At 66.6% G+C, this 461,373-nt stretch carries 415 protein-coding genes, 1 tRNA gene and 4 pseudogenes (1 of these 420 only partly in view); 197 read left to right on the forward strand and 223 right to left on the reverse strand.

Features of this window, described 5'->3' with window-relative positions; translation table 11 throughout:
* Both C7I55_RS28420 and C7I55_RS00010 read left to right on the forward strand, forming a co-directional pair.
* Positions 1–112: pseudogene (locus C7I55_RS28420) on the forward strand (IS630 family transposase); the annotation flags it as partial.
* A 144-nt stretch (positions 113–256) separates the two neighbouring features.
* The gene (locus C7I55_RS00010; RefSeq protein ID WP_106510863.1) at positions 257–940 is read left to right on the forward strand and encodes a DUF805 domain-containing protein; all 684 of its coding nucleotides are present in this window, start codon (positions 257–259) and stop codon (positions 938–940) included.
* A 114-nt stretch (positions 941–1,054) separates the two neighbouring features.
* Here the strand turns inward: C7I55_RS00010 and C7I55_RS00015 are convergent, their stop codons facing one another.
* The 8 genes from C7I55_RS00015 to C7I55_RS00050 all read right to left on the reverse strand — a co-directional run bounded on the left by C7I55_RS00015 (position 1,055) and on the right by C7I55_RS00050 (position 10,237).
* Positions 1,055–3,064: an acetyl-CoA carboxylase biotin carboxylase subunit gene (locus C7I55_RS00015; protein ID WP_106510864.1), complete on the reverse strand. Its 2,010-nt coding sequence runs from the start codon at positions 3,062–3,064 to the stop codon at positions 1,055–1,057.
* A 68-nt stretch (positions 3,065–3,132) separates the two neighbouring features.
* Entirely contained in the window at positions 3,133–4,137 is a 1,005-nt protein-coding gene (bioB, locus tag C7I55_RS00020; protein WP_106510865.1) for a biotin synthase BioB, read from the reverse strand.
* A 203-nt stretch (positions 4,138–4,340) separates the two neighbouring features.
* Positions 4,341–6,575 (reverse strand): methylmalonyl-CoA mutase, encoded by a 2,235-nt coding sequence (gene scpA, locus C7I55_RS00025; RefSeq protein ID WP_106510866.1) that lies wholly within the window; start codon positions 6,573–6,575, stop codon positions 4,341–4,343.
* Positions 6,576–6,918: 343 nt separating this feature from the next.
* On the reverse strand, positions 6,919–7,155 hold the full coding sequence (locus C7I55_RS00030) for a hypothetical protein (protein WP_106510867.1): 237 nt from the start codon (positions 7,153–7,155) through the stop codon (positions 6,919–6,921).
* Between the two features lie 43 nt (positions 7,156–7,198).
* Entirely contained in the window at positions 7,199–7,618 is a 420-nt protein-coding gene (gene mce / locus C7I55_RS00035; RefSeq protein ID WP_106510868.1) for a methylmalonyl-CoA epimerase, read from the reverse strand.
* On the reverse strand, positions 7,615–7,863 hold the full coding sequence (locus tag C7I55_RS00040) for a hypothetical protein (RefSeq protein WP_106510869.1): 249 nt from the start codon (positions 7,861–7,863) through the stop codon (positions 7,615–7,617). The genes mce and C7I55_RS00040 overlap by 4 nt, the downstream gene beginning before the upstream one ends.
* On the reverse strand, positions 7,844–9,376 hold the full coding sequence (locus C7I55_RS00045) for an acyl-CoA carboxylase subunit beta (protein WP_106510870.1): 1,533 nt from the start codon (positions 9,374–9,376) through the stop codon (positions 7,844–7,846). The genes C7I55_RS00040 and C7I55_RS00045 overlap by 20 nt, the downstream gene beginning before the upstream one ends.
* Before the next feature lie 81 nt (positions 9,377–9,457).
* Positions 9,458–10,237 carry an enoyl-CoA hydratase-related protein gene (locus C7I55_RS00050; protein WP_106510871.1) on the reverse strand — a complete coding sequence of 260 codons (780 nt, stop codon included), beginning with the start codon at positions 10,235–10,237 and terminating at the stop codon, positions 9,458–9,460.
* A gap of 335 nt (positions 10,238–10,572) precedes the next feature.
* On the opposite strand from C7I55_RS00050, the gene C7I55_RS00055 reads away from it, so the two are divergent.
* Positions 10,573–11,061 carry a TlpA family protein disulfide reductase gene (locus C7I55_RS00055; protein ID WP_106510872.1) on the forward strand — a complete coding sequence of 163 codons (489 nt, stop codon included), beginning with the start codon at positions 10,573–10,575 and terminating at the stop codon, positions 11,059–11,061.
* Positions 11,062–11,271: 210 nt separating this feature from the next.
* Here C7I55_RS00055 and C7I55_RS00060 read toward each other — a convergent pair whose 3' ends face one another.
* From C7I55_RS00060 to C7I55_RS00115, 12 genes are all read right to left on the reverse strand, one after another.
* Entirely contained in the window at positions 11,272–12,165 is an 894-nt protein-coding gene (locus C7I55_RS00060) for a hemolysin family protein (RefSeq protein ID WP_106510873.1), read from the reverse strand.
* Positions 12,158–12,685: an rRNA maturation RNase YbeY gene (gene ybeY, locus C7I55_RS00065; RefSeq protein ID WP_106510874.1), complete on the reverse strand. Its 528-nt coding sequence runs from the start codon at positions 12,683–12,685 to the stop codon at positions 12,158–12,160. Before ybeY ends, C7I55_RS00060 begins: the two co-directional genes overlap by 8 nt.
* Positions 12,682–13,677, reverse strand: a complete 996-nt coding sequence (locus C7I55_RS00070) for a PhoH family protein (protein ID WP_106510875.1) — start codon at positions 13,675–13,677, stop codon at positions 12,682–12,684. Before C7I55_RS00070 ends, ybeY begins: the two co-directional genes overlap by 4 nt.
* A complete protein-coding gene (gene miaB / locus C7I55_RS00075; RefSeq protein WP_106510876.1) occupies positions 13,677–15,014 on the reverse strand; it encodes a tRNA (N6-isopentenyl adenosine(37)-C2)-methylthiotransferase MiaB in 1,338 nt (445 codons plus the stop codon). The genes C7I55_RS00070 and miaB overlap by 1 nt, the downstream gene beginning before the upstream one ends.
* Positions 15,015–15,021: 7 nt before the next feature.
* Complete coding sequence (locus C7I55_RS00080; protein ID WP_233221952.1) at positions 15,022–15,762, reverse strand: lysophospholipid acyltransferase family protein; 741 nt, start codon at positions 15,760–15,762, stop codon at positions 15,022–15,024.
* A gap of 18 nt (positions 15,763–15,780) precedes the next feature.
* Entirely contained in the window at positions 15,781–16,203 is a 423-nt protein-coding gene (locus C7I55_RS00085) for a Fur family transcriptional regulator (RefSeq protein ID WP_106510877.1), read from the reverse strand.
* A gap of 172 nt (positions 16,204–16,375) precedes the next feature.
* Positions 16,376–16,831, reverse strand: coding sequence for a MucR family transcriptional regulator (locus tag C7I55_RS00090; protein ID WP_106510878.1), 456 nt, complete (start codon positions 16,829–16,831; stop codon positions 16,376–16,378).
* A 99-nt stretch (positions 16,832–16,930) separates the two neighbouring features.
* The gene (locus tag C7I55_RS00095; RefSeq protein WP_233221953.1) at positions 16,931–17,416 is read right to left on the reverse strand and encodes a GNAT family N-acetyltransferase; all 486 of its coding nucleotides are present in this window, start codon (positions 17,414–17,416) and stop codon (positions 16,931–16,933) included.
* A complete protein-coding gene (gene tsaB / locus C7I55_RS00100; protein WP_106510879.1) occupies positions 17,413–18,012 on the reverse strand; it encodes a tRNA (adenosine(37)-N6)-threonylcarbamoyltransferase complex dimerization subunit type 1 TsaB in 600 nt (199 codons plus the stop codon). Before tsaB ends, C7I55_RS00095 begins: the two co-directional genes overlap by 4 nt.
* Positions 18,012–18,584, reverse strand: coding sequence for a NifU family protein (locus C7I55_RS00105; protein ID WP_106510880.1), 573 nt, complete (start codon positions 18,582–18,584; stop codon positions 18,012–18,014). The genes tsaB and C7I55_RS00105 overlap by 1 nt, the downstream gene beginning before the upstream one ends.
* Before the next feature lie 180 nt (positions 18,585–18,764).
* Positions 18,765–19,772 (reverse strand): amidohydrolase family protein, encoded by a 1,008-nt coding sequence (locus C7I55_RS00110; RefSeq protein ID WP_158266210.1) that lies wholly within the window; start codon positions 19,770–19,772, stop codon positions 18,765–18,767.
* 306 nt (positions 19,773–20,078) lie between these two features.
* The gene (locus tag C7I55_RS00115; RefSeq protein WP_146150883.1) at positions 20,079–21,521 is read right to left on the reverse strand and encodes a serine hydrolase domain-containing protein; all 1,443 of its coding nucleotides are present in this window, start codon (positions 21,519–21,521) and stop codon (positions 20,079–20,081) included.
* 191 nt (positions 21,522–21,712) lie between these two features.
* On the opposite strand from C7I55_RS00115, the gene C7I55_RS00120 reads away from it, so the two are divergent.
* A complete protein-coding gene (locus C7I55_RS00120; RefSeq protein WP_106510883.1) occupies positions 21,713–22,501 on the forward strand; it encodes a helix-turn-helix domain-containing protein in 789 nt (262 codons plus the stop codon).
* Positions 22,502–22,612: 111 nt separating this feature from the next.
* Here C7I55_RS00120 and C7I55_RS00125 read toward each other — a convergent pair whose 3' ends face one another.
* The 4 genes from C7I55_RS00125 to C7I55_RS00140 all read right to left on the reverse strand — a co-directional run bounded on the left by C7I55_RS00125 (position 22,613) and on the right by C7I55_RS00140 (position 27,076).
* Positions 22,613–23,161, reverse strand: coding sequence for a peroxiredoxin (locus tag C7I55_RS00125; RefSeq protein ID WP_106510884.1), 549 nt, complete (start codon positions 23,159–23,161; stop codon positions 22,613–22,615).
* 3 nt (positions 23,162–23,164) lie between these two features.
* Positions 23,165–23,680: a hypothetical protein gene (locus C7I55_RS00130; RefSeq protein WP_106510885.1), complete on the reverse strand. Its 516-nt coding sequence runs from the start codon at positions 23,678–23,680 to the stop codon at positions 23,165–23,167.
* A 115-nt stretch (positions 23,681–23,795) separates the two neighbouring features.
* Entirely contained in the window at positions 23,796–25,646 is a 1,851-nt protein-coding gene (locus C7I55_RS00135; protein ID WP_106510886.1) for an autotransporter domain-containing protein, read from the reverse strand.
* A gap of 116 nt (positions 25,647–25,762) precedes the next feature.
* A complete protein-coding gene (locus tag C7I55_RS00140; RefSeq protein WP_233221954.1) occupies positions 25,763–27,076 on the reverse strand; it encodes a M20/M25/M40 family metallo-hydrolase in 1,314 nt (437 codons plus the stop codon).
* Positions 27,077–27,205: 129 nt separating this feature from the next.
* Here C7I55_RS00140 and C7I55_RS00145 point away from each other — a divergent pair, with 129 nt between their 5' ends.
* The 3 genes from C7I55_RS00145 (at position 27,206) to C7I55_RS27925 (ending at position 30,029) form a co-directional block, all read left to right on the forward strand.
* On the forward strand, positions 27,206–27,592 hold the full coding sequence (locus tag C7I55_RS00145) for a cupredoxin domain-containing protein (protein WP_146150884.1): 387 nt from the start codon (positions 27,206–27,208) through the stop codon (positions 27,590–27,592).
* An 11-nt stretch (positions 27,593–27,603) separates the two neighbouring features.
* Entirely contained in the window at positions 27,604–28,014 is a 411-nt protein-coding gene (locus tag C7I55_RS00150; RefSeq protein WP_146150885.1) for a hypothetical protein, read from the forward strand.
* A gap of 1,517 nt (positions 28,015–29,531) precedes the next feature.
* Complete coding sequence (locus C7I55_RS27925) at positions 29,532–30,029, forward strand: GNAT family N-acetyltransferase (RefSeq protein WP_158266211.1); 498 nt, start codon at positions 29,532–29,534, stop codon at positions 30,027–30,029.
* Positions 30,030–30,097: 68 nt separating this feature from the next.
* On the opposite strand, the gene C7I55_RS00165 is transcribed toward C7I55_RS27925, so the two are convergent.
* A complete protein-coding gene (locus tag C7I55_RS00165) occupies positions 30,098–31,408 on the reverse strand; it encodes a M1 family metallopeptidase (protein WP_106510892.1) in 1,311 nt (436 codons plus the stop codon).
* A gap of 219 nt (positions 31,409–31,627) precedes the next feature.
* Between C7I55_RS00165 and C7I55_RS00170 the strand changes: the two genes are divergently transcribed.
* The 5 genes from C7I55_RS00170 to C7I55_RS00190 are packed head-to-tail and all read left to right on the forward strand — an operon-like array spanning position 31,628 to position 36,794.
* Complete coding sequence (locus tag C7I55_RS00170; protein WP_106510893.1) at positions 31,628–32,560, forward strand: STM4015 family protein; 933 nt, start codon at positions 31,628–31,630, stop codon at positions 32,558–32,560.
* Between the two features lie 37 nt (positions 32,561–32,597).
* Complete coding sequence (locus C7I55_RS00175) at positions 32,598–33,725, forward strand: STM4014 family protein (protein ID WP_106510894.1); 1,128 nt, start codon at positions 32,598–32,600, stop codon at positions 33,723–33,725.
* On the forward strand, positions 33,722–34,558 hold the full coding sequence (locus tag C7I55_RS00180) for an STM4013/SEN3800 family hydrolase (RefSeq protein WP_106510895.1): 837 nt from the start codon (positions 33,722–33,724) through the stop codon (positions 34,556–34,558). Before C7I55_RS00175 ends, C7I55_RS00180 begins: the two co-directional genes overlap by 4 nt.
* Positions 34,555–35,889: an STM4012 family radical SAM protein gene (locus tag C7I55_RS00185; RefSeq protein WP_199192662.1), complete on the forward strand. Its 1,335-nt coding sequence runs from the start codon at positions 34,555–34,557 to the stop codon at positions 35,887–35,889. The genes C7I55_RS00180 and C7I55_RS00185 overlap by 4 nt, the downstream gene beginning before the upstream one ends.
* Entirely contained in the window at positions 35,886–36,794 is a 909-nt protein-coding gene (locus tag C7I55_RS00190) for an STM4011 family radical SAM protein (protein WP_199192663.1), read from the forward strand. Before C7I55_RS00185 ends, C7I55_RS00190 begins: the two co-directional genes overlap by 4 nt.
* Before the next feature lie 129 nt (positions 36,795–36,923).
* On the opposite strand, the gene C7I55_RS00195 is transcribed toward C7I55_RS00190, so the two are convergent.
* Positions 36,924–37,616 carry a murein L,D-transpeptidase catalytic domain family protein gene (locus C7I55_RS00195; protein ID WP_233221955.1) on the reverse strand — a complete coding sequence of 231 codons (693 nt, stop codon included), beginning with the start codon at positions 37,614–37,616 and terminating at the stop codon, positions 36,924–36,926.
* A gap of 269 nt (positions 37,617–37,885) precedes the next feature.
* Complete coding sequence (locus C7I55_RS00200; protein WP_233221956.1) at positions 37,886–38,497, reverse strand: murein L,D-transpeptidase catalytic domain family protein; 612 nt, start codon at positions 38,495–38,497, stop codon at positions 37,886–37,888.
* A gap of 129 nt (positions 38,498–38,626) precedes the next feature.
* Here C7I55_RS00200 and C7I55_RS00205 point away from each other — a divergent pair, with 129 nt between their 5' ends.
* The 4 genes from C7I55_RS00205 (at position 38,627) to C7I55_RS27930 (ending at position 41,454) form a co-directional block, all read left to right on the forward strand.
* Positions 38,627–39,691 carry an ATP-dependent DNA ligase gene (locus C7I55_RS00205; protein WP_233221957.1) on the forward strand — a complete coding sequence of 355 codons (1,065 nt, stop codon included), beginning with the start codon at positions 38,627–38,629 and terminating at the stop codon, positions 39,689–39,691.
* Positions 39,688–40,569, forward strand: a complete 882-nt coding sequence (gene ligD, locus C7I55_RS00210) for a non-homologous end-joining DNA ligase (RefSeq protein ID WP_158266212.1) — start codon at positions 39,688–39,690, stop codon at positions 40,567–40,569. The genes C7I55_RS00205 and ligD overlap by 4 nt, the downstream gene beginning before the upstream one ends.
* A gap of 56 nt (positions 40,570–40,625) precedes the next feature.
* Complete coding sequence (gene msrA, locus C7I55_RS00215) at positions 40,626–41,174, forward strand: peptide-methionine (S)-S-oxide reductase MsrA (protein ID WP_106510899.1); 549 nt, start codon at positions 40,626–40,628, stop codon at positions 41,172–41,174.
* Between the two features lie 121 nt (positions 41,175–41,295).
* A complete protein-coding gene (locus C7I55_RS27930; protein ID WP_158266213.1) occupies positions 41,296–41,454 on the forward strand; it encodes a hypothetical protein in 159 nt (52 codons plus the stop codon).
* An 84-nt stretch (positions 41,455–41,538) separates the two neighbouring features.
* On the opposite strand, the gene C7I55_RS00220 is transcribed toward C7I55_RS27930, so the two are convergent.
* The 3 genes from C7I55_RS00220 to C7I55_RS00230 form a co-directional block, all read right to left on the reverse strand.
* The gene (locus C7I55_RS00220; protein WP_158266214.1) at positions 41,539–43,050 is read right to left on the reverse strand and encodes a sensor histidine kinase; all 1,512 of its coding nucleotides are present in this window, start codon (positions 43,048–43,050) and stop codon (positions 41,539–41,541) included.
* Between the two features lie 194 nt (positions 43,051–43,244).
* Positions 43,245–44,003 carry a ZIP family metal transporter gene (locus tag C7I55_RS00225; RefSeq protein WP_106510901.1) on the reverse strand — a complete coding sequence of 253 codons (759 nt, stop codon included), beginning with the start codon at positions 44,001–44,003 and terminating at the stop codon, positions 43,245–43,247.
* Between the two features lie 16 nt (positions 44,004–44,019).
* On the reverse strand, positions 44,020–44,979 hold the full coding sequence (locus tag C7I55_RS00230; RefSeq protein ID WP_106510902.1) for an L-threonylcarbamoyladenylate synthase: 960 nt from the start codon (positions 44,977–44,979) through the stop codon (positions 44,020–44,022).
* Positions 44,980–45,026: 47 nt separating this feature from the next.
* On the opposite strand from C7I55_RS00230, the gene C7I55_RS00235 reads away from it, so the two are divergent.
* Entirely contained in the window at positions 45,027–46,745 is a 1,719-nt protein-coding gene (locus C7I55_RS00235; protein WP_106510903.1) for an acyl-CoA dehydrogenase, read from the forward strand.
* A gap of 2 nt (positions 46,746–46,747) precedes the next feature.
* Here the strand turns inward: C7I55_RS00235 and C7I55_RS00240 are convergent, their stop codons facing one another.
* From C7I55_RS00240 to C7I55_RS00255, 4 genes are all read right to left on the reverse strand, one after another.
* Positions 46,748–47,968: a hypothetical protein gene (locus C7I55_RS00240; RefSeq protein ID WP_106510904.1), complete on the reverse strand. Its 1,221-nt coding sequence runs from the start codon at positions 47,966–47,968 to the stop codon at positions 46,748–46,750.
* A 126-nt stretch (positions 47,969–48,094) separates the two neighbouring features.
* Positions 48,095–48,922, reverse strand: coding sequence for a metallophosphoesterase (locus C7I55_RS00245; RefSeq protein WP_106510905.1), 828 nt, complete (start codon positions 48,920–48,922; stop codon positions 48,095–48,097).
* A gap of 21 nt (positions 48,923–48,943) precedes the next feature.
* A complete protein-coding gene (locus C7I55_RS00250) occupies positions 48,944–49,300 on the reverse strand; it encodes a GntR family transcriptional regulator (RefSeq protein ID WP_106510906.1) in 357 nt (118 codons plus the stop codon).
* A gap of 77 nt (positions 49,301–49,377) precedes the next feature.
* The gene (locus tag C7I55_RS00255) at positions 49,378–49,959 is read right to left on the reverse strand and encodes a nitroreductase family protein (RefSeq protein ID WP_106510907.1); all 582 of its coding nucleotides are present in this window, start codon (positions 49,957–49,959) and stop codon (positions 49,378–49,380) included.
* Between the two features lie 129 nt (positions 49,960–50,088).
* Between C7I55_RS00255 and C7I55_RS00260 the strand changes: the two genes are divergently transcribed.
* Genes C7I55_RS00260 through C7I55_RS00275 form a run of 4 tightly spaced genes read left to right on the forward strand, consistent with a single transcriptional unit; the run spans position 50,089 to position 55,616 of the window.
* Positions 50,089–52,095, forward strand: a complete 2,007-nt coding sequence (locus C7I55_RS00260) for a peptide MFS transporter (protein ID WP_106510908.1) — start codon at positions 50,089–50,091, stop codon at positions 52,093–52,095.
* A complete protein-coding gene (locus tag C7I55_RS00265; protein ID WP_106510909.1) occupies positions 52,082–53,506 on the forward strand; it encodes an amidohydrolase in 1,425 nt (474 codons plus the stop codon). The genes C7I55_RS00260 and C7I55_RS00265 overlap by 14 nt, the downstream gene beginning before the upstream one ends.
* Complete coding sequence (locus C7I55_RS00270) at positions 53,503–54,915, forward strand: amidohydrolase family protein (protein ID WP_106510910.1); 1,413 nt, start codon at positions 53,503–53,505, stop codon at positions 54,913–54,915. The genes C7I55_RS00265 and C7I55_RS00270 overlap by 4 nt, the downstream gene beginning before the upstream one ends.
* Complete coding sequence (locus tag C7I55_RS00275; RefSeq protein WP_233221958.1) at positions 54,912–55,616, forward strand: NnrU family protein; 705 nt, start codon at positions 54,912–54,914, stop codon at positions 55,614–55,616. Before C7I55_RS00270 ends, C7I55_RS00275 begins: the two co-directional genes overlap by 4 nt.
* A 6-nt stretch (positions 55,617–55,622) precedes the next feature.
* On the opposite strand, the gene C7I55_RS00280 is transcribed toward C7I55_RS00275, so the two are convergent.
* Positions 55,623–56,906: a dicarboxylate/amino acid:cation symporter gene (locus C7I55_RS00280; protein ID WP_106510911.1), complete on the reverse strand. Its 1,284-nt coding sequence runs from the start codon at positions 56,904–56,906 to the stop codon at positions 55,623–55,625.
* Positions 56,907–57,073: 167 nt separating this feature from the next.
* On the opposite strand from C7I55_RS00280, the gene glmM reads away from it, so the two are divergent.
* The gene (gene glmM / locus C7I55_RS00285) at positions 57,074–58,408 is read left to right on the forward strand and encodes a phosphoglucosamine mutase (RefSeq protein WP_106510912.1); all 1,335 of its coding nucleotides are present in this window, start codon (positions 57,074–57,076) and stop codon (positions 58,406–58,408) included.
* Positions 58,409–58,427: 19 nt separating this feature from the next.
* Positions 58,428–59,246: a bifunctional hydroxymethylpyrimidine kinase/phosphomethylpyrimidine kinase gene (thiD, locus tag C7I55_RS00290; RefSeq protein WP_106510913.1), complete on the forward strand. Its 819-nt coding sequence runs from the start codon at positions 58,428–58,430 to the stop codon at positions 59,244–59,246.
* Between the two features lie 8 nt (positions 59,247–59,254).
* Here the strand turns inward: thiD and C7I55_RS00295 are convergent, their stop codons facing one another.
* From C7I55_RS00295 to C7I55_RS00325, 7 genes are all read right to left on the reverse strand, one after another.
* Entirely contained in the window at positions 59,255–59,614 is a 360-nt protein-coding gene (locus C7I55_RS00295; protein WP_146150888.1) for a hypothetical protein, read from the reverse strand.
* A gap of 103 nt (positions 59,615–59,717) precedes the next feature.
* Entirely contained in the window at positions 59,718–60,614 is an 897-nt protein-coding gene (locus C7I55_RS00300) for a LysR family transcriptional regulator (protein WP_106510915.1), read from the reverse strand.
* A 95-nt stretch (positions 60,615–60,709) separates the two neighbouring features.
* Positions 60,710–61,663: a zinc-binding dehydrogenase gene (locus C7I55_RS00305; RefSeq protein WP_106510916.1), complete on the reverse strand. Its 954-nt coding sequence runs from the start codon at positions 61,661–61,663 to the stop codon at positions 60,710–60,712.
* The gene (locus C7I55_RS00310) at positions 61,660–62,112 is read right to left on the reverse strand and encodes an ester cyclase (RefSeq protein WP_106510917.1); all 453 of its coding nucleotides are present in this window, start codon (positions 62,110–62,112) and stop codon (positions 61,660–61,662) included. Before C7I55_RS00310 ends, C7I55_RS00305 begins: the two co-directional genes overlap by 4 nt.
* Positions 62,113–62,182: 70 nt before the next feature.
* A complete protein-coding gene (wrbA, locus tag C7I55_RS00315) occupies positions 62,183–62,782 on the reverse strand; it encodes an NAD(P)H:quinone oxidoreductase (RefSeq protein WP_106510918.1) in 600 nt (199 codons plus the stop codon).
* Between the two features lie 94 nt (positions 62,783–62,876).
* Positions 62,877–63,536: a hydrolase gene (locus tag C7I55_RS00320; protein WP_106510919.1), complete on the reverse strand. Its 660-nt coding sequence runs from the start codon at positions 63,534–63,536 to the stop codon at positions 62,877–62,879.
* 110 nt (positions 63,537–63,646) lie between these two features.
* Positions 63,647–64,084 (reverse strand): ester cyclase, encoded by a 438-nt coding sequence (locus tag C7I55_RS00325; protein ID WP_106510920.1) that lies wholly within the window; start codon positions 64,082–64,084, stop codon positions 63,647–63,649.
* Positions 64,085–64,268: 184 nt separating this feature from the next.
* Here C7I55_RS00325 and C7I55_RS00330 point away from each other — a divergent pair, with 184 nt between their 5' ends.
* Positions 64,269–64,820, forward strand: a complete 552-nt coding sequence (locus C7I55_RS00330) for a flavin reductase family protein (RefSeq protein ID WP_106510921.1) — start codon at positions 64,269–64,271, stop codon at positions 64,818–64,820.
* Here the strand turns inward: C7I55_RS00330 and C7I55_RS00335 are convergent.
* The 4 genes from C7I55_RS00335 to C7I55_RS00350 form a co-directional block, all read right to left on the reverse strand.
* Complete coding sequence (locus C7I55_RS00335; RefSeq protein WP_106510922.1) at positions 64,801–65,796, reverse strand: LysR family transcriptional regulator; 996 nt, start codon at positions 65,794–65,796, stop codon at positions 64,801–64,803. The genes C7I55_RS00330 and C7I55_RS00335 overlap by 20 nt on opposite strands.
* A 201-nt stretch (positions 65,797–65,997) precedes the next feature.
* Positions 65,998–67,044: a FecR family protein gene (locus tag C7I55_RS00340; RefSeq protein WP_106510923.1), complete on the reverse strand. Its 1,047-nt coding sequence runs from the start codon at positions 67,042–67,044 to the stop codon at positions 65,998–66,000.
* Complete coding sequence (locus tag C7I55_RS00345; RefSeq protein WP_158266215.1) at positions 67,041–67,568, reverse strand: RNA polymerase sigma factor; 528 nt, start codon at positions 67,566–67,568, stop codon at positions 67,041–67,043. The genes C7I55_RS00340 and C7I55_RS00345 overlap by 4 nt, the downstream gene beginning before the upstream one ends.
* Positions 67,569–67,660: 92 nt before the next feature.
* Positions 67,661–70,759: a TonB-dependent receptor gene (locus tag C7I55_RS00350; protein ID WP_106510925.1), complete on the reverse strand. Its 3,099-nt coding sequence runs from the start codon at positions 70,757–70,759 to the stop codon at positions 67,661–67,663.
* Positions 70,760–70,999: 240 nt separating this feature from the next.
* Here C7I55_RS00350 and C7I55_RS00355 point away from each other — a divergent pair, with 240 nt between their 5' ends.
* The 6 genes from C7I55_RS00355 (at position 71,000) to C7I55_RS00380 (ending at position 76,534) form a co-directional block, all read left to right on the forward strand.
* Positions 71,000–71,758: an SDR family NAD(P)-dependent oxidoreductase gene (locus tag C7I55_RS00355; protein WP_106510926.1), complete on the forward strand. Its 759-nt coding sequence runs from the start codon at positions 71,000–71,002 to the stop codon at positions 71,756–71,758.
* Positions 71,759–71,768: 10 nt separating this feature from the next.
* Complete coding sequence (locus C7I55_RS00360) at positions 71,769–72,062, forward strand: putative quinol monooxygenase (protein WP_106510927.1); 294 nt, start codon at positions 71,769–71,771, stop codon at positions 72,060–72,062.
* Between the two features lie 40 nt (positions 72,063–72,102).
* A complete protein-coding gene (locus tag C7I55_RS00365; protein WP_106510928.1) occupies positions 72,103–72,954 on the forward strand; it encodes an oxidoreductase in 852 nt (283 codons plus the stop codon).
* 28 nt (positions 72,955–72,982) lie between these two features.
* Entirely contained in the window at positions 72,983–73,753 is a 771-nt protein-coding gene (locus tag C7I55_RS00370; RefSeq protein ID WP_106510929.1) for an SDR family NAD(P)-dependent oxidoreductase, read from the forward strand.
* Between the two features lie 71 nt (positions 73,754–73,824).
* Positions 73,825–74,793: an MBL fold metallo-hydrolase gene (locus tag C7I55_RS00375; RefSeq protein ID WP_106510930.1), complete on the forward strand. Its 969-nt coding sequence runs from the start codon at positions 73,825–73,827 to the stop codon at positions 74,791–74,793.
* Between the two features lie 154 nt (positions 74,794–74,947).
* Positions 74,948–76,534: a hypothetical protein gene (locus C7I55_RS00380; RefSeq protein WP_106510931.1), complete on the forward strand. Its 1,587-nt coding sequence runs from the start codon at positions 74,948–74,950 to the stop codon at positions 76,532–76,534.
* Between the two features lie 52 nt (positions 76,535–76,586).
* On the opposite strand, the gene C7I55_RS00385 is transcribed toward C7I55_RS00380, so the two are convergent.
* From C7I55_RS00385 to C7I55_RS00430, 10 genes are all read right to left on the reverse strand, one after another.
* On the reverse strand, positions 76,587–77,303 hold the full coding sequence (locus C7I55_RS00385) for an ATP-binding cassette domain-containing protein (RefSeq protein ID WP_106510932.1): 717 nt from the start codon (positions 77,301–77,303) through the stop codon (positions 76,587–76,589).
* The gene (locus tag C7I55_RS00390; RefSeq protein ID WP_106510933.1) at positions 77,300–78,304 is read right to left on the reverse strand and encodes a hypothetical protein; all 1,005 of its coding nucleotides are present in this window, start codon (positions 78,302–78,304) and stop codon (positions 77,300–77,302) included. The genes C7I55_RS00385 and C7I55_RS00390 overlap by 4 nt, the downstream gene beginning before the upstream one ends.
* A gap of 96 nt (positions 78,305–78,400) precedes the next feature.
* Positions 78,401–79,345, reverse strand: a complete 945-nt coding sequence (locus C7I55_RS00395; RefSeq protein ID WP_158266216.1) for a DUF3829 domain-containing protein — start codon at positions 79,343–79,345, stop codon at positions 78,401–78,403.
* Between the two features lie 194 nt (positions 79,346–79,539).
* A complete protein-coding gene (locus tag C7I55_RS00400; protein WP_106510935.1) occupies positions 79,540–79,947 on the reverse strand; it encodes a VOC family protein in 408 nt (135 codons plus the stop codon).
* 9 nt (positions 79,948–79,956) lie between these two features.
* Positions 79,957–81,093 carry an N-acetyltransferase gene (locus C7I55_RS00405; protein ID WP_106510936.1) on the reverse strand — a complete coding sequence of 379 codons (1,137 nt, stop codon included), beginning with the start codon at positions 81,091–81,093 and terminating at the stop codon, positions 79,957–79,959.
* 108 nt (positions 81,094–81,201) lie between these two features.
* Complete coding sequence (locus tag C7I55_RS00410; protein ID WP_106511593.1) at positions 81,202–81,921, reverse strand: sterol desaturase family protein; 720 nt, start codon at positions 81,919–81,921, stop codon at positions 81,202–81,204.
* Between the two features lie 201 nt (positions 81,922–82,122).
* Positions 82,123–83,646: a lipopolysaccharide biosynthesis protein gene (locus tag C7I55_RS00415; protein WP_106510937.1), complete on the reverse strand. Its 1,524-nt coding sequence runs from the start codon at positions 83,644–83,646 to the stop codon at positions 82,123–82,125.
* Positions 83,643–84,740, reverse strand: coding sequence for an LPS export ABC transporter permease LptG (gene lptG / locus C7I55_RS00420; protein ID WP_199192665.1), 1,098 nt, complete (start codon positions 84,738–84,740; stop codon positions 83,643–83,645). The genes C7I55_RS00415 and lptG overlap by 4 nt, the downstream gene beginning before the upstream one ends.
* Entirely contained in the window at positions 84,737–85,960 is a 1,224-nt protein-coding gene (gene lptF / locus C7I55_RS00425; protein ID WP_106511595.1) for an LPS export ABC transporter permease LptF, read from the reverse strand. The genes lptG and lptF overlap by 4 nt, the downstream gene beginning before the upstream one ends.
* 216 nt (positions 85,961–86,176) lie before the next feature.
* Entirely contained in the window at positions 86,177–87,475 is a 1,299-nt protein-coding gene (locus C7I55_RS00430) for an MFS transporter (protein WP_106510938.1), read from the reverse strand.
* 112 nt (positions 87,476–87,587) lie between these two features.
* Between C7I55_RS00430 and C7I55_RS00435 the strand changes: the two genes are divergently transcribed.
* The 3 genes from C7I55_RS00435 (at position 87,588) to C7I55_RS29385 (ending at position 89,149) form a co-directional block, all read left to right on the forward strand.
* Complete coding sequence (locus C7I55_RS00435; protein WP_199192666.1) at positions 87,588–88,109, forward strand: hypothetical protein; 522 nt, start codon at positions 87,588–87,590, stop codon at positions 88,107–88,109.
* A gap of 185 nt (positions 88,110–88,294) precedes the next feature.
* Positions 88,295–88,741 carry a PilZ domain-containing protein gene (locus C7I55_RS00440; protein ID WP_106510939.1) on the forward strand — a complete coding sequence of 149 codons (447 nt, stop codon included), beginning with the start codon at positions 88,295–88,297 and terminating at the stop codon, positions 88,739–88,741.
* Between the two features lie 21 nt (positions 88,742–88,762).
* Positions 88,763–89,149, forward strand: coding sequence for a DUF1294 domain-containing protein (locus tag C7I55_RS29385; RefSeq protein ID WP_408640572.1), 387 nt, complete (start codon positions 88,763–88,765; stop codon positions 89,147–89,149).
* Here C7I55_RS29385 and C7I55_RS00450 read toward each other — a convergent pair.
* Both C7I55_RS00450 and C7I55_RS00455 read right to left on the reverse strand, forming a co-directional pair.
* The gene (locus C7I55_RS00450; RefSeq protein WP_106510940.1) at positions 89,121–89,633 is read right to left on the reverse strand and encodes a hypothetical protein; all 513 of its coding nucleotides are present in this window, start codon (positions 89,631–89,633) and stop codon (positions 89,121–89,123) included. The genes C7I55_RS29385 and C7I55_RS00450 overlap by 29 nt on opposite strands.
* A 171-nt stretch (positions 89,634–89,804) precedes the next feature.
* Entirely contained in the window at positions 89,805–91,502 is a 1,698-nt protein-coding gene (locus C7I55_RS00455; RefSeq protein ID WP_106510941.1) for a diguanylate cyclase, read from the reverse strand.
* A 551-nt stretch (positions 91,503–92,053) separates the two neighbouring features.
* Here C7I55_RS00455 and C7I55_RS00460 point away from each other — a divergent pair.
* Entirely contained in the window at positions 92,054–93,364 is a 1,311-nt protein-coding gene (locus C7I55_RS00460) for an HD-GYP domain-containing protein (RefSeq protein WP_269845187.1), read from the forward strand.
* Positions 93,365–93,383: 19 nt separating this feature from the next.
* Here C7I55_RS00460 and C7I55_RS00465 read toward each other — a convergent pair whose 3' ends face one another.
* From C7I55_RS00465 to C7I55_RS00530, 14 genes are all read right to left on the reverse strand, one after another.
* The gene (locus C7I55_RS00465; RefSeq protein ID WP_106510943.1) at positions 93,384–93,569 is read right to left on the reverse strand and encodes a YezD family protein; all 186 of its coding nucleotides are present in this window, start codon (positions 93,567–93,569) and stop codon (positions 93,384–93,386) included.
* Positions 93,570–93,704: 135 nt separating this feature from the next.
* Positions 93,705–94,412, reverse strand: a complete 708-nt coding sequence (locus tag C7I55_RS00470) for a class II aldolase/adducin family protein (protein ID WP_106510944.1) — start codon at positions 94,410–94,412, stop codon at positions 93,705–93,707.
* A gap of 23 nt (positions 94,413–94,435) precedes the next feature.
* Positions 94,436–95,596, reverse strand: a complete 1,161-nt coding sequence (locus C7I55_RS00475; RefSeq protein WP_106510945.1) for an LLM class flavin-dependent oxidoreductase — start codon at positions 95,594–95,596, stop codon at positions 94,436–94,438.
* An 11-nt stretch (positions 95,597–95,607) separates the two neighbouring features.
* On the reverse strand, positions 95,608–96,546 hold the full coding sequence (locus tag C7I55_RS00480) for an LLM class flavin-dependent oxidoreductase (RefSeq protein ID WP_106510946.1): 939 nt from the start codon (positions 96,544–96,546) through the stop codon (positions 95,608–95,610).
* A complete protein-coding gene (locus C7I55_RS00485; protein WP_106510947.1) occupies positions 96,543–97,151 on the reverse strand; it encodes a nitroreductase family protein in 609 nt (202 codons plus the stop codon). Before C7I55_RS00485 ends, C7I55_RS00480 begins: the two co-directional genes overlap by 4 nt.
* A complete protein-coding gene (locus C7I55_RS00490; protein ID WP_106510948.1) occupies positions 97,151–98,005 on the reverse strand; it encodes an ABC transporter ATP-binding protein in 855 nt (284 codons plus the stop codon). Before C7I55_RS00490 ends, C7I55_RS00485 begins: the two co-directional genes overlap by 1 nt.
* A gap of 12 nt (positions 98,006–98,017) precedes the next feature.
* Positions 98,018–98,794: an ABC transporter permease gene (locus tag C7I55_RS00495; protein WP_106510949.1), complete on the reverse strand. Its 777-nt coding sequence runs from the start codon at positions 98,792–98,794 to the stop codon at positions 98,018–98,020.
* A gap of 1 nt (position 98,795) precedes the next feature.
* Positions 98,796–99,554 carry an ABC transporter permease gene (locus C7I55_RS00500; RefSeq protein WP_106510950.1) on the reverse strand — a complete coding sequence of 253 codons (759 nt, stop codon included), beginning with the start codon at positions 99,552–99,554 and terminating at the stop codon, positions 98,796–98,798.
* On the reverse strand, positions 99,555–100,733 hold the full coding sequence (locus C7I55_RS00505) for an MFS transporter (RefSeq protein ID WP_146150889.1): 1,179 nt from the start codon (positions 100,731–100,733) through the stop codon (positions 99,555–99,557).
* Positions 100,730–101,854 (reverse strand): ABC transporter substrate-binding protein, encoded by a 1,125-nt coding sequence (locus C7I55_RS00510; protein ID WP_106510952.1) that lies wholly within the window; start codon positions 101,852–101,854, stop codon positions 100,730–100,732. The genes C7I55_RS00505 and C7I55_RS00510 overlap by 4 nt, the downstream gene beginning before the upstream one ends.
* Complete coding sequence (locus C7I55_RS00515) at positions 101,851–102,930, reverse strand: ABC transporter substrate-binding protein (RefSeq protein ID WP_106510953.1); 1,080 nt, start codon at positions 102,928–102,930, stop codon at positions 101,851–101,853. The genes C7I55_RS00510 and C7I55_RS00515 overlap by 4 nt, the downstream gene beginning before the upstream one ends.
* A 43-nt stretch (positions 102,931–102,973) precedes the next feature.
* Positions 102,974–105,307 carry a TonB-dependent receptor gene (locus C7I55_RS00520; RefSeq protein ID WP_233221959.1) on the reverse strand — a complete coding sequence of 778 codons (2,334 nt, stop codon included), beginning with the start codon at positions 105,305–105,307 and terminating at the stop codon, positions 102,974–102,976.
* 77 nt (positions 105,308–105,384) lie between these two features.
* Complete coding sequence (locus tag C7I55_RS00525; RefSeq protein WP_106510955.1) at positions 105,385–106,455, reverse strand: ABC transporter substrate-binding protein; 1,071 nt, start codon at positions 106,453–106,455, stop codon at positions 105,385–105,387.
* A 557-nt stretch (positions 106,456–107,012) separates the two neighbouring features.
* A complete protein-coding gene (locus tag C7I55_RS00530) occupies positions 107,013–108,518 on the reverse strand; it encodes an alpha/beta hydrolase (protein ID WP_199192668.1) in 1,506 nt (501 codons plus the stop codon).
* Between the two features lie 340 nt (positions 108,519–108,858).
* Here C7I55_RS00530 and C7I55_RS00535 point away from each other — a divergent pair, with 340 nt between their 5' ends.
* The 5 genes from C7I55_RS00535 to ybaL all read left to right on the forward strand — a co-directional run bounded on the left by C7I55_RS00535 (position 108,859) and on the right by ybaL (position 113,190).
* Positions 108,859–109,770, forward strand: a complete 912-nt coding sequence (locus C7I55_RS00535; protein ID WP_106510956.1) for a diiron oxygenase — start codon at positions 108,859–108,861, stop codon at positions 109,768–109,770.
* A 22-nt stretch (positions 109,771–109,792) separates the two neighbouring features.
* A complete protein-coding gene (locus C7I55_RS00540) occupies positions 109,793–110,356 on the forward strand; it encodes an OsmC family protein (RefSeq protein WP_106510957.1) in 564 nt (187 codons plus the stop codon).
* A gap of 325 nt (positions 110,357–110,681) precedes the next feature.
* Positions 110,682–111,032 carry a hypothetical protein gene (locus C7I55_RS00545; protein WP_106510958.1) on the forward strand — a complete coding sequence of 117 codons (351 nt, stop codon included), beginning with the start codon at positions 110,682–110,684 and terminating at the stop codon, positions 111,030–111,032.
* Positions 111,033–111,135: 103 nt separating this feature from the next.
* On the forward strand, positions 111,136–111,450 hold the full coding sequence (locus C7I55_RS00550; protein WP_106510959.1) for a hypothetical protein: 315 nt from the start codon (positions 111,136–111,138) through the stop codon (positions 111,448–111,450).
* A 69-nt stretch (positions 111,451–111,519) separates the two neighbouring features.
* Positions 111,520–113,190 carry a YbaL family putative K(+) efflux transporter gene (ybaL, locus tag C7I55_RS00555; RefSeq protein WP_106510960.1) on the forward strand — a complete coding sequence of 557 codons (1,671 nt, stop codon included), beginning with the start codon at positions 111,520–111,522 and terminating at the stop codon, positions 113,188–113,190.
* Between the two features lie 52 nt (positions 113,191–113,242).
* Here ybaL and C7I55_RS00560 read toward each other — a convergent pair whose 3' ends face one another.
* On the reverse strand, positions 113,243–113,539 hold the full coding sequence (locus C7I55_RS00560) for a hypothetical protein (protein WP_106510961.1): 297 nt from the start codon (positions 113,537–113,539) through the stop codon (positions 113,243–113,245).
* Between the two features lie 195 nt (positions 113,540–113,734).
* Here C7I55_RS00560 and C7I55_RS00565 point away from each other — a divergent pair, with 195 nt between their 5' ends.
* On the forward strand, positions 113,735–114,220 hold the full coding sequence (locus C7I55_RS00565) for an outer membrane protein (protein ID WP_106510962.1): 486 nt from the start codon (positions 113,735–113,737) through the stop codon (positions 114,218–114,220).
* Between the two features lie 215 nt (positions 114,221–114,435).
* Complete coding sequence (locus C7I55_RS00570) at positions 114,436–115,605, forward strand: TolB family protein (RefSeq protein ID WP_106510963.1); 1,170 nt, start codon at positions 114,436–114,438, stop codon at positions 115,603–115,605.
* Here the strand turns inward: C7I55_RS00570 and C7I55_RS00575 are convergent, their stop codons facing one another.
* From C7I55_RS00575 to C7I55_RS00585, 3 genes are read right to left on the reverse strand one after another with little or no spacing between them, the layout of a single operon-like run.
* Entirely contained in the window at positions 115,606–116,646 is a 1,041-nt protein-coding gene (locus tag C7I55_RS00575) for a sensor histidine kinase (RefSeq protein ID WP_106510964.1), read from the reverse strand. It lies immediately after the preceding gene.
* Positions 116,643–117,089 (reverse strand): response regulator, encoded by a 447-nt coding sequence (locus tag C7I55_RS00580; RefSeq protein WP_106510965.1) that lies wholly within the window; start codon positions 117,087–117,089, stop codon positions 116,643–116,645. The genes C7I55_RS00575 and C7I55_RS00580 overlap by 4 nt, the downstream gene beginning before the upstream one ends.
* Positions 117,086–118,579 carry a sensor histidine kinase gene (locus tag C7I55_RS00585; RefSeq protein ID WP_106510966.1) on the reverse strand — a complete coding sequence of 498 codons (1,494 nt, stop codon included), beginning with the start codon at positions 118,577–118,579 and terminating at the stop codon, positions 117,086–117,088. Before C7I55_RS00585 ends, C7I55_RS00580 begins: the two co-directional genes overlap by 4 nt.
* A gap of 118 nt (positions 118,580–118,697) precedes the next feature.
* Between C7I55_RS00585 and C7I55_RS00590 the strand changes: the two genes are divergently transcribed.
* Together C7I55_RS00590 and C7I55_RS00595 are read left to right on the forward strand one after the other, a co-directional pair.
* Positions 118,698–119,456 (forward strand): sulfite exporter TauE/SafE family protein, encoded by a 759-nt coding sequence (locus tag C7I55_RS00590; RefSeq protein ID WP_106510967.1) that lies wholly within the window; start codon positions 118,698–118,700, stop codon positions 119,454–119,456.
* A gap of 295 nt (positions 119,457–119,751) precedes the next feature.
* Positions 119,752–120,270 (forward strand): hypothetical protein, encoded by a 519-nt coding sequence (locus C7I55_RS00595; protein WP_106510968.1) that lies wholly within the window; start codon positions 119,752–119,754, stop codon positions 120,268–120,270.
* Positions 120,271–120,337: 67 nt separating this feature from the next.
* On the opposite strand, the gene C7I55_RS00600 is transcribed toward C7I55_RS00595, so the two are convergent.
* The 3 genes from C7I55_RS00600 to C7I55_RS00610 form a co-directional block, all read right to left on the reverse strand.
* A complete protein-coding gene (locus C7I55_RS00600) occupies positions 120,338–121,150 on the reverse strand; it encodes a MipA/OmpV family protein (RefSeq protein WP_106510969.1) in 813 nt (270 codons plus the stop codon).
* A gap of 249 nt (positions 121,151–121,399) precedes the next feature.
* Complete coding sequence (locus C7I55_RS00605) at positions 121,400–121,873, reverse strand: SRPBCC family protein (protein WP_106510970.1); 474 nt, start codon at positions 121,871–121,873, stop codon at positions 121,400–121,402.
* 41 nt (positions 121,874–121,914) lie between these two features.
* Positions 121,915–122,778, reverse strand: coding sequence for an SDR family oxidoreductase (locus C7I55_RS00610; RefSeq protein WP_106510971.1), 864 nt, complete (start codon positions 122,776–122,778; stop codon positions 121,915–121,917).
* A 105-nt stretch (positions 122,779–122,883) separates the two neighbouring features.
* Here C7I55_RS00610 and C7I55_RS00615 point away from each other — a divergent pair, with 105 nt between their 5' ends.
* The 3 genes from C7I55_RS00615 (at position 122,884) to C7I55_RS00625 (ending at position 126,677) form a co-directional block, all read left to right on the forward strand.
* A complete protein-coding gene (locus tag C7I55_RS00615) occupies positions 122,884–123,774 on the forward strand; it encodes a LysR family transcriptional regulator (RefSeq protein WP_106510972.1) in 891 nt (296 codons plus the stop codon).
* A gap of 214 nt (positions 123,775–123,988) precedes the next feature.
* On the forward strand, positions 123,989–126,049 hold the full coding sequence (locus C7I55_RS00620) for a protein-disulfide reductase DsbD family protein (protein WP_233221960.1): 2,061 nt from the start codon (positions 123,989–123,991) through the stop codon (positions 126,047–126,049).
* Positions 126,050–126,068: 19 nt separating this feature from the next.
* Positions 126,069–126,677 (forward strand): thioredoxin family protein, encoded by a 609-nt coding sequence (locus C7I55_RS00625; RefSeq protein WP_106510973.1) that lies wholly within the window; start codon positions 126,069–126,071, stop codon positions 126,675–126,677.
* 96 nt (positions 126,678–126,773) lie between these two features.
* Here C7I55_RS00625 and C7I55_RS27935 read toward each other — a convergent pair whose 3' ends face one another.
* Positions 126,774–127,019 carry a hypothetical protein gene (locus C7I55_RS27935; protein WP_158266217.1) on the reverse strand — a complete coding sequence of 82 codons (246 nt, stop codon included), beginning with the start codon at positions 127,017–127,019 and terminating at the stop codon, positions 126,774–126,776.
* Here C7I55_RS27935 and C7I55_RS00630 point away from each other — a divergent pair.
* The 4 genes from C7I55_RS00630 (at position 127,009) to C7I55_RS00645 (ending at position 130,971) form a co-directional block, all read left to right on the forward strand.
* Positions 127,009–127,905 carry a sensor histidine kinase gene (locus tag C7I55_RS00630; RefSeq protein WP_158266218.1) on the forward strand — a complete coding sequence of 299 codons (897 nt, stop codon included), beginning with the start codon at positions 127,009–127,011 and terminating at the stop codon, positions 127,903–127,905. The two genes, C7I55_RS27935 and C7I55_RS00630, sit on opposite strands and share 11 nt — an antisense overlap.
* Before the next feature lie 10 nt (positions 127,906–127,915).
* Positions 127,916–128,560: a response regulator gene (locus C7I55_RS00635; RefSeq protein WP_106510975.1), complete on the forward strand. Its 645-nt coding sequence runs from the start codon at positions 127,916–127,918 to the stop codon at positions 128,558–128,560.
* Between the two features lie 122 nt (positions 128,561–128,682).
* Positions 128,683–130,743 carry a beta-N-acetylglucosaminidase domain-containing protein gene (locus C7I55_RS00640; protein WP_106510976.1) on the forward strand — a complete coding sequence of 687 codons (2,061 nt, stop codon included), beginning with the start codon at positions 128,683–128,685 and terminating at the stop codon, positions 130,741–130,743.
* A 45-nt stretch (positions 130,744–130,788) separates the two neighbouring features.
* The gene (locus C7I55_RS00645; protein WP_106510977.1) at positions 130,789–130,971 is read left to right on the forward strand and encodes a hypothetical protein; all 183 of its coding nucleotides are present in this window, start codon (positions 130,789–130,791) and stop codon (positions 130,969–130,971) included.
* A gap of 1 nt (position 130,972) precedes the next feature.
* Here C7I55_RS00645 and C7I55_RS00650 read toward each other — a convergent pair whose 3' ends face one another.
* Positions 130,973–131,437, reverse strand: coding sequence for a DUF1203 domain-containing protein (locus C7I55_RS00650; protein ID WP_106510978.1), 465 nt, complete (start codon positions 131,435–131,437; stop codon positions 130,973–130,975).
* 160 nt (positions 131,438–131,597) lie between these two features.
* Here C7I55_RS00650 and C7I55_RS00655 point away from each other — a divergent pair, with 160 nt between their 5' ends.
* Entirely contained in the window at positions 131,598–132,239 is a 642-nt protein-coding gene (locus C7I55_RS00655; protein WP_199192669.1) for a glutathione S-transferase family protein, read from the forward strand.
* 16 nt (positions 132,240–132,255) lie between these two features.
* Here C7I55_RS00655 and C7I55_RS00660 read toward each other — a convergent pair whose 3' ends face one another.
* Both C7I55_RS00660 and C7I55_RS00665 read right to left on the reverse strand, forming a co-directional pair.
* Entirely contained in the window at positions 132,256–133,380 is a 1,125-nt protein-coding gene (locus C7I55_RS00660; RefSeq protein WP_106510980.1) for an arylamine N-acetyltransferase family protein, read from the reverse strand.
* Positions 133,377–133,925 (reverse strand): NADPH-dependent FMN reductase, encoded by a 549-nt coding sequence (locus tag C7I55_RS00665; protein ID WP_106510981.1) that lies wholly within the window; start codon positions 133,923–133,925, stop codon positions 133,377–133,379. Before C7I55_RS00665 ends, C7I55_RS00660 begins: the two co-directional genes overlap by 4 nt.
* A gap of 68 nt (positions 133,926–133,993) precedes the next feature.
* On the opposite strand from C7I55_RS00665, the gene soxR reads away from it, so the two are divergent.
* Together soxR and C7I55_RS00675 are read left to right on the forward strand one after the other, a co-directional pair.
* A complete protein-coding gene (gene soxR, locus C7I55_RS00670) occupies positions 133,994–134,449 on the forward strand; it encodes a redox-sensitive transcriptional activator SoxR (protein ID WP_106510982.1) in 456 nt (151 codons plus the stop codon).
* 93 nt (positions 134,450–134,542) lie between these two features.
* Entirely contained in the window at positions 134,543–134,851 is a 309-nt protein-coding gene (locus C7I55_RS00675) for a hypothetical protein (protein WP_106510983.1), read from the forward strand.
* 61 nt (positions 134,852–134,912) lie between these two features.
* On the opposite strand, the gene C7I55_RS00680 is transcribed toward C7I55_RS00675, so the two are convergent.
* From C7I55_RS00680 to C7I55_RS00690, 3 genes are all read right to left on the reverse strand, one after another.
* On the reverse strand, positions 134,913–135,719 hold the full coding sequence (locus C7I55_RS00680; RefSeq protein ID WP_233221961.1) for a 2-keto-4-pentenoate hydratase: 807 nt from the start codon (positions 135,717–135,719) through the stop codon (positions 134,913–134,915).
* 141 nt (positions 135,720–135,860) lie between these two features.
* Positions 135,861–136,241, reverse strand: a complete 381-nt coding sequence (locus tag C7I55_RS00685; RefSeq protein ID WP_106510985.1) for a VOC family protein — start codon at positions 136,239–136,241, stop codon at positions 135,861–135,863.
* 14 nt (positions 136,242–136,255) lie between these two features.
* Positions 136,256–136,660, reverse strand: coding sequence for a DoxX family protein (locus C7I55_RS00690; protein WP_106510986.1), 405 nt, complete (start codon positions 136,658–136,660; stop codon positions 136,256–136,258).
* 82 nt (positions 136,661–136,742) lie between these two features.
* Here C7I55_RS00690 and C7I55_RS00695 point away from each other — a divergent pair, with 82 nt between their 5' ends.
* Positions 136,743–137,273 (forward strand): MarR family winged helix-turn-helix transcriptional regulator, encoded by a 531-nt coding sequence (locus C7I55_RS00695; protein ID WP_199192670.1) that lies wholly within the window; start codon positions 136,743–136,745, stop codon positions 137,271–137,273.
* Between the two features lie 31 nt (positions 137,274–137,304).
* On the opposite strand, the gene C7I55_RS00700 is transcribed toward C7I55_RS00695, so the two are convergent.
* The 3 genes from C7I55_RS00700 to C7I55_RS00710 are packed head-to-tail and all read right to left on the reverse strand — an operon-like array spanning position 137,305 to position 140,846.
* Complete coding sequence (locus C7I55_RS00700; RefSeq protein ID WP_106510988.1) at positions 137,305–137,925, reverse strand: bifunctional 4-hydroxy-2-oxoglutarate aldolase/2-dehydro-3-deoxy-phosphogluconate aldolase; 621 nt, start codon at positions 137,923–137,925, stop codon at positions 137,305–137,307.
* Positions 137,926–137,943: 18 nt separating this feature from the next.
* A complete protein-coding gene (locus tag C7I55_RS00705) occupies positions 137,944–139,305 on the reverse strand; it encodes a mannitol dehydrogenase family protein (RefSeq protein WP_106511599.1) in 1,362 nt (453 codons plus the stop codon).
* A 23-nt stretch (positions 139,306–139,328) separates the two neighbouring features.
* Positions 139,329–140,846, reverse strand: a complete 1,518-nt coding sequence (locus C7I55_RS00710; RefSeq protein ID WP_106510989.1) for a UxaA family hydrolase — start codon at positions 140,844–140,846, stop codon at positions 139,329–139,331.
* A 126-nt stretch (positions 140,847–140,972) separates the two neighbouring features.
* Here C7I55_RS00710 and C7I55_RS00715 point away from each other — a divergent pair, with 126 nt between their 5' ends.
* The 9 genes from C7I55_RS00715 to C7I55_RS00755 all read left to right on the forward strand — a co-directional run bounded on the left by C7I55_RS00715 (position 140,973) and on the right by C7I55_RS00755 (position 154,776).
* Positions 140,973–142,040 (forward strand): LacI family DNA-binding transcriptional regulator, encoded by a 1,068-nt coding sequence (locus C7I55_RS00715; RefSeq protein WP_233221962.1) that lies wholly within the window; start codon positions 140,973–140,975, stop codon positions 142,038–142,040.
* Positions 142,041–142,348: 308 nt separating this feature from the next.
* Positions 142,349–143,785 (forward strand): glucuronate isomerase, encoded by a 1,437-nt coding sequence (gene uxaC / locus C7I55_RS00720; protein WP_106510990.1) that lies wholly within the window; start codon positions 142,349–142,351, stop codon positions 143,783–143,785.
* Positions 143,786–143,868: 83 nt separating this feature from the next.
* Complete coding sequence (gene kduI / locus C7I55_RS00725) at positions 143,869–144,708, forward strand: 5-dehydro-4-deoxy-D-glucuronate isomerase (RefSeq protein ID WP_106510991.1); 840 nt, start codon at positions 143,869–143,871, stop codon at positions 144,706–144,708.
* A 125-nt stretch (positions 144,709–144,833) separates the two neighbouring features.
* On the forward strand, positions 144,834–145,589 hold the full coding sequence (kduD, locus tag C7I55_RS00730) for a 2-dehydro-3-deoxy-D-gluconate 5-dehydrogenase KduD (protein WP_106510992.1): 756 nt from the start codon (positions 144,834–144,836) through the stop codon (positions 145,587–145,589).
* Entirely contained in the window at positions 145,586–146,605 is a 1,020-nt protein-coding gene (locus tag C7I55_RS00735; protein ID WP_106510993.1) for a sugar kinase, read from the forward strand. The genes kduD and C7I55_RS00735 overlap by 4 nt, the downstream gene beginning before the upstream one ends.
* An 18-nt stretch (positions 146,606–146,623) precedes the next feature.
* Positions 146,624–148,177, forward strand: coding sequence for a carboxylesterase/lipase family protein (locus C7I55_RS00740; RefSeq protein WP_106510994.1), 1,554 nt, complete (start codon positions 146,624–146,626; stop codon positions 148,175–148,177).
* A gap of 84 nt (positions 148,178–148,261) precedes the next feature.
* A complete protein-coding gene (locus tag C7I55_RS00745) occupies positions 148,262–149,692 on the forward strand; it encodes a glycoside hydrolase family 28 protein (RefSeq protein WP_106510995.1) in 1,431 nt (476 codons plus the stop codon).
* 574 nt (positions 149,693–150,266) lie between these two features.
* The gene (locus C7I55_RS00750) at positions 150,267–153,194 is read left to right on the forward strand and encodes a TonB-dependent receptor (RefSeq protein ID WP_233221963.1); all 2,928 of its coding nucleotides are present in this window, start codon (positions 150,267–150,269) and stop codon (positions 153,192–153,194) included.
* 13 nt (positions 153,195–153,207) lie between these two features.
* The gene (locus tag C7I55_RS00755) at positions 153,208–154,776 is read left to right on the forward strand and encodes a pectate lyase (RefSeq protein WP_199192671.1); all 1,569 of its coding nucleotides are present in this window, start codon (positions 153,208–153,210) and stop codon (positions 154,774–154,776) included.
* 16 nt (positions 154,777–154,792) lie between these two features.
* Here the strand turns inward: C7I55_RS00755 and C7I55_RS00760 are convergent, their stop codons facing one another.
* Positions 154,793–155,206, reverse strand: a complete 414-nt coding sequence (locus C7I55_RS00760) for a cupin domain-containing protein (RefSeq protein WP_106510997.1) — start codon at positions 155,204–155,206, stop codon at positions 154,793–154,795.
* 145 nt (positions 155,207–155,351) lie between these two features.
* Between C7I55_RS00760 and C7I55_RS00765 the strand changes: the two genes are divergently transcribed.
* Complete coding sequence (locus C7I55_RS00765) at positions 155,352–156,356, forward strand: alpha/beta fold hydrolase (protein WP_106511602.1); 1,005 nt, start codon at positions 155,352–155,354, stop codon at positions 156,354–156,356.
* On the opposite strand, the gene C7I55_RS00770 is transcribed toward C7I55_RS00765, so the two are convergent.
* A complete protein-coding gene (locus C7I55_RS00770) occupies positions 156,320–157,324 on the reverse strand; it encodes an alpha/beta hydrolase (protein WP_106510998.1) in 1,005 nt (334 codons plus the stop codon). The genes C7I55_RS00765 and C7I55_RS00770 overlap by 37 nt on opposite strands.
* Positions 157,325–157,432: 108 nt before the next feature.
* On the opposite strand from C7I55_RS00770, the gene C7I55_RS00775 reads away from it, so the two are divergent.
* From C7I55_RS00775 to C7I55_RS00810, 8 genes are all read left to right on the forward strand, one after another.
* On the forward strand, positions 157,433–158,224 hold the full coding sequence (locus C7I55_RS00775; protein ID WP_106510999.1) for a DUF72 domain-containing protein: 792 nt from the start codon (positions 157,433–157,435) through the stop codon (positions 158,222–158,224).
* Between the two features lie 33 nt (positions 158,225–158,257).
* A complete protein-coding gene (locus C7I55_RS00780; RefSeq protein WP_106511000.1) occupies positions 158,258–159,424 on the forward strand; it encodes an aminotransferase in 1,167 nt (388 codons plus the stop codon).
* Positions 159,425–159,547: 123 nt separating this feature from the next.
* Positions 159,548–161,563 (forward strand): multicopper oxidase family protein, encoded by a 2,016-nt coding sequence (locus tag C7I55_RS00785; protein ID WP_106511001.1) that lies wholly within the window; start codon positions 159,548–159,550, stop codon positions 161,561–161,563.
* Entirely contained in the window at positions 161,550–163,583 is a 2,034-nt protein-coding gene (locus C7I55_RS00790) for a tyrosinase family protein (RefSeq protein WP_106511002.1), read from the forward strand. Before C7I55_RS00785 ends, C7I55_RS00790 begins: the two co-directional genes overlap by 14 nt.
* A gap of 30 nt (positions 163,584–163,613) precedes the next feature.
* A complete protein-coding gene (locus C7I55_RS00795; protein WP_106511003.1) occupies positions 163,614–166,274 on the forward strand; it encodes a LodA/GoxA family CTQ-dependent oxidase in 2,661 nt (886 codons plus the stop codon).
* Positions 166,271–166,681, forward strand: coding sequence for a hypothetical protein (locus tag C7I55_RS00800; RefSeq protein WP_106511004.1), 411 nt, complete (start codon positions 166,271–166,273; stop codon positions 166,679–166,681). The genes C7I55_RS00795 and C7I55_RS00800 overlap by 4 nt, the downstream gene beginning before the upstream one ends.
* Positions 166,678–167,784 carry an NAD(P)/FAD-dependent oxidoreductase gene (locus C7I55_RS00805; protein WP_109043762.1) on the forward strand — a complete coding sequence of 369 codons (1,107 nt, stop codon included), beginning with the start codon at positions 166,678–166,680 and terminating at the stop codon, positions 167,782–167,784. The genes C7I55_RS00800 and C7I55_RS00805 overlap by 4 nt, the downstream gene beginning before the upstream one ends.
* Before the next feature lie 75 nt (positions 167,785–167,859).
* Entirely contained in the window at positions 167,860–168,804 is a 945-nt protein-coding gene (locus C7I55_RS00810; RefSeq protein ID WP_199192672.1) for a trypsin-like serine peptidase, read from the forward strand.
* 99 nt (positions 168,805–168,903) lie between these two features.
* Here C7I55_RS00810 and C7I55_RS27940 read toward each other — a convergent pair whose 3' ends face one another.
* The 7 genes from C7I55_RS27940 to C7I55_RS00845 form a co-directional block, all read right to left on the reverse strand.
* Positions 168,904–169,695, reverse strand: a complete 792-nt coding sequence (locus C7I55_RS27940) for a hypothetical protein (RefSeq protein WP_106511005.1) — start codon at positions 169,693–169,695, stop codon at positions 168,904–168,906.
* A 125-nt stretch (positions 169,696–169,820) separates the two neighbouring features.
* The gene (locus C7I55_RS27945; protein WP_158266219.1) at positions 169,821–170,813 is read right to left on the reverse strand and encodes a phospholipase C/P1 nuclease family protein; all 993 of its coding nucleotides are present in this window, start codon (positions 170,811–170,813) and stop codon (positions 169,821–169,823) included.
* Positions 170,814–170,832: 19 nt separating this feature from the next.
* On the reverse strand, positions 170,833–172,029 hold the full coding sequence (locus C7I55_RS00825) for a YdcF family protein (RefSeq protein WP_233221964.1): 1,197 nt from the start codon (positions 172,027–172,029) through the stop codon (positions 170,833–170,835).
* Positions 172,026–174,545 carry a TonB-dependent receptor gene (locus tag C7I55_RS00830; RefSeq protein ID WP_106511006.1) on the reverse strand — a complete coding sequence of 840 codons (2,520 nt, stop codon included), beginning with the start codon at positions 174,543–174,545 and terminating at the stop codon, positions 172,026–172,028. Before C7I55_RS00830 ends, C7I55_RS00825 begins: the two co-directional genes overlap by 4 nt.
* A 394-nt stretch (positions 174,546–174,939) precedes the next feature.
* On the reverse strand, positions 174,940–175,833 hold the full coding sequence (locus tag C7I55_RS00835; protein WP_106511007.1) for an NAD(+)/NADH kinase: 894 nt from the start codon (positions 175,831–175,833) through the stop codon (positions 174,940–174,942).
* 8 nt (positions 175,834–175,841) lie between these two features.
* Complete coding sequence (locus C7I55_RS00840; protein ID WP_106511008.1) at positions 175,842–176,825, reverse strand: SPFH domain-containing protein; 984 nt, start codon at positions 176,823–176,825, stop codon at positions 175,842–175,844.
* Positions 176,825–177,562 carry an NUDIX hydrolase gene (locus tag C7I55_RS00845; RefSeq protein ID WP_106511009.1) on the reverse strand — a complete coding sequence of 246 codons (738 nt, stop codon included), beginning with the start codon at positions 177,560–177,562 and terminating at the stop codon, positions 176,825–176,827. The genes C7I55_RS00840 and C7I55_RS00845 overlap by 1 nt, the downstream gene beginning before the upstream one ends.
* Positions 177,563–177,834: 272 nt before the next feature.
* Here C7I55_RS00845 and C7I55_RS00850 point away from each other — a divergent pair, with 272 nt between their 5' ends.
* The gene (locus tag C7I55_RS00850) at positions 177,835–180,210 is read left to right on the forward strand and encodes a beta strand repeat-containing protein (protein WP_146150891.1); all 2,376 of its coding nucleotides are present in this window, start codon (positions 177,835–177,837) and stop codon (positions 180,208–180,210) included.
* A 280-nt stretch (positions 180,211–180,490) separates the two neighbouring features.
* The gene (locus C7I55_RS00855) at positions 180,491–180,772 is read left to right on the forward strand and encodes a hypothetical protein (RefSeq protein WP_106511011.1); all 282 of its coding nucleotides are present in this window, start codon (positions 180,491–180,493) and stop codon (positions 180,770–180,772) included.
* A 203-nt stretch (positions 180,773–180,975) separates the two neighbouring features.
* On the opposite strand, the gene C7I55_RS00860 is transcribed toward C7I55_RS00855, so the two are convergent.
* Positions 180,976–181,950, reverse strand: a complete 975-nt coding sequence (locus C7I55_RS00860; protein WP_233221965.1) for a fatty acid desaturase — start codon at positions 181,948–181,950, stop codon at positions 180,976–180,978.
* A gap of 454 nt (positions 181,951–182,404) precedes the next feature.
* Between C7I55_RS00860 and C7I55_RS00865 the strand changes: the two genes are divergently transcribed.
* The 4 genes from C7I55_RS00865 to C7I55_RS00880 all read left to right on the forward strand — a co-directional run bounded on the left by C7I55_RS00865 (position 182,405) and on the right by C7I55_RS00880 (position 184,908).
* Positions 182,405–182,611, forward strand: coding sequence for a cold-shock protein (locus C7I55_RS00865; protein WP_106511012.1), 207 nt, complete (start codon positions 182,405–182,407; stop codon positions 182,609–182,611).
* Between the two features lie 79 nt (positions 182,612–182,690).
* On the forward strand, positions 182,691–182,888 hold the full coding sequence (locus tag C7I55_RS00870; protein ID WP_106511013.1) for a hypothetical protein: 198 nt from the start codon (positions 182,691–182,693) through the stop codon (positions 182,886–182,888).
* Between the two features lie 57 nt (positions 182,889–182,945).
* Entirely contained in the window at positions 182,946–183,155 is a 210-nt protein-coding gene (locus C7I55_RS00875) for a hypothetical protein (RefSeq protein WP_106511014.1), read from the forward strand.
* A 145-nt stretch (positions 183,156–183,300) separates the two neighbouring features.
* Positions 183,301–184,908 (forward strand): nitrilase-related carbon-nitrogen hydrolase, encoded by a 1,608-nt coding sequence (locus C7I55_RS00880; RefSeq protein WP_106511015.1) that lies wholly within the window; start codon positions 183,301–183,303, stop codon positions 184,906–184,908.
* A gap of 3 nt (positions 184,909–184,911) precedes the next feature.
* Here the strand turns inward: C7I55_RS00880 and C7I55_RS00885 are convergent, their stop codons facing one another.
* The gene (locus tag C7I55_RS00885) at positions 184,912–185,451 is read right to left on the reverse strand and encodes a LytR/AlgR family response regulator transcription factor (RefSeq protein ID WP_158266220.1); all 540 of its coding nucleotides are present in this window, start codon (positions 185,449–185,451) and stop codon (positions 184,912–184,914) included.
* A gap of 223 nt (positions 185,452–185,674) precedes the next feature.
* Here C7I55_RS00885 and amaB point away from each other — a divergent pair, with 223 nt between their 5' ends.
* The 6 genes from amaB (at position 185,675) to C7I55_RS00915 (ending at position 192,628) form a co-directional block, all read left to right on the forward strand.
* Positions 185,675–187,186: an L-piperidine-6-carboxylate dehydrogenase gene (gene amaB / locus C7I55_RS00890; protein ID WP_106511606.1), complete on the forward strand. Its 1,512-nt coding sequence runs from the start codon at positions 185,675–185,677 to the stop codon at positions 187,184–187,186.
* Between the two features lie 4 nt (positions 187,187–187,190).
* Positions 187,191–188,048, forward strand: a complete 858-nt coding sequence (locus C7I55_RS00895; RefSeq protein WP_106511017.1) for an ATP-grasp domain-containing protein — start codon at positions 187,191–187,193, stop codon at positions 188,046–188,048.
* Between the two features lie 14 nt (positions 188,049–188,062).
* Positions 188,063–188,701, forward strand: a complete 639-nt coding sequence (locus C7I55_RS00900; RefSeq protein WP_106511018.1) for an SGNH/GDSL hydrolase family protein — start codon at positions 188,063–188,065, stop codon at positions 188,699–188,701.
* Positions 188,702–188,766: 65 nt separating this feature from the next.
* Positions 188,767–189,177, forward strand: a complete 411-nt coding sequence (locus C7I55_RS00905; RefSeq protein ID WP_106511019.1) for a DUF4383 domain-containing protein — start codon at positions 188,767–188,769, stop codon at positions 189,175–189,177.
* Between the two features lie 215 nt (positions 189,178–189,392).
* Entirely contained in the window at positions 189,393–190,667 is a 1,275-nt protein-coding gene (locus C7I55_RS00910) for a L,D-transpeptidase family protein (RefSeq protein WP_158266221.1), read from the forward strand.
* 182 nt (positions 190,668–190,849) lie between these two features.
* Positions 190,850–192,628: an SLC13 family permease gene (locus C7I55_RS00915; protein ID WP_106511021.1), complete on the forward strand. Its 1,779-nt coding sequence runs from the start codon at positions 190,850–190,852 to the stop codon at positions 192,626–192,628.
* Between the two features lie 36 nt (positions 192,629–192,664).
* On the opposite strand, the gene C7I55_RS00920 is transcribed toward C7I55_RS00915, so the two are convergent.
* Positions 192,665–193,273: an outer membrane protein gene (locus C7I55_RS00920; protein ID WP_158266222.1), complete on the reverse strand. Its 609-nt coding sequence runs from the start codon at positions 193,271–193,273 to the stop codon at positions 192,665–192,667.
* Positions 193,274–193,487: 214 nt separating this feature from the next.
* Here C7I55_RS00920 and C7I55_RS00925 point away from each other — a divergent pair, with 214 nt between their 5' ends.
* The 4 genes from C7I55_RS00925 (at position 193,488) to C7I55_RS00940 (ending at position 195,844) form a co-directional block, all read left to right on the forward strand.
* On the forward strand, positions 193,488–194,015 hold the full coding sequence (locus C7I55_RS00925) for a bactofilin family protein (protein ID WP_158266223.1): 528 nt from the start codon (positions 193,488–193,490) through the stop codon (positions 194,013–194,015).
* 57 nt (positions 194,016–194,072) lie between these two features.
* Positions 194,073–194,651 (forward strand): hypothetical protein, encoded by a 579-nt coding sequence (locus tag C7I55_RS00930; protein ID WP_106511024.1) that lies wholly within the window; start codon positions 194,073–194,075, stop codon positions 194,649–194,651.
* Positions 194,652–194,787: 136 nt separating this feature from the next.
* On the forward strand, positions 194,788–195,273 hold the full coding sequence (locus C7I55_RS00935) for a CAP domain-containing protein (RefSeq protein WP_233221966.1): 486 nt from the start codon (positions 194,788–194,790) through the stop codon (positions 195,271–195,273).
* 178 nt (positions 195,274–195,451) lie between these two features.
* Complete coding sequence (locus C7I55_RS00940; protein ID WP_106511026.1) at positions 195,452–195,844, forward strand: hypothetical protein; 393 nt, start codon at positions 195,452–195,454, stop codon at positions 195,842–195,844.
* Between the two features lie 73 nt (positions 195,845–195,917).
* On the opposite strand, the gene C7I55_RS00945 is transcribed toward C7I55_RS00940, so the two are convergent.
* Complete coding sequence (locus tag C7I55_RS00945) at positions 195,918–196,571, reverse strand: phytanoyl-CoA dioxygenase family protein (RefSeq protein ID WP_106511027.1); 654 nt, start codon at positions 196,569–196,571, stop codon at positions 195,918–195,920.
* Between the two features lie 152 nt (positions 196,572–196,723).
* Positions 196,724–197,053 carry a hypothetical protein gene (locus tag C7I55_RS00950; RefSeq protein WP_106511028.1) on the reverse strand — a complete coding sequence of 110 codons (330 nt, stop codon included), beginning with the start codon at positions 197,051–197,053 and terminating at the stop codon, positions 196,724–196,726.
* A 495-nt stretch (positions 197,054–197,548) separates the two neighbouring features.
* Between C7I55_RS00950 and C7I55_RS00955 the strand changes: the two genes are divergently transcribed.
* From C7I55_RS00955 to C7I55_RS00965, 3 genes are all read left to right on the forward strand, one after another.
* Positions 197,549–198,664 (forward strand): OmpA family protein, encoded by a 1,116-nt coding sequence (locus tag C7I55_RS00955; RefSeq protein ID WP_106511029.1) that lies wholly within the window; start codon positions 197,549–197,551, stop codon positions 198,662–198,664.
* 233 nt (positions 198,665–198,897) lie between these two features.
* A complete protein-coding gene (locus C7I55_RS00960; protein ID WP_106511030.1) occupies positions 198,898–200,211 on the forward strand; it encodes a UDP-glucose dehydrogenase family protein in 1,314 nt (437 codons plus the stop codon).
* A 168-nt stretch (positions 200,212–200,379) separates the two neighbouring features.
* Complete coding sequence (locus C7I55_RS00965; RefSeq protein WP_106511031.1) at positions 200,380–200,922, forward strand: superoxide dismutase family protein; 543 nt, start codon at positions 200,380–200,382, stop codon at positions 200,920–200,922.
* Positions 200,923–201,104: 182 nt separating this feature from the next.
* Here the strand turns inward: C7I55_RS00965 and C7I55_RS00970 are convergent, their stop codons facing one another.
* From C7I55_RS00970 to C7I55_RS00985, 4 genes are all read right to left on the reverse strand, one after another.
* A complete protein-coding gene (locus C7I55_RS00970; RefSeq protein ID WP_158266224.1) occupies positions 201,105–202,094 on the reverse strand; it encodes a phytanoyl-CoA dioxygenase family protein in 990 nt (329 codons plus the stop codon).
* Between the two features lie 120 nt (positions 202,095–202,214).
* Positions 202,215–203,423: a M20 metallopeptidase family protein gene (locus C7I55_RS00975; protein WP_106511033.1), complete on the reverse strand. Its 1,209-nt coding sequence runs from the start codon at positions 203,421–203,423 to the stop codon at positions 202,215–202,217.
* 73 nt (positions 203,424–203,496) lie between these two features.
* Complete coding sequence (locus tag C7I55_RS00980; protein ID WP_158266225.1) at positions 203,497–204,612, reverse strand: DUF1176 domain-containing protein; 1,116 nt, start codon at positions 204,610–204,612, stop codon at positions 203,497–203,499.
* A gap of 171 nt (positions 204,613–204,783) precedes the next feature.
* Positions 204,784–206,409, reverse strand: coding sequence for a spinster family MFS transporter (locus tag C7I55_RS00985; protein WP_106511035.1), 1,626 nt, complete (start codon positions 206,407–206,409; stop codon positions 204,784–204,786).
* Between the two features lie 74 nt (positions 206,410–206,483).
* Between C7I55_RS00985 and C7I55_RS00990 the strand changes: the two genes are divergently transcribed.
* Complete coding sequence (locus C7I55_RS00990; RefSeq protein WP_106511036.1) at positions 206,484–206,957, forward strand: low molecular weight protein-tyrosine-phosphatase; 474 nt, start codon at positions 206,484–206,486, stop codon at positions 206,955–206,957.
* Entirely contained in the window at positions 206,954–207,763 is an 810-nt protein-coding gene (locus tag C7I55_RS00995) for a fructosamine kinase family protein (protein WP_199192673.1), read from the forward strand. Before C7I55_RS00990 ends, C7I55_RS00995 begins: the two co-directional genes overlap by 4 nt.
* A gap of 10 nt (positions 207,764–207,773) precedes the next feature.
* Here C7I55_RS00995 and thpR read toward each other — a convergent pair whose 3' ends face one another.
* The gene (thpR, locus tag C7I55_RS01000) at positions 207,774–208,391 is read right to left on the reverse strand and encodes an RNA 2',3'-cyclic phosphodiesterase (protein WP_332888395.1); all 618 of its coding nucleotides are present in this window, start codon (positions 208,389–208,391) and stop codon (positions 207,774–207,776) included.
* A 35-nt stretch (positions 208,392–208,426) separates the two neighbouring features.
* On the opposite strand from thpR, the gene C7I55_RS01005 reads away from it, so the two are divergent.
* On the forward strand, positions 208,427–209,164 hold the full coding sequence (locus C7I55_RS01005; protein ID WP_106511037.1) for a Bax inhibitor-1/YccA family protein: 738 nt from the start codon (positions 208,427–208,429) through the stop codon (positions 209,162–209,164).
* A 91-nt stretch (positions 209,165–209,255) separates the two neighbouring features.
* Here the strand turns inward: C7I55_RS01005 and C7I55_RS01010 are convergent, their stop codons facing one another.
* The 14 genes and pseudogenes from C7I55_RS01010 to C7I55_RS28645 all read right to left on the reverse strand — a co-directional run.
* Entirely contained in the window at positions 209,256–210,131 is an 876-nt protein-coding gene (locus C7I55_RS01010; protein WP_106511038.1) for a dienelactone hydrolase family protein, read from the reverse strand.
* A gap of 1 nt (position 210,132) precedes the next feature.
* Positions 210,133–210,780 (reverse strand): glutathione S-transferase family protein, encoded by a 648-nt coding sequence (locus C7I55_RS01015; protein WP_106511039.1) that lies wholly within the window; start codon positions 210,778–210,780, stop codon positions 210,133–210,135.
* A gap of 281 nt (positions 210,781–211,061) precedes the next feature.
* A complete protein-coding gene (locus C7I55_RS01020; RefSeq protein ID WP_106511040.1) occupies positions 211,062–211,361 on the reverse strand; it encodes a hypothetical protein in 300 nt (99 codons plus the stop codon).
* Between the two features lie 276 nt (positions 211,362–211,637).
* Positions 211,638–212,036, reverse strand: a complete 399-nt coding sequence (locus C7I55_RS01025; RefSeq protein ID WP_233221968.1) for an ammonium transporter — start codon at positions 212,034–212,036, stop codon at positions 211,638–211,640.
* Positions 212,033–212,338 carry an autorepressor SdpR family transcription factor gene (locus tag C7I55_RS01030; RefSeq protein ID WP_106511041.1) on the reverse strand — a complete coding sequence of 102 codons (306 nt, stop codon included), beginning with the start codon at positions 212,336–212,338 and terminating at the stop codon, positions 212,033–212,035. Before C7I55_RS01030 ends, C7I55_RS01025 begins: the two co-directional genes overlap by 4 nt.
* Before the next feature lie 183 nt (positions 212,339–212,521).
* A complete protein-coding gene (locus C7I55_RS01035) occupies positions 212,522–214,597 on the reverse strand; it encodes a TonB-dependent siderophore receptor (RefSeq protein WP_233221970.1) in 2,076 nt (691 codons plus the stop codon).
* 49 nt (positions 214,598–214,646) lie between these two features.
* The gene (locus tag C7I55_RS01040) at positions 214,647–215,876 is read right to left on the reverse strand and encodes a DUF1624 domain-containing protein (protein WP_106511042.1); all 1,230 of its coding nucleotides are present in this window, start codon (positions 215,874–215,876) and stop codon (positions 214,647–214,649) included.
* Positions 215,877–216,044: 168 nt separating this feature from the next.
* Complete coding sequence (locus C7I55_RS01045; protein WP_106511043.1) at positions 216,045–216,398, reverse strand: hypothetical protein; 354 nt, start codon at positions 216,396–216,398, stop codon at positions 216,045–216,047.
* 173 nt (positions 216,399–216,571) lie between these two features.
* Positions 216,572–216,841 carry a hypothetical protein gene (locus C7I55_RS01050; protein WP_106511044.1) on the reverse strand — a complete coding sequence of 90 codons (270 nt, stop codon included), beginning with the start codon at positions 216,839–216,841 and terminating at the stop codon, positions 216,572–216,574.
* A gap of 87 nt (positions 216,842–216,928) precedes the next feature.
* Complete coding sequence (locus C7I55_RS01055; protein WP_199192674.1) at positions 216,929–218,218, reverse strand: serine hydrolase domain-containing protein; 1,290 nt, start codon at positions 218,216–218,218, stop codon at positions 216,929–216,931.
* Between the two features lie 66 nt (positions 218,219–218,284).
* On the reverse strand, positions 218,285–218,674 hold the full coding sequence (locus C7I55_RS01060; protein ID WP_106511611.1) for a DUF2809 domain-containing protein: 390 nt from the start codon (positions 218,672–218,674) through the stop codon (positions 218,285–218,287).
* Between the two features lie 103 nt (positions 218,675–218,777).
* The gene (locus tag C7I55_RS01065) at positions 218,778–219,137 is read right to left on the reverse strand and encodes a DUF3060 domain-containing protein (RefSeq protein WP_106511046.1); all 360 of its coding nucleotides are present in this window, start codon (positions 219,135–219,137) and stop codon (positions 218,778–218,780) included.
* A 109-nt stretch (positions 219,138–219,246) separates the two neighbouring features.
* Entirely contained in the window at positions 219,247–219,402 is a 156-nt protein-coding gene (locus C7I55_RS27950) for a hypothetical protein (protein WP_158266226.1), read from the reverse strand.
* A 37-nt stretch (positions 219,403–219,439) separates the two neighbouring features.
* Positions 219,440–219,877, reverse strand: a pseudogene (locus C7I55_RS28645) (DUF885 family protein); the annotation flags it as partial.
* Between the two features lie 497 nt (positions 219,878–220,374).
* Between C7I55_RS28645 and C7I55_RS01075 the strand changes: the two are divergent.
* Entirely contained in the window at positions 220,375–220,866 is a 492-nt protein-coding gene (locus tag C7I55_RS01075; protein ID WP_106511047.1) for a hypothetical protein, read from the forward strand.
* Between the two features lie 12 nt (positions 220,867–220,878).
* Positions 220,879–222,180: a M15 family metallopeptidase domain-containing protein gene (locus tag C7I55_RS01080; protein ID WP_106511048.1), complete on the forward strand. Its 1,302-nt coding sequence runs from the start codon at positions 220,879–220,881 to the stop codon at positions 222,178–222,180.
* Between the two features lie 88 nt (positions 222,181–222,268).
* Here the strand turns inward: C7I55_RS01080 and C7I55_RS01085 are convergent, their stop codons facing one another.
* Positions 222,269–224,083, reverse strand: coding sequence for a DUF885 domain-containing protein (locus tag C7I55_RS01085; RefSeq protein WP_106511049.1), 1,815 nt, complete (start codon positions 224,081–224,083; stop codon positions 222,269–222,271).
* 283 nt (positions 224,084–224,366) lie between these two features.
* On the opposite strand from C7I55_RS01085, the gene C7I55_RS01090 reads away from it, so the two are divergent.
* The 3 genes from C7I55_RS01090 (at position 224,367) to C7I55_RS01100 (ending at position 226,036) form a co-directional block, all read left to right on the forward strand.
* A complete protein-coding gene (locus C7I55_RS01090) occupies positions 224,367–224,978 on the forward strand; it encodes a PAS domain-containing protein (protein WP_233221973.1) in 612 nt (203 codons plus the stop codon).
* An 81-nt stretch (positions 224,979–225,059) separates the two neighbouring features.
* Entirely contained in the window at positions 225,060–225,608 is a 549-nt protein-coding gene (locus tag C7I55_RS01095; protein ID WP_106511050.1) for a fasciclin domain-containing protein, read from the forward strand.
* A gap of 188 nt (positions 225,609–225,796) precedes the next feature.
* The gene (locus C7I55_RS01100; RefSeq protein WP_199192675.1) at positions 225,797–226,036 is read left to right on the forward strand and encodes a hypothetical protein; all 240 of its coding nucleotides are present in this window, start codon (positions 225,797–225,799) and stop codon (positions 226,034–226,036) included.
* Positions 226,037–226,200: 164 nt separating this feature from the next.
* Here the strand turns inward: C7I55_RS01100 and clpA are convergent, their stop codons facing one another.
* Together clpA and C7I55_RS01110 are read right to left on the reverse strand one after the other, a co-directional pair.
* Positions 226,201–228,558 (reverse strand): ATP-dependent Clp protease ATP-binding subunit ClpA, encoded by a 2,358-nt coding sequence (clpA, locus tag C7I55_RS01105; protein ID WP_106511051.1) that lies wholly within the window; start codon positions 228,556–228,558, stop codon positions 226,201–226,203.
* 124 nt (positions 228,559–228,682) lie between these two features.
* The gene (locus C7I55_RS01110) at positions 228,683–228,880 is read right to left on the reverse strand and encodes a DUF1192 domain-containing protein (protein WP_106511052.1); all 198 of its coding nucleotides are present in this window, start codon (positions 228,878–228,880) and stop codon (positions 228,683–228,685) included.
* An 82-nt stretch (positions 228,881–228,962) separates the two neighbouring features.
* Here C7I55_RS01110 and C7I55_RS01115 point away from each other — a divergent pair, with 82 nt between their 5' ends.
* Both C7I55_RS01115 and C7I55_RS01120 read left to right on the forward strand, forming a co-directional pair.
* The gene (locus C7I55_RS01115) at positions 228,963–229,964 is read left to right on the forward strand and encodes an NAD(P)H-quinone oxidoreductase (protein WP_106511614.1); all 1,002 of its coding nucleotides are present in this window, start codon (positions 228,963–228,965) and stop codon (positions 229,962–229,964) included.
* A gap of 169 nt (positions 229,965–230,133) precedes the next feature.
* Complete coding sequence (locus C7I55_RS01120) at positions 230,134–230,754, forward strand: glutathione S-transferase family protein (RefSeq protein WP_106511053.1); 621 nt, start codon at positions 230,134–230,136, stop codon at positions 230,752–230,754.
* Between the two features lie 219 nt (positions 230,755–230,973).
* On the opposite strand, the gene C7I55_RS01125 is transcribed toward C7I55_RS01120, so the two are convergent.
* Entirely contained in the window at positions 230,974–231,387 is a 414-nt protein-coding gene (locus C7I55_RS01125) for a hypothetical protein (RefSeq protein WP_106511054.1), read from the reverse strand.
* A 218-nt stretch (positions 231,388–231,605) separates the two neighbouring features.
* Here C7I55_RS01125 and C7I55_RS01130 point away from each other — a divergent pair, with 218 nt between their 5' ends.
* Both C7I55_RS01130 and C7I55_RS01135 read left to right on the forward strand, forming a co-directional pair.
* The gene (locus C7I55_RS01130; protein WP_106511055.1) at positions 231,606–232,280 is read left to right on the forward strand and encodes a DUF1013 domain-containing protein; all 675 of its coding nucleotides are present in this window, start codon (positions 231,606–231,608) and stop codon (positions 232,278–232,280) included.
* A gap of 19 nt (positions 232,281–232,299) precedes the next feature.
* Complete coding sequence (locus tag C7I55_RS01135; RefSeq protein ID WP_106511056.1) at positions 232,300–233,394, forward strand: MBL fold metallo-hydrolase; 1,095 nt, start codon at positions 232,300–232,302, stop codon at positions 233,392–233,394.
* Positions 233,395–233,409: 15 nt separating this feature from the next.
* Here C7I55_RS01135 and C7I55_RS01140 read toward each other — a convergent pair whose 3' ends face one another.
* Positions 233,410–234,288, reverse strand: a complete 879-nt coding sequence (locus tag C7I55_RS01140; RefSeq protein ID WP_233221974.1) for an alpha/beta hydrolase — start codon at positions 234,286–234,288, stop codon at positions 233,410–233,412.
* Between the two features lie 75 nt (positions 234,289–234,363).
* Between C7I55_RS01140 and C7I55_RS28650 the strand changes: the two are divergent.
* Positions 234,364–234,726, forward strand: a pseudogene (locus tag C7I55_RS28650) (SMP-30/gluconolactonase/LRE family protein); the annotation flags it as partial.
* 57 nt (positions 234,727–234,783) lie between these two features.
* On the opposite strand, the gene C7I55_RS01150 reads toward C7I55_RS28650, so the two are convergent.
* On the reverse strand, positions 234,784–235,044 hold the full coding sequence (locus C7I55_RS01150; protein ID WP_106511059.1) for a helix-turn-helix domain-containing protein: 261 nt from the start codon (positions 235,042–235,044) through the stop codon (positions 234,784–234,786).
* A gap of 406 nt (positions 235,045–235,450) precedes the next feature.
* Between C7I55_RS01150 and C7I55_RS01155 the strand changes: the two genes are divergently transcribed.
* Positions 235,451–236,128, forward strand: a complete 678-nt coding sequence (locus C7I55_RS01155) for a FadR/GntR family transcriptional regulator (protein WP_106511615.1) — start codon at positions 235,451–235,453, stop codon at positions 236,126–236,128.
* Between the two features lie 165 nt (positions 236,129–236,293).
* Complete coding sequence (locus tag C7I55_RS01160; protein ID WP_233222035.1) at positions 236,294–239,302, forward strand: glycosyl hydrolase family 28-related protein; 3,009 nt, start codon at positions 236,294–236,296, stop codon at positions 239,300–239,302.
* 99 nt (positions 239,303–239,401) lie between these two features.
* On the opposite strand, the gene C7I55_RS01165 is transcribed toward C7I55_RS01160, so the two are convergent.
* Positions 239,402–239,824: a hypothetical protein gene (locus tag C7I55_RS01165; protein WP_106511061.1), complete on the reverse strand. Its 423-nt coding sequence runs from the start codon at positions 239,822–239,824 to the stop codon at positions 239,402–239,404.
* A 151-nt stretch (positions 239,825–239,975) separates the two neighbouring features.
* Here C7I55_RS01165 and C7I55_RS01170 point away from each other — a divergent pair, with 151 nt between their 5' ends.
* From C7I55_RS01170 to C7I55_RS29355, 7 genes are all read left to right on the forward strand, one after another.
* Positions 239,976–240,224, forward strand: a complete 249-nt coding sequence (locus C7I55_RS01170; protein ID WP_106511062.1) for an exodeoxyribonuclease VII small subunit — start codon at positions 239,976–239,978, stop codon at positions 240,222–240,224.
* Between the two features lie 11 nt (positions 240,225–240,235).
* On the forward strand, positions 240,236–241,129 hold the full coding sequence (locus C7I55_RS01175) for a polyprenyl synthetase family protein (protein ID WP_106511063.1): 894 nt from the start codon (positions 240,236–240,238) through the stop codon (positions 241,127–241,129).
* Positions 241,130–241,190: 61 nt separating this feature from the next.
* The gene (coaD, locus tag C7I55_RS01180; protein ID WP_106511064.1) at positions 241,191–241,691 is read left to right on the forward strand and encodes a pantetheine-phosphate adenylyltransferase; all 501 of its coding nucleotides are present in this window, start codon (positions 241,191–241,193) and stop codon (positions 241,689–241,691) included.
* Positions 241,692–241,773: 82 nt separating this feature from the next.
* Complete coding sequence (locus tag C7I55_RS01185; protein WP_233222036.1) at positions 241,774–242,532, forward strand: peptidylprolyl isomerase; 759 nt, start codon at positions 241,774–241,776, stop codon at positions 242,530–242,532.
* Position 242,533: 1 nt separating this feature from the next.
* Entirely contained in the window at positions 242,534–243,559 is a 1,026-nt protein-coding gene (gene queA, locus C7I55_RS01190) for a tRNA preQ1(34) S-adenosylmethionine ribosyltransferase-isomerase QueA (RefSeq protein ID WP_106511065.1), read from the forward strand.
* Between the two features lie 97 nt (positions 243,560–243,656).
* Positions 243,657–244,205 (forward strand): type 1 glutamine amidotransferase domain-containing protein, encoded by a 549-nt coding sequence (locus tag C7I55_RS01195; protein ID WP_106511066.1) that lies wholly within the window; start codon positions 243,657–243,659, stop codon positions 244,203–244,205.
* On the forward strand, positions 244,135–244,485 hold the full coding sequence (locus C7I55_RS29355; RefSeq protein ID WP_332888405.1) for a DUF6582 domain-containing protein: 351 nt from the start codon (positions 244,135–244,137) through the stop codon (positions 244,483–244,485). Before C7I55_RS01195 ends, C7I55_RS29355 begins: the two co-directional genes overlap by 71 nt.
* 42 nt (positions 244,486–244,527) lie before the next feature.
* Here the strand turns inward: C7I55_RS29355 and C7I55_RS01205 are convergent, their stop codons facing one another.
* From C7I55_RS01205 to C7I55_RS01220, 4 genes are all read right to left on the reverse strand, one after another.
* Positions 244,528–245,340 carry a SirB1 family protein gene (locus C7I55_RS01205; RefSeq protein WP_106511067.1) on the reverse strand — a complete coding sequence of 271 codons (813 nt, stop codon included), beginning with the start codon at positions 245,338–245,340 and terminating at the stop codon, positions 244,528–244,530.
* Between the two features lie 59 nt (positions 245,341–245,399).
* Positions 245,400–247,013: a GGDEF domain-containing protein gene (locus tag C7I55_RS01210; RefSeq protein ID WP_233221975.1), complete on the reverse strand. Its 1,614-nt coding sequence runs from the start codon at positions 247,011–247,013 to the stop codon at positions 245,400–245,402.
* Between the two features lie 149 nt (positions 247,014–247,162).
* Entirely contained in the window at positions 247,163–249,811 is a 2,649-nt protein-coding gene (locus C7I55_RS01215; protein ID WP_233221976.1) for a glycoside hydrolase family 3 protein, read from the reverse strand.
* A gap of 134 nt (positions 249,812–249,945) precedes the next feature.
* Entirely contained in the window at positions 249,946–253,035 is a 3,090-nt protein-coding gene (locus tag C7I55_RS01220; protein WP_106511070.1) for a TonB-dependent receptor domain-containing protein, read from the reverse strand.
* Positions 253,036–253,409: 374 nt separating this feature from the next.
* Here C7I55_RS01220 and C7I55_RS01225 point away from each other — a divergent pair, with 374 nt between their 5' ends.
* The 5 genes from C7I55_RS01225 to C7I55_RS01245 all read left to right on the forward strand — a co-directional run bounded on the left by C7I55_RS01225 (position 253,410) and on the right by C7I55_RS01245 (position 263,426).
* The gene (locus C7I55_RS01225; protein ID WP_199192676.1) at positions 253,410–254,930 is read left to right on the forward strand and encodes a Gfo/Idh/MocA family protein; all 1,521 of its coding nucleotides are present in this window, start codon (positions 253,410–253,412) and stop codon (positions 254,928–254,930) included.
* A 19-nt stretch (positions 254,931–254,949) separates the two neighbouring features.
* Positions 254,950–257,199 (forward strand): hypothetical protein, encoded by a 2,250-nt coding sequence (locus tag C7I55_RS01230; RefSeq protein ID WP_233221977.1) that lies wholly within the window; start codon positions 254,950–254,952, stop codon positions 257,197–257,199.
* A 17-nt stretch (positions 257,200–257,216) separates the two neighbouring features.
* Positions 257,217–258,830 (forward strand): glycoside hydrolase family 43 protein, encoded by a 1,614-nt coding sequence (locus C7I55_RS01235; RefSeq protein WP_233221978.1) that lies wholly within the window; start codon positions 257,217–257,219, stop codon positions 258,828–258,830.
* Positions 258,831–259,017: 187 nt separating this feature from the next.
* Complete coding sequence (locus tag C7I55_RS01240) at positions 259,018–261,234, forward strand: ATP-binding protein (protein ID WP_158266228.1); 2,217 nt, start codon at positions 259,018–259,020, stop codon at positions 261,232–261,234.
* 2 nt (positions 261,235–261,236) lie between these two features.
* Entirely contained in the window at positions 261,237–263,426 is a 2,190-nt protein-coding gene (locus C7I55_RS01245) for a putative bifunctional diguanylate cyclase/phosphodiesterase (RefSeq protein WP_106511073.1), read from the forward strand.
* Positions 263,427–263,428: 2 nt separating this feature from the next.
* Here C7I55_RS01245 and C7I55_RS01250 read toward each other — a convergent pair whose 3' ends face one another.
* Genes C7I55_RS01250 through dapA form a run of 3 tightly spaced genes read right to left on the reverse strand, consistent with a single transcriptional unit; the run spans position 263,429 to position 265,838 of the window.
* A complete protein-coding gene (locus C7I55_RS01250; RefSeq protein WP_106511074.1) occupies positions 263,429–264,709 on the reverse strand; it encodes an MFS transporter in 1,281 nt (426 codons plus the stop codon).
* Between the two features lie 8 nt (positions 264,710–264,717).
* Positions 264,718–264,945, reverse strand: coding sequence for a hypothetical protein (locus C7I55_RS01255; RefSeq protein ID WP_106511075.1), 228 nt, complete (start codon positions 264,943–264,945; stop codon positions 264,718–264,720).
* A gap of 14 nt (positions 264,946–264,959) precedes the next feature.
* Complete coding sequence (gene dapA / locus C7I55_RS01260) at positions 264,960–265,838, reverse strand: 4-hydroxy-tetrahydrodipicolinate synthase (RefSeq protein WP_106511076.1); 879 nt, start codon at positions 265,836–265,838, stop codon at positions 264,960–264,962.
* A gap of 232 nt (positions 265,839–266,070) precedes the next feature.
* Between dapA and C7I55_RS01265 the strand changes: the two genes are divergently transcribed.
* Both C7I55_RS01265 and C7I55_RS01270 read left to right on the forward strand, forming a co-directional pair.
* Positions 266,071–266,577: a hypothetical protein gene (locus tag C7I55_RS01265; RefSeq protein WP_233221979.1), complete on the forward strand. Its 507-nt coding sequence runs from the start codon at positions 266,071–266,073 to the stop codon at positions 266,575–266,577.
* A 36-nt stretch (positions 266,578–266,613) separates the two neighbouring features.
* A complete protein-coding gene (locus tag C7I55_RS01270; protein WP_106511077.1) occupies positions 266,614–266,949 on the forward strand; it encodes a DMT family protein in 336 nt (111 codons plus the stop codon).
* Between the two features lie 5 nt (positions 266,950–266,954).
* Here the strand turns inward: C7I55_RS01270 and C7I55_RS01275 are convergent, their stop codons facing one another.
* From C7I55_RS01275 to C7I55_RS01285, 3 genes are all read right to left on the reverse strand, one after another.
* Positions 266,955–268,220, reverse strand: a complete 1,266-nt coding sequence (locus C7I55_RS01275; protein ID WP_233221980.1) for an SGNH/GDSL hydrolase family protein — start codon at positions 268,218–268,220, stop codon at positions 266,955–266,957.
* A 29-nt stretch (positions 268,221–268,249) separates the two neighbouring features.
* On the reverse strand, positions 268,250–268,588 hold the full coding sequence (locus C7I55_RS01280; protein WP_158266229.1) for a hypothetical protein: 339 nt from the start codon (positions 268,586–268,588) through the stop codon (positions 268,250–268,252).
* A 77-nt stretch (positions 268,589–268,665) separates the two neighbouring features.
* Positions 268,666–269,613, reverse strand: coding sequence for an acyl-CoA desaturase (locus C7I55_RS01285; RefSeq protein ID WP_106511079.1), 948 nt, complete (start codon positions 269,611–269,613; stop codon positions 268,666–268,668).
* A gap of 86 nt (positions 269,614–269,699) precedes the next feature.
* Here C7I55_RS01285 and C7I55_RS01290 point away from each other — a divergent pair, with 86 nt between their 5' ends.
* From C7I55_RS01290 to C7I55_RS01345, 12 genes are all read left to right on the forward strand, one after another.
* Positions 269,700–270,035 carry a metalloregulator ArsR/SmtB family transcription factor gene (locus C7I55_RS01290; protein ID WP_106511080.1) on the forward strand — a complete coding sequence of 112 codons (336 nt, stop codon included), beginning with the start codon at positions 269,700–269,702 and terminating at the stop codon, positions 270,033–270,035.
* Between the two features lie 143 nt (positions 270,036–270,178).
* The gene (locus C7I55_RS01295; RefSeq protein ID WP_106511081.1) at positions 270,179–272,143 is read left to right on the forward strand and encodes a methyl-accepting chemotaxis protein; all 1,965 of its coding nucleotides are present in this window, start codon (positions 270,179–270,181) and stop codon (positions 272,141–272,143) included.
* Position 272,144: 1 nt separating this feature from the next.
* Positions 272,145–273,554, forward strand: coding sequence for a chemotaxis protein CheW (locus tag C7I55_RS01300; RefSeq protein WP_158266230.1), 1,410 nt, complete (start codon positions 272,145–272,147; stop codon positions 273,552–273,554).
* Entirely contained in the window at positions 273,551–274,651 is a 1,101-nt protein-coding gene (gene cheB, locus C7I55_RS01305) for a chemotaxis-specific protein-glutamate methyltransferase CheB (RefSeq protein ID WP_106511083.1), read from the forward strand. The genes C7I55_RS01300 and cheB overlap by 4 nt, the downstream gene beginning before the upstream one ends.
* A gap of 20 nt (positions 274,652–274,671) precedes the next feature.
* The gene (locus C7I55_RS01310; RefSeq protein WP_233221981.1) at positions 274,672–275,487 is read left to right on the forward strand and encodes a CheR family methyltransferase; all 816 of its coding nucleotides are present in this window, start codon (positions 274,672–274,674) and stop codon (positions 275,485–275,487) included.
* Positions 275,487–277,445: a chemotaxis protein CheA gene (locus C7I55_RS01315; protein ID WP_106511084.1), complete on the forward strand. Its 1,959-nt coding sequence runs from the start codon at positions 275,487–275,489 to the stop codon at positions 277,443–277,445. Before C7I55_RS01310 ends, C7I55_RS01315 begins: the two co-directional genes overlap by 1 nt.
* A complete protein-coding gene (locus tag C7I55_RS01320; RefSeq protein WP_106511085.1) occupies positions 277,442–277,699 on the forward strand; it encodes a hypothetical protein in 258 nt (85 codons plus the stop codon). Before C7I55_RS01315 ends, C7I55_RS01320 begins: the two co-directional genes overlap by 4 nt.
* 103 nt (positions 277,700–277,802) lie before the next feature.
* Positions 277,803–278,186, forward strand: coding sequence for a response regulator transcription factor (locus C7I55_RS01325; RefSeq protein WP_106511622.1), 384 nt, complete (start codon positions 277,803–277,805; stop codon positions 278,184–278,186).
* Between the two features lie 2 nt (positions 278,187–278,188).
* A complete protein-coding gene (locus C7I55_RS01330; protein ID WP_332888396.1) occupies positions 278,189–278,824 on the forward strand; it encodes a chemotaxis protein CheX in 636 nt (211 codons plus the stop codon).
* A gap of 15 nt (positions 278,825–278,839) precedes the next feature.
* Positions 278,840–280,867, forward strand: coding sequence for a hybrid sensor histidine kinase/response regulator (locus C7I55_RS01335; RefSeq protein WP_233221982.1), 2,028 nt, complete (start codon positions 278,840–278,842; stop codon positions 280,865–280,867).
* Between the two features lie 83 nt (positions 280,868–280,950).
* Positions 280,951–282,081 carry a tRNA guanosine(34) transglycosylase Tgt gene (tgt, locus tag C7I55_RS01340; RefSeq protein WP_106511087.1) on the forward strand — a complete coding sequence of 377 codons (1,131 nt, stop codon included), beginning with the start codon at positions 280,951–280,953 and terminating at the stop codon, positions 282,079–282,081.
* 183 nt (positions 282,082–282,264) lie between these two features.
* Complete coding sequence (locus tag C7I55_RS01345) at positions 282,265–283,494, forward strand: cell wall hydrolase (RefSeq protein ID WP_233221983.1); 1,230 nt, start codon at positions 282,265–282,267, stop codon at positions 283,492–283,494.
* Here the strand turns inward: C7I55_RS01345 and C7I55_RS01350 are convergent, their stop codons facing one another.
* The 10 genes from C7I55_RS01350 to C7I55_RS01395 form a co-directional block, all read right to left on the reverse strand.
* Positions 283,495–285,111 (reverse strand): AMP-binding protein, encoded by a 1,617-nt coding sequence (locus tag C7I55_RS01350; RefSeq protein ID WP_106511088.1) that lies wholly within the window; start codon positions 285,109–285,111, stop codon positions 283,495–283,497. It abuts the gene before it with no gap.
* Positions 285,111–285,503 (reverse strand): RidA family protein, encoded by a 393-nt coding sequence (locus C7I55_RS01355; protein WP_106511089.1) that lies wholly within the window; start codon positions 285,501–285,503, stop codon positions 285,111–285,113. The genes C7I55_RS01350 and C7I55_RS01355 overlap by 1 nt, the downstream gene beginning before the upstream one ends.
* Complete coding sequence (locus C7I55_RS01360) at positions 285,500–286,669, reverse strand: acyl-CoA dehydrogenase family protein (protein ID WP_106511090.1); 1,170 nt, start codon at positions 286,667–286,669, stop codon at positions 285,500–285,502. Before C7I55_RS01360 ends, C7I55_RS01355 begins: the two co-directional genes overlap by 4 nt.
* A 114-nt stretch (positions 286,670–286,783) precedes the next feature.
* Positions 286,784–287,599 carry an enoyl-CoA hydratase family protein gene (locus tag C7I55_RS01365; protein ID WP_106511091.1) on the reverse strand — a complete coding sequence of 272 codons (816 nt, stop codon included), beginning with the start codon at positions 287,597–287,599 and terminating at the stop codon, positions 286,784–286,786.
* Complete coding sequence (locus C7I55_RS01370) at positions 287,596–288,369, reverse strand: SDR family NAD(P)-dependent oxidoreductase (protein ID WP_106511092.1); 774 nt, start codon at positions 288,367–288,369, stop codon at positions 287,596–287,598. Before C7I55_RS01370 ends, C7I55_RS01365 begins: the two co-directional genes overlap by 4 nt.
* A 148-nt stretch (positions 288,370–288,517) precedes the next feature.
* Positions 288,518–290,809 carry a bifunctional salicylyl-CoA 5-hydroxylase/oxidoreductase gene (locus tag C7I55_RS01375; protein ID WP_106511093.1) on the reverse strand — a complete coding sequence of 764 codons (2,292 nt, stop codon included), beginning with the start codon at positions 290,807–290,809 and terminating at the stop codon, positions 288,518–288,520.
* Positions 290,810–290,929: 120 nt separating this feature from the next.
* Complete coding sequence (locus C7I55_RS27650) at positions 290,930–293,287, reverse strand: M10 family metallopeptidase (protein WP_109043763.1); 2,358 nt, start codon at positions 293,285–293,287, stop codon at positions 290,930–290,932.
* 31 nt (positions 293,288–293,318) lie between these two features.
* Positions 293,319–293,657: a hypothetical protein gene (locus tag C7I55_RS01385; protein ID WP_158266232.1), complete on the reverse strand. Its 339-nt coding sequence runs from the start codon at positions 293,655–293,657 to the stop codon at positions 293,319–293,321.
* Positions 293,658–294,067: 410 nt separating this feature from the next.
* Complete coding sequence (locus tag C7I55_RS01390) at positions 294,068–296,311, reverse strand: hypothetical protein (RefSeq protein WP_233221984.1); 2,244 nt, start codon at positions 296,309–296,311, stop codon at positions 294,068–294,070.
* An 18-nt stretch (positions 296,312–296,329) separates the two neighbouring features.
* A complete protein-coding gene (locus C7I55_RS01395; protein ID WP_199192677.1) occupies positions 296,330–297,115 on the reverse strand; it encodes an SGNH/GDSL hydrolase family protein in 786 nt (261 codons plus the stop codon).
* A gap of 172 nt (positions 297,116–297,287) precedes the next feature.
* On the opposite strand from C7I55_RS01395, the gene C7I55_RS01400 reads away from it, so the two are divergent.
* Positions 297,288–298,943 (forward strand): DUF5597 domain-containing protein, encoded by a 1,656-nt coding sequence (locus tag C7I55_RS01400; RefSeq protein WP_233221985.1) that lies wholly within the window; start codon positions 297,288–297,290, stop codon positions 298,941–298,943.
* A 13-nt stretch (positions 298,944–298,956) separates the two neighbouring features.
* Entirely contained in the window at positions 298,957–301,848 is a 2,892-nt protein-coding gene (locus C7I55_RS01405; protein WP_106511096.1) for a TIM-barrel domain-containing protein, read from the forward strand.
* 88 nt (positions 301,849–301,936) lie between these two features.
* Here the strand turns inward: C7I55_RS01405 and C7I55_RS01410 are convergent, their stop codons facing one another.
* Positions 301,937–303,550 carry an alpha-L-fucosidase gene (locus C7I55_RS01410; RefSeq protein ID WP_106511097.1) on the reverse strand — a complete coding sequence of 538 codons (1,614 nt, stop codon included), beginning with the start codon at positions 303,548–303,550 and terminating at the stop codon, positions 301,937–301,939.
* 222 nt (positions 303,551–303,772) lie between these two features.
* Between C7I55_RS01410 and C7I55_RS01415 the strand changes: the two genes are divergently transcribed.
* Both C7I55_RS01415 and C7I55_RS01420 read left to right on the forward strand, forming a co-directional pair.
* The gene (locus C7I55_RS01415; RefSeq protein ID WP_332888397.1) at positions 303,773–304,456 is read left to right on the forward strand and encodes a FadR/GntR family transcriptional regulator; all 684 of its coding nucleotides are present in this window, start codon (positions 303,773–303,775) and stop codon (positions 304,454–304,456) included.
* Positions 304,457–304,711: 255 nt separating this feature from the next.
* The gene (locus tag C7I55_RS01420) at positions 304,712–307,744 is read left to right on the forward strand and encodes a TonB-dependent receptor plug domain-containing protein (RefSeq protein WP_106511099.1); all 3,033 of its coding nucleotides are present in this window, start codon (positions 304,712–304,714) and stop codon (positions 307,742–307,744) included.
* A gap of 179 nt (positions 307,745–307,923) precedes the next feature.
* Here the strand turns inward: C7I55_RS01420 and dmeF are convergent, their stop codons facing one another.
* The gene (gene dmeF, locus C7I55_RS01425) at positions 307,924–308,928 is read right to left on the reverse strand and encodes a CDF family Co(II)/Ni(II) efflux transporter DmeF (protein WP_106511100.1); all 1,005 of its coding nucleotides are present in this window, start codon (positions 308,926–308,928) and stop codon (positions 307,924–307,926) included.
* 11 nt (positions 308,929–308,939) lie between these two features.
* Between dmeF and C7I55_RS01430 the strand changes: the two genes are divergently transcribed.
* From C7I55_RS01430 to C7I55_RS01440, 4 genes are all read left to right on the forward strand, one after another.
* Complete coding sequence (locus tag C7I55_RS01430; protein WP_332888398.1) at positions 308,940–309,518, forward strand: DUF805 domain-containing protein; 579 nt, start codon at positions 308,940–308,942, stop codon at positions 309,516–309,518.
* A gap of 115 nt (positions 309,519–309,633) precedes the next feature.
* A complete protein-coding gene (locus C7I55_RS27955) occupies positions 309,634–309,780 on the forward strand; it encodes a hypothetical protein (RefSeq protein ID WP_158266233.1) in 147 nt (48 codons plus the stop codon).
* 178 nt (positions 309,781–309,958) lie between these two features.
* Positions 309,959–312,007: an EAL domain-containing protein gene (locus tag C7I55_RS01435; RefSeq protein WP_106511102.1), complete on the forward strand. Its 2,049-nt coding sequence runs from the start codon at positions 309,959–309,961 to the stop codon at positions 312,005–312,007.
* Between the two features lie 117 nt (positions 312,008–312,124).
* A complete protein-coding gene (locus C7I55_RS01440; protein WP_106511103.1) occupies positions 312,125–312,547 on the forward strand; it encodes a DoxX family protein in 423 nt (140 codons plus the stop codon).
* 72 nt (positions 312,548–312,619) lie between these two features.
* On the opposite strand, the gene C7I55_RS01445 is transcribed toward C7I55_RS01440, so the two are convergent.
* From C7I55_RS01445 to C7I55_RS01460, 4 genes are all read right to left on the reverse strand, one after another.
* Positions 312,620–313,231: an outer membrane protein gene (locus tag C7I55_RS01445; protein ID WP_106511104.1), complete on the reverse strand. Its 612-nt coding sequence runs from the start codon at positions 313,229–313,231 to the stop codon at positions 312,620–312,622.
* Positions 313,232–313,370: 139 nt separating this feature from the next.
* Positions 313,371–314,537 carry a winged helix-turn-helix domain-containing protein gene (locus C7I55_RS01450; RefSeq protein WP_199192678.1) on the reverse strand — a complete coding sequence of 389 codons (1,167 nt, stop codon included), beginning with the start codon at positions 314,535–314,537 and terminating at the stop codon, positions 313,371–313,373.
* Positions 314,538–314,712: 175 nt separating this feature from the next.
* Positions 314,713–314,949 carry a hypothetical protein gene (locus C7I55_RS01455; protein ID WP_106511106.1) on the reverse strand — a complete coding sequence of 79 codons (237 nt, stop codon included), beginning with the start codon at positions 314,947–314,949 and terminating at the stop codon, positions 314,713–314,715.
* Between the two features lie 83 nt (positions 314,950–315,032).
* Entirely contained in the window at positions 315,033–317,855 is a 2,823-nt protein-coding gene (locus tag C7I55_RS01460; protein WP_106511107.1) for a TonB-dependent receptor, read from the reverse strand.
* A 114-nt stretch (positions 317,856–317,969) separates the two neighbouring features.
* Here C7I55_RS01460 and C7I55_RS01465 point away from each other — a divergent pair, with 114 nt between their 5' ends.
* Positions 317,970–319,025 carry a phytase gene (locus C7I55_RS01465; RefSeq protein ID WP_106511628.1) on the forward strand — a complete coding sequence of 352 codons (1,056 nt, stop codon included), beginning with the start codon at positions 317,970–317,972 and terminating at the stop codon, positions 319,023–319,025.
* Between the two features lie 175 nt (positions 319,026–319,200).
* Here the strand turns inward: C7I55_RS01465 and C7I55_RS01470 are convergent, their stop codons facing one another.
* From C7I55_RS01470 to C7I55_RS01480, 3 genes are all read right to left on the reverse strand, one after another.
* Positions 319,201–319,737, reverse strand: a complete 537-nt coding sequence (locus C7I55_RS01470; protein WP_106511108.1) for a hypothetical protein — start codon at positions 319,735–319,737, stop codon at positions 319,201–319,203.
* Between the two features lie 233 nt (positions 319,738–319,970).
* Positions 319,971–320,046, reverse strand: a tRNA-Thr gene (locus C7I55_RS01475).
* A gap of 88 nt (positions 320,047–320,134) precedes the next feature.
* Positions 320,135–320,677, reverse strand: coding sequence for a demethoxyubiquinone hydroxylase family protein (locus C7I55_RS01480; protein ID WP_106511109.1), 543 nt, complete (start codon positions 320,675–320,677; stop codon positions 320,135–320,137).
* A 157-nt stretch (positions 320,678–320,834) separates the two neighbouring features.
* Between C7I55_RS01480 and C7I55_RS01485 the strand changes: the two genes are divergently transcribed.
* The 3 genes from C7I55_RS01485 (at position 320,835) to C7I55_RS28660 (ending at position 321,834) form a co-directional block, all read left to right on the forward strand.
* A complete protein-coding gene (locus tag C7I55_RS01485) occupies positions 320,835–321,254 on the forward strand; it encodes a hypothetical protein (RefSeq protein WP_106511110.1) in 420 nt (139 codons plus the stop codon).
* Between the two features lie 143 nt (positions 321,255–321,397).
* Positions 321,398–321,667 carry a response regulator gene (locus tag C7I55_RS28655; protein ID WP_233222037.1) on the forward strand — a complete coding sequence of 90 codons (270 nt, stop codon included), beginning with the start codon at positions 321,398–321,400 and terminating at the stop codon, positions 321,665–321,667.
* Positions 321,631–321,834, forward strand: a complete 204-nt coding sequence (locus tag C7I55_RS28660; RefSeq protein WP_233221986.1) for a winged helix-turn-helix domain-containing protein — start codon at positions 321,631–321,633, stop codon at positions 321,832–321,834. Before C7I55_RS28655 ends, C7I55_RS28660 begins: the two co-directional genes overlap by 37 nt.
* Positions 321,835–321,927: 93 nt before the next feature.
* Here C7I55_RS28660 and C7I55_RS01495 read toward each other — a convergent pair whose 3' ends face one another.
* From C7I55_RS01495 to C7I55_RS01515, 5 genes are all read right to left on the reverse strand, one after another.
* Positions 321,928–322,788 carry a hypothetical protein gene (locus C7I55_RS01495; RefSeq protein ID WP_106511629.1) on the reverse strand — a complete coding sequence of 287 codons (861 nt, stop codon included), beginning with the start codon at positions 322,786–322,788 and terminating at the stop codon, positions 321,928–321,930.
* Complete coding sequence (locus tag C7I55_RS01500) at positions 322,788–323,144, reverse strand: MmcQ/YjbR family DNA-binding protein (RefSeq protein ID WP_106511111.1); 357 nt, start codon at positions 323,142–323,144, stop codon at positions 322,788–322,790. Before C7I55_RS01500 ends, C7I55_RS01495 begins: the two co-directional genes overlap by 1 nt.
* Complete coding sequence (locus C7I55_RS01505) at positions 323,141–324,526, reverse strand: serine hydrolase domain-containing protein (RefSeq protein ID WP_106511112.1); 1,386 nt, start codon at positions 324,524–324,526, stop codon at positions 323,141–323,143. Before C7I55_RS01505 ends, C7I55_RS01500 begins: the two co-directional genes overlap by 4 nt.
* The gene (locus tag C7I55_RS01510) at positions 324,507–325,826 is read right to left on the reverse strand and encodes a replication-associated recombination protein A (protein WP_106511113.1); all 1,320 of its coding nucleotides are present in this window, start codon (positions 325,824–325,826) and stop codon (positions 324,507–324,509) included. Before C7I55_RS01510 ends, C7I55_RS01505 begins: the two co-directional genes overlap by 20 nt.
* A 173-nt stretch (positions 325,827–325,999) precedes the next feature.
* A complete protein-coding gene (locus C7I55_RS01515; protein ID WP_106511114.1) occupies positions 326,000–326,260 on the reverse strand; it encodes a hypothetical protein in 261 nt (86 codons plus the stop codon).
* Between the two features lie 258 nt (positions 326,261–326,518).
* On the opposite strand from C7I55_RS01515, the gene C7I55_RS01520 reads away from it, so the two are divergent.
* Complete coding sequence (locus C7I55_RS01520; protein WP_106511115.1) at positions 326,519–326,770, forward strand: type II toxin-antitoxin system HicB family antitoxin; 252 nt, start codon at positions 326,519–326,521, stop codon at positions 326,768–326,770.
* Between the two features lies 1 nt (position 326,771).
* On the opposite strand, the gene C7I55_RS01525 is transcribed toward C7I55_RS01520, so the two are convergent.
* Positions 326,772–328,082, reverse strand: a complete 1,311-nt coding sequence (locus C7I55_RS01525; RefSeq protein WP_106511116.1) for an MFS transporter — start codon at positions 328,080–328,082, stop codon at positions 326,772–326,774.
* A gap of 71 nt (positions 328,083–328,153) precedes the next feature.
* Positions 328,154–328,783 carry a TetR/AcrR family transcriptional regulator gene (locus C7I55_RS01530; protein WP_199192679.1) on the reverse strand — a complete coding sequence of 210 codons (630 nt, stop codon included), beginning with the start codon at positions 328,781–328,783 and terminating at the stop codon, positions 328,154–328,156.
* A gap of 83 nt (positions 328,784–328,866) precedes the next feature.
* On the opposite strand from C7I55_RS01530, the gene C7I55_RS01535 reads away from it, so the two are divergent.
* From C7I55_RS01535 to C7I55_RS01545, 3 genes are read left to right on the forward strand one after another with little or no spacing between them, the layout of a single operon-like run.
* A complete protein-coding gene (locus C7I55_RS01535) occupies positions 328,867–330,294 on the forward strand; it encodes an efflux transporter outer membrane subunit (RefSeq protein ID WP_106511117.1) in 1,428 nt (475 codons plus the stop codon).
* A 19-nt stretch (positions 330,295–330,313) separates the two neighbouring features.
* Positions 330,314–331,441 carry an efflux RND transporter periplasmic adaptor subunit gene (locus C7I55_RS01540; protein ID WP_106511631.1) on the forward strand — a complete coding sequence of 376 codons (1,128 nt, stop codon included), beginning with the start codon at positions 330,314–330,316 and terminating at the stop codon, positions 331,439–331,441.
* An 8-nt stretch (positions 331,442–331,449) separates the two neighbouring features.
* A complete protein-coding gene (locus C7I55_RS01545) occupies positions 331,450–332,982 on the forward strand; it encodes a DHA2 family efflux MFS transporter permease subunit (RefSeq protein ID WP_106511118.1) in 1,533 nt (510 codons plus the stop codon).
* A 13-nt stretch (positions 332,983–332,995) separates the two neighbouring features.
* Here C7I55_RS01545 and C7I55_RS01550 read toward each other — a convergent pair whose 3' ends face one another.
* The 5 genes from C7I55_RS01550 to C7I55_RS01570 all read right to left on the reverse strand — a co-directional run bounded on the left by C7I55_RS01550 (position 332,996) and on the right by C7I55_RS01570 (position 336,081).
* Positions 332,996–333,424, reverse strand: a complete 429-nt coding sequence (locus tag C7I55_RS01550; protein WP_106511119.1) for a hypothetical protein — start codon at positions 333,422–333,424, stop codon at positions 332,996–332,998.
* A 99-nt stretch (positions 333,425–333,523) separates the two neighbouring features.
* Positions 333,524–333,847 carry a YnfA family protein gene (locus C7I55_RS01555; RefSeq protein ID WP_106511120.1) on the reverse strand — a complete coding sequence of 108 codons (324 nt, stop codon included), beginning with the start codon at positions 333,845–333,847 and terminating at the stop codon, positions 333,524–333,526.
* A 213-nt stretch (positions 333,848–334,060) separates the two neighbouring features.
* Complete coding sequence (locus C7I55_RS01560) at positions 334,061–334,567, reverse strand: hypothetical protein (RefSeq protein WP_106511121.1); 507 nt, start codon at positions 334,565–334,567, stop codon at positions 334,061–334,063.
* 120 nt (positions 334,568–334,687) lie between these two features.
* Positions 334,688–335,584, reverse strand: a complete 897-nt coding sequence (locus C7I55_RS01565) for an aspartyl protease family protein (RefSeq protein WP_158266234.1) — start codon at positions 335,582–335,584, stop codon at positions 334,688–334,690.
* An 8-nt stretch (positions 335,585–335,592) separates the two neighbouring features.
* Positions 335,593–336,081 (reverse strand): nuclear transport factor 2 family protein, encoded by a 489-nt coding sequence (locus tag C7I55_RS01570; protein WP_106511123.1) that lies wholly within the window; start codon positions 336,079–336,081, stop codon positions 335,593–335,595.
* 177 nt (positions 336,082–336,258) lie between these two features.
* Here C7I55_RS01570 and C7I55_RS01575 point away from each other — a divergent pair, with 177 nt between their 5' ends.
* From C7I55_RS01575 to C7I55_RS01590, 4 genes are all read left to right on the forward strand, one after another.
* Complete coding sequence (locus tag C7I55_RS01575) at positions 336,259–337,380, forward strand: sensor histidine kinase (RefSeq protein WP_106511124.1); 1,122 nt, start codon at positions 336,259–336,261, stop codon at positions 337,378–337,380.
* The gene (locus tag C7I55_RS01580; protein WP_233221987.1) at positions 337,377–338,141 is read left to right on the forward strand and encodes a LytR/AlgR family response regulator transcription factor; all 765 of its coding nucleotides are present in this window, start codon (positions 337,377–337,379) and stop codon (positions 338,139–338,141) included. The genes C7I55_RS01575 and C7I55_RS01580 overlap by 4 nt, the downstream gene beginning before the upstream one ends.
* Before the next feature lie 161 nt (positions 338,142–338,302).
* Positions 338,303–339,091: a hypothetical protein gene (locus tag C7I55_RS01585; RefSeq protein WP_233221988.1), complete on the forward strand. Its 789-nt coding sequence runs from the start codon at positions 338,303–338,305 to the stop codon at positions 339,089–339,091.
* Between the two features lie 65 nt (positions 339,092–339,156).
* Positions 339,157–341,208: a glycoside hydrolase family 43 protein gene (locus C7I55_RS01590; protein ID WP_106511125.1), complete on the forward strand. Its 2,052-nt coding sequence runs from the start codon at positions 339,157–339,159 to the stop codon at positions 341,206–341,208.
* Between the two features lie 5 nt (positions 341,209–341,213).
* Here C7I55_RS01590 and C7I55_RS01595 read toward each other — a convergent pair whose 3' ends face one another.
* Both C7I55_RS01595 and C7I55_RS01600 read right to left on the reverse strand, forming a co-directional pair.
* On the reverse strand, positions 341,214–341,618 hold the full coding sequence (locus C7I55_RS01595; RefSeq protein WP_106511126.1) for a VOC family protein: 405 nt from the start codon (positions 341,616–341,618) through the stop codon (positions 341,214–341,216).
* On the reverse strand, positions 341,615–342,217 hold the full coding sequence (locus C7I55_RS01600) for a pyridoxamine 5'-phosphate oxidase family protein (RefSeq protein ID WP_106511127.1): 603 nt from the start codon (positions 342,215–342,217) through the stop codon (positions 341,615–341,617). The genes C7I55_RS01595 and C7I55_RS01600 overlap by 4 nt, the downstream gene beginning before the upstream one ends.
* Before the next feature lie 75 nt (positions 342,218–342,292).
* Here C7I55_RS01600 and C7I55_RS01605 point away from each other — a divergent pair, with 75 nt between their 5' ends.
* A complete protein-coding gene (locus C7I55_RS01605) occupies positions 342,293–343,186 on the forward strand; it encodes a LysR family transcriptional regulator (RefSeq protein ID WP_106511128.1) in 894 nt (297 codons plus the stop codon).
* 13 nt (positions 343,187–343,199) lie between these two features.
* Here C7I55_RS01605 and C7I55_RS01610 read toward each other — a convergent pair whose 3' ends face one another.
* The gene (locus tag C7I55_RS01610; protein WP_106511129.1) at positions 343,200–343,592 is read right to left on the reverse strand and encodes a nuclear transport factor 2 family protein; all 393 of its coding nucleotides are present in this window, start codon (positions 343,590–343,592) and stop codon (positions 343,200–343,202) included.
* Positions 343,593–343,892: 300 nt separating this feature from the next.
* Between C7I55_RS01610 and C7I55_RS01615 the strand changes: the two genes are divergently transcribed.
* Positions 343,893–344,333, forward strand: coding sequence for a DUF1772 domain-containing protein (locus tag C7I55_RS01615; protein WP_106511130.1), 441 nt, complete (start codon positions 343,893–343,895; stop codon positions 344,331–344,333).
* 39 nt (positions 344,334–344,372) lie between these two features.
* On the opposite strand, the gene C7I55_RS01620 is transcribed toward C7I55_RS01615, so the two are convergent.
* The 4 genes from C7I55_RS01620 to C7I55_RS01635 all read right to left on the reverse strand — a co-directional run bounded on the left by C7I55_RS01620 (position 344,373) and on the right by C7I55_RS01635 (position 347,456).
* Positions 344,373–345,023, reverse strand: coding sequence for an HD domain-containing protein (locus C7I55_RS01620; protein ID WP_106511131.1), 651 nt, complete (start codon positions 345,021–345,023; stop codon positions 344,373–344,375).
* A 56-nt stretch (positions 345,024–345,079) separates the two neighbouring features.
* Positions 345,080–345,625 (reverse strand): helix-turn-helix domain-containing protein, encoded by a 546-nt coding sequence (locus tag C7I55_RS01625; protein ID WP_106511132.1) that lies wholly within the window; start codon positions 345,623–345,625, stop codon positions 345,080–345,082.
* Positions 345,626–345,839: 214 nt separating this feature from the next.
* Positions 345,840–346,352, reverse strand: a complete 513-nt coding sequence (locus C7I55_RS01630) for a hypothetical protein (protein ID WP_106511133.1) — start codon at positions 346,350–346,352, stop codon at positions 345,840–345,842.
* Positions 346,353–346,550: 198 nt separating this feature from the next.
* Positions 346,551–347,456: a LysR substrate-binding domain-containing protein gene (locus tag C7I55_RS01635; RefSeq protein WP_106511134.1), complete on the reverse strand. Its 906-nt coding sequence runs from the start codon at positions 347,454–347,456 to the stop codon at positions 346,551–346,553.
* Between the two features lie 278 nt (positions 347,457–347,734).
* On the opposite strand from C7I55_RS01635, the gene C7I55_RS01640 reads away from it, so the two are divergent.
* Positions 347,735–348,430, forward strand: coding sequence for a type 1 glutamine amidotransferase domain-containing protein (locus C7I55_RS01640; RefSeq protein ID WP_106511135.1), 696 nt, complete (start codon positions 347,735–347,737; stop codon positions 348,428–348,430).
* Between the two features lie 51 nt (positions 348,431–348,481).
* Here the strand turns inward: C7I55_RS01640 and C7I55_RS01645 are convergent, their stop codons facing one another.
* Positions 348,482–349,168, reverse strand: a complete 687-nt coding sequence (locus C7I55_RS01645) for a DUF998 domain-containing protein (protein WP_158266235.1) — start codon at positions 349,166–349,168, stop codon at positions 348,482–348,484.
* Positions 349,169–349,220: 52 nt separating this feature from the next.
* On the opposite strand from C7I55_RS01645, the gene C7I55_RS01650 reads away from it, so the two are divergent.
* Positions 349,221–349,880 carry a TetR/AcrR family transcriptional regulator gene (locus C7I55_RS01650; protein ID WP_106511137.1) on the forward strand — a complete coding sequence of 220 codons (660 nt, stop codon included), beginning with the start codon at positions 349,221–349,223 and terminating at the stop codon, positions 349,878–349,880.
* Positions 349,881–350,121: 241 nt separating this feature from the next.
* Entirely contained in the window at positions 350,122–350,892 is a 771-nt protein-coding gene (locus C7I55_RS01655) for a sensor histidine kinase (protein ID WP_158266236.1), read from the forward strand.
* A gap of 122 nt (positions 350,893–351,014) precedes the next feature.
* Here the strand turns inward: C7I55_RS01655 and C7I55_RS01660 are convergent, their stop codons facing one another.
* The gene (locus C7I55_RS01660; protein WP_106511139.1) at positions 351,015–353,078 is read right to left on the reverse strand and encodes a phosphocholine-specific phospholipase C; all 2,064 of its coding nucleotides are present in this window, start codon (positions 353,076–353,078) and stop codon (positions 351,015–351,017) included.
* Entirely contained in the window at positions 353,075–354,592 is a 1,518-nt protein-coding gene (locus C7I55_RS01665; RefSeq protein WP_158266237.1) for an alkaline phosphatase D family protein, read from the reverse strand. Before C7I55_RS01665 ends, C7I55_RS01660 begins: the two co-directional genes overlap by 4 nt.
* Positions 354,593–354,734: 142 nt before the next feature.
* Here C7I55_RS01665 and C7I55_RS01670 point away from each other — a divergent pair, with 142 nt between their 5' ends.
* Entirely contained in the window at positions 354,735–357,035 is a 2,301-nt protein-coding gene (locus tag C7I55_RS01670; RefSeq protein ID WP_106511141.1) for a TonB-dependent receptor, read from the forward strand.
* A 296-nt stretch (positions 357,036–357,331) separates the two neighbouring features.
* Here C7I55_RS01670 and C7I55_RS01675 read toward each other — a convergent pair whose 3' ends face one another.
* The 3 genes from C7I55_RS01675 to C7I55_RS01685 all read right to left on the reverse strand — a co-directional run bounded on the left by C7I55_RS01675 (position 357,332) and on the right by C7I55_RS01685 (position 360,471).
* The gene (locus C7I55_RS01675; protein WP_106511142.1) at positions 357,332–358,297 is read right to left on the reverse strand and encodes a hypothetical protein; all 966 of its coding nucleotides are present in this window, start codon (positions 358,295–358,297) and stop codon (positions 357,332–357,334) included.
* Complete coding sequence (locus C7I55_RS01680) at positions 358,294–358,902, reverse strand: hypothetical protein (protein WP_106511143.1); 609 nt, start codon at positions 358,900–358,902, stop codon at positions 358,294–358,296. Before C7I55_RS01680 ends, C7I55_RS01675 begins: the two co-directional genes overlap by 4 nt.
* A gap of 420 nt (positions 358,903–359,322) precedes the next feature.
* A complete protein-coding gene (locus C7I55_RS01685) occupies positions 359,323–360,471 on the reverse strand; it encodes a DmpA family aminopeptidase (protein ID WP_106511144.1) in 1,149 nt (382 codons plus the stop codon).
* A 546-nt stretch (positions 360,472–361,017) separates the two neighbouring features.
* Here C7I55_RS01685 and C7I55_RS01690 point away from each other — a divergent pair.
* The 4 genes from C7I55_RS01690 (at position 361,018) to C7I55_RS01710 (ending at position 364,449) form a co-directional block, all read left to right on the forward strand.
* Positions 361,018–361,455 (forward strand): hypothetical protein, encoded by a 438-nt coding sequence (locus C7I55_RS01690; RefSeq protein ID WP_158266238.1) that lies wholly within the window; start codon positions 361,018–361,020, stop codon positions 361,453–361,455.
* Positions 361,452–362,468, forward strand: a complete 1,017-nt coding sequence (locus C7I55_RS01695) for a hypothetical protein (RefSeq protein ID WP_106511146.1) — start codon at positions 361,452–361,454, stop codon at positions 362,466–362,468. The genes C7I55_RS01690 and C7I55_RS01695 overlap by 4 nt, the downstream gene beginning before the upstream one ends.
* Positions 362,469–362,724: 256 nt before the next feature.
* Positions 362,725–363,495: a M23 family metallopeptidase gene (locus C7I55_RS01705; RefSeq protein ID WP_106511147.1), complete on the forward strand. Its 771-nt coding sequence runs from the start codon at positions 362,725–362,727 to the stop codon at positions 363,493–363,495.
* A 327-nt stretch (positions 363,496–363,822) separates the two neighbouring features.
* Positions 363,823–364,449, forward strand: a complete 627-nt coding sequence (locus C7I55_RS01710; RefSeq protein WP_106511148.1) for a cupin domain-containing protein — start codon at positions 363,823–363,825, stop codon at positions 364,447–364,449.
* 308 nt (positions 364,450–364,757) lie between these two features.
* Here C7I55_RS01710 and C7I55_RS01715 read toward each other — a convergent pair whose 3' ends face one another.
* The gene (locus tag C7I55_RS01715; RefSeq protein WP_106511149.1) at positions 364,758–366,398 is read right to left on the reverse strand and encodes a hypothetical protein; all 1,641 of its coding nucleotides are present in this window, start codon (positions 366,396–366,398) and stop codon (positions 364,758–364,760) included.
* Positions 366,399–366,402: 4 nt separating this feature from the next.
* A complete protein-coding gene (locus C7I55_RS01720; protein ID WP_106511150.1) occupies positions 366,403–367,272 on the reverse strand; it encodes an ATP-binding cassette domain-containing protein in 870 nt (289 codons plus the stop codon).
* Between the two features lie 750 nt (positions 367,273–368,022).
* On the opposite strand from C7I55_RS01720, the gene C7I55_RS01725 reads away from it, so the two are divergent.
* Complete coding sequence (locus C7I55_RS01725; protein ID WP_158266239.1) at positions 368,023–369,222, forward strand: LptF/LptG family permease; 1,200 nt, start codon at positions 368,023–368,025, stop codon at positions 369,220–369,222.
* A gap of 293 nt (positions 369,223–369,515) precedes the next feature.
* Here the strand turns inward: C7I55_RS01725 and C7I55_RS01730 are convergent, their stop codons facing one another.
* Genes C7I55_RS01730 through C7I55_RS01765 form a run of 8 tightly spaced genes read right to left on the reverse strand, consistent with a single transcriptional unit; the run spans position 369,516 to position 378,095 of the window.
* Positions 369,516–370,673, reverse strand: coding sequence for a glycosyltransferase (locus C7I55_RS01730; protein ID WP_106511152.1), 1,158 nt, complete (start codon positions 370,671–370,673; stop codon positions 369,516–369,518).
* 3 nt (positions 370,674–370,676) lie between these two features.
* Positions 370,677–371,177 (reverse strand): DUF2141 domain-containing protein, encoded by a 501-nt coding sequence (locus tag C7I55_RS01735; RefSeq protein WP_106511153.1) that lies wholly within the window; start codon positions 371,175–371,177, stop codon positions 370,677–370,679.
* Positions 371,174–372,172, reverse strand: coding sequence for a hypothetical protein (locus C7I55_RS01740; RefSeq protein ID WP_106511154.1), 999 nt, complete (start codon positions 372,170–372,172; stop codon positions 371,174–371,176). Before C7I55_RS01740 ends, C7I55_RS01735 begins: the two co-directional genes overlap by 4 nt.
* On the reverse strand, positions 372,159–373,382 hold the full coding sequence (locus C7I55_RS01745; RefSeq protein ID WP_106511155.1) for a glycosyltransferase: 1,224 nt from the start codon (positions 373,380–373,382) through the stop codon (positions 372,159–372,161). Before C7I55_RS01745 ends, C7I55_RS01740 begins: the two co-directional genes overlap by 14 nt.
* A 45-nt stretch (positions 373,383–373,427) precedes the next feature.
* Entirely contained in the window at positions 373,428–374,183 is a 756-nt protein-coding gene (locus C7I55_RS01750) for a DUF2334 domain-containing protein (RefSeq protein WP_106511156.1), read from the reverse strand.
* The gene (locus tag C7I55_RS01755) at positions 374,170–376,551 is read right to left on the reverse strand and encodes a TonB-dependent receptor domain-containing protein (protein ID WP_158266240.1); all 2,382 of its coding nucleotides are present in this window, start codon (positions 376,549–376,551) and stop codon (positions 374,170–374,172) included. The genes C7I55_RS01750 and C7I55_RS01755 overlap by 14 nt, the downstream gene beginning before the upstream one ends.
* Positions 376,538–377,545, reverse strand: coding sequence for a FecR family protein (locus C7I55_RS01760; protein WP_158266241.1), 1,008 nt, complete (start codon positions 377,543–377,545; stop codon positions 376,538–376,540). Before C7I55_RS01760 ends, C7I55_RS01755 begins: the two co-directional genes overlap by 14 nt.
* A complete protein-coding gene (locus C7I55_RS01765; RefSeq protein WP_233221989.1) occupies positions 377,538–378,095 on the reverse strand; it encodes an RNA polymerase sigma factor in 558 nt (185 codons plus the stop codon). Before C7I55_RS01765 ends, C7I55_RS01760 begins: the two co-directional genes overlap by 8 nt.
* Positions 378,096–378,368: 273 nt before the next feature.
* Between C7I55_RS01765 and C7I55_RS28665 the strand changes: the two are divergent.
* A pseudogene (locus tag C7I55_RS28665) lies at positions 378,369–378,570 on the forward strand (cation:proton antiporter); the annotation flags it as partial.
* A 63-nt stretch (positions 378,571–378,633) separates the two neighbouring features.
* Here the strand turns inward: C7I55_RS28665 and C7I55_RS01775 are convergent.
* Both C7I55_RS01775 and C7I55_RS01780 read right to left on the reverse strand, forming a co-directional pair.
* Entirely contained in the window at positions 378,634–381,015 is a 2,382-nt protein-coding gene (locus C7I55_RS01775) for an FtsX-like permease family protein (RefSeq protein WP_106511160.1), read from the reverse strand.
* Complete coding sequence (locus tag C7I55_RS01780; RefSeq protein WP_106511161.1) at positions 381,012–381,689, reverse strand: ABC transporter ATP-binding protein; 678 nt, start codon at positions 381,687–381,689, stop codon at positions 381,012–381,014. The genes C7I55_RS01775 and C7I55_RS01780 overlap by 4 nt, the downstream gene beginning before the upstream one ends.
* 141 nt (positions 381,690–381,830) lie before the next feature.
* Between C7I55_RS01780 and C7I55_RS01785 the strand changes: the two genes are divergently transcribed.
* Complete coding sequence (locus C7I55_RS01785; protein WP_106511162.1) at positions 381,831–382,370, forward strand: response regulator; 540 nt, start codon at positions 381,831–381,833, stop codon at positions 382,368–382,370.
* Positions 382,371–382,488: 118 nt separating this feature from the next.
* The gene (locus tag C7I55_RS01790; protein ID WP_158266243.1) at positions 382,489–383,586 is read left to right on the forward strand and encodes a sensor histidine kinase; all 1,098 of its coding nucleotides are present in this window, start codon (positions 382,489–382,491) and stop codon (positions 383,584–383,586) included.
* A 298-nt stretch (positions 383,587–383,884) separates the two neighbouring features.
* Here the strand turns inward: C7I55_RS01790 and pip are convergent, their stop codons facing one another.
* The 3 genes from pip to C7I55_RS01805 are packed head-to-tail and all read right to left on the reverse strand — an operon-like array spanning position 383,885 to position 387,007.
* Complete coding sequence (pip, locus tag C7I55_RS01795) at positions 383,885–384,832, reverse strand: prolyl aminopeptidase (protein WP_106511164.1); 948 nt, start codon at positions 384,830–384,832, stop codon at positions 383,885–383,887.
* Positions 384,829–386,202, reverse strand: a complete 1,374-nt coding sequence (locus C7I55_RS01800) for a glutamate--cysteine ligase (RefSeq protein WP_106511165.1) — start codon at positions 386,200–386,202, stop codon at positions 384,829–384,831. The genes pip and C7I55_RS01800 overlap by 4 nt, the downstream gene beginning before the upstream one ends.
* Positions 386,203–386,245: 43 nt before the next feature.
* Positions 386,246–387,007 (reverse strand): 16S rRNA (uracil(1498)-N(3))-methyltransferase, encoded by a 762-nt coding sequence (locus C7I55_RS01805; RefSeq protein WP_106511166.1) that lies wholly within the window; start codon positions 387,005–387,007, stop codon positions 386,246–386,248.
* Between the two features lie 79 nt (positions 387,008–387,086).
* Between C7I55_RS01805 and ubiA the strand changes: the two genes are divergently transcribed.
* From ubiA to C7I55_RS01825, 4 genes are all read left to right on the forward strand, one after another.
* A complete protein-coding gene (gene ubiA / locus C7I55_RS01810) occupies positions 387,087–388,001 on the forward strand; it encodes a 4-hydroxybenzoate octaprenyltransferase (RefSeq protein WP_106511634.1) in 915 nt (304 codons plus the stop codon).
* A gap of 32 nt (positions 388,002–388,033) precedes the next feature.
* A complete protein-coding gene (locus C7I55_RS01815) occupies positions 388,034–389,380 on the forward strand; it encodes a TldD/PmbA family protein (RefSeq protein ID WP_106511167.1) in 1,347 nt (448 codons plus the stop codon).
* Positions 389,380–390,141 carry a 3'(2'),5'-bisphosphate nucleotidase CysQ gene (locus C7I55_RS01820; protein ID WP_106511168.1) on the forward strand — a complete coding sequence of 254 codons (762 nt, stop codon included), beginning with the start codon at positions 389,380–389,382 and terminating at the stop codon, positions 390,139–390,141. The genes C7I55_RS01815 and C7I55_RS01820 overlap by 1 nt, the downstream gene beginning before the upstream one ends.
* Positions 390,142–390,237: 96 nt before the next feature.
* Positions 390,238–391,233 carry a retroviral-like aspartic protease family protein gene (locus C7I55_RS01825; RefSeq protein ID WP_106511169.1) on the forward strand — a complete coding sequence of 332 codons (996 nt, stop codon included), beginning with the start codon at positions 390,238–390,240 and terminating at the stop codon, positions 391,231–391,233.
* Positions 391,234–391,377: 144 nt separating this feature from the next.
* Here the strand turns inward: C7I55_RS01825 and C7I55_RS01830 are convergent, their stop codons facing one another.
* On the reverse strand, positions 391,378–391,815 hold the full coding sequence (locus C7I55_RS01830) for a CoA-binding protein (RefSeq protein WP_106511170.1): 438 nt from the start codon (positions 391,813–391,815) through the stop codon (positions 391,378–391,380).
* A gap of 42 nt (positions 391,816–391,857) precedes the next feature.
* A complete protein-coding gene (locus C7I55_RS01835; RefSeq protein ID WP_106511635.1) occupies positions 391,858–392,823 on the reverse strand; it encodes an Mrp/NBP35 family ATP-binding protein in 966 nt (321 codons plus the stop codon).
* 72 nt (positions 392,824–392,895) lie between these two features.
* Here C7I55_RS01835 and hflK point away from each other — a divergent pair, with 72 nt between their 5' ends.
* From hflK to C7I55_RS01860, 5 genes are all read left to right on the forward strand, one after another.
* Positions 392,896–394,014, forward strand: a complete 1,119-nt coding sequence (hflK, locus tag C7I55_RS01840) for an FtsH protease activity modulator HflK (protein ID WP_106511171.1) — start codon at positions 392,896–392,898, stop codon at positions 394,012–394,014.
* On the forward strand, positions 394,011–394,871 hold the full coding sequence (gene hflC / locus C7I55_RS01845) for a protease modulator HflC (protein ID WP_106511172.1): 861 nt from the start codon (positions 394,011–394,013) through the stop codon (positions 394,869–394,871). Before hflK ends, hflC begins: the two co-directional genes overlap by 4 nt.
* 111 nt (positions 394,872–394,982) lie before the next feature.
* Entirely contained in the window at positions 394,983–396,542 is a 1,560-nt protein-coding gene (locus tag C7I55_RS01850) for a Do family serine endopeptidase (RefSeq protein WP_106511173.1), read from the forward strand.
* A gap of 139 nt (positions 396,543–396,681) precedes the next feature.
* The gene (locus tag C7I55_RS01855; RefSeq protein ID WP_106511174.1) at positions 396,682–398,184 is read left to right on the forward strand and encodes a helicase HerA-like domain-containing protein; all 1,503 of its coding nucleotides are present in this window, start codon (positions 396,682–396,684) and stop codon (positions 398,182–398,184) included.
* A gap of 1 nt (position 398,185) precedes the next feature.
* Entirely contained in the window at positions 398,186–400,147 is a 1,962-nt protein-coding gene (locus C7I55_RS01860; RefSeq protein ID WP_106511175.1) for an OPT family oligopeptide transporter, read from the forward strand.
* A gap of 133 nt (positions 400,148–400,280) precedes the next feature.
* On the opposite strand, the gene C7I55_RS01865 is transcribed toward C7I55_RS01860, so the two are convergent.
* Together C7I55_RS01865 and C7I55_RS01870 are read right to left on the reverse strand one after the other, a co-directional pair.
* Complete coding sequence (locus C7I55_RS01865; protein WP_106511176.1) at positions 400,281–402,971, reverse strand: M1 family metallopeptidase; 2,691 nt, start codon at positions 402,969–402,971, stop codon at positions 400,281–400,283.
* Positions 402,972–403,035: 64 nt separating this feature from the next.
* Positions 403,036–404,070 (reverse strand): 2-dehydropantoate 2-reductase, encoded by a 1,035-nt coding sequence (locus tag C7I55_RS01870; protein ID WP_106511177.1) that lies wholly within the window; start codon positions 404,068–404,070, stop codon positions 403,036–403,038.
* 481 nt (positions 404,071–404,551) lie between these two features.
* Between C7I55_RS01870 and C7I55_RS01875 the strand changes: the two genes are divergently transcribed.
* Positions 404,552–405,409, forward strand: coding sequence for a hypothetical protein (locus C7I55_RS01875; RefSeq protein WP_106511178.1), 858 nt, complete (start codon positions 404,552–404,554; stop codon positions 405,407–405,409).
* A gap of 70 nt (positions 405,410–405,479) precedes the next feature.
* Here C7I55_RS01875 and C7I55_RS01880 read toward each other — a convergent pair whose 3' ends face one another.
* Both C7I55_RS01880 and C7I55_RS01885 read right to left on the reverse strand, forming a co-directional pair.
* Positions 405,480–406,490 carry a cupin-like domain-containing protein gene (locus C7I55_RS01880; protein ID WP_269845188.1) on the reverse strand — a complete coding sequence of 337 codons (1,011 nt, stop codon included), beginning with the start codon at positions 406,488–406,490 and terminating at the stop codon, positions 405,480–405,482.
* On the reverse strand, positions 406,487–407,476 hold the full coding sequence (locus C7I55_RS01885; protein WP_233221992.1) for a SapC family protein: 990 nt from the start codon (positions 407,474–407,476) through the stop codon (positions 406,487–406,489). Before C7I55_RS01885 ends, C7I55_RS01880 begins: the two co-directional genes overlap by 4 nt.
* On the opposite strand from C7I55_RS01885, the gene C7I55_RS01890 reads away from it, so the two are divergent.
* The 5 genes from C7I55_RS01890 to C7I55_RS01910 all read left to right on the forward strand — a co-directional run bounded on the left by C7I55_RS01890 (position 407,425) and on the right by C7I55_RS01910 (position 417,723).
* On the forward strand, positions 407,425–410,442 hold the full coding sequence (locus C7I55_RS01890; RefSeq protein WP_233221993.1) for a TonB-dependent receptor: 3,018 nt from the start codon (positions 407,425–407,427) through the stop codon (positions 410,440–410,442). The genes C7I55_RS01885 and C7I55_RS01890 overlap by 52 nt on opposite strands.
* A 69-nt stretch (positions 410,443–410,511) precedes the next feature.
* Positions 410,512–412,053 carry a tryptophan halogenase family protein gene (locus C7I55_RS01895; protein ID WP_106511181.1) on the forward strand — a complete coding sequence of 514 codons (1,542 nt, stop codon included), beginning with the start codon at positions 410,512–410,514 and terminating at the stop codon, positions 412,051–412,053.
* Positions 412,054–412,136: 83 nt separating this feature from the next.
* The gene (locus C7I55_RS01900; RefSeq protein ID WP_106511182.1) at positions 412,137–414,803 is read left to right on the forward strand and encodes a glycoside hydrolase family 3 C-terminal domain-containing protein; all 2,667 of its coding nucleotides are present in this window, start codon (positions 412,137–412,139) and stop codon (positions 414,801–414,803) included.
* The gene (locus tag C7I55_RS01905) at positions 414,800–416,704 is read left to right on the forward strand and encodes an NPCBM/NEW2 domain-containing protein (protein ID WP_106511183.1); all 1,905 of its coding nucleotides are present in this window, start codon (positions 414,800–414,802) and stop codon (positions 416,702–416,704) included. The genes C7I55_RS01900 and C7I55_RS01905 overlap by 4 nt, the downstream gene beginning before the upstream one ends.
* A 59-nt stretch (positions 416,705–416,763) precedes the next feature.
* On the forward strand, positions 416,764–417,723 hold the full coding sequence (locus C7I55_RS01910; protein ID WP_106511184.1) for an alpha/beta hydrolase: 960 nt from the start codon (positions 416,764–416,766) through the stop codon (positions 417,721–417,723).
* Positions 417,724–417,877: 154 nt separating this feature from the next.
* Here C7I55_RS01910 and C7I55_RS01915 read toward each other — a convergent pair whose 3' ends face one another.
* From C7I55_RS01915 to C7I55_RS01925, 3 genes are read right to left on the reverse strand one after another with little or no spacing between them, the layout of a single operon-like run.
* Entirely contained in the window at positions 417,878–420,052 is a 2,175-nt protein-coding gene (locus C7I55_RS01915) for a xanthine dehydrogenase family protein molybdopterin-binding subunit (RefSeq protein ID WP_106511185.1), read from the reverse strand.
* A complete protein-coding gene (locus C7I55_RS01920; protein WP_106511186.1) occupies positions 420,052–421,053 on the reverse strand; it encodes an FAD binding domain-containing protein in 1,002 nt (333 codons plus the stop codon). The genes C7I55_RS01915 and C7I55_RS01920 overlap by 1 nt, the downstream gene beginning before the upstream one ends.
* A 3-nt stretch (positions 421,054–421,056) precedes the next feature.
* Positions 421,057–421,677 (reverse strand): (2Fe-2S)-binding protein, encoded by a 621-nt coding sequence (locus tag C7I55_RS01925; RefSeq protein WP_106511187.1) that lies wholly within the window; start codon positions 421,675–421,677, stop codon positions 421,057–421,059.
* Between the two features lie 182 nt (positions 421,678–421,859).
* On the opposite strand from C7I55_RS01925, the gene C7I55_RS01930 reads away from it, so the two are divergent.
* Positions 421,860–422,765: a LysR family transcriptional regulator gene (locus tag C7I55_RS01930; protein WP_106511188.1), complete on the forward strand. Its 906-nt coding sequence runs from the start codon at positions 421,860–421,862 to the stop codon at positions 422,763–422,765.
* A gap of 66 nt (positions 422,766–422,831) precedes the next feature.
* On the opposite strand, the gene C7I55_RS01935 is transcribed toward C7I55_RS01930, so the two are convergent.
* A complete protein-coding gene (locus tag C7I55_RS01935) occupies positions 422,832–423,809 on the reverse strand; it encodes a magnesium transporter CorA family protein (protein ID WP_106511189.1) in 978 nt (325 codons plus the stop codon).
* 185 nt (positions 423,810–423,994) lie between these two features.
* On the opposite strand from C7I55_RS01935, the gene C7I55_RS01940 reads away from it, so the two are divergent.
* Positions 423,995–425,731, forward strand: coding sequence for a tetratricopeptide repeat protein (locus C7I55_RS01940; RefSeq protein WP_146150898.1), 1,737 nt, complete (start codon positions 423,995–423,997; stop codon positions 425,729–425,731).
* A 32-nt stretch (positions 425,732–425,763) separates the two neighbouring features.
* Here the strand turns inward: C7I55_RS01940 and C7I55_RS01945 are convergent, their stop codons facing one another.
* Positions 425,764–426,126: a winged helix-turn-helix transcriptional regulator gene (locus C7I55_RS01945; protein ID WP_106511191.1), complete on the reverse strand. Its 363-nt coding sequence runs from the start codon at positions 426,124–426,126 to the stop codon at positions 425,764–425,766.
* A gap of 198 nt (positions 426,127–426,324) precedes the next feature.
* Between C7I55_RS01945 and C7I55_RS01950 the strand changes: the two genes are divergently transcribed.
* From C7I55_RS01950 to C7I55_RS01960, 3 genes are all read left to right on the forward strand, one after another.
* Positions 426,325–426,642, forward strand: coding sequence for a putative quinol monooxygenase (locus tag C7I55_RS01950; RefSeq protein ID WP_158266244.1), 318 nt, complete (start codon positions 426,325–426,327; stop codon positions 426,640–426,642).
* A 360-nt stretch (positions 426,643–427,002) separates the two neighbouring features.
* Entirely contained in the window at positions 427,003–428,034 is a 1,032-nt protein-coding gene (locus C7I55_RS01955; protein ID WP_106511193.1) for a tetratricopeptide repeat protein, read from the forward strand.
* A 28-nt stretch (positions 428,035–428,062) separates the two neighbouring features.
* On the forward strand, positions 428,063–429,676 hold the full coding sequence (locus C7I55_RS01960) for a tetratricopeptide repeat protein (RefSeq protein WP_106511194.1): 1,614 nt from the start codon (positions 428,063–428,065) through the stop codon (positions 429,674–429,676).
* Positions 429,677–430,044: 368 nt separating this feature from the next.
* On the opposite strand, the gene queF is transcribed toward C7I55_RS01960, so the two are convergent.
* Entirely contained in the window at positions 430,045–430,491 is a 447-nt protein-coding gene (gene queF, locus C7I55_RS01965) for a preQ(1) synthase (protein ID WP_106511195.1), read from the reverse strand.
* Between the two features lie 507 nt (positions 430,492–430,998).
* Here queF and C7I55_RS01970 point away from each other — a divergent pair.
* The 7 genes from C7I55_RS01970 to C7I55_RS02000 all read left to right on the forward strand — a co-directional run bounded on the left by C7I55_RS01970 (position 430,999) and on the right by C7I55_RS02000 (position 441,702).
* Positions 430,999–433,062, forward strand: a complete 2,064-nt coding sequence (locus tag C7I55_RS01970; protein ID WP_106511196.1) for an ATP-binding protein — start codon at positions 430,999–431,001, stop codon at positions 433,060–433,062.
* Positions 433,063–433,221: 159 nt separating this feature from the next.
* Positions 433,222–434,727: a S10 family peptidase gene (locus C7I55_RS01975; RefSeq protein ID WP_106511197.1), complete on the forward strand. Its 1,506-nt coding sequence runs from the start codon at positions 433,222–433,224 to the stop codon at positions 434,725–434,727.
* Between the two features lie 62 nt (positions 434,728–434,789).
* The gene (locus tag C7I55_RS01980) at positions 434,790–436,379 is read left to right on the forward strand and encodes a M28 family metallopeptidase (protein WP_106511198.1); all 1,590 of its coding nucleotides are present in this window, start codon (positions 434,790–434,792) and stop codon (positions 436,377–436,379) included.
* On the forward strand, positions 436,380–438,377 hold the full coding sequence (locus C7I55_RS01985; protein ID WP_106511199.1) for a DUF4910 domain-containing protein: 1,998 nt from the start codon (positions 436,380–436,382) through the stop codon (positions 438,375–438,377).
* 12 nt (positions 438,378–438,389) lie between these two features.
* A complete protein-coding gene (gene sseA / locus C7I55_RS01990; protein WP_106511200.1) occupies positions 438,390–439,226 on the forward strand; it encodes a 3-mercaptopyruvate sulfurtransferase in 837 nt (278 codons plus the stop codon).
* Positions 439,223–440,410 carry a cystathionine beta-lyase gene (gene metC / locus C7I55_RS01995; protein ID WP_106511201.1) on the forward strand — a complete coding sequence of 396 codons (1,188 nt, stop codon included), beginning with the start codon at positions 439,223–439,225 and terminating at the stop codon, positions 440,408–440,410. Before sseA ends, metC begins: the two co-directional genes overlap by 4 nt.
* Positions 440,407–441,702, forward strand: a complete 1,296-nt coding sequence (locus C7I55_RS02000; protein WP_233221994.1) for a mechanosensitive ion channel family protein — start codon at positions 440,407–440,409, stop codon at positions 441,700–441,702. The genes metC and C7I55_RS02000 overlap by 4 nt, the downstream gene beginning before the upstream one ends.
* On the opposite strand, the gene C7I55_RS02005 is transcribed toward C7I55_RS02000, so the two are convergent.
* The 8 genes from C7I55_RS02005 to C7I55_RS02040 all read right to left on the reverse strand — a co-directional run bounded on the left by C7I55_RS02005 (position 441,699) and on the right by C7I55_RS02040 (position 449,273).
* Positions 441,699–442,055 carry a hypothetical protein gene (locus tag C7I55_RS02005; RefSeq protein ID WP_106511202.1) on the reverse strand — a complete coding sequence of 119 codons (357 nt, stop codon included), beginning with the start codon at positions 442,053–442,055 and terminating at the stop codon, positions 441,699–441,701. The two genes, C7I55_RS02000 and C7I55_RS02005, sit on opposite strands and share 4 nt — an antisense overlap.
* 111 nt (positions 442,056–442,166) lie before the next feature.
* Entirely contained in the window at positions 442,167–442,583 is a 417-nt protein-coding gene (locus C7I55_RS02010; protein ID WP_106511203.1) for a DUF3035 domain-containing protein, read from the reverse strand.
* Between the two features lie 2 nt (positions 442,584–442,585).
* Positions 442,586–443,116, reverse strand: a complete 531-nt coding sequence (gene lspA / locus C7I55_RS02015) for a signal peptidase II (RefSeq protein WP_106511204.1) — start codon at positions 443,114–443,116, stop codon at positions 442,586–442,588.
* Positions 443,109–446,045, reverse strand: a complete 2,937-nt coding sequence (gene ileS / locus C7I55_RS02020) for an isoleucine--tRNA ligase (RefSeq protein ID WP_106511205.1) — start codon at positions 446,043–446,045, stop codon at positions 443,109–443,111. The genes lspA and ileS overlap by 8 nt, the downstream gene beginning before the upstream one ends.
* Before the next feature lie 36 nt (positions 446,046–446,081).
* Positions 446,082–447,044 carry a glycerophosphodiester phosphodiesterase family protein gene (locus C7I55_RS02025; RefSeq protein ID WP_106511206.1) on the reverse strand — a complete coding sequence of 321 codons (963 nt, stop codon included), beginning with the start codon at positions 447,042–447,044 and terminating at the stop codon, positions 446,082–446,084.
* Positions 447,041–447,964 (reverse strand): bifunctional riboflavin kinase/FAD synthetase, encoded by a 924-nt coding sequence (locus C7I55_RS02030; RefSeq protein ID WP_106511207.1) that lies wholly within the window; start codon positions 447,962–447,964, stop codon positions 447,041–447,043. Before C7I55_RS02030 ends, C7I55_RS02025 begins: the two co-directional genes overlap by 4 nt.
* Positions 447,965–447,996: 32 nt before the next feature.
* Positions 447,997–448,482, reverse strand: a complete 486-nt coding sequence (locus tag C7I55_RS02035; protein WP_106511208.1) for a dihydrofolate reductase — start codon at positions 448,480–448,482, stop codon at positions 447,997–447,999.
* On the reverse strand, positions 448,479–449,273 hold the full coding sequence (locus C7I55_RS02040) for a thymidylate synthase (RefSeq protein WP_106511209.1): 795 nt from the start codon (positions 449,271–449,273) through the stop codon (positions 448,479–448,481). The genes C7I55_RS02035 and C7I55_RS02040 overlap by 4 nt, the downstream gene beginning before the upstream one ends.
* 75 nt (positions 449,274–449,348) lie before the next feature.
* On the opposite strand from C7I55_RS02040, the gene C7I55_RS02045 reads away from it, so the two are divergent.
* Entirely contained in the window at positions 449,349–449,717 is a 369-nt protein-coding gene (locus C7I55_RS02045) for a JAB domain-containing protein (protein WP_158266245.1), read from the forward strand.
* 7 nt (positions 449,718–449,724) lie between these two features.
* On the opposite strand, the gene C7I55_RS02050 is transcribed toward C7I55_RS02045, so the two are convergent.
* The 4 genes from C7I55_RS02050 to C7I55_RS02065 all read right to left on the reverse strand — a co-directional run bounded on the left by C7I55_RS02050 (position 449,725) and on the right by C7I55_RS02065 (position 455,169).
* Complete coding sequence (locus C7I55_RS02050) at positions 449,725–450,477, reverse strand: class I SAM-dependent methyltransferase (RefSeq protein WP_106511211.1); 753 nt, start codon at positions 450,475–450,477, stop codon at positions 449,725–449,727.
* A 43-nt stretch (positions 450,478–450,520) separates the two neighbouring features.
* Positions 450,521–451,648, reverse strand: coding sequence for a peptide chain release factor 2 (gene prfB / locus C7I55_RS02055; RefSeq protein WP_106511212.1), 1,128 nt, complete (start codon positions 451,646–451,648; stop codon positions 450,521–450,523).
* Positions 451,649–451,725: 77 nt separating this feature from the next.
* Complete coding sequence (locus C7I55_RS02060; protein WP_106511213.1) at positions 451,726–454,263, reverse strand: penicillin-binding protein 1A; 2,538 nt, start codon at positions 454,261–454,263, stop codon at positions 451,726–451,728.
* Between the two features lie 45 nt (positions 454,264–454,308).
* Positions 454,309–455,169: an N-acetylmuramoyl-L-alanine amidase family protein gene (locus C7I55_RS02065; protein WP_106511214.1), complete on the reverse strand. Its 861-nt coding sequence runs from the start codon at positions 455,167–455,169 to the stop codon at positions 454,309–454,311.
* A gap of 415 nt (positions 455,170–455,584) precedes the next feature.
* Between C7I55_RS02065 and C7I55_RS02070 the strand changes: the two genes are divergently transcribed.
* From C7I55_RS02070 to C7I55_RS02080, 3 genes are all read left to right on the forward strand, one after another.
* Positions 455,585–458,167 (forward strand): Rne/Rng family ribonuclease, encoded by a 2,583-nt coding sequence (locus tag C7I55_RS02070; RefSeq protein ID WP_233221996.1) that lies wholly within the window; start codon positions 455,585–455,587, stop codon positions 458,165–458,167.
* 75 nt (positions 458,168–458,242) lie between these two features.
* The gene (locus tag C7I55_RS02075; RefSeq protein WP_199192680.1) at positions 458,243–459,643 is read left to right on the forward strand and encodes a M48 family metalloprotease; all 1,401 of its coding nucleotides are present in this window, start codon (positions 458,243–458,245) and stop codon (positions 459,641–459,643) included.
* Complete coding sequence (locus C7I55_RS02080) at positions 459,630–460,376, forward strand: DsbA family protein (RefSeq protein ID WP_233221997.1); 747 nt, start codon at positions 459,630–459,632, stop codon at positions 460,374–460,376. Before C7I55_RS02075 ends, C7I55_RS02080 begins: the two co-directional genes overlap by 14 nt.
* A 31-nt stretch (positions 460,377–460,407) precedes the next feature.
* Here C7I55_RS02080 and C7I55_RS02085 read toward each other — a convergent pair whose 3' ends face one another.
* Positions 460,408–461,373: the 3' portion of an alpha/beta hydrolase gene (locus tag C7I55_RS02085; protein WP_158266246.1), read on the reverse strand. The gene runs 342 nt beyond the window's last position; the window shows 966 of its 1,308 coding nt (coding positions 343–1,308); its start codon lies beyond the right edge, outside the window; its stop codon occupies positions 460,408–460,410.

Consider the following 461,373-nt stretch of genomic DNA (forward strand, 5'->3'; position numbering starts at 1 on the left):
CGAGGAGCGCACCGTCGAAGCCTGCTGGAAGCGCATCGGAACCCTCCTCGACTGCTTCGACCCCGTCGAATGCGCAAACTACCTCGCAAACAGCGGATATGCTTCAGTCTAAGATGATCATGCTCTAAGGACCGACATTGGCGTTCAGTTGACGCCCATCGACAAGAGGGGACGATCCTGCCTGGAATGAATTATGCTGTATGTACAATCAGCTTGCCTGTTCCTGGGCCCATGACTCCTATGGAGTAAGTATCCGATGTGGCTCATTCGCTTCTTCTCCTTCGAAGCGCGTTCCGGTGTCGCACGGTGGCTGGCATGGTTCATCTTGAGTCTCGGGTTTGTAGTATCGGGTGTGGTGACCTTGCGGTACGCAGAGGGGGCCGCATTGGTGTCGGTATATGCGGGACTTGGCCTCGTCGGCGCAAAGCTGGCTACCGAATGCGTACGGCGGATTCACGATTGCGGCCAGTCTGGTCGGCTCGGGTTGCTCGTAGGCGCAAGCGCTCTGGCGCTGGGAATGTTCGGGTGCGTCTACTGGATGGCAAACGGCGCCAATGCTGCGTTCTGGTCCATGCAGGCAGTGGCCGGCGCCGCGCTTGCCTGGCTGTTGCTGCGCCCGGGGATGGGACGCGCAAATCGTTACGGGCCACCGCCCCCAGGTTCGGCCAGCAGCGGCGAACTTGGGAGCAAAAGTGGCTTGTTGGTCGCCTTCGCCTTCCTTGTTGCGGGTACGGCCTTCGGCTTTGCGGTGGTTAGCTGGCAAGCAGGAATGGCCCGCGAGGCGGAGTGGCGGATGAAGAACTCCGGAGAGGGTATGCCGCCGTCTGCGAACGTGGCCGACGAAATGGGCACATCAAGAAGCAAAAGCACGCTTGGTGAGGAGAATGCCACTTCATCGGACCGGCTCGACGTATTGCTCAACGAGGGAAATACAATGTGACCACCGACACGGCCGGCTAAAAGCGGCGCATGATCTGCTCCGCCCTTCATTGAGGTCGGCCGCATGAAGGATGCGACACGTCTTGCCGATGATGTGGACGAGACCGAGCGGTGCTTACTCGAACTCGAGGATGACCGCGTCCACGGCGAGGCTCTCGCCGGGTTTGGCGGAGACCGTTCTCACCCGGCCGGATTTCTCGGCGCGGAGGATGTTCTCCATCTTCATCGCTTCGACGACGGCGAGCGGCTGGCCGGCTTCGACGGCGTCGCCCTCGCCGACGTTCAAGGCTGTGAGCAGGCCGGGCATCGGGCAGATCAGGAATTTGGAGAGATCCGGCGGCACCTTCTCGATCATGTGACGCGACAGGTCGGCGACATGGGCGGGCAGGACGTCGACGATGTGGGCGGCGCCGCGGGTGGTGAGCTTCCACTGGCGTCCGGCTTTCGCCACCTGGACGGTGCGGCTGCGTTCGTCGACCCGAGCCTTGATCAGCGGCTGTCCCGGCTGCCAGCGGGCGATCACTTCCCAGCCGGCATTGCCGTCGACCTGGGCGATGACGCCGCCCTCGAAGCCTTCGAAGCGGATGCGGTGCTCGGCGCCGGCGACCCGGACGATATGTTCGTCGGGAGGGGGGATGGCGCCGCCGAGCTGGCCGCTGATCGAGGCGGCGCGGGCCTCCGTTTCGACGGTGATCAGCGCCGCGATCACGGCGAGATCCTTGACCAGCAGCGGATCGGCGGGTGCGCCGGCGAAGCCTTCGGGATATTCCTCGGCGATGAAGCCGGTGGTGATCGCGCCGCTGCGGAAGCGCGGATGCTGCATCAGCGCGGACAGGAAATCGACATTGTGGCCGATGCCTTCCAGGCGGAAGCTGTCGAGCGCGTCGATCTGGCGGTCGATCGCCGCCTCGCGGCTCGGTGCCCAGGTGACCAGTTTCGCGATCATCGGATCGTAGAACATCGACACTTCGCCGCCCTCGAAGACGCCGTCGTCGACCCGGGTGACGCCGTCGGCGCCGCGTTTCTCGCGCGGCGGCTGATAGCGGACGAGGCGGCCCGTCGAGGGCAGAAAGCCGCGATAGGGATCCTCGGCATAGACTCGGTTCTCCACGGCCCAGCCCTTGAGCTGCACCTGATCCTGGGTCAGCGGCAATTTCTCGCCGGCGGCGACACGGATCATCAGCTCGACGAGATCGAGGCCGGTGATTTCCTCGGTGACCGGATGCTCCACCTGCAGCCGGGTGTTCATCTCCAGAAAGTAGAAGCTCTTGCCGGTCGGATCGGCGCCGGAGACGATCAGCTCGACCGTGCCGGCGGAGAAATAGCCGACCGCCTTGGCGAGCGCGACCGCCTGCTCGCCCATCGCCCGGCGCATCTCCGGCGTGACGAAGGGCGAGGGGGCCTCTTCGACCACCTTCTGGTGGCGGCGCTGGATCGAGCATTCGCGCTCGCCCAGATAGAGGACGTTGCCGTGCTGATCGCCGATCAGCTGGATCTCGATGTGGCGCGGGCTTTCGATGAATTTCTCGATGAACACACGGTCGTCGCCGAAGCTGGCGAGGCCCTCGCGCTTGGTTGCCTCGAAGCCTTCGCGCACGTCCTGTTCGGACCAGGCAAGTCGCATCCCCTTGCCGCCGCCGCCGGCCGAGGCCTTCATCATCACCGGATAGCCGACCTCGCCGGCGATCCGCACCGCATCGTCGGTGCTGGCGATGTCGCCGAGGAAACCGGGGACGACATTGACCCCCGCCGCCTTAGCGAGCTTCTTCGATTCGATCTTGTCACCCATCGCCGCAATGGCTTTTGGGGGAGGTCCGATGAACGCGATGCCTGCGTCGGCAAGGGCGCGCGCGAAGCTCTCGCGCTCCGACAGGAAGCCGTAGCCGGGATGGACCGCCTCGGCGCCGGTCTCCTTGCACGCCATGATGATCAGTTCGGCATTCAAGTAGGATTCGCTCGCCGGCGGCGGGCCGAGGCGGACGGACTGATCGGCCATGCGGACGTGCGGCGCGCGGGCGTCGGCATCCGAGTAAACGGCGACCGTCTCGATGCCCATCTTCTTGGCGGTGCGGATCACCCGGCAGGCGATCTCGCCGCGGTTCGCGATCAGGATCTTTTTGAACATTCAGGCTTCCTCATGAGCGCGTGTGCCCGCGCCTCTTTCATTCTGTGCCTCATCCGCGAGCGGAAGGATCACTCCGCCGCCACCCGGGCCGGCTCCTCAGAGGTCATCGCGCGCAGGCCGAGCTTGGCGAACAATTCGGCGTCGGCACCGGCGCCGGCATTGCCGGTGGTGAGCAATTTGTCGCCGGTGAAGATCGAGTTCGCGCCCGCCAGGAAGCAGAGTGCCTGCGTGCTCTCGCTCATGCTCTCGCGGCCCGCGGACAGCCGGACCATCGAGCGCGGCATCAGGATGCGGGCGACGGCGACGGTGCGGACGAACTCGATGTCGTCGATCTTCGCATGCTGGCCGGCGAGCATCGAATCGCCGCGGACGGTGCCACGGACCGGCACGAGAGCGTTGATCGGCACGCTTTCGGGATGCGCGGGCAGGGTGGCGAGGGCGTGGAGGAAGCCGACCCGGTCCTCGCGGGTCTCGCCCATGCCGACGATGCCGCCGCAGCAGACAGACATGCCCGACGCGCGGACATTTTCGAGCGTGTCCAGCCGCTCCTGATAGGTGCGGGTGGTGATGATCTCGCCATAATGTTCGGGCGAGGTGTCGAGATTGTGGTTGTAATAATCGAGGCCGGCGGCGGCGAGCCGCTCGGATTGCTCGCGGGTCAGCATGCCCAAAGTCATGCAGGTCTCGAGGCCCATCGCCTTGACCCCGGCCACCATCGTGCAGAGCGCGTCCATGTCGCGCTCCTTGGGCTCGCGCCAGGCGGCACCCATGCAGAAGCGGCCTGAGCCCGCCGCCTTGGCCTCGGCGGCGGAGGCCAGCACCGCGTCGACGTTCATCAGTTTCTCGGCCTTGAGGCCGGATTTGGCGAAGGCCGACTGGCTGCAATAGCCGCAATCTTCGGCGCAGCCGCCGGTCTTGATCGACAGCAAGGTGGAGAGCTGGACTTCGTTCGGCGCGTGCCAGCGGCGGTGGACCGCTTGCGCTTCCGAGACGAGGTCGAGGAAGGGGCGGTCGAAGATCCCGGCGATTTCCGCGCGGGTCCAGTCGGTGCGGTCGTGTGAGGAGAGGGTCATTGAAGAATTTCCTGGCAGCAACGTCTCCCCTCCCTGGAAGGGAAGGGGGTAGGGGGTGGGTGCAAGCGCAGCGAGCCCTGCGGCCCAGCGAGCGCCACCGGGGGCATCGAGCCCCCGCTGCACCTGACCCACCCCTAGCCCCTCCCGGATAGGGAGGGGAAGAGGGGGACGGGGAGCATCGGGAAGGATCGGGTGAGCCTCGCTCACGCCGCCGTCTCGTCGAGGGGCGGGAGGTTGTGGCCGAGCAGTTTCAGCACTTCGCCGGCAGCGTCGACCAGGTTGGTGCCGGGGCCGAAGATCGCCTGGACTCCGGCTTCGCGCAGCATGTCGTAGTCGCGTGCCGGGATGACTCCTCCGACGACGACTTTGATGTCCGCGCGGCCGAGCGCGCGGAGCTGGGCGATCAGTTCGGGGACCAGGGTCTTGTGGCCGGCGGCGAGGCTGGAGGCACCGACGACGTCGACGTCCCGGTCGACGGCGAGGCGGGCGCTTTCCTCGGGAGTCTGGAAGAGCGGGCCGGAGACGATGTCGAATCCGAGATCGCCGAATGCGGAGGCGACGAGGTTGGCGCCGCGATCATGACCGTCCTGGCCCATCTTGGCAATCAGGATGCGGGGGCGGCGGCCGAGCCGGCGCTCGACCGCGTCGACGCCTTCTTCGGCACGGCCCCAGCGGGCATCGCCCTTGTAGGCGGCGCCGTAGATGCCGCTCACCGGAGTCGGGATCGTGTCGTAGCGGCCGAACACGTCCTCCATCGCCGACGAGATTTCGCCGAGGGTGGCGCGGGCGCGCGCCGCGTCGACGGCCAAAGCGAGGAGGTTGGCATCGCCGGCGGCGCCGTCGCGGATCGCCTGCAGCGCGGCCTGGACGGCAGCTTCGTCGCGGCCGGCGCGGACTCGATCGAGGCGGGTGATCTGGCCGGCGCGAACCCGGGCGTTGTCGATCTCGAGCGTCTCGATCGGCGCCTCGTTGTCGAGCCGGTAGCGGTTGACGCCGACGATCACCGTCTCGCCTCGATCGACGCTGGCGGCGCGGGCGGCGGAGGCTTCCTCGATGCGGCGCTTGGGCAGCCCTTCGGCGACCGCGGCGGTCATCCCGCCCATCGCCTCGACCTCCTGGATCAGCGCCCAGGCGCGGTCGGCGAGATCCCTGGTCAGGCTCTCGATGAAGTAGGAGCCGCCCAGCGGATCGGCGACGTTGGTGATGCCGCTCTCCTCGGCGAGGATGAGCTGGGTGTTGCGGGCGATGCGGGCCGAAGTGTCGGTCGGCAGGGCGATCGCCTCGTCGAAGCTGTTGGTGTGGAGCGACTGGGTGCCGCCCAACACCGCCGCCATCGCCTCGATCGTGGTGCGCACGACATTGTTGTAGGGATCCTGCTCGGTCAGCGACACGCCCGACGTCTGGCAATGGGTGCGCAGCATCTTCGATTTCTCGGTCTTCGCCCCGAAATCGTCCATGATCCTGTGCCACAAAGTGCGGGCGGCGCGGAGCTTGGCGATCTCCATGAAGAAGTTCATGCCGATGCCGAAGAAGAAGGACAGGCGCGGCGCGAAAGCGTCGACCTCCAGCCCCTTGGCGCGGGCGGCGCGGACATATTCCATGCCGTCGGCGAGGGTGAAGGCGAGCTCCTGCACCGCGGTCGCGCCGGCCTCCAGCATATGGTAGCCGCTGATCGAAATCGAATTGAAGCGCGGCATGTGCTGCGAGGTGTAGGCGATGATGTCGGCGACGATCCGCATCGAGGGCGCCGGCGGGTAGATATAGGTGTTGCGGACGGCGAACTCCTTGAGGATGTCGTTCTGGATCGTGCCCGAAAGCTGGCCCTGGGAGACGCCCTGTTCCTCGGCGGCGACGATGTAGAAAGCGAGCACCGGCAGCACCGCACCGTTCATCGTCATCGACACGCTCATCGTGTCCAATGGGATGGTGTCGAAGAGGATCTTCATGTCTTCGACGCTGTCGATCGCGACCCCGGCCTTGCCGACATCGCCGACGACGCGCGGATGATCGCTGTCATAGCCGCGGTGGGTGGCGAGATCGAAGGCGACCGACAGCCCTTTCTGACCGGCGGCGAGATTGCGGCGATAGAAAGCGTTCGATTCCTCGGCGGTGGAGAAGCCGGCATATTGGCGGATCGTCCAGGGCCGCCCCGTGTACATCGAGGCATAGGGACCACGGGTGAAGGGCGCGAAGCCGGGCAGGCCGGGATCGATATCGGCGCTGTCGGCGGCGGTGTAGAGCGGCTTGACCGCAATGCCCTCGGGCGTGTGCCAGGTGAGGTCCTTGTTCCTGACCTCCTTGGCGGCGGCGGCATCCCAATCTGCGCGGGTGGGAGTCGTGGCGGCCGGTGTCGCAGCGCGCTGGTTCGGCGCGGCGCCTTCCGCGACTGCGCCCGAATCCTCGCCGGTGTTGGTTTCGATGATGGGCTTCTCAGACATGTTTCGATCCGTTCGGGGCCGAGCCGGTCGAAGCCCCTGTTCGACTCCCTAAACAACAAGGAAGGCCCCTCGACAAGCTCGGGGCGAACGGTGCCTCAAAGGCCAGGCGGTTCTTGCTCAGTGGGTGCTTTGCAACGCGTCGCCGCTACCTTGGCCGGTGATCTGGATGACGCGTTTCTCAGACATGTTTCGATCCGTTCCGGCTGATGACGGGGCTCCTCCGCTGTCAGGGTCAGCGGCACCCCGTCATTGTCAAAGCCCGTTCCTTGTTCAACGCCCTAAACAGCAAGGGAGACCCTTCGACAAGCTCGGGGCGAATGGTGTTTCCGAAGCCGTGCCGTTATCAAGCTCGACGTGGGTGTGCGCGCCTGGCTCGCAGCTCTGCCTCGAGCCGGGCGAGATCGTGGAAGGGCGATGCCTCTGCCTTGCGGGTGTCGGCAATCCAGGCTCGTCCGCGCTGAAGATACTCCTGCACCGCTTCCTGGAGCAGTGATTCGAGGTCTCTCTCGCTCGTCTCCGCCCATGCGCGAAGCTCGGCGAGGTCAGCACCACTAAGCGCAATCGTGACGGGCTCGGTCATGACGAAATCCTACGCCTCCGCCCCCGTGCATGCCAGCGCCAAGTCAATGCGCCCCCTTCGGTGTCTCCATCAGCTCGACGAGCACGCCGCCCATATTCTTCGGGTGAACGAAGATCACCGGGGTGCCGTGGGCGCCGATTCGCGGCTCGCCGAGGACCTTCGCGCCCTTGGCTTCCATCTCCGCCTTGGCGGCGTGGATGTCGGGCACTTCGAAGCAGATATGGTGCTGGCCGCCGGCGGGGTTCCTGGCGAGGAAGCCGTGGAGCGGGGAGGCTTCGCCGAGCGGCTCGATCAACTCGATCTGGCTGTTCGGCATGTCGACGAAGCACACACGCACCCCTTGCGCGGGAAGATCGAACGGATCGTGGATCTTGGTCGCGCCGAGCAGGTCCCGGTAAAGCGCGATGCTGGTCTCGATAGACGGCGTGGCGATGCCGACATGGTTGAGGCGGCCGAGGGTCATGAGCGGAATCCGAAGTCGATGTGGAACAGGAGATCGAGCGCGATCGCAGCCATCAGCAGGGCCGCGACGCCGTAGAAGAACAGCAGGGCGTTGAAGGCGCCCGGCCGCTCGGTGCGGACGATGTGGCCGCGGCCGATCGGGAGGCGGCCGGCGCGCAGGCCGCGGCGCACCGTCCAGCCGATCCAAGGCAGCAGGCCAAGCGCGACGATCCCGACGAGGATATCCTCAGAGCGGAATGTTGTCATGCTTCTTCCACGGATTTTCGAGTTGCTTGTTGCGCAGCTTGCGAAGGCCGAGGGCGATGCGCCGGCGGGTGGAATGGGGCATGATCACTTCGTCGATGAACCCCTTGGAGGCGGCTACGAACGGATTGGCGAAGCGGGATTCATAGTCGGCGGTGCGGGCGGCGATCTTGTCGGGATCGCCGATATCCTTGCGGAAGATGATCTCGACCGCGCCGCGCGCGCCCATGACGGCGATCTCGGCGGTCGGCCAGGCATAGTTCAAGTCACCGCGCAGATGCTTGGAGGCCATCACGTCATAGGCGCCGCCATAGGCCTTGCGGGTGATCACGGTGATCTTGGGCACGGTCGCCTCGGCATAAGCGAAGAGCAGCTTCGCGCCGTTCTTGATGATGCCGTTATGCTCCTGGGCAACGCCGGGGAGGAAGCCGGGCACGTCGACGAAGGTAACGATCGGGATGTCGAAGGCGTCGCAGAAGCGCACGAACCGTCCGGCTTTCTTGGACGAGGCGATGTCGAGCACGCCGGCGAGGACCATCGGCTGGTTGGCGACGATGCCGACGGTGCGCCCCTCGATACGGCCGAAGCCGACGATGATGTTGGCGGCATGGGCCGGCTGGATCTCGAAGAAATCACCCTCGTCGACCACCTTCCGGATGAGCTCGTGCATGTCGTAGGGCCTGGAGGCGCTGTCCGGGATCAGTGTGTCGAGGCTGTCCTCGATCCGGTCCCAGGGATCGGTGCAGGTCCGCTCCGGCAGATCGTGGCGGTTGGAGAGCGGCAGGAAATCGAAGAAGTCGCGGGTGGCGCGGAGGGCGTCGATGTCGTTCTCGAAGGCGACATCGGCAACGCCCGACTTGGTGGTGTGGGTGACCGCGCCGCCCAGTTCCTCCTGGGTGACGACCTCGTTGGTCACCGTCTTCACCACGTCCGGGCCGGTGACGAACATGTAGCTCGAATCCTTCACCATGAAGATGAAGTCGGTCATCGCCGGCGAGTAGACCGCGCCGCCGGCGCAGGGGCCCATGATCAGGCTCAGTTGCGGCACCACGCCGGAGGCGAGCACGTTGCGCTGGAAGACTTCGGCATAGCCGCCGAGGCTGGCGACGCCTTCCTGGATGCGGGCGCCGCCGCTGTCGTTCAGGCCGATCACCGGCGCGCCGACCTTCAGCGCCATGTCCATGATCTTGCAGATCTTCTGGGCGTGGCGCTCGGAGAGCGAGCCGCCGAACACGGTGAAATCCTGGGCGAAGACGTAGACCAATCTGCCGTTGATCGTGCCCGATCCGGTGACGACGCCGTCGCCGGGGATCTTCTGCGTGTCCATGCCGAAATCGGCGCAATTGTGCTCGACGAACATGTCATATTCTTCGAAGCTGCCGGGATCGAGCAGCACGCTCAGCCGCTCGCGTGCGGTCAGCCGGCCCTTGGCGTGCTGGGCCTCGATCCGCTTTTCGCCGCCGCCAAGCTGGGCCGCCGCACGGCGTGATTCGAGCTCGTCGATCCTGGTCGCCATGAAGAATGTTCATCCTCTCTTATGCTTGCCGTCCCTTAGGCGCGGCATCGGAGGGAGGCAATCGGGCGGCCGGATCCCGGGTCAGCGGCCTTCGAAGCGGGGCGGCTGCTTCTGCAGGAAGGCGGCGACGGCGGCGGCGAAATCCCGGCTGCGTCCCGCGTCGCGCTGGGCGATGCGTTCGGCGGCGAGGGCGTCGGTGAGCGACAGCTGCTCGGCGTCGCGGGCGAGCCGGCGGATGAGGCCGAGCGCGACGGTCGGCCCCTTGGCGAGATTGGCGGCGAGCGCGGCGGACTCGGCCGCGAGATCGGCATCGTCGACCACCCGCGCGATCATGCCCCAGGCCTGGGCCTGCTCGGCCGACACGCGCTCGCCGAGCAGCATCATCTCGAGCGCGCGGGCCCGCCCGACCAGCCGCGGCAGCAGCCAGGTCGCGCCGGCATCGGGAATGAGGCCGACATTGACGAACGCCTGCAGGAAGTAAGCGGAGCGCGCGGCGATGACGATGTCGGCGGCGAGCGCGATCGAGCAGCCGGCGCCCGCGGCGGGGCCGTTGACCGCTGCGACGACCGGGACCGGGCAGGCGAACAGCGCCTCGATCAGCGGATTGAAATGCGCCTCCAGCGCGGCGCCGGCATCCTCGGGCAGCCCGCCGGCCGCGGTGAGATCGGCCCCGCTCGAAAAGCCGCGTCCCTCGCCGGTGATCAGCAGGCATCGCGCGCCCGATTGCCCGGCTTCGATCACCGCGTCGCGGAGCTCGTCGAGCAATCCGATCGTCAACGCATTCAACCGCTCCGGCCGCGCCAGCGTGATCGCAGCGACCTGGGCTGGGGTCTGTTCGACCCGGATGTTGTCGTAGGCCATGGCTCCTCCTGCCGCCGTTAGAGCAGCGGCTTCGGGTGCTTGCAATGTCGGCGGGTCTGCATGCCTGCCGCCCAGACCAATTCGGTAAGATGAGCGCGAGCCGGCGGACATTTACGGAGGGCTCAGGAACGCGGGACGCAAGGCCGCTTCGCGGCCTCGTGCATCTTCGTGGCTTCGTGAGGGAATGGGCAGATCGGCCCTATCGGCGGGAACGTAGAGGGCGACGGCCGCAAGGCCAAGTTCGCGTCTGAGGCGCTTGTTGTGGTTGGAGCATGTCCGGCGACATTGACACAAGGTCGGGCGCGTCGCAGCTTGGGGGCGGAGGGGGGCTTCTGATGCGTTATGGATTGGTGGCTGCGGCGGTTGCCGTGGCGGCGGTTTCGCCGGTAGGGGCGGCGCCGAAGATCGGGGCTGCGGCGCCGGCTTTCACGATCACGACCTTCGACAAGAAGAAGGTGACCCTGGCCGAAATGCGCGGCAAGGTGGTGGTGATCAACCATTGGGCGACGTGGTGCGGACCGTGCAAGTCCGAGATGCCGATGATGAGCAACTTCCACGCCCGCTACAAGCAGCATGGCTTCGAGATCTTCGGCGTCACCACCGAGGATTCGGTGCAGCCTTATGCACTGAAGAAGGTGGCGGCGGTGCTGTCCTATCCGCTCGCGCGCGGCATCAAGGGCAATTATCCGATCCTGAAGGGCGTTCCGACCACCTACGTGATCGATCGGGCCGGGGTGCTGCGTTTCGCCAAGGCGGGATCGTTCGAGACCGAGGAGTTCATCGACCTGATCATCCCGCTGCTTCGGGAGCCGGCGCCGGAATAAGGCACGGCCGATCGGCCGGTTTTTGGTCCCGTGAATCCGCGAGACATTCAGGTCCTCCGCGGAACGGGGAGAGAGACCGCACGAAGTGCGGTGGAGGGGGGCGAGATCCGCTCGGCTCCTGCAGTTCCAGCGGCAGTGTGGGTCTCGGAACCCCTCCATCAGCTTTCAGCTGGTCCCCCTCCCCGCGAGCGGGGAGGATCTGGGTGCGGCCTATTCGATGAGGGCGGTTTCTTCCGGCGCATGCAACCGGAGGCGGGTAACCCGGCGGGAATCGCTCTCGGTGACTTCGAGGCGCCAGCCCGAGGGATGTTCGACGATCTCGCCTTGCTGGGGCACGTGACCGGCGAGCACGGTCGCGAGGCCGCCCAGAGTGTCGACATCTTCCTCGGTGGCGAGGCGGCCGTCGATGGTGATGGCGACCTCGTCGAGCTCTGCGCGGGCGTCGGCGTCCCAGATGCCGTCCTCGATCGGGATCAGCATCCCGGGCGCCGCCTCGTCATGCTCGTCCTCGATCTCGCCGACGATCTCCTCGACCACGTCCTCGATGGTGACGAGGCCCTCGGTGCCGCCGAACTCGTCGACGACGATGGCGAGGTGGACCCGCTCCGCGCGCATTCGCGCCAGCAGATCGAGCACGCCCATCGATTCCGGCACATAAAGCGGCTTGCGGAGCAGGGTGGCGATGTCGGCCGGCGGCTCGGCGCCGGTCATCTGCACGGTGAACACGTCCTTGACGTGGACCATCCCGATCACCTGGTCGAGGCTCTCCTGGTAGACGGGGAGGCGGCTGTGCTGCGCCTCGACGAAGGCGGCAACCAGCTCCTCGAAGCTGATCTCGCTGTCGACCGCAATGATGTCGCCGCGCGGCACGGCAATGTCGGCGACCGTGCTCTCGCCGAAGTGGAGCAGGTTGCGGAGCATCTGGCGTTCGATCGGTGAGAGATCGCCGACCGCGGGCACTTCGCCCTCGTGGCTTTCGATCGCTTCCTCGATCTCCGCGCGGAGCGTTGCCTCGCTTTCCTCACCGAACAGGAAGGTGCGCAGGCCTCGCCAGAAACTCGGGGCCTCGCTGGTCTCGGGTTGACTATCCTCGTCGTCAGGCATCGGATTGGGATTGAACCTCCGTCGAATAGGGATCGGCGATGCCGAGAGCGGCGAGCGCACGGCGTTCGGTGTCTTCCATCGCTTCGGCTTCCTCCTCGCCCTCCTCATGGTCGTAGCCGAGGAGGTGCAGGGTGCCGTGTACCACGAGATGGGCCGCGTGGTCGTCGATCGAGATGCCCTTGTCGGCCGCTTCGGCGGCGCACACGCCGCGCGCGAGGACGACGTCGCCGAGCAGAACCTCGCCTTTGCCGGCAGCGACGATCCGGTCGAGCAGATCCGCCTCGATCATCGGGAAGGAGAGCACGTTGGTCGGCTTGTCCTTGGCGCGATATTGCGCGTTCAGGGCATGAACCTCGTCATCCTCGGTGAACTTGACCGAGACCTCGACCGCAAGCGGGCTGTCGCCGAGATCGTTCCAGTCGCTGGCGGCGACCGCCGCCCGCACCGCCCGCTCGGCCAAGGCCGGCAGGCCGGTGCTACTGTCCCACTCCCCTGATACGTCGGATTCGACGAGGATCATGCCCTCTTGCCCTCATAGGCCTCGACGATCCTGCCCACGAGCGGGTGGCGGACGACGTCGCCGGCGCCGAAGCGGACCGTGGCGATGCCCTGAACGCCCTCGAGGAGGCCGACCGCGTCGGCGAGGCCCGACTTGCCGGGATCGGGAAGATCGACCTGCAGCGGATCGCCGCAAATCACCATCCGGCTGCGCATGCCGAAGCGGGTGAGGAACATCTTCATCTGCGCCGGCGTGGTGTTCTGCGCTTCGTCGAGAATGATGAAGGCATCGGACAAGGTGCGTCCGCGCATGAAGGCGATCGGCGCGATCTCGATCTCGCCGCTGGCGATGCGGCGCTCGACCTGCTCGGCGGGGAGCATGTCGTAGAGCGCATCGTAAAGCGGGCGCAGGTAGGGATCGACCTTTTCCTTCATGTCACCGGGCAGGAAGCCGAGCCGCTCGCCGGCCTCGACCGCGGGGCGCGACAAGATCAGGCGGTCGACCGAGCCGCCGATCAGCTGCTGCACGGCCTGGGCGACGGCGACATAGGTCTTGCCGGTGCCGGCGGGGCCGAGTGCGAAGATCATGTCGTCGCGCGCCAGCGCCTCCATGTAGACGGCCTGCATCTGCGAGCGCGGCACGATCGTCTTCTTGCGCGTGCGGATCATCACCTTGGGCGGTTCGGCGACGTCGGTCGAAATGATTCCCTCCAAAGTGGGTTGGCCGGACATGGCGATCACCGCCTCGACCATGCCGGTATCGACGTCCTGGCCCTCGTCCAGACGGTTGTAGAGGCCGAGCAGCACGTCGCGGGCGCGGGCCGCCGCTTCCGGCTCGCCCTCGATTTGGACGCGTGCACCGCGCGCGGCGATATAGACTCCGAGCCGATCCTCGATCGAGACCAGGTTGCGATCGAATTCGCCGAACAAGGGCCCGAGCAGATGCGGCTGCTCGAACTCGATCTCCAGGCGCGCGCGCGGCGCGGCGCTTTCGGGGCTGCGTTTCTGAGCCATCAGGCGGCGACCGCCGTCGGAGTCAGGGTCAGCATGCGGCCGGCCAGCGAATTGGGCAGTGCCCCTTCGATCTCAACCTCGATTACCTCGCCGATCTTCGCCTCCGTCTCGACATGCACCGATTGAAGCCAGGGCGACTTGCCGAGCATCTGGCCCGGCCTGCGGCCCTGACGCTCGATCAGCACGCTGGTGCGCTTGCCGATCGTCGCGCGGTTGAATGCGAGCGATCTCTCGCTGAGCAGAGCCTGCAGCCGTTGCAGCCGTTCGTCCATCATTTCAGCGGGAACCTGCTCGTTCATGGCAGCGGCCGGAGTGCCCGGCCGCGGGGAATATTTGAACGAGTAAGCCTGCGCGTAGTTCACCGCCGCAACGATTTTCAGCGTGTCCTCGAAATCGGCCTCGGTCTCGCCGGGGAAGCCGACGATGAAATCGCCCGAAATGGCGATGTCGGGCCGCGCGGCGCGAACCCGCGAGATCACGTCGAGATAGCTTTCGGCGGTGTGGCTGCGGTTCATCGCCTTCAGGATGCGGCTGCTGCCCGACTGCACGGGCAGATGGAGATAGGGCATCAGCTTGGCGACTTCGGCATGGGCGCGGATCAGTCCCTCGCGCATGTCGTTGGGGTGGCTGGTCGTGTAGCGGATACGCTCCAGGCCGGGCAGCGCGTCGAGCGCGCGGATCAGGCCGTCGAGGCCCTGCAGCCGGCCTCGCTCATCCTCGCCTTCCCAGGCGTTGACGTTCTGTCCGAGCAGGGTGATTTCGCGGGCACCGCCATCGACCAAAGCCTTGGCCTCATCGACGATCGCAGCCCAGCCGCGCGAGACTTCGGCGCCCCGCGTATAGGGCACCACGCAATAGGTGCAGAATTTGTCGCAGCCTTCCTGGACGGTGAGGAAGGCGCTGGTGCCCTGGCGCCGGCGCGCCGGCAGGGCACCGAACTTGGACTGCAGCGGCATATCGGTGTCGAGCGCCTTTTCGCCGCCGCGGGCCTTGCGGACCAGCTCGGGCAGGCGATGATAGGCCTGCGGCCCGACGACGATGTCGACTGCGGGCGCGCGGCGCGGGATCTCGGCACCCTCGGCCTGGGCGACGCAGCCGGCAACCGCGATCATCGGCCGGCTGCCGTCGTCGCGGCGCAGGCGGCCAATATCCGAATAGACCTTCTCCGACGCACGTTCCCGGATATGGCAGGTATTGAGCACGACCAGATCTGCATCGCTGCCCTCGGCAGCGGCGGTCATGCCCTCAGCCTGCAACAATTCGCTCATCCGCTCGCCGTCATAGACGTTCATCTGACAGCCGAAGGATTTGACGTGAAAAGTCCGGGGATTGTCCATCGCGCGCCTATAGGCGATCCGCTGCAGCTTCGGAAGGGTGCAGCACCGAGAGGATTTCGCTGCGCGCGGCCTGGGCCAGCGCCTTGCGGTCCGGCGCCGCGGCCGGATCGAGGGGCGGGCGGAAATCGAGGATGACCGGAACGGTCCCGTGCCGCGACAGCACACGGCGGACGTTGGCGCCGGCGCTTTCCTTGCCGACCCACGCGATGTCCGTCGCGGCGGCCCCATAATCAATGGCGACGGGCTGCACGCGGATCCCGGGCAGCGGCGGGAAAAGCGATTCGAACAGGCTGGCGCGGAACGGCAGGATCGACGTGCCGCCGTCGGTGGTTCCTTCCGGGAACAGGGCGACGGGCTGGCCCCGGGCAAGCGCGCCGCGCAGCGTCTGCGCCTGGCCATGGACGGCGCGCCGATCCGAGCGATCGACGAACACCGTGTCGTTGAGCCCGGCGAGCCAGCCGATCACCGGCCAGCGCTCGACATCGTCACGCGAAACGAAGGCGGCGCCGCTCGCACCGGCGATCAGCATGATGTCGAGCCAGCTCAGGTGATTGGCGGCGTAGAGAACGTGGGAGGGCAGGGGCGTGCCGCGGACTTCGACCTTCATGCCGGCGATGCGGCCGACTGCGCCGAGAAAGCGGCGCGGCCAGGGCGACCGGGCGCGTGCCGCTTTCCAGGCATAATGGAGCGGCAGGCAGACGAGCAGGGTAAGAATGATCGCAGCAATGCGCAGGCCGAAGCGGATCACACGCGCTGCCGCTCCGGCTCAGATCTTGCGGTCGACGGCGACGCCGTACAGCTCCATCCGGTGATCGACGAGGCGGAAGCCGAGCTTCTCGGCGATCTTGCGCTGCAGCGCCTCGAGTTCCTCGTCGACGAATTCGATGACGTTGCCGGTCTCGACGTCGATCAGGTGATCGTGATGGGTCGCATCCGCCGCTTCGTAGCGGGCGCGGCCGTCGCCGAAATCATGGCGTTCGAGAATACCCGCTTCCTCGAACAAACGGACGGTACGGTAGACGGTCGCGATCGAAATGCCGGCATCGATCGCGGAGGCGCGGGCATGCAGCGCCTCGACGTCCGGATGGTCTTCGGCTTCGGAGAGGACTCGCGCGATCACCCGCCGCTGCTCGGTGATCCTCAGCCCCTTTTCGGCGCAGAGCGCCTCGATGTCGATCCTGCGTGTCATTCGCCGCCCGGTTTAGCCGAATCCACCGGCCGAACAAGGTGCAGCGCGCGCGTCATGAAGACCGGGGGTGCGCTTCGCGCGGCGAGCGGCTCGCCCGTCGATCGCGGGTGAGGCGGGGAGGGAGGCAAAGGGCGGAAGCGCATCGCACTTCCGCCACATGCCAGTCGAAGCGTCAGCTGCGGCGCGAGCCCTTGGCCGGCGCGGCCTTGGCGGGCGCAGTCTTGCGGCGCTTGGTACCGAGGCCGATCTTCTTGGCAAGCGAGCGGCGCTGCTCGGCATAGTTCGGGGCAACCATCGGATAGTCGGCGTTGAGGCCCCACTTCTGACGATATTCGTCCGGAGTCATCTGATAGTGAGTCATCAGGTGACGCTTGAGCATCTTCAGCTTCTTGCCGTCTTCCAGGCACACGATGAAATCGGGCTTGACCGACGCGCGGATCGAAACCGCAGGGTCCTGCTTCACCGGCGCAGGCTCAGCCTTGGTCCCGAGACCAATCAGCGCGGTGTGTACGTTCTGAATCAGCTGCGGCAGGTCGTTCACTGCGACGCTGTTGTTGCTGACGTGGGCCGACACGATGTCGGCAGTGAGGGTCACCAGAGTTTCAGTCGTGTCGCTATTCTCAGCCATTTTACCTGCCCGCTGTTCCCACGAGGTTACAAGACACCCCTTCCGGATCCGGAATGATCCGTTTTGGATGTTTTTACAAGCCTTATCGCGATCTGGAGATCAGGTACGGCGAATATCTGTGCTTCGCGCGAGGGTGAGCGCATCGAAACGCTCGCCGGAAGACCCGCTATAATAGTTCTTGCGGCGCCCAACTTCACCGAAGCCGTAGCGTTTGTAGAGCGCAATGGCGTGATTGCCGTCGCGGACTTCGAGATGAAGACGTTCGGCATTGCGTACCGAGGAATCGGAGATGAACCGCTCGATCAAGCGTGCACCGACACCGCGGCGCTGGGCGGAGTTGCGCACTGCGAGCAGCAACAATTCGGCTTCTCCGGCGACCACTCGGCTGAGTGCGAAGCCGAGCGGCCGCGAGTTCGCATCGCGGGCGAGGGTCAGCCACACGCCGGGCAGAGGCAGCAATCCAGCGCATTGCGGCGCCGTCCAGGCCTCGCCGAAAGCGGGATCGAAACTGTCGTTCATCACCCGCATCACCGCCTCGAGATCGGCGACGCCGGCTTCCTCGACGAGTATCTCTTCGGTGGTCACGGCAGCGGCTTCGCGTCGGGGGCGCGGCCGTACAGCGGCTTGGCGGGTAGGCTCCTGAGCGCCTGCGGGAGCAAGCGCGCGTCCGCGGCGCGGGGCAGGGCATCGCGCGCCTCGCCTCGGCCGCGGGCTTCGACCAGCGCTTGCGCGCCGGATCCGATCACCAGCGCTTCGGCCACGGACGAAGCGGCGTCTTCGGGAGGAAGGGATCGGAGCGCGTCGACGGGCTCGAGTGGTGCATGGGTGAAACTCTGCACGAAAAGCTGACCATGTCCTCCATGCAGCGCAACCGCAAGCGACTCCTGCACGCAGGTCGCGGCAAGCACCGCCATCGACGAATAGCCGAACAAGGGTATGCCCCAGCCGATCGCCAGGCCGTGCGCCGCGGCCAGGCCGACGCGGACGCCGGTGAAGCTGCCCGGGCCGCAATCGACGAGGATGCCGGCGGGACGGCGGCCGGCGAGCAGTTCTTCGATCATCGGCAGCAGGCGCTCAGCATGGCCGCGCCCGACCAGCTCGAAGCGTTCGTCGAGCAGCGCGTCACCGTCGATCAGCGCCGCCGAGCAGGCGGCCGTCGCGCTGTCGATCGCGAGAAGCATCAGACAGCTTCGACGGTTTCGACCTCGGGAACATAATGTTTGAGGAGACTTTCGATCCCGCTTTTCAAGGTCATCGTCGATGACGGACAGCCGGAGCAGGCGCCGTGCATCGCCAGGAAGACCGTGCCGCCGCGGAAGCCGCGATAGACGATGTCGCCGCCATCCTGGGCAACGGCCGGACGAACGCGAGTCTCGATCAGCTCGCGGATCTGCTCGACGATTTCGGCATCGGCGGGATCGTCGCCGAAATCCTCGGGACTGTCGACGGTGATCCCGGCGGCGGTCGCGGCGCGGAACAGCGGGGCAGCGCTCGAAAAATGATCAAGCAGGATGCCGAGCACCTGCGGCTTCAGATCCCGCCACTCGGCACCGGGGCCGGCGGTGACCGAGATAAAGTCGCGGCCGAAGAACACGCCCTCGACGTCACCGAGCGAAAACAAGGCCTCCGCGAGCGGCGAAACCTCCGCATCCTCGGGCGTGGCGAAATCGCGGGTGCCGGCGTCCATGACCTTCTGGCCGGGCAGGAATTTCAGGGTCGCCGGATTGGGCGTGGTTTCGGTCTGGATCAGCATAGGGCCCATGTGGCGCGGAGAGGAGGTCTGATCAAGTGGCCGCAGGCGACCGGTTCCTGTGTGCGAACCGAATGCCCATGAACCGTTCCTTCGACGCCGTTATGGTTGGTGGTGTCGAAGGCGGCCACGGACTCGCTATCGCCCGGTGCCGCCCGAACTACGGGCTCCCTTTGCGGGACCCTACTTCATCACGCCCGCCGGATCGATCCGCAGGAAGCGAGCGGCGTTCTCGTAAAGGAATTTGCGCTTCACCGCCGCGCTGATGCCAGGGGCTTTCCGGACACGCACGAGGCTCGCGTCGACGAGGTCCGGCCACACCATCTGGTCGGTCCCGTAAAGGATGCGGTCCTCGAAGCCCGCGTCGATGAAGGCACGCAGATAGGGCCAGATATCGCTGTCGCGGTAGCCGGCCGTCAGGAAGCCAAATTCGGCATAGACCTGGGGGTGGGCGGCCATCAGAGCCATCATCTGGTCCTTGAACGGATAGCCGGCGTGCATCACGAACACGCGCAGCTTCGGATGCCTGACCAGCACGGGCTCGAGAAGCAGCGGGTCCGAAAGCGCCGCGCGGTAGCCTGGGGTGGCGAAATAGGTGATGCCCGGCGGACCCGGACCCATGTGGATGCCGACGGGAATGTCGAGCTCTTCGGCAAGCGACCAATAAGGTTCGATCCGCGGATCGTCGGGTCTGATGCCTTGATATTGGAAGCTGAGTTCGGAGAGGACCTTGAGGCGTCCGGCTGCGTGGCGCTTGCGCAACTCGTCGATTGAGGGCAGCCGATCGGGCGCGCCCGCGCCGACTGCGGGGATCAGGCGGTCGGGTTCGTCGGCGAGCCAGCGGTCGACATAGGCAGGCGTCCCGCCGGCCACTGCATAGACGTCGTTCCGGCGCAGCGCCGCGATCGTCCTGGTGCGCAGTTCGTCATCGCTCCCGGCGGAGAAGAAGCGGTTTGGGCAGGCGGGATCGCCGAACATCTCCTTCATGTACGTCGGCAGGCCGGTTCCGCCCTTGCCCGGATCGAGCGGCAGCCATTTCGGAAATGGCACGCAGACATAGGAAGGCGGCCCCTCGCCGCCGGCACCGTAAGCGTGGATGTGCATGTCGATGACCGGGGTCCGGGCCGGGGTCTGCGAAGCCGTGGCGGAGGACACGAACAGGGCGCACAAAGCGATGATCGATGGTCGCATGTCCCGTACTCCGCGGTGGGACATCGTTGCCGCTCCGCCTGGCATCATATCTGGAAACTCACCGATTGCGCCGTCCCCTGAGAGATGGCGTAGCGATAAAGGCCGAGGAGGAGGATCGGGAGGAGGATCACCGCCAGGAGGCATCCCCAGCGGCGGAGGGGTCGCCGCCGAGGCTGAGCTTCACTCTCTTCCCGCGCTGGTTCCTGTTGCACGTCATTGCCTCCGGATGTTCAAATGTGCAGCCCACTCGCATATGGCTCGGCCTCTCGTCTTGCTCGCTGCGCCCTATCCACGCAAGATACCTGCTCAGCGGCCCGACAGCCGCGCGACGGCATCGCGCGACGATGTGAGCGCCGGGTCGAGGGCAAGGGCCTTGCGGTAGCTGGTCAGGGCCTCCTCGCCTTCCCCGGCGGCCTCGAGCGCCTCGCCCAGGCTGTCCCATGCATTCGCGCTGGCGGGATAGGCGTCGGCGATGTGGCGGAAGAGCCGCACGGCGTCGTCTCGCTTGCCGTTCTGCAGCAGATAATAAGCGGTTCGGTTCAGATCGCCTTCCTGGGCGGCGAGATCGTACGTCTCCGCCTCGGCTTGCGGCAGCGTGCGGAGCCAGGCCATACCCGCGTCGAAGCCCTGTTTCGCGATCCGGTCGCGCAATGCGAGGAAGATCGAACGCTTCGGAACGACATAGGGCTTGCCGCCGGCAATATCGAACGCGGCCTGGGCCAGTTCGCCGACCCGGAAATTCTTGTTGTTGGTCAGCACCACCACGGTCGTGCCATCGGCCCAATCGGCTTCCAGCCACGCTTCGAAATTGTAGCTCGAGCCCTGGTGGCGATGGCGCTGGATCGCTCCGTTCGCGAGGCTGATTCGTCCGAGCGCGCCGTCCTTCTTCGGATCGGCGTTGGCGTGGCGCGCGAGGGTCTCGACGGGGAGGAGCCGTCCCGACTTCAGACACTCGCTCCAACGGTAGAGATCGTTCGCCGTTACCCGGATCCAGAAACCGGGCATCGCCTCGCCTGCGGCATCGCCGACGAAATCGTTGTCGAACGCCGCCGCGACGTCGGCGGCACCGGGCGGAGGATCGATGACCGCGTCGCGCATGCCGCACGGGCGCAGCAGCATCCGCTGTGCATAATCGGCGAAACTGGTGCGGGCCGCGGCCTCGAGCACGGAGCGCCGAAGCACGATGTTGTTGTTCGAGTAGAGATAGCCGGTTCCAGGCGCAAATTGCAGTGCCGGCAGCGCGCGCAGATCTGCAAGCAATGAGTCGCCCGCCGCATTCGGCCGCAGCCCGGGAAGGCCGCTGGTGTAATCGAGCAGGTGGCGCACCAGCACCTGATCGCCCCAGGCGGGGAGCCCCGGCACGAACCGCGACACCGGATCGTCCAGCCGAAGCGCGCCCTGGCGTTCGAGCATCATCAGCGCGACCGCGCTGAATTCCTTGCCGATCGAGCCGATGCCGAACCGATCCCGCGTCGTCAGCGCCCGTGTTCGAGCCCCATCGGCGACGCCGGTCGCGCGCTGATAGACGATTCTGCCGTTGCGGGCGACCAGGAGGGTGCCGTTGAACAGGCCCCGCGCGTGAGCTTGCTCTGCCAGCCGGTCGAGCGCTGCAGTGTCGATTGCACCTGCCCTGGAGTGCGCTGCAGCCTGCGCCGGCACCGCGCCGCCGAGGACGAGCACGCCAGCGGCCGCCATGGTGGCGAGACGGGCAAGGGCCCGCGTCGCGGCGATCGAGTTCAAGTTTTTCAATTTGGCCCCCGAAGCATCCCGCGGGATGATTGCATGGACGGCGGCGAAGGAGAAGCAGTTCCACTGCGCGGACCTGTAAAGCGCCTCGCCCGGCTTCGGTCGGACGGAGGCCACGGCCGTCCGAAGGTGGAAAGCCGCCAGCCGATCGCGTAGGGTTTCAGGAACAGCATGGGGAAGTCCGACCAACGCGAATGAACGACGGTTTCCCTGCTCTTGGCGAACGCGAGAAAGAGACCCTGCGTCTGCTCCTTGCCGGCCATGACGCCAAATCCATTGCCGCGTCGCTCGGCCTCTCCGTGCACACCGTCAACGAGCGCCTGCGAGACGCCCGCCGCAAACTGGGCGTTTCGAGCAGCCGCGAAGCGGCGAGACGCCTTGCCGCATTGGAGGGGCAGGACCCCAATCCGCTCGGGGACAAAGAATTTGGGGTGGTTCCCAGCGGTAAGGACATGGAAGGACCCGGCGGGCCGCATCGGCGGCGCGGCGGAGCGATCGGCTTCGTCTGGTTTGGAGGAGGGATGTTCATCATGTCGCTGATCATCGCAGGCGCCGTTCTCACCTTTGCGCTGCAGGGAAATGACGGGGCGAGCCCCGTCCGTGGAACGCAAGCGGCGGCAGCCGCGACTGCCGCTGCCGAGACACAATCGCGAGGCTTGGTCCCTGCGCGCGCCTGGATGGCTCTGATCGACCGCGGAGCATGGGACCAGAGCTGGGAGGCGGCGGGATCGCAGTTCCGGTCGCAGCTGACCAAGGCGCAATGGGCATCGACCGTGGAGGCGGTTCTGCAGCCGCTCGGCCAGATGTCCTCCCGCACGCTGGTGAGCGTCGCCCCGACGACGAGCCTGCCCGGGGCTCCGGCCGGGGTCTATGAAGTGATCCAGTTCCGCACCGCTTATGCGCGCAAGCCCGAGGCGTTCGAGACGGTGATCGTGGTTCGCGAGCCGTCCGGCTGGAAAGTCGTCGGCTATTTCGTCCGATAGCATTGCTTCGCGGCCAGCGCAGACTGCACCATAAGCGCAGTCCGAGCGTGCTGCCGCCGGACAAGTTGAGCTCCGCCGATCCGGTGCATGGCCTGCCGCGATCAACCGCCCTCAACGGGGGCGTTTCGCTTTCCACGCTTTTACAGCCGCGAGCGTGCGCTGGACGTGCTGCTGCGGGTTGGGATCGGTGTAGCTGAGCAGGATCCTGCCGCCCGGTGCGATCACGTAGGAGGTGCGGCTCGACAGTGGCGCGTCGGCACGGCCGTTGGTTGCCAGATAGCGGGCGGCGACCCTGGCGCCCGGATCGGCCGCCACGGCGAACTTGTCGCGGCATCCCGCGGTGGAGAATTCGGCGACTCGTTCGACATTACCGGCGGTCACGCCGACGACGGTCGCGCCCAGCTTGCGGAACGAGTCGGTCGCTTCGGCGAAGAGATGCGCTTCGACCGTGCAGCCGGCAGTGAAGGCGGCCGGGAAGAAATAGAGCACCACCGGTCCCTTGCGCAGCGCCTGCTGGAGCGAGAAGGTGACGGGCTTGCCGGCGAGTGCGCCCGAGAGCGAGAAATCCGGGGCGGGCGCCCCGACCGGGAGCGCAGCCGCCGCGAGTGCGGTGACGGCGAAGGCCGGCGCGGACAGAGCTGCGACGAACGTTCTTCTCATTTCCTACTCCGGTTTCGCTGTGATGCTGTCGGTCGAGCGACTGATGTTCGGGCCACGATGTCCGTCGTCGAGGAATGCCAGCGCTTGATCAAGCTTGCCCACCAGATAAGCAACCGTGCGGCGAGACATACGGTCCGACCAGAAGCGCGCCGGCAGCCACCAAGGCTTGCCCCAGAAGTACAGATGTTGATGAGGGCGCCGCACGAGATTCGCCGCACGAACGAAATCACCCGGTGCCCCGGCATTCCGCTGCTGGATATGGATCTGGAAAGCAGGCCTGCGATATTTGTCAAAGGCGAAGGTGATGGACTGGATGTCGCCTCGCGCCGCGCGCTCCAGATGGATTTCCCTGCCGCTGACGGGATCGGCGGGATCGCGCATGTACACATCAGCGTGTTCGAACCCGACCGCCAGGAGTTCGCGCACGAGCTCCTTTTCCACGTGTGTCGCAAGGGTGATCAGCGGCTGCCCGCCGAGCGCCCGCCACGTGGCATGACGTTTGTGACGTTCCTTGCTCACTCCTGCCCCGATGCGATCCTGGTACTTCTTACGCTCTCAACGACGGCATGGCACGACGAAGCGTCATCGGCGCCCCTCCGCCCGTGCACAGCCTTGTCCGCGATGATCGAGCGCCTCAGAAGCCAACGGTGAGTCCGACGAACCCGGCAATGTCGTCGCTGCCGTCCTGCGAGAAGCTGGTGCTGCCCTCGACGGCGAGCGAGGCCGCTTCGCCGAGCGAGAGGCGCGCGCCCGCGGCGAGGCGGCCGTAGACGTCCCGGGAACGATTGGGCAGCACGAAGCTGTTGACGATCGCCGGCGAGGCGGTGCCGGCGTAGCGGATCGTGCGGCCGTCCCCTTCGAAATCCTTTTCGGCGGTGAGCGCGGCGAAGGGATGGACGGCGAGACCGCCCGCATCGAGCGTTCCGCGAGCTTCGAGGCCGGCGCTGCCGACCAGTGCCTTGACGTTCTGGTCGTCGACATCGAGGGTCAGCACCGCATCGCCGGTTTCGGAATAAGCGTCGATCTTCGCCTTGGCATATTGCAGGCCGACGACCGGGCCGAGGCTGAAGCCGCCGAGATCGAGCAGATAGCCGGCCTTGGCGCCGGCCATGATCGTACGGCCGTCCGCCTCGGCAGTGATTTCGTCGATCACCGCATTTCGGGTGATGTCGTAATCGACCCAGCCGATGCCGCCATGAGCCTGGACGAATGCGCCGTTATCGGCCCAGCCGGCATAGCCGCCGACCTGCCACGCCTTGGCGCGAACCTTGCCGGTGCCCGCGATCATGTCGGCCCGGGGACGGCTGTGGTTGAGTGCGAGGCCGAAGATCAGGCTGCCGAGCTCATATTCGGCACCGGCGGTGACCCCGAACGTGTCGGTATCGTAGGCGAGATTGGTGGCGCTGCGAGCGAATTTGCGGCTTGCCGCGTTGACCATGGCGTAGACGGAGAGCCCGCTGCCATTGTCGCCGGTCCGCGCGGTCGAGAGATCGAGGCGGCCTTGGAGCGTGCTGCCGAAGCTGCTTGCCGCCTGCAGGCCGAGATCGGTCTGCGCCTGGAAGTGCAGCGGTGCCTCGAGCTGGCGGACGGCGTAGCGGCCAACGATCGCGAAGCCGGCCGAGGTCAGGTGGAGCTGATCGACGTAGAAAAGATATTTGTCGAGCAGGCTTGGATCGGTGGTGACGCAGGCGACCGGGCAGGCGCCGGCGCTGATCAGGCCGAAGGCGGCGGGGTTGCGCTCGACGGCCGAACCGACCTGCGACAGATCGAGATAATCGACGATGACCCCGTTCGCGGCCGTCTCTGCGAGACGCGTCTGAATGCCGCTGTTGAAGGCGTTGGCGTAGGCAGTGCCGATCGGGGCGATGGGCGAGCCGGCCACTTCGGGCAGACGGCCGACATCGCCCGCGAGAAAGGTGATGTTGCGCGCGCCGGCATTCACCAGGGCATTGATGCCAGTCATCGTCTCGCCGACGCGCAATTGCGCCTGGGCCGGTGCGCCGGCGATGAGGCCCTGCACCTGCGCGGCGGTTGGGGCCGGGCCGAGGCTGCGCTCATAGGCCCGTGCATCGTTGCCGCCGATCGAGACGACGACGAGATCATTGGCATCGAGGCGCCCGCTCACACGCGGGAAAGCGGCCGGTCCGCCGCCGGCCAGAAAGGACTGATATTCCGTGACGAAACCGGGGAATGCGGCACCGTTGATGTTGCCGTTGTTGGCGAAGGCACCGCCGATGGCGAAATTATCGATCGGCACCGAAAGCAACTGGCCCATCGTGTCGACGAAGTTGGTGCCGTTGGAGAAGCGGCCGTTCGGGTAGATTGCCGGACGCGGAATGTTAGTCAGCTCGAAGAAGTTGCCGTCGTCGGCATAGCTGTCGCCGAATGCGACGATGCGGTCGACCGTCTGCGCTGCGGCCGGCGCGGCGCAGAGGAGCGCCGCTGCGGCGGCGGCGCACGGAAATGCAAAGCGGGAACGCGACATATACCCCTCCTTCTCGGACCGCTCTGGCGGCGGGCCTAGGGTGGCAGGTTGGACCCGATCCGACCTGTCTACAAGGCGGTAGGTTGCATTTCGGGCGGAACTTGCGTCCGTTTTGCTCAGGGTTTCTCGCGCGACAGGCGGGTCATCAGGATCGCTGCGCGCTTCGCCTGCCGCCACAGGCTGGGGATGTCGATCGTCTCGCCTGCCGCGTGCGAGCCGCCGCCGGCCGCGCCGAGCCCGACGAGGCCGTCGACATCCTGCGCGACGAAGCCGATGTCGCCGGCACCGCGCTTCAGCGGATCGATCGGCGCCATCTCCGAAAGAGCGAGGTCGCGGTTGACGAGATTCAATCGGTCGAGCAGCGCCCGGCCGCCCGCGGTCGGCGCCATCGGCGGGTAGGCGCCTTCGTCGAAGCTGATCTCGGCGCCGGTGCCGGGCATGTGGCGGGCGACGATGGTGCGCATCCTGTCGGTCACGCGCTTATACTGGTCGGGCGACAGGGCGCGGATGTCGCCCTTGGCGATCGCGATCTCCGGGATGATGTTGGTCTTGCCGGTCGCGGTGCCGCGGATGCCGGCTTCGTCGAGCGACGCGGTGGCGCCGCCGACGACCAGCCCGACGTTGAAGGTGAGGTTGGGCTCCGGCAATTCGGTGCGGAAGGCGGTGAGAATTCGCGAGAGTTCGTAGATCGCGCCATTGCCCGACGATGCGCTGAACACGCCGCTGGAATGGCCGGTGCGGCCGGTGGCGCGGACCTCCCAATTGCCCGAGCCGCGGCGCGAAATCGAGCCCATGTCCTGCCCGTTCTCGCGCGACAGACCCTCGAAATCGAGCGCGACGTCGGCGCGCTTGCCGGCCTCGATCAGATCGCGGCGGGCGATCGAGACGGGATTGCCGGCATCCTCTTCATCGCCGGTGAGCACGATCTCGATGTCGGCCGCCGCGAGCGTTCCGGCCGCCTGCATCGCCCGCAGCGCCGCGACCATCACCACCATGCCGCCCTTGTCGTCGCCGACGCCAGGCCCTTCCGCGGTATCGGCATCCTTGCGGACGAAGCGCTGGAAAGGGGAATCGGGCTCGAACACCGTGTCGAGGTGGCCGATGAGCAGCATCTTCCGGCCCTTGCCGTTTCCGCGGCGGGAGGCGACGATATGGCCGGCACGGCCGACCTGCGTCATCGGCACCCAGCGCACGGAGAAGCCGAGCGGCTCCAGTTCCGCGCGCATCATCCGGCCAACCGCTTCGACCCCCGGCGCATTCAGCGAGCCGCTATTCTGGTTGACCAGTTTCTCGAGCAGATCGAGCGTACGCGCCTGTTCCCGATCGACGGTGCGGACGATGCGGCTTTCGGCAGCGGAGAGCTTGGCCTCGGCGGGTGCGGCGGAGGCGGCGATCAAGGCGATCGCGGTGAGGACTGGCAGGCGGTTCATGCGCATTCCTTAGGATCGATGCGCGCCGAGGGCCAGCCGGACCGGGACGGGGTTTCGCCGGGAAAGGAGTGCTGCTTCTAGCGTTGAGGAGGACATGCTAAACCCGAATGCGTGCAGGAGAAGAATTCGATGATGCGGCCGTTGCTGATGACCCTGGCTCTTTTGGCTGCTTCGCCCGCGGCCGCGCAGGATTGGCGAATGGCGCCGGAATATGATGTCCTGCTCACCACCTGGGACATTGCGCCCGGCCAATTGCGGCTCAAGAGCGGCGAGCCGGTGCGCCTGCGTTTCGTCAATAACAGCAATCGCGATCTGAAATTCTCGGCCGAGGATTTCTTCAAGAATGCCCGTCTTCGCCAGCGGGATGGCGGCACCGTCGCCAAGGGCGCGATCATGGTGCCGTCGCTGTCGACCCGCACCGTCGTCCTTGTACCCAAGGCCGGGCGATACAAGATGCGTGGGGGCAATGTCGCACAGCGGGTCGCCGGAATGAACGGGACGATCATCGTCGAATGAAGGAGGCCTTGATGGCGAAAGACGGCAAGAAGAAAGACACCAAGAAGAAGACCACCGGCAAGACCGGCGGCAGGGCCAACCCGATTCCGAAGGAATTCGGCGGGATCAAGGTGCCCAAGGAGCTCCGCAAGGCCGGCAAGAAGGCGATCGAGCTCGTCAAGGATCCGGTGGTGAGTGAAGTCGTCGCGGCAGCCTTGCTGTCGGCCGCTGCGGCGCTGCGCGCGCCTGCGGGCGACAGGAACGGGCCGAGCCAAGCAGCCGGCAGGAGCGCTCGGCCGCGGCCGGACGCCAACCCGATCGGCGACACCCTGAAGGGCCTCGCCGTCGATCTTGCGCGGCGCACGATCGAGGGCGTCGGCGATCGCCAGCGGGCACGCGGCCGCAAGCCCGAACCGCGGGCGCCGGAGAGCAGCGAAACCTGATTGCGGTGAGCCGGAGATGAGTCCGGTTCGCGGGTTTGTCGGGTAAGTCTCGGGGCGGGTGAGGCAATCCGTATGGGATCCCAAATAACCCCCGTTATCCCCGTTATCCACAGGCTGAATTCGCTTTGTGCGACTCGGATTTCGTGACAGCATCCATTTCGTAGCCGGAAAGGAGAGGCCTCGGAGACGAGGCGGACCCGGACCGGAGACGCGGGACGCTGCGACGCCGAGCGCACAGAGGCCGCAAGGCTGATGGCCGATGATGTCGAGAGCACCGAGGTGATGCCAAAGCTCCCCGAGCTCGGCATCGCCGAACGCTTCGGAAGGGACGGGGAATCGCCCCCGGAACGGACGCGGCGAGGCGGACGGAACGAAAAGCTCGCTTTTCCAAACGAACGCCGAACGGGATCCCAAAACGCGAGTTTCGGGACCGTGGGACTGGACGGGTTTCGGCCCGGACGGGCTCGAATTCGGAACCCGGGGGCTTCGGCCTTCACGGAACCGGAAGGTGTCGAGAACGCCGTTGGCGAACGAGGCGCCGAATGGGATCGGGACGAGCTTCGGCTCAGACGAAACCGGACGGTCTCGAGAGCCGCGGGTGAACGAGACGCCGGGCGGAACCGGGAGAGCTTCGGCTCGAGCGGCACCGCCGAAAGGTGATCCGAATGCTTCGGCAAACGGACCGCCGTCCAGGATCGAAGGGCGTGCCCGACGACCTTGGGAAGGCACCTGAGCGCTTCGGCGGGCAGGCGCCGGCCGCAGGCCGACGTGCCCCGGCGCGCACGGACGCGGTCAGGCAGACCGAGGGTTCTACCCTGGGAATGCCGACCGGATGCGACCGAGCTTCGGCACGGACGCAATCGGGAGGAGGAAATGAATGCTTCGGCATTCAGGACCGCCCTCGAAAGATGGGTCGACCTCGCGGCTTCGGCAGCGCGGACGAGACATCGAACCGGATCGGAAGGGTTTCGGCCCGACCGCGACGGCAGGGACGACACGGAGCCTGGCTCCGGACACGTCCCGAACGGGACAGCGACGGGGCCTCGGCTCCGACGCGGAACCGGCCCGGCGAGAGGATCGGAGTTTCGGCTTCGATCGCATGCCGGACCTTCGGAACAAGGCTGGCTCCGGCCAGCCGGACATCGGAGACGGGAAGCGGCGCAGGCTTCGGCCTTCAACGCGACCCTGAGGGAACCGCCGGGGCTTCGGCCCCGGCGGGACCCGGAGGGAGGACCTTCGGTCCGAACCTCGAAACCAGGGACGGCCGGGCGCGTGCGCCCGACCCGACCTCCCGCCCAGCGGGCGCCGCGCCGGCAGGCGCTGCATGGATCTGGGACAATGGGGGCCGGCAGCAATGCCGGCCCCCATTACGTGTCACGGTGCCGGCTGCAAATCCGATGGTCCTGTCGGCGAGCGGCTTCGGCCTTTTCGCGGGCACCCTTTGCAGACACGAACCACGGCGATCGGCTAACCGGCAGCAGTCGGACCCAGCCGCAATGCAAACAGATGAGAGCGCGATGACCGACCCTGCGTTTCGCCCGTTGCGCCTGAGCGACGCTCCGGATCTTCTTGCAGTGATGCGGCGCGCCGAAGGCGGCCTCGGCCGGTTGCCAAGCGAAATGGACCTGCCCTGGATGGAAGAGGCGCTCGCCGGCGCGTTGGCAGGGGGCGTTGCGATCGGCGCCTTCACCGGCGCTCGGCTGATCGGCGTGATCAAGGCCAGCCGGATGCCCTCCGTGCAATTCCAGCATGTACTCTGGGACCTGACGATTGCAGTCGCACCGGAGGCGCAAGGCTGCGGTGTCGGATGCAGGTTGTTCGCGGAGCTGATCGCGGCCGCCCGCGCGCTGGCTCCACCCGTCGAGCGAATCGAGCTGGTCGTGAGGGAGGGCCTGACCCATGCAATCCGTCTCTACGAACGAGTCGGCTTCCGCCGGGAGGGACGGTTCGAACGACGCTTTCGGCTTTCCGATGGACGCTATGAAGCCGATTTGCCGATGGCTCTTTTCCTGTAGCTGGGTATCGCAGATATTCGGCTGCTCGGACGTCCTGCGTTGCCGCGTCGGCGGCACTCCGCCACCGCTTACTCGCCGTAGACCCATTCCCTGAACGTCGGTTGGAGATCCCGTCCGCTGGCCCGTTCCATGGCCTGCTGGAAATCGCGGCTGGTCACGGTTCCACCGGCATGCTTGCGCGTGAAGCGGCGTAGGCCGCTCCAGAAGGCTTCGTCTCCGACGAACTCCCGGAGATGCGCGAGGAACAGCGCGCCCTTGCTGTACTGGACCGCACGCCGGGCGCCGAGCGAGGGGTATTTGCCGCCCCATGCCAGCGGCTTGTCGAAGCCTAAAGCGCGGATTCGGGCCACTCTGCCGCGCGCGACGTCGAGTTCCCGCTGATAGGCCGCCGCGCCCAAAGTCCGTTCCTGCCAGGCCGCGACCATGAAGGTTGCGATGCCCTCGTGCAGCCAGAAATCCTGCCAGGTCGCGCAGGTGACGAGATTGCCCCACCACATATGGGCCAGTTCGTGGGTGACGATCCAGGCGGAGGCCGGGTCGTCACGCTCTCGATCGAACTCGGCGCGGCCGATCAGCGAGAAGCCCGCGGCTTCCTGCGCTTCGCCGCCCGGCACCAGCAGCTGCGCGTAGCGCCCATCGGGCAGCTTCATTCCGGCCTTGTTCGCGAGGAAGGCGACGATTGCCGGCGTTTGCGCGAACAAATCGGGGAGTTGGGCCTTGCCGCCGGTTGCATCGAGATAGACGAGTTCGCCTTGCGGGGTGCGCGCGGAATGGCGGAGGAACGCGCCGGCGGCAAAGGCATAAAGATAGGGGGAATAAGGGCGGGTGGACCGCCAGCGATGGAGCGCCAGGCCGCCGGGCAGCCTCTTCGGCGGCCTTGCGCGACCGACGCCCAGCGCATCGATCCCTTGGGGCAGGTACAGATCGAGATCGAAATGCGCCTTGTCGCCGGGTGCGTCCTGAAGGCAGACCATCCAATCGCAGGCGAAATAGCTGGTGTAGAGGCCGCCGGCCAGGGCGGTGATGCCGCGCGCCGGGGTGCCGCGGATCCGAAAGCGTAACGTCGCTCTGTCGCCCTTCCGCAGCGGGCGCGGCAGGCTGACCCGGATCGAGTCCTTGGTCGAGGAGACAGGCGCCGGCACATCATCCACGCGCATATCGCTGATCTGCAAGGCGTTCGCAGTGAACGACAACTGCGCAAGCCGATCGGAGTGGCTCTGCACGACGATCGTCTCCGTGCCCGAGAGAGACCTCGTCGCCAGATCGGGGCGGAGCGCGACCGCGTAGCGATCGACCTGAAAACCCGCACCGGGCGCCTCCGTCGCCGGCTCCGCGGCGGCGAGAACCAGAAGGCTCGTCAGGAGGCTGATACTGCTCATCGGCGAGAGCCTAAGGCTTCACGGGCGTCCAACCAAGCGGGGCGATTGGAAATGTCGGGGATGTCAGTGCTGGCCGGTCCTCAGTCCAGAGGGGTGAGGACCGGTCGGAACGCGGCGAGCGCATGCACCCATGCACGTCCCGGCTGCTGTCATCATTCCGACGTTGACTTCACCTGGGCGATATTGAGAGTCCGCGGCGCAATCATCGGAGCAGATCGAATGACCGTAAGCGCCAATCTGGAGACGTTCGCCGGCAAGCATGTCGTCGACTTCACGGGGGCAGGCGACATCAGCGACTTCGGAGTCGTCGCGCCCCGGTTGCGCTGTGAATATGGCGAGACCCGGACGCTGCGGGACGTTTTGGCGACGATGCTCGAAGCGCCGGGCGTGGGGTCGACACGCGCACTCGTTTTCGGCCTGTGGGCGGAGAATGGCGAAAGCTACGAGGTGAGCCCCGCGCCGGCGGTCGAGCTGCTGGTGTCGCAGAAGGACAAGCTCCCCGCGCTCGCAGCCTTGTTTTTCGGCGACATCATCTCCGAAGAGAATGAGATAAGCTGGATCGAGCAAGGCGATTATTCGACGATCTGGAACGCCTTCCCCCAGCTCGAGCAATTCTGGGTGCGCGGCGGCAACAAGCTCGCTTTGGGCACGATCAGGCATCGGATGCTCGACACTCTGGTGATCCAGGCCGGCGGTTTGCCGGGCAGCGTGGTGCGCGAGGCGCTTGCCGCCGAGGCGCCGATCCGCCATTTCGAGCTGTGGCTCGGCACCGAGGATTATGGTGCCGACACCTCGGTGACGGACTTCGCCGACCTGTTCGCGGGAAAGCTGTTTCCGGGCCTCCAGACGCTGGCACTGCGCAACAGCCAGTATAGCGACGAGCTCGCCACGGCGCTCGCGGCCTCGCCGCTGCTCGATCGGATCCGGATCCTCGATCTGTCGATGGGCACGCTGACCGATGCCGGCGCGCGGGCGCTGGCGCAATCCGGGCGGCTCGGCACGCTCGAGAAGCTCGACATTTCCCACCATTATGTCAGCCCGGCCGCGGTGGAGTTGCTGCGTGCCGCGACCCCGAACCTGATCGCCGACGACCCGCAGCAACCCGACGATTGGGACGGCGAGCCCCATTATTACGTTGCCGTCAGCGAGTAAGCGCGCGCCGCGTGGCGCAACGAACCCGGGGCTGGTCGTGCTCGGCGCGGCATCGGGGCCACGCCATGACGCGTTCGCGCGGGCCTGCATCGACCGGTTCGGCACGGCGCCCGACGTGATCGGCTGGGACAGGTTTCTGGCCGAGCCCGCGCGGCTGGCCGAGATGCTCCCGCGTCGCGGCACTCTGCGGATCGATACGCCCGATCAGGATGTCGGTGCGATCGGCGCCTTGCTCAAGGCGGGCGCCGCCGCGGCGGACGCGGCAGGGATCGAGACGGTGCCGGAGGAGAGCGAGGAGCTGCTCGCGCAGGGCGATATCGGTTCGCCGGGACAGGTCGCGTTCGGACTGATTGCCGGGGTAGAATTGGCCGAGGCCATCGCGCACGCGGCCGAACCAGCGATCTCGACGAGCGCGGCGGATGTCGCCTGCGCATTCGACAAGGCCCAGACGACGAAGCGGTTCGCCGAAGCCGGACTGCCGGTGCCGCGGGTGCTGACGGGGATCGACGGGTTCGATGCGCTTGCCGACGCAATGGCGCGCGCGCGGATGTCGCGGGTGTTCGTCAAATTGCGGCACGGCTCGGCGGCGGCAGGGATGGTCGCGCTCGCCAGAAACGGCGACCAGTGGGCCGCTATGACGACGGCGGTGGCGGTCGGCGGACGAGTGCAGGCGACCCGTGCGGTGCGGCGGCTGACCGACCCACGTGCGATCGGGCAACTGATCGACCGGCTGGCGCCGCTCGGGTTGCATGTCGAAGCGTGGGTGCCGAAGATCGCGATCGCCGGGCGCACCGCCGATGTGCGGATCGTGTGGGTGAGGGGCGCCGGCCCGTTTCCGGTGCTGCGGACGAGCCGCTACCCGATGACCAACCTCCATCTCGGCGGCGCGCGGCACCCGATCGCAAGGCTTGTCGAGCGGATCGGCGAAGAGGCATGGGCGGAGGTGGAAGCCTCGGCGCGGCGCGCGGCGGCGCTGTTTCCGGCGAGCGATGCGATCGGAGTGGACGTGGCAGTGTTGAACGATGGCCGGCAGCACCGCCTGCTGGAAGCGAACGTGTTCGGCGATTTCGTCAAGGATCTGAACGTCGCCGGCAGGACCCCCTACGACGCGCAGCTCGACCTCGTGGCGCGACACTGGGCGGCCGCCGCGAGCGACGCGGCATGATCCGGATCGATGCCGCCGCGTGCCTGGGCACGCACGATCTGATGTTCGTAACCCTCGACACGCTGCGTTACGACGTCGCTTCGGAGGCGCTGGCCTTGGGGGAAACGCCCAATCTGGCGGCGCTCCTGCCGGGCGGTGCCTGGGAGAAAAGGCATTCGCCGGCGAGCTTCACCTTCGCGGCGCACCAAGCTTTCTTCGCCGGCTTCCTGCCGACTCCGGCCGCACCGCGCGATGTGGCGCCGGACGCCCATGACCGGTTGTTCGCGGCACGCTTTCCGGGGAGCGAGACGACCGGGGCCGGGACCCTGGTGTTCGACACGCCCGACATCGTCTCCGGATTTGCAGGGCGCGGCTATCGCACGATCTGCATCGGCGGCACCGGCTTCTTCAACAAGAGATCACCGCTCGGATCGGTGCTTCCGGACCTGTTCGACGAAAGCTGGTGGGACGAGAGCCTGGGCGTTGGCTGCCGCGATTCGGCCGCCAACCAGGTTGCGCTCGCGGTCGCGCGGATCGAGGCGCAGCTGCCGCAGCAACGGCTGTTCGTGTTCGTGAACGTCGCCGCGTGCCACCCGCCGCATCATTTCTACAGCGGCGGCGGCGCCGATACTCCTTCAAGCCAGCGCGCCGCGCTCGCCGAGGTCGACCGGCAGCTGCCGGCCTTGTTCGACGCGATGCAGAGGCGGGCGCCGGTGCTTGCGATCCTGTGTTCGGACCACGGCACCGCATTCGGCGAGGACGGCTATCATGGCCATCGCGTCGGCCATCCGAGCGTGTGGGACGTGCCTTATGCGCAAATGATCCTGCCGCACCGGACGGAGCCGGCCGCGTGAGCGAGGCACGCATAGTCGAACGGGCCGTGCCGGCGGATCTGGGGCCGCTCTACCAGGATTATGCCTACGGCTATCCGCACAAGAATGCCTATCGCCCATTTCCCCAACCGATCCCGCTGCGCGAGATCTGGGCGGAGGAGCGGATGGACCGCATCTTTCTCTATCTCCACATCCCGTTCTGCGAGATGCGATGCGGCTTTTGCAATCTGTTCACCTCCGCCAATCCCGATCAGTCGCGGATCGACCGCTACATGGCCGCGCTCGACCGGCAGATCGAGGCGGTGCGGGACGAACTCGGCCCCGTGCGGCCGATCCAGCTTGCGATCGGCGGCGGCACGCCGACCCTGCTCGGCCCCGCGATGCTCCAGGCCTTGCTCGAGCGGATCGCGGCGCGGCTCGACGCCGATCCGCGCCGGTTTCCCGCGGCGATCGAAACCTCCCCCAAGACGGCGACGCGGGAGACCATCGCTTTGCTGTCGCACTGGGGAGTCGACCGGATCAGCATCGGTGTGCAATCGTTCATCGAGGCGGAAACGCGGGCGATGGGCCGGCCGCAGGAACCTGCGGTGCTGACCAGGGCACTCGACACGATCCGCGACCATGCGTTCGGGCGGCTCAATATCGATCTGATCTACGGCGCCGAGAATCAGACCGCGGAGAGCTGGCGCCATTCGCTGCGCTGCGCGCTCGACTGGGCGCCGGAGGAACTGTTCCTCTACCCGCTCTACGTGCGGCCCCGCACAGGGCTCGACCGGCGCGGCCGGGTCGAGGACGAGCATCGCCGCGTGCTCTACCGGGTCGGGCGCGATCTGTTGCTCGAGGCGGGATATGAGCAGATCTCGATGCGCGCGTTCCGGCTGCCGGGCGGGGCTGCGCCAAGCGACGAGTTCAGCTGCCAGGAAGACGGGGTGCTCGGGCTCGGCACGGGCGCGCGCTCCTACACGGCGAAGGCGCATTATTCGACGCGCTACGCGGTGACGCGGCGCGGCGTGCTCGACATCCTCGACGATTTCGCGGCAAGCGAAAGCGACGCCTTCCGCTTCGCGTATCACGGTATCGCCGTGAATGCGGACGAGGCGATGCGACGCTACGTACTGAAATCGATCCTGCGCCGCGACGGGCTGGACATCGTCCGGTTCACCCAGCTGTTCGGGACGGCACCGACGGCGGCTCTTTCTGCGCTGGATCGGATCGGGGAGATGGGCCTGATCGAGCAACACGGAGATCTGCTTCGCCCCACCGACACGGGGCTCGAGCATTCGGACGCGATCCCGCCCTTATTCTATTCGGACGCGGTGCGCGCGCGGTTGCGGGGGGCCCAGGTGGCGTGAGCGATCCGCGGACGCTTTCGATCCTGTGGCGCGGGCCGCTGTCGGGCTGCAATTATGCCTGCGGCTATTGCCCCTTCGCCAAGCGCCGCGACAGCCGCGCGACCCTCGCCGCGGATCGGGCGGCGCTCGAACGGTTTGAACGCTGGGTGGCCGCCCGGGCGCGCCGTGTCGCGATCCTGTTCACGCCCTGGGGCGAGGCGCTGATCCGGCGCTATTATCGCGAGACGATCACCCGCCTTTCCCATCTGCCCCAAGTCGAGACGGTGGCGATCCAGACCAATTTGTCGGGTGCGACCGGCTGGCTGGCCGATTGCGACACGCGGCGGGTAGCCCTGTGGGCAACCTTCCACCCCGGCGAGACGGATCGGGCGCGGTTCGTCGCCAGGATCCGCGAGCTCGCCGCCCTGGGCGTGCGGCACAGTGTCGGAGTGGTGGCGCTGCGATCCCATTTCGACGCCATCGAGCGGCTGCGGGCTGAGCTTCCAACGCGCACCTATCTGTGGGTCAATGCCGAGGAGAGCCTGCAGGGCTGTTACGCGCCGGCGGAAATCGAGCGGCTGGTTGCCGTCGATCCGCTGTTCGAACTCAACAATCGCGAATATGCCAGCCTTGGACGTGCCTGTGCGGCCGGACACACCGCCATTTCGGTGCGCGGCGACGGGGAGGCGCGGCGCTGCCACTTCATCGACGCGCCGATCGGCAACATCTACGATCCCGATTTCGACTCAAGGCTGAAGCCCGCGCCCTGCACCCGCGCGACCTGCAACTGCCATATCGGCTATCGCCACCTCGTCGACCTCGGAATGGACGGGCTGTTCGGGGCAGGGCGGACCGAGCGGTTCGCGGCTGCGCCAAGACGCGACGCGGCACTGGCGTGCATCGCTGCGTTCGAGGGCGGCGGGTGAGCGATGAACCAAAGACGGGCCACCCCCTGCCCCCTCCACAAAGTCGTGGATGAGGTGGCTTTCGGAACGGGCGGAGATGCCGCAGCTAGCCCGTCCGGGCTCCAAGGGGCGTGAAACCTGAGCCGTGGCTCAGGCGAGCTTGTCGGCGTAGAGGAAGTGGCCTGGGCCGAGGCGCCGCAGCACCTCCTGGAGGCTGGCGTGGGAGAGGGCGAAGCAGCCTTCCGAGCGACCCAGCTTGCCGTGTTCGCGAATCACTTCCGGCTCGGCATACCAGGCGCTGTGCACGACGATCGCGCGGCCTTCGGCATTATTGTTGCGCGGCTCCAGCCCTTTGACCTTCATTGAGCGGCCGTATTTGCCGTTATAATATTCGCCGGTGATGTAGGCGCCGGCCGAACTCGCGTTCGATCCGAACGCATTCGAGAAGCGCTCGAGATAGCCGCTGTGATCGGGGTCGGAGCCGCGGCCGTGCGCGACATAATGGCTCGAGACCTTGCCGGTATTGGTGTCGAGGATGAAGAATCGCTGCTCGCGGGAAGCCCGCGAGAAATCGGTGATCCCGACCAGATTGGTGTGGCGGATGCGGCCGCGATTGGCGTCGAACGCAGCACGGGCGCGGGCGAGCAAACGGGGATCGATCACGGGATCGACGAGCACGCGGGGACGGGCCGCCACAGGCGCAGAGGCTGGCCGCGGCATCGCCGCACGCTTGCCGTCATTCAGGCCGGACACGATCTGGGCCAGGGTCTCACCCTTGGCGGCGGTGGCGATCAGGCCGGCCGCAGCACCGGCACCAAGCAACTGCCTGCGCGAGTAAATCAATGCTTTTCCCTCCGCTTCTGGCAAAGCCATCTAGCGGAAAAGTGGTTACTTTAGAATGAATTGCACCGGGATTGCCGTGCCGCCGAGTTCGGCTCGTCGCGCTTGGCACACGACTCGGCGGAGCGGTGTGCCGGATCGGGAACAATCTCGTGAATGCGCTTCCTGATCGCGTTCCGGCCACGAACCCGGGCGCGTGGCCACCGAATCCATAGATTGCGAGTCGGTTGGAGCAGCGCGATGTCCAGGTCTGCGGACCTGCGCGCGATGCCTCAAACCTTCTCGGCGTAAAGGAGACGGCCCGAGCCCAGGCGGGTCATCGCTTCGGCGTGGCTGATTCCGGGCAGCGCGAAGCAGCCCTCGGAGCGCCCGAGCTTGCCGAACGTCTCCGCTACCTTGGGCTCGGCATACCAGGCACTGTGGATCACGATCGCGCGCGCCTCGGCATTGCTGTTGCTGGGATCGAGCCCGAACAGGCGCATCGACCAGCCATATTTGCCGGTATAGGAATTGCCGGTGAGATAGGCGCCTTCCGAGGTCGCTTCCGATCCGACGTCGTTGGAAAAGCGCTCCAGCCAGCCGAGATGGCTCGGATCCGATCCGCGGCCATGGGCGACGAGATGCTCGGTCGTGAAGTTGGAGCGAAGATCGACGATGTAGAAACGCGGCTGGCGCGAGACCCGGCCGAAATCGGCGATGCCGATCACGTCGGCATTCCTGAGCCGGCTGCGATTGGCTTCCAATGCGGCCATCGCGCGGGCACGCAGAGCGGGGTTGATTGCGGGCTGCGGCGGCGCAACGGTCGCGAAGACTTTCGACGGTAACAGGCCGGCCGCACCCGTGGTGGCGGCAACGTTCAGAAGCGATCTACGCGTAAGCGTCACAAGCACCCTCCCATGAACGTCCATTGTCGCAAAACCGTGCAGCCCGCTCAACGACTTAAACGGCGCGAGGAGGGCCATCCACCGCAGCAGGGAATCCGTTCGCCGCATATCCGTTCGGAACCGGAACGGATGTGCGCGCGTCTTCGCGGCATGGGCGCATTCGAATCCCTGGCCGTCAAACCCGGTTTGCCGCCGATGGAGGCGAAGCTCGTCGACGCTCTGCCCACCGATCCGGGCTGGCGATTCGAGCCCAAATGGGACGGCTTCCGATGCCTCGTCTACCGCGATGGCGGCGAGGTTCATCTCCAGTCCAAATCGGGCAAGCCGCTCGGCCGCTATTTCCCGGAAGTCGTCGAAAGCGTTCGCGCGATGGAGGCGGACCGGATCGTGCTCGACGGCGAATTGATCATCCCGATCGGCGGCATCCTGTCGTTCGACGCCCTCCAGCTGCGCCTCCATCCGGCGGAGAGCCGGGTACGGCGGCTGGCGGAAGAGACGCCGGCGCAGCTGATGCTGTTCGATCTGCTCTTTTCGAAGGAGACCAGCTATCTCGATGCGCCGCTCGACCATCGCCGGCGCGCGCTCGAGATCGTCCACCGCGCCGAGCGGCGTGAGGACCTGTTGCTGTCGCCCTACACGGACGATCGCGAAGTCGCGCAGGGCTGGCTGAATCAGGCCGGCGGCGCGCTCGACGGGGTGGTCGCGAAGCGTGCCGATGCGGCTTACCAGCCGGGGGAGCGCGCGATGTTGAAGATCAAGCAGCTGCGCACTGCGGACTGCGTCGTCGGCGGCTTCCGCTATGCCGCCAACAGCCGCGAAGTCGGCTCGCTGCTGCTCGGCCTGTTCAACGACGCGGGCAAGCTCGATCATGTCGGCTTCACCTCAGCGATCGCCGCCGACGAGCGCGCCGCGCTGACCGCCAGGCTCGAGGCGCTGATCGGCCCGCCCGGCTTCACCGGCGATGCACCGGGAGGACCGAGCCGCTGGTCGACCGAGCGGACCGGCGAATGGCAGCCGCTGCGCCACGAACTCGTCGCCGAGGTGCGCTACGACCACGTTACCGGCAATCGCTTCCGGCACGGCACCAAGTTCCTGCGCTGGCGGCCCGACAAGGCGCCGGAGCAATGCCGGATGGAGCAGTTGCAGCCGGAGGCGCGGCCGGCGGAGCTTGCCGGACTGGAGAGCGGACAATGAGCGAGGAGCGATTCGTCGAAGGCGTTCGGCTGAGCAATCCGGACAAGATCCTCTATCCGGAGCAGGGCATCACCAAGAGCGACCTCGCCGATTATTATGTCGCCGTCGCCGAGCGGATCCTGCCGCAGGTCGCCTACCGCCCGATCACGATGGTGCGGTGCCCGACCGGTCAAGGCAAGAAATGCTTCTACCAGCGTCACGCCGGATCCGGCGTGCCCGAGCAGCTCGGCGAGATCGTCATCCCCGGATTCGACGAGCCCTATCTCTACATCAAGGACGTGCCGGGGCTGATCGCACTGGTCCAGATGGGGGTGCTCGAAATGCACCCCTGGGCGGTGACGGTGGAGCATCCGGACCGCGCCGACCGGATCATCTTCGATCTCGATCCGGACGAGGGGCTCGGCTTCGACAGCGTGATCGCCGCCGCGAAGGAGGTTCGCGAACGGCTGACGGCGATCGGGCTCCAAAGCTTCGTCAAGACCACCGGCGGCAAGGGCCTGCACGTCGTCGTGCCGATCGAGCCGACGGCTGAGTGGCGGGACGTGAAGAGCTTCGCGAAGGGGCTTTCGGCCGAGATGGCCGCGGATTCGCCCGGCAAATATCTGACGAAGATCTCCAAGGCGGAGCGGGCCGGGCGGCTGTTCATCGATTATCTGCGCAACGACCCGACCTCCACAGCGGTGGCGGCCTACTCGACCCGGTCGCGGGAAGGCGCGCCGGTGGCGATGCCGCTGACCTGGGCGCAGGTGAAGAACGGGCTCGATCCGTGCGCCTACACGATCGCCACCGTGCCGGGCCTGATCGCACGCCAGAGTTCCGATCCCTGGGCGGACATGCCGTCCGTGCGCCAGCTTCTGCCGCCCGCGCCGCGCGCTTAAGCCACGCTTGCCGTTGCGCCGGCGCGCCTTATCTGAGGCGAAAAGGAGTTCAGCACATGGCGAGCGAGCAGATCATTTTGGCGGGCGGGTGCTTCTGGTGCACCGAGGCGGTGTTCAAGGACGTGATCGGAGTCACCGAAGTCGAAAGCGGTTATATTGGCGGGCAGGTCCCCAACCCGACCTACAAGCAGGTCTGCGGCGGCGACACCGGCCATGCCGAAGCGATCCGGGTGACCTTCGATCCCGATGCGATCGGCCTGGACGACGTGCTCGACGTCTTCTTCGGCACCCACGATCCGACCCAGCGCAACCGCCAGGGCAACGACATCGGCACCCAATATCGCTCGGCCGTCTTCCCGCGCGACGAGGCGCAGGAGCAGGCGGTACGCCGCGCGATCGAGCGGGCTCAGCCCGATTGGCCGGCGCCGATCGTCACCACGATCGAGCCGATTTCCGACTGGTGGCCGGCCGAGGATTACCACCAGGATTATTGGGACGGCGAGGGCCAGAGCAACTCCTACTGCCTCGCGGTGATCCCGCCCAAGCTCAAGAAGCTCCGCAAGAGCTTCGCCGATCGGGTCAAGGCCGAAGCGGCAGCGGAGTAGGATGGCGAGGTCCGGAGCGGTAGCGCTCCGGACCCGGCCCACGCCGCGCGTTGCACCGCGGCCATGCTGCAAGGCAATGAAGTAACTTGCGTTTTCACCGCATCCGACGCAGCATCTCGGCATGACCATCGCCGAACGACACGACATCGCTTACCTCATTCTTGCACTTGTCGTCGTCGGCGTGATTGCCGTTGTGCTGCGCCTGCGCCGCGTGCGGCGAATGGAACGCCGCAGCAATCGTGCGCCGATCGACATCGGCATCCCGCGCGACGACCGTTGAGCTGCCGCTCGGCGCCGCCTGCCAGAGCGGTGGCGAGCTGCTGGCTGTCGCGGCAAGGGTTGAGACCGCCTTACCTTCGCGCGTTCAGGCCGCCTTCGCGCTGACGTCTTCGGTCTCGGCAGCTTCCGGGATCGTGAACCGAAAGACGGTGCCGCCGCCCGCGCGGGGCTCCGCCCAGATGCGGCCGCCATGCGCTTCGACGATGGTCCGGCAGATCGACAGGCCGATGCCCATCCCGTCCTTCTTGGTGGTCCGGAAGGCGGTGAACAGCATGTCCTGCGCGTCCGAGGGGATGCCGCTGCCGGTATCGCTCACGGCAATCTCGATCATGGGGCCGTCCACCGCTCGGGTTTCGACGACGAGCGATCGCACCGCCGAACCCTGCATGGCCTCGAAGGCGTTGCGGATGAGATTGAGCAGCACCTGCTGAACCTGGATCCGATCGACCAGCACGTGGGCGTCGGGATCGTGGACGATCACCCGGTGGCGGATGCCTTGCAGATCGGCCTCGAGGAAAGCGATGCTGCCGATCTTGTCGATGATCTCGGCCAGCCGCTCGCCCTGCCTGGTGACGCTGCCGCGCACCATCTCGCGGAGCCGGCGGATGATCTCGCCGGCACGCAGCGCCGTCTCCTGGGCAGCGCCGATCGCATCCAGCGCCTGCGCCGCATCGCCTTCGCGCTGACGGATGAGCAGGCGCTTGGCGATCGACATGTAGTTCGACACCGCCGCGAGAGGTTGGTTGAGCTCGTGCGCCAGCGCCGACCCCATTTCGCCCATCGCATTGACGCGGCTGACGTAGATGAGTTGATCCTGAATCGTCTTTTCGCGCTCCGCAGCCTCCTCGCGCGCCGCGATCTCCTCCTTGAGATGGGCGATACGGTAGAACAGAAAGCCGCCGATCAGCACCAGCCAGACGGCGATGATGCCGAGATACCATTGGGCGGCGCCGAGCCGCCGGCCTTCGAGGACGATCTCGCGGATCCGAAAGGCGTGTTCGCCGACGCCCGGGACGGTGCCGGTGTGGATCGACAGCGAGATGACGTTGTCGAATTGCGGCCGGCTGAGCTCAGGGGGCACGTGATGCTGGGTCACCCACCATTCCGCCACACTGAAATTGTCGGGCGCGAGAGTCACCTCTTCCGTGCCGCGGGGATAATCGAATTCGATCTGGTTGTACTTTGCGGTCTCACTGCGCTTGGGAAGGCTGTAGCGCGGGTCGTAATTCTTGAAGAACACGCGAACGGTCCGGCTCGGTCCCTTGTAATCGAACTTCAGCTTCATGCTGGTGACGTTCGACAGATCGATCCCCCGCTGATGATTTTCGGCATCGAACAGCAATTCGTAGCCGCAATAGGGGATTTCGACCGTCCGTCGCAGCGCACAGCGCCATGCCATCGGCTCGCGGGCGTCCGCTGTGACGGACGATGTGCCGCCGATCTGCTCGTCGCTATAGGCGTAACCGACATAATCGGGCTTGATCGCGGGAGAGAAGCGGATCTCCTGGCGGAGAATCGCATCCTCGAAAACCACGGCCAGAAGGGTAAGCACGAGCAGGCACACGATCACGGCCTCGAAGCGAAGGCTTCGCAGCAATCCGGCTTTGCCGGATGTCGATAGTGAACGTCCTGTCGAACTGCTCTGCATGCAGCGATCTCGATTTCGCCTGCCACCGCCGGACCACGCTGCGGGGCCGGAACACGTGGGAACCATTGGCATTTTAGATGCGTGGCTCCGGCTTTCTGACTTCTGAACAGGGTTTATTGCGCGCTGCGCAGCGCGCGTGACATTCAGCCGAGACGAGACAGGGTGAAGGCAGTGAGGAAACCGGCCACCGCGATCATTCCGGCATAATCCTGCGTGCCTTCGAAGGCCTCCGGCACCATCGTGTCGACGATCATCGCCAGAATCGCGCCGGCGGCGATCGCCTGGACGGCGGCGATGCTGCCGCCGCCGGCGCCGGCGAACAGCAGATAGCCCGCGAACGCGGCAAGCCCGGCGCTGAGCGCGATCGCGCCCCACAGCAAGAAGACGAAACGTGCACTCTTGCCCTCGTTCTTCATGCCGGCGGCGCTGGAGAGCCCCTCGGGAAGGTTGGACAGGAACACGGCGGCGACTGCGACCAGGCCAACGCCCTCGCCGCGCAGCAGGCTGACGCCGATGACGATCGATTCCGGAATGCCGTCGAGCAGCGCGCCGAGCGCCAGGGCGCCGCCATTTTCCTGATTTTGCTGTTCGTTCTGATCGCGCAGCCCCTTGTCGGAGCGCTTGCGGTGCCTGGCACCCCACAGGCTGAGCAGCCGGTTGCAGACGGTGTAGACGGCGGCGCCGCCGAGGAAGCCGCCGGCGACCGGCACGAAGCCACCCTGGCGCCAGGCTTCGTCGACCAGCTCGAACGACAATGCCGAGATCAGCACGCCGGATCCGAACGCCATGATCGCAGCGATGAGCCGGCGGGGCAGGGGCAGGAACCAGCCGACCAGCGCGCCGATCAGCAGGGCCGAGCCGCTCAGCAATCCCCAGGCTCCGGCTTGCAGTGCGACGGGCATCAAGCCGCTCCTTGTTTCAGTCCCTCGGGGCCGCGGCGCGGCTCAGCCGATCGTTGATCGCAGCGCCAACGCCCGCACGCGGCACCGGTGCCACGGCGATGCGCGGCTGTTGGGCGGCGTCGGCGCGGTGCAGCGCCCCGAACAAGCGCGCCGCCGCTTCCGCGAGGTCGCCCGAAGCGCTGAGCGTGTCGTCGCCGGACACGGCGCCGAACCCGATCAGCCATTCGTCCGCCTCCGCTGTGACGGCATCGAGGCGCAGCGGCTTGGACGGCGCATAATGGCTGCTGAGCTGGCCGGGTGCCTGAATTGTCTCCCCGGCCTCGCCGACCGGCAGGCCGGCGGCCGCGACCAGATCCTCGAACGGCACCGGCCCGGTGCGGAGCAATGTGATCCGCCCGTCCGCGAAGCCGACGATCGTCGACTCGAGCCCGTGCGCGGTCTCGCCGCCGTCGATGATCAGCTCGATCCGGCCGCCGAGGCTCTTCAGGACATGCTCGCCGCGGGTTGGGCTGATCGCGCCGCTGGCATTGGCGGACGGCGCCGCCAGCGGCCGCCCGCTCGCCTGCAGCAGAGCCCGCATCGCGGGATGGGCAGGGCAGCGCAACGCGACCGTCGTCAGGCCGGCGGTTACCGCCGCGGCGAGCCCGGACCCGCCCCTGACCGGAAGCACGAGGGTGACCGGGCCCGGCCAGAATGCGTCCGCGATGATGCGGGCGGCGCCCGGGAACTCGGCGAGTCCTTCGGCCGCTTCGCGGTCGAGAACATGGACGATCAGCGGATTGAAGGCGGGACGGCCCTTGGCGGCATAGATGCCGGCCACCGCGGCATCGCTGCCGGCGTCGGCGGCGAGACCGTAGACCGTCTCCGTCGGCACCGCGACCGGGCGGCCTTCGCGGATCAGGCGCGCGGCTTCGGCGATCGCGGCCGGACCGTAAGGGAGGATTCGGGTCTCGATCGCTGCGTTTTGCGGGTCCACCCCTGCGCGCTATAGCGCCTCTTCCGCCCGCGCAACCTGAGGACGCCATGAGCTATACCCCGCCCGTCGCCGAACAGAGCTTCCTGCTCCGGCACATCGTCCGCATCGACGAACTGGCGGCGCATGCGCCCTTCGCCGAAGCGACGCCCGATCTGGTCGAGGCGATCGTGGAGGGGGCAGGAGCGTTCGCGTCGGGCGAATTTGCGCCGCTCAACCGCATCGGCGACCAGGTGGGTGCGAAATGGTCACCAGACGGGGTCACTTTGCCGCAGGGCTTCCGCGAAGCCTATCGGGCCTATGTCGAAGGCGGCTGGGGCACGCTGGCCGGGCCCACCGAACATGGCGGGCAAGGGCTGCCGCTGACGCTTGCGACCGTCGTCATGGAGGATCTCGGCTCGGCGAACATGGGCTTCTCGCTGATCATGATGCTGACCCCGGGCGCGGTCGAAGCGCTCAAGCATCACGGCTCGGAGACATTGCAGCAGACCTGGCTCCCGAAGCTGATCAGCGGCGAATGGACGGGCACGATGAACCTGACCGAATCGCAGGCCGGTTCCGACGTCGGCGCGCTCAAGACCCGGGCGGTTCCGAACGGCGACGGCAGCTTCACGATCACCGGCCAGAAGATCTTCATCACCTTCGGCGACCATGATCTTGCCGACAATATCGTCCATCTCGTGCTTGCGCGCACCCCCGGCGGTGCCGCCGGTACGCGCGGCATTTCGCTGTTCCTGGTGCCCAAATTCCTGCTCGACGCAGATGGCAGGCCGGCGCAAGCGAATGACGTCCGCTGCGTTTCGATCGAGCATAAGATGGGCATCCATGCCTCGCCAACCTGCGTGATGTCCTATGGCGACGAGGGGCGCTGCAGGGGCTGGCTGATCGGCGAGGAGCATGGCGGCATGCGGGCGATGTTCACGATGATGAACAATGCCCGGCTCAACGTCGGCCTGCAGGGCGTCTCGATCGCCGAGGCGGCGACCCAGCAGGCGGTCGCCTATGCCCGCCAGCGGGTGCAGGGTGCCCGCGAGGGCGCGCCGGCCGCCATCCTTGGCTATCCGGACGTGCGCCGGATGCTGCTGCGGATGAAGGCGCTGACCCAGGCGGCGCGGGCGCTCGCTTATTATGCCGCGGGCCAGACCGACCGCGCCACGCTCGGCGATGCGGCGGCAAAGGCCAGGGCAGACCTGCTGACGCCGTTGGTCAAGGCCTATGGCACCGACATCGGAGTCGAGGTGGCGAGCCTCGGCGTCCAGGTCCACGGCGGCATGGGCTTCATCGAGGAGACCGGCGCCGCCCAGCATCTTCGCGACATCCGCATCGCGCCGATCTACGAAGGCACCAACGGCATCCAGGCCGCGGATCTGGTCGGACGCAAGCTGTCGATGGACGGCGGCGGCGTGCTTGCCGCCTTGTTGGCCGAGGTCCGCGCCGATGCGGTCGACGAGCCTGCGCTGCTGGCGCTGACCGACAGCGCCGATGCCATCGCGCGCCACCTGCTGTCGGCCTCGGCCGACGATCGTCTCGCCGGCTCCTACCCGTTCCTGACTTTGCTCAGCGCCGTCGTCTGCGGATGGCTGATGAAGCGGCAACTCGTCGCGCTGGACGGCGAGGAGGGGCTCGATCCCGCCTTCGCGACGATGAAGCGGGCGGCGGCGCGCTTCTATCTCGATCAGATGGTGCCCGAAGCAAGCGGCCTCGCCGCCGCAGCAACGGCCGGCGCCGCAGCACTCTACGCGCTAGACGAGGAAGCGTTCGCCGCCTGAGCTCAGGCTACGTTCGCGAGCCGCATCGGCCGCTGGCCGACCGAGCGATAGATGCGCGGTCCGAGATCGAGGCGGAAGGCACCCATCTTGGCGGAGGGCTGTTCCGCCTCGCGGCCGACCAGCCATGACCGGGATGTGCGCCCCTTGCCGCCGTCCGCCCAATCATAAGCGACGTTGATCGCAACGACCGGCACGAACACGCGGCGACCCTGAAGCTCGATCTCGCGAACCTCGCTCTTGGGCAGCGACAGCATGCTGGCGAGCTCGAGCGTGTTGCCGGGCTCGATGGTGACGTGCGGCGATCCGCTATGCTCGTGGATCGCGCCCTTGAGGAAGCCGTCGATCTCGCTCTCGCCGCTGGCGTTGAACATCCGGCTGTCGATGCGGATGTTGCGCGCCTCGATGTCGCCGACGTTGCGCAGCACCATGTCGAAATGGACCCGCGCTTCGGTGTCGGTCGCCGCCGCGCGATCGGCGCGGAATTCGATTTCGAGACGGGCACGCGGCACCGGCGGAGCGGCAGGTGCTGCCGGCTTGGCCCGGGGCGGCACGGAACGCGGCGTCTCCGCCGCGGTCGTGCGGTAATCGATCTCCGTGTCGCGGACGCGCACCTGGCGCCGGCGGCGGCCAAGCGCAAAGAAGGCGATCAGGCCGATTGCGGCCGGTACGGCGAGCCACAGCCAGCCCCAGTCGTTTCCGCCCGAGGAAGGCGCGGCTGCGGCGGGCGCGGCGGGCGATGTCGGATCGGCGGGTACCGGAACGGGCGCCGGTGCCGCCGGTGCCGGACCCGGCTGCGGGAGCGTCGCCGAAGGCGCCGGCTCGGGCACAGCGCCGGCGCTGGGGGCAGCTTGGGATTGCGGGGCGGACGGCGCGGGTCGCTCGGTCGGACGGGTCGGCGTACGCGCAGCCGGCTGACCCTCAGGCGCCGGCGCAACCGAAGGCGGGGTGGCCGCGGTGGGCCGCTGCGGCGCCGGAGCGGTCGTGGTCGGCCGGGGCAGCTGCACGGTCGGGATCGCAGGCGCCGGCGTGATTTCCGGACCGGCGACCGGAGGCCGCTCGCTTTGACCGGGCGTGGTGCGCTCGCCCTGCAGCTGAAAGTCCTTGAGCGCGGGCGGGCCGACCGTCGTCGGCGCCTGGTCCTGCGCGAAGGCCGCATTGCTCCCCGCGGCGGCCAGAATAGACGAGATTGCGGCGGCCCTGAGGCTCCGGCGGAAGTTCAGCATGTCGATTGGGAATTCCCTTTGCCCGCGCGTCCTTTACCCGCTGACGAAGCGGCGAGTCTAGCGGCAGGACGGGCAACCTGAGATGAACGGGGCCTGTCGCGCGAGCAAGCCGCACGAGAATGGGCGTCAGCGCCCCCGAACCTGGATCAACCACATGTCCGGCGGTGCGCCGATGCGCAGCGGCAGCACGCTGGTGCCGACACCTGCGCCGACGACGAGCGTCTTGCCGTGCTCGGCCATCAACCCGCAGGCATAGCGGTTGCCGTAGCGCGACATGGTCGAGAGCGGCCCGATGACCGGGAGGCTGATCTGTCCGCAATGGGTGTGGCCCGCCGCGGTGAGGCGCACCCAGGCCGGGACGTCCGCGAACGGATCCGGGCTGTGGGAGAGGAGGATCGGAATGCCGCCGATCGCGCGCATCCGACGGAGAGTCGCGGGCAGATCGTCATGATCGGTGAAGGCATCGTCCACCCCGCCGACGGCCAATGGTCCTGCGCGCACTGCGCTATTGTCGAGTACGCGAACCCCGGCGCGGACGAGAGCGCTCCGCATCGTTGTCGCGCTGCGCCAGTGATCATGATTGCCGAGCACCGCAAGGACGCCGAGGCGGGCGTTGAGGCCGGCGAGCGGCGCGACGATTTCGTCGGCCGTGTAGGTGTGCGTGCCGACCGGCTTGTCGCCGACGAGATCGCCGGCGATCAGCACCAGATCGGGCTTGAGGCCGTTGATTTGGGCGACGATGCGGGCAAGCCGCTCCGGCGGCATATCGGGCCCGGCGACGTGGATGTCGGAAACGAGGAGAAGCTTGAGCGGCGCTCCGCGGAGGCCGGGCAGCAGGACGTTCGCGCGCCGAACGGTCGGCTTCGATACCGCGCTCCAATAGCCCCAGGACGCGAGCACGACACCAACAAGGAGGGTGGCGGCGGCGACGCGTGCGAGGAATGAATTCCGCATCCGGTTGAGCCTGCCCGACGCTCAGGCGAGGGCGCGGCCGACCAGTTCCTCGACGTCGAGCCCGAGCCGGCGGATCTGTGCGGCAATGCCGGGCCAGCGCTGCTCGAGGAAATCGCGGCGTTCGGTGTCGCGGAGTCGCTCGGCGGCGCCTTCCGACACGAACATGCCGACTCCGCGCCGGACGGTGACGAGGCCCTCGTCCTGAAAAGTTTGGTAGGCCTTGGCGACGGTCAGCGGATTGGCGCCATATTCCGCCGCGAGGCTGCGGACGGAGGGAAGGGCGTCGCCTTCGCGCACCTTTCCTTCAAGGATCATCGCCGCGATCGTGTCGCGCAGGCGAAGGTAGACGGGACGGTCTTCGTTGCTCACATGTGGCATAGTGTACTAACACGGCAAGGGGGTCAAGCTGGCGTTAGTACGGTAAAGCGGCGTTAGTACGACGAAGCGCCGGCCGCTCAGCCGTTCCAGGTGCTGACCACGTCATCGAAATTCGGCCGCGGCCGTTCCTCGAGTTCGGCAGCGGGGGTGCCGATGAAGATGAACCCGGCGATCCTGTCACCGTCCTTGCCGCCGAGCGCCTGCAGCACCTCGGGCGATGCTGCGGCCCAGCCGGTCACCCAGCCGGCGGCGAAGCCGATCGCATGCGCGGCATGGAGCAGGTTCATGCAGGCTGCGCCGCAGGAAAGCTCCTGCTCCCAGCGTGGGATCTTGACGCTCTCCACGGGGGTGAACAGCACGGCGACGAGCTCCGGCGCCTGACGCGCGAAGCGCTCGTTCGCTTCGAGCTCGAGACGGCCGGGTTCGGAACGCTCATGGCGATAGGCGCGGCCGAGCAGCGACGCGAATCGTTCTCGCGCCTGCTGCGGAATGTGAACGAACCGCCAGGGGTGCAGCTTGCCGTGATCGGGGGTGCGCATCGCGACTTCGAGGATCTGGCGGAGCTGGGCGGAATCGGGGCCGGGCGCCACGAGATCGCGCGGCCGTCCGGAGCGGCGGGTGCGCAGCAAAGTGGCGGGCGAAGAGGCATCGTTGAACATCGCGACCCCCGCTAGCAGTCTGGAGATGTTGCAACAATCCGCTTCACAAGGCCAAATTGCCCGCTAGGGTGCGCCGATTGCACTTACCCCCTGGCGCCCTTCGCGGCAGCCTCCTGGAGAGTTCCGTATATGGTGAATGTCGCCGCCGACAACACGACCGAGGGCGAGCGCCCCGGCGTCTCACGAAGCGATAACGACACCTGGTTCGAGCATCCCCGACAGTTGAAGCGCCTGTTCACCACCGAGATGTGGGAACGGTTCGGATTTTACGGCATGCGGGCGCTGCTGACGCTCTATCTCGCGCAGCATTTCCTGTTCAGCGATCAGACCACCACCGGCCTGTACGGTGGGTTCACCGCGCTGGTCTATCTCACCCCGCTGATCGGCGGATTGCTCGCCGACCGATATCTCGGCTCCAAGCGCTCGGTCAAATTCGGCGCGGTGCTGATGGCGCTGGGCTATTTCACCCTCTGCTTCGGCGGCGATGCCGCCAAGCCGTACGCGCTGGTCGACGGGCAACGCTACGAAGTCCAGATCGATCGTGCGGCCGAGGGATCGCCGCAATATCTGGTCGCCGGCGACCAGCGTCTGCAAATTCGCGGAAACGACGACAAATCGGTGTCGCTGCTCGCCACCGACGGAACCGAGACCCGGCGGATCGCCGCAGGCGGCTTCGAATCGCAGGGCGAGCGTTCCAGCTTCTTCACGATGCTTCTGCTCGCCGGCCTTTCGATGGTCACGATCGGCAACGGCTTCTTCAAGCCGAATATTTCGACGATCGTCGGATCGCTGTACGCCGAGGGGGATCGCCGCCGCGACGCCGGCTTCACCATCTTCTACATGGGCATCAATCTCGGATCCCTGATCTCCCAATTTTTCTGCCCGCTTCTCTACGTCTGGGTCGGCCCGTGGGCAGGCTTCGGCCTGGCGGCGCTCGGCATGCTCTTCTCGTGGGTGCTGATCCAGTTCGATGGCGGCCGATTGAACGGCTATGGCGAACGCCCTGCCGGAGTGGGCGGCGAGCGCGACATGATCATCTACATTTCCGCGATCGCAGCGGTGCCGGTGGTCTGGTTCCTGTTCAGCAATCTGATGAACTATGTGGCGCCGGAAGCCGGATCCGGGATCGTCGGATACATCCTCTCGCTGCCGATCATGGGCAAGGTGCTGTTCGGAACGTTCCTGATCGGCGTGCCGGCGATCCTCATTTGGTCGTGGCGCAACGGCTCGCGCGCCGAATTCCAGATGATGGTCGCGGCGATGGTGCTGATCATCTTCAACGTCGTCTTCTGGACTCTGTTCGAGCAGGCCGGATCGTCGCTGACCCTGTTCGCGGACCGCAACACCGATCTCGCCATCCAATGGACCGGCCCGCTGTTCGCGATGTTCCGCGCGGCGCCGATCACCTACTATCTGGTCGCTATTCTGCTCGCCGGCGGCATCAGCGCGCTGGCCTGGTGGTTCTTCGCCTTCGGGGAGCCGCGCGAGACCAAGCGGACGATGGGGTTCGGCTTCCTGGGCCTCGCCGCGGCGATCGTGGTCGGGCTTCATTTCGCCCGCGAGGGTCTGAGCGCGATGCCGGTCTACATCATGCCGGCGGGACAGACGCAGATCTTCAACGCTCTGTTCATCGTGCTGCTGGCGCCGGTGTTCGGCATTCTCTGGAACGTGCTGGCCAAGCGCGGCGTGGAGCCGACCATTCCGGTGAAGTTCGCCATCGCCCTGATGGGCGTCGGCGCGGGCTTCCTGTTCCTGGTGTGGGGTGCGGCCTCGGCCGGTCCCGACTTCAAGGTCGGCCTCGCCTGGCTTGCGGGCCTGTATCTGATCCACTCGATCGCGGAGCTGTGCATTTCGCCGGTCGGCCTGTCGATGATCACCAAGCTGTCGATCGCCAGGATCGTCGGCATGATGATGGGTGTGTGGTTCCTGTCGATCTCGGTCGCGCAATATGTCGCCGGCATCGTCGCCCAGGTTGCCAGCGTCGAGACCGTCGGCGGTCAGGTCACCAATCTCAAGGTCAGCCTCGACACCTACAGCAACGTCTTCTGGACGATCGGCCTCGTTTCGGCGGGCATCGGCCTGCTCCTCCTCCTCCTCTCGCCGTTGCTCAAGAAGTGGATGCATGGTGTCAAATAAGGGTCTTCTTCTTCCCCTCCTGGCGGCCCTCGCCGCCTGCGCCACCACCAGCACCGAAAGCAAAGCCCCGGAGAGCGCGAGCAACGGCCCGGCGCGTTCGAAGCCGGCGACCTATTCGCGCGATCCCTTCCCCTCGACCTACAAGGTCTATCCGGGCGTGGTGACGGCGATCACCGGGGCGACGATCTTCGACGGCGAAGGCGGGCGCATCGAGAACGGCACGATCGTGCTCGCCGACGGCGTGATCCGCGCGGTCGGCGGCGCCGACACGCCGATCCCGGATGGGGCGACCCGCATCGACGGCACCGGCAAATGGGTCACTCCGGGCATCATCGACGTTCACAGCCACCTTGGTGACTATCCCTCGCCCTCGGTCGAGGCGCACCAGGACGGCAACGAGGTGACCGGCCCGGTGCGGCCGGAAGTGTGGGCCGAGCACAGCGTCTGGCCGCAGGATCCAGGCTTCACCCGCGCGCTCACCAATGGCGGGGTGACGTCGCTGCAGATCCTCCCCGGATCGGCCAATCTGTTCGGCGGCCGCTCGGTGACCCTGAAGAACGTGCCGGGCCGGACGATGCAGCAAATGAAGTTCCCGGGTGCACCCTACGGCCTCAAGATGGCGTGCGGCGAGAATCCGAAGCGTGTCTATGGCGGCCGCAACCAGATGCCGGCGAGCCGAATGGCCAATGTCGCCGTGATGCGGCAGACCTGGGCCCGGGCGCAGGAATATAGGCGCCGCTGGGACAAATATGAAAAAGACGGCGGCGAGATGCCGGCCCGCGATCTCGCCATGGACACGCTCCGCGGCGTGCTCGACGGCGACATCCTGGTCCACAACCATTGCTACCGCGCCGACGAGATGGCCAACATCATCGATATGTCGAAGGAGTTCGGCTACAAGGTCTCGACCTTCCACCACGCCGTGGAGGCCTACAAGGTTGCCGATCTGCTCAAGCAGAACGGCATCTGCTCGGCGCTTTGGGCGGACTGGTGGGGATTCAAGATGGAAGCCTATGACGGGATCAACGAGAATATCCCGTTCGTCCACAATGCCGGTGCCTGTACGATCGTCCACTCCGACGATCCCAACGGCATCCAGCGGCTCAACCAGGAAGCGGCCAAGGCGCTCGCCTTCGGACGCAAGGTCGGCATCCAGATCCCGGACGAGGTCGCCTGGACCTGGCTTGCGATCAACCCCGCGCGGGCGATCGGAGTCGCCGACAAGACCGGCAGCCTCAAGCCCGGCAAGATGGCCGACGTTGTGTTGTGGAACGGCCACCCGTTCAGCGTCTACACACGGCCCGCGGAAGTCTGGATCGACGGCGCGCTGATGTACGATTCGGCCGATCCTAGCCGCCGCCCGGTGACCGATTTCGAGCTTGGCCAGCCCGGCGAAGGGGACGTGAAGTGAGCGCCATCGACAGCATCAAGCGCAGCGCCGTCCTGCTCGCCCTCGGCCTCGCCGCCGGCCCAGCCTTTGCCCAGACGATTGCGATCACCGGCGGCAACGTTGCCCTCGGCGACGGCTCCGAGCCGATCCAGGGCGGAACCGTCATCATCCGCGACGGCCGCATCGTCGCGGCCGGCCGCGACCTGGCGGTGCCCGCCGGCGCGCAGCAGGTCGACGCCGCGGGCCGGTGGGTCACGCCCGGGATCGTCGCCGGTTTCTCGCGCGTCGGCCTGGTCGAGGTCGATGCGGTGAATGCCACCAACGACACGTCGGCCGGCAACTCGCCGTTCAGCGCCGCCATCGACGTCGCGCCGGCGATCAATCCCAGGGCGGCCGGCGTTGCGGTCAGCCGTACCGGCGGCGTCACCCGCGCGGTGGTGGCGCCCGAAACGGCGCGCAGCATCTTCGCAGGGCAGGGCGCGATCATCGATCTCGGCGCCGACATGGAGCCGATCACCCGCGCCCGTGCCTTCCAATATGTCGAGCTCGGCGAGGCCGGCGCGGACGAGGCGGGCGGCAGCCGCGCCTCGGCGCATGTGCTGTTCCGCAATGCGCTGCGCGAGGCGCGTGATCTCGGCCGCACTACCGGCATTTCCGGTGGTGGTACGGCGAGCCGCGAACCGCGGGCGAGCGACCAGCGCGACCTGCCGCTCGAGGAAGTGCCGGAGGGCCGCCTGCTCGCCGCCGGCGCGCAGCGCTCCGAGGACGTGCTGCTCACCCGCTTCGACGCGGTGGCGCTGGTGCCGGTGCTGCAGGGGCGGCAGCGGCTGCTCGTCCACGCCGAACGCGCCAGCGACATCCTCCAGGTGCTGGCGCTCAAGCGCGAATTCCCGAACCTCCGCCTCGTCCTCGTCGGCGCGACCGAGGGGTGGACCGTCGCCGAGCGGATCCGCGCTGCCGCCGTGCCGGTGATCGCCAACGCGCTGAACGACCTGCCGTCCTCGTTCGAGCAGCTCGCCGCCACCCAGTCCAATGTCGCGCGGATGCGCTCGGCAGGCGTCGACGTCTCGCTCGGCCTGATCAACAACGAGGAGAGCCGCCAGATCCGCCTCTCCACCCAATATGCCGGCAACCTCGTCGCGCTCCAGAAGGTGCCCGGCGCGGCCGGTGTGGCCTGGGGTGAGGCGCTGCGGATGATCACCTCGGGTCCGGCCGAAGCGCTCGGCCTCGGCGCCGAGCTCGGCTCGCTCAAGGCCGGGCGCCGCGCCGACGTGGTGATCTGGGACGGCGATCCGTTGGAGAACGGATCCGCACCGGTGATGGTGATGATCGACGGCGTGCAGCAGCCGCTGCAGAATCACCAGACCAAGCTCAGGGATCGCTACCGCAATGTGAGCGAGGGCGCGCTTCCCAAGGCCTACGAACGGTGATCGATACCGCCGGCCTTGCGCTGGCGACGACCGGCTTCGTCGGATCCCATCTTGCCTTGTCTCACCCGCTTCGCCTCCGCCTCGTCCAGAATCTGGGCGAGGCGGGGTTCACCGCGCTCTATTCGATCGTCGCCATCCTGACATTGGGCTGGGTGATCCTTGCCTATCGCGCGATCGAGTTTTCGATGCCGTTGTGGATCGCGCCCGGATGGTGGTGGCCGGTCGCCTCGGCGGTGATGCTGTTCGCCTGCGTGCTTTTGGCAGGATCGTTGATCCGCAATCCCGCTTTTCCGGTTCGCGGCGCCGCCAAGCGCGCCGGAGAGCCGCCGCGCGGCGTCTATGCGATCACGCGCCACCCGATGAACTGGAGCTTCGCCCTGTGGGCGCTGGTCCACATCAGCCTGTCCTGGTCTCCCCGCAACCTGATCGTGGCGATCGGCATCCTCGTTCTGGCGATGGCCGGCTCGATCGGCCAGGACCGGAAGAAGAGATCGGTCGTCGGGCAGAATTGGGTGGATTATGAACGGAGGACGAGCTTCGTGCCGTTTGCTGCGGTGGCCACGCGCAAGCTCGCCTGGCGATCCGCCTTCCCCGGCTGGATCGCGCTCGGCGGCGGCCTGACCTTCTGGCTGGTCGCGACGTGGCTGCACGCGCCGGAAGTCTCGCCGATCGCGACCCTTACCGGAGCGGGCCTCGACTGATCGCCTTCAGGCGGGCTCTTCCTGCAGCAGCCGGTCCTGATCGCTGAGCGGGGTGGTCTCGTCGAAGCCCGACCGCTTCGCCACGGTGGCGGTGGTCGCGACATCCATGGCGACGTTGCCGGTGGTGCGGATGATATCCGGCAGGGTTTCCACCGCGACGAGCAGCACCAGCGGCTCGATCGGCACGCCCATGGCGATGCAGATCGGGCCGATCGCGCTGATGAAGCTCACCGAGCCGGGCAGGCTGATCGATCCCAACGTGGTGGTTGCCGCGACGGCGACTCCCGCCGCCATCTGCATCGGCCCGATCGGCACTCCGAACCAGTTGGCGACGTAGATCGCGACCGCCAGGTTCATTGCCGGCCCGGTGGCCCGAAACAAGGCGACGGCAAGCGGGAGAGTGACGCCCGAAGCCGCCACCGGCACACCGACCTTTTCGGCGCCGCCGAGCATTGCCGGCAGCGACGCCAGCGAGGATTGGGTGCTGATCGCGACGGCGTGGCTGGGGCCGATCGCGCGGGTGAAGGCGCGAGGACCGATGCGCGCGCCGAAATAAGCGAGCGGCCAGGCGCCGATCCAGACGATCGTTCCGATCGCTGCGATGATGATCACATAATGGATCAGCGCCCCGAACGCGGCGAGCCCGGCACGGGCGCCGACGACATAAGCGAGGGCGAAGACGCCGAGCGGGGCGAGCCACAGCACCCAGTTGATGATCACCAGCATTGCATCGGCGATCGCGCGGAAGAAGCTGGTCAGCAGCTCGCGCTGCGCCGGAGGGAGGCGAGTGAGGGCGAAGGCGAACACCACGGTGAAGAAGATCAGCGGCAGGATCGCATCGTTCGCGGCCGCGGCGATCGGGTTGGTCGGGATGATCGAGGTGAGGAACTGGCCGAGCGTCGGGATCTCGCCGACCTTGTCGGTCGAACTGGTCAGCGCGGTCTTGAGCCGGTCCGCGGCCTCGGCCGGCATCGGCCACAGACGCAACAGGAAGGGAGTCATGAAGGCCGACATGATCGCGCCGCTCCACAGCACCGCCATGAACAGGATCACGGCGCGGAAAGCAAGGCGGCTGGCGCGCGCCGCTTCCGCGGACGCGGCGATGCCGGTGACGAGCAGCGAGACGATCAGCGGGATGATCGTCATGCGCAGCGCATCCAGCCACATCGTGCCGATCGGCTCGGCGACAGAAATGGCGCTCTCGACCCAACCGCTGCCGTAGCGGGCGCTGAGAATGCCTAGCAGGATGCCGATGGCGAGAGAGCCGAGAATGCGTTTGGCCTGGTTCATGCCCATTCCTTAGCCACGTCCGCCGGAGCGCGGAAGGGAGCCGGGCTCAAATGCGGCGCACGAAAGAAGGTTGCGGGAGGCCGGGTGCTTTCCCCTCGCGCGATCCCGTTCTATGACCGGCGCAATCAGCCGACGACGATGTTCGGCGCAACATCCGGGGTAAGCATATGGGTCGTAAGTTCTTCGGGACGGACGGAATTCGCGGTCGGACCAATCAGCATCCGATGACTGCCGAGATGGCCCAGCGGGTCGGCCAGGCCGCCGGCGCCCATTTCCAGCGCGGAGACCATCGCCACCGCGTGGTGATCGGCAAAGATACGCGGCTTTCCGGATATATGATGGAAACCGCCTTGATCTCCGGCTTCACCAGCGTCGGCATGGACGTGGTGATGGTGGGGCCAGTGCCGACGCCGGCGGTTGCGCTGCTGGCCCGCTCGATGCGTGCCGATCTCGGCGTGATGATCTCGGCCAGCCACAATCCCTATTACGACAACGGCATCAAATTGTTCGGGCCGGACGGCTACAAGCTGTCCGACGACGACGAGCTTGCGATCGAGGCGTTGCTCGAGGAAGCGCCCAAGCTGGTCGATGCCTCGGCGATCGGCCGCTCGCGCAAGATCGAGGATGCGCGGGGCCGCTACATCCACTTCGCCAAATCGACCTTTCCCGAGGAACTGCGGCTGGACGGTCTCAAGATCGTCGTCGATTGCGCCAACGGCGCCGCCTATCAGGTGGCGCCCTCGGCGCTTTGGGAGCTCGGCGCCGACGTGATCGCGATGGGGGTCACGCCCGACGGCACCAACATCAACGACGGCTGCGGATCGACCGCCCCGGCGGCGCTGCAGGCGCGGGTCGTCGCCGAGGGTGCCGACCTCGGCATCGCGCTCGACGGCGACGCCGACCGGGTGATCATCGTCGACGAGAATGGCAAGCTCGTCGACGGCGACCAGCTGATGGCGGTGATCGCATTGTCCTGGGCCAAGCGCGGGCTGCTGGAAGGCAACGGCATCGTCGCCACTATCATGTCCAACCTCGGGCTCGAGCGCTTTCTCCAGGCCAACGGGCTCGATCTGGTGCGCACCGCGGTGGGCGACCGCTACGTGCTGGAGGGAATGCGCGCCGGCGGCTTCAACGTCGGCGGCGAGCAATCCGGGCACATCATCCTTTCCGATTATGCGACCACCGGCGACGGTCTGGTCGCGGCGCTGCAGATCCTCGCCTGCCTTGTCGAGGAAGGACGCCCGGCGAGCGAGGTGCTGCACGCGTTCGATCCGCTGCCCCAGCTGCTGAAGAACGTGCGCTTCGGCGGCGGCGCGCCGCTCGAGACGGAGGCTGTGAAGGCCGCGATCGCAGAGGCGGAAAAGCGCCTGAACAATGTCGGTCGGCTGGTCATCCGCAAATCGGGCACCGAGCCGCTGATCCGGGTGATGGCGGAAGGCGAGGACGAGAAGCTCGTCGAGGATGTGGTCGATTCGATCTGTGAAGCGGTGAAGGCGGCTTGATGCGTCCGCCGACGCCGCGATGAACCCCGCCAGAGTGCTGATCGTCGCCGGATCCGACAGCGGCGGCGGTGCCGGGATCCAGGCCGACATCAAGACGGTGACGATGCTCGGCGGCTTCGCGATGACCGCGATCGCCGCGCTCACCGCGCAGAACACGCTCGGCGTGACCGGGGTGATGCCGGTGCCGGCCGATTTCGTGCTGGCGCAGATCGACGCGGTGATCGGCGATCTCGGCGTCGATGTCGTGAAGCTCGGCATGATCGGCTCGGCCGAGACGGCGAATGCGCTCGCTGGACGGCTGGAGCGACTTGGTGCAATTCCGATCGTCTTCGATCCTGTGATGGTGGCGAGCAGCGGATCGGTGCTCGCCGACCCTGACACGGTGGCCGCGTTCGAGCGGCTGCTGCGGGTGGCGACGGTGGTCACGCCCAACGCGCCCGAACTGGCGGTGCTGGCCGGGTGCAGAGTCGAGAGCGTCGACGACCTTGCCACTGCCGCCGAGACGCTGGCGCAGCGCACGGGCGCCGCGGTGCTCGCCAAGGGCGGGCATTTGCAGGGGGATATGCTCGAGGATCTGCTCGTCCGTGCGGGCACGGAGCCGCGGCGGTGGCAGTCGGCACGGGTCGACACACGCAACACCCACGGCACCGGTTGCACTTTGGCCAGCGCGATCGCCTGCGGGCTCGGTGCCGGCATGGCCCTCGAGGATGCGGTCGACCGCGCACGCGCCTATGTTCAGGCGACGATCGCGGCCGCACCCGGATTCGGCGCCGGCCATGGCCCGATGGGCCATTCGCTCGGCGCCGATCCGTTCGCGCGGATTACCGCGGCAAGCTGAGCGGGGGCTTAGTGGCTGCCGTGAGGTGCTGCGCCGGTCGTCTTGGGCGGCGGGACCGGATCGCCGGCCGCATGCGGCTTGGCGCCTTGCGCCGGAGGCGCGGGCTGCTGGGCGGTCGCGGCCTGGGCATTGCCGGCATCCTGAAGCGCCTGCTGGCCTGCGGACCCCGGCTCTTGGATCGGCTGCGTGCCATTGGAGTCGCGGATCTGGTCCGCCTGGTTTTCCAGAACGGCGGCGGCTTCGGGAGTCGATTGCTCGGCCGCATTTTCCAGCGCGTCGGCGGTGTTCTCGGCCGGCGTCTGCTGCCCTCCGCAAGCGACAAGGCCGAGGCCGGCGGCGAGAGCGAGAGCGGGGGCGGTCAACTTCATCGCGAGATCCTGAAGCAATTGCGGTCGCGCGATGAACGACGCGGGCGCGAAACAGTTGCGGTGGTCTGCACTCTCGGCGCGAAAGGCCTTCCGGGGTGCGCCATCAACGCGCATGTGTGCGCAGGAAGCTCGTAAATGCCTTCAGCGCCGGTGCGCGCTGCTTGAGCGCGGGGAAATAGAGGTAGAAGCCCGGAAAGGGTTTGCTCCACGCCTCCAGCAGGGGCACCAGTTTGCCGGCCTCGATCAGCGCTTCGACTTCGCTTTCGACCCAGAATGCGATGCCAGCCCCGTCGACGGCAGCGTCGATGGTCGCGCGCTGGTCGTTGATCACCAAAATGCTCGGGACCGCGACCGAGAACCAGCTGTCGCCCTCGGCGAACTCCCAGCTGTAGATCGCGTCCTGACCCGGCCAACGGAAGCTGATGCAGCGGTGACCGAGCAGGTCTCGCGGATGGGCGGGGACGCCATGTTCGGCGACATAAGAGGGGGCGGCCACCGCAATCTGGCGCATCTCCGCGCCGAGGCGAACCGCGATCATGTCCTGATCGAGAAGCTCGCCGAGCCGAATGCCTGCGTCGAAGCCTTCGGCGACGATGTCGATCGGGGCGTCGTCGATGGTGATGTCGAGGACGATCGCGGGATATTCGGAACAGAAAAGTCCGATGATCGGCTTGAGGTAGCGATCGTAGCCGAGTTTCTGCGCGTGGATCCGCAAAACGCCCGCAGGCGTGCTTCCGGCGCTACGCGCCTCGTCGAGAGCGCGTTGCAGTTCCTCCATGACAGGCGTGAACCGGTCCAGGAGGCGTTGCCCCGCCTCCGTCGGCGCCACGCTGCGCGTGGTTCGATTCAGCAGCAGGACACCGAGTTGATCCTCCAGCGCCCGGATGAGCTGACTCAGCGCCGATTTCGATATCTGCAACTGGGCAGCGGCGCGCGAGAAGCTCCCGGCCTCGACGATCGCCGCCAGCGCCTGCAGCTGTACGAACTGGCTTCCCCGCACATCGGACCTCCATCAGCCTCGCCGCGCGAGCGCCGCCGCCCCATAACCGATCCCGCTCCAGGAACAACGTCCGGCGCCGCCGCCCTCCGCGCGGATCACGGCAGCAGGATGGCGAATCGGCTGTTGGTGCGATCGGCGATGTCCTGGTGCGCTTTCGGCGCATCGGAGAGCGGATAGATGTGGGGGCGGATCTCGCCGAACGTGCCGCTTCGATAGGCCGCGAAGACGTCGTGCGCGGCATGCTGCAGCATCTCTCCCTTGACGGCTTGCGCAGCGCTTGCGCGCAAGATCTGGATGCGACGCTGGTGAAGAAGATCGGGATCGAAGTCGGAGCCCCCCGAGGCCGCACCGATGTTGAGGATCGTACCGCCGTCCTTGACGCTCTTCATAGTGGCATCCCGCGCAGCCTTGCCGATGAAGTCGAACACCGCATCGACGCCTTGCGGAGCCGCGTGGCGTATCTGCAAGGCGGCATCCGGCAGGCTGGACGGGATGAATGCGTCCACCCGGGCGGCGACGTCGGGAGCCTTCTCCGGTGTCCCGGTCCCGATCACCGTCGCGCCGAGAGACTTCGCCCACAAGGCGACCAGCGAGCCGACACCGCCACTCGCCCCCTGAACCAGAATCGTTTCTCCACCGGTAATGGGAAACAGGGTACGCAACGCGAGCCAGGCCGTGATGCCCTTGGTCAGGATGGCTGCGGCGGTCGTCGAGCCGACGTCAGCAGGGAGCGGGACCAGCGCCTCCGCGGCGACGCGCCTCATTGCGGCGTAGGCGCCCGGGGCGAAGAAATAGGCGACCCGGTCGCCTACGGAATAGCCCCGCGTGTCGGGGTGTATGGCCTCGATCACGCCCGCCCCTTCAATGCCGGTGACGAACGGAAGCGGTACTTCGACGGCTCCGCTGCGGAACATCGTGTCGAGGAAATTCACGCCGATCGCCTCGTGGCGGAGGCGGACCTCGCCGGGGCCGGGGGCGCCCACCGTCTCGTCCTCGGCCGTGAGCACGGAGGAAGGGCCAGGCTGGCGCAGGCGTATCACCACGCTCATGCGGCTTCTCCGGACGACGGCGGAGCCTGCTCGGTGAGGCGGCGGACGAGGCCGTAAAGGTCCGCCACGCCCCAATGCTCGCTGATCCGCCCATCGACGATGCGCATGGCATCCACGGTGTCGAACTGGATCGTTCGTCCGGTCGGGGCGATGCCGAGGAACTCGCCGCGGTGGACACCGTGGTAGGTCTTGAAGGTGGTGACGATGTCGCCATCGGCGGCCTGCCAATGGATGACCGCATGGAAGTCACCAAAGGCAGCGCGCAGCCGCTTGTAGAGGATCCGCACGCCGTCCTTGTCGGGGCTCATGTTGGGCTGAGGGGTGCGATCCCGAAAGTCGTCGGCGAACAATGTTTCGAACAGCGCGAAGTCGCCCTTGCTCTGCACCTCCTCGGTGTTGCGGCGGACGATCGCCTTGGCATCTTCCGGAGACAAGGTGGTTCCGATCATCAGGATCTTCCTTCCATGCACTCAGGCTCGAGCAGATATCGCTGGCGCCCGCGCGCGCATCGGGCGGGTATCACGAGAACAATTTGCCGGCGGTGATCGCGATCAGTTCGCCCTGGTGCATCGCGCCATTGAGATCGATTTCGGTCGGCTGGCGCGATCCGTCCCCGGCGGCGACGGTGGTCGCACCATAAGGCGCGCCGCCGACGATCTCGTCGACGCTCATCTGGCCGGCATGGCTGTAGGGCAGACCGACGATCGTCATTCCGAAGTGCAAGAGATTGGTGATGATCGAGAACAGGGTCGTCTCCTGGCCGCCATGCTGGCTGGCGGTCGAGGTGAAGGCGCCGCCGACCTTGCCGTTGAGCGCGCCGCGCGCCCACAGGCCGCCGGCCTGATCGAGGAAGGCCGCCATCTGCGAGGACATGCGGCCGAAGCGGGTGCCGGTGCCGACGACGATCGCATCATAATGTTCGAGGTCGGCGACCGTCGCGATCGGTGCCGCCTGATCGAGCTTGAAATGGGCGTTGCGCGCAATCTCTTCGGGAACGGTCTCCGGCACGCGCTTGATGTCGACTTCGGCGCCGCCGCGGCGTGCGCCTTCCGCCACCGCTTCCGCCATCTTCTCGATATGACCGTAGGAGGAATAATAAAGAACGAGGATCTTGGCCATTGGGGCGCTCCTGGAATGAGGCGAAAGAGTGCAGGTGCACGGCAAAGTACGACTGTCGGGAGGAGGCTGCGTGGCAGCCGCCCCCCGGAGCGCGTCAGGAGGCTGCCTGATCAAGGCCGAGCAGCTGCCATTCCCAGGCCAGGTTGGTGGCGCTAGCGCCGCCGTGATCGAGCAGGATCTCGGCGAGCGCGGCACCGGTTTCGGTGCGTGCCCAATCGCGCTGAAGCTCGGAAGCGAAGACCGCCCAGGTGATCGGGATCGCTCCGGCCTGGATCATGCGCTGAATGCCCATTTCATGCGCTTCGACGCTCGTCCCGCCGGACGCATCGGTGACGAAATACACCTCATAGCCTTCTCCCAGAGCGTGGATGACGGGGAAAGCGAGGCAGATTTCCGTCCACAGCGCGGCGATGACGATCTTCTTGCGGCCGGTCTCCTCGAACCAGCGGACGCAATTCCGGTCTTCCCAGGTGTTGATCGTGGTCCGATCAATCGGCACCTGCTCCGGGAACACGGCCTGAAGCGGCTTGATCAGGTTGCCGCCGCGATCCTTGAGGACGGTCGTCAGCAAGGTCGGGACCCCGAAGGCCTTAGCCGATTTCGCGAGCGCCACGACATTGTTGATCATCAGTGCGGCATCGATGTTCTTGACGCCGCTGACCTGGAACGGCTGGTGATCGATCAGCATCAGCGCGCAATTGTCCGGGGTCAGCATCGCCCCGAGGCCCTGATAGGCCGTGCTGTTGGTGTTCATCGAATGATCCTTCTGTTGTGTGAGGCCTCTCCGCATCGGTGAGGCGCTGCGACGGGGTGGCCTCGTGACCGCCGGGTGCACGAAGTGGCCGGAATTGCGGGTTGTGCGGTTCAGCTGTCCGCAGGCGCGCCGGGGGCGAGCTGCTTCAGCAGGCCGAAGAAATCGAAGTAGGAATCCGCGCGCACGATTTTGCCGTCCCGCAGCCGGTAGACGTCGCAGAACTGCACCTCCATCGACCGGCCCGAGGGTGGCAACAAACCAGCGGGCGAGTTGAACGGCCCCTGGTGGGTTCCGCGTCCGACACCCTGCGCGATCACCACATCTCCGGCCGTGTCGAGCGAGCGCACCTCGCAGGTCGCATCGGGGAAGATGTCGAACCAGGCCTTCCAGGGATCGATGATCGCATTCTCGCCGGTCGAGGTGAAGGCGAAGGGTACGTCGAGCCAGGCGCTTTCCGGGCAGCCGAAACCGCGTATGGTCTCCAGGTTCTTGGCATTGACAGCCTCGTAGAGCTGCCGAATGCGCTGCGCGTTGTCGGTCGTCGTCATCGCTGTCTCCTCCGATCTCGGGATGGTGCGCCGTGCGCGTCCCGTTCTGGATAGCGATGCGGATCGTGCGGATAATCCCCGCTTATCCGCACAACCCGTTCAGCCCCCCTGAACAATCCGCAAGCGCGCAGGAGCGTTGACTCAGGCACGAATTCACGATGCATGGCCTGAAGGAGATCAACACATGGTGCGGAAGATCGATTATCCGCTCAACAAGATCCGGCGCTTTCTGGAGCCGGGTCCGGTGGTGCTGGTGAGCGCGCGGGACCGGGGATCAGACAATATCATGACGATGGGGTGGCACATGATGCTCGGCTTTTCGCCGGCGCTGTTCGCCTGCTACATCTGGGACGGTGACCACAGTTTCGAAATGCTGCGAAACAGTCGCGAATGCGTGATCAATCTGCCCACTGTCGACATGATCGAGCAGGTTGTGGGTATCGGCAACAGCAGCGGTGCCGACATCGACAAGTTCGAGACGTTCGGCCTCAGCCCCGTGCCTGCAACCCTGGTCGCGGCGCCGATGATCGCCGAATGCTTCGCCAATTTCGAGTGCCGGCTGCACGACGACAGCCTGATCGACCGTTACGGCCTGTTCGTCTGGGAGGTGGTGAAGGCCCACGTCGCGGGCGGAAGTCAGACGCCGGAGACGATGCACTATCTCGGCGAGGGCGCGTTCATGGTGAGTGGTCGAACAATCAGCCGCCGCTCCGCGTTCAAGCCGCAGAATTTGTGATCCCGCCACCGGCACGACCGGCGCCATTCCCATCCACGTCCCGTCGCGAACGTTCGATCAGATGCTTGGCGAAAAGCTGCATGGCCTTGCTGCGGCGGTGGCGTGCCGGAAAGAACAAGGAGAAATCAGCAGCGGGCGTCTGCCAATCCGCCAGCAAGGGGATCAGAGCGCCCGTTTTCAGCCGGTCGGTCAGCGCAGGCTCCACCCAATACGCGATCCCGACGCCCGCGACCGCGCCTTCGGCGGCGGCATGGCAATCGCTGACGACGACGGACTGCGCCAATCTCGGCGCGATCCGCTTGCCGGACCGCTGGTAGCGCCACTCGTAAATACCGTGCCGGCCGGGCAGGCGCGAGACGAGGCAGCGGTGTCGGTGAAGATCCTCGGGCGTCTCCGGAGCGCCGAACTTGGCGAGATAATCGGGAGACGCAACCGTCAGATGATGCATGCTCCGACCCAAGCGGATCGCGATCGCGTCCTGGTCCAGCATGTCGGTGAAGCGAATCCCGGCGTCGAAGCCGCTTGCGACGATGTCCACCGGTGCATCGTCGACGGCGACGTCGAGCTCGACCTCTGGGTAAAGGTCGATGAAGGACGCGAGGTTGGGCTGGACGTGCAGCTCGTAGGCGAGACGCTGCACGTGAAGCCGAATCCGCCCTGCGGGAATGCCGGCGGAGAGCTTGGCAGCCTCCACCGCGGCCTGCATCTGCAGCAGCGCCGGCTCGAATCCGGCGAGCAGGACCTCGCAGGCACTGGTCGCACGCACGCTGCGTGTGGTCCGCTGGAGGAGCGGTAACGCAAGGCGCTCCTCGAGATCGCGGATCATCTGACTGAGATTGGAGCGGGATACGCCGAGTTCCGCCGCGGCCGCGGAGAAGCTGCCGCTCCGGGCGACTTTGGCGAGCGCGCATAATTGGTTGAAATCAGTGGCCCTGATCGCGCGGCGCGTTCCGGCGGAGGGCAGGGTCTGGGTCATGCGAACAGCGCACCGGTCACGAAGCGACAGATCCAGGGGGATGCCTGGGCGCGCGCTCGGGCGAGATGCAACGGTCCGTACACGATAACCTCCTGGCGCAGGACAGCCGATGGCGCCCCTCGACAAGGAAGACGCAGGCGGCCGCGAAAGCCGCACGTCTCTGGCTCGCTTTGTGAAGGCGAGCGTCGATCGCCCCACCGGTCAGCGGGGTAGCGCGACGATCTCGATGTCTCCGTTGGCGCGACGCACGAGCCGCACCGGATAGATCTCCGCGAGAACTCGCCCGAAACGCGCCGGATCGCCGGCGCGGAAGCGGCCGGTGATACGAAGGTCGGCAACCTTTGGATCGCGAACGACCAGGCGATCCTTGCTGTAGCGGTTGACCTCGGCGACCGCGTCGGCGAGCCGATCCTCGTCGAACAACAGGTAGCCGGTTCGCCATGCCTCGATTTGCCCCGGCTTCGCGGGCGAGACGGACTCGCTGCCGCCGCGGCTTCGATATTCCTGTCCAGGACGGAGCGCGAAACGGACTTGGTCGTTATCGCGGGCGCGTATCACGACCTTGCCGTGCACCAGCACGACGCGCACTTCGGACGCATCGCTCCGCACCGAAAAGCGCGTGCCGATCGCGGTCACGATCCTTCCCCGCGCTTCCACCGAAAAGGGGCGGCGCACATCGGGTGCGACATCGAAATAGGCCTGGCCTCTGACCAGGCGCACCCAGCGGCGGCCGTCCTGGAAAGCGACGTCGATCTCGCTGTCGATATCGAGGGCGATCGTGCTTCCGTCGGGCAGATCGACGCTTGCACGCTGACCGATCCTGGTCGCGAAATCGACTTTGCCGATCGTTCGCAGCGGATCGGCCGACGCAACCACGTGCGGTCCGGAAACCGGCGCGCTGGACGAGCCGAACTGCTGCCACCCGAAGATCAGGGCGGCGGCGGCGGCTGCTGCTGCGATCGATCCTGGGGCGGCGCGCCGCCACATCGGTCGATCGGGGCCGGCTTCGAGCGCCGCCTGCCGAAGCGCCTGAAGACTGTCGTCATCTGCGCCGCCGTCGAACATGTCCCAGGCCAGCGTCGCCGCAGCCCAGGCCTTGCGGTGCTCCTCGCGCTCGGCCAGCCATTCCTCGAAGAGTCCAGCCTCGGCCGTTGCGCCGCCTTCCTCCCGGGCGACCAGCCACAAGGAAGCGGCCTCGTCCGCCGTCATCGCCTGGAGACGGGCGCGGGTGATCCGCATCTCGCTCATCGTCCCCCTCCAAGCTCGGCCGCAAGATGCTGCACGGCGCGCAGCATATGCTTTTCGACGGCACTTACCGAGATCCCTAGACGAGAGGCGATGTCGCGGTGCCGCATGCCTTCGAGCCGCTTCAGGATGAAGATCGTCCGGGTGCGCTCCGGCAGCGTCATAAGGGCCGCGGTGGCCGCGCGGAGCTCCGCCTTGTCCTCGAGCCGGCGGCCCGCATCCACGTCTTCGCCGCCGTGCTGCTCCGCGTCGAAGGCGACGTGCGCGTCGACGCGGCGTGCAGCGCGCCGTCGCTGCCGGTCCGCCAACACGCTTCTCGCGGTCTGAAACACGTAGCCGTTGAAGTGCTCGATGCTGTCGGCACCGTCGCGCTGCACGACCCGGAGGAAGACTTCCTGGACGAGATCCTCGACCTCCGTGCGATCGACCACCCTGCGGGCGAAATAGCTGCTCAGCGATCGCCGGAGCGCCTCCGACTGAAGGGCAAGCGCGCGAGCACGTTCCCCATCGGGATCCGTGTTCAGCATGATCCGGCTGCTCGCCATGTTGGTCGGAAGGTCCCGTTCGAAGTGTCGCCCGTCGGAGTAGACGCAGCTGCTTGGAAAAGCCGCATCGGGGATCAGAAACGCTGGACGATGGTGACGTCGAAGCGACGGCGCCGGGCGTCGGCGAGCAGGCTGTAGCCCGTCTGGTTGTACATGAAATATTGGTCGTTCGTCGCGACGATCGGCGGCGACTGGTCGAGCACATTCTGAATGCCGAAACGGAGCTCGCGGGTCCAGCGCCCGGCAGGGAAGCGGTACGCCGCCGCGAGATCGAGATAGAATTGCGGGCGGATGAATCTCGATCCCTGCAGCCGTTCCGTCTCCTCGGCATGAAGTTCGGCGAACCGGCCGTGCGAGATGACGCGGTAGCGGCCGTAATATTGGCCATCGAGCCCGATCTCGAACGGTCCGCGCGACCACTCGACCCCGGCATGTCCGCGCCAGGTCAACGCACCGTCGAAATGGTTGGCGAGGTCGTACCAGGGCCCCGCGGTGTCGTACCGCCGCCGATAGGTCGGCTGCCAGGTGATGGCCCCCGCGAGGCGAACCTGCCCGCCCTTGCCGGCCGGGAACAGATACTCACCCTTGAGGTCCACGGCATCGATGCGGGTGCTGCCGATGTTGAGGGCGGTGGTATCGATCCGCGTGATCAATCCGCCCGTGTAGCCGCGTGCGGCGTCGGCCTCGGTGAGCGGCTGCCGCTTGATCCTGCCCGGGAAGCGATCCTCGTTTGCCAGAAAATATCGGATCTCCCCGAGATCGGTGAGATAGCGCAGGCCGTTCGCCGATGTGAGAGCGATCTCGCCCACCTTCTCGAGGCGAGTATAGTCAATGGAGAAGCGGAGCTTCTCGTCAGGTGTGGTTAGGATGGCTCCTGCCGAGAAGCTCCGCGCACGCTCGGGCTCGAGATCCGGTGAGCCACCAACCACGACCGATACGTGCCGCTCGATCGGACTGCCTCCACGTCGCGGGTCACGCGCGACGTCGTTATAGGGAACAACCCGCGAAGATATCTGGTCGATACCTGGGGGTAGGACGCCAGTGCTGAGGCTTGCCCGGAGCAAGATGGTAGGAGCCGGGCGGAAGCGGATGCCTGCTGTATAGACCGTCGTGCTACGGTCCGATGTGGCCAGGGTCTCGAACAGGGCACCGCCTCGCTCGTTCTCGGACGGTGCCGTATTGCGATAGCGGTCGTTCCGGATCGCGAGCTGGACCTCCAGTGAGCGCAGCCAAGCCCATTGGCTTGCTGAGCTTAGCAAGGGTGCCCGCAACTCGGCATAATAGGACCGGACCTGCTGCCTTACTTCTGGCAATGGCCTTTCGACGATCCGGTCCAGCCGAGTTTCCGTGAGTGAGGATCCCGGAACATGTTCACTTCGATCCTCCGCAAGCATGGACACGGTCAACGGTCCGCCGGCCAAGTCAAAGATGGGGCCGGCGACGCGGGCCGACAGCTGCCGTAACCGGTTCTCCAACGAGAATTCGAAGCGATTTGGCCTTCGATACGCGTCGAGCGCGGACTGGAAGCCGGCATAATTGGAGAATGGGTTAGGGACAGTCTTTGCGCTGGGGAAACCCAACAATCCTTCGAAGGCCTCTTGCGACGGGCTGTCGCCCGTCAGCAAGGCTCGCTCGCGAGCCTTGCCGATCGTGTAGTCGATATTCGCCCGCCAACCTCGGGACAAATCAAGGATCAGCCCTGTCGTCAGCCGAAAAGAGCGTGTCCGATTTTTCAGGACGTTGTCGAAACCCGGCATCGGAAAGGTCACCGTTACCGGCTGCTCGAATGGGTTAAGTGCCGGATCGTAGACCGCAGCGGTCTGAATGTACCAAGGCACGACCGACCTGGCCGTGTTGCGCATCCACAGACCATCGACGAACAGCTCCGCACCATCGGCGATGGCACGACGCACGTTGAGCAGCATGGCGGTGCGACTGATTTCCGGCAGCAGCGTTCGTTTCGCTCCATTCGCATCGGGCGAGAGCGATAGATCGATGGTGCCGGCATTCCTCAGCAGCACGGACGGATCCTGCACCTGTGCGAGGGGAGCATGCGTGATGCTGGAGCCGAGCGGCGTGCCGCCATTCGACGTCAGCGTGAGCGGCACTGGAGAACGGCCCAACAGGGGCGAGCCTCCAAGGACGTTGATCGATGCGCTCGTCGGGTATTGACTGAGAAATTGGCCTAGATCGTTCCGCGCCTTCAGTGCCCGCGCGCGATAGGCAAAAATGCGGTCTCCGAACGCCAGGCCGGCGGACTCCGAATGGCCGATCGTCAGCATGATGTCGGTTCGACCATCGTCTGGCGTAAAGCCGAGGTTAGCATCGATCCTCTGCTCCGGCGCGTCTCCTCGGCTCGTCGCACCGTTGCTGACGGCGATTCGACCTCCACGATAGTCACGCTCCAAAACGAAATTCACGACTCCGGCCGTCGCCCCCGGCCCGTAAATCCCGCCCGCTGTCGACGTGATCGTTTCGATCCTTTCAATTGAAGCGAGCGGAAGCGCGTTGATGTCTGGTTGGTAAAACCCGCTGTCGCTGCTGGGTGCAGATGGCAGACGGCGACCGTCGACAAGGATGAGGGTTTGCCTTGGGCCAAGGCCGCGCAGGTTGATCTGGGACCGCGCGCTGCCCAGATTGTCGAAGGTCAGCTGTGCGGGACCGGACATCTGTGCGTTCACCGGCAATCGGGTGCGCAGAAAGCTCTCCGCGTCGTCGGCATGCGAGCCCGCGACGTCCTCGCGCGTGGCGACTTGATAGGGCTGGATATCGCTCTCGGTGCGGCGAATGTCGGCGTTCTGGGATCGTCGTCCGATCACCAGAATTTCGGGCACCGGCGCCTCGTTTGCCGCCAGCGCTCTGGGGCGCTGCGGGGCAGGGACGATCAGCACCGTTCCGCCTGCGCCATGTCGGTGCGTCAGCCCCGAATCCTGGAGCAGCCTGCCAAGTGCCTCGTCGAGGGACAGGCGCCCGCTGAGCGCAGGCGCGCGGCGGCGGCCGATCAGGGCCGGCGAGAAGAGAAGCTCGACGCCCGCCCGCTCGGCGAGCTGGGACAGCGACCTGGCGAGAGATTGCGGCGGAAGCTGGATCCGGAACGTGGCGGCGCGTCCAGCCGCGGACGCGGGTACCGCGGCGATGAATGCAAGAGGGATCGCCACGAAGGATGTACGCATGTGCTTGCCGGCCGCGCCTGCCGCTAGCCGACCGACCTCGAGAAGGGAAGTCTTGCGGGCGCGCGGGAGAGCAATTCACCGGGCCTGCCCGAAAGGCGCGGCGGCCCGCACGCCTCGAGGCGCATGCTTTGTTCAACTGAGCTGAACGACCCGTACGGATTTCGGCGCATTAACGCTCCTCTGCTTCGGCCTTACCTGCAGCCTCACGAGCGGGCTTTAAGAATCGGTAAGGAGTTTGCCATGACCAGCAGAAGCATTGTCGATGAAGTCGAAGGAAAGGTAGCAATCGTCACCGGCGCTGCGAGCGGTATCGGCCGCGCGACGGCAGAGCTGCTGCACGAGCGCGGGGCGAAAGTCGTCGCGGAGGACATCAGCCCAGAGGTCGAAAAGCTCGCGAGACCCGGGATCGTACCGCTCGTCGCCGACATCTCGCAGGAATCGAGCGCAATTGCTGCGGTTTCGCTCGCGCAGGAGCACTTCGGCAAGCTCGACATCCTCGTCAACAATGCCGCGCGGATCGTCTACAAGCCGGTCGTCGAGATGAGCGTCGACGACTGGAACTGGGTGATGGAGACCAACGTCACCGGATCCTTCCTCCACTCGCGCGAAGCCGTGAAGGCGATGATTCCGAACAAGTCCGGGTCGATCGTCAACATCGCGTCTTACGCGTCCTACTTCGCCTTTCCGACCATTGCGGCCTACACCGCCTCCAAAGGCGCTCTCGCCCAGCTTACCCGAACCTTGGCGCTCGAGGTCGCCGAGCATGGCATTCGCGTCAATGCGATCGGCGCCGGCGATGTCGTCACCAACTTGCTGAACGACATCTTCGACGACGGGCCGGGTTTCCTCGCCGAGCATGGCAAGGGCGCTCCGATCGGACGGGCAGCGCAGCCCCGGGAAATCGCCGAGATCGTCGCCTTCCTGGCGTCCGACCGGGCGAGCTTCATCCTCGGCGCGGTGGTGATGGCCGACGGCGGCTTCAGCGTTCAGATCAAGTGAGGACGGGACGATGGACAGGTTGATCAACGTCGCATTCTTCGTCGCCCGGCCGGGCCGGACCGACGATCTTGGTGCCGGATTGCTTGCGCTGGTGGAGCAGACCCGCGCCGAGGAAGGCTGTCTGCGCTACGAAATCTATCAATCCAGCGCCGATCCGCACGGCTGGATGGTGCACGAAGACTGGCGTTCCCGCGCCGATTTCGACGCGCATATGAGCACCTCCTACGTCGCCGGATTCATGGCCCGTGTCCCGGAGCTATGCGGCGGGGATGTCGAAATCCGCCAATATGCCGCCCGCGCCTAGCGCGGTCGGCTCACCGGCACACCATTCAAGGAAACCGAACATGACCCAGGACAAACGGGTTTGGCTGGTGACCGGCTGCTCGAGCGGCTTCGGCCGCGCAATCAGCGAGCATCTGCTGCGGGAGGGGCACAAGGTGGCGGTCACGGCCCGCAAAATCGACGTGCTTGCCGATCTGGCGGAGCTTGGCGAGGCGCTGCTGCTGCCTCTCGACGTCGTCGATCCCGAGCAATGCAACAAGGCCGTCGCTGATACGATCGGCCATTTCGGCAGGATCGACGTGCTCGTCAACAATGCCGGGATCGGCTATTTCGCAGCCGTCGAAGAAACCGACGAGACGCACGCCCGCCAGTTGATGGACGTGAATTTTTTCGGCGCGGCCAACATGATCCACGCCGTGCTGCCCGGCATGCGCCGCCGGCGCAGCGGGGCGATCGTCAATCTCACCTCGATCGGCGGTCTCGCCGGGTTCACGGCGGTCGGCTATTACACGGCGAGCAAATTCGCACTCGAGGGCCTCTCCGAGACGTTGCGGGCCGAGGTCGAACCGCTCGGCATCAGGGTGATGACGGTGGAGCCAAGCGGCTTTCGAACCGCTTGGGCGGGCTCGTCGAACGAGACGCAGGCGCCGATCGCCGATTACGCGCGGACGGCCGGCGCCGCACGGGAAGCCTATCACCAATCCGTAGGCCGGCAGGCCGGTGACCCGGCCCGCGCTGCGGCCGCGATCCACGACGCGATCCTCTCGGCAAACCCGCCGCACCGGCTGCTGCTCGGCAACGAGGCATTCGACGTGGCGACGGCGAAAATCGCGCAGATGAAGACCGAGTTCGAAGCCTGGGAGCAGGTGGCGCGCGGCGCCGACTTCCCCGCGGCCGAGAGGGACGGCGCGTAAGCGCGCGGCAGCCATCAGGAGAATGAACATGCAACGTTTTCAGGGCAAGGTGGCGATCGTCACCGGCGGCGGTTCCGGGATCGGCGCCGCGATTGCGAAGCGGCTTCTGGAAGAAGGCGCGTCCGTGGTGATTTCCGGCCGCAATCGCGCGCGTCTGGAGAATGCCGCTGCAGAGCTGGGCGGCGGTGACCGGGTGGTGGCGCATCCCGCCGACGTGTCCCTTCGGGCAGACTGCGACTCCCTCGTCGATGTCGCTGCGGCCCGGTTCGGCCGGCTCGACACGCTGGTCAATGCGGCTGGAATGAACCTCGTCGGCACGGTCGACGAGACATCCGACGAGGATTGGCGTGCCTGCTTCGGCGCGGACGTGGACAGCATCTTCTACATGAGCCGCAAGGCACTGCCGCTTCTGCGCGAGAGCAAGGGCTCCATCGTCAATATCGGCTCGGTTTCGTCGCTGGGCGGCGGCTGGAGCCATGCCGGTTACAATGCCGCCAAGGCCGCGGTCGCGAACCTTACCCGCTCGCTCGCTTGCGACAATGGCCGGTACGGAGTCCGCGCCAACCTCGTATGCCCCGGTCTGACCGTGACCGGCATGGTCGACGAGATCATGGCCGATGAGGCCCTGCTGGAGAAAGCGTGGGAGCGGATCCCGCTGCGGCGCGCCGGACAGCCTGCGGAGGTCGCAGCCGCCGTTGCGTTTCTGGCCAGCGACGAGGCGCTGTGGATTACCGGCGCCACCCTTGCGGTGGATGGTGGTCAGACCTGCACGGACGGTGGTCCGGAGTGGGGCAAATAGGTGTGGCGGGCGGGGCGCGCCCCGTCCGCGGCAGATCTCGTTCCTGGGAGCGAAACCGCTTGGAGGTTCGGATGATCAAGATGCTTGTTGCGACGCTTGGCGCGCTCGCGCTCGCCGGCTCGGCGGTCGGCTGGTCCGCGCCGCCGTCCCCGCCTCTTTCCGGCCATGCCGATTTCGCCCGCTTCAAGGTGGGCCGGTTCGACGTCTTCTCGCTTCGCGACGGCACGGTTCCGCTGGATGTCCATCCCCTGCTGAAGGGCATTGCACACACGGTGATCGACGCACGTCTGCGGGCGGCGGGAAAACCCAATCCGGTGCCGGTCTCGATCAACGCCTTTCTCGTCGACACCGGATCTCGGCAGGTGCTGATCGACGCCGGAGCGGGCGCGTTGTTCGGAACGCAGGGAGGGAGGCTGCTGCACAGCCTCGCCGCCGCCGGCTATTCTCCGGCGGATATCGACGATATTCTCCTGACCCATATCCATGCCGACCATTCGGGGGGCATCGCGATCGGCGGCCGGAGACTCTTCCCCAACGCGGTCGTCCATGTCGGCGCCCAGGATATTGCCCTGTTCCTGGATCGGGAAGGCGATCCCGGTCTCGAGAGCTTTCATTTCGAACAGGCGCGGCAGACGATTGGCCTCTACAGGGCGGCCGGCAAGCTCGCGACCTTTCGCGGCGGCACGCCATTGCTTCCGGGCGTCACTGCGCTTCCGACACCAGGCCACACGCCGGGGCACGCCTTCTACCGGGTGGAGAGCGATGGCCAGAGCATCGAATTCTGGGGCGATATCGTGCATATCGGCCCGGTCCAGCTCGCCCACCCGCCGGTGACCATCACCTACGATGTGCGCCAGGATCTTGCCCGCGAGCAGCGGCACCGGCAGTTCGACCGCGCCGTCCGCGAACGACGGCTGCTGGCCGCCCCCCATCTCGATTTCCCCGGCGTCGGCACGTTGCACAGGCGCGGACCGGGATATGACTGGCTTCCGGCCGAAGCCCTTGCGACGAAGGCAGGGGGTCGTCGGGGAGAGCTCTGAACATCGGCTCCGGCGCCTTCCGACCCGGATCGGAGCCGTCGACACTCGTCGTCCACCTTGCACGCTTCATCCAGCGCCTCAACGAATCGTTTAGTGACCCCGCGCCCACAGGCTGGGAGAACGGGCCCAAAGCAGGCGCAGGAAAGGATGTCGCATGTTGGATGTTGGTGGTGGCGGTGGATCGAGCGTCGTCGAGTCGGCACGTGCGCAGCAACTCGCGCCCTGCCCTACCAAGGCGCCCGATCCGAAGGTCGAACAGGCGGTCCAGGAGACCGCACGCTTCGCGCAGGAATATCACGGCGACCCCGCTTATGTGATCCAGGAGACCATGGCCGATCCGGGGCTCTCCCAGGCGCAGAAAGACGAATATGTCGCGCGCGTGGTCGATCTCGCCAGCGGCTCCGACCCGTCGTTCCGGACCGAGGCCGGCGGGCTCGACGATCGCGCCCGCGGCGAGCTGGTGACAGCGCTCGAAGAGATCGGAGTCGCCTATACCGGCGCGGCCACCCCGGAGCTTCGCGACCAGGTTACTGCCGCAATGGGGCGCAACGTGGATTCGGGGCGCCTCGGCGCCGATCAGATCTACGCGCTGGTCGATCCGTCGAAGAACGCAGGCTCCGACGGCGTGCGCCAGTTGCTGAGCAAGGTCACCGACGGCGCCTTGCTCCAGCAGGTCGCCTTCGACCTCCGCAATGCGGCTTCTCGCAACGGCTACGACATCAACACGCAGGAGGGCACGCGCGGCGTGCTCGCGCTGACGGCTGCGGCCGATCTCGCCGGCATGGCCGCCGAGCACGGTTTTTCCGCCGCGGCCAACGGCATCGTGGCGCATGTCGCCGATCAGCCCGATCCGGCGCAGCTGATGCAGCATATGGATCGCCTGCCGATGAACGCCTACGGCACGACGCCGGCTGGCCGCGGCGGGTTCGACGCGATGGCCTCGGCGGTTGCCGGCACCGACAGGAGCCCCGACCAGGCCAAGGTCGACAAGGTGTTCAGCGCGATGGTCGACATGAGCGGCGAATCCGGGTCGCTCGATCGCTCCGCCGGGCTCAACGATCTCGGCGCCTATTTCGACCGCCATATCTCCCGGCTGAACCAGGAGGCGACCTACGCCGGAAGCTGGAACGATCGCGGCGACGCCAGCCCGCCCACGCCGCATCACTCGCTGACCGAGCGCTTCATGCGCAACGTGATGCTGAACAGCGAGTTCGACAACCGCGCCACCACCCAGAGTGCGATCTCGAACGAAATGACGCGGCTCGGCAAGATCGTGGGCGCCGCCCCCGGCGCACTCGCGCCGAACGAGGCGCAGCGGACCGAGGCTGCGATGCAGTTCGGCACCCTGCTCGGCTCGATGCAGGGCGCCGCCGCCGACTACGTCAATTCCAAGACCGACAGCAGCGAACAGAAGATCGAAAACGTCCGGATGATCACCGACCTGCTCACCGATCAGGTTCTCGGCAAGACCGGACCGCTGGGCGAGGCGTTCGGCGGCACGCTGGTCGACAAATTCTGGGAGCATCTCGGCAGCAAGGCGACCGACGCCGCGGAAGGCGACGTCAACGCCGCCTTCGAGCAACTCACCAGCGTCGGCGAGGCGATCGACCAGGCGATGACCCAGTCGCTCCGCACCAGCTATCCGGCGCAGACGGCCGACGAGACCAAGGTCAACGGACCCGGCATCATCGCCGATTACGAAACGTCGGTGACGACCCATCGGGCCAATCCGGTGGAATGAGGGCGCGACGCGGCGCTGATTGCTGCGCAGAGAGCATCGCGGACGGCGTCGTTCAGGATCGCAGGATTTCGATCATCCGCTGCTCGAACGCGTGCGGGTCGGCGCCGGCCGCCCGGAGCATGTCATGGCTCAGCGTCATCGCGATCTTGCCGCCGGCGAGCATCAGGCCGGTATCGCAGGCTGCGGCGAGCGTACCGAGATCGTGCAGCGCCGTGATCAGCGTCAGGCCGTCCTCGACCTGCTGCCGCAGCGCCCGCCGCAGGTCGAAGACCGCCACCGGATCGAGCCAGTTGAACGGCTCGTCGAGGATCACGAGCCTGTGGCCGCCCGCGAATGCCGCCGCGATCGCGACGCGCTGCCGCATTCCGGCCGAGCAGTCGCCGATCCAGCAATCGAGGAGCGCGCCGAGGCCCAAGGCGGCGTACACGGACCCTGTCCGCGCGCGGACCTCCTCCATCGTGCCGCCGACGCATTCGAGAACGTCGCGGACGCGCAAGGCATCGGGCAGCGTGTCGCCGGGAGGCGCGAAGCCGAAGCGCGCCGCCCGGGCCGCACGGTCGGCAGCCAGCTCTTGGTCCTCGATCCGGCACGATCCGCCGGCGAACGGCAGACGTCCGGCAAGGGCCCGAAGGAGGCTGGTCTTGCCGGATCCGTTGGCACCGATGACCCCGAACCACGATCCTTGCGGCACCGAGAGATCGAGGGCCTCGACGACCGGCTGACCGCCTCGCTCGACGGTCACGCCGGAGAGGCGGAGGGCGGCGGTCATCCGAGCAGCCAAGTCTTGGCGGCTGCCCGGCGGTGCAGATGCCAGAGGATGGCGAGGGCCGCGACTGGTAAAGCCGGTGGCAGCATGTACGCGGTCAGGATGAGCATTCCCGCGAAGACTGACACGAGCAGATCGGCAAATCGCCTGCCGTGAAGTCGGTAGGCGAGGATGCGCATCGTCATCAGGAGCAGCATGGCGCCGCACGCCGCGGCGACGATCCCGGCCGCCAGCGGACCGAGGATGAGCCAGGTGATCGGCACCGCCAGAAGGACGAACGGCAACATGCTTCGGCCATGGTGGGCGACGATCCGCCACGACCCTTGTCCGGCGACGGTCATGAACCGGACCGTTGGGTGGTCGACGCTGGTGAGCGCCAGCGTCGCAATAACCGCCTCGATGCCGACGATTGCGATCCGGGCGTTGGAGGAGAGCGTGCCTGTCACGACCAGTGAGAGAAGCACGGCGGCGGCGGCGGTCATCCCGGCGCCGGGGCGGTGGAGCCATATCCTTATCGTCCATCCCAGGCGGACCTTGGCAAAGACCGCTCCGGACGGTGCGAGCATGGCTGTGAGGTGGGCTACGGCCGCACCGGCAAGATAGGCGGGCAGGCTGACGATCAGCAGGGAGGGGCGGGCGATCAGCGTGATCGTCGCCAGGATCGCGACTCCGATTCCGTGCGCGGCGAGCCGATAGTGACGGCCGGTGGAAGGGCGCAAGGCAAGGGCCGCGAGCAGGCCATCGGTGCCGTGGAAATGGAGACGCGCCGCAATCAGGCGTCCTGCGGCCACACCTGCGCAGGCTCCGCCACCAAGCGCCGCCCAGGCCCCGATCTGCCACGATCGACCTGCGAACCAGGCGTGCAAGGCCGCCAAGACGACGACGAGCATGAAGCCGGCATTCAGCCGATCCCGCCGTCCGGCCAGGGCTGCCCGGGTCGCGTTGCGCGCGATCCGGCAGTCCAGGCGAAACAGGTGGCCGCGTCGGCCGTCAGAGGCACCCATCCGTACATCCTAGCCCGTGGCCGATCGTCCGCAATGCGATCGATCGATCGAACTCGATTGCGGGACGCGGACGTTTGGTGCGCTGCCGAGATCCGGTCAGCGGATGTTGTTCAGGCTTTCGATCGCGTCATTATATTCTTCGACCATGTCGTTCAGATTCTCGACGTCGCCGCTCTGCTTGAGGTCGCGGAATTTGCCGACCAGATCGGTAAGGTCGCCGGCGGCGCTCTCGTAGCTGGACGAGGGTGCCTCGAGCGGGGTCTTGGCGGCGGCCTTGGCGGCGGCATAGGCCGCGCGCTGATCGGTCAGCAATTTCTCGATCTCGCCGACCAGGGCGGTGCCGCGCGCGAGGATCTGCGGATTCTTGACGTCCTCGGGCTTGGCGAACAGGTCGATCAGGCTCTCGGACCGTTGCACGGCGAGCTTGGTCGAATAAGCGAGGATGTTGCCGTCCTTCCTGAGTTGCTCGATTTCGACGGCGGCCCGGGCGTCACGCTCGCGCTTGAGGATCGTGTCGAAGCTCTCCGCGGCGGCGAGCGCAGCCTGGAATTCGGCGCGCATCGCCGCATCTTCCTGCTTGCCGCGGGCAAGCTTGTCCTCGCGATACGCCTTGCTGTCATAGTAGACCGAGAGCGCCTTCACGTGCGTGACGACCTTGTCGAGCGCGGCGATCAGGCCATCGCCCGCCTTGTCCAGATCGGCCGGGCCGCCGGGCAGCGCGCGCCCTTCCTTGAGCTTGGTCAGCGCGGCTTCGAGCCAGCCGCTGCTGATCGAGACGTTGTCGGTAGGCGACTGGTTGGGGATGTCCTCCTTCGCATAATTTTCCGCCGTCTCCGGCAGGCCGAAGGTGCCGATCAGCTTGTTATAGCCCTCGGTATAGGCGTCCAGCTTGGCCTGTGCGGGATCCTTGCCCTCGGCCGTCGGCACGCCGGGAATGGCGCTGCTGGTGTTGCCGCCCGTGCCGGCTCCGTCGCAACCGCCGAGCGCGAGCAGAAGAGCGGGCGCCGCAAGAACGAACAGCCGGACCTTGTCTTGAAACACCCCTAATTCTCCCGCTTCTGGTGAAAGATCATCGCTTCGGAATGGTCGTTTATGGACAATCTCCTGCAGTGACAACGGCTTTGAATGGTCGGTCTGCAAGTGTCTGGAGGCAAAGGAAAACTGCGGCTCGGATCAGCTTTGCCTACGCTCGCTCGCCATCGGTTCAGGAGACCTGCGGCAGGCCGGCGGCCCACTCAGAAGATCTGCACACTGCTTCCGGGCCGGGTCCGATAGGATTCGAGCCGCGAGGTGAGGGTGCCGCAGTGGAGCTCGAGCTTGTGGCCGTCCGGATCGAGACAATAGAGGGATTGGCCCTCGCTTCGATTGTCCTTCCAGATCGGTGCATGGGCCCGGACGCGCCGGGCGAGGGCCTCGAAATCGGGTGGTGCGACGTCGAAGGCGAAGTGCGTGTAGGTGGCGTCCGGATTGCCGGTGACGTGATCGTCGCGCGACAGGCAGAGCCAGAGGCTTCCCGCTTCCAGATAGGCGCCGTCATCCCAGCGCGCGCGCAGGGCGAAGCCGAGCAGATCGACGTAGAAAGCGGTCGACGTGTCGAGATCGCGCACCGCGAGAGTGAGGTGATTGAGGCCGCGAACCTGCACGATTGGGCCTCAGAGCGCCTTTTCGTAGATTCGATAGACCTTGTTGATCCTCGCTTCGAGCGCGTCGGACAGGGATCGCATCGGGCCGTTATCCTCCAGCACCCAGCCGAATTCGCCGCGGGTTGCGCCGTAGACCGAGATCGCGTCACGGCGGATATGTTCGACGAGCATGAAGGCGAGCTGGCTGGCGAGGCGCGAGGCCTGCAGGCGCTTCACCACCCCCATCAGCGGAACGCGGGTCGACCGGACCTTCGGATTGCGCAACCGCCACAGCAATTTGGCCCAGCCGAACGGAAACAGGCGCCCATCGAGATCCCGGGTGAATTCGTTGAGATCGGGCAAGGTCATCATGAAGGCGACCGGCTCGCCGTCGACCTCCGCGACCCGGATCAGATCCTCGAAGACGATCGGCTTCAGCTTCTTACCGGCATAAGCGATCTCCGACGGGGTGAGCGGGATGAAGCCCCAATTGTCGGACCATGCATCGTTGAGGATTCCGAGGATCAGCTCCGCTTCCTGATCGAACTTGCTCTTGTCGACCTTGCGGATCCGGATGCGCGGATTCTTCTCGCCCGAGGCGACGATGCGGCCGACGATCGGCGGGAAGCCGTCCGCGATCGGAACCTCGTAGGTGTAGAGATCCTTGACGCCTTCATAGCCGTAGCGTTCCACCCAGGCTTCGTATTCGGGACGGTTGTGGCCCATCATCACCGTCGGCGGATGATCGTGGCCCTTGACGAGGAGACCCGGCTCGTCCCAGATCGAGAGGCTGAACGGCCCCATTGAGCGGGTCATGTCGCGCCCCTTGAGCCAGCTTTCGGCGCGATGGAGCAATGCATGCGCGACCGCTTCGTCGACCGCCTCGAGCATGCCCCACTGGCCGAGCCCGGCACCCATATGTTCGAGCACCAGTTGATCGACCTGCGCGGAGATCCGCCCGACGATCTTGCCGTCGCGCTCCGCCAGGAAGAGCCTGGCCTCCGCATGCTCGAACCAGGGATTGGTGCGCGGATCGAGCAGCCCGTGAACCTCGGTCTTGAGCGGCGGGACCCAGTTGGGGTCGGATCGATTGTGGGAGAAAGCGAAGTCGACGAACGCCTTGCGGTCGCGGGCACCTTCGACCGCGCGGATAGTGATCTCAGCCATGGCGCGCTTGGTAGCCGGTGGATGCGTTCGTGTCACGATCCCTGCCCGGGCGCAGGTGTTACGAAAAAGGGCCCCGATCGGGGCCCTTCGTCATAATTCGTGGAGACCTTATTCGCCGCGCTTGCGCGGGTGGCCTGTCGCCACGCCGCCCGAGAGGCGGGCGACCTGCGGATAGCGCTCGGCGATCTCGGGCGTATAGCCGAGGTTGAAGACGGTCGGGCTCTTCTTCGGCCGCTCGGAGCGATCGTAGAAGGTGCCGAACAGCTTGTCCCAGAAGAAGGTGGTGATCCCGTAATTACCATTCTCGTCATGAAAATGGTGGGCCATGTGCCGCTTCTTCATCTCGACCAGCACCTTGGCGCGGGGCTTGTAGGCGAGGTGCTGGATGCAGTGGACGAACTCGTAGAAGCAGGTGGTCAGCAGGCCGGTGGCGAAGGCCGCCATCGCACCGCCGATCGGAGCATCCCAGAAGCTGCCGATGATCCAGCCGATCGGCAGGGTCGCCGCGCCGATTGCCGGCAGGGTGGTGTGCAGCGCGCCGAACAGCACCTCGAGGTGATTCGGATCCTGGTGGTGATCGTAATGGATCCGCTTCCAGGTCGCGGCGAGCATCGGCACCTTGAACATCCAGCGGCTGTGCAGGACCCAGCGGTGGAGGACGTACCAGACCAGGGGATAGACGAAGGTCGCGACGGCGACGGCGATGACCGTCGGCGCGAGCGGCGCCGGGTTATAGGCAAACACCCCGATGGCCGCAGCGGACAGCGCAAGATAGGCAATGATCGCCGGATATTGGAAATAGGCGACGACCAGTTCCTTGAACGTCATCTTGTCCAGATGATGCTCGCGCCTCCAGAAGCTCGGGCGGGCAGCGTGTGCGAGTTTCACCTTTGTAATTCCTCGGTTTTCTGAGCCGCGGGGCCGTAGTCCCGCATATCCGTCCTATATGGCCCGCATCCCTGAATTCTCAATAAGGCAGTTTTGAGGCGTTGGCGCCGATCCGCACCGGCCGATCGCCGCCAAATCGGATCAGATCAGGCGCAGCTTGCGCGAGAGGCCGCCGAGCGCCTTGCGGTCGGAACGGGTCAGGCCGAGCCGGAGCGCGACCCAGCTCGTTGCCGCCCACAGCACGAAGACGATCGAGAAGCGGACCGGACCGTCGAGCCAATATTCGGCGGCCGCCATCAGCGCGGTGCCGAACAGCGCGATTCCGAGGCCCTGGCCGAGCTTGCGGTCGAACGGCCACAATTTGTCGGAAAGCCGAAGCTCCACGATCGCGGCGTAGGCGGTCGCGACGGTCGCCACGCCATTGGCGATCGCCATGCCATAAGCCTCGTACGTCGGCACGAGGATGATGATCATCACCGCCCAGACGAAAACTCCGATCAGGCTGTTGAGCAACGGCAGCACCCGGTGCCCGATCATCTCGACGATCGGGGTCGCCGGCCCGACGATCGCCTCGATCCCGCGGGCGGCGACGAGGATGTAGAGCAAAGGCAGCGCCTCGCGGGCCTCGTGCCGGTAGAGGCTGAGGATATCGGTGCCGGCGAAGATCAGCAGCCCCGCGAGCGGTACGACCAGGGCGGTCGAGACCCGCGAGGCGAAATGGTAGAGCGGACCGATCGCGGCACGGTCGACTCCGGCCTGCGCCGTCGCGAGCGGCGCCATCACATATTGGAAGGCCTGGCGTACGGCGAGCGGGACTGTGGAGATCTTGCGCGCAATCTCGAACAGGCCGGCGGCAGCGGCGCCGCGCGCCCCGGGGATCATCATGTTGAGCACCACCGTCGGCGCATCGATCAGCAGCCGGCGCGACGCCGTCGCCGGCAGCAGCGCGAGTCCGGTGCCGAGCAGATCGAGGAGCTGCGCCTTGTGCAGCGGTGTCGTCACCAGGCGCTTCAGGGAGAAATAGCGGCCGAGCAGGCGGATGCAGAGCAGGCCGGTGAGGGTCAGCGAGCAGAGATGGGCAATGACGAGCCCCAGACTGTCGAGCCCGAGCAGGAAGAAGCCGCAGGCGAACACGATGCGTGCGATCTGCTCCCAGAAGACTCGGAGGCGGATTTCCGGCCCGAACGCGCGGCGCGCCCGCACCGCCGAGGTCGACACTTCGATGAAGATCCAGATCGGCAGCGCCCATATGAACAGTCCGACCATGCGGGGCAGATGGGCGAGATCTTCGGGCGCGGCCGAGAACAGGCCGGCGACGGCGGTCGCCTGCCACGACACCAAGGCGGCGATCCCGATCGACGGCAGCACCGCCATCAGCAGCGCGCCCTTGAGCGCGCCGTGGATCCGATCCTCGTCGGCTTCCGCAGGCACCAGGCGCTGCAGGGCACTGGTCATCGACAGATCGAGGAGGTTGGACGCCATGTTCACGGCGCCCCACAGGGCGACATAGATGCCGTAGCCGGTGAGCCCGAACAGCCAGGTATACAGCGGCTGCGCGACCGCATCGATCAGCGCGCTCAGCCGGGCGAGACCCGCAAGCCCGGCCCCACGAGCAACGTCGCGCCGGGTGACCGGCGCGGCTTGCGCATCGAGATCCTCGTTCATTCCTCGGTCCGGATGAGGACGGTCTCGCCGATCAGGAGGAAGAGCGCGAACGGCGCCCAGGCTGCGAGCAGCGGCGGGTAGGCGCCGAGATTGCCCATCGCCAGAGCGAAATTGTCGACGACGAAATAGGCGAAGCCGAGCGCCATGCCGATCACCGCGCGGACGAACAACTGCCCCGAGCGTGCCAGGCCGAAGGCCGCGACGGCGGCAAGCAACGGCATCAGCACCGCCGAGAGCGGCCCCGAGAATTTATGCCAGAAGCCGGTCTCGAGCTCGGAGGTGGGGCGGCCCGCGATCCGCAGATCCTGGATCGCCGCCTGCAGGGTGGCGAAGGGCTGCTCGTCGGCCCTGACGTCCGACAGCGTGAACTGCGTCGGATCGAGGCCCTTGCCGTAGAGGAGGCTCGGCTGATTGCTCTTGGTCCCCTTGTCGACGTCGAACGTTTCGACCTGCTCAAGGCGCCACGCGCCGTTTTCGGGGCGCGCCGATTTGGCGTTGACGATGCGCTGCAGGGTTTCCCAGCGACGATCGTAGATGGTGACGTTCGAAAGCCGGGCAACGCCGCCGTCGCTGCGAACCTCGCGCGCGAGGAAGAGATCGTCGCCGAAGCGAACCCACACGTTCGGGGTGATGCCGGTATCCTTGGGCACCGGCCCGTAATCGACCTTGGTCCAGGCGTTGAGCGTCTGGGTCGCGCGGGTCACGATGCGCTCGTTAAACACGAAGCTCAACGCCGCGACGACCAGGCTGGCGAGGATCAGCGGCGCGATGATCTGGTGCGCCGAGATGCCCGCCGCCTTCATGCTCACCACTTCGCTGTTCTGGTTGAGGGTGGCGAGGGCGATTAGGGTCCCGAGGAGCACCGCGAACGGCAGGAAGCGGGCAATCAGCTGGGGCACCCGAAGTGACACGTAGCGCCACAATTCGGCATCGCCGTTGCCCGGCACGCGCAGGATCTTGCCGGATTCACCGAGCAGATCGAGTGTCATCAGGATTACGACAAGGGCCGCCAGCACCGCAAGGCTGCGGAGCAGGAACATCTTCGCCATGTACCAGGCGATGCGACGGGACGGGAAGAAATGGACGTTGATCATTCGGCGGGTGCGAGCTCGCTGCGACGGCGGCGGGCGCCGCCGAAACGGAGGATGCGGCCGATCGCCTTGCCGATCTTGGCGGTGACCCGCTCGAGCGCGCCGATCGGCTGGCCGCCGGGCGTGTAGGCCAGCGTCCAGAACATCCAGAAGATGAGGCCGGCGAAGATCGCGAACGGGGTCCACAACGCAAGGATCGGATCGAGCTTGCCCTGGCCGCCCATCTGCTCCGCATATTGGTTCACCTTGTGGTAGGTGACCACCATCACGATCGACAGGAAGATGCCGAGACCCGAGGTGCTGCGCTTCGGCGGCACCGCCAGCGCGATCGCGAGCACCGGCATCAGCAGCATCATCACCACTTCGACCATGCGATAGTGGAAATTGGCGCGGATCGCCGACTGGGTCTGGGCCGGCAGCGCCTCCGAATGGCCCTGGCGGACGAGCTCCGGAATGGTGAGCTCCTCTTCGTCGCCATGTCCCCGCCCGCGGAACCGCTCGATCGCCGGGAGATCGATCGGAAGATCGTGGGCGGCGAAGCTCAGCACCCGCGGCGCCTGGTAATTGGGCGCATTGTGGACCAGGCGGCCGTTGGCAAGGCGCAGGATGATCGTGTCGGGATCGTCGGTGGCGAGGAACGTGCCGTGATCGGCGGTGACGGCAAGCGTCTTGCCGTCCTTGGTTTCCGCACGGACGAAAACGCCGTGGAGCAGCCGCCCATTATTCTCGCTCTGCTCGACCCGGAGGGTCATGCGCCGTCCGAGATTGGTGAATTCGCCAACCTTGATCGAGGCGCCGAGCGCACCGGAGCGCAATTCGAACCGCAATTCCTCATAGGCGTAGCGCGCCTTGGGCTGGATGAAGCCGACGATGGCAAGGTTGAGCGCCATCAGTGCGATCGCGTAGAGCATCGGCACGCGCAGCAGGCGGCCGTAGCCGAGACCGACGGCGCGCAGGCTGTCGAGCTCCGACGACAAAGCCAGCTTGCGGAAGGCGATCAGCACACCGAGCAGCAGGCCGATCGGAATGCCGAGCGCGAGATATTCCGGGATGAGATTGGCCAGCATCTTCCAGACGACCTGCACCGGCCCGCCTTCGCTGACGACGAAATCGAACAATCTCAGCATTTTTTCAAGGATGAGCAGCATCGCCGCGAGCGTCAGCGTGCCGAGCAGCGGCACGAAGATCTGCTTCGCGACGTAGCGATCGATCTGGGTGAAGATGCTCAATTCCTGGCGCCTCGACTGCGGCTGTGCCTGCCTCCGGCGCTCCGCGTGACGCAGGCAGCCGTTGCGAGGGCTATAGACGGCGCGGTCAGGCGATCAAAGGGATGATTGGCACGGAAGCGCATCCGCGGCGCGCGCGGAGGAAAGGGGCCCAGTCCAACGAAAAGGGGCCCGGCGGCGGCCGAGCCCCTCTGCGGCGCCAGACCGCCCGGCTCAGGCGTCCGCGACGTCGGCGTGGTCGAGGCGCGGCGAGAGCAGGTGGATGATCCCGAGCGCGAGCAGGTAGACCACGCCCGCGACGATGAAGATCAGCTGGTAGCTGCCCACCCGCTCCAGCACCTGTCCGATGTAGAGCGAGAAGATCATGCCGCCGACCGCGCCGGCGGTGCCGCCGATGCCGATCACCGAGCCCACCGCCTTGCGCGGGAACATGTCGGACGGAAGCGTGTAGAGATTGGCCGACCACGCCTGGTGGGCGGCCGTGGCCAGGCTGATGATCGCAACCGCAACCCAAAGATTATCGACATATTGGGCAAAGAAGATCGGCGTGACGCACAAGGCGCAGATCAGCATCGTGGTCTTGCGCGCCGCATTGATCGTCCATCCGCGGTGGATGAGCCGCGAGGAGAACCAGCCGCCGACGATCGAGCCGACATCGGAGACGACGTAGATCACCACCAAGGGCGGGCCGAAGGTCTTGAGGTCGAGGCCGTGGCGCTTGACCAGGAAGTCCGGCAGCCAGAACAGAAACATCCACCAGACCGGATCGGTGAGGAACTTGCCGATCGCGAATGCCCAGGTTTCCTTGCGGCCGATCAGCCGGATCCACGGCACCTTGTGCGCGGGATCGGCAGGATCGCTTTCGATATAGGCAAGCTCGGCGGCGGATAGCCGCTTTGATTCGCGGGGCCGGCGATAGATCGCGATCCAGGCGACGAGCCAGATCAGGCTGACCGCGCCGGTGATCACGAATGCGCCGCGCCAGCCATAAGCGATGGTGAGCGCGGGAACGATCAGCGGGGTGATGATCGCGCCGACATTGGCGCCGGCGTTGAACAGGCCGGTGGCGAAGGCGCGCTCCTTCTTCGGGAACCACTCGGTCACCGCCTTGAGGCCGGCCGGGAAGTTGCCGCTCTCGCCGATGCCGAGCATCGCGCGCACGGCGGCAAAGCCGAACACCGAACTCACCGCGCCATGGAGCATGTGCGCCGCCGTCCAGACGATGAAGGCGACCGAGTAACCGAGGCGTGCGCCGACCCGGTCGACGACGTTGCCGAACACGATGTAGCCGATCGCGTAAGCGAGCTGGAAATAGAAGACGATGTCGGCGTAGGTCGTCTCGGTCCAGCCGAATTCGTCCTGGAGCGTGGGCTTGAGCAGCCCGATCATTTGCCGGTCGACGTAATTGATCGCGGTCGCGGCGAACAGCAGGGCGACGATCACCCAGCGAACGCGTCCGACCCGTGCATTCGGGGCGCCGGTCTCCGCCGCCTCCTCGAAACTCTTGGCCATCAGGACAATCCCTCCACGGACCCCTCTTACGGAGTCTCCGCGAAGGTTGTAAGGGAAACCGGTGTCATGCACAATCCGGCTGAAGCAGGATGTGGCACGCAAGGAGATGATGATGAGGACGATGACGTTGGTCTTCGCGGGTGTCGTGCTCGCGGCCGGGGCAGACCCGGCGGCGGCGCAGGACGGAAAGGTCGCCACCTCCGGCAAGTCGGACGTCGCGCTTGGCGATGTGCCGGCACCCGTGCTCGACGCCGCCAAGGCCGCGCGCCCAGGCTTCACCCCGGTCGAGGCGGAAGCCGAGACTCGCGAGGGACGCCGTTACTTCGACGTCGAAGGCACGCTTCCCGACGGATCCGAGATCGAGTTCGACATCATGGAGGAGGGTGGACGCTGGCGCGTCGTCGAAACCCAGCGGGACATCCCGCTCGCCATCGCGCCCGAACCCGTTCGCCGGGCGGCGGCCGCCCACGATTCGGCGTTCACGCCCAATCGGGTGATCGAAAGCAGCCAGGCCGACGGGCTCGTCATCTACGAATTGTTCGGCACCAAGGGCGGCGACCCCCAGGGCCGCAAGATCGAGATCAAATGGAACGGCAAGCGCGCCGAGGTGCTGAAGCAGGAATGGGCGCACTGATCTGAACGGATGACCCCTCGGGCGTGAGGCCCCTTCGTCACCCGCCTTGCCGCCGCCGGGCGTTGAGGTGGCGGGGCGATCGCGGAGGCTGCGTAGGATCCCTGACGCAATCGCACGGTGGCCAGGGTTAACACGATCTTAGCCATGCGGACGTAGGACCTTCCTATCATAGAAGGACTCGTTGCATGGCCACCAATCCGGCCTTCAAAAGTTTCGGACAATCGCCGATCGGACGCCGCGCCGCCCCGCGCGCGCGGCTGCACGCCAACGCGACCCTGGTCACCACGACCGGCAAGATCCCGGTACTGCTGCGCAACCTTTCCTGCACCGGCGCGATGGCCGAAGGCGCCAACCTGCCTGCGCAGGGCCGCGACATCCTGCTCCAGCGCGGCGATCTCGAAGTGCTCGCCGCCGTCGTGTGGAGCAGCGGCAGCCAGTGCGGGCTCAGCTTCTACGATCCGGTCGCGCACGACCTCGTCGTCAAGGAAGCGCGGACTCCGCCCGAGGACCACGTCCGCCCGGTTTCGCGCTGGGATCCGATCGGGATCGACGACGTCCGAAATGCCGACGACTGGGCCAGGGTCCAGGCCGAGATGCGCGGCGAGCACGGCCGCATCCGCAAGCTTTTCTGAGCGAAGGATGGCAGTCGGGTCGTGAACCCCTGGATCCCGATCGCGGCTGCGACATTGTTGTCGCTCAATGGCTGGACGATGCTCCGCTTCTGGCAGGACAAGTCGCGCGCCCGGGCTGGCGAGCGCCGCATTCCCGAAGCCAATCTGCTTGGCCTCGCGCTGATCGGCGGGACGCCGGGCGCGTTCCTCGCCCGCCACCTGTTTCGCCACAAGACGCGCAAGCAGCCTTTTTCGACCCAACTCTGGATGATCGCCGCCGTGCAGGCAGGCGTAGCGTTGGGTCTTCTCTTCTCTGAGCCTTCATCGATCGGCGCCCCGGAATGGAGATTCGCTCCGAGCGATTCTTCGCAGCCGACAAGCGCCGCGGCAGCCTGGCGCCTCACTCGCGATCGGTCATCAACACGGTGACCCACCGGAGAACGGCGAGGACGAGAGCCGCGACCACGCTCAGCGTGGTGTACAGGATGGGCGCGAGCAAGAGTGCCAGGCTCTCACCGTTGAGGTCGCAGTCGTAGAAATCCATCAGCCGGCTCGTGAACGTCCAGTACACGATCAGACCAGCCGCGAGGGACGCGCAAGCGATCCAAAATCTCCCGGACCCCCTTTTCCTTGGAAACGCCCATGCCACCAGGAACGGCGACAAGGGAAGGAGTCCCAGGGCTGCAACGATGAGGTGCTCCGTCGAAAAGGCCCGGAACGTCGCGGAGACCAGATTGCCAAGCGACATTTCTGCGACCCGTTGAAAAGGGCGCTCGCCGTTGATGGATGCTCCATAGTTCCCGAAGCAAGCATCGAAATCCACACGAACGACCGAAGCGTGTGCCGTCAGGAACAGCGAAACGCCGACCATCAAGATAAGAAGAACGACGCCTTGTCTCGGTCTGTCACGCATTGCTCAACCTCGGAAGCGTCCGCACCGGCGATGGCAGAGGGCAATCCCGCTTGCTTGCAAAGGGAGAAGGCGCGGACAAGGGCAAGGCTACCCACACGCCCGGGCCGCGGCTAGTCATTCATTCGCCAAGCGGCGGAGCTTCGGGATCGGAGCCGGCTTGCGCCGAGCCCCTCAGGCGGCGACCGACAATTCCAGGCTGTTGGGGCGGGCGGCCGCGGCCTGGACGCAATTGCGGCCGCCGCGCTTGGCTTCGTAGAGCGCGGTGTCGGCCTGGAGAATGAGATCCTGGACGGTGTTGCTGTTCTCGGGCGACGAGGCGACACCGAGCGATGCGGTGACCCGCACGCCGTGGACGTTGGACAGGGTCTCGACGCGGGCGCGGATCACCTCCGCCTTGTAGACGGCGTCGGCGAGTGCGCAGTCCGGCAGGATGATGAGCAATTCCTCGCCGCCGTAGCGGCAGGCGATGTCGCTTTCCCGCAAGGTTCCCGAGACCGTGTCGGCAACCGCGCGCAGGATCGTGTCGCCGATCAGATGGCCGTGCTCGTCGTTGAGCTTCTTGAAATGATCGAGATCGATGAGCACGACCGAGGCCGGTGTGCCGCTGCGCTGCGAAAGCGAGACGAAACGCTGCAGGCTGTCTTCCATGTAGCGGCGGTTGTAGAGACCGGTGAGCGGATCCTTGAGCGCCTGCGAGCGAAGCTTGTCGCGCAGGGCGATGTTGGACAGAGCCAGCGAGACGGCATCGGTCAGCGCCGAGATCAGGGTCGCCGCTTCGGCGAGCTCCTGTTCCTGGGCAGGGCCGTTGGCCGAGAAGCGGATCAGGCCGTGGACCTCTCCGCGGGCGACCATCGGCACCTCGATCGCGGCGCCATCGCTCAGATGATGCTCACAGCGCAAGGCGTCGCCGGAGCGCGAGTTCGCCTGCACCTTGCCGCGCTTCACCGCCCAGCATTCGGACGCGAGGATGTTCGGCGGGGCGATGTCGTCGTCATGCTCGTTCCAGGCGGTGCTGAGGACGAGCCGGTCGCGGGCGCTGCTGAACAGATAGAGCGCGCCGGAAAGGTGGGGCAGCAGCCGGCGGGCGGTTGCACCGAGCACGGCATTGGCATCCTCCTGGCCGGATGCGCTCTGCAAGACGTCGGCCATGTGGAACAGGATCTCGGCCTGCCGCATGGCTTGCCGCCGCCGGCGCGCGTCGCGGCTGACGTGACGATAGGAAGCGGCGAGGCCGGCGATCGAAAGACAGCCGCCGACGATCTGAATGCCGATTACCAGATGCCATGCAAAGCCGAGCCGGCGGTCATGCTCGGCGTGCCGTTCGCGTGCTTCGGTTTCGTATCGCCCAAGCTGGCTGCGAATGCGGGCGAGCGCCTCGACAGCCTCTGGACTGTTCAGCAGGGCGTCCGCCTCAACACGCGCACCGCGCCGCGCGAGGCCGATGCTGCGCAACCAGAGGCCATCCAGCTGGCGCGCAATTCTCAACGGATCGGCCTGCGAACGGCCCGGCGATTTGGCAGCGAGGCGGCGCAGGGCCTGCACGTTCTCGGAGACCATGTCGGACGCCCCGAAGAACGTCTTGAGCAACGCGGTGTTTCCGGTCGTTGCGTACCCGCGGGCGGACTCCATCTGGTTGGTCACGCCGTACCGATAGTTCCTGATTTGCTCGAGCTCGGTGACGATCGCGCCGGCATGGCTGCGCTCGCGCTCGATATAGACGAACCCGGCGACCGCGGAGGTGACCATGACGACCAGGATCACGACGATCGCGACGATCGGCCACAGATAGGCTCTGTTCGGCCGCTCGACGTCGTCGCCGGGCCCCCCGGCCGATGCCCCTCGAAACGAATCCGCCTTTTCCCCGGTCAAAGAAACATCCCCATGGTCGGCGCGGTCGCGCGAATTTCCTTGGCCAACAGCGCCTAGGCATCTCCCTCTAAGGGCCTGTTAGCAATCTCACCGGGGAGATTACGTAAACGGGTGGCCGGAGCGGGAAGCGGGGGCGGGGAGTTCGCCGCTCTTGGCCTCGGCGGCCGTCGCCGAGCTACCCGGCTCCTCTTCGTCATACGGCGCATGCCCGGTATGTCGTCGAAGGCTCGCGCCGCGTGTGGCCGGGGCCTGTGCGCTCTGGTCCTGAGATACCGGCCTTCGCTGGTATGACGGTAATAGGCATCGAAGGCGGAGAGAGGGCTGCCGGGCGCTGCGGCTGCGGCCTTCGACCTGGCTGGGGCACAAATTGGATGGCACCGGCGCGCGGGTGGGGTGCGGCTGCGTCTATAATCAGAGAGACGCTGCTTTTCGGAAGGGGCGACTCGGGAGTAGTGGCGGCGCCGGCCGGCGCGCGCGCGATTCCCTGCACAGGATAAAAGGCTCGGGAGGCGCGGGGGCGTCTCATCGGCGCCTGCAATGGAATACGAGACTTGCTGAGGATTACGCCGGAACAGCTTCGATTGGGAATGTTCGTGACCGCGATCGATGGATCGTGGCTCGATCATCCCTTCTGGCGCTCCCGCTTTCTGCTCGAGAGGCACGCCGACCTGGCCTTGCTAAAGGCAAGCGGCGTCACCGGGATCTGGATCGATCCCAAGAAGGGGCTCGGACCGGCGCCCAAGCCGGTTCCGATTGCGATCGCCCGCGACGTTCAGGCCGTGCGCGCCGATGCCGAGGCGATGCTTGCGACGGAGGCCGACGCGCCGGGCGTCGCCAATGCGCCGCGTAGCCCAAGCGCGGAGTTCGTGCAGGCGGAGCGGATTCTCGACGACGCCAAGATCGCGGTCGCCGCGTTCATCGAGGATGCCAAGCTCGGCCGGCTTACCGGGCTGGAGGGGATCGAGCCCGTGGTCGCCGCGATCACCGGATCCGTGCTCCGCAATCGCAGCGCGCTGATGACGCTCGCCCGGCTCAAGGCGGCCGACGAATATGCCTATGTCCACGCGATCGCCGTCTCCGCGATGATGGTCGCCCTGGCGCTGCAGATGGGCATGGACGAACCCGGGGTGCGGGAGGCGGGCCTCGCTGGTCTGCTTCACGACATCGGCGAGGCGGACGCGCCGCCGGGACTGCTCGACAAGCCGGCCTCGCTCTCGGCCGCCGAGACGGAACGGCTGCAACAGCATCCGGAAGCCGGACCGGTGAAGCTCGAGGGCATCGACGCGCTCTCCGCGCGGGTGCTCGACGGGATCCTGCATCATCACGAGAGAATGGACGGATCCGGCTATCCTCAGCAGCTCAAGGGTGAGTCGATCAGCCTGCTAGGCCGGATGGCGGCGGTCTGCGACGTCTATGACGCGATCACCTCCAACCGGCCGCATCGCCGTGCCTGGCCGCCGGCGGAAGCGCTCGCCCGCATGTTCCGCTGGGATGGCCATTTCGACCAGTCCATCCTGCGCGCCTTCATCCGCTGCGTCGGCATCTATCCGGTCGGATCGCTGGTGCGGCTGAGCTCCGACGAGCTCGCCGTGGTGTCCGAAGAAGCGGGAACCGTGCTCGCCCGTCCGGTTGTGCGGCCCTTCTTCTCGGCCGTGACCCGGCGTCCGATCGCGCTTTACGAAATCGATCTCGGCGACATGCCGGAGGATCTCAAGATCGTCTCCCGCGAGGACCCGTCGGCCTGGGGCTTCGCCGATTGGGAAACGCACGCGATGAAGCTGATCAAGCCGCGGGCGGTGCGGATCCTCTCGCGCATCGGCCAGCACACCCCGCCGATCACGCTCAAGTCCGTCGGCAGCTGAGGATCGGCCGGCCTGCGCCTCAGAGCCGGCTCTTCTCGGTAATTTCGAGCTGAACGACCTTGGCGTCGTGGAACTTGATCGAGACCGACCCGAAGCGGAGGTCTCGGATGGCGGCGCGGAGCGCGTCCACCGCCTGATCGACCGATCGATCGTCGGCGGGGCCCCTGGGGATCTGGCGGGGAAGAGGTGTCTTGTCTGCGGTCATCGTCGCTGCCCGAATTGCTGCTTATTGATCGCCGGATCTCCCCGTCCGGCCGGAAAAAGGGGCCGCGCCTACCACCACGGACGGCGCGGCCCAGTCGAGCGGGCCGAGGAGGACGAAACCCGCTGGGGAGGAACGCTATTCGGCCGCGATTGCCTGGATCACCTCGTTCGGCTGGAGCAGACCAGACATCTTCCATTGCTGCTCGAGCACGCCGGGGCCGTAATCCTTGGACCCGCCGAGCGTCTCGGCGATCGCCTGGAAGCGGGCGCCTTCCTCGATCAGGACGATAGTGTTGGCGAGCGCAAGCAGGCCCTTGCGGCCCCAGGCGGTCGAGCCGCCATTGGCCTCGAGGATGGCGGGCACGCCGGGATCGCGCTCCAGCACCTCGAGGATGAAGGCGGCTTCGCCCTGGCGCCGATCGATGTAGATCGGCAGCTCGCGCGAGCGGGTCCAGCGCTGCACCGGGACGTAGAGGATCGGCAACGCCCGGTGACTTTGCGACCAGGCGCCGAGATAGGGCGTATGGACGTGGCTGACGGTGGTGATGTCGTCATGCGCCCGAAACAGGGGCAGATAGCGGCCGCCGCCGAGATTGCCGTTGGGCGGGCCCTGGAGCACTTCGCCGTCGAGCGCGAAGATCGTCGGCTCGAGCGGGGCATCGGGGGCGAACGGGCCCGGATAGCCGATCGAGATCACCGCCTGCTCGCCGGGCACCCGCTCGACGAAACTGACGGTGCCGCTCGGCGCAATGGTGCCGGTCTCGCGCAGCCCGCGAAAGGCGATGGCGGCGTCGCGAATTGCCGACGCGGCGAAGTCGGTAATGGCGGAGTTGATGTCGGTCATGCTTGCTCTCCTGTGAAGGGATGTCATTCGGCGGCCTGGAGGAGCCCTGCCGTGGCGGCGCGGCCGAGGAGGGGGAGGACTTCCTCCCCGACGCGGTAGGCCTCTTCGAGGTGCGGGGTGCCGGCGAGGATGAAGGCGTCGGCTCCGCGGCGGATCAGTTCGTCCAGCTGCTCGGCGCATTGTTCGTAGCTGCCGACGATGCCGAGCGCGGGGCCGCCGCGGAGCAGGTTGAAGCCGCCCCACAAATTCTTGCCGACGACGAGCTCGTCCCAGCGCTTCGCCTCGGTCGGACGCAGCGCCGCCTGACGGGCCGCGCCGACGCTGTCGGTCGGCTGTCCGCGCCAGCGTGCCCTCGTCTCGTCGGTGACGTTCTCGAACCCGATGCGGATGTCGCGCCAGGCTTCCTCTTCAGTGGGCCGGGCGACGAGATCGACCCGGATCGCGCATTTCTGCTCGCCGCCGAGCTGCGCGGTCCGCTCCTTTACGCGGGCGAACTTGTCCTGGAGCTGATCATAGGGCTCGAGCCAGGACAGATAGTAATCGGCGTGCCTGGCCGCGGACTGAAGGGCGGCGTCGGAGGAGCCGGAGAACCAGATTTCCGGGATGTCCTCGGCACCGAGCAGCGGCGCGAGGCCGCCGTTGCGGACGCTGTAGAAGCGGCCGTCATAGGTGAAGCCCGGATCCTTCCACACGCCCTTGAAGACGTCGAGGAATTCCGACGTGCGGCCGTAGCGATCGTCATGCGAGAAGCTGTCACCCCACCACAGTTGCGATGGTCCGCCACCGCCGGTGATGATGTTGAACACCGTTCGCCCGCCGGTTGCCCTTTGCAGGCTCGCCGACAGCCGCGCCGCCTGCACAGGGTTGAGGAATCCGGGCTGGAAGGCGATCATGAAGCGGAAGCTCTTGGTCTCGCGCGCCAGCAAAGGCGAGATCACCCAGGGGTCGTCGGTGGTCGGGAAGGACGGAATGAGTCCGCCGATGAAGCCGGAAATCTCCGCCGCCTTGGCGATCTCGGCGAGATGATCGATGTAGCGATACCCGTCCTCCTCGCCGTCCGCGGTGAGGCCCGGCGTCTGGTTGCCGGGGGCAAGCGGCGACCAGTCACCGCGATCGAGCGAGCCACGGCGGATGGTCGCGTGGTCGCCGTGGGTGGGAAGCCGCCAGTAAAAGTCGATGGCCATGCTCTGTCTCCTCAGGCTGCGGCGCGCAGCGTTGGTTGGTGGGCACGAAGGCGGGGCAGCACGAACTGGCCGACCCGGTAGGTTTCCTCGAGCGAGGGCGAGGCAGAAAGGACAAAGTGCCCGATGCCGGCAGCGGCGAGCTCGGCCAGCTGCGCCGCGACCAAGTCATAGGTGCCGGCAATGTCGGCCGCGGGCGTGTGCTGCAGATCCTCGGCGGTTTCGCGGGCGGCGAGCGTTGCGGAAATGCCGAATTCGACGTTGCGCCCGGCGGCGAGCGCCAGCCGATCGAGATCCTCGATCTTGGCCCGCAGAGCCTCGACGGGCTGCAGGGCGAAGAGGTGGACGTCGGCGTGACGCGCCGACAGAGCGAGCGAATCCTCCTGCTCGCCGCGCAGGAACACGCGCGGGAAGGCCGCACCGGCGAGCGGCTGCTCGAACCCGCCGCCTTTCACTTCGAAGAAGCGACCCTGGAAATCGAACGGCTGGCTGCCGTGGACGCCGCGGGCGACGTGGAGAAATTCCTCGGTCCGCGCACGCAGATCGGCCTCCAGCACCGGATCGGCAATGGCGGCGCGTGCATCGGCATCGCCATCGGGCGCGATCGCCCAACCGAGCCGATCATGCACCGCCCGCTGGAAGGTCACTGCCTGCTTGGCGGCGTAGACGGCCGAACCCACCGATGCCGGGAATTCGGGAACCAGGCCGAGCTTCGGCGCCGAGCGCGCGACCGCCGCCGCGATGATCTGGCTGTCGTCGCCGTCGGAGCGATGCTGGATGAACAGACCGTCGAAGCCGGTGAGCGCGGCCGCGCGGGCGATCTGCGCATAATGATCGAAGCGGTTGATCGAGATCGGGCGCACATTGCGGGCGAGCGTTTCCGCCCATGCGCTCGGCTCGGCGCGGCCGGGCTCGGCCGTCGGGTCGAGCCGCCAATAGGCCTTGATCGTCATGCGGCATTCCTTTCCTTGCTGAAGAGGGGCGTTTCGAAGCGGCCGCCGAACACGAAGTGATCGATCGGATTGCGACCGTTGGGCTGTTCCTGCGGATGGAAATCGGCGTGCAGTGCGTCGAGGCCGGCACGGCGGCCGAGCGCCACCATCGACTCGACGGTGAAATCGTCGGGGATGCCGAGCAGCGAGCGTGCCGTCTCCCGATCGAAGCCGCCGATGCCGTGGGTATGCCAGCCGAGCAGCAGCGCCTGATGGGCAAAATTGGCCCAGGCCGCGCCGGCGTCGAAACTGTGCGTCGCGTTCGGGATGACGGCGCCCCGCCGCTCCGTGCTGTTCGCAGAGACGATGACGATCAGCGCCGACGCCTGCGCCGCCCAGCGTTCGTTGAACGGCGCCAGCAGGCTGACGAAGTCGACCCAGTCCGGCGTGTCGGGCCGCGCCACCAAGAAGCGCCAGGGCTGGGCGTTGAAGGCGGAAGGCGCCCAGCGTGCGGCCTCGAAGGCGCTGGCGAGCACCGCATCGGGCACCGGCTCGCCCGAGAAGCTGCGCGGAGACCAGCGGTCGAGGAAGACGGGTTCGATCGGATGATCGGCAGTGCGGCCCATCACATCGCCTCCCGCACCGGCAGGCGCACCAGGTTCTCGGGCTCGCCCGGCGTCGGAACCGGCTGGATCAGCTCGGCAAGGATTTCGTCGCGGAGGCGATGGAGCTGCGGCAGCGAGCGTTCGCGCGGATGGGGCAGATCGATGTCGACGATCCGGCGGATACGGCCCGGCTTGGCGCCCATGATGATCACCCGATCACTCAGATAGACGGCTTCCTCGACGTCGTGGGTGACCATCAGCATGGTCGAGCGCTGGCGCAGCCAGATGCGCTGGAGCTCGGTCTGGACGTGGATGCGGGTGAGCGCGTCGAGCGCACCGAGCGGCTCGTCGAGCAGCAGCAGCTTGGGCTCGGTGACCAGCGCCCGGGCGATCGCCCCGCGCTGCGCCATGCCGCCCGAGAGCTGGTGCGGATAGGCTTTCTCGAACCCGGCGAGATTGAGCAGGGCGATATGCTCGGCGACAATGCGGGCACGCTGCGCCTTGGGGATGCTGCTGTTGAGCAAAGCGAGGCCGACATTCTCCTCGAGCGTCATCCACGGGAACAGCCGGTGATCCTGGAAGATCAGCCCCCGATCGAGATCGGTGCCGGTGATCCTTTTGCCGTCGAGGCGGATCTCGCCGGCGAAATCGGTGTCGAGGCCGGCGACGAGGCGCAGCAGGGTCGATTTGCCGCAGCCGCTCGGCCCGACGATGCTGACGAACTCACCGGGCCGGACGACGAGATCGATCCCGTCCAGCACCGGCAAAGACCGGCCACCGACGGTGAAGTCCTTGGAGAGGCCGGCGATGGTCAAGGCACCGTCGATCGGCGGGCTGGCCGCGGCGGGCGTGTCGAACAGGGTGGTGACATTCATGCGCCGTCTCCTTCAGGCGATCGCCGGCTGCCAGCGCAGCAGATGGCCGCGCAGCCGTGCGAACAGGGTGTTGAGGGTGAAGCCGATCAGGCCGGTGATCGCGATCGCGACCAGGATCACGTCCATGCGCTGCTGCGCCTGGGCGAGGCTCATCGTCGCCCCGAGACCGGCGCCCGCCCCGAGCAGCAATTCGGTGCCGATGGTCGCGATCCAGGCGAAGGCGATCGCCTGGCTGAGCCCGGTCAGGATCAGCGGCAGCGCGCCGGGGAGCAGCACGTGGCGCAGCAGCTGTGCGCGGCTGAACCCGAACAGCGCGCCGACATCGGTGTTGCGCCGCTCGGCGTGGACGATCCCCTCGTAGGTGTTGAGCACCGTCGGGTAGAATGCGGCAAGGCCGACGATCAGCAGCTTGGCGGCCTCGCCATTGCCGACCCAGAGGCCGATCAGCGGAAGCCAGCCGAGCAGGGGGACCTGGCGGATGGCGTGGTAGAGCGGGCCGATCAGGCGGTCGACGGACCGGAACAGGCCCATCGCGATGCCGAGCAGCACGCCCGCGCTTGCACCGAGCACGAGTCCGGTGAGCGCGCGCGACGTCGTCGTCACCGCATCGGTGAGCAATTGGCCCGACGCGGCGAGCTCTGCGAAGGCGGCGGCGATCGATGCCAGCGGCACGAAGGCGAGTGCACGGGCGCCGCCGACTTCCGCCTGTGCCTGCCATAAGGCGAGCAGCAGGATCGGGATGAGCAAGCCGAGCGCAACGCGGGCGGCGGGATGGCGGTGGGCGCGCATGTCAGGCCGCCTTCCAGCGCAAGGTGCGCCGCTCGATCAGCTTGACCCCGCGATCGAGCAGGAAGCCGATCAGACCGCTGACGAACACGCCGGCCAGCACCACGTCGATGCGGAACAGCTGACGGGCCATTTCCATCATCTGGCCGATGCCGCTGCCGGCGGCGAGCAGCTCGCAGGCGATGAGCACCAGCCAGGCGCGGGTGAGGCCGATGCGAAGCCCGGTCAGCACCGGCGGAGTCGCCGCAGGCAGCAGGATGCGGCCGAGGAACGGCAGCAGAGGGGTGCGGTAGAGCTTCGCCACCTCGAAATGGCTGCGCGGAACACCGCGCACGCCGTCGAACGCGGCGAGTGCGACCGGGAAGAAGGCGGCGATCGCGACGACGACGATCTTGAACCGTTCCTCGATGCCGAGCAGCAGCACCAGCATCGGCAGGAAGGCGAGCACCGGCACCTGCCTCAGCGCCTGGAAGAGCGGACCGAACAGGGCCTCGGCGAGCCTCGAGAGGGCCAAAGCGGTTCCGAAGGCCAGACCGGCCGCGGCGCCCAGGCCGAAGCCGATCAGCAGCCGGGTGAGGCTGATGGAGAGGTGGGCGACAAGCTCGCCGTTCCGCCACATCGCGAGGAGCGCGGCGACGACGTCGGCCGGGGCGACCAGCACCTGCGGCGGGAACAGTCCCGCGGCCGACGCTGCCTGCCAGAGCAGAAGCAGAGCCACCAGGGGTGCGAGGCCGAAGCCGATGCGCGAGAGGTTAGAGGTCATTCACGCCTCCGAAGCGGCGAGGTGGGAGGGATGGCGTCGGCGGATCAGGCCGACCGCCGCGGCGCCGGCGAGAAGGATTGGAAGCCACAGCAGGAACATCGTCTGCAGAGGCAGGATCTTGGTCATCAGCCCACCACCGAGCGCTCCGGCAGACGACCCGGTCATCGAGGCGAGATTGTAGAGGCCGGCGACCTTGCTCTTGCCCCCGGGCAGGCCGGCGAGCACGCGGACGTTGATCAGATGGACGATCGCCGCGCCGGCGCTGAGCAGGACGGCGCCGAGCGCGAGCGCGGCGAAATCGCCACCGAAGCCGAAGGCGAGCAAGGCGAAGCTGCCGAGAACCAGCCCGACCACATAGCCCGCATTGCGGCTGAGGCGGCGCACCAGGGTTCCGGCGACGAACAGCATGATCGTGGCGGTCGCGCCCTGGACGAGCATCAGCCGGATGCCGTCCTGTTCGCTAAGCGGCGGCAGCGCCAGCGCGAGAAGGATGATGAAGGTGCCGAACAGCGCCGACGTCGCGGCATTGAGGAATTCGACGATGCAGGTGTCGGCGATGTTGGGATCGCGCAGCAAGGCCGTCACTTCGGCGAGGAAGCCGGGCTGTGCGTCATCAAGGGGAACAACGTCGCGGCTGGGCAGGAAGGACAGGCTGAACAGCGCCATCAGCCCGAACAGCACGCTGACCAGCAGGAAGCCGATGGTGACGTTGCCACGGGCCGCGAGGAATGCGGCCGCGGCCGGGCCGAGGATCGACAGGCCCGCGGTCAGGGAGCCCCGATACCAGCCGCCCCGAGTCTCCCGCTCGCCGCGGAGGCGCTCGAGGAAGGCAGAGTTCATCGATACCATCCGGAACGGGATGCACAGGCCGATCACCCAGCGGCCGAGCGCCAGCGCCAGCCACGAGGCGGAGAAGGGCATCAGCAGATTGACGAGCAGCGGCCCCATGCTCGCCGCGAAGTAGATGGGCCGGGCGCCGTAGCGGGCGATCAGGAAACCGGCGGGGACGGTGACCAGGATCATGCCGACAGATTCCATCGCCGAGACGATCCCGATCTGGAACGGCGAGGCGCCGAGCTGCAGCGCGTAGAGCGTGGTCACCACCTTGCCGAGCCCGACGGTAAGGCCGCTCACCAGCGAGAGCAGGACGAAGCTGGTCATGAAGCGCCGGTCGTTCACGAGCGATCGCCTCGCGCGGACGATGCGGCGGCCGATTGCTGCGGCTGCGGCCAATGGCCTTCGAGCTTCAGATCGCGCAGCGCTTCGGCGGCAAAGCGGCGATCGAGCAATTTGTCGACGTCGACTTTCGAGCGGACGAGGCCGTTGCGGAACGTATAATCGGCGACTTCGCGATAATGGCCGACCAACGCCTCGTCGTAGAGCGGCGAGAAGCGATCGCGCCAGCCGACCCGCGGCTCGGCATATTCGGCCTCGACGACGCTGCGCGGAGTCTCGGCGCGCGCGGCGATCTCGATCACCTTGTCACGGTTTTCCGGCAAGGACGACCAGTAAGCGGCGCGGACATAGGCTTCGGCGACGATTCGGGCGAGATCGGGGTGGGAGTCGACGAAATTTCCGCGGGCGAACAGCTCCGCCCGCATCTTCCAATCCTCGGGCGCCTGCTTGGTCGACCAGATGATGCGGCCGACGCCTTTCTGCTCGAGCAGATGCGCATCGGAGAGCAGCACGACGGCGTCGACGTCACCCGAGGCAAGGGCGGCGTGGCTCGCCGGCGGGTTGATGTTGACGATCTGAAAGTCGGAGAGCTTGAGGCCCGCCTGCCCGACCAGCTTGGAGAAAGGCAGTTCCCAGGGCCGGCCGCGATGCAGGCCGATCCTCTTGCCCTTGAGATCGGCGACGCTGCGCGCGGGGAGGTCCTTGCGGGCGACCAGATAGACGTTCTGGCCACGGCCGACCGGAACGACCAGCCGAAGGTCGACACCGCCCGACGCCGCGATGATCGCCGGAAAGTCGCCATAGCTGGCAAAGTCGATGCGCTCGGCGGCGAAGCCTTCGTTGATCATCGGACCGCCGACCGCGGTCGGCACCGGGAACCAGGCGAGCTTGACCCCGCGCTTGGCGAGCTCTGCCTCAAGCCAGCCCTGCTGCTGGATGATCGCGGTCTGGCCCTGGTAGCGCTGCTCGCCCTGATGCGGATAGGCGATGCTGGCGATGGTCAGGGTCGTCGGCTTTCCGTCGGGCTTCGTGGCGGATCCCTCGGATCCCCCGAACTGGAACAGCAAGGCGCCGCCGAGAACGAGCAGGACGAGCGCGCCGATCAGGATCGATCGCGGCTTCATGCCGAAACCTCCTCGAGCGATCGAGCGGCAGCGTGCGACGGCTGCGTCAGGGCGTCGAGCGGCCGGCGATCGATCCATGCCGGAACATCGACCGGCACCGGCAGGAAGCCGCGATCGAACAGGAAGCCGGCGAAATCGGCGAGAGCGTCGATGGCGCCCGGATCGAGATCCGTCTTGAGGCGCCGGTGCAGCGTGTCGCCGCCATAAGCGGACCGGACGAATTGCTCCGGCGATCCGGTCTCCCGCGCGATGTAGGCGAGCGTTTCGGCCGGATGGTTCTCCGCCCAATCGCCGGCAGCACGGACGTGGCGGAGCAAGCGGGCGGCAAGATCGGGATAGAGGTCGACGGTGGCGGTATCGACGGTGAGCGGACGCGGCGTGCCGTTGTTGATCCGGATCTTCGGATCCGGGTGGAAGCCGGTGTCGACGACGACGTGCGCGCCGGCAAGGAAGGCATATTCATGGCCGAGCGAGCCTTTGACGTGGATCGCGTCGACCTCGCCGCGGACGAGGGCACCGAATTCGGCCGCGTAGAGCGGGCGTCCGCGCCAGCCGCGGCGGCTGTTCGCACCGACCCGGGCTTCGCCCTCGCCGACCGGCGGATCGCCGGCATCGATGTCGATCCACTCGACGTCCTGCTCGGCGACGCCGCCGAGCGACAGACCGGCGAGAAGCGCACGCAATGCCGTGGCGCGGAAGATGTCGACCTTGTCGGCCGCGCGGCGGGGGAGGGCGATGCGCCGCCCTTTGAGATCTCGGGGCGTGCGGATACCCGAGGCGGGAAGGGTGAGGATCGCCTGGCTCTCGTCGACCCAGTTCAATCCGATCACCCGGGTGTCGGCGCCTGCGGCGCGCGCCCAGATCGCCGGCACGCTGCCCCCTTGGCGGAAGCTGTGCGCGAGGTGGTGATCGTAATGGCTCGCCCGGGTTTCGGGATCCTGGCTGTCCTGGATGGATCGCACGTCGATGCCGAGCGCGCCGAAATCCTGCTCGATCACGCCCTGGTTGATGGCGATGCCGAGCGGCGTCGGGACGGGGCAGCGCGTGTACCAGATCTCGCGTGGATAGGCGGTCATTTCGGCCTCCGTTCGGGCTTGGGTGAGGGTTGGAAGAGGGGCATCAGAAGCGTGCCACCAGTGCGACGCCGTAGGTGCGCGGCTCACCCCATTGGATCGTATCGCCGGTGATGGCGGCGGCGGCATTGGCCTGCGGCAGAGCGTGGTTGCGATAGTCGACGTCGAACAGATTGTTGACGTAGGCGGTCAGGGAGAAACGCTCGCCTGGGGCGGAATAGGTGATCCTGGCATTGGTCAGCGTGTAACCAGGCTGGTTCAGAAGGAACCGGTTCACATTGTCCTGCGGGGTGATGTAATAATATTGGAGCGACTGGTAACGCGCGTCCGCGGCGAGCTGGATCTCGCCGCTGTTGGCGAGCGGGATGGCGTAGAGCGCACCGACGTTCAGCGTGAGGTGCGGCGACCGCACGAATTCCGCGCCGGACAGGTCGGCGCCGCCATTCACCACCTGCAGGGAATCATATTCGGTATCGAGCAGGCCGATCGCGGCATTGAGACTGAGCCCTTCGATCGGGTGGGCCGCGATCTCGAACTCGGCGCCGTCGACATGGGCGCTCTGCGCATTCTGCAGATAGGAGGTGGTGGCGCCGCCGACGGCGCCGGGGTTGGGCCCGACGACGTTGATCTGGACGTCGTCATATTCGTAGTGGAAGGCCGACGCGTTGAAGGTCAGCGCGCCGTCGAACCATTCGGATTTGTAGCCGAGTTCGAAGGCATCGAGCTTTTCCGGAGCGACCACCTGCAGGGCCGCGGGCAGCTGCGCTGCGGTGTTGAAGCCGCCGGATTTCACGCCGTGGGAATATTTGGCGTAAAGCAGATGGTTCGGGGCGACCCGCCAGGAGGGCGTGATGTCGTAGGTGAAGGCATCCCAGGTGCGCTTCAGATCGCCCGAGAAGGTGCCGGCGCCGCCGAAGGTGCCGGTGTAGCTCTCCCACCACCGCGCAGTGTCGCTCCACCGGGCCGCGGCTCCGTTGGGCGAGGCGCTGCGCGCAAAGGCGAGCGTCTTGGTCTCGCGGGTGAAGCGGGCGCCGACATTGAGGTCGAACGCGTCGCTCAGTGCGTAACGCGCATTGGCGAAGACTGCGCCGCTCTCCGCCTTGTGATCGTAGATCGTGCGGCTGTAGGCGTTCGGCGCGGTGTCGCCGGGACGCGACGGCACCGACCCGTCGGGCAGGGTGGCGGAGGCCGCGAAGGAATCGATCTTCTCATTGAAATAATGAAGGCCGAGGATCCAGCTGAAGCGCCCGGTCGGCGCCGAGGCGAGGCGCAGTTCCTGGCTCCATTGCCGGCTGACCGAGTCGACATAGCCGCGGCTGATCTCCAACGGCGTATAATCGCTGTCGTTGGTGCTGGTGGAGGCGTAGCGTTCGAAGCCGGTGAGGGCGGTCAGCGTCAGGCCGCCGAAATCCCAATCGAGGCGGAACAGACCGCCATATTGCTCGGCATCGCTGTTGTCGTCGGCATTGGTGTCGACCACATCGCGGTCGGTGGACGGAACATAGCCGTTGCGCAGTACGCCGTTCGCGGCATAGCTGCCGGTGGCCCAATAGCCGCCGAACGTCTTGTACTTGCGGTAGTGGGCCGAGACGAGCGCGGTGACGTCGCCCGACCGTCCGAGCAATTGCGCTCGGACGACGCTGTCCTCGATCGCATTGTCCTTCTCGCCGGTGAACAGATTTTCGTAGCGGCCATCCTTGTTCTCGATGTGGCCGGAAATGCGGGCGGCCAGGGCACCGGGGACGATCGCGGCGCCGACGCCGCCTTCGATGATCTTGTCGTCGAAGCGGCCATAATCGAGCTTGACGTAATTCTCGCCGTCCACCGGATCGAGCGACGGCCGCTTGCTGATGACGCTGATCGCACCGCCGGTGGTGTTCTTGCCCCACAGGGTGCCCTGCGGCCCGCGCAACACCTCGACGCGTTCCACATCGAAGAGCGGGAGCCCCGTCGCGCTCGCATTGCTGATGTAGATTTCGTCGAGATAGAAGCCGACCGGATTGGCGAGATCCTGCTGCTGCTGACCGGCGCCGACGCCGCGGATCCACCACCGAGGGCGGCCGTGCTGCTGGGCGCCGGCTGAGGCGTTGGGAACGTAGTTCAAAACTTCGTTGGCCGATCGGCCGACGCCGCCCAACGTGAAGGTGTCGGCACCAAGCGCGGTGACCGCGGTCGGCACGTCCTGGATGCTCTGTTCGCGCTTGTTGGCGGTGATGACGATCGCCGCGCCGTAATCGGCCGTGTCGGCGTCGCTTGCCGTCGCGACGCCCTCGGCCGAGGCCAGTTGCGGCGGCGCTGCCGTCCGTTCCTGGGCGAGCGCGCCGCCGGCAGAAAGTGCGGCGAGCGACGCGACACTGGCCAGATGAATCCCCTTATGCACCAAGTTCTTTCCTTCTTCCCCCTTGCCCGCCGACGGCGTCCCGTGCGGGCGCCGACCGGCGGGTGGTCTTCTTCGTGTCAGGCGGCGTCGCGCGTTCGGCGGGCGATGCCTTCGAGCGGGCGTGGATCGATCCAGTCGGCGACATCGAAATCGGCTTCCAGGAAGCCGTGCGCGAACAGGAAGTCCTTGAAATCGGACAGCGCATCGACGGAATCGTCGTCGAGGAAGGTGCCGAGTTTCTGGGCGGCGTCGGCGCCGTAGGCCGCAAGGACCCAATCCGGGGTCGAGCCGGTTTCGCGCGCGATATAGGCGACCGTCTCTTCGGGATGGGCCCGCGCCCAGTCGCCGGCATCGACGACCCGGGCGAGGAAACGTGCAACGAGATCCGGCCGGGCCTCGATCAGGTCAGCATCGACCGTCAGGGTGCGCGGGGTACCATTGTTGACCCGAACCTCCGGATCGGGATGGCTACCGAGATCGGCGATGATCCGGGCGCCGATCAGCCGCGCAGTTTCGAGCCCGAGCGCGCCCTTGACGTAGATCGCGTCGACGTCGCCGCGCAGCAGCGCCAGCGTCTCCGCCTGATAGCCGTGGCGCAGGCGGCGGCGGACGCCGTCCCCGGTCGCGATGCTGCGTGTGCCGCTGTCCGGCGCTTCGCTGCTGCGCGTGTCAATCCAGTCGACATTCTTGAGGCTGAGCCCTTCCAGCCCGAGTGCGGCGTGGAAGCCGCGCAGGGCCGAGGCGCGGTTGAAGTCGATCGAGATCGGATTGACCGGCAGGCCGATCCTGAGGTCGCGAAGGTCGCGGGCGCTGTGGATGCCGCTTTCCGGCAGTGCGAGGATCGCCTGGAATTCGTCGGTCCAGGACAGGCCGATCACCCGCGTGTCGCGGCCGCGGGCACGAGCCCAGATCGCCGGAATGTTGCCACCCTGGCGGAAGGAGCTGGGCAGCGTGTGATCGAAGTGGGATTCCTGCGCGGCGGCGTCATTCGTTTCCTGGATCGACTTCAAGGTGATGCCGTCCGGGGCGAACTCGTCCGCGAACCAGCCGCGTTGAACGGCGATGCCGAGCGCGGTCGGGACGGGGCAGCGCGTGTACCAGAGCGTGTCGGTGATGCTGGCGGAGGCGGTAGCTGTGTCGGTGGACATGGGGGCTCCTTCGCGGAAACGGGTCCGCGGACTGTGACTCGGAGATGTCGATTGCGACGGCCGGCGAGGCGCGCGCACCAGGGTTCCGCCACGCGCTGTGGCGGTGGCCGTGAGGTTATCGCCCGGGCGCCACGCGATTACGCGCAGACGCAGCAATCAGGTCAGGGAAGCGGCAATCTGCCGCCAGGCCTCAACAACAGCGGCGACAGGCCGCGGGAGAAGGAAGGCGCAAGATGGGTGCTTGCAGGCTCATCGGTGTTCCTTTCGATCTGGAAACACGAGGCCGCCCGGCTGTCCGGCAAGGGCTCGTGCGCTTTAGCCATTGATGACGCGGCGCAATCTGCATTCCGTCAAAAACCGCGGGTCGCGCTCGCACCCGGGGGTGCGCGGAGCCTGACCATTGCTCTCGTTCAGCAATCCCAACCTAAAAGGTAGACAAAGAAAGTCAAGCGGGTTGCGGCAGTCCGGTGACCCGCAGAGACGAGGCGGGTGAAGCCGGACGGAAACATCGTCAAATCGCCTTCCAACCATCGCTCCGAGAGGTCCGACTCGGAACGCTACGGGCCGGCAAGGAATTCCTTGATGCATGCGGCCGCGCGTGGCCAGGCAGGCTCGGTCTCGAGCAGCAAATGGTTGCGGCTTTCGAGCAGGACGAATTCCGCGTTCGGAATCCCCGCGGCGAGTCGCCTGCCGGCGGCGAACGGCACGACGGCATCGTCGCGCCCATGGATGACGAGGGTGGGCACGCGCACGTGCGGCAACAGCGATTCGACATCGATGTCGCCGAACGCATGCTGCAGCCGAACCGCATTTTCCGGCGAGGTCGAAACGCGCTGCAACTCGTTGAACCAGTCCGCCTCGGCCGGCGAGGCGTCGGGCAGGAACAGAGTGGTAAACATCTGGCGATAGGCGGGATTGTTCTTGCCCCATCCCTGACGCGTGAGGATCATCATCGCTTCGCGCCGCTCGACCTCCTCGCGCGTGCCGCGACGCTTCCAGCCGACCGCATAGCCGCCGTAGAGAACCATGCGGCGGACGCGCTCGGGATGGCGAACGGCATAAGCGATCGACACGCTGCAGCCCTGCGATACGGCGAAAAGATCGAAGGTTTCGAGTCCGGCGGCGTCGACGACGCTGGCAAGATCGTCGACGAAGGCTTCGAACGAAATCTCGGCAGCGTTCCAGTCGGAGAGGCCGTTGCCCCGCTCATCGTAACGGACGATCTGCCGGTAGGTCGCAAGCTCGCGGATCCAGTGCCGCCAGAGCGGACTTTCCCAGTCCTGCTCGAGATGGTTGAGCCAGTTCGCGGTCTTGACGAGCGGCGGTCCGTCCCCGGCGATCGAGTAAGCGAGGCCGGTCCCGTCGGACGCCGTGCAGAATTTGACGTGCTGGACAGGCAAAGGCGGGGCTGATTCGGAGACCGCTACCGCGCCGCGCAGCGAAGGCGGCACGGGGACGTCGGCCTCGTCGAGCTTGCGGGTGCCGAGCATCCGCTGCTGATCGGCCTCGCTTCGGCGCCCGAGCCGATCGAGAAGATCGATCAACGCCACACGGGCCAACGCGTCATAGGGGTCGAGCGTCGTCCAAAGCCGCGCGAGCGCGAGCGCGCGCTCCGGATCGATCGGGCGCTGGACGAGCTCGCGCAGGAGAGCGACGAAGCGTTTACGGGCATCTTCCCGCATGGCGATCAGCCATGCCTGATAATCGTCGCAGCGGGGTAGCTCCAAACCCTCGAGAAAGTCGCCCCACGCGGCCGTCGCGGCCTCCAGCACCGGCGTATCGACCTTGCGGATGTCGCCGGCAGCCACGTCGCGGAGGGTTCGCCAATCGACCGACAGGGCGCTGCAATCGAGGCCGACTTCCTCGCGGTCGGCAACCAGCCGGCACCCGCCCTCATCGTCGATCAGTCCGCGCAGCTTCGACAGGCTCCACCGCAGGGCGCCGCGGGGATCGTCGGGCACCTCCCAGAACATTTCGCAGAGACGCTCGCGGCGCACCTTGCGGTCGTTCGCGGCGAGGTAGCCGAGCAGGGCGCGAGTCTTCTTGGAGGCGGGGAGGGCCACCGGCTCTCCTTCGCGCTCGAGGGCCATCGTCCCCAGCAAATGTAGGGAGAGCGTCGTCCGCGACCCGCCCGGCATCGTTGGAATTTACCAGAACCGGCCGACCACGACAATTCACACGCCGATTCCAACGATCGCTTCCACGCTTGCGGTGCAGAAGCCTCGATCGAGAGGGAAAGGCAGTGAGCAAGATGATGGGTAACAAAGTGAGCAGCATGATGCCGAGCATCCTCGCCGGTTTTCTGGCCCTGATGTTCAGCGCGGTCGCCGTGACCGGCGCCGCAGGGCCGTTCGCCTGAGCGCGGACGCATTCTTCCGAAACCACCGTCCGCAGGAGCAATGCATGCACCGGACCTTCACCTACGATGCGATTCTCGCCTCCTCCCAACGCGCCGCATGGCGCATCGAGGATGTCATTCCCGATGGCGCGGCGCTTGATTTCAAGCGGCCGTTCCTGCCCGAGCCGCTTGCCCGCACCTCGGCGGCGCCGGGGCTCGCGGAAAATGAGCGGCTGGCGCTCAACCACGTCAGGGCGCACGAATATCTCAGCATGTTCGGTCTGGTCGAGGAGTTCATCCTCCCGTTCATCCTGGATCATGTTCGCGCCGACCTGCGGCTGGACGACGACCGTATTCGTGCGCTCCTTCAGTTCGCCGGCGAAGAAGCGAAGCATATCCAGCTGTTCAGACGCTTTCACCAGGCATTCGCGCGCGATTTCGGCACGGACTGCGCGATGATCGGGCCGAGCGAGGCGATCTCCGCGAAGGTGCTGAGCCATCACCCGCTCGGCGTCGCCCTGTTCATCCTTCAGCTCGAGTGGATGACCCAGGCCCATTATCTTGGCAGCATCCGCGACGATGCGGATCTCGATCCGCTGATGAAGAGCCTGCTGCGCCACCACTGGATGGAGGAGGCCCAGCATGCCCGGCTCGACACGTTGATGGTCGAGGCGATGGCGGAGCGCCTGTCGGCGAACGAGATCGCACAGGCGTTCGGCGACTATGTCTCGATCATCCGCTTCATGGACGACGGCCTCGCCGCACAGGCGGGGCTCAATCTCGGCGCGCTTGAGGACGCGTGCGGCCTCAGGCTCGGCGAAAGCGAGCGAGCTGCCCTCCAGGCGCAGCAGCATCAATCATCCCGGTGGACCTTTCTTGGTTCCGGAATGGCCCACCCGCGCTTTCAGGCCACCCTGGCGCACATCGCGCCCGCGGCACGGGCGCAGCTCGACGAGATTTCTTCGCTCTTTCACTAACCTCTGACCCGGGAGACATGACATGACCGAAACGATTTTCGAAAGCCGCGTCAACGGCCTCGATCTCTCCGCCCTGGAGGACATGGTCGGCGCAGTCCGCCAGGATCCCGCCCGGGCGATCGTCCGGTTCAAGGTCAAGACCCGCTGGACCGGCCAGACTCGCAGCGAGACGATCGTCGAAGGCTACGAGCTCGGCGGGACACAGATCGACCGCCGCTTCAAGGTCGTCGCCGACGAGCCGGCCGAGCTGATGGGGCAGAACAGCGCCCCCAATCCGCAGGAATTGCTGATGACAGCGCTCAACGCCTGCATGATGGTCGGCTACGTCGCCAACGCGGCGCTGCGCGGCATCGAGCTCGACACGCTGGAGATCGACACCGAGGGACAGCTCGATCTGCGCGGCTTCCTCGGCCTCGATGAGGCCATCCCGCCGGGCTATCGCCAGCTCGATTACACGGTGCGGATCGGCGGGCCCGGCACGGCCGAGCAGTTCCAGGACATCCACCACGCCGTGATGAAGACCTCGCCCAATTTCTTCAACCTGAACCAGCCCATCTGCATGAAGGGCCGGCTCGAGATCGTGTAAGGATCATCCGGGCGGCATCAGAGCCGACACCGAACGGCTCTTACGTCACAGCCTGCGCAAGGGAAAGCTGCCCTGTGTGCGACTTGTCAGGGATCGCGCGCGGACGGCACGGATGAAAGCCGTTGCCGGCTGTTCCGGTGCCGGCGGAACTGCTGCCGGTCGTGCTTCGCTGCGTTGCAATGGTCGAGTCTGATCCCGCAACGATGCGATCATCTGCGGCAGCCGGCATGAGCTCGAGGATTTGCGTATCCGGCTTTTGCGCCTACATTGAACGAGGAACGTGGACGCGAAGGGAGCGATTTTGACGGTAGCGGGAGGCAGGTGGATGATGGCGTTCTGGCTGCTGCTGGCGTCGATCCTCGCGCATGCGTTGCTTCCCGTGGGTTCGCCGCTCGCCCGCACCAGCGGCTCTGCGTTCAGTGCGACCACCGCCGAGGTGGCGCTCAGTCCCTCCCGAGAAGATGCTTTGTCGGACGGCGTGGCCGCAGCGCGGCCTTCCACCGACACCGGCGACGGACATCGGGGCCCGCCCGCTCTCCTCCTGCTCGCCGCGAGCCTGTTCTTCGCTGCCATGCTCGGCCGCCGCCCGGCGCCGCATCGGCCGTGCACGACGACCGCACCGATCGCGTCGTCGCCGCGGCAATCGTTCGACGCGCGCGCCCCGCCGCGCCTCTGATCCCGGGCTCGCCCGGCTCCTCACCGACATCGACACAGCACGCGCTGCCGCGTGCGCTCGCGCGCACGGGCAGGCCGGCGCGTGCGCAATCCGGATCAGACATATGGAACAGACTTTGCGCAAGAACAGCATTGCCGCCGATCCCGAGCGGCTGCACCACGTTCAGGGCCTCCTTGCCCGCTACCCCGGGATCGACGCCGACGAACGGCAGGACATCCTTCAGTATCTCCGCAAGGCGCCGGCGCTCGATGCCGGCCTGCTTACCGGCATCGACGCGATCCGCCCGCAGCTCGATCGGTTCCGCATAGACCACCGCCAGCAACTCGGCCTGCAGAAACGGGATTATGTGGTGGTCGCAATCGTGTTGCTGTTCGTTGCGATCCTGTGCGGACTGCTTTGGGACGCCGGAATCGGCTGAGGCGAGACGTGGCGGCGGGCTTCCTTTCGCGGGCGGCCGCCGCCACGGATCCGATACGGAGACACATCTATGCCGCATCATACGCCGCTTATCGGCACCATCGTCGCGGGCCTCGTGGTCGCCTTCCTGATGGGCGCGCTCGCGCACCGGCTGAAGGTTTCGCCAATCGCCGGCTATCTGCTCGCCGGCGTGATCGTCGGCCCGTTCACGCCCGGGTTCGTCGCCGATCTCAACCTCGCTGCCGAGCTCGCGGAGATCGGCGTCATCCTGCTGATGTTCGGGGTCGGCCTGCATTTCTCGTTGCGGGACCTGCTCGCCGTCAAGAACATCGCTCTGCCGGGGGCGATCGTCCAGATCAGTGTCGCCACCCTGATGGGCATGGCGCTCGCCTGGAGCCTCGGCTGGCCGCTGCTCGGCGGGTTCGTGTTCGGCCTCGCTCTTTCGGTCGCCAGTACGGTCGTGCTGCTTCGCGCCTTGCAGGGACGCAATCTCATCGAAACCGAGCGCGGGCGGATCGCCGTCGGCTGGCTCATCGTCGAGGACCTTGCGATGGTCCTCGCTTTGGTGCTGCTGCCGGCGATAGCAGGTGCGGCAGAAGGCACGCAGACCTCCGGCGCGGTCCTGCTCTCGGTGCTCGAAACCCTGCTGAAGGTCGCCGGCTTCGTCGCGCTGATGCTGATCGTCGGCCGGCGGGTGATTCCCTGGGCCTTGCACTGGGTGGTGCACAGCGGATCGCGTGAGCTGTTCCGGCTGGCGGTGCTCGCGATCGCGCTCGGCGTCGCGTTCGGCGCGGCTTTGGTGTTCGGCGTGTCGTTCGCGCTGGGTGCCTTCTTCGCCGGCATGATCCTCGGCGAGACCGAAATGAGCCGCAGGGCGGCCGAGGAGACGCTGCCGCTCCGCGACGCCTTCGCCGTCCTGTTCTTCGTCTCGGTCGGCATGCTGTTCGATCCGAAGGTGCTCGTCGAACAGCCTTTGCCGCTGTTCGCCACGGTGGCGATCATCGTGTTCGGCAAGTCGCTTGCCGCCTTCCTGATCGTCCGTGCCTTCCGCCATCCGACCGAGACCGCGATCGCCGTTTCCGCAAGTCTTGCGCAGATCGGCGAATTCTCGTTCATCCTGGCCGGGCTCGGCGCCGGCCTCGGCATCCTGCCGGAGGAGGGGCGGGATCTCATCCTGGCCGGCGCGATTCTCTCGATCCTGATCAATCCCTTCCTGTTCGGGCTCGTCGGCGCCCGCGGCAAGCGCGTCAGCGGTGCCGCGGCCGAGACCCATGCCGAGCAGGAAAGGGGTCGGCAGGCGCGGCGCGAGGAACATGTCCTCCTGGTCGGCTACGGCCGAGTCGGCAAGCTGATCGCGGCAAACCTGCAGGCCGAGCAGCGTGCCTTCCTGCTGATCGAGGACCAAGCCGATGTCGCGCGCGCCGCGCGTGCGACGGGCATCGAGACGATCCTCGGCAACGCCACCGACCGCGAGATCCTTCGCAAGGCCGGGGTCGAGGAGGCGTCGAAGCTGCTGATCGCGATACCGGAAGGCTTCGAAGGGGGTGCGATCGCGGAAAGCGCGCGGGCGCTCAATCCGGAGCTGCCGATCATTGCCCGGGCACATTCCGACGAGGAGGTCGCCTTCCTCGAGCGTTTCGGCGCGCGTCATGTCGTGATGGGCGAGCGCGAGACGGCGGCACGAATGGTCGCGCTTGCCCGGGAGGTACGTCTCGCGGTGGCGGCGGAGTCGGCGGGCTGAGGCGCCGAGCGAAGGGGCAGCGCGGCAGGATCGCCGCCCGCCGCCGCTCCGGTCAGTGGCTGTTGGCGTCGGCCTTGCCGTCGCCGACCTTGATGTCGACGTCGACGCCGTTGCGGAGTTCGCCGGCCTGGTCGTCGATCGCGTCGCCCGCCTTCTCCAGCTCGTTGCCGACGACGCCTGCCGTCGACTCCAGCGTGTTGCCGGCGTCCTCGGCGATCGACTCGATCGAGTTGCCGAGCGACTCCGCCGAATTCTCTGCTGCGGCTTCGGTCTTGTCGTCGACGTTGACGTTGCATGCGCCCAGAAGGCCGAGGCCGAGGATCGCCGCTGTTGAAACGATGCGCCGCATTGGGTCTGCTCCACTCTGATCTTTGGGATGATCTAGGTAAATCGGGCGGTACGTGGCGGCAAGCGTGGCCGGCACAGACCTGCGGGATGCATTTTTAACACGTGCTACAAACTTAGTTGCATTTGTGCACTGAACTTCGCGCACCATCTCGAACGAGCTTCGTTCGAAGCTTGGACATTTTGAAGGTCACCCAACATGAAGACAATGATCCCGCTCGCGCTTGCGGCCGCCACCCTGTTCGCCGCACCCGCCTACGCCCAGACGTCGGCCGCGAACTTTGCGGGTCCGCGCGTCGGCGCGGTGGTCGGCGTTGCCGACGATGATTTCGCCGGCACCGACACGTTCACCTACGGCGCCAATGTCGGCTACGATTACGATCTCGGCAACGCCATCGTCGGCATCACCGGCGAGTATCAGGACAGCGACGATACGGGCCGCGAGCTCGCCATCGTCGCCCGCGCCGGTGCGCCGGTCGGCAACAACGCGCTCCTGTATGGCCTCGCCGGCTACTCCAACCTTGGCTCGGGAACCGGCTATCACCTCGATGGCGTTCGCGTCGGCGCGGGTGTCGAGGTGGCGGTCAGCCCCAAGGTGTTCGTCAATCTCGAGCAGCGTTATTCGAACTACGAAGCCGGCGTCGACGGCTTCCAGACGGTCGCCGGCCTCGGCTTCCGCTTCTAACCAGGTCGCAACACCGGAACGGCGCGGGAGCCCGGCTCTCGCGCCTTTTCTCGTTCCAGGACGGCCTCCCTTCGTCGCGCCCAGGCGCACGTTCGTCGCGCGCTGCGGATCTGCGTCTCATCCTCTGCGCTTTTCGGCGCAGCGACGCTGATCGGCGCTGACGACATCGCCATCCTCCCGACCGAAGCCGCAATTGGGGTGAAGGCAGGAGACAAATGGCGGAGGCGTGTTCTGCGCTCGGCAGCAGCCGGGCGGCGATCAATGGCGACGGGTCGCTGATCGCCTTTGTTCGGCCCGGTTCGGACACGGCCGAACTGACCCTCGTCGATCGGCGTTCCCGGCGGGAGACGATGCTGAGGCCGGGAGGCACTCCGTGCCCGATCGGCGATGGCCCCGCCTGGATCGGCGACGTCGCCCTGAGCGCAAACGGCGCGATTCTCGCCTTCGTTCACGCGGTGCCGGAGCGGAGCGCCGACGACGGCGGTCTGTCGCTCAAGGCCTATTCCGATCTCTATGTCTACGAGCTTCGAAGGCGCAGGCTGCTCCGCCTTGGCGCCGACGGCGCGCTCGATGCCATTGCCGGGACGCTTCCGCAGATCCTCGAGGTCGCCGTGTCTGGGACGGGAGACCAGATCGGCTTCGCAGCCGTCACCGCGTCCGGCCCCCCCGGGGAGACCAACATCTTTCTGTACGACCGGGCCGGACCGGGCCTCATCCAGGTGAACGGCCCCGCGAACGGCGCAGGGCGGGCGATCGCGATGAGCGCGGACGGCGGCACCTTGTTTTTCTGCAATACCGCCGACGGCGGCCTTTTCGTCCATGAGCGCGCGCTGGGCCGCACGACGGCGCTGCCGATTACGACCTTGCCGCGGAATGTCGGAGCGGGCCGGCCTTATGCGATTACAGGCGACGGTCGGCTGATCGCGTTCGAGACCGACAGCGGTGAGCGGCATGTGCGCCTGTATGACCGCGCGACGGGCTTGATCGAAGAGGTCAGCGAGACTCTGGGCCTGTTCTGCCGCCATGCCGAGCAGCCCACGATCTCGCGCGACGGCCGCTACGTCGCGTTCAGCAGCCGGCTTCCGGGGCTCCGCGCGAGCGCCGATCTGTGGCGGATCTACGTCTTCGATCGCGCGACCCGCCGGGTGCGGCTGATCGACGGCAATGACGATGCTGCCGCGCCACGCCGGGCCAGCATCTCGGCGGACGGATCGACATTGCTGACCGAAATCACCCGGGCGGGCGGCACGCCGGCGATCGCCATCCGAGCCAACCCGCTCCACAGCAGGATGGGGCCGGCGCGGTCAGCATCGACCCGGACTTCGTCGGCCGCGGCGCCGAGCGCGAGCGCGCGGCCGTTCCAGCCCGCGCTGACGGCGGCGTGATCAGACGGGTGCGCGGAGCAGGGCGCGAACGCCGGCATGGTCCGTGTCGTAGGCGAGATCGGCTTGAAGGCTCTTCGCCATGGCCTTGATCAGCTTGGTGCCGAGGCCCGTGCCCTTGATCGATCCGTCGCTGGGAAGGCCCTCCCCATCATCCTCGACGCTGAGCAGGAATTCGTGCTCGCTCTCCCGCGAGAGGCGGATGCGGACCTCTCCGTCGGTTTCGGGCGGGTAGGCATATTTGCAGGCGTTGCTGACCAGTTCGTTGACGATGACGCCCAGCGACACGGCACGATCCGCGGTGAGCCGGACCGGATCGGCACCGAGCGTCAGCCGACGTGGCGATTGCGGTGTCGACCAGGTCTGCTCGAGCTCGGCGACGAGCGCACGCAGATATTCGTCCATCGACACGAACTCGACGTCTCCGGACGAATAAAGGCGGCGGTGAACATGGGCGATCGCCTGGACCCGCTGCTGGGTTTCCTGGAGCGCCGCCTGCGCTGCGCCGTCCTTGAGCAGCGAGGCCTGCATGTGCACGAAGGCGGAGACGAGCTGCAGGCTGTTGGCGACGCGGTGATTGACCTCGCGAAGCAGGGTCTCGAGCCGGGCGTTGCTGGCGCGAAGCTCCTCCTCGACGCGTTCCTTGGCGCTTCGCAGGTGAACCCGCTCGATCGCCTGGGTGAAGGAGCTTGCGAGGAGATCGAAAAAGTCGTCGCCGATCGACTTCACCACATAGTCGGCAGCCCCGGCCTTCAGCGCGGCGACGGCGATCCGGGTCTCGTCGGAGCCGGTGACGTAGACCACCGGTGGACAGTCCGGAACCGACTTGAGCGCGGAGAGGGTGGCAAGACCGTCCTGACCGGGCATATAATGGTCCATCGCGATAAGGTCGTAAGCCCCCGCGCGAGCCTTGGCGACGCCCTCGCCGCCGCTGGCTGCAAGGTCGACGTCGAAACCGCGGCGACGGAGCGCGCGCTGGATCAGCCGACGAAGACCGTCGTCGTCATCGATATAGAGAATGCGTGCCTGCGGCGTCTCGCTCAAGCCTGGTCATCCACGTCGGGCACCTGGATCACCGAAAGGAACAGGCCAAGCTGGCGGATCGCGTCGGCGAAATTCTCGTAATTGACCGGTTTGGTGATGTAGACGTTGCAGCCGAGATCGTAGCAGCGCTGGATCTCGACCTTGTCGTCGGTGGTGGTGAGCACCACGACGGGGGTGCGCCGCAGCGGCCCCTCGCTCTTGATCCGGGCCAGGATATCGGTGCCGCTCATGTCGGGCAGATTGAGATCGAGCAGGATCAGGGCAGGGCCGTTCCGGGCCGGGCCTTCCGGAGCTTCGTAGAGATATTGAAGCGCAGACGTTCCGTCGGTGAAATGGCGAATGTTGTTCGAGATCCCGGCACGGCGGATATTCTTCTCGATCAGACGCGCATGGCCCTCATCGTCCTCGATCATGACGATGTTGACGGGATGATGGTCGGTCATGCTGCGTAATTCCCCGCCTCGAGAGTGAGCGGCACTGAAAGCCGGAAGGTGGCGCCGTGGTCAAGCTGCGATCGCACGTCGATGACGCCGCCGAGCCGATAGGCGAGCGCCCGGACATGGGCGAGGCCGATGCCTTCGCCGGGCTGATCCTGCGCGCCGGAGCGGCGGAACAGATCGAAGATCCGCTCATGATCCTTGGGATCGATGCCGCGGCCATTGTCGCTGACTTCGAACACCGCGCGCGCACCGTCGCGATGGCCGCTGATGCGGATGATCCCGGGCCGCCCGGGCTTTAGATATTTCACGGCATTTTCGACGAGATTGGACAGGATCTGATCGAGCGCGACGCGGTCGCTGACCACGTCGGGCAAGGCGGCGGCGCTGATTTCGGCCCCCGCATCGGCGGCGCGCTGGTGGAGATTGTCGATGATCGACTGCACGAGGGCGTTCATGTCGAGCGGCTCAGGGGTCAAAGCGCGCCGTCCCTCACGCGAGAGGCGGAGAATGGCATTGATCAGGCGGTCCATCTTCTGGGTCGACGTGCGGATGAATCCGATCGCCTCGGGAAGGTCCTCCCGCACCGCCAGCCGCGCTTCCTGGGGAACGCTTTCGGGCGCCTGTTCCTCGATCCTGTCGATCCAGCCGCCGATCGTCTTGCGGGCGGCATCGAGCTCGGCGGTGAAGCCCATCACGTTGACCAGCGGCGAGCGCAGATCGTGCGAGACGATGTAGGCGAAGCGCTGGATTTCCTGATTGGCGCGCTGCAATTCGCTGGTGCGTTCCTGCACCAGCATTTCGAGATCGCCGTTCAGGCGGCGCAGCTCGTTGCGCGAGGCCGACAGCTGGCCGGTATAGCGCCGCATGACGGCGAGGGTGAAGGCGGCGACGAGGACCAGCAGCAATCCGGCAATGGTCAGCACCGTGTAGAAGGTGGCGAGGGTCGCATGCTGACGCTCGTTGCGCAGCCGCAGCAGCGCGCGTTCGTCGTCTCGCATGCTCTGGGCGATTGCCCGGATCTGCCGGGTGAGCGCAACGCCGGGATCCTGGTTGAAATTGGCGAAGTCGGCCGCCCGGCCGCTGGCCACCTGCTCGATCGTCTGTGCCTGCAGGAGCTGCTGGCGCCGCAGCAGGGTGCGAAGGCGAATGGCGCGCGCCTGCTGGCGCGGATTGTCGGCGGTGACCTTCGCGATGTCCTCCGCCAGGGCCGGCAATCCTGCCGCCGCGCTGACGAAAATCGTTCGGAAGGCAGGATCGCGGGACAGCAGATAGCCCCGGCGGCCCGTCTCCGACCGCTCTACCAGGGTCGCGAAGTCGCTGATCTTCGCATCGACCAGCAAGGTGTGCTCCACCGCGGCGGCATTGTCCTGATTGCGGCTCTGCAACCATGCCGCCGCGGCCGCGGCGAGGAGCAAGGCCGCAAAGCCAAGCGCGAGCATCGGGGCGAGCACACGCGCGACGCCGCGCTCCGCATTTTCAGGGACAAGTGGCATGCGCGCTTCCTAGAGTGCGATCGTCCGTGGTGAAAGCGCCAGAGGCTTCCACGGCGCGCAATACGGCTCTACGAGGCTGCCGCGCCATTATGCGCCCGTCAATTTCCCTTGGGAGCCGATGAGCTTCGATCTGCACTTTCTCCTGTTCGCGATACCGGCCGTGATCCTGATCGGTCTCGCCAAGGGTGGCTTTTCCGGGCTGGGCGCGCTTGGGACGCCGTTGATGGCGCTCGGCACCGGCGATCCGGTCAAGGCCGCGGCAATCCTGCTGCCGATCCTGATCGCGCAGGACGTGGTCGGGGTGGCGGCGTTTCGGAAGAGCTGGGATGCCTGGATCCTCAAAGCGATGCTGCCGGGCGCGGTCGCCGGTATCGGTCTCGGCTATGTCCTTGCCGCCGCAGTGTCCTCCGCAGCCGTGATGGCATCCCTCGGCGCGGTGTCGATCCTGTTCGGTGCCTATCGCCTGTGGGCCGAACGGGGCGGACGGATCGCGGCCTCGTCCACTTCGCCGGCCTGGGTAGGGGCACTCTTCGGAGTTGCTACCGGGTTCACCAGCCAGATCGCCCATGCCGGCGGCCCGCCCTTTCAGATGTGGGTGATGCCTCGCAAGCTGCCCCGCGACGTGTTTGTCGGTACCTCGGCGATTTTCTTTGCGGTGGTCAATTGGATCAAGGTGCCCGCCTATCTCGCGCTTGGTCAGTTCACGACCGAAAACGCGGTCACCGCGGCGATGCTGCTGCCGCTTGCCGTCCTGTCGAGCCTTGCGGGCGTCAAGCTGGTCCGGAAGGTTTCGCCGGAGCGTTTCTACGTGATCGTCTACTGGCTGATGATCGTCGCTGGTACCAAGCTCCTGCTCGACGGGCTCGGGCTCGCCTGATCGCCTGAGCGGCAGGATCGTCTCCCCCTCCAGCAACAAAAGTGACATAGCTGCTTACTGCGCCGAAACGACTATGGCGCAGGACGATCCGATGCCTGCATCCATGGCCGGAATGGAACATGTCGTGTCGCCGTGCACTATTGCTTGCGACATGAACAGTCGGCGACTCGTGCCTTTGTCTCTGCGTCGTCTCGAAGACTCTCCCCTGGTCTTCACTCAGGCACGTTTCCCCCCGCAGACATGTTTTCCCGGTGGCTGACAGCCCCACCTTTGTTTGGATACGAGGAGATCCCAGATGAACATCAAGACGATCATGCTCACCGCCTCCTTGCTCGCGTCTAGCGGCATCGCCGCTGCGCAGACCAGCGCGCCGGCCGCCGGCCAGCAGCCCGCACCGCAGACGGCTCCGGAACAGCCGGTCGCTGAGCCCGGCACCGATCAGGCCACCACAGCAGGCACCCCGCAGACCGGCACGCCTTCGGCCACTGGTGCGAACTCGACGACGGGCACGACCGGCACCACGGACACGACCCAGGGATCCGGCAGCGTCACGACCGGAGCGAGCGCAGCGTCCGACCAGGTCAGCCTCGCAACCGCCGCCGATGTGACCGCAGGGGCCAAGGTGTTCGATCAGGCCGGCGGCGCGGTCGGAACCATCGAGTCGGCGAATGCGCAGGGTGCCGTCGTCTCGACCGGAACGGCGCGGGTCCAGATCCCGCTCGGTAGCTTCGGCAAGAACAGCAGCGGCCTGGTGATCGGAACGACCAAGGCCGACCTGGAAGCCGCCGCGGCCAAGGCGACTCCGAAGAAGTAACGAACTGGAATGACGGTGGGCGGGGTGCCGAGGCACCCCGCCCGCTATTCATGTGTGCTCAGGCGCGTCAGCGCGAACCGCCCCACGTGTAGGTGAGGCCCAGGCCGCCGGAGAATTGATCGCGCTTGCCATAGGTCCGAACAAGCGGCGACTTGCCGGCATCCTCGATCAGACGATCATATTTGGCGTAGCTCATGATCCCCCAGTTGCGGCCGAGTTGGAACAGCAGGCCGGCGGTTCCGCCGACCGCCTGCACGCCACCGTCGGGATCGTAAAGGGGAAGCCCTGTTGCGGCGCTCTCGCGCGGGTTCACGCCGAAATAGGCCTGATTGTACTTGGCGTCGGAGAAGGTGACACGCGGTCCGATCGAGAAGAGATAGCGATCGGCGTCGCGCAGGACGAAATCGGCGCCGGCATTGCCGACCCATCCGTCATGCCCGCCAAGGCCCTTCCGCCCTTCGACGCGTAGCCGGAAGTTCGGTGCCACGTACAATTGGGCGAAGGCGCCGGCCTCGACCGTGGTCTTCACCTTGTCGACGGGCGCGCCGACCTTGCTCGGCTTGCGCTTGCCCTCGATGTTCAGCGAGGGTCCGACCTCGAACGTGCCCGTCTTGATCAGACCAAGGCCGATCGCCTCGTCGGGTGCCTCGAACTCGAACTGGTCCTCGCGGGTATAGGAGAAATCGATCATCGGCCGGATGCTGTAATCGTCGGAGCCGGGGAAGCTCGGCACCGCCTGCGCGCCGATGCCGACGCGGTAGCGCCGGGGCGCCTTGGTTTCCTGCGCTCCGCCATCGTCCTGGGCCACGGCCGGCGCCGAGGGCAGGAGGAGCGGAAGGATGAATGCGGCGGCGAGTGCCGTCGTTCGCGTCATGGTCATGCGTCGGAACCCCTGTCTTGCAGCCTTCGTGTCCCTAGCGGGAAGCGGCCTTCGTGGCGATGAAAGTTTCTGCCGTTCCGGTTGCTTTCGGTCGCGGCGTCAGGCGGTGGAACACCCGAAGGGCAATTCGGTTCATATCCGAAATCAATCTACTGACATCCGTGGCAATTGAGTCGCATTCAGGCGTCTCCCCGACACGGAGCAGTCGGCGGCGGCACTGCCCGATGGGCCGTACCACCGCCGCGGAAATCACAGCCTCCCCTCGACGAGCAGTTCGCGAGTGCGCTGGAGCGTCGAAAGCAGGGCGCTCCTGTAGCCGTTATCGCTGTCGAACTGGGCCTGCTCGGCCTGCTCTTCGGGCCCGTTGGGCGCCTTGTCGCGGAGACCGAGATAGCAATAGAAGCGGAGCTGCAGCGCGCCGTTCGCGTCCTCGAACAATTCGTTAACGATCGCGCCTTCGCGCGGGCCGCCGGCCTGGAAGAAGGTGACCTTGCGCTCCGGCTCGAAGGCGATGATCTCGCGCAGGTCTGCGCCCGCAATCGTTGCCTCGCGAACGAGGTGCGTCCCACTCTCCTCGACGACGTCGCAGCGGGTGCAAAGGCCTGGCGGCAGAAACAAGCGGGCGTCGCGGGCCTTCAGAACCAGGCCCTTCCAGACCTGATCGCGGGTGAGTCTGATCTCGCCATCCGGATTTACCGGAACGGTCGCGGTCGAATAGATCATGTCATGTTTCCCTGGATTGTAGGTTGAAGAGGCTGGAGCGCTCAGGCCGCGATCTGCGCGACGAAGTCGCGGTACGAGCGCATTGGGCGGCCGAGCAGGGTGGTCAGGCGCTCGACGTCGCCGGCGTCGGCAACCATGCCGTCGGTCAGGAATCGGTCGGCCATCAGGCGCATGTCGAGAGCCATCCAGTGCGGCATGACCTGGCGGAGATTCTGCTCGAAGCCGGCGGTGTCGTCGCCTGCATAGGTGATCGGGCGACCCAGGATGTCCGTCCAGATCGCCGCGGCATCGGTGCCGGTCAGCGTATCCGGGCCGACCAGGTTGATCCGGGTAAGCGGCAGCGGCGCGTCGGCTCGCTCACGGCGGATCAGCTCGATGGCGGCGATCTCGCCGACGTCACGGGCGTCGATCATCGCCAGGCCCTTCGCGCCGATCGGCATCGGGTAGATGCCGTAACGGGTCACCACGTCCTTGATGGTGATGTCGTTGTTCATGAAATAGGCCGGACGGAGGATGGTGGCGTTAAGACCCATTTGCTCGATCATCCGCTCGACCCCGAACTTTCCGGCGAAGTGCGGCACGTCCACGTACAGGTCGCTGTGGATCACCGAGAGGTAGACGATCCGCTTCACCCCGGCCTCGCGGGCGATCGCCAGGGCGACCAGCGCCTGCGTGAATTCGTCCGCCACCACGCCGTTCAGCAGGAAGAGCGTGGAAATGCCGCCAAAAGCGCTGCGCAACGAGTCGACGTCGAGCAGATCGCCCTTGACGACCTCCACGCCGGCCGGGAAGCCGGCTTTCGAGGGATCACGTACCAGGGCGCGCACGTCGGCGCCGCGCTTCACAAGCTGGTCGACGACATTGCGGCCGACATTTCCGGTCGCACCGGTAACGAGAATGGTCATTGGGGTCACTCCTTGGGTTGAGCCATCTGGCACCCCCGAAATGATCGATCCACATTCCAGCCGGTAGACGCTATATCTGGACACATCGTCTCACTGGTGGAACATATGGATCTGCTTGCGCTTGCCGATTTCACGCTGGTCGCGCGCCATGGCGGGTTCGGCCGGGCCGCCCGTGCGGCGGGACGGCCGAAGGCGACCTTGTCGCGGCGGGTGGCGGAGCTGGAGGCGAGCCTTGGCCTGCGCCTCTTCGAGCGCGGTGCGCGCGCGCTCAAACTGACGGAAGAAGGGCGGGCGCTTGCCGAGCGTGCCGGGATGCTGCTCATCGAACTGGAGGAGACTGCGGCGGCGATCGCCTCGCGCGGCGACAGGCCGCGTGGGCGCCTGCGGATCAGCGCCCCTTTGCTTTTCTCGCAGACTGCGATGGGCAAGCTCGCGGCCGACTTCGCCCTGGCCTATCCTGAGGTCCGGCTGGAAGTGACGGCGGAAGACCGGCCCGTGGACATGATCGAAGAGGCCTACGATCTCGTGATCCGGGTCAATCCGGATCCGGACGAGAGCCTGATCGGCCGCGTGTTCCTGCACGACCGATTGGTCGTGGTGGCGAGTCCCGCCGTCGCGAGACCGGTGGACGGCAGTGCCGTTCCGGCGGTGGTGCGGGCAGGCGGCGACCGCTCGGCCTGGACGGTGAAGACGCCTGCGGGCCGATCGAGCATCGCAATCGACCCGGTCCTCAGCCTGTCGTCGCTGGTCATGGTTCGCGACGCGGTGCGCGCGGGCCTTGGCGCCGCCCGTCTGCCGGTGTCGCTGGTCAGTCATGACCTCGCGGACGGGACATTGATTTCGTGGGGCGACGTGGATGGACCGGATATCGCCTTGTGGGCGCTCTATCCCTCGCGGCGACTGCTGAGCGCCCGGGTGTCGGCATTCCTCGACCATCTCAAGCACGCTTTCCCGAACGGAGTTCCGGAAGAGCTGGCTGCCTTCATCCGCAGGTGAGGTGACCCGGCATGACGTCCGTGAGATCCCACGGAGTGGGCCCTGCCGGAGGTAACACTTGGAAATCGTGACCTTCGGCATATGGTAAGATGCCGCAGGCTGTGACAGCATTGCATCCATGGCAGGCGATCATCGGAATCGGCATCATCGGAGGTCCTCGGTCGTAGCGCCCCTTGCGGGGTGCGCCGCCGGGTGGCCGCGCTATCGGGGATTCATGCCCGAGTTTGCGCGCCTGGGCGGATGGGTGATGGCCCTGCTGGTGCTGATCGGGCTTCAGACGCCGCTGCGGGCGCAGCCGGCGCCGGGCAGCAATGTGGCAGTGTCGCTGCTGCCGGGCGCGAGCGAAGCTCCGGCAGGCGCATCGATCCCGGTGGCGATCGTGATGAAGCCCAAGCCCGGCTGGCACGGCTATTGGAAGAATCCCGGCGATGCCGGTGCGGAAGCGACGATCGCCTGGGATTTGCCGAAGGGTGTGACCGTCGGCGCGCTCCGCTATCCCGTGCCGGAACGGCTGATCGTCGCCGGGATCATGAATTATGTCTACGAGCACGAACATGCGTTGCTCACCGAGCTGACGGTGGCGGCCGACGTGGCGCCGGGAACGCGGCTGCCGCTCGGGGCGAAGCTCGATTTCCTCGCCTGCACGGACAAGATCTGCGTTCCGGAAAGTGCGCAGGTCTCGATGGACATCGTCGCGGGAGCGGCGGGGCGCCCGCCAGTGAAGGACCCGCGCTTCGATGCCTTCGAAGCCGCCATGCCGAAGCCCCTGGGCGTCGACGGCAGATTCGTGGTCGAGAATGGCCGGGCGCGGATCGGCATACCGCTTCCCGCCACTCTGGCGGTCGCCGATCCCTATTTCTTCCCGCTCGACTATGGCAGCCTCGATCACAGCGCCGTGCAGACGGTGAGCCGCGCCGGCGACCTGCTGATCGTCGAGACGAAAGCGGGTCCGAATGCGGCCGGTCTCGCGACGATCGCGGGACTGTTGACGATCGGCAAGGGCCAGGGGCTGCTGCTGACCGCCAGGCCCGGCATGGTTCCGGCCGCAGGCGAGCCGATCGGTGCCACGGGTGGCCAAAAGGCGGGCGGGCCGGGCGTCATCGTCGCGGCGCTCGCCGGCGCGATCCTTGGCGGCCTCCTGCTCAACATCATGCCCTGCGTGTTTCCAATCCTGAGCCTCAAGGCGCTGAGCCTCGCCAAGGCCGGGGCGGATGAGGGCGGGGCGCGACGGGAGGCCTTGGCCTATACGGCGGGTGTCGTGCTGGTCTGCCTCGCGCTCGGCGGCATCCTGCTCGGCCTGCGCGCCGGCGGTGCGGCGGTGGGCTGGGCCTTTCAGCTGCAGGATCCGCGCGTGATCCTGGTCCTGCTGCTGCTCGTCACCGGGATCGGGCTCAACCTGGCGGGCCTGTTCGAGCTTCCGGCAATCGGCGGCGGCAGCCGGTTGGCGGGCAGGAGCGGGGCACAAGGGGCCTTCTGGACCGGTGCGCTGGCGGCTTTCGTGGCGACGCCGTGCACCGGGCCCTTCATGGGGGCAGCCCTCGGAGCGGCCCTGGTGCTGCCGACCGCCGCGGCGCTTGCCATATTTGCGGGACTGGGACTCGGGCTCGCTCTGCCCTTCCTGCTGCTCGGCCTGGTGCCGGCGTTGCGGCGCCGGCTGCCGAAGCCCGGCGCATGGATGAACCGGCTGCGCCGCATCCTCTCGATCCCGATGTTCCTGACCGCCCTGGGGCTTGCCTGGATCCTCGGGCGGCAGGCGGGGGTCGATGCGATGGCATTGGGTCTCGGCGCCGCCTTGCTGCTCGCCCTGGGGCTTTGGTGGGTCGGCGTGCGGCAGGGGCGTCCGCGTGCCTGGCTGCCGCTTGCGCCGGCCCTTGCCGCCGCACTGGCCGCGATGTTGATCGTGCCGCTCGAGGCACCTGCCGGAGCCAAGGCACAGCCAGTTCTCCAGGGCGAGATGTTCAGCGACGAGAAGCTCGCCGCGTTGCGCAGCCAAGGGAGGCCGGTCTTCCTCTATTTCACGGCCGACTGGTGCATCACCTGCAAGGTCAACGAAAAGGGCGTGCTGGCGCGGTCGGAAGTGGCCAAGAGCTTCACGAGCCGCAACGTCGCCGTGCTGGCGGGAGACTGGACGCGGGGCGATGCGGCGATCGGCCGCTTTCTCGCCGAGCACGGCCGGTCCGGGGTGCCGCTCTATCTCTATTACGCGCCGGGGCAGGAGGCGAAGATCCTGCCGCAGATTCTGACGGTCGGGGATCTGACCGGGCTTGGAACGTGACACCACAGAGGAGGCCAAGATGAAGCATCTGTTCCCGATTGCCGCTGCGCTCCTGCTCGGCTGTCAGACGGCGCTCGCCGCACCGCCGATCGGCAGCCAGGCACCCGGCTTCAGCCTTCCCGATGCGAACGGAAAGACGGTCAGCCTCGATCAGTTCAAGGGCAAGGTCGTGGTTCTGGAATGGAATAATCCCGGCTGCCCTTATGTGAAGAAGCATTATGAGAGCGGCAACATGCAGAAGACGCAGGCCGCCGCGCGGAGGGACGGTGTCGTCTGGCTGTCGATCAATTCCGGCGGAGCGGGCCAGCAGGGCCACATGAACGGCGCGCAGGCCAAGGCTTTCGTCGCAGGCCAGAAAGCGCAGCCGAGCGCGTATCTGCTCGATGCACAAGGCGTCGCCGGCAAGCGTTACGGCGCCGTCACCACGCCCCACATGTACGTCATCGATAAAGCCGGCAAGCTGGTCTATGCCGGAGGGATCGACGACAAGGCGACGGCGAACAAGGCCGACATCCCGGGCGCGCGCAATCACGTGCTGGCGGCTCTGGGCGAGCTCAAGGCCGGCAAGGCCGTGTCGGTCGCGACCAGCCGGCCTTATGGCTGCTCGGTCAAATATGCGGGCGGCTGAGGGATATCGCGCCTCGGCACGGCCGGGCCGTGACTTTCGGCCGCTGGCGAGGCGCGCGGCCCTGTGGCAGCCTTCCTTCATCGCCGGCCGGCCCGGCTATCCGCCTCGCTGGATCTTCTGCATTGCGGCGCTGGCCGTGTGGCTGGCCCTAGGGTGGCCGGTTCTCGACAGGATCTTGAGCGGCGGGATGATCCGCAATGCGCCCGTGTCGCCGCTCTGGCTCGTCCCCTTCACGATGTTCGGCGCGTCGATCCTTGCCGCAATGGCCCTGACGCTGCGACCGGTCCTCCACTGGACCTTGCTGTGCGTCCAGCTCGCTCTGGTCATGGCGATGACGATCATCGTTCCGTGGGCAGCGATGTCGACGTTCCTGATCATCATCGCGTGGCAGGCCGCGATGGCGACCGCCCCGGCCAGAGCGCTTGCATGGGTCGCGTTCCAGACGCTGGCGGTCGTCGCCACGCTTGCTCAAACGCTGAATCCGGATCTGTGCTGGGTGATCGGCAAATCCGTTGCGCTGCAGCTGCTGCTCGTATTCACCGCGCAGGCCCTGCGGCGCGAGGGCGAAACGGCTCGAGACCTGGCCGAGGCGAACCGGGAATTGCGGTCCGCGCACGCGATTATCGCCAACGCGGCGCGCGGCGCCGAGCGCCTCCGCATCTCCCGCGAGCTGCACGATGCCTGGGGGCATGAGCTGACCGCGCTCGGCCTGCAGCTCGAGATCGCGAGCCACGTCACCGAGCCGGGCCGCGCGAAGGATCATGTGATGCAGGCGAAGAGCCTGTCCCGAGACCTCCTCGCCAAGGTCCGCGACGTCGTCGCTACGTTGCGCCAAGCGGAGCGCTGCGATTTGCGGGCTGCGCTGGAGGCGCTGGCGCAAAGCGTGCCGGCTCCGGCGATCCATGTCGACATCTCTCCCGACGTGCGGGTCGGCCCCGAACAGGCGCACGCTTTGATCCGGTGCGCTCAGGAAAGCGTGACCAATGCGATCCGGCATGCGGACGCGTCGAACCTATGGCTTCAGGTAACGCCGGACGGCGACGGCGTGCGTCTCGTCGCGCGCGACGATGGACGCCCGGTGCGCACCGAGGCCGCTCCGGGGTCCGGGTTGGTGGGAATGCGGGAGCGGATGGAGTGTCTCGGCGGCAGACTGGCGGTCCGTACCGGTCGCGACGTGGGCTTCACGATCGATGCCTGGTTGCCGTCGAGCCCGCCGAGCGCGGCATGATCCAGGCCCGATGATCCGCGTCGTCCTCGTCGACGATCAGATGCTGGTTCGCCAGGGCATCCGCGGTCTGCTCGAACTGCTGCCCGATATCGCGGTGATCGGAGAGGCGTGCGATGGCGCGGAGGCGCTGGAAACGATCCCGGCGCTCAGGCCCGACGTTCTCCTTCTGGACGTCCGGATGCCGCGCCTCGACGGTATCGCCGTTCTTGAAGCCCTGCGCGACGCGGATGCGCTGCCGCCGACATTGGTGCTGACGACGTTCGACGACGGCGATGCCGCGATCGCGGCGATCAAGGCCGGCGCCAAGGGCCTGATGCTGAAGGACGTGTCGCTGGAAGACCTGGCGCAGGCGATACGGACCCTCGCAGACGACAAGACGGCATATCAGCCGGCCATGACCGAAAGCCTCATGGCCGCGATCCGCCGCAGCCCCTTGGAAACCTCGGGCCCTGCCACCGCCGAGGCCCTCACCGGTCGCGAGAAGGAGGTGCTGCACCTCATCTGCGCTGGCTACAGCAACAAGGAAATCGCCGATCTGCTTGCGCTCGCCGAAGGGACGGTCAAGAACCACGTCTCCAACCTGTTGCTGAAGCTCCATGCCCGCGACCGAACGGGCGCAGCGCTCAAGGCGTTGCAGGGAGGACATCTCGGCTGATCTTCAACGATCGGACATCGCCGCATCGAACGTGCGGCCGCTTGCAGCGTGACGCACGCTTGCAGCGTGACGCATACCTTTCTACGGACCTGAATAGTACCAGTTCAATACCGGAGATCGCGATGACGTCACGCAGCACCAGGTTCGGCGCTCCTTTCCGAGCGGCGGCAGCCCTGGCGATGGGCATTGCAGGCGTGGCGACGGGCGCTGCAGAGGCGGCGCCGACGACCTTGCCCGCGCTGTTTCCCGAGCCCGTCTCGATAACCTTGAAGGCCGGCGAGGTCCGGCTCGGCACATCGGTCGTGCTGGTCGCGGCACCGGGCACGGATGCGGAAACGATCGCTCTGGTGCGCGACGTTCTTGCCGCCGCGGGTGTGGAGCGGATCGCGACCGCGCAGCGATTGCCGGGTGCGATCGATCGCACCCATATCGTCCTCGGCAGCGCAGAGGCGGCGGTGGTTCGCGACGCGCTCAAGCGCAGCAAGGCGCTGCCGGACGGCCACAAGGAAGGCTATACCCTGGCCAGCATCGCCGCGGCGGGCGAGGACGGGCTTATCACGCTCGCCGGCCAGGATCGTGACGGGCTGTTTCATGCCGTCCAGACCTTCCGCCAGCTGACCGAGCGGAGCACCTTCCCGACGCTGGTCATCCAGGATCATCCGGCGATGCCGATCCGCGGCACGATCGAGGGCTTTTACGGCAAGCCCTGGACGATGGCGGACCGCGCCAAGCATCTCGAATTCCTCGGCCGCACCAAGGCCAACACCTATATCTACAGCCCGAAGGATGATCCCTATGCACGGGATCGCTGGCGCGAGGCCTATCCGGCCGAGACGTTGTCCGCGCTTGGGGCGCTGGCGGCGACCGCGCGGCGCAACCATGTCGATTTCGTCTATGCGATCTCACCCGGCCCCTCGATCTGCTTCTCCGACGCGGCCGACCGACAGTCGCTGAATCGAAAGTTCGAGGCGCTGCGTGCGCTCGGCGTGCGCAGCTTCTACGTCGCGCTCGACGATATCGAATATACCAAGTGGAATTGCGCTGGCGATGAATCGGCGTTCGGCCCTTCCGGTGCCCAGGCCGCCGGGATCGCGCAGGCGGATCTTCTGAACGGGGTCCAGGCGGAGCTTGTCCGTCACGATCCCACCGCCGCCTTGATCATGGTCCCGACCGAATATTACGACGCCAAGGAAAGCCCCTACAAGGCCGCGCTGCGGACCAGGCTCGATCCGCGGATCATCGTCCAATGGACCGGAACCGACGTCGTGCCGCCCGCCATCTCCATCCCCGACGCGCGCGCCGCAACCAAGGCATTCGGCCGCAAGACCTTGTTGTGGGACAATTATCCGGTCAACGATTACGGCCAGTCGACGGGCAGGCTGCTGCTCGCGCCCTATGCGAAGCGCGAGGCAGGCCTCTCCGGTGAGCTGGCCGGGATCGTCTCCAACCCGATGAACCAGGAGGTGCCGAGTCGCGTCGCGGTGATGGGCCTGACCGCCTTTGCGTGGAACGACCGCGGCTATGATGCCGAGCGCACCTGGCACGCCGCCGCACGCGAGCTTGCCGCAGGGGATGCGCGGGTGGCCGACGCCTTGTTGACCTTCTTCGACACCCAGCATCTTGCGCCGACCTTCGGCAGCCAGCCCTGGCAGGAGCAGGCGCCGCGGCTCAAGGCGATGCTCGACGGCGTGCGAGAGGCGATCGCCGGCGGCGACGCAGCGGCGCGTGCCGAGGCCATCGCCGCGCTCGCCCGGAGCGCCGATGCCTTTGCCGCGGCGCCCGACATCATCCGCGCCGGGGTTGCCGATCCAGGCTTTGCCGAACAGGCACGGCCGTGGCTGCAGGCGATGCAGGGCTGGGGACGGGCGCTGCAGCTCAGCGCGGCCGGGCTCGACGCCGCCAATGCGGGCAGCGGTGCGGCACCGCGCCTGTTCGCCGAGGCGCAGCGGCTGGCGGCGGAAGCCACGGCGATCCAGTCGATCCCCGGTGCGACTCGCTTCGACGGCCCGGTCAAGATCGCCGACGGCGTGCTCAACCGCTTCGTCGCCGACGCTCCGAGGCTGATCGCAACCGACGCTTCCCGCGCCGACGTCGCTTCGGCGCGGCGAGGGGCAGTCGGAAGCGAAGGGCGGCGAGGCGAGCGCCTGCCGAGCCGATATGCGTTGCAGCGGCTGGAAGGCTGATCGAGGTTAGTGCACATTTGCCGCATTCGCCGGAGACTGAGACTCATGCCGAGGGATGATCGCCCTTATTATCTGGCGCGTGCCGAGTGGGAGTTGGCGCGCGCACGGGCCTCCGCGCATCCGGACGCCGCCCGTGCCCATGCCCTGCTCGCCGGCTATTATTTCGACCGTGTCTATGGCGATCCACCGACGGACGAGGTCGGCGAACAATTGAGAGCGGCGGAATAAATCAGGCGCGCTCCACCCGGCAGGCGAAACAGCCGCGGCGGGCATGGTGGAGATGGAGATAGGCGGTGTCTTCGCGTTCGAGGAAGCCGGCGATCACGCGCTTCAGCATCTCGCCTTCGACGACCTCCGCGGCGATCATCATGTCGGCGCCGTTGTAAGCCCGGACCGAGTAAAGGCGGGCGCGCATGTCGGCGGGGAGCGCGGTATCCGAATAGGGGCTCTGCGCGCCCTCGCGGACGAAGATCGGCCCGGATGCGCGGTAGGGCGTCTCACCCCCGAGATGGTGATGGGTCAGCAGCAGCACTGATTCGCCGGGCTCGGCGTCACGCAACGTGATCCGGCAAGGGAATCCGGGTTTTGAATCCGCAGCGATGCGCATGGCGCCCTGCTGCGCAAGCGCTTCGTCGGACAAGCCGAACAGGTGGCGGAAAGGGGCAGGGTCAAGTCCGATGAAGCGCGCTTGCATTCTGTGTCTCCTGGATGATGTTCGCTGCCGGACTAAAGGTGCGCGGCGGTAGCCGCGTCCCGGCGCTTGCGTTTGAACTCGGTGGTGGCTTGCTGCCGCGCAGGCGGCATGCAAAGCGGGCGCCGTGTGAGATGGCAGGAGCGCGACGAAGGAGATGCGCGTGGCGGATTCGGGTCGATACGTGCTGTTCGGGGTCAAGGGCTGGGGATCGGCGCTGGCCGAAGCGCTGCTCGAGCTTTGCCGTGCGCCGTACGAGCTGGTCGAGGTCGATGGTTTCGACACGCCGAGCGCCGCCCGGGACCGGCTCCTCGCTTACAATCCCCTGGCCCAGGTACCCACGCTGGTGCTGCCCGACGGTGTCGTCATGCGGGAAAGCGCCGCGATCGCGCTGCTACTTTCCGAACTGCATCCGGAGTCGGGCCTGGCGCCGCCGCCGGGCGCTGCCGAGCGGCCCTTCTTCCTGCGCTGGCTCGTCTGGATCGTCGCCAACGTCTATCCGACTTTCACCTTCGCGGATTATCCGGAGCGCTGGGTGCGCTCCGAGCGCGAGGATTTCGCCCAGGCGGTCGGGGGCTATCGCCGCAAGCTGTGGCAGCAGCTCGAGGCGGAGCTCGGTGAGGGGCCATGGGCGCTGGGCGAACGTTTCTCCGCGCTCGACGTCTATCTCGGCGTGATGACCCATTGGCGGCCGCGCCGCGCCTGGTTCGCGCAGAATTGCCCGCGTATCCACGCCATCGCCGAGTCCGCGGATGCGCATTCGGTGCTCGGCCCGGTGCTGACGCGAAATTTCGGCGAGGATTAGACCCGTCGCAATTCCTCTAAGCGGTTACGCTTGCCGCCCGCTCAATGATAGGGCGCCAGGACTGCTCCACGGGAAGCCCGAACGTGCCTTCGAGCACCGCTTCAATGCCCATCGCGTCGAGGTGCGACTGCTCGGCCGGCGCCCCGGGGCGGCGCACGGTGAGTCTGCCTTCGAGCAGGTTGTAGCGCGCCTCGGGCGTCGTCTTGGCGGCAATCAGCTGATGGCGGAAATGCGAGCTCGGATGCCGCGAGGTGAACCAGTTGCCGACTTCATAGTCCGATCGCGCGGCGGGCAGCGGCTGCAGGTCGTACAGCGATTCCCAACGCTCGCCGAGCCGCGCCTGGAGCAAGGTGACGGGTCCGAACGCGACGAGGCGGTAAGGGCCATGCCGCGTCTGCTGCGGCCCCTCGATGTCCAGGCGGATCGGCGTCGGCAACACGTTGCCGCCGAAGCCGACGTCGGTGAGCCAGGGCGTCCCGTCGATCGTCACTCGCATCGCCATGTGGGTCAGAGGGCGTGGCGGCGCCCCGGGCGGCAGCATCCAGCGTACCCGGGCGATCAGCCCTTCGACGGCGAAGCCCATTGCGGCGAGCACGCGTTGGAACAGGCCGTTCTGCTCGAAGCAATAGCCACCGCGGCGTCCCGCGATCAGCTTGGCGTCGACGGACGCGGGTGCGATGTCGATCGGGCGATCGAGCAGTGCGTCGATCGCCTCGAACGGGATTGCTGCGATGTGATGCGCGTGCAGGGCACGCAGCGTCTCCAAGGTGGGGGTCAGCGATCCGGAATAGCCGATCCGCGCGCAATAAGCTTCAAGATCGACGGGAGAGCCGCGCTGCTCCAGTTCGGCCATGATGCGGTGAGTCGCCGTTGGGGCGGTGACGTCGAGCAGGCGTAGATCGGGATTGGCTGCCTTGAGCGCGCTGCGTACCGCGTCGCCGCCCGGTCCTAGCAATCCGCCACCCAGCGCTGCGATGTCGAAAGCCCGGGGATCGAAATGCTCCGACGCGCTTTCCGGATCGGCGGTGCCACTGACGTCCAATCCGGCGTCCCGCAGCTCCTGAAGCACGATGTCGAGGACGTCACGGCTGCGGCCGACGAGGAGGATGCGCGGCGCGGCCGCTGGATCGATGATGGTCATGCCGCCTCCGCATAGGGCATCGTGCTGCGCGCGACGAGGAGGGCTCCGGCCCACCAGCGCAGGCGCGCAAGGACCACTGCCATCGTCCGTCTCGCCCGTTCAGGCTCGATCAGGCGGCCGGCGGCGTCGAATCGCTCCCAGGCATTGGCAAAGCTCAGGCTGTCACGAAGCCCGACCGCATGGAGCTCGGCGAAGACTCCGCGGAGGTGCTCGACCGCGCGGGTCCCCCCCGATCCGCCGCCATAAGAGACGAAGGCGACCGGCTTGGCGTGCCACTCGGAGGACGCGCCGTCGATCAGCGCCTTGAGCGGCGCCGGGTAGGAGTGATTATATTCCGGGGTGACGATCACGAATGCGTCCGACCGGGCGATCGCGGATCGAACCGAGTCCGGATCGGCAAGCGCGGCATCGAGCGGATCGATTGCCTCGACCAGGAAGGCGCCGTCCGCCTCGATTTCCTCGATCACCCAGCGCGCGACGCGGTCGCAAAAGCGTCCCGGCCGGGTGCTGCCGTAGATCACGCCCACAGTCATCATTTTGCGCATCGGCTGGCTCCTTGCGAATCATCGGGGAGCCAGTTCATAGAACCTCAACATAGATTGAGGTCAAGTAGATGGTGCGCATCGCTCCCGAAGACCATGGCAGAAGCCTGAGCGTCGGCGAGGTCGCCGCCCGCAGCGGCGTCGCCGTCTCCACCCTTCACTTCTACGAGGCGAAGGGTCTGATCCGCGGTTGGCGGAGCAGCGGCAACCAGCGCCGCTACGCACGCGACGTCCTCCGCCGCGTCGCGATCATCAAGGTCGCGCAGCGCACCGGCATTCCGCTGGCCGACATCCGCGATGCGCTCGCGAGCCTGCCCGACGGGCGGACGCCCAATGCGGCGGACTGGCGGGGCTTGAGCGAGCGCTGGCGGGAGGATCTCGACCGACGGATCGCGCTCCTCACCGACCTCCGCGACAAGCTCGACGGCTGCATCGGCTGCGGGTGCCTGTCGGTTTCGGCCTGCCCGCTGCGAAACCCGGGGGACGTGCTGTCGGAAAGCGGATCGGGGCCGGTGCTTCTGGGTTGATGCGGCCGGTAGGTGTGTTGCTGCGACATGGCGCGTGGTGCCGAGTCGCCTGCTCGTCTAAGCCACGCGCTCAGGACCCAGTTAAGGCGTAAAATGAATAAGTTTCTGTTCAATCGTCAGACACCCAAGGATCAGCCCCTCCCCGAACGACGGCACAACGGCGTGGCGCCGGCGCCGGACGTCTCCGCAGCCCTGCGTGGGATCATCGAGGTCCAGTCGATCACCACGTCGGCCATTTTCGCCATGCTGGTCAGCAAGGGCGTGCTCTCGCCGGCGGAGGCGGCTGGATACATGTCGGAGATTGCGGCGGTGCTGGATCGGGACGTCGCTTCGTCGGTCGGCACCGATGCAGCGACGATGCTCGACCGTTACGGGCAGGCTCTGGTCGCGGCAGGCGACTGATCCGCGGACGACCCGACAATCCGCGGACGGAAACCGCCGCTCCCCGTCCGCGGCAGATCGTTCAGGCGCCGCGCATCTCGGTGAGCGAGCATTCCACCCGATAGTGGCTGCCGAAGCGCGCCTCGACGCGCTGGCCGGGGCGGGCGTCGTGAACTCCGCTGACGGCGCCCGACGAGATCCACTGGCCCGGCTGCAGTGCGATGCCGCGCTTCGCCATCAGCTCGAACAGGAAGCGGGCGGCGCCGATCGCGCCATTGGGGAAGTTGGCCGCCTTGCCGGTGCCGACCGAGATGCCGTCGATGAAGGTCTCGACTTCCCATCCCTCGAAGCCGCTCGTTCGCCAGTCCGGAATCTCGGCGCCGATAACGAGGCCGTTATTGTTGCCGAAATCCGAGATCACGGCCGGGGGGCCGATGCGGTTGATCGGCTCGAGCGGAGAGCTCGCAATCTCGATGCCGACATGCACCGCTTCGATCAGATCGGCGGCTTCCTCCAGCGTGAACCGGCTGTGCCCCTGCGGCGGAGTGCGGGCGATGCGAAGCAGGAACTCGGCCTCTCCGGCGACGAAGCCGGCGCCGAAGACCGGCATCGCCGGGGCCGCGCCGTCGGTGCCGCCGGGCGCACTGGCGAAGATCGGTCCGGCGAGCCGGTCGGCGCCGTAGCGCGCGTCGAGCGGGGCATTGATGCGGCCGACCTTCCAGCCGATGATCGGCTGGTTCCAGGCGGCAATCGCCTCGTCCTGGACACGGTAGGCGGCGTCGAGCGTCTCGGGAAGCATTCCCGGATAATCGGAAAGGCCGGAGGCAGCGCGGCGTGCTGCGAGAAAACGTCCGGCAATGTCCGCCGGAGCATCGGAAAGAAGGGTCACAGGCTCACTCTCGCTTCTATTTTGCGCAAGCGTATTGGAAACCGGTGTCATACGCAACTGTCGGCGATTGTGAAGCCTCTTCGAAGCTGCGCGATGTCGTCGCGCCTGAAGGAGCGACTGCCTTTTTGCGGGCCGCTGCTTTCAGGAATATGCGACGACCTCATATTCGATACCGTCATAGTCCAGGAAGTAGAATCGACGCCCAGGCTCGTATTCGGCATGTGCGAAGGGCAGGAGGCCCGCGGTAAGCACGCGCTGCTCGACCGCATCGAGATCCTCGACCACGATTCCGATATGGTTGAGCGGACGCCCCTTGGCGAAATCGTCCGGGCCGTAATGGTCCCGATCACCCGTGTACAGTGCGACATAATGATCGGCCGAGCCGACATGGATCGCGCGGCCGCCGTCGCGTGCCGGGCCCTGCCAGCGGATCCGCCATCCGAACAGATCGATCATCAAAGCGGCGACCCGCTCCGGATCGGTGACGGTAACGTTGACATGCTCGATGCGTGGAAACGCCATGATGTCCTCCTCTGTCAACGTGTGCCGGCCGGTGCGGCGCGCCAGGGAAACAGGGCGCGCAAGGCGGGGTCGCGCAGCCACAGACCGCCCCACATGAACGCGGCGAGATACACGCCGAATAATGTGTGGCTGGCAAGCGGGCTGCCGACGCGAAGATGCGAGGCGATCGCGCCGCCGAGCAGGCCCATCATCAGCACCGCACCGAGCAAGGACGTGCGCGGAAACAGGTAGAGCGCCAAGCAGACAAGCTCGATGATCCCGATCAGCAGCAGGTGGCGGCCGTCCCACCCCGCGATTGCGATCGCCTCGCGTGCGACGTCGAGCTGGAGGAGCTTGGGAGTGACGGAGGCGAGCAGCATGAACAGGGCGAACAGCCCGGTCAGCAGCCATCCGATTCGGACCTTGGTCTTTTCGGTCATCGTCGCCCTCCACAATTCTGTTTGCAGGTTGAGAAAACACGCACGGCTGACTATCTCGACATCGAGATATTGGAGAATCATCTTGACGTCAAGACAATTTGCCGACGCCGTGTTTGAAGATCATGTCGGGCTGCGCGGGCGACAATGGGAACAGGAGTTGCCGGACGTCGACACCCGCGGGATGGCGGTGCTCGGCCGCGCGCGCTGGATAACGTTGGCCGCGCGGCCGGCGATCGAGGCGGTGTTCGCCCGGCACGGGCTCGACACCGGAGAATTCGACGTGCTGTCGACCCTGCTGCGCGCCGGCGCGCCCTACCGGCTGCGGCCGACCGAATTGTATCGATCGCTGATGATCTCGTCGGGCGGGCTGACCGACCGGCTGTCGCGCCTGGAGAAAGCCGGCCTGATCGAGCGGGTCGCCGCCGAGAAGGACGGGCGCAGCCTGCCCGTCCAGCTCACCGGCGAGGGCCGAGCGCGAGCCGAGGCGGCGTTCCGCGAGGACATGGCGATCGAGGCGCGCCTGCTGGATGCGCTGACGGAGGAGGAGCAGAGCAGGCTTGCGCAGCTGCTCTCGAAGCTTGCGGGATCGTTAGCGGCCGCCCCTCAGAATTAGAGCCTGGCGCCCGCCTCGATTCCGTCGGAGGTTAGGCGCTCGGCCGCAGTGCTGCGGCCTTGCGCGCGCGTTCCCGGATCGCGTCCGGATCGACGCTTCCGGCCGGCACCATCCAGCTGCCGCCGACGCAGGCGACGGCCTTGAGCGCAAGCCAATCCGGTGCGGTTTCGAGCGTGATGCCGCCGGTCGGGCAGAAGCGCACGCCGCCGAACACGGCCGAGAAGCCCTTCAGCGCCGGAATGCCGCCGGAGCTCATCGCTGGGAAGAACTTGAGGCGGGTGAAGCCGAGGTCGAGCGCACGCATGATGTCGCCGGCGGTTGCCACGCCCGGCAGCAACGGCACCGGCGCATCCTGAACGGCCCGGCCGAGCGTCTCGGTGAGGCCGGGGCTGACGATGAACTCGGATCCGGCCTCCACCGCCTGATCGAATTGCTTGGGGTTGAGCACCGTTCCGGCGCCGACGATCGCGCCTTCGACTTCCTTCATCGCGCGGATGGCGTCGAGCGCGGCGGGCGTACGCATTGTCACTTCGAGCACCGGAAGGCCGCCTTCGACCAGAGCGCGCGCGATCGGCAATGCATCCTCGACGCGGTCGATGACCAGCACCGGGATGACGGGCGCGGCGGCAAGGATGCGGTCGATGTCGGCCAATTCAAAAGCTCCTCAAGATCAGGCGTTAGGCGTCAGGCGGGCTCGCGGACCTTCCTGCCGCATTGCGGAAACCGCGCTTAGCACGGCATCGCGGAAGGTCGAGTCCTCCGCCACCCTTGCCGGGAAGATCTGGCGGAGGGCGAGCAGGTCTTCGGCGGCGTGCTCGCCAGCCCCGATTTCGGTCAGCCGCGCAGCGAGCGGATCGACGATCGCAGCGCTTGCGTGGGCCTGGCGCCGCACGAACAGGATCCATGCCGCGATCGGCACCGCCAGACGATCGACGCTGCGACCCGATTCGAGTGCCTCGCGGATCGTATCGAGCAGGCGGTAGGGGAGCTTCTGCGATCCGTCCCACGCGATCTGCGCGAGCTTGTGGCCGATTGCGGGATTGCGGAAGCGATCGAGGATCTCGCCGGCATAGGCCTGGAGGTCGAGCGGGGAGGGTTCGAGCGACGGAATGATGTCGCTGCGGATCAGCGCTTCGACGAAGGCCGCCAATTCGCTGTCGGCCATCGCGTCCGCGACCGTCTCGTGCCCGATCAGCAGGCCGAGATAGGCGAGGCTGGAATGCGCGCCGTTGAGGATGCGCAGCTTGGCCCGCTCCCAGGCGCCGACATCCTTGGCGAGGACCACGCCGGCCGAGGCGAAATCGGGCGAGCCTTCGGGGAGCACGTCCTCGATCACCCAGGAGGCATAGGCTTCGCGGCTGACCGGAATGATGTCGTCATACCCGGTCTCGGCGGCGACCAGTGCGCGCAGCCGATCGTCCGTTGCCGGCGTGATGGAATCGACCATCGAATCCGGGAAGGCGGCTTCATCGGCGATCCAGCGGGCAAGCTCCGGATCGAGCCGCTCGGAGTAAGCGAGCACCGCGGCGCGCAGCTTCTTGCCGTTCGACACCATGTTGTCGCAGCACAGGCCGGTGAACGCGGGCAGGCCGGCATCGCGGCGATCCTTGAGGCCAAGCGCGAGCCAGCCGACGATGCTGACCGGATCTTCGGGCGTTGCGAGATCGTGGACGATGTCGGCATGGCCGAGATCGAGCGTGCCGTCGCCGGAGAGGCAATAGCCTTTCTCGGTCACCGTGCTCGAGACGATCCGGACGCTGGGGTCGCGCAGCAATGCGCGCACGCCTTCGCTTTCACCGGGGCCGAAGAAGCGATTGTGGGCCTGGAGCGTCCGGAACCGCGTCTCGGCATCGAGGATCGCAAGCGTGTAGCGCCCGTTCTGCGCCTTCAGCGCCTCCACCGTGCCGGGGGAGCGCAGCGACACCGCGGCGATGCCCCAGCGCGGATCGCTCTGGAGAATAGTGTCGATATAGGCGGCCTGGTGCGCGCGGTGGAAGGCGCCGGGGCCGAAATGGACGATTCCAGTCTGCATGGCGACGCCATAAGGCGCCGCCGTCACAGCGTCACGCCCCGTTTCCAGATCGCGATCTCCCGCTCGCAATTGCGCTCGGCCGCGGTTTCTGCCCCGCCGGCGATAGCGACGATCCGATCGAGCAGGGCCTCGGCGGCCTTGTCGACGCCGTCGGTCAGCACCTGGCCGGCATCGAAATCGATCCAGCCGCGCTTGCGCTGCGCGAGATCGGAATTGGAGGCGATCTTCACCGTCGGCACCGGGAAGCCGAGCGGCGTGCCGCGGCCGGTAGTGAACAGGATCGCGGTCGCCCCGGCGGCGGCGAGCGCGGTCGACGACACCGCGTCGTTGCCCGGCGCTTCGAGCAAGGTGAGGCCCTTGCGGCGCACTCGCTCGCCATAGCGGATGACGTCCTCGAGCGCGGAGCGGCCGGCCTTCTGGACGGCGCCGAGCGATTTCTCCTCGAGCGTGGTGATCCCGCCGGCGATGTTGCCCGGTGACGGATTCTCCGAGACCGGCTCGCCATGGGCGAGGAAATAGCGTTTGAAGTCGTTGACGACGCCGACGACGGAATCGAACACATGCTCGTCTTTGGCGCGCGCCATCAGCAGCCGCTCGGCACCGAAGATTTCGGGGATCTCGCTGAGGATCGCCGACCCGCCGGCGCCGATGACGCGATCGGCCATGCGCCCGACCAGGGGATTGGCGGTGAGGCCCGAGAAGCCGTCCGAACCGCCGCATTTGAGCCCGAGCACGAGTTCGGAGAGCGGTACCTCCTGGCGGGTCGACAAAGATGCTGTCGCGACCAGGGCATCGACGAGCGCGACTCCCTCCTCGATCTCGTCCTCGGCGCTCTGGGCGCGCAACGTTCGGATCCGGCCGCGAAGCGCCTCAGGGACCTCCTCGAGCAGGCGGTCGAGCTGGTTCGATTCGCAGCCCAAGCCGACCAGCAGGACTCCGCCGGCATTGGGATGGCAGGCGAGCGCCGCCAGGATCTTGCGGGTGCCGCCGAGGTCATCGCCGAGCTGCGAGCAGCCGAACGGATGGGCGAAGGCGTGGACTCCGTCGATCGTGCCGGAATGGCGGGCATGAGCGATCGCCGCGATCTTCTCGGCGGTGCGCCCGACGCAGCCGACCGTCGGCAGGATCCAGATCTCGTTGCGGGTGCCGACTCGTCCATCGGCGCGGCGGTAACCAAGGAAGGTGCGCGCCGTGCCCGGCGCCACCGGCTGCTCACGGAACGGCGCGTAGCCATAGCCTTCGACGCCCTCGAGCTGGGTCACGACATTGTGGGCATGGACGTGCTCGCCGGCCCGCACCGCGGCGGTCAGCGCGCCGATCGGCCAGCCGAACTTGCGCACCTCGGCGCCGGCGGGAAGATCGCGCAGTGCGACCTTGTGGCCGAACGGAATGGCCTCGCGAACGTCGACGATCTCGCCGTCGACCTCGAGCCGCTCGCCCGGTTCGAGCGGGCGGAGCGCCGTCGCGACGTCGTCGCGCGGATCGAGCCGGAGGAGGGCGCGCGTTTGCGCCGGCGTGGCGAGGAGAATGCTGTGGGTCATCCGATTTGTATCATCTGGAAACCGGTGTCATATACGAACTCCGCGGCCCTGGAACAAGGCTTTGACGCATTTGGCCTTTTTGCGGGCGCCAAAGCTCCGCTAAGGAAGAGCAAAGGGGAGGCATCTGTGAGCAGCAAGTCGGAAGAGGTGCCATTTGGGCGGCGCGGCACGGGCAAGCCGACGATCAACGATGTCGCCCGCCTCTCGGGTGTCTCGAAGAAGACGGTCAGCCGTGTCATCAACCGCTCTCCCTTGCTCAACGACGAAACCCGCAGGCGCGTGCTCGAGGTCATAAGCGATCTCGGCTACGTGCCCAACCCGCAGGCCCGCGCCCTCGCTTTGCGGACCAACTTTCTGATCGGGCTGATCCACGACAATCCCAACGCCCAGATGGTGCTGAATGTCCAGCAGGGCATACTCGAGGCGCTGCAGGGCACCGATTTCGAAATGATCGTCCGTCCCGTCGACCGCGGCTCGGCGGCGATGCTCGACGACGTCCGCCACTTCCTCGAGCGCCAGCGACTCTACGGCGTCATCCTGCTGCCGCCGATCTCGGAGAACGACGCGCTCGCCAGACTCTGCGACGAAGTCGGCTGCCGCTACGTGCGGATGGGCTCGGCCGAACTCGACGATCCCGATCACATGGTCGCGTCGAACGATCGCGAGGCGGTGCGCGGCGCGACTGCCTATCTGATCGAGCAGGGCCACAGGTCGATCGGCCTGATCGCGGGCCCGCACGGCTTCCGCTCGGCGACCGAGCGCCGCCAGGGCTTCGAGGATGCGCTTGCCGAAGCCAAGATCAAGCTGCCGCGCAGCCTGATCGCGGAAGGCAATTACACCTTCGCCTCCGGCCTCGCCGCGGCCGAGAAATTGCTCGATCTCTCGCCGCGTCCGACCGCAATCTTCGCCTCGAACGACGAGATGGGCGCTGCCGTCGTCCATGCCGCCCGCCAGCGGGGGATCGACGTGCCGGAGCAGCTTTCGGTGATCGGCTTCGACGATACGCCGATCTCGGCCCATATCTGGCCGCCGCTGACCACCGTGCGCTGGCCGATCGTCTCGATGGCGCGCTCGGCGGCGCTGAAATTGCTGGTCTCGGTGGGCGGCGCGGAAGCGGAGGCGGACGTGTCAGAGCCGTCGATGTTCCTGTCGACCTTGGTGAAACGCGCGTCGGTGACCCCGCCGAAGACGTGAAGCCGGCCTCCTGGCTAAGCTGAAAGGAAGCGCCACCTGTCTTTCCACGAAGTTGTGGATGGAAGAGGGGCGCCATCCACCACTTGCTGAACGGGGTAAGGGGTGGTCGTTCTTCGAACGCGACGACGAGATCCGTTTCTGATCACGGATCTTCGTGCTGCCGAACCGCTAAGTGACGCCGACGGCTTCGATGGACTCGCATTCGCATTCGCATCGCGTTACCAGCGACGGGCCCTTGCACTGGCTCCTGACACCGGTTACCGGATGGTGAGGTGGCAGCGAGATCACCCCAAGCGTTTAGGAAAGCGATGCCCAGGCCCCTCACGCTCCATTCCGACCGGCTGTTCCCCGCCGATCCCGCGACCCGCGACGTCGCCCGTGCGCTCTATGCCGAGATCGCCGACCTGCCGATCGTCAGCCCGCACGGCCATACGGATCCGTCCTGGTTCGCCAGCAACGCCAACTGGACCAACCCGACCGAGCTGCTGCTGTCACCCGATCATTATCTCTACCGCATGCTCTACAGCCAGGGGCTTTCGCTCGAGAGACTGGGCGTGCCGAGCCGCGCGGGTGCATCGCCAACGGATCCCTGGGAGGCGTGGCGCCTGTTCGCGTCGCATTATTATCTGTTCCGCGGGACTCCGTCGCGAACGTGGCTCGACCATGTCTTCGCTGAAGTGTTCGGCATGGATGTCGCGCTCGAGGCGTCGACCGCAGATCTCTATTATGACCGGCTGAACGAAGCGCTGGCGACGGCCGCGTTCCGCCCCCGTGCCCTGTTCGAGCGCTTCAACATCGAATTGCTCGCCACCACCGAAGGGCCGCACGAGGATCTCGTGTATCACGCCGCGATACGCCAGTCCGGCTGGGCGGGCCGGGTGGTCACCACCTATCGTCCGGACGCGGTGATCGATCCCGAGCATGAGGAGTTCGCCAGTGCGCTGACGCGCTTCGCCGAGCTTTCCGGCGAAGATGTCCACAGCTGGACCGGCTATATGGCCGCGCACCGCAAGCGCCGGGCCGATTTCCGCGCCGCCGGCGCGACCGCGACCGATCACGGCCACCCGACGGCGCGCACCGCCGATCTGCCGCAGGTGGAAAAGGAGGCCTTGTTCGCCCGCATCATCGGCGGCACCTGGTCCCCTGAAGATGCCGAGCTGTTCCGCGCCCAGATGCTGACCGAGATGGCGGCTCTCAGCGTCGAAGACGGGATGGTGATGCAGATCCATCCGGGATCGTGCCGCAACCATAATCGCTGGCTGCACGAGGCCTATGGCCGCGACAAGGGCGCCGACATCCCGACCCGGACCGATTACGTCCATGCGCTGAAGCCGCTGCTCGATCGCTTCGGCAACGAGCCCCGCCTGTCGATCATCCTCTTCACCCTGGACGAAAGCGTCTATGCGCGCGAACTGGCGCCGCTCGCCGGCCATTATCCGTGCCTGAAGCTCGGCCCGTCCTGGTGGTTCCACGACAGCCCGGAAGGGATGCGCCGGTTCCGCGAGATGACGACGGAGACGGCCGGATTCTACAACACGGTCGGTTTCAACGACGACACCCGCGCCTTCCTGTCGATCCCGGCGCGTCACGACGTCGCCCGGCGTGTCGACTGTGCCTTCCTCGCGCGCCTCGTCGCCGAGCATCGCCTGCTCGACTGGGAAGCGGCCGAGCTCGCCCACGAGCTCACCTACGGCCTGGTCCGCCGCGCCTACCGGCTCGACCAGGTTCAGGCCGCGGCGGCGTGATCGCCGAGACCTTTTTCCTTTCGCCCGATCTCCTCCCGCCAGGCGGCGGCGAGGGGCGGGCCTGACCCATGACGGAGACCTCCATGTTCGATCGCACTTATTACGCCACCCACCCCGACATGATGGAATGCGTGTCCAACGACGAGCTGCGTGACCGCTATTTGATCGGCGGCCTGTTCCGCGAAGGCGAGTGCGTGCTCAACTACACCCACGCCGACCGCTTCGTGATCGGCGGCGTCGCCGTCGGTTCCACCGACGTCAGCCTGCCCGCGCAGACCGAGCCGGCTTCCGCGGTCGGCCACCCGTTCCTCGAGCGCCGCGAGCTGGCGATCGTCAATGTCGGCAAGACCGCCGGCACGGTCACCGTCGACGGCGAGGCATTCGAACTCGGCAACAAGGATTGCCTCTACGTAACGATGGGCGCCAAGGACGTCGTCTTCTCGGGCCAGGGCGCGCGCTTCTACCTCGCGTCCTGCCCGGCGCATAAGGCGTTCCAGACCCGCAAGCTCGGCATCGCCGACGCCAATGCGCTGGAGCGCGGCAGCCTCGAGGAATCGAACGAGCGGACGATCTTCCAGCTCGTCATCCCCGGCGTCTGCGACAGCGCCCAGCTGGTCATGGGCCTGACCGTGCTGAAGCCCGGTTCGGTGTGGAACACGATGCCGCCGCACATTCACGAGCGTCGCAGCGAAATCTATTTCTACTTCGAGCTCGACGGCGACAACGACCGCGTCATGCACTTCATGGGCGAAGGCGAGGCAATGCGTCACATCGTGCTGGCCAACGAGGAAGCGGTGATCAGCCCGCCCTGGTCGATCCACATGGGCGCCGGCACCAAGGCCTATGCCTTCATCTGGGCGATGGCCGGCGAGAACCAGGACTATACCGACATGAACGTCCTCGACATCTGCCAGCTGGCCTGAGCATCGCGTCCAGGCACAATTTCCGTTCGGGCTGAGCCTGTCGAAACCCTTTCCTTCCTTGCTCCGCGACGCGCGAAGGAAGGCCTCTCGACAGGCACGGGGCGAACGATGTGGGGAATGAAGCAGTGACCAATCCATTCGATCTTACGGGGCGAGTCGCCGTCGTCACCGGCGCCAATACCGGCATCGGCCAGGGCATCGCCGTCGCGCTGGCGCAGGCCGGTGCCGATGTCGCTCTGGTCGGCCGCTCCAGTGCCGACGAGACCGCGGAGCTGGTGCGCGGCGCCGGCCGGCGCGCGATCCTGGTCAAGGCGGATCTGTCGACGATCGCGCCGGTGCAGGACGTCGTCGATCAGACGCTGGCCGAGCTCGGCGGGCTCGATATCCTGATCAACAATGCCGGCATCATCCGCCGCGCCGATGCGGTCGATTTCACCGAGGGAGACTGGGATGCGGTGATCGACACCAATCTGAAGTCGGTCTTCTTCCTCTGCCAGTCGGCCGGCCGCCACATGATCGGGCAGGGCCGCGGCAAGATCATCAACATCGCATCGATGCTGAGCTTCCAGGGCGGCATCCGCGTGCCGAGCTACACCGCGTCCAAATCGGGCGTCGCCGGGCTCACCAAATTGCTCGCCAATGAATGGGCGCCCAAGGGCATCAACGTCAACGCGATTGCGCCCGGCTATATCGCCACCAACAATACGGCGGCGCTGCAGGCCGACGAGACTCGCAACCGCCAGATCATGGAGCGCATTCCCGCCGCACGCTGGGGCGATCCATCCGACCTCGGCGGCGCCGCAGTGTTCCTCGCCTCGTCCGCGTCGGATTACATCCAGGGCCACGTCCTCGCCGTGGACGGCGGCTGGCTGGCACGATGAGCGGCACGCCGGGCCGGGTCGTCTGCTTCGGCGAAATGATGCTCCGGCTCAGCGCGCCGGGGCGTGAGCTGCTCCTGCAAAGCCCAAAGCTCGATGTCGTCATCGGCGGGGCCGAGGCGAATGTCGCGGTCGGCCTCGCGTCGCTGGGCCATGCCACGGCAATGGTCAGCCGCGTTCCCGACAACACGCTCGGCGACGCGGTGCGCGGCTACCTGCGCCGCTACGGGGTCGATGCCTCGTCGGTCAGCACCGGGCCTGGACGGCTCGGCCTCTATTTCCTGGCGCCGGGCGCGGGCCTGCGCGCGTCGGAGATCGTCTACGATCGGGATGCGAGCAGCTTCGCGCTCTCCACCGCCGCCGATTTCGACTGGGATGCGCTGCTCGACGGCGCCTCGCTGTTCCACATTTCCGGCATCACGCCGGCGCTCGGGCCGCAATCGGCGGAGATGGCGCTGGCCGCTGCCGAAGCCGCGGCCGAACGCGGCGTGCCGATCTCGTTCGACGGCAATTACCGCGCGCAACTGTGGCAGCGCTGGCCGAGCGATCCGCGGACCATCCTGACGCAGCTCGTCGCCAGGGCCGAAATCCTGTTCGGCAATCATCGCGACATCTCGCTTCTGCTCGGATCGGAGTTCAGCGGCGACGGTGCCGACCGCCGGCGAGAGGCGGCCGAAGCCGCCTTCGAAGCCTTCCCGAACTTGCGCCTGATCGCCTCGACCGCGCGCCACGTCGTCGATGCCGATACCCACCGCATCGCCGCCCGGATCGACGGCCGCGAGGGGGCGGCGCAGACCGAGGAAGTGGCGGTGTCGGGCATCGTCGACCGCATCGGTGGCGGCGACGCGTTCGCGGCGGGCATCCTGCACGGCGTGCTGACCAAGCGCGATCTCGACTGGACGGTTCGCTCAGGTCTTGCGGTGACGGCGCTCAAGCACAGCCTTCCCGGCGACGCGAGCCTGTTCACCACCCGCGACATCGAATCATTCCTGGCCGGCGAGCTCGACGTCCGCCGCTGATATTCTGGAGGAAAGAGGATGATCGACCGACGCACATTGGTGGGCGCCGGAGCGCTGCTTGGCGCCGCCGCTCTGGTACCGGGCGCTGCCGGTGCAGCGGCCAGGGCGCCGGTCGTCACCACCAGCCTGGGCCGGGTCCGCGGTCGTCGCGAGAGCGGCGTCTCGGTGTTCCGCGGCATCCGCTACGGCACGGCCGAGCGCTTCAAGGCGCCGGTCGCGCCGGTGTCGAGCCGCGACATCGTCGACGCAGCCGCCTTCGGCCCGTCCGCGCCGCAGCGCGGCGACCGCTATCGCCCGACGAGCGAGGATTGCCTGTTCCTCAACGTGTGGACGCCCGAGGCCAAAGCCGGCGGCAAGCGCCCCGTGCTCGTCTATTTTCACGGCGGAGCCTATTCGACCGGGAGCGTTGCCGACCCGCTTAACGACGGCCGCCATCTCGCCGCACGCGGAGATGCCGTGGTGGTCACCGTCAATCACCGCCTCAACGCGCTCGGCTATCTCTATCTCGCAAGGCTCGACGCGCGGTTCCCAGACAGCGGCAATCTCGGCCAGCTCGATCTCGTGCTCGCCCTGCAGTGGATCCGCGACAATATCGGGGCCTTCGGCGGCGATTCCGGACGGGTGCTCGTGTTCGGCCAATCCGGCGGCGGCGCCAAGATCGCTACCCTGATGGGCATGCCCGCGGCGGAAGGGCTGTTCCACCGCGCGATCACGATGAGCGGGCAGCAGGTCACCGCCTCGGGCCCGCTCAACGCCACCGCCCGCGCCCGGGCCTATCTCGAGGCGCTCAAGATCGGTCCCGCGGATCTGCCGACCATCCCCGTCGAACGGCTGGTGGAGGGCCTCACCGCCACCGATCCGATCATCGGCGGTTCCGTCTATTTCGGCCCGGTGCTCGACATGAAGTGGCTGACGCGCCACCCGTTCTGGCCCGATGCCCATCCGCAGTCGAATGCGATCCCGATGATGCTCGGCAACACGCGCGACGAGACCCGCGCCTTCATCGATCCGAAGGGCCCCAAGCTTGCCGGGCTCGACTGGTCGAACCTCGCCGAGCGGATGGTTCCGGAGCTGCGCATGGACCTCCACCCCGAATGGATCGTCGCCCAGTATCGCACGCGGTTCCCGGACTGGTCTCCGGAGCGGATCTTCTATGCGGCAACCACGGCGGGGCGGAGCTGGCCGGGGCAGGTGATCGAAGCGGACGCCCGCGCCGCCGCGGGCACGCCGACCTGGGTCTACCAGGTCGACTATCAGTCGCCGGTCGAGCCGTGGCGCGGCGCACCGCACACGATGGACATCCCCCTGTCGTTCGGAACGCTCGACGCGGAAGGCTCGATCACCGGGACGGGCGTCGATGCCCGGGCGCTGAGCGGCCGCGTGATGGACGCTTTTCTTGCCTTTGCCCGCTCCGGCGATCCCAACCATCCGGGCATGCCGGCCTGGCCGCACTATCGGATCCCCGGTCGCGCGACGATGCTTTTCGACGTCCAGACACGCGCGATCGACGATCCCCGCAAATGGGAGCGCGAGCTGTTTGCGCGGGTACCCTATATCCAGCCGGGAACCTGACCGGCCGAGGAAGTGCTTGACCTCACACTGGAGCGCGGCGACGCTACCGGTGTCAGAGCCCGCAGAGGTGCCTGGGAGAGGATCATGATCGCAACGCCGTCGCGCCGCGAAGTTCTTCATTATGCCGGCGCCGGGGCCACTGCAGCGATGCTGCCGCACGCCGCCTTCGCAGCCGAGACCGATCCGTGGTGCCGCGCCAGCGAAATCGCTGCGCGCGTGCGTCCGCCGACATTTCCCGCGCGGACCTTCGACGTGGTCGCGCACGGCGCCAAAGGAGACGGGCGAACCCTGTGCACCGCCGCCATCACATCGGCGATCACCGCCTGCAGCCAAGCCGGCGGCGGCCGCGTGCTGGTACCGGCGGGCCGGTTCCTGACCGGCGCCGTGCACCTCAAGTCGAATGTCGAGCTCCATCTCGCCGACGGAGCGACGCTCGCCTTCAGCACCGATCCCGCCGATTACCCGATGGTGTTCACCCGGTGGGAGGGGATCGAGCTGATCAACTACTCGCCCTTCCTCTATGCGCACGGGCAGAAGAACATCGCGCTCACCGGCCGCGGTACGCTCGATGGCCAGGCGAACGCGCAGCATTGGTGGTCGTGGAAGGGTCGCTGGGGCGGCACCATCGATCATGGCTGGCGCGAGGGGATGCCCGACCAGCGCAAGTCGCGGGCGATCCTGTTCCAGATGGCCGAAGATGCGGTGCCGGTCGAGAAGCGCCGCTTCGGCGACGGCCACTATCTGCGGCCGTCCTTCGTCCAGCCTTATGCCTGCGAGAACGTGCTGATCGAGGGCGTGCGTCTGATCAACTCACCCTTCTGGAACATCCATCCCGTCCTCTGCCGAAACGTCACCCTGCGCAACGTTCGCGTCGAAGGCCATGGCCCCAACAATGACGGCTGCGATCCGGAATCGGTCGATCACATGCTGATCGAAGGGTGCATGTTCGACACCGGCGACGATTGCATCGCCGTCAATTCCGGCCGCAACGCGGATGGGCGCCGGCTCGCCGCGCCCTCGCAGAACATCCTGATCCGCAATTGCCACATGAAGGAAGGGCATGGCGGCGTCGTCGTCGGCAGCCAGATCTCGGGCGGGGCGCGATGGGTGTTCGCCGAGAAGTGCCGGATGGACAGCCCCGATCTCTGGTATGCGATCCGCTTCAAGAACAACGCACTGCGCGGCGGGCTGCTCGAGAATTTCCATTATCGCGACATCGATGTGGGCCAGGTCGGACGCGCTGCAATCACCTGCGACTTCAATTACGAGGAAGGGGGCAACGGCCCGTTCAAGCCGCAGCTGCGCAACATCGTCGTTGAGCGGCTGCGGGCCAAGAAAGCGGTTCGGATCATCGACTCCCAAGGCCTCCCAGGTGCGCCGGTTCAGGGCATACTTCTCCGCGACTGTGATTTCGGCGGGGTGACGGAGAAGAGCATCCTTCGCCACACCGAAGGGCTCCGCCTCGACAATGTCCGAGTGAACGGGCGAGTCGTCGAAGCCCTGGAGGCCGCTTAGAGGATGTTCGGGTCGGGCGGATCCAGGCTGACGCGGCTTTCCGGGGGCGAACGCGACTGTTGCGATCGGGCAACGGGAGGGAAAAATCGGGGCGCAAAGCTTGTTGCGGGCGAACCGCATCGCTCCGAATGCCGCTTTCCGGACGTCGACGGTGGCCCTGTCCGCTGGCACCTAAGTCTTCCAACGCACGGAATTTCGCGGACTATCGTTGGTGTCGAGGTCGGCAATCTTTCCTAGGCACGGCGTTTGACGCCGGCGCTGCCCGAGGTCCTGCGGTCCTCCATTGCTCTTGACAGGAACCAGCCCCCGCTTCAGGAAGTGTAGCGATGACACCGGTTACTTAGGCGGGTCACACGGATGGCGACCACGGCAGCATAAGCCGGGCGCCTCGCGGAGAGGATGGTCGACGGGCATTCGCCAAACCCCCTCGCTCGCGCCGTATGGCAGCAGCAGGCGCGCCTTGCGCGACTGCGGCGACACCGGTGTCAGCATCGGATCTACGCGTCGGCCCCGGAGCGGCGCGCATCACGAAGGGAGAGACGACATGCGCACAGATCATCAGGCTGGCTCAATCATGCGTAGGCTGCTCGGCGCCGCCTCGATCCTCGCCATGACCGGCTTCGCGACTCCTGCCTGGGCACAGGACGCGAGCGCCGCGGCTCCCGGCACGGGTGCTCAGACGCTCGACAGCAACGATGTCGGCGAGCAGGCGGCCGATGCGGCGCCGGACGAGGAAGGCATCGTCGTCACCGGGTTTCGCCGCTCCCTTGCCGAAGCGCTGAACGTCAAGCGCGACAGCGTCTCGGCGGTCGACGCGATCGTGGCGGAGGACATCGCCAAATTCCCCGATCAGAATCTCGCGGAATCGCTGCAGCGTATCCCCGGCATCTCGATCCAGCGCGACGGCGGCGAGGGGCGGGCAATCACAGTTCGCGGTCTCAGCGCGCAATTCACCCGCGTCCGCGTCAACGGCCTCGAAACGGTTGCGACCTCCACCGACGGCGCCAGCCCGAACCGCGATCGCCAGTTCGACTTCAACGTGTTCGCGTCGGAGCTGTTCAACTCGATCGTCGTCCACAAGACGGCGGAAGCATCGCTGGACGAAGGCTCGCTGGGGGCGGTCGTCGATCTCAACACCGGCAATCCGCTCGGCGGCAAGGCCGGCTTCACGATCGTCGGATCGGCGCAGGGCAGCTACAACACGCTCAGCAAGGATCTCGGGCCGCGCCTGGCGGGCCTGCTGTCGTGGAAGAACGACGCCGGCACGCTCGGCCTTGCCGTCTCGGCCGCCTATCAGGAGAACCAGACCCTCGAACTCGGCAACAACACCGTCCGCTGGGCCCAGGCGCGGTTCGACTCGGTGAACGGCACGCCTTGCTTCTACAACACCACCGGCACCGGCGCGAACCTCGTCTACACGACCCCGCGTCCGAACGCCGGCGGCACCTATCGATCGAGCGCTGCCTGCGATGCCGCTGCGCTTGCCTTCCATCCGCGCATCCCGCGCTACGGCGAAGTCGAGCATAGCCGCAAGCGCCTCGGCATCACCGGCAGCATCCAGTGGGAGCCGAGCGACGCCACCAAGATCTCGCTCGACGGCCTCTATTCGAACTTCAAGGCCAATCGAGAGGAGAATTGGGCCGAGGTCCTGTTCCGCTCGAACGAGCGCTCGATCGACGTCATCAACGCCGTGATCGATCCTGAAACCAACAACCTGGTCAGCGGCACGTTCAACGACGCCTGGGTGCGCACCGAACATTATTTCCGCAAGTCGCAGACCGAATTTTGGCAGTTCGGCGGTACCTGGGATCAGGACATCTCCGATACTTTCCGCTTCACCTTGCTTGGCGGCATGTCGCAGTCGACGGCCTCGATCCCGGTCGAGACCACGTTCGTGTTCGATGACCGCGACGCGCAGGGCTATTCCTACGATTATACGGATTCGCGCAGCCCGGTGCTTTCGTTCGGCACCAGCGTCACCGATCCTGCCAATTTCCAGCTGGCGGAAATTCGCGATCGTCCGTCCGACACAGTCAACAAGTTTCGAACGCTCAGCCTGCGCACCGAGTGGGACGTGGCCGACGGCTTCACCGTCAAGACCGGTGCGGTCTACCGTCGCTTCACCTTCGATACCGAAGGCTTCCTGCGCGATACGGTGGTGTGCGGTAACGGCGGCGTCGACCGGGTGCTCGGCACGATCAACTGCTCGCCTTCCTCGGCATTCGGGCCGTCCGCGATCTACGGCTTCCCGGCCGCCAATTTGGGCGAACTGTTCGAGCTCGGCAAAGCGGGCCAGCCGGCCGGCACGACCACCCAGTGGCTGGTCCCCAACCTCGATGCTGCTGCGGACTTCACCAAGCTCTATTCGCGCACGCCGACAATCGATGCGGGTAACACTCGCGGCGTCGTCGAGAAGGTCACCGGCGGCTATGTTCAGTTCGATTTCAAGGGCGATATCGCCGGCCTCAGATATGCTGCCAATGCCGGCGTGCGCTATGTGCACACCGATCAGGTGTCGCGCGGGCTTACCAGCGGCACCGAAGTGTCGATCGATCGTAGCTACAATGACTGGCTGCCGGCTGCGAACATCGCGTTCTTCCCGACCGAGAACATCATCGTCCGTGCGGCCGTGTCGAACGTCATTACCCGTCCGACGCTGGGCCAGCTGACCCCGGGCGGCGCAGTCGACGGATTCAACTATCGAATCAACTTCGGCAATCCGTTCCTCGATCCGTTCCGCGCGACGGCGTACGACCTCGCGTTCGAATATTATTTCGCGCCGCAGTCGATCTTCTCGGTGGCGTTGTTCAAGAAGGACATCCAGAGCTTCCCGGTGGCGAGCACCATCACCGGAACCTTCGCCTCCACCGGCCTGCCGACCAGCGTGATCCCCGCGAGCTCGCCGGCGGCGATCAATCCGGAAGGTCAGCAGTGGACGATCAATACGTTCATCAACGGCAGCGGCGCCAAGGTGAAGGGCATGGAGGTTTCGCTGCAGGCACCGTTCAGCTTCCTGCCCGGCGTGCTCAAGAATTTCGGTGGCATCGTCAACGCGACCTTCATCGACTCCAGCGCCACCTACGGCCTGTCCGGGCCGGTCACGGTGGCCAATGTCGGTGCGCCAAGCTTCGCCTTTGGCCCCAACGTTCCGGTGACGGCGTCGAACGCCCTGTCGGGCCTGTCCAAGCGTGCCTATAACGGAACGCTCTACTACGAGGACAGCCGCTTCAGCGCGCGCGTCTCGGCGAGCTATCGTAGTGGCTTCCTCGATCCGAGCACGCCGCTCAGTGCCACCGGCAATTTGTTCGAGGGCTATAATTCGTCGATCAACGTCGATGCCTCGGTTCGCTACAAGATCACCGATCAGATCGAGCTTTCGCTGGAAGCGATCAACCTGACCGACGATTATCGCGACCGCTTCACCGACGAGGATGCGAACCGCAATTACGAGTACAACCATTTCGGCCGCACGATCCAGTTCGGCGCCCGCTTCAAGATGTAAGGCCACGACCCAGATGATGTTCAAGGCGCGCTTTCTCGCTCTCGCTCTTCTCGCCACCGTGTCCACCGTCCCCGCGGCGGCGCAGACGCGGCCGGAAATCGAAAAGGCGATGAAGCGCGCCACCACCTTCATGGTCGAGAAGGCTTCGACCAACGGCGGTTATGTCTGGTCCTATCTGCCGGACATGTCGCGCCGCTGGGGCGAGATCGAAGCGACTCCGAACATGATCTGGGTCCAGCCGCCGGGCACGGCGACGATGGGCCACCTGTTCCTCGATGCATATCACGCCACCGGGGACGACTATTATTATCAGGCCGCGGAGGCAGTCGCGGGGGCGCTGATCCGGGGCCAGCACCGCTCCGGCGGCTGGCATTATTTCATCGATTTCGGCGGACCGGCAGCAACCAGGCACTGGTACGAGACGATCGGCAAGAATGCCTGGCGGATGGAGGAATTTCAGCACTACGCCGACAACAGCACCTTCGACGACATGGGAACGTCGGAAGCCGCGCAATTCCTGCTGCGCATCTATCTGGAAAAGCAGGATCCGAAATATCGGCCGGCCCTCGAGAAAGCGGTCAATTTCGTGCTCGACAGCCAATATCCGGCCGGCGGCTGGCCCCAGCGCTGGCCGTTCGATCCCAATTATCCCGGCTATCAGAGCTATATCACGTTCAACGACGAAGTTGCGGCGGAGAACGTCAAATTCCTGCTGATGGCCTATCAGCATCTCGGCGATACGCGTGTGCTCGACGCGATTACCCGCGGGATGAACGTCTACCTGCTGACTCAACAAGCAGCGCCGCAGGCCGGCTGGGCGCTGCAATATACGCTCGATCTGAAGCCGGCGGCGGCGCGAACCTACGAGCCCAATGCGCTGCACACGGCGTCCACCGCCGACAATGTCGAGCAGTTGATGAATTTCTATCGGATGACTGGCGACGGCCGCTTCCTCGCGCGGATCCCGGAGGCGCTGGACTGGCTCGACAGCGTCCGCCTTGCGGAGGGCCAGGGGCAGGGCAGCCGCCGCTTTCCGACCTTCATCGAGATCGGCACCAACAAGCCGGTCTACGTTCACCGGCGCGGCTCGAACGTGGTCAACGGCACCTATTATTGGGACTACAGCCCGGAGGCGACACTCGGCCATTATTCGGCCTTCCGCTCGATCGACGTCCCGCGGCTGCGGCGGGACTATGAAGCCCTGAAGGCGCTGCCGGTCGCCGAGGCGACCAGGGATTCGCCGCTGCTCGCGGCCAATGCGAAGCCGCTGCCGCGCTTCTTCGTCAGCGGCGGCATGGTCGGCTCCGATCTCAACGCGGGATCGGTGACGGCGACGCCGCGCGATCTTATCCGAAGCCTCAACAGCCAGGGCTGGTGGCCGACGCCGCTCAAGGCGACGAGCAATCCCTACAAGGGCGATGGTTCGCCGACTCCGGCCCCGGGGGACTTCCGATCGACCCATGTCGGCGACGAAACCGACACCTCGCCGTACACGACCGACCATCCGGTGACCGGCATCTCGACCGCCACCTACATGGCGAACATGGTCAAGCTGATGGGTGCGCTCCGACCCGAACGCTGACGGTCCGCGCGCGAGGCTATGGCTTCGGTGCGCCCGTTCGTTGCTCGAGCGGGTAGGAGATGATCAGCGCCAGCGGTTCGTTGCCGAGCTGGCGGATGCCGACATCCGCGCCGTCGTAGAGGTAGGCGGTCATCCCGGAGGTCAGCCGTGCCTTGACCCCGTCCGATTCCACTTCGCCTTCGCCGGAGAGGACGTAATAGACTTCGTCATGGGCGATCGGGTGCAGGCCGATCGCCGCGCCTTTGTGGAGCACGCGCTTCCTGAACTCCATCTTGCGGCCCGGCGCGGCGTCGCTGATCCGGTATGCGGTGCTCATCCCAATCGCGCCGTGCGGCGGCGCTTCCTCGCGCACGACCTTGGTCTCGTCGATGACGACCATCGGCGGCGCTGCCGCCGTTGCCAGCGCTGCTGCGATTGCCTCGCTCAGCATCCGTCCCTCCCTTGCTGCCGATGACAGGGTTATCATGCATGGTAACCGTTGTCATCGATAAGGCACCCGGGGCGGCATCCGTGCGTTTCGCCCGCGGTGAACGATGATCCTGGAGGCCGAAGACCTGATGCGTGCGAGACTCCTGATGCGTGCGAGACTGGCGATGATGGCGGCGGCGACGATTGCGGCCAACGCGGCGAGCATCGCCGCGGCCCAAACGCGACCGCTCGGCGCCGATCTCGAGCGCTTCGACTATCCCTATCCGATACGCTGGTTCGAGACCGAGTCCCAAAGCACGGCGGTGCGAATGGCCTATATGGATGTCGCGCCGACAGCGCCCGCCAACGGCCGGACCATCGTGCTGCTCCACGGCAAGAATTTCTGCGCGGCGACATGGGGCGAGACGGCGCGTCACCTCGCTGCGAGCGGTTTCAGGGTGATCGTTCCGGATCAGATCGGCTTCTGCAAATCGTCCAAGCCGAAAGGCTATCAGTACAGCCTTCACAGCCTGGCGACGCTCACCCGGCATCTGCTCGATCGCGCGGGCGTCGGACCCGTCACGCTGGTTGCGCATTCGACCGGGGGGATGATCGCCGTCCGTTTCGCCTTGCTGCATCCCGCGCGCGTGTCACAGCTCGTCCTCGTCAATCCGCTAGGCCTCAACGACACGCTGGCAGAGGGCGTGCCTTATGCCGATCTCGGGACGCTTCGTGCCGAGGAGGCGAAGACAGACGCCAGTTCGATCAAGGCCTATCAGCTGCGCAATTATTATCATGGCGAATGGCGGCCCGGTTACGATCGCTGGGTGGCCATGCTCGCCGGACAATATGCGAGCCCCGACGGCGACATCGTCCGCGATGCCCAGGCGCGGCTTTCGGACATGATCCAGACCCAGCCGGTCGCGGCGGAGCTGCCGCGGATCGCCGTGCCGACGACCCTTATCATCGGTCAGCGCGACCTCACCGCCTTCAGGGGCGGCACCGCGCCGGTTCCGGCCAAGGTCCGCACTGTGCCCCAGGCTGCGGAAGAGGCGGTCACCCGGATCCCCGGTGCGCGGCTGGTGCGGCTCGACGAACTCGGCCATTCGCCCCAGGTCGAGGCGCCCGCGCGCTTTCAGTCGGTCTTGATCGAGGCGCTCGGCCCAAGATAGCCGCGGCGGCCTGCCCAGTTCAGGAACAGCGTTGGCCAGCTCGCCGCGGGCAAGCCCTTGGTCTGGCGGATGCCGAAGCCGTGGCCGCCTTCCTCGAAATAGTGGGTCTCGACCGGCACTTTCGCCGAACGGAGCGCCTCCGAATAGAGGAAGCTGTTCTCGATCGGAACGGCGCCGTCGTCATAAGCATGGACGAGGAAGGTGGGCGGCGTGTTCGCGCGCACCTGCAGGTTCGGCGAATAAGCCCTGATCTGCTCCGCGGCCGACGCGACGCCGAGCAATTCCTTGCGCGATCCGGCATGGACGAACGGCTCGGACAGCGAAATGACCGGGTAGAGAAGCAGCGCGAAATCGGGGCGTGCCGGCACGGTGTCGAGCCGGTCGACCGGGGCGTAGACGTTGCGATCGGCGCCGGTGGACAGCGACGCTGCGAGGTGGCCGCCGGCCGAGGCGCCGAGCACGCCGACCCGCTTCGGATCGACACCGAATTCCGCGGCGCGGCTGCGGATGATGCGTAGTGCCCGCTGCGCGTCCTGCAGTGGCGCATCGGGGCCGGCCGCCCACCCGTCGGCGGGCAGGCGATAGAGCAGGACGAAGCAGGTGATGCCGGCCTGGCTGAAGGGCAGGGCGATCTCGGTCCCTTCCTTGTCGAGCACCGAATAGCGATATCCGCCGCCCGGGATCAGCAGCATCGCCGCACCATTGGGTTTCGCGGGTCGGTACACCATCATCCTCGGATCACGGGTATGCGCGGCGGAGCGATCGTGGAACTCGGGCGAGGTGCTGCGCTCGGTGACTTTCGCCGTAACACGCACCCGCTCGCCGCCCGGCGCGCCGTTCGGCCACAGGTGGATCGTCTCAGCCGGATCCGCCGGTCGACCGCTGCTGCCCGGCTGTCCCTTCGCTGCCCTCGCCGCCGCCAATCCCGCCATTCCCAGTGCCATCGCGCCCCGCCGGTCGATCTTCATGCCGATCCCTCATCCGTGTCGAGACGCGCTTATCCCGCGCCGCGCGTGCCGATCAAGCGGCGTCGCAAAGCGGTTGAGCCGTACCCGCGGCCGGGCTAGCAAGAGGCGATGAGCGCAGGCACGATCCGGGTGGGCATTGGCGGGTGGGACTATGAGCCCTGGCGCGAGACATTCTATCCGCCCAAGCTCGCCAAGACGAAGCAGCTCGAACATGCCGCGCAGCACGTCACCGCGATCGAGATCAACGCCACCTATTACAAGCTGCAATCGCCGGCTTCGTACGAGAAATGGGCGAAGGCGGTGCCGGACGGCTTCAAGTTCGCGCTCAAGGGATCGCGCTATTGCAGCAACCGCCGCGTGCTCGGGGAGGGCGGCGAGGGGATCGAGCGCTTCTGCAACCAGGGCTTCACCGAACTCGGCGACAAGCTCGGGCCGATCGTCTGGCAGCTGATGGCGACCAAGAAGTTCGATCCCGACGATTTCCGCACCTTTCTGTCGTTGCTCCCACGCGAGGTCGCCGGCGTGAAGCTGCAGCATGCCGTCGAGCCACGCCACGAAAGCTTCCGTGATCCGGCCTTCGTCGAAATGATGCGCGCTGCGGGCGTGGCAATCGTGTTCGGCGATGGTGAGGAATTTCCATGCGTGCCGGATATGAGCGGCGACCTCGTCTATGCCCGGCTGCTCGGCGCGCGCAGCGAGGAGCCTCAGGGATATTCGCCGGCCGAGCTCGATCGCTGGGCGGAGGTGGCGCGGGGCTGGGCCGGCGGTATTTGCCCTCGGGATTATCCGTACAGCGCCGAGCATCAAGCGGCGGGGCCGCGCGATGTCTACGTGTTCATGATCAACGGTGCCAAGGAGCGTGCCCCCGCCGCCGCGATGGGCCTGCTCGAGCGGCTCTGACCGCGTCTCGAGCGCAATGCGATCGGAGACAGGATGAACCCGCTTTTTGCCAACACGCCGACGTCGATCTTCGCGTCGATGTCGACGCTTGCCGTCGAGCATGACGCGGTCAATCTCGGTCAGGGCTTTCCGGATTTCGGCTGGCCCGACGATGTCGTCGCCCGCGCTGCCGACGCCTTGCTCCATGGCTCGAACCAATATGCGCCGATGCTCGGCCTGCCCATGCTGCGCGAGGCGGTGGCGTTGCATTATAGCGCGCATCAGCAGATCGATGTTTCGCCGGCGAACGTGACGGTGACCTCGGGCGCTACAGAGGCGCTCGCCGCGGCGATCCTCGCCCTGGTCGAACCCGGCGACGAAGTGCTTCTGTTCCAGCCGCTCTACGACGCGTATCTGCCTTTGGTGCTGCGCGCCGGCGGCATTCCCCGCTTCATTCGGCTGACCCCGCCGGACTGGCGGATCACGGAAGAAGCGCTGGCGCGCGCATTCGGCCCGCGCACGCGCCTCGTCATCTTCAACAATCCGCACAATCCAAGCGCGCGCCTGTTCGACGCGGGCGAGCTTGCTTTGCTTGCAGACGCGTGCGTTCGCCACGATGCGATCGCGCTCACCGATGAAGTTTGGGAACATGTGGTGTTCGACGGCCGCGTCTTCGTGCCGCTGGCGCGGCTGCCCGGCATGGCGGAGCGGACGGTGAAGGTCGGATCGGCCGGCAAGATCTTCTCGCTCACCGGCTGGAAGGTCGGCTGGATCGTCGCGCCGCCGGAACTCGCTGTGCCGATCTCCAAGGCGCACCAGTTCGTCGCCTATGCGACCCCGCCCAATCTCCAGACCGCGGTCGGCTACGGTCTCGGCAAGGACAGCGCCTATTTTGGCACGATGCGTCGCAGTTTCGCCGCGTCGCGGGACGATCTTACCGCCCGGCTCTCCGACGGCGGCTACCATCTTCTGCCCGCCGAGGGGACCTATTTTCTGTGCGTCGACCTGCCGGCCTCCGGGATCACGCTCGATGACGCCGCCTTTTGCGATCGCATCGTCAGGGAATTCGGCGTCGCTGCGATTCCGCTGTCGCCCTTCTATGCAGAGGATCCGGTAACCAGCATCGTTCGTTTGTGCTTCGCCAAGAAGCCCGAGACGATCGCGGCCGGTGCCGACGCGTTGATTGCCGCACGGGCGGAAATGGCCAGATTCCTCAAGTAAAACAGAGCCGCAGACAAGTCTGATCTGTTTCGGACCAAATCCACTATTCTCGCTCCCGAAACATCCGTTCCTGCCTTACTCTGCTGAGAACGGCGGTCATGTCCGCCGGGGAGCGGGGGGAAGATGGCGAGATTGGGTTTGAAGTCCGATCGTTGGATCGTGAGCGGAATGGCGCTGGCTTCGGCACTGATGTGGGCGCAGCCGGCGGTCGCGCAGGACAATGCGCGTGTCGTCTCCAATCCGCCGGAACTCGGCGCCGCGCCCGACAAGCCGTCCAAGCTGCTGCTGGCCCAGCCTGGCCTTGCCGGCGGCAAGGAGAGATTGCTCAACCTCGACATCGTCTATCGCGACGGGGAGATATTCAATCCGGCGACCGGAGTGTGGGACAAGGTCCATCTTCGCAGCTACGCGGATCCGACCGATCCGCCGCCGCCGCCGCGCGCGCCGTTCGTCTCGCCGATGATCGTCGCGGCGCCGGGCGAGACGGTGCGGATTGCGCTCAACAACCGTCTTCCCCCGGACGCAAGCTGCGCGGCCGGCGATCACCACATCAACATCCCGCATTGCTTCAACGGCACCAACCTCCACAGCCACGGCCTGTGGGTCAATCCGTCGGGCAATGGCGACAACGTCCTGCTGTCGATCAATCCGGGCGTGAAATTCCAGTATGAATACAACATTCCCGGCGATCATCCGGCCGGCACCTTCTGGTACCACACCCACCGCCACGGCTCGACCGCCCTGCAGGTGTCGAGCGGGATGGCGGGCGCGTTGGTCATCCGCGGCGAGCGGCCGCCGACGCCGCAGGCCAATGGCGATCTCGATACCCTGCTCAAGGACATGAAGGAGCAGGTGATGGTGTTCCAGCAGATCCAATATTATTGCCTGAAGGATCCGTCGCAACCCGATACCGGCCCCAACCAGACCTATGATTGCCCCTCGAACCAGGCCGGCAAGATCGAAAGTTATGCGGCGTTCGGCCCTGGCAGCTGGGGCAAATCCGGTCGGTTCACGAGCATCAACGGCGAGGTGCTGCCCAGGATCGCCGCCGCGCAGGGCGAGATCCAGCGCTGGCGCATGATCCATGGCGGCGTCCGCGACACCATCGCGTTGCAATTCCGGCCGCTCAAGGCAGGGATCACGAGGCCGGAAAACCTCACCGCCAAGCAGATGGACAGCTGGGTCAAGCTCTACTGCACCGGCGCCCCGATCCCCTACCAGCTGGTCGCCGCCGACGGGCTGACCATGGCCGCTGCGCTCGACACCAAACTCGCGACGTTCCAGCCGGGTTATCGCTTCGATGCGCTGGTCGCCTTTCCCGAGGCGCGCGATTATTGCGCGATCGATGTCGAGACCCCCGAGGCCGGCAGTGTTGGCGGTGACGACGTGCCGCAGCGGCTGCTCGCCATCGTTACCGCCGGAACCGGCGTTGCGACCGGCCCGGATCTGCGAACCTACGTCCAGAAGGCGCTGGTCGAGCGTGCCCAGCGGCTGATGCCGCCTGACGTGCGGGACGACGTCATCGCCGATCTCAGCAACAATTTCCGCCTCGCCAAATTCGTGCCGCACCCGGATGTCGGCGACAAGGAGGTGACCGGCTATCAGAACCTCACCTTCAACATCGATGTCAGCACCCAGAGCACGATGTTCGAGATCGGCAGCCAGGATTACGAGCCGCGTCCCTACGATCCGAACCGGATCGATCGGCAGCTCAGCCTTGGTGCGGTCGAGCAATGGTCGCTGGAATCCCAGTTCGTCAGCCACCCGTTCCACATTCACGTCAATCCGTTCCAGATCGTCTCGATTCTCGATCCGAGCGGCAAGGATGTGAGCGCACCGGGGGCGATCGACAATGCAGGCGGCAAGCTGGCCGATCCCCAATATCCGGGGCTGAAAGGCGTCTGGAAAGACACGCTGATGGTGAAGAGCCTGCTCCCAGGCACCAATCCAGGCGTTTACACGATCACCGTCCGCACCCGTTACCAGCGCTACATCGGCGAGTTCGTCCTCCACTGCCACATCCTCGACCATGAGGATCAGGGCATGATGCAGAATGTCGCAATCGTCCTTCCCGCGGGGGAGGTCGGCGCGCCCGGAAATCAGCTGCAGGATCAGGGTCCGTCCAATGGCCACCACTGAGGCGGGTGCCGAAAGCGCGTTTCTCTACCCCGATGTCCAGGCGGTGCTTGACAAGGCGGCGGGCGAGAGCAGCTCCGATCATGGCGGCCTCGGCCGTTTCTGGACGCTGCCGCTCGGCGCCTTCCTCGATGCCCGGCTGATGGGCCTGGCGCTGATCGCGCCGGTGGGGAGCTGCTGCGGCAAGTCTGCGCCAGGATCCGGGCGCGGCGCCCGATCGGCCCTCGTCCAGGGGCTGCGCGGGCAGGCGCCGTTCGACGGCAGCCGGTTCGTGCGGCTGCCATGGGGCGGCGATGCCGTCGACCCGGCCGATGTGGATCGGATCGAGGCGTGGATTGACGAAGGCTGCCCAGATGCGCCGTTCGCCGAACTGACCATTGCGGAGAATGTCGAAGTCCCGGCGGACGCGCGGATCAAGGTTACCGGCCTGGCCGGCCCCGAATTCGCGCCGACCTCCGATCCCGGCGCCTACCGTCACCAGAAAGGCGAATTGCGCCAGCGGCTGGACATCGATGCGATGAGCGAGGGCCAGCACGAGCGGCTGCGCGCCGCCTTTCGCGAGATGTACGCGCTCAACAAATGGGTGGGCGACGTCCGCAACTACAACAATCTCGCGCTCATCCACCAGAATCACTGCCAGCATGGCTGGGAACGTTTCCTTCCGTGGCATCGCATCTATCTTTACGAATTCGAGCAGGTGTTGCAGGATTTCTGCCCCGACGTGACGATGCCCTATTGGGACTTTTCGGCGCCTGCCTATAGCGATGATCCGCCCAACGGGCGGATCATACCGGACTCGTTCAAGGCCTATCTCGACGAGGCGTCGCTGGAGATCCTCGCCCGCGCCGATATTCCGACCGATCCACTGAGGCCGATCGTCGGAACCCGGTTCACCCGGCCGCATGATTTCTTCGCCGCGGTCGAGCAGGCGATCGGCCCGGACTACATCCTTGGCGAGAACCGCAACCGCTTCATCGACGCTTTGCTCGCCTCCAACGCGCTGTGGTACCCGCTTCGCTATCCCGCCCAATATTTCATCGACGGCAAGCCGGTGACGATCAACGAGCGGATCCACTACCATTATCCGAGCCCGACCGACATCGAGGAGATATTGTCGCTGCGCACCTTCCGGGATTTCGGAGGCGGCAGCCTGTACGTCGACAGTTTCGGGTTCCTCGATCAAAATCCGCACAATACGATGCACATTTGGACCGGCGGCTTCAATCCGGACGTGCCGAAGACGGCGGGCGCGCTCGACGCCGACACCCGCAACCAGGCGGTGCGGGTCACCGGCCGCAGGTTCCACAAGCGCGCCGATCTCTACAGCCAGCCGCCGGTCGGCGACATGCTCAGCAATCTCACTGCGTCCTTTGATCCGATCTTCTGGCCGATCCACGCCAACATCGACCGCTTGTGGTCGGTGTGGCAGCAAGATCATCCGAACAGCCTCCCCGTCGGCCTCGATGCGGTGCTGACACCGTGGAGCTATGCGGTGCGCGACACGATCGACATACATCGCTTCGGCTATGAATATGTCCGGGGCAGCACGATCGTTCCGGTCGGGCTCGACCGGCCGGTCGGCCGCTTCGTCTCGACTTCGATGCCGGTGCCCGAACCGGTCCGCAAGGGCTTCCGCAGCGCCGAGGTGCGGCTGCACCGGGTGCCGCAACTGCCGCGCTCCTGCTTCATCCGGGTGTTCCTCAACGTGCCCGATGCCGACGGCACCACGCCGCTCACCCACGAAGGCTATGCCGGCTATGCCGCCGTGTTCGGTCATGGCGAATGCTATGGCGGGCCGGGCCATTGCGACCTGCCGGATGCGGAGCCGCGTAAATACGACATGCGGCCACGCAGCATGAACACGCCGCGCAACCACCGGATCGACGTCACCCGCACGGTCCGCCGTCTGCTCGACGCCGGCGCGAGCGCGCTGACGGTCACCCTGGTGGTGATCGGCGGCGCCTACCAGGAAGACAAGGAATTGCTGCGGCTGGACGGCGTGTCGCTCAACTTTCTCGACTGAGCTGGGCAGGCCGCAAGGGGGGAGAGAATCATGGGGTCGACACCGATCTATCGAATCCATCCGGGGATCGGGATCGCCCGTCTCGGCGACAGTCCCGACGAATTCTGCATCTCGCCCGAAGGTCCGGCACAGCTGCCGATCGCCTGCGACGCGCAGGGCAACGGCGATGTCGGGCGCGAACAGCCGATCCAGAGGTTCAAGGATGCCGAGGGGCGGATCAAGCGCAATGCCGCGCGCTTCCAGATCTGGGTCTATGACGAGCAGAGCCCCGACGGGCGGCCGCTCAAGATCGGCGATCCGGTCGCCGGCGGCGGCAATCAGGGTGTTCTCGCCGACATCCAGTGGCGCGTCCATTTGTCGAACAAGAAAGCGAGCTGGTACGAATTCAACGCGCTGCAGGGCGAAGCCGGCTATCCCGCCGATGCGCGGCTTCGCAACGCCGACATCACCGATCCGGCGGCACGTCAGCAATTGATCATCGACGCCGGGCCGCAGACGGTCGATCTCACCAGCCGTCGGCGCGCCAGCTTCAGCCGCGGCGGCAACCCGCTCTACGCCGACACCTTCCCGCCCAAGGGCCTGCGTCCCCACGACATCGACACGCTCGGCGAGATCCTGACCGACGACAGCGGCCGGCTGCTCGTCCTCGGCGGCCATGGCCGCAGCGGTTCCTACAAGAGCGATTTCGGGCAGCCGCGGATCGATCATTACGCCAATACCGACGGCTGGTTCGACGACATTTCAGACGGCCCGGTGATGGCGCGGTTGGTGATCGATGCCACGAATGTCGGCCAGCTTCGCTATGTCGACGTCGAATATCCGGCGTGGGTGCTTGTCGGCTATCCACGCTACGCGCCCGAAGTGCTCGACATGATCACCCTGGACGACGTCGTCGAAGATCTCGCCATCCGCGAATTCGCCGACCGGCCCGACATGTTCGGAGCGCCTGGCAGCTTTTCGGCCCCGCAGCGGATCGATCCGACCGACCGACCGGCCCTGCTCCACTGGAAAGCCGGGCGGCGGGAGTGGAATGAGGACTATCGGCCGTGGTTCTGGCGCGACATCTGGACGATCCTGGTCCGGCCGGACGAGCACACCTATTTCACCAACATCCTCCAGCAGAGCAATTTCCCGCACAACCAGTCGAAGCGTGGCACCTTCGATCCGTACCGGCTCTGTATTCCGCCGCGGGTCGTCCCAAAGGCAAAGGCGAAGCGGCAGCATCAGACGGTGCAGGACCACGCCTCCGGCCTGCTCTTCGAGCGTGCGCTGGAGCCGGCGATGATGGTGCTCGACGCGAGCTCGCGTCCGGGCGCGCTCGCCGCCGGCGAGGACGCCGCGCCGATGCTCGCGGCGGCGGCGCTGGCCTTTGTCGCCGCGGTCTGCCCGCCGCTGACCGACGAAGCCCCGGAGGCCTATGCGCTGCGCTGGCAAAGCGTGTTCCGCGAGAACGAGACCGCACCGAGCGCGGCCTATGCCGATGCCGAGGCCGGCCTCGATCAGGCGGTGCGCAATGCGGTGAAGATGCTCGCGGAGCGGCTGTCGGATCCGCCGCCGGCCTTGCTCAAGACGGCCCGGCTGACCACCCGCGAGGAGCCGCCGGCCCGGGCTGGGGAGGGCGATCCCGACGAGCCGATCGCGGCCGCGATCCGACGGGTTGCGCAGGAACATCGCGCCGGCATCCTTCTGCAGCGCGCGCTCGACCAGGCGGTGATCGACGCGACCGCCGATCCGGCCGGTCCGGCACGACGCTACCTGTTCGATCTGCTGCGCAAGCCCGGCGAGGAGAATGTGTTCGTGCTCGGCGGCAATCCTTCGACGCGGACCTATCACCTGCCGCTGATGCCGCTTCTCGCCGGCGACAATCCGATCAGCAACGAGACGGTCAGCAAGTTCCTGCGGCTCACCGACACCCAGCTCTTTCTGCTGCGGCAATGGGCCGAGGGCAAGTTCATCGACGAGGTCGCCGAGGGCTGGGTGCCGAAGATCGATCCTTGGCGCCCCTATGAAGGCTGGACCGCCAAGACCGGCCGCGATCTCGATCGGGGCGTGCTGTCGAACCTGCTCGGCGGCGCCTTCTGCCCGGGCGGCGAAGTCACCTGGATCATCCGCAACCCCGCGATCTGGCGCGAGCCCTACCGGCTCAAGGCCGATCCCGGCTTCGCTGCATTCCGGCTCGCGCCGGCGCAGGAGAATGCTAATCGCTGGGGCGCAGTGATCGGCGAGGAGGCCTATGTCGCTTATGCCGACCAGGACCTCTCCCAGGGCAGCGACTATGATGTCGGCCTGCAGCCCGGCGATCTCACCAAGACGTCCGGCCTGCCGTGGCAGGCGGACTTCAACGAATGCTCCACCCAGACGATCGACGTCACCTACACCGCCTGGAACGCGATCGATCCGACCCGGCCGAACAACAGCCTGCTTGCCCAGGAACAGAGGCAGTGGGAGACTTTGTGGTGGCCGGTCCACCGCCCGATGCAGGTCTGGGAAGCGGTGATGATCGGCGGCAAGCGCACCTACGAAATGCGCAACTGGTCGCGCGGCGTTTCCCAGACGCTTGCCGGCGACCTCAAGATGGTGACCGAATGGTCGAAGCTCGGCTTCGTCATCCGCAATCCGTACGAGGACGTCGATTCCTCCTCCCCCGACAACAAATATATCAGCGTGGAACGCAGTGGAGACGAGCCGTGACCAGCAATCCCTTTGTCGGCATTTGGGCCTATCGCAGCCTGCTCAACGATCCCGATCTCGCAACCGATTTCGACAAGCTCGAATTCGGTCGTGGCACGCTCACCATTGAGCAGGCGGGGCCGGCGCAGCTTGGCGGCTCCATCGGCGGGCCGGGCTGGTCGCTGACGCTGCGCGGCAGCTTCGGCTTCGGGTCGCCGATGCAGGTCCGTTTCCAGGGCAAGGGCGATGTCGACGGCGTTCCCTGGGTCTACGATTACATCGCCTGGCTGGTGCCCGATTGGCCGGCGAGCGCGAAGGGGCAGCAGGTCGATGCGCTGGTCGGCTCCGTCACCCGCACCATTTTTCATGGAAGCGGTCCCGCCGGGGAGGTCGCCTCCTTCTACGCGGTGCGCCAGGCCGCGGAGTGACGCCGCCGCTCTACGACGTCGCGGTGGTTGGCGGCGGTCCGGCGGGATCGGCGGCCGCGCTCGCGCTTCGCCGCCATTCGCCGGATCTCACGGTGGTGATGCTCGAGGCGGGCGATCATCGCGGGCTCAAGGCGGGAGAAGTGCTTCCCGCACTGGCGGCGCCACTGCTCGACAGTCTCGGCCTCGGCGCGAAGTTCGCGGCGGAAGCGTTCACGCCATCGCTGGCGACCGCGTCGGCGTGGGCCGGTGAGAGCCTCGCCGAACGCCACAGCCTGTTCTCGGCGGCGGGCCACGGATGGCACCTCGATCGCGCCCGCTTCGACCGGTTGCTGGCCGACGGCGCCGCGGCCGCCGGTGTCGATCTGCGCCGCGGGTGGCCGGTCGCCGGTGCCGCCGCAACCCCGTTCGGCTGGCGGCTGCGGTCAGCCGGCGGCGCCGTTCTCGATGCCCGGCTGCTGATCTGGGCGACCGGCCGGAGCTGGCGGCTGGCGCGGTCGCTCGGCGCCGGCGTCACAGCGCACGACCGCCGCGCCGCCTTCCTCCGATTCTTCGCCGATGCGGCCGCCGACGGCCGCACCCTGATCGAGGCGCGCCCGGAGGGATGGTGGTACACCGCGGATCTGCCGGGTCGTCAGCGGGTGATCGCCTGCATAAGCGACGCCGCCAGTGCGCGCGCCGCCCGTCTGCGCTCGGCGTGCGGCTGGTACGGCGCCTTGGCTGCGACCCGGCATGTGCGGGCAGTGCTCGGCGACGGCGCGGTGGAGCTCGGCGCCGCCGCGCGGCCGGCCGGCACGGTGACGCTGGCGCCGGTTTGCGGGCCGGGCTGGTTCGCCGCCGGCGATACCGCCTTCGCGGCCGATCCGCTCTCCTCGCGCGGCCTGGTAGCGGCTTTACGCTCAGGCATCTTCGCCGCTTATGCGGCGGCCGATGCCTGCGAGGGGCGCGGGCGGCAGGCGGAGGCACGCTATGCTTGGCTGCTGGCCCAGGATCTCGCGCAGTATCGCGACGCGCTTCGCCGCCATTATGCCGAAGCGGCGGACCATGCGGATCAACCCTTTTGGCGCGTCGCGGCAGAGGAGATTGGTCCGGTCAGGCATGAATGAGGCAGGCCTCGCCTGGGCGGACATGGTAGATTAGGCAGCAGCGCCACGGGGGCAAAGAGAGGCAGAGGAGGGGACATGGCAAGCGATCCGAACGACCCGCATTTCCCGGTCAGCAATCTGACGTCGCAGAGCCGGCCGTCGGAGGAAGTGGTCGCAGCGCCCGAAACCGGAACCGAAAGCGGGGTACTCGCCGCCGATGGTCCGGTCGAGAAGGACGGCGCGAAGGCTGCGACCGAAAGCGCGCCGGCGATGGACTCGGCGCCGGTCGAAGCGCCGCGCACGGAGCATCTCCAGGATATCGGCGCCGCCTCGTTCAACGACGATGCGATCGCGCTGGAGGCGATCCTTGGCACGGACGAGCGAGTCCGCATCACGGACACGTCGAGCTACCCCTATCGTGCAATCGCGTCGCTCCTCATCACCGCGAACGATGGCGCGCAATTCGTCGGCACCGGCTGGTTCGTCAGTCCGCGGACTTTGATCACCGCGGGGCACTGCGTCTACGTCAAGAATAGCGGCCGCCCGAACCGCGAGGGCTGGGTCAAGAGCATTCAGGTCATGCCCGGCCGGAACGGTGCCGCGCTGCCGTTCGGCTCCGTCACCAGCAGCCGCTTCTGGACGGTCAAGGGTTGGGCCGACACTGGCGACGAGAGCTTCGATTATGCGGCGATCATCGTTCCCAACGAGCTCGGCGGCAAGGTCGGCTGGTTCGGCTACGGCGTCTTTCCCGACGCGGTGTTGAAGGACGCAATCCTCAACGTTGCCGGCTATCCGGTCGACAAGAAGGGCGCGGAGCAGGGGACGTTGTGGCACGACAGTCGCAAGACCGCGGCGCTCGGTTCGACAAAGGTCAATTACGAGATCGACACTGTCGGAGGCCAGAGCGGCGCGCCCGCCTACATGATCCGCGACGGTGCCCGCTACGTCGTCGCCGTCCATGCTTATGGCGGTGTGGTCACCAACAGCGGCACCCGGATTACCGCGGCCGTGATGGAGAATATCAGCGCCTGGCGAAGCTGACGGGGATCGCTGCAGAGCATGGCCGGGACTCGCCGCCCGACGGCTGCGCCTGACTTCCTTTCTCAACCGCATGGCCGCGGGCGCTGGTCTCGCGGCCGGTCAAGGCTCCAGAGTCACGTCGAAAGTCGGTCCGCTGGGGATGATCACGCCCTGATCGGCGCAATTGCTGAACTCGCTATAGGCATCTGCGACGATACTGATCCTGAGTGCCGGTTTGCCAGGAGCGGGGGATGGCCGGAGAAACACCCGCTGCTCGCGCGTCCGCTTCGCGTGGCCGGCAACCCGCTCGAAGCCCTGTGACAGGTAGAAGCGCTCATAGTCATCCATCCTGGCTTGTGTCGCCGCCACCGCGATTGCCGTGTGCCCCATGTAGAAGCGAACATGGTCCTTCCCGCCGGGCCTGTCCTTCGCGGCCTGCACTCTCAGCCGATCATATTCGGCCGAAACCGGGCTGCCGCTCGTGTAGAGAAGGCGCAGCGGCGTGTATCGGCACCGAGCCGGGCGCGCACCCGGCGGCAACGGTATTCCGCCGGTGACCTGCTCGACCAGCGCAAACGGATCCAGGCGCCCGTCGCGTGCGTCGCGTGTCGCTCTCATCCACGTGTCGCGATCGCGGATCGCGCTAACGCTGCGCCATTCGGGGGGAAGCGTGCCGGGCGCGGCGCTCGCTTGCGGCGCCGGCGCCGAACTGTCCGAAGACGCCGGCTTGGGCCCGCTCGGTCGCGCGGCTTTAGGCCGGGGTTGCTGCCGCGTAAGCGCCGCTTCGAAGTCGGTCTCGTCCTCGCGCGCGTTGCTCGGCACGGGGGCGCACCATGCCGGCCCGCCTGCGAGCACTGCCCCGACGGAGCAGGCGACGAGCGCGCCCTGCCAAAAACGTCTTGAGTTTTTCATCGTCGATCCTGAGCGATCCGGAAGATGCGGGCAGATCCGACGAAGGCATTCTCAACAGGCGTGGCTCCGCGTGAAATATACGTGAATTCCTTCTTCCAAGCACCGCAGAGCGAAGCGCCTCGAGGTCAGTCGGGTGCTGAGCCGGTTTCCGGATTGTATCGGGGATTGGCCGGATCCAGCGGTGAAGGGTCAACGGCGGCAGGTACGGCCGCGCTTTCCTCCCATGCCCGGCAGAGCATGTCGCGCAGCATCGATGCCCCGGCGGCGGTGCGCTCGTACACGAGCGCACGGACTTCCTTGTCCGCAGGATCGGCAAAGCCGCTTCGCTTCTCCAGCGTGTAGACGGAGTCCAGCTTGCCCGCGGCCTCGTCCAGGAAGGCGAGAATCGCATCGAACATGTCGCCGCTGCGATGTCCGGGAGCGCCGATCCGGCCGGCTATGTCGCCGGTGCTGAGGGCGATCGCGTCGACAAAACCGCTTTCGAAGCGGCCGTGGATCGAGCGATCGCGGGTATAGTTTTGGGGATTGTCGCCGCGCCAGCCATCGCTGTGAATCGAGTCGTGCAGCGGTTGCGATCCATCGCCGATATAATGGCCGAGCCGGATGACCTGAAAGGCGCAATGCTGCTCCGGAAACGTCGAATCCCGGCCTTCATTTTGCGCGGCCCGCACGGCACGCATGCACACGACCAGCCGGTCATAGGCCTCGATCGCCGCGTAGGGCAGGGTCCCTGTCCAGCGTATGTTGGTCCGCCCGGCGGTTTCCGGATCCGTACCCTTGATCCGGTCATACTGTTTGTGCAGCGCGAGCACGAACTCGTAGCGCGAGCGCGGGATCGGCCGCAGGAACGCGAATTGCTCCTTGAACCAGCCGTGGTTCGGATCCTCTTCGATCTTCGAGAAATTCTCCGAATTCCCGCGCCAGCTATCGGGCAGCGAGGCCGATCCGGCTATGAAATCGATCTGCTTTCGAAGGAAGATCGGCCCGTCGTCGGGGATGGCCTCGATCGCGGCCCGATCGATGACGGCATGCGCGCGCTCGCCCCAAGCCTGGGCGGCGGTGGATTGACCGGCGACGACCGGGAGGGCGGCGAGAGCTGCGAGAAAGAGGTGGCGCATCCGGGTCTCCGTGGCTGTGTCAGGGATCGAGCGGGTCGTGCGGGTCGATCCGCGCGGATCCGGACGATGGGCGATATTCGAGCTCGGTCGGCGAAACTCGCTTGCCGACCCTACCGGGAAGATAGCCAAGCTCGCGCAGGTTCCGCGCCGCAAAGGCGGGGCCCTCGATGGTGGCGCTCTGCACCGGATTGCAGACGATCAGCAGGTCCTTGGCCAGCGGCGCGCCCAGCATCATCAGCAGCCGTGCGGCATTGCGAAGATTGGTGGTCGTGTGCCGCGCATAAGGTTCGATCACGATCGCCTCGGCCGGGACGCCGTAGCGGTGGATGAGTGCGCTGCGCATTTCCTCCGCTTCGGTGAACCTGGTTGCGCGCGGATTGGCACGGCCGCCGGTGACGATAATGTACGGAATGTCCCCGCGCGCGAAGCGGTTCGCAGCGAGCCGCAGATGCAGCTTGCCGAGGGGGCTGAGCGGCATCTCGGGCACTTCGGGCCCCACCCCGGTCACGACCATTGCGCTGTAACGGTAGCGCGCCCATTCTAGCGTCCTGGCGCGTGCAAAGGCAGGTTCGTTGAGGCCGGCTGAGATCGGTTCGAAACCGATCGCGTCGGTGCGATCATTGGTGTCGAGCAATGCCAGGGCGAACTCGATCGACGGATCGAGCGCCTGCAGCGATCCGGCCCGCGGCGTTTGGGCGAGCGCAAGGGCCGCTTTCGTCCGGGTTTGCGCTTCCGGACCATCGGCCGGGATGCCGGAGCCGTCGATCGCCGGGTAGGCGGGAACGCCGCCGAGCGCATACGTCTCGATGATCGTGTCTAGGCCGCGCAGCTCACGGCCGACGCCGTTCGCTACGCCATCCTCGGGCGCCGGAACGCCGGGGAGCGAAGCCAGGGCGGAGGTCATCACTTCGATTTCGGCCGCCTGCCACAGCATTGCCCTGGCCTGGCAAAGGGTCTCGGTGCCGCACGCCTGACGCCGCCCCGCACGATCGGCAAGCACGCGCCGCACTTCTAGCCGCGCCGCCAGGGTTGCGAGGCTGTCCGGACGGGCTGCACCGTTCAACACCGGAAAGAGCCGCCGGGAGAGGTTCTGGGCGAGCCTGTCCGGCACCGTGTCCGTTGGTGCCGCAGGCGGAGTATCCACCCCGGCTACGGCCGGGGTGGCGGCGAGGATGGCGGCGACGACCGTCGCCAGTCCGCACCGCCAGCCGGTCACCACGAGGTGCCGACGACGAGGCGAACATTCCGGCCGAAGATCGGGCGGCCGTAGATCGCTTCGCTGCTTCCCTGTCCGCTCAGCGAGTCGGTGCGGGTATTGCCTTCGGTGAGGCCGTGGGCGTTGAACAGATTGTCGCCGACGACTTGTACCTGCCAGCGGCCGCGGCGCAGCGTCACGCCCGCGCCGACCGTGCCGTAGGACGGCAGCGCCGTGTTGTTGTAGAGATCGACGTAACGCTTGCCCATGTAGGTGTAGCGGCCATAGACCGAGACTTCGGTGCCGGCCGTGGTGAAATCGAAGCTCGGGCGGATGTTGCCGTAGATCTTGGGCTGGCGGACGATCTGATTGCCCTCGGCCTGTTCCGGGTCGGCGCCGGTGGCGCTCTCGAAATTCTTGTACTTGGGATCGCTGATCGTCAGCGCGCCGTTCAGCGAAAACCATGGCGTCACTGCCCATGCGCCGTCGAATTCCACGCCCTTCACCTGCGCTTCGCCGATGAAGGGTACGTTGACGTCGTTGCGCCCGGTGGTCGGGTCGAAGGCGAGGAACGAGGCATTGAGCGGATCGAAATTGGTGTAGAAGCCGGTGACGTAAAGGTAGGAGCGGCCCCAGGCCAGCTTGAGCCCGGCTTCATACTGGTCCGCCACCGTCGTCAGGATCGTCGGGTTGATCGACATCACTGTCTGGATGTTGGGCGGTGTTTCGAGGTGCGAGGCGCGACCGTAGATACCGACATGATTGCTGAAATCGTAATTCGCCCCGATGGTCCAGTTGGTGACGTTCGGTTTGAGTTTCTGGTTGACGATCGCGCCGGTGAACGCCCGCGTAGCGTCGTCGGCAAGGGTCGTCGGGTCGCCGAGATTGACCTGTGTCGTCAGTGCGGCCCAGCCCTTGTAGCTGTAGCGTTCATGACGGATGCCGCCGTCCAGGCGGAGGCCGGGAACGATCTCCCAGGTGTCGTTGGCGAACAGCGCGTACATGGTGGCATCGGAATCACCCTGGTTGAGCGTCGCCGCATAATTGAGCACTCCATTGTCGGTGACCCGTCCGAGCTCGGCGCCGGTGGCGGAATAGGCAACGAGATCGAGGGTGCGCGGCTGGCCCGCCACTTCGATCAGGAAATTCTGATAGGTGGTGCGGCTGTCCTCGCCATAGGCGCTGGCATAAAGCCCCAGCTTGAGATCGTGGCTGCCGAGGCCGGTCTCGAAGCGCTTGGCAACCGACAGCGTGCCTTGCCCGGAATAGAATTTTGAATGAATGTCCCGATACTGTCCCTGCATGACGAGGCCCGAAGCGGCATAGGGATCGTATGCCGTGGTGGTGCCGGCGAGCACGTAGCCGAGCGAGGCGACGTTACCGAACGCGGTGCGCGATCGTGCCAGGTAGGAATTGGCGAAGACGTTCGCATCGGCAGGGTTGGTGGTCGAATAAAAAGCGGTGAAATCGAGCTTACCCCGCGTGAAGCCACCCTTGGCCTGGACCAGCCAGCCGCCGAAATCACCTTCATATTGGGCGCCGACATTGACCATCCGCATGTGACGGCCGTCCGACAGATCGCTGGTGCGGCTCTGGATCTGACCGGCACCGTCGCGCCACAGCAAGTTGACTTTGCGCAGCGCCGGCGAGTTCATCGTTCCGGTGAAGAAATCGATATAGGGATCGAGGGAGACGCTTGGATCACGGGGGTCCGCAATCGGGATCGGCAGGTAGAAGACGTTGTGATCGTTGACGTAGTTGACGTTGAACTTGACGGAGCCATTGGCGAGATCGTGCTTCAGATTGGCGCGGATCTGCCCGCCTTTGTCGTTGGCGAAGCCATTGTCGCGATAACCGTCATGGTGGCGGAGAAAGCCGCCGATTGCATAATAGGTGTCCTTGCCGAGAGGACCCGCCTGATAGGCGTCGAGCCGGTAGAGGCCGGTATCGCCAAGGGTCACCTGCGCCCGCCCTCGCGGCGTCTCGTCGCCCGTTACCGTGATCGCGTTGACGATGGCGCCCGAATAGCTCGCATAGACGGGTGCCGGACCGCCGCGCACGACCTCTACGCGGTCGGTCATCAGATCCGCCTTCAGGATGGCGTCGCCGCGGAAGAAGACACCGTCATTCTCGTGGAACAGCGGCAGCCCGTCCTGCTGGAAGCTGACGAAGCCGCCATCATTGGGCAGGCCGCGGATGCGATAGATGTTCTGGACCTCGCCGCCGGTAATCTCGGTCTGGAAGCCGGGAAGCTGGCCGATCAGATCGGCGAAGTTGACCGGGGCGATCTTTTCGATGTCCTCCCGCGACAGCGTGTTGATCGCGAAAGAGGCATCGAAGCGCCGCTGGGCACGGGTCGAGCCGGTGATGACGATCTCGTCCGAGCCGTTTCCGGCCTCCGCAACGCTGGACGTGTCGGCCGGCGTGACCGCGCCTTCCTGTTGCTGCGCCGGCTCGGCGTCCTGTGCCCGGGCGGGGACGGCGATTGCGGAACAGATGGCGGAAAGCGCCGTACCGGCGAATATCGTCTTGAGCATAAGCCCCCCAGAATTGCATTGCGTGACGCCGCGCGGGCGACAGGGAGGCCGATGGCGGCAGGTTGTGACAGTTTTAATCGTTTTTGTTGAATTTAATCGTTCGTTCTGCGGCGGCATACAGGCGGCGCGTGAGATCGGGCGGGCTTATGTTCGGCGACGGGCTGCTTGAGCCCTCCGACAAGGTGTGTTATACAAATAGTACACCAAGGAGGGTCACGCGATGATCACGTCGAAGCTCACTCGAAAACTGGGTCGCAAGCTCGGGCGCAAGCTGGCGAAGAAGCTGTTCCGCAAAGTCTTCCGCAAGCTCGATCGGCTTTGAGGCGGAGCCGGCGACCAGGCGTCGCCGCGCGGGAGTGCCCGGTGTCGCAAGCGGCGATCCAAAGAATGTTGCTCAGGCGGTGACCAGATGGAGGGCGTGCGAGGCCGGACCGACGCGCAGCCGGCGTCCCCAATCGAAGCCGATGAAATCCTGCTCGATTCCGTCTGCGAAGATGATGCCGCCGTCGTTCATGCGCGAGGTGATCTCGAGCCGGGTATCGGCGAGCTTGCCGCACCGCATCGTGGTGCCGGTGGCGATGCTCGGAAAGGGTTCGCGGACGAAATAGGCGACCGCGCGTTCTTCGACCGCGAGCGACACCTGCTGCCGGGTCGCTTCCATGATCGACCGCGCCCATCCAGTCGCGCCGGTGCCGGAAGCGACGATCAGGCCGCTCGACGATTGATCCTCGTGCGTTCCGGCGGCATCGAGGCTATAGCGTGCCGACTGGTGGCTGCGATGGCCGACGAAGATCTCGTTCAGCGCCAGCAGCCGCTCGCCATTGTCGAGGACCGCCTCGACCATCGTCCGGCGCTCGAGCTGGGCATCGCCGGCCGCGGCTTGTAGCAGCAATCGGCCGAGCCGATCGACCGGCACGCGCGCGAGCACGCCGTCATAGAGATCGGGGGACGGATTGACGCCAAGCACCGGTTGGCCGGACAGGTATTTGGCGACGTTGGCGACGAGGCCGTCCTGGCCCACGGCAACGACGACATCCTCCGGACCGAACAGGAACCGATCGAGATCCGCGCGGCGGACCAGGGTCTGACGCCAGTCGCGCGACACCGCGGCGCGAGCGCTGTGGAGCGCGCGCTCCCGCTCGGCATGCCGCGCCTCGAGCGAGGCGAGGCTCTGGCCGCGACTTTCCAGGAAGAAGCGCGCCTGTTCGCGGGTAGCGTGGCGGGCGAGAAGCAACTCGTAGTCGCTTTCCCGGGTGACGAATACCGCGCGCGGTGGGTTGGTCGCCATCGCCGGCCTTACGGGACCGGCAGGATGGCCGGGGCGCGGCGGAATTCGCCGACCAGGCTGGCAAGGAGATCGGGCGTGACGTTCAGATGCTCGATCGTGTCGAGCTTGCCCGCGGCTTCCCGCGCTGCGAGGCCGAGCAGCACGCCGGGCGGCAGATCGCGGTAGATGGCGATGCGCGCCTGCTCGGCTTCGGCGCGTGCGCTCTCGACCGTGCGGATGCGATCGGCCTCGGCGGCGGCTTCGACCTGCTGCGCTTCGGCGAGACCTGCGGCACGGCTGCGCGCGTTGTCGGCCTCTTCGGTGATCAGCATCTTCTCGCGACGGGCAAGCTCGGTGCGATTGGACAATTCGTTCTCGGCGATCGCCCGTTCCTTGTCGACGGCAAGTGCGCGCCGCTCGAAGGTCGCTTCGTCGGCCTTTTGCTGCAGCGCCTCGAAGGTCGGAGTCTGCAGCGCGCGTTCGAGCTCGCTCGTCGGCGCAAGATTGGTGAGGCGGATCGCGACCAGCTCGATGCCGATGTCCGCAACGGCAGGATCGGCAGTGAGCGCCACCTCGAGCGCGCGGCGCAGCGGCTCCGGCCCGGCGTCGAGCAAGGCGCGGACCGGCGCATGGGCAAGATGCTGGAGCGCAGCCTGGTTGACGAGGCCGGCGAGCCGGGTTTCGATCCGCTGGATCGGCTCGGCCTGGTGGGCGCCGGTGAACAGGCCGATGCTGAAATCGACGCGGCTGGCCAGTAGTTCGGGGTCGGCGACTCGCCAGGTCAGCGTTCCCTGGACGGCGACGCTCTGGAAATCCTGGCTGCGGCCCTTGACGAACAGCGCCATCTCGCGGTCGTCCATCGGCAGTTCGGCGATGCTCGCGGTCTCCGGCCGGAACCAGAAGACGAGTCCGCGCCCGCTCTGCCGAATGCGGCCGTTGCGGTAACGGATGACGTGGCTGCTGGCATCGCTGCGCAGCTGTGCCACCAACCCGAAATTCTTGATGTGTGCCATCACATGTCTCCTTTGTCGGATGGGTTGAAGCGATAAAGTTCAGCGGGACGAAACGAGGCGCCGGTCTCCCGCTCTCCGGTCGGGATCAGCCAACCCCGATCGAGCATGCGCCGGCGGAAGGCGGGCTTGTTGAGCTGCTCGCCGCGGATCGCTTCGTGCACATCCTGGAGCGCACGCAGGGTGAACCGTTCCGGCAGCAGGGCGAAGGCGACGCGAGAATAATCGAGCTTGCCGCGCAGCCGGCGGATCGCGTGGCCGAGGATTTCGGCATGATCGAAGGCAAGGGGGAGGGGCTCGCCCGCAGCCGACCGAATTTCGGCGGGGGCGCCGGTCGCCGCCTTGTCTGGAAGCGTCAGTGCTGCAAGCGCGAGCCCCTCTCGTGCCGCGAGTGCGGCTGCGAAGCGCTCTGCCGGCAGCAAGGCGAAATAGGCCACGCTGATGATCCGCATGCGGGGATCTCGGCCGACCGCTCCGAAGGTGTAGAGCTGCTCGACATACAGGTCGGCCATGTTCGCCTTCTCCCGGAGCAGGCGGTGGGCGGCGTCGTCGAGGCTCTCGTCGATGCGCACGAACCCGCCCGGAAGTGCCCAATGATCGATGAAGGGATGCTCCTGCCGCCGTGTCAGCAGGACCGCCGGTGCGCGACCGACGATGCTCATCAGCACCAGGTCGACCGTGACGGATGGCCGATCGAAGGCGCTCGGGTCATAGCTTTCCAGGAAGTCGTGTTCTGTCACTCTCAAACCCTTACGTGCGCGATGCGCATTAGTTAGACGCAATATGCATCTAAGTCAAGCGTCCGCGAAGCTCCCGCATGGCGCGCGCGCAAAAGGCGCGGCCAAGGTGCGCCCAGCCTCTCGTCCACTCGAACATGCCGGCTCCCGAGCGAAGCTGAGTGATGGCCAAATCACGGAGTTCTAAGCCAAAAGGTATAGGCAATCCTTTGAAGAAGATTCCGTGCTGAAAATGCGGTACTTTGTGGACCTTCCCGCCTCTGCAGGCGGAGAGATTGTTGACACCCACCGAGGGTCAGACGCTGACGCTCAACCTTGCCTCGATCGCCGACCCGGACGGGCTGGGCGCCTTCAGCTACCAGTGGCAATCGTCGGCCGACGGGGTGACCTGGGCGAATATCGCCGGGGGAACCGGCGCGACCTTCACGCCCGACAACAATGCCTTGACCTCGTTCGGCGATCAGGCCGGGCTCCGCTTGCGGGTCCAGGTCCGCTTCACCGACGGCAACGGGACGCTCGAAACGCTGACGTCGGCGGGGACCGGTCCAACCGGCGTCGATTGGGACGGCGTTCCGCTCACCAACAATACGTTCAACGGCACGGCCGGAAATGACATTGCCGACGGGGTGACCCCGTTCTTCATCGGCGGCAACGACACGTTGAACGGCAATGCCGGCGACGACGTGCTGAACGGCAACGGCGGCATGGATCAGCTGAACGGCGGTACCGGCAACGATGCCCTGAACGGTGGCGCCGCCGACGATGTCGCAATCTTCTCCGGTCCGCTGGCGAACTACCGCTTCTCGCTTTCCGGGACGAATTTGGTCGTCACCGATGGTGTCGGTACGGACGGCGCCGACACGTTGAACGGCATCGAACAGCTCCGTTTCGGCGCCCAGTCGCTGGTGCTGCGCCTCGGCACTGCCGGCGGCAACACGCTCAATGGCGCCGCCGCAAACGATCTCCTTCTCGGCTTCGGCGGCAACGACGTGGTGAATGGCGCAGGCGGCGCCGACATCGTGATCCAGGACGCAGCATCCGGCGGAAGAGACAGTATCGACGGTGGTGCCGGCATCGACACCTTTGCAGTCGTCGGGGCAGCTGGCGTGGAGGCGTTCCGAATCTACACCCGTGCGGCGGCGGTCGCGGCCGGGATGACCGGGTTGGCAGCCAGCACGGAAGTCGTGATCACCCGCAACGGCACCAACAATGCCGCGATCATCGCCGAGCTCGACAATATCGAGGAGCTCTACATCAATACGCTGAACGTCACCGCGCCCGGCGGGGGCGGGCCGGTTGCCGGCGACACGATCCAGATCATCGGCAATTTCAACGGGACCAGCCTCAACTTCAACACGATCACCATCAACGGCGACGAGGGCGACAACACGATCGATATCTCGACCCTCGAGTCGGCGCATCGCATCGTATTCCGCTCCGGTGGCGGCAATGATGTGATCGTGGGGACGTTGCGGCCCGTGGACGTCATCGAGCTCCCTGTGGGCGCCGACGTCTCGACCTATCTGTTCAGCACGGTGAACGGCATCACCACCCTGTCGAACGGAACCCACAGCATCACCTTCGCCGGCCAGGGGCTACCGCAAGTGGTCGCCGGGCCCACTCCGCCGGCGCCGGGAGAGACCTCGCTCGGCACGTCGCAGGACGACATCTACCTGGTCGACAATTATTCCGACATCGTCGTCGAGACCATCGACGGCGGCACCGACGAGGTTCGCACCTCGCTCGGCCATCGACCGGACCAGTCCTTCTATCTGATCCCGGAATATGTCGAGAAGCTCACCGGGACAAGTCAGACCGGGCAAGCGATCCGGGACAATGCCGGCGACAATGTCGTCCAGCTCGGTGCCGGTGCGGACATGGTGCTGTTCGACGGCGGCGGGGACGACAGCGTCACCGCAGGCGGCGGCAACGATTATATCTGGTACGGAACCGAGATGACGGCCGCCGATCGGACGGACGGCGGTGCGGGCTCCGACACGGTCGGGCTGATCGGCAATTACAATCTGGTGTTCGCCGCCCACTCGCTGGTCGGGATCGAGCGCCTGAGCGTCGTAACTGGCGGTACCGTCCCCGACACGGCTCCAACGAGCTATGCGCTCACGACCGTGGATGCGAACGTCGCAGCGGGGGCGAGCCTGATGGTCCTCGGTGGAGGCCTGCAGGCGAACGAGACGTTGTCGTTCAACGCGGCCGCGGAGACCAACGGCAACTTCAACATCGTTTCCGGGGCGGGCGCGGACACGATCGTCGGTGGCTCCGGCTTCGACTGGATCATGGCTGGCGGTGGTGGCGACATGATCACCGGGGGCGGCGGCATCGATCGGTTCGTTTATCGTGCGGTGAGCCATTCGAGCGTGAGCGCGTCCGATCGAATCCTCGATCTGACCGCAGCGGACCGGATCGATCTCGCCGGGATCGACGCCAACCCGCTCACCGGCACCGACGATGCGTTCTCATTCGTCGGCGGCTCCGCCTTCTCGGGCCTGGCGGGCGAACTTCGAGCCTTCCAGTCGACGCCCGGCCTTTGGGTCCTTGAAGGCGACACGAGCGGCGACGGAGTTGCCGACTTCCGGCTCGAACTGTCGACGGCGAGCAGCGCCGAGACCATCGCCGCGCAGATCTTCTTCTGAGGCGGACAAGGACCGGCCTCGGGGCCGGTCCTCGGCCGCCTTCGGAAGAGCGGCTGCGACGACCCGATGCACAATGCCGGATGATGATCGCCCGCCGGCGGCCGATCATCATCCGGCATTTTTCTCTGTGGCGCGCGGGGCCGGGGCCCGTGCTAACGGCTTCGACTGCGCGGCAGGAAAGGGGACCGAATTTGTCCGCCATTTCGGACCATTCTGCTTGCAGGCGAATTGCCATCCGTTTCGGGATCGGTGACTATGCCGCCGACCTTGGGAGTACGACATGTACAAGCTTGCGGACTTGGTCGACTATCCGGACGGGCGGCTCGATCACCTGTTCGTACGCCCTCTCGGCCCGCAGCTTTGGGCCGTGTCGAAAATCCGGGACGGTGCATGCACCAGCGAATGGCAGACCGTGGTGTCGCCGGAAGTCCTGCGCGGCATCGGCGTCGATCTCACCCACTTGATCGCCGCACGGGAGGCTTTCCGAAGTCGCGTCGTGCGCCGGCGCACGCCTCTCTCATCAACATCCGGTCGCAATCGGCCCCTCGGCCCACGGGGCTGACCTTCTCGCTTCGCGCCTTTCTATCGAGTCGGGCGCCAGGAAGGCGGACGGCGTGGTAGGGCGGCGGCTTAAGGTCATTCGCGACATCTCCCGCCGCAATTGCGGCAGCTGATGTAAGATCATGCTGTGTCCGGGGGATGGGACCGCCCGGTCAATGACCCGGGAGCTGCCCAATCGCACGCGGCGTCAATGAATAGCTGCAGTCAGCCGGCGCGGGCGTCGGCGAAGGTGACCAGGCGCCGCTTCTGCTCGTCCCAAAGCACCAGACGAACTGCGTGGAAGCTCTCGCGGATCGTCACGCGGCTCATCGCGGCGAGCGCCGGAACCTCGCGCAGGACTTCCGGCAGCCGGTAGAAGGGGATGCGGCCGGCAAGATGGTGGACATGGTGAACGCCGACATTGGCGGTCAGCCAGCGCAGCACCGGCGGCAGATCGTAATGCGAGCTGCCGTGCAACGCGGCGGCGTGGAACGACCAGTCGTCACCCGACTCCCAATGCGTGTGCTCGAACTGATGCTGCACGTAGAAGAACCACACGCCGAGCGAGGCGGCGACCAGGGTGATGGGAAGGTGGACGAGGAGGAACAGCTTGATGCCGATCGCCCAGATCAGCACGCCCGCCACTGCGGCGATGGCCGCGTTCGTTCCCATCGCGCTCAGCCACGGCCGCCATCCCTTGCGCATCATCCCGATCGGCAAGCGGTGGCGAAGCAGGAAAAGATAGGCGGGTCCCACTCCGAACAGGACGATCGGGTGCCGGTACAGGCGGTAGAGAAAGCGACGCGCCGGGCTCAGGGCATGAAATTCAGCCACGGTAAGTGTATCGACGTCGCCGACGCCGCGCGCGTCGAGGTTGCTGGTATTGGCGTGATGGATGGCGTGCGATCGACGCCAATACTCATAGGGGGTCAAGGTCAGCACGCCGAGGGTGCGGCCCACCCAGTCATTGCTCCTCTGCTGTCGGAAGAAGGCACCATGACCGCAATCGTGCTGGATCAGGAAAAGCCGGAGCAGGAAAGCGCCGGCCGGCACCGCCAGCAGGAGCCCGATCATCAGCCCTGCCTCCAGCGCAACCCAGGTCAGCAGCCAGAGAGCCGCGAACGGAGCCGCGGTCACGGCGAGTTCGAAGAGGCTGCGGCCCTGTTGGGGCTGCCGGAACGGGGCGACCTCCTTCAGCAACGCGCGAGGATCTACTTCGGAGGAGCGGGGGAGCGGTGCGTGCAAGGAGGGGCTTTCGAATCGAAGGTGAGAATGGAGAACGCTGCGGGAGAGCAGAGGCTGCATGGGATCGCCGTAGCGGGCGTTGCGGCAAGACACCATGGAAGTTGAACGGGAGCTTGCCATCGCGGGCAGAGTTGCTTCAGAGAGCTTCCGTCGGCCCTCGTCTGACCGACTGCCGGCCCGCAATGGACAGATGAAACGCCTCGCTGCCGAAGTTTCTCCCAAGATTCTGCGGTGTAGACCCAGATTCGAGAATGTTGCCACTGGTAATCTGGCGCCGAGCGGCTATATCGGGGTTGCTACAGTCGCAAATTGACGGTCTTCGGAGCTTTGCGGCTGCCATTTCCTTCTCTCGCTTCTCTTAGCGCCAGAGGGCCGATCGTCGGCCCTTATATTCAAGAAGGAATTGCTTATGCCGATCGGCACCGTGAAATTTTTCGACAGCGCCAAGGGCTATGGCTTCATCACGAATGAAGCCGGCGGCAACGATGCATTCGTGCACATCAGCGCGGTGGAAGCCGCCGGGATGCACACGCTCGAGAAGGAGCAGCGCGTCTCCTACGAGCTGGAGAATGATCGTCGCGGCAAGACCAGCGCGGTCAACCTGCAGTCCGCCTGAACCGCGGTCTCCGCTTCGGCGGAGAACAACATTGGGCGGGTGCCACCGGCATCCGCCTTTTTTTGCGATAGGAGCCAGCATGTCGACACAGCACGAATTCTACCTGGAACGCGCCCGCGAAGCGCGCGCATCGGCCGGTGCGGCAACGCTCGACAATGTTCGCAAGCGCTGGCTCCAGGCCGAAGCGCGTTGGACCGAAATGGCTGCACGCAGTGAGCGTGGCGACAAGATGCGCGCAGAGCTGATCGTCGAAAAGGCGAACGCGCGAGTTGCCTGACGCAGCCCGGCCGCTCTCAGGCAGCCGCCAGCAGCAATATCCAGCCAAGGAATCCCCATGTCCAGAACCCCAATGCGCCCCTATCTGATCGGCAAGGACGAGGACGGCCATGTCCGTCTGACCATCCGCGAGACACGTTACAACTCGCAGAACTACCCGCTTGTGACGTCCACGCTCCAGCCCGAGACGTTCAAGACCGCGACCGCGGCCCGTACCCATGCCAAGGAGCATTTCGGCGCCGAAGCCGGGCAGTTCGCGATCAAGTGACGGCCCGCGGCGTCGGGGCCTGAGTCCCCCGCGGCACGACTGCGGCGGCGCCTTTACGGCGCGGTTTCTGCTTGCCTTGCACGTTTGAGAATGGCCCACGGCCCGGCATGCGGTCCACCGCCGCGGTCGACACAGGAACGCCGAGATGCAGAAAAACAGTCCCGCGACGCTCGAAGTGCGCAACCCCGTGGCCGCGGACGTTCCCGGCATCCTGACGCTGATCGAGCGTGCCTATCCCGGCATGGGCAATTACAATAGCGGCCAGATTCTCGGCCAGATCAACAACTTCCCGGACGGGCAGTTCGTCGCGGTCTTCGAAGGCGCGATCGTCGGCTATTGCGCGTCGTCCCGGATCGACGAGGCGATCGCCCTTGCGCCGCACGATTGGGCGACGATCACCGGAAATGGCTTCGGCAGCCGTCACGATGCGACCGGCGACTGGCTTTACGGCATCGAGATGGCGGTTGACGATCGCAAGCGTGGCCTGCGCATCGGCAAGCGCCTTTACGAAGCCCGTCGCGCGCTTGCCGAACGGCTGGAGCTGCGCGGCATCGTCTTCGGCGGCCGCATGCCCGGCTATGCGCGGGTCAAGTCCAAGGTCGACGGCCCCGACGCCTATCTGGCCGGCGTGCGCGAGGGCAAGTTTCGCGATCAGGTCATCGGCTTCCAGCTTGCCAACGGTTTCACTCCGATCGGTGTGATCCCGAATTACCTCCCGTTCGACAAGGCCTCGGAAGGCTATGCGGCGCAGATGGTCTGGCGCAATCCCTACGTCGATCCGGACGAGCCAGCGGCCTTCAGGGTGCCGCGAGGTGTCGAGAGCGTCCGCCTGGCGACAGTCCAGCTCCAGGCGCGCGCGGTCAAGGATTTCGCGGAGTTCGTCCAGAACGTGGAATATTTCGTCGACGTCGCAGCCGACTACCGCGCCGATTTCGTCGTCTTCCCCGAATTGTTCACGATGTCGCTGCTCTCGTTCGAAACCGAGACGCTGTCGCCGATCCAAGCGATCGATCGCATGACCGCCCATCGCGAGCCGATCGTTTCCGAGCTGTCCCGCATGGCGTTGCGCTACAACATCAACATCGTCGGCGGCTCGCATCCGACCCGCATTGCCGACGGCAGCGTCCAGAACGTCGCCTATGTCTGCCTGCGCGACGGATCGGTCCACGCCCAGGAGAAGATACACCCGACCCCCAACGAGGCCTATTGGTGGAAGATCAAGGGCGGCAGCTCGGTCGACGTGATTCAGACCGACATCGGTCCGGTCGGCGTGCTCATCTGCTACGACAGCGAGTTCCCCGAACTCGCCCGTCGTCTGGTGGACGAGGGAGCCCGGATCATCTTCGTTCCGTTCTGCACGGACAACCGCCAGGGCTATATGCGCGTGCGCTATTGCGCCCAGGCGCGCGCGATCGAAAATCAATGTTTCGTCGTCCTGTCCGGTAACGTCGGAAACCTTCCCGGGGTCGACAATATGGACGTGCAATATGCGCAATCCTGCATCCTCACGCCCTGCGACTTTCCGTTCGCACGGGACGGCATCGCAGCGGAAGCGACCGAAAATATCGAGACGCTGACCATCGCCGACGTCAATCTCGCCGATCTTACCTGGGCGCGCGCAGAAGGGACCGTGCGCAACCTGGCGGATCGCCGGTTCGATCTTTACCGGATCGACTGGAAGCGCGGCCTTCCGGACGACAAGACCGCCTCGCAGACTCCGCCCAATCGGCTCAAGGCACCCGGCGGCGGCTGACGGTCAGTGAAAGCCGTCCGCGCCGTGCAGGTGGGCAGGGCGGCGCAGGCGGTTCATAAGGCGGGCGCGCCAGGAGGCGCGGGGTGGTGCCGTCGCGGTCCAATCCGGAACCGCGCGAGCGACCGGCTTCTGGGTATAGAGCTGGAGCTTGGGAGGCAGGCTTTCGCGCAGGACGAGCTTCTTGCGGCCGCGCACGACATCCTCGGCTTCGGCGAGCGCACGGACGAGATCGTCCTCGCGGAACGGCTTGGCGAGGCAGCCGATGGCGAGATCGGGCAGTGGGAAGCTCGGCACGGTGCCGGTGACGAACAGGCACAGCACGCCCAAATCGTGGAGCTTGGATGCGACGTTGAAGCCGCTGCAGCAATTGGCGAGCTGAAGGTCGACAAGGGCAAGATCCGGACGATGCTGTTCGGCGGCAGCAAGGGCGCTCGGGAGATCGTCCGCCATTGCGGCAACTTGGTAGCGCGGGTTCAGTTCGACCAACTGCTTGAGGGTCAGAGCGAGTTGACGCTCGTCCTCGACGACGATGAGCTTCAGCACCGATATCCTCCCCGGAAAGCAAGCGCTTACGTCTTTGTCGAAGCTTTGCGCCTTTGCTGGCGAGAAGCGACTGCGATGACGGGCTTTTGCGGTGAGAGAGACGAAATGCGGGCCAAGCCGTTGCGGAGGCGTGCCGATCGCGGCGTTGCTGCTCCTCCCGCGGCCGCTCGACAGGTCTGCGCGGCCGCTGATACAGGCGGCGCGATCTTTTTCGGAGCATCTCGTGACCTTTCATTCCGCCGCCGAAGCCGCATCCCTGTTCGCTCGCCTGCGGATCGATGCGCCCGGCGGGGATCTCGACTCCTGCTCGCCGATCGACGGGGCCAGGATCGGTTCGGTGCGCACCGCCTCGGCGGCGGATGTCGATGCAGCGGTCGAGCGGGCGCACGTTGCCTATCTCGCCTGGCGCAGCGTTCCGCCGCCGCGGCGCGGCGAACTCGTCCGTCTGTTCGGAGTCGTGCTGCGCGAGGAGAAGGAGGCGCTCGGACACCTCGTCAGTCTGGAGACGGGGAAGATCCTCCAGGAGGGGCTCGGAGAGGTCCAGGAGATGATCGACATCTGCGATTTCGCCGTCGGCCTGTCGCGCCAGCTTTACGGCCTCACCATCGCCACCGAACGGCCGGGGCACCGGATGATGGAGACCTGGCATCCGCTCGGCGTCGTCGGAGTCATCTCGGCCTTCAATTTCCCGGTGGCGGTCTGGGCGTGGAATGCCTGCCTCGCCTTCGTCTGCGGAGACGCGGTGGTGTGGAAGCCGTCCGAGAAGACGCCGCTCACCGCCGTCGCCGTCCAGGCCCTGTTCGAGCGCGCCGTCGCGCGCTTCGGCGACGCGCCGGCCGATCTCAGCCAGGTGGTGCAGGGGGGGCGCGAGAGTGGCGTTGCTCTGGTAGATCATGCCAAGGTCGCCTTGCTGTCGGCGACCGGCTCGACGCGGATGGGGCGCGAGGTGGCGCCGCGGGTGGCGGAGCGGTTCGGCCGCACCCTGCTCGAGCTCGGCGGCAATAACGGCATGGTGGTCGCTCCTACGGCCGACCTCGCGCTCGCCGAGCGCGCGATCACCTTCGCCGCCGTAGGCACCGCCGGCCAGCGCTGCACGACCTTGCGGCGGCTGTTCGTGCACGGGGACGTCTACGATCGGCTGGTGCCACGGCTGCGACAGATCTGGGCGAGCGTCGCGGTCGGCAATCCGCTCGAGGAGGGCACACTGGTGGGGCCGCTGATCGACCGAGGATCGTTCGAGGCGATGCAGGCGGCGCTCGGCCGCGCGCGCGACGAAGGCGGGACGGTGCAAGGCGGCGAGCGGCTGCACGCCGAACTATCGGATGGCGCCTATTACGTGCGGCCGGCAATCGTCGAGATGCCGGGACAGACGCCGGTGACGCTCACCGAAACCTTCGCGCCGATCCTTTATGTGATGCGCTATGCCGCGCTGGACGAGGCGATCGCCGCGCATAACGACGCGCCCCAGGGCCTTGCTTCGTCGATCTTCACCAACGACATTCGTGAGGCGGAGACCTTCCTCTCGGCGGCGGGCTCGGACTGCGGCATCGTCAACGTCAATATCGGGCCGTCCGGCGCTGAGATCGGCGGTGCGTTCGGCGGCGAGAAGGAAACCGGTGGCGGGCGTGAAAGTGGCTCCGACGCGTGGCGGACCTACATGCGCCGCGCCACCAACACGATCAACTACAGCCGCGACCTGCCGCTTGCGCAGGGCATCAATTTCAACATGCCCTGAGCCGATGCCGCGCCTCGCCATCCTCACGCCCGATCCGGCCGACCTCCACCACGAAGTGCGCTGGGCGAACGTCGTCGAGATCAATGCGGCGCCGCTCCGCGCCGCCGGTTTCGCCGTCGAGCAGCGAGTCTGGACCGATCCTGGTGATCTCACCGGCTTCGATCTGGTCCTGCCGCTGCTCGCCTGGGGATATCCGCGCGCGCACGAACGCTGGGTCGACGCCGTTCGGACCTGGGCGGCCGCCGGAGTTCGGCTGCACAACCCGGCCTCGGTGCTGATCTGGAACTCCGACAAAGCGTATCTCGGACGGCTCGGCGAGCGCGGCGTACCGGTGGTGCCCACCGTCTATGCCGAGCGGATCGATGCCGCGTTGCTGGAGGAGACGGCGCGCATATTCGGCACGGATCGGTTGGTGGCAAAGCCGCGAATCTCGGCAGGCGCGTGGGAAACGATCCGCTGGTCGCCGGGGGATCCGCTGACCGGCGGCCCCAGCGGCCCCGCGATGATCCAGCCCTATCTCGCGCAGATCGAGAGCGAGGGCGAAGTCTCGATCCTCTATTTCGGCGGGCGCTTCAGCCATGCCATTGCCAAGCGGCCGCAGCCGGGGGACTTTCGGGTCCAGCCGGAATATGACGGGATCATCACCGCCCACGTGCCGACACGGGACGAGCGCGCCGTCGCCGAACGGGTGCTCGCGCAGATCGAAGAACCGTTGCTCTACGCGCGTGTCGATCTCGTCCACGGTCCCTCCGGGCCGATGCTGATCGAGATCGAGTTGATCGAGCCGGATCTGTATCTCGGCTACGATCCGGCAAAGGGGGCCGCGTTTGCGGTTGCCGCGACGGAACTGATCGGCGGCTGAGCCCTTGTGGCGCCATGAGCCACGTCATTCTTCTGGGCGATTCGATTTTCGACAACGCGGCCTACGTCCCGGGTGGACCCGACGTCGTGAAGCAGGTTCGGGCGAAGCTTCCTTTCTCCGCGAAGTCGAGCCTGCTCGCGATCGATGGCGCGGTGACGCGCGGGGTGCTGACGCAGCTTTCCCGGCTGCCCGCAGACGCCGGACATCTGGTGGTCAGCGCCGGAGGTAACGATGCTCTGGGCGCGTCGCACATCCTCGGCCAAAGCGTCGCCAGCGTCGGCGAAGCCGTGTCGATGCTGGAGGCGGCACAGAGCCGCTTTGCGGCCGACTATGCGACGATGGTGGACGCCGTGATCGCCCATGGCCTGCCGACCGCCTTCTGCACCATCTACGACACGCCGCCGTCGGCGCCGGACCAGCGGATCATCCGCACCGCCCTCGCAATCTTCAACGACGTCATCACCCGCACCGTCTTCTCGCGCGGGGCGACGCTGATCGACTTGCGCCTGATCTGCGACCGTGACGAGGACTATGCCAACCCGATCGAGCCTTCGGTTGCCGGAGGCGAGAAGATTGCCGCGGCAATCGCCCGCTTTGCCGCCGGAACTTCGCAGCCGAACGGTCGCTCTTGGGTGATCGTCTCCGGCGAATGAGGAGGTCGTGGCGCGGGTAACCGGGTGCGCCGCCCATCTGCGTGGTTTCACAGGGAGATCGTCCGATGAACATCCGGACTTTCGCTCGCGTCTTCGGTGTCATATTCCTGATCGTCGGGGTCGGCGGGTTCATCCCGGGCCTCACCACGGCCGCGAGCCCGGATCGCGATCTCAGCGTCGTGCACGGTTATGGCCACGAACTCGGACTGTTTCCGGTCAACACGCTCCACAACATCGTGCACCTGATCTTCGGCCTGTGGGGCCTTGCCGCCGCGCGGAGCCTCGGCGGCGCACGCACCTATGGCAAGGCGGTGGCGATCATCTACGCCCTGTTCACGGTGATGGGCCTGGTCCCGGGCCTGCACACCACCTTTGGCCTGGTTCCGCTCTATGGAGCGGACGTGGTTCTGCACCTGCTGCTCGCCGCGATCGCGACCTATTTCGGCTTCGTCCGGTGTGACGTCGCTACGGATTGATGCGGGTTGAAAGCCGATCGTGCGGGACCCACCTGACGCTGAGCAAAGTATGAATATCTGCCCGAACTGTCATGATGCGGGCCGATTTATTTTTGTTTTTCAACGCCTGTTCGGTTCTTGATGACGAAGGCCGCTCAGGGTAAAGGACACTGGCCGAGGGGACGCGGTGCCGCCATCAGATGTGCGGCCGTCCATCGCTATTAGGGAAATGGCCCATGTATCGCAGTATCTGCTTGCCGCTTGTCCTGTTGTCGACGGCTGCCGCCGGCATTGCCCAGACCGCCCCTACTCCGGGCACTGCACTGCCCAGGACGGCGACGCCCGCGCGCACCGCCGCCACCCCGGTGGCAACGACCCCCGGGGCAGCCGCCCCGGCTGCGCCGACGGCGGTGCCCTTGCCGGCGCCGGTGCTTGCGGCCGAGTGGAAGCGCAAGCAGGCCGAGGAACTGCTCGCCTTCGTCGACGGCATCGATGCGGAAGGCCTGGATCCCTCCGATTACAATCCCGATCGTCTGCGCCGCGCGATCGACGACAAGAGCGACGATCTCAGCGCAATCGCGACCGACACGTTCCTCAAGGTCGCCGGTGACCTGATGTTCGGCCATGTGCGCGGTGCCGCCCGGATCGACTGGTTCGTGCAGGACGACAGCTGGACGGTTTACGATCAGCAGAATCTGCTTACCCGCGCCACCGCCGGCGAGACGGTGAGCGACACGCTCCGGTCGCTGCTTCCGACGCATCCGCAATATGCCGCGCTCAAGGCCGCGCTCGCCAAGAACGAAGGCTTGGCGCGCGACAAGATCCGCACCAATCTCGATCGCTGGCGCTGGCTGCCGCGGGATCTCGGGCAGAAATATGTGATCGTCAACGTCCCGGCCTATACTGTGGCGCTGGTCGAGGGTGGCCGCACGCTCGATCGCCGCCGCGCCGTCGCCGGTGCGATCAAGACGCCGACCCCGTCGCTCAATGCGACGATCACGGGCGCGATCTTCAATCCCTGGTGGGAGGTGCCGACCAGCATCTCGCGCGAGGTCAGCGGCAAGAAGGGCTATGTCTCGGTGAAGCTTCCGGGCGGGGGCGTGCGCTATCGCCAGCCTCCGGGACCATCGAACGCGCTCGGCCGGGTGAAATTGGTGATGGGCAACCCGCACGCAATCTACCTCCACGACACCAACGCGAAGAACCTCTTCAACAAGCAGGCTCGCGCCTACAGCCATGGTTGCATCCGCACCGAGGACGCGGTCGGCTTTGCCGCGACTCTGCTCGACGGCACCGACTGGAGCCGTGACAAGGTCGCCGCGACCGTAAAGTCCGGCAAGACGGTGCAGGCCAATGTCGCCACGCCGATCCCGGTCTATATCGTTTATTTCTCGGTTGCCGCGACCGACGAGGGCGATCTCGCCCGCTACGACGACATGTACACGCGTGATGCCAAGGTGCTCGCGGCCTTGAACGATCGGCCCACCGCAGCGTCGCTCGCGTCGAACTGACCCGCTCTTCCGAGCGACAACGAAGGGCGTGGCTCGCGTGCGGGCCGCGCCCTTTTTCTTTTGGCACAGGACGTAGGGGGCGGGCTGTCAAGCGCCACTATATACCTGAAAAGCAACCGGAAGTTGGACCCACGGCGACATTGCGGCGTTACCGGATTTCCTCGCATACCTGAAAGCCTTCCATGACCACCCCCCAAATGCTCGCCTTCGCGGTCCTCGCGGGGATGATGCTGCTCTTCGTCTGGGGGCGGATCCGCTTCGATCTGGTCGCCATCCTGGCTTTGCTCACCTGCCTTGCCGTCGGCATCGTCACGCCCAAGGAAGCGTTTACCGGCTTTTCGGACGACATCGTCGTGATCGTCGCCTCCGCGCTCGTCATCTCGGCCGCGGTCGAGCGTTCCGGCGTGATCGAGATGGTGCTGTCGAAGCTGGCCGGCGGCACGACCCGGTTCGGCACCCAGCTCAGCCTGCTTGTCGGATCGGTCACCATCCTGTCGGCGTTGGTCAAGAATATCGGCGCGTTGGCGATGATGATGCCTGCGGCGTTCCAGATGGCGAAAAAGTCGAACAGTTCGCCGTCGTGCATGCTGATGCCGATGGCGTTCGGATCGCTGCTCGGCGGCCTGATCACGCTCGTCGGCACGTCGCCCAACATCATCGTCAGCCGCGTGCGCGAAGAGATGACGGGGCAGCCTTTCGGTATGTTCGACTACACCCCGGTCGGACTCGGTCTCGCCGCCGCGGGTTTCCTCTTCCTGCGCTTCGGCTATCGGTTGTTACCGGCCGGGCGCCGGGCCGCGCCGACGATGGGCGAGGCGCTCGATATCGAGGATTATGCGACCGAGGCCGAGGTCCCTGCGCGCTCACCGGCCGAGGGCCTCACCGTGGCGCAGTTTCGCGACATGGTCGAAGGCGAGATCGCCGTGACCGGGATTCATCGCTATGACGGGCGTAGCGCCATGCCGCTTCCCGATGCGCTGATCGGGGCAGGGGACGTCCTCACCCTGAAAGGCGACCCCGACGCGCTCGAACGCGCGATTTCCGCCGCCGGCCTAGAGCTGGAAGGGCAACATCGCCAGGCCGCCGCAACGGCAGGCACCGCCAATGTCGGAGTGATCGAAGCGGTGGTCGGCGGCGATTCCGTGCTCGCAGGTCAAGCCGCAGGGCGCATGGCCCTGCACGATCGCCACGGGGTCAACCTGATCGCGGTGTCGCGTCGCGGCGAGCGCATCGTCTCCAGGCTGCGTGACATCGTGCTGCGCCCGGGCGACGTCATCGTGCTTCAGGGGCCGCTCGATACCTTGCCGGGGCGGCTGCGCGAGCTCGGCTGCCTGCCGCTTGCGGAACGCCCGCTGCGGCTCGGCGCGGCGCGGCGCGGCCTGATCCCGATCGGGATCCTCACCGTGGCGATGGCGCTGACGGCGTTCGGTGTGTTGCCGGTCGCGATTGCCTTCTTCGGGGCGGCGGCGCTGATCATGCTTGCCGGCGCCTTGCCTGCGCGCGAAGCCTATGAGCGGATCGAATGGCCGATCCTGATCATGATCGGGGCGCTGATCCCGGTGTCCGATTCCCTTCGCACGACCGGCGCCACCGATCTGATCGCCCAGTGGCTGTCCTCGATCGCCGCGACCCTGCCGCCCTGGGGTGCGGTCGGCCTCATCCTGGTGACCGCCATGGCGGTGACGCCGTTCCTCAACAATGCGGCAACGGTGCTGGTGATGGCGCCGATCGCCGCGACCTTCGCCACCGGGCTTGGCTATCGGCCGGAAGCCTTTCTGATGGCGGTTGCAGTCGGCGCGGGCTGCGATTTCCTGACGCCGATCGGCCATCAGTGCAACACGCTCGTGATGGGCCCCGGCGGCTATCGGTTCAGCGACTATGCCCGCCTTGGGGCGCCGCTCAGCCTGATGGTGGTGGTGGTCGGCGTGCCGCTGATCCTCGCCGTCTGGCCACTGCGCTGAACAGGAGGGGCTCCGAGCGCGGAGCCCCTCGCTACATCAGAAGCGGAGGCCGACGCCGAGCTTCAGCTGGTTGCGGGCGACGTCGTGACCGAGATCGCCTTCGTCATATTCGGTGCGGAGATACTCGGCCTTCGCATAGAGACTCGCGAACGCCACTTCGACGCCGCCGCCGAAATGAATTCCGCGCTGGGTGTCGCTGCCCTCGCGATCGGCGCTCGGATCGGTAAGGTCGGTATAGACGCTCTTGAAGCGTCCGCTCGAATAACCGACCTTGCCGTAGGCGAGGATCGGCCCGCCGATCTTGAATCCGGCGCGGGCGCCGAGCGCATAATTGCGCTTCGCCTTGTAGCAGAATTCGTCCGAGCCGAAGACCGCGTCGCAATCATCGACGTTCGGAAAATCGACGCCGACATAGGGTCCGACGACGGCCGATCCGAGATCGAGATCGTAGCCGGCCTCGAGCCCGAAGGAGACGTCGTCCTGCTTGCGGCTGAATGGGTTGGTGCCGTTGTCGAGGTCGGTCTCGACCGCGTCGCTGGCACGGCCGGTCGTGATCTCCGCGCGAAGGCCGGAGAAATCGGCGGCTGCGGCCGGCGCTGCGATCAGCAGGGCGGTCCCGGCGGCGAGTGCGATTTTGAACTTCATGGACATTCCCCTTGAGGCGTCGAACTCTTTCCGACGCCGCCGTCCCCCCGCTTGATGCGATACCCGCCCCCGGGCGATTGCGGATTTAGAGCGGCAAAGCTGTCGCCTACATGTACCGTGTCGCGGGCGCGGTGGGTCGTTGCGGCGGCGGGATCATCCGCCGCTTGATCCGAGATCGAAACATGCCATGATGGATCGTCTCGGGAGGGCCAGCATGTTTGCACGCGGGGCGAAGGCGGAGCGCGATTTCTCGTTCATCGGGCCGGAGGTGATCGTCACCGGCAACATCGTCACCAGCGGACGGCTGCACGTCGACGGGATCGTCAATGGCGACATACGATGTGGTACGCTCACCCAGGGCAGCAGCGGTGCGGTCCACGGCAATCTGCTGGTGGAAGAGGCGCGGCTTGGCGGTCTGGTCGATGGTGCGGTCGAGGCCGGCACCCTGACGCTCGAACCGTCCGCCAGGATCACAGGCGACGTTCTCTACGAAAGCCTCGGAATTGCCGCCGGCGCGCAGGTGGAGGGCCGGTTTAGACGGCGCAAGGGGCCGTCCGATCATGGCGCTGCGGCCGCGCGCGAGGAAGGTTCCAGAATGCTCCCGGAGCCGCCGGATGTCGTCGGCGGCGCAGCCGAGATGCCGCCACGTCCGCACTCCCGGCGTGGGGCACCAAAAAGGCCGGAGGCGGCCGAGCTGTTCGGCCCGGTTCCTGCTGCACACGAGGCCCAAGCGGCCGAGTAGGAACCCGCTCGCGCTCGCTTTCGTTGGCCCTCCCGATGATGTTCGAGGAGAGCGAAAATGGTTTCGGACGAGAATAGAGGCGGCCCGGCCGAGAGCACGGGCGGCGAAGGCGGCCCCCGGCGGGAGGGTAGTCTCGGCGAACTCGCTGGCGAGACACGCGGCGGCAGCTTCGAAGGCGTCGTGGAAACGTCCGGCAACGAGGCCGGCGCCGTTGGTGGCGGCACTGGCGGCGGAACCGGGGGCACCGGGGGCTTCGATGTCGGCGCCGGAACCGGAGTCGGTGCCGGGGTGGCCGGCGTGGCGAGCGGCGGGCAGGACGATACCGGCGGGCTCACCATCGGCGACAATGCCACCAGCGGCGGTGAAGGACAGGGCCAGGAGCTCGCCAACCGGCTGGGCGGCCGGGCCGACGACGGACGGGCAGCCGGGGCCGGCATGACCGGTGCAGGATCGGCCACCGGCGATGCCAGCGCGATGCGCAGCGAAGGCGGCGGCGGAAACGGGCTCGGCGGAGTCGACGCCGGCTCTCCCGGCGGCATGGGCGGTGTTCGAGCCTCGGGTGGCACCGGCACCGGTCGACCCCCCGGTGGAATCAGCCCGGTGCAGATCGAGCAGGAAACTCGCGGCAAGGACTGAGACCGAGTCCCGCCCGATCGTGGTGAAGCCGGCGTAAACCGCCGGCTTCAACCGCCGCATAACCGCTTTCCGCCATGCTCCACCTATGGGCAAGGGGCATGCGAGATTGCGACGGGCAGGTTTGGCGGCAGCGATCATGCTTGTCGCACCGTTGCTCGGCGGTGCGACCGGACGGCTGACCAGCCTCGACGCCAGGCTGCTGGCCGCCCACAATCTCGAGCGCACCGCCGCCGGCTTGCCGCCACTCTTGTGGGATGATGCACTGGTCGCAGTTGCGGGCGAATGGGGCGACGCGCTCGCCGGGATCGACGATATCGAGCATTCCCCGGACGATCCGGACGACGTCGATCCTCAGGGCGAAAATCTGTGGCTTGGCACACGCGGCTATTATTCGCCGGAATCGATGGTCGGGATGTGGATCGAGGAGAAAAAGCATTATCAGCCGGGCATCTTCCCGGCCAATAGCCGAACCGGTAATCTCGACGATGTCGGCCATTATACCCAGGTAATGTGGCGAGACACCGGCCGGGTCGGTTGCGCGCTCACCGAGACTGCGGACAACGAGATCCTCGTCTGCCGCTACCTTACCGCCGGCAATGTCGAAGGCGAGCGGCCGTTCTGACCCAAAGCATCATTCGGGTCAGCTGAACCAGCCTGCCCGTCAATCATGCTCTCGTCCTTGGTTTGAAGCCTGATTCACACCTGAGATCGGAGTGGATCGCTCCAACCCAAGATGATCAGGCTCTAAGGCGTGACGGAGGTCGGTTGAGCCGCGGAGGACTGCGTGGCAGGGCGTTCCGATGCGGCCACGCAGCATTCCGACCTTCGAGCGTCTGTTCCTCTCCAGTCTGGGGCTCGGCCTAGTCCAGGCGTGGCTCGGCTGGGAGGACCTGGTCGGACGTGCGGCGGCGAAGGGTCACGGGCCCGGCGCGATGCTGACGCTTCTCGGGCTCACCTTTGCAACGCTTGCCGGGCTGGCCCTGCTCGTCTCGCGCGGGCGCCAGGCGTCCGCCAAATGGGTGCTCACATTTCTTTGCGTCGCCGGCCTGCCGCTGGTCCTCGTGAGCCTGTGGCAGGGCAGCATCGCGGGTTCACCGCCATTGGCGTTTGCGCAGGCCGGATTGCAGGTCGCCAGCCTTTTTCCGCTGTTCACCCTCGAGGCCCGGACATGGCTCGCCGAGCGCCGCGACTGATCGGAACGGGCGGGCCATCAACGACGAGGCGCGGCGCAGCAGGGCCGTGCTTTCGGCCGCCGTTACGCTGCGATCAGACGCCGAGCCACTCGAGGGGCGGCGGCAGATCGTCGGCGCTGTAGAAGATCTGCAGGACGCGGCGTCGACGATCGGCTCGGCTCCGTTCCGACGCGTGCAGGATCAGCGACGCGTAGACCCATAGGTCTCCCGCATCTGCAAGGCAGGCCGCGATGCCGGCGTCGGTCACCATCCCAGCGACCGCAGTCTCCGGGATGAGGCCGTGGCGATGCGAACCCGGCGCGATCAGCAGCGGGGCAGCGTCGATGCCGACCGGATCGAGGTGGATCCGCATCGTCAGCATGCGTTGCAGCAACGCGACCGGCGGTACGACATGGATGATGCCCTGCTTCACCGTCCACGCGGTGTAACCGGGAACCTCCGCCTGCGCTTGCACGGCGACGGTTCGATCCTGATGCCAGCCGAGCGACCAGTTCCGGGCCGCTGACTTATCGAACAGCATGGCGCGCACCGGCCGCGCCTTTGGCCCAAGCCGCGTCGCTGCGACCGCATCGGGAACCGTCAGCATGTCGCGAAACCCGCCGTTTTCAGTCAGGCGCGCGCCGGGACGTCCGCGGAGGACGCCCTCGACGAACGCAGTCAGCCCGTCCAGGTCATGCGCGTTCAACGCGCCGCCATGTCGCTCCGCGCCATGCAGATCGAGATCCATGACCGCGTTCTATCGTCCCGTCGAGCGGGCCGGAAGGGCAGCCCGCCTGGGGCGGCAATCGGGACGTTACTTGCCCGAACCAACCGCAGTATCGCGTCGCTCGGTAAGGGGTCAGAAGGACGATCGGGGGCTGTTAGTCTGCCGTTCCAGTCTCAATTGGGAGCGACATAGGTAGCATAAGTGTCGCTGGCACCCGCCAGATAGTCCTCCACCTGAAGCTTGGCGCTGTCTTCAGCGTCCACGCGCTTGCTTCCCATGGCGATGTCGTAATCGACGAGGCTCTTCACCAAGGCTGCCTCCTCTGCGGCGCAACCTGTCTTCGCTTCCGCTGCGAACGCATTCGCGTCCAGCTTGGCTTCGGTCTTGGCCTTGATCAGCTTCTGCAGACAGGCGCTGTACGCCTTTCGGGCCTGTACGGAGGCTCCCGGCGTGGGCGGGGCCGCAGCAAGCGCGAGCGCGGTTACAAGTGTAATCGAAATCATCGTCGACTCCAATCACTTAAGGCTCTGATGCCACCGAGAGTGAGCCAGGTTCCGGAAAAAGGAAAGCGTCATTTTGCCCGGGGCAGATCGACGACGGAACGGATGCGGCGCCCGTCCGGATTTCGGAGGAAGCTTGTAAGGCCTTCCCCGGCGAACGAGACCCGCTGCCGGGGGTGGGAGAGAAAGAGCCGGTCGAAGATGAGCGCAAGTAATTCTGAAGAATAGTAAATTCCGCTCTGAACGGGCTGCAAGGGGGGGTGGACTGTGCGACATTTCGGCAACAGTTCGCACAGAGTTTGAGAAATTTGTTCCCGGCGTGAAACCAACCCACGGGCGTCTCGTTTGAGGGCCCGTCTGACGAGAGCCAATCCGGGGCATTTCCGCGGTGCGGCTTTTCGGCAACATGGGTGGGGATAAGCGTGCTTGCACGGAAACTCCGCTTACCGTATTGGTTCAGTGTCGTTCCCGTTGGAACGTAATGGAAAGGGGAAAGTTATGCGGAAGCTCGCCATCGCAGTGGCGCTTTCATCGACCTTGCTCGCAACTCCGGCCTTTGCGCGCGATGGCGCCTGGTACGTTGGTGGCGAGTTCGGTGGGATGATCGTCGAGGATATGGACGTTGACATCGGTGCTACCGAAGACGCCATGACCCTCGATCATGAATACGGCTATGACGGCGGTGTCTTCGTGGGTTACGACCTCGGCGGATTCCGCCTCGAGGGCGAAGTGTCCTACAAGAAGGCCGACATCGAAAGCTTCGACACCCGGATCGCCCTCCCCGGCGAGAACCCGACGGCGTTCCCGGGAAGCCGTGACTCCGCCGGTGGCAGCACCAGCGCGCTCAGCTTCATGCTGAACGGCATGCTGGACTTCGGCGACGACGATGGCCTCAGCGGCTTCGTCGGTGGCGGTGGCGGTATCGCCCGCGTCAAGGTCAGCAACGCTCGCGTGTTCGACAACAGCGCGCCGTTCCTGGACGATTCCGACTCGAAGTTCGCATGGCAGGTCTTCGCCGGCGTTCGTCAGGCGATCAGCGACAACATCGACGTGACCTTGAAGTACAAGTTCTTCAACGTCGACAACGTTCGCATGGTGGCGTTCAACGGTGCGGACACGGAAGCACGCTTCCGTTCGCACAGCCTGCTCGGCGGCATCACCTTCAACTTCGGTGCGCCGCCGCCGCCCCCGCCGCCGCCGCCGCCGCCGCCTCCGCCGCCGCCGCCTCCTCCGCCCCCGCCGCCGCCTCCGCCGCCGCCGCCTCCTCCGCCGGGACCGTTCATGGTCTTCTTCGACTGGGATAAGGCGGACATCACGCCCCAGGCGGCTGCGATCCTGGACAACGCGGCTGCTGCCTACCAGCAGGGCGGTTCGGCTTCGGTCACTCTCGCCGGTCACGCCGATCGTTCGGGTTCCGACCAGTACAACGTCGGTCTGTCGCAGCGCCGTGCTGCGAACGTCCGCTCCTACCTCGCCGGTCGTGGCGTGCCGGAAGGCTCGATCACCAGCGAAGCGTTCGGTGAAAGCCGTCCGCTCGTCGAAACTGCCGACGGTGTGCGCGAACCGCAGAACCGCCGCGTGGAAATCAACTTCGGACCCGGCTCCGGCTGGTAAGAAGGGCTTTCACCTTCGGGTGGAAGACACGAAAATTGGAGCCGGTCCCCAAGGGGCCGGCTCCTTTTTTATTGCGATTGCGGGCCTGCGCCGATGCGCCGCTCCATGACCGGTGATCCCGGAATGACCGTGCGATCGCGCCCGGCGGAACGGTCCGAGCGCCGCGAAAAGCCTTGTGACGAGCAAAGGCGCTGCGTTAAGCGAGCCGCACTTCAACCACTTGGGGGACGTCGATGCGTATCGCCATGATCGGGACCGGCTATGTCGGTCTCGTGTCCGGAGCCTGTTTTTCCGACTTCGGTCACGACGTGGTCTGCGTCGACAAGGATGAATCCAAGATCGATGCGCTGAAGCGCGGCATCATGCCGATCTATGAGCCCGGGCTCGATCGCCTGGTGGCGAGCAACGTGCGCGGCGGCCGCCTGTCGTTCACCACGGATCTCAAGGCTGGAGTCGATGGGGCGGAAGCGATCTTCATCGCCGTCGGCACGCCGTCGCGGCGCGGCGATGGCCACGCCGATCTGAGCTACGTATTCGGCGCTGCCCGCGAGATCGCGGAAGCACTTACCGGGCCCGCCGCGATCGTCACCAAGTCGACCGTGCCGGTCGGCACCGGGGACGAGGTCGAGCGCATCCTCGCCGAAGTGCGACCGGACGCCCGTGCATGGGTCGTCTCCAATCCCGAATTCCTTCGCGAAGGCGCTGCGATCGAGGATTTCAAACGACCCGACCGGATCGTCGTCGGCACCGAGAATGAGGAGGCCGCCGAGATCATGCGCGAGGTCTACCGGCCCCTTTACCTCAACAAGGCCCCTTTGCTTTTCACCAGCCGCCGCACGGCCGAGCTGACCAAATATGCGGCCAATGCCTTCCTGGCGACCAAGATTACCTTCATCAACGAAATTGCCGATCTGTGTGAGGTCGTCGGGGCCGACGTTCAGCAGGTGTCGCGCGGGATCGGACTCGACAACCGTATCGGATCCAAATTCCTGCACGCCGGGCCTGGATATGGCGGTTCCTGCTTCCCGAAGGACACGCTGGCTCTGTTGAAAACCGCAGAGGATGCCGAAACGCCTCTGCGCATCGTCGAATCCGTGGTCGCGGTGAACGACGCCCGCAAGCGTGCGATGGGGCGCAAGGTCATCCAGGCGCTGGGCGGGGATGCGCGCGGTGCTGTCGTCGCCTTGCTGGGCCTCACTTTCAAGCCCAACACCGACGACATGCGCGACGCGCCCTCGCTCAGCATCGTCCAGGCCCTTCAGGATGGCGGCGCCAGGGTGCGCGGCTTCGATCCGGAGGGAATCGAGCAGGCGCGGCCGCTGATGGCCGATGTCGATTTCTTCGACAACCCCTATGCGGCGGCCGAGGGTGCCGATGCAGTGGTGCTGGTCACCGAGTGGGACGTGCTTCGCGCGCTGGATCTCGGTCGGATCGCCCGTACGATGAAGCAACCGATTCTCGTCGATCTGCGCAACATCTATCCTCCTCAGGATCTCGAAGCGGCGGGACTGAAAGGCTATTCGATCGGCCGGCCGCTGCGTGCCTGACCTCCGCAGCAGGGACTGTCCGGCGGCGCTCTCGCCATTGGTTTAGGGCCTGATTGCCACCTCAGGTCGGAGCTGTGAGTTCCACCCAAGCTGATCAGGCTCAAGCGTCCGTCGAAACCGCTTCGCCGGCTGATCGTTCACGCCTCTAACCATCAGGGAGATACGACTATGAAGCAAGGTCTCTGGCTTGCTTTACCTTTGCTGGCGCTGGGCGCCTGTGCGACGAACAACGGAGACGGGCCCGCCCCGGGCGAGTCCGCGGCGGCGCCCGCCGCGAGTGCCGAATTGCGAAATCCGAGCGGGGCAGGCGTGGCGCGCGCGAGCGTCGAAGGTGCGGGCGACTCCCTCCGCGTGCGGGTCGAGGCCGCGGGTTTGTCGCAAGGCGCCTACGGAGTTCATGTCCACACCACCGGCGCATGCGACGCACCGGCCTTCACGACCGCCGGTCCCCACTGGAATCCGACCGGCCGGCAGCACGGCAAGGACAATCCGCAAGGAACCCACAAGGGAGATCTCCCGAACCTGCTTGTCGGCGCGGACGGCAGCGGCAGCATCGAATATGTGATCGCCGGTGCGTCTCTCTCCGGCGGCGCCAATCCCCTGCTCGACGAGGATGGCGCTGCGATCGTGGTTCATCAAAGCGCCGACGATTATCGCACTGATCCCTCCGGCAATTCCGGTAACCGGATCGCCTGCGGCGTACTCGGCTGACGCCTGATGACCCGAGGCATGAAGGACTGACCTCAACACGGGAGCGCGAACTGCGGAACAGGCGGGGCGCGCGACCCAATCGAAGTGCGGCGCCTATCCGGCGAAAGGCGCCGTCCGACGCGCACCACCTGCAGGGGAGGCGAAGCAACCCACCCCCCAAGCGGCTCCAGCAGTGGTGCGGATCAGGCGCTCCGCTTCCTGCCGAGCCAACGCGGCAGGAAGCGTGGCGGCTCCGAAACATCATCGACCACGGGATGGAGAGCGATGCTGGTGCGCCGGATATCGTCGCTCCGTGTGAGAAGGTCCGTCAGCTCGTCGAAGTCGACCTGCCGGTTCCGACCCTCGACTACCCCGAGCATTTCCCAATCTGCGTTGCCGTCGAGCAGATCCTTGATGTCGTTCTCCAGCCAGAAATCGACATCTGCGCGGACGACCTCGAAGCGTCCGCCACCAATATCCCGATAATAAGCGGGGGTGCTTTCGGCCGGCACGCACATCAGCTGAACGGCAAAGCGCGGCGTCTCACCCTGATTGGTGGGCGAGCCGTGTATGAGCCCGTCGTCGAAAATGACCGCCGATCCGGCGGGTACAGAGAAGGTCTCGACCATTCCTGCCGCCCACATCCGCTCCTCCAGGCCCTGGAAATAGGGATCCGTGTTCGGGCCCTGAACGTGCGGCACGATCTTGTGGCTAGCGGGTACGGCGCAGAGCCCGCCATTGTGGCCGGTTGCGTCCACGAGCGGGCACCAGATCGAAACGCTGGTTTCGTCGAGATTTGCGGTGAGGGGCCAATTCTGATGCAGGTTGAACTTCCCCCGGCCGGCCGGCTTTACATAGAAATTGCACTGGATGATGCGGTAATCCTGCAGCACCTGCTCGACGTGGGCGGTGAAGGTCCGGCTGATGAGCTCGAACGCGCGTCGCCGGTAATCCCGATTGGTATCGAGGAACGAGCAATGATAGCTGGCCGCACGCCAGTTCGGCCGGCGCGGATCGAACGCATCGTTCGGACGTAAGGCCGAAGCGGCTGTCGAGAGCGCCGCGACTTCGGCTTCGGACAGCATCGGCATCGCGACGAAGCCGTTGCGCGAGAAATCCTGCTGCGCCTGCGGATCGCGCAGGATCTTCCGCCTCACGATGTCCTGCGGCAGATGCTCTCCCTCACCGGCCATGATTTCTCCTTCTCCCATGCTGCCGTCCCCATCGCATTCAATCATGTCCGCGGATCGGATGCCAGCGGCGACATCGGCGAAGTGGGGCGGCCGCATCACCGGGGAGGCGCACCTGCCCGGTCATGCGAAGCCTGCTGCCAGGAAACGTTCGGCAAAGGCGCAGTGGAGCGCCACACCCTTGGCCATCACGGCTTCGTCGACCTGCATGCGGCTGTTGTGAAGAGGCGGATTGGCGGCGGCATTGCTGCCCGGCGGAGCAACGCCGAGCAGAGCCATCGCACCTGGAATTTCGCGTAGGACATAGGCGAAGTCCTCGGCGCCCATTACCGGTGCTGAAAGCTCCATCCAGCCGCCGCCGAGCGTCTCGGCGCAGTCGCGCACGAGATCGATCGCCCGGACATCGTTCATCGTGACGGGATAGCCTTCCTTTATCCGCGCTTCGCCCGTCATGCCATGCGCGGCCGCGACGTGCTCGACGATCCGCCGGAATGCCTGCTGCTCCGTTAGACGGCGCTCTTGGGAAAGCGTCCGCAAAGTGCCGAGCAGGTGGGCGTTGCCGGCGATGACGTTGTGCGCCGTCCCGGCATTGATCTTGGTGATCGACAGGATCGCGGGATCGGTCGGCGGCACCGTGCGGGCGATGTGGGCCTGGAGCGCCATCACGATCTCGCAGGCGGCCGGAATCGGATCGAGACTGTCGTGCGGCATCGCGGCATGGCCGCCCTTGCCCGTGATCGTCGCCTCGATCATGTCGGCGGAAGCGAGCAGGGGGCCGGTTCGCGTCGCCACGGCGCCGTGCGGCAGGGTCGGCCAGATGTGGATCGCAAAGGCCGCGTCTGGGCGCCGGCCTGCCACCACGTCGTCGAGCAGCCCGTCCTCGATCATGAAGCGAGCGCCGTGATGCCCCTCTTCGCCAGGCTGGAACATGAAAGCCACCGCACCCGGCAATTGTTCGCGCCGGGCGGACAAAGCGCGGGCCGCGCCGACCAGCATCGCTGTGTGAGCATCGTGGCCGCAGGCATGCATCATCCCGGCGTTGCGCGAGGCGAACGGCAGGTCGGTTGCTTCCTCCATCGCCAGCGCGTCCATGTCACCGCGCAGCAGCACGGAGCGGCCATTGTCCCCGCCGCCGCGGAGAATTGCGACCAGCCCGCTGGTCGAGGGCCCTTCGCGGATCTCGAGCGGCAGGCCGGCAAGTGCCGCCTTGATCTTGTCGGCCGTCCGCCGGCAGTCGAGCCCGAGCTCGGGATCCTCGTGGATCGCCCGACGCAAGGCGATCACGGTATCGAGCTCCGCCTCACCGACGGCCAACCAGTCATTCGGCTTCATCATTCACCTCGGTCGCGACGGTACAGAAGCGGCGGGGCAATGGCGAGCCCAAGCGCGCTGCTGACATCGACGCTCAGCGGCGCACGACCCGGGCACGCCAGGTGGTGATGAATTCGGGATTGCCGCGGCATTCCCCCATTTCGGCCTGCTCGATCAACCGGAAGCGGCTGCCGTCCCAGACGAAGCTCTGGGTGATCCCGCAGTCACCGATGCCGCGGCCTTTGGCATAACTGGAGAGGATACCGTCCTCGAAGCCGCCATTGACCACATCGGGAATGCCGCCCTGCTCGTCCACCGGCCCCATCCCGGAGTCGGTGTCCATTCGCGCCGGCTCGATCGTCTTGCCGTCGCTGACGAACAAGGCGGCGATCAAATTGTAGGCACCCGAAGAGCAGGGCAGGACGATCAGCGATTTCCCGCCGCCGAGTGCGGAAATCTCCGGATCCTGCACGAGGCCCATACCCTCGAGGTCGCACTCGGCGCGCTTGCGCAAGGCGGCGAGCTCCGTCTTCGACAGAGTGACGGGCGTGCCGCCGGGCTTGGGCGAGACGATGACGGGCAAGGCAGGCGCCGACGGGACCGATCCAGCTGGTGCCGAGCCGCGCGCTGCGATCGCGGTGGTGCCGCCCGCCCGACCCTGCTTGTCGTCGACATAGCGGAATGCCGCCGCGGCCCCCTTCAACGCGATCGAAGCAATGGCCTTCCCGCTCGCATCGCGGGCGGTGAGGCTGGTGCCGTCCACCATCTCCACGGCGAGCCGCCGCGCATCGGCGCCCCCGACACTTCCCTTCGCCGCCTTGACGGCCTTGCCGTCATCAACGGCGAGTTCAAGGTCTGCGTCATCGCGGTCCTGCACGCTGACGTCGATCGCGATGGCTCCATCGGCTCCCGGTGCGCGGGCAATCGTCACCGTCATGTCCGCGAAGCCTGGGTCCTCGGGGGCGAGCGAGGCCATCGTGCACGACAAGCCATTGTCGCAGCCGACCGCCCAGTCGCCGAACGTGCGCAACTCGCTCGGCTTGGCGGGGGTGTGGCTGTCCGCGATTGCGGCGGGCGGGGACGTCTGCGCCTGGACTGGGTTCGCCTGGGGGGGCGCGGGGCTCGCCGCAGCACTTGCGTTTGCAGTCTCCTCGTCACCACCCGAACAGGCGGCGATCAGGAGGGGGAGGATGAGGGCGGGTCTGAACATCGGGCACATCCTTGTGCGGGTGGACGTCCGAGCGCAAGCACGCCTCGGTCGATTTGGCTTGAAGCGTGCCCGAGCGGAGTCAGGAGGATCCCCCGCGGGGATTGCGCCCGAAAACTCCGAGCCCCTTCGGGGCCGACCCAGGATCCATCCTTCAGAACTCACCGCCTCGCGTCAGATCGGCTCCCCGGCAGCGCGGGCGCGCTCGATCTTGGTCGCCTCGAGATCGGCGATGCGGCGGGAGGCGAGCCACAAACCAAGCAGGGTCAGGGGCGGCATCACGAACAGACAGGCGATGCCGGTGCCGAGGCCGCCGGTCAGCATCGACATCTTGCCCGCGAAATAGGGTCCAAGTGCGAGGCCGACCATCGTCGTTCCGAGGATGTAGGTCGCGCCCGCGGTCGCGCGCATCCGCGGCAGCACGAGATCCTGCAAGGTCGCCACCGCCGCCCCCACCCACGCCGAGGCGAACATGTGGGCGATCGGATTGACGACGTAGAGCGCACCCACGCTGTCGGTATTCAGCATGAACGCGACGAAGGGGATCGGCACGACCACGCTCAGCATGTTGACGTAGAGGCGTCCACGGGGATCGCGTTGCCGCCACACGTCCGAGAGATAGCCTCCGAGGATGACGCCGGCGGCGGCGGCGAAGGCAGCGGACCAGCCGATGATGAAGCCGACTTCTTCCTTTGCTGTCATGCCGCCGATGAAATGCGCACGGGCGAGCGGCCCGGAATAGAAGGTCGCCTCGACATAAGGCGGCAGCCAGAACGACGTCGCGTAGGTGACGAACGAAATGCTTCCGAAGGCAAAGGTCAACACCACCACCATCGGCGTTCCCCAGATCAAGCGGTGGACCGGCCTGTCGCGCGCCTTCAACGACTGTATCCAGGAGAACACCGAATAGACGCCAAGCCCGTAGGCGCTCCACTGCGGCCAATCGCCGGTGAGTCGGATAAGCCCGAATGCAACGGCGACGACTGCCGCAAGAACGAGCAGGTTGATCTTGAGCGCGCCAGGGATCCTCGACACGCTGATCAAGGTGAGCGGCGGCAGGATGGCGGCCAGTTCACGCCCGAAATCGGCCCAGGCATTGGGGCGAACCACAGCCTGCGGCATGCCGTCGGACGCGCCGCGGAGCGGCTCACGGAGGCTCAGCACCCACAGGGCCAGCAGCAGCCCGGGCAAGCCGACGGCAAGGAAGGCGGCCTGCCAGCCGGCCAGACCGAGCGGCGCCGTTGCGGGATCCGGATAAGCGTGCGTCCAGCGGCTGACGATCAGGCCACCGATCGGCAGGCTGAGCGCGCCGCCGATATAAAGGCCGCTCGAATAGATCGACAGGGCGGTGGCGCGGCGCTCCTTGGGAAAGCTGTCGGAGATCATCGAGTAAGCGGCAGGGGAGGCGCTCGCCTCGCCGATTCCGACTCCGATCCGCGCGGTCGCGAGCATCCCGAAGGTCGAGGCGAAGCCGGAAAACGCAGTCATCGACGACCAGAGCGCGAGGCCGATGGCCATCAGCCGGCCGCGATACCAGCTGTCGGCAAGGCGGCCGAGCGGTATCCCGAACAGGGCGTAGAAGACTGCGAAGGCGGTGCCGTAGAGGAAACCGATCTGCGCATCCGAAACTCCGAGATCGCGCTTGATGTCGCCGACCAGGATCGAGAGGATCTGCCGGTCGATGAAGTTGATGATGTAGACGAGCACGAGCACGAACAGGGCGTACCAGGCATAGGCGCCGACTCCCGGCCGGCCCGCTCGCCCGGACATCTCAGGGGTCTCGGCTGCTTCCGACGCCATATCCTCGCCCTCGTTGTTATTGTCTGATCATATGGCTAGCACAGCGCCGCGGATTGGCAACAAGGCTCGGCCGGATGGCGGTTTCGGTTCTCTTCGTCTGTCTCGGCAACATCTGCCGCTCGCCGCTTGCCGAAGCGGCGTTCCGCGCGGAGGCGGAGCGGCTCGGTTTCGACGTCCAGGTGGATTCGGCCGGCACCGGCGACTGGCATGTCGGCAGGCCGCCCGATCGGCGGTCGATCGCAGTCGCGGCGCGCAACGGCGTGGACATCGGCGATCTGCGCGCCCGCCAGGTGTCACCGGCCGATTTCCACCGGTTCGACCATATCGTCGCGCTCGATCGCGAAAACCTCGCCGATTTGCGGCGGATGCAGCCGGGCGGCGCGAAAGCACGCCTTTCGCTGCTGCTCGATCATGTTCCCGGCCGCGAAGGCGATGCGGTGGCCGATCCCTATCATGGCGAAGAGGAGCATTTCGATATCGCCTGGGCCGATGCGCTGGCCGGCGCTCGAGGGCTCGCGCGCACGATCATCGACGCGGAGCAAGCATGAGCTTCTTCGCCCGCCGGGTCGCAGCGGTCACCGGCATGGCGGAGGATCGCTTCGAGCATCTCGCCGGAGGCGATCTGTCGGAGGTGTTGCTGGTGCGGCGCCCCGACGGGCGGATTAGCGTCGCCAAGGGAAGCTCCGCCGTCGGCACCGAAGCGACCATGCTGCGGGCAATCGCCGGGGCCGGCGTCCCGGCGCCGCATGTCGAAGGCGAACTGGGCGGCGTGCTGATGATCGAGCATGTCGCCAACGACCGCGTGTTCAGTCCTTCGGCCTGGCGTTCGATCGGCGCGGCCTTGCGGCTCCTTCACGGCCATTCCAGCGATCTCTACGGCTGGCCGGTCGACTACGCGCTCGGCACGGTGGCGCTCGACAATCGTCAGGGGAGTGACTGGCCCGCTTTCTGGCTGGAGCAGAGGCTGAAGGCAACCGCCGCAGTGCTTGACCGCCCGTGGCGCGACCGCATGGCGGCGCTCGGCCCGCACTTGCGAGCGATCCTGCCCGCTGCGCCGCCGCCGGCGCTCCTTCACGGCGACCTCTGGACCGGGAACATCCTCGTGCGTGAGGGCAGGCTGGCGGCGTTGATCGACCCGGCCTGCTACCATGGCGATGCCGAGGTCGATCTTGCCATGCTGACCCTTTTCGACACGCCCGACGAAGCTTTCTGGCAGGCTTATGGCGCGCCTGCTCCCGGCTGGCCGGAGCGACAGGCGGCCTATCAATTGTTCCCGGCGCTGGTGCATCTGCGCTTGTTCGGTGGAAGCTACGGCAACATGGTGGAACGGCTGTTTGCCCGTCTAGGAGCCTGAACTCGTTCGCTTAACCGAGCGGGTAACGGGCGACCACGTTGTAGACTGCGCCTTCCGGACCGAGGCTGCTCTCGTAGAGCCGGAAGTCCCCGACCTCGAAAGGCGGGCTCGACAGGTTGCCGGCGCTTTCGATCAGCGGTTGCACCGGGCCGCCGCCGCGACTCATCCGGGCCAGGGTGATGTGCGGGCTATAGGCGCGGCGCTCCGGCTCCAGCCCGGCGCGCGCGATCGCCTGATCGACCTTCTTGTGGAGCGCCTTCAGCGGATCGTGGGGCGAGACCCCGGCCCACAGGGCGGTCGGCTGACCGCGCCGATCGAAGGCGCCGACACCGCTCAACGACAGGGCGAAACGCGGATGCCGAACCGACTCCAGTGCGGCGTGGACATCTTCGGCCGTGTGGCGATCGACTTCGCCGATGAAGCGCAGAGTGAGGTGGAGCTGATCGTCCGACTGCCAGCGGGCGCCGCGGACACCGCCCATCAGATCGAGCAACTGGCTGCGGATCGGCGCCGGCGGCCGGATCGCGACGAACAAGCGGATCATCGGTCGGCGATAGCGCGGGATCGGACCGGCGTGAAACCAGTTTTCCTTGAATCGCAGCGCAAAGCACACGATATTGGTGCCCAACGGTGACTGGTTGCCGTCAAAGGAGAGAGTTCCAAATGGCTAACGGATTTGACCCGCGCGGAACCGCAGCGCCTTTCGGGGCAGCGACGGCCGGACGCGACAGCGTCAGTGTCGACGCGGGCCTGCGGTCCTACATGCTGTCCGTCTACAATTACATGGCCTCAGGCGTTCTGCTCACCGGCATCGTCGCTTACGCCGCTGCGATGACCGGCATTGCCCAGCAGATTTTCTACGGAGGCGGCATCCTCAGATATGTGGTCTTGTTTGCGCCGCTGATCATGGTTTTCTTCCTCGCGGCACGCGTTAGCCGCATGTCGCTGGGTGGGCTGCAAGCCTTCTACTGGTCGTTCGCGACCGTAATGGGCTTGTCGATGTCGATCATCCCGCTGCTCTACAGCGGCAGCTCGATCGCCGCGACGTTTTTCGCCACGTCGGCCGCGTTCGTTTCGCTGAGCCTGTGGGGCTATACGACCAAGAAGGATCTGTCCGGCTTCGGCACCTTCCTGATCATGGGCCTCGTCGGTCTGATCGTCGCGTCGGTGGTGAACATCTTCCTGCGCTCGGATACTATGAGCCTGGTGATCAGCGCGGTCGGCGTGCTGCTGTTCGCGGGCCTCACCGCCTACGACACGCAGAAGATCAAGAGCATCTATTTCCAGGTGGAGGGCAGCGACATGCTCGGCAAGACCGCCATCCTCGGCGCGCTCAACCTGTATCTCGACTTCATCAACATGTTCCAGTTCCTGCTCAGCTTTCTCGGCAATCGCGACTAAGCAAAAGAAGAGAATTGAAGACGAGAAAGGGCCCGGCGGCAACGCCGGGCCCTTTTCATATGCTTGCGGAAGCACCGGTTGGAGCCTGAACTCAGCCCCGGTGCGCGCGGAAGAAGGCGAGGGTGCGGTCCCATGCCAGCTTCGCCGCCGCCGAGTCGTAGCGCTCGGCGGAGGTGTCGTTGTGGAAGGCGTGGTTGACGCCCTCGTAGACATGCAGTTCGACGGTCTTCCCTGCCGCCTTCAGCGCTTCGGCCCAGGGCAGGGCGGTGGCATTCACCCGCTGATCGAGGCCCGCAAGGTGCAGCATGACGGCCGCCTGAACCTTGGACGCTTCCGCCGGATCGGGCGCAGGCCCGTAGAAGGATACGGCGGAGCCTAGGCTCTTGCCCGCGGCGACGGACAGCCGATCGACCATCGCGCCGCCCCAGCAGAAACCGGTGACGCCGACCCGACCCGCCGACCGCTTGTGCCGTTGCAGGAAAGCGAGAGTGGCGACGCCGTCCGCGACCGCGGCCGGCATGTCGAGCGCGCCGATCATCTCGCGCGCCTTGTCCTGGTCCGCCGGCGTCCCGCCCGCGGGCGACAGGAAATCGGGCGCGAGCGTCGTGAAGCCGGCGACGGCGAGTCGCCGGGCAACGTCGCGGATATGATCGGTGAGGCCGCGATTTTCGTGGATGACGACGATCGGCTGGTGTTTCGCTTTGTCCTTGGGAAGAGCCAGATAGCCCTTCATCGTGCGCCCGGCGGCGGTGGGCCAGGATGTCTCTGCCGCCTCGATCCGGCGATCGTCGGGCGGAACGAGCGCTGCGGCGGCCGGATCGGCGGCGATCCCGGCAAGCAGCGCCGACGCTGCGGCCGTGCCGCCGGCGAGGCGTGTGAGTTCGTTCATGAAGGCTCGACGATCGAGCGTCTCATGGGTGTAGCGGTCGTAGAGCGCGATCGCGGCGCTGCGCAGGGGATCGTCCATTTCAGGACGCCTGCGGCTGCGGCTGGACCTGCGCCATCAGCGCGTCATCCAGGTCGGCGGCGCGCTTGGCGGCAGGGCGCTCGGCGATGCGGGCATAATAATCCTCGAAGGCGGGCCTCTTCTCGATCGTGCCGAACATCATGCCCCAGCCGATCTGGGCGCCGAGATAGACGTCGGCAGCGGTGAATTGTTCGCCGCACAAATAGGGGCTGGCGCTGCTCGCAGCCGTTTCGAGCGTCTTCAGAACATCGTCGAACGTGCCATATCCTGCATTGGCCGCGCGCTCGGCCGGTGCAAGCAACCCGAGGGACTTGGCGGTGGCGGCGGCCTCGACCGGGCCCGCACCGAAGAACAGCCAGCGATAATAGGGGCCGCGCTTGGCATTGCCCGGCGGCGGCGCCAGGCCGGCATCGGGAAAGGCATCGGCGAGATAGGCGCAGATCGCGGCGGCTTCGGTCACCACCGTGTCGCCATGTTTGATCGCCGGCACCTTGCCCATCGGATTGATCGCGAGATAGTCCGCGCCCTTCATCGTCGTGCCGTAATCGAGCAAGACGGTGTCGTAGCTGCAGCCGACCTCCTCCAGCATCCAGCGGGCAATGCGGCCGCGCGACATCGGGTTCGTGTAGAGCGTAAGAGACTCGGTCATCGTTGCTCCCCTTCTTGCGCCGGCGGATCGTAGCGCCCGGCCGGACTGTCTGCAAAGCGCCCGTCCTGCGCTGTCGGTCCGCAGCGGGCCGATCCCGGCAGGGGGTGCGAGCGCCTATCACGATACCGTGAACATGACGAGAACAGAAGCCGTAATCTTGTGCTTGGCGGCGTCGAGCGAGTCGGCCGATCCGAGCAGATGGCTGGTGCGCGCAGCGGCTACCCGCAGCACGTGAAGGGCGCTCCCGTGGGTGCGGCAAAGGTGGGCGGGACTCGATCGGATCAGGGGCGGGCGCGGCCGAGGATGCGCCCGGTCCTGGCATCGACATCGATCCACAGGACGTGCCCGGCTTTCAGATATTTCAGCCGATAGATGCGTTCCTCCCCGAAATATTCGGCACCGAGATAATCGGCGCCGCGCATCTGCGAATCGACGCGCTGCCGGATCTCGGAAAGGGGAAGAATATGCCCTCGTTCGACCTCCTCGCGAAGCACGTCCTGCTCGCGACCGCGCGGTCCAGCCTCGGCGGGAGCGATGGCCGCCAGGACAGATGCGGACGCAGCGGCAAGCACAAACCTCATTCGCTCTCCCTTGAGGGGCGGACTGGCACAGCCCCGGTCATTTGACGGTGTAACGATGCGCTGTGAACCCTTCCTTGACCAGCAGGTCGCCTGATCCCGGCGCGCTCCCCGGCATCGGCACAGGGGCCTGGTCGACAGCCGACGCACAGCAACGCAGCCCACAGACCGGGGTGTGGATCGGAGGCGAGCACGTGCCGCTTCGATAACGGCCGTCGTTACCGGTGGCGGCACGTGCATCTCGTCCGACGTGTCTGCGCCGCCCCGATAGTGGGCGCATCAACGAGCGCCGGAATTCTCCGCATGTCCGCGCGCCCGCAGCCCCAATCCATAGCTCAGCGTGGCGAGGGCACCGGCCGCGACGGCGATGGTGCCCAGTGTCACCGCCGTCGGAATGGGGGCGAAGGCCCACAGCCCGGCGTAGAAGAGGCCGCTCAGAACCATCGACCAGCCTGCGAAGCGTGCCAGCTGCCTGGCGCAGGCGGTAGGCGCCAACGCCTTGGGGGCGCGATTGCCGTAAAAGGCGATCATCAGTCCGTTGGCGCCGATGACCAGCCGAAGGGTCGTATCGTGGCTGATGATGTCCTGCCGGTGGGCGAGGCTGGCGGCGAGTGCCAGCAGGATCAGACCGCCGGCCCAGGCGAGGCCAACGAACAGTTCGGTGCGCACAGTGTTCATCGCTGGGTCTCCACTATGTCCGATGCGACCGCCGGCGGCTCCACGCCGAGGCCGAACGATTGAGCGAAGCCGAGCAGCGCCTCCTCGAGCACGGACAGCTTCAGATGGTAGAGGATGGACTTGCCGACTTTCTCCGCATGGACGAGGTCGGCCTCCCTCAGCACTGAGAAGTGCGCCGACATGGTCGGCTTCGACACGTCGAAGTGCAGGCACAGGTCGCCCGCGCTCATCGGCCCCGCGCGCAGCAATTGCAGCACGCGTCGGCGGGTTGGATCCGAAAGGGCCCTGAACACGCGACTCATGGTTAGATGATTAGCTAATTATCGAATGAACATCAACTTTGTCGTTAACAAAGGCGGTAGGTCGGGCTTTCAGTGGGAGCGAGAGGCTGCGCACGGCATGCTTTGAGTCAGGCGGCGCCGGGATCCGAACGCCTCCACCGCTCCCGCTACATCAAGACTATCCGGCGCGAAGCGGAGCTCCGGCTAGAAGGAGAGACGTGCCGAGGCGCGAACGGTGCGCGGAGCCCCGGGATAGATCCAGACCGGGCTGTAGGAACTCTGGGCATAACGCTTGTCGAAAAGATTGTCGGCTTCCAGTCTCACGCTGAACTGAGGGGAGAAGGCGTACTCGGCCGCAGCCTTGGCTTTGACGTAGGCCGGAAGCCTCGGAGCGTTGGCGTCGAGCCCGCCCGCGCGATCTCCGACGTAGCTTGCCCCGAAGCTTACGGAGACGCCCCGCTTCTGCGCATCGAGGAAGCGGGCGATTGCGAACAGTGTCGCGGAATGATCCGGAACGTTGAGGACGGCGTCGGTCGCGAAGGCGGCGTCGTCGGCCCGCGCCGGAGTCCAGGCGTAATTCGCGACGACTTGCCATCGCTGCGCCAGCTTGACCGAAGCATCGAACTCGATGCCTCGGCTGGTCAGCTTGCCGACCGGCGCCAGATAGCTGGCGTCGACCGGATCGGTGGTGAGGATGTTCTGCTTCGCGATGTCGAACCAGGTGAGCGCCAGATCGATCCCCGGCCAGGCTGCGGTGAGCCCGAGTTCGTAGCCGTGCCCCTGCTCGGGTGAGAAGCCGTCGCCGAGCCGCCCGGTACCGGAATTGAGCAGATAGCTTTCGCCCCAGTTCGCCTGAATCGCGAAGATCCGGCTGAGTTCGTAACGGACGCCGACGCGAAAATTGACCGGTTCGTCAGTGATCGTTGCCGTACGGTTCGTCAGCAGATTGCGAATCTTCTGCCGGTAGGCATCGATGCGGACCCCGGCCGAAACGGTGAGGCGATCGTTCATGGACCACATGTCCTGCACGTAGAATGTCGCGACTTGGCGCGTTTCGTGATTGTTGATGAACGGGAGCAAGGCGGGCGGAGAGCCGCCATAAACGGGATCGTAGATGTCGATCGGGTAAGGATTTGCTGCGGTCGGGTTGCGGCGCATCCAGCGTTCCTGATAGTCGAGGGTGTAAGCCTTGACGCCGATGCTCGCACGGTGTTCTCCGAGCGCGCCGGTGAGCTCAAGCCGTGCCGAGAGGTCCTCCACCTCGAAATCGCGTTGGCGGCGCTGGCGCCAGAGCGCGCGACCGACCAGCCTCGACTGGTCCGACGAGAAGCCCTTGAGCGAGCCCGTTCGGTAAGCGATGCCTCCGTTCAGGATCAGGCGATCGCCGATGTTCGCGAGAGTCGTGAGCTGGTGGCGCTGATTGCGAAAGCGGGTGACGCCGTCCGCCGGCTCCCCATAGAAATTGTCGCGCGGCAGGGCATTCGCATCGCCGTTCACCGCGGGGATCCCGCGGTCGAACGGGGCATCGAACTCGGTGAACTCACCCACATAGGTGAATCGCACCTTTGGAAGCGGCATCCAGGTGAGAGAAGGCGCGAGGACCCGCCGCTTGAGGGGCACGAAGTCGCGCCAGCCATCGCTATCCTCGGCCGCCACGACGATCCGTGCGGCAAGTGTCCCCGTAATTGGGCCGGTCGCGTCCAGTTCGGCCCGCCTGGTGTCGAACGCGCCGTAGGTGAGGACCAAGTGAGCCGACGGATCGAAGCGCGGAGTCTTGGAGACGATGTTGACCCGCCCTCCCGGATCGATGTCGCCGAACAAGGCGCCGGCGGGGCCTTTCAGCATCTCGATCCGCTCTGCGGTGGCGGGATCGCGCGGCGGGCCCATGCCGCGGTTGGCGAGAAATCCGTCGACATAATATTCGGCGCCGCCATCGGGCGTGCCGAGAAAGCCACGGATCGCGAAATTGTCCAGGAAGCCGCCGCGATTGTTCTGGTTGCTGACGCCGCTGATCAGCTCCAGCGCATCCGAAAGACGATAGGCGCTGGCCGCAGTCAACAAGTCTCGCTCCAGCGAACGGCTCGAGGGGGACATCCGTTCGGTGACCATGTCCGAGGACAAGGTGCGATCGGCCGGTACGGTGCGAGTGCCCAGCACGACGATTTCCTGGGCGTCGGTCTCGACAGGTCGAGCCGCAAGGACGGGATCGCTCGCGACGGGCGCCGACTCTCCGTCGGCTGCAGAGATAAAGGCGAGCGCGGACATGAACGGATCGAACACGAGGATACTCCGAGAATTGCAGGTGAGTGTATGCGGATGCGCATCCGCATCAGAGGTAGCTGAGCAGGGCGTAATTGCTGCGGCGCTTGACGCCCGCGAACCAGCGGCACAGGAACCAGAGTGGGGCCGCGACTGCCCCGGCCAGGAGCCACAGGGCCGCGACGCTGGGCAGGCTGAACAAGCGCCCATGATTGGGACCGAGGCTGCTCAGAGCGAGCAGGTTGAGGAGGTGCAGCAGATAAAGATGCGCAATATAGAAGAAGAGCGGGACCGCCCCGAACACCGCGATCCACCCGAGTGCACGGCCAGGCGCTTGCTCGAGCAGCACCAGCAACAGGGCACCGGTGCCGATGGTGAGCAGGATGAATACGGCCGACGGCGGGTATTTCGTCAGATTGACGAAGCTCATTGCCGTCTCGACCGGTGACGATCCGAGTTCCCAGGGATGAGGATCGCCGTAGACGTTCACGGCGCGCATCGAGAGGAAAAGTACCAAAGCGCCGACGCCGACGGTGAGCAGCCTTCTTCTCCGCGTCGGGGCGGAAATATCGCTTCCGAACCATGTCCCCGCGCTCCAGCCCAGTGCGACGACGCCAATCCAGGGGAGCAGCGGATAGGAGCTACGCGCGCGGACGCTGTCGCTGAGCGCGATGTAGCCCCTGTCGTGGAGAAGCGCCCAAAGAGCGTGCCCATATTCTCCCGGTGCAAAGGCAATGGGATCGAGAAGATTGTGCCCGAAGACGATCGACAGCCCGATGGCGAGCAGGGCTGGACGCGGCAGCCAGAGCAGGCCGGAGAGCGCGATCATCGACAGGCCGATGACCCAGATCACCTGGAGGAAGATGGTCTGCGGCGGCAGGGAGAAGGTCCACGCGAAATTGATCACCGTCAGTTCGAGGACGATCAGGAAGAGGCCTCGTTTGAACAGGAACGCCGCCGCGGCTGGCTTGCCGCCTCGGTGCTGGCCGTACAGCCAGGCCGACAAGCCGGTCAGTGCGACGAAGATCGGTGCGCAGAGGTGGGCGAGGAGGCGGCTTGCGAAGAGGCTCGGGGGCGTAGTGCCGAGATCCATCGGATCCGCGACCTGCGCGTGCAGATAAAAGAATTCCCGAACATGGTCGACGAGCATGGCGAGCATGACCACGCCGCGAAGAGCGTCGATGGGGACATGGCGGCTGGGGGTGCCAGACGAAATCGCGGGCGATTGACTACGGGACTGGCCCGCATCCGGAGCAGCGTGAGCTGCGGCGGCGGGCGCGAGACGTGGCACGCGTGGCATGGAAGAATTCCGTCCGATGCGGCCGTGCACTGACGGCCGTGTGGCGCTTCACCGGCGCCAGCCTCGGGCAAGAGAATGTCGCCCGGCTGTTGATGCTCGATGATCGGCTTCAGGGGGCATGTGCCGCGACACGAGCGAACGCTGATCGCGGCGCATTCCGATGCGCACTCAGCCGAGCGGCGGCTCCAGCAAGGGGCCGATGACTCGGCTGAAGAGCGCCTCCGCCGCGATCATGCGGATGCGCATCGCGCCCCGTGCCGAAATGCCGGAGAGTGCAGGCTCGTCGGGGAGCAGGGCGCCGGCAAGGGCGCTCGCAGCAGCATCCGCCAGAGTTCCCTGCTTTTCCCCGGCCGATTCCGCTGCCTCTTCGCCATGCGCCGCAAGAGAGATGATGAGTTGCTCGCTTGTCCGCGCAGCGGCGTGCGCGGTCACATCCGCGTGCCGGCATAGTGCAAAGGGCGCCGCCAGACCGTTGCCGGCGACGAACACCAGCAGAAGCAGGAGAGGAAGCAATCGGGCCATTTGATATGTGATAACGTCCCTAGACAGGGGAAGGCAAGCTTTGATCACGCAACCCTCAGCGCCGGTTGGAGAAAAGGGCGCGGCTTCGCTCCGCATCGATCAGGGCAGGAGCGATGTGTGCGTTCGACCCTCTGGTCGGATGTGGCGAAGATGAGGACGACCCGGTCAGTGGATCAAAGCGGCGCTCGACCGCATCTCGCCAGAGCCGCCGCGGCGACGGCGTTCGTCAAGGCCGGCGGACCAACGAGGGACACGCCCATATAGGTCTCGCGCTCCACGGTGATGACCTGTTCACCGAGCCGCCACTCGGACGACGACCATTCCTGGCTGCCGGCGATGCTGCCGTGCTTGGAAATTCGTTCTGCGCCGATGCCTTGCAGAACGGCATCGATGGCCGCGATCAGGTCCTCGTCCCACTCGTCACCGAGGTGGATGTCCACCATTGCTGGATTACCAGCGTCCCTCACCAATGTTTGCTTCGGCTGGCCATCGGGCTCTCTCACGATCGCACGGGTTAGCTCGAAGTCGGCTCAATCGCCCTTGGGCCCGAGATAATCGGGACCATAGACCGCCTTGCGGAAGTCGCGGTGGAGACTGCCGTCGAACGGCACCGTCTGAACGAAGAACACGGCGGTGAGCTTGTTGGCGGGATCGACCCAGAACAGGGTGGAGGCCATGCCGTCCCAGAAGAACTCTCCGAGGGTGCCCCGGTTTTCCTGAGCATCCTTGGGCTGGCCGGTTCGGACGAAGAAATCTATGCCGAAGCCACCATTGCCCTTGCCCGGCAGCCACAGACGCTCGGTGACGCGCGGATCGAGCTGGTCGGTCGCCATCAGCTTCACCGTCGACGGCTTGAGGATGCGGACGCCGTCGAGGTTGCCGCCGTTCAGCAGCATCGTGGCGAAGCGCATGTAATCGTCCACAGTCGAGGCGAGGCCGGCGCCGCCCATGGTGAGCGTCTTGGGCGCGAAGTTCAGCCGGCGATTATCCGCATCGGGAACCCGATCGAGCGTTCCGCCCGGCTTTTTCGCGTAGACGGCGGCGAGCCGCCCGAACCGTCCTTCGGGCTGGGTCCAGCCGGTCTCGCGCATGCCGAGTGGTTGCAGGACATGGTCCCGGACGTAATCCTCGAACCGTTGGCCGGAGAGTTTCTCGACCAGCAGGGCCTGAACGTCCACGGCAGCGCTGTAATGCCAGCGTGTGCCCGGTTCGAACAGCAACGGCACCTGCGCCAGCCGCCGCCCGAACTCGGCGAGATCGATGTCGAGCTTCAGCGGTATCGGATCCAGCCGTCCGAATTCCTGCTCTGGGAAACTCTCGCCGGGGCCGTAGCCGAAGCCGGCGGTGTGGCGAAGGATGTCGCGGATCAGAATCGGCCGGTCGGGCGCCTTGAGGATCGGCTTTCCGGCGGCGTCGGTGCCGGCGAACACCTTGGTGACGCCGAATTCCGGAAGATAGCGGGCGAGCGGATCGTCCAGCCCGAACTTGCCCTGCTCCCAGAGCTGCATCAGCGCCACGCCGGTCACTGGCTTGGTCATAGAAAAGATCTGCGCGAGCGTGTCTCGGGCCATCGGCCGCTTGGCCTCGCTGTCAGCGAAGCCCGAAGTGCCGAAATAGACTTCCCGGCCATTCTCGAACACCAGAGCGGAGACGCCTATCGCCCGGCCGCTCGAGACCATCTCGGCGAGCGCGCGATCGATCCGCTGCTTGTCGATGCGCACGGTCGCCGATGCGGACGCGCTCTTGGGGGCGGCAAAGGCGGGCGCCGTCTGGGCACCGAGCAGCGCAATCGCCGCAGCTGCGGCCAACCATTTCGACATCATGCCGTCCACCCTCCGGATTGTCCTGGCAGAGGCTTAGCGGGGCAGGGTTCGGCTGGAAAGACGTCAGCCGGGCGCTCGGCGCCGGATCGCCCTTCTCAGGCTCTCACCCACCAGAATGAGAACGGCACCCAATGCGTAAGCAGCGAGGTCCATCGGATCGAAGCTGGCGCCGAGCACCACGCGCGCGATCGGGTTGCCGCGCAGGCCGATCGTGTCGAGCAGGTCGAGCCACTGGGCGATTTCGACTGCGCAGGCGATCGCGAAGGCAAGAGCCGTCGCGGCAAGGACCTCAATGCGCGACGCGGCCCTGAGAACCAGATAGACGAGCACCACGGCAAGACTGTCGCCGCCGAACGGGCGTATGATGCGGTCCTCGACGGTGAGGGCGATGAACAGCTCCAGGCCGAAAACGGCAACCGCCGCCGCTGCGTATCCTGCTCTCAGGCCGAGCATGTTGAAATGCAAATCCGAAGGATGGGCTGTGTGTCAGGTGTTGGCCCGCAAGCTCGTCGTGATCGACTCAGACCGTAAGAGCAGTGCAAGCGAATTCGACGGGTCAGTCGAGCGCCTTGCCCGCGGGTTCCACCCTGTTGCCGGCTCCCGTAAGATCGCGCCTGACCTCGCCCGACGAGAAATATCGGACCTCGTGATCGGACCCTGCCACGGTGAGCAACCCGCCAGGAGCGAGGTTCGCCGTCACCTTGTTGTCCGCACCCGAGACATCGAGGCTGGCGCAGGTTCCGGTGAGCCGGATCACGTGGCCGCTCCCCGCGATGATCACTGCCCGACCCTTGCACGGCAAGGTCATCTTGTGATCGGCCCCGGCGATGTCGATCGTCGTCGGGGTCACCTCGATCGGCCCGACGCCAGCGCTCTGGGCCGACGCGAGCAAAAGCAGCAAAGACGCAATCGGCATGAGGTCTCCTTCGATCCGCAGCGTGGCCGTCCAGCGTCAATCTGGCACGGCGCGCAGCGTCCGTCGAGCGTTGCGGCGTTGAAGTGCTCGACCGGGGGCGACCACGGACCTAGGCGAAATCGCCGAGCCTTGCGGCCTCCTCCTCCGCTTCCTCGGACAGGTGCGGGAGGGTGGTCGAATGATGTTGCGCCTCGCCGTCACCGTCGAGGGCGCCCGACATGTCCTTCGAATCAGGTTCGTTGCCTGGCTTGGGATCGATCGTCATTGGCTTCTCCTTTGCGGGTGCAACGCACAAGCTCGCCCTAGGAGCCGGGCATTGCGCCGGAACGCGCAGGCCACCCGAGTGCGCAAAGCGCCGAAGAAGCTGCTCCTGACGCCCACCGAGCCCGCGCGATCCGCTCGAGCACGGTCAGCGACATCGCGCCAAGCGTCGGCACGCGGTGAAATTCTTTCGGATCCCAGTTTGCTACGACCTTGGGACGAGTCTCGTCGCGCAGTTGGACCCAGATGATGTGGCGGTCGATCTCGCCCTGGCCGCGGACTTGGGCGATGTGGGTGGTGGTGAGGAAATCGTCGATCGCTTTCTCTCGGCGCCAGCGCCTTGCGTGCATGTCGCTGTCGACCAGCAGCCGGGTCGCGCGGAACAGCAGCGACTGGGGGTAGCCGACCTGGCCGAGCGGATCGCCTTCGCGCGTCCCCATCGCGTCGGCGAGCTGTTCCGAATAGAGCGCCCATCCGTCGGTATAGGCCGATTAGCCGCTACGGCGGTCAGAGGGTTCGAATGCCTTGTCTCCGTGCGGGGGCGAATGAGCACGTAGGAGGCGATGGCAACGACCAGTTCGAGCCGGGAGAAAGCGGGCGCCAATGTTGCGTAACCTGCTCTGAACTCGACCCGTGAAGCGTCGGAAGCGCGGCCGTGGCAGTGACATAGGAGCGCCTGGTTCTTCCTTGCGCGCAGGGGTTTCGTGGCCGCTGAAGATCGTATCTCGCGGCCGCGCGTGCTCCGTCTTCGATGTCGTAACGACCTCATTGGAGTGCCGCCCCAAGACCGGTGATCGCGAGGCAAAATTCGTCGAAGTCGAGCACCGGGCGATTTGCGGAGTCTTGGAACGCCAACAACAAGGCGCAACTTTCCTGCCCACCAAGATGCGAGCACGCGGACAATGTCTTGGTTCCGTCGTTGACACCTGCCCGCGGCCCTGATCTGATCTGTCGCGAGTCACGGAGTCGCGCGTCCATGCTTGTTCACCGTCTGCTCGCGGTCCCGATGCTGTTGGCCGGACTGGTCGCGGCAGCCGCGCCGGAACCGCCGCGCGTGGCCGGCTTTTCCGCGTTCCTGCTCAACAGCCGCACCGGCCAGCTCTCCGCCGACGTGATGGCCAATGCCGATCAGCTCGGCAACGTGCCGGCCGGACCACTCTCCGCCGTCTCCGCCCTCGTCGTCGTGCGCATTGCCTTCGGAGCGGAGGCCGCGGTGCCGGAAGGCGCGCGGGTGCATCTGGTCGCAACGGAGGCGTCCGTCCGCGGCCGCGCTGCGCGGGTCCTGCTCGATCGCAGCGCGCGGCTTGGACCGGTGGCGCAGGACGGTACGACCCATGTCGGCTTCTGGCTCGACGATATCGGATGCGCCACGATTACGCTGCGCGCCCGCTTGGCGTCGGGGACGACCAAGGCGTCCAACGCGGCGGCGAGGGGACAAGCGGAGCTGCCGTTTACCTGCTACGAATAGGAGACGAGGGACATGCAGTTGATCGCGGGTCCGGTCGGGACGGGAGCGGCGAATGCCGTCAGCGACGTCGCCCTGGTGCAGGCCATGCTGGTGAAGATCACGCGCCCCGCAGCGCCGGCCCGGCCGGCGGCCGGTGGCCGGCCGGCGACCCCGGCACGCGCCGCAGGCCCCTATCTGCCGGCCTATTCCGGCACGTTCGCGGCGTCGACTGCGGCGGCGATCACCGCCTTTCAGAACGATCATGGTATCACCGCAGCCGGCGGACGCGCCACGGCCGGAACCGTGGCTCCGAACGATACCACCTGGGCCGCCCTGGTCGCGGCGATGCCGGCAGGTTTCGCCAATCTGCGCATCATGCCCGGACATCGGACGATCTGGATCGAGGCGACGCAGGAGCAGCTGCAGGCCAAATTGAATGCGGCCGCGACCAACACCTTCACTGCCGTGTTTCGCGCCAAAGTGAATGCCACGATCAACCGCATGTTCACCGATCACCGCATCGCGATCGGAGTGGATCCGCAGGGCGACCGGCGCACCTTCCAGCAACAATATGATCTGCGAACGAGCGGGCGCGGCGTGACCAATGCCGGTCCCGGAGAAAGCAATCACAATTTCGGCGGGGCGGTCGATCTCGGCTTCGAAGGTTTGCGCTGGCTGCGCGCCAACGGCGCGGTCGTGGAGAACGAAAATCCCTGGCTGCGGCAGATGGACGCTCTCGGCGCTGCAGAAACGACGCCCTTCTGGGATGCGCTGCGCGCCGCCGGCATTGCCTCGGGTGCGTTCCGAGGTCCGGTCGGCGACCGTCCGCATCTGCAGAACTGGAACGATGCCGGAGTGGTGATGGCGGCGCGGCTGGCCGATCTGCTTACCCGATCGGGCACGATGCGGTGGAGCGGCGCCCGCGGCAGCTACAGCTGCGATCTCGGCTTTGGCGGTGCGCTGATCCCGGTCGGCTCCGCAGTACGGATCTGGAACCGCAGCGCAACGATCACAGCGGCGCAGATCGATCAGTTGCGCGCGGCCGCCCCGGCGCGGCCCGGACAAGGCCAGGGTCGAGGTCCTGGTCAGGCACAGGACCATGGTGAAGCGCAGGCACAGGGGCGTCCGGGGCAGCGGCCCGGCGCGGGGCAGCGGCCCGGCACCCCGGCAGCTGCGGCGCAGCGACCCGGCGCCGATCCAGGGATGGCGCAACGCCCTGGCGGTGCACCGGCACGGCCGCGCGCGACCGCCGCCGACGTGACGGCGATGCAGCAGGAATTGCGGCGGCAGTTTGAGCTTGCCGACGCCAATTGGCAGGCTTGGACCCCGCGCTAAGAAGGCGCCGCCGTGGCGCCCCATGCCCGTCAGCCGCCCGAACGCGCTCGCGTCGGCGTTCACACCGGCATCGCCAGTGCCGAGAACCCTACGCCATCCTCGCCCTTGCGATCCGCTCCAGCACGGTCAGCGGCATTGCGCCCAAAGTCAGCACGCGGTGGAATTGCTTCGGATCCCAGTTCGCGCCCGCCTTGGCACGCGCCTCGTCGCGCAGCCGCGCCCAGACGGTGTGGCCGATCTTGTAGCTGCACGCCTGTCCCGGCCAGACGGTGTAGCGGTCGATCTCGCCCTGGCCGCGGCCGCGGGCGATGCCGGTGGTGGCGAGGAAATAGTCGGTCGCTTTCTCGCGGCTCCACCGCTTGGCGTGCATGCCGCTGTCGACCACCAGCCGGGTGGCGCGGAACAGCAAAGACTGAAGATAGCCGACCTGTCCCAAGGGATCGTCTTCGTACATCCCCATCTCGTCGGCGAGCTGCTCCGAATAGAGCGCCCACCCTTCGGTGTAGCCCGAATAGCCGCCGCGGCGGCGGATCAGCGGGATGTCGTCGCTCTCCAGCGCGGACATCACCTGAAGGTGATGGCCGGGCACGCCTTCGTGGTAGCTCAGGGTCGCAAGGCCAAATTTCGGCCGGTCGAACGTGTCGCGCAGGTTGATGAAATAGATGGCCGGACGCGATCCGTCGAGCGAGGCGGCTTCGTAATAGCCGCCCGGTGCTCCCGCCTGGATCGCCTCCGGCACGCGGCGCACCTCGACGGTCGCCTTGGGGAGAACGGCGAACTGCTCGGGAAGCCGTTTCTCCATCGACTTGATCTGCCCGCGCAACGCCTCGAGCAAGGCCTCGCGGCCGGGATCGGTGTTGGCAAAGAGCTGGTCGGGCCGCTGGTTCAATGCGACCAGCCGCTCGCCGACACTCCCCTGGCTCATACCCTGCGCCTTGAGGATCCCATCGATCCGCGCCTGGATTTCGGCAACCTGTTCGAGCCCGAGACGGTGGATCTCGTCCCCGGTGAGCTCGGTCGTGGTCGCGGCACTTGCGGCGGCGGCGTAGAAGGCCTCACCATCAGGGAGCCGCCACACGCCGGCGTCGTGCACGGCCTTGCTCCGCAGCTCCGTGACGAGCGCGCGCTGGCGATCCAACGCCGGGAAGACGCGTTCGGCCATCAGTTTCTCGACGGCGGCGGTGCGAGCAGGCGGCAGCCCGGCCGCCTTGAGCTTGGCGGCGAGGTCGGTGACCGGACGGGTCTCCGCCGGGGCGACGTCGCGCGCCTGCCCCAGTTGCTTCAACGTGGTGTCGAGGATGTAATCGGGCGCGAACACGCCCTTCGCGGCATCGGCACGCTGGCGCTCGGTTTCCTGGTCGATCGCGGCCGCAAAGGCCTCGACGCGGGAGACATAAGCGTCAGCATCCGCGGCGTTGCGAACCTCGTGCGTGTTGGCAAGGAAATCGGGGACGTCGCGATAGGCGCCGGAAAGCTGCGAGAGGATGTAGGGTGCGAAGCGGCCCATCGTCTCGCCATAGCCGAACCGGGCGCCGCCGATGGCCCGCTCCAGGCTGTATTCGACGATCTCGACGTCGAGCTTCGATGCGTCGTTCAGCGCCTTGCGGTCGATCGTCCGCAATTGGGCGAGATCGGCCCTGGCGCGGGCGCGCTGGCGGGCGGCACCGGCTTGGGAGAGATCGGAGAGCTTGCCCCGCAAGTGGCTGCGGGTGCCGGTGTCGAGCCCTAGCGAGGTCGCGTCCTCCGGCGAGTCTTCGAGCCTTGCATAGAAAAAGCCGTCGAGCATGGCGCGCAGCTTCGCGTCTGCGGTGCTGGGCTTGGCGGCTTGCGCGCGGGCGGCTGCAGGCAGGGACGCGACGACCGCCGTCATTGCTGCGGAGGACAGAAACTGACGGCGGTGCATGTTCGTTCTCCGGGGGCGTTCGACCGTGTTCTAACCCTTTGAACGACCTTTTCAATCCAGCCCGGTCAAGCTGTTGCTGGGGGATCCGGGGGAGTGCCGCCAGCACCGGACCGCAGCGGGAGCCTTATCAGTGTCTGCGTGGGCTTTGGGACTCGACGGCCCCAACATCGGGGGCTCAAGTGCCTGGGCTCTCCTGCACGGTTCTCGTCCGAGGCTCTGAGCCGAAGCTCGACATGAACCGCCGACCCTTCTGTTGATCGAAGCGCGATGCTAGGCTGCGGGCGTGCAGCAATCCGGCGACGACGAAGCTTTTCTGGCGACCATCGGCTACAGTCCGATTGCGAGCGTCATCAGCAATCCGCGCCGACCCGACAATCCGATCGAAGTGGCCAATCCGGCCTTTTGCGCGCTGACCGGCTATGCGGAGGCCGACGTGGTCGGCCGCAATTGCCGGTTCCTGGCGGGCGCGGCCACCGAGCCCTGGCTGACCGAGCGTATCCGCCAGGGGATTGCCAGCCGGCGGCCGGTGCTGGTCGACATCCTGAACTATCGCAAGGACGGGTCGCCGTTTCGCAACGCGGTGCTGGTGACGCCGCTGTTCGACTCCGAAGGCGAGCTGCTTCACTTTCTCGGCTCGCAGGTGGATCTGGGCGAAGAGGGACCAAGCCTCTCGATCAGCCGGCAGAGGAGAGCCGTGGCGCTGGTACAGGATCTGCCGCCGCGCCAGCGCCAGGTGCTCGAGCAGATGGGAAAAGGCTATCGCAACAAGCAGATCGCCCACGCGCTCTCGATCAGCGAGAAAACGGTGAAGATGCACAGGGAATTGCTGCTGCAGCGCCTGGGTGCAACGACCACGGCCGATGCCATCCGGATCGCCGTCGAAGCGGGGCTTTGATACCGTTTTAAGTCCGTATGGATAGCCAGGCTGACGCGGCCTAATTTCTGTTTCGGCGGGGGCTGAAAAAGGAACCGCTTCATGACATTTTCTCGCATCGCCTCCATCGCTCTTCTGGCAGCCACCGTCTCGGCCGTCGCGACACCTGCTCTGGCCGACAATCACAAGCACGCCGCCAAGTCCGGCGGCACGATCGTCGCAGCAGCCGCCGCCTCTCCGCAGCACAAGACGCTGGTTACCGCCGTCAAGGCGGCGGGGCTGGCCGATACGCTTGCCTCCGGCGGACCGTTCACGGTCTTCGCGCCGACCGACGCCGCCTTCGCCAAACTTCCGGCGGGCACGCTCGACACGCTGCTGAAGCCCGAGAACAAGGGCCAGTTGACGTCGATCCTCACCTATCATGTCGTCGCCGGAAAGGTCGATGCGGCGTCCCTGATCGAGAAGATCTCGGCAGGCGGGGGTCAGGCCGTTCTGACCACTGTCCAGGGCGGATCGCTCACCGCGACCTTGTCCAATGGCAAGGTCGTCCTTCGAGACGCATCGGGCGGTTCCTCGACCGTCACGACCGCGGATCTCATGCAGTCGAACGGGATCATCCACGTTACGGATGCGGTCTCGCTGCCAGGCTGAGCCGCGCGGTCGCTGGCCGCCGTTCCCCCCCTGGCGGCGGCCAGCACCCCCGACTGCACCCCGGGTAGGAAACCGGCGCATTCCCACCATTCTTCCTCTCGTGTCGGAAACCATGGTCGCCGCCGCCCCGGGCGTCTAACGGAAGAGCTGCGGAAGCCCGCGAAGCGAGAGCCGAGGGAGAAGCTGGTATGAGCGAAGGCGGCTTGGTCATCATGCCGATACCTGCGCTGGTGGCGGTATTGCTCAACCGGGAACAAGAGAAAGGCTCTCCGCTGACCGAAGCCGAAGTACTTGCTATCCGCGACACCGCTCAATGCACGATGGTTCCCAGCGACGTCGCCGCCAAGATCGTCGAATCGCGCGGCTATCAGGATATCGATCCTGCATGCGCCTGGGAGGAGTGGAGCGCGGTCCGCCTAGGTTTGTGAATGACCTCCAGAGCGGCGGAACGCCTGCTCCAGATCCCTGCAGTCCCGCGATTTTCGAGTCGTCGGACGGTTTCGTCCGACTGGAAATCGCTCTAACCTAGAGAAAAGCCTCCCCCGCGGGCGCGGGAGAGGCTTCCTCATGCGAACGAGTGTCAGGCCAGGTGTCAGGCCTGTTCGGCCTTGCCTTCTTCGGCGCTGCCTTCCTCGGCCGGCTGGTCCTGCTCGCCTTCGACCTTCTTGCCCTTGCGCTTGGAGGGCTTGGGCGGGGCGGGGATGATCTCGAACGACGGGGCGTTGTCCTTGATCGTCACCTTGACCTCGCCGCCATGGACGAGCTTGCCGAACAGCAATTCCTCGGCGAGCGGCTGCTTGATCTTCTCCTGGACGAGGCGGCCCATCGGACGCGCGCCGTAGAGCTTGTCGTAACCGCGGGCGGTGAGCCACTTCCTGGCTTCCTCGTCGAGATCGATGTGGACGTTGCGGTCCGCCAGCTGCAGCTCGAGCTGGAGGATGAACTTGTCCACGACCCTTGCGACCACTTCCGGCGGAAGATAGCCGAACGGCACGATCGCATCGAGGCGATTGCGGAATTCCGGCGTGAACATCCGCTTGATCGCTTCCTCGTCCTCGCCCTCGCGGGTCTGGTTGCCGAAGCCGACACCCTCGCGCGCCATGTCGCTGGCGCCCGCATTGGTGGTCATGATCAGGATTACGTTGCGGAAATCGACCGTCTTGCCGTGGTGATCGGTGAGCTTGCCGTTGTCCATCACCTGCAGCAGGATGTTGAACAGATCCGGATGCGCCTTTTCGATTTCGTCGAGCAGCAGCACGCTGTGCGGATGCTGATCGACCGCGTCGGTCAAGAGGCCGCCCTGATCATAGCCGACATAGCCCGGAGGTGCGCCGATCAGCCGACTGACCGAGTGCCGCTCCATATATTCGGACATGTCGAACCGCTGCAGCGGAATGCCCATGATCGTCGCGAGCTGACGGGCAACCTCGGTCTTGCCGACGCCGGTTGGGCCGGAGAAAAGGTAATTGCCGATCGGCTTGTCCGGATCGCGAAGGCCGGCGCGGCTGAGCTTGATCGCCGACGAGAGCACCTTGATCGCATCGTCCTGGCCGAACACCACCCGCTTCAGATCGCGCTCGAGATGCTCGAGCGTCTTCTTGTCGTCCGACGACACGCTCTTCGCCGGAATGCGGGCCATGGTCGAGATGACGCTCTCGATCTCCTTGGTGGTGATCGTCTTCTTGCGCTTGGACGGCGGCACCAGCATCTGCATCGCGCCGACTTCGTCGATCACATCGATCGCCTTGTCCGGCAGCTTGCGGTCGTTAATGTAGCGCGCCGACAGCTCCACCGCCGCCTTGATCGCGTCCGGCGTGTATTTGACGTTGTGATGTTCCTCGAACGCAGTCCGCAGGCCGGCCAGAATCTTCACCGTATCCTCGATCGTCGGCTCGTTGACGTCGATCTTCTGGAACCGGCGGAGAAGGGCGCGGTCCTTCTCGAAATGGTTGCGGAACTCCTTGTAGGTGGTCGATCCGATGCAGCGGATCGTCCCGCCCGACAGAGCCGGCTTCAAGAGGTTGGACGCGTCCATCGCACCGCCGGAGGTCGCGCCTGCGCCGATTACCGTGTGGATCTCGTCGATGAAGAGCACCGCATGGGGCATCTTTTCGAGCTCGGTAACGACCGCCTTCAGCCGTTCCTCGAAATCGCCGCGATAGCGGGTGCCGGCGAGCAGCGCCCCCATGTCGAGCGAGTAGATCACCGCTTCCTTCAGAACGTCGGGCACTTCGCCCTCGACGATCTTGCGCGCCAGGCCTTCCGCAATCGCGGTCTTGCCGACGCCGGGATCGCCGACATAAAGCGGGTTGTTCTTCGACCGGCGGCAGAGGATCTGCACGGTACGGTCGACCTCCGGCCCGCGGCCGATCAGCGGATCGACGCGGCCGTTCTGGGCCTTTTCATTGAGGTTGACGGTGAACTGCTTGAGCGCGGATTCCGACTTCTTCTTGCCGTCCTCCTGCTTGGTTTCCTCGGCGCCCTTGACCTCGGCCGGCTCGGCCGGGGTGTCGCCCTTGCCGACGCCGTGGCTGATATAGCTGACGGCATCGAGGCGGCTCATGTCCTGCTGCTGCAGGAAATAAACGGCGTAGGATTCGCGCTCGGAGAAGAGCGCGACCAGCACGTTGGCGCCGGTCACCTCGTCCCGGCCCGAAGACTGGACGTGGAGAATGGCGCGCTGGACGACTCGCTGGAAGCCGCTGGTCGGCGAAGGATCGGTGTCGCCTTCGACCTTCAACGCTTCGAGCTCGTTGTCGAGATACATGCGGACGGCTTCGCGAAGCTCGTTCAAGTCGACCCCGCAGGCCTTCATGACCCGGCTTGCATGGGTGTCCTCGATGAGGGCGAGAAGAAGATGCTCGAGCGTCGCATATTCATGCTTGCGGCCGCTCGCTTCGGCGAGCGCCGTGTGCAGGGTTTGCTCGAGTTCGCGGGCAAATGACGGCATTAGCTACTCCTGGGGGCCGGCCCCGAACGGACGGCCCGTTTGCCCTGATGTTGGGTCTCTCCCGGCCCGATCAAGCAGGTGCCTGAAAAAGGTGAGGGAACCCCATTATGTTCCCCCAAAGGTTTCATTTTCTGAAAAGGTCTTCGGCGCTGGCGCGATGATTGACCGCCGCGTCGATCTTGGCCCTTACCCTGGCGATTTCGCCTTCGAGAGCCGCGATGCGGGCGTGAAGTTCGTCCACCGAGAGAGGGTCGAGATCCTGCTTGACGAGCAGGGTCAGCGGGTCGCCCGGTTTGTCCGGGAAGAGCTCTTCGAGATCCATGGCGGCGAGGTTCCGCCTCGCATCGGCGACTGTCAACCGCGCAACGCTTGCATGTCGCTGCTTTCCCCGCGAGCGTGGCGCGATGACCACGCTTCCCCAGACCATGACCGCCATCGATCCCGCCGAAGCCGGCGGGCCCGAGTTCCTTGTCCCCGTCGACCGGCCGCTGCCGCAGCCGGCGCCGGGCGAGGTGCTGATCCGAGTCGCCGCCGCCGGCGTCAACCGGCCCGACATCGTCCAGCGGCAGGGTTTCTATCCGCCGCCGCCCGGCGCGCCGTCCATCCCCGGGCTCGAAGTCGCGGGCGAGGTCGTCGCGGTCGGGGAAGGCGCTGACCCGGCGCTGCTCGGCGCGGAGGTCTGCGCGCTTGTCTCCGGCGGCGGCTATGCCGAATATTGCGCCGCACCGGCCGGGCAGTGCCTGCCGGTGCCCGACGGCTTCTCGCTCGTCGAGGCCGCGGCCCTGCCGGAGACCTTCTTCACGGTGTGGAGCAATCTCTTCCAGCGCGGCGCGGCCAAAGCCGGCGAGACGATCCTCGTTCATGGCGGTACCAGCGGCATCGGCACCACCGCGATCCTGCTCGGCAAGGCGCTCGGCCTCCGGGTGATCGTCACCGCGGGCAGCGCCGATAAATGCCGGCGTGCGCTCGAGATCGGCGCGGCCAACGCGATCGACTATCGCAGCGCCGACTTCGTCGCGGAGGTGAAGGCGATCACCGGCGGCCGCGGCGTCGACGTGGTGCTCGACATGGTCGGCGGCGATTATGTGCCCCGCAACATCGCCTGCATGGCCGAGGACGGCCGCCACGTCTCGATCGCCGCCCAACGCGGCGCCGAGGCGCAGCTGCCGCTGTGGCCGATCATGCGCAAGCGGCTGACGCTCACCGGATCGACGCTGCGCGCCCGCGACATCGTCTTTAAGTCCGCCGTCGCGGCGGCGCTTCGCGACACGGTGTGGCCGCTGCTGAACCGCGGCGAGATTCGGCCGATCATCGACAGCCTGTTTCCGCTCGCCAAGGCCGCCGACGCGCACCGGCGGATGGAAGAGGGGGATCATGTCGGCAAGATCGTGCTGACCGTGGCCTGAGCAGAGCGTGCAACACGGCCTCGGCCTCGCCCATATGGCGGCGGTGGACTTCGCCGAGATGTTGGGCCACACGGGGGCGGGGACCGTGTAACAGACAAGGGCAGGAGCCCGCATGCGCGCTTGTGAGGCGAGCGCCGATGCGTGTTCGTGCCCAAGAAGGATCGACACGATGACCGAGGCCTATGTCCTCCACGAATATTCCCAGTCCGGAAATTGCTACAAGATCAGGCTGACTGCGGCCTTGCTCGGCATCGCGCTCGAGCGGCGCGGATATGACATCCTCAAAGGCGAGACACGTACGCCGGAATTCCTGGCGAACGTGAACGCCAACGGCCGCATCCCGGTGCTGCAGATCGTCGACCGCTCTCTGCCGGAAAGCAATGCCGCCTGCTTCTATCTCGCCGACGGATCGTCCATGGTCCCGGAGGATCGGTTCGACCGGGCGGACATGCTGCGCTGGATGTTCTTCGAACAATATAGTCACGAGCCCAATGTCGCCACCCTGCGCTTCTGGCTGACGTTCGTCGGCGAGGCGGCGCTCAGTGAGGCGCAGCGCGGCCAGATCGAGGCCAAACGCGCCGCCGGGGCGGCGGCGCTGGAACTGATGGACGAGCATCTCGCGGCGAATGCCTTCTTCGTGGGCGACCGGCTCACGCTCGCCGACATCGCGCTCTACGCCTACACCCATGTCGCGGATGGAGGCGGGTTCGACCTCGGCGCCTATCCCGCGGTGCAGGCCTGGCTTACGCGCGTCGCCGCGACTCCGGGATATGTGGCGATGGACGCATAAGGGCGCCTCCTTCCCGCCACCAACGCCCGCGCTGCGGGCGCGGGAGAGAAGAAGGGCCACCCCCTGCCCACTCCAGCAGGGGCTGAAGGGGAATCGTGACGGGCTCAGCCCCTAATAGCGCCTTCGCCTTCCGGGGTACCGAACGGCAGCAATCCGCTTAAGTGCCGCCTTCTTCCTGCCTCTCCACGACTTCGTGGAGGGGCAGGGGGTGGATCTTCTTCAATCGCTGGAGTCGCGCACCGCGTCGAGGAACAGGAGGCCCCCGGCGATGATCGCAACACCGGCGCCGATCGCCACCCAGCCGAGAGTCGAGACGCCCGCCTTGCGCTTGTCGTCCAAGCGCAAGGTTCGCCCGCCGGCGGCGAGCGCGAGTCTGCCGCGGCCGGTGAAGCCGAGCTCGAGGCCGGTGGCGAGTGCCGTCGCGCCGGTTTCACGCGTACGCTCGACCGAGGCAAGCGCCAAGCCCGCGCGGGCGGGTTCGTGTCCGCCGAACGGCACCCGCAGCCGGGCACCGGCAAAGGCTCCGCGCTGCGGCGTGGCCGGTGCGGCATCGATAAGCTCGGCCGCCGCTGCCCGCCCGGTCGCCGCCACCGACAGGCCGGTGAGCAGGAATGCGATGATCGCGGTCTTCATGAACTGTCTCCCCTGATGTCTACTGGCAGCCTCCGCCGGGTTCCGGGCAGATTCGTGCTCCGATTGCGGCAAGTCTGCGGCGGCGGCGTCCCGGGCTCTCGATTTCGGGCGAAAAGGATCCAATCTCCTTGCCCTTGCCACATGGGTGGACTAGATGATCGGGCATGTTCGGCCGCTCCGGGAAGGGGCGGCCCTTATTGTTTGTGGAGAGACGATCCGTGGCCCAGCCGCTCATGCCCCATGCGACCGCGTCCTGGCTGGTCGACAACACCTCTTTGACCTTCGAGCAGATCGCCGATTTCTGCGGGCTGCACATTCTCGAGGTCCAGGCGATCGCCGACGACACCGCCGCCACCAAGCTGACCGGCCGCGATCCGGTGCGTGCCGGCGAGCTCACCCTCGACGAAATCGAGCGCGGCCAGGAAAATTCCGAATATCGCCTGCGCATCCACAAGGAGCCGGATCCGACTCGCCGCACCAAGGGTCCGCGCTACACGCCGGTTTCCAAGCGCCAGGACAAGCCGGACGGGATCGCCTGGATCATCCGCAACCATCCGGAGATTTCGGATGGCGCGATCTCCAAGCTGATCGGCACCACCCGGACGACGATCGCCGCGATCCGCGATCGCAGTCACTGGAACATCGCCAACATCCAGCCCAAGGATCCGGTGACGCTCGGCCTCTGTTCGCAGCGCGAGCTCGACGGGTTCGTCGCCAAGGCCGCCAAGCAGGCCGGCATCGAGCCGCCGCAGCACGATCTGACGCTCGACGGCGACCGCGCCGCGCTGATCTCCGAGCTTCGCCGCGAGCGCGATGCTGCCGCCCGCGACGCCGAGGCGGCGCATGCCGCCGAGGATAACGGGCTCGGCTTCATCGATCCGTTCAAGAGCTGATCCCGGCACGGCCCCGGGCATGGCTGACGCTTCGTCCGAGCCGCCGGCGTCAGACATTTCGCTGGCGGGCCCGGACGAACCCTATACCCACAAGCAGCTCACCTATCCGTTCGGCCGCCGTGCCCCCGAAACCGGCGCGCTGATCGAGGTCGCGCCCGGCATCGGCTGGGCGAGGCTGCCGGTGCCCGGATCGCTCAAGCACATCAACATCTGGGCCCTCGACGATGGCGAGGGGGTCGCGCTCGTCGACACCGGGCTCGACATCCCCGAATGCCGCGCGGCCTGGGAGGCGCTCCTGGCCGGGCCGCTTCACGGGCGCACGGTGACGCGGGTGATCGTCACCCATTTCCACCCTGACCATGTCGGCCTCGCCGGCTGGCTGTGCGAGCATTTCGGCGTGAAGCTTTGGATGACCCGCGGCGAATGGCTTTACGCCCGCATGCTCGCGGTCGACGTGCGCGATGCGCCCCCGCCCGAGGCGATTGCATTCTGGCGGGCGGCCGGCTGGGACGCGGACCGGATCGCGGCGGAAAGCGCCAAAGGCTGGGGTCGGTTCGCGTCGGTGGTGACGCCGGTGCCGGTCGGCTTCGTGCGGGTGACGGACGGCGACACGCTCCGCATCGGCAGCCGGACCTGGCGCGCGGTGATCGGGTCCGGCCATTGCCCCGAGCATCTCTGCCTGGTCGATGAGGAAGGCGGCCTGCTGATCGCCGGCGACCAGGTGCTGCCCAAGATCACCTCCAATGTTTCGCTCGGGCTCAGCGAGCCCGAGGCCGATCCGCTCGGCGAGTGGCTGGACTCGATCGACAGGATGCGGGGACTTCCCGGGGATCTGCTCGTCCTGCCCTCGCATGGCGAGCCGTTCACCGGCCTCCATGCGCGTCTCGATGCGCTCGAATACGGCCATCGTGACCGCCTCGACGCCCTTCACACCCGCATTGGCGAGCCGCGCCGGGCGGTCGATTGTTTCGGAACCCTGTTCGCGCGCCGCATCGAGGACCGGGTCTACGGCATGGCCACCGGCGAAGCGTTGGCGCATCTGCGGCACCTCGAGCGCGAAGGCAAAGCGGTTCGCGACGCGGTAGACGGCGTCTCCTGGTGGCGGGCCGCCTGAGCGGCGGTTTCGAATTCAGGGCTTTGTCGGAGTGCGCGAGCGGAACCAGCCGCCGTCGCTCATCCAGTCGGCCAATCGGTCGGGCCAGTGCAGGATCGAGATCCGCTCGGACTTCGTGCCGAGATTGAAGCCGTGATCGGTGTCGGCGAACAGATGCAGCTCCGCCGAGACGCCGGCATTCCGCAACTGCGTGTAGAGCGTCATCACCGGCGGCGTGCAGCAGGCATCGAGGCTGCCTGCGGCAAGGAAGGCCGGCGGCGCACCCGCGGGAAGCCTGGCCGGGGTGCCGAGCGGGCCGGGATAGATCAGGATCTGGAAATCGGGACGGGCGCTGGCGCGATCGATGGCGTCCATGGCGGGCATGGCGGGAAGGGGATTGTCGGCGACCAGCGACACCAGTTCACCGCCAGCGGAGAAGCCCATCACGCCGATCCTTGCGGGATCGATGCCGTACTCGGCCGCGTGGCTTCTCACCCAGCGCACCGCCCGCGCCAGATCCGCCGTGGCCTCACGCTCGATCGCGTAGGTCGAGCCAGGCTCGCGAGCCAGGCGATATTTGAGCACGAAGGTCGTGACGCCGTAGCGGTTCAAGGCCTTGGCCGGGCCGACGCCCTCGTTGATCCAGACCAGCATATGGTGCCCGCCCCCAGGCACGACGATCACCGCGCTGCCATTGGCGTGGCCGGGGGCCGCCGGATAGACGGTCAGCGACGGCGCATGGACATTGTGGACATAGGTGTTCTCGATCCGCTCAGGCTCGCCGCGATGGGCTTCCGAGCCCGGAGCGCCGGCCGGCCAGAGTGGGACCGAGACCGGCTCGGCGCTTTGCGCCGCCACCGGCGCGTGCACGGACAGCAGCAAGGCTGCGGCAAGGAGGAGCATTCGGTGGGGCAAGAGTTTCTCCTTATCTCAGGGCAGCGCATGCTGTTCGGGCGGGCTGCCATCAATGGCCATTACAACCTTGGTCGAGATCATCAGGGCTGGCGCTGGTCGGATGCGCTCGACAGCCACGGCTTCGTCACTGCCGAGCCGGGCGAACGGGTGTTCATCGCCAACAGCTCGGAGAACAGGACCTATCGCGGACTGATCGGCGAGGGCGGCCGGGTGACCGATCTCACGGTGTTCGCCGAGCGCGATGGCGAAAGCGTTGCGCGGCAAGCTACGGGGAACGTCTATATCGCCTATGGCCAGGTCTTCGTCCACGCGCCCGACGGTACGCTCACCCGGCGGATCGACGTTCCCGAACGCCCGCTGCAATCGCTGTTCGGCGGTGCGGATGGGCGGACCTTGTTCATCCTGACCCATCATTCGCTCTACGCGCTGGTGCCCTGAGGGCAGGCGGGCGCACGCCCGCCGTCCCCCAGGTCAGGGCTTCGCTTGACCCTCGACTTAACGCTGAGCCATCAAGTCGCGGCCGCCGAGCGCATGGGCGGCGATCGCGACCTGGGTCCGATTGCGGACATTGAGCTTGCGCATCAACGCGGTCATGTGCGCCTTCACCGTTGCCTCGGCGATGCCGAGATCGAACGCGATCTGCTTGTTGAGCAGGCCGGAATGAACGCCGTGCAGCACCTTCAACTGAGTGGGGGTGAGCGTCTCGAATGCCGCCGTGTCGGCCACAGTGGCGGCGGGCTCCATGATCCCTTGCATGCCATCCTCCCTCAACCGGCCGAAACCGGAACGCACCGGCGGGTGCATGGGACTCATGCCGCCCGCGGAACTTGATCGGTCCGAACCGCGCCGCTCTGGTCAGAATCAGTTGGACAGATCCACACTATGATCCCACCAAACGGGGGGGATCAAGCCATTTCTGTTGCTGAACGGCATAAACCTGTCCTACAGCTTCGATCCGGCGGGGCGGTAACCGGGGGACATCAAAATGACAGCGTTGGACATCTGATGCGCCGGTTGGATGCCTCCTGTGCGCGGGGCGCCTCTCGAACCGCGGGGCGACGAGCGGCGACCTTCCCCGACGGGCTCGCCTTTGCGGCGGCACCGGGTTACCGTGGCCGACCATGACCGCGCCCGGGACTTTGTCATGCTCGTCAAGCCGCCGATGAACGAGGGACGTCTCGCGGACCGCGCCTATACGGGCATCGTCCAGATCATCAACGACGACAATCTCGTGGCCGGCGATCGGCTGCCCTCGGAAGCGCGGCTCGCCGAGATGTTCGGCATGTCGCGCACCATCGTTCGCGAGGCTTTGGTGCGGCTGGCATCGGACGGCATCACCGAAGCGCGGCGCGGCGCCGGCTCTTACGTCAAGCGCCGCCCGTCGGCGCGGCTTGGCGCTCATATGCCGATGGCAGAGCTCGCCGCGACGCTCGGCACCTATGAAGTGCGCTTCGTGCTGGAGGCGGAAGCGGCGCGGCTCGCGGCGCACCGCCGGTCGAGCGAGCAGATGGCGAATATCGAGGACCATCTCGCGGCGCTGCGCACCGCCTTGCTGTCCAGCGCACCCGCCCATGACGAGGATTGGCTGCTGCACCGCGCGATCGCCGAGGCGACGGCGAACACCGCCTTCGTATCGATCTTCGATCATCTTCACGACGAAGTCGAAAAGATCCTCAAGGCGGGGGTCGAGATCTCGCGGTCCCGCCCTTCCGAGGTGATCGCGGCGATGATGGGTGAGCATGATGCGATCGTCGACGCAATCCGGGCGCAGGACGGGGACGGTGCCGCCCTGGCGATGCGCTGGCATCTGTCCCAGGGCCGCAAGCGGCTGATGCCCTGAAGGCGCTGCTTACGACCAAGGTCGCGGTCGTTGGCCGTCGCCGGACGGATTACTCCACGAAATCAGCGGTCGAGGAGGGTGGCAATGCGCCTCTCGTCGTCGGGCGTGATCAATGAAGAGGGCGAGACTTTCGTGACAACCAGGCTGATCGTTGCATTGCTGTTGATGGGGGGCGCCGCACCGGCGCTCGCGGCGACCCCGTCGAGCTTCACGGCGATTCCCGCTGATCCGCGCGCGGTGACGGTCACGGCCGTCGGCGACGGAGTTGCGGACGACAGCGCAGCGATCCAGGCGGCGATCGATGCCGCCGAGGCCAAGGGCGGCGGCGGCATCGTGTTCCTTCCGGCAGGCCGCTACCGGATCAGCAGGACCCTGTTCGTGTGGCCCGGCGTGCGGGTGTTCGGCGCTGGCAGGACCCGGCCGGTCGTGCTGCTCGGCGCCAACACGCCCGGCTTTCAGCGCGGGGTCGGTTCGATGGTCTTCTTCACCGGCAATCGGCCCGGCGGGGCCGCACCCGGCCCCGGCGGCGTGGTCGCGCCACCCAAGGTGCCGGTGCCGCCGCCGACCAGCGTGCCGTTCAACCCCAATATCGCCGACGCCAATTCCGGCACCTTCTACTCGGCGCTGTCCAACATTGATTTCGAGATCGGCGAGGGCAATCCGGCGGCCACGGCGGTGCGTTTCCACACGGCCCAGCATGCCTTTCTCAGCCACATCGACTTCCGATTGGGCTCGGCGCTCGCCGGCATCTACCAGGTGGGAAATGTCGGCCAGAATCTGCGCTTCTTCGGCGGGCGCTACGGCATCCTGACGGAGAAGCCCTCGGCAGCCTGGCAGTATACGCTTCTCGATTCCGAGTTCGACGGCCAGCGCGATGCTGCGATCCGCGAGCACGAAGCCGGGCTCACCCTCGTCAACACCGTGTTCCGCAACGTCCCCGTCGGGATCGAGATCGACGAAGGCTATGGCGACTGGCTGTGGGGCAAGGACGTCCGGTTCGAGAATGTCGCCCGGGCCGGCGTGATCATCAGCAACGAAGGCAATGCCTATACCCAGATCGGGTTCGACAATGCGGTTGCCAGCGGCACGCCGGTCTTCGCCCGGTTCCGCGACAGCGGCAAGACCGTTTCGGGCCCGTCCGCGCGCTATCGAGTCAAGGAATTCACCTACGGCCTCACCGTCCCTGCGCTCGGCCAGACCGGCCTTTTCGAGACGCGGATGGACGCGGCGCCCATGCGGTCGCTGCCGGCCCGCCGCCGGCCCGCGATCCGCGCATTGCCGGCGATGTCCGCCTGGGCCAATGTGCGCACTCTCGGCATCAAGGGCGACGGCAGCAGCGACGACACTGCCGCGCTCCAGCGCGCGATAGACACCCACCGGGTGCTCTATTTCCCGGCCGGATTCTACCAGGTCAGCGACCGCCTGACCTTGCGGCCCGACAGCGTCCTGATCGGCCTGCATCCGAGCCTCACCCGGATCACGCTCGGCGACGACAGCCCTGCCTATCGCGGCATCGGCAGCCCGCGCGCTTTGCTCGAAAGCGCGCGTGGCGGCAATGCGATCGTCTCGGGGCTCGGCCTCGACACCGGCGGCATCAACCCGCGTGCGACCGCCTTGCTGTGGCGGGCCGGCGAAACGTCGCTGGTCGACGACGTGCGCTTCCTCGGCGGCCACGGCACCAACGCCGCCGACGGCACCCGCATCGATCCCTACAATGCCAACCACACAGCCGACCCCGATCCGCGCAAGCGCTGGGACGGCCAATATACCAGCCTTTGGGTCACCGACGGGGGTGGAGGCACCTTCAACAATCTGTGGACTCCCAGCACTTTCGCACAGTCCGGCATGTTCGTCTCGAACACCAGCACGCCGGGCTTCGTCTACGAAATGTCGGCCGAGCATCATGCCCGTGCCGAGATCGTGCTCGACGGCGTGCGCAACTGGGAGTTCCTGGCGCCGCAGACCGAGGAGGAAGCCGGCGAAAGCCGCAACGCCGTGTCGCTGGAGGTGCGCAATTCGCGCAACATCTTGTTCGCCAATTATCACGGCTACCGGGTCACCCGCTCGCTCCAGCCGGCGCCCGCCGCGGTGCGGCTCTACGGATCGACCGACATTCGCTTCCGCAACGTCCATGTCAACGCGGAGAGCGGGTTTGCCACGTGTGACGCGAACGGTTGCGGCACCTATTTGCGGGCGAGCAAATATCCGTACGAGAATGCCATCCAAGACATGACCAGCGGCCTCGAAGTGCGCGAACGCGAGTTCGCGGTGCTCGACATCACCAACGCGCCGGCACCGCCGGCAACGCCGACGCTCGCCCCGGTCCGCAAACTCGCCGACGGTTTCTACTCGGCCGGCGGCGGCGCGGTCGACGCCGACGGCAAGCTCTACTTCGTCGACCGTTACTTCCAGCGCATCCATGGCTGGTCCGCCGCGGAAGGGCTGTCGATCGCCGCCGACGCACCGCTCGATCCGGTCAACCTCGCCGTCGACAAGAGCGGCAATCTGCTCGTCCTGTCCTCGGACCGACCCGAGGCGACGGTCTATGCCATCGAGCCGGGAAAGCCCGAGAAGGTGGAGACGATCGCGCCGACGCCGGTCTCGGATCGCAGCGGCCGCCGGGTCGCACTGCCTTCGAGCTTCTGGAACAATGGCGAGTTTCGCGATCAATATGATCCGGCGACGGACCGGTTCACCACACTGGCCGAGATGTTCGCGCGCGACATGGCGGTGCCCAAGGCGCGCGAATATGTCTCGCCAGACGGCAGCCTGGTTCTGCCCGCCTACCGCGTCTGGCAGCAGGGCCCGACCAATTTCCTCGGCTGGCGCTTTTCCGACACGCTCGACACCTACGGCTTCGTCACCGGCAGTGTCGGCGACCGGGTATTCGTCAGCAACGGTTCGGAGGACCGTACCTATAGCGGTCTGCTCGGACCGGGCGGCGCGGTGACCGAGCTCAAGCCCTTCGCCAACCGGGGCGGCGAGAGCGTGGTGCGCGGATCGGACGGCCGCGTCTACATCGCCAACGGGCAGATCTTCGTGTTCAACGCCGACGGTAGCGAAGCCGGCCGGATCGACGTGCCCGAGCGTCCACTTCAATTGCTGTTCGGCGGACCCGGCGGGCGCACCCTGTTCATCCTGACCCATCACAGTCTTTACGCTGCGGAGCCCTGATTCAGCCTCGGCGGCAGCAAGTCCTCTCAGCGCCGCCTTTGGACCCGTTCCCGAATGCACGCCATTCCGGAACGGGTCCCTTTTTTCGGTGCCGCGTCGTCAGGCCTGAACGCTGGTCACAGCCCAGCCGTAAGCGCGTATCCGCCAGCAGCCGTCTTCGCGAACCAGCAGGAACGACCATCCGCCATGCTCGATGAACGGCACGCCGTCGCGAATGCCGGTCCACATGGTCGGCAGGGTGAAGAACGCCTGATCGGCGCTGGGGGCATAATCCTGGGCGGCGCCGAAGCGATGCCGGAGCTGGTCGATCTTGCCGACATGCGCGGCCATGAGCCTTCGCCATGCGCCAAGGCCCCCTTGCCCCTGGAAAAGGTGCGGCGCGAAATTCTCCAGGATGGTGACCTCGTGTTCCGAGAACAATCCATCGAGAAGGCTCTCGTCATTGCTCTCGAGGAAGCGCGCGAGCGCCTGGGGAACCGCCAACATGGAGGCGTGTGGACCTGGCGGCTCGCCCTGCGTCATGATGCCCTCCTCGAAATCTCGCCCCGCTCGGCGGTTCCTCATAGCCGCCGGGCCGCCGGCGGCAAACGCACGGGACCGACCGCGCACCACGAATGCGTGCCGCGCCTGCGCCGGGTTGACCGGAGAAGAGGGCGGCGCCAATGCTTCAGTCATGTCCGACCAGAATGACGCCATTTCCGAGCTCTCCTTCGAAGCCGCGCTGAAGCGTCTCGAGGAGATCGTCCGCCGGCTGGAGAGCGGCGACGCGTCGCTCGACGAGTCGATCCAGCTCTATGGCGAAGGCGATCGCCTCCGCCAGCAATGCGAGGCCAGGCTACAGGCCGCGCAGGCCAGGATCGAGAAGATCCAGATCGGCCGCGAGGGTCAGCCTTCGGGCACCGCGCCGTTCGATCCCGCCTGAGTTCGCGCGCCATGGCCGACACAATTCTCGATCCGGCGTTCGAGCGCATCCGTACCGAGATCGACAGCCTGTTCGACGCCTTGCTCGCCGTCCCGCCGGATCCGCGGGCGCGATTGTTCGAGGCGATGCGCTACGCGGCGATCGGTGCCGGCAAGAGGCTGCGGCCGTTGCTGGTTACCGCTTCGGCCGGCCTGTTCCATGTCGATCGTCAGAGGGCGCTGCGGGTCGGCGCCGCCGTCGAGGCGATCCACGTCTACTCGCTGATCCACGACGATCTGCCGTGCATGGACGATGACGACATCCGTCGCGGCAAGCCCACCCTGCACAAGGCCTATGACGAGGCGACCGCAGTGCTGGCCGGTGACAGCCTCCACGCGCTCGCCTTCGAGATCCTCGGCGACGATGCGACCCACGAGGACCCGTTCGTGCGGTCCGAGCTGATCGGCGAGCTTGCCCGCGCGGCCGGTCCGTCGGGCATGGCCGGCGGGCAGATGATGGACATGGTTGCGGCCGAGAGCGCGCTCGATCTCAGCGCGGTGACCCGCCTGCAGCAATTGAAGACCGGTGCGCTGATCGGCTTCTGTCTCGAGGCCGGCGCGATCATGGGCCGGATTCCGCCCGAGGGCCGCACCAAGCTGCGCGGCTATGCGCGCGACGTCGGCCTTGCCTTCCAGATCGCCGACGATCTCCTCGACGAGGAAGGCGAGGAGGAGAAGACCGGCAAGAAGGTCGGCAAGGATCGGGATCAGGGCAAGGAGACGTTCGTCACCCTGCTCGGCCGCGATCGTGCGCGGCAGCAGGCCGAATTGCTGGTCGCCCAGGGCATCGAATATCTGGCGAGCTACGGCGCCGAGGCGGATTTGCTGCGGGCGATCGCGCGCTTTGCGGTCGAGCGCGACCACTGACGCGCACTTCGACAAGCGCCGCGAAGCGCGCTAGATCGGCGCGCGGTTCCGGGGAGGTATCATGAGAATTGGCGTCTATCCGGGTACGTTCGACCCGATCACGCTCGGCCATATCGACATCATCCGCCGCGGCGCCAAGCTCGTCGACCGGCTCGTGATCGGAGTCACCACCAATCCCTCCAAGTCGCCGATGTTCACGGTCGAGGAGCGAATGGAGATGGTGCTCCGCGAACTGGCCGACATGCAGGGCGTGATCTCGGTCGTGTCGTTCGATTCCCTGCTGATGGATTTCGCCGAGCGGCAGGGCGCCTCGATGATCGTCCGCGGCCTTCGCGCCGTTGCCGATTTCGAATATGAATATCAGATGGCGGGCATGAACCAGCAGCTCAATGCCGCGATCGAGACCGTCTTCCTGATGGCCGACGTGTCGCTGCAGCCGATCGCGTCACGGCTGGTTAAGGAGATCGCGCTCTATGGTGGGGACATCGGCAAGTTCGTGACTCCGAGCGTGGCGCTGGACGTCGCTGCGCGGGTCGAGAAGCTCGGCCGCAAAGGCTCTTGATCCTCGCCGCCCCCAGGGGCACAATGCGAGATACCCGGGGAATATGGAATTCATGCGTATCAAGGTACTTGTCGCCCTGTTGATGGGCTTTTTCTTTGCGGGCGCGCTGTCCGCGCAGCAGCCCGCGGCAACGCCGTTTGTGCCGCCGCCGCTCGATCCGGAAAACACTCTGGTGCTCGATCTGTCGACCGGTGGCCGCGTCACGATCCAGCTCCGTCCGGATGTCGCGCCGGGTCATGTCGAGCGCTACAAGACGCTCGTCCGCCGCGGCTTCTATAACGGACTCGCGTTCCACCGCGTGATCGATGGCTTCATGGCGCAGGGCGGCGACCCCAAGGGCGATGGCAGCGGCGGCTCCGATCTTCCTGATCTCAAGGCCGAGTTCAACGCGCTGCCGCATGTGCGCGGGACCGTCTCGGCGGCCCGCACCGATGCGCCCGACACCGCGAACAGCCAGTTCTTCATCATGTTCGCGCCGCGCTTCAGCCTCGACAACAAATACACCGTCTTCGGCCGGGTGGTCTCGGGGATGAACTATGTCGATGCGATCGAGCGCGGCGAGCCGCCGATGAACCCGTCGCGGATCATCAAGGCCTCGATCGGCGCCGACAATGTCCCCCCGGCGACTCCTGCCGAGGTTGCCGCCGTCATGGCCGCCCACCAGGCCGCGCCGCCGGCGGGACCGACCTTGCTGCCGATCCAGGGCGGTCCGAACGGGGCAGCAGCCCCAGCGCCGGCGTCCGCTCCCGAGCCCCAGGCGCCGCAGACCGCAGCGCAGCCGGCGCCTGAACCTGCGCCAGCGCCCACGCCGTCGCCCCAGGGTACGCCCAGGCAGCAATAATGTGCGCGTCGATCTCTTCGATTTCGAGCTTCCGCCCGAGCGGATCGCGCTGAGGCCGGCGGAGCCGCGCGACAGTGCCCGGCTCCTGCGCGTCCGGCCCGACGGCCTTGCCGATCACATCGTTTCCGATCTGCCGCAGCTGCTGCAGCCCGGCGACGTGCTCGTGTTCAACGACACGCGAGTCATTCCCGCCCAACTCGAGGGGCGCCGCGGCGACGCGCGCATCGGTGCGACCCTCCACAAGCGGGAAGGGCCGCGCGACTGGCGCGCCTTCGTCCGCAATGCCAAGCGGGTCCGGGACGGCGACCGGATCGAATTCGGCGCTGGGGTCAGTGCGCTTGCCGGGGCGAAGGCCGATGACGGATCGATCCTGCTCTCCTTCGAGGGCGACGAGCCGGTCGAGATCCTGCTCGAGCGCGCCGGCCGGATGCCGCTGCCGCCCTACATTGCCGCCCGTCGCGAGGCGGACGCGCGCGATGCCGAGGATTACCAGACGATGTTCGCCCGCGAGAAGGGCGCCGTCGCCGCGCCGACCGCAGCGCTGCACTTCACGCCGGGCTTGATCGAGGCGCTGGCCGCGCGCGGCATCGCGCACGAGACGCTGACCCTCCATGTCGGCGCCGGCACCTTCCTGCCGGTCAAGGCCGACGATACCGACGATCACCGCATGCACAGCGAATGGGGCCGGATCGACGCCGCCACCGCCGACCGCCTCAATGCCGCGCGCGCTGGCGGCGGCCGCATCGTCGCCGTCGGCACCACCTCGCTCCGCCTGCTCGAAAGCGCCACCGACGAGGATGGGATCGTCCGTCCGTTTGAAGGCGATACGGCGATCTTCATCACTCCCGGCTACCGCTTTCGCGCCGTGGACGGCCTGCTGACCAACTTCCATTTGCCGCGATCGACACTGTTCATGCTGGTTTCGGCGCTGATGGGCCGTGAGACGATGCAGGCCGCTTACGCGCATGCGATCGCGGAAGAGTACCGCTTCTACAGTTACGGCGACGCCTCGCTGCTGCTGCCCTGAGCAGGGTGGAAGAGGCTGCGGCCGGGATCGACGGGAGCACGGAACGGCGGCGAGCTTCGCCGGTTGAGTCCACAGATCCTGCTGGAGAAGAAAGCGGATGCCGGGCATTTCCGAAGCGAAGATCCTGATCATCGCCACCAACGGCTTCGAGGATTCGGAGCTCATCGATCCCCTGAACACGTTGAAGCAGCGTGGGGCTGCGGTGACGCTTGCCTCACTCTCCCGAGACGAGATCGAGGGCGACAAAGGTGCGCGGATCGCTCCGGACGTGGAGATCGGCGACGTCGATGCCGACGCCTTCGACGCGCTGCTGCTGCCCGGCGGGACCAAGAACCCGGACAAATTGCGCACCGAGGACACGGTTGTCGCGATGGTGCGGACGTTCGTCGAGGCGGGGAAGCCGGTCGCTGCGATTTGCCACGGCCCCTGGCTGCTCGCAGAGGCGGACGTGATCCGCGGCCGCACGCTGACGAGTTGGCCCTCGATCCGCACCGACCTCAGGAATGCGGGGGCGAACGTCGTCGATCAGGAAGTGGTGCGGGACGGCAATCTGGTCACCAGCCGCAAGCCGGACGATATTCCCGCCTTCACCGAGGAATTCATCCGTCTGGTCGAAGCCGCCGACGCGCCGCTGGCGACGACCTGACCGTCGTCCCGTCCAAGACGTCTCGACAGGAGGATCCACGGCGAAGCTCAGCGCGGACGAACGCAACCACCTCGACAAAGGTGCCTTCGCCTTCCCGAAGGAGCGCAAGGAGCCGCTCGAAAATGCGAGCCACGTTCGCAACGCCATCGCCCGCTTCAATCAGGTGAAGGGCGTCAGCGACGAGGAGCGCGACGCCGCCTGGAAGCGGATCAGGGCGGCTGCCGCGAAGTACGGAGTCGAGGTCGGCGAAACGAGCTGGCGCGAGATCGGGCGCGACTAGCGGCGATTGCGCGCTATCGGTTTTGGCGACGTTCGCCGCCCCTTACGCACTCGGCCGCGCCAGCGAGTCCAGCATCGCGCTGATGTGGGCGCGCATGTCCGGATCGCGGGTTATCTCGAGTAGGGCGCTGAGGCTGGCGCGCGCGGCGGCGGGATCGTTGCCGATCAGTTCAAGCCGGGCGCGCTCCCACCAGGCCTGGCTGTTTTCCGGCGCGACCACCGTCATCCGCTCGAAAAGGGTCAGCGCACGGTCCGGATCGCTGGCGGCCTCGGCGCGGGTCGCCTCGTTGATCAGCAGCCGGACCAGCATCGCCCTGTTCGACATCGGCGAGAGATGCTCGGCCGACGGACTGACGTCGGTACCGAGCGCGTGCGAGAGCAAGGTGGCGAGGCGGTCTGCGTTGACGATGGTGCCGCCGTTGAACGGATCGATCAGCAATGGCGCGGTATCCTGGCCGATCCGGACCAGCACATGGCCGGGCGTGTTCAAGGCGTCGGCCGGCCAACCGATCCGCCGGGCGAGGCCGACATAAAGGATCGACAGGCTGATCGGCAGGCCGCGCCGCCTGTCGATGACCCGGATCATGTCGACATTCTGGCGATCGTCATAGGCCTCGCGATCGCCATCGAAATCGTAACTGGCGCCGATCACTTCGGCGAGCGCCAAAGCCTGCTCGGGCGCGGTAACGGCGGCCGCGCCGGTTTCGGCGAGTTCCTCCGCAATCTCGGACAGAATGTCGAAATAGGAATCGAGATCCACGCCGGGATGATCGAGCGCGGCAAGCTCCAGTGCCGCTATTTCCGGAGCGATCAGTTCTTCGTCGACGAGGCCGAGATGGGCGATTTCGAAGTTCATGCGGTTTGGACGTCCGGAGGCCTGGACGGTTCCGCCGGGTCAGATCCGAGACGCGTGGGTTACTCGGCTGCGATCGCGAGCGTGTCCCTGACCCGCGCCGCCGTCGCGACGACGCGGTTACGCCCGGCATGCTTGGCTTCGTAGAGCGCGGCATCGGCCGAGGCGATCAGGTCCCGGACAGAGGAGTCCGTTTCCGGAGACGCGGCGACGCCGAAGGACGCGGTGATTCGCACGCCATGGATATCGGACAGGGCTTCGACCCGTGCCCGCAGCGTTTCAGCTTTCGCTGCCGCATCTTCCAGAGTGCAGTCCGGCAGCAGCACGATCAATTCCTCGCCACCATAGCGGCAGGCGATGTCGGTCTCGCGAAGCCCTTCCTTGATCGTCTGCGCGACCGCGCGCAGCACGGTGTCGCCGAGCAGGTGGCCATGTTCGTCATTGAGGCGCTTGAAGTGATCGAGATCGATCATCACCAGGCCAACCGGCGTCCCGGTGCGGGCAGAAAGGAGTACGAAACGATCGAGCATGTCTTCCATGTAGCGGCGATTGTAGAGCCCGGTAAGCGGATCGCGCAGTGCCTGGTTGCGAAGCTTCTCGCGCAGGGCGATGTTGGAGAGCGCAAGCGACATCGCATCGGCGAGAGCTGAAATGATGCCGCCATTCGCCTTCTGATCCGGCACGGAATTGGTGTTCAGACTGGAGAAGGTGAGCAGGCCGTACAATTCGCCGCGTGCCATCATTGGAACTTCTAGCACCTGCTGGTCACCGCTATGGTGGGCGCAGGTCAGGGAAAATGGTGCATCGGTGTTGACGTGAGGTTTGCCGCGCTTCAGCGCCCAACACGCGCCCGGCGCGATCGACTGCTGGTCCGCACGTTCGCCATTCCACTCGGTGAGGAGGTCGAGGCGGTCGCGGGAATTGTTGAAAACGTACAGGCATCCGTGGAGGTCCGGAAGCAGGCGGCTCGCGGATGAGCGCAACACGGCGTTGGCGTCCTCGTAGCCGGTCGCGCTTTGCAGGATGTCAGCCATCTCGAACAGGATCTTGACCCGGCCATGCGCTTCCAGCGCTTGGGTCATCGCTTCACGCCGGCCATTCGCCTCGCTGCGGCCGAGCCGGAAGGCGACGAATAGGCAGAGCACGGTCAATCCGCCGCTCACGATCTGAAGCGCCAGCACCACCGTCCGCCCAGTGGAGATATTCGCCTCGAGCCGTTCGCCATGGGCGTTGCGAGCGGCAAGGTAATCGTTGATCTCCCCCCGCACCCTCTCGACCATTCCGTGCATGCCGTCGCTGACCAGCAAATTGTGCGCTTCCGCGGCCCGGCCGTCGCGGCTGAGCTCGATGCCCTTGATCCAGGCTGCATCGAGCAACTGCAGGGTTTGCGACGCTGAGGGTGTGTCGCGCCGAACCCGGAATGCGTCCAGGCGGCGCAGCGTATCGGTGTCCTCGGCTTCCAGAACCCGCGAAGCCAAGTGGAATTCCTGAAGGTGGTCGAGATCGTCGGTCAGGAGATAGTCCTCCACCGCGGACTTCTTGTCGACCAGCGCCTGCTGCACGATCCGCATTTCACGAGTCTGATTGCGAAGCTCGATGACCGCCTGCTGCTGCCGCGACGTGTAGACGAAGCCGGCGAGTTGGGTGACCAACATCACCAGCATGAGGGCGATCACGGCCGCCGGCATGTGTCGGCGGGCAAATGAGGCAGGTGCCTCCGCGGCGGCGTTGGGACGAGAGTGAGGCAAAATGGTTCCAGCACGGCTAGGTGTCTGAGATCATTATAGAGGCGTTCCGTCCCGCCGACCCTGCGCTGTCCCGATCCTTATCTCGGCAAGGTCCTCGATCCAGTTACCCGCACCTGCGCCCTGGCCCCGGCGACCTGCGGCAGGCCGGCGCGCGACACCGGCTGGCCGCCGCCTACCCACAGATCGACATTCCCGGGCACGATCCTGCGAATGCCCTGATCGTCGACGATGCTCAGTGCGCGATCGTCGAGGATGAAGCTGATCGTGCGGGTTTCGCCGCGCTTGAGCGGCACCCGCTGGAAGCCCTGCAGCGCCCGGATCGGCGCGCCTGCCTTGCCAGGATGGGACACATAGAGCTGGACGACCTCGTCGCCGTCCACCGGCCCGTCGTTGGTGACGTCCGCCGTCACCGTCAGCGGCGTTCCGGCAGCGACCGTTGCGGCGCTGATCTTGAGATTGGCGTAGCGGAAGCGCGTGTAACTGAGGCCGTGGCCGAACGGGTAGAGCGGCTCGCCGGCAAAATAGCGATAGGTGCGCCCCGCCATCCGATAGTCGGAAAAGGCGGGAAGCTGGTCGACCGACTTGTAGAAGGTCACCGGCAGGCGGCCGGCCGGGCTGAAATCCCCGGCAAGCAATCTGGCGACGGCATGGCCGCCTTCGCCGCCCGGATACCAGGCCTCGACGATCGCGGGCACGTTCTTGTCGGCCCAGTTCACGCCGAGCGCGCTGCCGTTCATCAGCACCAGCATGACCGGCTTGCCGACCGCGTGCACGCGCTCGAGCAATCTCTGCTGCGGTGCGGGGAGGTCGATGCTGGTGCGATCGCCGCCGGCGAACCCGGCGGCCGCCACCTTCATCTCCTCGCCTTCGACCCGGGCGGTAAGACCGCCGGCGAAGACGACCAGATCCGCCTTGCGCGCGGCTTCGACGGCATCGTTGCCGTTCTGACTCGGCGTGCTCCAGAGCAGTCTCTGGCGGCCGCGGACTCCGCGCTGAAAGGCCTCGACCCGGATCGGATAGCTTTTGCCGGCCTCGAGCCGGATCGCGCCGTCGAGAATGGATGGCGCGTCGCCGACGCCCCATTCGTCGACCACCGCCGTGTCGCCGATGAACACGCGGTAGCCGTTGTCGCTGGCGACCCGGAAGCGATGCTCGCCGGTCTCGGTCGGCGTGATCGTGCCGGTCCAGCGGATCGAGCTTTCACGGTCGCCCTGCCAGTCGAACGCCGCATTGGGATTGGTGCGGGTTTCGCTGGGGGCGCCTTCCAGATTGGGGCCGCGGAAAATCTCCGCCTTGAGGCCGCGTGTGCTGCAGGACGCATCCGTGCAGAAGACGGCATCCGGCACCGGCGGCGCGGCCGGCCCGACGAGTCCGGTACCCTCGACGAACTCGATCTGCGCATCTGGAAATCGGGCGCGAAGGCCGGCGAGGACGGTCACCGGCGCCGACGGCGTCCCGTTATAATTGCCGACCAGCGCATCGACATTGTCGGCATTGGGGCCGATCACGGCGATCCGCCTCGGCGCCTGCTTCAGCGGAAGCAGCCCGTCATTCTTGAGCAACACCATCGACGCCTGCGCCATCTTCAGCGCCATCGCGCGATGTTCGGGCGTGTCATTCTGTGCCGGCGTGATGCCGGCGAAGGGCAGGGACGCCGGCGGATCGAACAAGCCGAGCCGGATCCGGGCCTCGAACAGCCGGTGCAGCGCCTGATCGACGACCGCCTCCGGCAACTGCCCGGCGCGCACCGCCGCGACGATATGCTCGGGCTCGGTGCTCATGTTGTTGCGATAGTCGCCGCAGATCAGGTCCATGCCGGCCTTGAACCCGGCGGCGACGCCTTCGGCCGCCGTCTTGGTGTAACGGAGGCTGTCCTCGCGGAAGATGTTGGCGGCGGCGCCGCAATCGGAAACGACGAAGCCCTTGAAGCCCCAGTCCTTGCGCAGCCGGGTGTCCATCAGATCTTCGCTGGCGCAGGCGGGGATCCCGTCCACGGCATTGTAGGCGCACATCACCGAATAGACCTGCCCTTCCGTCACCGTGGCGCGGAATGCCGGAAGGTAGGTGTCCTCGAGATCGTGCGCGGAGGGGTGGACATCCTCCTTGTGGCGGTTCGATTCCGGGCCGCTGTGGACGGCATAATGTTTGGAGGTGGCGATCGTCTTGAAATATTTGGGATTGTCGCCCTGCAGGCCGCGGATGAAGGCGATACCGACCCGCGACGTCAGATAGGGATCCTCGCCATAGGTCTCCTGGCCGCGGCCCCAGCGCGGATCGCGGAAGATGTTGATGTTGGGCGACCACACGGTGAGGCCGCGATACCAGTCGGTGCCGCCGTTCGGATGCACGCGCTCGGCATATTTGGCGCGGAATTCGGTGCTGATCACGTCGGCGACCGATTGCATCAGCGGCGCATCCCACGATGCGGCCATGCCGATCGCCTGCGGGAAGACGGTGGCGATCCCGGCGCGCGCGACGCCGTGCAGCCCTTCGTTCCACCAATTATATTCGGGCACGCCGAGGCGCGGGATGGCGGGCGCGGTATGGCCGAGCTGTCGCGCTTTCTCTTCCAGCGTCATCCGCGAGACGATATCCGCCGCGCGCTGCTCCACGCTGAGCGCAGGATTGCGATACGGTAGGATTGCGGATGAGGATTGCGCAAGCGCCACGCACGGCTGGGCTGCGGACGCGAGCAGGGCACAGGCGATCAGGATCTTCCGACTCACAAACATCCTCCCTCTTCTCGTTTTTTGGGGAGCATAGACCTGCGATGTTAACGCTACCAGAGGCATTCGCAGGTAAAAAAGAAGGCAAGCGGGTCTCGCCGCTCCGCCTCTCAGGTGACGCGGATGGGGTCCGTTCAGAACTTCACGCTGGCGCCGAGGAAGACTTCCGTGCCGAGCGTGTCGTAGGTCGCCGCGAAGGTGTTGTTGCGGACCTGCGAACTGCCCACCACCGGCGGCCTGGCGTTGAAAATGTTGTTGGCGCCGCCGAACAGCTGGAGGTTGTTCAGCAGATCGTAGGTGAAGGACAGATCGAAATAGTGCTTCGCCGGGAGCTTGGGATAGACGAGGTCGGCAAGGGCAGGGGCGGTCGTGCCGGCGCGTGACGGCAGCAGGTACCGGTCGACGGTGACGCTGTCGATGAAGCGGTGGCGGCCGCTCAGTGTCAGCGGCCCGGTGTCCCAGGAAATCCGCGTCACTCCGCGGAATTCCGGCACCGGTTCGCCGCAGGTGCTGCCGAACGCGCCGACGCAGTGATTCTTGATGTCGGGAAAGGCCTGCACCGGGGTCGAGGTGAGTTCGTTGGTCCAGGTCCAGTCGGTGCTGATGTCGATCCGGCTCCCGCCCGCGAACAGGCCAGAGGCGAGATCGATGCGGTAGCGCAGGGCGAAGTCGATGCCGGAGGTCTTGAGCGCGCCGGTGTTGGCGCTGCGGATCTGCGGCACGAACGGATCGTTCATCGCGCCGCTGTTGGGATCGCGGTTGATCGCCTGGCAGAACTCGCTCTCGGGATCCTGCAGGATGTTGTAGCAGAGGTTCAGCGTGTTGTTCAGGCCGCCGCCTAGGGGCGAGATCGCGCCTTCCAGGTTGATGTTGAAATAGTCGACGCTCATCCGAAGGTTCGGAAGGAAGCGCGGGGTCAGCACCGCGCCGACCGTCCAGGTGTCAGACACTTCCTCGCCGACGCTGGGGTTGCCGCCGAAATCGCCGGGGATGATCGAATTGGGCTGGACCCCGTCGGTGAACACAAGAGGCGCAGGAACGCCGGTGGCGATGCACACCTGGCGCACGGCCGCATTCTGCTGGCTCACCGGCTGGCGGCTTGAGCAGGGATCGATTGCACTCCCGACGATGCGCTGGGTGCCCCCGAACAGCTCGTTGACGTTGGGTGCCCGGATGGCGCGCTGATATTGCCCTCGGAAGGCGATATTGTCGTCCACCCGCCAGTCGAGCCCGCCGAGATAGGTCCACACCCCACCGACGCCTGACAGGTCATAGTCGGAGTAGCGGAACGCGGCGTTGGCGGTGAGCGACTGGACGAGCGGCAATTCGTCGAGAAGTGGGATTCGGACCTCGCCATAGATCTCCTTGGCGGTGACGCTGCCGCCCGTCGGAAGGCCCGGGTTGAAGCCGGCGACGTCGCCGGAGCTCAGCACCTGATCGGGCGAGAATTCGGCGCTCGACTTCCGCCACTCGACACCGAGCGAGAAGCCGACCGGGCCGGCGGGCATGTCGAACATCGTGCCGGCGAGCGTCGCCGCCGCGACCTGCAGCTTTGCACTGGTGTTGTTGGTTGCGCGCACGCGCACCGCATCGGCGCACGCGTCCGAGACGTTCTGGCCGAAGATGTTGCAGACCGGCGGGGCGCCGCCGACGGAGAGCAAGGCCGCCTGGATGCCGCTTCGCGACAGCGCGTTTTCAAGCTTCTCGGTCGTGTCTGTCCGCGCGTAGCTGTAATAGACGTCGTACTTCAGGTCGCGCAGGAAGCCCGGGGAAGCATCGCCGATATCGCCGCGGAAGCCGATTGCGGCGCGGTAGGTGTTGCGGATCGTGTCCGCTTGGCGCGGCCCGACCTCCTGATAGCGGCGGCCGGCGGTGATCACGGCAAGGCCGTCGCCGCGGACGGTGGTGCGCCGCGCAGGGCCGCTGGCGACCGTGGTCGTGCCGGTCTCCGCAAGATCGAGCTGGCGCAGCACTTCGCGCAATTGCGGCGTCAGGTAGGGATTGTTGACGTCGAACAGGGTTGGCACACCGAGATTGCTCGGCGCCAGCTGCGCTGCGATCGTGTTGCGGCTGTAGTGCAGCTCCAGATAGCCGGTGATCGCGGGCGCGAAATCGAAATGGCTGAAGCTGTTGATCATCATTCGCTCTTGCGGGACGACCAGATAATTGTCGGGCGCGAGGTTGTAGTCGTCCTGCGGGGTGAGCGCCGGCCGTGCGGCCGCGCCGGCATCATCGAAGGTGAAGCCCCGGGATCCGAGGCCGCTCAGCCCGGCCGCGGCATAGGCCTCGTTCAGCGCCGCATTGGCGCCGCCGAAGGCGGGGATGCCGGAGAAGCGCCCGTTCGGGATGTCGCCGCTGCCGCCCGCGATGAAGCCGGGCTCGCCGCCGGCCTGACTGCAGGTCTGGCCGCCGGGCACCGGGAACGGCGTGCCCGGCGTGCGGGAACTTCCCGTCCCGGGCGCGACGCAGCCGTCCTGCAGCGATAGGAAGGCGAAACCGCCGCGATCCCCACGGGTTATGCCGCGCCGTTTCAGATAATTGGCGGAGACGACGACGTTGCCGCGGCCCTCGGAGAAGTTGCCGCCGACGGTCAGGTCGACACTGTAGTTCGGAGTCCAGGTTGCGCTGTCGCTATTATGCTGACCGCGAAGTTCCACCCCTTCGAAATCGTCGCGCATGAGGAAGTTGACGACGCCGGTGATCGCGTCGGAACCGTAGACGGCCGACGATCCGCCGGTCACGATCTCGATCCGCTCGACCAGCGACGATGGGATGGTGTTGATGTCGGTGACCTGGTCGGGCCCGGAGATCGCGAAGCGGCGGCCGTTAACGAGCACCAGATTGCGAGTCGCGCCGAAGCCGCGGAGATTGATGTCCGCGGTGCCGCCCGGAACGGTATTGCCTGTGGCTCCGCCGTTGGTCGACGGAATGAATTGCGGGGTTTCGCCAAGTATTTCCTCGAGGTTCGTCCGGCCCGAAAGCTGAATGTCGGTCTGGTCGACGAGCGAGACGGGAGTCGAGGCATCGAAGCCCTCACGCGCGATCCGCGAGCCGGTGACCACGATCGGTCCCTCGTCGGAGCGCGCTTCGGGCGTGTCTTCAGACTGGCTCGCCACTGCATCTTGCGTCTGCTGCGTCGCTGCCTGGCCGGCGAGCGCCGGAGATGCGGTGACGATCGCCAGCAGGGCCGTTGTACGCAGCAGGCTTTCGGAAGTCTTGGTCATCATATCCTCCCCTTGGCGTTTCGTGAGCGCGTGCCGCGCCCGGTCTTGTCGCCGGGCTGCCGCGGCAGCGTGGATTGGACGCAATTCTCCTCCCCCGCAGGCGCCTGCTGCGGATGAACCATATCCCATATGTTGAGACGCAATACTACAAAGTGGTAGGCTGAACGTCAAGACTAAGTTGCGCCGTTAGTTTCGATCGCTCGGGATCAACTTGGTTCGACTGCGGCTCGGCAAGTTGATCAGGGAATTATGTCTGAGTTAATTTTACCTATGTCAGATATTTGATTGAGTGTTGCGCATGTTGGGATTGTCGGCCATCTTGTGGAACCGAAGGGCGCTGCGTGGATGGCGTCCTCGATGAGGACGAGGGTGAGATGGACCAGCATTCAGACGATCACGGCGCCGACAACCGCACGCGCGACAATCAGGGGGGCGGCAGTCAGGGCGTCGGCCGCCGGGCCGTTATGGCGGGGCTGGTGGGCGGCGCAGCGGCGGCGGCCGCTTCGTTGCAGCCGGTTCCCGCGCAGGCGGCGGCGGCGCGTCGGCGCACGTTCGTGCAGGTCGGCTGCGGCAGCCGCGCGCGCATGTTCCAGGATGCGATCTGGGGTCCGCACAAGGCGACGAGCCGACTTGCGGCGATCTGCGACACCAATCCCGGCCGCCTCGCTTACGCCGCACGCCGCGCCACCGAAGCGGGAGCCCCCGCTCCGAAGACCTATCTCGCCGCCGATTTCGCGAGGATGCTGAGCGATCATCGGCCCGATGCGGTGATCGTCACCACGCCGGACGCGTTCCACGTCGATTACATCGTCCGCGCGCTCGATGCCGGCATCGATGTGATCACCGAAAAGCCGATGACCACCGACGCCGCCAAGGCGCAGGCGATCCTCGACGCAGTGAAGCGCAGCGGTCGCCACGTCCGGGTGACCTTCAACTATCGTTACGCGCCGTTCCGCACCCAGGTGAAGGAAATGTTGATGGCGGGCGAGATCGGCGATGTCCTCTCGGTCGATTTCACCTGGCTGCTCAACACCGTCCACGGCGCCGACTATTTCCGTCGGTGGCACAGCAACAAGGCGATTTCCGGCGGGCTGATGGTACACAAGGCGACCCACCATTTCGATCTGGTCAATTGGTGGCTGTCGGACGTACCGGCAACGGTCGATGCCAAGGGCAAGCGCCAATTCTACACGCCCGAAACGGCGCGGCGGATGGGGCTTTCCGGTCCCCACCAACGCTGCCGAACCTGCCCCGAAAAGGACAAGTGCAATTTCTACCTCGATATCGCCGCCGATCCGGGGCTGAAGGCGCTGTACGTCGATAATGAGCGCTACGACGGCTATTTCCGCGATCAATGCGTTTGGCGGCCGGAGATCAGCATCGAGGACACGATGAACGTGATCGTCGGCTATGAAGGCGGCGCGACCTTGTCCTACAGCCTCAATGCCTTCAATGCCTGGGAAGGCTATCACGTGGCCTTCAACGGTACCAAGGGGCGGTTGGAACATTCCGTCGTCGAGCAGGCCTATGTCGCCGGCGCGACGATGGCGCAGGGCGCAAGCGACGAGGATGCGGTGACCACCCGCATCGTACCGCTGCGCGGCGCGCCGCGGCCGATCAAGGTCCGCACCGGCGAAGGCGGTCATGGCGGCGGTGATGCGGTGATGCTCGCCGATTTGTTCGATCCCGCGGCGCCCGAGGATCCGTTGCTGCGCGCCGCCGACGAGCGCGCCGGCGCCTGCTCGATCCTGATCGGAATCGCCGCCAACCAATGTTTCAAGACGGGCAAGGAAGTGAAGATCGCCGATCTCGTCACCGGCCTGCGCAGGCCCGATCTGCCGCCGATGCCGAGCCACAGCCAGCCGGTGCCGATGCCGCCCCGGGTGGTGCGCTGAACCGGTGAAGGCGATGCGCGTGGGCAAGGGGTTTGCCGCACTGCTGGGCCTGCTGGGTCTGCTCGGCTTCGCCTCAGTTGCTCTGGCCGCAGAGCCGATCGACCGCCGCGCACTGGTCACGCGCCACAGCCCGAAACTGGACGCGATCGACCCGCACGCGCCGCTGATGGTCGGCAACGGCACACTGGGCTTCACCGCCGATATCACGGGATTGCAGACCTTCCCGGACCGTTATTCCGCGCTCGCCCCCCTCCTGACGATGGCGCAATGGGCGTGGCACAGCTTCCCCAATGCGAACGGCTATTCGGAGACGGACGGACTGGTCGATGTCGCCGTGCCGGAGCGCGGCACGCAGCCTTATGCCTGGATGCACGACTGGTCCGAGGCGGAGCGCCGGCCGGCGCTCACCTGGCTTCGAGAGAATCCGCATCGCTTCTCGCTTGGCCGGATCGCGCTGGCGATGGTCGGGGCCGACGGAAAAGCCGCGACGTTCGAGGACATCTCGGCCACGCGCCAGCATCTCGATCTGTGGACCGGGACGCTCTCCAGCCGCTTCCGCTTCGGCGGCGAGGATGTGGCGGTCGAAACGCGCGTGCACCCGGACCGCGACATGGTCCTGATCTCGATCCGCTCACCGCTCGTGGCGACGGGCCGGATCGGGGTCGACGTCCGCTTCCCCGGCGTCGCGGCGAAGCTCAATCCCGATCCGTCCGACTGGACCCGGGACTCGGCGCACAGGACGAACGTCGCTGCCGAGGCGCCCGGCCGGATGCTGGTCGAGCGGCGGCTGGATGACACGGTCTATTGGTCCGAGATCCTGTCCCCCAGCGCGCGGATCGAGATACGTGGCCCGCACACGGTGCATATCGCCGGCAGAGGTGACCGGCTGCTGGTCTCGGTGAGCTTCGAGCAGCAACGGTCGGCCCCGCAAGCCATCGACATTGCGCGCGCCACCGCCGATGTCGCGGCGCATTGGCAGACCTATTGGACTACGGGCGGCGCGATCGATTTCTCCGGTAGCACCGATCCGCGCGCGGCCGAGCTGGAGCGCCGCGTCATCCTCTCGCGCTACCTCGCGGCGATCAACCAGGCGGGCGAGGTCCCGCCGCAGGAGGAAGGCCTTTTCTCCAACAGCTGGAACGGCAAGTTCCACCTCGAGATGCACGCCTGGCATTCCGGCCATTTCGCCACCTGGGATCAGGCGGATCGGCTCGAACGCAGCCTCGGCTGGTATCTCGAGCATCTGCCCAGCGCGCAGGCGGAAGCCCGGCGGCACAAGGTCGACGGTGCCTGGTGGCCGAAGATGGTGGGGCCGGAAGGGCGCAACAGCCCGAGCACGATCAACCCATTCATCATGTGGCAGCAGCCGCATCCGATCTATCTTGCCGAGCTCGTCTACCGCGCAAGACCGTCGCCAGATGTCCTCGCCCGCTACGCGGCAGTGGTCGAGGAGACGGCCAGGCTGCTCGCTACCTGGCCGCGCTGGGATGCTTCGTCCGGCCGCTATCGGCTCGGGCCGCCGATCATTCCGGTGCAGGAGAATCACGCGCCGCTGACGACGCTCAATCCGACGTTCGAGATCGAATATTTCCGCTGGGGTCTGGAAACGGCGCAAGCGTGGCGGATGCGGCGGGGTCTTGCCCGGGAGGCCCACTGGGACGCTGTGATCGCGAAGCTGTCGCCGCCGCCCGAACGAAACGGCCTTTATCTGCCCGTCGAAAGCGCGCCTGATTTCTGGACGATCTCCGCATTGCCGCAGTGCAGCCGCCATGCAACCGCACCCACCTGCCTCAACCGCGACCATCCGTCCTTCCTGATGGCCTATGGCCTCATCGCCGGCGCGCGAACCGATCCGGCGACGATGCGCCGCACCCTGGCGGCGACCGAGGCGCATTGGGACACGCGGCAGACCTGGGGCTGGGATTTTCCGATGGTCGCGATGGCTGCGGCTCGCCTCGGCGAGCCAGAGAAAGCGGTCGACTGGCTGTTCAAGGATCTGCCCAACAACCGCTGGGGCGCCAGCGGCATGACTCCGCGCGTTCACCTCGAGGAGCATGCCGCCGCCTTCGTGCCGGGTGCGGGTGCCGGGGAAAGCCCCGACGGCCCTGGATTTCGCCGCGCCGCCGAGACCTATTTCCCGTCCAACGGATCGCTGCTGCTCGCGGTCGGGATGATGGCCGCAGGCTGGGACGGCTCGAGCGGCCATGCGCCCGGCTTCCCGAAACAGGGCTGGAGAGTGCAGGTCGAGAATATCCGGCCGCTGCCATGAGAGACAAAGGAGGGAAGATGCGCCATTTTCGGGCGCTTGCGGCTGTACTCGCAGCGTGGACGATCGCGCTCCCGGCACAGCCCGCGTCGGCACCGCGCCCGACTTATTCCAATCCGATCCTCTACGCCGATTATTCCGATCCCGACGTGATCCGCGTCGGCGAGACCTACTACATGGTCGCGTCCAGCTTCCATTTCTCACCCGGAATACCGGTGCTGAGATCGAGGGATCTCGTCCACTGGACGATTGCCGGCCATGTCCTTCCGAAACTTCCGTTCGCGCCGCAATATGACATGCCAGGGCCGCACACGCTCACCGACAAGATTTCGAAGCCGATCGGCGGCACGCGTTATGCGAGCGGCGTCTGGGCGCCATCGATCCGGCACCATGACGGGCGTTTCTACGTCTATTGGGCAACACCGGACGAAGGCGTGTTCATGTCGACGTCTGTCCGCGTCGAAGGCCCCTGGACCGCACCGGTCGCGGTCATCGCCAAAGCCGGGCTGGAGGATCCGTGTCCGTTCTGGGACGAGGACGGTCAGGCCTGGCTGATCCTCGGCAAGGTCGGCGCCGGGCCGCTGATCCTGCACCGGATGAGCGCGGACGGGCGCCGGGTGCTCGACGACGGCATCGTCGTTGCCGAGGACAAGATCGCGCTGCCCGTTCTCGAAGGGCCCAAGCTCTACAAGCGCAATGGCTTCTATTATATCTTCGCGCCAATCGGCGGGGTTGAAAAGGGCCCGCAGGCGGTCGGACGCGCGCGCACCATCACCGGACCCTTTGAATGGCGGGTGGTGCTCGAGCCCGGCGCCACGGCGGTGCAGGGGCCGCACCAGGGCGGCTGGGTCGAGACTCCGTCCGGGCAGGGCTGGTTCGCCCATTTCAACAGCAGCGGCGCATTCGGCCGGATCGTCCACCTCCAGCCCGTCCGCTGGATCGACGACTGGCCGGTGATCGGCGATCGGATCCCGGGCAAGACTGCCGGCCAGCCGGTTCTCACTCATGCGATGCCGGACACGGGGCACCGGCCGACGCGGGATCGACTCCAGGATTCCGACGATTTCTCGGGGCGCAGGCTTGGCCTGCAATGGTCCTGGAACCACAATCCCGACGATAGGAACTGGAGCCTTGCCGCGCGCCGCGGTTTCCTGCGCCTGCATCCTCTTCCGGCGGACCACCTGGTGACTGCGCGCAATACGCTGACCCAGATCCTGCAGGGCCCGCAAAGCCGCATCACCGCGCGTCTGGACGTCTCCCACCTGGCGCAGGGGCAGCGCGCGGGGCTCAGCCTGTTCGGCGTGCGCCCGAGCTGGATCGGCATCGTCGCAACCCGGGGCGGCGAGCGGCGGATCACACTGGCGATCGAAGGCGAGGAGAGCGAAGGTCCCGTCGTGACCGCCGCCACCGTCGATCTACGCGCCGAGGTGCGAAGCGATCAGACGGTTCGCTATTCCTACAGCCTCGATGCGGGCAGAAGTTTCAAGCCTTTCGGCGCACCGATCCCGCTTGCCCGCTTCTCCTGGTGGAAGGGATCCCGGCCTGCGTTGTTCGCCTATTCCAGGGGCGTGGCCCCGGTCGCCAAGCGAGGCTGGGTCGATGTCGACTGGGTTCGGGTCGAACCCGTTTCGTGATGTTTAACGGAGATGAAAGCCGCATTACGGCGAAACCCCTAGGCTGACATAGAGGCGCAATTAAGCCGGGCCGCTTACCCTTTCTCCGTTGGGAAGGGGTGGGATGACGAAGCCGCTATCAGAGCTGCCGGTAAGGGCAGCCGCGCACGACGTGCATGTCCGGCGTTGGCCCGAGCAGCCGCAGCGCGTGGATGGCAGACGAGGGGACGACCCGGTTCGTCTCATCTCCCGGCTGAAGTTCGAGGCTGCGATCCTCGTTCTTCTGCTGGTCACCTTTGCGGCGGTCCAGTTTCAGGGGCTGTTCACCGCCAAGTCCCTGTCGATTACGCCAGGCAATCTGGCATCCTTCGCTCCCTATTCCTACACGGACGCGCCGAGCGGCGGGACATCGACGATCACGCTGGACCCGAAGCGCGTGATGCGGTGGTCCTGCGAGCTTCGTGGAGGCTATGCCTATCCATTCTGCGGCTACGGGATGATCTTCGACAAGAGCGATCGCGGCGAAGGATTGGATTTCTCCAAATTCCAGACGGTGACGCTCAACGTCCGCTACACCGGAGCGGCGTCGAAGATGCGCGTCGCGCTGATCAACCACGATCCGCGGCACAAGGTGGCGGGCGGCAAGCCCAACCAGATCGAATTTCCCGTTCGCCAGGGCCAGCAGACAGTGACGCTAAACCTTGAGAATCTGTTTGTCGCCGAATGGTGGGCGGCGGCGAACAATCTGCCGGCCGAGGTCGCGGCGCCGCGGATCGACAACGTCACCGCGATCGAGGTGCAGCCCGGTTCGGATGCGGCCGTCGGCCATTACGACTTTGAACTTGACAGCATCACGTTCGCCGGCCGCCAGATTTCGCAGGCGCAATATTACCTCCTGCTGCTCGGCATCTGGGTACTGCTGATCGGCGGCTTCCTGATCCACCGCTTCTTTCAGGTCCGGCGCAGCTTCGAGGCACGGCACGAACGGCAGGTGCAGGAAAGCCGTGAACTCGAGGCGGCAAAAGCGATGGCGGAAAGCGCAAGCGCGGCGAAATCGGCCTTCCTTGCGAACATGAGCCATGAGCTGCGAACGCCGCTCAACGCCATCCTCGGCTACGCCCAGTTGCTCGAGCGCGAGACGCTTACCGATCGGCAGGCGGTGGCGGCCCAGACCATCCACCAGAGCGGCGCCCATCTGCTCACCCTGATCACCGACATCCTCGATCTTTCGAAGATCGAGGCCGGGCGGTTGGAGCTGATGCCCGCGAGCTTCGATCTCCATGCCTGTATCGGCACGGTCGCCAACATCATGCGGATCCGTGCCGAAGAGAAGGGTCTCGCCTTCTTGTGCGCGCTCGAGGATCACGTGCCGCAGACGGTGATCGGCGACGAGAAGCGGCTTCGGCAGGTGCTGATCAACCTGCTCGGCAACGCTCTCAAGTTCACTGGTGCCGGGCAGGTTTCGCTCGTCGTGTCCGCTACCACTGCGGAGGCCGGCGGCAATCGCCTGCGGGTCGAGGTTCGCGACACCGGGATCGGCATGAAGACGGAGCATCTTCCGCTGATCTTCGAGGCTTTCGAACAGGTCGGCGACGCGGAGCGCCGCGCCGGCGGAACCGGGCTAGGCCTCAGCATCACCCGGCGGATCGTCGCGTTGATGGGCGGCACGATCGAGGTCGAGAGCCGCGAAGGGGAGGGCAGCCGCTTCTGGTTCGACATTCCGCTCGAGACGGTCTCTGCGTTGTCGGCGCCCAAGCGGACCGAGGCGGAAGCGGTCGGCGGCTATGCCGGGCCGCGGCGCAGATTGCTCGTCGTCGACGATGACGAGTCCAACCGGGCCTTGCTGGTGACGACGCTGGCGGAGTTGGGCTTCGGCACGGATGAAGCGGCCAACGGCGCCGAAGCGCTGGACCGCATCGTTGACGCCCGCCCCGATCTGGTGCTGACCGGGCTCAAGATGCCGGTCATGGACGGATGTGCCTTCGCGGGGCGCGTGCGCTCCGATCCGAACCTTGCCGATCTGCCGGTCATCATCTTCTCGGCCAATCCCGATGCGCAGACGCGTAAGCGGGCGCTCGCGGCCGGTGCCGCGGCGTTCCTGGCGAGTCCGATCCTTGCCGAGGATCTCAAGGCGACGCTCGCCAGCCAACTCGCCCTCGCCTGGACGCACGGCGTCATCGTCGAGGCCAAGGCGATAAAGGACGGCGCCATCGTGCCGCCGCCGAGCGCGCAGCTGGAGACGCTGATGCAGCTGGCGCTGGCCGGCAACATGCGCGCAATCCGCAAGTTCGCCGACGATCTGGCAGTCGCAGATCCGCATTGCGGCGCCTTTGCCGAGCGGTTGAAGACGCTTGCCGCCGGATACCAGTCGCCGGCCATTCTCGACCTCGTTTCTTATCATCTGAACGCACGTCAGGCAGCTTGACCATGCAGCATTCCACCATTTCTGGGGCGAGTGGGCGGACGATCCTGATCGTCGACGACAATCCGGTGAATCTCAGCGTCGTCGTCGATCATCTCGAGGATATCGGATTCGAGGTTGCGGTCGCGCTTGGCGGCGAGGAAGCGCTGAAGCGGGCCGAGTTCCTCCGGCCGGATCTCATCCTGCTCGACGTCATGATGCCCGGGATTGACGGGTTCGAAACCTGTCGCCGCCTCAAGGAAACGCCCGACACCGGCGACATTCCGGTGATCTTCATGACCGCGCTGGCCGATGTCAGCGACAAGGTGAAGGCATTCGCGGCCGGCGGCATCGACTATGTCAGCAAGCCGTTTCAGGTCGAAGAGCTGGTCGCGCGCGTCAACACCCATCTGGCGCTGCGCAGCGCCCGGCAACAGCTGCATGCGCGCAACACGGCGTTGCAGGACGAGATCGACGCACGCCGTGCGGTCGAGCAGGCCCTGGTCGCCTCTGAATCGCGCTACCGGCGCCTGTTCGAGACGTCCACTGACGGCATCCTGCTGGTCGATTGTCGATCGCGCGCGATCACCGACGTCAATCCCGCCATGGGCCGCATGCTCGGCCGCTTGCCGGACGAGCTGATCGGCCGGCGTCTGATCGACGTTCCGGGTTTTGAGAAGGTCAACGCCTCCGGCACGGCGATCGACGAGATCCGCCATGCGCGCTACATGAATTATGGGGATTGGGCGGTGGTCCCGGTGGGCGGCGCCCCCATCGACGTGGAAGTGATCGGCAGCTTCTACCAGGACGTCAACAGCGACATCATCCAGCTCAACTTCCGCGACGTTCGCGAGCGCAAGGAAGCCGAGGCCCGGATCCGCTATCTCGCCCATCATGACGCGCTGACCGGGCTGCCGAACCGCACGTTGCTTGCCGATCGGCTGGGAGTCGCGATCGCCCACGCCCGCAGGGACGGCAGCAAGGTTGGCGTGCTGATGCTCGATCTCGATCACTTCAAGACGATCAACGATTCGCTTGGCCATCATGTCGGAGACGAGTTGCTCGAAGCGGTCGCGACGCGGCTGCGCGGATGCCTGCGCGACAGCGATACCGCCGCCCGGCTCGGCGGCGACGAGTTCGTCATCGCTCTGTCCAACGTCGCCCAGACAATGGACGCCGAGACAGTCGCCGAAAAGGTGCTCGCCGCGATCGCCGAGCCGTTCCTCGTCGAGGGACGCAGCCTGCACGTCGGCACCAGCATCGGCATCAGCTTCTTCCCGGGCGATGGCGAGGATGCCGGGGCGCTGCTCCAGGCTGCGGACACGGCGATGTATTCCGCCAAGGAGAGCGGCCGCGCCGGATACAAGATCTTCTGCAAGGAATTGAGCACCGCCGCCCAGCGTTGGCACACGCTCTCCAACGACGTGCACGGCGCCTCCGCACGCGGCGAGTTCGCGCTTCACTATCAGCCGCAGATCGCGATCGAGAGCGGAGTTCTGACCGGCGTCGAGGCCCTACTGCGCTGGCACCATCCGACCGAAGGCCTCGTCTCCCCGGCTCTGTTCATTCCGCTGCTCGAGGAGCGGGGGCTGATCGTCGATGTCGGCCGCTGGGTACTGGAGACGGCCTGCCGCCAATGCGCGATCTGGCACGCCGAGGGCAAGCCGCCGATCCGCATCGCGGTCAATCTCTCCGCCCAGCAATTCTACAGGGGCGACATTGTCGGCACGGTACGGGAGGCGCTCCGCCTCGCCGGCCTCGATCCGCAATGGCTGGAGCTCGAGCTGACCGAAAGTCTCACCCTTGACGAGACCGAGACGACCCTGCGGATCATGCAGGAACTGAAGGCGCTCGGCGTGACCTTGTCGCTCGACGACTTCGGCACCGGCTGGTCCTCGCTCTCCTATCTGCGGCGCTTCCCGCTCGATCGCATCAAGATCGACCGCTCGTTCGTGCGCGATCTGACGACCCATTCGAGCACCGCCGCGATCGTCCATTCGATCCTGAGCCTTGCCCGCAACCTGGGCCTCGATTGCGTCGCCGAGGGGGTCGAGACCCGCGAGCAGCTCAGCCACCTTCAGCGCGAGCTTTGCTCCGAATTCCAGGGCTTCCTGTACAGCGAAGCGGTGCCCGCCGAGGACCTCTCCAACCTGCTCCGCCTGCTGCGCAGCGGCGGATCACTCGTCGTCCCGGGGCGGGAGCGGCTCCTGGCCTGAGGTCAGGCGGTGTCTTTGCCTGCCGGCCGTACCGCAAGCAACGCAACCAGGCTGATCAACGCCGCGGCACTGATGTAGAGACCGGCGTAGAACAGGCCGCCACGCTCCGCCAGCCACTGCGCTGCAACGGGCGCGAGGCCGCCGCCGAGGATGCCGCCGACGTTGAAGGTGAGCGACGCCCCGGTATAGCGCACCCGCGCCGGGAACAGCTCGGGCAGGAAGGCGCCGAGTGGACCGTAGACGAATCCCATCGCAAGCAGAGCGAGCGAGAGGAACAACCCGACGAGCAAGAGGGTGCCGCCGCCGAAGAGCGGACCCATCAGCAGACCGATGACCACCGAGGCCAGGCAGCCGCCGATCAGCACCGTCCGGGTCGACCAGCGATCCGACGCACTGCCGGCGAGGGCGATGCCGCCGGCCATGAACAGGATCGCGACCAGTTGGACGCCGAGAAAGGCTTCCTTGGAATGGCCGAGCGTCTTGGTGCCGTAGCCGAGCGCGAAGCTGGTGGTGAGATAGAAGATCGCGAAGCAGGCGACGACCGAGAAAGTGCCGGCCAGGGTTGCCCGCAGATGCGACCGGAACAGCTCGGCGATGGGCACGCTCGGCGGCGGCGCTTCGGCCATCGCCGCGGCGAAGGCGGGCGTCTCGGTGAGCTTCAGGCGGATCCACAGACCGAGCCCGACCAGGATCGCGCTCAGCAGGAAAGGAATGCGCCATCCCCAGGCGGAGAATTGGGCGTCGTCGAGCAGGGCACCCAGGATCAGGAACAGACCATTGGCGGCGATGAACCCGACCGGAGCGCCGAGCTGGGGGAACATTCCGAAGCGTCCGCGATAGCCCGTCGGCGCATTCTCGACCGCCAGCAGTGCCGCTCCGCCCCATTCGCCGCCGAGCCCGAGGCCCTGGCCGAAGCGGAGTAGACACAAGAGGAAAGGCGCAACCCAACCGGCCGTCTGGTAGGTCGGCAGGAACGCGATCAGGATCGTCGATCCGCCCATCAGCAACAGCGACGCGACGAGGGTGGACTTGCGGCCGATGCGGTCGCCGAAATGGCCGAACACGCTGGCGCCGATCGGACGGCCGAGGAAGGCGACACCAAGGCTCGCGTAGGAAAAGAGCTGCTGCGTCGATTCAGAGCTCGCGCTGAAGAACAGCGGCCCGAACACGAGCGCTGCGGCGGTCGCGTAGATGTAGAAATCGTAGAATTCAACGGCGGTGCCGACGAGGCTCGCCGTCAGTACGCGCCCATTGCCGCGATATCCGCTCGTCATTGCCGCCATGTCTGCGCCTACCAGTTCTCGAGCCCGACCAACCGGGCCGCCTCCGCACGCCGATCGGGCCGCACCATGAAGCGGAATTCCGAAAGATAGTTTTCGCGCGCCGACGGATCGGAAGGGGAGGGTGGTACGACACAGGCGAGATAGGCGGCGTCGCGCCCGGCGAGCCCGAGTTCCTTCAACTGCGCGATCAGTGCGATCGCGTCGGGGTCGTCTCGGCTCGGAACGAAAACTTCCACCCTTACCCCCTCGTTCAGTCCAGGATTTCGGCCACCCGCATCGCGGTCTCGATTTCCGCGGCGACCGCGTCGGTGACGCCGACGAGCGGCGGCCGGATTTCGGCGTGGATGCGGCCGAGCCGCTGCAGCGCCCATTTGGGTCCGGCAGGGTTCGGATCGAGGAACAGGGCGCGGTGGAGAGGCATGAGCCGGTCCTGCAGCGCCAGCGCGGCGGCGAAGTCTCCCGCCAGGCACGCTTGCTGGAACTCGGCGCAGAGCCGCGGCGCGACATTGGCGGTGACCGAAATGCAGCCGTGGCCGCCATGCGCCATGTAGCCGAGCGTCGTGCCGTCCTCGCCCGAGAGCAGGTTGAACTCCTTGCCGCACGCCAACCGCTCAAGCGAGGGGCGATTGAGGTTCATTGTCGCATCCTTGACTCCGACGACGTTGGTGCAATCCGTATGGATGCGCTTCAACGTCTCGACGGAAATATCGACGATGCTCCTCGGGGGGATGTTGTAGACGATGATCGGGATGCCGACGCGCGCATCGATACAGCGGAAATGCTGGTACAGCCCTTCCTGGTTGGGCTTGTTGTAATAAGGCGCCACGATCAGCAGCCCGTCGGCGCCCGCTTGCTCGGCATGGCGCGACAGTTCGACGGCTTCTTCGGTGCTGTTCGATCCCGCGCCGGCAATCACCGGGACCCGACCAGCCGCCGCCTCGATGACGATCTCGACGACCCGGTGATGTTCCGGATGGGTGAGCGTCGGGGATTCGCCGGTGGTGCCGCAAGGCACCAGCCCGTTCGAGCCCTCGGCGATCTGCCATTCGACGAGGTCCTGCAGCGCTATCTCATCGACCTTCCCGTCCCGGAACGGCGTAACAAGGGCGGTGATCGATCCGGTGAACACGATGAACTCCTATGGGTATTTGCGTATAGTCGGATCGGGAAGGAAATGGGATCCAGTGATCCGTTCTGCGCCAGCCGATATCCGATCGTGCGCCGAAAAGGTAAGGAAAAATCGCCGGATCGGCGCTCCTGATGGATCCCGGCGGCGCAACGCGGATCGCATCCGAAATGACTCGCGTCCGGATGCTGCGGGAGGCATGATCCTGCCAGGCAGACAGCTCAGGGAGAGGGCGATGCACCAGGCAAATCCGCAAGGCATGATCGCGAATGCGCCGCGGGCCATCATGGTGGCGACGCTGGTCGCTGGCACGCTGGACATCCTTTCGGCCTTCGTGTTTGCGGGGATCGCGGGAATGGCGCCCGTCCAGGTGCTGCGGTTCGTCGCGAGCGGGCCGTTTGGCGATGCCCCGACGGCGACCGCCGGGTGGGCCCTGGTCGGGCTCGCCGTCCATTATGCGATCATGGCCTGCATGGTGGCCGCCTACATCCTGATCGCGCCGCGCATTACCATCCTGATGCGGCATCCGATCGCCGCTGGTATCGCCTACGGCGTGCTGCTCTGGATCATCATGTACTGGATCGTCCGGCCGCTCCGCTTCCCGGAAATGCCGCTGCCGAGCACCGCCTACGGCATAGCCAATGCGCTCTTCTCCCACTGTATCCTCGTCGGAATTCCGATTGCGCTGACCGCCAGGCGCTATGCGACCCGGGCCGGTGCACCGGCGAGCGTCACGGCGTAGCTGGCGAGGCGAGCCCCGCCGTGGCATGCGCTGACCATGCCCACGATCCTGCTGCTCATCCTCTCCAACGTCTTCATGACGGCCGCCTGGTACTGGCATCTGCGCGGCGGCATGGACAAGCCGATCCTGCTCGTCATCCTGATCAGCTGGGGGTTGGCGCTGGTCGAATATTGCCTCGCCGTTCCCGCCAACCGGATCGGCTATTCCGGCGGCTGGTCGGCGGCCCAGCTCAAGATCACCCAGGAAGCGATCGCATTGATCATCTTCGGCGGCTTCATGGTGATCTTTCTCGGCGAGCCGCTCCACTGGCGGCACGCCGCCGCCTTCCTGTGCATCATGGCCGCGGTCGGGTTTCTGTTCACCGGCAAATAGCGGCTTCAGTCGCGCGTTGGTCGGCAGCCGGGCTGCGGCCCCCGGCCGCTGAACAGACTGAGGGGAACTGCGTCCGCCATCTTTCGATAGCCGGCCAAAGACGGGTGCAGGTGATCGCCGGAGTCGACGTCCGGGCGGAGCCGCTGCGGGTTTGTGGGATCGCGCATGATCGCGTCGAAATCGACGACCCCGTCGAAGTTGCCCGGTGATCGGATCCACGCGTTGACCGCCTGGCGCGCGGCTTCGCTGGGCTCGGTGAGGCGATAATAGTCCGATCCGCCATAGGGCATGATCGTCGCGCCGATCGCGCGTACACCGCGGGCGCGGGCCGCCCGCACCATCTGCGCGTAGGCGACGATCATCCGGTCCGAGAGGTCGCGATACGCTTCCGCCCCGCCGCCGTCGCGGCCGAGCGTGCCGAGATCGTTCACGCCTTCGAGGATGAGGACGTGGCTGACGCCTGGCTGCGCGATCGCGCGCTCGAACCGCGCCATCGCATTGGGGCCCACCCCGTCGGCGAGCAGCCGGTTGCCGCCGATGCCGTGGTTGAGCACGGAGAAGAGCCTGGTCCTGGCGTTGTCCTGCAGACGCCGGGCGAAATGGTCGGGCCAGCGAAGATCGGTGTCGGGCTGCACGCCATAGCCGTCGGTGATCGAATCGCCGAGGGCGACGATGGCCGACGATCCGGGCGCGGTATCCACTTCGACGGCGGCAAGCTGGTACCAATGGGCGACGGTCTTGGCGCCCGGCATATCGCCTGCGCCGACAGCGTTGCCGTGGAGCAGGTAGGAAGTCGCGCGCGATCCGGGGTGGCTCGTCTGCTGGGAGGGTGCCTCCGGAAGATAAAGCGAGACCGCAAGGTGCGAGAGCGGCGGCACCGCGAGCGCGACCGGATCCGACAGATAGTCCGCACCCGCCGGCACGGTGATCGACGCCCGTCCGCCGAAGGTCAGCGGGTGACCACCGCTGCCGAGCCGCGGCGTCGCCGGATCGGCGCTGAGCGCGACATGCGCCGCGCCGATCCGCAGCGGAGCGGTGCCGAACTGATTGGAGATGCGGAGTCGAACCGCCTTGCCGCCGAGGGTGACCCGAACGATCTGACGCAAGGTCGCATCGGCGAGGTCGGCCGTCGGAAGGGCGTTTCGCTCCTCCGGAATTTGTTGCGCGCTGGCCCAGCTGGGCAGCCAGCAGCGCCCCAACGCCTCCGCCGGCGACGCACTCGCGAGCAGCAGCCCCAGCAGCATCGGCATGCGCCCGGCAAGTTTGTCCACATCTCTCTCCCTCGCGACTCTTGTGACCATCAAGTGCCCGCAGGATCAAGCCACTCCCGCATGAAGGAAAGTGTCCAGATCCAAGCGCCGCCGCTGGCTGCGCCATAGAGCCCGCCGACAGCGAGGAAGGTCGGCTCCGCCGCGCCGCCGAATACCCAAAGTGCGGCTCCGATGACGGCACCGATCGCGCCGTACGCAAGGATGCTCGATCGCGGGTGCCTGAAGATGATCCGCCGGAACGGCCATGTCGCAGGAATTCCGATCACGATCGCCCCGGCAAGGCAGAAGGGTGCCCCGACGATCATCCCGACCGGTGCGCAGAGGATCGCGATCACCATGTCCCATGGCTCGGAAAAGAGTGGAAACACGACCATGCTCCCGAGGAGGCTTCCGAGTGGCGCCGCCAGCAGGGATGCCCCCAGCAATCTGCCGAGCGTACGCAGGCTCATGATGCGGAGACGGGCAGGCATGCGCCGGTGGATGCCGACTGCGGCGCGGGCGAGAGCGCCTTGCGCACCGCGAGGGTGTCCGGCGTGCGGATCGACCAGGCGAGGCCCAGATGCTGGAGCAGCAGGATGAACGCATAGCCCCAGTCGCTCTGGCCCGGATAAAGGCCGATCCGGGCGGAGCCGGGGAAAGCGTGATGATTGTTGTGCCATGCCTCACCCATCGTCGGGATCGCCGCCCAGGGAACGTCGTGCGCCTGGACTCCTGCGCCATCGACGATCCAGCTTTGTGGCCCGGTGCGGTGGGCGAGGTGTCCGACGAACCAGTGGCCGGTCACCGACGCGGTGATCCGCGCGCAGACGCCCCAAATGACCCAGCTCCAGCCGCCTGCGGCGAACAGGAGACAGGCGATCGGCAGTTGCTGCAACATCCAGGTGCGATCGAGGAAGCGGTAGAATCGATCGCGTCCGATCCGGCCGAGATCGAAACGCGGCGGCTGCGCGAGCTCCAGCCGGCAGTGCATCTGCCACCAGGCGTCGATCAGCATCGGCCGGCGGTGGGCCAGATAATCATGGCAGTGCGGCTGACGCTGCGCCCAGTCGCGCAGATCGTGGGTCCGGATCATCCAGAAGGGGCCGCTGATTCCAACCACGGTCCCGACCCACACCAATGTCCGCTCGAGCCAGAGCGGGCATTCGAAGCTGCCGTGGATCAGGCGCCGGTGGAAGCCGACGGAGTGGCCGAGCAGCAGGCCGGCCCCTGTGGTCAGCAGGAACAGCAGGAATGCGCCCCAGGTGAGGAGCGGCAGCGCCAGCGCCAAGGTCGCGAGCAACATGGTGCCGTTCCACAGCGAGTGAAGCGGATCCCAGCGCACCGTCCCGGCCGATGCATCGGCATCCTCGGCGACGAGCGAATTCACGGCATGTGGATCGGCATGATCGTGCATCGACAGCTCCTAAGGAATTAAGTGATAACTTAACTCCTATCCTTCTCAGCCTTGCAAGTGGTTAAGTCAATGCTTAAATGCGGCTTATGCAGCGCGTATTCGAAGCTCTCTCCTCGACCGTCCGGCGAAAGATCCTCGCCTATCTCGCCCATGCCGATCTGACCGCGGGGGAGATTGCGGCGCGGTTCGACATCTCCAAGTCGGCGGTGTCGCAGCACCTCTCCATTCTCGAGAATGCCGGCCTGGTCACCAGCGAGAAGAAGGGTCAGTTCGTACATTATCGACTGGTGCCGGAGAGCGTCGCCAACACGCTCAACTCCTACCTGCAGCAGGTTTGCCCGGTGTCGGGACCGCTCAAGAAGGAAAGTGCCGCGATCGCCGCGACGCGCGCTGACACGCAGGAACCCGGCGGGGCTCCCTGACGCCCCAGGTACCCGTCCGTCGCGATCTTGTTCGCATGGCTCAGCAGGGTGGCTAAACCCCGGCGATCCGTCGTAGACGGAGCGTCCCGCGCGTAGCGGGACAATTCGTACGGGGCCGCGTCTGCGGCTTCAGGGAGAGCGCGGTGGCCTTGGTGAAGACTTCAACGGTGGCCGGACGTGGGCGGCGCAAGCCGGTCGCAGGGGAAGCGCAGACCGCGCCGTCCCCGGCGCAGCAAGCGCCGGTTCCCGCCCCAACGAAGCCGCAGTCGCGCAACCGTGGGACGAGTGCCGGGCCGGGCGACCGCCGCCGGCTCGCGGCCGAGCGCATCGGTGCGGCGAGCGAGGAATTGGCGAGCGGAATCACCGAGGCCACGGCGGCTGCCGAGGAATTGCGGCGCGCCATGGCCCAGATCGCAAGCGGCGCCGAAGAGGCTGCCGGCGCCTCCGCCCAGTCGCTTGCCGCGGTGACTCAGCTCAGCGCCGAATTCGCCGGCGCCCGCAGCGACGCCGAAGAGGCGCAGAGGAATGCCGAGGCGCTGCAGACCGCGGTTGCCGAGAGCTCGGCGGCGATCCTCGATTCGACGGCCGTTCTCCGCGCCAATGCCGCGCGCCAGCTTGCCTCTGTCACGCTCGCGGAGGCGCTCGAGCGTCAGGCCGGCGAGATCGGCGAGATCACCGAAACGGTCAGCGAGGTCGCCGACCAGACCAACCTGCTCGCGCTCAATGCCGCGATCGAAGCGGCACGGGCAGGCGAGGATGGACGCGGCTTTGCCGTGGTTGCCGACGAAGTGCGTGCGCTTGCCGAAAGCTCGGAGCAGAGTGCAATCGAGATCCGCGACGCCTCGGGGGAAATCGCAAGCTCCGTCCGGGCTGTCGCCGAGCGGATCCGGGCCGCCTCCGCCGCCGCCGAAGCTCAGGCCGGGGCGGGCGCCGCCGCGACCGACTCGCTCTCAATCATCCGCACTGACATGGCGGAGCTTGCCGCCGGTGCGCAATCGATCCTGATCTCTGCAGTCGAGGCGGAAGGGGCGGCACGCGAAGCGCAGCGCGCCGCCGAACAGGTGGCGAGCGCCGCCGAGGAGCAGGCCGCCGCAGCCGCCGAGGCGCAGCGTGCGATAGACCAGCAGACCCAGTCGCTCGATCAGAGCCAGACGGCGGCGCACGCGCTTGCCGCCGTGGCGTCCGTGCTTCAGGCGGGCCAGGGGAGCGGGGCCGAGTCCGAGCAGATTGCTTCGTCCGCGGAGGAATTGTCCGCCACGGTGCAGGAGCTTTCCGGGGCCGCCACCCAGATCATGGCTGCGGTGGAGCAGATCAGCCGGGGCGCCGAGATCCAGGCGTCGACGACCCTCGAGGCGAACAGCGCGATGAGCGAGATCGAGCGTTCCGCGGAAGCGAGCCGCGCGCTTGCCGAGGACGCACAGGCGCGCGCGAGTGCAATGCGCTCTCTGCTTTCCGACAGCCGCGAGAAGGTCGGCGACCTGATGTCGGGCGTCGCCGCCGGTCTCCGCGAGACCCAGGCCGTGAGCGGTTTGGTGGTGGACCTCGATCAGGCCTGCCGCAGGGTCGAGAAGATGATCGAGAACGTCACCTTGATCGCGCTCCAGACCAACATGCTGGCCGTGAGTGGATCCGTCGAAGCGGCGCGCGCCGGCGAGGCGGGAGCCGGTTTCGCCATCGTGTCCGGCGACATCCGCGCGCTTGCCCGCGAATCCGCGGCCAATGCCGCGCGCGCACGCGACATGGTCGAGACGATGCGCGATCAGATCGGAATCGTCCGCCGCGATCTCGATCAGACGGGTATGCTCGCCGAGAACGAAGCAGGGCGCAACGTGCAGATTTCGGAACGGTTCGCGGCGATGGCGGAGCGGGTCGATACCCTCCAGACGCGCAATTCCGCCATCGTCGGGCGGGCGGAAGTGATCCTCGGTGCGGTGCAGGAGGTCGTCAAAGGCACGCAGCAGATTGCAGCAGTTGCCGAGCAATCATCCGCGGCGGCGGCGCAGGCGTCGGCCGCGGCACGGCAGCAGGCCCATGGCGCCGAGGATCTCGCGGCCGCGATCGAGGATATTGCCGCGCTCGCCGACGAGCTCAATCGATCGGCAAGCTGAGGTGGAGGATATCGCCGCAACGCAGGCGTTGACCTTCACCGTGGCGGGCGAGCGTCTGGCGCTTCCCGCCGCCGATATTGCCGAGGTGATCCGCGCACCGGCGGTGTCTCGGGTACCGCTGGCGCCGCAGAGTCTCGCCGGCGTCGCCAATCTGCGGGGCGCGGTGATCCCGATCGTCTCGCTTTCCGTCCTGCTGGGACGCGACGCGGCGGCGGAGGGGGAGAAAGTGATCATCCTCGGCGGTTCGGCGCCGGTCGGACTCTTTGTCGACCAGGTATCCGCGCTGGTGCCGCTGGCCGGGATCCGGGCCGGCGAGGAGGGCGCGCGCCTGCTCGATCTCCAGCCGCTGCTCGATCCGATTTTCGGCGGCGTGCGTGAAAGCCGATCCGCAACGGCCGGTGCGGGCGCGCCTGCACGTTCGCAGTCGACCGAACAGGCGCTGGAGCATGCCTATGCCAGCTTCGAGATCGCCGGCCAGGAATTCGCGCTGCCGCTCGACGACGTCCACGAGGTGATGCGTCTTCCGGACGATATCGCCGCCATCCCGCGTACCGACGCGGCGATGGTCGGGGTGATTCCGCTGCGAAACCGCCTGCTGCCCTTGCTGTCCTTGCCGGTCCTGCTTGGGCTCGCCGGCGAAGGCGCTTCGCGCGAGCGGCGAATCGTCGTGACGAGGCTCGGCGGAACGCGCGCCGGCCTGATCGTCGACCGACTGCGCGCGATCGCCCGGCTTCCCGAAGCGGATATCGATCCGGTACCCCCAGTGCTGACCCGCGGCCGGCACGAAGCGCAGGTGCAGGCGATCGGGCGGCTCGACCAGGGTGCGAGGCTGATCTCGATCCTGTCCACCGATCACCTCCTGCAGGAGGGACTGGCGGCACAGCTGCACGCGACCGAGGTCGAAGAGGAACGAAGCGTGGATTTGGAAGAGAGCGGCGGCATCGAACAGTTCGTCGTCTTCACGCTGGCGGACGAGGCCTACGGGCTGCCGATCGAAAGCGTCGTCGAAGTCGTGCGCGTGCCTGAACGGCTGACGAAACTGCCCAAGGCACCCGCCTTTGTCGAAGGGATCATGAACCTGCGCGGCAAGGTGATCCCGATCATCGACCAGCGCCGCCGGTTCGAGACGGCACGCGCGGCGGCCTCTCGCGGGCGGATCGTCATCGTTCGCATCGGCGAGGCCGAAGCCGGCTTCATCGTCGATGCCGTTTCCGAGGTCCTGCGCGTGCCTGCCGAACGGCTCCGCATGGCGCCGGAGATCGGCGCGGCGCAGGGCCGGGTGATCGACCGGATCGCCAATCTCGATGCGGAAGGCCGAATGGTGCTGCTCGTCGATCCGCAGGAGCTGCTCGACAGGGCCGAACGGGATCTGCTCGCCGAGATGCGAAAGGCCGACTTGGCACCGTCATGATCCGGCTCCTGATCGTCGACGATTCGCCGCTGATGCGCCGCCTGCTTGGCGACATCTTCGAGGCAGAAGGAGATTTCGCCGTCGCCTTCGCGCGCGACGGAGCGGAGGCGCTCGACAGGCTGCAGAGCTTCGCGCCAGACGTCGTGACGCTCGACATCAACATGCCCCGGATGGACGGTATCACCTGCCTCGATCGGATCATGGTCGAGCGGCCTTGCCCGGTGGTGATGGTCTCGGCGGTCACCGAAGAAGGTGCCGCGGAGACGATGGAAGCGCTGCAACTCGGCGCCGTCGATTTCATTCCCAAGCCCGAGGGCGCGGTGTCGCTCGAGATCGAAACGCTTGCGCCGCGCCTGGTCGAGAAGGTTCGCGCCGCCGCTGGCGCTCGGCTGAAGTCCAGCCTGCGGCTTCGCGACCGGGTCCGGGCCAAAGCTGGGCTGCCGCGCCGGCCGCTGCCCCGCCGCGTTTCGCCCTCGGACTCGAAAATTCCGGCCGCGGCGAAACGCAAGGGGCCGACGGCCGACGGGATCGTTCTGGTGGGGACGTCGACCGGCGGTCCGCAGGCGCTGGATGCCCTGCTCACCGGACTCCCCGGCGACTTCCCCTGGCCGATCCTCGTTGCCCAGCACATGCCCGCCTCCTTCACCGGCGCGCTGGCGCGGCGGTTGGGCGGGATCTGCGCGCTGGCGGTCTCGGAGGTGTTCACGCCGACGCCGGTGAAAGCCGGCAACGTCTACATCGCCCGGGGCGACGCCGACATGATCCTGAGGCGGCAGGGCAGCATTCTGGTCGCGGCGGCCGCGCCCGCCGACGCCGGCTATCGATGGCATCCGAGCGTTGACCGTCTGGTGAGGAGTGCGCTCGACATCGTTTCCGCCGACCGGCTGGTCGGTGTGCTGATGACCGGGATGGGCAATGACGGTGCCGCGGCGATGACCGAACTTCGCCGGCGGGGCGGCCGCACCCTCGCCGAGGCTGAGGAGAGCGCAATCGTGTGGGGCATGCCCGGCGAACTGGTCAAAGCCGGCGGCGCCGACATCGTCGCACCCCTCGAGCAGCTCGGCCGACAGCTGATTCAGACGGTCGCATCCTTGTGAGCGCGGACGATAGCGCACCCGTGTTGAGCGCCGAGGAACTCACCAGGCTCAGCGACTTCGTCTACCAGCGCACCGGCATGCTCTTTGAAGAAAAGAAGCGTTATTATATCGACCGGCGGGTGGCCGAGCGGATCGGCGCCACCGATAGCCGCGATTTTACCGACTATTTCGCCAAGCTGCGGAGCGATCGGCACGAGGCGCAAGCGCTGATCAACAGCTTCACCGTCAACGAGACCTATTTCTATCGCGAAGAGCATCAATTGCGCTGTCTCAGCCGGTCGATCCTGCCGGAGGTCGTCAGGGATCACCGCCCCGGCGATCGCATCCGGATCTGGTCGCTTCCCTGCTCGACCGGAGAGGAGCCTTATTCGATCGCTTTGTGGCTGCTCGAGAATTGGGCGATGGTCGACGTTTACAATATCGAGATCGTCGGCTCTGACATCGATACCAAGGCGGTCGAGGCGGCGCTCCGCGGCCGCTACGGCGCGCGCGCGCTTTCGAAGCTACCGCCGGATGTGCTCGAAACCTATTTCGAGCCCGAGAAGAAGGGCAAGCGGGAGATCATCCAGGACCTCAAGGAATCGGTGACCTTCACCGCAACCAACCTCGTCGACCGCCCCTCGGTCGTCGCGCAAGGCCGGTTCGACGTTATCTTCTGCCGTAACCTGCTCATCTATTTCGATGAGGAAAGCCGCAAGCTTGCGGCCGCGCACCTCCATGAGGCGCTGAACCCGGGTGGCTATCTGTGCCTCGGCCATACCGAGTCGATGAGCCGCATCTCCAATGCCTTCGAACTCCGGCGCTTCGACGATGCGATCGTCTACAGGCGGAACTGATGGACGAATTGTTCGAGCAATTCCTGATCGAAGGGCGCGAGCTGATCGCGCGCGGGACCGAGGATCTGCTTGCCCTCGAAGCCGGGGCGGATGCTGCCGCCCGCATCGACAGCGCCTTTCGCGCCGTCCATACGTTGAAGGGCTCGGTTGCGATCTTCGATCTCGCGCCGATGGCGGCGATGCTTCACGCAGCCGAGGATCTGCTCGGCGCGGCCCGCGGGCGAGGCGGAGCGCTCGGTTCCGAAGCAATACGGGCGCTGCTCGCCTGTCTCGATCGCTGCGATCAGTGGGTGGATGCGCTCGAAGGCTCCGGTGTGCTGCCGCCGGACGCACCCAGGGAGGCGGTCCGGATCGCTAACCAGCTGGCCGCCTGCGATGGCGCCGACGCCGGTGCGTCGATGGCGGGGGAGAGGGGCGATAGGCCGGCCTGGGTCGACGCGCTTCTCGCCCGCCATGCCGACGCGGTTTCCGCTGCTCCCTCCGAGCTCGTCGTGCTGCGCTACACGCCACGTGAGGACTGCTTCTTCAGCGGCGATGATCCGCTGGCGCTCGCCGCGGCCATTCCCGGGCTCGTGGCCTTGGCGGTGGGGCCGCGCGAGCCTTGGCCGACGCTTGCGGACTTCGATCCCTACCGCTGCAACCTCGAGATAGAGGCGATCAGCAGCGCGCCTGCGACCGAGCTCCGGCAGCTGTTCCGCTTTCTTCCGGATCAGGTGGAGATCGTCGACGTCGCCCGACGTGTAGGCGAAGCAGTGGCCGCCCCCGCGACGGGCGACTCGGTGGACGCCGGGTCGCGCACGATCCGGGTCGACGCCGCGCAGATCGATCGTTTGCTCGATCTGATCGGCGAGCTGGTCGTGGCCAAGAACAAGTTCGCCCATCTCGCCGCCGAAGCGGAGCGCGGCGCCGAGCCCGCGGTGCTGGCCGGAGCGATCCGCGCCGCCGGGGCGACGACCGACCGGCTGGTCGCCGGCATGCACGATGCCGTCATGGAGGTGCGGCTGGTGCCGCTCACCCGCGTGTTCCGGCGGCTGTCCCGAATGGTCCGCGATATCTCCGCGCGGCTCGGCCGGGATCTCGATCTCGTCGTCACCGGCGAGGAGACGAGGATCGACAAGGCCCTCGCCGACTCGCTGTTCGAGCCGCTCCTCCACGTCGTCCGCAACGCAATCGATCATGGCGCGGAGTCCGCGGACGCGCGCCGTGCCGCGGGCAAGCCGGAGCGGGCAAGGCTGACGATCGCCGCGCGCAACACAGCCGACCAGATCATGATCGAAATTGCCGACGACGGGGCGGGCATCGATGCCGATCGGGTACGGCGGGTCGCGGTCGAACGCGGCATCGTGGACCTCGCCGCGGCAGACGCGCTCGACGCGGCTGCCGCCATTCAGCTGATCTTCGCGCCCGGCTTTTCGACCGCGGCGGAAGTCACCGAAATCTCCGGGCGCGGCGTCGGCATGGATGCGGTCAAGGCCGCGGCCGAGCGGTTCGGCGGGCGTGTGTCGGTTGCGAGCAGGCGCGGCGAGGGCACCGCGGTCACCTTGCGCCTTCCGGCGACGGCCGCACTGACCACGATCCTGATCGTCGGCTGCGGCGGAGATCGGTTCGCAATCCCCTTCGACGTGGTCGCCGAGACCATTCGCATCCGCCGAGAGCAGGTGAAGCCGGTCGGCGTCGCGCACGCATTCGTGCTGCGGCACCGCACCATCCCTTTGCTTTCGCTCGCCGACCTGTTGGGACTTCCGGCAGAAGATCAGGCGGTCGATCTCAAGATCCTCGTCGTCGACACCGGCAATGGCCCGATCGGAATCGCCGTGGAGGAATTCGGCGAGCGCATCGATGTCATGCTGCGGCCGATGACCGGCCTGCTCGCGAACATGCCCGGCGTGTCCGGAACCACATTGCTGGGCGACGGCAGCGTGCTGCTGGTTCTCGATTTGGGTGAGGTGATCGGATGAGCATCACGTTGCGTGACAAAACCATCCACCTCGAGGGGCGGTGCGGCGTCGAGGAGGCCGAGATTCTGCTCGGCCACTTGTCGACGGCGGACGTGCGAGTCGATCTTGGCGGCTGCGAGCATCTCCATGCCGCTTTGGCACAGCTGTTGATGGCCGCACCGGTGCCGATCACGGGTGAACCAGGTGGATTCCTGGGCACCTGGTTGCTGCCGTTCCTGTCGGCGCAGCCCAATCCGGATGGGAATACGGGATAAAGTCCATTTTTCCATCGCATTGCCCGAGTTATCTGCTTTAGGAAGCGGATTGGTCGGGCGTCTGCCTGATCGAGTTTTCGTTATTCAGGTGCAGAAAGTCTTCATGCCGGTAAACGTCCTCGTCGTCGATGACAGCAAGCTCGCGCGGATCAACGCAGGCAAGGCGCTGACCCAGCTCCAGCCGGATTGGCGCCGGGTGGAGGCGGCAAGCGCTGCCCAGGCCCTCGATATCGTTGCCGCCGAGCCGATCGACATCGCGCTTATCGACTTCAACATGGAAGAGAAAGACGGGCTGACTCTCGCCGGGGAGTTGCGCGACATGCACCCGACGATGCCGATCGCGATCATCACCGCCAATATCCAGGACGAGATCATCGCCCGGGCGCGCGCGCTCAATGCCTCGTTCGTCGCCAAGCCGCTTACTGCCGAAGGGCTGCAGGGCTTCATTTCCGGAGCCTCTCTTCGTCTCAAATCGGTCGGAAAGTGATCGTGGGCGGCATCGAGCTTACCGAGCTCGAGCAGGATGCGCTCACCGAAGTCGTGAATATCGGCGTCAGCCGCGCCGCCGCAGCACTTCGCAAGATGGTCGGCAAGCAGGTCTTGCTGTCGGTCCCAGCGGTCGAGATCGTCACCCGCGAGCGCGCCGCGACCCTGCTCGGCGAGCGCGAAAGCGATGAACTGGTCGCCGTCCGTCAGAGCTTTGCCGGCGCCTTTTCGGGGCGGGCGATGCTGATCTTCCCCGAGGACAACAGCCTGGACCTGGTGCGCGCCGTCACCGGAGACGAGCTGTCGCCCGAGGAAGTCGTCGAAATGGAGGAGGAAGCACTTTCCGAGACCGGCAACGTCATCCTGAACGGCTGCCTCGCCACCATGGCGAACATGCTGAAGCGGCCGCTGACCATGTCCATTCCGGTCGTCTTTCGCGGGGGCGGATCCGATCTGTTCAATCCCGACCCGGAGGCGGGGGAGGATGGCCTGGTGCTGTTCCTGTACATCAATTTCACGGTGCTCGAGCGCAATCTGCGCGGCTACATCGCCATGATGATGGACATGCCGTCGCTGGCGACCCTCAAGGATCTGTTGGGTCAGTTCATCGCGGAGGTTGTGGGCGAGGCGCCGCAATGACCGGATGTCCTTGCCTTGACTGAGACTCCCCCGGATCTCACCGGCCTGTTCGGCACGACGGCCCTGCGCGAGCCGGGAACGCTCGCCGATCTCGGCGAACGGCTCAACGTTTCGCTGGCCGCGGCGGGTGCCGCCGGCGCCTGGGACTGGGACATCGAGGCCGCCCGCCTTTACTTCGATCCCCGTCTGGCGGCGCTCTATGGCATTGACGCGGAAAAGGCGGCTCAGGGGCTGCCGACGGATACGTTCTTCGCCGCGATCGATCCCTCCGATGCGCCGCGCATTCGCATCGCCGTCGCCGGCATGCTCCATGGCGCCGAGGTTTTCCTGAAGAGCTACCGCCTGCGTGCCGCAGACCGATCGGTACGCTGGGTCGAGGCACACGGCCGTTGTCATTATGATCTGAACGAGCGGCCGGTTCGCTTTTCCGGGATTCTGATCGACGTCACGGCGCGCCAGCGGATCGAGGAGCGTCTTCGCATCGCCCAGAGCGCAGGCGGTGTTGGTACCTTCGAGCATGTGCCGGGCTTCGGGACGGTCGCCGTCTCCGAGCAATTCTGCCGTCTGCTCGGCCTCCACCCCGCTGGGGTCCTGCCGGTGGCCACGGTCAACCGCACCGTCAACGAAGGCCAGCCGCCGCTCTTCGACGGGGTGACCAATCCGGAGCACGGAGTCGATTACGCCGAAATCTGCATCCGCCGCGCCGATGACGGCGTGCAGCGCTGGATCGCCCTCCGGGGTGAAGCGGTTCGCGACATCGAGGGCGGCGGCGTTCGCCATGTCGGCGTGATCTACGATATCACCGAATCCCGTCACACTCAGGAGCAGCTCCGCGAGCTGAACGAGACGCTCGAGGCGCGGGTCGAGGAAGAGATTGCGAGCCGCAAGGAGGCCGAGGACGCACTCCGCCAGGCACAGAAGATGGAAGCGGTCGGCCAGCTGACCGGTGGCATCGCCCATGATTTCAACAATCTGCTGACCGTGATCATCGGCAATATCGACATGGCGACGCGGCGCCTGGCCGAGGACGCCGACGCGCGCGTCGGTCGCGCGCTCGGCAACGCCCTCAAGAGCTCGGAGCGTGCTGCATCGCTGACCCAGCGCCTGCTCGCTTTCTCGCGCCGCCAGCCGCTCGATCCCAAGAAGGTCAATCTTGGGCGTCTGGTCGACGGGATGAACGATCTGCTGACCCGCACCCTCGGCGAGCGGATTTCGTTGAGGACGCGGATCGCGCCGGATCTGTGGCGCGTCGAGGTCGATGCCAACCAGCTCGAGAATGCGATCCTCAACCTGGTCGTCAACGCCCGGGATGCCATGGACGGTACCGGGAGCCTCACCGTCGCCGCGACCAACGAGCGGGTGACCGCGCCTTCCGCCCACTCCTCGATGCAAATCGGGGATTATGTCGCAATCTCGATCTCGGACACCGGCGGCGGCATGGACGAGGCGACGATCGCGCGCGCCTTCGATCCGTTCTTCACCACAAAGGAAGTCGGCAAGGGGACCGGCCTCGGCTTGTCGATGGTCTACGGCTTCGTTCACCAATCGGGCGGCGAAGTGGAGATCCGATCCACCGTCGGGGAAGGCACGACGATCAGGATTCTGCTTCCGCGCCTCCACGGTTCTCATGTCGAGGGTGAGGATCAGGTGGCGCAGGAGGCGAAGCAGGGCCGGCTCAGCGAGACGATCCTGGTCGTCGAGGATGACGAGGATGTCCGCAATTATGCGGTCGAGGGGCTTCGCGAGCTCGGCTACGCGGTGCTGGAGGCGCGCGATCCCGCGCATGCGATGGACGTCCTGCGCCACAGCGGCAAGGCGATCGCTTTGGTTCTCACCGACGTGATCATGCCCGGCATGACTGGTCGCGAGCTTGCGGAAACCGCACGGGTCTTCTCGCCCGGCCTGCGCATCCTCTACATGTCCGGCTATCCGCGCGACGTGATCGTCCGCGACGGGCGGCTCGAGCCCGGCGTCGACCTCCTCCCCAAGCCGTTCACCTATCAGGCGCTTGCCGCCAAGGTGCGGGAAATGCTTGACGATTGATCGTCTCCCTTGAAGCGCGCACGCCGCATCGGCGGCAGCGGCGGGTTGAACCCTCTGCCGGGGCGGCCTAAGGCCCAGCTCCCGTGACCTCCTCCCGTTTTTCCTTCTCGATCGCCGCGACCGACGGCGCCGCCCGCACCGGCACGATCTCGATGCTGCGCGGCGACATCCGCACGCCTGCCTTCATGCCGGTCGGCACCGCCGCGACGGTGAAGGCGATGAAGCCCGCCGACGTCCGCGCGGCCGGCGCCGACATCATCCTCGGCAACACCTACCATCTCATGCTTCGCCCCGGTGCCGAGCGCGTGGCGCGCCTGGGCGGACTGCACAAATTCATGCAATGGGATCGCCCGATCCTTACCGACAGCGGCGGCTATCAGGTGATGAGCCTGTCCGAGCTCACCAAGAAAAGCGAGGATGGGGTTCGCTTCAAGAGCCATATCGACGGCTCCGCGCACATGATCACGCCGGAACGCTCGATGGAGATCCAGCGCCTGCTCGGCAGCGACATCGTCATGGCGTTCGACGAATGCACCTCCTATCCCTCGACCCGCGACTCGGCTGCGGCCTCGATGGAGCGATCGATGCGGTGGGCCAGACGCTCGCGCGACGGCTTCGATTCGGGCGGGGAGCATGCCGCCCGGTCCGCTCTGTTCGGCATCCAGCAGGGCGCGATGGAAGAGGATCTTCGCAAGATTTCTGCCGAGAAGCTGATCGAGATCGGCTTCGACGGCTATGCCGTCGGCGGCCTGGCGGTCGGCGAGGGGCAGGAGATCATGTTCCGCACCCTCGACTTCGCAGCGCCGATGCTTCCGGCGGATCGGCCGCGTTATCTGATGGGCGTCGGCAAGCCCGACGACATCGTCGGCGCGGTCGAGCGTGGCATCGACATGTTCGATTGCGTGCTGCCGACCCGATCCGGGCGCACCGGACAGGCCTTCACCCGCAGCGGCCCGATCAACATCAAGAATGCGAAGTTCGGCGAGGACGAGCGCCCGCTCGATCCGGATTGCGCCTGTCCGGTCTGCGCCATCTGGTCGCGCGCCTATATCCACCACCTCGTTCGCGCCGGAGAGATATTGGGCGCGATGCTGATGACCGAGCACAATATCCAGTTCTATCAGGCACTGATGGCGGACCTCCGCGCGGCCATCGCAGGCGGCCGGCTCACCCCGTTCGCCGACGATTTCCGCGCGCGCTATCTCGGCCGCTGATCGAAGCCTCGCGTCGGTTTGTCCCGATGCGGTTGCAAAAATCGGGTTCTCCGCCCATTTCGTGGGCTTAGCGGGTGCGGCTGTTGGCGAGCCCCTCTCTCGTTGCGCGAAGCTGTTGCACCCTGCTTTGCTTGCCACGCACGGCTACGGGGACTAAAGGGCCCGACCTTTCTGGAGTAGTGGATGCTGTCGTCGACTGCCGCATTGCCCGCCCTGGAGGCAGACGCGTCTCCAAAGCGTCAATGGCCGGCGGCGATTCTGCTCGGGCTGGCGGCTCTTCTTTGGCTGATCGCGGGCTTTAGCCTGACAGGTCTGCAACCGCAGCGCGCACTTCCCCATGCCGCCACTCCCGGTGCCAAGCCGCACATACCCGGCCTCGGCATACCGCCGGAGCCCGAGCCGATGCGCTTCCGCGACGTCGCTCCCTCTGACGCGCTGACGATCAATGCCGCGGTTCCGATCTCCGACCTTCCCAATCCCGCCGCGCGGCCGTTCGGCGTCAGCTTTGCGACGCCGGTCGATCGGCTGCGTGCGCTCGAATGTCTGACCGCGGCCGTCTATTACGAGGCGGCGACCGAACCGGTCGATGGCCAGCGTGCCGTTGCCCAGGTGGTGCTCAATCGCGCCCGCCATCCGGCTTACCCACGCAGCGTCTGCGGCGTCGTCTTCCAGGGCTCGGAGCGGGCGACCGGCTGCCAGTTCACCTTCACCTGCGACGGCGCCATTCGCCGCACGCCGATGGCCGCCTTGTGGGCGCGGGCGCGCGCGATCGCCGAGGAAGCGCTTGCGGGCAAGGTCTACGCGCCGGTCGGCTGGGCGACCCATTACCACACCAATTGGGTCGTGCCCTATTGGAGCTCGAGCCTGACCAAGCTCGCCAATGTCGGAACCCACATTTTCTATCGCTGGGAAGGCGGCTGGGGCCGTCCGCCGGCGTTCCGCTTCCGTCCTGCCGGGCTCGAGCCGCAGATCGCGCTGATGCGTTCGCTGACGTCGGATCCGTCGAGCCTGGCCGGCGCCGTCGAGACGACCACCGACGAAGCCGCCGCGCTGGCTGCAGCCGAGGCTGCGGCCAAGGGCGAATTGCCGCCGGGCGTGGTTCCCGCCACGTCGGCCGCCGGCGCGCTCACCTCCGACATCAGCAAGCGGCCGGTGATCCGCCGCTACGAGCCGATGACCCGCGAGGCGGCGACCGAAGCGGCCCTGGCGCGGGGCGGCGATCCAGCCAGCAAGAGCCTCCATTGGGCGCTCTCCGGCCTGCCGGCGCCTGCCGGCTCGGCCCCGGCCGCCAAGCCTGCGGCCCCGGGTGCCGCGTCCAAGACCGAGGCTGCACCGGCGGCTTCGAAATGTCTCGAGGGCGTGCGCAAGCTGCCAAGCGCGACGCAAGGAACTGCGCAGCCTCAGGCCTGCTGATCAGCCCGCGCCGTTCCGGGATGCGCGGCGAAGCTGATAACGCTGGAGCTTGCCGGTCGCCGTCTTCGGCAGGGCGCTGACGAACTCGATCTCGCGCGGATATTTGTAGGGTGCGATCGTCGCCTTCACATGCGCCTGCAGGATCGCGGCGAGCTCCGCTCCCGCATCGTGGCCCGAGGCCGCGACGATGAACGCTTTCACCTTCTGGCCGCGTTCCTCGCAGGCCACGCCGATCACCGCGCATTCCTCCACCGCGGGGTGCGCATAGAGGGCATTCTCCACCTCGGGCGCGGCGATGTTGTACCCGGACGAGATGATCATGTCGTCGGAGCGGGCGACATACCAGAAATAGCCGTCCTCGTCGGCACGGTAGGTGTCGCCGGTGACGTTCCAGCCCTCCTGGACATAGAGACGCTGGCGCGGATCGTCGAAATAGCGGCAGCCTGTCGGACCCTTTACGGCCAGGCGGCCGGTGCCAGCAACGAGCGGTCTTCCCTCCGGATCGAGGATGCAGGCGCGGTAGCCGGGCACCGCCTTGCCGGTCGCGCCGGGCCGGATGTCGCTGCCGCCCGCGGAGATGAAGACGTGCATCATTTCGGTCGCGCCGATCCCGTCGACGATTTCGATGCCGGTGGCGTCATGCCAGGCGTGCCAGGTGGCGGCGGGGAGATGCTCGCCGGCCGAGACGCAGGTCCGAAGGCCCGGCAACCGGCTGCCACCGAGCGTGCCGAGCATCGCCTTATAGGCCGTGGGCGCGGTGCCGAGGGTGGTGACCGCATGCCGTGCGATCGCGTCCAGCAACGGTGCCGGTCCGGGCTGCTCGATCGTCACTGCGGTGCCGGCGAAGCGCCACGGGAAGATGAGCAGCATGCCGAGCCCGAAGGTGAAGGCGATCGGAGCCGAGCAGGTCCAGCGATCGCCGGCGCGGGGCCGCAGGATGTGGCGCGCGAAGCTGTCGGCGCAGGCGAGGATGTCGCGATGATAGTGGACGCAGCCCTTGGGATTGCCGGTGGTGCCCGAGGTAAAGGCGATGAGGGCGACGTCGTCGCCGGCGGTGTCGACCGGCTGGAAGTCGGCCGTGACGCTGCGCAGTCTCTCCTCGAGCGCGCCGTTGCCGCTGTCGCCGTCATAGACCAGGGTCGAGCGGATCAGCCCGCCTGCCGCCGCGGCGACTGCGAAATCCTCGAGGCAGCGGCGATCGACGATGGCGTGGCTGATCCGGGCGCGGCCGATGATCGTGCCGAGTTCGAGCGGGCGCAGGATCGGCATGGTCGCGACGACGATGCCGCCGGCCTTGAGCACGCCGAGCCATGCCGCGAACAGCATCGCCCCATTGAGACCGCGCAGCAGCACCCGATTGCCGGGCACCAGGCCTTCCTCCTCGGTCAGCAGGCGCGCGATGCGGTTCGAGAGCGCCCGTATCTCGCCGTAGGTCCAGGTGCCCGCGTCGTTCAGAACGGCCAATGCCTCGTCGGCGCCGGTGCCGATCAACTCGGCGGCAGCATTGAAGCGCTCGGGGTAGCGGAGCTCGGGCAGATCGAAGAGAAATTCCGGCTGCTGCTCCGGTGGCGGCAGGCGATCCCGCACGAACGTGTCGAGATGCGCCGTGCGCGGCATCAATCCGGTACCACCGCCGTGGTTTCGATCTCGACGCGGGCATAATCCTCGACCAGGCGCGACACCTGGACCACCGCCATCGCCGGATAATTGTGGCCCATGATCTCGCGCCAGGCCGCGCCGATCGAGGTCAGGCTCTGCCGGTAATCCTCGCAGCTGGTGACGTAGCAGGTCATCCGCACGATATGCTCCGCGCCGGCGCCATCCTCGGCCAGGATCGCCAGCGTGTTGCGCAGCACCTGGGCGAACTGACCGGCGAGATCGTGCGCGACGAAGCGCTCGGTCTCGTCCCAGCCGACTACACCCGCGGTGAAGATCATGCGGCCCTTGGCACTGATCCCGTTCGAATAGCCCTTGGGCCGCGGCCAGCCCGGCGGGAGCAAGGTCCTCATCTCCGGTGCTCCGCCAGATGGGCGCGGGCGATCACGATCTTCTGCACTTCGGAGGCTCCCTCGTAGATGCGCAAGGCCCTGATCTCCCGATAGAGACGTTCGACCGCGGCGCCGCGGGTGACGCCGAGGCCTCCGAAGATCTGCACCGCCTTGTCGATCACGTCTTGCGCGCTGTCTGTGGCGTGGAGTTTGGCGAGCGCCGCCTCGCGGCTGTTGCGCTGACGCTTGACGTCGCGGAGCCAGGCCGCGCGGTAGATCAGCAGCGCGGACGTTTCGACGTCGAGCACCATCTCGGCGAGCTTCGACTGGGTGATCGGATTGTCGGCGAGCATTCCGCCGCCGAGCCGCCGCGTCAGCGCGCGCCCGGTCGCCTCGGCGAGCGCGCGGCGGGCAAAGCCGAGGGCAGCGGCGCCGACGGTGGTACGGAAGATATCGAGCGTTGCCATCGCCTGAGCGAAGCCGCGGCCCGCTTCGCCGAGAATGGCATTGCCCGGGAGCCGCATCGCCGAGAACCGCAGAGTGGCGAGCGGGTGGGGGGCGATCACCTCGATCCGTTCGCCGTCGTCGAGCCCCGGAGTCCCGCGATCGACGAGAAAGGCCGAAAGACCCTTGGCACCAGACGCTTCGCCGGTGCGCGCGAACAGAATGTAGTAATCGGCGATGCCGCCGTTCGAGATATAGGTCTTGACCCCGTCGACGATCCAACCGCCGTCGGTTGCGACGGCAGCCGTCTCGATCGCGGCGACGTCCGATCCCGACTCGGGTTCGGTCAGCGCGAACGCGGCGATCTTCTCGCCGCGGCCGACGGCGGGAAGATAGGTCTGTTTCTGCGCGTCGCTGCCGAACAGGCTGATCGTGCCCGATCCGAGCCCCTGCATGGCGAAGGCGAAATCGGCGAGCCCGGAGTGGCGGGCGAGCGTTTCGCGGATCAGCGCCAGCGATCGAACGTCGAGCGTCTCGTGCATGCCGCCATAAGCGGCGGGCACGCAATAACGAAGCCAACCCGCCGCCCCGAGCCTTGCAACGAGATCGCGGCAGGCGGCGTCGACGTCCGCGGGCTCGTCATCGTCGAGCGCGGCGACGCACCAGGCTTCGAGCTTTTCGGCGAGCACGCGATGGCTGTCGTCGAAGAACGGCCAATCGAGAAAGGAGAGATTGGCTTTCACGTCTGACTCGCCTGCCTGCCACCGAAGGGGGTACTGGTCTCCGATTGCCCCTCTCCCACTTGGGGAGTGGGAGGGGCCCGCCCGGCGCCAGCCGGGTGGGACGGTGAGGGCAGTCTAATCACCCTCGAACTCCGGCGTGCGCTTTGCCGCGAAGGCTTCGAAGGCGCGGCGGAAGTCGTTGGTCGCCATGCAGATCGCCTGGGCCTGGGCTTCCATCTCGATCGCAGTCTCCAGGCTGACGTTCCATTCCATGGCGAGCTGGGTTTTGGTGATGCCGTGGGCGAAGGTCGGCCCGTCGGCGAGGCCGTGGGCGAGTGCCTGAGCTTCGGCGAGCAGCGCCTCGCGGGGAACGAGCCGGTTGTGGAAGCCCCAGCGTTCGCCTTCCTCGGCGGTCATCACCCGGCCGGTGAACAGCAATTCGCTGGCGCGGCCCTGGCCGATGATGCGCGGCAGGATCGCGCAGGCACCCATGTCGCAGCCGGCGAGGCCGACGCGGGTGAACAGGAAGGCGGTCTTCGCCTCGGGGGTGGCGAGGCGGATGTCGGAGGCCATTGCGACGATCGCGCCCGCGCCGACGCAGATGCCGTCGATGGCGGTGACGATCGGCTGCGGGCAGGCGCGCATCGCCTTGACGAGGTCGCCGGTCATCCGGGTGAAATCGAGCAGGCCGGGCATCGCCCGCTCGGTGAGCGGCCCGATGATCTCGTGCACGTCGCCGCCGGAGCTGAAATTTCCGCCGGCTCCGGCGATCACCACCGCCTTGACGGTGCGGGCACCGACGAGGGCCCGGAAGGTGTCGCGCAGCTCGGCATAGCTTTCGAAGGTGAGCGGGTTCTTGCGCTTGGGCCGGTTCAGTGTGATCGTCGCGACGCCGCCGTCGAACGTCCACAGGAAGTGCGCGGGCACGAAGTCTTCCGGATCGAACCTCACATCACCTCTCCGCCGGCAACCGCGATCGCCTGGCCGTTGACCGCGCCGCTCTCCGGCAGGCACAGCCAGAGCACGGTGGCGGCAACCTCGTCGGGAGTGACAAGCCGTCCCTGCGGATTGAATTTGGTGAGCTCGGCACGCGCATCGGCCTCGCTGCGGCCGGTCTTGGCCGCAATGTTCGCCACCGCTTCCTCGACGATGTCGGTCGCGGTGAAGCCGGGGCAGACGGCGTTGGCGGTGGTTCCGGTGCGCGCGAGCTCGATCGCCAGCGCGCGCATCAGGCCGATCGCGCCGTGCTTGGCGGCGACATACGGCGCAGCATAGGCATAGCCCTTGAGCCCGGCGGTCGAGGCGATGGTGACGATGCGGCCATTCTCCGCCGCGGTCACATCGGCGAGGGCCGCCTGGCAGCACAGCATCACGGCGTCGAGATTGACCGCCATGATTCCGCGCCAGATTTGGGCGCTGACCTTCCCGAAGGGCGCGGCCTGCGCCGCACCCGCATTGTTGACGAGGATGGTGATCGGGCCGTGGGCGGCGCGCGCGGCGGCGAACGCGACTTCGACATCGGAATGGACGGTGACATCGGCGGTTGCGGTTGCGACCTTGGTCCCGCCGGCGCGGAGTGCGTCGGCCGTCCGTTCGAGAACATCTTGGCGGCGGCCGAGCAGGGTAAGCTTGGCGCCTTCGGAGGCAAGCGCGTGGGCGATGGCCGCGCCAATGCCGGTACCTCCGCCTGTGATGAGCGCGTGGTGATTGGCGAGCTTCATTGCGACCCCTCACCCTCCCGAGCCTTGCGGCTTGGGCCTTCCCCTCTCCCCAGATGGGAGAGTGGAAGGCAGCGGTCAAAAAGTCCCTCTCCCACGTGGGGAGAGGGAGGGGCCTGCCGCGAAGCGGCGCGAGGGTGAGGGATGTTCGTCACCCGCGCACCTCCGCGTCCCTGGCAAGATTCCGCGCCAGCTGCGCCATCCCCGGCAGATAAGGGGGCGGCACCGCTACGCCGCGATAGCCGTGGCCGGCGGCGGCACGCAGGGTCCACATCGGATCGACAAGATGCGGCCGGGCGAGCGCGACCAGGTCGGCGCGGCCGGCGGCGAGGATCGAGTTGGCGTGATCCGGTTCGTAGATGTTGCCCACCGCCATCGTCGCGACATGGCCTTCGTTGCGGATACGATCGGCGAACGGGGTCTGGAACATGCGTCCGTAGACGGGCTGGCATTCGGCCCAGGTCTGGCCTGCGGAGACGTCGATCAGATCGGCGCCCGCTTCGGCGAAGGCGCGGCCGATCTCGACGGCCTCGGCCGGGGTGACGCCGTCCTCCCCCATCCAGTCGTTGGCGGAGATGCGGACCGACATCGGCTTCTCCGCCGGCCACGCCGCCCGCATCGCGGCGAACACCTCCAGCGGGAAGCGCAGCCGGTTGGCGAGGCTGCCGCCATAGTCGTCGGTGCGACGGTTGGTGAGCGGGGTGATGAAGCTCGACAGCAGATAGCCGTGGGCACAGTGGAGTTCGACCATGTCGAAGCCGGCCTCGTGCCCGCGCAGCGTGGCCGTGACGAACTGATCGCGGACTCGATCCATGTCGCTTCGCGTCATCGGCTGCGGCACCGGGTTGGCGGCGCTCCATGGCACGTCGGATGCGGCCATGACCGGCCAGTTGCCGCCGTCCAGCGGCACGTCATAGCCTTCCCAGCCGACGCGGGTGGAGCCTTTCGGGCCGGAATGGCCCAGCTGCAGGCAGAATTTGGCACGGCTGTTCGCGTGAATGAAGTCGGCGATGCGCCGCCATGCAGCGACATGCTCCGGCGCGTAGAGGCCGGCGCAACCGGGGCTGATCCGAGCTTCGGCCGAGACGCAGGTCATCTCGGTGTAGACGAGCCCGGCGCCGCCCTGCGCCCGGGCGCCGTAGTGGACGAGGTGGAAGTCGTTCGGTGTTCCGTCGGTGGCCGAATAGGTCGCCATCGGGGAGACGACGATCCGGTTTTCCAGCCCCATCTCGCGCAGCCGATAGGGCGCGAACATCGGCGGCGCGGGATCGTTGACCGGCACGCCCAGCGCCCGCGCCTGGAACCAGCGCTCGACGCCTTCGAGCCACTGCCGATCCCGCAGCCTCAGATTCTCGTGGCTGACCCGCTGCGATCGGGTGAGCAGCGAATAAGCGAACTGGATCGGCTCGAACGGGAGGTACCGGTCAATCGTCTCGAACCATTCGGTGGAATTGCGGGCGCTGTTCTGGAGCTTGAGCACCTCGACGCTGCGCTCGGCCTGGTATTCGGCAAGCGCCGCCTCTCGCGACAGGCCGGGGCGGTTGAGCACTTCGGCAAGCTTGATCGCATCCTCGAGGGCAAGCTTGGTTCCGGATCCGATCGAGAAATGGGCGGTGTGCGCCGCATCGCCGAGTAGGATCAGATTGCCGTGCGACCATCGGTCGCAGACGATCCGGCGGAAGTTGAGCCAAGCTTCGGGACCCGGCAAGTGCCGCGCGTTCGAGAGAAGCGCATGACCATCGAGATAGCGGGCGAAGATCGTCTCGCAGAGCGCGATCGCCTGCTCCTGGTCCATCGCATCGAGGCCGAGCCCGGCCCAGGTCTCCGGCGCCATTTCGACGATGAAGGTCGATTGGCCCTCGCCGAAGCGGTAGGCGTGCGCCCAGACCCACCCCGCCTCGGTCTGTTCGAAGGCGAAGGTGAAGGCGTCGAACACTTTGGACGTGCCGAACCAGAAGAATTTGTTGCGGCGGACATCGACATCAACCCCGAAATGCTCGGCGTAACGGCTGCGCACGCGGCTGTTTGCGCCATCGGCGGCTATGACGAGATCGTAACCGCGCCACGCTTCCAGTGCAGGCTCCGCCTCATGCTCGAAGTGGAGCACGACGCCGAGGTCGCAGGCACGGTCCTGCAGGATCCTGAGCAATCGCTTGCGGCCGATACCGATGAAGCCGTGGCCGGAGGAGCGGATCGTCTCGCCGTGCACATGCACGTCGATATCGTCCCAATGGGCGAATTCGCGGCGGATGACGGCACCCGAGGCGGAATCGTTGGCCATCAGGTTTTTGACGGTCTGATCGGAGAAGACGACCCCCCAGCCGAACGTGTCGTCGGCGCGGTTGCGCTCGAACAAATCGATTTCATGCGCGGGATCGCGCAGCTTCATCGATATCGCGAAATAGAGCCCGGCAGGTCCTCCGCCGAGGCACGCGATCCGCATCCAACGCTCCTTTTTGCGAAGGGGTAAAGGGGCGGCAGCGAGGTGGCAAGGCACAGGCGGCAAAAGAAAAGCGCCCCGGCCGGAGCCGGGACGCTTTCCTGGAGGCCCGGGCGCGTTCGTTCAGGCGAAGAGGATGTCGGTCTGCACGATCTGGATGTTGGTCTGGATCACGAAATCGGCGACTCCGTCGCCATTCACGTCGCCGGCGACGAAATAGTCGCGCCCTTCGCGATAGCTCCTGAGTTCGCCGGCTTCGCCGCTGAATGCATTCTTGCCGATCCAGTGGAACGCATCACCGGCGGCCGTCGCGCTGTCCGCATCCAGGCCGCTGAGATCGATCTTGTCCTGGTTCTTGCGGAAGTCGCCGATTTCGTCGCGGCCGCCGAGGTCGGCAAAGGCAAACACGTCCTTGCCCTGGCCGCCGGAGACGAAATCGTTGCCGGCGCCGCCGTCGATTCGGTCGTCGCCGTCGTCGCCGCTGACCAGATCGTTGCCGGCACCGCCGAGGACGAGATCGTTGCCCTCGTTGCCGAACACCAGATCGTCGCCGTCGCCGCCGTCGAGGGAATCGGCGCCGGCATTGCCGCTGAGCCCGTCCCCACCTGCGCCGCCGAGGATCGTATCGTTGCCCGAGAGGCCGACGAGAATGTCGTCGCCGGCAAGGCCGGAGAGCCTGTCAGCGCCGAACCCGCCGGTGAGCGCATCGCCGGAGTTCGAGCCTTCGAGACCCTCGATGGCGACGTAGCGATCGCCCTTGGCATCGCCGGTCAGCCCGAAGCCGAGGAGCAGGGATGCGATTACGCCCGCGCTTGCGCCGGCATAGCTGGCCGTGTCGGCGCCGACGCCACCGTCGATCCGGTTGGCGAGGGCGTTGGCGGTGATGACATTGTCGAGACTGTTGCCGGTGCCGTCGGTCGCTCCGCCGGTGAGGATCAGGTTCTCGAAATTGTCGCCGAGCGTGTAGCTGATCGACGAGGACACGGTGTCCGTGCCTTCGCCGGCAAGCTCGACGACCGTGTCCGCCGCGGTGTCGACGAAGTAGAGATCGTTGCCGGTACCGCCCTTCATCAGATCTTCGCCGACGCCGCCGTTCAGGACATCGTTGCCGCCGCGGCTTTCGATGATGTCGTTGCCCGCATTGCCGTTGAGGCGATTGTCCGCGACGTTGCCGGTAATGGTGTCCTTGCCGGATCCGCCCTCGGCATTCTCGATGACCGCGCCGTAGGCGATGCCGACATTGTCGGTGAGGCGGCCGCGCCAGCTCGGATCGGCTGCGAACGCCGCCATGTTGGCGTCATAGGTCGCCTGGGTGACCGGAGCATAGCCAGCCGCCGCGCGGTTGGCATTGACCTGCGCGAAGGTAAGCTGGGTCTGGGCGTCTTCATAGGTGATGCCGCCGATGCTGCTCAGCGATCCCGGCGTGAGATCGATCACCTGCTCCACCTTGAAGCCGGACGCGTCCAGCGTGTCGTTGCCGCCGGCATCCCAGATCGCCATCGTCGGCCACGGCGTCTTGGCGAAATCGAAGGCATCGCGGCCGGCATTGGAGTTGAAGCCGTAGACCGTGTCACCGGTGCGGGTGGTCATGTCGGCGCCGTACATGATCTGCGCGGCGAGGATGTCGTGGACCATCGGGGTTGCGCCATAGGCGATCGCCATCAGGCTCCAGTCGAAATCGCGGGTGGGCACGCCGCTGGCCGTGGAGCCGAGATCGCGCGGGTTCCAGTAGGACATGATCGAATAATTGCGGGCGTCCTGCGCATATTCGGCGCCGTTCGCGTAGGTCACGGAAAAGCCGGGACCGAAATTATAGGCACCTGGGTGCGAGAGGCCGAGACTGTGGCCGAATTCGTGAACCAGCGTGTTGAGCCCGTAGAGACCTTCGTCGAACTGGAAGTTGCTCGCCTGGCTGACCGAGACCCAGATATCGCCGGCAATGCCCGCGACCTGTCCGCCCAATGTGGTGCCGAGGGCCGCGGTCGGAATGCGCGAATAGGCCTGGGTATTCGGCGAGTTGGTGAGGTTGCCGAAATTGATGTCGCCCGCATAGGCGCTGGTCTCGGCGAACGAGACCGCGATGATGTCGTCCCAATAGCCGATCGCTTCGCGGGTGGCATCGCGCTGGGCGGTGTTGAACGCCGCGAACTGGAAATATTCGGCAAGGCCGTAAGTGGTACCGCCGCTCTCGTAGACGTAGCCATTGTCTTCGAGGCTCTGCTGGTCCTCGTGGAAGCCGAAGGTGATGACGCTCTTGTCGCCGCTCCGGGTCATCAGGTCGTTGGCGCCGTCGCCCCACTGACCGCCGGTGCGGTTGAGATAGGCGGCGATCTGCTCGGGCGTCCAGATCGGCTTGTTGTTGGCGGTGCCGCCCGCCTGCGGATCGAGTGATGCGCCCGAAGGATCGGTCACTCCGGTGCAGACAGCACAGCTGCAGCCGGCCAGTTCGCTATGTGTCGACGCAACGATGGTCTCGCTCATTCGAAATCCTCTTTCTTGGTTATCGGTCTGGTCACTGGAGCGGCCGCGGGCCGTCCAATTTCGGGCGCCACGGCAGCGTCTCCGACAGCGCTTCCGTGAGCGCTTCGTCGAGTGCGGCGGGGTCGGTCATGGCAACTGCGCGCGGCGCGGAGCCGAAGAACGGCCCGCTCTGGTCCGCGGAGACACGGTAGGGTCGAACGGTGAAGGCAAGCAGGCGATCGCCGGTGACCGGCCGGACCGAGGCATGGACGAGAAGGGTCACCGCTTCGGACGCCAGGATTGCGGGATCGCCGATCGGGAGGGTCGCGACCGGCATGGTCGCGCCCTGCGAAGCGATCTTGCGGACGCGTTCGCAAAGGTCGGCCTGCACGCGCATTCGATCGCGGGAGTCGCTCGCCACAATGCAAAGGATCTGCAGACGCGCGGCCTCCTGCCAGACGAGCGGCGGCGTCGCGCTTCGAGCGCTCGTGGGAGCGCAACCCAGAAGGCCGCAGAGGACGGCTGCTACGAGCTGTCGTCGACAAGGCATGTTCATCCCCCACCGCCCGGGCCGAAGCGAATCCTGCTTCGGCGTCCATCCGCTAAGTGGCTCAGCTACTTACGTATTTTTACGGAGTCAATCGCACCCAAGGAATAAATCAGGTGATCGGTCCGAAATCGATAAGACTGGATCGTCCGGGGCAAGACGAGACTTGAGATCAAGTCTGAAGTCGTCAAGTCGAACGCCGCAGGCACCATGCGAGATCATGGCCGGCGCCAGTCGTGCGCTGGTGTCTGCACCTATTTCCGGCGCGCCTCTGCAGGCTCTCCCCAGATGATGCCGCGTCCGTCCGTGGCCACGTAGACCCGCCCGAACACGCGCGGATCCCCGGAGACGGTACGGAAGCGGAGGCCCCATTGGTGGGAGTCATCGTTGACCCGCGTCCACTGCGTTCCTCCGTCGAGCGACCGCCAGATGGCGCGAAGCCCGGCGCGGGTGCCGACGGCGTAGACTGCCGGAACGTCGCTTCCGTCCGCGCCGCGGCCAAGGCCGAATCCCTCGATCGCGATGTCGGCGCCCGACGCGAGACGGAAGTGCCCGGCGTGATCCTCGCTGCGCCACAAGCGGCCACCGAGATTGAACCACAGTGCGCCGGCGCGGCCGGGGACCGCGACCATTGGCCACGGGTCCTCGCGGCCACGGGTCCGCGCCTTGGAGATGTCGGCGGGAAGTCCGTGCGCGGCGGCCGGAGCGAAGCTGCGGCCGCCGTCGCGGCTTACGTAGATGCGGCCTCCGTCAAAATCGATCGCGTAGAAGAGGCGCCGGTCGGCCTTGTCGGCGATCGCGCGGGCGCCGAGCGGCAGGCCTTTTGCCGCAGCCCAGGTCCGTCCGCGATCGTGCGTCACCATTGCGATCGGCGTTCCGACGATGAATGTCGCACCGTCGGCCGAGACATCGATCGGCGCATCGCCGCGCAGGTCGTAGCGGCGCGACGGTTCGTGGCCGACGTCGAGCGCCGGAACGCGCAGCGCGCGCCAGGTGCGTCCGCCATCTTCCGAATAGCCGAGCGAGGCGCCGCCTTGCGGCTGCTCGGCATGGAGCGTGCCGCTACGGACGACCACATCCGGCTTCAGCCCGGCATAGTCGAGATTGTTGGTGTTGGTGAGGCGGGGCACGAGGTGCATCGTCGCAGGTGCGACGTCCAGCCGATCGTGAACGAAGCCGGCAAGATCGCCGAATCCGGAAATGAGCGGCGCGCCGGCCGTCGGGCTGATCAAAGTTATCACGGCGGTCTGCTCGATGCCGTCGATCCACGGCTGCCACGTCATCGTACCGGCCGGCTTAGTGCCCTCGCGAGTCCGGTAGACGGTTGCGCCGGTCGTGTAAGCGAGGGTGCCGCTGTCGAACGGATCGATCGCCAGGCCGGCCGTCCAATGGCCGAACTCGGCCTCCTCATGTCCCCAGGCGAGCCAGGGCGCGTCCGAGATGTCGCGGCGGCTGCGTTCCTGCAGGCTTTGCCAATGCCGGCCGTCATCGTCGCTCACCCAGATCGTGTCGCCGGCCTGCCAGCGATCGACGCTGGACACGGCGACACGGCCGGGCCGCTGCCGATCGGCGCTGAGCCCCATATAGCCGCCCTCCGCCGAAGCGCCGCGATCGGGCGTGATGTCGCGCCAGGTGCCGTGCCTGAGATCGAGCGCGCGGACGGCGCCGCCCGCGATCCCGTTGGGGCCGATCCCGGTCGCATAGGCGACGTACAATGTCCGGTGCGCGAGGTCCGCCTTGACCGGCAGCATCTCCGGTCCCGCGCTGGCTTCGGCCGTCCGCCAGCTTTGGCCGCCGTCGTCCGAACGATAGACGCCGGCCCGCGTCGGGTCTGCAACTCCGGCGAAGATCGTCGACGAGGCCGGATCGAAGACGACGAAGCTGACCCCGGCATGGGTCTGTCGTCGCGCCTCCGGCGCGCCAAGGCCCGGATGCGGGAAGCTCTCCACCTTCGCCCAGGTGCGGCCGCTGTTGGCGCTGCGCCACAAGCCGTCGTGGCGCGAGCCGAAGAACAAGGTCGACCTCTGGTTCGGATCGATTGCAAGCCGTTCACCAAGGCCGCGGCCATCCTCGTTGCCGCCCATCTTGAACGGCACTGGCACGATGTCCCAGCTCTTGCCGCGGTCGGCCGAGCGCCAGATCGCGGCCTCGCCCCAATAGCTCATACCGGCCGCGAGATAGACTTTTTCAGGATTCGTGGGATCGGCGGCGATGCTCTCGACGCCCATGTAACTGCCGACCGCATTGCCGTCCTGCAGCGGGATCCAGTGGCGCGCGGCATCGTCCCAGCGATAGGCACCGCCCATGTCGGTGCGGAGATAAGCGAGTCCTTTTTCCGCGTGGCTGAAGACAAGGTTCGGCGCGAAGCCGCCGGCGCCGACCTTGACGTTGCGCCACCGATAGGGAGTCGACGCCGGCTCGGCGCTTGCTGCGGGCGCAGCCACGACGATCGCCGCGGCGCCGATCAGCCACAGCAGAGACAAAGGTCGCGGACGCACGAGGGTCGGCGGCTCTGATCAGCAGGGATTGGCGGCGCTGGCGCAGCGGACTGCAGTGCCGGGCGAGGGAAGGGCGAGGGCCTGGCGGAGTGCCGCTTCGGCCACCGGCGCCATCGCCGCATAGCCCGCCTCGGTCGGATGGACGCCGTCGTAAGCAAGGCCGTCGCGGAAGCCGAGCCCACTGCGCGTGGCGCTCCAATAATCCGCGTAGACCGCTCCCGCCCGTTTCGCATAGGCTTGGATCCAGCGGTTGAGCCGCTCGATGCGGACGCCGGGGTTGAGCCCTGGCTTCCACGGGAAATCGGCCGCCGGCGGGATCGAGGCGAGGATCACGCGGATGCCGTGCGCCTGAGCAAGCTCGGTCATCGATCGGATATTGTCCTGGATCTGTTCGTCCGTGGTCGCGCCGGTGTTGCCGGCGACGTCGTTGGTGCCGGCCATGATGTGGAGGACGCGCGGCTTCAGCGCGATCACGTCCTGGCGCATCCGCACCAGCATTTGCGGCGTGGTCTGGCCGCTGATGCCGCGGCCGACCCGCCCCGGCGTAAAGAAGCCGGGCATCTTCGACACCCACCCTTCGGTGATCGAATCTCCTAGGAAGACGATGCGCTGCTGCCCGGCGTCCGCGGTCAAAGCGGCGTTGGCATCGAGGTAGCGCGCCAGATAGGCCCAGTCGCTGTGCGTCCTCTCTTCCGCTTCCCTGGCCCAGCGGGCGCGTTGCTCCGCGCTGGGTTCGGTTTGGGCCTGGCCGCAAGCCGCGGACGAAAGCAAAAAGGCTGCCAACAGGATCGCTTTTCGTCGCACGCTTGCTCTCCTCACCCGATCTCGTTGCTTCCGCACACACCTAATCGCCTGGACTCTGCGACGCCAGAATAAATAAGATAAAAAGGTTTGCGCCGTTCGACGACTTTGATACCGCTACCACAGGTGCCGCTGCCGGTGAGGTGCGCAGGCGCAGGTTGCAGGAGGGATCAGAATGCCGACGCGAATGTCTCGATGGGAAGGAGCCGTTGCGGCGTTGGCGATGGCGGCTTTGGCCGTGGCGAGCCCGGCGCCGGCACAGGACAGCACTCCGCCGCGGATCGAGAGCCGCAACGGCAAGCACGCGCTGATCGTCGACGGCGCGCCCTATCTGATGCTCGGCGCCCAGGCGCATAACAGCAGCAATTACCCCGCGATGCTGCCGACCGTCTGGCCGGTGATGCGCCGCATCCATGCCAACACGCTGGAAATTCCCGTCGCCTGGGAGCAGATCGAGCCGAAGGAAGGCCAGTTCGATTTCTCCTGGCTCGATGTCCTGCTGCGCGAGGCACGGCAGAACGACGTCCGGCTGGTCCTGCTGTGGTTTGCAACCTGGAAGAACACCGGCGCGAGCTACACACCGATGTGGGTAAAGACGGACTCTAAGAGGTTTCCGCACATGGTGAAGGCGGACGGCACGCCGCATTATGTGCTGTCGCCGCACTCGCGCACCAACCTGGAGGCGGACAAGAAGGCGTTCGTTCGCCTGATGCAATATCTGAAGGACAACGATCCGCAGAATACCGTGATCATGGTCCAACCCGAGAACGAGCTCGGCAGCTACGGGCTGATGCGCGACCACGCTCCGGAGCCGCGCAAGCTGTTCGAGGGCCAGGTGCCTGCCGACCTCGTCAAGAAGCTCGGCAAGCGCCCGGGAACGTGGCGTCAGGTGTTCGGTGAAGGGCTGGACGAGCAGGCCTTCACCACCTGGCACATGGCGCGCTATGTCGACGAGATCGCGGCGGCCGGCAAGAAGGTGAAGCCGCTGCCGATGTACGTCAATGCGTCGCTCGGCGATCCGTTCGACGCGAAGTCGGCTGCCAATTCCGCCACCGGTGGTCCCCAGTGGAACGTGATCGACATCTGGAAGGCGGCGGCGCCGAGCGTCGACGCGACGGCGCCCGACATCTACAACCGCGATCAGAAAGCCGTCATCGCCTATCTCGATCATTATGCGCGCCCGGACAACGCGCTGCTCGTGCCCGAAATCGGCAACGCCGCCGATTATGCCCGCTTCTTTTGGCCGACGCTCGGCCGCGGCGGCATCGGCTTCGCGCCCTTCGGAATGGATGCGAGCGGCTATTCCAACTACCCGCTGGGCGCGAAGGTGCTCGACGAGGAAACGCTCGAAGCTTTCGCGTCGAAATACCGGCTGTTCGCACCGATTGCGCGGCAATGGGCGCGGATCGCCAGCACCAGCCCGACCTGGGGCGCCGCCAAGGGCGCCGATGCGGCGGATCAATCGGGCGTGCTCGGGCGCTGGCGGGTGACCGCGCAGTTCGAGCTGTGGGAATTCGGCGAGCGCGACGCTCCCTACCTCAAGGCCGATCCCCATCCGACCAAGGGCAAGCCGGTGGGCGGCATGGTCGCGGCGCAGACCGGCCCCAACGAGATCGTCATCGCCGGCTCGGACGTTCGGGTGCGCTTCGGCCTGGACAAGCCCGCGGCCGGCGAGAGCGGATCGGTGCTGCGGGTCGAAGAGGGCAGCTTTGCTCCCGATGGCCGATGGCAGATGCGCCGGGTGTTGAACGGGGATCAGACCGATTACGGCATCAACTTCACCGGCACGCCGATGCTGCTTCGCGTCACGCTCGGCACAAACCGCAATTGATTGGGGCAAATTCATGAAGATCCGATCCACGTTCCGCCCGGGCCGCCTGGTCCTCGTCGCCGCGCTTGCCGCGGCGAGCAGCAGCGCGCTCGCTGCCGGCAGCTATCGCAAGACCGACACCGGCATCGTGGTCACGCCGGATCACGGGCCGGAGAAGTTGGTGCGCCTGCAAGTCTATGGCGACTCGATCGTCCGCGTGACCGCGGTTCCCGACGGCAATCTGGATGTGCCGCCGAGCCTGATGGTGACGGCCGTACCGCAGGCGCGCGGCTTCGCGGTCAGCGAGCAGGACGGCGTCGTCACCCTGACCACCGAGAAGGTGCGGGCAAGCGTGTCGCTCGCCGACGGTAATGTCACCTTCGTCGACGCGGGCGGGCAGTTGGACCTCGCCGAAAGCGCTCCGGGTTCGTTCGATCCGGTGACCGTCGAAGGCAAGAAATACCTCGCCACGCGCCAGCAGTTCAATCGCAACACCAATGAAGGTCTGTTCGGCCTCGGCCAGCACCAGAACGGCCAGATGAATTACAATGGCGAGGACGTCGAACTCGCCCAGCACAATATGGACATCGCCGTCCCGTTCCTCGTCTCGACCCGCAATTACGGAATCCTGTGGGACAACAATTCGATCACGCGCTTCGGCAATCCCAAGCCGTACAGCCTGATCGGCGAAGGCAAAACCGGGCTCAAGGTGACGGATGGGCAGGGCCGTCCGGGCTGGACCGCGCAATATTATCTCGGCGATCGCCTCGCGGTCACCCAGAACGAGCAGGTCATCAACTACCAATATATTAAGGATCAGGCGAAGTGGCCGGCGGCCGCCAAGGCGCAGACCGTTGCCGGCACCAGCGGTCAGAACACCGCCGGGGTCGCGGTTCAGACCCAGCGGGTGATCTGGACCGGGAAGATCATTCCGGACGCCTCCGGCCTGCACCGCTTTCGCCTGTATTCGTCGAGCTATGTGAAGGTGTTCGTCGACGGCAAGGAAGTGCTGCAGCGCTGGCGCCAGAACTGGAATCCCTGGTACCATAATTTCGATGTCGAGCTCGCCGCCGGCCGGCCTGCGGACGTTCGGATCGAATGGGAGCCGAATGCCGGCTACATCGCCTTGCTCCACAATGATCCGCTGCCCGAGGCCGATCGCCGGTCGATCTCCTTCGCCTCCGAAGCCGGCAAGGCGATCGATTATTATTATGTCGGCGGCCAGGATCTCGACGGCGTGATTTCGGGCTATCGCCAGCTCACCGGCAAATCGACGATGATGCCGAAATGGGCCTATGGCTTCTGGCAGAGCCGCCAGCGCTACAACACGCAGGACGAGGTCGTCGACGTCGTCGAGCAATATCGCAAGCGCGGGCTGCCGCTCGACAACATCGTACAGGATTGGTTCTACTGGCGCGAGGACGATTGGGGCAGTCACGAATTCGATCCGAAGCGTTTCCCCAACCCCAAGGGCATGATCGACCGCATCCACGCCCTGAACGCGCGCTTCATGATCTCGGTGTGGCCGAAATTTTATCCGACCACCGACAGTTACAAGGAACTCGCCAAGGCCGGTGCGGTCTACACGCGCAATCTCGAGGCGAAAGAGCGCGACTGGGTCGGGCCGGGTTATCTCAACACGGATTACGACGCCTACAATCCCAAAGGGCGCGACATCTACTGGCGCCAGATGAAGGAGCGGCTGGCCGTGCTCGGCGTCGATGCGTGGTGGATGGACGCGACCGAGCCCGACATCCACTCCAACCTGTCGGTCGAGGAGCGCGCCTACCGCATGGGACCGACGGCGATCGGGCCTGGCGGCGCCCTGTTTAACAGCTACCCGCTGGTCCACGCCGAAGGCGTCTACAAGGGCTGGCTGAGCTACAAGCCGGACGTGCGGCCGTTCATCCTTACCCGCTCCGGCTTCGGTGGCATTCAGCGCACCGGCTCGGCCCTGTGGTCGGGCGACGTTGCCAGCCGCTGGGACGATCTCAAGGATCAGATCTCTGCCGGCGTGAACATCTCCATGTCCGGAGTTCCGAACTGGACGCACGACATCGGCGGCTTCGCGCTCGAGGATCGCTACACGAAGCAGGATCCGAAGCATCTCGACGAATGGCGCGAGCTCAACCTGCGCTGGTTCCAGTTCGGCGCCTTCTCGCCCCTGTTCCGCAGCCATGGCGAGGCACCGAAGCGGGAAATCTACGAAATCGCTCCGGCGGGATCGCCGATGTACCGGTCGATGGAGTGGTACGACAAGCTTCGCTACCGCTTGATGCCTTATGTCTACACGCTCGCCGCCGACACCTTCCACAAGGACGGCACGATGATGCGCGGCCTGGCGATGGACTTTCCGGGCGATCGCGCCGGCTGGAACGTCAACGACCAATATCTGTTCGGGCCTGCTTTCCTGGTCGCGCCGGTGACCCGGTTCAAGGCGCGCGAGCGGCAGGTCTACCTGCCCGCCGGGACCAGCTGGTACGATTTCTACACCGGCAAGTCGGAAACCGGCGGCAAGACGATCCGCGCGGCCGCGCCCTACGAGCGGATGCCGCTGTTCGTCCGCGCCGGATCGATCATCCCGATCGGTCCCGCCGTTCAGAGCACCGCCGAAAAGGCGGATGGCCCGATCCTGCTCAACGTCTATACCGGCGCCGACGGCAGCTTCTCGCTATACGAGGATGACGGCGTCAGCCGCCAATATCTGAACGGCGCCTTCGCGCGCATTCCGATCCGTTACGACGAGCGGGCGGGCACGCTCACCATCGGGGGCCGCGAGGGCAGCTTCCCGAACATGGCGCAGAACCGGGTTTTCAAAATTCGCTGGATCCGCCCGGGCAAGGCACGCGCACTGGACCTGGACGGCGCAGGCGATGCGACGGTGAACTACACCGGCGCGCAGCACGTGGTGAAAGTAAAGCGGTGACCTGAAGATCCTCCCCGTGCCGGGGAGGATCCTTAGATCGGATCAGGCTGAATCCGCCTGATCCGTGAATCATCCTCTCGTCCTGGGTCTAGATCAGGCCGCGCCCATAGATCCGAACGCCGGGGACGAACGCACCTGACACGGCAGGCGGCACGGTCAGCCGCAGCGCGTTCGGCTCTCGGCGGAACGCCACCGGCTGGCCGGCCATCGTCTCGATCCGCTCGATCCCGGCCCCTGGCAAAGCCTGGCCGCCAAGCGATGCGATCGCGCTCTCTCTCTCCGGCCAGTCGAGGAAGAAGGCGTTGAGCACGCCGCGGCCGACGGTGAAGCGGATGTCCTCAGCGGTAAAGGGCTTGGCGTCGCCTTCGTTCTGCATGCCCACCGGCGGCCTAGTCGGACCCTCGCCGAAGCTGCGCCATGGGCGGGTGCCGTAGATCGCGTCGCCGTTCAGCGCGAACCAGCCTGCGAGTTCGCCGAGGATCTTCTCCTCCTCATCGTCGATCGAGCCGTCGCCGCGCTGGGGGATCGACAGCATGAGATTGCCGTTCTTGGAAACGACGTCGCACAGACGCTGGATCACGCTCTTGGCGCTCTTATAGCCCTTACGCTCGTACAGCGGCCGATCATAATGCCAATTGCCGATGCAGGTGTCGGTCTGCCAGGGCAGCGGCTGGATGTCGGCCATGAACCCGCGCTCGACATCCTCGACGATGGCGTGGCGCTGGAAGGGCGACAGGCGCTTGGCAGTGAGCACGACGTCGATCTTGCCGTGCCAGTCGAGGCTTCGATTGTAATAATCGGCCGCAGCGTCGATCCCGGTCTGGCCGAACGGGAGCCGATAATCGTCGAAATAGACCATGTCCGGCCGGTATTTGGCCACGAGATCCTGTTGCCGCAGCAGCCACTTCGCGACGAAGGCGGGATTCTGCGCCGGCGCATGCTCCATCCACTGACCGTCGCGCGAATCGTGCCACGCATTCAGCGCGGCGATGCTGTCGATTCCCTTGGGCGGAACGAAGGCAGGGCCGGTGTAGAGCTCCTGCGGATCGAGCCCCTCCCAGAAGGTCCCGCGACCATCCTCCTTGCGCAGGCGGAATGCGTCGTAGCGAACGCCCCTCAGGGGGCCTTCGGCGTCATAGCCGTAGGCGGTCTGCCACCAATGCCACGCGTGCGCGCTGTGGTTGCTGACCGCGAAGCGCATGCCGGCATCGCGCGCGAGCCGGGCCCAGATGCCGACGATGTCGCGCTTGGGGCCGACCCGTAAGGTGTTCCAGGCGTGGTGGCTGCTGTCGAACGTATCGAGATTGTCGTGATGGTTCGCCATCGACATGAAATAGCGGGCGCCGGCCTTGCGATAGAGCCCCATCAGCGCCTCGGGCTGCCATTTTTCCGCAGTCCATTTGCCGATCAGATCGATGAAGCCGACCTTCGACGGGTGGCCGTAGGTGCGGACGTGATGATCGTAGACGTGATTGCCCTGGATATACATCTGACGACCGTACCAGTCGCCATATTCGGGGACGCATTGGGGCCCCCAATGCGACCAGATGCCGAACTTCGCATCGCGGAACCAATCGGGCGTGCGATAGGCGGCAGCCAGCGACTGCCAGTCGGCCGCGATTGGCGCCTTCGCCCCGGCGATGGCCGGCGTGATGGCAGCGGTTGCGATGCCGGTGCGCAGAAGGTCACGTCTGGAAAGCATCCCCGGCTCCATATCCAAGCTGTTCGCCGCTTTACTGTTGCGAACCCCAGCCTTCGCAATCTATGTTAGCGATAACAAGACAAAAGAGAGGATGTCCGCAATGAAGGCAGGTCCTCAGCGGAGAGGAAGCGTCTGGTCGGCCCGTCGGTGGCCCGAGGCCGTGCGCATATGACCTTGCTTGCGCGTGAAGCGGGACGCGGGCGGAGGCCTGCAAGCCGGAATTTGACTCACGAACTGCGCGAAACGCTCGGCCAGGCGATCGTCGGCGAGCGCTTCGAGGGTCCGTTCCCGACCGAGTTCGAGCTGGCCAAGCAACATGGCCTGAGCCGCTCGGTCACCCGCGAGGCGGTGAAGATGCTGACCGCCAAGGGGCTGCTCAGCGCGCGCCGGCGGGTCGGCACCGTCATCCAGCCGCGCGAGCGCTGGAACCTGCTCGATCCCGACGTGCTGCGCTGGCTCTTGCAGCGGGAATTCTCGCTCGAGCTGCTCAAGCATTTCACCGAATTGCGTCTTGCGATCGAGCCGACCGCAGCGCGCCTGGCGGCGCTGAACGCCACGCGGCAGTCGATCGCCCGGATCGCGGAAGGCTTGACGCGAATGGAGGCGGCGGAAAGCGGAGAGGGCAGCGCGCTGGAAGCGGACATCGATTTTCATGTCGCCATTCTCGCCGCCGCAGCAAACCCCTTTTACCTGCAGTTCGAGGAACTGATCCGCACGGCGCTCAGCCGCTCGATCGCCTTCACCAATCATTTCGGGGGTACGGCCAATCTCAAGGAGCATGGCGACGTCCTGCGCGCCATTGCGGCGCAGGACGCGGACGGCGCCGATCTCGCCATGCGTGTGCTGATCGACAATGTCCTGGCACTGATCCGAAGAGCTTCCGCGGAGGGGTTCGAACCCGCTTGAGGTGACGCGGTGACTGGCCCGCTATCGCAAAACACCGTCTCGACACAGGATCCATGAGATCCGCATAGTGGCGCCCGTTCGCCCGCAATCGGCCAGTCTGTTGCTGAACGGCAACTGAACCGACAATTATCCGATCTTGCTAATTTTTCGTCTTGGTTGGCGGAAGTGAGTGCGCAATCCTGCAGGCGAGGGCGGGGATGTTTCCGGTTACCTCGAATAAGGTCACGTCGCGATAACCGCGACGAAGGGGGATGAATGTCGAAAATTTTACAGCGCACCTTGTTTGCGTCGACGTCGCTTGCCTGTCTTCTTCTGGCGGCTGGGCCCGTCGCTGCACAGGTAGCCGAGCCGGCCGAGGCCTCGCCGGACGTGCCCGCTCCAGAGGAGCAGGCCGCCCAAGGCGGCGAAATCGTCGTCACCGGCTCACGTATCGCGCGACCCGATCTGCAGATCTCGAGCCCCGTCACGGTTGTCGGCCAGGAAGAGATCCAGCTTCGCCAAGCACCCACCGCGGAGGCACTGCTTCGTGACCTGCCGTCGGTGCGTCCGTCGATTGGACCGGCTGTCAACAATGGCGGTGACGGTTCTGCGACGATCAACCTTCGCGGCATCGGCGAGAACAGGTCGCTCGTTCTTCTCGACGGCCGCCGTATCGTTCCGTTCGGCCTCGACAACCTCACCGATCTCAACACCATTCCGGTGGCGCTCGTCGAGCGCGTCGACGTGCCCACGGGTGGCGCATCCTCGGTCTACGGCGCCGACGCCGTCGCCGGCGTCGTCAACTTCATCACGCGTCGCAACTTCAGCGGCGTCGACCTCAGCTCCTCGTACCGGATCTCGGAGCGCGGCGACTCCGCGTTGTTCCGCGCCGATCTCGTGATCGGTTCCGACCTTGCCGACGGGCGCGGCAATGCGGTGCTGGCGCTCGGCTACACCAAGTCGGATCCGCTGCTGACCACCGACCGTAACATCGGCGAGTTCCCGATCCTGTCGGCAAACGGCCAGTTCTCGGGATCTCTGGCAAGTGTGCCGACGATCTTCACGTCGCCCAACGCGGCGGCTCTGGGGGTTGCGAACACCGGATTCGGCGCAGCATTCGATCCTTCGACCGGCCGCCTGCGTGCGGGCCAGCAAGGCGATACGTTCAACAGCAATATCGGTACCTATTTCCAGACACCGCTCGAACGCTACAATGTCTATGCTGCGGCGCATTACGAAGTCACGCCCGGCATCGAAGTCTATTCGAGCGGCATGTTCACTCGCAATGACGTCCGTATCCAGCTCGCATCGAGCGCCACTTTCACCAATACGTACCAGCTTTCGCTCAACAATCCCTACCTTCCGGCCGCGGCGCGCAACCAGCTTTGCGCCGCGTTCGACACAAATCCGGCAGTCACCGGCATTCAGCCGATCTCGGCTGCCAATTGTGCGGCCGCCGGCGCGGCGGTCGGCGGCCCCGGTACACCGGGCTATATCGAAATACCGGTCATCGCCCAGAGACGCTTCACCGAATACGGCCCGCGCGGCAACGCGGTCGAATCGACCATGTTCCAGGTGCAGGCCGGGCTTCGCGGCGACATCACCGAGAACATCCGCTTCGACATATCGGGCCAACATGGCGAGACCACCCAGAACCAGACCCGTGAGAATTGGGGATCGTTCAGCCGCGTGCAGCAAGCGCTGCGGGCGTATCGCAACGGGGCTGGTACTCCGGTTTGCACCGACGCCTCCAACGGCTGCGTGCCGCTGAACCTGTTCGGGCCCGAAGGCAGCATCACGCCCGAGATGATCGCCTTCTTCGATCTTGACGCGCTGATACGCCGCACGACCAAGCTGACGGTGGTGACTGGGTCCGTCTCCGGCGACCTCTTCTCGCTGCAAAGCCCCTTCGCGGAGACGCCGCTCGGCTTCGCGCTCGGTGCCGAATATCGCAAGGTTTCGGCGCGCAGCAATCCGGACGCGCCTTCGCAGATCCAGGGCGAAGTTCTCGGCACCGGTGCCCGCACACCGCCGGATTTCGGCACGATCAGCGTCAAGGAGGTCTTCGGCGAACTGCTGGTGCCATTGGTCGAAAAGAGCTTCATCTACAACGCCAGCATCGAGGCGGGTATCCGCTATTCCGATTACTCGACGACGGGCGGAAGCACGACCTGGAAAGCGGGCGGATCGATCTCCCCGGTTCGCGACATCAAATTCCGTGGCATGTATCAGCGCGCTGTTCGCTCGCCCAACATCCAGGAGCTTTTCCAGTCGCCGGTTCAGGGACTTGGCAACCTTGCCGTCGACCCGTGCGCCGGTGCCAATCCCAGTGCATCCCGGGTTCTTTGCGAAGGCACCGGGGCGCCTCCGGGCACCTACGGCTCGATCTCGACGCCGTCTTCGAGCCAGATCAACGTCACCACGGCCGGCAATCCAAACCTGGATGTCGAGAAGGCACGGACCTACACGCTCGGCGCGGTCTTCATGCCGGGCTTCCTGCCGAACCTCGCCGTCACGCTCGATTACTTCAACATCGTCGTGAAGGACGCGATCACGCAGCCGGCGCAGGGTGACATCCTCAACGGCTGTTACTCGTCGACCCTCAATCCGTCGCAGACGTTGAACGACTTCTGTGCCCTGATCGGGCGCAACCCGCTCAACGGCAGCCTCAACGGAGCGGGTGATACGCCGGGCGTGATCCTTGGCTATTCGAACCTGGGCCAGATCGAGACGGCTGGCGTCGACCTGGGAATTACCTATCGGCTGAAGCTCTCCGAAATGTTCGACGGCGATCCGGGCGAGCTGCGCTTCGGCTTCAACGGCACTTGGCTCGATTATTATCACTTCCAGGCCAACGAGCTGTCGATCAACCGCGATTGCACCGGCTTCTACAGCACCAACTGCACCAATCCGCGGGCGGAGTGGAAATGGAATGGCCGCGTCACCTACTCCACCAAGGCTGTCGACGTCTCGCTGCTCTGGAACCACGTCTCGTCGGTGAAGCTCGAACCATTCACGACCGCAGCCATCCAGCCGCTCGACACGCCGCAGCCGGGTGGACCCAATCCGACCACGGTCTTCGAACCGTTCCGGAAGATCAAAGCTTATGATTATTTCGACCTGACGTTCCGTGCGCGTCCTGCCGAGAATCTCGACATCACCATCACCATCGAGAACCTGCTCGACAAGGCTCCGCCTCTGGTCGGCGCCAATGTCGGCGGCACGTCGTACAACAGCGGCAACACCTTCCCGACGATCTACGATCCGATCGGACGGGCCTTCACCGTCGGAGCGCATCTGACGTTCTGACCTAACGCCCCCGCGTGGTCCCTACGCGGGCAGCGTCGTGCCGCTCCGGTTCATCCCGCCGGAGCGGCACTCTTTTTCTGCGGTGGAGCGGTTCGGCCGGAGCGTGTCTCCGCGCACGCGAGATCAAGGGTCCTCGTGCCGCGATCTATCGCAGGTCGAACCCACGAAGCTGAAGCACGTCACGCGCGGGCGGCGACCTCGCGGACCTGGCAGGGATGAACTTCGACCGTGACATGCGCGAGCGGCTCGATGTCGTTCAGCAAAGCCTTGTAGTGCGATGGCGTGCGGGGATGATGGGTCATCACCGACACGATCAAGGCGAGGTGGCCAGTCCCCACCTGCCACAGATGCAGGTCGATCACGCGGTTGTCGGCATCGGCTTCAAGACGGCCGCGGATCCGGTTGGCGAGGCTTTCGCTCGCTTCCACGTCGAGCAGTACTCGTGACGCGCCGCGTACGAGGCCCCACGACCACCACAGGATCACTCCGGCACCCACGATCCCCATCACGGGATCGAGCCAGAACAGCCCCAGCCAGCTTCCGCCGGCAAGTGCGACGATGGCGAGCAACGAGGTCAGCGCGTCGGCGAGAACGTGAACATAGGCCGCGCGCAGATTGTGATCGTGATGATGGTGCTCATGGTCGTGGCGCCCGTGATCGTGACCCGGATCGTGCCCTTGGTGCCCTGCGCGGTCATGTCCGTCGTCGCCATGGTGGTGGTGGTGATGACCCCCGAGCAGCAGCGCGCTGACGAGGTTCACCGCCAGCCCGACCGCGGCGACGGTCATCGCTTCAGAATATTCGATGCGCAGCGGCGTCAGCAGGCGCTGCCCGGATTCATAAGCCATCGCGAGCGCGATGAGGCCGAGCACGATCGCGCTTGCAAACCCTGCGAGCGGCCCGACCTTGCCGGTGCCGAACGTGTAGCGCCGATCGTGCGCGTGGCGCCGGGCGAAGCGGTATGCGAACGCGGCGAGCCCGAGCGCCGCCGCGTGGCTTCCCATGTGCCAGCCGTCGGCGAGCAGCGCCATCGAGCCGGTGATCGCACCGCCGACGATCTCGGCGAGCATCATCGTTGCGGTCAAACCGACGACAAGCAACGTCCGCCGTTCGCTTCGGCCATCGTCGTCGTGGCTGAAACGATGGCTGTGAGTCAGGTCGTCGGCGGAAGTCTGGCTGTGCACGGGGATTTCCGATGGCTGTCTTCGGCGGTTCAATGTCCGAATGGGTGATCCCGTTCAACCTCGTCGCGGCGGACCCGCCAATGAGCGTGACGCAGCCGTGGGAGCGTTGCCCTAACCTTGCGTTTCAACTGCTTTGCCTTCGTGCCGGGATCAGGGTAAGCTTTGCTCCCGATGAACGCACGACAAGGGGGAATATCATGGAATGGGCTACGCTGCCTTTCAAGAAATATGCCGACTTCACTGGCCGTTCCCGCCGCAAGGAATATTGGAGCTTCGTCCTGCTGAACCTGGTGTGCCTGTTCGCAGCCGTGTTTCTTGAGAACATCTTGGGGCTCTCAGGAATGGTGCTTGGCTTCTATGGGCCGCTTACCGTCCTTCTCTGGCTGGGTTTCCTCGTTCCGGGCCTCGCCGTATCGGTGCGTCGCCTCCATGACACCGATCGGTCCGGCTGGTGGGTGTTGCTTGGCTTCGTCCCGCTCCTCGGGCTCGTCCTGCTGGTCTTCATGGTTCTTGAAGGGACTCGCGGACCCAATGCTTACGGCGAGGATCCCAAGGGCTTCGACGCGGGGAGCGCCGCGGCCGTATTCTGACCGGCCAGGGAGCCGTCCGCTCGCGGCCGGCTCCCATGTCATGCGGGAGGCGATGAGGCTGCGCGATCGTTGCCGCGGCCGCGTCGCATGAACCACGATCGCTCCGGGAGGGCCATTGGAGAAGCTTTTTCGCATGCTCGGCCTCTCGCATCCGGCCCGCCACCGGCTCGTCGGCCGTGCCAGGCACATGGATTGGCTGTTCCTCGCCGCGGCCGTCGCCCTGGTGATCGGGGTTCTTCTCGCCCTGCGCTACCTGCGCTGAGGCAGCCCGCCCCGGTAGTGCCCGATGCACTGCACAGCGCGCCTCGCGCTGGCGGCAGTGTCTCCGAATCCGCTGGGATTAATCCTTTAGGAAGATCGCCGTGCGAAGACGGGGAGGCACGGCATATCGGCCGGTGCTTTGTCTGACGGCCCTCTAACCTCGGTATCGAGCTTACCATATGAGCCTGACGCGGCTGGTGAACGGATTCGGTCTCGGAGGGCGTCCAGCCGAAGCGGCTTCACGGGCGCTCGCCGAGCAACTGGATCCCGATCTTGCGGTGCGGCTGGTCAACAGCTTCGAAGCGCAGGGAAGCGGCTGGTTCTGGGAAAGCGATCGTGCCGGGCGCATCGTCTATCTTTCCGGCAAGGTCGCAAAGCTCCTCGATGAAGTGGAACAGCCGGCGGTCGGGCGATTGCTGACCGAGCTGTTCGAGGTCAACGGCGAGCTGGAGGGCTCCGAGCGCACGCTCAATTTCCACTTGAATGCGCGCACCTCCTTCGCCGGCTTCGAAGTTCGGTCGCGAGGCAATGGTGCCGAGCGGATCTGGACGATCTCGGGGCGGCCGCACATCGACGAAATGGGGCAATTCCGCGGTTTCGTCGGCCACGGCGCCGATCTCACCGCGGAGCGGCGCTCCGATGCCGAGATCAAGCGGCTGGCGCTGTCCGACTCGCTGACCGGTCTTGCCAACCGGGCGAGAATGCGGACGTCGCTCGATCAGATCATCATGCAGCTGGAGCGCAATCACCGGCCCGCGGCCCTGTTCATGCTGGATCTGGATCGATTCAAGGCGGTCAACGACACGCTCGGCCACCAGACCGGCGATGCCTTGCTCAAGGTGGTCGCGCAACGGTTGGAAACTTGTGTCGCCGACAAGGGACTGGTCGGCCGTCTCGGTGGCGACGAATTCCAGGTGATCGTCTCCAATTACGGCAATCGTAGTGACCTCGAAGATCTCGCCCAGCGCATCATCTCGTCGCTGTCGCAGCCTTACTTCATCAGCGGCAGCAACATCTCGATCGGCTGCTCGGTCGGCATCGCCGTCGCGCCAGAGGATGGCAGCGATTCCGAGATACTGATCCGCAACGCCGATCTGTCGCTCTACGATGCCAAGGCCGAGGGCAGGGGACGGCACCGTTTCTTCCGCACCGAGCTGCTGCGGCAGGCACAGACCCGCAAGATCCTGGAAGACGATCTTCGCCAGGCGCTCGACCGCGGCGAATTGTGGATCGCCTACCAACCGGTGGTGAGTACGCTGACCAAGGCGGTGGTCGGCTACGAGGCGCTGCTGCGCTGGAATCACCCGCGGCTCGGCGCCGTCTCACCCGCCGAGTTCATCCCGATCGCCGAGGATTCGAGCCTGATCGATCCGATCGGAGAGTGGGTGCTCCGCACCGCGTGCGCCACCGCGGCGCGCTGGCCGCGGCCGGTGCGGATCGCGATCAACGTTTCGCCGGTGCAGTTCGCCCGGCAGGCGCTTCCCGCGATCGTCGCCAGCGCACTCGCCAATTCCGGCCTTGCCTCCGACCGCCTGGAACTCGAGATCACCGAAAGCATCTTCCTCAACGAAGACGCGTCGACCGAACGCATGCTCGGCTCGCTCAAGCAGATGGGCCTTCGCCTGGTGCTCGACGATTTCGGCACCGGCTATTCCTCGTTGGCCTATTTGAAGAAGGCCCCGTTCGACAAGATCAAGATCGATCAATCCTTCGTCAGGGGCGCTGCCCTCGATCCGCGCAATGCGGCGATCATCCGCGCCGTGGTTGCCATTGCCGACACTCTGAAGCTGGAAACGACGGCCGAGGGCGTTGAAACGCAGGATGAGATCGAACTGATCGCGCGGCTCGGCTGCTCGCACATCCAGGGCTTCGTCTACGGGCGCCCGGTAAGCGGCGATGATGTCGCGGCCTCGCTCGCCAACAGCGCAGAGGCGACTCCGGTCGGACTCAAGACCAGCCGGTTGTCACGGCAGAAACTGCTGCGATCGACCCGGCTCGAAGTTCACGGCCGGTCCCATTCCGCGCGGATCCGCGACATTTCCACAAAGGGGCTGATGATCGACGGCTATGATCTGCCGCTGAGCGCCGGCCAGCAACTGCAGGTCGACATCGCCGACAACAAATTGGTCCCTGCAGTGGTCCGTTGGGCGAAGGACGGCCGAGCCGGGCTTGAGTTCGTCGATCCCGTCGATCTCAGCGCCCCTGCGTCCCGCGCCCGCCGGATGTAATCTTGCGCCGGATCAAGCCGCACATCGGCCGATGCGCGAAGCCGGAATTCAGGCTACGATGGTGATCCGAGAGAAGGCTCGCCGTGCCGAGCTTCGCAACTCCGGGCGGGGGACGTCATGCGCAAGGATCTGCTGTTGCTTACGCCGCTTGCCGGCTTCGGTGATCTCGGGCTGCTGCTCCTGCGGCTGGTGACTGGCGCATTCCTGATCTGGCAAAGCCACGACAACGTCTTCAGCGCGGCGCGGATGCAGGAGTTCGCGGGGTTCCTCTCCCAACATGGCTTTGCCGCACCCGCGCTGCTGGCCCCCTTGTGCGTCTGGGCGCAGTTCGTCTGCGGCATCTTGCTCGTGCTCGGCCTGCTGACCCGCTGGGCGGGGCTCCTCATCACCTTCGTCTTCGTGGTCGCCTGCGTCATGGTCCACTGGACGCAGGATTTCCCGGGCTGGTGGCCCGCCTTGATCCTCGTCTTTCTCGGCCTGCTGTTCGCGACTCTTGGTGCCGGCCGCTACGCGATCGATCATCGGCTGCGGACACAGTGAAGGCCGGGACGTCGCCGCCCCGGCCTTCCGGATTCTTGCCCGGGGTGCTTGCGGCACACCCGCTGCACTGGATTAGAAGTGGAAGACGACGCCGGCCATCGGCCGGATGCTGTCGAAATCATAGGTTTCGGCCTGAAGGCGCAGACGCACGCCGCTGCTGCCGGTGATGCCGCCGAGGCCGATGTCCTTCGGGCCGACTTCGACCCCGAGGCCGTAGACCCAATCCTTGTTGTTGCCGTAGCCCTTTTCCCCTTCGACCCACTGATAGCCGGCCGAGGCGAAGATCATGCCGCTGTCGCCGGCGCGCACGCCGGCGCGGCCGCGGACGCCATATTCCCAATCGATGTCGCCGCTGACGCCCTTGGACGCATTGCCTTCAACGCCGACGAAGACCGGGCCCAGCGGTACGTTGAGGCCCGCGATGCCGCTGACGAGGGCGCCCTGCGGCCCGCTGTCACCGGGGAAGCTGCCGAACTCGCTCGCGCGGTCGAAGTCGTGATACCCGCCAAGGACGCCGACATAAGGCTCGATTCCGAACGCCGGGCTGCCGTCGGGTGCGGCGTCCTGCGGCGCGTCTTGAGCGGAGGTGTCCTGAGCCGACATGTCCTGAGCCGAGCTGTCCTGGGCCGAAGCCGCAGCGGGGAGGCCGGCCACGCACAATGCGGCCAGAAGCAATTTCTTCATGTTCTACTCCAATCAACGCGGGCTCTGGAGGCCCGTGGAGGGCAGCCCGTCGCGCCGTAGAACATACTTCGTCGAGGTTGGTTGCATAACAAAACGCTTCTTTCGGCTGTGCAACGAGCGTGAGGCCCGGCCGGTCGTTTCAACCGGGGGAGACGGTCTCGAGACCGAGCCAGCCGGCCATCAGCCGCAACTCGGTGGCGAGCCGTTCTCCCGTCTCGGCCGGTGCATCGGGCTCGAAACTCGTATTGCGCACGATCAGCTGAGAATTCTGCCGGTCGGCTTTGAGGTCCACCCGCGCCACCAGCCGCTCGTCCATCAGGAATGGCAGGACATAATAACCGTGCACCCGCTTTTCGGCCGGCGTGTAGATCTCGATCCGATAGCGAAAGCCGAACAGCCGCTCGGCGCGCGACCGTTCCCACACCAGGGGATCGAACGGCGCGAGCAGCGCCTGTCCTTCGATCCGGCGGGGATGCCGCGCATCCTTGTGGAGGTAAGCAGGCTGGTGCCAGCCGGCGACCGCGACCGGCACTAATGTGCCCTCCTCGAGGAGGCTGGCGATCGCGGCGCGCCCGGCCTCCGGGCTCAGCCGGAAATAGTCGCGCAGGTCGCCGGCGGTGGCGATGCCCAGCGCGCGGGCCGAGCGTTCGACGAGCTGCCGCTGGGCATCCGCCTCGCTCGGCGCCGGCAGATCCAGGATAGCGGCGGGGATCACGCGTTCGGGAAGATCGTAGACGCGCTCGAAATTGCCGCGCCGGGTGCGTGTGGTGACGTGCCCTGCCCAGAACAGGAATTCGAGCGCGACCTTGCCGTCGCCCCATTCCCACCACCCGCCGCGACCCTTGCCATTGTCGAAATCGGAGGCGGCGAGCGGCCCTTCGCCGCGAATGCGCGCGAGTACGGTTTCGGCTTCGGCGCGTCGTTCGACGGCGAAGCGCCGCATGCTCTTCCAGCCCGATTGCCCGCGATCGGCGGCGGCCATCCGCCAGCGTAGCAGGGGGTGCAGAGTGATCGGCAGCAGGCTTGCTTCGTGAGCCCAATATTCGAAGAGCCTGCGTTCGCGCTTCGGTCCCCAGGCCGCACGATCGAGCAGGGCCTGATCGTACGCGCCCAGCCGGGAAAAGGCCGGCAGATAATGGGCCCGCGCAACCACGTTGACGCTGTCGATCTGGTGGAGCGAGAGCCGGTCGACGGTGCGTGCCAGGTCGCGCGGGCCGCTGATCGCGGGGCGTGGCACGCCGAAGCCCTGCGCTGCGAGCGCGATGCGGCGAGCGGCAGCAAGGGAGATCGTGGCTCTCGGGTTCATTCTGACGACGGTGGCAGAGCCGGCGCCCACCGCGCAAGTCGCCACCGGCAAGGCGGCGCCTGCACGGTTTCTCACCATTCAGGTGCGGGCGCTCGACAGCCGTGCGATGGTCTATTCACGGATGAGCCGGCACGGCATCAGGCCTCGACGTCGGACAAACGGGCCCGCTGTGGTCTCAGCGGGTCCAAACCTGGCGGACGGTGTCCCAGCCGCGATCGGTGAGCTTGTAGCCCTTGGGCGCAACCGCCGGACGAAGGCTTGGCCCTTCGGCGGCGAGACCTTCGTCCATCAGGCGGCGCAGCGTCCGCTCGGGCACCGACAGCGCGACGAACGGCTCATATTGATCGAGTGCGAAAGCCAGTGTTCGGAGGCACCGTTTCTCGACCGGACTGAGCGCGTTCGTCGTGTCCATGGCTCTGCTTTCTGCGACTCGGATGGGCAAACGCTAACCCGGAAGATAAAACCCGGCAATGTGCGCTCGCCCATCCGCCTCGGTTAGAAGTTGAACCGAACGCCGCCGGTGAAGCGGCGCCCGAACCGCTCCCACTCGAGCGAGTAGAGCGACTCCCGAACATAGCGTCGGCCGGCACCGTTGAGCAGGTTGGAAGCATCGACATAGACTTCGAAGTTCGGGGTCACGGCGTAACGAGCCGAAAAATCGAGCTCGTCGTCGCTCGCCCAAAATTGGTTCCCGCCATCGGCATCGGCGCCGAGCGCATCGAGCCACTCCGTCCGCTTCTGGTAATTGAGGCGCATCGAAAGGCCGTATTTCTCGTAATAGCCGCCGACGTTGAAAACCACGTCGGAGGTGCCGGGAAGCTGCACCTTGCTGCCGTCGGGTGTGGTCGCCCGGCTCCAGTTCAACGTCACGTTCGCCGACAGGCCGAATCCGCCGAGCCAACCCGGCAGGCCGAGTTGCTCGGTATAGGGTTCCAGCTGCTGCTGGATCGCGCCCTCGAACCCGTAGATGTGGCCGCTGCCGCCGTTCGTGATCGTCCCGAACGTATATTGCGATCGATCGACCCCGCCGCTGTTGAGGACGTCGAGGCCGAAGGTCCGCGTGTCGTCGAACAGCACGTCCTTCAACTTCTTGTAGAAGGCGCCGACCATCAGATAGCCCTGCGGCTGCATGTACCATTCGAAATAGGCGTCGACGCCATAGGCGCGTTCCGGCTTGGCTTCCGGATTGCCGCCGGAAACCGTCAGGTTGGCATCGTCATAGGTGAAATTCGGCCGCAGCTGATCGTAATCCGGACGCGCAGCGCCGCTGTTGAACGAGAGCCGGAGCTTCTTGTCCGTGGCTACGTCGAAATTGACGTGCAGGCTGGGGAACAGCAACGTGTAATCGTTCTCGACCTCGATCGGGGTCGATGCGCCGCCCAGCGTGACGAACGCCCGGCCACGGTTCTTGACGTGCTCGACACGCGCGCCGCCGAGGATGCTGCCCCAGTCATAGCCAACGCGGCCCATGGCGTAGGCCGCGAACACCTGCTCGCGAACATTGTAGAAGTTGGCCGTCAGCGGGACGTAGTCGGCGATCGTGTCGGCCAGCCGGACATTCTCGCGCATCGCGTCCGTGTCGAAATAGCGGAAGGTGTAGCCGAGCGGGATTTCACCCTTGAACGGGGTGTCGAGCGACACCGGTGCAAAGGTGGTGGGAATACCCAGCGTTGCTGCCTGCGCGCCGGTGATCGACAGCTGCGCCTCGTTGGCTTCCTTGGTGCGCTGATCGAACTGGCCACCGATTGAGATCCGGCCTTCGCCGCCGAACAGCGCAAGCGTGCGGCTGAGATCGAACTTGCCGGTATAAGCCTTGGTGACGTCGACGAAGTCGCTCGAGGTCAGGGAGGTCAGCGTGCGGGTGAAATCGTCGATGTTGGTGACGGGCGCGCCGGCGCTGAATTGGCCGCCGCTGCTGAGCGTCCGGAACAGGCGCACCCGCGCGAGCTGCGGATCGGTGAAATCATAGGCCACGGTGGGGCGGGCCGTTCGCGTCGACGGGCTGTCGTAGCGCGCTTCGCCGACGACCGAGCGATCGTCCTTCGCCCGCGTGTAGTTCAGCCGCCAGCCGAGAGCCCATTCGCCGTCGGCGCCGAACTCGTGATCGCCGCCGAGCGTGTTGGTGAAGATCGATTGCTCGAAGGCGCGCAAGGTCGCGCGTTGATTGATGTCGATCCCGTAGACATTTCCCTGAAGCGGCGTGTTGCCGATGCAGACGTCCGCATAGCCGCTGGTCGGCGAGGTCGTCGACGGCGCGACCGTGCAGGCGGGGCTGGCCGGACGGTTGAGGTCGCTCTGCCGGTCGTCGAGATCGAAGATGTAATTGTCGCGCGCTTCGTCGTCGGTGAAGGTGGTGAAGATCGATTGCAGGAAGATGCGGTGGCCGTCGGCCGGCTTCCAGTCGAGGCGGCCGGAATAGGAATAGTTCTTGCGGGTTAGGCGGTAGAGCTTGTTTTCGGTCTCGCGGCCCCAGATCCGGTCGGCATTGCCGGGCTGGCGATCCTGGCTGACCGTCTCCCAATCGGTCTCGAAATTGTCGGTGACCATGTCGCGCTGGTAATAGCTGCCGGATACCAGCACGCCGATCTCGCCGATGCCGGTGTTGAACCGGTTCGAAAGGACCAACTGGCCCTCATATTCCTGGCGGTCGCCAAGCTCGACATAGCCGCCGCCGAGTTTCCCTGCCACGTGGAAACCGGGATAATCGAACGCCGATCGCGTCTTGACGTCGACGTTGCCGGCAACGGTTTCGCCGGTCATGTCCGGAGTCACGGCCTTGCGGACGATGATCTGCGACGCGATCGCGGACGGGATGCTGTCATAACGCGTGTCGCGGCCTTCGGGGCTGACGATCGAAATTCCGTCGATCGACAGGGTCGTCCAGTTGATCGGCGCGCCGCGCAGACTGATGTACCGGGCTTGGCCCTGATCGCGCTGCACAGCGACGCCGGGCAGACGACCGGCGGCCTGGGCGATGTTCTGATCGGGAAGGCGGCCGACGGAATCGGACGCCGCGACGGTAACCAGCGAATCCGAATTGCGCTGGACGGTGAGCGCCGCGGCTTCGGATTCCGCGATCGGGCGGCGGCCGGTGATGATCAGTTCATCGCCTGCGGACTCTGCTTCGGCGAGCGTGTCCGCAGTTGCGGTCGCGGTCGCGGTCGCGGTCGCGGTCGCGGTCGCGGTCGCGGTCGCCGTGGCCGTCACCTCCGCGGCAACGCTCGCGCTGGGAGCCAAGTCTTCCCCGGTCGCCGCGACTGCGGGAGCGGCCAGCGCGGGCAATGCGCAGCCCGCAAGACAAAAAAGTTTCAGTTTCATGAGGCCCCCAAGGCGATGCGTGTAATGGATCTGACAAGAAGCCGGGGTAACCGGCCTTGGACACGCCTTTAGGAGCCGCCTGTGACCGCCTCTTTTCGATCTTGTTACATCTCGATGACGGCGCTGGGCGCGCTTGTGGTCGGCGGGTGCGCCGCATCGACTGCGGAAATCCCGCTGGAGCAGCGCATCGCCAATGCCGCGCCGGCGGCGACGGTGCAGGCAGCGGGTGAGACCGCGCCCGTCGGAACGGCCGCGGTCGATGCTGCCGACGATCCCGCCATCTGGCGCAATCCCGCCGATCCTACCGCGAGCCTGATCGTCGGCACCGACAAGAAGGCCGGAGTCTATGTTTACGCACTGGACGGCAAGGTCCGCGATTTTCACGATGCTGGGCTGGTCAACAATGTCGACCTTCGCAGCGACGTGGCGATTGCCGGCACCGCCGGTATTCTGGTCGCGGCGAGCGACCGTAACGATCCGGTGCGCGCGCGGATCGCGCTGTTCCGGCTCGATCCGGCGACCGCCAGGCTGGCGTCGCTCGGCAAGGTGGAGGCGGGTGCCGGCGAGGCTTATGGCATCTGCCTGTTCCGCGACAGCACGGGTCTTTATGCCTTCGCGGTGCTGAAGGACGGGACGATCAACCAGGTGCGGATCGATGTCGACGGTACGGCGCCTGTCGGCAGGATCGTCCGGTCGATGAAGCTCGGCACCCAATCGGAAGGATGCGCAGCCGACGAGCGCACCGGACGTCTGTACGTCGCCGAAGAGGATGTCGGCCTCTGGCGGTTCGATGCGGCGGCGAGCGGCTCGCCCGCCCCGGTGCAGATCGCCGCCGCCGACGGCCGGAACATCGTCGCCGATGCGGAAGGGGTTGCGATCGCGCCGGCAGGTGCGCGCGGCGGCTACCTCCTCGTCTCGAGCCAGGGCGACAATGCCTATGCCGCCTACCGGCTCGAGGACGAGGCTTATGTCGGGCGGTTCCGGATCGCACCGGGCAGCGTCGGATCGACCGAGGAGACCGACGGCATCGATCTCGCGCTCGGCGATTTCGGCCCCGCTTATCCGGGTGGGCTGTTCGTTGCCCAGGACGGCGCCAACGCGCCTGCGGCGCAGAATTTCAAGCTCGTCCCCTGGGCCTCCATCGCCAAGGCTTTAGGGGTCCCCGAATAGGGTGCCGAGTCCGCCCGGCTTCCGGGCGGCCGACCGGAGCTCGGCACTCGTCCAGGCAAAAGCCCGCCCCGCCGCGTGACGGCGAAGCGGGCTTTTGGTCGCTGGAGGCGGCTCTCAACCAAGGACGAGAGCATGATTCACGGATCAGGCTGATGCAGCCTGATCCGATCGTGCGCTAGGACTTCCGGCCGCGTTCGTAGCTTTGCAGGCACTTGTCCGTGACGCTCGACGAACAGGCCGGATAGGATTGCTGATCGCTCACCGCCTGGCCGGTCGCCGGATCGAGCAAAGGGCCCCCCGTCGCGGTGCCGCCGGCGGTGCCGTTGAAGCCGGCCGGCACCATCGCCGCTGCGGACACCACCCGAATGCCGCGGGCATCACGCTCCGGATTGGCATTGTGCGGCTCGACCATCTGGCTGGACGAGGCGAGGGTGGCGTTGACGCTCGATCCCGTCCGCGCGCTGATATCGCCGGCTGCGGCCGCGTCGGTCGTTTCTCCACCCTGCCCATCCGAGTCGCTGGTCGTCGCGGTGCCGGTCTGGGCGCCGGTGACGGAACTGAGCGCGCTGCCCGTCTGCGTGCCAGTGTCGGTGCTCATCGTCGCGCTCGTGTCAGCGCCGACGCTCGAGCCGGCGCCGGCGGCGGTGTCGGTGGTCTGGGCGATCGCCGCGCCGCTCAACAGCAGCGCCATCGTGAAAGCAGCAGCCTTCATGTCCATACTCCTTCTGGTGTGTTCGCTTGCGCGGCCGGTGGCAGGCGCTTCGCCTGATCCGCGGCCGTTCGCGTTGACGCGGGCAGGAACCGGCGGCGCGTGATCTTGCTCCCGCGGCATGCCGGTACGTTGCGGGAGATCGGATGAACCGTGGCCCGTGCGAGCCATTCTGCCCATCTGTGCGGCGTCACGATGACGCCCCCGAGAAAGACGCCAGCACGGGTCGGTCGGGATGGTGCCGGGTGTCGGACTCGAACCGACGACCTACCGCTTACAAGGCGGTTGCTCTACCAGCTGAGCTAACCCGGCGTGCGCTCTCCCATGCTCAAATTCGCCGCAAAGGTCCAGACTCTGGCGACGCCGCGTCGCGGGTTTCCGTTCGCCCGCCGATGCGCCGCTACAGGCGCATGCCGAGCCGGATTATCCATTCGGTCGAGACCGCGACGATCGGATCGACGATCCTCGGCCAGATACTCTTTGGGGGCAGCCGCGCGACGGAGCGATCGTGATGGGCCTGCTCGTCGGCGATCACGTTGCGCAGGGCATTCGCCGCCGGTTCGTCCACTCCGGCGAGCGCCGCCAGCTGGGCATGCATGTGGCGGAGCACGACCCGCTCGATCGCGACGGTGGTGGCGGCGATCGCGTTTCGGCCCGCCAGCCCGGTCGCCGCTCTCAGGACGAAGCCGCCAAGCCCGCAAAAGAGGTACGAACGGCAGCGCCGCGCGCCGCGGCGCGCTAGCTCGTCGCCGAAGAACCGCCGATGCCTCCTTTCGTGGGTGAGAAAATCCTCCAGTTCGCTGACCATGTCCGGCGCAGTCCAGCGGGCGAGCAGGCGTTGCGCCCGGTAGATGCAGATCGCGCCATGCTCGCCGGCATGATCAACCTTCATCACTCTGTCGCCGAGCGTCTCTCCAGGTTTCAGGCGGGCGGCCAGCGTCATGGCGCGGAGCCTACAGGATCGCGCGCTCAGGTGAATGAACTTTCGCGCAGACGCGGCGCTCCCGGCAGCGGAGCGACATGTTCTCGCAAGGCCCGATCGCGTAAGCGGATCTTCGGCGGCGCTCATGCGCTTCGCCACCGTCCTGTAAGGTAATCACATGCTCCCATTCTACACGGCCCTGAAGCTCAACGAGGCGGCGCTCGATCTGTTCGCCACCGGCCTTCGCTCGGCGGAGCTGATGCTTGCCTCCGACGCGGTGATCCGCTCTCGCGGGCGGATGATGGGCGCTGCCGCGCGGGCTCCGCTCGATGGCGATTATCGCGAACTCTCGCGGATGGTGCCGGAGAAGGTCGCCGCGTTCGGCAAGGCCGGCGACGTGCTCGCGGCCGAGTGGCAGGTCTGGCAGAAAGAGGTGGCGGTGCTCGCCGCCACCACCGAGCCGACGGTGGACACGTTCATGCGCTGGACGGACGCGATGACTCGGCTCTGGGCGGCGCCCGGAGCGGCAATGCGGCCGATCCACAAGACGGCGACCGCCAATGCCCGGCGCCTCGGCAAGCGCCGCCGGCGCGGCTGACCCGCGCCGGCGCATCGCTCAGATCTCCACCTGGCTGCCGAGCTCGATGACGCGGTTGGTCGGCAGCTTGAAGAATTCCATGGCGGATTCGGAATCGCGACGGGCTCGAGCTGATCCCCTTGATCAAGGCCGCGGGGGCGCGATTGCTGATGGTGACCGCGCGCGACGCGGTCGACGAGACAGTCGCGGCGCTCGATCTCGGCGCCGACGATTATCTCACCAAGCCGTTCGACACCGGGGAGATGCTGGCGCGGACCCGCGCCGCGCTGCGCCATCGCGCCGCCCCCGGAGCGTCCAGCGTAGACGGTTCGCGACGTCGACATCGATCTCGCCGCGCGGCTGGTGCGGCGGCAGGGCGAAGAAGTGCATCTACGCCGTGCTCGCGGCGCTCGCCGCGGCACCGGGCCGGGTGATCACCCACCGCCATCTGCTCGAGACGATCCGGGGCAAGGCGCAGGCGGAGCGCAGCGAATATCTCCGGGTGGTGATGCGGCCGCTTCGCCAGAAGCTGGAGGCGGATTCCGGCAAGTCCGTGCTGCTGATAAACGAGGCGGGGGTGGGCTATCGGCTCAGAGCCTGATCATCGCAGGGTGGAGCTTTTGGCTCCAACCTGAGGTGTGAATCAGGCGCTGAATCAATCACGAGGGGCCTGAGCAGGCGTCGGACGGCCGTCCTACAGCACACCGAACGTCCAGCCCTCGGTGCCGGCCAGTTCCGGCGTCAGTTGGGGCGGGTTCCAGTAGCGGGCATCGCCGGCGATCGCGCGCATTCCCGCCGCCGCAATCAGCACGTCGGTCTCATGATCGCTGGGATCGGCGGCAAGGCGCGTGGCGCGGCTGCCGAGGCCCTTCAGCGCCAGATTGAGATCGGCGCGATTGCGCACCTTGCGACCGCTGAGGCCGGCAAGACGGATGAACGCGCGCGTGTAGATCTCGACCACGAGGCTGCCGGCGGCCGGCACCGCGTCCATCGGCCACACCGGGACTTTGCCGCCGAGCCGGTGCAGCAGCCGCATGCCCGCATAGCTTGCCTTCGCCACCTGCGCAGCACCGACCGCGTCGTAAAGGGTGGAGGCCTTGCCGCCGCCGGTGGCATTGAAGGCATGCTCGCAGACGCGGTGATGGAGGAAGTCCGCTTTTACACCGTCGGCAGCGCCGAAATAGAAGTGGCGGCGGTGATGCTGCTCCATGAAGCTGGCTGCGCCGAGATCCTCGTCGTCGCAGAGCCGGTCGACATAGGCCCAGAGCGCGCGGGCGTTCGCGGGCGGAGCCGTCTCGCCGGGGAAATAAGCACCGCGCTCCATGATCGGCGGCGCGCAGCTGAAATCGAAACCGTAGAGGGTCGGCGCCTCGGCGGCAGTTTCGATGAGCCATTCGAGAACTTCGGTGCGCGACCAGATATGGCCGGGGCGGACCAGTCGCGGTGCCTTGTCGCCCGCCTCGCACGAGGCGACCGCGATGCCCTTGTGCTTGCGGCCCTTGGCGCCGGACCAGTCGATCGCTGCGAAGCGGGCGAGAGGCGGCGGAGCGACGATCAGGGGCGCTCTCCAAAGGAGGCGCGTTGCACCTTGCTCGCCCGGTCCCACCAGGCACGGGTGATCACCGCCTCGATCCGCGCACGATCGGGCCGGTCATAGCGGACCAGCACGGCCGGCCAGCCGCGATAATGGTCGGTTTCCCAGAATGTGTCGGGATCGGTTTCAATCAGAATTTCCTTCTCGGGCAGCGGCGAAGACACCGCGAAGCTGTCCGCCTCCCGCCCCGGATAGACGAAGCCCTTGCCGCGCAGCTTGATCGCCGGCCGGCCATAGGATGTCGACATTTCCGCATCGGGCAGGGCAAGCGCGAAGGCGGCGACATCGTCCCAGCTGCGGAAGGGTGCGGCGCTCATTTCAGCGCGGCGAGAATATCGACGATGAACGCGCTCTGGTCGAAGGCGGTCCCCGGTCCGTCATAGCCGCGCCGGACGATGACGATTTTGCGCGACGGGATCACCGCCAGATACTGGCCGCGATTGCCCTGCGCGATGTAGGCATCGGCGGGTATCCCGAGGTCCTTCGGAAAAGTCCACCAGGACGCGCCATAGCCATAGCCCGAGGCCGGCTGGGCGGGGCCGTGGCGCGAAACATAATCAGCCCAGCCCGTCGGCAGGATGCGCTCGCCGTTCCAAAGGCCGTCATTCTGGTAGAGGAGGCCCAGGCGGGCGAGATCGCGCGCCGTCGTCCACACCTGCGACGACAGGATGAAATTGCCCTGCCAGTCCGTCTCCGGGATGGTCCGCGTCATTCCGATCTTCCAGAACAGGTTCTGGAAAGGGAAAGCCAGCGCGCGGTCTCCGTTGCCGAGCTTGGCGCGCAGCCCGCGGACGGCGAGCAGGATGTCGTTGTTGGCGTAGCGGAAGCGGGTGTTCGCCGCCGCCTCCATCGGCCATGCGGTGACGTCCTCGGTCACCGTCGAGCCGCCGAAATAGACGGCGTCGGTGCGATTGCCGGCGGCGTCGCTGTGCAGGCCGCTGGCCATGCGCAGCAGGCTGTCGGTGGTGATTGCCGCGCGCGGGTCGCCGGGGGCCTGCCATTCCGGGATCGGCGCAGGGGCGTTGACGTCGAACAGGCCTTGCTGGACGGCGGCGCCGATGACGCTGCCCGCGATGCTCTTGGCGACCGACCAGGTCCGCTGCGGCATGTGCATGTCGAAATCGTCGCGGTAGCGCTCGGCGACGATCTTTCCGTCCTGGACGATCAGGATTGCCGTCGTCTCGCTGCCCTGGCCGTAGCTGCCGCGATCGAACGCCGCAGTGACTGCTCTCGTGAGTGCCGCCGTGTCGCCCTTCGGTCTCGCCGCGGCATTGCGATCGCCGTCCGGCCACGCTTTGGCATCGGCGCGTGCGACGGGCGGATCGTCGGCAAGGCGGGGGAGGCGGACCGCTGCTTCGGCGGTCGCGCCGATCGGCAGCTGTGCGCAGCCGAGATTCGGACGCCAGGCCGCGATGCGCGGCGGCAAAGCAGGATCGAAGGTAACGCTGACGGTTTTCGCGGCGCGATCGATCCGGGTCTCGAGCGTCGGAATGATCGGCTCGAGTTCGGGATAGATGCGCTTCAGATCGTCGGCGGCGATCACCGCCTCCGTCTGCCCGGCGTTGAAGATGTCGCTGCACAGGAACGCGGCCTTGTAGCCGGCGGCGAGCGCGCGGGTATATCGCGCCTGGTCCTGCGCCGCCGCAGGCGTAGCGACGATGGCGGCCAGCACCAGGATCCTACTTGCGCATTTCAGCACGACGCTCCTCCCACCAGGCCATTCGCTCCGCGATCCTCTTCTCGAAGCCCCGCTCCACGGGGCGGTAGAAATCCTGCTTCTGCATGTCTTCGGGCCAGTAATCGTCGCCGGAAAAGCCGCCGTCCGCGTCATGATCATATTGATAATCCTTGCCGTAGCCGATGTCCTTCATCAGCCGGGTCGGCGCGTTCAGGATGTTCTTGGGCGGCATCAGCGAGCCGGTTTCCTTGGCGCTCCGCCAGGCGGCCTTCTGCGCGACATAAGCGGCGTTCGATTTGGGCGCGGTCGCGCAATAGAGGCAGGCCTGGACGATCGCCAGCTCACCTTCGGGCGAGCCGAGGAAATCGTACGCATCCTTAGCGGCGAGGCACTGGACGAGCGCCTGCGGGTCGGCGAGGCCGATATCCTCGGAGGCGAAACGGACCAGCCGGCGTAGCACGTAGAGCGGCTCCTCCCCGGCAGTCAGCATACGGGCGAGATAGTAAAGCGCGGCTTGGGGATCCGAGCCGCGCAGCGCCTTGTGGAGCGCGGAGATGAGGTTGTAATGCCCCTCCCGGTCCTTGTCGTAGACTGCGACCCGGCGCTGGAGCAGGGCGGAGAGCGCCGCCGGATCGAGCGGAGCGTCGAACGCGATCGAGAACAAGGTTTCGGCCTGGTTGAGCAGGAAGCGGCCATCGCCGTCGGCGGTCGCCACCAGGGCGTCGCGCGCTTCGGGGGTGAGCGGCAGCGGCCGCCCGATCAACGCCTCGGCGCGATCGAGCAGCAGGCAGAGTGCGTTGGAATCGAGTCGATTGAGGATCAGCACCTGCGCCCGCGACAGCAAGGCGGCGTTGAGTTCGAACGACGGATTTTCGGTGGTGGCGCCGACTAGGACGACGGTGCCGTTCTCGACATAGGGCAGGAAGCCGTCCTGCTGGGCGCGATTGAAGCGGTGGATCTCGTCGACGAACAGCAGGGTCTGCTTGCCCATTCGGGCAAAGTCGCGCGCCTCGGCGAACACCTTCTTGAGATCGGCGACGCCCGAGAACACCGCCGATATCGCGACGAAGCGCATGCCGACGGCATCGGCGAGCAGGCGCGAGATCGTGGTCTTGCCGGTGCCGGGCGGGCCCCAGAATATGATCGAGGCAAGCCGTCCCGCGGCGACCATGCGGCCGATCGCGCCGTCCGGCCCGGTGAGATGCTCCTGGCCGACGACCTCGTCGAGGGTGCGTGGGCGCAGGCGGTCGGCAAGCGGTGCCGTATCCGGCACCGTCGGCGGTGCGGAAGAAGGTTCGTCGTTCGCGAAAAGGTCTGCCACGATGGCGTCCTTAAACCGGCAACGTGGACGACGGAAGCTGGTGCCGTTCCGCCTCTAAGGGCGGGCGTCGGCGGCGGAATGTCCCTTTCCGCGATCGTCTCGCGACACAAAGAAGCGCCCCGGGAAATACGCACCCGGGGCGCATCGATCGCGGAAAGGGAGAAATCGCGATCTTACTGCGTGTTGGCCTTCACGTCGGCGTCGTCGATCGCCTCTTCCTGGGCCTGCCCGTTCTCACGGATCGCTTCGGCATTTTCCTCGAGCGAGTCCGCAGCCGCTTCGTTGGTGGTGTTTTCGGCCACCGCTTCGACGTTGTCGGCAACGGCATCGGCATTGTCTGCGACGTTGTCGCCGAGGCTGTCGTCGCCTTGGCCGCCGCAGGCGGCGAGGGCGAGAAGGCTGGCGCCGACTGCGGCTTTGAGCATGAACTTCATTCAATGTCCCCTTTTCTCTGGGTCTCGTTCCAAAAGGACGCCCCAGCCGGTGCAAGAGCTGGGGCGTCCGCTAGGGAGCCCGCGTGACCGGGTAGGGCTCGTTGCGGTAACGTACTAACCTGCATCAGGTTCCAAGCGGGGTTCAACGGTCGCCCGTCGATCCCGATGTGCCGGAAATAAAAGGGGAACTCTGCTCGCCCTCGTGCGTCGGGAACCGCCAATGGCGTTGGACAAGGCGCAGTAGCGTTGGAGAGGCGCATGCCAACTTACCCGGCACGGATCACGCCCGGCGAAGAGGGTTTGGTGCTCGTCACCTTCCCGGACGTGCCCGAGGCCGTGGTCTGCGCGGAAGGCGAGCAGGCCGCACTCGATCGGGCGCCGGAAGTCCTCGACGTCGTCCTGTCGGGCTACGCGGCCGAAGCCCGGCCGATCCCGGAGCCCTCCGACATCTGCGGCGCGCCGATGGTCAGCACCGACAGGTTCGGACGCAGGGTCGGCCCGCTCTGGTGATTTATTTTATGTGCGCAAGGTCGATGCCTCTCGTCTCCCGCGCCAGCAATGCGCTGACCCCGCTGATCAGGCAGGCGGCGGCGACGTAGAGTGCCACCGGCGTTGCCGATTTCGTTTCCTGGTACAGGGCCAGCGCGATGATCGGCGCCAGCGATCCGGCGACGATCGAGGTCAGCTGGTAGGCGATCGACACGCCCGAATAGCGGATCCGGGTCGGGAACAGCTCGGCGATGAACGCCGCCTGCGGGCCGTACATCGCGCCATGGAGCACCAGCGCGATCGCGATCGCGGCGACGATCGATGCCATATGCCCGCTCGCCAGCATCGGGAAGAACAGGAAGCTGAAAGCGGCAAGCCCAAGCCCGCCGAACGCATAGACCGGGCGCCGGCCGATCCGGTCCGACGCCCAGGCGAACAGGGGGATGGCAACGAAATGGACGACCGCCCCGACCAGGGTGGCGTTCAACGCGGTGCCGCGGTCGAGCCTGGCGACTTCCGTGAGATAGGTCACCGAGAACGCCGTGATGATGTAGTAGGAGATGTTCTCGCCGAGCCGCAGGCCCGCGCCGGTGAGCACGCTGCGCGGGCGCTCCCGAAACACGTCCAGGGCCGGCACCTTTGGGAGGGCGGGGGCCGCGTCCACGGCATCGCGGAACGTCGCGCTTTCGGCCACCGCCGTCCGGATCCACCAGCCGATCACCACCAGCAATGCGGACAGCACGAACGGCAGGCGCCAGCCCCAGGCGACGAAATCGGCATCGCTCTGGAAGGCGGCGAGCAGCGCGAGGACGGCGACGGCGAGGAGATTGCCCGCGGGGACCCCGGCCTGCGGCCAGCTCGCCCAGAAGCCGCGGCGGGCGGCGTCGCCATGCTCGGCTGCGAGCAGCACCGCGCCGCCCCATTCGCCGCCGACCGCGAAGCCCTGGACGAGGCGGAGGACAACGAGGGCGATCGGCGCCCAGATGCCGATGCTCGCATAGGTCGGCAGCAGGCCGATCAAGGTGGTGGCGATGCCCATCAGGATCAGGCTCAGCATCAGCAATTTCTTGCGTCCGATGCGGTCGCCGAAATGGCCGAAGACGATACCGCCCACCGGCCGCGCCACGAAGCCGAGCGCATAGGTGGTGAAGGCGAGGAGGGTGCCGGTCAGCGGCTCGAAGGTCGGGAAGAACAGCCGGTTGAAGATGATCGCGGCGGCATAATTGTAGAGGAAGAAATCATACCATTCGATGGTCGTGCCGATCAGGCTCGCCGCCACCACCCGCTTGAGCGGCGTTGCGTCCGCCTCGCCGCGATCCATCTGCGTCGCCATCCTGCCCCTTCCATTTTCCGGGAGGCTAGCCTCGGGTAGGGCAAAGACTCAAGCCGTGAGCGCGGATCTGCTCATTCCGCATCCGGAGCATAGGCGCGCAGGAAGGTGTCGAGGGCGGCCTCGACCTCGTCGGCGATGCTGCCTTGGGTGCCGGTCTCGACCCCCCACAGACGCCGTGGGTAAAGCTGCGCCTGGAGCAGGGCGACCAATTGCTGCGCGGCGAGCATTGGATCGGTGCTGCGCAACTGGCCGCGCTCCATCGCGTCGCCGAGGTAACCGGCCAGGCGCTTCTGGGTCTGCTTAGGCGCGCGCTCGTAGAAGATGCGGCCGATCTCGGGAAAGCGCTCGACCTCGCCTGCAATGATGCGGTGGAGGCGGATAGAGTGGGGATGGGTGATCTTGCCGAGCAACGCTGTGGAAAACCGCCGAAGCGTGTCCTCGACCTGGCCGGACGGCGCAAGCGTCGCGATCAGCTCGTCGCGGAAACGGCCGATCTCTGCCTCCAGCACGGCAGCGAACAGCGCTTCCTTGGACGGGAAGTAGCTCCACAAGGTCGTTTTGGAACCGCCGAGTTCACTTGCGATCGCGGACATCGAGGTCGCGGCATAGCCCTCTTTCAGGAAGGAATCGCGTGCCACCTCCAGGATCGCTTTCTCGCGTTCCTGCCGGCGGGCTTCGCGGCGAGTCGGTATCGCATTCATTATGATACTATATGGTACGATTTTTTCTTGACAAGGGCGCGCATGATGCCATCTAACAGCCGTACCAGGCAGTACGGTTCCTTATGTCTCACTATGATCGCACGCGCACCGTCACAACGGCGCTTCTCGTTCCACTTCTGCTCGCCGGCTGCGCTTCGGTGCCAAAGCTCGGTGCGGCTCCGGCGCTGCGCCCGGCCGAGACCTTCGAGACGGCGCAGAGCTTGTCAGGGCCCGCAGCATTGTGGCCGGATCGCAGCTGGTGGGCAGCTTATGGCGACGCCCAGCTGACCGGCCTGATGGACGAGGCGCTGGCCGCGTCGCCGAGTCTCGAAGCCGCTGCGGCGCGGGTGCGCGCCGCGCAGGCGCTGGTGCGGCAGACACCCGGCGGCCCCGATCTCTCCGCCAGTCTCGAGGGCAGCGCGGCGCTGACCAAGCAGAGCGAGAACATGGGCATCCCCCCCGAATTCGTGCCGAGCGGCGTGCTGTCCACCGGCCGCGCCGCGCTCAATGTCGGCCTCGATCTCGATCTCTGGGGCCGCAACCGGGCCGCGCTCGCCGCCGCCACCTCCGAGGCCGAAGCCGCTCAGGTCGATGCCGAAGCCTCGCGCCTGATCCTCACCACTGCTCTCGGCCAGGCCTATGTCGATTTTGCCCGGCTGTTCGCCGCCCGCGACGTCGCCGCCGAGGCGCTCCGGGTGCGCCAGGACAGCCTTGCGCTGGTCCGTCAGCGGGTCGGCGCCGGGCTCAATGCCGGCGGCGAGCTCAGCCAGGCCTCCTCGGCCGAGCGTGCGGCGCGGGAATCGCTCCAGGATCTCGACGAGCAGATCGGCCTTGCCCGCAATGCCATCGCCGCTTTGCTCGGCGCTGGCCCGGATCGCGGCATAGCGCTGGTCCGGCCGCAGGTCACCGCGCTCCACCCGGTCGGGATCCCGGCCAATCTCGCGCTCGATCTGGTCGGGCGACGGCCGGACATCGTCTCCGCCCGTCTGCGCGCGGAAGCGGCCGCAAGCCGGATCAAGGTCGCCCGCGCCGATTTCTACCCGAACGTCAATCTGTCGGGGGTGATCGGGTTGCAGGCGCTCGGCCTCGGCAAGCTGATCGACACCGGCTCGACCTTCGGCGACGCCGGCCCGGCGATCAGCCTGCCCTTGTTCAACCAGGGTACGCTCGGCGGCCGCTACGAGGCGGCGCGTGCCCGCTATGACGAGGCGGTCGCCGGCTATAACGACACCCTGACCACCGCCATTCGCGAGGTCGCCGATGCGGTGACCAGCCAGCGTGCGCTCGCCGGCCGGCTGGCCGAGGCACGTGCCGCGCTGGCCGATGCCGAACAGGCCTATGCCGCCGCCCGCAGCCGCTTTCAGGCCGGCCTCATCACCCGCATCGAATTGCTCTCGGCGGAGGACGATCTGTTGCCGCGCCGGCGGACGGTCGCCGAGCTCGAGGCGCGGGCGCTGAGCCTGGACGTGGCGATGGTCCGCGCGCTCGGCGGCGGATTTGGACGAAGCTGATTTTGCAATGGACGAGACGATGACGAACGAAGAGCAGAAGGCGCCGGCGGGCGGCCGCAAGGCCTTGCGCAAGAAGCTGCTGACCGGAATCGGCGGCGCGGTCGCGCTCGCGGCGGTCGCCTACGGCGGCTGGACGATGTTCGGGCCCGAGGAGGTGTCGACCGACAATGCTTATGTCGGCGCCGACGTTGCCCAGGTGACTCCGCTCGTCGGCGGCGCCGTTCAGGCGGTCAATGTCGCAGACACCCAGCAGGTCCGTGCCGGCGATCTGCTGGTCGTGATCGACGATGCCGATGCCCGCAACGCGCTCGCCGAAGCGGAGGCGCAACTCGCCCAGGCGGAGAACCGCTTCGGTCAGACCAGCGCCACCGGCGGCGCCCTCGCGGCGCAGGTGACCGCGCGGGAAGCGGACATCGCCCGCGCCCGTGCCGAACTCGGGTCGGCCGAGGCCGATCTGCGCAAGGCACAGACCGATCTCGCCCGCCGCCGCAGCGTCGGCGGCACCGGCGCCGTGTCCGGCCAGGAAATTACCGACGCCGTGAAGGCGGAGGCCGCCGCCCGCGCCGACGTCGCCGCGGCCCGCGCCACGGTGCAGCAGGCGCTTGCGGCCCGCGCTGCGGCGCAGGGCGAGCTCCGCGCCAACCGCGCCGTCGCCGGCGGCACCAGTGCCGGCGCCAATCCGGAAGTCACAGCCGCCCGCGTCAAGGTCGAGCAGGCGAAGCTCGCGCTGGCCCGCACCCGCATCCGCGCGCCGATCGACGGTGTGGTCGCACGCCGCCAGGTCCAGCTCGGCCAGCAGGTGAGTCCGGGTGCGCAGATCATGACGATCGTGCCGCTGGCCAAGGTCTATGTCGATGCGAACTTCAAGGAAGGCCAGCTGCGCAACGTCCGGGTCGGCCAGCCGGTGCGGCTGACCTCCGATCTCTACGGCGACGATGTCGTCTATCACGGCCGGGTCACCGGCTTCGCCGGCGGCACCGGATCGGCCTTCGCGCTGATCCCCGCCCAGAACGCGACCGGCAACTGGATCAAGGTGGTGCAGCGCGTGCCTGTGCGGATCGCGCTCAATGCCAGCGAATTGAAGGCGCATCCCCTGCGCGTCGGCCTGTCGATGGACGCCGAGATCGACGTCTCGGCGAAGAGCTGAGCCGCGTCATGGCGGGCAAGCCGGATACCTTTCAGCCGCTGACCGGGGCGCGGCTGCTGCTCGCCGGCTTCACGCTGGCGATCGCCAATTTCATGGTGGTGCTCGACACCACCATCGCCAACGTCTCGGTGCCGCACATTGCCGGCGGCCTCGGCATCGCGCCATCGCAGGGCGTGTGGGTGATCACCTCCTATGCCGTCGCCGAAGCCGTTGTCGTGCCGCTGACCGGATGGCTTGCTCAGCGTTTCGGCGCCGTCCGCAGCTTCGCTTTCTCGCTGGCCGGCTTTGCCTTCTTCTCGCTGCTCTGCGGCCTGTCGAGCTCGCTCACCATGCTGGTCGCCTGCCGGATCGGCCAGGGCCTGTGCGGCGGGCCGCTGATGCCTCTGTCGCAGACTCTGCTGCTGCGGATCTTCCCGCCGGAGAAGCGCGCCCAGGCGATGGGCATGTGGGCGATGACGACGGTGGTCGGGCCGATCGCAGGCCCGATCCTCGGCGGCTGGATCAGCGACAATTGGTCATGGCCATGGGTGTTCTTCATCAACCTCCCGGTCGCGGCGCTCGCCGTCTTTGCGGCGCTGCGCCTGCTCGGCCCCGCCGAGACTCGGACCGAGAAACAGCCGATCGACACGGTCGGGCTGTCCCTGCTGGTGCTGTGGGTCGGCGCGCTGCAGCTGATGCTCGATCTCGGCCGCGAGCATGATTGGTTCGCCTCGGGCATGATCGTCACCCTCGCGATCGTCGCGGTGGTGGGATTCCTGGTGTTCATCGCCTGGGAGCTGACCGAGGAGCATCCGGCGGTGGATTTGAAGGTGCTGCGGCACCGCGGCTTCTCGTTCAGCGTGCTTGCGCTCTCCTTCACCTTCGCAACCTTCTTCGCCAGTGTGGTGATCCTGCCGCAATGGCTGCAGACGTCGCTCGGCTACACTGCGACCGAGGCGGGCCATATCACCGCCCTGAACGGCGTGTTCGCGCTGATCCTGTCGCCCGTCGTCGCGCGCCTCTCCAACAAGGTCGATCCACGTGCCCTCGTCTGTTTCGGGATCAGCTGGTTGGCGATGACCTCCCTGCTGCGCACCCAGTGGACGACGGGTGCCGATTTCTGGACCCTGGCGATGCCGCAGCTGCTGCAGGGGATCGGAATGCCCTTCTTCTTCGTGCCGCTGACCACGCTCGCCCTGGGCGCGGTCGAACCGCGGGAGACGGCGTCGGCGGCCGGCCTGATGAGCTTCCTGCGGACCCTGGCGGGCGCGTTCGGCACCTCGGTGGCGGCAACCTATTGGGAGAATCAGGCGCACGGCAACCGTGCCGAGCTGGTCGGCGAACTCCACGATACCGTCGGCACGGTCGATCGGCTGCGCCACGCCGGCCTCAGCGAGAGCCAGGCGTGGGGCATGATCGAGCGCCTGCTCGATCAGGAGAGCCTGATGCTCGCCACCAACCACTTGTTCATGGTTGCCGCCGGCTTCTTCGCAGTGGCTGCAGCGATCATCTGGCTGGTGCCGAAACCCCGCACCGCCGTTCCGATGGGGGCGGCGCATTAGAGGCTGAGGCCGATCAGGTCAGCCAGCGGCGGCTGCGGGCGTGGGTCGCAAGCCATGCGAGCAGCAGCGCGCCGACGCTGACCATGATCGGCACCGCGAGTCCGAAGATCTCGAGTGCGCCGCTGACGAAGACGATCCAGCCTTCCAGGATCAGCAACGCGACCAGCGAGACGATCAGCAGCGGCTGTGCCCAGGCCTTGCGGAGCAACAAGGCGATGCTGCCGGCGAGGCCTGTGAACGTGCCTATCGCGAACGCGCCGGTGATCCAGGGGGGAATGGTCTCGGCCGCAGCCCGCTCGGCCGCGCTCAGCCCGGCCGCCGGATCGCCGAACAGCCCGACCGAGCTCAGATACATGGCAACCCCGAACGCGTTCCAGACGATCGCGAGCAGCGCCGCGAGCCTGAACCAGAGGGGAACCGACGAGGACAGGGCAGTGGCCATGGCTTGCTCTCCTTCCGTTGCGTGGAACGGAGAGTGCGCCTTCGGCGGCGCCAAGGCAAATGGCCGCGCCGCGCGCAGCGCGTGCCTTGGTGCATGCGGTCAGGACGGCCGCGGCCCCCACAGGATGATCGCCGCGCCGGCAAGGCAGATGGCGGTGCCGATCAGGTCCCACCGGTCCGGACGCACCCCCTCGGCAAGCCGGAGCCAGAGCAGCGCCGAGAGGATGTAGACACCGCCATAAGCGGCATAGGCGCGTCCCGCATGCTCCGCCTCAACGCGCGTCAGCAGCGCGGCGAAAAGGCAGAGCGAGGCGATCCCCGGAACCAGCCACAAGGGTGACTTGCCGAGCTTCAGCCAGGCCCAGAACGCGAAGCAGCCGGCGATCTCCGCCAGCGCGGCGCCGATGTACACGAGGACATTCACCCGGATGGTCTTGCAGGTTGGCAGCCCGGCGGCAATCCGCAGGGAGCGGGCGCCTACTCTGCGTCGCCGACGGTCGGATCTCGACCGCTTCCTCGAAGCGAACCGTGCCGACGCTGTTTGGGTCCGCGTCCCGGAGATCGACACGATGGATCGAAACAGGGGGCATGTGCATCGGAAGCTGGAGAGCCCAATGGCGGGAGCGCGCCAAAGCCATCATTGTACCCGAACGAGCCGGAGTTCCGAGGGCGCGCTGACACCCCGTTTGCGATAGCTCTCGCTCCGCAGGAGCAGCGCCGGGTCGGAGAGATCGAACGCCAGCGCCGTCACGTGGGATTCGTTCTCGGGGTCGAGATCGGTGGCGTCACGATATTCGAAGCGGAGCAGGCGGCCTTGGCTGGTCGGGAGCAAAGTCAAACGGGGCTGATTGCCTTGCGGGCAATAATGCGTGGCGATCAATCCTGCGCCGTCGCGATGATAGAGGGTCAGGGAGTGCGGCCGGCCGTTTCGGGTCCACTCCTCGACCAGAACGGTGCCGCCGGCGGTGAGCGAAAAGCGAATGCGCAAAGGGGAGTCGGTCGCATCGGCAGGGCGCCAGATCCCGACCAGCGCCTTCATGCCGTCGAACTGGGCCGCCACCAAATTCTGGGAGGGTCCAGGCGGCGCAGCAACGGCGGGCAGGCATGCGGCCAGAGCGATCGACACGGCATACCTGATGATCATGCGCTCCTCCCCGGACGCCGGGAGCATAGCCGCAGCCCAGGCGGGATCATAGCCGGCGGAAGCGGTGCAGCGACCGCGTAGCGCGGCAGGATATCATCTGCCCCGGTTTCGCGTCGGCGCTCAGGTGGCCGGCGGCGCGGCCTTCGCCTCGGAGACGTGAAGACGCAGTCCCGGATGGTCGATCACGAACCGGCGGTCGGCGAACATGTCGATGCCGAGAATGACCGCCGGTTGGTCCGCCGCGAAGCCGACGACCTTGAACACCGGCAGATCGGCGATCCGCACGTTCGGGCCGGTGATCAGCGACTCCCCGATGGCCAGTTCGGCGAGCCGCGCCTGCATGCTGGGGGTTGCATGCGCGCTTGCGCCCTTCACGTCTGAGGCCTTGGTCAGACCGGCGCTGTCGGGCGAAAGGCCGATTGCCCGCGCCGCCGCCCAGTTGATGATCGTCCCGCGGGCACCCGTGTCGAGAACCGCCGGCACCTCGATACCGTTCAGGCGGATGGTGAGGCGAGGTGCTCGCTGCGCGTCCAGGACGAACGGCACGCCTTGCGAAAGGCCTTCGAGCATTGCCGCATCCGCCGCGGCGGCGAGGCGCCACTGCCGGGCGGGGATATCGATCTCGACCGCGAAGTCGGCGATCAGGTCGGCGCCGAGGATCCCGTCGACGCCGAGCTTGTCCACCGGTCCGGGCGGGAGCAGAAGGAGCTCGACATCCTCGAAGCTGCAGCCGTCGACCTCGATCCGGTCGACCGCCACTGTCTCGATCTCCACCGTTCCGGAGGCTCCGTTCAACGGGGCTCCGCCCGCCTTGCCGACGAGATCGGGCATTTGCGCCCGCAGGGCGGGCAGGATGGTGGTCGTGCTTGCGGCGGTGTCGATGACGAAGCGCCTCGCCGCCGATCCGTCGATGCTGACCCGGGCGACTGGATGTCCGGACGGCAGCACCTCCAGGGTTTCGGCTGCGGTCGACGCGGCGAGAAGGGCGGAGGCGAAGGCGGTAAGGGCGATGCGCATGGAAAACCTCATCGGGAAGGATTTGCGTTGGCGGCGGGCGGGGCGGCGGACGGCTTCGGCGCCCACAGGGCGTTGACGATCAGCCACCGTTGACCGAACCGGCCGAGGTGGAAGAAATCGACGAACCAAGGCGTCTCCACGCGTGCGACAGCGGCGTTGCCGGAGATGTCGAGGACGCGGACCGATCGGTTCCACTCTGCCCTCGGCGTCTTGAGAGCCCCCTGGGCGGTGAGGGTGGTGAGTTCGTCGGCGGACATCCGCCGCAGCGGGAAGATCTCGCGCGATGTCGCGCTCTCGCTTGCAACGGCACGCTTGGCCAGATCGGGATGCAGCGCGCTTGCGACCCGTTTGGCGTCGCCCTCCAGCTGTCCCTCGACATAGTCGCGCGCCACCGCTTCGATCGCCGCGACCGTGCCCGCATCGAGCGCTGGCTGCGCGTGTGCCGCCGAAGCCGGTACAAAGACGGCTGCCGCCACCAATGCTGTGATCCTGTTCATGTCGAGCCCTCCGCCGTGCTTGCCGAGCTGTCTGGTAGGACCCTCCGCTGCGCCCGGCACCGGCGCTGCGACCGGTCCGGCTCCGGCCGCGCCGAGGACGCAGGCGAGCGATGAAGCCGGTCGACGCTGCGACCGGGCTGGACGCGCGCCATCCGGGAATGCTGTATTCCGGGCGGCATGACAGACGAGATCCCCGCTTCTTCCCGCACGGATGTGCGGCAAGCGATCGCCCTCACGATCGCGACCTGGGCGCTGTCGGCCGTCCTGTACCTGATCCCCTTCCACGTGTTCAGCGGCGTGACGCTCTATGTGTTCCTCACGGTTCTGATCATCTGCACGATAGGTGCGATCCTTTCGGCCGGTGTCTACGTGGTGGTTCGGCGCACCCGCAGCCGCCACCCGGCGGTTCGGCTGGCGGCGCTCGGCGGCGCGGTATTCGCCATGTCCGGCATGCTCGCGCTTGTCGATGCGTCTACCAGCGAATGGATTGCGCGCCTCGCCGTCTCGCCGCAGAAGCCGGCTCCGTTCGGCCTTCGCGCCACCAACAATTTCGCCGCGCTCGTCTGGCAATTCGCGCTGCTTGGGGCGGCGTTCACGGTGATCGAAGCCAACAACCTGGCGCGCGACCGCGAACGCGAACTCGCACGCGCCCGCGAAATGGCGAGCAAGGCCGACGCCGCGGCGAGCGCCGCACGACTGGCGGCGTTGCGCTACCAGCTCAACCCGCATTTCCTGTTCAACACGCTCAACGCCATTTCCTCGCTGATCGTCACTCGGGACTATGAACCGGCCGATGCGATGCTCGGCAAATTGTCGGAATTCCTGCGCGCCACTTTGGCAGCGGCGCCCGAGGCGCTGATCGCGCTCGAGGACGAACTCGCCACGTTGCAACATTATCTGGAGATCGAGAGCGCACGCTTCGGCGAGCGGCTCGAAGTCGCGTTCGTCTGTCCCTCCGAACTCAACGACGCACTGGTGCCGAGCTTCGTGCTTCAGCCTTTGGTCGAAAATGCGATCAAATACGGCGTCGCGCCGTCGGCCGAGCCTGTCGCCGTCCGGGTGGAGGCGACCACTGACGGTGATATGCTGGTGATCTTCGTCGAGGACGACGCGGTCCCCGGCGACGCGCCGGCCAAGCCTGGTACCGGCCTCGGTATCGCCAACATCCGTCAGCGGCTGGAGACGCTCTACGGAAGCGGCGGCACGCTCGAAACGGCACGGCGCGATCGCGGCTTCGTGTCCATCCTGCGCATCCCGCTCGCGCGGCGACGCGCATCCCTTCCGGAGGGGGCGGCATGAGCCGGCTGCGGGTGCTGCTCGTCGACGACGAGCCCCTGGCGCTGCGCCGGCTTTCCACGCTGTTCGAGGATATCGACGACACCGAGATCGTCGGAACCGCCGCGACCGGACGGGAGGCGGAGGCGCAGATCGGCAAGCTGCGCCCCGATCTCGTCATGCTCGACATTTCGATGCCGCAGAAAAGCGGCCTCCGGGTTGCCTCCGATCTGCCCGAGGCGGAGCGGCCGGAGATCGTCTTCGTGACCGCGTTCGAGCAATATGCCCCCGACGCCTTCGAGGTGGAGGCCGCCGATTATCTGCTCAAGCCGGTGCGCTTCGATCGCCTGCGTCAAGCCGTCGGGCGAGCCCGGCGGCGGAGGTTGTTACGTGATGCCGAAGACAGGCTCGCCGCCTTGCCTCAGACCGACGTCCCGCGAGGCGCGGACGCGATCTGGGTCCAGGTGGCGGACGGACAGGTTCGTCTGCCGGTCGACCAGATCGAATGGATCGAGGCCGCCAAGGATTATGTGCTGATGCACACCGCCACCCGCAGCTACATCCACCGCATCTCGATGACCGCGCTCGAAGACTATCTCGATCCCGGCGCGCTGATGCGCGTCCACCGCTCGACCTTCATTCGGCCGGCACTGGTTGCGGGGGTCCAGCGGCTCGGGCGCGGACTGATCGCTCTCAAGATGCGGGACGGCGCCGTGGTGCAGGTCGGGCCGAGCTACGTGAAGGCGGTGCTGGCGCGGCTCGGCCTTGCCCGTGAGGCTGAATGAGCCTGCCTTAGGCGCGCCGGACATTCGTCGGCCGGCGCTTCGGGAGACGTCTCACCGTCGGGGAACGACCAGGCCGATCCACAGAATTTCGCTGTCAGCAAGCCGTAGCGGCCCGCAGCCGATTCCTGTACCTTCGAACGTGCAAGTTCATGGGGGGAAACATGGCAACGCTGACGACAGGACTGCCCGGCCTTGGGCGCGACGACCGCTTCTTTCTGATGCTGGCGATTGCGATGGCGCTTACGGTCGTCGCCGGCTTTTCGCTGCAGCTCGCCATGGGCCGCTCGAGCTTCGCCTCGCCCGTGCATGTTCACCTGCATGCCTTGCTGTTCTTCGGCTGGGTCACGCTCTACGTCGCTCAAAATGTCCTCGTCACCCGCGGAACGCTCGCGTTGCACCGGCGGCTCGGCTGGATCGGGGCAGCGTGGGCCGCGGCCATGGTCGGCGTCGGCATCTACACCACCGCGAACATGGTGCGGAACGGCACCGCGCCCTTCTTCTTCGAGCCTGCCTATTTCCTGGTGATGAATTCGCTGAGCGTGCTCTGCTTCGCCGGTCTCACCGCCGCCGCGATAATCCTGCGGCGACGTACCGACTGGCACCGCCGGCTTCATGTCTGCGGCATGGCGATGCTCACCGGCCCCGCCTTCGGCCGGCTGCTGCCGATGCCCTTGCTGATCCCGCATGCCGGCTCGGCGGTATTTGCGGCGCTGATGCTGTGGCCGGCGATCGGCATCGCCGCCGACCTGCGCCGCCGCGGTCGCGTCCACCCCGCCTGGTGGTGGGGCATCGGCGCGATGTTCGCGACGCAGGCCGCGATGACGCTGATCGCCCACAATCCGCTTGGCCTTGCGATCTACGATGCCGTGACCGCGGGCACGCCCGGCGCGCGGGTCGCCCCGCTCGATTTTCCGCCGCCGCCGGCCGGGCCGCTGATCACCGGGCGCTAGGCGCGACACTAGCCGACACGGTTCTCGCCCGCCAAAGTGCGCGCCACGAAATCAGGGAGAGCGGCATGGCGTGGGCGACGTGGCTTCTGGCGGGATTCTTGCTGTGCGTCGCGACCTTGCCCGCGGCGGCGCAGACCTGGACCGCCGACAATGGCGACGGCACGTTCACCAATCCCCTGTTCTACGACGAATTCTCCGATCCCGATCTGATCCGGGTGGGGGACGATTACTATCTCACCGGCACGACGATGCACGTCATGCCGGGGCTGCCGATCCTCCACTCGCGCGATCTCGTGAACTGGAAACTGCTCGGCTACGCGTTTGATCGTATGGATCTCGGCCCCGACATGCGGCTGGAAGGCGGCAAGAGCATGTACGGGCAGGGCATCTGGGCGCCGAGCTTCCGCTATCACGACGGCGTCTTCTATATCTTCTCGAACATCAACGGGCATACCACCCAGGTCTTCCGCGCAACCAATCCCGCGGGCCCGTGGACGCGCACGCCGATGAAGCGCTCGCTCCACGATCTCGGCGTGCTGTTCGACGACGACGGCAAGGTCTATGTGGTCTGGGGCTATCGCGAGGTGCGGATGGCGCAGCTCAATGCCGCGCTCGACGACATCGTGCCGGGCAGCGAGCGGGTCATCATCCACGCGGACCAAGGGATGGGCGAGGGTGCGCATCTCTACAAGATCGACGGCCGCTACTACATCACCAGCGCGTGGTATTCGGGGCGGATGCGCATGCCGATGGCGCGCGCGGACACGCCCTACGGCCCTTACGAGGTCAACCATGCCGTCAGCCTCGACGAGGGCTGGGGGAGCGCCGAGGGATATCGTCACCGCGGGGCGCCGAAGCCCCCGTTCGACATCGTGCCGCCGACGACCACCCCGGGGCGCAACGTTCTCCACCAGGGCGGCTTCGTGCAGACGCCGAAGGGCGAATGGTGGGGCTTCTCGATGACCGACTTCAACTCGCTGGGACGGCTGACCGGGCTGTCGCCGGTGACGTGGAAAGACGGCTGGCCCTTTTTCGGACTGCCCGGGAATCTCGGGCGAACGCCGCGGACGTGGATCAAGCCGGCGGGCGGCGCAACCGCCAAGCCGTTCGCGCCTTATGCGCGCGACGATGCCTTCACCGGTCCGGATCTGGGGCGGGTTTGGCAATGGAACCATCTTCCCGACGACAAACGCTGGTCGCTGCGGGAACGGCCCGGTTTCCTGCGGCTGCACACGCTTCCCGCCACCGATCTGCTGACGGCCCGCAATTCGCTGACCCAGCGCGCGATCGGACCGCGCTCGTCACCGACCACTGTGCTCGAGACGAACGGTCTTCGCGACGGCGACATCGCCGGGCTGGCGCTCCTGGGCCTCCCATGGCGCACGCTCGGGGTCCGGCGTGAGGGCGGAGCACTGGCGATCGAGTTCCGCGACCAGAAGGACGACACGCGCGTGCGGGTGCCATTTGCGGGCAAGCGGATCTGGCTGCGCGCGGATTGCGATTACCTCACCGAGCAAGCACGCTTTTCCTACAGCCTCGACGGCCGGCGCTTCACGCCGATCGGCGATCCGTTCGTGATGGCCTTCCAGCTCCGCACCTTTCAGGGCATCCGTTACGCGCTGTTCGCCCTCAACGATCGTGGGCGGGCAGGCGGTTATGCCGATTTCGACAGCTTCGCAGTCGCGGAGCCAAAGTCCAAGGGGCTGATGCAGCCGGTGCCGCTCGGCAGGGTTGTGACGCTCACGCCGCAGGGATCGGCAATGGCCCTGAGCGCGCATGAAGGTTCGATCCTCGTCCGGAGCGGCGGCGAGGCGGCCCGCTTCCGGGTCCGGGACATGGGCGCGGGCCGGGTCGCGCTCGCGCTTGCGGATTCCCATCTGTCGATCAACGCGACCGGCGACGCCTGGCTCAAACCCGGCGCCCCGGGCGCAGGCGAGACCTTCCAGTGGATGGAGACGGTCTATGGCGAGCCGATGCTGATGTCGCTGGCCACGAACCGCTATCTGTCCGTCGACCCGCTGAGCGGCCAGGTTTCGGCCACGAGCCCCGGTGCGCGCTCCGACCGCGCCGATCATGCGCGATTCCTCGTAACCGAGGTCGCCGGCAAAGAGCGGTGAAGGGATCAGGCGAACGGCGTGGCGAATTCGAGGCGGATGCCGCCCGGAATGAAGACCAGGAAGTGCCGCGTCGCCGAGCCGGGCCGCATCGGCTCCGGCGCAACATCGACGGTCACCTGCGGGTGAGCGTGCACCGTCTCCCAGACTGCATCGAGCGCTGCATCGTCGGCCACTGCGAGCGACAGGTGGTGAAGTCCGATATTGGCACGCCGATCGAACGCACGCGCCGTGATCGGATCGGCGGCCCGCCAGAGCGTCAGCAGGATCGCGCCGTCCGAGACGAAGACGGAAGGGTAATCGGGCACGCCGCCCACCTGATCGAAGCCGAGCGTGTCGCAGAAGAAGGTCTTTGCCGCGTCGAGATCGGGCACGGTGAGGCCGATATGGTGGACTCCGCGCGTCAGCTTCATGATCCTTGTCCTTCCAGTTCGGCGACGCGCGCCCGCAGGCTCTCGAGTTCGGCGAGCAGCGGCCGCGTGGCCCCCGCGATCTCGGCTTCGGTAAATCGCCGGGTGATGTGCTGCGGGCAGTTCCAGTCGAAACCGATCACGTCGATCAGGAAGGCGCGCTCCGCCTCGGGGCCTTCGGTCGTCACCGACGCCAGGTCGGCGGGATCGATGCTGACGCGCGCCCGGCCGATCAGCTTCAGCCGGCGCCGGTTCGGATAATCCATCAGGAACAGGGCGACGCGAGGTTCCGCGTTCAGGTTTGCGGCCGAAAGATATTGGCGGTTGCCGTCATAGTCGGCGAAGCCGATCCGGTTGCCGGCGATCCGGCGGAGAAAGCCCGTCGGTCCGCCGCGATGCTGGACGTAGGGCCAGCCGTCCTCGGTGACGGAGGCCATGTAGAAGCTGTCCCGGGCGGCGAGAAAGTCCGCTTCCCGATCGGTGAGAAGGTCGGCCGCGCCGGCTTTCGCCTCCATGCGCGCATAGGAGTCGCGGGAGCCCGCCGCCTGCTGGAGCGCACGAGCGCCCGGGCCGAACATCTTGTGGAGATAGGTCGCTGCCATGCCCCGAAGGTAGAACGTTGCCGAAATGGTGATAATGGCCGAGAAACGAGGTTCACCATTGCACGAGGAGGAACGATGGACCGCTTCGAGAGGCTGACGGTCTTCGTGGCGGTTGCCGAGCAGCGTGGCTTCGCCGCCGCGGCGCGCGGCCTCGGCCTGTCACCGGCGGCGGTGACTCGCGCCGTGGCCGGGCTCGAGCGCCGGCTCGGGGTGACCCTGCTCCACCGCTCGACTCGCGCGGTGTCGCTCACCGACGAAGGTGCGGGCTTTCTCGATCGGGCGCGGCGGATCCTCGCCGATCTGCGCGAGGCCGAGCAGATCGTGGGCGGGGGCCGATCGGTTCCGCGCGGTCAGCTCTACGTCACCGCGCCGGTCCTGTTCGGGCGGCTGCACGTGCTGCCGGAGATCGAGGATCTGCTGGCGGCGCATGACGGACTCAGCGCGCGGCTGATGCTGGTCGATCGCAACGTCCGCATCGTCGAGGAAGGAATCAACGTTGCGGTTCGGATCGGTGTGCTTGCAGACAGCGCCTTGCGGGCTGTCGCGATCGGCGCGGTACGGCAGACGATCGTCGCCAGCCCCGCCTATCTGGCGAAACATGGAGCCCCTTTCGATCCGGCGGATCTGCGCCGGCATCGATGCATCCTCGGCAACGGCGCCCGCGTCGCCAGCGCCTGGAGCTTCGGAGCCGACGGGCGCACGATCGTCGAAGTGGCGCCGCGGCTCACCGTCAACAGCATCGATGCGGAGATCAGGGCCGCCGAAGCGGGCCTGGGGCTGGCGAACCTGCTGAGCTATCAGGTCGCCGACGCGATCGCCGCCGGACGGCTCGTGCCCGTGCTCGCGGATCGCGCGCCGCCTGCGCTGCCGGTCAGCCTGCTCTACGAGGCCGCACGCGCCTCCATGCCGTCGATCCGCTTGTTCATCGACGCCATGCGCGCGCGGGCACGCCGTGGCGCCTGGACCTGAAGTTGACGCCGCTCTAGAGGTCGAGCAGCACCCACAGCCGCGCGATCCTGCCGTCGACGATCTCGGCGGTGTCGATTCCGGCGACGGTCGGCTCTGCGCCGGCATCACCGGCACGCCAGGGCAAGGATGCCATGCCGTGATGGCCAAGGGCGCGGCCCTGTGGAACGAATCGGAAGTCCGCCCCGAAGCGGGCAAGCAGGGCGCCGGCAACGTCGGAAATGGCGTCGCGGCCGCGGATCACGGCATCGGGTTCGTACATCACGGGGTCGGCAGCATAGAGCTCGGCGATCGCCTCCGCCCGCCGCGCGGCATCCCGCTCGTTGAACACGCGCTCCAGATTGGAGCGCAGCAGGTGATCATGGTCCGGCTCCGCGACGCCTGCGGAGTTCGGTTCGGCATCTGACATCGGTGCACCTCGCGTGAAGACCTCGATTTGGAGCCAGGAGGGAATGATGAGTCAAGCCCGGGCTCTGCATTGAGGCGCGTGGTAGGATACCGCGGCTTGCCTGGCTGGCGGGTCGACGAACCTCAGTGCTTGTCATCACGAAGGCCGGCTGCGATAAAGAACAGGCCGAAAATAGAGTTGCAGGTCGGTAGCTCCTGCGCCCGGATCCCGGGTTCTTCTCAGCCGCGGCGTTGACCCAATGGCTTGGGAAGACGCTGGCGATTCGTTTGGCGTTTTCCCGGCTGATGCCGAGGACATCCGATGGTACCGATCTCGATTGCAGCCCTTGTCTGTGCAGCCCTGTTCACCGGGGCGGCAGGCTATATCAGCCTTGTCGAACACCCGGCACGTCTTGGCCTCGACGACGCACCTCTGCTCGCGCAGTGGCAGCCGAGCTACAGCCGGGCCTTGCCGCTTCAATCCGGATTGGCCGTCGCCGGCGGGCTGGCCGGCCTTGCCGCCTGGTATCTGTCGGGCGCGGGGTTGTGGGTTGCGGGGAGCGTGGCCCTGCTCGCCAACTGGCCGTTCACATTACTGGCGATCATGCCGACCAACCGCCGGCTCAAGGCCATCTCTCCCGGTGAGGCGGGGCCGGCGAGCCGCAAGCTGCTGGTGACGTGGGGCAAAATCCATCATGTGCGAAGCGGCCTTGGCCTTGCTGCCGTGATCCTGTTTGCGATGGCATTGGCGGACATGCGCTGAAAGAACGTGCCGGGCGCGAACGACGCTTCAATGCGGGCTTCAATTGCCGCCCTCCATCCGCCGAACCTCCTCCGCAACGCCGCCCTTCGGGCGCTCGGCACTGATCCGATCCTGCATCTTCGTATCGAGGCTGGACCGCATCTGCCGCAGGACGGGGTGGCAATCGGTGATCCGACGGCCGTAGGTCAGATTGAACCGGTAGTCGAAGCCGGGCGGGTTGGCGCCGATCAGATGCTGCAGCATCGTCTCGATTTTGTCCAAGCCCTTGGCCATCAGGCTCTCCGCCGAGCAGCCGCTATCATAGTCCGCGCACAAGGATCCGATGCGCTGCCGGAGGTCTTCGGGAAGGGGCGTGCACAGTTCGCGAAGCGCCTCCCGCTCCCGTTCCTTTCTGCCGTCGTCGGCAGCCTGGAGCGGCGCGGGCACGTCGCCGGTAATGGCCTCGGCGAGATCATGGACCACGCACAGCTGCAGCAGCCGGAGAAGATCGACCTGCTTGAGGTCGTCACCGAGCAGCATGGCCAGCAGGCACAGGCGCCAGCTGTGATCGGCCGTACTCTCCTGACGGCCGCTGGCGGTCCGGCCCGTCCGCAACGTGTCCTTCAGCGCCGATGCCGACTGCAGGAAGTCGAGGATGCCCTCCAGCCGGGTTGGGTCGACAGGGGGATTGAGGGGGTGATCGCTTCTCATCCCGTCACCCTATCGCTGCCGGGCCGTGGAGGAGAGGAATAGATTATGCGTGTGCGTCAGCCGATCGTCGTCGTCAGACGGCCGACCCGGCCATCGGCGAGCGGGAGCGTTTCCCAGAGCATATGGCTCCGCGGCACCGGAACGTCCGATCGGCCGTTGCCCTCGGTGCGCACCTCGAGTGTCTGATAAGGGCGCTCGAACCAGCCGCGCTCGAACAGTCCCGCCTCCGCGGCCTCGATCTCCGGACTGGCAAAGCGCCATAGCGACCTGCCAATGAGGTCGGAGATGTCGGTCCGCCAGCTTGCCGCTCGGCTGCGGGATGCGGCGAGGAGGGTGTGCGTTGCGTCGCAGATGAGATGGACCGGGCGCTGCGAGGATTCGACCAGTCGCTTCAGCCCGGCATCATGATCGTTGCCGACCGAGGCGGAGATCAGCGCGACGATCCGCGCCCGCTGCGCCGCATCCGGCCGGTGGCTTCCGCTCTCCCAGCGCGACACACATCCCTGGGAAACGCCGAGCGCCTCCGCCACCGCGCTTTGCTTGACCATGTTCAGCCGCCGGAATCGTCTGAGCGCGGGGCCGATCGGAAGCTCGGAGATCATGGGGGCTCCGGTGGTTGTCGGGTGGGCCCGGTTCAAAGCGGTCGGGTTCGCGGAACCATCTGTGCACGCCGTGTCGGCGGGAGCAAGCGCAAACGAACAGGAGGAAGAATATGAAGGACGCGAGGGGTGGTAAGGCCCACGTCGTGGCATCGAAACCGCGGCGGATATTCGGGCCAGGCTGATCCGAGCCCGACCCGAAATTCCGTTGACGCGCTTATTCCGGATCGCTGCCTTCGAGGCCCGCCAGCCGCGGACCGACGGTCTTGGCGACGTCGACGCGAACCGAATCGTTGTGCGCTTTCACCGTCTTCATGACCTTGCCCTCTCGGTCGAGCAGAACCGCGCCTTCGTCGGATCCTTCCGGAGCCAGGCGAACGATCAGCGGCGCGGGATGAAGCCGGTTGCTCGCTCCGTTAGCGCCGTCGACGACTGCTCCGACGCCGCCGCCGAGCAGAATGTTGCCGAAGGTCGATCCGCCGAGCTTCGACTGGATCAGCACATAGGTCGGCTTGTGGCCGGCAAGCGTGATGTCCGCCCGCAGATCGTCCTTGCGCCGAAGCTCGATCTCGCACGGGGTCGTGCACGTCTTGCCGTTGCTGAACCGAACGCTTGCCCCTTCCGGACGCGTCTGGGTCTTGTAGTCCGTCTTGGTGCCATTGACGACCGTCGCGCAGCCGCCGAGGTTCACAGCCGCCGCGGCTGCGAGCATGATCATGATCTTTTTCAACGAAAGTCCCCGTTTCCCGCCAGCCGACGTGGCTGACCCCGGGACGGGTATCGCGAGCAACATACGGGCGGACAAGGCTGATCGGAGTGTCACCGCTCCCAAAACGACACAGCGATTGCCCTGGCTAGTCCGTTCGGCGCACTTGATCTGATCTCGACCTTTCCGACTGAGACTTCCGCTGGCTCCCTCGATACTCCCTCAGCCGCCGCCGGTTTCCGCTGCGCGCGCGGCGACGAGGCGGTCGATGTTGCGCAGGAACACGGCGAGCACCGGCGACGGATTGTCGGCGCGGTAGCCGGCCGCGATCTCGATCACCGGGCCGTTGCCGGCGAGCGGGCGGCTGACGAGGGAAGCGGGCAGTAGCGCCTTCACATAGGCCGGCAGCAGGGTGACGTTCTTGGTCGAGGCGACGAGGGAGATGCCGGTGGCATAGCTGTCGAGAAAATGGGTCGGCGCCATGCTAAGGCCGCGCTCGGCGAAATAGCGCTCGACGATCCCGCGCAGCACGTGCGGCGTATCCGAATAGCCGATGAACCCCTGCGGATCGATGTCGCGGGGATCGATTTCGCGCCGCGCCGCGAGCGGGTGCTCGCGCGGCAGGATGACGACGATCGGCTCGTGCGCGATGATCTTGTAGGTGACGTTGGGCTGCGGCTCGATCCGCGAGAAGCCGAGGTCGATCTCGCCGCTTTGCACCGCAGCGCCGATCGCCGGGGAAAAGTCGCTGGTCACCCGGAAATCGATCGACTGCAGCTCGTCGCGCAAGAGATGGGTGACGTGTCGCAGCCACTCGACCTCCTGGCCGGTCAGGAAGCCGACTGCGAAACTGGCCTTGACCGGCCGCGCTGCCCGGCGTGCGGCGGCGACGGCCTCGCCGGCCTGAAGCAGGGTCAGCCGCGCATGGTCGAGGAACACGCGCCCGGCCGGGGTCAGCGTCACGCCGCGCGGGCCGCGCACCAGCAATTGCGCGCCGATCTCGAGCTCGAGATCCCTGAGCTGCCGGCTGAGCGACGGTTGCGACGTGTGGAGCCGGTCCTGCGCGGCCTCGGTGAGGCTCCCCGTCTCGGCGATGGCAACGAAGTAGCGAAGGTGGCGAAGCTCCATTCGCCATGCCTTACAGGCATGGCAGCTGGACATGCAAAGTCTTTGTCGCCGCTGCGGTCTTCTTCTATTTCGGAGGCGTCGAGAGAGATCGACCTGCCTCATGGCTATGGCAGGCGTCCACCAGATGAGCGGCAATCCAGCATGGAGACGGTGTCTCCGTGCATGCGAGCCCGTGCGTCCGGCGGACCGCCTCAGCCCAAGGGAGGTGCGATGTCCTCGGCACCCACGCGCCGCCACGAGCCCAATGCTCTGCGGCGCCCGTCAGAAGGAGATGCACAATGACCAGGATCCTCATCGTCCTGTCCGCCGCCGACACCTGGACCCGTGCCGACGGCTCGAAATATCAGAGCGGCGTCTGGGCCGAGGAATTCGTCGTCATGGACGAGAAGTTCGTCGCCGAACGCTGCACGGTCGACATCGCCACGCCCGGCGGCGTCGCGCCGAAGATCGATCCGCACAGCATGAACCCGGATGTCGTCGGCCAGGCCAATGTCGATCACTTCCGCCACTATCTCGAGTCGATCGCCGATCGCCTTGCTCACCCGCTGGTGCTCGCCGACATCGACGGTCGCCGCTACGACGCGATCGTCATTCCCGGCGGCCACGGTCCGGTCGAGGACCTCTACAAGGATGCCGACATGGGCCGCATCCTCGCCGAAGCCGATCGCGCCGGCATCCTGATCGCCCCGGTCTGCCACGGCCAGGCCGCTTTGCTCGCGGCGCGCGGTCCGAACGGCGAGTGGCTGTTCGCCGGCCGGGCGATGACCTCGTTCAGCGACGAGGAGGAGGTCGAGCTCGGCACCGCCGACAACGCTCCCTGGCTGCTCGCAGACACCTTGCGCAAGTCGGGCGCACGCTACGAAAAGGGGCCCAACTGGGGCGCCCACGTGGTGCGCGACGGCAACCTGCTCACCGGCCAGAACCCGGCCTCCAGCGCGCCGCTGGCCGACGCGGTGCTGGCGGCGCTGCGCTGACGCCCAGCGCCAAGCGGAGGCGGCGTGCCCCCCCGGCACGCCGCCGCCCGCTCAGCCCTGGCCCACCCTGGCGGCGTGAAGCACCCGCAGCGAGGCCAGGATCACCCAGAGATAGCTGGCGGCGAACAGCAGCCGGTTGGCCCAGCCGACATAGCCGCTGACCCCGGCGGGCAAGGCGGTGAGCGGCGCCGCGTCGCGCGACATCTCGACGCCCGCGGCCTTGAGCGCGCCGAAGAACAGCATGAGCGCCACGATCATGGTCATGAAGGCGATCCAGGGCAGATGCGCGCTCCACAGCGGCGGCGCGGCGATGTCGGTCCGGCGCGCCATGGCCAAGGTGACGAGCACGCACGCCGCGCAGAGCGCAGGGATGCCGATCATCGCCGCCGGCCCGTGCAGCTTGTGGTTGATGTCGAACAGTCCGCCCATCGTCTGTCCGACGCCGCCGACAAGCAGGAGGGCGAGTGCCCATTTGCCGAGGAGAGTCTCGTGGAGCGGCCACAAAGCCGCAATCAGCGCGAAAGAGGCCGATGCCCAGGCGAGAAAGGTGAGGGTCAGCAGCGCCGGATATCGGCCATTGGCATATTCGCTCACCATCCGCCACGACGGCGCCAATTCGGGGCTGACGACATGGAGCCCGAGCAGCGCGGCGGCGGACACCAGGGTGGCGAGGATCGCCGTCCAGGCGGCGGGCGCGGCCCAGCCTGTGGCTTGAACTTGCTCGACGAATGTGTCCACGCTGATCCCTCTGTGTTGGCCCCATCTGGCTAATTGGATGTAGCTTGCTGCAATGAATGAGTCAAAAACCAAAAGGACCTATTCTTCGGCGGCCCGGGCGGAGGCGGCGGAGGAGACGCGCGCGCGCATCCTCACCCGCGCACGCGCCTTGTTCGGTACGCACGGGATCGAGGCGGTGACCATTGCCGAGATCGCCCGGCAATCCGGGGTCTCGGCGTCGACGGTCTATGCCGTGTTCAAGTCCAAGGAAGGCATCCTGCGCAGCCTGATGGAGCAGGCGCTGTTCGGCCCGAGCACCCAGGCGGCCCAGCAGATTCTGGCGAACGTCGGCGACCCGGTCGAGGCGATCGCGCTGACCGCACGGGTCTCCCGTTCGATCTACGAAAGCGAGAGCCGCGAGCTCGGCCCGCTACGGAACGTCTCGGGCTATGCGCCGGCCCTGCGGACGATCGAGGAGGAGTTCGAACAGGCCCGCTACGCCATGCAGGAGGAGCGGCTCGATCGGCTGTTCGCCGCCGGGCTCGCCAAGCCCGGCATCAGCCTCGCCGAAGCGCGGCGGATCCTGTGGATGTACACCAGCCGCGACGTCTATCGCATGCTCGTGGTCGGCGGCGGGTGGACGCACGACCGCTACGAGGAATGGCTGTCGCAAACGCTCGTGGAAGCGCTGGTGAATGCGCTCGAAATGGGCGGTCGGGCGCAGCGCGGATGAGGGCGGAAGGGCGATGCGACAGGCGGGGCCATGCCTGTTCGCATGCCTAGCGAAACAATAGCGGGAAGAAGCGGTCTGGTGACCTTCGGCCTGTCCGGCGAAAAGTCCCAATGGCGCTTGAAAGAAATCGATGCGGATTGAAGCACATACGTGCTATATTCAACGAATCACGGGAGCCCTATTTAGCAATCCTGTGGCTGAGAGAAGTTGATTCCTCCCGCTTAACGCAATGGAGGAACCGATGTATTTGCATGCCAACACGAGCGCCGAACGCGAAATCTCTTTCGATCTGTTCGCCGAGTGCGAGGCCGAGGTGCAGAAGTTGCGCCAGACCATCGTTCATCTCGGCAGGGTCAGCGCGATGGGAACGACCGCGGCGATGGTGGTTCACGAACTCGCGCAACCGCTGACGGCAGCCTACAATTATCTCGCCGTCGCACGGCGATCGTTGCCGGACGAAAGATGCGCGGAGATCGAACAGCTCGCCAAGGCCGTCGAACTGGCCGAGCTGTGCCTCGTCCAGGTGTCGGACGTCATTCGAAGCGTCAGGGGTGCCGCGTCGACGCATGCGGTCGCGCACCATGCGGTCGACCTGCGAACCATCGTCGATGATGTCTTGCGCCTTTATGGCGCGGCCTGGGACTTCACTCTGGGGATCGAGATCATGCCATGGGCGGCTCTCGTGGTCGGAGACCCGATCCAGCTGGGGCAGGTCCTCCAGAATCTGATCAGGAACGCCGCCGATGCCACCGCCGGCCAGGCCGATCGATCGCTCACCATGAATGCGGATATCGTGCGCGGGATGGTCGAGGTTCGGATCGAGGACAATGGCCCCGGCATTCCGGACTCGCACAAGGCCGATCTCTTCTCGCCGTTCAACAGTACGAAAGCCGACGGCCTCGGTGTCGGCCTCTCGATATGCCGGACGATCGTCGAGAACCACAAGGGGCGGATCTGGATGGAGCGTCTGCCGGCCGGCACGGCCTTTTGCTTCACGCTCCTCCCGGCATAGGTCCCCTCGGGGCTCGGCTGACGGCCATGCCCGTTGCTGCGGAGATCATGCGCGCTGCACCCGGGCTCGTTCGCACGTGAGACCCGGAAACACGCGTCCCGAGGCTCGGAGGGGCCGTGGCCTCAGGATCGTGTACCGGCTTCCAGTCTGCCCGCGATCCGGCGGAGGAAGCGTGGCGCTCCCGGGGAGGTAAGGGTGAGATCGTACCAGCCGTCGGTCTCGCGCACGGACCAGATCGGGGCGCGCCGCGAATCGGCCGCGGGCCAGGCGGCATGCCGGTCGCTCCGGGCACCCGGCGTGACGACCAATCCGGCCGGGTCGGGCGACGTAAGGCGGATCTCCTTCGCCGGCGCGTCCAGCCGCCAGGAAAGGCGCCCGGTCAGTGCCGCGTCGCGGGCGTCGCCGGCGAAATGGCGGTGGAACCCGTTGGGCCCCAAAACCCAGAGATCGTAGGCGCCATCCGGTCCGTGCGCGTCCCAGGCGCCCGCCAGTTGCTTGTCCGCCTCCACCGTGTAGCGGCGGGGAAGGCGGTCCAGAACGAGGCGGTCGTAGACGTGGAAGACCGCGCCGGCAGTTCCGCGGGCGTCGAAGGTCAGACGGAGGGTGCGGCCGTGGCGCGCTTCCGCCACGTCGAGATCGTAGGGCAGGGGACGTGCGGGGCGGGTGCCCGGCTCCTGCCGGAGCGGCTGCGGCCTCGCCGGTGCGGCCGGGGTGACCTGGCCCTTGATCGCCGCGGCGCGGGCGGCGGCGGGCCGCGGGTCGGGCAGGGGCCCGGCCCGTGTCTCGTTCGGTCGGGCGAAGTCGAAGGCGGAGGTGAGATCACCGCAGATCGCACGGCGCCAGGGGGAGATGTTGGGCTCGGCAATGCCGAAGCGGCGTTCCAGGAACTGAAGCACCGATGTATGATCGAACACTTGCGAGTTCACCCAGCCGCCCTTGCTCCACGGCGAGACGACATAGCAGGGCACCCTCGGACCGAGGCCATAGGGGCGGCCACGCAGCGCCTCCAGGTCGTCCTTGGCGTCGGCCGCGCTCGGCACGTCGTGATATTCGCCCGCAATGCTGACGGTCGACGCGCCGGCGAGGCCGGCCGGGGCGGCGGGGTCGCGCGACGGCGGGGCCGGCGGCGGAACGTGGTCGAAGAAGCCATCATTCTCGTCGAACATGATCAGCAGGGCGGTGCGGCTCCACACCTTGGGATCGGCGGTCAGCGCGTCGAGCAATTCGGCAGTGTAGGCGGCGCCCTGCGCCGGGCTCGACGGGCCCGGATGCTCGGAGCCGGCGGCGGTGGCGATGATCCACGACACCTGCGGAAGCCGTCCCGCGAGCACGTCGGAGCGGAGGGTATCAAGGCCGCGCGTGGTCAGCGCCCGCGCGCGCAGTTGCGGATCGGCGCCGGGCGCCCCCGCATGCGCCGCGCGGAAGCTGGCGAAGCCGACCAGGGGATTGTCGGTGAAGTTGTCGGCCATGTCCTGGTAGATGCGCCAGTCGATTCCCGCCGCCTGCAGCCGCTCGGGATAGGTCGTCCAGGAATAAGGTTCGGCGGCGCCGCCGTCGGCGGGGAAGCTGTCGTGCGAATTGGCAATGGCCGGGCCGCCGTTCCGGCCGGAGGGATCGTTGGTGCCGGTCCACAGGAACAGGCGGTTGGTGTTGGTGCCGGTCTGCGCCGAGCAATGATAAGCGTCGCAGAGCGTGAAGGCATCGGCGAGCGCGAACTGGAAGGGCAGGTCCTCGCGGCCATAATGGCCCATCGCACGCTCGGTCTTGTGCGCGGCCCAGTGGGCCATGCGGCCCTGGTCCCAGGCCCGCTGCGCATCCGGCCAGCCGTGCGGAGTCCCCTCCATCCGCATCAGCGCCCAGTCGCGCTGCGTGGCGAGGTGAAAGGGCGAGACCGCGCGCGCGCCTCCATCGGTGCCGGTGGCCTGCTGCCAGACATCTCTAGCCGGTCCGGGCACCGGGATCGGGAACGGATCGGCGAAGCCGCGGACTCCGCGCAAGGTGCCGAAATAATGATCGAAGCTGCGATTCTCCTGCATCAGGATGACGATATGCTCGACGTCGCGGATGGTGCCGGTGCGCACGTCCGCGGGAATCGCGAGCGCCCGCGCGATCGACGGCGGGAATGCGGCGAGCGCGGCGGCGCCGAGGCCGCCTTTCAGCAAATGACGGCGCGGAATACGGGTCACACGGCCTCCAGCCTCTTCGATCCTTGTGCCATGCCGAAGCGCGCGATGCTGCGCACCCGGCTGTCGGCGCGGCGCCGGTCCTCGACGATGCGCAGGTCGGCGGTCAAGGCACGCCGGCCGATATCGAGCAGCGCATAGCCGGCCTGCTCGACGTCGCTGAAGCGGATGTGCGGATTGTTGGCGCGGGCGTCGCCGAAGCGCCCGGCGGGCGGCGAGGCGGCCGCGAGCGCCGAGGTGACGATCTCGCTCGCCACCGGCCGGCCGGCGCGATCCCTGACATCGCTGACCCAGAAGGAATGAACGTCGCCGCTCAGCACGACCGGGCTCTGCACGTTCGGGCCGGCGAGGTCGGCGAGCAGCCGGTCGCGGCTGGCGGCATAACCGTCCCATTGATCGCTGAACGTGGCCCGCCGCTCGCCGTCGAGAAACAAAGGTGCGAAGAAGACCTGCTGGCCGATCAGGGTCCACGGCCGCCGCTCGCCGGCGAGGCGGCGGGAGAGCCAGCCTTCCTGGTCGCGCCCGAGGATCGTGGCAGCGGGCGCCCTCGCCGCGGCGCAGCCCTCGAGGCGCACGTTACGGGCGACATTCGGCTCCGCGCAGGGCGGCACGCTGCGATATTGACGCGTGTCGAGCACCGACAAAGAGGCGAGATCCGCCCAGTCGACCGCGCGGAACAGGCGCGGCGACGGCCGGCGTCGCCACAGGCTCGGGCGGATCGGCATATGTTCGAAATAGGCCTGGTAGGCGGCCGCCCGCCGCTTGGCGAACAGCACCGGCGGCACCCCGTCACGGTTGGCGAGCCCGGCATAATCGTTGAGCAACTCGTGATCGTCCCAGGTCACCAGCCAGGGGCAGGCGCGATGCGCGGCCTGCAGGTCCGGATCAGTCTTGTAGAGGGCGTGGCGCCGGCGATAGCCGGCGAGATCGATCGGATCGGGCGCGCCGAACGCGCGCACCACTGGCTGGCCCGGATAGGATTGCTCGTAGATGTAATCGCCGAGCTGCAGGATGAGATCCGGCGCCTGCGCGACGATGTCGCGATAGGCGCCGAAACGGGCCTGCTCCCAATGCTGGCACGACGTCACCGCCAGCCGCAGCCGATCGGCGGTTCGCGGCACCGTTGCCGTCCGCCCGACGGCACTGGTCGCCCCGAGCGCGTGGAAGCGATACCAGTAAGGCCGCCCCGGCGTGAGGCCCGCCAGTTCGACATGCACGCTGTGGGCATGCTCGGGATGGGCCGTGATGCTGCCTTTGCGGACGATCGTCCGGAAGGCCGGGTCGGCGGCGATTTCGAAGCGGACCGGAACGGGCGCCGCAGCCAGCGCGGTCGCGCCGGGCCCGACCAGCCGGGTCCACAGCACGAAGCCGTCGTCGCTGGGGTCGCCGCTGGCGACGCCGAGGCCGAACGGATCCGTGTCGCTGCGCGCGCCGAAATCGATCGCGCATGCGGGGGCGGCGGCGAGCCCCGCCATCGCGGCGAGGATCGCCCGCCGATGCCATTCCGTCGAAGTCACGCGCCCTCGGTAGGCGGGGCCGATGACGGGAATGTGACCAAGTAGCGTCATGAAACTGAAATCCCCACGTCACCAACCTGTCGCGGCCGCGGCCTAGGGCGCCGGCAGACGCCCCAGATGGCGCCCTGATTGAGGAAAAAACGTGCTCTCGAAGACGATGCTCCTGGCTTCGGCCGGGTCCCTGGCCCTGCTCGCCGCGCCCGCCGTTCACGCCCAGGCCGCGGCCGACGCGTCCTCGCCCGCCGATCCCGCCGCCTCTGCGGAGCAGGGCGAGGAGATCGTGATCTACGGCACCGGCAAGGTCCGCCAGGAACAGACGATCAACGAGGCCGCACTCGACATCCTGCCGCCGGGAAGCTCGCCGCTCAAGGCGGTCGCCCGCCTGCCCGGTGTCGCGCTGCAGAGCTCGGATCCGTTCGGCAGCTACGAGCTCGGCACCCGCCTCTCGGTGCGCGGCTTCAACCAGAGCCAGATGGGCTACACGCTGGACGGCGTGCCCCTGGGCGACATGTTCTACAACAACCATAATGGCCTGCACATCAGCCGCGCGATCGCGGCCGAGAACATCGCGCGGGTCGACGTGTCGCAGGGCGCCGGTTCGCTCGCCATCGCCTCCACCAGCAATCTCGGCGGCAATCTCGAATTCATATCGCGCGCACCGTCGCAGGAACTGGGCGGCGAGATCGCGGCCACCTACGGGATGTACGACACCGTCCATCTCTACGGCCGCATCGACAGCGGCGAGCTCTCCACCGGCACCCGCATCTCCCTCTCGGGCGTCTACCACGATGCCGACAAGTGGAAGGGCTACGGCCAGCAGACCGATCGCAAGATCAACGGCAAGATCGTCCAGCGGATCGGTGCCGCGACCCTGACCGGCTGGCTGAATTATTCGCTCCACAAGGAGCGCAATTACGCCGATCTGTCGCCCGCGACCCTGGATCGGATCGGCTACGATCTCGATTTCCTGCGCCCCGATTTCGACACCGCCGTCCGGCTCTCGCAGATCAGCGCCAACCAGACCGCGTCGGCGGCAAAGCGGCCGCTGCCCTTCCCGACCGCCGGCCTGGTCTTCCCGACCCCCTACACCAACGTCAACGACACTTATTATGACAGTGGCGGGGTGCGCAGCGATTATCTCGGCGCGCTGACCCTCGCCGTGCCGGTGACCGACTGGCTCGCCGTCTCGGCGACCTATTACCACCATGACGACAAGGGCTCGGGCGGCATCTACACGCCGGCGGTGTTCTCGCCCGACGGTTTCCCGCTGTCGGTGCGCACCACCGAATATGGCATCAACCGCGACGGCGGCATCGTCAACGCCACGGCGACCCTCGGCGATCACACGCTCCAGGCCGGCTATTGGCACGAGGACAATGACGCGATCACCGATCGCAATTATTATGCCGTCAGTCAGAGCAACCGGCCCGACGTGACCGACTTCCTCGCCAATCCGTTCCGCTCCGATTTCCTCACCGATCTCACCACCGTCACCAATCAATTCTATGTCAGCGACAGCTGGCGGCTGAGCGATGCGCTGACCATCGCCGGCGGCTTCAAGGGCGCGCGGGTGGAAAACGGCATCACCACCAATGCCGGCACGCCGTTCATCAACGGCAAGATCGCCGCCAGGGACTGGTTCCAGCCGCAGATCGGCGCCACCTACCGCACCGGCGGCCAGGAATTCTTCGCCAATTATGCCGAGAATATGCGCGCCTACATCAGCTCGTTCCGCGGGCCGTTCGGCACCACCCAGGTCGGCTTCGAGGCGATCCGCGACGTGCTGAAGCCGGAGACGTCGCGGACGATCGAGGCCGGCTGGCGCTTCGAGACGGGGCCGGTGCGCGGCGTCCTCGCGCTCTACGACGTCAAGTTCGAGAACCGGCTGCTCGCCGCGTTCAGCGGCGCCAACATCCTCGGCAATCCCAGCATCCTGCAGAATGTCGGCAGCGTCACCAGCCGCGGCGTCGAGATCGCAGCCACCTACCGGGCGAGCCGGGCGGTGTCGCTGATCGGCTCCTATTCGTACAATGACAGCACCTACGACGACGACACCGTCAACGGCGCCGCGCTCGTCGCTACCAAAGGCGTGCGGACCGTCGACACGCCCGCGCACCTCGCCAAGGGCGAGCTCAATTACGACGACGGGCGGTTCTTCGGCAATTTCGCGGGATCGTACACGTCGAAGCGCAACGTCACCTATACGGGCGACGTCACCGTCGGCGGCTACGTCCTGTTCGACGCCGCGCTCGGCTACCGCTTTCCCGAAGGCGGGCCGCTCGCCGGCTTCGAGCTGCAGATCAACGCGGCCAATTTGTTCGACAAGAAATATATCGCAGCGCTGGGATCGGGCCAGTTTTTCAACACCGCGGCCTCGCTCAACAACACCCTGCAGGCCGGATCGCCCCGCCAGGTGTTCGGCACGATCCGCAAGCGTTTCTGAGGATGGCGCGGGTCAGGCCGGCGGCCTGGCCCGTGTTCAGGCGCCGGTGAACGGGTCGGTGGCGCGCACCGGACGGTGGAGGATGTTGGGATTAGCTGTGACCGGCGGCGGTGTGAATCGATGCTTCGTCCTTCACGCTCCAGGACGCGCGGGGCGCGTCTTGTGGGCGTGGCCCTACTTCCCCATGATCGTGTCGATCAGCGCCGTCTGGACAGACAGCGCCTCGGCAGGCTCCTGCTTGGCCGCGTCGTTGGGGCGTGCTGGTTCCGATACTTGTGCTTGGGTGATCGCCGGCATCAGCGGAAACGCGCAAAGGCAAAGGCGCCGTACAGGCGTCCGTGCAGGTGCCCCAGCTTGGGCGTGTGCAGCGCGCTGTTTTCATTACCCCAACTCACCAAATACAGGCTGGTTCGCCAATTCTGCATGTCGGCAACGCCAGGGCGGGAGGCCGACTTGAGCGCGTCTTCCAGCGGGACGACTTTGCCGCCTTCGCCTGCCTGGATCAGGGGGCGGCGATGGGGGTTCACAACGACCCAGTGCCGCTTCCGGAACGTGTTAGTGCCGCCGCCGCTGAGCAGGCTCGAGTCAATCTGGAGGACGATCCAGCTGTTCACCCAGTGCTTGAGCAGGCCTAGGTTGGCCGACACTGGGCTCTTCATGATGCCCTGGCCCATTGTGTCGCCGCGCAGGCTGCCGCCGACAGCGGCAAACCAGGCTTTGACGACATCGGGGTAGGTGACCGATCCGAGTTGATCATCGGGCTTGGGATGTCCGAACACCCAGCCGACCGGGCGCGTGGAAGCGCTGAGCGACGCCATCGTCATCCAGTCGAGATCGGAGATCAGCGCGCGGCCGGGTTGGGCCTTTCGTGCCTCGGTGAGTGCGGTGCGCGTGCCGATGCTGCTGTCGACCTCCACGATGCCGGCCTTGCCGCGAAAATCATACTCGCCCTTCAGCCAGAGACTGATAGCGTAGCTGACATATAGGTCCGGGCGATCCTCCAGCAGGCAGTAGAGGAAGGCGGCCGGGCCGCAATAAGAGGTGCCGACCTGACGGGGCAGATCCTTACCCTGCAACCGTCGGTTAAGCTGCGTGACCAGGTCGTTGCGGGAGATGGGCCAGCCGGCGGGACTCTTCTGAAGGCCGGCCGCCGCGGTTTGCGTCGCGGCGGCGCTCTTGCCCGGCTTGGGATTACCGTTTGCGGAGAACTGGCTCACGATGTTTTGCGCAGCCTTGAGGCGTGGTCCTTGAGCGATCGTCATTGCGCATGCTCCTTGGCGTAGATCGCCTCCAGATTATCGACGCCACTGTCTTCCGGGGCGTGAAGCTCGCGCTGTTCGGCAACGGCCTGATCCTGTGCCCGTTGTTGCGCGGCGCCCTCGGTCCACCGATAGCCTGCATAAGCGAGGGAGGCGCCGAGCGCCGTCAGCAAAATAGCGACAATCGGCCCCGCTCGGCCGCCTTGGGACGATGCCTGCTGGCTGGCCAGATCAACTTTGGGAGTGCCCAACAACAGGAACGCGGCCACCCCGAAGAACAACAGCAAGGCGACGTAGGAGAGCAAGCGCGGTCCCGCTGCTATGCCGTAAAATGCGAGGGCGAACGCCGCGACGGCTGCCAGTGCCAACAGGACGAGTGCCGGGGCGGCGCGCTTTCCCATGTCCTGCCGACGACGGGCGGCTTCGATCACCAGCTTTGCCGTGGTGAGGCCGAGAAGGGCGCCGGCGAGGGTGACCACCAGGACGGTCCCGTCGCGCATGAGCAGGATGGCGATCCAAGCTGGCAGCAGCGCTGCCGCGAGGAATGCCAGCAGGCGCAGGCGCGAGGTGCTGCCCCGGGCGGAGAAAAAGCCCTTCAGAACGTCCATCGTGCGGGCTCTCCCCGGTTTGCCGCTCGGCTGTCGGGAGAGACAACGCGATTGGGGAGTGGATTGCAATGGGGTTGTGTTCCCCCCTGACGGAAATGCGACGCGGAGCTTCGTCATCAGCTTGGTCGCTTGTGGGTGTGCCCGCTCTTCCGCCTTGGCCAACCCTTTCTTGCTTTCAGTGGGGGCTACCTGCGGATCCGCGAGAGGAATTCCGGGGACACTTTCCTTAACTCCGAAGAGCCGCGCCCCCCCTCGCCGAAGTAGGCATGGTGCGTGCATCGGCGACGTGCCTGGAAGCGCGGAAGCAAAGACGCGGGCCACGCCGCAGCTTCCTGCGCGAGTGATGCGAGCGTCTGATCGAGCGGTACCACTTCCCGGTCTTGCCGCGGCAGGTGGCCTGCACCCGGAAGCTCGTCCGGATCAGCGTGTGCGGCGTGCTTCCGAATGTAGCTTAAGGACTTCCTCCAGCGGCAAGGCCTGGATGCGCGCTCCGTTGCCTTCGGCCGAAACCGCACGGAACATCGAATTCAGCACGGCCTCCTCCGTTGCCTCCACGGTCGCCTGGAAGAGCGGCGAGATGCGATCGTTGGGAAGTTCGGCGATCGCGGCGACATCGCTCCGCCGCTCGGGCGTGCGCCGCACGCTCTGGGCGGTGGAAAATGCGACGGCATAGTCGCCGGAGCCGTTGGTGATCGGTGAACCCGTGCGTGCGATGCCGAGGAAGGCGCGGCGCGCGAGCCGCTCGAGATTGCGATCCGACAAGGGCGCGTCGGTAGCGATCACGATCACCACCGAACCGTCCCCCGCTGCCGAATGGAGTTCGTCCTTGAGATAATAGTTGTCGAGCAGGGTGCCGATCGGCACGCCGTCGACGCTGAGCACGCCTCCGTAATTGCTCTGGACGAGTACCCCGACCGTATATCCGCCAAGCTTCGGCGGAAGCCGCCGCGAACTCGTTCCGATCCCGCCCTTCCAGCCGAACGCGACGGTGCCGGTTCCCGCGCCGACCGAACCTTCCGCAACGGGCCCGCCTCGGGCGGCGTCGATTGCGGCGCGCGCATCCGCCTTCGTCACCCTGCGGCGGCGGATGTCGTTCAGGGCGCCGTCATTGGTCTCGCCGACGATCGCGTTGACCGAGCGGACCTGCTCGTTTCCGGTCTGCTCCAACGTCCACTCGATGGCAGAAGCGGCCGCCTCGGGCACCGACAGGGTGTTGGTCAGCAGGATCGGAGTCTCGATCTCGCCAAGTTCTGCGACCTGGGTCGAGCCCATGAACTTGCCGAAACCGTTCGCCACCGCGAAACCCGCCGGCACCTTGTCCTGGAAGAGGTTGCCCGCGTGCGGCCGTATCGCAGTGACGCCGGTCCTCACGGCGGTGCCTTCGATCAAGGTTGTGTGACCGACCTGCACCCCCGCCACGTCGGTGATCCCATTGAGAGGCCCCGGCTCCAGCACGCCGATGCGGATGCCCGCCTCCCGGACTCGCGGACGCTCGGCCGCCGAGGCGGACGCCGCAGCAACGAGCGCGGAGGCGGCGACGGCGGAACGCACGAACGGCTTCAGGACCATGATATCTCCTCGCGGCAGGGCATGCCCGAGCCTACAGGCTTTCGCCGCCGCGTCGAGCAGTCCGGCGCGCTCGCCCGTCAAGAGCCGTGGTGGCTGAGAGCGGCATGATCCGTCTCCGGCCATCGGATTGTTCGATCCGTGACAGGCAAGCCGTGACGGAGCGCCCAGGGAATACCGTCAAATTCCGAAGCCACTTTACTTAACTCCGACGATCGACCGTGTACGCGGCTTCGGACTGGTTTGGCGGGCCGGAGCGTGTGGAACCGCGCATTGACGTTATCCGAGGTACCGCGCATGTATCGGTAACGAGATGTTCTCGGTCGGGCGGACCTGACTTGTACGATTGGCAGTGCTCAAATTTGTGTTGGGGGTTGTGATTGCATGACGGCTCCGGCTGAAGGTCGATCCTACGTGGGCGCAAATGGTGCGCTGGTCACTTTCTTCTCCTCAGAAGGACGCAGCTCGATATCCCGAATGCTGGTCGTCGGGCTGGCGACGTTGCTCGTGCTTTGGACATGCACCCTTAGTCGTTGGGAACATGGCATCTTGGTCAACGTGCTGGTGGGCGCGATCGCCGGCGCGGCAATTGGCAAATTTGGCGTAGAAGCACGTCGTCGGGTGCGCGACGCAGGTTTTAACATGCAGCTCGTCGGCTGGGTGTGGCTCGTGCTGGGGCTTCTTGAGCTGGTGTCCTGGCTCGCGTTTCTCGAGTCGGACCCAGATTGGTCTCAATGGCTGTTTCTGGGCCTCAACTTTGTCGTGCCGCTGGTCGCCGCGGTGTTCTTGCTCGCGCCGAGCCGGCGAGGTGATGTCGGCAGGGTCCCAGACAAGCCCCGCTTTTGGCGCGGTCCGGCTTTCGGCGCCGCCTGTATCCTGTCTGGGATGGCGGTGGCGGCCGCTCTTACCGCCTATGCAAATGGCGTGCGCGACGCGATCGAGCGCCGCGCGCAATTCGAGGCCAGCCGCCCGGAGTCGGCGCGGTGAACCGGATCACCTCGCGCTATTTGCCCCGCGCCAAAGCGCTGGTTGCGGCATTCGAAAACGAGGGGCGGCCGACGGGCCGGGCGATGTCGCCTGCGCAAGAGGTGCGGCGCCAGCAGAGCCCGGCCGGCTGGTCTGTCACACGGGCGCAACTTGCGCGTCAGCTCAACGAACGGCTGAACGGGGCATCGCTTCCGCACCAGCGCACCACATCCTATTGCGGTTGTGCCGCCTTTCTCTACTGCTTGCTCGAAGATCGCCCAGACTGGTACGTCGCTTATGCAACTGCCGTTTGGCGCGGGGAGCCGTTCAACTTCGCATCGCCGCATGAGCGAGTGAGCATCGTCGTAAATGCAACAACTCGCGACTCGTTACGCGATATTCAAGCAAGGAGCGGCCGGGCATCGCGGATCTCCGACCTCGACTGGATGATGATGGCGAGCCTGAGCGCAGCGACGCGGCGCAACCGAGCCGCGCCGTCCACTGGTGCAACGCCATCCGACCTGTTCTCTGCCATTACTTGGCCCTGGATGATCCGCCGCTGGTTCGCTTCGGTGGGGGCGTCTGCGCGGCTCGACTCTGTCGGCCAAGGACTAATGAACGGCTCGATGGAAGACCTTCTGGAGTTACTGGACCTGTGGGGCAGCCACTGGCTAGTGATGCAGATCGACGCCAGTTTGCTGAGCGGCGGGGGCCAGTCTATCACTCAGCGGCATTGGGTGGTGATCGATCCCGAGATGCGGCCGCTTATCCAGGCGAAGGGCCGTAGCGCGATGACGCCCGGCGAATTCGCCCGGCTGCGACGTGCCCGGCCGTTCGGAGCAGGTACGATTCCGCAGGATGCATATGGTGCAGCGGCGGCGGCTAACCGGCAGAGCGCCGAGTATCGCGCTGCGCCGACCAACCTGCGTGTGGTAAGTTGGGGAAACGAGCATACGCCCATTTGGGGATCGACGATCGGCAACGTCGCGGATCGCTTCTACGGCGGTTACGCGTTCCCGCGCTTCAACCGCTGAGCGCTACGGGGTTGGAAGAACGCGCGCGGGAGGTTCTACTCTGGGATCGGGTATAAGACGGCCATGGAACTCCGGTGGGCCCCGCGGACACTTTAAAATCCCGGGATCCCGACCCCGGGGACACTTAAATCCCGAGGACACTTCACTTAACTCCAATCGCCGGCCTGGACGAATATTGAGAAGCGTGCTGCCTATGCAGCCCGGGGGGAGGTTCGGCCCGCTTATGCCCGGGCTTTCGCAGCGCAACGTCTGATAAATGCGCGACTTGCCGGCCGAAAAGTTTGAGTTTGAGCGCGACGCCAGAACAAAGGGGCGTTTTGACGACCGCAAGGCTGCGATGCCGTACGCCCTGGTGGACGCCGTTGGCCGAGGATCGGGAGTGACACGAATCTTGTACAAATATGTGGCGGTCCTAGCCACCGTGACGATCGGCATTTCGCCGGCCTTCTCGCAGCCCCCCGAGGGGAGAGTCTCACGGCAGTCGGAGGGATCGTACCGGCTCCCTTATGCCGATGGCACGACTCTTTCCGTGTTCGATGACGCGGATACACATCGGCCGGGCGGGGCACTCGATTTGATCGGCGAGCCCCGCACGGGCGGGCCGCATCGGATCGTGGCGGCAGCCGACGGAACCATCATGGCGTTGGTCGATCGATACAAAGAGAAACAGAGCGGCCGAGCCGCCGAACTCTGCCGGAACAACTATCTCTGGCTATCACACGTCAACGGCGAGTGGACGCTCCACTCGCACATGCGCAGCGGTAGCAGCAGCGCGAAGGCGGGACTGAAGGTAGGAGACAAGGTTAGAGCGGGTCAGTATCTCGGCGACGAGGGCGATGTCGGCTGCGCGATGCTCTCGCACCTGCACTTCGAGGTGGCCGTTCCAACCGCCGAAGGTCCGATCGATGCTCGAGGGTTCCTGACCGACAACGTTCGTCGGGAACGGATGCGCTTGCCGCGGTTCTGCAGCGTGGCGGGCGAGTACGTCCGGAAAGACACTCGCTACACTGCGCGCGCTTGTAAGTAGAAAACCGGGCGGACAGCTGATTTCAGCGTCTGAGCTGCTGCCGGGCTGAGCGGCACGCGGGCCCGATCCCTGCCTGCAGCTTGCGGCACGCCGTCCCGATCCCCTTGAGCTACGAAGTGGCACCGTGGCTCATGAGGCAAGCGGTCAAAAGCCGTCGGCCAGCCTCCTGATGCGACCCTGCGATCGACGACATGATCGGTGAACGGCGGGTTCCAGCGAACGCTGCCGTCCGCCGACCCACGCGGGGGCGACCGGACTTGGTCGTGAGGAGACATTGCAGGTCTCCAGCACAGATGAGATGCTGCTCTCACCTGAGGTGGAGAGACGATGATGCTGGCTGTAGGTTTGGCGAGCTTCGCGATTTTCGCGAAGGAGGTGCCCGCCGTTCCGGGGGCTTGTACTGGGCCCGCGAAGGAGAATGTCGGCAAACCCGGCTGCTTCTTGTCGACGCAAGTGGAAATCGGCTCGCCACCCGCGACGCTCTACTGGCATATCGTCCCCGCAGAAACCGAGGAGGTTGCGAGAGCCGGTGCGAAGGGACGGGCGTGGAGTGAAGCTGTTCAGGCCCACGGTCGCTGGTGGCTTTATGTTCTTTCGTCCGAGAAGATCGAGCCAGTCCTGCCTCCGCACCACGTTGCCGGGCCCTTCCGACTCGAACCTGGAAGGTCGATCGTCGCTCGCTTCATGGAGTCTTGGTTCCCCCCTGGAATGCGGACGCGAGCTCACGCTTATTCAGGACCCAAGGCTTTCTACGTGATCGATGGCGAGCAATGCACGGAAACGCCAACGGAGCGACACACGATCCGGGCCGGCGAGAGCTACATCGTTCCCGGTGGCGCGCACCTGCAGGCGGCGCCCAAAGGAAGGAAGAGCGTGGTCTTGATTCTCGCACCCGAGCGGGAGCCGTGGATGCGGCTGACCAGCGCCTGGGCCGGTACGGATTACTGCCGCTAGGCTTCCGCTTCATCGGCCTTCTCCCCTGCTTGAACGTGCTTATGACAGCGGGTCCAGGTCGGCAGGAGCGCACGCTTCGAACAGCTCACATCCGGGGGAGCATTTGGTTTTGTCGCAATCGGAGGTTCGCGTCTGGGCGGCTCACGGCCGATATTGGTCGCAAGCTTCCGGCGCGCTTTCGGCTCCGAGAGAATCCACTGCCAGGCAGCAGGTGCCGGCAACAAGCCTGCTTGAACCCGCCGCGTCACGGATGATGCGTCTCCTCTCACGGCATCGCCGGGCTTCAGCGCCTTAGTGAGCGCACATGGTCAGGATCGGCGCTGGCGACCGAGTCCCGGGCGTGCGCGAGCGAGCCGCATCGGCTGGTATGCCGGCCCTGTCGGCCTCGCAACCGCGACGGCAAGTGTCAGCAGCAAGGCGCCGACGGCAGCCCACCAGCATTGATAGATCCAGGCGGGCAGCGCTGCACCATTCCCTGGCGCAAGCGGCCAGCCTGGATAACGGCCGTAGCGATAGAGCGGATCGACGTAGCCGAGCCGGTCCAGCGTCAACGTCGCGACCAGGAACAGCACGGTGAAGCCCCAGCCGGCAAGCTTGTCCGGTGCGATCGCCTGGAGGAACATCGCCACGATCGCGAACATCAGCGCGTTGTAACAGGCCGCGCCGAACCAGGCTGGAAGCAAAGACGAGGCCGCGATGCCGCCGCCGATGGCAAGGAGCACCAGGGCGGTGATCGCGGCAGCCGAGATCATCGCGACCAGCACGATCGCAATCGCGAGGAACTTGGGAAGCAGGAAGGCCGCGGACCTTAGCGGTGTGGCGGCCAACAGCGCAGCAAGTCCGCGCTCGCGCTCCGACCAGCGCAGCTCGCCGGTGAAAAACAATGCCACGACGATCGGTGCCGGCTGGAAGGCCTTCGACAGGGTGACAACGACGAGACGCGGATCGGCACTGGTCCGCACCGGCCACATCGCCGCCGCCGCATTAGCGATCCCGAGCAGCAGCAAAGCCGCGAACACCGGCGTACGCACGATCTGACCGACCTCCAGCACCAGCCGCGCCCGGAACTGACGCCGGAAAGAGGGCACCAGCGGCGCGGTCGAGACCTCGCATCCGCCAGCAGGTACCCGATCGACCGCTTGCATCCGCCGGTCGGCGGAAGACGGCCGCGAGACGGCGCTGTGCGGGCGCATCGCGGCAGCGCCGAGCAGGGCGGCCGACATTGCGAGCACGAACAGGCGGTTCGCGATAAGGCCGGGCGCGTCCCATGGCACGGCGGCATCGAGCAGGGCCCCGCCCCAGCCGGCGGTCGCTTCGTCATAAGCGGCAAAACCGAAGGGCTCGAACAGTGGCAACAGCACCGCCCCGGCCCTGGCGCCGAGGCCGTAAAGGATCAGCAGGACAATTGCGCCGACCAGCGCGGCGCCCAGCGAACGCGCCAGCGTCGCCAGGACGAAGCCGACGCTGGCGCTGAGCAGCAGGTTGGGGATCGCCATCACGCAAAAGGCGAAGGCGAACGACTCCGGATCGGCCGGGCCGACCGAACCGGCGGCCACCCACGGCATCGCCGATCCCGCGACGATGCCGATTGGCACGCTTGTGAAGCACAGGAGGATCGCGGCGAACGCGCCGACGAAGCGCCCGAGGACCAGATCGCGCCACCGCACCGGCGCTGCCCGCAGGATTGGCGCGAAGCCGACCAATTCGTCGCGCAGCACCGCATCGGCGACGAGGGCTGCGGTGGTGAACATGAAGAACAATGTCCAGAGGAGGTGCGTCTGCACGATCGCTTCGGCGCCGTTGCGCAAGCCGCCTGGATCGACACCGACCCTGAGCGCGTCGATGCCGACCGAGCCGAGCACCATCGCCATCGAGATCGCGAACACGACGCGGAATACGTGTCCGCTCAGTTGCTGGCGCAGCTCGAACATGGCGATAGAGATCAGCAAGGCCTCATCCCCCTCTGCGCGCGAGGGCGGCGAAATAACCGTCTTCCAGCGTTGCCTCGACGGGTTCGAACCCGGCGCCCGGACTGTGCTCCGAGAGGACGTGGGCAACGATACGGCCTGTGACCAGCCGGGATGACAGCAGCCGGTCGCCCAACCCGGCGAGCTCGCTCCTCTCGACCTGCTTGCGCCACACGCGCCCTGCCAAGGCCTCGACGAGCGCTGTTGGCGAGCCTGTCATCAGCAGGCGTCCGCCTGCCAGAATTGCCATGCGCTCGCACAGGGACGCGACATCGGCGACGATGTGGGTGGACAGGATCACGATCGCGTTCTGCGCCGCAGCGGCGAGCAGATCGAGTGCCCGAAACCTTTCTTCAGGGTCGAGGCCGGCAGTGGGTTCGTCCACGATGATCAGCCGCGGCGCCCCGATCAGCGCCTGGGCCAGTCCGAAGCGCTGGCGCATCCCGCCCGACAAGCTTGCCAACGCCTTGTGCCGGACTTCGTGAAGGTGGACCTCGCGCAGGAGATGATCGACGAGATCCCGTCGCTCAGCCCGCCCGGCCACCCCCTTGAGCAGGGCGAGGTGGTCCAACATCGCGAACACGCTGACATGCGGGTAAACCCCGAATTCCTGCGGAAGGTAGCCAAGCGATCGACGCAGACGAAGCGGGTCCGCGAGCATGTCGATCTCGTCGAGGCGGATCTGTCCAGCGTCGCTCGGCGACTGGACGGTCGCAAGAATCCGCATCAACGTGGATTTGCCGGCGCCGTTCGGCCCGAGGAGCCCGAACAAACCCGGCTCGATGGGGAGGGTGATTGCATCGAGGGCGCGGGTACCATCTGCATAGACGTGGCTGAGGCGATCGACGACGAGCATGGCTCGATATACCGGGGTTGCCGGTGCCGTGCGACTGGTCGTTCCCCTGTCGTTCGACAAGTTCGACCTTGGGTCTGCTCGGCAGTGGGCCTCCTGGCGGCGGCGGGCAGCGGATCCACAGCATCAGTAACCGCTGACTTCGAACGAGATCCTATCGGCGTGCAGGACGACTGCGCCCGGTTGGCCGATCAGATCGACCGCCGTGAGAACCTTGAAGCCTGGTAAATCCCGGGGACATTTTACTTAACTCCGACTATCGTTACTTAACTCCGACCATCGGCCGCATGGACCCCCGGGAGTACTTTACCCTGCTGAGTGGATGTCGGGACGCTTGACGTAACTCCGACCGTCAGCCGACTCGCCGAGGTGCATGTCTAGCGCCACGAGCCGCTCGCCTCGGCACGCCGGCGCGCAGCGTGCAAAGTGTGGATCGGGCGGCCCCGCTCCGTCTTGAGGTGTGACAGAAGAGTCTCTTCCCTTACCCGACACACCCGGGTGCGTCCCGGCGCACTCGGCCGCGGAGCCGATCGTCGGCGGGGCCGCGCGTCAGCCCTGTCTCCGTCGCGTCGCCAGTGTCGATCGGGGCTGCTGGGCGCTGTTCGTCCGGCTGCTGCTGTGGGCGACGCGGAACGCACGGGATGAGGCGTACGGCCGAACAGAGGCGGCAATTTTGCCCGGAGCATCGCGCCGATGAGTGATGCCCGGCTTTCGGCGTTAGCGATGCGACAACGAAAGCTTCGAGCCGTGGGCGTGATCCCTGGAGCTCGCGCGCTGCCCAGGGTCCTGCTCATCGATCGCTATATCCTTCGCCAGGTGATCGGCTGGCAGGCGATCGTCGTCGGCGTGGTCATGTTCCTCCTGTGCGTCGAAACCACGCCGCGGCTGCTCGTCCAGATTGCCGGCATTCGCGAGGCCCCAAGCGTGCTGGCACGCTCGCTCGCCAGCCTGATGCCGGAATATATCGCGATCGCGCTTCCGATCGGCCTCTTTCTCGGGACGGCCCTGACCTTTCGGCGCCTCGCCAGGGCCGGCGAGCTCGACGTCTTTGCCGCCAGCGGTATCGGCAATGGCCGGCTGCTCATGGGGCCGGCGGCGCTCGGACTCCTCACCTGTGCGCTGCTGGTCGGGCTCAGGGGCTATGTCCAGCCGGCCGGCGAGCGCGAACTCGACTCGATCGGCATGGCGGTGCGGACGGGACAGTTCGGCTATTCGATCCAGCCGGGCGTGTCGCATCGGCTCGGCCGCGACAGTCAGCTCTATTTCGCCCGGATCGACGGCGCGTCCGGCAGGGTCGAAGATGTCGTGCTCCATCATCGCCACATGGTCGCCATGGCCAATCGGGCGACGCTCGATCTGTCCGCCGACGACCATGTCGTCGTGGCCCTCAACGACGTCACCGCAATTTGGGGCAGCCAGTCCGGCGAACCCCGGGTTCTGCGCTTCCGCGCTCTTCGCCTGGCGATCCCGGTGTCCGAGCGGCAACGCCCGCCCAGGCAGCCGCCCCGCGAGCGCCTCGACCGATTCTCACTCGGTCAGTTGCTGGACTTCGACCCGACACGGGATGGCAGCGCAGAGATCGACGTCGCGATGGCGCACGCCTCGGTCTCGGCGCGGGCCGCCGCCGCGATCCTGTGCTGCATCCTGCCGCTCTTCGGCTTCGTCCACGGCGTGCCGCCGAAGCGCTCACTTGCGGCGATCGGTCTCGGCGTCGGCATCATCGAGATCATCCTCTTCTGGCGGCTCTCGGCGCTGATCGAAGACCGTTTGGCGCCCGTTGCACCGGCCGCCCACGCCTTTTTGGTCGTGTTCTACGCTTTAGTCGCGTTTCAGATGATGCGTTTTCAGCAGCGGGCGGGCCTGGGCGCCGTCGAGCAAGCCCTCATCCACGTTATGCGATACGGGTATCGGGGCGTGATGGTCGTCTTCGGCCGCAGGAAGGCCGTGAACTGATCGCTTATCTAAGGCGGTCGATCTCTTCCGGTTGAGCGACTGAGAGTGCAGGATCCTGGTGGGCCCAGAGGCGGCGCTAGCTCAATCGTGTCGCGTTGCATTCCGGGTTGCCCAGAGCAGCAGCCGGCAGAACATTTGCCAGCCGCCTCGTTCCGATCCGGAAACGCGCCTCAGGAACGGGGGTTCGAGAGTTTCCGCCGGCGGAGGCCCCGCTGCGCCACATATCCAGGGCTCCAGCCCTATTGTCCCGGGGCGCATCCGCGAGCGCTGGCAAGAAGGTCTCCCGGCGCATGTCAGGCGGCCTGACGACGGGCCGCGGCCAGATGCCGATAATGGTCGAGGAGGTCGCCGAAATGGTGGGTCATGGTCCGGATTGGCCGCACCTCCGGCGAGATCCTCGGGCTGGTCACGAAGGTGCGGAGGGCGCGGGCTGCGTCGGCGGGATCGCCGGAGGCGAAGCAGAGGCCGCCGCCGGCGCGGGCATGGTCGGAGGCGCCGCCGCGATCGGGGACGATGAGCGGCAGGCCGGACGCCGTCGCCTCGGCCGCGACCATCGAGAAGGTTTCCGCCTCGCAGCCGTGGACGAGCGCATCGGCGCTGGCGAGCAGGCGCGCAAGCGCGGTGCGGTCTGCGATCGGTGACAGGAGATGGATGTGCGGATTGCCATCGATCTCGCGGACGGTCCGCGCGCGATCGCGCCCGTCGCCGACGAGGATGAGGCCGACCGGATGATCGAAGCTCACCGCCACCACCGCCTTCACGATCATCGGCCAGCGCTTCTCCGGAGCGTGTCTGCCGACGCCGACGAGCAGGGTCGCATCCGGCGGCAGCGCGCAGCGCGCGAGCAGGCGCGCGCGTAGGGCGGGATCGCACCGGTCCGGCGAGAACAGACCCGCCTCGACGCCCATCCTGTGGGTGGCGACGCGGCGAAGGCCCGCCGCGGCCAGGCGCCGCGACAGGCTGTCGCTGGCGCTCACGACCAGATCGAAAGCGCCGTTGACGCGGCGCAGGTGATTCCAGACCCAGCCGAGCTTGCGGTCGATGGTGGCGGTGCTCGCCAGCCCTTCGAACCAGCGATAGGCATAGGCGGCCATCGGGTCGGCGTGCATGACGAGGGCCCGGGCCGCATCACCGGGCCAGGTCGCGACGGCCGAGGCGCTGCGCCAGGGCGAAGAGGCCTCGACGAAATCCGGCCGTTCCCGATCGAGATGGCGATGGATCGTCGCGGCGTCCGCAAAGTAGCGATATCTTCGATCGAACGGGAAGCGCGGCGAGGCGACCCATTGGATGCGCGCGCCCCGCCCGCGCAGTTCGCTGCGGTCCTCCGGGCCCGGGGCGAGAATGACGATCTCGTGACCCAGTGCGGGCCCGGCGGCGAGCTTCTGATCGACATAGGTGCGGACGCCGCCGCCTTCGGGCGCGTAAAAGGCCGAAACGTCGACGATCTTCATGCGTCACCTTTTCAATGGGCCGAAGAAGAACGTGCCCCGGCGGTAGTTCATGACGATCCGGATCCGGGTGATGCCGGGCCCGGCCACCACCCGGGTCGCCGCCGCGCGTGGCCGAGAAAGGCCGAGCCTGGGATTGTTCGGAAACCCCACGCCGTCGACCGACAGTCCGAACTTCCGGTTGGAATCGCGGTCGTGAAGGAGCGACAGGCTGTAGGCGCCCGGTGCGGGGATCCGGATGCAGATTTGCACCCCGCCGCGTGCGGGCACCGGACCCGTCACCCGGCGGAAGACCTTGCGGGCCATGACGAGGACATTGTCGTCGGCGAGGAAATCCCGATCGTTGGAGGGATAGGCTTCGAGCTTCAGCAACCCCTGCCGATCCTTGAGCCCGGCCACTTCGACCAGAATCGCCGGCCCCGGCTCGTTGGCGCGGCACCGTCCCTCGGCAACGCCAAGCGACGGGCTGGACGGGAGCTGGGCGGCGAGCAGGAGGGAGATAATCATGGGCGCTCCTTCAGGCCGGCAAGCTCGCTGGCCGTCAGCACGACACCGAGAAGGATGTGGGTGGCGAGCAGCAGCGCCGCGATCATGCCGAGCATGGCCGCGATCTGGCTGTCGTGTCCGATCGCGACGACCGCCAAAGCGACGAAGGCGAGATCCTTGTTCGGCAGGAAGGGCAGGCGCGACAGCAGCAGGCGGAGCGCCGCGAGGATGAGCCACCAGCCGATCGGCACCTGGGGAAGGACGAGGTGCCACAGCAAAGACGCCAGCGCCGTCTTGACGATGATCCTCGCCGCGTGCGCCTCGATCACGAAGCGCAGGTCGGCGGCGGGGAGGCTGAAGAGCCGGTGCCGGAAGAGCAAGGCGGCAAGCGAGGTCGCGACCAGCACGATCGCGGAAAGATACAGGGCCTCGCCACCGAGGCTGAGCTGCAATTCCCCCAGGAGCGGAAACGCCATCGCCATCAGGATCAGAGTGAAGACGTTGCCGACGACCGCCGACAAGATGGTGACATCCTTGATCGCGCCGAACGGCGCCCCCGTCATCTGCGCGCGCTTGCGCGCCCAGGTGTAGAAATAGACCTCTCCGATATAACCGAAGAGAATCTCGTTGCCGATATATTTGCGGGTGAGGGCGACGAGGCCCAAGGCCGGGATGTGCCACAAGCGCCGGTAGATCGCCCATTCGCTGACGATCTGGACGAAGTAGGAGACGGCGAACGTCATCCAGAAAGCGGCGGAATCGGGCAGGAGCGCAATGAGCTCGGCCGGCCGGACCTCGCGCAGCTGCAGGAGGGTCGCGACCAGGACCGCGCCCGAAATGGCGACCCCGAGCCGATGCAGCCAGCCCTGCCGCGAGGCATCGAGCGGGGCAGGATCGGCCCGCGCCAAATCGAACCGTAGCGCAGGGTCGGGCGGCGTTGGGTCGGACCGCGCCGGATCGGGCGCCCGATAGGGTCCGCCGACCAGCTCGCCGGTCGCGGCGTCAGTCCGATACATAAGCGGGTTCGGAGGTGCTCATGCCCGTAGACGGAGCACATTCGGGATTTCCCCACTCACCCTGATTTTGATCCGGATATGCAGCCATTCGAAGAAGGCGAAGATAGGCGGGCGCCGCCCGTTCGACCCGAAATTGTCCGGCCTGTGCGCGAAGCGAATGACGGTCCGGCGCCGCGCCCGGTCTCGCCATTGCGGCCGCCAGGGCATCGACGTCGCCGCGGTCGACGAGCTGGCCGAAGCGGCTCCGTCCCAAGCTGTCTGTTCCGAGCAGTTCGTCCAGCGCGGCGCTGCTTCGCGTCGCAACGATCGACAGTCCCGCCGCCATCGCCTCGACGACCACGCCGGGCACGCCTTCGTAGTCGGACGACAGAAGGAACAGGTCGGCGCGGGCGTACCAGCTTGCGGTGTCGCTTTGATGCCCCGGCAGCGACAGGCGCGAGGCGATGCCGAGGCGATGTGCCAATGCCTGGAGCGCGCCCCGGCATGGTCCTTCGCCCACAATGACCAGCAGGTCGTCCGGGCCACCAGCGCGCGCGAACGCAGCCAGGAGGAGATCGAACCGTTTCTGCGGCACGAGACGCCCAACGGACAGGAACAGACGCCCTTTCGCGCCGTAGCGCACGGCCAGGTCGCGCGCCTCCGCGAGGCGCCGGGCTTCCGCTCCGTCGAGCACGGGGTTGTCGATGACGGTGACGCGCTCCGGCGGAATGTCGAGGGCGACGGCGATGCCGTCGCGCATCGACCCGGCCATCGCCACCCAATGGGGAATCAGCCGGCCCTGCAGCTTGAGCCAGGGCCGATAGGCGCGACGGGCGACGGCGTTCATGTCGGGCCGGTCGAAATCGTTGCTGACCTTGGCGACGAACGGCGGGCACGCACGCCCGAGCAGCAGGCGAAGGGCCACCGCCACCACCGTGTAGCTGTTGCCGGCGCAGAAGATCACATCCGGGCGGACCGCGCGGACGCGGCGCCAGAGGCAGAAGATCATCCACAGCGTTTCGAACCGCGCGGTCGAGATGGTGCCGGACGAATAAAGTGCGTAGTCGAGCGCCGGCGCCTCGTCGCGCATCGCCCCGTCGGCCCGTCCGAGGAGTACCGTCACGTCGGCACCCGCCGTCTGCCAGGCCTTGCACAGGCGCAGCGCGACGCGCTCGACCCCGCCGGGCTCGAAACTGTGAAGACAGACAAGGACACGCAAGGCGGACTGCACGCATCGACTCCGTTCGGGCGTTCAACCCGAGACGGAGCCGTTCCTTCATTTCCCCATCAGATCGCCGTAACGGCCGGGGACCCGGTCGGCGAGAAAGGCTGCGAGCGTGCGGTCGATATCGGCCAGCAAGGCCGGGGAGGTCGTGTCCCCCGGGTGCACTGCGAGCCGGACGACTGGAAGGGGACGCAGCGCGAACCTGGCGAGCGCGGCGAAGGCAAGCGAGCTCGCCTTGCGCGCGCGGCTGCGGCTCGCCCAGCTGACGACCGGTCCGCGCACCAGGGTCGCGCCATCGACGGGCCGCCAGACCTTCAGATGGTCTTCCGCCAGCGCGAAGCCTTCATCGGCGAGCGCCCGGATCGCGCCTTCGCCGTAGAGCCAGGCGGGCGCGATGAAGCCCGCCACCGGGCGACCGATCACATCCTCGATCAGGGCGCGGCCGTCCCGCATGCGCCGTGCGGCCTCGGCGCGGCCGAGCCCCAGAAACTCGCCCTCGCCGGCGGTCATGCGCCTGGCCTTGAACGCGGCAAGAGCGCCCCGATGACGCTGGTCGTCGCGGTGGCTCCAGCCGTGGACGAACATCTCCACCCCCCGGTCGGCCCATCCGCGCAGCCGCGCCTGAAAGGCGGCGTCGCGGGCAAGCGGCGCTTCGCTCCAATGATCGGGAACGACGAGCATCGCGAAATGCGGGCCGCTGAGCCGGCGTTCGAACCCTTCCGCAAGCCTGTCGATCTCGGCTTCGAAGCGTGGGCCGACGTCATGGATGGACGCGAGGAGACGCCTTGGCGGTTCAGAAACGGACATCGAGGCCGATCCTGAACGTGCGGGGCCGCAGCGGCGTGATCTGATTGCCCTGCGCCAAGGTGAAGGGGTTGCCGTAGGAAAAGCGGTTTCCGCGCACATTCGCGATGTTGTCGACGTCGAGCGTCATCCCCAGACGACCCAGATCCACGCGTGCGCCGATCCGGGCGTTCACGAAGCCGCCCTGGACGAGATCGAACGGAGCGACCGCGCCGAGGCGTGAGCGACCGACGTAGCGCGCCGAGCCGTCCAGGGTGAGCGAGGCCGTGGAGGTGAACTCGGTCCGGTAGCGGGCGGCAATGCGGGCACCGGTGCGGGCGATATTCGGAAGACTGTCGTCGTCGATGCCGATCACGCCTTCGTCCGGCGTCGTCAACTCGCTGTCGTTGAGGAACCCGGCCATCTCCAGGCTGAGCGACGGTGTCGCGCGCCACACGAGATCCAGTTCCAGGCTGAGGATGCGACCATCGCCGATATTGGTGGTGTAGGGCAGTCCGCGCGCATCGACGAGGTCCGCCTGGATGTTCTCCCAGGTCGCGGTGGACGCGGCGGCGGCGAGCGAGAAGCGGTCGACGCCGCGCCGCCCGTAGCGCAGGCCGACATCGAACGACCCGAGATTGTCCGACAGGAAACGCTGCGCCGTCGACGGTGCGCCGGTCGGCGACAGGGCCAGTCCGCCGGCGCGAAATCCCTCCTGATAGCGTGCGTAGAGGGTGAGCCGCCGGCCCGGCCGCCAGGTCACTTCTCCCATCGGGGCGGCCCAGACGTCCATTCGGCTTGCCTCCCGTTCCTCATCCGGATCATCGATGGGCGCGCCGGTCGACGAGGCGAAGGTGAGCCGGCCGCCGAGCGTAAGGTTCAGCCGAGGCGTCAGGCGCAGGCCATATTGGCCGAACAAAGCGGCCTCGCCGGTTTCGTTGCGTACGCCGGTGATGGCGCTCTGCGCGCCGGGCGGCCCGAGCTCGCGGGAGATCCGGTTCTCGCCGAGAAGGAGGCTCCATCCGACCAGCCAGCCGAGGCCGTCGCGATCGGGCCGCGACAAACGGGTCTCGTTCGACACGAGCCTGATGCCGACCGTCTCGTCATAGACTTGCGGGCCGGTCGTGCCTGGAAAGCCGGTCGCGTCGAACCTGCTCGCGAGGCTATGATCGACGAAGCTGGTCGCCGAGACCAGCTCGGTCCTTTCCCATTGCTTGCGGACGGTGATGTCGCCCATCGTATAGTCGTTGTTGAACGGCTGCGCGAAATTCGTCCGGCGCGTCAGCGGCGGCCCCCCGCGCAGCGCATATTGACCGTCCCGCCCGACGTTCGACTGGTCGAGGGCGCCGATCTCGATCCGCCAGTCATTGCCGGCCTCCCAGCGCAGACGGGCGCGCCCACCATAGCTCCGGGTCCGGTTGACGTCGCGACGACCGCGCTGAAGATCGTCGATATAGCCGGGATCAGTGGATCCGTAGCCGACCAGACGCAGTCCGATCCGGTCGCGTGCAAGCGGCACATTGACCATCGCCGCCAGATCGTTGCCCCAGCCTCCGTCACGGGTGACGAGCAGTCCCGCTGCAGCCGAAGCGGACTGGCGCGACGGATCGGGGGCGTTCGGGACGAGGCGCAGGATGCCGCCCAGCGAGCCCGAGCCGTAGAGCGTGTCCTGCGGACCTTCCAGCACCTCCACCCGATCGATGTCGTACAGATTGAGGTTGGGATCGGGCGCGTTGAAGGTGAGCCGGGCCTCGCCGAGATACTGGCCGATGGTCGACTGGCTCGGACCATTGAAGCTGCTGTCCGCAAGGCCGCGGATGTAGATCTTGTCACGCCCGGGACCGAGGCTCGTCGAGGCGAGCATCGGCAGCCGTCCGAGGATTGCATCGGTGGCGCGCGCGCCGAAGCGACCGGCATCGCTCTCGTCCAAATCGACCGAATGCGCGGTCCCGCCGAAGCGGTCGAGCGCGACCCCCATCTTGCTGGCGGTGATCACGATCTCTCTTTCCGGGGGACGGGGGCGCGGCGGCAGCACGACGCGTGCGGGTGTCGGGGAGGGTGACGGACGGCGCCGGTCCGCGCGCTCCGACCGGCGTGCGCGGGTGATGCGGACGATCCGGGGGCCCGCGAACCGGTAGCGGTAGCCTGTGCCGGCCAGCAGCCGGTCGAGCGCGGCGCCCAGCGTCATTCGACCGCGCAGCGGCGGCGTTCGGATCGTCGACAGACCGGTGTCGCTCGTGCCGATGCTCGTCCCGGTCTGCCCGGCAAGAGCGATGAGAGCGTCGCTCAGCCGTCCGCCCGGGAGGTTGATCTGCACGCTCTCCTGCGCATCCGCGGGCGTTGCTGCGGCGAGCGGGACGATCAGGACGGGGAGCAGGTCAGCGCGGCGCACCGGGCCCCGGCTCGATCCGCAAGCCATCGCCGGCGCGACGCACCCTGAGGTCCAGGGTCGCCGCCAAAGTGTCGACGCTCTCCCGGGCGTCGCGATCGACACGAAGCGAGCCGGTAAACGGCAGCGCGGCCACCGCGGGGTCGACGATGACCCGAGTGCCGAGCGTACGCGACAGGTCGCGCGCCACCCGCTCCAGCGGCGCGGCGCTGTAGCTGAGGCGCCCGCGCCGCCATCCGGCCATCTCCTCGGGCCTGCGCCGGCCGGTCCGGACTCCGGCACCCGGATCGTCGCCGGTCTCGAGCGTCTGGCCCGCGGACAGCGCGACGTCGGTACCGGCTCGTCGATAGGCGACCGCGCCTTCGATCACCTCGACGGCAAAACGCCGGTCGTCGCGTGCGACGTTGAAGACCGTGCCGACATCGATGACGCGGTGACGGCCGGCCGTGACGACGAAGGGGCGGGCCTCGTCGTGGCGAATGACGAACGTGGCCTCGCCGGCCGCGATCTCCGCCGAACGCGGATCACTCGGATCCAGGATCAACCGCGTGTCGCCATTCAGCATGAAGCTGTCCCCGGTGCCGAGCGCGATCGTGCGCCGTTCGCCGGGGCCGGTTGCGACCTCGTATTTGCTCGCGCCCCGTGTGAACGACTGGATGCTTATCAAGCCGATCAGAAAGATCGCGGCGATGGCGGCAAGCGCGGTCGCCCAGCGCCACCGGCCGTGCGCCGGTCGCCAACCAGCCTCGCCCTCATCATTGGCCGCGTCAGGGATGGCCGCACCAAGGATGGCGGCGACCGGGATTGCGGCGGCCGGAACCATCTCGGCCGTGATTGCGGCGTCCGCGAATTTCACCTCATCATAGGCGTCCGACCGGGCCGGATCGGCCTCCAGCCACGCCATGAACGCGTCCCAATCCTCGGTGCTGCCCTCCTTAAGGCGCAGATGCCAGGCAATCGCCTCGTCCCGGACCGTCAGCAGCTTTTGCTCAGTCATTGTCGCTCCCTCTCGACTGAGAACGGAGCGGATGCGGACTCTCCCCATCCAGGCTGGCCGCATCCAAACTCGCCTTGGCGGCGACAATGGCCTGATAGGCCTTGTGCAGGTGTTTCTCGACCGCGCTGACGCTGATGTCGAGCTCGCCGGCGATCTGCCGCTGCGGCGCGCCCTCGATCCGGAAGCGGCGGAAGATCTCGACCGTGCGTTCCGGCAACTGCGCGAGCGCGCGAGTCGTCGCCGCCAGCGCCTCGCGGCCGATCAACTGCCGCTCCGGCGAGGGGCTGTCGTCCACCTCCGACCCGAACTGGGTGCCGGTCCAGGCTTCTTCGCGCGCCGCACGGGCTGCGGCCGAGCGCCGGTGGTCGACCAGCAGATTGTCCGCCATCCGGCAGAGATAGGGAATTGGCTGTGCGATCGGGCCGATCACCTGCGTCTCGAGCCGCACGAAAAGATCCTGAAGCACGTCGTCGGCTTCGTCCGGAGTCGCCCGCCGGGCGGCGAGAAATCGCAGCAGGATCGGGCGGTTCTCGAAGAACAGCGCCTTCAAACCCGTCTCCGCTGGTTCCGCGTTCAGATGAATGAGACGAATCCTTGCTGAGCGAGGTCAGGAACGGCGTCGAACAAAGCTATCATCGTCGGATCCACCCAGCAACGCGCACGCTCCGGGCCCTTGCATCGCAAAAGTCGGTGTAACGCAACGAAGACGCCTCCATTCCTCTCTGGAGACGGAGACGTTGTCGATCTTCCACACTTGGCGCGAATGACCCTCCGCACGTCGCCGGCAAGAACGCACAAGCACGCCCGCCGGGTCGGATCATGCGCCTGCGATGCCGAGGCCCGGATCGCCGGCGAGGACAATCGCACGGCTCCCGGGATAAGCGCGCTGATGAACGCGCGTGGCCTGATGGAGCTGATCATCGTCACTATCGGCCTGCAGAAGGGAATCACGGGGCCGACGCATGGTTTCGATGCTGGTGCTGATGGCGATCGTCACCACCGTGATGGCGACCCCTCTGTTCGAGCGGGCAGAGGCCGCCGTGAGCCAGACGCCGCTGGCGGTGTTGAACGCGTCCGAGAACGCCCGATCACTCGTAACGGAGCGCGTGCACCGGCTTTTGCCGTGCCACGAGGTACGCGAGCGTGGCGACGCTGACCAGCGCAAGGGCAAGCGCGACCAGCCCGGCCGCCGGAAAGAGCCAAAGATGCAGCGGAATGCGCTCGGCAAAGCCGTTCAGCCAGCGCCGCATCAGCCACCAGGCTACGGGCCAGGCGAGGAGATTGGCGAGCAGGACGGGCCGGCTGAGCTGCCAGAGAAGCAGCGTGAGGATCTGCCTGGTGCTGGCCCCCAGCGCCTTGCGAAGGCCGATCTCCTTGGTCCGCCGCTGTGCCGCCGAGAGCGAGAGGCCGACGAGCCCGAGGCAGGCCAGGAAGATGGCGAGGCCTGAGAAGACGGCGAACAGCTGCGCATTGCGCTCTAGGCTGGCGTACAGCCGCTCAATATGCTCGCTGACGAAGGCACGCTCGATCGGGCCCGCATTTCCGGTGTCCCGCCACAGCCTGTCGATCCGCGAGAGCGTCTCCGGCATGTCGCGGCCGTCCAGCTTCACCGAGACCAGCCCCCCGTTCCAGATTTCGGGCGATTCGGGCAAATAGAGTGTGGGCTCGATCGGCTTTTCGATCGATTGAAAGGCGAAATCCGGAACGACGGCCACCACCTGCGCACCTGTCGCGCCGCCCGGAGACGCGCCCTGAACCGGCAGCGCTTCGCCGATCGCGGCGGCAGGCGAGGCAAAGCCGAAGGCCCGTACCGCCGCTTCGTTGATCACCACGCGGGTGACCGTCTTTTCGCCGTGGGGCGGAAGGGCGGAGAGCGTCCCCGCCAGCGGCCGCACGCCGTAAAGGGCAAAGATCGACGGCAGCGCCGAAACGACATGCACCACCAACTGCCGTCCCCGCCATTCGAGCGGGAGGAAGGTGTTTCCGCTGAGCAGGCTCTCGCTGCTGCACGAAACGGCGCGCACGCGCGGCAGCCCCTCGGCCTCCGCGACGAACGCGGCCGGGCAGGGGGCGGTGACGGTCAGCACCTGGTCGATGTTCATGCGAAGCGCCTCGCGCATCGCGAACAGCCGCTGCTGGTGCACCACCGAGGTGGCGATGATCAGGCCGATGAGGATCGCGAACTGGGCGGTGACGAGCGCGCTGCGCATGCGCCCGCCGCCCGCCGGCGCGACGTCGCTGCCGCGAATCGTCGCCGCGGGCGGCATGGAGGAGAGCAGGAGGGCCGGGTAGGCGCCTGCGGCAAGGCCGAGAAGCAAAGCCGCCGACAGCAGCAAGAGCAGCAAAGTAGGATCTTCGACATAATCGAGGCGCGCCTGGGTTCCCAGGAAGCCGTTGACCACCGGCAGCAGCCATTCGGCCGCCGCGAGCGCGAGAATGGTCGCCAGCAGCAATGTCAGCACCGTCTCGGCGAGAAATTGGCCTGCAACATGGCCGCGGCCGGCGCCATTCGCCTTGCGAATGCCGATCTCGCGTCGCCGGCGCTCCGCGAGGGCGACGCTCAGGTTGACGAAATTGGCGGTCGCGATCAGCAGGACCAGAAGCGCGACCACGCTGCCGATCACCAGGCGCTCGCGCGCGCCGGGATGGAAGCCCTCGTGCAGCGCAAGCCGGTCGATGCGGACGGGCTCGAGCCGATAGGCTGCGCGCACCGGCGGCGGCACCAGTCCGGCGATCACCGGCTGAATCGCCTTTCCCGCCTGCTCGGCCGCGATGCCCGCCCGCAGCCGGATGTAGGTGCGCACGGTGATCGAAAAGGCGCCCGGCTGATCCGCCTGCATCAGGGCAAGGCCGGACCGCGCGGCAAGGCCGGAGGCGAAGATGCCTGCAGTGAGGTCGGTGCTGCCGGGCGGCAGATCGGCAATGACCGCGCGTAGCACCATCGGCTGCCCCGCGACATCGATGGTTTCGCCCAACGCTTCGGCACGACCGAAATGCTTGCGCGCCATCGCCTCGGTCATGACGAGGCCATGGCCGCTGCGGAGCGCGGAAGCGAGGTCGCCGCTGAGAACGGGAAAGCGCGCCACATCGAAATAATCGGGATCGGCCCAGTAGATCGCCTCGGTCTGCGCGGTACCGCCGCGGCGCAGCTCCGCTTCGGCCTCCAGCAGCCGCGCTGCGGCTTCGACCTCCCCAACGTTCGCCTCGATGAGCGCCGCCGCGCCAGCCGGGCTCTTCTGCTGATAGTCCGGCACCATGCCCGGAGCGCTGACGACCGAGACGGCAAGATAGGTCCGCGCGTGCGCGGGCACGACATGGTTATAGGTGAGCGGGACCCGCGCGACGAGCGCCATCAGGATCGCGCCGGCGAGGCCGATGACGAGACCGGCCGTCGCGATGCCGGCAAGGAGCCGGTTGGCCACCAGGTTGCGGCCCCAGGCGACGAGCCAATGGTGCAGCAGCCGGGTCACAGCCGCGTCTCCCCGACGATCCGCCCGTCGAGCATCCGGATCGTCCGGTCCGCTGCTTCGGCATGGAGAGCGGAGTGGGTCACCATGACCACGGTCGTGCCTGCCGCTGCCGCGTCCTTGAGAAGGTCGATCACCGCTGCGCCGTTGGCGCTATCCAGATTGCCTGTCGGCTCGTCGGCCAGGATGAGGTCTGGCTTCGCCGCGAGCGCGCGGGCGATGGCCACCCGCTGCTGCTGCCCGCCCGACAGCTGCCGAGGCCGGTGTCGGGCGCGGTGTGTGAGCCCGGTCTGTTCGAGCACTGCATCCACCCGCCGGCGCCGTCCATCCACATCGCGGTAAAGCAAGGCCACCTCCACGTTCTCGGCGACGTTAAGCTCGTCTATCAAATTGAAGTTCTGAAATACGAAGCCGACATGCGCACGCCGGAGCTGCGTCAACTGCGTGTCGGAGAGCGTCGCCACCTCCTCACCCCGCAGCCGGTACGAACCTGCGTCCGGCGTATCGAGGAAGCCCAAGATGTTGAGCAGGGTGGATTTGCCGCAGCCGGACGGCCCCATGAGGGCGACGAACTCGCCGGCCGCGACTTCGAAGGAAATCGCATCGAGCGCCTGCGTCTCGACCTCGCCGGTGCGGTAGGCTCGGGAAAGCGAGCTGATCTGAAGAAACGGATCCATGAATGGATCGTACCGCGAATCGGGCCGCAGAAAAAACGCGGTGGATCAGAGTGATAGGGCTCGCCCAATGCAGGCCGGCTGCGGGAAGCGTCCGTATCCGGACATATTGAGCAGCGGCCTTTCGGCGGTTACGCTCGCGCCATGGAACGCCTGAACGCCATTCTGGTGATCGACGACAAGCCCGAAGTGCATCAGGCGGTGGCGCTCGCACTCGAACCGTGGGTCGCGCGGGTGGAGAGTGCCGCATCGCCCCAGGCGGTGCCGGCGCTGATGGCTTCCACCCGATACGATTGTGCGCTGCTCGACATGAACTTCACGGCCGGCGAACGGTCGGGACGCGAAGGCATCGACGCTCTCGACGCGATCAAAGCTGCCGATCCGGCGCTCGCCGTCATCTTGATGACGGCCTACGGCGCCGTGACGCTGGCTGTCGAAAGCCTGAAGCGGGGCGCAGACGATTTCCTGCTGAAGCCTTGGCGCAACGAGGCGCTGGTCGCCGCAGTATGCGAGGCAGCTCGCCGTACCGGGGCGGCGCGCGCCGGCACCAGCCTCGATGCGATGGAGCGCTCGGCCATCGCCGGCGCACTCGAACGGCACGACGGCAACATCGCCCGCAGCGCGGCGGAACTCGGCCTCAGCCGCCCCGCGCTCTACCGGCGCATGGCAAAGCATGGGCTCTAGCGCTTACGCTCGGCTCGGCACCGTCTCTGCTGTCGGCTGGCGACTTCTTTTCGCGAGCATCGCAGTTGCCTTCCTGTTCCGGCTGCTGACGGAAACCAGGCATTTTGCCAGCGCCTCCGTGCTCGCGGCCACGGCTGCCTTGCTGCTGGTCGACATCGTCCGGGTCGCCCTCCGCAGCCGCGAAGACGCCCGGATTTCGCCGGCCATCGAGGAACGGGCGCGGGCGCAGCAGCTCGATCAGGCCTTGGCGCTGCTCGACGCGGTCACCGTAGCACTCTTCGCACTTGGCCCGGACGGCCGCATCCGTTTCGCCAACCGCGCCGCGCGGGCCCTCTCCGGGGAGGCGGTGCGACTGGAGGATGCCTTGGACAGACCGGCGGCGGCCGAGGTCCTCGGCCTGCCGATCGGCGGCCGCCGGATCATCGCACTAGCGGATGGCCGCTCCATGCTGGTCTGGGTGGGTGCCGTTGCCATCCCGGACGGCGGGACCCACCGTCTGGTTTCACTGCAGTCGATCGCGGGGGAGCTGGACGCGGTTCAGGTCGGCGCATGGCACGCCATGACACGCGTGCTCGCCCACGAGATGATGAGCGCCCTGACGCCCGTGGCGTCGCTGGCCGAGAGCCTTGCGCGGATGGCCGGCGGCGACACGAGGCCGGAGGTCGGCGCAGCGGCTGACACGATCGCGCGGCAGAGCCGGCACCTGATCGACTTCGTCGAGCGCTATCGCGCCATCGCGGATCTGCCCAATCCCACGTTCGAGCTGCTGGACCTCGTCACCTTCTTTGAAGACATGAAGGTGCTGGGCGAAGCGCAGGTGCGGGGGCGCGGCATCGCGTTCTCCGCTGCCTGCTCGCCCGCCGCCGTCCCGCTCGAAGCGGATGCCGGTCTGTTGCGGCAAGCGCTTCTAAACCTGCTTCGCAACGCCGGCGACGCCGCCGCCGAGGCGGGCGGCGGCTCTGTGCATTTCGCCTGCGCGGTCAAGAATGCGGAGTTGTGCTTTTCGGTGTACGACGACGGACCGGGTATTCCGCCCGACCGGATCGAGGAGATTTTCGTCCCCTTCTACACGACCAAGGAAGACGGCGCTGGCATCGGCCTTGCTCTTTCTCGCCAGATAGCGCTCGCCCACGGGGGACGCCTCGCCGCCGCGCCCAACGACGGCCGCGGCATGACCTTCGTCCTCTCCATCCCGGCCGCGCAGGGTGGCTGCTGACCGTCCACATCTGGCTAATCCAGCCAGCGGTTTGGGAGGCATTCACGGAAAACTTCGCCAGACGCAGTCATCCGCCTAGTTGCGCAGGCACGACCGGGCCTGGTCGTCTGCTGCGATCTCCACCCTGCTGTGAACGGCAGCTATCCCGATACGCAATCTCCAGACGGACCCGACAGGGCACCGGGACATTTAAATCACCAATATTGCCTGATGGGGCGATGGGATTTCGAAGCCGGCCGGCCGGTACGCCCTTGCGACACGCGCATACGGGGTCCGTCCGGTCTCCGGCTTGTGGCGCTCAGGCGAACTGGTCGGTGGCGCGGACCAGGCGGTCGAGGATGCCGGGCTCGTTATAGCTGTGGCCGGCGTCGGGGATGATGTGGAGCTCGGCTTCCGGCCAGGCGCGGTGGAGGTCCCAGGCGGTCACCGGCGGGGTGCAGCTGTCGTAGCGGCCCTGCACGATTACGCCCGGTATGTCCTTGAGCTTGCCTGCGTCGCGGATCAGCTGGCCTTCCTCCATCCAGCCCTTGTGGACCATATAATGGTTCTCGATCCGCGCGATCGCGACCGCGAAGCGATCGGCGGTCACCGCGGCGACGAGGCCGGCATCGGGGAGCAGGCGGACGGTGGAGCCTTCCCAGGCGCTCCATGCCTTGGCCGCGATCAGCCGCGCGTCGGCATCGTCGCCGGTCAGCCGCTTGCGATAGGCTTCGACGAGGTCGCCGTGCTCGGCCTCCGGGATCGGCGCGAGGAAGGATTCCCACGCATCCGGGAACAGCGACGAGGCGCCGTCCTGGTAGAACCAGTCGAGCTCCCGCTGCCGCATCGCGAAGATGCCGCGCAGGATGAGGGCGGTGGTGCGCTCGGGATGGGTCTGGGCGTAAGCGAGGGCGAGGGTCGAGCCCCAGCTGCCGCCGAACACCAGCCAGCGGTCGACGTCGACATGGTTGCGCAGCCGCTCGATGTCGTCGACCAGATGCCAGGTGGTGTTCGCCTCCAAACTCGCATGCGGGGTCGATCGGCCGCAGCCGCGCTGATCGAACAGCAGCACGTTCCAGCGCTCCGGATCAAACAGCCGGCGATGGTCCGGGCTGCACCCCGCGCCGGGGCCGCCATGCAGGAACACCGCCGGCTTGCCCTGCGGGTTACCGCTCTGCTCCCAATAGAGGCTGTGGCCGTCGCCGACCTCGAGCATCCCAGATCGGTGCGGCTGGATCGGCGGATAGAGCGTGCGGAGCGCGTTCAGAAGCTCATCTCCTCATAGACGCGGCCGACGTCTCCGCCCCACGCGCCGTGATAATGGTCGAGCAGGACTTCGGCCGGGCTGGTGCCGCGGCTGACGATCTCGCGCAGCGGCTCGAGGAAGCCGGATTCGTCGTCGCCGGCGGCGTTGAGCCGGGCCCGGGCCTTGAGGCCGCCGCCTGCGATGTCCAGCACGCGGGCGCCGAGATCGCGCAGGCTCTCGCCGGACGGGGTACGGGCGTGAAGGCCCAGCCCGGGCACCTCGTCGCGCAGCCGCTGCCGCTCCTCGAGCGACCAGTGTTTGACCTCGTCCCACGCCGCGTCGAGCGCGCTTTGATCGTAGAGCAGCCCGACCCACAGAGCCGGCAGCGCGCAGATCCGGTTCCAGCGGCCGCCGTCGGCGCCGCGCATTTCGAGGAAGCTCTTCAGCCGCACTTCGGGGAAGGCGGTGGAGAGATGGTCGTTCCAGTCGGAAAGCCTCGGCTTCTCGCCGGGCAGAACCGAAAGCTCGCCCTTCAGGAAGTCGCGGAAGGAGAGGCCGGCCGCATCGATATAGGCGCCATCGCGGTAGACGAAGTACATCGGCACATCGAGCGCATAGTCGACATAGCGCTCGTAGCCGAAGCCGTCTTCGAACACGAACGGCAGCATGCCGGTGCGCGCCGGATCGGTGTCGGACCAGATGTGGCTGCGGAACGAGAGCATGCCGTTGGGTTTGCCCTCGGTGAACGGCGAATTGGCGAACAGAGCGGTGGCGAGCGGCTGGAGGGCGAGGCCGACGCGGAATTTCTGCGCCATGTCCGCCTCGCTCGCATAATCGAGGTTCACCTGGATCGTGCAGGTGCGCAGCATCATGTCGAGCCCGAGCGATCCCACCCGCGGCATGTGGCGCAGCATGATCGCGTAACGCCCTTTGGGCATCGTCGGCAGCTCGGCGCGGGTCTTGTCCGGCCACATGCCGAGGCCGAGGAAGCCGAGGCCGAGCTTGTCGCCGACTGCCTTCACCTGATTGAGGTGCCGGCCCGCTTCCTGGCAGGTGAGGTGGAGGTTCTCGAGCGGGGCGCCGGAGAGCTCGAGCTGACCGGCCGGCTCCAGGCTGACATTGCCGTCCGGCCCCGCGAGCGCGATGACCTTGCCGCCTTCCTCCACCGGGGTCCAGCCGAACTCGGTCAGGGCATTGAGCAGGTCGCGGATGCCGCCGGGCTCGTCGTAAGACGGCGCGCGGTGATCGGCGCGGCGATAGACGAATTTCTCATGCTCGGTGCCGATCCGCCACGCGGTCTCGGGCTTCTCGCCCTTGCGGAAGGGCGACAGGAGATCGTCCCGGCTCTCGATCGGCGGGTCCTGGCGGGTCGTTTCGGTGCGCGTCGTCATCGCCGCCCATCTAGCGATGGCAAGGGCCGCCCGCCAGCGGCTTTCAGCGAACCGGCGGCGCGCTCCAGTCGCCGGCCGTCGCCATCCACACCGCGACGGCGGCGACCGCCGCGGTTTCGGCGCGGAGGATGCGGGGGCCGAGCGCGACGCCGCGCGCCTGGGGCAGCGCGCGGATGGCGGCGCGTTCGTCGTCGGTAAAGCCGCCCTCCGGGCCGATCAGGATGGCGGCGCGGGGTGCGCCGGCCGCGGCGGCTTCGGGGAGGGGCACGCCGCCGCTCTCGTCGGCGAAGAACAGGATGCGATCCTCGGGCCAGGCGCGCAGCAGGGCTGCGAGCTTCTCGGGCGCGTCCAGCACCGGCAGGGCGGTGCGCTCGCATTGCTCGGCCGCCTCGATGCTGTTTGCGCGGAGCCGCTCCAGATTCACCCGGTCGACGATCGTGCGGTGGGTGATCGTAGGCATCAGCCGGGCGACGCCGAGTTCGGTCGCCTTTTCGACCAGCCAGTCGATCGCGCCGCGCTTGATCGGGGCGAAGACCAGCCACAGATCGGGCACCGGCTCGCGCGGGCGCAGCTGCTCGACGACGGTGAGCGTCATCCTCTTCTTGCCCGCCTCGGCGATCTCCGCGAGCCATTCGCCGCTGACGTCGTCGAACAGTTTCACCTGCGCCCCGGCCGCGAGGCGGAGCACGTTGCCGAGATAATTGGCCGACGCACCGTCGAGCGTCAGCGTCGATCCGGCGGCAAGCGGCGCTTCGACGAACAGGCGCGGCAGGCTGGAGGGCGGCCAGGCCGGAGTCGCGGCCATCAGCCGATCATCCCTGCGGCGGCTGGAAGGGGCGGATGCTTTCTCGACATTCGTCTGCTGTGGCGGCAATTGTCGGGCCATGGCAACTGGCGAAAGCGACATCGTTCCCGATTCCGAGCAGCGCGGACTGATCGGCGCGCTCCCGGCCGGCGTGCGTCCCTATGCGTCGCTGATGCGGCTCGATCGCCCGATCGGCGCCTGGCTGCTGTTCTGGCCGGGGGCATGGAGCGTCGCCCTGGCGGGCCTGGGACCGCGCGGCTTCCCCCTGATCCTGTGGCTCGCGCTCGGCGCCTGGGCGATGCGCAGCGCCGGCTGCGTTTATAACGACATCGTCGACAAGGATCTCGACAGGAAGGTCGAGCGTACGCGGCTGCGGCCGCTCGCCAGCGGGCGCGCGACGGTCACGGGGGCCTGGGTGCTGCTCGTCGCGCTCAGTCTGATCGGGCTGGTCGTGCTGCTGCAGCTGGATCGCACCGCCCAGATCATCGCGCTCGGCAGCCTCGCCCCGGTCGCTGCCTACCCGTTCATGAAGCGGATCACCTGGTGGCCGCAGGCCTGGCTCGGTCTCGTCTTCTCCTGGGCCGCTCTGGTCGGCTGGCCGGCCGTCACCGGCGAGATCTCGCTCACCCCGATCCTTCTTTACTGCGGGTCGATCTGCTGGGTGATCGGCTACGACACCATCTATGCGCTGCAGGACCGCGAAGACGATGCGCTGGTCGGCGTGCGCTCGTCGGCGCTGGCGTTGGGCCCGCACGCCCGACTCGGCGTGACGCTCTTCTACCTCGCCGCCTTGCTGTTCTGGGCGGTTGCCTTGTGGCGCGAGCGCCCGGACGGCCTTTCGCTGATCGCCTTGCTGCCGATGGCCGCGCACCTCCTGCACCAGACCGCGACCCTCAAGCCGGCCGACGGCGACGACGCGCTCCACAAATTCCGCTCCAACCGCTTTGCCGGCCTGCTGATGTTCCTTGCCTGCGTGGTGGTCGGCACTTCCTAGACTTTGCGCGCCGGCCGCCTTACTTCGCGGCGATGTTGACCCCCAAAGAAGCCGAAAGCCGCGCCGCCGATCTCGTCGAGCGGGCGCGCAAGGCCGGCGCCGATGCCGCCGATGCCATCTATGTCGCCGACGCCTCGACCGGAATTCAGCTCCGCCTCGGCGCGCTCGAAGATGTCGAGCGCTCGGAAGGCGAGGAGATTGGCCTTCGCCTGTTCGTCGGCCGGCGCTCCGCCAGCGTATCCTCGTCGGATCTCTCCGACGAAGCGCTGAAGGCGCTGGTCGAGCGCGCCGCGGCGATGGCCCGCGAAGCGCCCGAGGATCCCTATTCCGGTCTCGCCCCCGAGGACCGGCTGATGCGCGGCGAGGGGCCGGACGTGGACGGCGACGATGGCTGCGATCCGCTGCCCACCGAGCTCAAGCAGCGCGCGCTCGAGATCGAGGATGCGGCGCGTGCCATCGCCGGAGTCACCAACAGCGGCGGCGCCAGCGTCAGCGCCGGGCGATCGGTGATCGCGCTTGCGACCAGCCACGGCTTCTGCCGCGGTTATTCGACCAGCGGCTATTCGGGATCGGCAAGCGTCATCGCCGGCGAAGGGGCCCAGATGGAGCGCGATTATGCCCAGCATAGCGCGCGTCATTATGCGGATCTCGATGCGCCCGACGCGATCGGACGCCTTGCCGGCGAACGCGCCGTCGCTCGGCTCAATCCCGCCAAGCTCGCCAGCGGGGCGATGCCCGTCATATACGACCCGCGGGTCGGCAGCAGCCTGATCGGTCACCTGATCGGCGCCATCACCGGCGCTGCGATCGCGCGCAAGACCTCGTTCCTGCTCGGCAAGGAGGAAGAGGCGATCTTCGCCGAAAGCATCGTCATCCGCGACGACCCGCACCGCCCGCGTGGCCTTCGCTCCAAGCCGTTCGACGGCGAAGGCCTGCCGACCGCGCCGGCCGATCTGGTCGCCAACGGCCGGGTGACCAGCTGGCTGCTCGACAGCGCCTCGGCGCGCCAGCTCGGCCTCGCGCCGACCGGCCACGCTACCCGCGGCGTCGGCGGCTCGCCGGGGGCGAGCGCCACCAACGTCCATATGGAAGCGGGCAGCATCGCCGTCGACGATCTGCTCGGCGACATCGCCCAGGGCGTCTACGTCACCGAGTTGATCGGTCAGGGGGTGAACATGGTGACCGGCGATTACAGCCGCGGCGCCAGCGGCTTCATCATCGAGAACGGCAAGATCGGTCCGGCCGTTTCCGAGATCACCATTGCCGGCAATCTGATCGAGATGTTCCGGCAGCTCGTCCCCGCCAGCGACCTCGAATTCCGCCGCGCGGTCAACGTTCCGACGATCCGGATCGACGGCATGTTCATCGCCGGCGCCTGATGCTCGAAGACGTCTCCCGCATCGTCCGTGACGCCGCGCGCCTCGCCGCGTCGCGCTGCGGCGGCAGCTTCCGGCGCTGGGAGAAGGCGCCGGGCAATCCGGTGTGCGAGATCGACATCGAGGTCGACAATTATCTGCGCGACAAATTGTCGGCGCTGGATCCCGGGGCCGGGTGGCTGTCCGAGGAAACGGTCGACGATTCCGATCGGATCGAGCGGTCGCGGCTGTGGGTGGTCGATCCGATCGACGGCACCCGCGACTATCTGCGCGGCCGCAGCGGCTGGGCGGTGTCGGTGGCGCTGGTCGAGGACCGCAAGCCGCTGCTCGGCGTGCTCGACGCACCGATGCGCGGCGAACATTGGCGCGCGGCCAAGGGGCAGGGCGCCTGGCGCAACGGCGAACGGCTGCGGGTGAGCGGTCGCACGACGCTTGCCGGCGCCCGCATACCGGCCGACCAGCTTGCCGCGCCCGACGCCGATCTCGTGCTGGTGCCGAAGCCCAATTCGATTGCCCTGCGGATGGCGCTGGTCGCGGCCGGAGAGGCGGATCTGGTCGCGACGACCAAATGGGGCTTCGAATGGGACATCGCCGCCGCGGCCCTGATCGCCGAGGAAGCCGGTGCATCGGTAAGCGGCGCCTTCGGCCAGCCGCTCACCTTCAACACCGCCCTTGGCAATGCCTTCGGCGTGCTGGTCGCGACTCCGGCAATCCATGCCGACGCGGTCGAAAGGCTGCGGGAGAGGGCCTTGGCGGCGGTCTGAACGCAGGCTTCGTCGCGATGCAACCGGCCCCGGCAGCTTCAACTTTCGACTCTGCTTGAAATCAGGCGTAGTGTCGCTCCGTTAGGAGAGCGACATATGAAGCGTGTGCTGTCGTCAGCAACCGCCGCCTGCGCGGCCTTGCTCGTGTCCCCGGTGCAGAGCCAGGCGCCGGTTCCCGCCACACCGGCCCCGGCCGCGACCGTCGTGCCCCCCGTGGCCGACGTTCCACCGGAAGACGGAACGGTGCTCGGCTACGACGTGGACTTCTACCAGCGCATGACGGTGCCGGTCAGCATCGACGGCCGCGGCCCCTACCGATTCGTCGTCGATACCGGCGCCGAACGGACGGTAATCGCACGCGAACTCGCCGCAACGCTGGATCTCGGCAAGGGCCGCACTGCGCGCATGCACAGCATGAGCGAGGTCAGCGACATCGGCACCGTGATCATTCCGGAGCTGGAAGTCGGCGGCAAGCAGGTGCACGCGATCCACGCCCCAGCGCTTTCGCGCAGGAACCTGGGTGCCGAGGGCATGCTGGGAGTCGATTCGCTGAAGACGCAGCGTGTCTCGTTCGATTTCGTCCGCCAGCAGATGACCGTCACGCCGTCGCAGAAGCGCGCCGAGAATTGGGCAAGGGACGCGATTGTCATAACCGCCCGCAATCGCTTCGGCCACCTGGTGCTGGTCGATGCCCAAGTGGATGGCCAGAAAGTCTGGGTGATCGTCGACACCGGATCGCAGGCGACGATCGGCAACAGTGCCTTGCGCCGCAAGCTCGAGAAGAAGAGGCGGCTCGGCACCACCACGCCGGTTCAGATGACCAGCGTCACCGGCGGCACCATCATCGCCGACCAGACCATCACCCGCAACATCCGCATCGGCGGCGTGGACATCCGCAAGATGCCGATCGCCTTTGCCGACGTTCATCCGTTCAAGAAACTCGACCTGATGGATCGGCCGGCGTTGCTGCTCGGCATGGACGCGCTGATGCTGTTCGATCGGGTGTCGGTGGACTTCGCCAAACGCGAGGTGAGGATGCTGCGACCGGGCCGGTCCGAGCGACCGAACGGCATGCTGCTCGCCGCGCGATGAGGGATTGAGCACGTCCTAGGCTGCTGTCACTGATGCGGGCTGAGCCTGTCGAAGCCCTCGTGCTTCTTACCCAAGGTAAAGGAAGGGGGCTTCGACAGGCTCAGCCCGAACGGGGTTTTCAGATCTTGATCTTCACCCTGAAAATCAGGCCGCAGGCTCGACCCGCCGCACGCCGAAACGCGGGATGTCGATCTTGGGACACCGGTTCATCACCACCTTGAGCCCGGCGGCCTCGGCGCGGGCTGCGGCCTCCTCGTTGATCACGCCGATCTGCATCCACACCGATTTGGCGCCGGCGGCGATCGCCTCGTCCACGGCTTCTCCGGCCGCCATCGGCCGGCGGAAGATGTCGACCATGTCGATCGGCTCGCCGATCTGCGAGAGCTCCCGCCAGACATATTCGCCGTGAACATGCTCGCCGGTAATCTGCGGATTGACCGGCAGCACGCGATAGCCCCAGTCCTGCAGGAACTTCATCACGTTGTAGCTCGGCCGGTCCGGCCGGTCCGACGCGCCGACCAGCGCGATCGTCCGCGTCGATTCGAGAAGCGCCTTGATGTCGGCTTCAGCGGTGAGCGGCATGGGAAGTCCTCCGGTCTGTTTCGGAGGTGCAACGCCGGGGCGCTACATCCGGTTCAATGCCTCGCTCACCCGCGCAGCGAGCGCCTGGAAGATCCGCGATTCCTCGCCGTCGCCCGACGCCGGCGGCGTGCCGGCATCGGAGGATTGGCGAATAGTGAGGGTGAGCGGAACCCGGCCCAGGAACGGAATGTCCATCACGCCGGCAGCAGCCTCGGCGCCACCGGCACCGAACGGATCGGAGATCTCGCCGCAATGCGGACAGGCATAGCCGGACATGTTCTCGACCAGACCGATCACCGGGATATTGGTCTTGCGGAACAGGTCGATCGCGCGGGTGGCGTCGATCAGTGCAAGGTCCTGCGGGGTCGAGACGATCACGGCGGCGGTTGGGGTCCACTTCTGGACCAGTGAGAGTTGGATGTCGCCGGTGCCGGGCGGAAGGTCGACCACCAGGATCTCGGTGTCGCCCCAGTCGCCCTCGATCAATTGTCCGAGCGCGCCGGCGGCCATCGGTCCACGCCACGCAAGCGCCTTGCCGCCCTCGACCAATTGTCCGAGCGACAGCATGCGGATGCCGTTGGTCTCGACGGGCACGATCCGATTGTCGACCGACTCCGGCTTCTCGCTCGTGCCGAGCAGCCGCGGTTGCGAGGGGCCGTAGACGTCCGCGTCGACCAGCCCGACCTTGCGCCCGGCGCGGGCGAGGGCGATGGCGAGGTTGGCCGAAACGGTCGATTTGCCGACGCCGCCCTTGCCGCTGCCGACAGCGAGGATGATGCGCTTCACCTTCTCCTCGGTCATCGCGATGCGGACCTCGGCGATTCCGGCAATGCCGGTCAAGCCGCCCTTCAGCCGGCGCTCGAGGGTGGAGCGTGCCTCTGCGGAGAGGCCGGTCGCATCGACGACGAGGCTGGCGGCATTCTCCTTCAGGCGGGCGGACTGGATGCGTCCTTTCGCCTCGGGGATGCGTTCGAGGGCGGTGTGGAATGCGGCTTCGTCTTGGTTCATGACGTGCGAGATAGGCGAGCGCGCGGCGCTTGCCACTGTTTTTCCCGATAGCCGCTACCTATAAAGGTCTTCATGAGCAAAATCTTCGGGAGGGGCGCGCGTTCCGGCGCCGTGTTCAATGAGAATCGTGGCGGCCCTTGGGGTCCTTCCGGCGGCGGCTCCGGCTCCGGCGGCGGCGACGACGGCGGCAGCGGCCCGCGCAGCCCGTGGGGCGAGCCTCCGAAAAAGCGCCGCCCCGGCGCAGGCCCGAACGTCACCTCTCTCGACGACTTCCTGAAGAAGAGCCGGCAGCGCTTCGGCGGGCATCTGCCGCAAGGCGATGGACGGCCTTATTGGCTCTACGGCCTCGGCGCATTCCTGGTTCTCTGGCTGGTGTTCACCAGCGTGCACCGGATCGAGCCGCAGGAACGCGGGGTCGTGACCCTGCTCGGCGCCTACAGCCGCACGCTCGGCCCCGGCATCGGCTTCACCCTTCCGGCACCGTTCGAATCGGTCGAGGAACTCGACGTCGAGGAAATCCGGGCGGTGGATATCGGCTCGCCCGATCCGGCCAAGGAAAACCTGATCCTGACCGGCGACCAGAACATCATCGACCTGGCCTATCAGGTCCGGTGGAACATCAAGGATCCGCAGAACTTCCTGTTCCAGATCGAGGACACCGAAGGCACCATCCGCGAGATCGCCGAAAGTGCGATGCGCGAAGTGGTGGCGAGCGTGTCGCTGGACGATGCGATCGGCGCCGGACGCAGCGACATCGAGCAGCGCGTCGCGTTGCGCATGCAGCAATTGCTCGACGGCTACGGCGCCGGAGTCCGCATTCAGGGCGTCGCGATCAAGCAGTCGGATCCGCCCGCGGCGGTGAACGAGGCGTTCAAATCGGTGACGGCGGCCCAGCAGCAGGCGCAGAGCTACATGAACGATGCCCGTGCCTATGCGCTGCAGCTGCGCAACAAGGCGCAGGGCGAAGCGGCGGCCTTCGACAAGGTCTACGTGCAGTACAAGCTTTCGCCGGAGGTCACCCGCCGCCGCATGTATTACGAGACGATGGAAAGAGTGCTCTCGAAAGTGGACAAGACGATCATCGAGGCGCCGGGCGTTACGCCTTATCTGGCGCTGCCCGAAATCCAGCGGCGCGCGCCGGCGCAGCCGCAAGCCCAGGCTCAGGCCGCTGAAGGAGCGCCGCAACGATGAGCCGCGTGCTTCGCAACCCGATCGCCCTCGCGTTCATCGCGATCCTCATCCTGATCCTGCTCGGCAGCACCTTCTCGGTGGTGCCGGAAACCAAGCAGGCCGTGATCACCAGCTTCGGCAAGGTGCAGCGGACCGTGAACCGCTATCAGCCCGGCGAGACGTTCGGAACGTCCCATGCCGGCCTGATCGCCCGGGTGCCGTTCTTCGAGCAGATCGTCTGGGTCGACAAGCGCATCCAGAGCGTCGACATGGAGCGCCAGCAGGTCCTGTCGACCGATCAGCTGCGGCTCCAGGTCGATGCTTTCGCCCGCTACCGCATCGTCGATCCGGTGCGGATGGTGATCACCGCCCGCAGCGCGGAGAATGTCAGCGATCAGCTGCGGCCGATCCTCGGCTCGTCGCTCCGCAACGAGCTCGGCAAGCGTCCGTCGGCGGCTCTGCTCAGCCCGGAGCGCTCGCAGCTGATGGAAAATATTGCCGTCGCGCTGAACCGGGTCGCGCGCCAATATGGTGCTGAAGTGATCGACGTGCGGATCAAGCGGACCGACCTTCCGGAAGGCGCGCCGCTGGACTCGGCGTTCGACCGGATGCGGACCGCACGCCAGCAGGAAGCGCGCTCGATCCAGGCCCAGGGCCTGCGCAATGCGCAGCTGGTTCGTGCCGACGCGGATGCCGAGGCCGCCAACATTTATGCGGAGGCGTTCGGCAAGGATCCCGACTTCTACGAATTCTACCGCGCGATGCAGTCCTACGAGACCACGTTCGTCAACAATGCGCAGACTCCGGAATCGGGACGTTCGAGCGTTATCCTCTCGCCGCAGAACGAATATTTGCGCGAATTTACGGGCCGCCGGTAAGCGGCGGCCCTATTCAAATCCGGTTCAGCCGCACCACATGATTGCGAGACATTCCTGATCACCCCCGGGTTCCTGCCCGCCCGGGCAAATCTCAAGAGGAGGATTCCCATAGTGCGTTACGTTTATGGCCTGACCGCTGCCCTTCTGATCGGCGGCGCAACCGCCACATTGACGGTCGGCCCGGTTGGCGCGCAGACCGCCCAGAACGAGCCGGGCAGCATGGCCGCAGCGGCGCCCCGTCCGGGCGCTCCGATGAGCTTCGCCGATCTCGCCGGACGCCTGCAGCCGGCGGTGGTCAACATCTCGACCAAGCAGAGCGTCCAGGTAAGCCAGTCGCGGCAGCTGCCGCCCGGCTTCGAGGAATTCTTCCGCCGCTTCGGCGCACCGGTTCCCGACGGCGGCGGCGGTGGCGACGAGCCCGCCACCCAGCGCGGCGGTTCGCTTGGCTCCGGCTTCATCATTTCGGCCGACGGCTATGTCGTCACCAACAACCATGTCGTCTCGCCCTCGCGCAGCGGCGCAACCGTCGATCAGATCACGGTCACTTTGCCGGATCGCCGCGAGTTCGAGGCGGAACTGGTCGGCCGCGATGCCGCGTCGGACCTCGCGGTGCTCAAGATCAAGGGCAGCAACCTGCCGTTCGTCCGCTTCGCCTCCGGGCGTGAGGCGGTCCGTGTCGGCGACTGGGTGGTCGCGATCGGCAACCCGTTCGGCCTCGGCGGCACGGTGACCGCGGGCATCGTCTCGGCGCTCCACCGCAATATCGGCGCCGGCATCTACGATCGCTACATCCAGACCGACGCGTCCATCAACATGGGCAATTCCGGCGGCCCGATGTTCGATCTCAACGGCAACGTCGTCGGCATCAACACCGCGTTGATCTCGCCCACCGGCGGCAATGTGGGCATCGGCTTCGCCATCCCGGCGGAGCAGGCGGCGCCGATCGTTGAATCGCTGCGCAAGGGCCAGCGCCCGCAGCGCGGCTATATCGGCGTGAGCCTGCAGGAGATCACCGAGGACATCGCCGAGTCCCTCAACGTGCCGAAGAATCGGGGCGAGCTGATCCGCGGCGTGACCCCGGGCGGTGCCGCTGCGCGCGCCGGCATCCAGCAGGGCGATGTCGTGATCAGCGTCAACAACCAGCCGGTCACCCCGGATCAGTCGCTGGCCTATCTGGTTTCGAACCTGGATGTCGGTTCCAAGATTCCGATCGAGCTGATCCGCGGCGGCGAGCGACGCACGGTGACGGTCACGGTCGGCGAGCGCCCGACCGACGAGGAACTGGCCAAGCTCAACGGCATCGAGAACGAGACCCCGGTGACGGAGCCTTCGGAATCGGAGCAGTCGACCGGTCAGAAGTCGGCGCGCGAGAGCCTTGGCGTCACCGTTCAGTCGCTTACGCCGGAGATCGCCCGGTCGCTGCGGCTCAACGACGTCAACCTGCGCGGCCTCGTCGTCGCGTCGGTGAGCCCGTCGAGCGATGCGGCCTCGAAGATCCAGCAGGGCGACATCATCCTGTCGATCAACCAGCGCGCGACGCGCACGCCGGAGGAGGCCGCAGCCGCGGTCGCCGCGGCGCGCGCCGCCGGCCGAAACACGGTGCTGCTGCTGGTCCGGCGCGGCAACAATCCGCCGGCCTATATCGGCATCGCGCTCTCCCGCGCGCGCTGACCGGCGCGCTAAGCTTTCGATCCGGATCGGGGCCTTCGCGTCCCGATCCGCCGAAGGCAGGACCTGCGTCTCCGTCGAACATGGCTTGCCGCTCCTCTCCCCGCCGGGATAGGAGCGGCAATTCGTTTGTGGAGACTGGCTGTTGGCGGATGACGCGATCCTGATCGGTGCTGCGGAAGGTCGTCCGCAGCACCTCCTCCTCGCCCTCGCCAACCGCCACGGCCTGGTCGCCGGCGCGACCGGCACCGGCAAGACGGTAACCTTGCAGCGCCTCGCCGAGGGCTTTTCGCAGGCGGGAGTCCCGGTCTTCGTCGCCGACGTGAAGGGCGATCTCGCCGGCATCGCTATGCCCGGCTCCGCGCAGGCCAAAGCGCACGAGGCGCTCGTCGCCCGCGCCGCCGAGATCGGGCTCGAAGGTTTCGGCTATGCCGGCAATCCGGTCCTGCTGTGGGATCTCCATGGCGAGCAGGGACATCCGATCCGCACCACGGTGAGCGAGATGGGGCCGCTGCTGCTGGCCCGCTTGCTCGGGCTCAACGAGACGCAGGAAGGGGTGCTGGCGATCGCCTTTCGGCTCGCCGACGAGGAAGGATTGCTGCTCCTCAACCTCGAGGACCTGCAGGCGCTGTTGGCTCACGTCGGCGAGCATGCTGCGGCTCTCACCACGCGCTACGGCAACGTCACCAAGGCATCGGTGGGCGCGATCCAGCGCCAGCTGCTCCAGCTCGAAGCGCAGGGCGGCGATCTGTTCTTTGGCGAGCCCGCGCTGGCGATCTCCGATCTTCTCGCCGTCGACGAGGCCGGGAAGGGGCTGATCAGCGTGCTCGCTGCGGACCGGCTGATGACCAGCCCGAAACTCTACGCGACCTTCCTTCTGTGGCTGCTGTCGGAGCTGTTCGAGGAGCTTCCGGAGGTCGGCGATCTCGCCAAGCCGAAGCTCGTCTTCTTCTTCGACGAAGCCCATCTGCTGTTCGACGACGCGCCCGAGGCTTTGCTCGACACGATCGAGCAGGTTGTCCGGCTGATCCGATCGAAGGGTGTCGGCATCTATTTCGTCACCCAGAACTCGGCCGATATCCCGGAGAAGGTGGCGGCACAGCTCGGCAACCGAATCCAGCACGCGCTGCGTGCCTTCACGCCCAAGGAGCAGAAGGCGCTGAAGGCGGCCGCCGACAGCTTCCGGGCCAATCCTGCCCTAGACGTCGTAAACGCCTTGCCGGCGCTGAAGGTCGGGGAGGCGTTGGTCTCGACGCTCGATGCGGAGGGCGCACCGACTCCGGTCGAGCGGACGCTGATCGCGCCGCCCGGCTCGCGGCTCGGTCCGCTCGAAGCGCGGGAGCGGGCTCTGCTCGTGTCGAGCTCGCCGCTTGCCGGCAAATATGACGAAGCGGTCGACCGCGAATCCGCCGGCGAGATCCTGACGGCCCGCGCCGCGGCCGCTGCGGAGGCGGCCTCGCGGGTCAAAGCGGAGGCGGATGCTGCCAAGCAGGACGCGCGAGCCGCGCGCGAGCGCAGGGCCAATCCCTCGTTCCAGGACGAGATGGTGCGCCAGGTCGGCAAGGCCGTGAAGCGGCAAGTGGTCAACCGCATCGCCGGATCGCTCGTCCGCGGTCTGCTCGGCGGCCTGTTCAGGGGGAGGTGAGATGAGCGACAGCAAACAGACGCAGGCACTGCCGGAACTGACCGTACGCGCGATCCTGCTCGGCGGGGTCATCACCCTGCTGTTCACGGCCGCCAACGTCTATCTCGGCCTGCGCGTCGGCCTGACCTTCGCGACCTCGATCCCCGCCGCCGTCATCTCGATGGCGGTGCTGCGCTGGTTCTCCTCCTCGAACATCCTCGAGAACAATATCGTCCAGACGGTCGCTTCCGCGGCCGGCACCCTGGCGGCGATCTGCTTCGTGTTGCCGGGCCTGGTGATGATCGGCTGGTGGCAGGGCTTTCCCTATTGGACCACGGCTCTGGTCACCTTCCTCGGCGGTGCGCTCGGCGTGCTGTTCTCGATCCCGCTGCGTCGTGCGCTGGTCACCGATTCGCCTTTGCCGTTCCCGGAAGGCGTCGCCGCGGCCGAAGTGCTGAAGGTCGGCGAGGCGTCGCGCCAGGGGGCCGAGGAAAGCAGCAAGGGCCTGATGGCGATCGTCTCGGGCTCGCTCGTCTCCTCCTTCTTCGCGCTGCTCGCGGCGATGCGGCTGACGGCGGCCGACGCGGCGACCTTCTTCCGCTTCGGGCCGGCGGTGACCGGCTTCAACCCCGGCTTTCAGTTCGCGCTGCTCGGCGCGGGGCATCTCGTCGGCATCTCCGTCGGCCTCGCCATGGGGCTTGGCCTGCTGATCGCGTGGGGAGTCGCCGTGCCTTTGCTCAGTGCGATGGTGCCGAACGCGGGCGCGATCGGTGCCGAGGAGCTGGCAACCGACGTCTGGGTGCACCAGGTGCGGTTCCTCGGCGCCGGAGTGATCGGAGTCGCCGCGGTGTGGACCCTACTCAGCATCATCGGCCCGATCGTCCGCGGCCTGACCGGCGCGATCGCCGCCTCGCGTGCGCGCCGGGCCGGGCAGGGCGCCTCGCTGGCGCTGAGCGAGCGCGACATGCCGATTTCGGCACTCGGCTTCGGAACACTGATCGCCCTGATCCCGATCGCCTGGCTGCTCGTCGTCGAGCTCGGCGATGCAGCGGGCCCGAGCACCGCCCTCGTCATCGCGCTGAGCCTGATCTTCATCCTCGTCGCAGGCGCATTCATCGCTGCGGTGTGCGGCTATATGGCCGGGCTCATCGGCGCCTCGAACAGCCCGGTTTCGGGCATCGGCATCCTGTCGGCGATCGGATCGTCGCTGCTGCTGCTCGTCGTCGTCGGCGCCGGCCAGGATGCGGAGGCCAGCCGGCCCCTGGTCGCCTATGCGCTGATCGTCACCGGCATCGTGTTCGGTATCGCCACCATCTCGAACGACAACCTCCAGGACCTCAAGACCGGCCAGTTGGTCGGCGCGACTCCGTGGCGGCAGCAGGTCGCCTTGCTGTTCGGCGTCCTGTTCGGGGCGGCGATCATTCCACCGGTGCTGAGCCTGCTCAATGCCGGCTACGGCTTTGCCGGCGCGCCCGGTGCCGGGCCGGAGGCGCTGCCTGCGCCGCAGGCGGCGTTGATCTCGGCGATCGCCCAGGGCGTGCTCGGCGGTGCGCTCGACTGGCGGATGATCGGCTACGGAGTCCTGCTCGGCATCGCGCTGATCCTCCTCGACGCAGCCCTGGGCCGCGCCGGCAAGACCCGCCTGCCGCCGCTGGCGATCGGGATCGGCATCTACCTGCCGATGTCGACCACCCTGATGGTGGTGGTCGGTGCCGTGGCCGGCTGGATCTACGATCGCGGCGCCAACCGCGCCCGCGACCCGGAAGGTTATCGCCGCATGGGCGTGCTCGCCGCAACCGGTCTGATCGTCGGCGAGAGCCTGTTCGGCGTGCTGCTTGCCGGCATCGTGGTCGGTACCGGCAGCGCCGCGCCGCTGGCCATCGTCGGCGACGGCTTCCGTCCCTATGCGGTCGGCGGCGGCACGTTGCTGTTCGCGCTGCTGGCGCTGTGGCTGTACCGGCGCAGCGCGCGGACTGCGGCTTAGGTTGTCCGTTCGGGCGCGGGGGAGGCTAAGCTCTTTCCCGTCGCCCCAGAAGGGAAGGGGAAGGCTTCGACAGGCTCGGCCCGAACGGGGACAGGCGATGGAGCCGGACTGCTCGTGAGAGGCCTCGCCCCGCTCAGCCGCGCTTCGTCTCCAGCCACTTGGTGATGTCCGGCAGGCGCTCGGCGCGCACGCGGATGCGGTCGCGGATCGATCCGATGGCGGTGTCGGCCGGGCGGCGCGATTCCGGGGTGAGATAGCGGCGGGCATAATCCTCGATCTTCTCCACCATCGCCGGATCGGCCGAGCCGGCGCCGAGCTGGGCGATGAAGCGCGACCGCGACGAGATGTCGACCAGCGCCTCCACCTTGGCCCGGTTGGCGATCGCGAAATCGAAGGCGAGATCGGGATGTTCGCCCGATACGGCGCTGATGATGCCGGCGCTGGTCGTCGCGCCGGGCTCGTCGGTCAGCGCCAGCGCCAGTGCGCGCTGCGCGAGGGCGGGGTCCCGGTTGCTGCCGAGCAGCCGGTAGAGCTGTGCCTTGACCAGCGGATTGGTCTCTGCCCGTGCCTGGCCACGCAGGCGGTCCCAGCCTGCCGCGTCGAGATTGCGTGCGACCACCGCGAGGATGGTGGTGCGCATCGGCCCGGCCGCGGCGATCGGATCATTGGTTGCGTACAGCCGCGACGCTTCGCCGACGACCGCCGGATCGCCCATGCCGCCGAGCGTCGAGATCAGCTCCGAGCGGAGCACCGGGATGGTCGGCGCCTCACCGGGCTTGGCGTTCCAGCCGATCCGGGCGAGCATCGGCGACAGCTTGGCGGAGGCGTAGCGCGCGATCGTCGCCTGCCGCGCCGCATCGCCGTCGTAGAGGCCGTGGAGCTGCTCGAGGATCCCCGCAAGACGGCCATAGACCTGCGGATTGGCATTCGCCGGTACCGCATCGACGAGATCGAGCGCTTCGGCGGCGGATTGATAGCCCGCGAGGCCAAGACCCCATTGATCCGCCAGCAGGCCGATCTGGTCGACGGGCTTCAGCTGCGCGAACGAGGCCGCGATCCGATCCAGCATCGCCGGCGTGTAGAGCGTCCGGTAATAGCCCGTCTGGCCGCTGTTCACGACCAGGGTGCCACAGCCGGGCACCTGGACGCTGGCACGCCCACCCTCGACGAGGGCGCGGGCCGGCTTGCCGCCCAGCGTGGCGGCGATCACCGGAACCCGCCAGCCGAGCGGCGCCTTGTCGGGACGATCTCGAGTGAACTCGGCCTGGCGGAGGGAAATCCGGGTGCTGCCGCCGCTACACACGGCCTCGTCGACCCGGATCAGCGGGACGCCGGGCTGCAGCGTGAAATCGTGCGCGATCGCCGTGATCGGCTTGCCGGCGGCGGACTCGATCCTGGCCCAGAGATCGTCGGTGCGGGTGTTGCCGAGCTTGTGGGTGCGCACATAATCCTGAACGCCGCGGCGCCACGCATCCTCCCCGACATAGTCCTCGAGCATCGTGATCACCGCTTCACCCTTCGAATAGGTGATCGAATCGAACGCCTGGCTGATCTGCTCCACGGTGGTCAGGCGCTGGACCACCGGATGGGTGGTGGCGACGCTGTCGAGGCCGATCGCCGATTCGCGGCCGGAGACGATGCCGAGCTCAGGCTCCCATTCCGGGTGCAGCGCCGCCGTTGCCTTGGTCGCCATCCACGAGGCGAAGCCCTCGTTCAGCCAGAGATCGTCCCACCACGCCATGGTGACGAGATCGCCGAACCATTGATGGGCCATTTCATGCGCCGCGACCTCGAAAATTCGCTGGCGGGCGGACTCGCTGGTGATCGCCGGATCGACGAGCAGCACCGATTCGAACGAGAAGATGGCACCCCAATTCTCCATCGCGCCGAAGAACTGGCTGCTGCCCGGTCCGGCGACATTGTCGAGCTTGGGCAGCGGATAGGGCGTGCCGAAATATTGATTGTACCAGGGCAGCAGCCGGGCGGAGCTTTCGAGCGCCCAGCGGCCCTTCTCGCCGTCGCCGCGCTTGCTGACCACGCCGATTTCCGTGTTCGCGGCAGTGGTCGTGATACGGTCGAACTCGCCGACGCCCATGAACAGCAGATAGCTCGACATCGGCGGCGTGGCCTGGAAGGTCACCGTCCTGGTGCCGTCCGGCCGAGTCTCGACTCCCGCCTGCGGCATGTTGCTGATCACGTCCTGATCGGCCGGCGCGGTGACTGCGAGCGTATAGGGGGTACGGTATTGCGGCTCGTCCCAGCCGGGGAAGAAACGCCGTGCATCGGGGGCTTCGAACTGGGTGAACAGCGCACGCTTGCTGCCGCTGCCGCTCGCGTAATCGAGCGCGAACAGGCCGGCGGCCTGGCTGTAGATCTTGCCGGAATAATCGAAGGTCAGGCGGTAGCGGCCCGGCTGCAGGGGCGCGCCGAAGCGGATGGTGGCGGTCTGCCTTTCGGCATCGACGGCGACCCGGCCGGTCCCGTCGGCGCGCGGACTGACTCTGCCATCCGCCCCGAGTGTCTCGATCCGGACGGAGCGGAATTCGAGATCGGCGGCGTTGACCGTCAGCGTGTCGGTCGCTTCCAGCACGTCGACGTCGATCGCGGTGATGCCGCTGAAGCGAAGGTTCGGCGCGTCGGGCGTGACCGAGATCCGGTAGGCCAGCGGACGGGCATTGCGCGGAAGCTGGGTCGGGACATCGGCCGCCGCCGCCGGGATCGTCGTCGGGGGGGTGCCGGTGGTCGCCAGCCGGGTGGCGGTGCCCGCGCATGCGGCAAGGGAGACCGAAAGCGCGACGAGGGATGCGGCGGAAGCGAGACGCATGAAGCAGGCTCCGGAAAAGGCGAGATTTTTTCCGCCCCTGCGCGGCACATGGCCGCTTGTCAAATCAGTAGCCGAAGACCGGGGCGACCTTGTGGCCCTGGAGCACGTGGGCGCGCAAATCCTCCGGGCTCCAGAGATGCTCGATGCCGAGTTCCGCCTGTTTGACCAGATCCACGATCGCGGCGTTAACCGGCGCGCGCTTCCCCTGCGCCTTGGCGAGCCTGACGACCTCGCCGTTCAGATAGTCGATTTCGGTCGGTCGGCCGGCGCGAAGGTCGTCCGCCATCGACGACCGCGCCTTGGCATCGATCTTCTGCACCTTGAGGAATAGGTTGTTGAAGATGAGATTGGGCGCGGCGATGGCGTGGGGAAGCAGTTGCGGCGGGATCGGCCCGATCTTCGCCGGCTCGATGCCTGCCGCCGCGAGCACGTCCAGCGCCTCGACGATCGAGGCGGCGACCACGCGGCGATAGTCGCGCTCGCGCAATTGCTCGAGCAGGGTTCGCCCGGACAAAGCGTTCACCGCGTTGTTGAGGTTGATGAGCAGCTTGCCCCAGGCAATGCCGGTCATGTCGTCGGCGAGACCCAGCGCCCCGGGCCCTTTGCCCACCTGCTCGGCAAGGGCCCGGGTGCGGGGCGTGTCCTCGACCACGACCTCCCCGGCGACGCCCTTGTGAAAGCGGCCGTGGCCGAGATAGGCGACGTTGAACGGCACCATCGCCGGGACGATCTCGAACCGTGCGCCGAGCGCCTCTCTCAGGGTGGCGACGTTGCTGACGCCGTTCTGGAGGCTGATCACGACTGCCCCCTTGCGGCCGTGCCTGGCGATCTGCTTCGCCGCCTCGGCCGTGGCGTTGCTCTTGACGGCAAGGGCGATGATCTCCGCGTCTGCGAGCGCCTTGGCATTGGTCGTGAACTCGACCTGATCGGGTCCGCGCCGGACCCGCCACCCCGAATGATCGGTCAGCGTCAGTCCGTCCGCGGCGATGGTCTCGCCGATCGGCGCCCGGCCGATGAAGCGCACAGGCACGCCTGCCGCCGACCAGGCGCCGCCGAGGAAACATCCGATCGATCCGGCTCCGAGGATGGCAATGGTCATACGTCTCGCTCACGATGTTCGAAACGCTGCCTACAGGCACGGGCGCCGGATGAGGAGGGCGAACTACATTCTAAGCCACCAGCGGTTCGCCAACGTGTGGCGCACCCACCCACGTCTGCTGCACACCCCGATTTCACCTGTAATTCACCTGTTAAAACAGGTGGTGATGCAGCGGCCACAGGAAGCCAAGCACGCGACACGACTCCCCACGTCGCCGCTCGCGTCGGTTGTTGTTTCACGATTCAAGGATCCGAACGCATCACCACGGGTCGATCAACGGCGGAACGTATCATGAACGAAGTTGGAGATCAAGGATTCGCTGCGCCCAGATCGTTGACCCTAATCCGTGAATCTGACCGCTGCATCCTCATCGCGCCGCCTCCGTGCTCGCCGGTTCCGTCAACTCGAATATGCGTGGATATGCAGGTGGATAGCGGCCCCGATCCTATTATGCTGAACAAAGCAGTTTCGGGGGCTTTCGATGAAACGATCTTCTGCGCTCGCCGGCCTCGTGCCGGCGGCCTTCCTGCTCAGTGCCGCATCCGGCTACTACATCACCCCGTCGAAGAACCGGATCCTTCCCGGTGACGACAGCATCGCGCCGGGCAGCGAATTCACTGTTGGCAAGGGCGACATCTTCTATCGTCGTCCGGTCGGCCGCTCCTTCGTCGCCGAGCTCGGCGGCGATCTCCAGCTGACCATTGCGGGCAAGACGGCGACCTTGGCCAAGGGCATGCAGTTGAACGTCGCGCGCACGGTCGGCGGCACCGCCGCCGAGCGACTCGGCGAGGCGGGCGTGTTCTGTGCGCCGATGGAGAGGAACTGGAACGCCGCCAAGGGCATCGCCAATCTTCTCACCTTGTCGCTGTTCGCGAGCGCCCAGAGGACCGAGGTGAACACCCAATTCTGCCTGGCGGACAGCGACGCCGATGGATTGGTGGACAAGGCCTTTCTCGCCGGCGCCAAGAAGCAGGAAGATCTGCAGCCGATCGACATCACGCCGACTCCGATTTCCGTCGAAAGGGATCTGCCGCTGCCCGGCCTCAGTGAGATCCGCCTCCGCTTCAGCGGGAAGGTCGGCTGGTTCAACAACATCGGCATCGACCTGGAGGTCGTCGAAAGCGGCGAGCCGCTCTTCTTCAACAACGGCCGCACCGTGATCAGCATGAAGAAATTGCCGGAAGAGGTGAATTTGTTCGGCGCGTCGTTCACCGTGCTGAGCTACGACCCTGAAACGAAGCAGGCCCGGATCCGCTGGAACCGCGGTTTCGCGCCGGGCGAATATGGAGTCACGACAACGACCACCACGACCTACATACCGGTCTACGTTCCGCGCTAGGTTCCGCTGCTATCGTAACGGTCTGCGTCGAGAAAGGGGGGAGAGGCAAGCGAGGTCGTCGATGCGCCGCTTACCCGCCTCTCAGCAGGCGCATGATCGTCGTTCGGATGCGGCTGTAATTCCCTTTCGCAAGCGCGCCGAGCACGCCGTGTTGCTCGGGGGGCAGGAAATCGAGCGGATGGCCGTTCGGGCGAAACACATAATGGTCGAACCAGGCCCGCCAGGCTGCGCGCTCGGCGGGCGGCCGCTCGGCAATGGCGATCATCGCAAGCAGCATGGCGGTGTAGGGTTGATCGGGACCGGAGGAGAAACCGTCCCACCAGAAATTGACGAGGACGTTGAGGTCGTCCAGAGCTTCGACCTGGTGCCACCACAGCTTCGGCACGTACAAGGCGTCGCAGGGCCCGAGTTCCGCGACCAGGCCCCGGCCTCGGGCGCGATCGAAGCGCGGATAACGTTCATCCTTGTCGCCGCTGCCGACCGCAAGCGCCACGGGCTGCCCGGCCATATTGTGGTCGATCGGGCCGACGTAGAGATCGCCGATCGCGTCCGGGGGGAACAAGGTGAAACGTCGCCGGCCGGCGGCGACGCAGGCGACATTGTCCATCACGTCATAGTGACAGGCGACGCTCGACGCATGGCCGATCCAGAAACGGGGTCGGACGGTTTCCGGAAGGAAGCGCAGACGCGTCATCTGCTCGATGCCCGGGAAGTAGGATTCGGCTGGAAGCGAGCCCATGTACAGGCTCGCGCGGCCCGGTACCGCCGCGGTCTCGACGATCCGAAGCAGCGCCTCGGAGAGCGGCATCTCGGCGCGCTCGAAATTGAACCCGGCAAGGCTCTCGTCATAGAAATAGCGGGCGCCGATCTCCGGCTTCCCGACGAACACTTCGGCGGATTTCCCGCCATCATATTCCCCGAGTCGCGCGATCACCTCAGCGGCGTCGGCGCCCGCCAGCAACGGCCATTCGGATGCCACTCCGCGCAGGATCACGGGTTGGCATCGTTCCATGATCTCCGAGCGAAAGCGTTCCGGATCTCGAACGTCCTCGGCACCTGCCTCCCGGGGGTGGGCGTTCACGGCGCCGCTCCGGGCAGCCGATCGTTGCGGATTTTCGCGAGCGTGCGAAGATGCCCAATCGAACTTGTCTGACAATAAGCGAGCTGAAGGTCCCCCGCACGGAAAAGGTCCAGCACCGCAGCATCGGGGAGGGCGTGGAGGCTATCCAGGCTGACAGTGTAGAGGCCATCGAGTCGAATCGGTTTGCCGTCATCGAAGTTTAAAACAACGTCGATCGGTTCCAGCAGTCGATGAGAGACAAGGCGGCCAATCACCGCCTCGGTATCGGGCAGTCCGGCATGCAGGACACCTAGCGCGCGTTGCACGCGCATCAACATCGGACTCGGCTCCCCATTATCCTCAAAGAGCGGCAGTCCATCCTTGGCTGAGAATGCAGGATTGTCCAGGTCAATCACGATATTGTCGTCTGTTACGAAGAAGCCCTGCCGCTCAAGGTCGGCAGGTCGATAGCCCGGAAGCGCTCCGTCATTGGTAAGCAGGTTGCGCCCCTGCTCGAGTCCCATGATAACGCCTGCGTAGAACGCGCCCGTCTCCGCGTTCTTGGTGAATACGACAGGGTAGTGGATCGACGCTTCGACGAACTCTGAAGCAACGACTTGAGCAAAGTGCCGCGACTCGTCGCATGCACGAGAGATCCGGACCTTTGCATGCTGCTGATGGTCCAGCAATTCCCACTTCGGCATCCCCTCAGCCCCTCTTTTCTCCGGCTCCGGCCAGTTGAGCACGGCACTATCGCCCTGCCAAGGCGTCGCAAAGGCATTTTCAAAAAAACTCAGACAATAGCTTGCGCAAGCGTTTGCAGTATGAAATGGTAGCGCTAACGTGGCAGGGATGGATGGCCAGATCGAAGATCCGGCGGTCTGAACTGACCACGCATCGGCCGACCAGCACTCACCAAAGAAGTGCGGGCGGATTTCTAGGAGGGAAACTTGCGATGGGCGTGAACACGTGCGCCACTGGCTTGCGGAGCCGTGGTCAAATCTCATTGAATTTCTTGAGCGCGAGCAGTCTGGCAGTTCTTGCCTGGACTGTTCCGGCAATGGCGCAGGCCCAGGCAGGCGTGGAGAATGCTTCGGAAACCCCGACAACTCCGGCAACGGTGCAGTCGACCACGATCGCGTCGGCGGATCAAGCCCAACCCACCGCCCCGTCGCAAGAGCTCGGAACGCCGTCGGACACGGTGCAAAGCACTCCGGCAAGTGTCACCGACGCCGAACGAGAGATCATCATCACCGGCCTGCGCGGGTCTTTGCAGCGCAACCTCGATCTGAAGCGAACATCTTCCGGAGTCGTGGATGTCATCTCCGCCGAAGATATCGGCAAGTTTCCCGATTCGAACGTTGCTGCGTCGCTCCAGCGTCTGCCGGGTGTCTCGATCCAGCGATCGGGAAGCCGCGGCGAGCCGACGGGCATCACCGTTCGCGGCTTTGGCGGTGATTTCAACACGACCCTATACGACGGCCGGCGCATCTCGACTGCCACCGGCGGGCGTCAGATCGATTTCAGCACCGTCGGCGTCGACTTCATCGGCCAGCTGAGCGTATTGAAGACCCCGGACGTCTCGCTCGCGTCCAGCTCGATCGGTGCGACAGTCAACATCGCCTTCCCGAACGCGTTCGATCACCCGGGCTTCCGCGCCGCGGCAACCGCATCCGGATCGATCCAGGATCGGGCCGGAAAGGTCGTGCCCACCGGGGGGCTGCTGGTCAGCAACACCTTTGCCGACGACACGATCGGCATCCTTGCCGACGTCATCTATACGCGCCGCGACACCGACACCAACCGAGTCTACGTCTCGGGTTGGCCGGGCGGTTTCTACGCGCCGTGCCAGCTCACCCCGAGCTGTACCCCGGCCCAGCTCGCGCCCGAGAACAAGACGGTGGTCGGCTGGTTCCCGCAGCAATATGGCGCCGAGCAGCAGCGGGTCCAGGACGAGCGCGTCGATGCCCGCATCTCGCTGCAATACCATCCGTCCGACGCGCTGATGGTGACCCTGGACAACAATTATTCGCGCCAGAAGGTGACCCAGAACAATTATGCGTTCGGTGTCTGGTTCAACCAGAGCGACCTGCGCAATGTGCAGCTGGACGAGAACGGGACTGCGATCGACTTCACGCAGGCCGGATCTCCGACGGACTTCACGGCGGCGCTGAACAAGCAGATCCTCAAGACCAATCAGACCGGGCTGAACGTCAAGTTCGACGCGAGCGAGAATCTGTCGTTCGAAGGCGACGTGGCCTACGCAAAGAGCTGGCTTAACCCTGGGGATTCGATCGGAAGCCTGAACGGCGACATCGGCTATGGCGGGTTGCTGAGCAACAATCTGCGGTTCACGATCGATGGCGACAGCAAGGATGCCTTTCCGACGATCAGCAATTTCGGACCGGTCGGAAACGGCGCGCGCTGGGCCGACACGTCGGTGATCGGTTCGCATGTGACGGTCAATCAGACGCAGCACAATACGGACGAGCTGCTGCAATTCCGCGGCAACGCGACGTGGAAGCAGGACAATCTCACGATCAAGGCCGGCGGCCAATATTACGAGGACCGCTTCCGCTTCCGCAACCAGAGCACGTTCACCAACAATTTCTGGCAGGCCTATGCCGGCTACGGAGCGCCTTCGGGACGCGGATCCGGCATCGCACCGCTACCCGCCAGCCTTTACGAAGGCTCGATCAGCCTCGACAACTTCATTCCCGGGTTCAACGGCAGCCTGCCGCCGTCGGTGTTCATCTTCGATCCGGTCGCATATCAGAATTATCTGTCGGGCCTCGGCAATCCGCAGACGCAGAACATCCCGGGCTACAATTACGGTGGCGTGACCGGGTTCACCGGTACGTTCGACGAGCAGGTCGATCCCGGCAGCGTTCTGGACGTCAAGGAAAAGACCTGGGCGCTGTTCCTCAGCGTGCAGTTCCAGGCCGACATTGCCGGCATGCCCTTCCACTTCAATGCCGGCGTTCGTAACGAAAACACCCATTTGCGGGCGATCGGGCAGGGCCGGCTGCCGCTGGTGCTGGTGCCGAGCGCGGCCGATCCGACCCTGCTCAGCATCCCGAACTACACCGAGATCCAACCGGTCGAGAGCAAGAGCAGTTACTCCTATTTCCTGCCGAGCATCGACGCCAAGCTGGAGCTTACCAACAATCTCATCCTGCGCTTCGATGCCTCGCGAACGCTGACGAGGCCGGCGCTCAACCTGCTCAACCCGGTGCTGAACGTGGGCAACGGCCAGCGCGTCAACGCTCTGTCCGCGAGCGGCGGCAATCCCAACCTTCGCCCCTATCTCGCCGACAATTTCGACGTCGCAGCCGAATGGTACTACCGCCGAAACTCCTATTTCGCGGTCAACTTCTTTCTGAAGAACGTCAGCAACTTCATCATCGCCGGTGTCACTCGCCAGAGTATCAACGGGGTGATCGATCCGACCACCGGACGGGAGGCGTCTTTCGCCGTGTCGCAGCAGGTCAACGGGCCCGACGCGACGGTGCGCGGCGTCGAAGTCGCCTGGCAGCATGTGTTCGGCGACACCGGCTTCGGCTTCCAGGCCAATGCCACCATCGTCGACACCAACCGTCCCTATGACGACACCGACATCTCGCAGAGCGGGTTCGCGGTCACCGGACTTGCCAATTCGGCCAATTTCGTCGGCTTCTACGACAAGGACGGGTTCCAGATCCGGGCTGCGATGAACTGGCGCGACAAATATCTTCTGCAATTCGGCCAGAACCAGAATACCGGTTCGTTCGGTGCGGAGCCGACCTTCGTCAACGAGAGCTTCCAGATCGACCTGACGGCAAGCTTCGATATCACCAAGAATTTGAGCGTGTTCGGCGAGGCGCTGAACATCAACAACAATCAGCAAAGCACCCACGGGCGCTACGCCAACCAACTGCTCGACGTATTCGATTACGGGCGCCGGTACACGCTCGGCGCGCGCTATCGCTTCTAACCAATCCCCACTGGGTGGAGCGCGAGCCCGATCGCGCTCCACCGCTTTTTTTCAGGGGCAACAGGATCGATGACCCCGGTTCAGAACATCGTCATCGTCGGCGGAGGAACGGCCGGCTGGCTGACCGCGGGGCTGATCGCGGCGAAGCATCAGGAACGCCGCCCGCACGGATTCACCGTGACCCTGGTGGAATCGCCGAACGTGCCGACGATCGGCGTCGGCGAGGGCACCTGGCCGACCCTGCGCAACAGCCTGCGCCGGATCGGCGTTTCCGAAACCGAATTGTTTCGGCAATGCGATGCCGCCTTCAAGCAGGGCGCCCGGTTCAGCCGCTGGACCACCGGGGCCGAAGATGACGGCTATTATCACCCGCTGATGCTTCCCCAGAGCTTCGGCCAAGTGAACCTTGCTCAGCATTGGCTGGCGGACCCCGAGGGGGAAAGTTTCTGCGACACGGTCACGCCGCAGGGACGTCTTTGCGACGACGGGCTCGGGCCCAAGACGATCGCAACGCCTGAATATGAGGCGGTCGCGAACTACGCCTATCATCTCGACGCCGGCAAATTCTCCCACTTCCTTCAGCGGCATTGCCGCGACGTGCTGGGCGTGCGCCATGTGCTGGCCGACGTCGCACAGGTCTCGATGGCAGAAAACGGCGATATCGAGAGTCTCGGCACCGACCAGGGTGAGACGATCGCCGGGGATCTCTTCGTCGATTGCACCGGCTTTTCGGCCTTGCTGATCGGCAAGGCGCTGCATGTGCCGTTTCGAAGCTGTGCCGGCACCCTGTTCTGCGACAGCGCGCTTGCGGTGCAGATACCCTATGAAGAGCCGGCCGACCCGATCGCCTGCCACACGATCTCGACGGCGCAGTCGGCGGGGTGGATCTGGGACATCGGGCTCCCCACAAGGCGCGGGGTCGGCCACGTCTTCTCGAGTGCGCACATTTCGCCGGAGGACGCCGAGCGGGAACTCCGCGCCTATCTCGGCCCGCGCGGCGACGATCTTGCGGTGCGGCGCCTCTCGATCAGGTCGGGTCACCGGGAGCAATTCTGGAAGGGCAATTGCGTGGCGGCGGGTCTTGCCGCCGGATTCCTCGAGCCGCTTGAGGCCTCGGCAATCGTGCTGATCGAGTTGTCGGCGAAGATGATCGCCGATCAGCTGCCGCCGTGCCGCGAAGTGATGGACGTGGTGGCGCGGCGGTTCAACGAGACGACGCTCTATCGCTGGGGCCGGATCATCGACTTCCTAAAGCTGCATTATGCGCTCACCAGGCGCACCGACAGCGACTTCTGGCGCGACAACGTCCGCCCCGAGACGATCCCGGAGCGACTGCGCGATCTGATGGAGCTTTGGCGCTTCCAGGTCCCCTGGAACATCGACGAGTTCGACCGCGCCGAGGAAGTGTTCCCATCGGCAAGCTACCAATATGTGCTCTACGGCATGGGCCATCGCACCGTCTTGATGCCGGGCACCGGGGACGCGGATGCGGAGGCTGCACGGCGCGCCAAGCGCGAGAACCGGGCTCAGCGGCAGCGCCTCCTCGCCGGTCTTCCGCGGCATCGCGAGCTGATCGCCAAAATCGTCGCGCACGGCCTGCAGCCTGTCTGAATGTGTTGGAGTAAATACCCGATGTCGTCTTTCGCCCGAGCGTTGCCGTTCAGACCGGCCGGGATTGTTCAACCGTGACCACGATGGTGACGATGACGCCGCTCGCACTGGCCGGCATCCTGCTCGGCGCGGCGCCCCTGGCGGCGCAATCTCCCTCCGCGGCGGCTGCGCCGTCGTCTGCCGCTGCGGACGATGCGGTGCGCAAGGCCCGTACGCTCGTCGAACGCCTGACGATCGAGGAGAAGCTGCCGCAATTGCTCAACGTCGCTCCCGCCATCCCGCGGCTCGGCATCCCCGCCTACAATTGGTGGACAGAAAGCCTGCACGGCGCGCTTGGCCCGGTGCCGACCACCAATTTTCCCGAGCCTATCGGCCTTGCGGCGAGCTTCGACACGACGCTGATCCATGACGTCGCCGGCGCGATCAGCGTCGAGGTTCGCGGCCTTCACACGCTCGCGCGGCGAACCGGGCGGACGGGGCGGATGGGGACGGGTCTCGACAGCTGGTCTCCGAACATCAACATCTTCCGGGATCCGCGCTGGGGACGTGGGCAGGAGACCTATGGCGAGGATCCGTTCCTGACGGCGCGCATGGGGGTGGCATTCGTCGAGGGGATGCAGGGACCGGACGCCGAGCGTCCCCACGTGATCGCCACGCCGAAACATTATGCGGTGCACAGCGGTCCGGAATCGACCCGGCACGAAGCCAACGTCTTCGTATCCGCGCACGATCTGGAGGACACCTTTCTTCCTGCCTTTCGTGCGGCGATCGTCGAGGGCCGTGCCGGATCGATCATGTGCGCCTACAACCGCGTCGACGGGCAGCCCGCCTGCGCAAGCGATCTGCTGCTGAAGGACCATCTGCAGCGTGCCTGGAATTTCCGGGGCTACGTCGTCTCCGACTGCGACGCCGTCCAGGACATCGCCGACAACCACAAATATGCGCCGAGCGCCGCTGCGGCGGTAGCGGCGGCGATGCGGGCAGGCGTCGACAGCGAATGCCACGGCGCGACGCTGTCGGACACCGCCGGCCTCGAGGATCGCTATCGCGACGCGCTGGCGCAGGGTCTCCTTACGGAGGCCGAGATCGACGAGAGCCTGGTTCGCCTTTTCGCCGCCCGCTACCGCACCGGCGACCTGCCCGGTCTGGCCGGTGCGCCGCCGGCGGTCCCGCCGAGCGCCATTGCCACCGCCGAGCATCGCAAGATCGCGGTGCGCGCTGCCGAGCGTTCGATGGTGCTGCTCAAGAATGACGGCATCCTGCCGCTGCGCCCGGGCACGAAAGTCGCCGTGGTCGGGCCGCTCGGCGATGCCACGCGGGTGCTGCGCGGCAATTATTCCTCCACTTTGTCGGGGCCGCCTGTTTCAGTGTACGAGGGCCTGCGGACAACGCTTGGCGCTGGTCAGGTGGAGCTGGTGCCCTTTGCCCCGTCGCTCACCGACGGCGATCGGGTGCCCCGGTCGGCGCTGCGTACCCCCGACGGCAAGCCGGGGGTGCGCGTGCGTTACTTCAACCCGGAGACGCCGCTGCCTGCGCGATTCGCGCCGGGCACGCGCGATGCGGCGATTGCGGCCGTCCGCTATCAGAGCCGCCCCGTGGTGACCCGGATCGAGCCCGATATCGGCGACCGCAACCTGGAGCTGGGGCAGGTCGCGGACGTGCACGGCACGGAATATACCGGCTTCCTCGTGCCGCCGGTCACCGGCGTCTATCGGATCGGTCTGGCCGGAGCCGGCGCGACGCTGGAGTTCGACGGGAAGCAGATCGTCGATCGCCGCAAGGCGCGCTGGAACGACCTGCCGGGCCTGGTGACGCTGCCGCTCACGGCAGGGCGGCGTTACCCGATCAAGGTCGTCGGCGGCGGCGTCAATCTCGTCTGGAAACGGGTGTCCGAAACGCCCGAGGCCGACTTGCGCCGCGCTGCCGCCGGGGCGGACGTGCTGGTTGCCGTGGTGGGGTTCACGGCGGACCTCGAGACCGAAGAGACCGGAGTGACGGTCCCGGGCTTCGCCGGCGGTGACCGGACGACGCTCGATCTTCCGGCCGATCAGCTTGCCCTGCTCGAACAGGCGCGGGCGACCGGCAAGCCACTGGTCGTCGTGACGATGAACGGAAGCCCGATCAATCTTTCCTGGGCGAAGGAGAATGCCGCCGCCATCCTCGAAGCCTGGTATCCGGGGGAGGCCGGTGGGCTGGCCGCTGCCAACATCCTCACCGGCCGCACCAATCCGGCAGGACGGCTGCCGCTGACCTTCTACAAGAGCATCGACGATCTGCCGCCGTTCGGCGATTATGCGATGCGCGGGCGCACCTATCGCTATTTCGAAGGGACGCCCGTTTACCCGTTCGGCCACGGCCTCAGCTACACGCGCTTCGCCTACACGCCGCTGACGCTCGCGCCTGCACAAGGCGGTGCGGAGCAGGGACTGCGAGTCGCGACGCGAGTCACCAACAGCGGCGACCGCGCGGGCGACGAGGTGGCGCAGCTCTACCTGGAATTTCCCGATCGGCCCGGCACGCCCCGCATCGCCCTGCGCGGCTTTCAGCGGGTGTCGCTGCGGCCGGGAGAGTCGCGGGAGCTGGTCTTCGACCTGACGCCGCGCGATCTCAGCTCGGTGACCGTCGAGGGGAAGCGCTCGGTGGCTGCCGGCCGCTACCGCGTCACAATCGGCTCCGGCCAACCCGGCGCCGGCGTCGCCGGGGAGTCGGCGAACTTCGAAGCCGGCGAATCGGCGGAGCTGCCCAAATGAAACGACAAACACTCGCTTTTGCCGGAGCAGCGCTCCTGGCTCTCGCATCGTCGGCGCATGCCCAGAACGATCCGCTCGCGCCGACGGGCCGCTGGAGCGCCAATGCAGATGGGCATGCGCCGGTGCCGCCGATGGGCTGGAATTCGTGGAATGCCTTCAACAGCGACGTCGACGAGGAGAAGGTGCTCGCTTCGGCGCGCGCACTGGTCGACACCGGCCTCGCCCGGCTCGGCTATCGCTACGTCAACATCGACGACGGCTGGTGGCTGAAGCGGCGCGAATCCGATGGGCGGCTGATCATCCGCACCGCACATTTCCCGTCGGCGGCGACCGGCAAGAATCCCAGCTTCCGTCCGCTCACCGACCGGCTCCACGCCATGGGATTGAAGGCCGGCATCTATTCCGATCTCGGCCGCAACAGCTGCGGCCAGATCTACACGCCCGATTTCAAGAACCAGCCGGAAGGCAGCGTCGCCGAGCGCGAAGTCGGGCTTTACGGGCATATCGAGCAGGACATCCGGCTGTTCTTCGCCGAGTGGAATTTCGATCTCATCAAGGTCGATGGCTGCGGCGTGCGCGGCCTGCCGGAGGATGCGCCGCGGGTCCGGTCGGGCCTCTACCGGGCGCTGCCGCCGCTCGTCGACATGCAGTCGCTCGGCGCGTCGGACGTTGCCGGCGTGCGCAAGCTCTATACCGAGGTTGGCCGGGCCCTTCGCGTGCACAGCCACGGCCGACCTTATGTCTACTCGCTGTGCCTTTGGGGGGCGGGCGACGTCCGCAGCTGGGGCAAGGACGTCGGCAACATGTCGCGGACCAGCGACGACATTCAGCCGCTCTGGGGCCGAATGCTCACCAACCTCGACACGGTCACCCACCGCGCGCTCTACGCCCACCCAGGGTCGTGGAACGACGCCGACATGCTGTTCGTCGGCACCGGCGATTTCGACCAGCAGCATGAAGTAGAGGCGCGGTCGCATTTCAGCCTTTGGGCCATGCTCAACTCGCCTCTGATCATCGGCTACGATCTGCGCAAGCTGACCCCCGAATTGCTCGCCATCTTCGGCAATGCGGAAATCGTCGCGCTCAACCAGGATCCGGCGGGGAACCAGGCCGTCCTCGCTTATGATTCCGACGAGGTCCAGATCTTCGTCAAGACGCTCGCCGACGGCGGCAAGGCGGTGGCGCTCTTCAATCGCACGGGGGCGCCGCGCAAGGCCATTCTGACGGCCGAGCAATTGAAGCTGCTCGCGACCAGCGAGGTTCGGCTCCGCGATCTGTGGAGCAAGGAGGAAAGCAGCTTTCGCGGCGATACGGAGCTGGTTCTGGCCGCGCACGAAACCCGGGTATTTCGCGCCGGCGGCACACGGCGGCTTGCCGACGGCCTCTACCTTTCCGAGCAGCCCGGGCGGATCAATCCCGCGGTCGATGGAGTTCCCGCGCCGCTGCCCGATCCGACCATCCACCAGTCGATCACCCCGTGGGTGGGAACGCGCGGCGGCGGCGAGCATGTCCAATATGGCGGCTGGGGCGGTGCCGAGGCGGATCGGGCGCCGTTCGGCAAGCTGCTCCGCATTGCCGGAAAGCCTTATGATACCGGCATCGGGATCCTTGCCGGGTCACGTCTCGAAGTGCGCAACGCGGGTTTCTCCCGCTTCAACGCGATGGTCGGCGTCAACGATTCCGGGCGGCCAAGCGACGGCCCGGTCGTGTTCGAGGTGTGGGGCGACGGCAAGCTGCTCGCCCGATCCGGCGCGATGGTCTTCGGCACCCCGGCGGAGGCGCTGCAGGCGAACGTTGCCAAGGTCCGGATCGTGGAACTGGTGGCGCGCGCAGGCAACGGGGCAGTGCGCCAGCCAACTCCGCAGCCTGCGACCTGGGCCGAAGCGGCCTTCCTGAAATGAACCTCGCGGTGCGATCCGGGCGGCTACCCATCAAGAGAGAAGAAAGAGGAGAGCGTGCTATGTTAGCCAAGGGGACAATTGGAAAGGCGCTTGAGAGAGGACGGCTTTCGATCCTCGGCTTCGCGATCGCGGCGCTCGCAGTGACGTCGCCGGCGCATGCGCAGGACGACAAGATGATCCCGATCGCGATTCCGGCGCAGCCGAACGCCATCGTGCTCGGAACCGGTCCGCTGCCGGACGCGACGGCGCCTGAGGTGTGGCACCAGCAATATGGCAGCCTGTTCGCGCGCAACGTCACGGTCGCGACCCTGACGCCCTATCTGCCGGATCCGGCGAAGGCCAACGGCACGGCCGTGATCGTGGCGCCGGGCGGCGGCTTCCGGACGCTGTCGATGGAGAATGAGGGGTCCGACGTCGCCAAGGCGCTGGCGGCGCGCGGCGTCGCCGCCTTCGTGCTCAAATACCGTTTGAACCAGACCCCGCAGGACATGGCGGAATTCGATCGCTCGATGACGGCGATGTTCGCCAATGCCGCGCGCCCGACGACCCGCCTCAAGCCCGAGGCGGCGATCGCCAATCTGGCGCCGCAGATCGCCGACGCCCGTGCGGCCTTCGCGCTCGTCCGCAAGCGGGCGGGGGAGTGGCGGGTCGATCCCAGCCGGATCGGGATGGTAGGGTTCTCGGCCGGTGCCATGCTGACGATGGCGACGACGCTGGCGGGGCAGGATGCCAAGCCCGCGTTCATCGGACTCGTCTACGGCTCGTTGGAGGCGGTGACGGTGCCTGCGGACGCCCCGCCGATGTTCGCCGCGATCGCCGCCGACGATCCGCTGTTCGCCGGCAAGGGCATGGGCCTGATCGAGAGTTGGATGACCGCGAAACGACCGGTCGAATTCCACCTCTACGAGCAGGGCGGGCACGGCTTCGGCATGTATCCGAAGACGACGACCAGCACGAACTGGTTCGCTGCGTTCGCAAGCTGGATGCAGATGCACGGGATGCTGAAGCCGGCAGCGTAGCACGATCGTCGCCGCATCGGCCCCTGTTTGAGAGTGCGAGCAGGGCGGGGCCGCGGCATTCGTGCCGCGGCCTTCCTCATGTCGAGACCACGAAGAACGGCTTACGCGGCTCCGAGATCATGGCCGGCCGGGCCGCGGGGGTTTCATTGAAGGCTCAGAGCAGGTCTTCGATCCGGATCGGCAAATGGCGGATCCGCTTGCCGGTGGCGTGGTGGACCGCATTGACGATTGCCGCGGTGGCGCCGACCATCGCCACTTCACCGACGCCCTTCGCGCCCGAAATGTTGAGGTTGATATCGGGCTCGTCGAGCAGCTCGACGTCGATGTCACCGATGTCGGCGTTCACCGGGAGGACGTAGTCGGCAAGATCGTTGTTGAGGACACGGCCGAAGCGCGGGTCGACCTCGCCGATCTCCCGCAGGGCGGCGCCGAAGGCCCAGACGACCCCGCCCCGAACCTGGCTGATCGCCGTGCGGTGGTTGAGCACGCGGCCGCAGTCGCAGACGCTGACGACGCGGGGCACGCGAATGCGGCAGGTCGTCGGCTCGACATGGACCTCGGCGAAATGCGCGATCCAGCTGAACGCGGTGAAGCGCTCATAATCCGGGCCGGCGGGCGCGGGGAGGCCGCGATTCAGCCGGTCCATAACAGCTTCCGGCTGATCGAGGCCGCGATGGCTGACCTCGACTTCGAGGAACGGGCGGCGCGCGCGGGCGAGCACTTCGTGGGCAGGGCCGTTCGCGCGCTCGGCACCGACCAGTTCGACCAGACGCTCGCGCAGCTGAAGCGCGGCCGCGCGGGCGGCCGGTGCGGCGCTGGCGGCGCCCCAGGACCCAGCGGTCAGATGCTGGGGCGCGGCGGCGGTCTCGCCCATCGCGATCTCGAGCCGGTCCGGATCGATGGCGAGGACGTCGATCAGCTCGGCCGCCACCGCGCTGCGCATGCCCTGTCCGATTTCCTGACCGGTGACGGCGAGATAGGAGGATCCGTCGGCGGCGACGCGCAGCCGGGCGACCGCAGGCGCCATCGACGCCTTATACGCCCCGGCGGCGACTCCGAGCCCGATCAGTTGCCCATCCTTGCTGCGCATCGATCGGGGTTCGTGCGTGCGGCGGTCCCAGCCGAAGCGCTTGGCGCCCCGGGTCAGGCATTCGGCGAGGCGGCGCGACGTGAACGGCTTGCCGCTGATCGGGTCGATCGCACCATCGTTGCGCAGCCGCAGCTCCAGCGGATCGATTCCGAGCGCATAAGCGAGCTCGTCATAAGCGCATTCGGTGGCGTAGCTCGAAGGGTGCTCGTGCGGAGCGCGCTGCTGGGCGGGCGACTGCACGTCGATGCGGACGCGGTGGTTGGTCGAGCGCCAATTGGGTGTCGCGTACATGCGGCTGACATGCTCGCCATGCGCCGACGCGTACTGGTCGAACCGGCTGTTCTGCTGTTCCACGTCATAGAGCACCGCTTCGAGCTTGCCGGCTTCGCTGGCGCCGATCCGCATCCGGTGGCGGCTGAACGGGCGGTAGGTGGCGGTGTGGAAGAGCTGGCTGCGCGGCATGACCAGTTTCACGGGGCGCTTGAGCAGCATCGCGGCACGGACGACCAGCGCCGTCTGCTCCTGCAACTGGTTCTTCTGGCCGAAACCGCCGCCGACATAGGGGCTGCTCGCCTCGAGCATCGCAGGATCCTGACCGAGCATGCCGGCCAGGCCGAACTTGAAGGCCGCCGCATTCTGGGTGCCTTCCATCACCACGATCTTGCCGTCGACGAAGGCTGCGGTGGTCGAGATCATCTCGATCGGATTGTGATGCTGCTGCGGGTGATCGTAGGTGACGTCGATGCTCCTGGCGGCGGCCGCCAGCGCGCGCGGAGCATCGCCCGCCGATCGATCCGTCTGCACCGGCTCGCGTTCGGCGCCGGGCCGGTCGTGCCAGCCGGTGAAATCACTGGCGCGGTAGCGGATCCGCACCGCCTCGGCCCCTTCGATCGCCGCTTCGAGGGTCTCGGCGACGACCAGCGCCACCGGCTCGCCCCGATGGCGGATCGCAGGCCGCTTCATCGGCTGGTAGCCCGGCACCTCGCCGCCGCCGCCGCGGGTGGCCGGAGTTTCTCGGATGTCGGCGAAATCGCGCCAGGTGAAGACTCGTACCACCCCCGGCACCCGTGCCGCCGCCGCGGCGTCGATCGCTTCGATGGCGCCCTTGGCGATGGCCGCGGGCACGGTCATCGCGTGCAGCAGGCCCGGCACCTCGCGGTCGGCCGCGAACAGCGCCTTGCCGAGCACCTTGTCGCGGGCATCGATCCTCGGCCGATCCGGATTGGGTTCGAAGGCCATCAGGCGTTCCTTTCCGCTGCGATCATCACGGCGTCGGCGATCGTCCGCGCACCGAGCTCCACCTTGAAGCCGTTATGCGTTCCGGGCCGGGCCCCGGCAAAGGCGGCGCGGCCGGCCGCCAAGGCGCGTTCGCGGGTGAGCCGCTGCCCCTCCAGCAGCGCCTCGGTCTCGCGGGCACGCCAGGGCCGGGTGGCGACTCCGCCGAGCGCGACATGCGCGCGCCGGACGCGGTCGCCGTCCATCGACAAGGCAATGGCGGCGGAGGCGAGCGCAAACGCATAGGTCTCGCGGTCGCGGATCTTGTGATAGGTCGAGCGCCGGCCTGCATCGGTCTTGGGAACCGCGATGCCGGTGACGATCTCGCCGGGGCGGATGGCAAATTCGAGATGCGGCGTGCCGCCCGGCAGCAGGTAGAAATCCGCCACGGGCACGCTGCGCGGACCGGCCGGACCCGACAGCAGGATCTCGGCGTCGAGCGCGGTCAGCGCCACCGGCCAGTCGCCAGGGGAGACCGCCGTGCAGGACTCGCTGATGCCGAGCACGGCCTGGCCGCGATCGAGACCGCCGATCGCCGCACAGCCTGTGCCGGGCTCACGTTTGTTGCACGGATAGACTCCGCCCGCGCCGTTGCGGAAATAGGGGCAGCGGGTTCGCTGAAGAAGGTTGCCGCCGACGCTCGCCATGTTGCGCAGCTGCTGCGAGGCCGCCTTGGCGAGGCTTTCGGCGAGGACCGGATAGTCGCGGCGGACGACCCGGTCCTCCGCGACGTCCGCCATCCGGGCGCCGGCGCCGAAGAACAGCCGGTCGCCGTTCGTGTCGATGCGCTCCGAACCCTGGATGTCGGCGATGTCGATGAGGTGGGCGGGCTGCTCGATGCCGAGCTTCATCAAATCGTACAATGTCGTGCCGCCGGCAATGTAGCGGGCCTGGGCGCCCGCCCGGCCATGCGCTGCGATCGCTTCGTCGATGGTCTCGGCGCGGACATAGGTCAGCTGACGCATCGCTCAGCTCCGCCGCATCTGGGTGGCGGCCTGTTCGATCGCGGCCACGATCCCGACATAAGCACCGCAGCGGCAGATGTTTCCGCCCATGAACTCGCGTATCTCCGCGCGCGAACCGGCATGACCTTCGCGGACGCAGGCGATCCCGGCCATGATCTGGCCGGGCGTACAATAGCCGCATTGCAGCGCGTCCTGATCGATGAAGGCCTGTTGCATCGGATGGAGCGTCTCGCCGTCCGAGATCCCCTCGATCGTCACGACCTCGCGGCCCTCGGCCTTGGCGGCCAGCGTCAGGCAGGACGCGACGCGGCGTCCGTCGACATGCACGGTGCATGCGCCGCACTGGCCGTGGTCGCAACCCTTCTTCGTGCCGGTCAGGCGGAGCCGCTCCCGCAACAGATCGAGCAGCGAGGTCCGCGCCTCGATGTCGATGGACACGGGCCGGCCATTGATGCGGGTCGAGAGCGGGAGGGTGGTACCAGGTCCGATCGAGCGCGCCGGGGGCGCGGCCGGGGCCTGTGCCTCGGCCGGCACGGCCAGCCCGGCAACGGCGATGCCGGCGCCCACCTCGAGCGCCTCGCGGCGGCTGACTATGACACGATCCGGCTCCGGCGCGTCGGACATGCGACTGCTCCTGCTTTCGGGTTGGAGTTCTCGGCCGACGCGGATGGCGACGCCGCGTTGTTCTGCAGACAACAATATCGAGTCAGGACGATTGGTGAAGCCGTGGCCGGCTGAACAGAGCATTCCAGCGGCGACAACAATCCACCGTTGATGCCCGGGTCGGCGCGGCGCATGTGAGAGGCATGGACCGGTTCGATGTCATGCGTCTGTTCGTCAGGATCGTCGAGCGAGCGAATTTCGCGAGCGCCGCCCGCGATCTGCAGCTTCCCCGCGCAAGCGTTACCCGGGCGATCCAGCAATTGGAGGCGCAGCTCGGCGTTCGGCTGCTCGACCGCACCACCCGTGCCGTCCGCCCGACCGAGGACGGTGTCGCCTATTATCGCCGGTGCGTCCGGCTGCTGGCGGATCTGGAGGACATTGAGAGCGGGTTCCGCGACGGCGCGCCGAAAGGCCCGCTCTGCGTCGACATGCAGGGCACGTTGGCGCGCTTCTTCGTCCTGCCCGCACTGCCCGCTTTCATGGCGCGCCACCCGGGTATCGCCCTTCGTCTCAGCGAGACCGACCGGATGGTCGATCTGGTCGCAGAAGGCATCGACTGCGTCCTCCGCGCGGGCGTTCTCCCCGATTCATCGCTGACCGGCCGGCAGGTCGCCTCGGCCGAGCAGGCGACGCTCGCGAGCCCGCACTATCTCCGGCGCTTCGGCGTGCCGCAGAGGCTGGAGGAGCTCGGGCAGCATCGCATGGTCGCCTATACCGCTTCGGCGAACGGCCAGCCTTACGCATTGGACTTCATCGAAGACGGCGCGGTGCGGGAAGTGATGATGCCCTATGACATCACCGTGCGCGGCGCCGAAATCTATACCGCTGCCGCGGTCGCAGGACTGGGTCTGATCCAGGTGCCGCGTTACCGCGTCCTGCGTGAACTGGCCGAGGGCGCGCTGGTGGCGGTGCTCGCCCACCATCCGCCGCCGCGTCTGCCGATCTCGGTGCTCCATCCGAGCGGACGCCTCCCCTCATCGCGCGTGCGCGTGTTCGCGGACTGGCTGTTCGAACTGTTTCGGACGCTTCAGGCCGAGGGACGGCTCTGAAGGCTGTCGCGCCTTGTCGCGGCTACTAGCCTGATGTGATTACGCGGTGCCCGTCGGCGGGAAGGCTTACAACCAGCCTTTCCGCTTGAACCACAGATAGGGAAGAATCGCGGAGACGACCATCAGCCCCAGGGACATCGGATAGCCGAACAGCCATTTCAGCTCCGGCATATGCTCGAAATTCATGCCGTAGACCGTGCCGACGAGCGTGGGCGGCAGGAAGATCACGGCGGCAACCGAGAAGATCTTGATGATGGCGTTCTGCTCGATGTTGATCAGGCCGAGCGCGGCGTCGAGCAGGAAGGTGACGTTCGAGCTCATGAAGGCGGCCTGATCGCTTAGAGAGGAAACATCCCGGGAGACCGTCTTGAGGTGGGGCGCCTCGGAGGCTTCGTATTCGGGAAGGGAGAAGGCTAGGAAGCTGAGCATCCGGGAAAGACTGGAGAGGCTTTCACGCGCCTTCGAAAGAACCCCTTGCGCGGATCCGATCTGAAGCAGGATGTCCTCGAGCGTCTCGTTGCTCATGCGCTTCCGGTCGGGCCCGCGGCCGCGGCGGAAGACCGCGGTCGACACCTCCTCGGTCATCCGGGCGACCTCCTCGAGAATGTCGGCGGTCCGCTCGACCACGGCGTCCAGCAGAAACACCAACGTGGATGCGGGCGATCGGCAGAGTTCCGGCTGCCGATCGAGATGGGAGATGAACGCCCGAAAGGAGAGCGGATCGTCATAGCGAACGGTGATCAGACGCTCCTTGGTGAGCACGAAGCTGATCGGAACCGTTCTCGGATCGCCTTCGGTGAACCCGGCAATTACCGTCGCCGTCAGATGGAGCGCGCCGTTCTCGCGATAGAGACGGCTCGAAGGCTCGATCTCGACCATGTCCTCCCGCGTGGGGATGGCGAGGTCGAACGCGCGTTCGGCGAAAACCTCTTCCTCTCGCGACGGAGAGAGGAGATCGATCCAGGGCATATGGGCGGGGAAGGTGGCCGAGGCGCCCGGATCGAGTGTGACATTTCCCTGCTCGGTGGAGAATGCTCGCAACATCTTAAGGTCATCCGCTCCCGTTCGCAGGCGCTTCCATAGCTTGCCTCGCGAGAAGTGCCACATCGGGCGAGGATTCGTGCCGGGAATGAACGTCCCAAGTTCGGACCTGCAGGGAGGCGACTGCGACATTCTTGTTTCGGCTCCGCATCGGCGATACGCCGCGTTTCGGGCAAGGGGGTTCGAACATGTTGATCTATATCGCCGCGCTGGCGGTCAGCGTCGCCGACGGTGCCGTGCCGACGGCTTCGATCGAGGCGGGCAAGCCGCAGGATGCGCTCGCCGCCGCCGAGGCCGCGGTCGCGGCGGGCGAGGATTCCGAAGCGGCGCGATTGCTGCGGCCGCTGGTCGAGCGTAGCGACGCCAACGCTGCGCTGCTGCTCGCCGGTGTCTACAATCGTGGCCGCGGAGTTGCCGAGGATCATGGCGAGGCGCTGCGCCTGCTCCGCCTGGCGGCCGATGCAGGCGTGACCAGGGCCTTGGTCGAGATCGGGCTGATGCACGAAAATGGCAGCGGCGTGGCCAAGGATCCCGCCAAGGCCAATACGTTCTATCGGGAAGCGGCGGACAAGGGCGACTCGCTCGGCCGCCTGTATCTCGGCATGAATATCCGCAGCGGCGTCGGCACTTCGGTCGACCATTTGGAGGCGGTGCGCTGGCTGAAGCTCGCCGCCGCCGACGGCGAAACCACGGCGATCTATCTGCTCGGCGTCGCACATGATTACGGCCAGGGTGTCGAGGAGAACGACACGGAAGCGCTTCGCCTGTTCCGCCAGTGCGCGGCGCTGCGCGACAGCGATTGCGAGCGCAGCGTCGGCCTGATGTATGATCTCGGGCGTGGGGTGGCCAAGGACGAGAGAGAGGGTTTCCGCTGGTTCAAGGCCGCGTCCGAGCACGGCAATATCGAGGCGTTCGTCGATGTCGGCCACGATTACCGTTATGGCACCGGAGTCGCCAAGGACGAGGCGCAGGCCCTCGCCTGGTACAGGAAGGCCGCCGATGCCGGCAGCGCGCGCGGACTGACCGCCCTCGCCGAAGCCCATCGCTGGGGCATCGGCATGAAGGAGGATCCGGTGCGGGCGCGGGGCCTGTACGAGCAGGCGATCGCGGCCGAGTCCGGGCCGGCGCTGGCCGGGCTCGGCGAGATGCTGGAATGGGGCGCGGGCGGTGACGTCGATCTCGCCAGGGCCGCCGATCTCTATCGCCGCGCCGCCGACGCGGGCGAAGTCGACGCGATCGAGCGCTATGCCTATGCGCTGGCCAACGGCCGCGGGGTCGCCAAGGATTTGAAAGCTGCGTTCGAATGGTACCGCAAGGGTGCCGGACGTGGGGGCGCGAGATCGATGAACGGCCTCGGTTTTGCTTATGAGGTGGGCGAGGGCGTGGCCAAGGACGTCGCGCAGGCGGTGGCCTGGTACCGCAAGGCCGCCGACCTCGACGAGCCGACGGCGATCACCAACCTGGGTGTGATGACGTTCAACGGCCGCGGCATCGACAAGGACGCGAAGGAAGCGCGGCGCCTGTTCGAGCGTGCCGCGGGCCTCGGCGACTCGCGCGGCCGCTATCTGCTCGGCACGATGCTGATCGACGGAGACGGCGGTGCCAAGGATGTCGGCAGGGGCTTCGCGCTGATCCGGCGGAGCGCCGATGACGGCGATGCCGATGCGCTCACCCAGCTCGGCGCGCTGACCGAGGAAGGCATCGGCACCAAGGCCGATCCTCCCGCCGCTCTCGGCCTGTACCAAAAGGCTGCAGCGCTCGGCGATGCGCTGGCGATGCGTTATCTCGGCATCAATCACTCGGAAGGCATCGGGACCGCGGTGGACCGCAAGGCGGCGGAGGCCTGGTTCCGCAAGGCGATCGAGGCCGGGGACGACGAAGCCGCCGGGCTGCTCGCGGATCTGAAGCTGCGCGGAGCCGATTAAGGGGGCGCGCCGCCGTACGCAGCGGCGCCATTCTAGTTGCTATCATGCCCCGGAGAAAGCGGGGCGAAGGAGACACCCAGGTCCGGGGAGAGCTGGGTTCCGGCGTGGTAGAGAGCCTCGAGCGCGGGGGCGAGGTCGCGGCCGCGCCGGCTCAGCGCGTAGACTTTGCGATCGGAGGGCGCGCCGCCATGTTCGATCACGCCGAGCTCGATGAGGTCCCTGAGCTTGTCGCTCAGCACCTTGTCGGAGAGTCCGGGAATGGCCTTGCGCAGGCCGCCATAAGAAAGAGGCCCCTCCTTGATCCGGGCGAGGATCACCGTCTTCCACTTGCCGCCGAGCACATCCACGGCCAGCTCGACCGGGCAGCCATATTGCTTGCGAAAGCGCCTGCTCACCGAAGTCCTTACCAACTGGTGCGTTGAACCCGGTCGGGCGGGCTGCTTCACTCGTCATATCAGCAGGGGAGGCGGCGCGGTATGAGAAACGCCACGCGCTCGCCGCCGCCTGGTTTGCTGCAGGGGATGACGGCAGGTTTCGGGGCGCAGCGCACCCCGCATCGCTGCGTTCAGCTTCATGAGGGAGGAGGGAAGCCCATGATCGTCGAATATGTCCGCTACGCTCTGACCACGCACACGCCCGACGCCCTCATCGGCGCCTATCGGGAGGCCGCCAAGCACCTCGACGCGGCCCAGGAGTGTATCGATTATGAGCTGACCCAATGCGTCGAGGACCCCAACAGCCTGATCTTGCGGATCCGCTGGGAGTCGGCGGACGCGCACATGCGCGGCTTTCGGCGCTCGGCGCACTTCCCGCCGTTTCTTGCAGCCATCCGCGCCTATGTGGGCGAGATCGCCGAGATGCGCCACTATGCGGATACGGGCGTGGGCGGCCGCTCGAGCGACAGGGCCTGACCTTGGTGGCGTTACGAGACGATACGGACGTCGGCTGCTCCGGAAAGCGGCGCTCCCGACAGGTTGCGCGCCTTCGTTCGGGCAGGGGTCGCTGCCAATCCAAGCGTTTGGCGATTGTTCCGGAATGATGCTTTGTTCCGCCCGGCGATCATGCTAGGAACGAGAGGTGAACGACTTTAGGAAGTTGGCCCGAGTCGTTCTGGTTTGAGGCTCGCCGCTCGGTGTACCGAGCGGCCGGTGCATCTGCTTCGCAGGCCGGTCCGGACTGCGCGTATCCCTGTCTGTTCGATGTGTGCTTGGCGTACGGGGCGAGCGGCGTGGGCCGCTGCCCCCATCCTGTCTTGACGAGAGGGGCGCGCGATGCCGAATTCATGCCACGCCGACAATGGAGCCAGCAGGGTCGAACCCGAGAGCCGGCGCTCGCGACATGTTCGCACGTGGCCGATGCTGCTGTTGCTGGTTCTTCTCGCTGCCGGCGTCACGGGATGGCTCGCATTCGATGCCGAGGGACGTGCTGCGCCGCCGGATCGGCCGCTCACCGCCGATGAGCAGAAGGACGTGGATGATACAGTCGTCAGACTCACCCGCGAGGCGGACGGGGGAGACCAGGATGCGATGTTCATGCTGGGTGTCTTCTACGACGAGGGACGCTTCGTCGCGGAAGACGATGCGAAGGCGCTCAAGCTCTTCCACCGTTGTGCGGCGCTCGGCAGTGCCGATTGCGAGCGGAGCATCGGGATCATGTACCAGAACGGTCAGGCCGTGCGCCGCGATCTCGCCAGGGCAATGGCCTGGTTCCGCACCGCGGCCGCGCATGGCAGCGGTGAGGCGGCGGTTGATGTCGGCAATTTCTACCGGGACGGGGTGACGGTCCGCGCCGACGAGGCGCAAGCGCTGGCCTGGTATCGCAAGTCCGTGGCGCTGGGCAGCCCGATCGGCCTCGTCATGCTCGGCGATGCCTATCGCATGGGCTTGTATGGCGTCGCCGTCGATGCCCCGGAGGCGCGCCGCCTCTACCAGCAGGCGGTCGATACGGACGACCGGGTCGGTCTCGTCGAACTGGGCGAGATGTGGATGCTGGGCGACGGCGGTCCACGTGACCCGGCGACCGGCGTCCGGCTGTTCGCGCGCGCGGCGGAACGCGGCGACGGCGACGCCATGCTGGTACTGGCGCTCGCCTACGAGCGGGGCGACGGGGTCGCGGCGGATCTGCAGCAGGCGGCGCGCTGGCTGGGCAAAGCGATCGATGCCGACGCCGCCAAGGCACCTGAGGTGCTCGCCGCGTTCAGGGCACGGCATCCCGAGATTCCTGTCGTCGCCGGGGAAGCTGCCGAGCCGGCAGTTCCTTTGCGAGACCCAGGCGGCGCAACCTCGGTGACCGGACATCCTTGAGACTCTGACACGAGGGAAGGAGCAGGCGGTGGCGACCCTGTTGGCCAATGTCGTTCGCGCCGTGCAGCGCGCCGTGCTTCGGTCGCCGGGAATAGCCGAGGCGGAACAGGCTCTGATGCGGGGCGATCTCGCCACCTCGACATCGATCCTGAAGAGACTCTCGGGGGAGGGGGATCCGGAAGCCGGTCGAATGCTCGGCGTCCAATATGCTTTCGGCGATCCCGAATATCGCAATCCGGCCGAAGCGATGCGGCTGTTCCGAGTCGCCGCCGATGCGGGGTCGCTCAAGGCGCTCGTCCATATCGGCGAGCTCCTCCACATCGGCCGCGGCGTACCCGAAGATCCGCCGGCGGCAATCTCATACTACCGGCAAGCCGCGGAGAGAGGGGAGCCGCTGGGCGCGCTGCTCCTCGGCGCCACGCTTCTGGAGGGCGATGGCGATTCGGTCGCACCGGACCCAAAGGAAGGTGTGAAGTGGCTGCGGGTCGCGGCCGATGGGGATTATGGGGACGCGATGCTGATCCTCGGCGAGGCGTATCGCGACGGCCGGGGCATCGAGAAGGATTATGACGAAGCGATGCGGATATTCCGCGCCGGGGCAGCCAAGCCGTACGCCGCCTGCGAACGCGCCATCGGTGCGATGTACGAGCAGGGCTTGGGCGTGCCTGAGGATCCGGCGGAGGCATTTCGCTGGTACGTGCGGGCATCCGCCGGCCGCGATCCCGAGGCCCCTCGGAACGTTGCCGCCTGTTTTGCCAACGGACATGGCGTGGAGAAGAACGAGCGACTGGCCGCCTTGTACCGTGAGGAAGCTGCGAACCGTGACGACACACCAACGCGGGAAGCGGCTGCGCCTGACGGGCAAGAGGTCGGCGCAGCCGCCGAGATCGGGCGGGAGGCGCAGCTCGGCGAAACAGGACCGCATATCCCGGCACCGGGCTTTGTCCGGAGGCTGATCGAGGGCTTGGAGGGTTTCGGTCCGCCGGGCCCCGCGCTGCAACATGCCGGAGTCGCTTGCCTCAAGGAGCAGGCCGAGGCCGGTGATCTCGATGCGACGTTCATGCTGGCGATGCTCTACGATCAGGGCCGGGGTGTTCCGGAGGATCCCGCCGAAGCGTTGCGGCTGCTCCGCCTCTGCGCGGAGGGCGGCGATGCCAATGCCGAGCGGAGCGTCGGAATCATGTACCTGCACGGCCGCGGCGTGCGCCGGGACCGGGAAGAGGCTTTTGCATGGACCCGGCGGGCCGCGGACCATGGCAGCGCCGAAGCCATGGCGGATCTCGGAGCGGAGCATCTTTGGGGCGGCGCCGTTCCGGTTGACCCGGATGCCGCAATGGATTGGCTGACCAAGGCCGCCGACGCGGGCAGCGTACGGGCGATCAGCATCCTGGGACAGCAATATCTGCTCGGCGAGATCGTCCCCAAGGATGCGATCCGCGGCCTTCAGCTTTTGCAATCCGCGGCAGGGCTCGGCGACGCGCGCGCCATGGGTCGACTCGGTCTCGTCTGTGCGATCGGCCGGGAGGTCGAGAAGGATCTCGACAGCGCCGAGGCCTGGCTGTGCAAGGCCGTCGCGGCCGGCGACGAAGAGGCGGAGGAGATGCTCGACGAGGTTCGCGCCGAACGCCTGGGCTTTGCATGATTGACCATGGCGGATCCGCCTAGGCGGCAGCCGATCCCGGTGATGCCGCCAACTCGTGCTTCGCCGTCGCAGCCCTGGGACGGGCGCGTTCTCCCGAATCCGCAACGGCGCTCCGCGCCTCCGTTCGCTGCTGCAACGCGCGCCAACGGGATTGGACGCGATGCGCCCTCCCTCTGCCGGACGTTTCAGCGATGGCGTATTCCTAGAGCATGATCGGATCAGGCTGAGTCATCCTGATCCGTGAATCATGCTCTCGTCCCTGGTTGAGAGCTTGATTCACACCTCAGGCTGGAGCTAGACGCTTCGCCCTCAGGTGGTCAGTCTCTTGCCCGTCGACGAAGCGGTACGGGCAGAGGGGCGCCTGCGCCTCAGCCGCGCCCGCGATAGCTTGCGACGCCCTGATCCGGCACCCACAGCCCGTCGGGCGGGGCGCCGGTCTGCCAGAACACGTCGATCGGGATGCCGCCGCGCGGATACCAATAGCCGCCGATGCGGAGCCATGTCGGCCGCATCTCCTCGACGAGCCGCTCGGCGATGCCGACGGTCACATCCTCGTGGAAGCCGCAATGGTTGCGGAAGGAATGGAGAAACAGCTTCAACGACTTCGACTCGACGATCGTCTCGCCGGGGCAATAATCGAGCACGATGTGCGCGAAATCCGGCTGCCCGGTGACCGGGCAGAGCGAGGTGAATTCGGGCGCGGTGAAGCGCACGAGATAGAGGCGGCCGAGCCGCGGATTGGGGACGTAATCGAGCCGCGCGTCCTCCGGGGAAGTCGGCAGCGCGCTCGTCTGGCCGAGATGCGTGAGATCCATGCCGCGCCCTGTAAAGCATCGGGCGAAAAAGTGGATCCCGGTTTTCCGCCCGGGCGACCCTTGGCGTTCACGCGGCGGGATGATTCCGGATCCGCTTGATGACGCCCGATCTCGCGCTTGGACGAATCGAGATCGTCATCGGCTACCCGAAGCACGTTGGATCCGGTCCTGTGTGTTCCGCAATCGCGTACGTCGGAGCCGACTTGCTGCGTCCGCCCGAGGCTCCGGAGGGGTGCGGTGGGCGGGTATCGGCGCGAGCAGGCCGCTGCAGGGGCCCGCACGCCGAGGACCGGGGCATGCGCTCCACACTGTGCGATCGGCTGCCTTCGAGCGGCGCACGGCGGAGCGGATACGCGCCCACCCCACCGATTTCTCGAAATCGTACGAAATCCGTCCTTTAGATGGAAAGAGCGAGCGCATCGCTTTATCGTGCGCCTGCGTCTTGCCACTGTCCCGGGGGCGCTGTCGCCCAGTAGGGACACGCCGTCGGGATCTTTGCGCGCAGCCATGCCAGCCAGCCATCCGTCTTTGTCGAGCAGGCCGACGGCGGTTCTCGTCTGCGCAAGCAGCATCATTCTCATCCTGCTGCTATGGGCGGCGACGCTCTCGCAGCTCGCGTTCGAACGCTCGAGCGCGATCGAGGCGGCGCTGCGCGAGAACCGCAACCGGGCGATCGCCTATGAGCAATATGTCACCCGCACGCTGGAGGCCGCGGACTTCGCCGCCCTCCACATCATCGCCCATGCTCCGCCGATCGAGGCCGGCGCGGCAGCGGCCGCGCCGCGCTTGCTGTCGGATCCGGTCGCGCAGGATCGGCTCTTTTCGGCGGTCATGATCGTCGATGCCGAGGGGCGTGTTCGCTATTCCACGGTGCCCGGCGCCGTGCCGCTGGGGATCACCTCCAGCGCAACGTTCAAGGCAGTACGATTGGGCGGAACGCAGCGGATGTCGATCTACGCGCCGCGACTCTCCGAAACATCGCGGAGGCCGGTCATCGCTTTCGCGCGGCCGTTGCCGCTCCGCGGCGGGCGGTTCGCCGGTGCCGTCATCGTCGAGATGCCGGTCGAACGCCTGGTCGATTTCACCCGCGGCGCGGCGATCCGGCCTGAGGATCTGATCTCGGCCATCCGGCTCGACGGGATCACGCTCGCCCGGCGGCAGGGGAACAGGCTCGGCTGGGGCGAGGATCTGCGCGGCAAATTGGTGATGGAACGCCAGATGCGCGACCCGAACGGCACCTATCTCGGGCCGGCGGCGCTCGACCGCATCCGCCGCTATTTCAGCCACAGGCGGCTGGAAAATTATCCCGTGTTCGTTACCGTCGGGATCGGCGAGGCGGACGTGCTGAAGGAGATCCGCAGCCGCTCGCGTTATTATTATCTCGGAATGTCGGCCTTGACGCTGGCGATCCTCGCCTTTGCCTCCACGGCCACGCTCGGCCTCCTTCGCCGCGAACGCGCCGTCGCCGCGCTTGCCGCCGCCAATCGCAAGCTTCGCGAGGCCCAGCGGATCGGGCGAATCGGCGACTGGGACTATGATGTCGCGATGGAGCTTTTCACCTGGTCGCCCCAGCTGTGCGAGATGTACGGGCGCCCGCCCGGCGATCACCAGCTCACGCTGGACGCGGTGCTCGCCTATGTCGACGAGAGCTGCCGTGACGGCTTCTCGGGCGCGCTCGCCGCGACGATCCGGCTGGCGGAGGCGCATCAATGCGAGATCCTCGTCTGGCCGATACCCGATCGTCCGTCGAACCGGCGGCTCGTCTTCTCGCCGGTGCTCAGCGACGAGGGGCTGGTCAGCGCAATCATCGGCACCGACCAGGACGTCACCGACGAAAAGGTCCACGAGCAGCTCCGCGAGGAGGTCGCCCACATGGCGCGGGTCGACGCGATCAACACGATGGCCGCCACCATCGCGCACGAACTCGCTCAGCCGCTGACCGCCGCCGCCAATTACCTGCTCGGCGCCAAGGCCTATGCGCGGCGCCGGGCGCCCGGCGATGAGGAGCTGATCCGCGACGCGCTCGACGAAGTCGAGGAACAGATCATGCTCACCCGCGACATCATGCGCCGCGCCCGCGACATGATCGCGCGGAAGCCGCGCGGAGACGATGTCGCCTATCTGCCGGACGTGGTGCGGGATGCGATTTCGCTGGTGCGCATGGCCAACGGCATCGAGCGTGTCGACATCGTTCACCGCCTCGGCGCCGATGCGTGCTGGATCGCTGCGGACAAGATCCAGTTGCAGCAGGTGTTGATGAACCTGCTGCGCAACGCCTGCGAGGCGGCCGCGACGGCGCGGGCGCCGCATGTCGCAGTCTCGAGCGAGCGGCTGAGCGACGGCACGATCAAGGTCTGCGTGGAGGATAACGGGCCGGGCGTTCCCGCCGATCTGCTTGAAATTTTCGCGCCCTTGTCGTCGAACAAGCGCGAAGGGCTCGGCCTCGGCCTGTCGATCTCGCGCGCGATCGTCCACAATTTTGGGGGGCGGATCTGGATCGATCAGTCGCGGGCGGAAGGCGCGCTGCTCTGCTTCACTCTGCCGCCCGCCAGCGCACCCGCATCCGCGTGAAGGCGGAGCCGATGCGGAGCTTCGACGTCAGGCGGACGTGGCGCGGCTGCATCACTCGGGCGCCAACTCTCGAAGCCCGGGTGAGGCGATGGACAGGGTAGGCTCCCGCCACTAGCCTTCCGCAGAATTCCACTCAACCGAGAGGTCGCTTCCGCCCCCATGAAGACGCTTGCTCCCGCGCTGCTTGCCCTCTGCCTCGCTGCTCCGCTCGCTGCCCAAGACGGCCCGGCTCAGGACCGGAAGGAGGCCGCCGCGCCGACGCCGCCGCCGACGATTTCGGTGACCCGGCATAGCGGCACGTTCGGCGGGCAGCGCGTCGCCTATAGCGCGACCGCGGGCGAGACCTACCTCAAGGCCGAGGACGGAACGCCGAAGGCGAGCATCTTCTCGGTCGCTTACGTCAAGGAGCCGCGGGATCCGAACCGCCCTGTCGCGTTTCTGTTCAACGGCGGCCCCGGATCGGGTTCGCTCTGGCTGCACATGGGGGCGTTCGGGCCCAAGCGCGTCGCCATCCCGTCCGACGCCCGCGACGACGGCGCGCCGCCATTCCCGCTGATCGACAATCCCGACAGTCTGCTCGATGTGACCGACATCGTCTTCATCGATCCGGTCGGCACCGGCTTCAGCCATGCCCTCGGCAAGACCGAGCCGAAGGAATATTGGGGCGTCACAGCGGACGCGAAATCGGTCGGCGAGTTCATCCGCATCTGGCTGAACGAGAATGGCCGCTGGAACTCGCCCAAATATCTCGGCGGCGAGAGCTATGGCACCACCCGGTCGGCAGCCGTCGTCAACGAGCTCGAAGGCCGTTACAACGACGTTTCGCTGAACGGCATCATCCTCATTTCCACCATCCTCGATTTCGGCGCCCAGGCAGGCGTGCCCGGCAACGAGATGCCCTATGTGCTGTTCCTGCCTTCCATGGCGGCGGCCGCCCACCACCACGGCAAGGCGCCGGCGGATGCCGGAACGCTGGAACAGTTCGTCGAGGAGGCGCGGGCCTTTGCCGCCGGCGACTATGCGCTTGCGTTGCTCAAGGGGCAGAAGCTCCAGGGCGAGGAGCGCGCGGCGATCCGGCGCCGGCTGGCGCGCTTCACCGGGCTTTCGGAAACCTATCTCGACGAAGCCGATCTCAGGGTCTCCGACCAGCGCTTCTACAAGGAGCTGCTGCGCGACCGCGGTCTCACCATCGGCCGCCTCGACGCGCGCTACACCGGGCGCGACTACGACAGCGCCGGAGAAGGCCCGGACAATGATCCGTCTTTCTACGGCATCGATGCCGGCTACACCGCCGCCCTCAACAGCTGGGTGCGCGGCGACCTCAAGTTCCGGACCGATCGGCATTATTCGACCATCGGCGGCGTCGGCGACTGGAATTGGGATCTCGGTGGCGGCGGCGGCGGCGACAGCAAATATTACAAGAATGTCGCGCCCTATATCGGCCGTGCCCTGCGCGAGAATAGCGGGCTTCGGGTGTTCGTCGGCCAAGGCTATTTCGACTTCGCAACGCCCTTTTTCGGCGCCGAATTCAGCCTCAGCCGCACCGGAATCCCCGCCGACCGGGTCCATTTCGAATATTATGGCTCCGGTCACATGATGTACGTCCGCGACGAGGACCGGACCAAGCTCAGCCGGGACATAAGGGCGTTCATCCGCAACCGCTGACCCGTTCGGGCCGGGTCGACCGGCCGTGCCAGCTTTCGCCTTGCCCCGTCGTGGAGCCTGATATGCGCCTTTTCCTCGCTCTTCCGCTGCTGCTTTCGGCCTGCGCCACAATTCCGCCGCCGCCGACGCAGGAGCAGCGGGCGGAGCGCTGGTGGGGCGACGTCGCCGCGCTCGCGGACGAGAATATGGAGGGGCGGCTCACCGGCACGCCGGGGTACCAGCGCGCCGCCGATCATGTCGTCTCGCGGCTGCAGGCGATCGGGCTCGAGCCGGCCGGCACCGACGGCTTCTTCCAGCCGGTGGCGTTCGAGGAGCAGTTCGTCGATCATGCTGCGTCCAGTGCCGCGCTGGTCGCGGGCGGCGCCGCACTGCCGGTTTCCGTCCCCGAAGACCTGATCATCGGACGCGGCGACGGGCCAAGGCCCGCGCGTGTCGACGCCCCGCTCGTCTTCATCGGCTATGGACTGCACATCCCGGAAGCAGGCCATGACGACCTTGCCGGCGTCGATCTCGAGGGCAAGGTCGCGGTTGTGATCAGCGGCGGCCCGGCCGAGATCTCCGGCGCGCTCAAGGCCCATGCACGGCGCGAACGCACCCGTTTGCTCGCGGAGCGCGGTGCGATCGGCCTCATTTCGCTGACTGCGCCCAAGGCCGTCGAGACGCCGTGGGCGCGTTCGGTGGCCCAGGCCGACCAATCCGGAATGTATTTCGCCGATCCCGCGCTCCGCGACGTCAAGACGCCGTTCTTCAACGCGAGCTTTGCGACGGACTCGAGCGAGAAGCTGTTCGCGCGCTCCGGCCGCAGCTTCGCCGAGATCGGCGCGCTTGCCGACGCCTCGAAGCCGCTGCCGAGGCTCGACCTCAGGCAGGCGCTGCGCGCGCAGATCGTCACCCGCCACAATCGTGTGACCGCGCCCAACGTCGTCGCACGGCTTCCCGGCAGCGATCCCACGCTCAAGGCGGAGCATGTCGTCTTCTCCGCGCATCTCGACCACCTCGGCGTCAGCACGCCGATCAACGGCGATGGGCTCTACAATGGTGCGCTCGACAATGCGGCCGGCGTCGCCGCTCTGCTCGACATCGCCAAGAGCTATCGGGAACGACGGATCCGTCCGCGCCGATCGTTGCTGTTCGTGTTCGTGACCGCGGAAGAGAAGGGGCTGCTCGGCTCCCGCTATTTTTCGCTGCGTCCGAGCGTGGCGCCGGAGTCGATCGTCGCCGACCTCAATTTCGACATGGCGCTGCCGATTTTTCCGCTGAAGAGCGTGATTGCCCTGGGTGGGGAGGAAAGCAGCCTCGGGACGGTCGCGGCCGAGGTCGGACAGGCGATGGGACTGCCGCTCGTTCCCGATCCCTGGCCGGACCGGAACAGCTTCGTGCGCTCCGATCAATATAGCTTCATCCGCGAGGGCGTACCCTCGCTCGCCTTCAAGTTCGGCTTCGCCCGCGGCACGCCCGAAGCGGAGATCGAGCGGAGCTGGCGCTCGACCCGCTACCATGCGCCGACCGACGATCTGTGGCAGCCGGTGGAGAAGATCGATGCGGTCCGCCTCAACGATTTCGTCGCCGAACTGGGATTGCGAGTCGCCAACGCGCCGGATCGGCCGCGCTGGGGGCCGCAGAGCTTCTTCCGTCGGTTCGAGAGGCAATAGATGCGCGCCCTTGTGCTCCCGATCGCTGCAGCCTTCTCCCTTTCGCCGGCCGCGGCCGCGGAGCAGGAGCCGAAGGCGCCTCTGCTGACCGCGGCGGAGACACGCGCGCTTGCGTCGGAGATTTCCGGTGCGGCGGCGAAGCGGACGATCGAGGCCTTGTCGCTGCACCACCGCATGCGCGGATCGGAAGGCTATGCGGCGGCCGCCAGCCTGATGGTGGATCGGCTCAAGGCCTATGGCCTATCCGGCGTGGAGATGATCCGCCTGCCGACGGACGGCAAGATCTTCTACGGCACCCAGTGCTCGCGCCCGGCCTGGAACGCGCGCTCCGCCGAGCTTTGGGAGCAGACAGAACTCGGCGGGCTCTGGACGGACTCGGTGCGGATCGCGTCATGGGCGGACCAGCCGATCATCCTCGCGCAGGACAGCGTCAGCGGACGCGCAGAGGCGGCGCTGGTCGACGTCGGGGCCGGCAGCTCATCCGCCGATTATGCGGGCAAGGACGTTCGGGGCAAGCTGGTCCTCACCTCCTCGCAGCCCGAGGCGGTCGCCCGCCTCGCCGTGACCGAGCGGGGCGCCGCCGGCATCGTCTCGTGGGCGCAGAACCAGCGCACCGGATGGTGGGGCGAGGATCAGAGCCTGATCCGATGGGGCCATCTCAGCAGTTGGACCGATCCGACCTTCGCCTTCATGGTCTCGCCGGCCCAGGCCCATGCGTGGCAGCAGCGGATGGCCGCCGGCAAGACGGTGCGCCTTCGCGCGGCGGTCGAGGCCGGTCGTGCGTCGGGCGCCTATCTGATCCCGACCGCGATCATCCCGGGCGAGGACAAAGCGCACGAAATCGTCTTCTCCTGCCACCTCGATCATCCGTCGCCCGGCGCGAACGACAATGCCAGCGGCTGCTCCGGCATCCTCGAAATCGCCCGGACCTTCACCCGACTGATCTCGCAAGGGAGGCTGAAGCCGCCGAAGCGCACGATCCGCTTCGTGTGGCCGGCCGAGATCGAAGGCACGATCGCTCTCCTCGACGCCCGCCCTGAACTCGCCAAGCGCGCGCTGGCGACCATCCACCTCGACATGATCGGCGGGAACACCGACATCACCAAAAGCCGTCTGCTGGTCGAGGGGGCACCGCCGAGCTTGCCCAGCTTCGTCGGGGATGTCGGCTTCGCGATCGCGCGCTGGGTGAATGCACAGGCGAGCGCCTACGCGAACACCGGCGCAGCCGACTTCGAGATGGTGGAGCCGGGCGGCACCCGTAATCCGCTCGATGCCAGGATCGGCGGCTTCAGCGAGGGCAGCGATCACCAGGTGTGGGCGGAAGGGAGCTGGCGGGTGCCGGTTCTCTATGTCGCAGACTGGCCCGATCGTTACATCCATACCCAGAAGGATGTGCCGGCCAATATCGATCCTACCAAGCTCAAGCGCGCGATGTTCATCGCCGCCGGGGCGGCCTGGGTGCTCGCCAACCTGGAGACCGAAAGCCGCGAGCTGGTGCAGTTGCTGTCCGCAGAGACGCAGCAGCGGCAGGCGGATCTCACCCGGCGTGCGCTGACGATGTCGGAGGTCGAGGCGGCCAATCTGTGGCGATGGAGCGGTTCCTATGAGGTCGATGTCGCCCGTTCCCTCGGCCGTTTCGGCGTGACCAGGCCGGCGCTCCGTCCGGAAGGGCGCGGAACCCCGACCGAGCCGGCGTTCAAGACCACCTACCAGCGTAATCCTCGGCTGAAGGGCCCAATGGACGGGTTCGGCTATAGCTGGCTCGAAGACCGGCTCGAGCAAGAGGGTTTGCCGCGGCCCGCCCTGTTGTCCAGGGCGCCGCAATGGGCGGGCGCGAGCTATGGCTATGAGGCGCTGAACCTCGTCGACGGGATCCGCTCCATCCAGGACATCGCCGACGATCTTTCCGCGACGGTCGGCGCGGCGCCGGTCACAGAGGTCGCGGAATTTCTGACGACGCTGGAGCGGCTCGGCGTTATCGAGCCCACCCAGGGTTGAGGATCTGAGACAATGGAATCGCTCGTTTCGACCGAATGGCTGGCGGATGAGCTCGGTGCATCCGATCTCGCGATCGTCGATGCCACCCTGCTGCTGCCCGGCGATCCTCGCAATCCGCGCGCCGAATATGATGCGGCGCATGTGCCGGGCGCCGTCTTCCTCGATCTTGAAGAGGTGTCGGACACCGCCAATCCGGTGCCGCACATGCTGCCCGGCGAAGCCAAGCTCGCAAGCCGCCTGCAGGCGCTGGGCCTGCGCGACGGCCAGCGCATCGTCGTCTACGACAACAGCCCGTTGCACAGCGCCGCCCGGGCGTGGTGGATGCTAAGACTGTTCGGAACCCGTCGTCTCGCGATCCTCGACGGCGGCTTTCAGAAGTGGACGGCGGAAGGGCGGCCGGTCGAGAGCGGCGTGCCGACGCTGCGCCACGGCCACTTCACGCCCCGTCGGAGCCCCGGCGGCGTCGCCGACAGAAGGGTGGTGACCAGCCTTATCGGCGCCGGCTCGCACGAGATCGTCGACGCCCGGGGGGCTGGCCGCTTCACCGGCGAGGAACCGGAGCCGCGCGCCGGCATGGCTTCAGGTCACATCCCGGGATCGAAGAATCTGCCTCAGGGGCAGCTGTTCAACGCCGATCACAGCTGGAAGCGTGGTGATGCCCTGCGTGCGGCCTTCGATGCGGCAGGGGTCGACCTTTCCAAGCCGATGGTGACGACTTGCGGATCGGGCGTCACCGCCGCCGTGTTGCTGTTCGGCGCCCATCTGCTCGGCAAGGAAGACGTGCTGCTGTACGACGGCAGCTGGTCCGAATGGGGCGCCGACCCCGAAACACCCAAGGAGATCGGATGAGCGACCCGAAGCAGCGCCGCCTCGACACCAAGATCGTCGAAGGCGGCCGCAAGCCCGAATGGACGACCGGGATCGTCAATCCGCCGGTCTGGCGTGCCTCGACGATGCTGTTCGACACGGTCGCAGACATGGAAGCGTCGAACCCGCCGAAGCACGGCCGCCTGCAATATGGCCGCAACGGTACGCCGACCCAATGGGCGCTGTCGGAGGCGCTGACGGAGCTCGAGCCCGGCGCGGCGGGAACACGCTTGTTCCCCTCAGGATCGGCAGCAGTGGGAATCGCCCTGATGTCGGTGCTCTCGCCCGGCGACGAAATCTTGATGGTCGACAGTGCCTACGCGCCGACCCGGATCTTCTGCGACAATGTGCTGACGCCGATGGGCATCACGGTCACTTATTACGATCCGCTGATCGGTCGGGGCATCGAAGCGCTGATCGGCGAGCGCACCAAGGCTATCTTCCTCGAAAGCCCCGGCTCGCTCAGCTTCGAGGTCCAGGACGTGCCCGGACTCTGCGAGATTGCGAGGGCAAGGGGGCTGGTGACGCTGATCGACAATACCTGGGCGACGCCGGTGCTGTTCCAGGCGCTCGCCGCGGGAGTCGACATCGCGATCCTGGCCGCGACCAAATATATCGTCGGCCATGCCGATGCGATGATCGGCACGGTCACGGCGAATGCCCGCTGGTGGCCGAAGGTCGAGCGGACCAGCCAGGTCTTCGGCCAGCATGTCGGCCCCGACGACGCCTTTCTGGCGACCCGAGGCCTGCGGACGCTCGGCGTTCGGCTGCGGCACCATCAGGAGAGCGCGCTCAAGGTCGCCCATTGGCTGCAAGAGCAGCCGCAGGTGTCGCGGGTGCTCCATCCGGCATTGCCCGATTGTCCCGGGCACGAATATTGGGCGCGCGATTTCAAGGGCGCCTCGGGTCTGTTCGCCTTCGAATTGAAAGGCGGGGATGCGGATGCGCGGGATGCTCTGATCGACGGCCTCACCCATTTCGGCATCGGCTACAGCTGGGGTGGGTTCGAGAGCCTGGCGACGCCTTCCGATGCAGATCGGCTTCGCACGGCGACTCGCTGGCAGGCGGATGGACCGCGGGTACGCCTCCACATCGGCCTGGAGGATGTCGACGATCTGATCGAGGACCTGGCGCGCGGGCTGGCCCGTTACGGAGATGCCGCGTGAGGAACTGGCTGGCGGGCCTTGGAGTGAGCTGGCCCACCGGTTCAGACTGGATCGTCGCCGCGGCGGCGGTCGCCGCGGTCGCCCTCGCCTGGCTGATCGCCCATGTCACGGCGCGGAAGATCGGGCCCTGGCTTACCGAATTCTCCGAGCAGCGCGCCGGCGCGCGGGGCGAGACGCTCGGACCGCGGATGTGCGATCTCACCCGCTATCTGATCTTCGCATTGTTGCTGGCGATCATCCTCAACGCGGATGCATGGCGCCCGCTCGGCGAAATCGTGCTCGGCATCGCAATCGCCGGCGGTTGCGCCCTGTTCGTGCTCGGCATCCTGCGCGGTCTCGCCATGCCGCGGCTGATCGCGTTCCTGCTTGCCGCAGTGACCTTCGTCGCCTTGCTCACCCGTGCGGTGGGCGGGCTCAAGCCGGTGACCGACACGCTGAACCGGGTTGGTTTCGACGCCGGCAGCATGCGTATCTCTCTGCTCAGTCTGGTCCAGATCGCGGTCACCGTCGCGGCACTCTACGCAATCGTCAAACTGCTCAACCGGATCATCGCGACCTCCATTCGACGGGCGTCGGGCTTCGATCCGACCCAGCAATTGCTCGCGCAGAAGCTCGCCTCCGTGGCGATCGTCATCGCCGCCTTCTTCATCGGCATCGACGTGCTCGGTATCGATCTGACCGCGCTGACCGTCTTCTCCGGCGCGTTCGGCCTTGCGATCGGCTTCGGCCTCCAGAAGACCTTTGGCAACCTCATGGCCGGGATCATCCTGCTGATGGACCGATCGATCAAGCCGGGCGACGTCATCGTCGTCGGCGAGGCGGTCGGCCACGTCAACAAGATCGGCGTGCGTGCCGTCTCGATCGTCACCCGTGACGGCAAGGAGCATCTGATTCCGAACGAGAATCTGATGACCCAGGAGGTCGAGAACTGGTCCTATTCGAGCCGGGACGTGCGCGTGCACATCCCGGTCGGAGTGGCCTATAGCTGCGATCTGGCGCTTGCTCAGAGGCTGATGGTGGAGGCGGCCGCGGCGTCCGACCGGGTGCTCGATGCGCCGGCACCCAAGGTGTGGCTGACCGCGTTCGGCGAGAACAGCGTTAATCACGACATCCTGATCTGGCTGAAGGATCCGGAAGCCGGCATCGGCAGCGTCCGCTCGGAGATCCTCAACCGGCTGTGGGTCTTGTTCAAGGAAAATGGCGTAGAGCTGCCATTCCCGCAGCGCGACGTGCGGGTGAAGGAATGGCCCGCCTCGCTGCCAGTCACTGCAGGGCAGCAGACGCAGCCTTAAGCGGAAACGATCTCGCCGAGCCGGGTCAGTGCCTTGCGGAGCTCGTCGGCAAGCCTGGCGGCGGCGGGGCCGGTCGGGCGATCCGCCTCGCTGATCTTCATCAGCGCTGAGACTCCCGCGGCGGCCCAGGTCGCGGTCTGGGTGGCGAGTGCGTCGAATCTTTTCTGCACGATCGGCAGGGCATTGCCGTAGGCAGCGCTGACCCGTGCGGCCTCGTCGAGGATGTTGGTGTCGAGCCGGGTGGGCGTCCGGCCGGCAATCTCTTCGACCAGCGCCAGCACCTGACGAAGCTGCGTGACTTCGGCGCCGGCATCGGCGGCACCAGTGAGGAAGGGAGCGACTTGCGGCGTCATCGTACGCCGGCTGTACGGCAGCGACCGCTAAGGAATGGTCAATGCCCGGCACGGAAAGGGCGGAAGCGCAGTCGCGCTCCCGCCCTCATCGATCAGAAATCGGTATCCGGATTATTGCGGCGTGGTGACGGTCGCGTCGCGCCCGGCGCCGGCCGGCGCAGCGAGGATCGTCTGGGTGGTCGCACCCTTGTCGACGACATTGGTCTCGGGATCGCCGGCCACGGACCGCGCGCCGACGGCGGTGCTGGCGGTGCCGGCCTGATTGAGCAGCTGGCGCTCGGCATCGCTGCGCGGGGCAGGGCCGCCAAACAAGGCCTCGAGCGCCTGGGTGCGCGCGTCGGCGCCCTGCGGCGTCGGCTCGCCCGCACGCGGCGGCACCAGCGAGTAATCGGGCGGAATCACCAGCGGCGCGTTGCGCGCGACGGCGAATTCATCGGGACGATCGCGGCCGAGGACGCCGCTCGAGCCGCAGCCGGCGAGAGCGACGCTTCCCGCCATGACCGCGAGGGCGATGTTGATCTTACGCATGTTCACTTGTCCTCCGGGGCGGGCGTGCGGTCGCGCGTCAACAGCGCGCGGACCAAAAGTAACAGGACGCCGATGGTAATCGCTGCATCGCCGACATTGAAGACCAAAAAGGGATGGATATCGCCGAAATGCAGATCGGCAAAGTCGATGACGTAGCCGAGCCGGATTCGATCGATGATATTGCCGAGCGCGCCACCGAGCACGAAGGCGAGGGCGATCGCATCGTCGCGCCGGCGTTCGCGCCACATCCACGTCGCGACGAAGATCGAGATCGCGCCGGTCATCGCCACCAGCAGCCAGCGTTCGAGGGGACTGCCGGCGGTGAGAAAGCCCATCGACACGCCGCGATTTTCAACCCAGCGCAGATCGAAGATCGGCGCCAGGTTGATCACCACCTGCTGCTGGAGCTGCAGCACGTAGGTGACGATCCACTTGCTCGCCTGATCGAGCACCAGAACGGTCGCGGCGATGGTGAGACCCAGCTTGCGGTTGCGCCTGACCCGCTCCAGATCCGTCGCATTCAGCTCAGCCATTCAGCACCTCTTCGCAGCGTCCGCAGAGCGCGCCTTCTTCGGGAACTTCCGGCAGATAGCGCCAGCAGCGGCCGCATTTTTCCTTCTCCGTCTTCGTGACTGAGACGCCATCCTCGCCGGTTTCGACCGAGGCCGAGGAGACGATGCAGATTTCCGCGAAGTCGATCGACGACAAAGCGCCGGCGAGCGTCTCGTCCGACACCCGCGCGACGACCTCCGCCTCGAGGCTCGATCCGATCTCCTTGCCGCGGCGCAGCGGCTCGATCGCTTCGGTCACCTTCTGACGAGTCGCTGCAATCTGCTGCCACTTGGCGCCGAGCGCCGGATCACGCCAGCCGGTGTCGATCTCCGGCCATTCGAGCAGGTGGACCGAGCCGCCGTCCGGATAGCGGGTGCCCCAGACTTCCTCGGTGGTGAAGCAGAGCACCGGTGCCAGCCAGCGCACCAAGGCATGGAAGACCGTGTCGAGCACCGTCCTATAGGCGCGGCGCGTGACTGAGCCCTGCGGCAGATGGGGGCCGATGTCGCAATAGAGCACGTCCTTGCGGATATCGAAGAAGAAGGCCGACAGATCGTCGTTGGCGAAGCCGGTGAGCAGCCGCGTGTAGCGGTTGAACTCGAAGCCGTCCGCGGCCTCCCTGAGCTCGGCGTCGATCTCGGCCAGGCGATGAAGCACCCAGCGCTCGAGCTCCGGCATCTCGGCCGCTGGCAGGCGCTCCGCCTCGTCGAAATCGGCGAGTGCGCCGAGCAGATAGCGGAAGGTGTTGCGGAGCTTGCGATAGGCATCGCCGGTGCCGGCGAGCACCTCCTTGCCGATGCGCACGTCCTCGAAATAGTCGGTGGAGGCGACCCAGAGGCGAAGGATGTCGGCGCCGCTTTCCCGGATGATGGCGAGCGGATCGACGACATTGCCGAGGCTCTTCGACATCTTGCGGCCGTTCTGATCGAGCGCGAAGCCGTGGGTGAGCACGGCATCATAGGGCGCACGTCCGCGGGTGCCGCAGCTCTCAAGCAGGGACGACTGGAACCAGCCGCGATGCTGGTCCGAGCCTTCGATGTAGAGATCGGCGCGGGTGCCCTCGCCGTAGCGGGCCTCGACGACGTAGCTGTGGGTCGATCCGGAATCGAACCAGACGTCGAGGATATCGACGATCGGCTCGTAATCGTCGAGCGCATAACCGCTGCCGAGCAGCGCCTGGTGATCGGCGCTGAACCACGCATCCGCACCGCCTTCGTGGAAGGCGCGGATGATCCGGGAATTGACCGCGGCATCGCGCAGATATTCGCCGCTCTGGCGATGGACGTAGAGCGCGATCGGCACGCCCCAGGCGCGCTGGCGGCTGATCACCCAATCCGGGCGGCCCTCGACCATCGCGCTGATGCGGTTCTTCGCCTTCTCGGGAACCCAGCGGGTCTCGTCGATGGCGGAGATGGCGATCTGGCGGAGGGTGCCGTTCCCGGCCCCGTGCGTGTCCGAAGTAAGTTCCGACCCGCTCCGTTCGGCCTGAGCCTGTCGAACGCCATGATTTTCGTGCTCGGCAGCCGAAGTCGAAGGGAGGGCTTCGACAGGCTCAGCCCGAACGGTGTTGGGGGTTCCCCCCTGCTTGTCCATCGGGATGAACCATTGGGGCGTGCAGCGGAAGATGATCTTGGCCTTGGAGCGCCAGCTGTGCGGATAGCTGTGCCTGAAGTCGGCGGAGGCGGCGAGCAAAACGCCGGCCTCGCGCAAATCCGTGCAGATCGGGCCGTCGGGGGCGTTGAACTTCGGATTGATCACGCTGCCGCCGCCGGGGAGCCAGCCCCAGTCGTCGCGATAGCGGCCGTCGTCCGTGACGGCGAAGACCGGATCGATGGCGTTCGCCTTGCAGAGCAGGAAATCGTCCTCGCCGTGATCGGGCGACATGTGGACGAGGCCGGTGCCGGCATCGGTGGTGACGAAATCGCCGGCGAGCATCGGCCGCGGCCTGGCGAAGAAACCGCCGAGCTGGTGCATCGGGTGACGGACGATCGTGCCGGCGAGATCCGCGCCGCGGATCTGGACGCCGGTGGGGGTCACCGCCTCGCCGAGCCGCGCGCCGAAGGCGCCGAGCAGATCCTCGGCGACCAGCAGCCTGCGCGTTCCCGCTTCCGCAAGCACGTAGGTGATGTCCGGCCCGTAAGCCAAAGCCTGATTGACCGGGATCGTCCATGGCGTGGTCGTCCAGATCACCGCCTGGGCGCCGATCAGCTCCGGGATCGGGCTCTCGACGATCTCGAAGCCGACGTCGATCTGGGTGGAGGTGATCTCCTCATATTCGACTTCGGCTTCGGCGAGCGCGGTCTTTTCGACCGGGGACCACATCACCGGCTTGGCGCCGCGGTAGAGCTGGCCGCTCTCGGCGAATTTGAGCAGCTCCTCGACGATCTTGGCCTCGGCCTCGAACTTCATGGTGAGATAGGGATTGTCCCACTCGCCCATCACGCCCAGGCGCTGGAACTGCTCGGCCTGGATGCCGACCCACTTTTCCGCGTAGGCGCGGCATTCGGCGCGGAATTCGCGCGGCGGCACCGCATCCTTGTCGAGCTTCTTCTTGCGATATTGCTCCTCGATCTTCCACTCGATCGGCAGGCCGTGGCAGTCCCAGCCCGGGACATAGGGCGCGTCCTTGCCGAGCAGCGACTGCGAGCGGACGATGATGTCCTTGAGGACCTTGTTCATCGCATGGCCCATGTGGATGTCGCCATTGGCGTAAGGAGGGCCGTCGTGGAGGATGAAGCGCTCGCGCCCCGCGCGGGTCTCGCGCAGCCGCTGATAAAGACCTTCCTCCGCCCAGCGCGAAAGGATCGCCGGCTCCTTGGCGGCAAGGCCGGCCTTCATCGGAAAATCGGTTTTCGGCAGGAAGACCGTGTCGCGCCAATCCTGCTTCGGGGTATCTGGTTTTTCGGACATGTCGTGCCGGGGCTTAGCCGTCGCGCGGGCAAGCGTCTAGCGCCCGAGCGCGCGACCGATCTCGTAGAAGTCCTCGACCCAGAGGGCGCCGCGGAAATCGCGAGGCACGTCACCGAGCTGGTCCGCGCGCGCGATGCCGACGATCCTGCCGTTTCGGCTTGCCTGGACCATGATCAGCCGGCTGTTCACATCGGCCATCCGCTTCTGGAAGCGGTTGGGCCAGCCCCAGATCGTCCATTGGCGATCGATGGGGATCAAGATCGTCGTATTGCGGCAGCTGGCCGGCACGTAGCCGGTCCAGCCGACCTTCAGATAGTCGCCGAGACAGGCGCTCCCCGTGTGCCCGTCGAAGGTCCAGGCGGCGGGAGCGAGCGCCTTCATGCGTGCCAGGATCGGGGGTGGACCGTGAAAGGCGTATCGGGCATCGATCGGCATGCCGGCACGGCGGAAGGCTGCGACCAGCAGATCGGCGTCCCGCGGATCGCTGCCGGCGAAGCGGAAGACCAGCTTGGCCTGAGGGACTTCGCGCAGCACTTCTTCGACCGTCGGCATGCCGCCGACGCCGCGGCCGCGAAGAGGGAAGGTGCGGCCGCCGTCGGCCGTGTAGCCATAGCCGATGTCGAGGGTCTTGAGCGCAGCGAGCGGCTGCGCGCGGACCGGGCCCTTGCCGTTGGTGCGGCAATCGAGCCTCGGATCCCCGAAGGCCACCATCTGCCCGTCGGCCGTCGGCTGCACATCCAGCTCCACCGCCGCCCCCATGCGCGTGGCCTTGAACAGCGAGGGAAGGCTGTTCTCGATATACTTATTGTCTTCATTGGAGCGAATGCGGGCCGCCGTGCAGCCGTCCTCGGGACCGTCGGCAAGCGGTTGGGCGAGGCCGTGATGGGCAATCAGGGTGAGGCGGTTGCGCGGGGTAGGCGCGATCCACGAGGCGTTGATCAGCGAAACGGCGACGGCGAAGACGGCAATGCCTCCGCCGACCCAGCGGGAAACCCTCATCCGAGGCGCCGCTTGGCCTCTGCGCAGTCCTCGTCCATCTGCGCCATCAGCGCGTCCAGGCTGTCGAACTTGGCTTCCTGTCGGAGGAAGGAGACGAACTCGACCTCGAGCCGTTGGCCGTACAGATCTCCGCTGAAATCGAAGAAAAAGGGTTCGAGCAATTCCTTCGGAGGATCGAAGGTCGGGCGGACGCCGATATTGGCGGCGCCGTTCAGCACGCGGCCGTCCTCCAGCCGTCCGCGCACGGCATAGATTCCAAAGCGCGGTCGAAGATAGGTGCCGAGCGCGAGATTCGCGGTGGGGTAGCCCAGTGTGCGGCCGCGTTTGTCGCCATGCTCGACGACGCCTTCGATCGCGAATGGTCGGGTGAGCAATTGGGTCGCAGTCTCGCAGTCACCGGCCTGCAGCGCCTCGCGGATCCGGCTCGACGAGACCGGTTCGCCATCCTCGACAATCGGGCCGACGGCATCGACGGAGAAGCCGAGTTCGGCGCCGAAGCTCTGCAGCACCGAAACGTTGCCGCCGCGCGCCCGGCCGAAGGTGAAGTCCTCGCCGGTGACCACGCCGGCGGCGCCGATCAGCCCGAGCAGGCGATCGCGGACGAAGCCTTCGGCCGTGGTGGCGGCGAGACCATCGTCGAACGAGAAGACGATCATCGCGTCGGCGCCGGCCGCTTCGAACAGGCGCTGGCGCTGGTCGAGCGTGGTCAGCCGGAAGGGCAGTGCATCGGGCTTGAAGTGCCGCACCGGGTGCGGATCGAAAGTCGCGACCAGCACCGGGCGCCCTTCGGCACGGCCGCGCGCAACGGCGCGGCCGACCACCGCCTGGTGACCCTCGTGAAATCCATCGAAATTGCCGAGCGCGACGATACCCCCGCGAAGCGCTTGCGGAACCGCCGAGCCGCCGTCCAGCCGCTCCATGCGCCGGCTATAGGAAAAGGCTGCGCCTCTGCCTAGCCGCGGACCAGCCGAACGAAGCTGAACCCCGGAAGACCGTCCGCGGCGTCATGCTCCTCTCGCGAGACTTCCCGCCACCGCGCGCGATCGAGCGGCGCCATCACGGTGTCGCCCTCCGCCGCCATGTGGATTTGGGTCAGCTCGGCCGCGGTCGCAACCGGCTCGAACAAGGCGATGATCTCGGCGCCGCCGATGACGGAAATCGGCGTGTCTCCCGCAGCGGCAAGCGCGCTCCCGACGTCGTGCGCCACCTCCGCGCCGTCGGCGTACCACGCCGGATCGCGGGTGAGCACAATGTGCCGTCGCCCGGGAAGCAATCCCGGCAGGCTGTCGAATGTCTTGCGGCCCATGATCATCGCGGTGCCGCGCGTGACCTGCTTGAAATGCTTGAGTTCGGCCGGGATGTGCCAGGGGAGCGTGCCGTCCTTGCCGATCACGCCATTGTCGGCGCGGGCGACGACGAGCGTGATCTCCCGGCTCACACCGCGACCTCGCCCTTGATATGCGGATGCGGATCGTAGCCGGTGATTTCGAAATCCTCGTACGCGTAGGCATCGATCGCGTCGGGCTTGCGCGTGATCGTGAGGGTCGGCAGCGGCCGAGGCTCGCGGGTCAGTTGCAGTCGGGCCTGATCGAGATGGTTGGAGTAAAGGTGGCAATCGCCCCCCGTCCAGACGAACACGCCGGGCTCGAGCCCGCATTGCTGGGCGAGCATGTGGGTGAGGAGCGCGTAACTGGCGATGTTGAACGGGACGCCCAAGAACACGTCGGCGCTGCGCTGGTAGAGCTGGAGGTTGAGCCGGCCGTTCGCGACCTGGGTCTGGAACAGGCAGTGGCAGGGGGCAAGCGCCATTCGACCGAGCTCGGCCGGGTTCCACGCGGAGACGATCTGGCGGCGTGACGCGGGATCCTTGCGGATCAGGGCGATCAGCTCGGCGATCTGATCGACATGCTGGCCATTCGGGCCTTCCCAATCGCGCCATTGCTTGCCGTAGACAGGGCCAAGGTCGCCATTCTCGTCCGCCCATTCATCCCAGATGCGCACGCGATTCTCGGTCAGCCAGCCGATATTGGTCTCGCCGCGCAAGAACCAAAGCAATTCGATGATGATCGACCGCAAGTGCAGCTTCTTGGTGGTGACGAGCGGAAAGCCTTCGGAGAGATCGAACCGCATCTGGTGGCCGAACACGGCAAGCGTGCCGGTGCCGGTGCGATCCTCCTGCTTGACGCCTTCGTCGAGGATTCGGGAGAGGAGCTGAAGATAGGGATTCATGGCGTCTGTATGGCGGTGCGGACGCAGGTTGGGAAGGTGGTGGGGATCGGCTAGCGTGGCACAATGGACGCTCCGGTGATCGCCACGGCCGATGATGCCGCCAAACTGCTCCGGCCCCGTTTTGACGCGCTTGCAGGCGAACGGATCGTCGTCCTGCACCTCGGGGCCGACCGCGGGCTGCTCGGCACCAGCGAATATCCGGGCAGTATCGACCAGGCCGATTTGCCGCTCCGGGCGATCATCGGCGCGGCGCTGGAGCGTGATGCGCGGGGGATGATCGTCGCCCACAATCACCCGAGCGGCGCGGCTCGGCCAAGCGAGGAGGATGTCGCCGCGACCGCACTGCTCGTGCGTATCGCGAAGGCGCTGGATATCCGCGTGTACGATCATTTGATCTTTGCGGGCGATTCGTGGGCGAGTTTTCGCGGACTCGGGCTTTTGTAGAATCGCCTCAGCCGGCCGGGCAGACCGGGATTTCGTCCGGCTGCGGGCGCTTCTGCCTGGGTTCGAACTGGGCGAAATAGCTTTCGGTATCGGCCAGGCGCTCGAACCGGGTCAGCTCGAAGCCGAGGGAGGCGAATTCGCAGATCAGCAGGCGCGGCGGCGTGCCGTGACGATCGGTGCCGCGGTCGGCGTCGACGACGACGACCCTGCCGCCCGGCTTCACGTCGTCGCGAATGTGCCAGAGGAATTCGAGGGGCGACTCGATCTCGTGATACATGTGGATCATCAGGATCCGGTCGAACGAGCGTTCGGGCAGCTTGGGATCATTGGGCTCACCGGTCTTCACCGCGACATTGTCGAGATTCTCGCGCTGGACGCGGCGCGCCAAGCCTTCGATCGTCTTGGGCACGATGTCCTGCGCGAGCACGCGGCCGTCCTTGCCGACGAGCGGCGCAAGGCGGACGGTGTAATAGCCTTCGCCGGCGCCGATGTCGGCGACCGACATCCCGGCGCGAATGTCGGCGAGCTTCATCACCGTGTCGGCCTCACCAATGCGGTCGCGCGCATCCTCGTTCGAGAAGCGGGGCGAGACGATCGGCGAGACCGGCCGCTGTGGCTTGGGGAATATCGGCTGCGGCGGCTGTTTTTCGCAGCCGGCAAGGAGGAGGGCGGCGGTCGCGAGCAGAGCGGGAGCGCCCGCTGGGCACAGCCGCCGGATCCCGGATGACCATCGCCGAGGGCGGTCCACCCCTGCCTCCATCAAGGGCAGGGCCTTTGCAGAGGAGGGGGGGAGGCGGGGTGTCTTAATCGACATCTTCCACGTCGACTTTTTCGCCCGTGACTCGCTGCGACAAGGCCGCGGCCATGAAGCGATCGAGATCGCCGTCGAGCACGTCCGAAGGCGCGGTGGAGGTCACGCCCGTGCGCAGATCCTTTACCAACTGGTAGGGCTGAAGGACGTAGGAGCGGATCTGGTGGCCCCAGCCGATGTCGGTCTTGGTCGCGTTGGTCGCGTTGGCTTCCGCTTCGCGCTTCTGCAGCTCGGCCTCATAGAGGCGGGCGCGCAACTGGCTGAATGCCTCCGCGCGGTTCTTGTGCTGCGAACGCTGGGCCTGGCTCTGGACGACGATGCCGGTCGGCAAGTGGGTGATGCGAACGGCCGAATCGGTTGTGTTGATGTGCTGGCCGCCGGCGCCCGAGGCCCGGAAGGTGTCGATCCTCAGCTCGCTTTCGTTGATCTCGATCTCGATATTGTCGTCGACGACCGGATAGACCCACACCGAGGCGAAGCTGGTGTGGCGCCGCGCCGAGCTGTCATAGGGGCTGATCCGGACGAGGCGGTGCACGCCGCTCTCCGTCTTGGCATAGCCGTAGGCGTTCTCACCCTTGACCAGCAGGGTCGCGGACTTGATCCCGGCCTGCTCGCCGGCATGATAATCGATCAGCTCGACCTTCATGCCGTGGCGCTCGGCCCAGCGCGTGTACATGCGCTGGAGCATGCCCGCCCAATCGTTGCTTTCGGTGCCGCCGGCGCCGGAATTGATCTCGACATAGGTGTCGTTGGCGTCCGCCTCGCCGGCGAGCAGGGCCTTGACCTTGTCCTGCTCGGAGCGCTCGGCGAGCTGCGCGAGCGACGCGATCGCATCGTCGACGAGGCCGCTGTCGTTTTCCGCCTCGGCCATCTCGATCAGCTCGATCGTGTCGTCCAGCTCCTTCTCGATGCCGCGGGTGGCGCCGATCGCCTCGTCGAGGCGGCGGCGCTCACGCATCACATCCTGCGCGAGCTTGGGGTCGTTCCACAGGCTCTGATCCTCGACGCGGGCATTGAGCTCGTCGAGGCGTGCCAGCGCGCGGTCCCAGTCGAGGAACCGGCGGAGGAGGGCGAGGGCCGACCGAATTTGGTCGACATGGGCTTGCGCTTCGGCGCGCATCGGAATTCTCCAATCACTTCATCATCGCCGCGCAGTCACGCAGCAGCGGCCTCATGGCCGAGGGGTCAGGACCGGCCCTAGTAAATGCCGCCCTGATTTGACAAGAACTCGCTGGTCGAAGGCGTCTTCGTCTGCGGGCGGGGTGCCGCGGCGCGGCGCGCAGGGCGTGCGGCCGGCGCGGTGGCGGCAAGCGGCCCGCCGGTGCCGTAACGCTGGACGGTGCGGCGGGGCTCGCTCTCCGGCTTGAACGCCTCCCAGATCACCGCCGCCTTCGGTTCATCGGTCGGCCATTCGCCGAACACCTTGCGGCCCGAGCGGCGATCGATCCTCACCATGCGAATCCCGGCCGGCGCGCGGAAAGGCACCGGCGGCACGTCCTTGAAGGCGACCTGGGCGAATTGCTTGAAGATCGGCGCGGCGAGGGTGCCGCCCTGCGCATAGCCGCCCATCGGCCGCGGATTGTCGAAGCCCATGTAGATGCCGGAGACGATGTCGGGCGAGCCGCCGATGAACCAGACGTTGGTCGGCCCGCTGGTCGTTCCGGTCTTGCCGAACAAGGGACGGCCGAGATCGCGCAGCACCTGGGCGGTGCCGCGCTGGACGACGCCTTCGAGGATGTGGACCATCTGATAGGCGGTCATCGGGTCCATCAGCTGCTTGGTGCGAAGCGGCGGGCGCGGCATCGGCTTGCCGTTCCAATCGGGCGCGAGGCAGCCCTCGCACGGCCGGGTGTCGGCCCGGAAGATGACCTTGCCGTTGCGGTCCTGGACATAGTCGATGACGCTCGGCGTTACCTGCTTGCCGTTGTTGGCGAGGATGGCGAAGGCGTTGGTCATCTTCAGCACGGTGGTGTCGCCGGCGCCGAGCGCGATCGACAGATAGTTCGGGAATTCGCCAACTCCGAGGATGCGGGCGAGGCGGGTGACCTTGTCCATGCCGGTCTGGTTCGCGGTGCGCACCGTCATCAGGTTGCGCGACTGTTCGATTCCCCAGCGCATGGTCTGCGGTCCGGCATTGCCGCCGGAAAAGTTGCGGAAGCATTTCTGGCCGAGCCCGGCACCCTGCCAGACGCAGAAGGGACCGTCGATGACGATCGAGGCCGGGGTCATCCCGTTGTCGAGGGCGGCCGAATAGACGATCGGCTTGAAGGTCGAACCCGGCTGGCGCTGCGCCTGCACCGCCCGGTTGAAATCGTCGCCCTTGGCGTCGAAGCCGCCGTGCATCGCCAGGATGCGGCCGGTCGCGACTTCCTCGACCACCATGCCGCCGCGGACCTCGGGGATGGACCGAAGCGTGTAACCGGTGCCCTCCTTCTTGACGACGATCACCATGCCGGGGCGGAAGAAGTTGAACGCTGCGGTCGCGGTGCCGCGCTTGGGCATCGATGCCGCGGAGGCGGGAAGGCTTGCCTGCGTGCCGTCTGCGAAGCCGATCGTCGCGCTGCCGCCGGCCTTGTCGAGCACGACTGCGGCCCGCCAGTCCTCGTAGCCGACTCCGATCGGGGCGCGTGCCAGCTGCGCCGCCCAATTCTCGCCGATGTCGACCGACAGCCCGGGATCGCGCCAGCCCTTGCCGCGATCGTAGCGGACGAGGCCGTCGCGAAGCGCCGTCTCGGCCGCCTTCTGCTTGGGAACGTCGAGCGAGGTGCGGACCCAGAGGCCGCCGGTATAGACGCCGTTCGGCCCTTTCTCGGTCTCGCTGCCGTAGCGTTCCATCAACTGGCGGCGGACTTCCTCCATGAAATAGCCGCCGAAATTGCGCACCGTGTTGCGCGCGAACTGGACGGTGCCGAGCGGCTCCGCCTGCGCGGCCGCGCGCTCGGCCGCCGAGATCTTGCCGTTGCGCTCCATCTCGCCGAGCACCCAGTTGCGGCGCTCCAGCGCACGTTCCCGATTGCGCCTCGGATCGTAATTGCTCGGCGCCTTGGGCAGAATGGCGAGATAGGCCGCCTCGTGCAAAGCCAGATCGGTGACGTCCTTGTCGAAATAGGCGCGGGCCGCCGCCTGCACGCCATAAGCGTTCCGGCCGAGGAAGATCTGGTTGAGATACAATTCCAGGATCTGCTGCTTGGTCAGCACGCTTTCGATGCGGCGGGCGAGGAACGCCTCCTTGATCTTGCGGGTGACGGAATATTCGTCGCCGAGCAGCAGATTCTTGGCGACCTGCTGGGTGATCGTCGATCCGCCGCGGGCGCGGGCGCCGCTGCCGACCTTCGAGACATAGTCGCCGACCGCGCCGACCAGACCCGGATAGTCGATGCCGCCGTGGCTGAAGAAGGTCTTGTCTTCGGCCGAGGTGAAGGCATCGATGAGCCGCTGCGGAAATTCATCGTAGCTGAGTTCGATCCGCCGTTCGCGGGCAAACGTCTGGACCGGCTCGCCGTTGATGTCGCGAACGTTGGTCGGCAGCGGCGGCTGATAGGTCAGCAGCGATTCGGCCGACGGCAGATCGCGGGCGAAGAGCAGCCACAATAGGCAGTAGAGCAGGACCGGAATCACGGCGACAAAGGTGAGTCTCCTCACCCAGCGCCGACCCCAGAGGTTGCGGAAAAAACCTCCGAAGCGCGCGCCTGCGTCGCGGTGGAGGGTGAAGCGGGTGGAGGTTTCGGCGGTCATGTTCGGAACTCGCCCTAGCCGATCATGCCGCGGGGGTGAAGCATGTCAGCGCCCGGCGGTTTCGATCGTCCGGCGAGCGAAGTGGGTTTCGATCGCGCTCTTCATGCCGAGCGCGATCTGCTTCTGCCCTTCCGGCGAGTGGATGTAGGAGACGTCGGTGGCGTTGGTCAGATAGCCGGTCTCGAACAGAATGGACGGCACATCCGGCGCCTTCAGCACGATCAGCGAGGCGAACCGATGGTAATCCGGCCGGAACGGGAAGTAGGCCGAGGCCTCGCGGCGAAGCAGAGCGGCGAAGCGGGCGGAGACGTTCATGCTGTCGCGCTGGGCGAGATCGATGAGGATGCGATTGACGCCGGCATCCTCGACCAGAGGCGCGCCGCCGATCCGGTCCGCCTCGTTCTGCTCCTGGGCGAGCAACGCCGCCTGGCGGTCGGACGCGACCTCGGACAAGGTATAGATGGTTGCCCCGCGCGCGCCGTCGTTGCTCGGCGCCGCGTCCGCATGGATCGAAATGAAGAGGCTCGCCCCCATTCGGCGGGCGATCTCGTAGCGATCGCCCAGGATGATGAAGCGATCGTCCTCGCGGGTGAGGGCGATGCGGACTCGGCCGCCGGCTGCCACGGCATCGCGGATGGCCCGGGCGACGGCAAGGGTGACGTCCTTTTCGCGGCGGCCGCCGAACGGCGAGGTTGCGCCGGGGTCGCGCCCGCCGTGGCCGGGATCGAGCACCACCAGCGGCCGCTTCGGATCCTTCGAGCCGTAGATCGTCGGCAGCGGCCCGGACGGCGGCGGAGTCCCCGCCTGGTCGAGGGGGATCGTCACCCCCTCGCTCTGCGAGGATTCGCCGCCGCCGCCGGTGAGCGCCGCCATCAGCGCCGAGAGGAAGGCCAGGAAGAAGGACATGGGCGTATCTGCCGTGCCGGATTGCCGCCGGTCCAGCGAAAATCACGGTCTGACCGGTTGAAGCTGAACAAGTGAGATGCTAGCAGTCAATTTCGGCACAATGTTGAAGTGCGCCAATGCCCTTCTCATCTCGCCGAGAGTTCTCGCGCCGGCGCTGTGCGCGCCGGACACCAAGGTTGACGCTGCATGAGCTTATTTTCCTCCAACTGGCTACGCCCCCTCAGGGGTACCGGCGTGGCGTTGGAGGCTGCGGGGCCGGCGATGACGACGCCCCAGGCACGAGCAGCAGACACGGACAGACTGTTTTCAACCCGGACACAGAAAGCGTGCGCCCGATCGGCGCCGCCTTCGTCCATATTCGAACGCGCGTGTCGCGACGCCCCCAAGGCTGCGGCGCGCGCGTGGAGTGACATCAATGACAATGCGCATGTTGATCGACGCGCGCCACCACGAGGAAACCCGGGTGGCCGTCGTCAAGGGAAACCGGATCGAGGAATTTGATTTCGAATCCTCGGAGCACAAGCAGCTCAAGGGGAATATCTATCTCGCCAAGGTGACCAGGGTCGAGCCGTCGCTGCAGGCGGCGTTCGTCGACTATGGCGGGAACCGCCACGGCTTCCTCGCTTTCAGCGAGATCCATCCCGATTATTACCAGATCCCGAGGGAAGACAGGGAAGCCCTGCTTCGCGAGGAAGCGGAGCATGCCGCCGAGGAAGAGCGCCTTCGCGCCGCCGAGGACAGCCGCTACGAATCCGACGAAGACGATGACGGCTTCGAAGAGGATGCCGGTCCGATCGAGGAGATCGGTGCGGACGAAGGCGAAGGCGACCACGACGAATCCGAGCATTCCGACGAGGTTCCGGCGGCCCGTCCGGAAAATGCCAGCGGCACCGAGGAAAGCGCCGCCGACGAGCTTCGCAAGAAGCGCCAGGCGCTTCGCCGCCGCTACAAGATCCAGGACGTGATCCGCCGCCGGCAGGTGCTGCTGGTTCAGGTCGTCAAGGAAGAGCGCGGCAACAAGGGCGCGGCGCTCACCACCTATCTTTCGCTGGCCGGCCGCTACTGCGTGCTGATGCCGAACACGAGCCACGGCGGTGGCATCAGCCGCAAGATCTCGAACGGCGCCGACCGCAAGCGCCTTAAGCAGATCATGTCCGATCTCGCTCTGCCGACGTCGATGGGCCTGATCGTCCGCACCGCCGGCCTGTCGCGCACCAAGACCGAGATCAAGCGCGACTTCGATTATCTCGCGCGCTTGTGGGACGAGATCCGCGAGCGAACGCTGCAAAGCGCGGCGCCGGCGCTGATCTACGGCGACAGCGACCTGGTGAAGCGGGCGATCCGCGACATCTACAATCGCGACATCGACGAGGTCATCGTCGAGGGCGAGGACGGCTATCGGGCCGCGCGCTCGTTCATGAAATTGCTGATGCCGAGCCACGTCAAGAAGGTGCGCGGCTACTCCGATCCGGTGCCGCTGTTCCAGCGCTTCGGAGTCGAGGACCAGCTTGCCGCCATGTACCAGCCGGTCGTGCAGCTGAAGTCCGGCGGCTATCTGGTCATCAATCCGACCGAGGCACTGGTCTCGATCGACATCAACTCGGGGCGGTCGACCCGCGAGCACAATATCGAGCAGACCGCCTACGCCACCAACATCGAGGCGGCGCACGAGATCGCGCGCCAGCTGCGGCTGCGCGACATGGCGGGCCTGGTCGTCATTGATTTCATCGACATGGAATCGAACGGCCATATCCGGAAGGTCGAGAAGACGATGAAGGAGGCGCTGAAGAACGATCGCGCCCGCATCCAGGTCGGCCGGATCTCGTCCTTCGGGCTGATGGAGATGAGCCGCCAGCGGCTGCGCACCGGCGTGCTCGAAGCTTCCACCAAGCCGTGCCAGCATTGCGAAGGCACCGGCCTCATGCGCACGGCGTCGTCCGCCGGCCTGTCGGCGTTGCGCATGATCGAGGACGAAGCGGCCCGCGGCCGCGGCAGCCGCATCGTGCTTCGTGCCGGCCGTGAAGCCGCAATCTATGTCCTGAACCGCAAGCGCGGCGAGATCGCCGAGGTCGAGGATCGTTACGGCGTCATCGTCGAGGTGCTGATCGAGGAGGGCCTCGAAGGCGCCCGCATGGTCGTCGAGTCGATGGGCCCGCCGCCGATCGCCCGTCCGCGCTTCGAGCCGATCGCTCCGCCGGTCTACGACGAAGACGACGAGGATCTTCCCGAGGAGGAAGAGGAGATCGAGGAAGAGGAGGCCGAGGAAGAGGCCGCCGAGGAAGAGCCGCGCGAGCAGCGGCGCGAGCGCCCGGAGCGCGGCGAGCGCGACGAAGGCGGCGAGCGTGGCCGCAAGCGCCGGCGCCGGCGCGGGCGTCGCGGTGGCCGTCGCAGGGAAGGCGAGGAAGGCCGCGAGGAGCATGGCGAGGGCGACCATGAGGATTCCGGCGAGGACGATGCGCAGCCTGCCGACTCCGAGGCGGTGACCGCCGAGGCTGCCGCGCCTGCCCAGGCCGAGGCCGAGCCCGCCGCGCAGCCGGACGTCGCGCCGGCCGCGGCCGAGGAGGCTCCGGCCGTCGAGGAGGCCCCCGTCGCCGAGGAGAAGCCGAAGACTCGCCGCCGCCCGCGTGCGCGCAAGAAGGCGGATGCGGACGCACCGGAAGCCGTGCCGTCCGACGCCGCTCCGGCGGACGCGATCGCCGCTGCGGCCGTGGTCGAGCCGGAAGCTCCGGCCGAAGCGGCTCCGGCCGCCGAGGAGGCACCTGCCAAGCCGAAGCGCCGCAGCCGTCGCAAGAAGACCGACGACGCTCAGCCCGCCGAGACCGCAGGCAAAGCAGCGGCAGCGCCGGCAGCGCCGGCGGCGGAGGCAACTCCCGCGGACACTGCGGACGCACCTGCGCCGGAGGCCGCCAACGATCGCGCCGATGCAGCCGCCGCCGACACCGGTGGCGAGTCCTCGCCGCCGCGCCGGGGCTGGTGGCAGCGTACCTTCGGCAACTGAGACCCAATTGATGAGCGCCTCGCATATTGCGGGGCGCTCATCTTCGGTTCAGCGCCCGAGCGATAGGTAACCGAAATGCCAGAAGCGCACCGCACCCGGCCACTTTACGGCCGAACCCTCGCTCGGCTGCTGATGCTGCTGATCCTCAGCTTTACCGCGATCGCGCAGCCCGCCGCCGCCCAGTCGATCCTCCGCGACGCCGAGACCGAAGCTCTGTTCCGCGACATGTCGCGGCCGCTGATCGCGGCGGCCGGGCTCCGGCCCGAGAACGTCCAGGTGGTGATGATCGGCGATCCGTCGATCAACGCCTTCGTCGCCGGCGGCCAGATCGTCTACATCCATTCGGGCCTGATCGCCGCCGCGGACAGCGCCAACGAAGTCCAGGGCGTCATCGCCCACGAGCTTGGCCACATCACCGGCGGCCACATCCTGCGCTTTCAGGAAGGCATCAAGACGGCAACGGGGATCATGATCCTGTCGCTGGTGCTTGGCGCTGCGGCGATGGCGGCGGGGGCAGGCGATGCCGGCGCCGGAATCCTGGCCGCCGGCCAGCAGGCCGCGATGGGCAAGTTCCTGGCGTTCACCAGAACGCAGGAATCCTCAGCCGATCAGGCCGGTGCGAGCTTCCTGACCAAAGCGGGGATCAGCGGCAAAGGTTCGCTGACCTTCTTCAAGAAGCTGCAGAATCAGGAATTCCGCTACGCCATCCCGCAGGAAGACAGCTATGCCCGCACCCACCCGCTGACCGGTGAGCGTATCCAGGCACTGGAACAGGTCTACAGCCACGATCCGGCGTGGGCGAAGCCGAGCGACCCGGCGCTCGAGGCTCGCTTCCAGCGGGTCAAGGCGAAGCTTGCCGGCTTTGTCGACGATCCTAAGCGGATCCTCGCGCTCTACCCGGAATATAACAAGACGGTGCAGGCGCGCTATGCGCGGGCTTATGCCTTTCACAAGACGGCCTTCCCGGAGAAGGCGCTCGGCGAGATCGACAGCCTGCTGCAGACCACGCCCGAGGATCCTTATTATCTGGAGCTGAGGGGGCAGGTACTGCTCGAATCCGGGCGTCCCGACGAGGCACTGGAATCGCTTCGGCGGGCGGTGCAGCGGGCTCCGAACGAGCCGCTGATCGCATCGTTGTTCGGCCACGCCCTGATCGCGACCGAGAAGCCGGACAATTTCGTGGAAGCGAAGAACGTGCTCAAATCGGCGATCAGCCGCGACAATTCGAATCCGTTCGCCTGGTACCAATTGGGCATCGTCTACGATCGCGAAGGCGATCACGGCCGCGCTGCCCTGGCCACCGCCGAACGCTACAATCTGGAAAACCAGCCGCGGCTTGCCTTGGCCAATGCCGAGCAGGCGTTGCATGCGATCCCGACCGGGACCATCGACTGGCTGCGTGCGCAGGACATCGCGATGGTCTCGCGCACCGCGGTTCAGACCGAGAAGAGGAAGGGAAGCGATGGCGTCAAGTGAGGGCGGGTTCGGCGGCCTGAAAGGCGGCCTGATCGCCGGCGTCATCGGCGTGCTGGTCGGCGGCGGCGCCGTCGCCTTGTGGGCGCAGGGGAGCGGCGAGGGCAGGGATCGGGTCGGGATCGAGAAGATCGTCCACGCTTATCTTCTCGAGCATCCCGAAGTGATCCCGGAAGCGATGGAGCGGCTTCAGGATCGCGAGGCGGCCAAGGCGGTGGATGCCAATCGCGCAGCCTATGAAACGCCGTTCGCCGGGGCCTGGGGAGGCGCGAAGGACGCCGACGTCACCCTGGTCGAATTCTTCGACTATAGCTGCGGCTACTGCCGCCGGAGCAATGCCGACGTGGAGCGGCTGCTTGGCGAAGACAAGAAATTGAAGGTCGTCTGGCGGGAATGGCCGGTGCTCGGGCCGGACAGCGAGAAAGCCGCGCAGGTCAGTCTCGCCGCCGCCAAGGCCGGCAAGTTCCACGAATATTTCGAGCGGCTCTACGCGCTCGGCCGGCCGACGGAGCGTTCGATCGAGCAGGCGGCGCGCGACGTCGGCCTGACGGCGGACATGGTCCAGCAGGTGATCGCGTCGGGCGAAGCCCGCGCCGAGCTCGCCAAGAACTACCAGCTCGCACAGGCGGTGCGCGGCAACGGCACGCCGGTGTTCATCGTCGGCGACGAGGTGCTCCACGGCGCCGTCGGCTATGACGCGCTGAAGGCTGCGATCGCGGAGGCGCGCAAGAGCTGAGGCCGATCGACCCCAGCCGGGAAACGGGCGCTCACTGTGCAGCGATCGTCGCAGCGGGCATCGTTCGCTCGGGCAAGGTGCGAACCGGCGGCGTCTTCATCGACTCTTCCACCCAGGCGGCGAGGGCTTCGGCCACTTTCGGGTTGAACTCTCCGGCAGGCGGCGACCCGGCGGCGATCGTCTTCTCGCGCAGTTCGCGCCGGTTGCCGACGATGCTCATGCCATGATCGGTGCCGGCGATCTCGACATAGCGGCCGGAGCCGGGCCGGTGGAAGTCTGCGATGTCGGCGATCATCTTGTGGTCGCTGTCGAACAAGGCGACGACATCGGTCTCGCCGTACAAAGCGAGCACATTGCTCCTGGTCTTCCGCCACGCGTCGACGAGCTTCTGGCGCGAGAGATCCTGGAGGAAGCTGAAATGGCGGCCGAACATGTTCTCGCCGCCGTCCCAGCCGAACAGATCGCGCAGCCCCTGCGCGGCCGCCGGGTCGCGCGCGGTGATCTCGGCCGGCGAAAGCCGATCGAAGTAGAAGGCCCGGATCGTGTCGCGATTGCGCTCGGCACGCTCGGCCTCGGCGGCGGGATCGGTGCCGGCGGTCAGGTAATTCTGATAGACGTCGACATCGTGGTGATAGTCGGCCCAGTTGCGCAGGACCGTGCCATAGACGGCGACGCCACGCGGCGGCGTTTCGGCGGCGAGCATCGGCGCTTCGAGTCCGCCCAGAGAGTGGCCGAGCATGAACACCCGATCGGCATCGAAGCCGAGCGTTCCGGTGAGGTGGCGATAGGCGGTGCGGAACGCGTCCAGCTCGACGTCATAGCCGGTGTCGACGCAGCGCGGGCCGCCTCGGCTGTCGCCGACGCCGGGCTTCTCCACCCGATAGAAAGCGATGCCGCGCCGGATCAGCGCTTCGCCGAGGCGGTGATAGGCCCCTTGCGGCGGCGATTCGACGGTCGAGCAGGTGAAACCCTGAATCAGGTAGACGACCGGCGGCCT

This window comes from Allosphingosinicella deserti, assembly GCF_003012735.1.
Taxonomy (GTDB): Bacteria; Pseudomonadota; Alphaproteobacteria; order Sphingomonadales; family Sphingomonadaceae; genus Allosphingosinicella; species Allosphingosinicella deserti.

Coding starts and splice junctions, on each gene's coding strand:
- C7I55_RS00010 (WP_106510863.1), top strand. CDS start 257: ATGTGGCTCATTCGCTTCTTCTCCTTCGAAGCGCGTTCCGGTGTCGCA.
- C7I55_RS00015 (WP_106510864.1), bottom strand. CDS start 3,064: ATGTTCAAAAAGATCCTGATCGCGAACCGCGGCGAGATCGCCTGCCGG.
- bioB (WP_106510865.1), bottom strand. CDS start 4,137: ATGACCCTCTCCTCACACGACCGCACCGACTGGACCCGCGCGGAAATC.
- scpA (WP_106510866.1), bottom strand. CDS start 6,575: ATGTCTGAGAAGCCCATCATCGAAACCAACACCGGCGAGGATTCGGGC.
- C7I55_RS00030 (WP_106510867.1), bottom strand. CDS start 7,155: ATGACCGAGCCCGTCACGATTGCGCTTAGTGGTGCTGACCTCGCCGAG.
- mce (WP_106510868.1), bottom strand. CDS start 7,618: ATGACCCTCGGCCGCCTCAACCATGTCGGCATCGCCACGCCGTCTATC.
- C7I55_RS00040 (WP_106510869.1), bottom strand. CDS start 7,863: ATGACAACATTCCGCTCTGAGGATATCCTCGTCGGGATCGTCGCGCTT.
- C7I55_RS00045 (WP_106510870.1), bottom strand. CDS start 9,376: ATGGCGACCAGGATCGACGAGCTCGAATCACGCCGTGCGGCGGCCCAG.
- C7I55_RS00050 (WP_106510871.1), bottom strand. CDS start 10,237: ATGGCCTACGACAACATCCGGGTCGAACAGACCCCAGCCCAGGTCGCT.
- C7I55_RS00055 (WP_106510872.1), top strand. CDS start 10,573: ATGCGTTATGGATTGGTGGCTGCGGCGGTTGCCGTGGCGGCGGTTTCG.
- C7I55_RS00060 (WP_106510873.1), bottom strand. CDS start 12,165: ATGCCTGACGACGAGGATAGTCAACCCGAGACCAGCGAGGCCCCGAGT.
- ybeY (WP_106510874.1), bottom strand. CDS start 12,685: ATGATCCTCGTCGAATCCGACGTATCAGGGGAGTGGGACAGTAGCACC.
- C7I55_RS00070 (WP_106510875.1), bottom strand. CDS start 13,677: ATGGCTCAGAAACGCAGCCCCGAAAGCGCCGCGCCGCGCGCGCGCCTG.
- miaB (WP_106510876.1), bottom strand. CDS start 15,014: ATGGACAATCCCCGGACTTTTCACGTCAAATCCTTCGGCTGTCAGATG.
- C7I55_RS00085 (WP_106510877.1), bottom strand. CDS start 16,203: ATGACACGCAGGATCGACATCGAGGCGCTCTGCGCCGAAAAGGGGCTG.
- C7I55_RS00090 (WP_106510878.1), bottom strand. CDS start 16,831: ATGGCTGAGAATAGCGACACGACTGAAACTCTGGTGACCCTCACTGCC.
- tsaB (WP_106510879.1), bottom strand. CDS start 18,012: ATGCTTCTCGCGATCGACAGCGCGACGGCCGCCTGCTCGGCGGCGCTG.
- C7I55_RS00105 (WP_106510880.1), bottom strand. CDS start 18,584: ATGCTGATCCAGACCGAAACCACGCCCAATCCGGCGACCCTGAAATTC.
- C7I55_RS00110 (WP_158266210.1), bottom strand. CDS start 19,772: ATGCGACCATCGATCATCGCTTTGTGCGCCCTGTTCGTGTCCTCCGCC.
- C7I55_RS00120 (WP_106510883.1), top strand. CDS start 21,713: ATGAACGACGGTTTCCCTGCTCTTGGCGAACGCGAGAAAGAGACCCTG.
- C7I55_RS00125 (WP_106510884.1), bottom strand. CDS start 23,161: ATGAGAAGAACGTTCGTCGCAGCTCTGTCCGCGCCGGCCTTCGCCGTC.
- C7I55_RS00135 (WP_106510886.1), bottom strand. CDS start 25,646: ATGTCGCGTTCCCGCTTTGCATTTCCGTGCGCCGCCGCCGCAGCGGCG.
- C7I55_RS00140 (WP_233221954.1), bottom strand. CDS start 27,076: ATGAACCGCCTGCCAGTCCTCACCGCGATCGCCTTGATCGCCGCCTCC.
- C7I55_RS00145 (WP_146150884.1), top strand. CDS start 27,206: ATGATGCGGCCGTTGCTGATGACCCTGGCTCTTTTGGCTGCTTCGCCC.
- C7I55_RS00150 (WP_146150885.1), top strand. CDS start 27,604: ATGGCGAAAGACGGCAAGAAGAAAGACACCAAGAAGAAGACCACCGGC.
- C7I55_RS27925 (WP_158266211.1), top strand. CDS start 29,532: ATGACCGACCCTGCGTTTCGCCCGTTGCGCCTGAGCGACGCTCCGGAT.
- C7I55_RS00165 (WP_106510892.1), bottom strand. CDS start 31,408: ATGAGCAGTATCAGCCTCCTGACGAGCCTTCTGGTTCTCGCCGCCGCG.
- C7I55_RS00170 (WP_106510893.1), top strand. CDS start 31,628: ATGACCGTAAGCGCCAATCTGGAGACGTTCGCCGGCAAGCATGTCGTC.
- C7I55_RS00180 (WP_106510895.1), top strand. CDS start 33,722: ATGATCCGGATCGATGCCGCCGCGTGCCTGGGCACGCACGATCTGATG.
- C7I55_RS00205 (WP_233221957.1), top strand. CDS start 38,627: ATGTGCGCGCGTCTTCGCGGCATGGGCGCATTCGAATCCCTGGCCGTC.
- ligD (WP_158266212.1), top strand. CDS start 39,688: ATGAGCGAGGAGCGATTCGTCGAAGGCGTTCGGCTGAGCAATCCGGAC.
- msrA (WP_106510899.1), top strand. CDS start 40,626: ATGGCGAGCGAGCAGATCATTTTGGCGGGCGGGTGCTTCTGGTGCACC.
- C7I55_RS27930 (WP_158266213.1), top strand. CDS start 41,296: ATGACCATCGCCGAACGACACGACATCGCTTACCTCATTCTTGCACTT.
- C7I55_RS00225 (WP_106510901.1), bottom strand. CDS start 44,003: ATGCCCGTCGCACTGCAAGCCGGAGCCTGGGGATTGCTGAGCGGCTCG.
- C7I55_RS00235 (WP_106510903.1), top strand. CDS start 45,027: ATGAGCTATACCCCGCCCGTCGCCGAACAGAGCTTCCTGCTCCGGCAC.
- C7I55_RS00240 (WP_106510904.1), bottom strand. CDS start 47,968: ATGCTGAACTTCCGCCGGAGCCTCAGGGCCGCCGCAATCTCGTCTATT.
- C7I55_RS00245 (WP_106510905.1), bottom strand. CDS start 48,922: ATGCGGAATTCATTCCTCGCACGCGTCGCCGCCGCCACCCTCCTTGTT.
- C7I55_RS00250 (WP_106510906.1), bottom strand. CDS start 49,300: ATGCCACATGTGAGCAACGAAGACCGTCCCGTCTACCTTCGCCTGCGC.
- C7I55_RS00255 (WP_106510907.1), bottom strand. CDS start 49,959: ATGTTCAACGATGCCTCTTCGCCCGCCACTTTGCTGCGCACCCGCCGC.
- C7I55_RS00260 (WP_106510908.1), top strand. CDS start 50,089: ATGGTGAATGTCGCCGCCGACAACACGACCGAGGGCGAGCGCCCCGGC.
- C7I55_RS00265 (WP_106510909.1), top strand. CDS start 52,082: ATGGTGTCAAATAAGGGTCTTCTTCTTCCCCTCCTGGCGGCCCTCGCC.
- C7I55_RS00280 (WP_106510911.1), bottom strand. CDS start 56,906: ATGAACCAGGCCAAACGCATTCTCGGCTCTCTCGCCATCGGCATCCTG.
- glmM (WP_106510912.1), top strand. CDS start 57,074: ATGGGTCGTAAGTTCTTCGGGACGGACGGAATTCGCGGTCGGACCAAT.
- thiD (WP_106510913.1), top strand. CDS start 58,428: ATGAACCCCGCCAGAGTGCTGATCGTCGCCGGATCCGACAGCGGCGGC.
- C7I55_RS00295 (WP_146150888.1), bottom strand. CDS start 59,614: ATGAAGTTGACCGCCCCCGCTCTCGCTCTCGCCGCCGGCCTCGGCCTT.
- C7I55_RS00305 (WP_106510916.1), bottom strand. CDS start 61,663: ATGAGCGTGGTGATACGCCTGCGCCAGCCTGGCCCTTCCTCCGTGCTC.
- C7I55_RS00310 (WP_106510917.1), bottom strand. CDS start 62,112: ATGATCGGAACCACCTTGTCTCCGGAAGATGCCAAGGCGATCGTCCGC.
- wrbA (WP_106510918.1), bottom strand. CDS start 62,782: ATGGCCAAGATCCTCGTTCTTTATTATTCCTCCTACGGTCATATCGAG.
- C7I55_RS00320 (WP_106510919.1), bottom strand. CDS start 63,536: ATGAACACCAACAGCACGGCCTATCAGGGCCTCGGGGCGATGCTGACC.
- C7I55_RS00325 (WP_106510920.1), bottom strand. CDS start 64,084: ATGACGACGACCGACAACGCGCAGCGCATTCGGCAGCTCTACGAGGCT.
- C7I55_RS00330 (WP_106510921.1), top strand. CDS start 64,269: ATGGTGCGGAAGATCGATTATCCGCTCAACAAGATCCGGCGCTTTCTG.
- C7I55_RS00335 (WP_106510922.1), bottom strand. CDS start 65,796: ATGACCCAGACCCTGCCCTCCGCCGGAACGCGCCGCGCGATCAGGGCC.
- C7I55_RS00340 (WP_106510923.1), bottom strand. CDS start 67,044: ATGAGCGAGATGCGGATCACCCGCGCCCGTCTCCAGGCGATGACGGCG.
- C7I55_RS00345 (WP_158266215.1), bottom strand. CDS start 67,568: ATGCTGAACACGGATCCCGATGGGGAACGTGCTCGCGCGCTTGCCCTT.
- C7I55_RS00350 (WP_106510925.1), bottom strand. CDS start 70,759: ATGCGTACATCCTTCGTGGCGATCCCTCTTGCATTCATCGCCGCGGTA.
- C7I55_RS00355 (WP_106510926.1), top strand. CDS start 71,000: ATGACCAGCAGAAGCATTGTCGATGAAGTCGAAGGAAAGGTAGCAATC.
- C7I55_RS00360 (WP_106510927.1), top strand. CDS start 71,769: ATGGACAGGTTGATCAACGTCGCATTCTTCGTCGCCCGGCCGGGCCGG.
- C7I55_RS00365 (WP_106510928.1), top strand. CDS start 72,103: ATGACCCAGGACAAACGGGTTTGGCTGGTGACCGGCTGCTCGAGCGGC.
- C7I55_RS00370 (WP_106510929.1), top strand. CDS start 72,983: ATGCAACGTTTTCAGGGCAAGGTGGCGATCGTCACCGGCGGCGGTTCC.
- C7I55_RS00375 (WP_106510930.1), top strand. CDS start 73,825: ATGATCAAGATGCTTGTTGCGACGCTTGGCGCGCTCGCGCTCGCCGGC.
- C7I55_RS00380 (WP_106510931.1), top strand. CDS start 74,948: ATGTTGGATGTTGGTGGTGGCGGTGGATCGAGCGTCGTCGAGTCGGCA.
- C7I55_RS00385 (WP_106510932.1), bottom strand. CDS start 77,303: ATGACCGCCGCCCTCCGCCTCTCCGGCGTGACCGTCGAGCGAGGCGGT.
- C7I55_RS00390 (WP_106510933.1), bottom strand. CDS start 78,304: ATGGGTGCCTCTGACGGCCGACGCGGCCACCTGTTTCGCCTGGACTGC.
- C7I55_RS00405 (WP_106510936.1), bottom strand. CDS start 81,093: ATGGCTGAGATCACTATCCGCGCGGTCGAAGGTGCCCGCGACCGCAAG.
- C7I55_RS00410 (WP_106511593.1), bottom strand. CDS start 81,921: ATGACGTTCAAGGAACTGGTCGTCGCCTATTTCCAATATCCGGCGATC.
- C7I55_RS00415 (WP_106510937.1), bottom strand. CDS start 83,646: ATGAACGAGGATCTCGATGCGCAAGCCGCGCCGGTCACCCGGCGCGAC.
- lptG (WP_199192665.1), bottom strand. CDS start 84,740: ATGATCAACGTCCATTTCTTCCCGTCCCGTCGCATCGCCTGGTACATG.
- C7I55_RS00430 (WP_106510938.1), bottom strand. CDS start 87,475: ATGGCCAAGAGTTTCGAGGAGGCGGCGGAGACCGGCGCCCCGAATGCA.
- C7I55_RS00435 (WP_199192666.1), top strand. CDS start 87,588: ATGAGGACGATGACGTTGGTCTTCGCGGGTGTCGTGCTCGCGGCCGGG.
- C7I55_RS00440 (WP_106510939.1), top strand. CDS start 88,295: ATGGCCACCAATCCGGCCTTCAAAAGTTTCGGACAATCGCCGATCGGA.
- C7I55_RS00450 (WP_106510940.1), bottom strand. CDS start 89,633: ATGCGTGACAGACCGAGACAAGGCGTCGTTCTTCTTATCTTGATGGTC.
- C7I55_RS00465 (WP_106510943.1), bottom strand. CDS start 93,569: ATGACCGCAGACAAGACACCTCTTCCCCGCCAGATCCCCAGGGGCCCC.
- C7I55_RS00470 (WP_106510944.1), bottom strand. CDS start 94,412: ATGACCGACATCAACTCCGCCATTACCGACTTCGCCGCGTCGGCAATT.
- C7I55_RS00475 (WP_106510945.1), bottom strand. CDS start 95,596: ATGGCCATCGACTTTTACTGGCGGCTTCCCACCCACGGCGACCACGCG.
- C7I55_RS00480 (WP_106510946.1), bottom strand. CDS start 96,546: ATGACGATCAAGGCCTATTGGCGGCTCGACCCGACGGCCGAGCCCGGC.
- C7I55_RS00485 (WP_106510947.1), bottom strand. CDS start 97,151: ATGGGCCGCACTGCCGATCATCCGATCGAACCCGTCTTCCTCGACCGC.
- C7I55_RS00490 (WP_106510948.1), bottom strand. CDS start 98,005: ATGAATGTCACCACCCTGTTCGACACGCCCGCCGCGGCCAGCCCGCCG.
- C7I55_RS00495 (WP_106510949.1), bottom strand. CDS start 98,794: ATGCGCGCCCACCGCCATCCCGCCGCCCGCGTTGCGCTCGGCTTGCTC.
- C7I55_RS00500 (WP_106510950.1), bottom strand. CDS start 99,554: ATGACCTCTAACCTCTCGCGCATCGGCTTCGGCCTCGCACCCCTGGTG.
- C7I55_RS00510 (WP_106510952.1), bottom strand. CDS start 101,854: ATGAAGCCGCGATCGATCCTGATCGGCGCGCTCGTCCTGCTCGTTCTC.
- C7I55_RS00515 (WP_106510953.1), bottom strand. CDS start 102,930: ATGACCGCCTATCCACGCGAGATCTGGTACACGCGCTGCCCCGTCCCG.
- C7I55_RS00525 (WP_106510955.1), bottom strand. CDS start 106,455: ATGTCCACCGACACAGCTACCGCCTCCGCCAGCATCACCGACACGCTC.
- C7I55_RS00535 (WP_106510956.1), top strand. CDS start 108,859: ATGCACCGGACCTTCACCTACGATGCGATTCTCGCCTCCTCCCAACGC.
- C7I55_RS00540 (WP_106510957.1), top strand. CDS start 109,793: ATGACCGAAACGATTTTCGAAAGCCGCGTCAACGGCCTCGATCTCTCC.
- C7I55_RS00545 (WP_106510958.1), top strand. CDS start 110,682: ATGATGGCGTTCTGGCTGCTGCTGGCGTCGATCCTCGCGCATGCGTTG.
- C7I55_RS00550 (WP_106510959.1), top strand. CDS start 111,136: ATGGAACAGACTTTGCGCAAGAACAGCATTGCCGCCGATCCCGAGCGG.
- ybaL (WP_106510960.1), top strand. CDS start 111,520: ATGCCGCATCATACGCCGCTTATCGGCACCATCGTCGCGGGCCTCGTG.
- C7I55_RS00560 (WP_106510961.1), bottom strand. CDS start 113,539: ATGCGGCGCATCGTTTCAACAGCGGCGATCCTCGGCCTCGGCCTTCTG.
- C7I55_RS00565 (WP_106510962.1), top strand. CDS start 113,735: ATGAAGACAATGATCCCGCTCGCGCTTGCGGCCGCCACCCTGTTCGCC.
- C7I55_RS00570 (WP_106510963.1), top strand. CDS start 114,436: ATGGCGGAGGCGTGTTCTGCGCTCGGCAGCAGCCGGGCGGCGATCAAT.
- C7I55_RS00580 (WP_106510965.1), bottom strand. CDS start 117,089: ATGACCGACCATCATCCCGTCAACATCGTCATGATCGAGGACGATGAG.
- C7I55_RS00585 (WP_106510966.1), bottom strand. CDS start 118,579: ATGCCACTTGTCCCTGAAAATGCGGAGCGCGGCGTCGCGCGTGTGCTC.
- C7I55_RS00590 (WP_106510967.1), top strand. CDS start 118,698: ATGAGCTTCGATCTGCACTTTCTCCTGTTCGCGATACCGGCCGTGATC.
- C7I55_RS00595 (WP_106510968.1), top strand. CDS start 119,752: ATGAACATCAAGACGATCATGCTCACCGCCTCCTTGCTCGCGTCTAGC.
- C7I55_RS00600 (WP_106510969.1), bottom strand. CDS start 121,150: ATGACCATGACGCGAACGACGGCACTCGCCGCCGCATTCATCCTTCCG.
- C7I55_RS00605 (WP_106510970.1), bottom strand. CDS start 121,873: ATGATCTATTCGACCGCGACCGTTCCGGTAAATCCGGATGGCGAGATC.
- C7I55_RS00610 (WP_106510971.1), bottom strand. CDS start 122,778: ATGACCATTCTCGTTACCGGTGCGACCGGAAATGTCGGCCGCAATGTC.
- C7I55_RS00615 (WP_106510972.1), top strand. CDS start 122,884: ATGGATCTGCTTGCGCTTGCCGATTTCACGCTGGTCGCGCGCCATGGC.
- C7I55_RS00620 (WP_233221960.1), top strand. CDS start 123,989: ATGCCCGAGTTTGCGCGCCTGGGCGGATGGGTGATGGCCCTGCTGGTG.
- C7I55_RS00625 (WP_106510973.1), top strand. CDS start 126,069: ATGAAGCATCTGTTCCCGATTGCCGCTGCGCTCCTGCTCGGCTGTCAG.
- C7I55_RS00630 (WP_158266218.1), top strand. CDS start 127,009: ATGACGATCATCGTTCCGTGGGCAGCGATGTCGACGTTCCTGATCATC.
- C7I55_RS27935 (WP_158266217.1), bottom strand. CDS start 127,019: ATGATCGTCATCGCCATGACCAGAGCGAGCTGGACGCACAGCAAGGTC.
- C7I55_RS00635 (WP_106510975.1), top strand. CDS start 127,916: ATGATCCGCGTCGTCCTCGTCGACGATCAGATGCTGGTTCGCCAGGGC.
- C7I55_RS00640 (WP_106510976.1), top strand. CDS start 128,683: ATGACGTCACGCAGCACCAGGTTCGGCGCTCCTTTCCGAGCGGCGGCA.
- C7I55_RS00645 (WP_106510977.1), top strand. CDS start 130,789: ATGCCGAGGGATGATCGCCCTTATTATCTGGCGCGTGCCGAGTGGGAG.
- C7I55_RS00650 (WP_106510978.1), bottom strand. CDS start 131,437: ATGCAAGCGCGCTTCATCGGACTTGACCCTGCCCCTTTCCGCCACCTG.
- C7I55_RS00660 (WP_106510980.1), bottom strand. CDS start 133,380: ATGACCATCATCGATCCAGCGGCCGCGCCGCGCATCCTCCTCGTCGGC.
- C7I55_RS00665 (WP_106510981.1), bottom strand. CDS start 133,925: ATGCGCAAAATGATGACTGTGGGCGTGATCTACGGCAGCACCCGGCCG.
- soxR (WP_106510982.1), top strand. CDS start 133,994: ATGGTGCGCATCGCTCCCGAAGACCATGGCAGAAGCCTGAGCGTCGGC.
- C7I55_RS00675 (WP_106510983.1), top strand. CDS start 134,543: ATGAATAAGTTTCTGTTCAATCGTCAGACACCCAAGGATCAGCCCCTC.
- C7I55_RS00685 (WP_106510985.1), bottom strand. CDS start 136,241: ATGGCGTTTCCACGCATCGAGCATGTCAACGTTACCGTCACCGATCCG.
- C7I55_RS00690 (WP_106510986.1), bottom strand. CDS start 136,660: ATGACCGAAAAGACCAAGGTCCGAATCGGATGGCTGCTGACCGGGCTG.
- C7I55_RS00705 (WP_106511599.1), bottom strand. CDS start 139,305: ATGCAGACTGGAATCGTCCATTTCGGCCCCGGCGCCTTCCACCGCGCG.
- C7I55_RS00710 (WP_106510989.1), bottom strand. CDS start 140,846: ATGACCCACAGCATTCTCCTCGCCACGCCGGCGCAAACGCGCGCCCTC.
- uxaC (WP_106510990.1), top strand. CDS start 142,349: ATGCCCAGGCCCCTCACGCTCCATTCCGACCGGCTGTTCCCCGCCGAT.
- kduI (WP_106510991.1), top strand. CDS start 143,869: ATGTTCGATCGCACTTATTACGCCACCCACCCCGACATGATGGAATGC.
- C7I55_RS00735 (WP_106510993.1), top strand. CDS start 145,586: ATGAGCGGCACGCCGGGCCGGGTCGTCTGCTTCGGCGAAATGATGCTC.
- C7I55_RS00740 (WP_106510994.1), top strand. CDS start 146,624: ATGATCGACCGACGCACATTGGTGGGCGCCGGAGCGCTGCTTGGCGCC.
- C7I55_RS00745 (WP_106510995.1), top strand. CDS start 148,262: ATGATCGCAACGCCGTCGCGCCGCGAAGTTCTTCATTATGCCGGCGCC.
- C7I55_RS00750 (WP_233221963.1), top strand. CDS start 150,267: ATGCGTAGGCTGCTCGGCGCCGCCTCGATCCTCGCCATGACCGGCTTC.
- C7I55_RS00755 (WP_199192671.1), top strand. CDS start 153,208: ATGATGTTCAAGGCGCGCTTTCTCGCTCTCGCTCTTCTCGCCACCGTG.
- C7I55_RS00760 (WP_106510997.1), bottom strand. CDS start 155,206: ATGCTGAGCGAGGCAATCGCAGCAGCGCTGGCAACGGCGGCAGCGCCG.
- C7I55_RS00765 (WP_106511602.1), top strand. CDS start 155,352: ATGCGTGCGAGACTGGCGATGATGGCGGCGGCGACGATTGCGGCCAAC.
- C7I55_RS00770 (WP_106510998.1), bottom strand. CDS start 157,324: ATGAAGATCGACCGGCGGGGCGCGATGGCACTGGGAATGGCGGGATTG.
- C7I55_RS00775 (WP_106510999.1), top strand. CDS start 157,433: ATGAGCGCAGGCACGATCCGGGTGGGCATTGGCGGGTGGGACTATGAG.
- C7I55_RS00780 (WP_106511000.1), top strand. CDS start 158,258: ATGAACCCGCTTTTTGCCAACACGCCGACGTCGATCTTCGCGTCGATG.
- C7I55_RS00785 (WP_106511001.1), top strand. CDS start 159,548: ATGGCGAGATTGGGTTTGAAGTCCGATCGTTGGATCGTGAGCGGAATG.
- C7I55_RS00790 (WP_106511002.1), top strand. CDS start 161,550: ATGGCCACCACTGAGGCGGGTGCCGAAAGCGCGTTTCTCTACCCCGAT.
- C7I55_RS00795 (WP_106511003.1), top strand. CDS start 163,614: ATGGGGTCGACACCGATCTATCGAATCCATCCGGGGATCGGGATCGCC.
- C7I55_RS00810 (WP_199192672.1), top strand. CDS start 167,860: ATGGCAAGCGATCCGAACGACCCGCATTTCCCGGTCAGCAATCTGACG.
- C7I55_RS27940 (WP_106511005.1), bottom strand. CDS start 169,695: ATGAAAAACTCAAGACGTTTTTGGCAGGGCGCGCTCGTCGCCTGCTCC.
- C7I55_RS27945 (WP_158266219.1), bottom strand. CDS start 170,813: ATGCGCCACCTCTTTCTCGCAGCTCTCGCCGCCCTCCCGGTCGTCGCC.
- C7I55_RS00830 (WP_106511006.1), bottom strand. CDS start 174,545: ATGCTCAAGACGATATTCGCCGGTACGGCGCTTTCCGCCATCTGTTCC.
- C7I55_RS00835 (WP_106511007.1), bottom strand. CDS start 175,833: ATGGCGACCAACCCACCGCGCGCGGTATTCGTCACCCGGGAAAGCGAC.
- C7I55_RS00840 (WP_106511008.1), bottom strand. CDS start 176,825: ATGGCACACATCAAGAATTTCGGGTTGGTGGCACAGCTGCGCAGCGAT.
- C7I55_RS00855 (WP_106511011.1), top strand. CDS start 180,491: ATGTACAAGCTTGCGGACTTGGTCGACTATCCGGACGGGCGGCTCGAT.
- C7I55_RS00865 (WP_106511012.1), top strand. CDS start 182,405: ATGCCGATCGGCACCGTGAAATTTTTCGACAGCGCCAAGGGCTATGGC.
- C7I55_RS00870 (WP_106511013.1), top strand. CDS start 182,691: ATGTCGACACAGCACGAATTCTACCTGGAACGCGCCCGCGAAGCGCGC.
- C7I55_RS00875 (WP_106511014.1), top strand. CDS start 182,946: ATGTCCAGAACCCCAATGCGCCCCTATCTGATCGGCAAGGACGAGGAC.
- C7I55_RS00880 (WP_106511015.1), top strand. CDS start 183,301: ATGCAGAAAAACAGTCCCGCGACGCTCGAAGTGCGCAACCCCGTGGCC.
- C7I55_RS00895 (WP_106511017.1), top strand. CDS start 187,191: ATGCCGCGCCTCGCCATCCTCACGCCCGATCCGGCCGACCTCCACCAC.
- C7I55_RS00900 (WP_106511018.1), top strand. CDS start 188,063: ATGAGCCACGTCATTCTTCTGGGCGATTCGATTTTCGACAACGCGGCC.
- C7I55_RS00905 (WP_106511019.1), top strand. CDS start 188,767: ATGAACATCCGGACTTTCGCTCGCGTCTTCGGTGTCATATTCCTGATC.
- C7I55_RS00910 (WP_158266221.1), top strand. CDS start 189,393: ATGTATCGCAGTATCTGCTTGCCGCTTGTCCTGTTGTCGACGGCTGCC.
- C7I55_RS00915 (WP_106511021.1), top strand. CDS start 190,850: ATGACCACCCCCCAAATGCTCGCCTTCGCGGTCCTCGCGGGGATGATG.
- C7I55_RS00920 (WP_158266222.1), bottom strand. CDS start 193,273: ATGAAGTTCAAAATCGCACTCGCCGCCGGGACCGCCCTGCTGATCGCA.
- C7I55_RS00925 (WP_158266223.1), top strand. CDS start 193,488: ATGTTTGCACGCGGGGCGAAGGCGGAGCGCGATTTCTCGTTCATCGGG.
- C7I55_RS00930 (WP_106511024.1), top strand. CDS start 194,073: ATGGTTTCGGACGAGAATAGAGGCGGCCCGGCCGAGAGCACGGGCGGC.
- C7I55_RS00935 (WP_233221966.1), top strand. CDS start 194,788: ATGCTTGTCGCACCGTTGCTCGGCGGTGCGACCGGACGGCTGACCAGC.
- C7I55_RS00940 (WP_106511026.1), top strand. CDS start 195,452: ATGCGGCCACGCAGCATTCCGACCTTCGAGCGTCTGTTCCTCTCCAGT.
- C7I55_RS00945 (WP_106511027.1), bottom strand. CDS start 196,571: ATGGATCTCGATCTGCATGGCGCGGAGCGACATGGCGGCGCGTTGAAC.
- C7I55_RS00950 (WP_106511028.1), bottom strand. CDS start 197,053: ATGATTTCGATTACACTTGTAACCGCGCTCGCGCTTGCTGCGGCCCCG.
- C7I55_RS00955 (WP_106511029.1), top strand. CDS start 197,549: ATGCGGAAGCTCGCCATCGCAGTGGCGCTTTCATCGACCTTGCTCGCA.
- C7I55_RS00960 (WP_106511030.1), top strand. CDS start 198,898: ATGCGTATCGCCATGATCGGGACCGGCTATGTCGGTCTCGTGTCCGGA.
- C7I55_RS00965 (WP_106511031.1), top strand. CDS start 200,380: ATGAAGCAAGGTCTCTGGCTTGCTTTACCTTTGCTGGCGCTGGGCGCC.
- C7I55_RS00970 (WP_158266224.1), bottom strand. CDS start 202,094: ATGGCCGGTGAGGGAGAGCATCTGCCGCAGGACATCGTGAGGCGGAAG.
- C7I55_RS00975 (WP_106511033.1), bottom strand. CDS start 203,423: ATGAAGCCGAATGACTGGTTGGCCGTCGGTGAGGCGGAGCTCGATACC.
- C7I55_RS00980 (WP_158266225.1), bottom strand. CDS start 204,612: ATGTTCAGACCCGCCCTCATCCTCCCCCTCCTGATCGCCGCCTGTTCG.
- C7I55_RS00985 (WP_106511035.1), bottom strand. CDS start 206,409: ATGGCGTCGGAAGCAGCCGAGACCCCTGAGATGTCCGGGCGAGCGGGC.
- C7I55_RS00990 (WP_106511036.1), top strand. CDS start 206,484: ATGGCGGTTTCGGTTCTCTTCGTCTGTCTCGGCAACATCTGCCGCTCG.
- C7I55_RS00995 (WP_199192673.1), top strand. CDS start 206,954: ATGAGCTTCTTCGCCCGCCGGGTCGCAGCGGTCACCGGCATGGCGGAG.
- C7I55_RS01005 (WP_106511037.1), top strand. CDS start 208,427: ATGGCTAACGGATTTGACCCGCGCGGAACCGCAGCGCCTTTCGGGGCA.
- C7I55_RS01010 (WP_106511038.1), bottom strand. CDS start 210,131: ATGGACGATCCCCTGCGCAGCGCCGCGATCGCGCTCTACGACCGCTAC.
- C7I55_RS01015 (WP_106511039.1), bottom strand. CDS start 210,780: ATGACCGAGTCTCTTACGCTCTACACGAACCCGATGTCGCGCGGCCGC.
- C7I55_RS01020 (WP_106511040.1), bottom strand. CDS start 211,361: ATGAGGTTTGTGCTTGCCGCTGCGTCCGCATCTGTCCTGGCGGCCATC.
- C7I55_RS01025 (WP_233221968.1), bottom strand. CDS start 212,036: ATGAACACTGTGCGCACCGAACTGTTCGTTGGCCTCGCCTGGGCCGGC.
- C7I55_RS01030 (WP_106511041.1), bottom strand. CDS start 212,338: ATGAGTCGCGTGTTCAGGGCCCTTTCGGATCCAACCCGCCGACGCGTG.
- C7I55_RS01040 (WP_106511042.1), bottom strand. CDS start 215,876: ATGCCACGCGTGCCACGTCTCGCGCCCGCCGCCGCAGCTCACGCTGCT.
- C7I55_RS01045 (WP_106511043.1), bottom strand. CDS start 216,398: ATGGCCCGATTGCTTCCTCTCCTGCTTCTGCTGGTGTTCGTCGCCGGC.
- C7I55_RS01050 (WP_106511044.1), bottom strand. CDS start 216,841: ATGGTGGACATCCACCTCGGTGACGAGTGGGACGAGGACCTGATCGCG.
- C7I55_RS01055 (WP_199192674.1), bottom strand. CDS start 218,218: ATGTCGAAATGGTTGGCCGCAGCTGCGGCGATTGCGCTGCTCGGTGCC.
- C7I55_RS01060 (WP_106511611.1), bottom strand. CDS start 218,674: ATGCTCGGCCTGAGAGCAGGATACGCAGCGGCGGCGGTTGCCGTTTTC.
- C7I55_RS01065 (WP_106511046.1), bottom strand. CDS start 219,137: ATGCCGATTGCGTCTTTGCTGCTTTTGCTCGCGTCGGCCCAGAGCGCT.
- C7I55_RS27950 (WP_158266226.1), bottom strand. CDS start 219,402: ATGACGATCGATCCCAAGCCAGGCAACGAACCTGATTCGAAGGACATG.
- C7I55_RS01075 (WP_106511047.1), top strand. CDS start 220,375: ATGCTTGTTCACCGTCTGCTCGCGGTCCCGATGCTGTTGGCCGGACTG.
- C7I55_RS01080 (WP_106511048.1), top strand. CDS start 220,879: ATGCAGTTGATCGCGGGTCCGGTCGGGACGGGAGCGGCGAATGCCGTC.
- C7I55_RS01085 (WP_106511049.1), bottom strand. CDS start 224,083: ATGCACCGCCGTCAGTTTCTGTCCTCCGCAGCAATGACGGCGGTCGTC.
- C7I55_RS01095 (WP_106511050.1), top strand. CDS start 225,060: ATGACATTTTCTCGCATCGCCTCCATCGCTCTTCTGGCAGCCACCGTC.
- C7I55_RS01100 (WP_199192675.1), top strand. CDS start 225,797: ATGAGCGAAGGCGGCTTGGTCATCATGCCGATACCTGCGCTGGTGGCG.
- clpA (WP_106511051.1), bottom strand. CDS start 228,558: ATGCCGTCATTTGCCCGCGAACTCGAGCAAACCCTGCACACGGCGCTC.
- C7I55_RS01110 (WP_106511052.1), bottom strand. CDS start 228,880: ATGGATCTCGAAGAGCTCTTCCCGGACAAACCGGGCGACCCGCTGACC.
- C7I55_RS01115 (WP_106511614.1), top strand. CDS start 228,963: ATGACCACGCTTCCCCAGACCATGACCGCCATCGATCCCGCCGAAGCC.
- C7I55_RS01120 (WP_106511053.1), top strand. CDS start 230,134: ATGACCGAGGCCTATGTCCTCCACGAATATTCCCAGTCCGGAAATTGC.
- C7I55_RS01125 (WP_106511054.1), bottom strand. CDS start 231,387: ATGAAGACCGCGATCATCGCATTCCTGCTCACCGGCCTGTCGGTGGCG.
- C7I55_RS01135 (WP_106511056.1), top strand. CDS start 232,300: ATGGCTGACGCTTCGTCCGAGCCGCCGGCGTCAGACATTTCGCTGGCG.
- C7I55_RS01150 (WP_106511059.1), bottom strand. CDS start 235,044: ATGCAAGGGATCATGGAGCCCGCCGCCACTGTGGCCGACACGGCGGCA.
- C7I55_RS01155 (WP_106511615.1), top strand. CDS start 235,451: ATGAACGAGGGACGTCTCGCGGACCGCGCCTATACGGGCATCGTCCAG.
- C7I55_RS01160 (WP_233222035.1), top strand. CDS start 236,294: ATGGGGGGCGCCGCACCGGCGCTCGCGGCGACCCCGTCGAGCTTCACG.
- C7I55_RS01165 (WP_106511061.1), bottom strand. CDS start 239,824: ATGACGCAGGGCGAGCCGCCAGGTCCACACGCCTCCATGTTGGCGGTT.
- C7I55_RS01170 (WP_106511062.1), top strand. CDS start 239,976: ATGTCCGACCAGAATGACGCCATTTCCGAGCTCTCCTTCGAAGCCGCG.
- C7I55_RS01175 (WP_106511063.1), top strand. CDS start 240,236: ATGGCCGACACAATTCTCGATCCGGCGTTCGAGCGCATCCGTACCGAG.
- coaD (WP_106511064.1), top strand. CDS start 241,191: ATGAGAATTGGCGTCTATCCGGGTACGTTCGACCCGATCACGCTCGGC.
- C7I55_RS01185 (WP_233222036.1), top strand. CDS start 241,774: ATGGGCTTTTTCTTTGCGGGCGCGCTGTCCGCGCAGCAGCCCGCGGCA.
- C7I55_RS01195 (WP_106511066.1), top strand. CDS start 243,657: ATGCCGGGCATTTCCGAAGCGAAGATCCTGATCATCGCCACCAACGGC.
- C7I55_RS01205 (WP_106511067.1), bottom strand. CDS start 245,340: ATGAACTTCGAAATCGCCCATCTCGGCCTCGTCGACGAAGAACTGATC.
- C7I55_RS01220 (WP_106511070.1), bottom strand. CDS start 253,035: ATGACCAAGACTTCCGAAAGCCTGCTGCGTACAACGGCCCTGCTGGCG.
- C7I55_RS01225 (WP_199192676.1), top strand. CDS start 253,410: ATGGACCAGCATTCAGACGATCACGGCGCCGACAACCGCACGCGCGAC.
- C7I55_RS01235 (WP_233221978.1), top strand. CDS start 257,217: ATGCGCCATTTTCGGGCGCTTGCGGCTGTACTCGCAGCGTGGACGATC.
- C7I55_RS01245 (WP_106511073.1), top strand. CDS start 261,237: ATGCAGCATTCCACCATTTCTGGGGCGAGTGGGCGGACGATCCTGATC.
- C7I55_RS01250 (WP_106511074.1), bottom strand. CDS start 264,709: ATGGCGGCAATGACGAGCGGATATCGCGGCAATGGGCGCGTACTGACG.
- C7I55_RS01265 (WP_233221979.1), top strand. CDS start 266,071: ATGCACCAGGCAAATCCGCAAGGCATGATCGCGAATGCGCCGCGGGCC.
- C7I55_RS01270 (WP_106511077.1), top strand. CDS start 266,614: ATGCCCACGATCCTGCTGCTCATCCTCTCCAACGTCTTCATGACGGCC.
- C7I55_RS01285 (WP_106511079.1), bottom strand. CDS start 269,613: ATGCACGATCATGCCGATCCACATGCCGTGAATTCGCTCGTCGCCGAG.
- C7I55_RS01290 (WP_106511080.1), top strand. CDS start 269,700: ATGCAGCGCGTATTCGAAGCTCTCTCCTCGACCGTCCGGCGAAAGATC.
- cheB (WP_106511083.1), top strand. CDS start 273,551: ATGATCCGGCTCCTGATCGTCGACGATTCGCCGCTGATGCGCCGCCTG.
- C7I55_RS01315 (WP_106511084.1), top strand. CDS start 275,487: ATGGACGAATTGTTCGAGCAATTCCTGATCGAAGGGCGCGAGCTGATC.
- C7I55_RS01320 (WP_106511085.1), top strand. CDS start 277,442: ATGAGCATCACGTTGCGTGACAAAACCATCCACCTCGAGGGGCGGTGC.
- C7I55_RS01325 (WP_106511622.1), top strand. CDS start 277,803: ATGCCGGTAAACGTCCTCGTCGTCGATGACAGCAAGCTCGCGCGGATC.
- C7I55_RS01345 (WP_233221983.1), top strand. CDS start 282,265: ATGCTGTCGTCGACTGCCGCATTGCCCGCCCTGGAGGCAGACGCGTCT.
- C7I55_RS01350 (WP_106511088.1), bottom strand. CDS start 285,111: ATGCCGCGCACGGCGCATCTCGACACGTTCGTGCGGGATCGCCTGCCG.
- C7I55_RS01355 (WP_106511089.1), bottom strand. CDS start 285,503: ATGAGGACCTTGCTCCCGCCGGGCTGGCCGCGGCCCAAGGGCTATTCG.
- C7I55_RS01370 (WP_106511092.1), bottom strand. CDS start 288,369: ATGAAGCTCGCCAATCACCACGCGCTCATCACAGGCGGAGGTACCGGC.
- C7I55_RS01375 (WP_106511093.1), bottom strand. CDS start 290,809: ATGCGGATCGCGTGCCTCGGCGGAGGACCTGCCGGGCTCTATTTCGCG.
- C7I55_RS27650 (WP_109043763.1), bottom strand. CDS start 293,287: ATGAGCGAGACCATCGTTGCGTCGACACATAGCGAACTGGCCGGCTGC.
- C7I55_RS01400 (WP_233221985.1), top strand. CDS start 297,288: ATGCCGACGCGAATGTCTCGATGGGAAGGAGCCGTTGCGGCGTTGGCG.
- C7I55_RS01405 (WP_106511096.1), top strand. CDS start 298,957: ATGAAGATCCGATCCACGTTCCGCCCGGGCCGCCTGGTCCTCGTCGCC.
- C7I55_RS01410 (WP_106511097.1), bottom strand. CDS start 303,550: ATGCTTTCCAGACGTGACCTTCTGCGCACCGGCATCGCAACCGCTGCC.
- C7I55_RS01420 (WP_106511099.1), top strand. CDS start 304,712: ATGTCGAAAATTTTACAGCGCACCTTGTTTGCGTCGACGTCGCTTGCC.
- C7I55_RS01430 (WP_332888398.1), top strand. CDS start 308,940: ATGGCTGTCTTCGGCGGTTCAATGTCCGAATGGGTGATCCCGTTCAAC.
- C7I55_RS01435 (WP_106511102.1), top strand. CDS start 309,959: ATGAGCCTGACGCGGCTGGTGAACGGATTCGGTCTCGGAGGGCGTCCA.
- C7I55_RS01440 (WP_106511103.1), top strand. CDS start 312,125: ATGCGCAAGGATCTGCTGTTGCTTACGCCGCTTGCCGGCTTCGGTGAT.
- C7I55_RS01445 (WP_106511104.1), bottom strand. CDS start 313,231: ATGAAGAAATTGCTTCTGGCCGCATTGTGCGTGGCCGGCCTCCCCGCT.
- C7I55_RS01450 (WP_199192678.1), bottom strand. CDS start 314,537: ATGAACCCGAGAGCCACGATCTCCCTTGCTGCCGCTCGCCGCATCGCG.
- C7I55_RS01455 (WP_106511106.1), bottom strand. CDS start 314,949: ATGGACACGACGAACGCGCTCAGTCCGGTCGAGAAACGGTGCCTCCGA.
- C7I55_RS01460 (WP_106511107.1), bottom strand. CDS start 317,855: ATGAAACTGAAACTTTTTTGTCTTGCGGGCTGCGCATTGCCCGCGCTG.
- C7I55_RS01465 (WP_106511628.1), top strand. CDS start 317,970: ATGACGGCGCTGGGCGCGCTTGTGGTCGGCGGGTGCGCCGCATCGACT.
- C7I55_RS01470 (WP_106511108.1), bottom strand. CDS start 319,737: ATGAAGGCTGCTGCTTTCACGATGGCGCTGCTGTTGAGCGGCGCGGCG.
- C7I55_RS01480 (WP_106511109.1), bottom strand. CDS start 320,677: ATGACGCTGGCCGCCCGCCTGAAACCTGGAGAGACGCTCGGCGACAGA.
- C7I55_RS01485 (WP_106511110.1), top strand. CDS start 320,835: ATGCTCCCATTCTACACGGCCCTGAAGCTCAACGAGGCGGCGCTCGAT.
- C7I55_RS01500 (WP_106511111.1), bottom strand. CDS start 323,144: ATGAGCGCCGCACCCTTCCGCAGCTGGGACGATGTCGCCGCCTTCGCG.
- C7I55_RS01515 (WP_106511114.1), bottom strand. CDS start 326,260: ATGAAGTTCATGCTCAAAGCCGCAGTCGGCGCCAGCCTTCTCGCCCTC.
- C7I55_RS01520 (WP_106511115.1), top strand. CDS start 326,519: ATGCCAACTTACCCGGCACGGATCACGCCCGGCGAAGAGGGTTTGGTG.
- C7I55_RS01525 (WP_106511116.1), bottom strand. CDS start 328,082: ATGGCGACGCAGATGGATCGCGGCGAGGCGGACGCAACGCCGCTCAAG.
- C7I55_RS01530 (WP_199192679.1), bottom strand. CDS start 328,783: ATGAATGCGATACCGACTCGCCGCGAAGCCCGCCGGCAGGAACGCGAG.
- C7I55_RS01535 (WP_106511117.1), top strand. CDS start 328,867: ATGTCTCACTATGATCGCACGCGCACCGTCACAACGGCGCTTCTCGTT.
- C7I55_RS01540 (WP_106511631.1), top strand. CDS start 330,314: ATGACGAACGAAGAGCAGAAGGCGCCGGCGGGCGGCCGCAAGGCCTTG.
- C7I55_RS01545 (WP_106511118.1), top strand. CDS start 331,450: ATGGCGGGCAAGCCGGATACCTTTCAGCCGCTGACCGGGGCGCGGCTG.
- C7I55_RS01550 (WP_106511119.1), bottom strand. CDS start 333,424: ATGGCCACTGCCCTGTCCTCGTCGGTTCCCCTCTGGTTCAGGCTCGCG.
- C7I55_RS01560 (WP_106511121.1), bottom strand. CDS start 334,567: ATGATCATCAGGTATGCCGTGTCGATCGCTCTGGCCGCATGCCTGCCC.
- C7I55_RS01565 (WP_158266234.1), bottom strand. CDS start 335,584: ATGCGCATCGCCCTTACCGCCTTCGCCTCCGCCCTTCTCGCCGCGTCG.
- C7I55_RS01570 (WP_106511123.1), bottom strand. CDS start 336,081: ATGAACAGGATCACAGCATTGGTGGCGGCAGCCGTCTTTGTACCGGCT.
- C7I55_RS01575 (WP_106511124.1), top strand. CDS start 336,259: ATGACAGACGAGATCCCCGCTTCTTCCCGCACGGATGTGCGGCAAGCG.
- C7I55_RS01580 (WP_233221987.1), top strand. CDS start 337,377: ATGAGCCGGCTGCGGGTGCTGCTCGTCGACGACGAGCCCCTGGCGCTG.
- C7I55_RS01585 (WP_233221988.1), top strand. CDS start 338,303: ATGGCAACGCTGACGACAGGACTGCCCGGCCTTGGGCGCGACGACCGC.
- C7I55_RS01590 (WP_106511125.1), top strand. CDS start 339,157: ATGGCGTGGGCGACGTGGCTTCTGGCGGGATTCTTGCTGTGCGTCGCG.
- C7I55_RS01595 (WP_106511126.1), bottom strand. CDS start 341,618: ATGAAGCTGACGCGCGGAGTCCACCATATCGGCCTCACCGTGCCCGAT.
- C7I55_RS01600 (WP_106511127.1), bottom strand. CDS start 342,217: ATGGCAGCGACCTATCTCCACAAGATGTTCGGCCCGGGCGCTCGTGCG.
- C7I55_RS01605 (WP_106511128.1), top strand. CDS start 342,293: ATGGACCGCTTCGAGAGGCTGACGGTCTTCGTGGCGGTTGCCGAGCAG.
- C7I55_RS01610 (WP_106511129.1), bottom strand. CDS start 343,592: ATGTCAGATGCCGAACCGAACTCCGCAGGCGTCGCGGAGCCGGACCAT.
- C7I55_RS01615 (WP_106511130.1), top strand. CDS start 343,893: ATGGTACCGATCTCGATTGCAGCCCTTGTCTGTGCAGCCCTGTTCACC.
- C7I55_RS01620 (WP_106511131.1), bottom strand. CDS start 345,023: ATGAGAAGCGATCACCCCCTCAATCCCCCTGTCGACCCAACCCGGCTG.
- C7I55_RS01625 (WP_106511132.1), bottom strand. CDS start 345,625: ATGATCTCCGAGCTTCCGATCGGCCCCGCGCTCAGACGATTCCGGCGG.
- C7I55_RS01635 (WP_106511134.1), bottom strand. CDS start 347,456: ATGGAGCTTCGCCACCTTCGCTACTTCGTTGCCATCGCCGAGACGGGG.
- C7I55_RS01640 (WP_106511135.1), top strand. CDS start 347,735: ATGACCAGGATCCTCATCGTCCTGTCCGCCGCCGACACCTGGACCCGT.
- C7I55_RS01650 (WP_106511137.1), top strand. CDS start 349,221: ATGAATGAGTCAAAAACCAAAAGGACCTATTCTTCGGCGGCCCGGGCG.
- C7I55_RS01655 (WP_158266236.1), top strand. CDS start 350,122: ATGTATTTGCATGCCAACACGAGCGCCGAACGCGAAATCTCTTTCGAT.
- C7I55_RS01675 (WP_106511142.1), bottom strand. CDS start 358,297: ATGACGATCGCTCAAGGACCACGCCTCAAGGCTGCGCAAAACATCGTG.
- C7I55_RS01680 (WP_106511143.1), bottom strand. CDS start 358,902: ATGGACGTTCTGAAGGGCTTTTTCTCCGCCCGGGGCAGCACCTCGCGC.
- C7I55_RS01685 (WP_106511144.1), bottom strand. CDS start 360,471: ATGGTCCTGAAGCCGTTCGTGCGTTCCGCCGTCGCCGCCTCCGCGCTC.
- C7I55_RS01705 (WP_106511147.1), top strand. CDS start 362,725: ATGCGCGACTTGCCGGCCGAAAAGTTTGAGTTTGAGCGCGACGCCAGA.
- C7I55_RS01710 (WP_106511148.1), top strand. CDS start 363,823: ATGATGCTGGCTGTAGGTTTGGCGAGCTTCGCGATTTTCGCGAAGGAG.
- C7I55_RS01720 (WP_106511150.1), bottom strand. CDS start 367,272: ATGCTCGTCGTCGATCGCCTCAGCCACGTCTATGCAGATGGTACCCGC.
- C7I55_RS01730 (WP_106511152.1), bottom strand. CDS start 370,673: ATGAAGATCGTCGACGTTTCGGCCTTTTACGCGCCCGAAGGCGGCGGC.
- C7I55_RS01735 (WP_106511153.1), bottom strand. CDS start 371,177: ATGATTATCTCCCTCCTGCTCGCCGCCCAGCTCCCGTCCAGCCCGTCG.
- C7I55_RS01740 (WP_106511154.1), bottom strand. CDS start 372,172: ATGTATCGGACTGACGCCGCGACCGGCGAGCTGGTCGGCGGACCCTAT.
- C7I55_RS01750 (WP_106511156.1), bottom strand. CDS start 374,183: ATGTCCGTTTCTGAACCGCCAAGGCGTCTCCTCGCGTCCATCCATGAC.
- C7I55_RS01760 (WP_158266241.1), bottom strand. CDS start 377,545: ATGACTGAGCAAAAGCTGCTGACGGTCCGGGACGAGGCGATTGCCTGG.
- C7I55_RS01780 (WP_106511161.1), bottom strand. CDS start 381,689: ATGGATCCGTTTCTTCAGATCAGCTCGCTTTCCCGAGCCTACCGCACC.
- C7I55_RS01785 (WP_106511162.1), top strand. CDS start 381,831: ATGGAACGCCTGAACGCCATTCTGGTGATCGACGACAAGCCCGAAGTG.
- C7I55_RS01800 (WP_106511165.1), bottom strand. CDS start 386,202: ATGACGACGCGCACCGAAACGACCCGCCAGGACCCGCCGATCGAGAGC.
- C7I55_RS01805 (WP_106511166.1), bottom strand. CDS start 387,007: ATGGCCGCGACTCCGGCCTGGCCGCCCTCCAGCCTGCCGCGCCTGTTC.
- ubiA (WP_106511634.1), top strand. CDS start 387,087: ATGGCAACTGGCGAAAGCGACATCGTTCCCGATTCCGAGCAGCGCGGA.
- C7I55_RS01815 (WP_106511167.1), top strand. CDS start 388,034: ATGTTGACCCCCAAAGAAGCCGAAAGCCGCGCCGCCGATCTCGTCGAG.
- C7I55_RS01820 (WP_106511168.1), top strand. CDS start 389,380: ATGCTCGAAGACGTCTCCCGCATCGTCCGTGACGCCGCGCGCCTCGCC.
- C7I55_RS01825 (WP_106511169.1), top strand. CDS start 390,238: ATGAAGCGTGTGCTGTCGTCAGCAACCGCCGCCTGCGCGGCCTTGCTC.
- C7I55_RS01830 (WP_106511170.1), bottom strand. CDS start 391,815: ATGCCGCTCACCGCTGAAGCCGACATCAAGGCGCTTCTCGAATCGACG.
- C7I55_RS01835 (WP_106511635.1), bottom strand. CDS start 392,823: ATGAACCAAGACGAAGCCGCATTCCACACCGCCCTCGAACGCATCCCC.
- hflK (WP_106511171.1), top strand. CDS start 392,896: ATGAGCAAAATCTTCGGGAGGGGCGCGCGTTCCGGCGCCGTGTTCAAT.
- hflC (WP_106511172.1), top strand. CDS start 394,011: ATGAGCCGCGTGCTTCGCAACCCGATCGCCCTCGCGTTCATCGCGATC.
- C7I55_RS01860 (WP_106511175.1), top strand. CDS start 398,186: ATGAGCGACAGCAAACAGACGCAGGCACTGCCGGAACTGACCGTACGC.
- C7I55_RS01865 (WP_106511176.1), bottom strand. CDS start 402,971: ATGCGTCTCGCTTCCGCCGCATCCCTCGTCGCGCTTTCGGTCTCCCTT.
- C7I55_RS01870 (WP_106511177.1), bottom strand. CDS start 404,070: ATGACCATTGCCATCCTCGGAGCCGGATCGATCGGATGTTTCCTCGGC.
- C7I55_RS01875 (WP_106511178.1), top strand. CDS start 404,552: ATGAAACGATCTTCTGCGCTCGCCGGCCTCGTGCCGGCGGCCTTCCTG.
- C7I55_RS01890 (WP_233221993.1), top strand. CDS start 407,425: ATGGGCGTGAACACGTGCGCCACTGGCTTGCGGAGCCGTGGTCAAATC.
- C7I55_RS01885 (WP_233221992.1), bottom strand. CDS start 407,476: ATGAGATTTGACCACGGCTCCGCAAGCCAGTGGCGCACGTGTTCACGC.
- C7I55_RS01895 (WP_106511181.1), top strand. CDS start 410,512: ATGACCCCGGTTCAGAACATCGTCATCGTCGGCGGAGGAACGGCCGGC.
- C7I55_RS01900 (WP_106511182.1), top strand. CDS start 412,137: ATGGTGACGATGACGCCGCTCGCACTGGCCGGCATCCTGCTCGGCGCG.
- C7I55_RS01905 (WP_106511183.1), top strand. CDS start 414,800: ATGAAACGACAAACACTCGCTTTTGCCGGAGCAGCGCTCCTGGCTCTC.
- C7I55_RS01910 (WP_106511184.1), top strand. CDS start 416,764: ATGTTAGCCAAGGGGACAATTGGAAAGGCGCTTGAGAGAGGACGGCTT.
- C7I55_RS01915 (WP_106511185.1), bottom strand. CDS start 420,052: ATGGCCTTCGAACCCAATCCGGATCGGCCGAGGATCGATGCCCGCGAC.
- C7I55_RS01920 (WP_106511186.1), bottom strand. CDS start 421,053: ATGCGTCAGCTGACCTATGTCCGCGCCGAGACCATCGACGAAGCGATC.
- C7I55_RS01925 (WP_106511187.1), bottom strand. CDS start 421,677: ATGTCCGACGCGCCGGAGCCGGATCGTGTCATAGTCAGCCGCCGCGAG.
- C7I55_RS01930 (WP_106511188.1), top strand. CDS start 421,860: ATGGACCGGTTCGATGTCATGCGTCTGTTCGTCAGGATCGTCGAGCGA.
- C7I55_RS01935 (WP_106511189.1), bottom strand. CDS start 423,809: ATGTTGCGAGCATTCTCCACCGAGCAGGGAAATGTCACACTCGATCCG.
- C7I55_RS01940 (WP_146150898.1), top strand. CDS start 423,995: ATGTTGATCTATATCGCCGCGCTGGCGGTCAGCGTCGCCGACGGTGCC.
- C7I55_RS01950 (WP_158266244.1), top strand. CDS start 426,325: ATGATCGTCGAATATGTCCGCTACGCTCTGACCACGCACACGCCCGAC.
- C7I55_RS01955 (WP_106511193.1), top strand. CDS start 427,003: ATGCCGAATTCATGCCACGCCGACAATGGAGCCAGCAGGGTCGAACCC.
- queF (WP_106511195.1), bottom strand. CDS start 430,491: ATGGATCTCACGCATCTCGGCCAGACGAGCGCGCTGCCGACTTCCCCG.
- C7I55_RS01970 (WP_106511196.1), top strand. CDS start 430,999: ATGCCAGCCAGCCATCCGTCTTTGTCGAGCAGGCCGACGGCGGTTCTC.
- C7I55_RS01975 (WP_106511197.1), top strand. CDS start 433,222: ATGAAGACGCTTGCTCCCGCGCTGCTTGCCCTCTGCCTCGCTGCTCCG.
- C7I55_RS01980 (WP_106511198.1), top strand. CDS start 434,790: ATGCGCCTTTTCCTCGCTCTTCCGCTGCTGCTTTCGGCCTGCGCCACA.
- C7I55_RS01985 (WP_106511199.1), top strand. CDS start 436,380: ATGCGCGCCCTTGTGCTCCCGATCGCTGCAGCCTTCTCCCTTTCGCCG.
- sseA (WP_106511200.1), top strand. CDS start 438,390: ATGGAATCGCTCGTTTCGACCGAATGGCTGGCGGATGAGCTCGGTGCA.
- metC (WP_106511201.1), top strand. CDS start 439,223: ATGAGCGACCCGAAGCAGCGCCGCCTCGACACCAAGATCGTCGAAGGC.
- C7I55_RS02005 (WP_106511202.1), bottom strand. CDS start 442,055: ATGACGCCGCAAGTCGCTCCCTTCCTCACTGGTGCCGCCGATGCCGGC.
- C7I55_RS02010 (WP_106511203.1), bottom strand. CDS start 442,583: ATGCGTAAGATCAACATCGCCCTCGCGGTCATGGCGGGAAGCGTCGCT.
- lspA (WP_106511204.1), bottom strand. CDS start 443,116: ATGGCTGAGCTGAATGCGACGGATCTGGAGCGGGTCAGGCGCAACCGC.
- ileS (WP_106511205.1), bottom strand. CDS start 446,045: ATGTCCGAAAAACCAGATACCCCGAAGCAGGATTGGCGCGACACGGTC.
- C7I55_RS02025 (WP_106511206.1), bottom strand. CDS start 447,044: ATGAGGGTTTCCCGCTGGGTCGGCGGAGGCATTGCCGTCTTCGCCGTC.
- C7I55_RS02030 (WP_106511207.1), bottom strand. CDS start 447,964: ATGGAGCGGCTGGACGGCGGCTCGGCGGTTCCGCAAGCGCTTCGCGGG.
- C7I55_RS02040 (WP_106511209.1), bottom strand. CDS start 449,273: ATGAATCCCTATCTTCAGCTCCTCTCCCGAATCCTCGACGAAGGCGTC.
- C7I55_RS02050 (WP_106511211.1), bottom strand. CDS start 450,477: ATGGAGGCAGGGGTGGACCGCCCTCGGCGATGGTCATCCGGGATCCGG.
- prfB (WP_106511212.1), bottom strand. CDS start 451,648: ATGCGCGCCGAAGCGCAAGCCCATGTCGACCAAATTCGGTCGGCCCTC.
- C7I55_RS02060 (WP_106511213.1), bottom strand. CDS start 454,263: ATGACCGCCGAAACCTCCACCCGCTTCACCCTCCACCGCGACGCAGGC.
- C7I55_RS02065 (WP_106511214.1), bottom strand. CDS start 455,169: ATGTCCTTCTTCCTGGCCTTCCTCTCGGCGCTGATGGCGGCGCTCACC.
- C7I55_RS02070 (WP_233221996.1), top strand. CDS start 455,585: ATGACAATGCGCATGTTGATCGACGCGCGCCACCACGAGGAAACCCGG.
- C7I55_RS02075 (WP_199192680.1), top strand. CDS start 458,243: ATGCCAGAAGCGCACCGCACCCGGCCACTTTACGGCCGAACCCTCGCT.
- C7I55_RS02080 (WP_233221997.1), top strand. CDS start 459,630: ATGGCGTCAAGTGAGGGCGGGTTCGGCGGCCTGAAAGGCGGCCTGATC.